This window comes from Lachnospiraceae bacterium JLR.KK008, from assembly GCA_037015955.1.
Taxonomy (GTDB): Bacteria; Bacillota; Clostridia; order Lachnospirales; family Lachnospiraceae; genus VSOB01.
Window position 1 is genome coordinate 2,683,596 of record CP143548.1, and the last position, 461,373, is coordinate 3,144,968.

General features: G+C 47.2%; 443 protein-coding genes, 4 tRNA genes, 3 pseudogenes and 1 riboswitch (2 of these 451 running past the window's edge). Of the genes and pseudogenes, 78 read left to right on the forward strand and 372 right to left on the reverse strand.

What is annotated here, in order from left to right; translation table 11 throughout:
* The 14 genes from V1224_13285 to V1224_13350 all read right to left on the reverse strand — a co-directional run.
* Positions 1 to 151: the 5' portion of a Gfo/Idh/MocA family oxidoreductase gene (locus tag V1224_13285; GenBank protein WWR15432.1), read on the reverse strand. Its footprint begins 824 nt before the window's first position; only the first 151 of its 975 coding nucleotides appear in the window; it begins with the start codon at positions 149 to 151; its stop codon lies off the left edge, out of view.
* Positions 152 to 157: 6 nt separating this feature from the next.
* Entirely contained in the window at positions 158 to 2,023 is a 1,866-nt protein-coding gene (locus tag V1224_13290) for a hypothetical protein (GenBank protein ID WWR15433.1), read from the reverse strand.
* Positions 2,024 to 2,027: 4 nt separating this feature from the next.
* Positions 2,028 to 3,422, reverse strand: a complete 1,395-nt coding sequence (locus tag V1224_13295) for an NDP-hexose 2,3-dehydratase family protein (protein ID WWR15434.1) — start codon at positions 3,420 to 3,422, stop codon at positions 2,028 to 2,030.
* Entirely contained in the window at positions 3,412 to 3,837 is a 426-nt protein-coding gene (locus V1224_13300; GenBank protein ID WWR15435.1) for an FdtA/QdtA family cupin domain-containing protein, read from the reverse strand. Before V1224_13300 ends, V1224_13295 begins: the two co-directional genes overlap by 11 nt.
* Entirely contained in the window at positions 3,827 to 4,924 is a 1,098-nt protein-coding gene (locus V1224_13305; protein WWR15436.1) for a DegT/DnrJ/EryC1/StrS family aminotransferase, read from the reverse strand. Before V1224_13305 ends, V1224_13300 begins: the two co-directional genes overlap by 11 nt.
* Before the next feature lie 12 nt (positions 4,925 to 4,936).
* Complete coding sequence (locus V1224_13310; protein ID WWR15437.1) at positions 4,937 to 6,037, reverse strand: hypothetical protein; 1,101 nt, start codon at positions 6,035 to 6,037, stop codon at positions 4,937 to 4,939.
* Positions 6,034 to 7,098, reverse strand: a complete 1,065-nt coding sequence (locus V1224_13315) for a glycosyltransferase family 4 protein (GenBank protein WWR15438.1) — start codon at positions 7,096 to 7,098, stop codon at positions 6,034 to 6,036. The genes V1224_13310 and V1224_13315 overlap by 4 nt, the downstream gene beginning before the upstream one ends.
* A gap of 122 nt (positions 7,099 to 7,220) precedes the next feature.
* Positions 7,221 to 8,264 (reverse strand): glycosyltransferase family 4 protein, encoded by a 1,044-nt coding sequence (locus V1224_13320; protein ID WWR15439.1) that lies wholly within the window; start codon positions 8,262 to 8,264, stop codon positions 7,221 to 7,223.
* Between the two features lie 56 nt (positions 8,265 to 8,320).
* Complete coding sequence (locus V1224_13325) at positions 8,321 to 9,589, reverse strand: SGNH/GDSL hydrolase family protein (protein WWR15440.1); 1,269 nt, start codon at positions 9,587 to 9,589, stop codon at positions 8,321 to 8,323.
* Between the two features lie 56 nt (positions 9,590 to 9,645).
* A complete protein-coding gene (locus V1224_13330; GenBank protein ID WWR15441.1) occupies positions 9,646 to 11,139 on the reverse strand; it encodes an MBOAT family O-acyltransferase in 1,494 nt (497 codons plus the stop codon).
* A 3-nt stretch (positions 11,140 to 11,142) separates the two neighbouring features.
* Positions 11,143 to 13,323 carry an alginate lyase family protein gene (locus V1224_13335; GenBank protein WWR15442.1) on the reverse strand — a complete coding sequence of 727 codons (2,181 nt, stop codon included), beginning with the start codon at positions 13,321 to 13,323 and terminating at the stop codon, positions 11,143 to 11,145.
* A gap of 1 nt (position 13,324) precedes the next feature.
* Positions 13,325 to 14,698 carry a UDP-glucose/GDP-mannose dehydrogenase family protein gene (locus V1224_13340; protein WWR15443.1) on the reverse strand — a complete coding sequence of 458 codons (1,374 nt, stop codon included), beginning with the start codon at positions 14,696 to 14,698 and terminating at the stop codon, positions 13,325 to 13,327.
* Positions 14,699 to 14,800: 102 nt separating this feature from the next.
* The gene (locus V1224_13345; GenBank protein WWR15444.1) at positions 14,801 to 16,006 is read right to left on the reverse strand and encodes a glycosyltransferase family 4 protein; all 1,206 of its coding nucleotides are present in this window, start codon (positions 16,004 to 16,006) and stop codon (positions 14,801 to 14,803) included.
* Positions 16,003 to 17,421: a sugar transferase gene (locus V1224_13350; GenBank protein ID WWR15445.1), complete on the reverse strand. Its 1,419-nt coding sequence runs from the start codon at positions 17,419 to 17,421 to the stop codon at positions 16,003 to 16,005. Before V1224_13350 ends, V1224_13345 begins: the two co-directional genes overlap by 4 nt.
* Before the next feature lie 343 nt (positions 17,422 to 17,764).
* Here V1224_13350 and V1224_13355 point away from each other — a divergent pair, with 343 nt between their 5' ends.
* Entirely contained in the window at positions 17,765 to 19,276 is a 1,512-nt protein-coding gene (locus V1224_13355) for a glucosyltransferase domain-containing protein (protein ID WWR15446.1), read from the forward strand.
* A gap of 86 nt (positions 19,277 to 19,362) precedes the next feature.
* Here the strand turns inward: V1224_13355 and V1224_13360 are convergent, their stop codons facing one another.
* The 25 genes from V1224_13360 to V1224_13480 all read right to left on the reverse strand — a co-directional run bounded on the left by V1224_13360 (position 19,363) and on the right by V1224_13480 (position 45,321).
* Positions 19,363 to 20,301 carry a ChbG/HpnK family deacetylase gene (locus V1224_13360; protein WWR15447.1) on the reverse strand — a complete coding sequence of 313 codons (939 nt, stop codon included), beginning with the start codon at positions 20,299 to 20,301 and terminating at the stop codon, positions 19,363 to 19,365.
* Positions 20,298 to 21,287 carry a glycosyltransferase family 2 protein gene (locus V1224_13365; GenBank protein WWR15448.1) on the reverse strand — a complete coding sequence of 330 codons (990 nt, stop codon included), beginning with the start codon at positions 21,285 to 21,287 and terminating at the stop codon, positions 20,298 to 20,300. Before V1224_13365 ends, V1224_13360 begins: the two co-directional genes overlap by 4 nt.
* A 17-nt stretch (positions 21,288 to 21,304) precedes the next feature.
* On the reverse strand, positions 21,305 to 22,219 hold the full coding sequence (locus tag V1224_13370; protein WWR15449.1) for a GNAT family N-acetyltransferase: 915 nt from the start codon (positions 22,217 to 22,219) through the stop codon (positions 21,305 to 21,307).
* Between the two features lie 3 nt (positions 22,220 to 22,222).
* On the reverse strand, positions 22,223 to 22,642 hold the full coding sequence (locus V1224_13375) for a MaoC family dehydratase (GenBank protein ID WWR15450.1): 420 nt from the start codon (positions 22,640 to 22,642) through the stop codon (positions 22,223 to 22,225).
* Entirely contained in the window at positions 22,643 to 24,316 is a 1,674-nt protein-coding gene (locus V1224_13380; GenBank protein ID WWR15451.1) for a glucosyltransferase domain-containing protein, read from the reverse strand. It abuts the gene before it with no gap.
* Position 24,317: 1 nt separating this feature from the next.
* The gene (locus V1224_13385; GenBank protein WWR15452.1) at positions 24,318 to 25,841 is read right to left on the reverse strand and encodes a hypothetical protein; all 1,524 of its coding nucleotides are present in this window, start codon (positions 25,839 to 25,841) and stop codon (positions 24,318 to 24,320) included.
* Entirely contained in the window at positions 25,789 to 26,550 is a 762-nt protein-coding gene (locus V1224_13390) for a WbqC family protein (protein ID WWR15453.1), read from the reverse strand. Before V1224_13390 ends, V1224_13385 begins: the two co-directional genes overlap by 53 nt.
* Positions 26,551 to 26,625: 75 nt before the next feature.
* Positions 26,626 to 27,597, reverse strand: a complete 972-nt coding sequence (locus V1224_13395; GenBank protein WWR15454.1) for a hypothetical protein — start codon at positions 27,595 to 27,597, stop codon at positions 26,626 to 26,628.
* Positions 27,579 to 28,253 (reverse strand): glycosyltransferase family protein, encoded by a 675-nt coding sequence (locus tag V1224_13400; GenBank protein ID WWR15455.1) that lies wholly within the window; start codon positions 28,251 to 28,253, stop codon positions 27,579 to 27,581. Before V1224_13400 ends, V1224_13395 begins: the two co-directional genes overlap by 19 nt.
* A 43-nt stretch (positions 28,254 to 28,296) precedes the next feature.
* Positions 28,297 to 28,923, reverse strand: coding sequence for a PIG-L deacetylase family protein (locus V1224_13405; GenBank protein ID WWR15456.1), 627 nt, complete (start codon positions 28,921 to 28,923; stop codon positions 28,297 to 28,299).
* Between the two features lie 15 nt (positions 28,924 to 28,938).
* A complete protein-coding gene (locus V1224_13410) occupies positions 28,939 to 29,949 on the reverse strand; it encodes an N-acetylneuraminate synthase family protein (GenBank protein ID WWR15457.1) in 1,011 nt (336 codons plus the stop codon).
* A 31-nt stretch (positions 29,950 to 29,980) separates the two neighbouring features.
* Positions 29,981 to 30,850, reverse strand: coding sequence for an NAD(P)-dependent oxidoreductase (locus V1224_13415; protein ID WWR15458.1), 870 nt, complete (start codon positions 30,848 to 30,850; stop codon positions 29,981 to 29,983).
* A gap of 28 nt (positions 30,851 to 30,878) precedes the next feature.
* Positions 30,879 to 31,964: a nucleotidyltransferase family protein gene (locus V1224_13420; GenBank protein WWR15459.1), complete on the reverse strand. Its 1,086-nt coding sequence runs from the start codon at positions 31,962 to 31,964 to the stop codon at positions 30,879 to 30,881.
* On the reverse strand, positions 31,957 to 32,937 hold the full coding sequence (locus tag V1224_13425) for an NAD-dependent 4,6-dehydratase LegB (GenBank protein WWR15460.1): 981 nt from the start codon (positions 32,935 to 32,937) through the stop codon (positions 31,957 to 31,959). Before V1224_13425 ends, V1224_13420 begins: the two co-directional genes overlap by 8 nt.
* Positions 32,934 to 34,469, reverse strand: a complete 1,536-nt coding sequence (locus tag V1224_13430) for a hypothetical protein (protein ID WWR15461.1) — start codon at positions 34,467 to 34,469, stop codon at positions 32,934 to 32,936. The genes V1224_13425 and V1224_13430 overlap by 4 nt, the downstream gene beginning before the upstream one ends.
* Positions 34,459 to 36,258 carry an ABC transporter ATP-binding protein gene (locus V1224_13435; protein WWR15462.1) on the reverse strand — a complete coding sequence of 600 codons (1,800 nt, stop codon included), beginning with the start codon at positions 36,256 to 36,258 and terminating at the stop codon, positions 34,459 to 34,461. Before V1224_13435 ends, V1224_13430 begins: the two co-directional genes overlap by 11 nt.
* A 93-nt stretch (positions 36,259 to 36,351) precedes the next feature.
* Positions 36,352 to 37,206 carry a DUF2334 domain-containing protein gene (locus tag V1224_13440; protein ID WWR15463.1) on the reverse strand — a complete coding sequence of 285 codons (855 nt, stop codon included), beginning with the start codon at positions 37,204 to 37,206 and terminating at the stop codon, positions 36,352 to 36,354.
* On the reverse strand, positions 37,199 to 37,960 hold the full coding sequence (locus V1224_13445; protein ID WWR15464.1) for a hypothetical protein: 762 nt from the start codon (positions 37,958 to 37,960) through the stop codon (positions 37,199 to 37,201). The genes V1224_13440 and V1224_13445 overlap by 8 nt, the downstream gene beginning before the upstream one ends.
* Positions 37,923 to 39,095: a glycosyltransferase gene (locus tag V1224_13450; protein ID WWR15465.1), complete on the reverse strand. Its 1,173-nt coding sequence runs from the start codon at positions 39,093 to 39,095 to the stop codon at positions 37,923 to 37,925. Before V1224_13450 ends, V1224_13445 begins: the two co-directional genes overlap by 38 nt.
* Positions 39,088 to 40,242 (reverse strand): glycosyltransferase, encoded by a 1,155-nt coding sequence (locus V1224_13455; GenBank protein WWR15466.1) that lies wholly within the window; start codon positions 40,240 to 40,242, stop codon positions 39,088 to 39,090. Before V1224_13455 ends, V1224_13450 begins: the two co-directional genes overlap by 8 nt.
* A complete protein-coding gene (locus tag V1224_13460; protein WWR15467.1) occupies positions 40,191 to 41,105 on the reverse strand; it encodes a hypothetical protein in 915 nt (304 codons plus the stop codon). Before V1224_13460 ends, V1224_13455 begins: the two co-directional genes overlap by 52 nt.
* Complete coding sequence (locus V1224_13465; protein ID WWR15468.1) at positions 41,102 to 42,166, reverse strand: glycosyltransferase family 1 protein; 1,065 nt, start codon at positions 42,164 to 42,166, stop codon at positions 41,102 to 41,104. The genes V1224_13460 and V1224_13465 overlap by 4 nt, the downstream gene beginning before the upstream one ends.
* Before the next feature lie 3 nt (positions 42,167 to 42,169).
* The gene (locus V1224_13470) at positions 42,170 to 43,153 is read right to left on the reverse strand and encodes an SDR family oxidoreductase (protein WWR15469.1); all 984 of its coding nucleotides are present in this window, start codon (positions 43,151 to 43,153) and stop codon (positions 42,170 to 42,172) included.
* Between the two features lie 24 nt (positions 43,154 to 43,177).
* Positions 43,178 to 44,695 (reverse strand): hypothetical protein, encoded by a 1,518-nt coding sequence (locus tag V1224_13475; GenBank protein ID WWR15470.1) that lies wholly within the window; start codon positions 44,693 to 44,695, stop codon positions 43,178 to 43,180.
* Positions 44,692 to 45,321: a PIG-L deacetylase family protein gene (locus V1224_13480; protein ID WWR15471.1), complete on the reverse strand. Its 630-nt coding sequence runs from the start codon at positions 45,319 to 45,321 to the stop codon at positions 44,692 to 44,694. Before V1224_13480 ends, V1224_13475 begins: the two co-directional genes overlap by 4 nt.
* A gap of 606 nt (positions 45,322 to 45,927) precedes the next feature.
* Between V1224_13480 and V1224_13485 the strand changes: the two genes are divergently transcribed.
* Together V1224_13485 and V1224_13490 are read left to right on the forward strand one after the other, a co-directional pair.
* The gene (locus V1224_13485) at positions 45,928 to 46,200 is read left to right on the forward strand and encodes a type II toxin-antitoxin system RelB/DinJ family antitoxin (protein WWR15472.1); all 273 of its coding nucleotides are present in this window, start codon (positions 45,928 to 45,930) and stop codon (positions 46,198 to 46,200) included.
* Positions 46,201 to 46,479 (forward strand): type II toxin-antitoxin system YafQ family toxin, encoded by a 279-nt coding sequence (locus V1224_13490; protein WWR15473.1) that lies wholly within the window; start codon positions 46,201 to 46,203, stop codon positions 46,477 to 46,479.
* Between the two features lie 39 nt (positions 46,480 to 46,518).
* Here V1224_13490 and V1224_13495 read toward each other — a convergent pair whose 3' ends face one another.
* From V1224_13495 to gmd, 41 genes are all read right to left on the reverse strand, one after another.
* Positions 46,519 to 47,835 carry a nucleotide sugar dehydrogenase gene (locus V1224_13495; protein ID WWR15474.1) on the reverse strand — a complete coding sequence of 439 codons (1,317 nt, stop codon included), beginning with the start codon at positions 47,833 to 47,835 and terminating at the stop codon, positions 46,519 to 46,521.
* The gene (locus V1224_13500; protein WWR15475.1) at positions 47,832 to 48,959 is read right to left on the reverse strand and encodes a glycosyltransferase family 4 protein; all 1,128 of its coding nucleotides are present in this window, start codon (positions 48,957 to 48,959) and stop codon (positions 47,832 to 47,834) included. The genes V1224_13495 and V1224_13500 overlap by 4 nt, the downstream gene beginning before the upstream one ends.
* Positions 48,956 to 49,933: an ATP-grasp domain-containing protein gene (locus tag V1224_13505; GenBank protein WWR15476.1), complete on the reverse strand. Its 978-nt coding sequence runs from the start codon at positions 49,931 to 49,933 to the stop codon at positions 48,956 to 48,958. Before V1224_13505 ends, V1224_13500 begins: the two co-directional genes overlap by 4 nt.
* A 9-nt stretch (positions 49,934 to 49,942) precedes the next feature.
* Positions 49,943 to 51,130, reverse strand: a complete 1,188-nt coding sequence (locus tag V1224_13510; GenBank protein WWR15477.1) for a pyridoxal-dependent decarboxylase — start codon at positions 51,128 to 51,130, stop codon at positions 49,943 to 49,945.
* A gap of 7 nt (positions 51,131 to 51,137) precedes the next feature.
* Positions 51,138 to 51,755, reverse strand: a complete 618-nt coding sequence (locus V1224_13515) for a sugar transferase (protein ID WWR15478.1) — start codon at positions 51,753 to 51,755, stop codon at positions 51,138 to 51,140.
* Positions 51,756 to 51,797: 42 nt separating this feature from the next.
* Positions 51,798 to 52,940, reverse strand: a complete 1,143-nt coding sequence (locus V1224_13520) for an aminotransferase class I/II-fold pyridoxal phosphate-dependent enzyme (protein ID WWR15479.1) — start codon at positions 52,938 to 52,940, stop codon at positions 51,798 to 51,800.
* A 30-nt stretch (positions 52,941 to 52,970) separates the two neighbouring features.
* The gene (locus V1224_13525; protein ID WWR15480.1) at positions 52,971 to 54,824 is read right to left on the reverse strand and encodes a nucleoside-diphosphate sugar epimerase/dehydratase; all 1,854 of its coding nucleotides are present in this window, start codon (positions 54,822 to 54,824) and stop codon (positions 52,971 to 52,973) included.
* Between the two features lie 30 nt (positions 54,825 to 54,854).
* On the reverse strand, positions 54,855 to 56,738 hold the full coding sequence (locus V1224_13530; GenBank protein ID WWR15481.1) for a hypothetical protein: 1,884 nt from the start codon (positions 56,736 to 56,738) through the stop codon (positions 54,855 to 54,857).
* Positions 56,731 to 57,396 (reverse strand): hypothetical protein, encoded by a 666-nt coding sequence (locus V1224_13535; protein WWR15482.1) that lies wholly within the window; start codon positions 57,394 to 57,396, stop codon positions 56,731 to 56,733. Before V1224_13535 ends, V1224_13530 begins: the two co-directional genes overlap by 8 nt.
* Before the next feature lie 23 nt (positions 57,397 to 57,419).
* Entirely contained in the window at positions 57,420 to 58,859 is a 1,440-nt protein-coding gene (locus V1224_13540) for a glycosyltransferase family 39 protein (protein WWR15483.1), read from the reverse strand.
* Positions 58,843 to 59,802: a glycosyltransferase family 2 protein gene (locus tag V1224_13545; protein ID WWR15484.1), complete on the reverse strand. Its 960-nt coding sequence runs from the start codon at positions 59,800 to 59,802 to the stop codon at positions 58,843 to 58,845. The genes V1224_13540 and V1224_13545 overlap by 17 nt, the downstream gene beginning before the upstream one ends.
* Positions 59,795 to 60,337: a GNAT family protein gene (locus tag V1224_13550; GenBank protein WWR15485.1), complete on the reverse strand. Its 543-nt coding sequence runs from the start codon at positions 60,335 to 60,337 to the stop codon at positions 59,795 to 59,797. The genes V1224_13545 and V1224_13550 overlap by 8 nt, the downstream gene beginning before the upstream one ends.
* A gap of 34 nt (positions 60,338 to 60,371) precedes the next feature.
* Positions 60,372 to 62,159, reverse strand: a complete 1,788-nt coding sequence (locus V1224_13555; GenBank protein WWR15486.1) for a hypothetical protein — start codon at positions 62,157 to 62,159, stop codon at positions 60,372 to 60,374.
* Positions 62,156 to 63,286: a dTDP-4-amino-4,6-dideoxygalactose transaminase gene (gene rffA / locus V1224_13560; GenBank protein ID WWR15487.1), complete on the reverse strand. Its 1,131-nt coding sequence runs from the start codon at positions 63,284 to 63,286 to the stop codon at positions 62,156 to 62,158. Before rffA ends, V1224_13555 begins: the two co-directional genes overlap by 4 nt.
* Before the next feature lie 107 nt (positions 63,287 to 63,393).
* Positions 63,394 to 65,070, reverse strand: coding sequence for a hypothetical protein (locus V1224_13565; protein ID WWR15488.1), 1,677 nt, complete (start codon positions 65,068 to 65,070; stop codon positions 63,394 to 63,396).
* Positions 65,061 to 66,158 carry an acyltransferase gene (locus tag V1224_13570; GenBank protein WWR15489.1) on the reverse strand — a complete coding sequence of 366 codons (1,098 nt, stop codon included), beginning with the start codon at positions 66,156 to 66,158 and terminating at the stop codon, positions 65,061 to 65,063. The genes V1224_13565 and V1224_13570 overlap by 10 nt, the downstream gene beginning before the upstream one ends.
* Positions 66,133 to 67,317, reverse strand: a complete 1,185-nt coding sequence (pseG, locus tag V1224_13575) for a UDP-2,4-diacetamido-2,4,6-trideoxy-beta-L-altropyranose hydrolase (GenBank protein WWR15490.1) — start codon at positions 67,315 to 67,317, stop codon at positions 66,133 to 66,135. Before pseG ends, V1224_13570 begins: the two co-directional genes overlap by 26 nt.
* 4 nt (positions 67,318 to 67,321) lie before the next feature.
* Positions 67,322 to 68,008 (reverse strand): PIG-L family deacetylase, encoded by a 687-nt coding sequence (locus V1224_13580; protein ID WWR15491.1) that lies wholly within the window; start codon positions 68,006 to 68,008, stop codon positions 67,322 to 67,324.
* The gene (locus V1224_13585; GenBank protein ID WWR15492.1) at positions 68,009 to 69,196 is read right to left on the reverse strand and encodes a GNAT family N-acetyltransferase; all 1,188 of its coding nucleotides are present in this window, start codon (positions 69,194 to 69,196) and stop codon (positions 68,009 to 68,011) included.
* The gene (gene pseI / locus V1224_13590; protein WWR15493.1) at positions 69,193 to 70,242 is read right to left on the reverse strand and encodes a pseudaminic acid synthase; all 1,050 of its coding nucleotides are present in this window, start codon (positions 70,240 to 70,242) and stop codon (positions 69,193 to 69,195) included. Before pseI ends, V1224_13585 begins: the two co-directional genes overlap by 4 nt.
* A 44-nt stretch (positions 70,243 to 70,286) precedes the next feature.
* Positions 70,287 to 71,015: a pseudaminic acid cytidylyltransferase gene (pseF, locus tag V1224_13595; GenBank protein ID WWR15494.1), complete on the reverse strand. Its 729-nt coding sequence runs from the start codon at positions 71,013 to 71,015 to the stop codon at positions 70,287 to 70,289.
* A gap of 41 nt (positions 71,016 to 71,056) precedes the next feature.
* Positions 71,057 to 72,250 (reverse strand): UDP-4-amino-4,6-dideoxy-N-acetyl-beta-L-altrosamine transaminase, encoded by a 1,194-nt coding sequence (gene pseC / locus V1224_13600; GenBank protein ID WWR15495.1) that lies wholly within the window; start codon positions 72,248 to 72,250, stop codon positions 71,057 to 71,059.
* Between the two features lie 144 nt (positions 72,251 to 72,394).
* Complete coding sequence (pseB, locus tag V1224_13605; GenBank protein WWR15496.1) at positions 72,395 to 73,399, reverse strand: UDP-N-acetylglucosamine 4,6-dehydratase (inverting); 1,005 nt, start codon at positions 73,397 to 73,399, stop codon at positions 72,395 to 72,397.
* A 119-nt stretch (positions 73,400 to 73,518) separates the two neighbouring features.
* Entirely contained in the window at positions 73,519 to 74,544 is a 1,026-nt protein-coding gene (locus V1224_13610; protein ID WWR15497.1) for a glycosyltransferase family 2 protein, read from the reverse strand.
* 94 nt (positions 74,545 to 74,638) lie between these two features.
* Positions 74,639 to 76,372, reverse strand: coding sequence for an ABC transporter ATP-binding protein (locus tag V1224_13615; GenBank protein ID WWR15498.1), 1,734 nt, complete (start codon positions 76,370 to 76,372; stop codon positions 74,639 to 74,641).
* On the reverse strand, positions 76,372 to 77,439 hold the full coding sequence (locus V1224_13620; protein ID WWR15499.1) for a glycosyltransferase family 52: 1,068 nt from the start codon (positions 77,437 to 77,439) through the stop codon (positions 76,372 to 76,374). The genes V1224_13615 and V1224_13620 overlap by 1 nt, the downstream gene beginning before the upstream one ends.
* Positions 77,436 to 78,671, reverse strand: a complete 1,236-nt coding sequence (locus V1224_13625; GenBank protein WWR15500.1) for a glycosyltransferase — start codon at positions 78,669 to 78,671, stop codon at positions 77,436 to 77,438. The genes V1224_13620 and V1224_13625 overlap by 4 nt, the downstream gene beginning before the upstream one ends.
* Positions 78,649 to 79,944, reverse strand: coding sequence for a glycosyltransferase family 4 protein (locus V1224_13630; protein WWR15501.1), 1,296 nt, complete (start codon positions 79,942 to 79,944; stop codon positions 78,649 to 78,651). Before V1224_13630 ends, V1224_13625 begins: the two co-directional genes overlap by 23 nt.
* On the reverse strand, positions 79,941 to 80,750 hold the full coding sequence (locus V1224_13635; GenBank protein ID WWR15502.1) for a glycosyltransferase: 810 nt from the start codon (positions 80,748 to 80,750) through the stop codon (positions 79,941 to 79,943). Before V1224_13635 ends, V1224_13630 begins: the two co-directional genes overlap by 4 nt.
* Positions 80,751 to 81,857, reverse strand: coding sequence for an EpsG family protein (locus V1224_13640; protein ID WWR15503.1), 1,107 nt, complete (start codon positions 81,855 to 81,857; stop codon positions 80,751 to 80,753).
* Between the two features lie 9 nt (positions 81,858 to 81,866).
* Positions 81,867 to 82,646: a glycosyltransferase family A protein gene (locus tag V1224_13645; protein WWR15504.1), complete on the reverse strand. Its 780-nt coding sequence runs from the start codon at positions 82,644 to 82,646 to the stop codon at positions 81,867 to 81,869.
* Positions 82,643 to 83,692 carry a hypothetical protein gene (locus V1224_13650; GenBank protein ID WWR15505.1) on the reverse strand — a complete coding sequence of 350 codons (1,050 nt, stop codon included), beginning with the start codon at positions 83,690 to 83,692 and terminating at the stop codon, positions 82,643 to 82,645. The genes V1224_13645 and V1224_13650 overlap by 4 nt, the downstream gene beginning before the upstream one ends.
* Positions 83,693 to 83,745: 53 nt before the next feature.
* Entirely contained in the window at positions 83,746 to 85,104 is a 1,359-nt protein-coding gene (locus V1224_13655) for an exopolysaccharide biosynthesis polyprenyl glycosylphosphotransferase (GenBank protein ID WWR15506.1), read from the reverse strand.
* A gap of 13 nt (positions 85,105 to 85,117) precedes the next feature.
* On the reverse strand, positions 85,118 to 85,870 hold the full coding sequence (locus tag V1224_13660) for a glycosyltransferase family 2 protein (GenBank protein WWR15507.1): 753 nt from the start codon (positions 85,868 to 85,870) through the stop codon (positions 85,118 to 85,120).
* Positions 85,871 to 85,905: 35 nt separating this feature from the next.
* Positions 85,906 to 86,838 (reverse strand): glycosyltransferase family 2 protein, encoded by a 933-nt coding sequence (locus V1224_13665; GenBank protein ID WWR17490.1) that lies wholly within the window; start codon positions 86,836 to 86,838, stop codon positions 85,906 to 85,908.
* A gap of 63 nt (positions 86,839 to 86,901) precedes the next feature.
* Entirely contained in the window at positions 86,902 to 87,069 is a 168-nt protein-coding gene (locus V1224_13670) for a hypothetical protein (GenBank protein WWR15508.1), read from the reverse strand.
* 15 nt (positions 87,070 to 87,084) lie between these two features.
* Positions 87,085 to 88,710, reverse strand: a complete 1,626-nt coding sequence (locus V1224_13675; protein ID WWR15509.1) for a DUF6077 domain-containing protein — start codon at positions 88,708 to 88,710, stop codon at positions 87,085 to 87,087.
* Between the two features lie 54 nt (positions 88,711 to 88,764).
* A complete protein-coding gene (locus V1224_13680) occupies positions 88,765 to 89,163 on the reverse strand; it encodes a sporulation initiation factor Spo0A C-terminal domain-containing protein (GenBank protein WWR15510.1) in 399 nt (132 codons plus the stop codon).
* 100 nt (positions 89,164 to 89,263) lie between these two features.
* Positions 89,264 to 90,322: a mannose-1-phosphate guanylyltransferase gene (locus V1224_13685; GenBank protein ID WWR15511.1), complete on the reverse strand. Its 1,059-nt coding sequence runs from the start codon at positions 90,320 to 90,322 to the stop codon at positions 89,264 to 89,266.
* Between the two features lie 91 nt (positions 90,323 to 90,413).
* On the reverse strand, positions 90,414 to 91,355 hold the full coding sequence (locus tag V1224_13690; protein WWR15512.1) for a GDP-L-fucose synthase: 942 nt from the start codon (positions 91,353 to 91,355) through the stop codon (positions 90,414 to 90,416).
* 10 nt (positions 91,356 to 91,365) lie between these two features.
* The gene (gmd, locus tag V1224_13695; protein ID WWR15513.1) at positions 91,366 to 92,451 is read right to left on the reverse strand and encodes a GDP-mannose 4,6-dehydratase; all 1,086 of its coding nucleotides are present in this window, start codon (positions 92,449 to 92,451) and stop codon (positions 91,366 to 91,368) included.
* Positions 92,452 to 92,577: 126 nt separating this feature from the next.
* On the opposite strand from gmd, the gene V1224_13700 reads away from it, so the two are divergent.
* The 3 genes from V1224_13700 to V1224_13710 all read left to right on the forward strand — a co-directional run bounded on the left by V1224_13700 (position 92,578) and on the right by V1224_13710 (position 96,330).
* On the forward strand, positions 92,578 to 93,417 hold the full coding sequence (locus V1224_13700; protein WWR15514.1) for an AraC family transcriptional regulator: 840 nt from the start codon (positions 92,578 to 92,580) through the stop codon (positions 93,415 to 93,417).
* Between the two features lie 53 nt (positions 93,418 to 93,470).
* Positions 93,471 to 93,929, forward strand: coding sequence for a divergent PAP2 family protein (locus tag V1224_13705; protein ID WWR15515.1), 459 nt, complete (start codon positions 93,471 to 93,473; stop codon positions 93,927 to 93,929).
* A 94-nt stretch (positions 93,930 to 94,023) separates the two neighbouring features.
* On the forward strand, positions 94,024 to 96,330 hold the full coding sequence (locus V1224_13710) for a chitobiase/beta-hexosaminidase C-terminal domain-containing protein (GenBank protein WWR15516.1): 2,307 nt from the start codon (positions 94,024 to 94,026) through the stop codon (positions 96,328 to 96,330).
* Between the two features lie 235 nt (positions 96,331 to 96,565).
* Here the strand turns inward: V1224_13710 and V1224_13715 are convergent, their stop codons facing one another.
* A complete protein-coding gene (locus V1224_13715) occupies positions 96,566 to 97,873 on the reverse strand; it encodes a UDP-glucose/GDP-mannose dehydrogenase family protein (GenBank protein ID WWR15517.1) in 1,308 nt (435 codons plus the stop codon).
* Between the two features lie 336 nt (positions 97,874 to 98,209).
* Here V1224_13715 and V1224_13720 point away from each other — a divergent pair, with 336 nt between their 5' ends.
* Both V1224_13720 and V1224_13725 read left to right on the forward strand, forming a co-directional pair.
* The gene (locus V1224_13720; protein WWR15518.1) at positions 98,210 to 98,926 is read left to right on the forward strand and encodes a glycosyltransferase family 2 protein; all 717 of its coding nucleotides are present in this window, start codon (positions 98,210 to 98,212) and stop codon (positions 98,924 to 98,926) included.
* Positions 98,927 to 98,940: 14 nt separating this feature from the next.
* Positions 98,941 to 99,873: a UDP-glucuronic acid decarboxylase family protein gene (locus V1224_13725; protein WWR15519.1), complete on the forward strand. Its 933-nt coding sequence runs from the start codon at positions 98,941 to 98,943 to the stop codon at positions 99,871 to 99,873.
* 99 nt (positions 99,874 to 99,972) lie between these two features.
* Here the strand turns inward: V1224_13725 and rfbD are convergent, their stop codons facing one another.
* From rfbD to V1224_13865, 28 genes are all read right to left on the reverse strand, one after another.
* Entirely contained in the window at positions 99,973 to 100,827 is an 855-nt protein-coding gene (rfbD, locus tag V1224_13730; GenBank protein WWR15520.1) for a dTDP-4-dehydrorhamnose reductase, read from the reverse strand.
* A gap of 7 nt (positions 100,828 to 100,834) precedes the next feature.
* The gene (gene leuA, locus V1224_13735) at positions 100,835 to 102,520 is read right to left on the reverse strand and encodes a 2-isopropylmalate synthase (GenBank protein WWR15521.1); all 1,686 of its coding nucleotides are present in this window, start codon (positions 102,518 to 102,520) and stop codon (positions 100,835 to 100,837) included.
* A 105-nt stretch (positions 102,521 to 102,625) separates the two neighbouring features.
* On the reverse strand, positions 102,626 to 102,889 hold the full coding sequence (locus V1224_13740; protein WWR17491.1) for an HPr family phosphocarrier protein: 264 nt from the start codon (positions 102,887 to 102,889) through the stop codon (positions 102,626 to 102,628).
* Positions 102,890 to 102,991: 102 nt separating this feature from the next.
* Complete coding sequence (gene glmM, locus V1224_13745) at positions 102,992 to 104,341, reverse strand: phosphoglucosamine mutase (protein ID WWR15522.1); 1,350 nt, start codon at positions 104,339 to 104,341, stop codon at positions 102,992 to 102,994.
* 21 nt (positions 104,342 to 104,362) lie between these two features.
* On the reverse strand, positions 104,363 to 105,664 hold the full coding sequence (locus tag V1224_13750; GenBank protein ID WWR15523.1) for a CdaR family protein: 1,302 nt from the start codon (positions 105,662 to 105,664) through the stop codon (positions 104,363 to 104,365).
* A complete protein-coding gene (gene cdaA, locus V1224_13755) occupies positions 105,642 to 106,523 on the reverse strand; it encodes a diadenylate cyclase CdaA (GenBank protein ID WWR15524.1) in 882 nt (293 codons plus the stop codon). Before cdaA ends, V1224_13750 begins: the two co-directional genes overlap by 23 nt.
* Positions 106,524 to 106,525: 2 nt before the next feature.
* Entirely contained in the window at positions 106,526 to 107,524 is a 999-nt protein-coding gene (locus V1224_13760; GenBank protein ID WWR15525.1) for a hypothetical protein, read from the reverse strand.
* Between the two features lie 24 nt (positions 107,525 to 107,548).
* A complete protein-coding gene (locus V1224_13765) occupies positions 107,549 to 107,947 on the reverse strand; it encodes a hypothetical protein (GenBank protein ID WWR15526.1) in 399 nt (132 codons plus the stop codon).
* A gap of 81 nt (positions 107,948 to 108,028) precedes the next feature.
* On the reverse strand, positions 108,029 to 108,436 hold the full coding sequence (locus tag V1224_13770; protein ID WWR15527.1) for a flagellar protein: 408 nt from the start codon (positions 108,434 to 108,436) through the stop codon (positions 108,029 to 108,031).
* A gap of 17 nt (positions 108,437 to 108,453) precedes the next feature.
* On the reverse strand, positions 108,454 to 109,158 hold the full coding sequence (locus V1224_13775; GenBank protein ID WWR15528.1) for a double zinc ribbon domain-containing protein: 705 nt from the start codon (positions 109,156 to 109,158) through the stop codon (positions 108,454 to 108,456).
* Between the two features lie 11 nt (positions 109,159 to 109,169).
* Positions 109,170 to 111,410, reverse strand: coding sequence for an ATP-dependent RecD-like DNA helicase (locus V1224_13780; protein ID WWR17492.1), 2,241 nt, complete (start codon positions 111,408 to 111,410; stop codon positions 109,170 to 109,172).
* A 77-nt stretch (positions 111,411 to 111,487) separates the two neighbouring features.
* Positions 111,488 to 111,841 carry a rod-binding protein gene (locus tag V1224_13785; GenBank protein WWR15529.1) on the reverse strand — a complete coding sequence of 118 codons (354 nt, stop codon included), beginning with the start codon at positions 111,839 to 111,841 and terminating at the stop codon, positions 111,488 to 111,490.
* A gap of 36 nt (positions 111,842 to 111,877) precedes the next feature.
* A complete protein-coding gene (gene flgG / locus V1224_13790) occupies positions 111,878 to 112,696 on the reverse strand; it encodes a flagellar basal-body rod protein FlgG (protein ID WWR15530.1) in 819 nt (272 codons plus the stop codon).
* 25 nt (positions 112,697 to 112,721) lie between these two features.
* Entirely contained in the window at positions 112,722 to 113,504 is a 783-nt protein-coding gene (gene flgF / locus V1224_13795; GenBank protein WWR15531.1) for a flagellar basal-body rod protein FlgF, read from the reverse strand.
* A 29-nt stretch (positions 113,505 to 113,533) separates the two neighbouring features.
* The gene (locus V1224_13800; protein WWR15532.1) at positions 113,534 to 114,529 is read right to left on the reverse strand and encodes a rod shape-determining protein; all 996 of its coding nucleotides are present in this window, start codon (positions 114,527 to 114,529) and stop codon (positions 113,534 to 113,536) included.
* Positions 114,530 to 114,805: 276 nt separating this feature from the next.
* A complete protein-coding gene (gene uvrA, locus V1224_13805) occupies positions 114,806 to 117,658 on the reverse strand; it encodes an excinuclease ABC subunit UvrA (protein ID WWR15533.1) in 2,853 nt (950 codons plus the stop codon).
* The gene (gene uvrB / locus V1224_13810) at positions 117,651 to 119,723 is read right to left on the reverse strand and encodes an excinuclease ABC subunit UvrB (GenBank protein WWR15534.1); all 2,073 of its coding nucleotides are present in this window, start codon (positions 119,721 to 119,723) and stop codon (positions 117,651 to 117,653) included. The genes uvrA and uvrB overlap by 8 nt, the downstream gene beginning before the upstream one ends.
* Before the next feature lie 338 nt (positions 119,724 to 120,061).
* Positions 120,062 to 120,916: a DUF2971 domain-containing protein gene (locus V1224_13815; protein ID WWR15535.1), complete on the reverse strand. Its 855-nt coding sequence runs from the start codon at positions 120,914 to 120,916 to the stop codon at positions 120,062 to 120,064.
* The gene (locus V1224_13820; GenBank protein WWR15536.1) at positions 120,906 to 121,952 is read right to left on the reverse strand and encodes a virulence RhuM family protein; all 1,047 of its coding nucleotides are present in this window, start codon (positions 121,950 to 121,952) and stop codon (positions 120,906 to 120,908) included. The genes V1224_13815 and V1224_13820 overlap by 11 nt, the downstream gene beginning before the upstream one ends.
* A 377-nt stretch (positions 121,953 to 122,329) precedes the next feature.
* Positions 122,330 to 124,084, reverse strand: a complete 1,755-nt coding sequence (gene dhaL, locus V1224_13825; protein WWR15537.1) for a dihydroxyacetone kinase subunit DhaL — start codon at positions 124,082 to 124,084, stop codon at positions 122,330 to 122,332.
* Positions 124,085 to 124,096: 12 nt separating this feature from the next.
* Positions 124,097 to 124,660, reverse strand: coding sequence for an SIS domain-containing protein (locus V1224_13830; protein WWR15538.1), 564 nt, complete (start codon positions 124,658 to 124,660; stop codon positions 124,097 to 124,099).
* A gap of 13 nt (positions 124,661 to 124,673) precedes the next feature.
* A complete protein-coding gene (locus V1224_13835) occupies positions 124,674 to 125,561 on the reverse strand; it encodes a TIM barrel protein (protein WWR15539.1) in 888 nt (295 codons plus the stop codon).
* Between the two features lie 87 nt (positions 125,562 to 125,648).
* Positions 125,649 to 126,656, reverse strand: coding sequence for an ABC transporter permease (locus tag V1224_13840; GenBank protein ID WWR15540.1), 1,008 nt, complete (start codon positions 126,654 to 126,656; stop codon positions 125,649 to 125,651).
* A gap of 18 nt (positions 126,657 to 126,674) precedes the next feature.
* A complete protein-coding gene (locus V1224_13845; GenBank protein WWR15541.1) occupies positions 126,675 to 128,162 on the reverse strand; it encodes a sugar ABC transporter ATP-binding protein in 1,488 nt (495 codons plus the stop codon).
* Between the two features lie 99 nt (positions 128,163 to 128,261).
* A complete protein-coding gene (locus tag V1224_13850; protein ID WWR15542.1) occupies positions 128,262 to 129,326 on the reverse strand; it encodes a substrate-binding domain-containing protein in 1,065 nt (354 codons plus the stop codon).
* A gap of 95 nt (positions 129,327 to 129,421) precedes the next feature.
* Positions 129,422 to 130,843 carry an ATP-binding cassette domain-containing protein gene (locus tag V1224_13855; GenBank protein WWR15543.1) on the reverse strand — a complete coding sequence of 474 codons (1,422 nt, stop codon included), beginning with the start codon at positions 130,841 to 130,843 and terminating at the stop codon, positions 129,422 to 129,424.
* Positions 130,815 to 131,855: a sensor histidine kinase gene (locus V1224_13860; protein ID WWR15544.1), complete on the reverse strand. Its 1,041-nt coding sequence runs from the start codon at positions 131,853 to 131,855 to the stop codon at positions 130,815 to 130,817. The genes V1224_13855 and V1224_13860 overlap by 29 nt, the downstream gene beginning before the upstream one ends.
* Positions 131,856 to 131,865: 10 nt before the next feature.
* Positions 131,866 to 133,500, reverse strand: coding sequence for a response regulator (locus V1224_13865; GenBank protein ID WWR15545.1), 1,635 nt, complete (start codon positions 133,498 to 133,500; stop codon positions 131,866 to 131,868).
* Between the two features lie 302 nt (positions 133,501 to 133,802).
* Here V1224_13865 and V1224_13870 point away from each other — a divergent pair, with 302 nt between their 5' ends.
* Positions 133,803 to 134,723, forward strand: a complete 921-nt coding sequence (locus V1224_13870; protein ID WWR15546.1) for a hypothetical protein — start codon at positions 133,803 to 133,805, stop codon at positions 134,721 to 134,723.
* A gap of 70 nt (positions 134,724 to 134,793) precedes the next feature.
* On the opposite strand, the gene V1224_13875 is transcribed toward V1224_13870, so the two are convergent.
* The 18 genes from V1224_13875 to V1224_13960 all read right to left on the reverse strand — a co-directional run bounded on the left by V1224_13875 (position 134,794) and on the right by V1224_13960 (position 152,514).
* Entirely contained in the window at positions 134,794 to 136,011 is a 1,218-nt protein-coding gene (locus V1224_13875) for a S41 family peptidase (GenBank protein ID WWR15547.1), read from the reverse strand.
* Positions 136,012 to 136,053: 42 nt separating this feature from the next.
* Complete coding sequence (locus V1224_13880; protein WWR15548.1) at positions 136,054 to 137,277, reverse strand: peptidoglycan DD-metalloendopeptidase family protein; 1,224 nt, start codon at positions 137,275 to 137,277, stop codon at positions 136,054 to 136,056.
* A gap of 24 nt (positions 137,278 to 137,301) precedes the next feature.
* A complete protein-coding gene (gene ftsX / locus V1224_13885) occupies positions 137,302 to 138,198 on the reverse strand; it encodes a permease-like cell division protein FtsX (protein WWR15549.1) in 897 nt (298 codons plus the stop codon).
* Positions 138,188 to 138,874 (reverse strand): cell division ATP-binding protein FtsE, encoded by a 687-nt coding sequence (ftsE, locus tag V1224_13890; protein WWR17493.1) that lies wholly within the window; start codon positions 138,872 to 138,874, stop codon positions 138,188 to 138,190. The genes ftsX and ftsE overlap by 11 nt, the downstream gene beginning before the upstream one ends.
* Positions 138,875 to 138,956: 82 nt before the next feature.
* Positions 138,957 to 140,045: a helix-turn-helix domain-containing protein gene (locus V1224_13895; GenBank protein ID WWR15550.1), complete on the reverse strand. Its 1,089-nt coding sequence runs from the start codon at positions 140,043 to 140,045 to the stop codon at positions 138,957 to 138,959.
* Positions 140,046 to 140,287: 242 nt separating this feature from the next.
* Positions 140,288 to 140,977 (reverse strand): WecB/TagA/CpsF family glycosyltransferase, encoded by a 690-nt coding sequence (locus tag V1224_13900; protein ID WWR15551.1) that lies wholly within the window; start codon positions 140,975 to 140,977, stop codon positions 140,288 to 140,290.
* A gap of 17 nt (positions 140,978 to 140,994) precedes the next feature.
* Positions 140,995 to 141,843 carry a CPBP family intramembrane glutamic endopeptidase gene (locus tag V1224_13905; GenBank protein WWR15552.1) on the reverse strand — a complete coding sequence of 283 codons (849 nt, stop codon included), beginning with the start codon at positions 141,841 to 141,843 and terminating at the stop codon, positions 140,995 to 140,997.
* A gap of 78 nt (positions 141,844 to 141,921) precedes the next feature.
* The gene (locus V1224_13910) at positions 141,922 to 142,155 is read right to left on the reverse strand and encodes a polya polymerase (GenBank protein WWR15553.1); all 234 of its coding nucleotides are present in this window, start codon (positions 142,153 to 142,155) and stop codon (positions 141,922 to 141,924) included.
* A gap of 83 nt (positions 142,156 to 142,238) precedes the next feature.
* Positions 142,239 to 143,081, reverse strand: coding sequence for a S1-like domain-containing RNA-binding protein (locus V1224_13915; GenBank protein WWR15554.1), 843 nt, complete (start codon positions 143,079 to 143,081; stop codon positions 142,239 to 142,241).
* Between the two features lie 36 nt (positions 143,082 to 143,117).
* A complete protein-coding gene (locus V1224_13920; protein WWR15555.1) occupies positions 143,118 to 143,825 on the reverse strand; it encodes an acyl-ACP thioesterase domain-containing protein in 708 nt (235 codons plus the stop codon).
* 129 nt (positions 143,826 to 143,954) lie between these two features.
* A complete protein-coding gene (gene dhaL, locus V1224_13925; protein ID WWR15556.1) occupies positions 143,955 to 144,608 on the reverse strand; it encodes a dihydroxyacetone kinase subunit DhaL in 654 nt (217 codons plus the stop codon).
* Positions 144,609 to 144,618: 10 nt separating this feature from the next.
* Positions 144,619 to 145,626 carry a dihydroxyacetone kinase subunit DhaK gene (locus V1224_13930; GenBank protein WWR15557.1) on the reverse strand — a complete coding sequence of 336 codons (1,008 nt, stop codon included), beginning with the start codon at positions 145,624 to 145,626 and terminating at the stop codon, positions 144,619 to 144,621.
* A gap of 334 nt (positions 145,627 to 145,960) precedes the next feature.
* Positions 145,961 to 146,986: an ABC transporter permease gene (locus V1224_13935; GenBank protein WWR15558.1), complete on the reverse strand. Its 1,026-nt coding sequence runs from the start codon at positions 146,984 to 146,986 to the stop codon at positions 145,961 to 145,963.
* 15 nt (positions 146,987 to 147,001) lie between these two features.
* Positions 147,002 to 148,009, reverse strand: coding sequence for an ABC transporter permease (locus V1224_13940; GenBank protein WWR15559.1), 1,008 nt, complete (start codon positions 148,007 to 148,009; stop codon positions 147,002 to 147,004).
* Entirely contained in the window at positions 148,006 to 149,544 is a 1,539-nt protein-coding gene (locus V1224_13945) for a sugar ABC transporter ATP-binding protein (protein ID WWR15560.1), read from the reverse strand. Before V1224_13945 ends, V1224_13940 begins: the two co-directional genes overlap by 4 nt.
* 95 nt (positions 149,545 to 149,639) lie before the next feature.
* Positions 149,640 to 150,752, reverse strand: a complete 1,113-nt coding sequence (locus V1224_13950) for an autoinducer 2 ABC transporter substrate-binding protein (protein WWR15561.1) — start codon at positions 150,750 to 150,752, stop codon at positions 149,640 to 149,642.
* Between the two features lie 90 nt (positions 150,753 to 150,842).
* Entirely contained in the window at positions 150,843 to 151,406 is a 564-nt protein-coding gene (locus tag V1224_13955; protein ID WWR15562.1) for an SIS domain-containing protein, read from the reverse strand.
* A 64-nt stretch (positions 151,407 to 151,470) separates the two neighbouring features.
* Complete coding sequence (locus V1224_13960) at positions 151,471 to 152,514, reverse strand: substrate-binding domain-containing protein (GenBank protein WWR15563.1); 1,044 nt, start codon at positions 152,512 to 152,514, stop codon at positions 151,471 to 151,473.
* A gap of 213 nt (positions 152,515 to 152,727) precedes the next feature.
* On the opposite strand from V1224_13960, the gene V1224_13965 reads away from it, so the two are divergent.
* Complete coding sequence (locus tag V1224_13965) at positions 152,728 to 154,512, forward strand: sensor histidine kinase (GenBank protein WWR15564.1); 1,785 nt, start codon at positions 152,728 to 152,730, stop codon at positions 154,510 to 154,512.
* A complete protein-coding gene (locus tag V1224_13970; GenBank protein ID WWR15565.1) occupies positions 154,490 to 156,034 on the forward strand; it encodes a response regulator in 1,545 nt (514 codons plus the stop codon). Before V1224_13965 ends, V1224_13970 begins: the two co-directional genes overlap by 23 nt.
* 51 nt (positions 156,035 to 156,085) lie before the next feature.
* Here the strand turns inward: V1224_13970 and V1224_13975 are convergent.
* The 12 genes from V1224_13975 to mtaB all read right to left on the reverse strand — a co-directional run bounded on the left by V1224_13975 (position 156,086) and on the right by mtaB (position 165,674).
* Positions 156,086 to 156,157: transfer RNA gene (locus tag V1224_13975), tRNA-Gln, on the reverse strand.
* 238 nt (positions 156,158 to 156,395) lie between these two features.
* A complete protein-coding gene (locus V1224_13980; protein ID WWR15566.1) occupies positions 156,396 to 158,507 on the reverse strand; it encodes a glutamine synthetase III in 2,112 nt (703 codons plus the stop codon).
* 175 nt (positions 158,508 to 158,682) lie between these two features.
* Positions 158,683 to 159,915, reverse strand: a complete 1,233-nt coding sequence (locus V1224_13985; protein ID WWR15567.1) for a U32 family peptidase — start codon at positions 159,913 to 159,915, stop codon at positions 158,683 to 158,685.
* 27 nt (positions 159,916 to 159,942) lie between these two features.
* Complete coding sequence (locus V1224_13990; protein ID WWR15568.1) at positions 159,943 to 160,584, reverse strand: O-methyltransferase; 642 nt, start codon at positions 160,582 to 160,584, stop codon at positions 159,943 to 159,945.
* A gap of 1 nt (position 160,585) precedes the next feature.
* Positions 160,586 to 160,972, reverse strand: a complete 387-nt coding sequence (locus V1224_13995) for an endolytic transglycosylase MltG (GenBank protein WWR15569.1) — start codon at positions 160,970 to 160,972, stop codon at positions 160,586 to 160,588.
* A gap of 28 nt (positions 160,973 to 161,000) precedes the next feature.
* A complete protein-coding gene (locus tag V1224_14000; GenBank protein WWR15570.1) occupies positions 161,001 to 161,339 on the reverse strand; it encodes a YlbF family regulator in 339 nt (112 codons plus the stop codon).
* A gap of 22 nt (positions 161,340 to 161,361) precedes the next feature.
* On the reverse strand, positions 161,362 to 163,032 hold the full coding sequence (locus V1224_14005; protein WWR15571.1) for a ribonuclease J: 1,671 nt from the start codon (positions 163,030 to 163,032) through the stop codon (positions 161,362 to 161,364).
* Positions 163,033 to 163,173 (reverse strand): hypothetical protein, encoded by a 141-nt coding sequence (locus V1224_14010; protein ID WWR15572.1) that lies wholly within the window; start codon positions 163,171 to 163,173, stop codon positions 163,033 to 163,035.
* 14 nt (positions 163,174 to 163,187) lie between these two features.
* Positions 163,188 to 163,457 carry a DUF1292 domain-containing protein gene (locus V1224_14015; GenBank protein WWR15573.1) on the reverse strand — a complete coding sequence of 90 codons (270 nt, stop codon included), beginning with the start codon at positions 163,455 to 163,457 and terminating at the stop codon, positions 163,188 to 163,190.
* Between the two features lie 11 nt (positions 163,458 to 163,468).
* Positions 163,469 to 163,909 carry a Holliday junction resolvase RuvX gene (ruvX, locus tag V1224_14020; protein ID WWR15574.1) on the reverse strand — a complete coding sequence of 147 codons (441 nt, stop codon included), beginning with the start codon at positions 163,907 to 163,909 and terminating at the stop codon, positions 163,469 to 163,471.
* 6 nt (positions 163,910 to 163,915) lie between these two features.
* Complete coding sequence (locus V1224_14025; protein WWR15575.1) at positions 163,916 to 164,179, reverse strand: IreB family regulatory phosphoprotein; 264 nt, start codon at positions 164,177 to 164,179, stop codon at positions 163,916 to 163,918.
* A gap of 124 nt (positions 164,180 to 164,303) precedes the next feature.
* Positions 164,304 to 165,674, reverse strand: coding sequence for a tRNA (N(6)-L-threonylcarbamoyladenosine(37)-C(2))-methylthiotransferase MtaB (gene mtaB / locus V1224_14030; GenBank protein WWR15576.1), 1,371 nt, complete (start codon positions 165,672 to 165,674; stop codon positions 164,304 to 164,306).
* A gap of 101 nt (positions 165,675 to 165,775) precedes the next feature.
* Here mtaB and V1224_14035 point away from each other — a divergent pair, with 101 nt between their 5' ends.
* On the forward strand, positions 165,776 to 166,006 hold the full coding sequence (locus tag V1224_14035) for an HPr family phosphocarrier protein (GenBank protein WWR15577.1): 231 nt from the start codon (positions 165,776 to 165,778) through the stop codon (positions 166,004 to 166,006).
* Positions 166,007 to 166,107: 101 nt separating this feature from the next.
* Here V1224_14035 and deoC read toward each other — a convergent pair whose 3' ends face one another.
* The 9 genes from deoC to agaB form a co-directional block, all read right to left on the reverse strand.
* Complete coding sequence (gene deoC / locus V1224_14040) at positions 166,108 to 166,806, reverse strand: deoxyribose-phosphate aldolase (protein ID WWR15578.1); 699 nt, start codon at positions 166,804 to 166,806, stop codon at positions 166,108 to 166,110.
* Positions 166,807 to 166,854: 48 nt separating this feature from the next.
* Positions 166,855 to 168,291: a Cof-type HAD-IIB family hydrolase gene (locus V1224_14045; protein ID WWR15579.1), complete on the reverse strand. Its 1,437-nt coding sequence runs from the start codon at positions 168,289 to 168,291 to the stop codon at positions 166,855 to 166,857.
* 17 nt (positions 168,292 to 168,308) lie between these two features.
* On the reverse strand, positions 168,309 to 168,755 hold the full coding sequence (locus tag V1224_14050) for a PTS sugar transporter subunit IIA (protein ID WWR15580.1): 447 nt from the start codon (positions 168,753 to 168,755) through the stop codon (positions 168,309 to 168,311).
* A gap of 12 nt (positions 168,756 to 168,767) precedes the next feature.
* The gene (locus tag V1224_14055; GenBank protein ID WWR15581.1) at positions 168,768 to 169,517 is read right to left on the reverse strand and encodes a GntR family transcriptional regulator; all 750 of its coding nucleotides are present in this window, start codon (positions 169,515 to 169,517) and stop codon (positions 168,768 to 168,770) included.
* 35 nt (positions 169,518 to 169,552) lie between these two features.
* Positions 169,553 to 170,395 carry a PfkB family carbohydrate kinase gene (locus V1224_14060; GenBank protein ID WWR15582.1) on the reverse strand — a complete coding sequence of 281 codons (843 nt, stop codon included), beginning with the start codon at positions 170,393 to 170,395 and terminating at the stop codon, positions 169,553 to 169,555.
* 2 nt (positions 170,396 to 170,397) lie between these two features.
* Positions 170,398 to 171,405, reverse strand: coding sequence for an SIS domain-containing protein (locus V1224_14065; GenBank protein ID WWR15583.1), 1,008 nt, complete (start codon positions 171,403 to 171,405; stop codon positions 170,398 to 170,400).
* 112 nt (positions 171,406 to 171,517) lie between these two features.
* Positions 171,518 to 172,306, reverse strand: coding sequence for a PTS system mannose/fructose/sorbose family transporter subunit IID (locus V1224_14070; GenBank protein ID WWR15584.1), 789 nt, complete (start codon positions 172,304 to 172,306; stop codon positions 171,518 to 171,520).
* The gene (locus V1224_14075; GenBank protein WWR15585.1) at positions 172,296 to 173,090 is read right to left on the reverse strand and encodes a PTS sugar transporter subunit IIC; all 795 of its coding nucleotides are present in this window, start codon (positions 173,088 to 173,090) and stop codon (positions 172,296 to 172,298) included. Before V1224_14075 ends, V1224_14070 begins: the two co-directional genes overlap by 11 nt.
* 66 nt (positions 173,091 to 173,156) lie before the next feature.
* Positions 173,157 to 173,630 (reverse strand): PTS galactosamine transporter subunit IIB, encoded by a 474-nt coding sequence (agaB, locus tag V1224_14080; GenBank protein ID WWR15586.1) that lies wholly within the window; start codon positions 173,628 to 173,630, stop codon positions 173,157 to 173,159.
* Between the two features lie 147 nt (positions 173,631 to 173,777).
* Between agaB and V1224_14085 the strand changes: the two genes are divergently transcribed.
* Together V1224_14085 and V1224_14090 are read left to right on the forward strand one after the other, a co-directional pair.
* Positions 173,778 to 174,905 carry an SIS domain-containing protein gene (locus V1224_14085; protein WWR15587.1) on the forward strand — a complete coding sequence of 376 codons (1,128 nt, stop codon included), beginning with the start codon at positions 173,778 to 173,780 and terminating at the stop codon, positions 174,903 to 174,905.
* 12 nt (positions 174,906 to 174,917) lie between these two features.
* On the forward strand, positions 174,918 to 175,874 hold the full coding sequence (locus V1224_14090) for a Gfo/Idh/MocA family oxidoreductase (GenBank protein ID WWR15588.1): 957 nt from the start codon (positions 174,918 to 174,920) through the stop codon (positions 175,872 to 175,874).
* A gap of 131 nt (positions 175,875 to 176,005) precedes the next feature.
* On the opposite strand, the gene thiI is transcribed toward V1224_14090, so the two are convergent.
* The 5 genes from thiI to V1224_14115 are packed head-to-tail and all read right to left on the reverse strand — an operon-like array spanning position 176,006 to position 180,348.
* A complete protein-coding gene (gene thiI / locus V1224_14095) occupies positions 176,006 to 177,190 on the reverse strand; it encodes a tRNA uracil 4-sulfurtransferase ThiI (protein ID WWR15589.1) in 1,185 nt (394 codons plus the stop codon).
* A gap of 21 nt (positions 177,191 to 177,211) precedes the next feature.
* Positions 177,212 to 178,369, reverse strand: a complete 1,158-nt coding sequence (locus V1224_14100) for a cysteine desulfurase family protein (GenBank protein ID WWR15590.1) — start codon at positions 178,367 to 178,369, stop codon at positions 177,212 to 177,214.
* Between the two features lie 36 nt (positions 178,370 to 178,405).
* Positions 178,406 to 179,152 (reverse strand): 16S rRNA (uracil(1498)-N(3))-methyltransferase, encoded by a 747-nt coding sequence (locus V1224_14105; GenBank protein WWR15591.1) that lies wholly within the window; start codon positions 179,150 to 179,152, stop codon positions 178,406 to 178,408.
* Positions 179,153 to 179,207: 55 nt separating this feature from the next.
* Positions 179,208 to 180,203 carry a 50S ribosomal protein L11 methyltransferase gene (prmA, locus tag V1224_14110; protein ID WWR15592.1) on the reverse strand — a complete coding sequence of 332 codons (996 nt, stop codon included), beginning with the start codon at positions 180,201 to 180,203 and terminating at the stop codon, positions 179,208 to 179,210.
* Positions 180,184 to 180,348, reverse strand: a complete 165-nt coding sequence (locus V1224_14115) for a hypothetical protein (GenBank protein WWR15593.1) — start codon at positions 180,346 to 180,348, stop codon at positions 180,184 to 180,186. Before V1224_14115 ends, prmA begins: the two co-directional genes overlap by 20 nt.
* A 118-nt stretch (positions 180,349 to 180,466) precedes the next feature.
* Between V1224_14115 and V1224_14120 the strand changes: the two genes are divergently transcribed.
* Entirely contained in the window at positions 180,467 to 181,309 is an 843-nt protein-coding gene (locus V1224_14120; GenBank protein WWR15594.1) for a DUF4474 domain-containing protein, read from the forward strand.
* Complete coding sequence (locus V1224_14125; protein WWR15595.1) at positions 181,306 to 182,208, forward strand: metallophosphoesterase; 903 nt, start codon at positions 181,306 to 181,308, stop codon at positions 182,206 to 182,208. The genes V1224_14120 and V1224_14125 overlap by 4 nt, the downstream gene beginning before the upstream one ends.
* Positions 182,209 to 182,302: 94 nt before the next feature.
* Here the strand turns inward: V1224_14125 and V1224_14130 are convergent, their stop codons facing one another.
* The 6 genes from V1224_14130 to hrcA all read right to left on the reverse strand — a co-directional run bounded on the left by V1224_14130 (position 182,303) and on the right by hrcA (position 188,480).
* Positions 182,303 to 182,902, reverse strand: coding sequence for a hypothetical protein (locus V1224_14130; GenBank protein ID WWR15596.1), 600 nt, complete (start codon positions 182,900 to 182,902; stop codon positions 182,303 to 182,305).
* Positions 182,903 to 182,918: 16 nt separating this feature from the next.
* On the reverse strand, positions 182,919 to 183,356 hold the full coding sequence (locus V1224_14135; protein ID WWR15597.1) for a hypothetical protein: 438 nt from the start codon (positions 183,354 to 183,356) through the stop codon (positions 182,919 to 182,921).
* Between the two features lie 264 nt (positions 183,357 to 183,620).
* Positions 183,621 to 184,796, reverse strand: a complete 1,176-nt coding sequence (dnaJ, locus tag V1224_14140) for a molecular chaperone DnaJ (GenBank protein ID WWR15598.1) — start codon at positions 184,794 to 184,796, stop codon at positions 183,621 to 183,623.
* A gap of 70 nt (positions 184,797 to 184,866) precedes the next feature.
* Entirely contained in the window at positions 184,867 to 186,732 is a 1,866-nt protein-coding gene (dnaK, locus tag V1224_14145; GenBank protein WWR15599.1) for a molecular chaperone DnaK, read from the reverse strand.
* 55 nt (positions 186,733 to 186,787) lie between these two features.
* Positions 186,788 to 187,357, reverse strand: coding sequence for a nucleotide exchange factor GrpE (gene grpE, locus V1224_14150; protein ID WWR17494.1), 570 nt, complete (start codon positions 187,355 to 187,357; stop codon positions 186,788 to 186,790).
* An 88-nt stretch (positions 187,358 to 187,445) separates the two neighbouring features.
* On the reverse strand, positions 187,446 to 188,480 hold the full coding sequence (gene hrcA, locus V1224_14155) for a heat-inducible transcriptional repressor HrcA (GenBank protein ID WWR15600.1): 1,035 nt from the start codon (positions 188,478 to 188,480) through the stop codon (positions 187,446 to 187,448).
* 239 nt (positions 188,481 to 188,719) lie between these two features.
* On the opposite strand from hrcA, the gene V1224_14160 reads away from it, so the two are divergent.
* The gene (locus tag V1224_14160) at positions 188,720 to 189,946 is read left to right on the forward strand and encodes a hypothetical protein (GenBank protein WWR15601.1); all 1,227 of its coding nucleotides are present in this window, start codon (positions 188,720 to 188,722) and stop codon (positions 189,944 to 189,946) included.
* 83 nt (positions 189,947 to 190,029) lie between these two features.
* Here V1224_14160 and V1224_14165 read toward each other — a convergent pair whose 3' ends face one another.
* The 5 genes from V1224_14165 to V1224_14185 form a co-directional block, all read right to left on the reverse strand.
* Entirely contained in the window at positions 190,030 to 190,419 is a 390-nt protein-coding gene (locus V1224_14165; protein ID WWR15602.1) for a DUF6465 family protein, read from the reverse strand.
* 146 nt (positions 190,420 to 190,565) lie between these two features.
* Positions 190,566 to 192,224 (reverse strand): Na/Pi cotransporter family protein, encoded by a 1,659-nt coding sequence (locus V1224_14170; protein WWR15603.1) that lies wholly within the window; start codon positions 192,222 to 192,224, stop codon positions 190,566 to 190,568.
* Between the two features lie 172 nt (positions 192,225 to 192,396).
* Positions 192,397 to 192,936, reverse strand: coding sequence for an NADH peroxidase (locus V1224_14175; protein WWR15604.1), 540 nt, complete (start codon positions 192,934 to 192,936; stop codon positions 192,397 to 192,399).
* 139 nt (positions 192,937 to 193,075) lie between these two features.
* The gene (locus V1224_14180; protein WWR15605.1) at positions 193,076 to 193,921 is read right to left on the reverse strand and encodes an undecaprenyl-diphosphate phosphatase; all 846 of its coding nucleotides are present in this window, start codon (positions 193,919 to 193,921) and stop codon (positions 193,076 to 193,078) included.
* A 75-nt stretch (positions 193,922 to 193,996) separates the two neighbouring features.
* Positions 193,997 to 195,214, reverse strand: coding sequence for a pyridoxal phosphate-dependent aminotransferase (locus tag V1224_14185; GenBank protein WWR15606.1), 1,218 nt, complete (start codon positions 195,212 to 195,214; stop codon positions 193,997 to 193,999).
* 240 nt (positions 195,215 to 195,454) lie between these two features.
* On the opposite strand from V1224_14185, the gene V1224_14190 reads away from it, so the two are divergent.
* A complete protein-coding gene (locus V1224_14190; GenBank protein ID WWR15607.1) occupies positions 195,455 to 196,540 on the forward strand; it encodes an HD-GYP domain-containing protein in 1,086 nt (361 codons plus the stop codon).
* Between the two features lie 48 nt (positions 196,541 to 196,588).
* Here V1224_14190 and V1224_14195 read toward each other — a convergent pair whose 3' ends face one another.
* On the reverse strand, positions 196,589 to 197,350 hold the full coding sequence (locus tag V1224_14195) for a GNAT family N-acetyltransferase (protein WWR15608.1): 762 nt from the start codon (positions 197,348 to 197,350) through the stop codon (positions 196,589 to 196,591).
* A gap of 140 nt (positions 197,351 to 197,490) precedes the next feature.
* On the opposite strand from V1224_14195, the gene V1224_14200 reads away from it, so the two are divergent.
* Complete coding sequence (locus tag V1224_14200; GenBank protein ID WWR15609.1) at positions 197,491 to 198,009, forward strand: peptidylprolyl isomerase; 519 nt, start codon at positions 197,491 to 197,493, stop codon at positions 198,007 to 198,009.
* A 418-nt stretch (positions 198,010 to 198,427) separates the two neighbouring features.
* Positions 198,428 to 199,831 carry a sodium:alanine symporter family protein gene (locus tag V1224_14205; GenBank protein ID WWR15610.1) on the forward strand — a complete coding sequence of 468 codons (1,404 nt, stop codon included), beginning with the start codon at positions 198,428 to 198,430 and terminating at the stop codon, positions 199,829 to 199,831.
* A gap of 86 nt (positions 199,832 to 199,917) precedes the next feature.
* Here V1224_14205 and V1224_14210 read toward each other — a convergent pair whose 3' ends face one another.
* From V1224_14210 to V1224_14280, 15 genes are all read right to left on the reverse strand, one after another.
* Complete coding sequence (locus V1224_14210) at positions 199,918 to 201,798, reverse strand: hypothetical protein (protein ID WWR15611.1); 1,881 nt, start codon at positions 201,796 to 201,798, stop codon at positions 199,918 to 199,920.
* On the reverse strand, positions 201,791 to 204,088 hold the full coding sequence (locus V1224_14215) for an MMPL family transporter (protein ID WWR15612.1): 2,298 nt from the start codon (positions 204,086 to 204,088) through the stop codon (positions 201,791 to 201,793). Before V1224_14215 ends, V1224_14210 begins: the two co-directional genes overlap by 8 nt.
* 257 nt (positions 204,089 to 204,345) lie before the next feature.
* Positions 204,346 to 204,903 carry a hypothetical protein gene (locus tag V1224_14220; GenBank protein ID WWR15613.1) on the reverse strand — a complete coding sequence of 186 codons (558 nt, stop codon included), beginning with the start codon at positions 204,901 to 204,903 and terminating at the stop codon, positions 204,346 to 204,348.
* A 123-nt stretch (positions 204,904 to 205,026) separates the two neighbouring features.
* Entirely contained in the window at positions 205,027 to 205,998 is a 972-nt protein-coding gene (locus tag V1224_14225; protein ID WWR15614.1) for a LacI family DNA-binding transcriptional regulator, read from the reverse strand.
* A 33-nt stretch (positions 205,999 to 206,031) separates the two neighbouring features.
* Positions 206,032 to 206,265, reverse strand: a complete 234-nt coding sequence (locus tag V1224_14230; protein WWR15615.1) for an HPr family phosphocarrier protein — start codon at positions 206,263 to 206,265, stop codon at positions 206,032 to 206,034.
* Between the two features lie 210 nt (positions 206,266 to 206,475).
* Positions 206,476 to 207,936 (reverse strand): ABC-F type ribosomal protection protein, encoded by a 1,461-nt coding sequence (abc-f, locus tag V1224_14235; GenBank protein WWR15616.1) that lies wholly within the window; start codon positions 207,934 to 207,936, stop codon positions 206,476 to 206,478.
* 357 nt (positions 207,937 to 208,293) lie between these two features.
* Positions 208,294 to 208,866 carry a chromate transporter gene (locus V1224_14240; protein ID WWR15617.1) on the reverse strand — a complete coding sequence of 191 codons (573 nt, stop codon included), beginning with the start codon at positions 208,864 to 208,866 and terminating at the stop codon, positions 208,294 to 208,296.
* Complete coding sequence (locus V1224_14245; GenBank protein ID WWR15618.1) at positions 208,867 to 209,442, reverse strand: chromate transporter; 576 nt, start codon at positions 209,440 to 209,442, stop codon at positions 208,867 to 208,869. It abuts the gene before it with no gap.
* Between the two features lie 57 nt (positions 209,443 to 209,499).
* Positions 209,500 to 210,456 carry a DUF1848 domain-containing protein gene (locus tag V1224_14250; protein ID WWR15619.1) on the reverse strand — a complete coding sequence of 319 codons (957 nt, stop codon included), beginning with the start codon at positions 210,454 to 210,456 and terminating at the stop codon, positions 209,500 to 209,502.
* Positions 210,457 to 210,477: 21 nt separating this feature from the next.
* Entirely contained in the window at positions 210,478 to 211,194 is a 717-nt protein-coding gene (locus V1224_14255; protein WWR15620.1) for a GntR family transcriptional regulator, read from the reverse strand.
* Positions 211,194 to 211,886 carry an LrgB family protein gene (locus V1224_14260; GenBank protein WWR15621.1) on the reverse strand — a complete coding sequence of 231 codons (693 nt, stop codon included), beginning with the start codon at positions 211,884 to 211,886 and terminating at the stop codon, positions 211,194 to 211,196. Before V1224_14260 ends, V1224_14255 begins: the two co-directional genes overlap by 1 nt.
* Before the next feature lies 1 nt (position 211,887).
* Positions 211,888 to 212,244: a CidA/LrgA family protein gene (locus tag V1224_14265; GenBank protein ID WWR15622.1), complete on the reverse strand. Its 357-nt coding sequence runs from the start codon at positions 212,242 to 212,244 to the stop codon at positions 211,888 to 211,890.
* Between the two features lie 78 nt (positions 212,245 to 212,322).
* On the reverse strand, positions 212,323 to 212,514 hold the full coding sequence (locus V1224_14270) for a hypothetical protein (GenBank protein ID WWR15623.1): 192 nt from the start codon (positions 212,512 to 212,514) through the stop codon (positions 212,323 to 212,325).
* A 30-nt stretch (positions 212,515 to 212,544) separates the two neighbouring features.
* Positions 212,545 to 213,303 (reverse strand): DUF1266 domain-containing protein, encoded by a 759-nt coding sequence (locus V1224_14275; GenBank protein ID WWR15624.1) that lies wholly within the window; start codon positions 213,301 to 213,303, stop codon positions 212,545 to 212,547.
* 95 nt (positions 213,304 to 213,398) lie between these two features.
* Entirely contained in the window at positions 213,399 to 214,298 is a 900-nt protein-coding gene (locus tag V1224_14280; protein ID WWR17495.1) for a radical SAM protein, read from the reverse strand.
* A gap of 169 nt (positions 214,299 to 214,467) precedes the next feature.
* On the opposite strand from V1224_14280, the gene V1224_14285 reads away from it, so the two are divergent.
* Positions 214,468 to 214,791, forward strand: a complete 324-nt coding sequence (locus V1224_14285; protein WWR15625.1) for a helix-turn-helix domain-containing protein — start codon at positions 214,468 to 214,470, stop codon at positions 214,789 to 214,791.
* 67 nt (positions 214,792 to 214,858) lie between these two features.
* On the opposite strand, the gene V1224_14290 is transcribed toward V1224_14285, so the two are convergent.
* From V1224_14290 to V1224_14360, 15 genes are all read right to left on the reverse strand, one after another.
* Positions 214,859 to 215,398 (reverse strand): hypothetical protein, encoded by a 540-nt coding sequence (locus V1224_14290; protein WWR15626.1) that lies wholly within the window; start codon positions 215,396 to 215,398, stop codon positions 214,859 to 214,861.
* Between the two features lie 75 nt (positions 215,399 to 215,473).
* Positions 215,474 to 216,802 (reverse strand): GHKL domain-containing protein, encoded by a 1,329-nt coding sequence (locus tag V1224_14295; protein WWR15627.1) that lies wholly within the window; start codon positions 216,800 to 216,802, stop codon positions 215,474 to 215,476.
* A 4-nt stretch (positions 216,803 to 216,806) separates the two neighbouring features.
* The gene (locus tag V1224_14300) at positions 216,807 to 217,514 is read right to left on the reverse strand and encodes a LytTR family DNA-binding domain-containing protein (GenBank protein WWR15628.1); all 708 of its coding nucleotides are present in this window, start codon (positions 217,512 to 217,514) and stop codon (positions 216,807 to 216,809) included.
* Positions 217,515 to 217,581: 67 nt separating this feature from the next.
* Complete coding sequence (gene thiE / locus V1224_14305; protein WWR15629.1) at positions 217,582 to 218,220, reverse strand: thiamine phosphate synthase; 639 nt, start codon at positions 218,218 to 218,220, stop codon at positions 217,582 to 217,584.
* Positions 218,210 to 219,067, reverse strand: a complete 858-nt coding sequence (gene thiD, locus V1224_14310) for a bifunctional hydroxymethylpyrimidine kinase/phosphomethylpyrimidine kinase (protein ID WWR15630.1) — start codon at positions 219,065 to 219,067, stop codon at positions 218,210 to 218,212. Before thiD ends, thiE begins: the two co-directional genes overlap by 11 nt.
* Entirely contained in the window at positions 219,064 to 219,747 is a 684-nt protein-coding gene (locus tag V1224_14315; protein ID WWR15631.1) for a transcriptional regulator, read from the reverse strand. The genes thiD and V1224_14315 overlap by 4 nt, the downstream gene beginning before the upstream one ends.
* A gap of 64 nt (positions 219,748 to 219,811) precedes the next feature.
* Positions 219,812 to 219,910: riboswitch (TPP riboswitch) on the reverse strand.
* A 200-nt stretch (positions 219,911 to 220,110) separates the two neighbouring features.
* Entirely contained in the window at positions 220,111 to 220,803 is a 693-nt protein-coding gene (locus tag V1224_14320) for a triose-phosphate isomerase (GenBank protein ID WWR15632.1), read from the reverse strand.
* A gap of 47 nt (positions 220,804 to 220,850) precedes the next feature.
* Positions 220,851 to 222,611 (reverse strand): dihydroxyacetone kinase family protein, encoded by a 1,761-nt coding sequence (locus tag V1224_14325; GenBank protein WWR15633.1) that lies wholly within the window; start codon positions 222,609 to 222,611, stop codon positions 220,851 to 220,853.
* Between the two features lie 21 nt (positions 222,612 to 222,632).
* Positions 222,633 to 223,070: a VOC family protein gene (locus tag V1224_14330; protein ID WWR15634.1), complete on the reverse strand. Its 438-nt coding sequence runs from the start codon at positions 223,068 to 223,070 to the stop codon at positions 222,633 to 222,635.
* A 48-nt stretch (positions 223,071 to 223,118) separates the two neighbouring features.
* Positions 223,119 to 224,114, reverse strand: coding sequence for an aldo/keto reductase (locus V1224_14335; protein ID WWR15635.1), 996 nt, complete (start codon positions 224,112 to 224,114; stop codon positions 223,119 to 223,121).
* A gap of 30 nt (positions 224,115 to 224,144) precedes the next feature.
* Positions 224,145 to 225,026 carry a 3-hydroxy-5-phosphonooxypentane-2,4-dione thiolase gene (lsrF, locus tag V1224_14340; GenBank protein WWR15636.1) on the reverse strand — a complete coding sequence of 294 codons (882 nt, stop codon included), beginning with the start codon at positions 225,024 to 225,026 and terminating at the stop codon, positions 224,145 to 224,147.
* Positions 225,027 to 225,165: 139 nt separating this feature from the next.
* Positions 225,166 to 226,371 carry a substrate-binding domain-containing protein gene (locus tag V1224_14345; GenBank protein ID WWR15637.1) on the reverse strand — a complete coding sequence of 402 codons (1,206 nt, stop codon included), beginning with the start codon at positions 226,369 to 226,371 and terminating at the stop codon, positions 225,166 to 225,168.
* Positions 226,372 to 226,454: 83 nt separating this feature from the next.
* Positions 226,455 to 227,516 carry an ABC transporter permease gene (locus V1224_14350; protein WWR15638.1) on the reverse strand — a complete coding sequence of 354 codons (1,062 nt, stop codon included), beginning with the start codon at positions 227,514 to 227,516 and terminating at the stop codon, positions 226,455 to 226,457.
* Complete coding sequence (locus V1224_14355) at positions 227,513 to 228,523, reverse strand: ABC transporter permease (protein WWR15639.1); 1,011 nt, start codon at positions 228,521 to 228,523, stop codon at positions 227,513 to 227,515. Before V1224_14355 ends, V1224_14350 begins: the two co-directional genes overlap by 4 nt.
* Before the next feature lie 4 nt (positions 228,524 to 228,527).
* Positions 228,528 to 230,048: an ATP-binding cassette domain-containing protein gene (locus tag V1224_14360; protein ID WWR15640.1), complete on the reverse strand. Its 1,521-nt coding sequence runs from the start codon at positions 230,046 to 230,048 to the stop codon at positions 228,528 to 228,530.
* 308 nt (positions 230,049 to 230,356) lie between these two features.
* On the opposite strand from V1224_14360, the gene V1224_14365 reads away from it, so the two are divergent.
* From V1224_14365 to V1224_14375, 3 genes are read left to right on the forward strand one after another with little or no spacing between them, the layout of a single operon-like run.
* Positions 230,357 to 231,292, forward strand: a complete 936-nt coding sequence (locus tag V1224_14365) for a sugar-binding domain-containing protein (GenBank protein ID WWR15641.1) — start codon at positions 230,357 to 230,359, stop codon at positions 231,290 to 231,292.
* Between the two features lie 25 nt (positions 231,293 to 231,317).
* Positions 231,318 to 232,895, forward strand: a complete 1,578-nt coding sequence (gene lsrK, locus V1224_14370; protein ID WWR15642.1) for an autoinducer-2 kinase — start codon at positions 231,318 to 231,320, stop codon at positions 232,893 to 232,895.
* Between the two features lie 40 nt (positions 232,896 to 232,935).
* Positions 232,936 to 233,301, forward strand: a complete 366-nt coding sequence (locus V1224_14375; GenBank protein ID WWR15643.1) for a cupin domain-containing protein — start codon at positions 232,936 to 232,938, stop codon at positions 233,299 to 233,301.
* A gap of 166 nt (positions 233,302 to 233,467) precedes the next feature.
* On the opposite strand, the gene V1224_14380 is transcribed toward V1224_14375, so the two are convergent.
* From V1224_14380 to V1224_14400, 5 genes and pseudogenes are all read right to left on the reverse strand, one after another.
* The gene (locus V1224_14380) at positions 233,468 to 234,910 is read right to left on the reverse strand and encodes a four-carbon acid sugar kinase family protein (protein WWR15644.1); all 1,443 of its coding nucleotides are present in this window, start codon (positions 234,908 to 234,910) and stop codon (positions 233,468 to 233,470) included.
* 48 nt (positions 234,911 to 234,958) lie between these two features.
* Positions 234,959 to 235,852, reverse strand: a complete 894-nt coding sequence (garR, locus tag V1224_14385; GenBank protein ID WWR15645.1) for a 2-hydroxy-3-oxopropionate reductase — start codon at positions 235,850 to 235,852, stop codon at positions 234,959 to 234,961.
* Positions 235,853 to 235,917: 65 nt separating this feature from the next.
* Complete coding sequence (locus V1224_14390; GenBank protein ID WWR15646.1) at positions 235,918 to 236,718, reverse strand: SDR family oxidoreductase; 801 nt, start codon at positions 236,716 to 236,718, stop codon at positions 235,918 to 235,920.
* An 11-nt stretch (positions 236,719 to 236,729) separates the two neighbouring features.
* On the reverse strand, positions 236,730 to 237,158 hold the full coding sequence (locus V1224_14395; GenBank protein ID WWR15647.1) for a GNAT family N-acetyltransferase: 429 nt from the start codon (positions 237,156 to 237,158) through the stop codon (positions 236,730 to 236,732).
* A 145-nt stretch (positions 237,159 to 237,303) separates the two neighbouring features.
* A pseudogene (locus tag V1224_14400) lies at positions 237,304 to 237,705 on the reverse strand (SDR family NAD(P)-dependent oxidoreductase).
* Between the two features lie 175 nt (positions 237,706 to 237,880).
* Here V1224_14400 and V1224_14405 point away from each other — a divergent pair.
* Positions 237,881 to 238,273: a MerR family transcriptional regulator gene (locus tag V1224_14405; GenBank protein WWR15648.1), complete on the forward strand. Its 393-nt coding sequence runs from the start codon at positions 237,881 to 237,883 to the stop codon at positions 238,271 to 238,273.
* A gap of 265 nt (positions 238,274 to 238,538) precedes the next feature.
* On the opposite strand, the pseudogene rhuM reads toward V1224_14405, so the two are convergent.
* The 10 genes and pseudogenes from rhuM to V1224_14455 all read right to left on the reverse strand — a co-directional run bounded on the left by rhuM (position 238,539) and on the right by V1224_14455 (position 244,493).
* Positions 238,539 to 239,025: pseudogene (gene rhuM / locus V1224_14410) on the reverse strand (RhuM family protein).
* Entirely contained in the window at positions 238,973 to 239,104 is a 132-nt protein-coding gene (locus tag V1224_14415; protein ID WWR17507.1) for a hypothetical protein, read from the reverse strand. Before V1224_14415 ends, rhuM begins: the two are co-directional and overlap by 53 nt.
* Positions 239,043 to 239,231 carry a hypothetical protein gene (locus tag V1224_14420; GenBank protein ID WWR15649.1) on the reverse strand — a complete coding sequence of 63 codons (189 nt, stop codon included), beginning with the start codon at positions 239,229 to 239,231 and terminating at the stop codon, positions 239,043 to 239,045. Before V1224_14420 ends, V1224_14415 begins: the two co-directional genes overlap by 62 nt.
* A complete protein-coding gene (locus V1224_14425) occupies positions 239,222 to 239,425 on the reverse strand; it encodes a hypothetical protein (GenBank protein WWR15650.1) in 204 nt (67 codons plus the stop codon). Before V1224_14425 ends, V1224_14420 begins: the two co-directional genes overlap by 10 nt.
* 59 nt (positions 239,426 to 239,484) lie before the next feature.
* Positions 239,485 to 240,090 carry a hypothetical protein gene (locus V1224_14430; protein WWR15651.1) on the reverse strand — a complete coding sequence of 202 codons (606 nt, stop codon included), beginning with the start codon at positions 240,088 to 240,090 and terminating at the stop codon, positions 239,485 to 239,487.
* Entirely contained in the window at positions 240,066 to 241,307 is a 1,242-nt protein-coding gene (locus V1224_14435) for an ABC transporter permease (protein WWR15652.1), read from the reverse strand. Before V1224_14435 ends, V1224_14430 begins: the two co-directional genes overlap by 25 nt.
* A gap of 17 nt (positions 241,308 to 241,324) precedes the next feature.
* Positions 241,325 to 242,188, reverse strand: coding sequence for an ATP-binding cassette domain-containing protein (locus tag V1224_14440; protein ID WWR15653.1), 864 nt, complete (start codon positions 242,186 to 242,188; stop codon positions 241,325 to 241,327).
* 6 nt (positions 242,189 to 242,194) lie between these two features.
* A complete protein-coding gene (locus V1224_14445) occupies positions 242,195 to 243,454 on the reverse strand; it encodes a hypothetical protein (GenBank protein WWR15654.1) in 1,260 nt (419 codons plus the stop codon).
* 2 nt (positions 243,455 to 243,456) lie between these two features.
* Positions 243,457 to 244,053 (reverse strand): hypothetical protein, encoded by a 597-nt coding sequence (locus V1224_14450; GenBank protein WWR15655.1) that lies wholly within the window; start codon positions 244,051 to 244,053, stop codon positions 243,457 to 243,459.
* A 2-nt stretch (positions 244,054 to 244,055) separates the two neighbouring features.
* Positions 244,056 to 244,493, reverse strand: coding sequence for a hypothetical protein (locus V1224_14455; GenBank protein ID WWR15656.1), 438 nt, complete (start codon positions 244,491 to 244,493; stop codon positions 244,056 to 244,058).
* Positions 244,494 to 244,779: 286 nt separating this feature from the next.
* Between V1224_14455 and V1224_14460 the strand changes: the two genes are divergently transcribed.
* The 3 genes from V1224_14460 (at position 244,780) to V1224_14470 (ending at position 247,236) form a co-directional block, all read left to right on the forward strand.
* Complete coding sequence (locus tag V1224_14460) at positions 244,780 to 245,997, forward strand: IS110 family transposase (GenBank protein WWR15657.1); 1,218 nt, start codon at positions 244,780 to 244,782, stop codon at positions 245,995 to 245,997.
* Positions 245,998 to 246,568: 571 nt separating this feature from the next.
* Positions 246,569 to 246,778, forward strand: a complete 210-nt coding sequence (locus V1224_14465) for a hypothetical protein (protein WWR15658.1) — start codon at positions 246,569 to 246,571, stop codon at positions 246,776 to 246,778.
* Between the two features lie 179 nt (positions 246,779 to 246,957).
* Positions 246,958 to 247,236: a hypothetical protein gene (locus V1224_14470; protein ID WWR15659.1), complete on the forward strand. Its 279-nt coding sequence runs from the start codon at positions 246,958 to 246,960 to the stop codon at positions 247,234 to 247,236.
* An 11-nt stretch (positions 247,237 to 247,247) separates the two neighbouring features.
* Here the strand turns inward: V1224_14470 and V1224_14475 are convergent, their stop codons facing one another.
* The 21 genes and pseudogenes from V1224_14475 to ftsH (V1224_14575) all read right to left on the reverse strand — a co-directional run bounded on the left by V1224_14475 (position 247,248) and on the right by ftsH (V1224_14575) (position 267,779).
* Positions 247,248 to 247,511 carry a hypothetical protein gene (locus V1224_14475; protein WWR15660.1) on the reverse strand — a complete coding sequence of 88 codons (264 nt, stop codon included), beginning with the start codon at positions 247,509 to 247,511 and terminating at the stop codon, positions 247,248 to 247,250.
* 66 nt (positions 247,512 to 247,577) lie between these two features.
* The gene (locus tag V1224_14480) at positions 247,578 to 247,904 is read right to left on the reverse strand and encodes a hypothetical protein (GenBank protein ID WWR15661.1); all 327 of its coding nucleotides are present in this window, start codon (positions 247,902 to 247,904) and stop codon (positions 247,578 to 247,580) included.
* A gap of 68 nt (positions 247,905 to 247,972) precedes the next feature.
* Positions 247,973 to 249,226 (reverse strand): HAMP domain-containing sensor histidine kinase, encoded by a 1,254-nt coding sequence (locus V1224_14485; protein ID WWR15662.1) that lies wholly within the window; start codon positions 249,224 to 249,226, stop codon positions 247,973 to 247,975.
* Positions 249,223 to 249,915 (reverse strand): response regulator transcription factor, encoded by a 693-nt coding sequence (locus V1224_14490; GenBank protein ID WWR15663.1) that lies wholly within the window; start codon positions 249,913 to 249,915, stop codon positions 249,223 to 249,225. Before V1224_14490 ends, V1224_14485 begins: the two co-directional genes overlap by 4 nt.
* 38 nt (positions 249,916 to 249,953) lie before the next feature.
* A complete protein-coding gene (locus V1224_14495) occupies positions 249,954 to 250,370 on the reverse strand; it encodes an FMN-binding protein (protein WWR15664.1) in 417 nt (138 codons plus the stop codon).
* Between the two features lie 4 nt (positions 250,371 to 250,374).
* Positions 250,375 to 251,013 carry a TetR/AcrR family transcriptional regulator gene (locus V1224_14500; protein WWR15665.1) on the reverse strand — a complete coding sequence of 213 codons (639 nt, stop codon included), beginning with the start codon at positions 251,011 to 251,013 and terminating at the stop codon, positions 250,375 to 250,377.
* 159 nt (positions 251,014 to 251,172) lie between these two features.
* Complete coding sequence (locus V1224_14505; GenBank protein ID WWR15666.1) at positions 251,173 to 251,430, reverse strand: hypothetical protein; 258 nt, start codon at positions 251,428 to 251,430, stop codon at positions 251,173 to 251,175.
* 71 nt (positions 251,431 to 251,501) lie between these two features.
* A complete protein-coding gene (locus V1224_14510) occupies positions 251,502 to 251,696 on the reverse strand; it encodes a hypothetical protein (protein WWR15667.1) in 195 nt (64 codons plus the stop codon).
* A gap of 30 nt (positions 251,697 to 251,726) precedes the next feature.
* Positions 251,727 to 253,032, reverse strand: a pseudogene (locus V1224_14515) (DUF4316 domain-containing protein).
* Between the two features lie 167 nt (positions 253,033 to 253,199).
* Entirely contained in the window at positions 253,200 to 253,604 is a 405-nt protein-coding gene (locus V1224_14520; protein ID WWR15668.1) for a hypothetical protein, read from the reverse strand.
* Positions 253,605 to 253,820: 216 nt separating this feature from the next.
* A complete protein-coding gene (locus V1224_14525; protein ID WWR15669.1) occupies positions 253,821 to 254,309 on the reverse strand; it encodes a DUF6075 family protein in 489 nt (162 codons plus the stop codon).
* A gap of 253 nt (positions 254,310 to 254,562) precedes the next feature.
* On the reverse strand, positions 254,563 to 257,196 hold the full coding sequence (ppdK, locus tag V1224_14530; GenBank protein ID WWR15670.1) for a pyruvate, phosphate dikinase: 2,634 nt from the start codon (positions 257,194 to 257,196) through the stop codon (positions 254,563 to 254,565).
* A 195-nt stretch (positions 257,197 to 257,391) separates the two neighbouring features.
* Positions 257,392 to 258,291 (reverse strand): YegS/Rv2252/BmrU family lipid kinase, encoded by a 900-nt coding sequence (locus tag V1224_14535; GenBank protein WWR15671.1) that lies wholly within the window; start codon positions 258,289 to 258,291, stop codon positions 257,392 to 257,394.
* Positions 258,292 to 258,298: 7 nt separating this feature from the next.
* Positions 258,299 to 258,559, reverse strand: coding sequence for an HPr family phosphocarrier protein (locus V1224_14540; protein ID WWR15672.1), 261 nt, complete (start codon positions 258,557 to 258,559; stop codon positions 258,299 to 258,301).
* Complete coding sequence (gene whiA, locus V1224_14545) at positions 258,560 to 259,495, reverse strand: DNA-binding protein WhiA (GenBank protein ID WWR15673.1); 936 nt, start codon at positions 259,493 to 259,495, stop codon at positions 258,560 to 258,562. It abuts the gene before it with no gap.
* A 10-nt stretch (positions 259,496 to 259,505) separates the two neighbouring features.
* Positions 259,506 to 260,375, reverse strand: coding sequence for an RNase adapter RapZ (gene rapZ / locus V1224_14550; GenBank protein WWR15674.1), 870 nt, complete (start codon positions 260,373 to 260,375; stop codon positions 259,506 to 259,508).
* Positions 260,376 to 260,381: 6 nt separating this feature from the next.
* The gene (gene murB / locus V1224_14555; GenBank protein WWR15675.1) at positions 260,382 to 261,338 is read right to left on the reverse strand and encodes a UDP-N-acetylmuramate dehydrogenase; all 957 of its coding nucleotides are present in this window, start codon (positions 261,336 to 261,338) and stop codon (positions 260,382 to 260,384) included.
* A 27-nt stretch (positions 261,339 to 261,365) separates the two neighbouring features.
* Positions 261,366 to 262,301: an ROK family glucokinase gene (locus V1224_14560; GenBank protein WWR15676.1), complete on the reverse strand. Its 936-nt coding sequence runs from the start codon at positions 262,299 to 262,301 to the stop codon at positions 261,366 to 261,368.
* A gap of 60 nt (positions 262,302 to 262,361) precedes the next feature.
* Positions 262,362 to 263,303 (reverse strand): HPr(Ser) kinase/phosphatase, encoded by a 942-nt coding sequence (gene hprK, locus V1224_14565; GenBank protein WWR15677.1) that lies wholly within the window; start codon positions 263,301 to 263,303, stop codon positions 262,362 to 262,364.
* Positions 263,304 to 263,388: 85 nt separating this feature from the next.
* The gene (gene uvrC / locus V1224_14570) at positions 263,389 to 265,254 is read right to left on the reverse strand and encodes an excinuclease ABC subunit UvrC (protein WWR15678.1); all 1,866 of its coding nucleotides are present in this window, start codon (positions 265,252 to 265,254) and stop codon (positions 263,389 to 263,391) included.
* A gap of 53 nt (positions 265,255 to 265,307) precedes the next feature.
* Positions 265,308 to 267,779 (reverse strand): ATP-dependent zinc metalloprotease FtsH, encoded by a 2,472-nt coding sequence (ftsH, locus tag V1224_14575; protein ID WWR17496.1) that lies wholly within the window; start codon positions 267,777 to 267,779, stop codon positions 265,308 to 265,310.
* A 192-nt stretch (positions 267,780 to 267,971) separates the two neighbouring features.
* Between ftsH (V1224_14575) and V1224_14580 the strand changes: the two genes are divergently transcribed.
* Positions 267,972 to 269,579 carry a CTP synthase gene (locus V1224_14580; protein ID WWR15679.1) on the forward strand — a complete coding sequence of 536 codons (1,608 nt, stop codon included), beginning with the start codon at positions 267,972 to 267,974 and terminating at the stop codon, positions 269,577 to 269,579.
* A gap of 3 nt (positions 269,580 to 269,582) precedes the next feature.
* Here the strand turns inward: V1224_14580 and V1224_14585 are convergent, their stop codons facing one another.
* Positions 269,583 to 270,491, reverse strand: a complete 909-nt coding sequence (locus tag V1224_14585) for a YitT family protein (protein ID WWR15680.1) — start codon at positions 270,489 to 270,491, stop codon at positions 269,583 to 269,585.
* A gap of 190 nt (positions 270,492 to 270,681) precedes the next feature.
* On the opposite strand from V1224_14585, the gene V1224_14590 reads away from it, so the two are divergent.
* Positions 270,682 to 271,236 (forward strand): manganese efflux pump, encoded by a 555-nt coding sequence (locus V1224_14590; GenBank protein WWR15681.1) that lies wholly within the window; start codon positions 270,682 to 270,684, stop codon positions 271,234 to 271,236.
* A gap of 163 nt (positions 271,237 to 271,399) precedes the next feature.
* On the opposite strand, the gene V1224_14595 is transcribed toward V1224_14590, so the two are convergent.
* The 7 genes from V1224_14595 to V1224_14625 form a co-directional block, all read right to left on the reverse strand.
* Positions 271,400 to 272,575, reverse strand: coding sequence for an FprA family A-type flavoprotein (locus tag V1224_14595; GenBank protein WWR15682.1), 1,176 nt, complete (start codon positions 272,573 to 272,575; stop codon positions 271,400 to 271,402).
* Between the two features lie 138 nt (positions 272,576 to 272,713).
* The gene (locus V1224_14600; protein WWR15683.1) at positions 272,714 to 274,567 is read right to left on the reverse strand and encodes an amylosucrase; all 1,854 of its coding nucleotides are present in this window, start codon (positions 274,565 to 274,567) and stop codon (positions 272,714 to 272,716) included.
* 34 nt (positions 274,568 to 274,601) lie between these two features.
* Positions 274,602 to 276,791 (reverse strand): alpha-galactosidase, encoded by a 2,190-nt coding sequence (locus tag V1224_14605; protein ID WWR15684.1) that lies wholly within the window; start codon positions 276,789 to 276,791, stop codon positions 274,602 to 274,604.
* A gap of 67 nt (positions 276,792 to 276,858) precedes the next feature.
* Positions 276,859 to 277,707: a carbohydrate ABC transporter permease gene (locus V1224_14610; GenBank protein ID WWR15685.1), complete on the reverse strand. Its 849-nt coding sequence runs from the start codon at positions 277,705 to 277,707 to the stop codon at positions 276,859 to 276,861.
* Positions 277,707 to 278,585: a sugar ABC transporter permease gene (locus V1224_14615; protein ID WWR15686.1), complete on the reverse strand. Its 879-nt coding sequence runs from the start codon at positions 278,583 to 278,585 to the stop codon at positions 277,707 to 277,709. Before V1224_14615 ends, V1224_14610 begins: the two co-directional genes overlap by 1 nt.
* Positions 278,585 to 279,865: an extracellular solute-binding protein gene (locus V1224_14620; GenBank protein WWR17497.1), complete on the reverse strand. Its 1,281-nt coding sequence runs from the start codon at positions 279,863 to 279,865 to the stop codon at positions 278,585 to 278,587. Before V1224_14620 ends, V1224_14615 begins: the two co-directional genes overlap by 1 nt.
* Before the next feature lie 32 nt (positions 279,866 to 279,897).
* Positions 279,898 to 281,532 carry an alpha-glucosidase gene (locus V1224_14625; GenBank protein WWR15687.1) on the reverse strand — a complete coding sequence of 545 codons (1,635 nt, stop codon included), beginning with the start codon at positions 281,530 to 281,532 and terminating at the stop codon, positions 279,898 to 279,900.
* Positions 281,533 to 281,734: 202 nt separating this feature from the next.
* Here V1224_14625 and V1224_14630 point away from each other — a divergent pair, with 202 nt between their 5' ends.
* Complete coding sequence (locus V1224_14630; GenBank protein WWR15688.1) at positions 281,735 to 282,604, forward strand: AraC family transcriptional regulator; 870 nt, start codon at positions 281,735 to 281,737, stop codon at positions 282,602 to 282,604.
* Here the strand turns inward: V1224_14630 and V1224_14635 are convergent.
* A complete protein-coding gene (locus V1224_14635) occupies positions 282,587 to 283,147 on the reverse strand; it encodes a ferritin-like domain-containing protein (protein WWR15689.1) in 561 nt (186 codons plus the stop codon). The genes V1224_14630 and V1224_14635 overlap by 18 nt on opposite strands.
* A gap of 289 nt (positions 283,148 to 283,436) precedes the next feature.
* Between V1224_14635 and V1224_14640 the strand changes: the two genes are divergently transcribed.
* Positions 283,437 to 283,928, forward strand: coding sequence for a QueT transporter family protein (locus tag V1224_14640; GenBank protein WWR15690.1), 492 nt, complete (start codon positions 283,437 to 283,439; stop codon positions 283,926 to 283,928).
* A 10-nt stretch (positions 283,929 to 283,938) separates the two neighbouring features.
* On the opposite strand, the gene V1224_14645 is transcribed toward V1224_14640, so the two are convergent.
* Together V1224_14645 and V1224_14650 are read right to left on the reverse strand one after the other, a co-directional pair.
* Positions 283,939 to 286,476, reverse strand: a complete 2,538-nt coding sequence (locus V1224_14645; GenBank protein ID WWR15691.1) for a hypothetical protein — start codon at positions 286,474 to 286,476, stop codon at positions 283,939 to 283,941.
* A 15-nt stretch (positions 286,477 to 286,491) separates the two neighbouring features.
* The gene (locus V1224_14650) at positions 286,492 to 287,664 is read right to left on the reverse strand and encodes an SAM-dependent methyltransferase (GenBank protein ID WWR15692.1); all 1,173 of its coding nucleotides are present in this window, start codon (positions 287,662 to 287,664) and stop codon (positions 286,492 to 286,494) included.
* A gap of 823 nt (positions 287,665 to 288,487) precedes the next feature.
* Between V1224_14650 and V1224_14655 the strand changes: the two genes are divergently transcribed.
* Complete coding sequence (locus V1224_14655; protein WWR15693.1) at positions 288,488 to 289,591, forward strand: hypothetical protein; 1,104 nt, start codon at positions 288,488 to 288,490, stop codon at positions 289,589 to 289,591.
* A gap of 137 nt (positions 289,592 to 289,728) precedes the next feature.
* Here V1224_14655 and atpC read toward each other — a convergent pair whose 3' ends face one another.
* The 10 genes from atpC to V1224_14705 all read right to left on the reverse strand — a co-directional run bounded on the left by atpC (position 289,729) and on the right by V1224_14705 (position 296,744).
* Positions 289,729 to 290,133, reverse strand: coding sequence for an ATP synthase F1 subunit epsilon (gene atpC / locus V1224_14660; protein ID WWR15694.1), 405 nt, complete (start codon positions 290,131 to 290,133; stop codon positions 289,729 to 289,731).
* Between the two features lie 11 nt (positions 290,134 to 290,144).
* Positions 290,145 to 291,536: a F0F1 ATP synthase subunit beta gene (gene atpD, locus V1224_14665; GenBank protein ID WWR15695.1), complete on the reverse strand. Its 1,392-nt coding sequence runs from the start codon at positions 291,534 to 291,536 to the stop codon at positions 290,145 to 290,147.
* A 19-nt stretch (positions 291,537 to 291,555) separates the two neighbouring features.
* Positions 291,556 to 292,419, reverse strand: a complete 864-nt coding sequence (gene atpG / locus V1224_14670; GenBank protein ID WWR15696.1) for an ATP synthase F1 subunit gamma — start codon at positions 292,417 to 292,419, stop codon at positions 291,556 to 291,558.
* Between the two features lie 18 nt (positions 292,420 to 292,437).
* Positions 292,438 to 293,934 carry a F0F1 ATP synthase subunit alpha gene (atpA, locus tag V1224_14675; protein WWR15697.1) on the reverse strand — a complete coding sequence of 499 codons (1,497 nt, stop codon included), beginning with the start codon at positions 293,932 to 293,934 and terminating at the stop codon, positions 292,438 to 292,440.
* Between the two features lie 33 nt (positions 293,935 to 293,967).
* Complete coding sequence (locus tag V1224_14680; GenBank protein WWR15698.1) at positions 293,968 to 294,516, reverse strand: F0F1 ATP synthase subunit delta; 549 nt, start codon at positions 294,514 to 294,516, stop codon at positions 293,968 to 293,970.
* Positions 294,504 to 295,022, reverse strand: coding sequence for a F0F1 ATP synthase subunit B (atpF, locus tag V1224_14685; GenBank protein ID WWR15699.1), 519 nt, complete (start codon positions 295,020 to 295,022; stop codon positions 294,504 to 294,506). Before atpF ends, V1224_14680 begins: the two co-directional genes overlap by 13 nt.
* 36 nt (positions 295,023 to 295,058) lie before the next feature.
* Positions 295,059 to 295,313 (reverse strand): ATP synthase F0 subunit C, encoded by a 255-nt coding sequence (gene atpE, locus V1224_14690; GenBank protein ID WWR15700.1) that lies wholly within the window; start codon positions 295,311 to 295,313, stop codon positions 295,059 to 295,061.
* A 73-nt stretch (positions 295,314 to 295,386) separates the two neighbouring features.
* Positions 295,387 to 296,103 (reverse strand): F0F1 ATP synthase subunit A, encoded by a 717-nt coding sequence (atpB, locus tag V1224_14695; GenBank protein ID WWR15701.1) that lies wholly within the window; start codon positions 296,101 to 296,103, stop codon positions 295,387 to 295,389.
* Positions 296,104 to 296,107: 4 nt separating this feature from the next.
* Positions 296,108 to 296,515 carry an ATP synthase subunit I gene (locus V1224_14700; GenBank protein ID WWR15702.1) on the reverse strand — a complete coding sequence of 136 codons (408 nt, stop codon included), beginning with the start codon at positions 296,513 to 296,515 and terminating at the stop codon, positions 296,108 to 296,110.
* Positions 296,478 to 296,744, reverse strand: a complete 267-nt coding sequence (locus V1224_14705) for an AtpZ/AtpI family protein (GenBank protein ID WWR15703.1) — start codon at positions 296,742 to 296,744, stop codon at positions 296,478 to 296,480. The genes V1224_14700 and V1224_14705 overlap by 38 nt, the downstream gene beginning before the upstream one ends.
* 241 nt (positions 296,745 to 296,985) lie before the next feature.
* Here V1224_14705 and V1224_14710 point away from each other — a divergent pair, with 241 nt between their 5' ends.
* On the forward strand, positions 296,986 to 297,465 hold the full coding sequence (locus tag V1224_14710) for a DUF402 domain-containing protein (protein WWR15704.1): 480 nt from the start codon (positions 296,986 to 296,988) through the stop codon (positions 297,463 to 297,465).
* Positions 297,466 to 297,553: 88 nt separating this feature from the next.
* Here the strand turns inward: V1224_14710 and V1224_14715 are convergent, their stop codons facing one another.
* The 9 genes from V1224_14715 to V1224_14755 form a co-directional block, all read right to left on the reverse strand.
* Positions 297,554 to 298,708: a cell wall hydrolase gene (locus tag V1224_14715; GenBank protein ID WWR15705.1), complete on the reverse strand. Its 1,155-nt coding sequence runs from the start codon at positions 298,706 to 298,708 to the stop codon at positions 297,554 to 297,556.
* A gap of 21 nt (positions 298,709 to 298,729) precedes the next feature.
* Complete coding sequence (locus V1224_14720; GenBank protein ID WWR15706.1) at positions 298,730 to 299,209, reverse strand: dCMP deaminase family protein; 480 nt, start codon at positions 299,207 to 299,209, stop codon at positions 298,730 to 298,732.
* A gap of 12 nt (positions 299,210 to 299,221) precedes the next feature.
* The gene (upp, locus tag V1224_14725; protein WWR15707.1) at positions 299,222 to 299,851 is read right to left on the reverse strand and encodes a uracil phosphoribosyltransferase; all 630 of its coding nucleotides are present in this window, start codon (positions 299,849 to 299,851) and stop codon (positions 299,222 to 299,224) included.
* 36 nt (positions 299,852 to 299,887) lie between these two features.
* Complete coding sequence (gene rpiB, locus V1224_14730) at positions 299,888 to 300,319, reverse strand: ribose 5-phosphate isomerase B (protein WWR15708.1); 432 nt, start codon at positions 300,317 to 300,319, stop codon at positions 299,888 to 299,890.
* Between the two features lie 91 nt (positions 300,320 to 300,410).
* On the reverse strand, positions 300,411 to 301,493 hold the full coding sequence (locus tag V1224_14735) for an L-threonylcarbamoyladenylate synthase (GenBank protein WWR15709.1): 1,083 nt from the start codon (positions 301,491 to 301,493) through the stop codon (positions 300,411 to 300,413).
* Positions 301,494 to 301,597: 104 nt separating this feature from the next.
* Complete coding sequence (locus V1224_14740; GenBank protein WWR15710.1) at positions 301,598 to 302,203, reverse strand: SOS response-associated peptidase family protein; 606 nt, start codon at positions 302,201 to 302,203, stop codon at positions 301,598 to 301,600.
* Between the two features lie 34 nt (positions 302,204 to 302,237).
* Positions 302,238 to 302,957 carry an N-acetylmuramoyl-L-alanine amidase gene (locus tag V1224_14745; protein WWR15711.1) on the reverse strand — a complete coding sequence of 240 codons (720 nt, stop codon included), beginning with the start codon at positions 302,955 to 302,957 and terminating at the stop codon, positions 302,238 to 302,240.
* A 224-nt stretch (positions 302,958 to 303,181) separates the two neighbouring features.
* Positions 303,182 to 304,876, reverse strand: coding sequence for a glycosyl hydrolase family 18 protein (locus tag V1224_14750; GenBank protein ID WWR15712.1), 1,695 nt, complete (start codon positions 304,874 to 304,876; stop codon positions 303,182 to 303,184).
* Between the two features lie 160 nt (positions 304,877 to 305,036).
* Positions 305,037 to 305,252 carry a hypothetical protein gene (locus V1224_14755; protein ID WWR15713.1) on the reverse strand — a complete coding sequence of 72 codons (216 nt, stop codon included), beginning with the start codon at positions 305,250 to 305,252 and terminating at the stop codon, positions 305,037 to 305,039.
* Between the two features lie 664 nt (positions 305,253 to 305,916).
* Between V1224_14755 and V1224_14760 the strand changes: the two genes are divergently transcribed.
* Positions 305,917 to 306,702 (forward strand): adaptor protein MecA, encoded by a 786-nt coding sequence (locus V1224_14760; protein ID WWR15714.1) that lies wholly within the window; start codon positions 305,917 to 305,919, stop codon positions 306,700 to 306,702.
* 90 nt (positions 306,703 to 306,792) lie between these two features.
* Here the strand turns inward: V1224_14760 and V1224_14765 are convergent, their stop codons facing one another.
* Positions 306,793 to 306,987, reverse strand: coding sequence for a DUF1858 domain-containing protein (locus tag V1224_14765; protein ID WWR15715.1), 195 nt, complete (start codon positions 306,985 to 306,987; stop codon positions 306,793 to 306,795).
* A gap of 553 nt (positions 306,988 to 307,540) precedes the next feature.
* Between V1224_14765 and pflB the strand changes: the two genes are divergently transcribed.
* The 5 genes from pflB (at position 307,541) to V1224_14790 (ending at position 311,243) form a co-directional block, all read left to right on the forward strand.
* Positions 307,541 to 309,580, forward strand: a complete 2,040-nt coding sequence (pflB, locus tag V1224_14770) for a formate C-acetyltransferase (GenBank protein ID WWR15716.1) — start codon at positions 307,541 to 307,543, stop codon at positions 309,578 to 309,580.
* Between the two features lie 31 nt (positions 309,581 to 309,611).
* Positions 309,612 to 309,812: a hypothetical protein gene (locus V1224_14775; protein ID WWR15717.1), complete on the forward strand. Its 201-nt coding sequence runs from the start codon at positions 309,612 to 309,614 to the stop codon at positions 309,810 to 309,812.
* A gap of 26 nt (positions 309,813 to 309,838) precedes the next feature.
* The gene (gene grcA3 / locus V1224_14780; GenBank protein WWR15718.1) at positions 309,839 to 310,084 is read left to right on the forward strand and encodes an autonomous glycyl radical cofactor GrcA3; all 246 of its coding nucleotides are present in this window, start codon (positions 309,839 to 309,841) and stop codon (positions 310,082 to 310,084) included.
* 82 nt (positions 310,085 to 310,166) lie between these two features.
* Positions 310,167 to 310,925 (forward strand): pyruvate formate-lyase-activating protein, encoded by a 759-nt coding sequence (pflA, locus tag V1224_14785; protein WWR15719.1) that lies wholly within the window; start codon positions 310,167 to 310,169, stop codon positions 310,923 to 310,925.
* A 147-nt stretch (positions 310,926 to 311,072) separates the two neighbouring features.
* On the forward strand, positions 311,073 to 311,243 hold the full coding sequence (locus V1224_14790; GenBank protein WWR15720.1) for a 4Fe-4S binding protein: 171 nt from the start codon (positions 311,073 to 311,075) through the stop codon (positions 311,241 to 311,243).
* Between the two features lie 26 nt (positions 311,244 to 311,269).
* Here the strand turns inward: V1224_14790 and V1224_14795 are convergent, their stop codons facing one another.
* The 8 genes from V1224_14795 to V1224_14830 all read right to left on the reverse strand — a co-directional run bounded on the left by V1224_14795 (position 311,270) and on the right by V1224_14830 (position 320,305).
* Positions 311,270 to 311,935 (reverse strand): helix-turn-helix domain-containing protein, encoded by a 666-nt coding sequence (locus tag V1224_14795; GenBank protein ID WWR15721.1) that lies wholly within the window; start codon positions 311,933 to 311,935, stop codon positions 311,270 to 311,272.
* Positions 311,936 to 312,058: 123 nt separating this feature from the next.
* Positions 312,059 to 313,387, reverse strand: a complete 1,329-nt coding sequence (dnaB, locus tag V1224_14800; protein WWR17498.1) for a replicative DNA helicase — start codon at positions 313,385 to 313,387, stop codon at positions 312,059 to 312,061.
* A gap of 27 nt (positions 313,388 to 313,414) precedes the next feature.
* Entirely contained in the window at positions 313,415 to 313,861 is a 447-nt protein-coding gene (rplI, locus tag V1224_14805) for a 50S ribosomal protein L9 (GenBank protein ID WWR15722.1), read from the reverse strand.
* Positions 313,861 to 315,906 (reverse strand): DHH family phosphoesterase, encoded by a 2,046-nt coding sequence (locus V1224_14810; GenBank protein WWR15723.1) that lies wholly within the window; start codon positions 315,904 to 315,906, stop codon positions 313,861 to 313,863. Before V1224_14810 ends, rplI begins: the two co-directional genes overlap by 1 nt.
* 236 nt (positions 315,907 to 316,142) lie before the next feature.
* Complete coding sequence (locus tag V1224_14815; GenBank protein WWR15724.1) at positions 316,143 to 316,370, reverse strand: hypothetical protein; 228 nt, start codon at positions 316,368 to 316,370, stop codon at positions 316,143 to 316,145.
* A gap of 53 nt (positions 316,371 to 316,423) precedes the next feature.
* Positions 316,424 to 317,809, reverse strand: coding sequence for a 23S rRNA (uracil(1939)-C(5))-methyltransferase RlmD (gene rlmD / locus V1224_14820; protein ID WWR15725.1), 1,386 nt, complete (start codon positions 317,807 to 317,809; stop codon positions 316,424 to 316,426).
* A 78-nt stretch (positions 317,810 to 317,887) separates the two neighbouring features.
* The gene (locus tag V1224_14825; GenBank protein WWR15726.1) at positions 317,888 to 318,838 is read right to left on the reverse strand and encodes an HD domain-containing protein; all 951 of its coding nucleotides are present in this window, start codon (positions 318,836 to 318,838) and stop codon (positions 317,888 to 317,890) included.
* Between the two features lie 135 nt (positions 318,839 to 318,973).
* Complete coding sequence (locus V1224_14830) at positions 318,974 to 320,305, reverse strand: trypsin-like peptidase domain-containing protein (GenBank protein WWR15727.1); 1,332 nt, start codon at positions 320,303 to 320,305, stop codon at positions 318,974 to 318,976.
* A gap of 97 nt (positions 320,306 to 320,402) precedes the next feature.
* Here V1224_14830 and V1224_14835 point away from each other — a divergent pair, with 97 nt between their 5' ends.
* From V1224_14835 to V1224_14845, 3 genes are read left to right on the forward strand one after another with little or no spacing between them, the layout of a single operon-like run.
* Positions 320,403 to 322,775 (forward strand): endonuclease MutS2, encoded by a 2,373-nt coding sequence (locus V1224_14835; protein ID WWR15728.1) that lies wholly within the window; start codon positions 320,403 to 320,405, stop codon positions 322,773 to 322,775.
* Positions 322,776 to 322,787: 12 nt separating this feature from the next.
* Positions 322,788 to 323,489, forward strand: a complete 702-nt coding sequence (locus tag V1224_14840; protein ID WWR15729.1) for a response regulator transcription factor — start codon at positions 322,788 to 322,790, stop codon at positions 323,487 to 323,489.
* Between the two features lies 1 nt (position 323,490).
* Positions 323,491 to 324,918: a HAMP domain-containing sensor histidine kinase gene (locus V1224_14845; protein ID WWR15730.1), complete on the forward strand. Its 1,428-nt coding sequence runs from the start codon at positions 323,491 to 323,493 to the stop codon at positions 324,916 to 324,918.
* A gap of 50 nt (positions 324,919 to 324,968) precedes the next feature.
* On the opposite strand, the gene V1224_14850 is transcribed toward V1224_14845, so the two are convergent.
* From V1224_14850 to V1224_14870, 5 genes are all read right to left on the reverse strand, one after another.
* Positions 324,969 to 325,463: a tRNA (cytidine(34)-2'-O)-methyltransferase gene (locus V1224_14850; protein WWR15731.1), complete on the reverse strand. Its 495-nt coding sequence runs from the start codon at positions 325,461 to 325,463 to the stop codon at positions 324,969 to 324,971.
* Entirely contained in the window at positions 325,460 to 326,647 is a 1,188-nt protein-coding gene (locus tag V1224_14855) for an aminotransferase class I/II-fold pyridoxal phosphate-dependent enzyme (GenBank protein WWR15732.1), read from the reverse strand. The genes V1224_14850 and V1224_14855 overlap by 4 nt, the downstream gene beginning before the upstream one ends.
* Complete coding sequence (locus tag V1224_14860; GenBank protein ID WWR15733.1) at positions 326,644 to 327,126, reverse strand: Lrp/AsnC family transcriptional regulator; 483 nt, start codon at positions 327,124 to 327,126, stop codon at positions 326,644 to 326,646. Before V1224_14860 ends, V1224_14855 begins: the two co-directional genes overlap by 4 nt.
* Before the next feature lie 55 nt (positions 327,127 to 327,181).
* Complete coding sequence (locus tag V1224_14865) at positions 327,182 to 328,168, reverse strand: AIR synthase family protein (GenBank protein WWR15734.1); 987 nt, start codon at positions 328,166 to 328,168, stop codon at positions 327,182 to 327,184.
* Positions 328,169 to 328,240: 72 nt separating this feature from the next.
* Complete coding sequence (locus tag V1224_14870; GenBank protein WWR15735.1) at positions 328,241 to 329,860, reverse strand: VanW family protein; 1,620 nt, start codon at positions 329,858 to 329,860, stop codon at positions 328,241 to 328,243.
* Between the two features lie 160 nt (positions 329,861 to 330,020).
* On the opposite strand from V1224_14870, the gene V1224_14875 reads away from it, so the two are divergent.
* Positions 330,021 to 330,638 carry a hypothetical protein gene (locus V1224_14875; GenBank protein ID WWR15736.1) on the forward strand — a complete coding sequence of 206 codons (618 nt, stop codon included), beginning with the start codon at positions 330,021 to 330,023 and terminating at the stop codon, positions 330,636 to 330,638.
* Here the strand turns inward: V1224_14875 and V1224_14880 are convergent.
* The 7 genes from V1224_14880 to V1224_14910 all read right to left on the reverse strand — a co-directional run bounded on the left by V1224_14880 (position 330,595) and on the right by V1224_14910 (position 337,785).
* Entirely contained in the window at positions 330,595 to 331,293 is a 699-nt protein-coding gene (locus V1224_14880; protein WWR15737.1) for a 3'-5' exonuclease, read from the reverse strand. The genes V1224_14875 and V1224_14880 overlap by 44 nt on opposite strands.
* Positions 331,293 to 332,969 carry a B12-binding domain-containing radical SAM protein gene (locus tag V1224_14885; GenBank protein WWR15738.1) on the reverse strand — a complete coding sequence of 559 codons (1,677 nt, stop codon included), beginning with the start codon at positions 332,967 to 332,969 and terminating at the stop codon, positions 331,293 to 331,295. Before V1224_14885 ends, V1224_14880 begins: the two co-directional genes overlap by 1 nt.
* A 12-nt stretch (positions 332,970 to 332,981) precedes the next feature.
* Positions 332,982 to 334,484, reverse strand: coding sequence for a UDP-glucose--hexose-1-phosphate uridylyltransferase (gene galT, locus V1224_14890; protein WWR15739.1), 1,503 nt, complete (start codon positions 334,482 to 334,484; stop codon positions 332,982 to 332,984).
* 15 nt (positions 334,485 to 334,499) lie between these two features.
* A complete protein-coding gene (locus tag V1224_14895; protein WWR15740.1) occupies positions 334,500 to 335,663 on the reverse strand; it encodes a galactokinase in 1,164 nt (387 codons plus the stop codon).
* 94 nt (positions 335,664 to 335,757) lie between these two features.
* Complete coding sequence (locus V1224_14900) at positions 335,758 to 336,672, reverse strand: AraC family transcriptional regulator (GenBank protein WWR15741.1); 915 nt, start codon at positions 336,670 to 336,672, stop codon at positions 335,758 to 335,760.
* A gap of 71 nt (positions 336,673 to 336,743) precedes the next feature.
* A complete protein-coding gene (locus tag V1224_14905) occupies positions 336,744 to 337,055 on the reverse strand; it encodes an AzlD domain-containing protein (GenBank protein WWR15742.1) in 312 nt (103 codons plus the stop codon).
* Entirely contained in the window at positions 337,045 to 337,785 is a 741-nt protein-coding gene (locus V1224_14910) for an AzlC family ABC transporter permease (protein WWR15743.1), read from the reverse strand. The genes V1224_14905 and V1224_14910 overlap by 11 nt, the downstream gene beginning before the upstream one ends.
* Before the next feature lie 326 nt (positions 337,786 to 338,111).
* Between V1224_14910 and V1224_14915 the strand changes: the two genes are divergently transcribed.
* Complete coding sequence (locus V1224_14915; GenBank protein WWR15744.1) at positions 338,112 to 338,864, forward strand: hypothetical protein; 753 nt, start codon at positions 338,112 to 338,114, stop codon at positions 338,862 to 338,864.
* A gap of 1,606 nt (positions 338,865 to 340,470) precedes the next feature.
* Here V1224_14915 and V1224_14920 read toward each other — a convergent pair.
* Both V1224_14920 and V1224_14925 read right to left on the reverse strand, forming a co-directional pair.
* Positions 340,471 to 340,755, reverse strand: coding sequence for a hypothetical protein (locus V1224_14920; GenBank protein ID WWR15745.1), 285 nt, complete (start codon positions 340,753 to 340,755; stop codon positions 340,471 to 340,473).
* Between the two features lie 434 nt (positions 340,756 to 341,189).
* Complete coding sequence (locus V1224_14925; GenBank protein ID WWR15746.1) at positions 341,190 to 341,678, reverse strand: hypothetical protein; 489 nt, start codon at positions 341,676 to 341,678, stop codon at positions 341,190 to 341,192.
* 225 nt (positions 341,679 to 341,903) lie between these two features.
* Between V1224_14925 and V1224_14930 the strand changes: the two genes are divergently transcribed.
* The 6 genes from V1224_14930 to V1224_14955 all read left to right on the forward strand — a co-directional run bounded on the left by V1224_14930 (position 341,904) and on the right by V1224_14955 (position 345,923).
* Positions 341,904 to 342,173 carry a hypothetical protein gene (locus tag V1224_14930; GenBank protein WWR15747.1) on the forward strand — a complete coding sequence of 90 codons (270 nt, stop codon included), beginning with the start codon at positions 341,904 to 341,906 and terminating at the stop codon, positions 342,171 to 342,173.
* Between the two features lie 69 nt (positions 342,174 to 342,242).
* Positions 342,243 to 342,833: a hypothetical protein gene (locus V1224_14935; protein ID WWR15748.1), complete on the forward strand. Its 591-nt coding sequence runs from the start codon at positions 342,243 to 342,245 to the stop codon at positions 342,831 to 342,833.
* A gap of 96 nt (positions 342,834 to 342,929) precedes the next feature.
* Entirely contained in the window at positions 342,930 to 343,547 is a 618-nt protein-coding gene (locus tag V1224_14940) for a hypothetical protein (protein WWR15749.1), read from the forward strand.
* A gap of 203 nt (positions 343,548 to 343,750) precedes the next feature.
* Positions 343,751 to 344,224 (forward strand): hypothetical protein, encoded by a 474-nt coding sequence (locus V1224_14945; GenBank protein ID WWR15750.1) that lies wholly within the window; start codon positions 343,751 to 343,753, stop codon positions 344,222 to 344,224.
* Complete coding sequence (locus tag V1224_14950; protein ID WWR15751.1) at positions 344,200 to 344,610, forward strand: hypothetical protein; 411 nt, start codon at positions 344,200 to 344,202, stop codon at positions 344,608 to 344,610. Before V1224_14945 ends, V1224_14950 begins: the two co-directional genes overlap by 25 nt.
* Positions 344,611 to 344,645: 35 nt before the next feature.
* Positions 344,646 to 345,923: a tyrosine-type recombinase/integrase gene (locus V1224_14955; GenBank protein WWR15752.1), complete on the forward strand. Its 1,278-nt coding sequence runs from the start codon at positions 344,646 to 344,648 to the stop codon at positions 345,921 to 345,923.
* Positions 345,924 to 346,022: 99 nt separating this feature from the next.
* Here the strand turns inward: V1224_14955 and V1224_14960 are convergent.
* Both V1224_14960 and V1224_14965 read right to left on the reverse strand, forming a co-directional pair.
* A tRNA-Gly gene (locus V1224_14960) sits at positions 346,023 to 346,094 on the reverse strand.
* Positions 346,095 to 346,178: 84 nt separating this feature from the next.
* Positions 346,179 to 346,249 (reverse strand) — tRNA-Gly (locus V1224_14965).
* Between the two features lie 364 nt (positions 346,250 to 346,613).
* Between V1224_14965 and V1224_14970 the strand changes: the two genes are divergently transcribed.
* The 3 genes from V1224_14970 to V1224_14980 all read left to right on the forward strand — a co-directional run bounded on the left by V1224_14970 (position 346,614) and on the right by V1224_14980 (position 349,999).
* Entirely contained in the window at positions 346,614 to 347,000 is a 387-nt protein-coding gene (locus V1224_14970; protein WWR15753.1) for a helix-turn-helix domain-containing protein, read from the forward strand.
* Between the two features lie 44 nt (positions 347,001 to 347,044).
* Entirely contained in the window at positions 347,045 to 348,724 is a 1,680-nt protein-coding gene (locus V1224_14975; GenBank protein WWR15754.1) for an alpha-glucosidase, read from the forward strand.
* 66 nt (positions 348,725 to 348,790) lie between these two features.
* Entirely contained in the window at positions 348,791 to 349,999 is a 1,209-nt protein-coding gene (locus V1224_14980; protein WWR15755.1) for a class I SAM-dependent rRNA methyltransferase, read from the forward strand.
* A gap of 11 nt (positions 350,000 to 350,010) precedes the next feature.
* Here V1224_14980 and V1224_14985 read toward each other — a convergent pair whose 3' ends face one another.
* From V1224_14985 to ulaG, 42 genes are all read right to left on the reverse strand, one after another.
* Positions 350,011 to 351,459: a glycosyltransferase family 4 protein gene (locus V1224_14985; protein ID WWR15756.1), complete on the reverse strand. Its 1,449-nt coding sequence runs from the start codon at positions 351,457 to 351,459 to the stop codon at positions 350,011 to 350,013.
* Between the two features lie 54 nt (positions 351,460 to 351,513).
* Positions 351,514 to 352,770: a GT-D fold domain-containing glycosyltransferase gene (locus V1224_14990; GenBank protein ID WWR15757.1), complete on the reverse strand. Its 1,257-nt coding sequence runs from the start codon at positions 352,768 to 352,770 to the stop codon at positions 351,514 to 351,516.
* On the reverse strand, positions 352,674 to 353,828 hold the full coding sequence (locus tag V1224_14995; GenBank protein ID WWR15758.1) for an FkbM family methyltransferase: 1,155 nt from the start codon (positions 353,826 to 353,828) through the stop codon (positions 352,674 to 352,676). Before V1224_14995 ends, V1224_14990 begins: the two co-directional genes overlap by 97 nt.
* Before the next feature lie 37 nt (positions 353,829 to 353,865).
* Entirely contained in the window at positions 353,866 to 354,786 is a 921-nt protein-coding gene (locus V1224_15000) for a rhamnan synthesis F family protein (protein ID WWR17499.1), read from the reverse strand.
* On the reverse strand, positions 354,756 to 354,977 hold the full coding sequence (locus V1224_15005; protein WWR15759.1) for a hypothetical protein: 222 nt from the start codon (positions 354,975 to 354,977) through the stop codon (positions 354,756 to 354,758). Before V1224_15005 ends, V1224_15000 begins: the two co-directional genes overlap by 31 nt.
* Before the next feature lie 6 nt (positions 354,978 to 354,983).
* A complete protein-coding gene (locus V1224_15010) occupies positions 354,984 to 355,769 on the reverse strand; it encodes a class I SAM-dependent methyltransferase (GenBank protein WWR15760.1) in 786 nt (261 codons plus the stop codon).
* Entirely contained in the window at positions 355,769 to 355,903 is a 135-nt protein-coding gene (locus V1224_15015) for a hypothetical protein (protein ID WWR15761.1), read from the reverse strand. Before V1224_15015 ends, V1224_15010 begins: the two co-directional genes overlap by 1 nt.
* A gap of 20 nt (positions 355,904 to 355,923) precedes the next feature.
* Positions 355,924 to 357,069, reverse strand: coding sequence for a radical SAM protein (locus V1224_15020; GenBank protein ID WWR15762.1), 1,146 nt, complete (start codon positions 357,067 to 357,069; stop codon positions 355,924 to 355,926).
* 43 nt (positions 357,070 to 357,112) lie between these two features.
* Positions 357,113 to 358,261: an SPASM domain-containing protein gene (locus V1224_15025; GenBank protein ID WWR15763.1), complete on the reverse strand. Its 1,149-nt coding sequence runs from the start codon at positions 358,259 to 358,261 to the stop codon at positions 357,113 to 357,115.
* A 45-nt stretch (positions 358,262 to 358,306) separates the two neighbouring features.
* Positions 358,307 to 359,512 carry a glycosyltransferase family 2 protein gene (locus V1224_15030; protein ID WWR15764.1) on the reverse strand — a complete coding sequence of 402 codons (1,206 nt, stop codon included), beginning with the start codon at positions 359,510 to 359,512 and terminating at the stop codon, positions 358,307 to 358,309.
* A gap of 32 nt (positions 359,513 to 359,544) precedes the next feature.
* Positions 359,545 to 360,732 carry a radical SAM/SPASM domain-containing protein gene (locus V1224_15035; GenBank protein WWR15765.1) on the reverse strand — a complete coding sequence of 396 codons (1,188 nt, stop codon included), beginning with the start codon at positions 360,730 to 360,732 and terminating at the stop codon, positions 359,545 to 359,547.
* A 19-nt stretch (positions 360,733 to 360,751) separates the two neighbouring features.
* Positions 360,752 to 361,894, reverse strand: coding sequence for a radical SAM protein (locus tag V1224_15040; GenBank protein ID WWR15766.1), 1,143 nt, complete (start codon positions 361,892 to 361,894; stop codon positions 360,752 to 360,754).
* A gap of 11 nt (positions 361,895 to 361,905) precedes the next feature.
* Positions 361,906 to 363,960, reverse strand: coding sequence for a hypothetical protein (locus V1224_15045; protein ID WWR15767.1), 2,055 nt, complete (start codon positions 363,958 to 363,960; stop codon positions 361,906 to 361,908).
* Positions 363,961 to 364,020: 60 nt separating this feature from the next.
* Positions 364,021 to 365,247, reverse strand: coding sequence for a CDP-glycerol glycerophosphotransferase family protein (locus tag V1224_15050; protein WWR15768.1), 1,227 nt, complete (start codon positions 365,245 to 365,247; stop codon positions 364,021 to 364,023).
* Positions 365,248 to 365,321: 74 nt separating this feature from the next.
* Entirely contained in the window at positions 365,322 to 366,374 is a 1,053-nt protein-coding gene (locus tag V1224_15055) for an NAD-dependent epimerase/dehydratase family protein (GenBank protein WWR15769.1), read from the reverse strand.
* 9 nt (positions 366,375 to 366,383) lie between these two features.
* Positions 366,384 to 367,112 (reverse strand): IspD/TarI family cytidylyltransferase, encoded by a 729-nt coding sequence (locus V1224_15060; GenBank protein ID WWR15770.1) that lies wholly within the window; start codon positions 367,110 to 367,112, stop codon positions 366,384 to 366,386.
* 197 nt (positions 367,113 to 367,309) lie between these two features.
* Positions 367,310 to 367,909, reverse strand: coding sequence for a recombinase family protein (locus V1224_15065; protein ID WWR15771.1), 600 nt, complete (start codon positions 367,907 to 367,909; stop codon positions 367,310 to 367,312).
* 152 nt (positions 367,910 to 368,061) lie between these two features.
* A complete protein-coding gene (locus V1224_15070; GenBank protein ID WWR15772.1) occupies positions 368,062 to 369,075 on the reverse strand; it encodes a hypothetical protein in 1,014 nt (337 codons plus the stop codon).
* Positions 369,076 to 369,141: 66 nt separating this feature from the next.
* Positions 369,142 to 370,026, reverse strand: coding sequence for a ribokinase (locus V1224_15075; protein ID WWR15773.1), 885 nt, complete (start codon positions 370,024 to 370,026; stop codon positions 369,142 to 369,144).
* A gap of 51 nt (positions 370,027 to 370,077) precedes the next feature.
* On the reverse strand, positions 370,078 to 371,385 hold the full coding sequence (locus V1224_15080) for an alpha-amylase family glycosyl hydrolase (GenBank protein WWR15774.1): 1,308 nt from the start codon (positions 371,383 to 371,385) through the stop codon (positions 370,078 to 370,080).
* A 58-nt stretch (positions 371,386 to 371,443) separates the two neighbouring features.
* Positions 371,444 to 373,141, reverse strand: a complete 1,698-nt coding sequence (locus tag V1224_15085) for a methyl-accepting chemotaxis protein (protein WWR15775.1) — start codon at positions 373,139 to 373,141, stop codon at positions 371,444 to 371,446.
* A gap of 131 nt (positions 373,142 to 373,272) precedes the next feature.
* On the reverse strand, positions 373,273 to 375,402 hold the full coding sequence (locus V1224_15090; GenBank protein WWR15776.1) for an alpha-glycosidase: 2,130 nt from the start codon (positions 375,400 to 375,402) through the stop codon (positions 373,273 to 373,275).
* 429 nt (positions 375,403 to 375,831) lie between these two features.
* Positions 375,832 to 377,634 carry an ATP-dependent zinc metalloprotease FtsH gene (gene ftsH, locus V1224_15095; GenBank protein ID WWR15777.1) on the reverse strand — a complete coding sequence of 601 codons (1,803 nt, stop codon included), beginning with the start codon at positions 377,632 to 377,634 and terminating at the stop codon, positions 375,832 to 375,834.
* 34 nt (positions 377,635 to 377,668) lie between these two features.
* Positions 377,669 to 378,193 (reverse strand): hypoxanthine phosphoribosyltransferase, encoded by a 525-nt coding sequence (gene hpt, locus V1224_15100; GenBank protein ID WWR15778.1) that lies wholly within the window; start codon positions 378,191 to 378,193, stop codon positions 377,669 to 377,671.
* The gene (gene tilS, locus V1224_15105; GenBank protein ID WWR15779.1) at positions 378,150 to 379,652 is read right to left on the reverse strand and encodes a tRNA lysidine(34) synthetase TilS; all 1,503 of its coding nucleotides are present in this window, start codon (positions 379,650 to 379,652) and stop codon (positions 378,150 to 378,152) included. The genes hpt and tilS overlap by 44 nt, the downstream gene beginning before the upstream one ends.
* Positions 379,624 to 380,811: a SpoIIE family protein phosphatase gene (locus V1224_15110; GenBank protein ID WWR15780.1), complete on the reverse strand. Its 1,188-nt coding sequence runs from the start codon at positions 380,809 to 380,811 to the stop codon at positions 379,624 to 379,626. The genes tilS and V1224_15110 overlap by 29 nt, the downstream gene beginning before the upstream one ends.
* A gap of 163 nt (positions 380,812 to 380,974) precedes the next feature.
* Positions 380,975 to 381,283: a septum formation initiator family protein gene (locus tag V1224_15115; GenBank protein ID WWR15781.1), complete on the reverse strand. Its 309-nt coding sequence runs from the start codon at positions 381,281 to 381,283 to the stop codon at positions 380,975 to 380,977.
* Between the two features lie 23 nt (positions 381,284 to 381,306).
* Complete coding sequence (gene yabQ, locus V1224_15120) at positions 381,307 to 381,795, reverse strand: spore cortex biosynthesis protein YabQ (protein WWR15782.1); 489 nt, start codon at positions 381,793 to 381,795, stop codon at positions 381,307 to 381,309.
* Between the two features lie 7 nt (positions 381,796 to 381,802).
* The gene (gene yabP, locus V1224_15125) at positions 381,803 to 382,051 is read right to left on the reverse strand and encodes a sporulation protein YabP (protein ID WWR17500.1); all 249 of its coding nucleotides are present in this window, start codon (positions 382,049 to 382,051) and stop codon (positions 381,803 to 381,805) included.
* Positions 382,052 to 382,186: 135 nt separating this feature from the next.
* Positions 382,187 to 382,426 carry an RNA-binding S4 domain-containing protein gene (locus tag V1224_15130; GenBank protein ID WWR15783.1) on the reverse strand — a complete coding sequence of 80 codons (240 nt, stop codon included), beginning with the start codon at positions 382,424 to 382,426 and terminating at the stop codon, positions 382,187 to 382,189.
* Positions 382,427 to 382,450: 24 nt separating this feature from the next.
* A complete protein-coding gene (locus V1224_15135; protein ID WWR15784.1) occupies positions 382,451 to 382,726 on the reverse strand; it encodes an HU family DNA-binding protein in 276 nt (91 codons plus the stop codon).
* Positions 382,727 to 382,831: 105 nt separating this feature from the next.
* The gene (locus tag V1224_15140; GenBank protein ID WWR15785.1) at positions 382,832 to 383,545 is read right to left on the reverse strand and encodes a MazG family protein; all 714 of its coding nucleotides are present in this window, start codon (positions 383,543 to 383,545) and stop codon (positions 382,832 to 382,834) included.
* On the reverse strand, positions 383,506 to 385,014 hold the full coding sequence (locus V1224_15145) for a PEGA domain-containing protein (protein WWR15786.1): 1,509 nt from the start codon (positions 385,012 to 385,014) through the stop codon (positions 383,506 to 383,508). Before V1224_15145 ends, V1224_15140 begins: the two co-directional genes overlap by 40 nt.
* 111 nt (positions 385,015 to 385,125) lie before the next feature.
* Positions 385,126 to 386,109 carry a CotS family spore coat protein gene (locus V1224_15150; GenBank protein WWR15787.1) on the reverse strand — a complete coding sequence of 328 codons (984 nt, stop codon included), beginning with the start codon at positions 386,107 to 386,109 and terminating at the stop codon, positions 385,126 to 385,128.
* A gap of 60 nt (positions 386,110 to 386,169) precedes the next feature.
* Positions 386,170 to 387,486, reverse strand: coding sequence for a CCA tRNA nucleotidyltransferase (locus tag V1224_15155; GenBank protein ID WWR15788.1), 1,317 nt, complete (start codon positions 387,484 to 387,486; stop codon positions 386,170 to 386,172).
* Between the two features lie 162 nt (positions 387,487 to 387,648).
* Entirely contained in the window at positions 387,649 to 388,263 is a 615-nt protein-coding gene (locus V1224_15160) for a DUF3592 domain-containing protein (protein WWR15789.1), read from the reverse strand.
* A 14-nt stretch (positions 388,264 to 388,277) separates the two neighbouring features.
* Entirely contained in the window at positions 388,278 to 389,057 is a 780-nt protein-coding gene (locus tag V1224_15165; protein ID WWR15790.1) for a DeoR/GlpR family DNA-binding transcription regulator, read from the reverse strand.
* 44 nt (positions 389,058 to 389,101) lie between these two features.
* Positions 389,102 to 389,785, reverse strand: a complete 684-nt coding sequence (locus tag V1224_15170) for an HAD family hydrolase (protein ID WWR15791.1) — start codon at positions 389,783 to 389,785, stop codon at positions 389,102 to 389,104.
* Positions 389,786 to 389,923: 138 nt separating this feature from the next.
* Positions 389,924 to 390,232, reverse strand: a complete 309-nt coding sequence (locus V1224_15175; protein WWR15792.1) for a PTS sugar transporter subunit IIB — start codon at positions 390,230 to 390,232, stop codon at positions 389,924 to 389,926.
* Between the two features lie 53 nt (positions 390,233 to 390,285).
* On the reverse strand, positions 390,286 to 391,785 hold the full coding sequence (locus V1224_15180; GenBank protein WWR15793.1) for a PTS ascorbate transporter subunit IIC: 1,500 nt from the start codon (positions 391,783 to 391,785) through the stop codon (positions 390,286 to 390,288).
* 35 nt (positions 391,786 to 391,820) lie between these two features.
* Positions 391,821 to 392,303, reverse strand: a complete 483-nt coding sequence (locus V1224_15185) for a PTS sugar transporter subunit IIA (protein ID WWR15794.1) — start codon at positions 392,301 to 392,303, stop codon at positions 391,821 to 391,823.
* Between the two features lie 22 nt (positions 392,304 to 392,325).
* Complete coding sequence (gene ulaG / locus V1224_15190) at positions 392,326 to 393,429, reverse strand: L-ascorbate 6-phosphate lactonase (GenBank protein WWR15795.1); 1,104 nt, start codon at positions 393,427 to 393,429, stop codon at positions 392,326 to 392,328.
* A 506-nt stretch (positions 393,430 to 393,935) separates the two neighbouring features.
* Between ulaG and V1224_15195 the strand changes: the two genes are divergently transcribed.
* From V1224_15195 to ptsP, 5 genes are read left to right on the forward strand one after another with little or no spacing between them, the layout of a single operon-like run.
* Positions 393,936 to 394,778 carry an L-ribulose-5-phosphate 3-epimerase gene (locus tag V1224_15195; GenBank protein WWR15796.1) on the forward strand — a complete coding sequence of 281 codons (843 nt, stop codon included), beginning with the start codon at positions 393,936 to 393,938 and terminating at the stop codon, positions 394,776 to 394,778.
* Positions 394,779 to 394,809: 31 nt separating this feature from the next.
* Positions 394,810 to 395,874, forward strand: a complete 1,065-nt coding sequence (locus tag V1224_15200; GenBank protein WWR15797.1) for a hypothetical protein — start codon at positions 394,810 to 394,812, stop codon at positions 395,872 to 395,874.
* Between the two features lie 12 nt (positions 395,875 to 395,886).
* A complete protein-coding gene (locus V1224_15205; protein ID WWR17501.1) occupies positions 395,887 to 396,588 on the forward strand; it encodes an L-ribulose-5-phosphate 4-epimerase in 702 nt (233 codons plus the stop codon).
* A gap of 48 nt (positions 396,589 to 396,636) precedes the next feature.
* Entirely contained in the window at positions 396,637 to 396,894 is a 258-nt protein-coding gene (locus V1224_15210; protein WWR15798.1) for an HPr family phosphocarrier protein, read from the forward strand.
* Positions 396,895 to 396,905: 11 nt separating this feature from the next.
* The gene (gene ptsP, locus V1224_15215; protein ID WWR15799.1) at positions 396,906 to 398,519 is read left to right on the forward strand and encodes a phosphoenolpyruvate--protein phosphotransferase; all 1,614 of its coding nucleotides are present in this window, start codon (positions 396,906 to 396,908) and stop codon (positions 398,517 to 398,519) included.
* 270 nt (positions 398,520 to 398,789) lie between these two features.
* On the opposite strand, the gene V1224_15220 is transcribed toward ptsP, so the two are convergent.
* From V1224_15220 to V1224_15250, 7 genes are all read right to left on the reverse strand, one after another.
* Positions 398,790 to 399,962, reverse strand: coding sequence for a hypothetical protein (locus V1224_15220; GenBank protein WWR15800.1), 1,173 nt, complete (start codon positions 399,960 to 399,962; stop codon positions 398,790 to 398,792).
* Positions 399,959 to 400,288 carry a hypothetical protein gene (locus V1224_15225; protein ID WWR15801.1) on the reverse strand — a complete coding sequence of 110 codons (330 nt, stop codon included), beginning with the start codon at positions 400,286 to 400,288 and terminating at the stop codon, positions 399,959 to 399,961. The genes V1224_15220 and V1224_15225 overlap by 4 nt, the downstream gene beginning before the upstream one ends.
* Before the next feature lie 146 nt (positions 400,289 to 400,434).
* Positions 400,435 to 401,766: a glutamate synthase-related protein gene (locus V1224_15230; GenBank protein ID WWR15802.1), complete on the reverse strand. Its 1,332-nt coding sequence runs from the start codon at positions 401,764 to 401,766 to the stop codon at positions 400,435 to 400,437.
* A gap of 40 nt (positions 401,767 to 401,806) precedes the next feature.
* On the reverse strand, positions 401,807 to 402,346 hold the full coding sequence (locus tag V1224_15235; protein WWR15803.1) for a rubrerythrin family protein: 540 nt from the start codon (positions 402,344 to 402,346) through the stop codon (positions 401,807 to 401,809).
* A 56-nt stretch (positions 402,347 to 402,402) separates the two neighbouring features.
* Positions 402,403 to 403,593: an acetate kinase gene (locus tag V1224_15240; protein WWR15804.1), complete on the reverse strand. Its 1,191-nt coding sequence runs from the start codon at positions 403,591 to 403,593 to the stop codon at positions 402,403 to 402,405.
* A 74-nt stretch (positions 403,594 to 403,667) separates the two neighbouring features.
* Positions 403,668 to 404,729, reverse strand: coding sequence for an AI-2E family transporter (locus V1224_15245; protein ID WWR15805.1), 1,062 nt, complete (start codon positions 404,727 to 404,729; stop codon positions 403,668 to 403,670).
* 5 nt (positions 404,730 to 404,734) lie between these two features.
* A complete protein-coding gene (locus V1224_15250; protein WWR15806.1) occupies positions 404,735 to 405,481 on the reverse strand; it encodes an RNA pseudouridine synthase in 747 nt (248 codons plus the stop codon).
* Between the two features lie 168 nt (positions 405,482 to 405,649).
* Between V1224_15250 and V1224_15255 the strand changes: the two genes are divergently transcribed.
* A complete protein-coding gene (locus tag V1224_15255; GenBank protein WWR15807.1) occupies positions 405,650 to 406,252 on the forward strand; it encodes a carbohydrate-binding family 9-like protein in 603 nt (200 codons plus the stop codon).
* 90 nt (positions 406,253 to 406,342) lie between these two features.
* On the opposite strand, the gene V1224_15260 is transcribed toward V1224_15255, so the two are convergent.
* The 3 genes from V1224_15260 to V1224_15270 all read right to left on the reverse strand — a co-directional run bounded on the left by V1224_15260 (position 406,343) and on the right by V1224_15270 (position 408,485).
* On the reverse strand, positions 406,343 to 407,293 hold the full coding sequence (locus tag V1224_15260) for an aldo/keto reductase (protein WWR15808.1): 951 nt from the start codon (positions 407,291 to 407,293) through the stop codon (positions 406,343 to 406,345).
* A 175-nt stretch (positions 407,294 to 407,468) separates the two neighbouring features.
* Positions 407,469 to 408,008 (reverse strand): NADH peroxidase, encoded by a 540-nt coding sequence (locus tag V1224_15265; GenBank protein WWR15809.1) that lies wholly within the window; start codon positions 408,006 to 408,008, stop codon positions 407,469 to 407,471.
* A gap of 84 nt (positions 408,009 to 408,092) precedes the next feature.
* The gene (locus V1224_15270) at positions 408,093 to 408,485 is read right to left on the reverse strand and encodes a transcriptional repressor (GenBank protein ID WWR15810.1); all 393 of its coding nucleotides are present in this window, start codon (positions 408,483 to 408,485) and stop codon (positions 408,093 to 408,095) included.
* 200 nt (positions 408,486 to 408,685) lie between these two features.
* Between V1224_15270 and V1224_15275 the strand changes: the two genes are divergently transcribed.
* From V1224_15275 to V1224_15300, 6 genes are all read left to right on the forward strand, one after another.
* Positions 408,686 to 410,185 (forward strand): HAMP domain-containing sensor histidine kinase, encoded by a 1,500-nt coding sequence (locus V1224_15275; protein WWR15811.1) that lies wholly within the window; start codon positions 408,686 to 408,688, stop codon positions 410,183 to 410,185.
* Positions 410,163 to 410,852 (forward strand): response regulator transcription factor, encoded by a 690-nt coding sequence (locus tag V1224_15280; GenBank protein WWR15812.1) that lies wholly within the window; start codon positions 410,163 to 410,165, stop codon positions 410,850 to 410,852. Before V1224_15275 ends, V1224_15280 begins: the two co-directional genes overlap by 23 nt.
* Positions 410,853 to 410,929: 77 nt before the next feature.
* Positions 410,930 to 411,355: a DUF5684 domain-containing protein gene (locus V1224_15285; protein WWR15813.1), complete on the forward strand. Its 426-nt coding sequence runs from the start codon at positions 410,930 to 410,932 to the stop codon at positions 411,353 to 411,355.
* Between the two features lie 30 nt (positions 411,356 to 411,385).
* Positions 411,386 to 411,874 carry an S-ribosylhomocysteine lyase gene (locus V1224_15290; protein WWR15814.1) on the forward strand — a complete coding sequence of 163 codons (489 nt, stop codon included), beginning with the start codon at positions 411,386 to 411,388 and terminating at the stop codon, positions 411,872 to 411,874.
* A 12-nt stretch (positions 411,875 to 411,886) separates the two neighbouring features.
* Positions 411,887 to 412,588, forward strand: a complete 702-nt coding sequence (locus V1224_15295; GenBank protein WWR15815.1) for a 5'-methylthioadenosine/adenosylhomocysteine nucleosidase — start codon at positions 411,887 to 411,889, stop codon at positions 412,586 to 412,588.
* 36 nt (positions 412,589 to 412,624) lie between these two features.
* Positions 412,625 to 413,401: an IclR family transcriptional regulator gene (locus V1224_15300; GenBank protein ID WWR15816.1), complete on the forward strand. Its 777-nt coding sequence runs from the start codon at positions 412,625 to 412,627 to the stop codon at positions 413,399 to 413,401.
* Positions 413,402 to 413,512: 111 nt separating this feature from the next.
* Here the strand turns inward: V1224_15300 and V1224_15305 are convergent, their stop codons facing one another.
* The 5 genes from V1224_15305 to V1224_15325 form a co-directional block, all read right to left on the reverse strand.
* Positions 413,513 to 414,538 (reverse strand): sugar kinase, encoded by a 1,026-nt coding sequence (locus V1224_15305; protein WWR15817.1) that lies wholly within the window; start codon positions 414,536 to 414,538, stop codon positions 413,513 to 413,515.
* Positions 414,539 to 414,566: 28 nt separating this feature from the next.
* A complete protein-coding gene (locus V1224_15310) occupies positions 414,567 to 415,526 on the reverse strand; it encodes a bifunctional 4-hydroxy-2-oxoglutarate aldolase/2-dehydro-3-deoxy-phosphogluconate aldolase (protein WWR15818.1) in 960 nt (319 codons plus the stop codon).
* Between the two features lie 244 nt (positions 415,527 to 415,770).
* Positions 415,771 to 416,730 carry a D-2-hydroxyacid dehydrogenase gene (locus tag V1224_15315; GenBank protein ID WWR15819.1) on the reverse strand — a complete coding sequence of 320 codons (960 nt, stop codon included), beginning with the start codon at positions 416,728 to 416,730 and terminating at the stop codon, positions 415,771 to 415,773.
* Positions 416,731 to 416,774: 44 nt separating this feature from the next.
* Entirely contained in the window at positions 416,775 to 418,124 is a 1,350-nt protein-coding gene (locus tag V1224_15320) for a glucose-6-phosphate isomerase (GenBank protein WWR15820.1), read from the reverse strand.
* A 124-nt stretch (positions 418,125 to 418,248) separates the two neighbouring features.
* The gene (locus V1224_15325; GenBank protein WWR15821.1) at positions 418,249 to 418,938 is read right to left on the reverse strand and encodes a hypothetical protein; all 690 of its coding nucleotides are present in this window, start codon (positions 418,936 to 418,938) and stop codon (positions 418,249 to 418,251) included.
* 261 nt (positions 418,939 to 419,199) lie between these two features.
* Between V1224_15325 and V1224_15330 the strand changes: the two genes are divergently transcribed.
* Both V1224_15330 and V1224_15335 read left to right on the forward strand, forming a co-directional pair.
* Positions 419,200 to 419,445, forward strand: coding sequence for a TIGR03905 family TSCPD domain-containing protein (locus tag V1224_15330; GenBank protein ID WWR15822.1), 246 nt, complete (start codon positions 419,200 to 419,202; stop codon positions 419,443 to 419,445).
* 8 nt (positions 419,446 to 419,453) lie between these two features.
* On the forward strand, positions 419,454 to 420,518 hold the full coding sequence (locus V1224_15335; GenBank protein WWR15823.1) for an undecaprenyldiphospho-muramoylpentapeptide beta-N-acetylglucosaminyltransferase: 1,065 nt from the start codon (positions 419,454 to 419,456) through the stop codon (positions 420,516 to 420,518).
* A 106-nt stretch (positions 420,519 to 420,624) separates the two neighbouring features.
* On the opposite strand, the gene V1224_15340 is transcribed toward V1224_15335, so the two are convergent.
* From V1224_15340 to V1224_15405, 14 genes are all read right to left on the reverse strand, one after another.
* On the reverse strand, positions 420,625 to 421,044 hold the full coding sequence (locus tag V1224_15340) for an HIT family protein (GenBank protein WWR15824.1): 420 nt from the start codon (positions 421,042 to 421,044) through the stop codon (positions 420,625 to 420,627).
* Positions 421,045 to 421,063: 19 nt separating this feature from the next.
* Positions 421,064 to 422,056 (reverse strand): SCP2 sterol-binding domain-containing protein, encoded by a 993-nt coding sequence (locus V1224_15345; GenBank protein WWR15825.1) that lies wholly within the window; start codon positions 422,054 to 422,056, stop codon positions 421,064 to 421,066.
* Between the two features lie 82 nt (positions 422,057 to 422,138).
* The gene (locus tag V1224_15350) at positions 422,139 to 423,551 is read right to left on the reverse strand and encodes a DUF6382 domain-containing protein (protein WWR15826.1); all 1,413 of its coding nucleotides are present in this window, start codon (positions 423,549 to 423,551) and stop codon (positions 422,139 to 422,141) included.
* Positions 423,518 to 424,000: a hypothetical protein gene (locus tag V1224_15355; GenBank protein WWR15827.1), complete on the reverse strand. Its 483-nt coding sequence runs from the start codon at positions 423,998 to 424,000 to the stop codon at positions 423,518 to 423,520. The genes V1224_15350 and V1224_15355 overlap by 34 nt, the downstream gene beginning before the upstream one ends.
* A 9-nt stretch (positions 424,001 to 424,009) precedes the next feature.
* Positions 424,010 to 424,444: a hypothetical protein gene (locus tag V1224_15360; protein ID WWR15828.1), complete on the reverse strand. Its 435-nt coding sequence runs from the start codon at positions 424,442 to 424,444 to the stop codon at positions 424,010 to 424,012.
* Complete coding sequence (locus tag V1224_15365; protein ID WWR15829.1) at positions 424,417 to 425,181, reverse strand: hypothetical protein; 765 nt, start codon at positions 425,179 to 425,181, stop codon at positions 424,417 to 424,419. The genes V1224_15360 and V1224_15365 overlap by 28 nt, the downstream gene beginning before the upstream one ends.
* Before the next feature lie 224 nt (positions 425,182 to 425,405).
* Positions 425,406 to 426,794 (reverse strand): DUF5702 domain-containing protein, encoded by a 1,389-nt coding sequence (locus V1224_15370; protein ID WWR17502.1) that lies wholly within the window; start codon positions 426,792 to 426,794, stop codon positions 425,406 to 425,408.
* A gap of 53 nt (positions 426,795 to 426,847) precedes the next feature.
* Positions 426,848 to 427,018, reverse strand: coding sequence for a Flp1 family type IVb pilin (locus tag V1224_15375; protein ID WWR17503.1), 171 nt, complete (start codon positions 427,016 to 427,018; stop codon positions 426,848 to 426,850).
* A gap of 100 nt (positions 427,019 to 427,118) precedes the next feature.
* Positions 427,119 to 428,384: a type II secretion system F family protein gene (locus V1224_15380; protein ID WWR15830.1), complete on the reverse strand. Its 1,266-nt coding sequence runs from the start codon at positions 428,382 to 428,384 to the stop codon at positions 427,119 to 427,121.
* 2 nt (positions 428,385 to 428,386) lie between these two features.
* Entirely contained in the window at positions 428,387 to 429,169 is a 783-nt protein-coding gene (locus tag V1224_15385) for a type II secretion system protein F (protein ID WWR17508.1), read from the reverse strand.
* A complete protein-coding gene (locus tag V1224_15390; GenBank protein WWR17504.1) occupies positions 429,093 to 430,259 on the reverse strand; it encodes a CpaF family protein in 1,167 nt (388 codons plus the stop codon). Before V1224_15390 ends, V1224_15385 begins: the two co-directional genes overlap by 77 nt.
* An 85-nt stretch (positions 430,260 to 430,344) precedes the next feature.
* Positions 430,345 to 431,349: a hypothetical protein gene (locus V1224_15395; GenBank protein WWR15831.1), complete on the reverse strand. Its 1,005-nt coding sequence runs from the start codon at positions 431,347 to 431,349 to the stop codon at positions 430,345 to 430,347.
* The gene (locus V1224_15400) at positions 431,346 to 431,774 is read right to left on the reverse strand and encodes a prepilin peptidase (protein WWR15832.1); all 429 of its coding nucleotides are present in this window, start codon (positions 431,772 to 431,774) and stop codon (positions 431,346 to 431,348) included. The genes V1224_15395 and V1224_15400 overlap by 4 nt, the downstream gene beginning before the upstream one ends.
* A gap of 73 nt (positions 431,775 to 431,847) precedes the next feature.
* Positions 431,848 to 432,084, reverse strand: coding sequence for a pro-sigmaK processing inhibitor BofA family protein (locus tag V1224_15405; GenBank protein ID WWR17505.1), 237 nt, complete (start codon positions 432,082 to 432,084; stop codon positions 431,848 to 431,850).
* 180 nt (positions 432,085 to 432,264) lie between these two features.
* On the opposite strand from V1224_15405, the gene V1224_15410 reads away from it, so the two are divergent.
* On the forward strand, positions 432,265 to 432,573 hold the full coding sequence (locus tag V1224_15410; GenBank protein WWR15833.1) for a YaaL family protein: 309 nt from the start codon (positions 432,265 to 432,267) through the stop codon (positions 432,571 to 432,573).
* Here the strand turns inward: V1224_15410 and V1224_15415 are convergent.
* From V1224_15415 to V1224_15445, 7 genes are all read right to left on the reverse strand, one after another.
* Positions 432,505 to 432,972 carry a flagellar protein FliS gene (locus V1224_15415; protein ID WWR15834.1) on the reverse strand — a complete coding sequence of 156 codons (468 nt, stop codon included), beginning with the start codon at positions 432,970 to 432,972 and terminating at the stop codon, positions 432,505 to 432,507. The two genes, V1224_15410 and V1224_15415, sit on opposite strands and share 69 nt — an antisense overlap.
* Before the next feature lie 27 nt (positions 432,973 to 432,999).
* Positions 433,000 to 434,214: a flagellin gene (locus V1224_15420; protein ID WWR15835.1), complete on the reverse strand. Its 1,215-nt coding sequence runs from the start codon at positions 434,212 to 434,214 to the stop codon at positions 433,000 to 433,002.
* Entirely contained in the window at positions 434,198 to 437,302 is a 3,105-nt protein-coding gene (locus V1224_15425) for a DUF6240 domain-containing protein (protein ID WWR15836.1), read from the reverse strand. Before V1224_15425 ends, V1224_15420 begins: the two co-directional genes overlap by 17 nt.
* Before the next feature lie 93 nt (positions 437,303 to 437,395).
* Positions 437,396 to 439,300: a 1,4-alpha-glucan branching protein GlgB gene (gene glgB, locus V1224_15430; GenBank protein ID WWR15837.1), complete on the reverse strand. Its 1,905-nt coding sequence runs from the start codon at positions 439,298 to 439,300 to the stop codon at positions 437,396 to 437,398.
* A gap of 22 nt (positions 439,301 to 439,322) precedes the next feature.
* A complete protein-coding gene (locus V1224_15435) occupies positions 439,323 to 442,238 on the reverse strand; it encodes a hypothetical protein (protein ID WWR15838.1) in 2,916 nt (971 codons plus the stop codon).
* A gap of 95 nt (positions 442,239 to 442,333) precedes the next feature.
* Positions 442,334 to 443,203: a 16S rRNA (adenine(1518)-N(6)/adenine(1519)-N(6))-dimethyltransferase RsmA gene (gene rsmA / locus V1224_15440; protein ID WWR15839.1), complete on the reverse strand. Its 870-nt coding sequence runs from the start codon at positions 443,201 to 443,203 to the stop codon at positions 442,334 to 442,336.
* On the reverse strand, positions 443,191 to 443,955 hold the full coding sequence (locus tag V1224_15445; protein WWR15840.1) for a TatD family hydrolase: 765 nt from the start codon (positions 443,953 to 443,955) through the stop codon (positions 443,191 to 443,193). Before V1224_15445 ends, rsmA begins: the two co-directional genes overlap by 13 nt.
* 144 nt (positions 443,956 to 444,099) lie before the next feature.
* On the opposite strand from V1224_15445, the gene V1224_15450 reads away from it, so the two are divergent.
* Together V1224_15450 and V1224_15455 are read left to right on the forward strand one after the other, a co-directional pair.
* A tRNA-Lys gene (locus V1224_15450) sits at positions 444,100 to 444,172 on the forward strand.
* 178 nt (positions 444,173 to 444,350) lie between these two features.
* Positions 444,351 to 445,178: an SIMPL domain-containing protein gene (locus V1224_15455; protein ID WWR15841.1), complete on the forward strand. Its 828-nt coding sequence runs from the start codon at positions 444,351 to 444,353 to the stop codon at positions 445,176 to 445,178.
* A 114-nt stretch (positions 445,179 to 445,292) separates the two neighbouring features.
* On the opposite strand, the gene V1224_15460 is transcribed toward V1224_15455, so the two are convergent.
* The 8 genes from V1224_15460 to dnaA form a co-directional block, all read right to left on the reverse strand.
* Positions 445,293 to 445,949 (reverse strand): HAD family phosphatase, encoded by a 657-nt coding sequence (locus V1224_15460; protein ID WWR15842.1) that lies wholly within the window; start codon positions 445,947 to 445,949, stop codon positions 445,293 to 445,295.
* The gene (gene tyrS, locus V1224_15465) at positions 445,946 to 447,166 is read right to left on the reverse strand and encodes a tyrosine--tRNA ligase (protein ID WWR15843.1); all 1,221 of its coding nucleotides are present in this window, start codon (positions 447,164 to 447,166) and stop codon (positions 445,946 to 445,948) included. The genes V1224_15460 and tyrS overlap by 4 nt, the downstream gene beginning before the upstream one ends.
* Positions 447,153 to 449,615 carry a DNA gyrase subunit A gene (gyrA, locus tag V1224_15470; GenBank protein ID WWR15844.1) on the reverse strand — a complete coding sequence of 821 codons (2,463 nt, stop codon included), beginning with the start codon at positions 449,613 to 449,615 and terminating at the stop codon, positions 447,153 to 447,155. The genes tyrS and gyrA overlap by 14 nt, the downstream gene beginning before the upstream one ends.
* A gap of 16 nt (positions 449,616 to 449,631) precedes the next feature.
* The gene (gene gyrB, locus V1224_15475) at positions 449,632 to 451,572 is read right to left on the reverse strand and encodes a DNA topoisomerase (ATP-hydrolyzing) subunit B (protein ID WWR15845.1); all 1,941 of its coding nucleotides are present in this window, start codon (positions 451,570 to 451,572) and stop codon (positions 449,632 to 449,634) included.
* Positions 451,573 to 451,604: 32 nt separating this feature from the next.
* Positions 451,605 to 452,690 carry a DNA replication/repair protein RecF gene (gene recF / locus V1224_15480; protein WWR15846.1) on the reverse strand — a complete coding sequence of 362 codons (1,086 nt, stop codon included), beginning with the start codon at positions 452,688 to 452,690 and terminating at the stop codon, positions 451,605 to 451,607.
* A 5-nt stretch (positions 452,691 to 452,695) separates the two neighbouring features.
* Complete coding sequence (locus tag V1224_15485) at positions 452,696 to 452,905, reverse strand: RNA-binding S4 domain-containing protein (protein WWR15847.1); 210 nt, start codon at positions 452,903 to 452,905, stop codon at positions 452,696 to 452,698.
* A gap of 31 nt (positions 452,906 to 452,936) precedes the next feature.
* Positions 452,937 to 454,046, reverse strand: coding sequence for a DNA polymerase III subunit beta (dnaN, locus tag V1224_15490; GenBank protein ID WWR15848.1), 1,110 nt, complete (start codon positions 454,044 to 454,046; stop codon positions 452,937 to 452,939).
* A gap of 212 nt (positions 454,047 to 454,258) precedes the next feature.
* Positions 454,259 to 455,614, reverse strand: a complete 1,356-nt coding sequence (gene dnaA, locus V1224_15495) for a chromosomal replication initiator protein DnaA (GenBank protein ID WWR15849.1) — start codon at positions 455,612 to 455,614, stop codon at positions 454,259 to 454,261.
* A 211-nt stretch (positions 455,615 to 455,825) separates the two neighbouring features.
* Between dnaA and rpmH the strand changes: the two genes are divergently transcribed.
* The 7 genes from rpmH to mnmG form a co-directional block, all read left to right on the forward strand.
* Positions 455,826 to 455,960 carry a 50S ribosomal protein L34 gene (gene rpmH, locus V1224_15500; GenBank protein WWR15850.1) on the forward strand — a complete coding sequence of 45 codons (135 nt, stop codon included), beginning with the start codon at positions 455,826 to 455,828 and terminating at the stop codon, positions 455,958 to 455,960.
* A 52-nt stretch (positions 455,961 to 456,012) separates the two neighbouring features.
* Entirely contained in the window at positions 456,013 to 456,351 is a 339-nt protein-coding gene (gene rnpA, locus V1224_15505; protein WWR15851.1) for a ribonuclease P protein component, read from the forward strand.
* Between the two features lie 37 nt (positions 456,352 to 456,388).
* Entirely contained in the window at positions 456,389 to 456,598 is a 210-nt protein-coding gene (gene yidD, locus V1224_15510) for a membrane protein insertion efficiency factor YidD (GenBank protein ID WWR15852.1), read from the forward strand.
* A gap of 12 nt (positions 456,599 to 456,610) precedes the next feature.
* Positions 456,611 to 457,918, forward strand: coding sequence for a YidC/Oxa1 family membrane protein insertase (locus V1224_15515; protein ID WWR15853.1), 1,308 nt, complete (start codon positions 456,611 to 456,613; stop codon positions 457,916 to 457,918).
* Between the two features lie 12 nt (positions 457,919 to 457,930).
* Positions 457,931 to 458,554 (forward strand): RNA-binding cell elongation regulator Jag/EloR, encoded by a 624-nt coding sequence (jag, locus tag V1224_15520; protein WWR15854.1) that lies wholly within the window; start codon positions 457,931 to 457,933, stop codon positions 458,552 to 458,554.
* Between the two features lie 76 nt (positions 458,555 to 458,630).
* Positions 458,631 to 460,013, forward strand: a complete 1,383-nt coding sequence (mnmE, locus tag V1224_15525; GenBank protein WWR15855.1) for a tRNA uridine-5-carboxymethylaminomethyl(34) synthesis GTPase MnmE — start codon at positions 458,631 to 458,633, stop codon at positions 460,011 to 460,013.
* Positions 460,014 to 460,028: 15 nt separating this feature from the next.
* Positions 460,029 to 461,373, forward strand: the 5' portion of a protein-coding gene (gene mnmG, locus V1224_15530) for a tRNA uridine-5-carboxymethylaminomethyl(34) synthesis enzyme MnmG (GenBank protein ID WWR15856.1). It continues 572 nt past the right edge of the window; the window shows 1,345 of its 1,917 coding nt (coding positions 1-1,345); its start codon is at positions 460,029 to 460,031; the stop codon falls past the right edge of the window.

Sequence of the window (461,373 nt, forward strand, 5' to 3'; positions counted from 1 at the left end):
CGGCGGTAAACTTTTCCGCTTTTTCCTGTCTTGCTGCACTTGATACCGCTACGCCTGCCAGGGTAAACCTGTCCGATTTTTTCAGGGCAGGCAAAAACCGCCTCTCCGCAATGTCTGCCGCACCCAATATCCCGATCGTGATCTTTCTCATAATTCCTCACTTTAACTCATAAAAAACTGCCATCTTTTCCGCCTTATAGGCACCGATCTCCTCATAGTCCATCTCACTGCCCTGCACAAATTCCTCCACTGACAGATAACCGTTCTCTTCCAAAAAGCAGACCGTTCTCCCTGCTCTTACCCATTGCTCGACCTCATGCAGGGAACTGCCGCCTTTCAGATTGTCACCGTAAACAGAGGCACTCAACGCATCTACTTCTTTTCCCCAAAGATATGCTTCCGCTCCCTTTTCCACCAACACGGCCTGTGTAAATGCTGTACTTGTAATAAATATCGTCTCACCATTTTCTGCCAACATCTCTTCCAGACGATCTGCCTGCACCTTTCCGATCCATTCATTTCTTGCAAACTCTCCCATATTCGCCAGACATACGACAAGAAAGAGAACGGTAACCATCACTTTTGCCCTTTTATTTTTCAGCAAGGCCAGGCCAATTATCATGCCAAACCACAAACTGCCAAATCCGGGCACCAGATAACGGGGAATAAATACCGGACGTACGAGCAGTGAAGCTCCCAAGCCGATCAGCGCCGTAATGATCGGAACACCAATCCCCATTAATGCCAGCATTTCTCCTGTTCCGTCTGTCGACCTGAAACGCAGTGCAGACAAGAGCCGGCTCACAACCAGTATACACAAGACAAACAAAACACCATTGCCAAATGCAAAATAAACATAACCGGCAACTGTACCTGAGGTTATCTGCGGAATCCAGTAGTCTCCACCTACTGTCCGCAACTGCCTGATAAATATCAGCAGCCACGGCAGATACCCTGCCGCCACCGTCAGTCCGGAGAGAACTGTCCATACAACTTGTTTTGTCTGTCTTCCTGTCAGAAAATGGAGCAATAACATGAAATATAATGCCCCTGCCGCAACGAGTGCAAAATAATGCGTATATGCCGCCGCCAAGGCCATCGCCGTAAACAATATCCACGTTCTGATGTTGTCGGCCCTCATCAGTTCATCCGTACAGAAATATGCAATCGTTACAAATAGCAGCGCATAGCTGTACATTCTGATTTCCACGCCATAGACGATCATACGCGGCATGGCTACAATGCAGACCGCCCATAGCCCCATCACCTCAAGTCCCCATCTCCGACGTACTTTAGTGACACAAAAAATCAACAGCAAGCCATACGGAAGAAAAGAAATCATTTTCGCAAGATACACTGCCGGAGCAGCCGGCCATATCAACTGCACTGCCTCTACGCCGGATTTTAAAATGATGTAATAGAGCGGTGGATGGACATCTCTGGCCGTAAGTTCGATCATTTCAGCATAATCATGACGAATCATAGCAAGCGAAAACGCTTCATCAACCCACGTCTCTTTGCTGAAAATGCTGACAATCTGTAATAAAACACCGACTGCCGCAGTCAGCAGACAAAGCAGCCACAGCCTTTCAGAAAAGGTCTGCATCCATCGGTTCTTTTCGCCTGTTATCTCCATTCTATCAGACATCCATCTGCCGGCTGACATGAGAAATGGCAGCGAAAGTACTGCGCCAATGATCGTCAAACACAAGAACGCACGATCATGCTGTGCCCCCAGCAGCTTTTGCAGTATCTGCTGTCCTTTTTCCGAATCCCTCCATAAAAAATAGAAAGAAGCCCATAGTACAATGCTCACCACAATACCGGAAACGATCTGTCTATTCTGATAATTTTTCCAATCAAAACAATCTTTATCCGGCCACAGGTTCGCTGATAACATGGCATAAAATAAAAGAAGCAGTAATAATTGGAGGCCGATCCCGGTGATGCTCACATAGGTCCCCAAAAGAATAAAAGCAGTTCCTGAAACAATAAACAATATTTTCCGCAAACTTATTTTCAACCGCTCATACCTCCAGCAGCGACAACAGATTTCTCAACTGAATATTCAGACAGTTATTAACCTGTGTGAGAATATTCAATGTACCGTAATCGCTCCATACATATCCCGGCGGCAGCTCTCCCAATTCCTTTTTGTCGATATAGAGGATCGCATTTCTGTTCTCCTCCTGGTAAAAGCGCCCGCCTTCCTCCGAGAGGATCGTATCCACGATCACTTCTCTGCCGCTTCTCAGCCGCTGCGTAAACAGCGCTTCGACGCTGTCCGGCTCCTGCTCTGCAAACGCTTCTCTCTGCACGGTAGGGCCGATCTCTGCGCCGTCAAAACAGCCCACTTCCGGTGCAATTTTTACGAGAAATTTCATCACGCCATCGTCATCACAGCAAAACAGCCCGAACAGGGCGTTGCCGCCCGCGGCAAAGAGCGGCTGTCTCCAGTGTGTCACTTCCCGTCCTTCGATATTGATGTCACAGAAAACGATGTGAAAAGGATACGGCCTCTCACAGCAAAACGCATTTCCTTTCATGGACCAGCCGGCCAGCTCAAATAAAGGGACACGCTCCGTCGTCTGCTCCATAAACATTTTATAATTATTGATCTGATGGTAGATATCCGCGATCGTCCTGCGGTCCATGCTCCATGCGGTTTTATAAAAATAAGGCTTATTCCGGAAAGGCACATCTCCGTCCTGCCCCATGAGCACATAAGGAATGCAGGACAGAACCGTTCGCGTGTCCATATTGACGAGATTATCATGGCGCATCATCTCTTTGATCTGCGCCAGCGTCATCCACCGATGGCTGTCCGGCTCTGCCAGCGCGTCATCCACCATGAGAATGACATTGCGGTTCCTTTTTTTCAGAAACCGGGAAGACTGTTCCGACTGGATCTGATCGACAATAATATCCGCCGTATCCATCTCCGTAAAATAATCAAGGAAAGCCGGCAGCTTCCCGCCATGCCTCCCTGTAAAATTGCTTTTCGTCGCCTGCAGAGTCGGTGAGAGCTGCACAACATTGACGTTGCCGGGCTCGATCTTGGCCTGCATCAGATAATGCCAGAGACCGCCGATCTTGCAGCAGAGAATACCGAGAAAGCCGATCTCATTCTGCTCGATAATCGGCTGCTGAAGACGGATCTTCCCATTGTACGTCTGCCGGATGCCGGATATTTTGAAAAAGCTCCCTGACTCATTGCGAATACAGCCCTCGTCCGTATCATAATACCAGGGTGCGCATTCATCCAGAGTGATTCTCGTCAGAGATACCCGCAGCCTTGCCTTCCGCTCCTCCAGCCACTTATGAAGCGACTCTGTGGAATGCAGCGCCTCCCGCTCCTCTTCGGACGGTTCTGATATTTCCGTGATCTGATCAAAAATCCTGCTGCCTTTTCTATCTTCCATCGAATGCCTCTAAAGCCTCCAGAAATTCCTGATAATCGTCATAAGTCTCCCCGCCCGGCTCAAATACCCGGTCACACACCGCCATCATTACACAGTCCGCAGTAAAATTTTTCATTGTGCGCCAGATCATGGCATCAATATAAAGTCCTTTCGTCGGGTCATCCATATGATAAGTCTTTTTCTCTGTGCCGTCATCCACTTCCACGTCACAGCTCCCGGTGACAGGAATGAGCACCAGTCTTGTCTTTTTGGTCGCATGTTCGCCCCTGGCCGCCCCGGGAATCACATCTCTCACCCAGAAAATGCGCCTGATGTCAAACGGCAGGGGATTGTTATTGTGCTCCACAACGAGCAGCCTGCCGTCATGCTCCTGAACGGCTTTTATATCAATCAGATAACTCTTTCTATCCTTCATATGCATTGACCGCCTTTATCACTTTTTCGATCTCCTCATCCGACAGATAATCCATCATCGGCAGCGAGACGACCGTCTGGCAATCCCGCTCAGCGATCGGGAAGGAACCGGCTCCATGGCCCAGATACGAGAGCGCCGGCTGTAAATGCGGCGGCGTGGGAAAATGCACATCGGTCTGAATCTCATGATCCTGCATATATTTTCGGAATCCCGCCTGATCCTCCACATTGATGACAAACAGATACCAGATCGGCACCGCGCCCTCCGCCACTTTGGGCAGTCTGATCCGGGGATTCGTAATCCCCTTCAGATAAGCCTCGGCAATCTTCCTCCGGCTGGCCAGCAATTCTTCCATGTGGCTCAGCTTCACCCTCAGCAGTCCCGCCTGCATCTCGTCCAGACGGGAATTAAACCCAAGAACAATATTATGATACTTATAGTCGCTTCCATAATTCCTGAGAGTCTTGATCCGTTCAATCAATTCCTGATTACGGGATACGATACCGCCGCCGTCCCCGAAACAGCCAAGATTTTTCGTCGGATAAAAACTGAAAAAGCCGGCATCCCCGAACAGTCCGGTGTTGACACCCCGGTACGAAGCAAAATGGGACTGCGCACAGTCTTCAAAGAGCATCAGGCCATGCTTTTTACAGATCTCCACGATCCGCTCCATCCGTGTGGCCTGACCATACAGATGTGTGACGAGCACTGCCTTTGTCCGCTCCGTGATCGCTGCCCCGACCTTGTCCGGGTCCATGTTGTGATATTCATCCGGTTCCACAAACACCGGAATACCGCCGTTTTGGGTGATGCCCAGCATCGTGGCAATGTAGCCGTTGGACTGTACGATCACTTCGTCGCCATCCGTTATACCGCAGGCATGAAGGCCAAGCCGGATGGCATTCAGCCCATTGTCCACCCCCGCACAATAACAGTCTCCGCCGAGTGCCTGTGCAAACTCCTCCTCGAATGCTTCCACTTCTTTTCCGAGAATATACCACCCGCTCTGCAAGACAGAGATTGCTTTCCTGTTATATTCCTCTTCATACAGACGATAACCTCTGATCAGTTCATTTACCGGTATCATAATCTGCCTCCTTTATCTCACCGACTCTGCGCCCTCTCTGTCAGCGCCTTTCCACACATCCAGGTATTGAGCCGCAATTTTCTTATAGTCATGAAACGTTTCCACGAACTGCCTCGACTCAAAGCCCCACTGTTCGATCTTGTTTCTGTTTTCGATCACATATTCGATCTGTCTTACGATTTGTTCCGTATCGGGTTTAATATGGATGACCGGACTTTTTTCCAGTCCAAATTCCTTCAGCGAATTGTGCGAAGCGCCGCCAAGCACGACCTTTCCCTGCGCCATCCCATAGCAGGCATTCATCCCCCAGCAGTGCTCCTTACACTGATCGACAAGCACATTGGTCTTCCCAAGCACTTCCAGATATTCCTGAAAGGGAAGACTGCCACAGACCATCATCTCCACATCATGCGGATATTTCTTTTGCACGATGTCAAACGCCTGCCTGATATAGGCCGTCCCTTTATCCTTTTCCCGCAAAATACCATGGTAAAATACGAGCTTCCCGCCCGGCCTGTTCGTCTGATATGGCGTCTTCTCCGCATGAAACGGCAGCGGTATTGTCTTCCTGCAGTTGGGAAGATGCCGGACTCCTACCGCATACTCATACATAACCGGAATAATGCCGTCCGCAATCCGGTCCACATAACGTTCCGTCCGTCTCGTCATCTCCCGCCGAAGGCCGCCGCCGGTATACATCTCATGTTTGTCCGGATTATCATCAAACGTATAATATCCCAGCTTACCGTCTCGCCACGCCTCATATAAGGAATAACAGTTTCCCGCCACATTCACATACAGACTGCCGTTGCGCTCCTTCAGCGTCCTCACCATATAGCTGTTGATATAGGGCCGGTATATACTTTCATGTACCATCTGCACGACATCATAGCCTTCCAGCTTCTTCCTGTCAAGCACCGGTTCTATCAGTTTATAATAGATTTTTTTCAGTTTCTTCGTATCACCGGTCCGATAGAGCGGCAGATCCGCTCCCGGAATCTGTTTCCATCCATCCCCATTGGCCGCCAGAGTGACATCTATGCCAAGCTCCTGCAGCCCCTGCTTCAGGTTCAGATAGAATCCGCTGAATTCTCCTGCCAAAAGTACTTTCATTCCATCATACCGCTTCCGTCTATATAATCCCGCCAGCTACTCGCCACCGCTTCCTCCGCAAACCGTTCTCTGATCCGCGCCGCATTCTCTCCCATATGGGCTGCAAAACCGGCATCCTCCGCCATCTGTTCCATCGCCGCCTGCAGACGGGCCGCATCACCGACCGGCACGAGTAGTCCATCCTCTCTGTCCCGGATGCACATCGCACTGCCGCCGATCGGACAATCCGTGGAAATGCAGGGCAGTCCCATCGCCATCGCCTCCATCAGCGAGTTAGATATTCCTTCATAATCAGATGAGAGCACATACATGCCATATGTCTTTATCTTTTCCAGAATGTCACTGCGAAATCCCTCAAAAATAACCTGATCTTCTATTTTTAATGCCGCCGCTCTCTCCCGAAGCATCTGCTCCAGCGATCCTTTCCCGAACAGATGAAGCGTATAATCCGGAAAACGCCGCCGGAAACCGGCAAACGCTTCCAGCAAAAGCATATGATTTTTCTGCGGCTCCAGTCTGCCCACAGCAGCGATCTTCTTTTCCCTCTGTCCGCTGCTGGGCTCCGGCAGATCCTTTCTGACCGGATTGGGGATCACAATCCCCCTGCTGCGGATCTTCTCCGGAAAACAATCCCTCGCCTGCTCTGTCTGGAAAACAAATCCCTGGCATAAACGGTAAATCAGGTTGCGCAGCTTCGGATAAGAACATCTCTGTGGATCGTTGCGTTCTGATACGATCACCCGGTTTTTCAGTCCAAGGGCCGCCACGATCGTAAACAGATTAATCGAAGTGCTGAACGATACGATCCTGCTGTCTCTGTGCCTCCTGAAATAGCGGCGCATCCGCAGGAGCCGCCGGATCTGTACGAGCGGATTGCCCTGTGAGGGCTGCCCGATCGAGAGCAGCCGCACATCGGGGTGCAGCGCATAGACACTCTCTTCCCCCGCCGTCATCAATATCGTCACTTCATCGTCCAGCCGTGCAAAGTGGTTGGCAAGGGTAACGATCACCCGCTCTGCCCCGCCTCCGTGGAGCGCCGACACGACAAAAATTATTTTCATAGGAATTTTTCTCCATATTTGTCTATTTTAGCATTATCTTCCCTAAAATACAACAACCGCTGCCGACAAACGCCTGAATGAACAGACCGTAAACGCTCATCCGCCACCCTCACGCCATTCATTTACTGAGCCCGGTAAATGTCCAGAATCTTGTCTATATTATTGTCTATATTAAAATCCTGCCGTATTTTTTCCATACCGCATGTCCCAAGGCGGCGGCGCAGCGTTTCCGATGCCAGCATTTTCTCCAGCGCCTTTTTCAGTCCCGCCACATCGCCCGCCTCGCATAGCAGACCGTTCTCCCCGTCCGAAATAATATGGGGAATCCCGCCGACATAAGTGGAAATGACCGCCAGACCATATGACATCGCTTCCAGCACGGACATCGGCATCCCCTCATGATACGTAGGCAGTACATAGACGCTGTATTCCTGCAAAAGCGCATCCTTCTCCTTATCTCTGACCCAGCCGGCAAAAGTGACATGATCGGCGATCCCTGCTTCCCTGCATAGCCGCTCGGCCTGCTCCCGCTCTCCGTCGCCCCCGAAGCAGACATGGACATCGGGATATTTTTGCAGAATCTCCGGCAGCGCCGAGATCAGATCATAAGTACCTTTGCGTTGCCCCAAAATACCGAGAAACAGCAGTTTCCTGCTGCCATAGTCTTTTTCATAAGGCGGCGGCAGCTTCACCGCATTATAGATCACACGAATCTTCCTCTCCTCGCAGATAAATTCTGACAGAAATGCTTTCCAGTCCTGCGAAAGGGCAATGACTGTGTCAGCCAGGGCAAAGATCTCTCTCACTTCCCGCTTTTGTCTCTCATTACACCGCTCTTTGTAAAACAAGTCAAACGTGCTCCCGTGCATATGGATGATGATCTTCTTCTTTTCCTTACTGGCTCTTCTGATAAAGACCTCTTTCCGGTAAAAGCTGTTGTCCGCCGACATATGCACATGCAAAATCTCATTCTCTCTGATCAGGCGCTCAAAACGAAGGCGGGCCCTGACCGCCACATACAGCTTTTTCAGTTTGGAACCATCCTCCATCGTCGGCAGATAGGTCAGATCGCACAGTCTGTCCAGTCCCGCGTCATAATAACTGTTGACGACGCTCGACACCCCGCCGCGCACTGTCCTCCCCGCACCTATCATCAATACCTTCATTTCTTCTCTCCTCATAGTCAGGCCAGAGCAACTCGTCTCGCCGAATCTGTTCTCTCTCATTCTTTTTCCGCAAAATCCGTCTCCCGGATAAAGACTTTCTCATGTAACAGTTCCCCGGTCCCGCTGTCCCTCACCTGTATGTGAATCCCCTCTGTCTCCTGCGCGGCCCCTACAGTTTCCAATCCCTGCAGAAGCATTTCAATGACAATCATGTCAGTTTCTTCCGACCCGCCGGGATTTTCTGACAGGAACTCCTGGGCAGCAGCGACAGTGACGGTAAAATCCTCGTCGTTACACAGCATCAGATATACTTTCAGATCGTCCTCATCGGCCAGCGCAGCCAGTTTTTCCTCATAATAGCTGTCATAATCTGTTTTCCATGCTGCAAAAGAAGCATCTGTCCTGCGGTCTGTCAGCTCATAGTGATCGCAGAGATACCTGCCAAGATATTTCGTCATCTTCTGCGCGCCCAGCGCGTTCATATGTTCCTTATCCGCAAAATCGGTGTAGGGGTTCCAGAGCTGCGTTTCGATCAGGTCCAGAAACGGCAGACTGTGTTTCTCCGCAAAATCCGCCGCCAGCTCTCTGTCCACCGCACGGTCCGCCATCAGCACTTCGTCCGTATTGCCTAGAGGAAACGGGAGGTAGACGAGCACAACCGCAATCCCCCGCTCCTGGCACATGGACGTTATTTTCTCCAGATATTGCACCCCTGTGTCAGAACTTTCCCCATTATTCACACTGCCATTGTCCGCCTCCACAGCCGCCGTTTCCTCATAGGCAGCCACCCGGCGGTTGGTGATCGCTCCTTTTTCCGTGGAATATTCCACCCGGAAATCACCGGCGCCCAGCTCGTCCCAGCGGTTGTGATAGACCGAGTAGGGAAACAGCAATTCCTTCCGATACATTCTGTCCTGCTGGAGGTCCAGCACCGCCCGAATCTTACGCAGAGAAAAGGGTATGGAATCCATCGTCGTATGAGAAAAATTGATCCCTGTCTGATCGCTGCGCATTTTTTCACTTCTGCCCAGCATAAACACATCGATAACCACAACTTTCGGCGTCGTATAATTCAGGGCATCTTCCAGCGCGTAATAAGACTCCGGAATATAGTGCCCGTATCTTCCCATATTATAAGACGCGATGCCATACTGCGCATACAATTCCATCGGCAGTATGCCGTTTACCATATGACTGTTGCCGACGAACAAAATATCATACTCTCCGCCTCTCTCGTACAACTCGGTATTTCTGGCGGCCGCCTCCTTGCGCATCGTCAGCCGTTCCAGCCAGTAAAACCCCGTCGCCAGCAACAGCAGCACCATGCTTATATGAATTAGACAAATCCATCGTTTTCTCATTTTCCCGTCTCGTTCTCTCTTTAAAACTGAAAATAAATAAAGCCCGACTCCTCAAAGCCCACACCCCAGACTCCGACAAGTGTGATTAACAAAATAGAACCGGCAAACACCAGATAACGGAACCAATAATCCTGTTCCAGCAAAATCTTTCTGATACAGATGCCCTTATATTTCATGACATCGGCGGCCATCAGGAGTACGAGCGATACAACCATCACCTGAAAACTTTTCATCGACAGGCCAAGCTCGTACAGGGAACCGTCGAATAAGATCCAGGGATTGTGCACGGTACAGATACTTTTGACGATCGCCAGAGCATGTCCGATCGTTTCCGCCCGGAAAAAGAGCCATGAGACATCGACAAGGAAAAAGGTGAAGAGCGCCGACGCCATCCGGTTGGCAAGGCTGTGCGGATGAAGATGGAAGAGTTTTACGAGTCGTTCCCGCAGAGGCCGGCACAGTGCGCCAACGATCTGATAGAGACCGTTCAGACCGCCCCAGATCACGAAAGTCCAGCCGGCCCCATGCCACAGACCGCTGACACAGAAAACAATCAGCACATTGATATATTTTCTCACCTGCCCTTTCCGGCTGCCGCCAAGCGGAATATACAGATAATCCTTAAACCATGAGGACAGAGAGATGTGCCATCTCCGCCAGAATTCGGCCACACTGCACGAAAGATAAGGGGCATCGAAATTCTCCATCAGTGTAAAGCCCATAATTTTAGCCGCGCCCAGCGCTATGATGGAATATCCGGCAAAGTCACAATAGATCTGAAATGCAAACAGGACTGTAGCCACGACCAGATACATGCCTGTATATGTCTCGTAAGCGCCATACACCGTATTGACAATAATCGCAATCCGGTCCGCCAGCACCAGCTTCAGAAAGTAGCCCCATATCATGATCAGCAGACCTTCTCTCGCCCTCGCATAGTCAAACCGGTGTGCTTCCCGCAGCTGGGAGAGCAGATTACCCGCCCTCTCGATTGGTCCCGCCACCAACTGGGGAAAGAATGAGACAAACAGCGCATATTGTATGAAGTTTTTCTCCGCCGCAATCCGCTCCCGATATACGTCGATCGTATAGCCCAGGGCCTGAAACGTATAAAAGGAAATGCCTACCGGCAGCAGCAGATCGACTGCCGGCAGTTTTATCGAGATACCGGTATACTGCAACAGCGACTGCACATTGGCAGCCGCGAAGCTATAATATTTGAATAAAAACAAAATGGACAGGTTGATCACCAGACTGCCTGCCACACAACATTTTCTGTAAAGTATCTTCCTGTGCTCATCCGGCAGCCGCCCTGCCCGTTCGAGCAGACAGCCACATCCATAAGTAACAATCGTGGAAAACAGGATCAGAAGCAGATAACCGGCATTCCAGCACATGTAAAAATAATAGCTGGCGCCAAGCAGCCACAGACTCTTCAGACGCCTGGGCATTACAAAATACAGAAATGCCACGACCGGAAAAAAGAGGATAAAATCTATCGAGTTAAAAAGCATCTTCTATCCCTCCCACTGTATCGTCGTCACGATCGTCAGCTCATGCGCTGTCTTTCCACTGATCTGAATCCTCCGGGTACGCTCCCTGCACCCATAGCGCGCCGACACCCAGCCGTCACTCCACCGAAACGCTGCCGGAGTCAGATCGTCCCCCTGCCGCCCGGCCTGAAACGTCATACGAATCCGCTGCGGCGGCTTCGCACACTGCACTTCCCCGCAAGGCGCAAGCACGACGCAGGACCCACTCTCTTCCACCGGTCTATAACAGTCGGAAAGCAGATAATTCACTGTATAAGCCGTCTCCCTTTCCACGTGAAGCAGCCTGTCGCAGATCGTAAGACTGCCCTGTCCGTCAAAGATAACTTTGCGCCTGTGAATGACCGGTCTGTATCCGTCGTGCTCCGCTTCCACATATTGTGCGTCTGTGCTTTTCCGTGCATTTTCTGAGCCCATCGCACATGCTGTGCGCGCGTCTTCTTCCGCCCCGTCGTCTCTTTCTTTACTGCCGCCGCTTCCCTGTTCCCAGCAGTTTCCGACCGGCAGATTATGGCTCAGGAGCGTCGTCTGCGCCCGTTTTCCCCACAGGAAAGCGCCGCGCATCTCCGACTGGTCTTTCTCATCCACCGTAACAGTATTGTGCATCTGCGTACTGCGGAAAAGATTTCTGCTCTCCAGATCCGTGTGATACAGACAGGTCCCGGCGTCTGCAAATACCGGTTTTCCGTCCAGATACATCTGGAAGCTGAGCGCGTCCGCATGTCCGTGAGCTGCGATACTGCCAAATCCGAGCGCACCATGGTCGATGCCGATCAGCGCTCTGCCATCCCCGCTCTTAAGCAGACTGACGCCGCCCTCCGCATAACAGACACTCTTTTCATTTCCGTAATATGGCTTCCCGGCCACCTTACCGATCAGCGATTCCGGTACGATCCGAAGCAATGTCGTGTCTGTAATCTCCGGCACATACCGCTGCGGCAGTACGATGCTCATGAGCTGTAGCACATATTGATAATGGCTGCGGCCGGAACCGCCGCCGCGGCCCGCCTCTTCCCTGTCCTGTATTCCCTGCAGGTCGAGAATCTTTCCCTCATCATCGTCGCCAAACACCACGGTCTCGCCATGTCTGCCCTGACAATCCGACAGATAACGGCTCATCCTGCCGAGCGTATTGCGCCAGCTCTGAGGAATGGATCTGTTATTGACTTTCATAGTCAACAACAGCAGGCCTACCGCCTCCATAAAAAACGACTGATAGTGCAGCGACACTTCTTTGTTTACACCGTCCCGGTAATTCTGCCTGTCGATCTCACACTGCAAAATCGCCACGGACAGCTCGTACCATGCTTCCTCCCCCATCACAAGCCCGGCAATGCCAATCGCAGCCGCCTCCACAATCACATGATTATTCGCCGAGGAGTACCGGGAATAATGGCCGCAAAGGTACATCGTCATATTGATGATCCCATTGCAAAGCTCTTCCCGCAGGGCTCTGGTTTTTTCCACCGCCCCTGTCCGCGCGCTTTCGCTTTCTGCCTGTTCCCTGAAACAGGCCTGCTCGAGAAATCCGAGCGTATAAATCCAGTTAATATCGCGTATGGCGGTCTCCATGACGCTCGTCCAGGATATACCGTGCAGAAAAGGATTCTCCCGGTTCCAGTCCCTGAATAAATCTGACAGTTCTGTCAAAAATTTGTCATTTCCCGTCCAAAAATAATGGCCCGCAAGCAGGGCAAATTGAAAATGCCGGTTCAGCTCCCAGTTCGTCCTTGCATCACCGATGTCATCCCGCTGTTTGTACTGCAAATCATAAGAAAATGTCAGTGGCCACCGATTCTCTGTCTGAAAGCCACTGTGCCAGTCTTTTTTATGTGTACAATAATCATAGCCGCCGAGCAGTGGTATCGCTCCGGGCTGCGGCTCTGACCGTTTTGACAGGTCCGCCTGTCTGTGCTGATCGTCATTGTGGCTGTCCTCTCCGCCCGGTCCCCATGCCATCGGCAGTCTGTCTCTGTGAAAGGTCAGCGCCTCTGCGCCACGGTAAAACAGACTTTGCGTAACCGGTATATGTTGTTTTCCAAACGTCTTCTTTTCCGCCCGTTCCAGCCTTTTCTGACCAATACGCCAGAAAATTTCTTTTCCGCTCATCGCCCGCAGCCGGTTCAGATACCATCTGACATCCGCCATGCTAAAACTCCGTCCCCGCCATATCTTTCTCTATTTTCTGACTCTGTTTCTCATTGGTATTGATATTGCCCCAGGAAATCCCCTCGTAATTGCCGGCATAGTCCACTTCTTTCCACGCCCGCACAAGATCCACGATGATCTTGCCTGGATACCGTTCCAGCAGATCGGCAAATTCCGCCTCCTTGTTCGTGACGACAAGCACATCGGACGCCGACACCACACTGTCCAGATCGTCACAGACAAAGTGCTGCAGGTGAGGGATTTTCGCCATGATGAAGTCCCGGTTCGTGCCCGTAATCTGAGAAAGTTTGACATTTTTATCATAAATATGCAGCTCAAACCCTTTGCCGAGCAGAGACTCCACCACATCCACGATCGGACTGCATCGCAGGTCGTCCGTACCCGCCTTGAAACTGAGCCCGAGAATGCCAACGCTGCGCCTGCCCTTCTCCATAATGAGTTCAACCGCACGTTTTTTCTGTATCTCGTTGCTCTCCTCGATTGCATTAATCACCGGTACATCCACATAGTAGTCCCGCGCCAGTGTCCGCAGCGCCTTCGAGTCCTTCGGCAGACAGGACCCGCCATAGGCAAAGCCTGGCTTGAAATAATAGGGAGAGATATTGAGCTGTGTGTCCTTGCAGAAGATCTCCATCACTTTGTGACTGTCCACATCCAGTGCCTTACAAATATTGCCAACTTCATTGCCAAAGACAATCTTCAGCGCATGATACGTATTGTTGATGTATTTCATCATCTCTGCCACTTTAATATCCGTAGCGATAAATTCCCCGGGAATGTCCTGATACAGCATACGCATTTTCTCTACGGCTGTCTCATTGTCAGCTCCCACCAAAGTTAAGGGAGGATTTAAGTAATCATGAACCGCCGTCCCTTCCCGCAAAAACTCCGGATTCGAAACAATGGCAAAATCCCGGTTGCGCTCCCGTCCGGAAGCCTCCGCAATGATCTCGCCGATTCTCCGGTTCGTTCCCGGCAGAACCGTACTGCGTATGGCCACGATATGAAACCCTTCTTTCTGCCGCAGCGCCTCTCCGATCTGACCGGCTACTTTATAGATATAGTCAAGATTCAGATGCCCCTCCTTGCTGCTCGGCGTGCCGACCGCAATAAAAGAGATCTCGGAATGTTTCACCGCATATGCCGCGTCGGTGGTGGCCTCCACCATACCCGCCTCCCGCGCCTGCTTTATGAGCGCGTCAATATCTTTCTCGATAATAGTGGGACGGCCCTCATTGATCAGAGCCACTTTATGTTCCGACACATCGACGCCCACGACATGATGTCCCAGTTTCGCGCAGCAGGCGGCGCCCACACAGCCAACATAACCCATTCCAAAAATACTGATCTTCAATGTTTTTCTCCTTTTATAAAACTCTCGTCATCAAACAACGACAAAAAACTCGTCCGGTCAACTCTGATAAAGACGATCTTCTCATCCTTTTCCCCACTTTCTTCACCGCTGTCGTTTCAGCGACGCAAAAAAGTCCTCATACCCTTTCAGCAGCGCCTTACTCGTATGCTCCCATGAAAGTTCTTCCACCACACGTCTGCGTCCAAACTCTGACATTTCCTGTCTCTTTTTCTCGTCGTCCAAAAGAGCGACAATCTTTTCCGCCATATCTTTTGCGTCATTTGGTTTCGCATACAGCGAAGCCGCCCCGGCGGAATACCGCCCTTCCGTGAGGTCGAACTGTACGATCGGCTTGCCAAGCGCCATATATTCCAACACTTTATTCATCGTGGATTTATCGTTCATCGGATTGTACTCGTCCGGATTGACACAGATGTCCGCCGTATTCAGATAATCCAGCATCACATCATCCGGGACCCTTCCGGTAAAGGTCACAATATCGTCGATCCCCATCCGCACAGACAGGGCCTTCAGCTCTTCCAGCGAGGTACCGCCGCCGACAATACCATAACAGATGTCGTCCCGCTTCCATTTCCTGCGGATATACCGGGCCGCTTTCAGCAGATAGGGAATCCCCTCCTGCTTACCGATCACCCCGAGATAACCGACCATATATTTCCTGCCGCCCTTGAGCTCCGGCCTTGGCGGCTGAATCCTCAGCCGTTCGAGCCGGGGACCGCTGCGCAGCACGTACACTTTTTCCGGGTCCATCCCGCCCCGCTCGATCGCGATCTTTTTATAGGACTCATTCGTCACAAAGGCAAATGCGCAGTGCCGGTATGTCTGTCGTTCGAGCCATGTCTGACTCCTGTACAGCAGACCTTTCCTGCCGAACTTGGCTTCGAACAGCTCCGGACAGATGTCATGATGGTCGAACACGTATTTGACACCATATTTTCGGAATCTGCCGGCTACCATGTATATGTCATCCGGCGGATTACATCCATGGATCACATCAAAACCGACCTCTTGATAGATTTTCTTCGCCAGTCGATATTCCGACCATAAGGCACAGCCGTATTCCTTCGCATAACCTACAGGGCCGCTGCCCTCAGCGGGCAGATCGTGCCGGTAAATGTGCACCCCTGAGAGCTTCTCGTATTCTTTTTCATAGCCCTTTCCTTTCGGACAGATGACCGATACCGTATAGCCGTTTTCCACAAGGGTCGTGGCCTCCTGCCACACACGCGTGTCAAAAGGCACCGGCAGGTTTTCCACAATAATCAGTATTTTTCTGTTATTTTTCATCTTGCTCCCTTTCCAAACAGTACGACAAATACTGTCTGAAACAATATTTTTATGTCCAGACTCAGCGACCAGTGGTCGATATAGTGAAGATCATATTTCACCACATCATCAAAATTATCAATATTACTCCTGCCGCTGACCTGCCACAGACCGGTCAGCCCCGGTGTCATACAGAGCCGTCGCCGGTAATAAGGCGTATACCTGGAAAATTCGTCCTCGGTGGGGGGTCTTGTCCCCACAAGGCTCATATCTCCTCTGAGCACATTGAGAAACTGCGGAAGCTCATCAATGCTTGTCTTGCGCAGAAACTTTCCGACTTTTGTCACACGGGGATCATCTTCCATCTTGAACATCAGCCCCTGCATTTCATTCTTCGCCTCCAGCTCTTTCTTCCGCTCTTCTGCGTCGATGTACATCGAACGGAATTTATAGATCCGAAAACGGCGGCCGTTCTTGCCGATACGCACCTGCGAAAACACGACCGGCCCCGGAGAATCCAATTTGACCGCCGCAGCCACAAACGGATACAGAACACCTGTTATTAAAAGGCCGGCCAGACTGCCGCAGATGTCGATCAGCCGTTTGATCATTCCCCGCCTGTTATCAATCTGCTGAATCGCATAGGTGACAACGGTGAAACCTGCGAACTCTCCGACGCTGCGTGCCCGCACATCAAGCTCCGACACATCGATATTATAATGACAGCTCACACCCATGGCTTCCAGATCCATGATGAGCCGCTTCCGTACACTTTTTCCGGCCTCCGGCAAATGGATGAACACTTCATCCATCGGCATATTTTTCAAAACGGCGATCACATTATTACCGTCCGCGACAACCGGCACACCGTCGATCTCTGTCATCTCCCTGCCTCCGTCCCACACGACGGCCGCACAGATCTCACAGTCATACTCCGTGCCGGATACGAGCGCAGGCACGATCCTCTGCGCACTGGCCGCGTCCGTGATCACCATCACCTTCGTCCTTCCTCTCTCCGACCGGCACCGCACCCGCAGCAGCTTTTTCAGTCCCTCATGGGCAGCCAGCATCAGGACCGTATTTCCGATCAGAAAATAGCCATAGACAAGTCTGGAAAAATTCTCAGCCTCCTTGAACAGAAACAGGCTGCATCCAAGAAAAATCACTAGACAGACGATCTGCTTGGTGATCGATTTGGCCTCCACATAATATCCCCTGCGCAGAAAGTTCCTGCCGCTGCCGATCAGTGTGTCATATAATACGGTAAAGAGCAGAATCCACACACAGACGAGCACATACGTATCGGGATGGTCTGTCTGCGCAAAGGAGCCGTAGCGCAGCAGCAGCGCAAGCAAATAAGACAGAATGACGCATAGACAGTCTGTCAGTAAGATTCCGTATATTTCAATGATTTTGCTCCTTCGCTCCGTCTGCATATGCCTCTTCCTCAATATATATTGATGCACGTAATTATTAGAATTATACTACATTCGAAAATAATTGACAACTTTTACCACAAAGAGCATATGTCGGACACATCGCTAAGCAAAAGTTGAACGGAATTTTCCCTTGTGCCTTTCTCCATGATATACTATATTAAGATATATGTCCGCCGATCAGGCCGGCGGTGTATATTTCCGTTTCATTGTAATCAGAATATGTCATAATTGTAAACCACACTCTCTGAAGGAGTCTTGTATGTATCCGGAACATTTTTTTCCACTGATCAGACAGAAAATAAAAAAAGACTGGCGGTTCGCTTTCCGCTCTGCATTTTGCATGGGGTTATTATTCCATCTGTACCGGCTGACGAATCATCTGCTCACCTGGGATTCCGTCTATAATTTTTACAACAGCCAGAACACGATCCACTTAGGCCGCTGTTTCCTCACAATCAGCTGCGGGATCGGCTCCTACTATGATCTGCAGTGGATCAATGGCCTGCTCTCCCTGTTCTACCTCAGTCTGACCTGTGTCTGCCTGACGGAGCTCTTCGCGCTCCGCAGACGGACAAGCATCTTCCTCGTCTGTGGCCTGACCGTCTCTTTTCCGAGTGTGGCCAGTACCTTTGCCTACATGTACACGGCTGACGGTTACTTTCTCGCACAGTTGTGCGCCACACTCGCCGTACTTGTGACATTAAAATACAAAAAAGGCTTTCTGCCGGGACTGCTGCTGCTTGCTTTTTCCTATGGCTCCTATCAGGCTTATGTCTCCTTCGCCGTCATGCTCATACTGACATGGACCCTTTTACAACTGATGCAGAGCGAACGTTCCGTCAGAGAACTGCTGCCCATATGGATCCGTTTTCTGCTGATGGGCGGTCTGGGCACGCTTCTCTATTTCTTATGCAACAGACTGCTGACCGCCGTCCAGGGCATTGCAGCCAGCGACTACAACGGTATTTCCGCCATGTCTCTGCCGGACGGCCCCGGGTTTGTGCTGGCCGTAAAAAATTGTCTGATCGACTTTGCCTATTTCTTTTTTGGCCCTCTCGGCCGCGTGAATTTTTATAAAATGCTCAACGGCGTCCTGTTTCTGCTGCTGCTATTTCTCATCGTGCGCATCGTCCGCAAGCAGACACTTTACCGAAAGCCTGCGTCTCTGCTGATGATTGCGCTCTGCTTTGCCGCCATGCCCTTTGTCTGCTCGATGATCTATTTCCTGTCCGCAGATGTTCGCTACTATATGCTTATGTACGCCGGATTCAGCCTGATCTATCTGCTGCCTGTACTGCTCTATGACAGATTCTTTCCCGGCGAAGAGGCGCAGGATCAGCGCTTTGATGTGCACCGGCAGTCAACGATAGCCGCCGCTTTTCAGGCTCCTGATTTCCCCGGCCTTGTGCTGGCCTGGGGTTGTGTGCTCATAACCGGACTGCACATTTTCAGTTTCGCACTGACAGACAATATCAGTTACCTCTATCTGACTACAAGCAACGAAAAGACATTCGCTCTCGTATCCCGCATGACCGACCGCATCGAACAGTTGGATGATTTTCCGTCTGCAAGAAAGCTGTGCGTCATCGGTCACTTTGACGACTATGACACGATCTCCCTGATGCTTCCGCCGGCGATGGCCGGCGTCCGGGACAGTTATCTCATCTCCGAACAGGCACATTTTGCGGCGATGATGGACACTTATTTTGGGTTAAAGCTGGAAAATTGTACGAAAGAAGAACAGCGCAGGATACGAGATTCCGAGACATTCCGCAATATGGACTGCTGGCCTGCGGCTTCCGGCGTGACACAGATCGGGGATACGGTCGTGATCAAAATTGGAGAATCCTGAAAACACAATACCATTTCACCACTTATCCGGAGCTTTTGCACCGTTTCAGACAGGCTGAGGAAGAGGAAAGCGGACTGTAATCAGTATCAGTCCGCTTTCACCTTCCTCATCATATTTTTTTCGATCTTTCTGCCGTCAGAAGTATAGAACTCCACACAATCTTTATTTTCCATATCCATCAGCCGTTCTGCCTTCCTGACCCCGCCGGGATGACAGAGCACTTCGAGCGGCAGTCCCTTCCGCTCCGCGATCTTCCGAAACTCCGGCAGCAGCGCCGATACGCGGCGAAGGTCCATCTTTCCGCTGAGCAGAATGCCAAAAAATACGGCGCTCTTACTCCGGTAAGGCGCAAGCAGTCTCCTGTCCATCTGATTCAATACATGTAAAACAATATGTTTGATCAGATTGATCGGCCTGTATGTGGCATAAAACTCCGGATGCCTTACAAACGGCGCCAGAGGCTCCGCCGGAATCCGCACATAGTCCACCGGCAGCGGTTCTTGTGGATATTCTCTGCGCACTTCTTCCACCGCCTCCAGTATGCCCGACAATACGAGCGGTATCATATGATAATGCTGGTGACTGTCAATCCGCAAGGTATCGACGTGGGGGAGCATCCGTTCCAGCTGGGCATGCATCTCCGCTTTGATCTGCCGTTTCAGCTCTCCGCGCCTCCCGGTATAAGAAAGCAGCAAAACTTTAAAAAAAGAAATATGGAACATGCCCCTTTCATCCACCAGCAGCGGCACCTGTGACGGATCAGACAGACAATGCCCCTCCGCCAGATTAAAATGAATGCTCACAGCAATTTCTTTCCGATATGGCGCCAGCATTTCCATGCAGGGCTCCAGATATGCGCTATTGGCCAGTACGCTTAAAGATGTGAGCGCTCCTTTTGTGTGACAGTCGAGAATATGCCGAGAAATCTCCTCATTAGCCGCGAAATCATCCGCATGAAATATAATATTTTTTTCATGACCCGCCTTTACCAGCTTGTCTTTCTGTTTGATTCCGGTTCTCTTCATTCCTGATTCGTCCTTTTTTGTTCACCTTCCTGCTGGCCGCCGCGCCACAGATACGACTCCACATGGTATCTCGGTCTCTGTTTCGTCTCCATGTAAATCTTCCCGATATATTCACCGATGATGCCAAGTGAGAGAAGCTGCACACTGCCAATAAACCAGGTGGAACAATAACTCGACGCCCACCCCGGCACCGTGCGACCGGTGTAATAGTCAAACAATGTCGTGACAATCATCACAACACTCACGAGCAGCATCAAAAACCCAAGCAGCGTAATCAACTGCAGCGGTTTGATGCTGAACGACGTGATCCCATCGACCGCAAAAGAAAGCATCTTTTTCATCGTATACTTGGACTCACCCGCCTGCCGCTCACGCACATCAAAATAGACAATGTCCGACGGATAGCCGATCGTCGGGATCAACCCCCGCAGAAAGAGATTCACTTCCCCATACTCGGCCAGACTGTCAATGACTCTCTTCGACATCAGACGGTAGTCCGCATGGTTGGTTATGACTTCGCAGCCCATAAACTGCATGATCTTATAAAAACCGAGGGCGGTATTTTTCTTGACAAAGCCATCGGTGTTTCTCGTATTGCGCACGCCGTATACGACATCGCAGCCCTGCTCATACTTTTCCAGCATCAGATCGACGGCCTCGATGTCCTGCTGCAGATCCGCGTCAATGGAGATCACGACATCCGCTTTCTCTCTGGCCGTCAACAGTCCCGCCAGCACCGCGTTCTGATGCCCGCGGTTGCGAGACAGATTGACACCGCAAAAGATCGGATTTCTGTGAAACAGCTCCGTGATCATCTCCCATGTCCTGTCCCCGGAGCCGTCGTTGACAAACATGATTCTGCTCTCACCGCTGATCTTACCCTCATCCAGCAATCTATGATATTTTTGTTCCAGCGCCTCTGCCGTGGCGGGAAGCACAGCTTCCTCGTTATAGCAGGGCAGCACCAGATACAGGATACTGCTCATATGTTAAAGTCCCCTTTTTATCTGTTGTCAAAATGGAAGTTATAAAAGGAAAAGTACGGCTTCATGCCAAGAGAATTCCACGTTCCCTGCACAATATAATTGTCAAACTGCGTACTCGCCGTAAAGCTCTTGCCGTTTTTATAGGCATAATTGATGAGCGAAGAGATCAACGTCCGGTAGCCTCCCAGTTTCCGGTGTACGGAAGAGATCGCCGAGAGCTGTCCCTCCACGACGTGCTCGTCTTCCCCGATCGTGCAAAAGCCGATTGGTTCTCCCTCATATTCGACTACAAAAATACGGTTATCCTCAAAGTTTTCAAAATAGCTCTCGATCCAGTTTTCATAGATCACTCCCGCTTTTTCATCGGTTACGGAAGAGATATGATACTGTCCCTGATAAGAGGCAAACGAAGAATACGTCATCTGCAAAAGCTGTTCTCTGTGCTCTTTCAGATAGGCACGCTCCGCAAAGAATACGCGGATTCCTTCCCGTCTCGGAATTTCCACTTCCCTGCCGCTCACGACCTGCTCGACCGTTCCCCCGCAGAAGATACCGCCTGACAGATATTTGTTAAAGCCTTTGAGCACATCTACGACATGCGCCGGCAGACGCAGATTATAATACCCTTTGCACATCTGCATTTCCCGTTTCAGTGCCACGAACACTTTCTCCATGATCTGTTCCTGATGTTCGTTGTGCAGCGTATCGATCTTCGTAAAATAAAATCTCACCACATAAGCGTCAAAGCCATACAGCCCGGAGACCGGTATATTTTTGGAAATCTGGTAGCCCCACACTTCCCCGCCCTCCTCATATCTGTAATTGAGCTCTTCCTTCATTGACAGAATCTCTTCTCTGATGCCGCTGTAATCTCTGTTGACAAAACAATGACTCAGCTTGAAGATATTGTCCATATATGATAATACTGGCATTTCTCATTCCTCCTTCGGTTTCACCAGAGCAGTTCCGGCAATGACCTGTTCTCCGTTTTGATTATAGCAGTTTGTAGACAGCACTGCACGCTTTTTTTCCGTCTGCAGCTGCGACACCACGATCTCCACCCGCACAACATCGCCGGCATAAACAGGCCGCAGAAACGTCAGCTCCTGTTTCATATAGATACAGCCCTCTCCCGGGAGCTCTGTGCCGATCATCGCAGAGATAAAACTGCCGGTCAGCATCCCATGAGCAATTCTCCTTCCGAATCTTGTCTTACTCGCGTAAGTTTCATCCAGATGAAGCGGATTGCTGTCCTGTGAGACTTCTGCAAACGCCGCCACGCTCTCCTGCGTCACAGGAAATTCCCGCTCTGCCTTCTGACCGACAGACAACTGTTTCATTGATAAACTCTGCATTTAGTATTCTTCCCCTTCACTGATTTTAACCACCATCACACCGTCGATCACCTGCACCGCGCTCTCTGCCGGAAAACTCTTCATCTGCGAGAATGCCGGATTTTTCTCCACGCGTTCGCGCTGCTCCTGTGTCGCCTCCTGCACCGGAAAATGCAGATACACTTCCAGATAATTCACAACCGCCTCCTCACTGTAGGAGGATCTCAGATAGGTGCCCGGCATATTTCTGATTGCCTCATATTCCGGAATCTCCACCTCATAATTTTGATTGACAAGCGCCCGGCAGTTGACAAAATAGACCGGAATCTCCCTGTTCCACTCCGGCTGCTCTTCCATCCGGGCCACAATCCGGTTCAGCAGTGCGCCTGTCGTCTCTGTCATCGCCTCCATCCGGTGATAAGCCTGGTTGCTGATCACAAATCCCGACAGGACAGAAGCCGAAACCGCCAGCACCCCTGCCCATTGTATCAGATTTTTCGCTTTAAATGACGCAAATGTCGTTTTCTCTCCTCTGCACACATCCAGCATCGCCAGAAGCAGCGCCCAGAGAAACATCATCGAAAATATCATATACCGGTCAACGCCTGCGCCTACCCGGTCCGCCATCAGAAAAGGAGCCGCGTTGACACCGAGTGGCAGACAGCAAAAGAGAATCGTCAACAAAACATTGGAACAGCGGTCACTTCTTTTATTTCCGCAGTCCCCTGCCGCGTCCGCCGCGGTTCGCCTGACAGTTTCATCAGCCTCCGCACTCAGGCGCGCCGTCCGCAGCCTCGAAAACAGCAGCGCAAAAAACGCTGCGGCGCCCACCACGTTACATACAATCCGGTCTACAGTGTACGTATAAGCCGTCGTGAAGAAATAAGACAGAAAATAACCATACGTATATACCAGTCCTTTGGCGATCCCTTTCGGCGTAAAGGACGTCATGTCATCCACCCCGTGATAATCGCTGAGAACCGCTCCCGTCACTTTGATCGCCAGCTGTAAGATCATATAATACAGGATAAATCCCGCCGCCAGCATCGCCACAGCCTTTATCGTCATCAGAAAGAACGAACGCCAGTCACAGGTTTCCCGGTAGGCTTTCAGAAAAAGCATCATATAGATCACACCGATCGTCGCCGACATATAAGGCTGATACGCGCCGAGAGACAGACACAGAAATAAAGCGCCCCAGAACATGCCGAACTTCCATTTGTAAAACGTATAGGCCGAGACAATGGACAATAACAGCGCCAGCGTGATCTCATCGCAGTTGACCCCGAACGAAAGGACACAGGTCAGACCCGGAAAGGTGACAAATACAAGACCGAACAGCACGCCATACGCTCTTGAGCGGATCTCAAGCAGATCTACGATCAGCGCCGAAGCCAGCGACATGTAAAAGAGTGAAATCAGCGTGTTAAACACCGGCATACTGAAACTCGTAAACAGATTGGTGGCGATGGGCATAAACCAGCGTCCCAGTCCCACCGTATCCTCCTGTAAAAAAGGCATATAAGAAAAAATATTGCCCATCTCAAAATAATTAAAAAACTTATGGCTCATACAGTAAAAGTGGACAAGGATACCCGATAAGAAGGTAAGAGCAAACGTCCAGCGGACACTCGGCGCGATCCGTTTCATTTTTCCCCATATCCAGTCGATCGGATCTGATGTAACAATAAACATGCTATTCTCCTTTTTCTATTATGTACACCTGCACTCTCACATCTTCAATGCAATGGATTCCCGCATCTGTGAAAAATACATTCCGGTCAGAGCAGTCCTCTTTGAAATGAAATTCGTCATTGTCAAGCGTATCAAAAAAATAAATACGGTTTTCGTCCGTCAGGTAAGAGAGAATCATGGCTTCATCTCTCGTATCTGTCAGATTGCCAAACATCTCCTTGAATAATTCTTCCGTCTGCTGCCTCCAGTAGTAGCAGACCTGCGTCTCCGGCATCGCATAACTGAGCGCAAGCCGTGTCTGTCCGAGATTGGCAAGAATCACGTCGCCTTCCCGTATCGTCCCCAAAAGGGCTTCTATCTGCTGCCAGCCCTCCCGACTCTCCCGCTCCACTCTCATAAAATGTGTCAGATTCATCGTCGTCACACAGAGCAGAAACACGAGGACTCCGGTCTTCAGCAGAGGATTCTTCCGTTTGGAAATGGAAATGGCAAAGCCGAGCCAGAGTGTGCCCAGTCCAAAAAACAGATACCGCTGTACAAGTACTGGCTTCATACAGATGGAAGCCGCCACACCGACCGCAATGATAAAAAAGGGGACGCCCACCCCCGTGGTCGCACAAAACGCAGTCTCTCTGCCTGCTTCCCCACTGCACCGCCATAGCAGAACGATTGTACCTGCTAACAGTAAAAAGGTGAGAAACCCCAATATCGTTCCGCTGTGCCAGCGATACACCTTCGGATTGAATAAAAACTGGAAAAATGAAAACAGTGTGGAAAGAGAAATCTTCTCAATCCAATAGTCAGCCTTCACCGCACCCATCTGACGGCGGATAACCGGCAGCCATGGCAGATAGCCAATTACCGCGATCGCCGCGCTCAGCAGCCATTTTTTCAGACTTTTCCGCCGATACAGAAACAGATACAGACCGAGACTCAGATATAAAAACGCCGCGGCCACGCAGGAAAAATAATGCGTATAGGCTGCCAGCAGGCCAAACAGACCAAACCATACATACTGCCGCCATTCCTCCGCTCCCCGGATAATTTTACAAAGTGCCAGATAGGCAAGCACCAGAAAGCACATTCCCCAGCCATACATTCTGATCTCCACCGCATACCGCATCATCTGCGGCATCCCTGTCAGACATAAGAAGAAGATGCCAAAGGTACCCGGAAACTCCCTTCTGATCCGAAACCAGGCTACGGCAGTCAGTAAAATCCATGGTATGACGGAAGCCAGCTTACCCGAGATCACCGGATTTATGGAAAAAAGATTTCCAATCGAAAGAACCGTCTTCAGGATCCAATAATAAAGCGGCGGGTGTACGTCCTGTGCCGTATACCGCACAATGTCCGCATAACTTTTCTCCGCCAGTTTCATGGAAAACGTCTCGTCACCCAAAATAGCCGGATGAAGGGCCTCCAGAAAGATACAGAGCAGAAAAAAACACCCTGCGCCCACTGCGATTCCGTCAACAATCTTTAATATCCGCTCGTACTTCCTGTAATCTTTCGTATGATTCATCAGATGATCCCCGTAGTATCTTTCTCGATCTCTCAATTCCGCAGTTAAACAACAGATCAATGCTGCTCAGATATGGAATAAATGTCCCGAACTGCTGTGGATAGACCGGATGCCGGAAGTCCTGCCACAAAACCCGTATTCCAGCCTGCTCATAGACAGCCGGATCATAATAGTCCGCCGCCCCTGTACCGGACAGATACGTCTTCGCCCCCAGCTTATTCATAATATCCACGATCATCTCATTGTTCTTCCCCTGCGGCTGCAAATCGGAAGAAAACACAATGTCGACCGTAATATCAAACAACTCCAGAAGCATTTTAATCGAGGCAAAACTGAAGTCCCAGAAATAAACATAATCTTCTCCATACAGTTTTTCGACATAGGGCATGATCTCTTTATAGTATGCCGCTTTCCGGTAGTTCTGATGAAGCAGACCAAGATTATTTTTCTGCCATTTTCCATCATCCAGCAGGAGAATCTCTTTGATCGGCGTCTCTCTCGGCGCTTTCTTTACGCAGACCGTGATCCACTGCTCCCCCTTCTCCGTCTTGATCTTATCCCGGTTCATCCAGCTGCGGCTTGTGCCGTTTACATACTGCGCCGTCTCCAGCACGACATACGTATCCGCATGGAGCAGCCTGTCAAAAAACCCCAGATACGGCATAAAATCCGGCTGATGAATGACGACTGTCTTCTCTTCCTCTCTCATGAAAACTCCTTTTTTGTCAGATTTTACAGGGACTTGCGAATCGCAATGACTGCAAACGCTTCATGCACAGTTACCTTAAATTCCCATCCCGCCAATACCCATAATCCCGCAGATACGCGCTGCACCGGACAGGCTCACCGTCTCCATTCCCCGTCTGCTCATGGCGCCGATGTCTCTGATCTCTGTGATTCTCTCCAGGTCCATCTCTTTATAATAGCCCGCAAACAGCGCACAGCCCTGCCGCTCCAGATAGCGTCCGATCTGGATCTCATGAATCTCATTAGCCACGACCACACAGGGCAGCCCGGAGGCCGCCGCCTCCAGCGCCGTCACACCGCCTCCTGTGACGGCAAGATCAAATTCCGCCAGAAAGCAAATGAGCGACGGCACGGCAGAGACGACCGTAAACCCGGTCCCCTCCGCTGCTCTCCTGACTTCGCTCTCAATCACGGCGTCCGGCCCCAGAAGAATCGTGATTTTTTTATGTAATTCTTTATGCCGGCGGAAAAATTCCATCACGCGCAGTGTCACTCCGTATGTGTCACTTCCGCCCAGCGTTACCAGTATATTTTCTACTTTACTTCTCTCTCGGCGGTATGTCTCAATCTGTGGATTGAGAATCAGGTAGTCGCACCCCGCATATACTTTCCTGCCCGGCACCCGTTCCACATCTTCAAAGATCAGACTGGCAAAATTTCCATCTGCCAGGGCCGCCCCCTCCCCCATATCATCGATCGTATACAGGGGAATCCCGGTGTCTGTCACATGCCTGGCCGTCACATAAGACGTATCCAGCCTGTCATTCAGCCAGACTGTGATCTGATACTCTCTGATCAGAGCGCCTTCCCAGTCGCTTGTCAGGTCACGCAGGTCTGCGGTCACCGCCGCGATACACCACTGCTCCAGAATACGCAGCGCCCCCGCATCCTCATTGACGATGAGCACATACGGTTCCTGCAGATGCTCCAGCATATGAATCAGATTGAGGGCACGGAACAGATGCCCCATCCCTCTCTGATGAGAACATTCTACGCATATTGCGAGCATAAAGCGATCGCCTCCTCCGTCGTCGCCAGACCGGTCTTACTGTGGGACGCGATATAACAGGCTTTCTCATAGTCCTCCTGCGTATCTACCGTCAGCCTGACCTGCGGCGCATTTTTCTCCGGCGCCACCTGCAGTGTCCCTGTCTTAAATTTGTCCATATTCTCTAAAATATATTCGTCCACATGCTCGAAGTGATGGGGCATACTTGCCTTTTCCATATCTTCCTCAAGCGCCGCGAAGCTGAATATCTCCGCTCCCACACCGATCGGAAGCTGCGAAAACGATTCCGTAAACCCATTGTCACACTGTTTGTGATAAGCAATCAGCCTGTCCACTTCCTCCACATCCACAAAGGGATTGTCCGCTGTCAGACGCACGATATGGTCAAATCCCTGCTCTCTGGCGCAGTTGTAGTAGCGGCTGAGCACATTCGACTCACTGCCCCGGAAACAGAGCACATCCTTTTCCCGGCAAAACTGTTCCACCCGGTCATCACCCGTCAGCGTACTTGTGGCAATGACAATCACTGCATCCTCTTTCAGCGATTTCAGCCTGTCTATGATATGATCGAGCAGCGTCCGGTCATGAATGACTTTTAAAATCTTTCCCGGAAGTCTCGTCGACCCGGTTCTTGCCTGTATTATGATTCCTGTCATGGTTCCTCCTTCTGTGATGATCGTCTGTCAGCGGTCCTGACGTCTACGCGAGCCATTTGGCACAGCGGAATCCTTCCGCCAGTTTCACGCCGCAGACATAACCATGATTCTCGGCCTCTTTTCTGAAATAATTGATCCACGTGTCTCCAACCCGCTCGTACTCCGACCGGTGCGCCCGGATCACCGCCTCTTTCGTCTCCCACGTATCACTGATGTCACTGTAAAAGTTCGGCGTAAACCGCACGTCGGACTGATACCAGTTGCTGTGATAGGTTAGAATCCTTGTCACATGCCGGCCCGCATGAAAGCTGGCTCTTGCGAGCGCCGCGTGATCGTGATGCACGTCCTCCCTGTCATGCGTATAGATCAGATCGATTTTTTCCTGTTCGATCAGTTTTACAAGCTGTGCATTGAGATTATCCTCAAACTCCAGCTTCAGCGTCTCAAATCCGCCGCAGATCAGTTTGCCGCCGATCAGCGCCGCCGCTGCCGCACCCTCGGCCATCGCCGCTTCATCGCTGCGCACCGTCACCTGATCCGGACTGACAAAGCCGGAAGTTGTCGCCACATAAATAATTACCTTGTCCCCTCTGTCCACATGCTTTTTCAGACTGCCGCTGCAGCCAAGCTCAATATCGTCAAAATGTGCCCCGATCGCTAATACATTCATCCTGCCGCCTCCTTGTTACGCCAAATCCTCCCATGTAAGAACATCCTCTTTCTCCAGATCACGGGCTGCCCGCCTGCCGATCACCTGTTCCAGAAACTTCGGTGCAATGCCGTATCCCGGTCGTTTGATGTCCACCGCCTGTGGCCTGATCGGCTCACCGGCCCCGACATTTTCACAGAGCACGATGCTCTTTCTGTTATTCCTTCTCGTCACCGCCTCCGCTTTCGCCGGCATCTTGATCCCGCTGCCCCGCATGACTTCAAACATACGCACAGCGTCCACGATTGCCCGCATCTCCTGCGGATCTGCAGAGTGCATATGATCCGGCCCTTCGGCCTGTTTGTCACATGTAAAATGTTTTTCCAGCATCTTTGCCCCCATCGCCGCCGCACAGATGCAGGCCGTCGTTCCAAGCGTATGATCGGAATAGCCGACTGCGAGTCCCGGAAAAGCCTCCTGCAGCGTCCGGACTGCCCGCAGGTTCACGTCCTCCGGGTGCGTCGGATAAGCGGTGATCGCATGAAGTATTGTGATCCGGCTGTTTCCCTCCGCCAGCATCGCATCGACGGATTCTCTCACTTCCTCCAGCGTACACATACCGGTGGCGTAAATTATCGGCTTGCCAAGCCTGGCAATATAGCGCAGCAGCGGCAGATTCACCGCGTCGTCCGAGCCGATCTTGTAGGCGTCGCATCCGAGCCGCTCCAGCATGTCGACATCACTCTTATGAGACGGGGAAGAGAAGATGTCCAGTCCCCGTTCCCTGGCATAGGCAAACACCTTCCGGTGCAGCTCTTCTCCGACCGCATACTCGTCAAACAATTCATACTGCGAGGTGACGCCTGTGTTTTCCATATCAAAAACCGCTTTTTTGCTGGACAGAGTCTCCGCCCGGTAGCTTTGCAGCTTAACTGCATCGACGCCGCTCTCCTTTGCGGCATCGATCAGCGCCGCCGCCTGTTCATACGTCGTAAAATTACCGCCGATCTCCGCAATGATATAAATCTTATGTCTGTTCCAGTTCATGTCCGCCCTCCCTGCCATTATGACACATATGTCATTTCACTGTTTTCACCGCCGCCCTGATGATCTCTGTCAATCCCTGCTCCAGTGTATGGCGGGGCCTCCAGCCAAGAACCTCCCCGGCATGGGTAATATCCGCGACCACGTCGTTCAGTTCATTTTTACGTGTCTCATTCTTAGATTCCACAGGCTTATGACTGCCGGCAATCTTCTGCACAAGGTCAATGACTTCCGCCACCGAATATGAAATACCGGAGCCAATATTAAAGACATCATATTCCCGCACATTTTTTATTGTCAGGGCAATGGCCTCCAGCAGATCGTCCAGATAAATATAGTCGCGTCTCGGTGAAAGATCCATCACGCGGACACTGTCTTCCCGCATCGCCTGCCGGATGATCTGCGGAATCAGGAAATGGTCTTTCTGACCTTTGCCGTATACATTAAAAGGCCGGATGACACTCACCTTTACGCCAAACTGCCCGGCATAAAATTCACAGAGTTCTTCCGCCATATATTTCGACTTCGCATAAGGATTGTTCGGACAGATCCGGTCGGTCTCCCGGATGGGATTGTACTGCGGCTGCCCGTAAATGTACGCGCTGATATATGTCATCGAGATCTCATATCTGCGGCACAGCTCCAGCATATGCAGCGTGCCGAACGTGTTTGTCTCGAGAAACTCCGCCGGCGCCTCCCAGCTTCGCGGCACGAATGTCCTGCCTGCCAGATGCACGATATGTCTGATCTGCTTCACCGGCAGCGCTTCCACCGCCCGCTTGTCCGTTATGTCCAGCTCTGCGGAAGTAAGCGCCATCACCTGTACGCCCCGCTCCCGCAAATAATCTGCCAGCGCCGTACCGATGAACCCCCCGGCGCCCGTAATCAAAATTTTTCTGTTCATATTCCTGTATCCATACCCTCCGCGCATGTTACCTGTCTGACTGCTCGCGGATCTCCCGTGTGCGCAGCATCTCTTCCATTGAGGAGAACTCTCCCATATCCTCCCATGCCTTCTCTGTGATCGGGTAGACGCCCACATGCTCGCCTCTGTCCAGACAGACCTGGATCAGATCGGTAATGTGCATAAACCCTTCTTTCGGTATGAGCTGAAGTACCTGCGGATCAAGGACATAGACACCCGTGTTGACGAGGAAACTCATCTCCGGTTTCTCCGACAGACTTTCCATCTGTCCGCCTCTGCCGATATTAACAACGCCATAGGGTATCGTGTAATTTTTCAGCGAAGTGATCAGCGTGATCACATTGCCATGAGAGCGATGAAACTTCATGACCTTGCCATAATCCACATCCAGTAATATATCGCAGTTGCTGACAAAAAACGGTTCCTGGATTTCCTCTTTGACGAGATAGAGACTGCCCGCAGTGCCAAGGAAATCTTCTTCCTCCAGATATGTGACCGCATAGGCCGGATGCAGATCCTGCATATACGCCTTGATCAGATTCTTTCTGTAATTGACAGACAGATAAAACCGGCTGCATCCCGCCTCACGGAACGAATCGATCACCTGCTCCAGTATCGTCGTCTTGCCGATCGGAATGAGCGGCTTTGGAAGCACCTGTGTATAAGGATAAAGGCGGGTCCCCTTGCCTCCCGCCATGATGACGACCGGCGCCTGCGTCTTCTCTTCACAGCGCCGCTTTCTCCCCGGCGTCTCATAACGGAACAGAAGATCCAGCAGCATACCGCTCCGGTCGATCACCGGGATCGCATCGATGCCATAGCGTTCCATCAGGCTGACCGCCCGGTGCGCGTCTTCCTCTGTGACACAGACTGGTTTTTTTGTCATCGCCGCCGTCACGGTTTCCGTCATATCCTGGCTTTTGAGGATCAGTTTTCTGACATCACTGTCAGTCAAAACGCCGAGAAGTTTGCGGTCTTCCACGATGAGCACAATCCGCTCATGCGTCTCATCCAGCACTTTGATTGCTTCCAGAATGGAACACTCCGGCGAGATACAGAGTGTTTCTAATTTATCATACCTCTTCTCATACATTATAAATATCTGCCTTATAAATATTCGTGTTCTGTCTGATCCATTCGACCGTCTCCGCCAGTCCCTGTTCAAACGTATAGCGGGGCTGCCACTTCGTGAGCCGTCTGATTTTTTCATTAGAGCCGAGCAGCCGGTTGACTTCACTCTTTTCCGGACGGGTGCGCTGCTCATCGCAGACAATCTGTGCCTGCGGATTGATCTGACGGATCAGTTCCTCTGCGAGATCGCCGATGCTGATCTCTCTCTGCGTGGCGATGTTGATCTCCTCGCCGACCGTCCGTTCTGATCTGGCGATCTCGTAAAAGCCGCTGGCTGTGTCTTTCACATAATTAAAGTCTCTTGTCGGTGTCAGCGAACCGAGTCTGATCTGCTCCTTTCCCGCCAAAAGCTGGGAGACGATCGTCGGAATGACCGCCCTTGCCGACTGCCTCGGTCCGAATGTGTTGAACGGCCTGACGATTGTCACCGGCAGTTCAAAGCTCCGGTAAAAGCTCTCTGCCAGCCGGTCAGCCCCGATCTTCGTCGCCGAATACGGTGACTGCCCCTGATACGGATGCTTTTCGTCGATCGGCACATACTGCGCCGTGCCGTATACTTCCGAAGTGGATGTTATCAATACCCGCTCCAGATCCAGATCCCTCGCTGCCTGCAGGACGTTTAACGTTCCTTTGATATTCGTATCCACATAGGAATCCGGGGAGTGATAACTGAATGGGATGGCGATCAGCGCCGCCAGATGGAACACACCGTCTGTCCCTCTCATTGCCTCCCGCACACCGTTCGGGTCCCGGATGTCTCCCTGAAAGATCTCCAGTTCATCCAGTTTCTCTTTGGGGAAGCTATCCAGCCATCCCCAGGAATTAAAAGAATTATAATAAGTAAAGGCCTTCACTTCCAGACCCTGTTCCATCAGATATTCCGTCAGGTGGCTGCCGATAAATCCGTCCGCCCCTGTCACCAACACTTTTTTCATACTCCCAGTCCTTTCCGTATCTCTTCCACTGCCAGCTTTACAACCTCTTTTCTGCTCTGTTCCACTAAGTCCGGATCGGCGCCTTCGATCGGGGAATAGATGCAGATACCGCTGTCCGCAAAGGCCCGGAAATAGTTTCTCACGGACAGGGCCGATATTTCTCCGCCTCTCAGGATTTCTTCGATGGCTGCTCTGCACTGCGCCTCATTACCGACCTGATAGATGCCCGGTCCATGTTCAAATCCGCCGTGTCCGAATACCAGAACCGGTCTGCCGTTGGCGATGGCCTCGATCGATACGGTTCCTGCCGGCGTCGCCGCCGCCACACAGTGCTCCAGCAGATCGACCGACTCCGCCTCACTGCTCACAAGCGTGACATTGTCCGTATCCCGCAGATCTTCATAAAAACGCTGCATCCGATACGGCTGTACAAAATGTTCTTTTACATAGAGCCGGATGCCATATTTTTTCAGAACCGGTGCAAGCAGCTGCACGCAAAGCTCCTGCTCTGCGAATACCCCTGCCTGCGGCAGTGTCGTCGCCTCCGGCTGCAGATGCAGCAGGAATAATACATACTTTTCATGTTCCATCTCCGGCATTACGGCCATTTTCTCATAATCATCGATCGTAGCACAGTGTCTCAGCTTATGCCGCACCTTTTGAATGCAGTAGGCATCTTTTCTCATCCATGCCAGACTTTCCTTCCAGGGCGCGGCCGATCTCTCCCGCAGCGCGCCTGCAAGCCCATGCTTTACCCGGGAGAGCTGACGCTTCCATATCTTATCCCGCATCACATATCCCATGATTTGCCGTTTTTCTTTTTTGGCATGTTCTTTCCGGCTGCCGGAACCGAGCATCACTTTCATCTTCTGCAACTTATTTTCTTTCAGCAACGCCTGATAGTAAGCCTCCACATCCTCTGGCAGCGTTACCTGCTTATCTCCGCCTCTCTTCCCCTGACGCTCGTAGTCCTCATAAGTCTTATCCAGCCGTTCATACAAACGGTACAGATCATTGCCAACAAAGCACCAGTGCGGCAGATGGGTCGGCGCCAGAATGCACATGGGAATCTGTCTCGCCCTGGTCAACGCATAGATGATATAGTCGTGCGTATGATGTGGAATCCCGGTGAGAAAGACAAAATTGATTTCATTTCTCATAAATACGTCATTCCAAAACCGCAGATGATGAAGGTAAAACCGCTTGGCCTCATCATACGTGAATATATCAAAATCGGTAATGCGGCAGAGCATCTTTACTGCCACAGGCTCATATGGCTCCATTGCTGACAGAATCTCCCGGTCAAGGGGAAGCAGACCATTCATATCCATTTTCTGCTCATATCTGGCATTGGCGCACATATCATAGTCGACTGTTTCATATTTTGCGGGATCGTAACTGTCATTGCCATCGTTGTCCCGGCTCGTCAGCACACATCTGTGAAAATGAACCTGTTCGTCGATCTCTTTCAGAATAGAAGTCTGATACCCGTTTACGGAATCATACCCCTGAAAAAATAAGTTAATGTTCATTCTGATTCTCCTGAACGATCTTGCCGTCTCGCACCGCAAAAATCATATCGCAGTTCTCGATCGTCTTCAGCCTGTGAGCAATGATCAGCATCGTCTTTCGTCCGTGGAAATGATTGATTGCTTCCATAATCGCCGCCTCTGTGTCATTGTCCAGAGCAGAAGTCGCTTCGTCGAGAATAAGCAGCTCCGGATTATGGTAGAGCGCTCTGGCTATACCCAGACGCTGTCTCTGCCCGCCGGACATGCGGATGCCGCGCTCTCCGATCTCTGTGTCCAGCCCTTGTGGCTGTTCCTGTACGAATGAGGTGAGCTGCGCCTCCTCCAGCACTTCCCACACCCGTTTCTCACTGACTTTTTCCCGCGGAATACCGAACGCCACATTTGCCCGTATTGTATCGTCAATCAGATTGATCGTCTGCGGAATATAACCGATATTATGCAGCCAGCCCGCATAATCAGCGTTCACATCCACCCCGTCGCATAATACCCGGCCGGACTGTGCATCGAGCAGTCCGAGCATAATATCGACGAGCGTCGTCTTCCCTGCACCCGATTTCCCGACAATACCGACCGATTTCCCGACCGGAATCCGCATAGAAGCATTGTCAAATATTTTTTTATCGGAATTCGGATACTGATAGCTGATCCCTTCGATCGTCACCTCACTGCAAAGCGGCAGTTTCCCCTCACTGTCTCTGCCTCCGGCATGTCCGTCCCTGGCCACTGATCCACAGTCTTCACAAGTTTCAGAACCCTTGCGAGCGCTTGCTTTTACATGCTGCGGCATCTCCACATTCTCATATACGAAATCAAGCGTCGGCTTATAATAGGCGATATTGGCGAGGTACGTACTCATCCGGTTGGCACAGGGCATGAGACGCACCGCCGCCAGTGCAAAGGCGGAGAGCTGGGGTAGCATACTCGTCACACTCTGACCGAGCGCAATCATCACACCAAGATAGGCGAGAATCCCGCCGATACAAACACTTTCAATAATCAGACGCGGCGCAGAGCCAAGCACCTTCTGACTTCTGGAAAGGTCATAAAACAGTTTGCCATTGTTCTCATATTCCTCCAGGAAAGAGTCCTCCTTGGCAAAGATTTTGACATCCTTGATACTCATGATCGACTGGATGATACTGTTATACATACGGCTCTGCCGCACTCTGGCCTCCTGCCCGATCCGTCCCAGCTTCGGTTTGAAGATCAGTGCAATCAGCCCGGTGACGCCAAAAAGTACGACGCACATGACAACCATCATCTGAAAATCAATGACGAGCAGCACCAGTCCGAGACAGATCGCAATGACAAACTCAGACATGAACTGGATACACTCAAGCAGCAGAGAGAAGACTCCCGTCGTATCGCTGTATACCGTTCGCAGCACGTCCGAAGTGTTGGCATTCAGATAAAACTCATAAGGCTTATTAAAATAGATGCGGAGCAGGTCTCTGGAGATCAGAAACTGACTGTTGCAGATAAACGTATGCTGTACATGATACATAAACAGCAGATACATGTTTTTCAACACAAAGATAACGATCAGGGCTATAATCATCGTGATCACAAACTCTTCCAGACTCTCCAGACCGAGCAGATTACTGATCAGGATGACCAGTTTGTTGCCCGTAAAGGCATCCGGCTCGACGACCGCCGTGACAATCGGCAGTATCATAGAGACACCGACCGTCTCCAGAATTGCCCCGATGATAATGAGAACAAGCAGGACCGCCACCTGTCTCTTCTGCTTTTTATTCAGTACCACATTCAGTTTATTGATAATATCCATGTTATATCATGTGCTTCGCACATGTCCTTTCATGCCATACGGCAGTATAATATCTGTCGATATTATACCCCGTCTATCCTTTTTGGTCTCCGGTCAGCCGCCATGCTTTCTCCTGCTAAACAGAAGCTTCAGAAGTCCGAGCAGCCGTTTCTTTTTCTTTTTCCCCGGATTTTCATCATACGTATCCTGCAGATAACGCTGGACTTTCTGGCTCTGCGACACCCGCACTTTCAGGCGATGCAGCAGCAGATTGCGCTTTTCCTGCACTGCGACCATCAGTGTCCGCCTCGAATACCAAAGCTGGTCGAGCACTTCGGAAAACGGGATGACCTGACTGCCATGCGTTTCCAGGAAATTTTCCAGCTCCCGGTAATCACTTTCGCGCAGTTCATTACAGTGCAGACATACCGTGTCCACGCCCCGGGAAATCCTCGGTCTTGCGCTCTTACATGGCACAAAGAGCAGGCCCTTCGTGAAATAAGGGATGTCCGCAAAGCCGTCCGTCACACAGGTAAATCCAAGATTTTTCAGCGCTTTCAGCGTCCTTTTGTCATACGTATGACCCGGGGCCATAAATATTGTAACATTAAGTCCCTTTTTTTGCAAAATTTCCCTGCCGGCCCGTATCTTTTCATACTGGACATCATAGGGAAGCCCGGCAAATTCACTCGCTTTTTTCAGCCCCAGCAGGCCGGCGTTTTTCGTCTCATAGACATGACGGTAGCCATGCTGCGCAATCTGCCACCCACTCTTTTCCAGACATCTGATATATTCCCAGAAATCCTCGTGCCGCTCCCCACGCTTTAAATTCTCGTCCGCATTGTCCGGTACGACGCCGATCAGCGGTCTGACTCTGTATTTGTCGAAGATCGCCTTGACTCTGTAAAATCGATTCCAATCCATATCCGGTGTGATGTCGTCCAACCGGAAAATACACACATTAGTCATCCGTAAGTACCCCAATCAGATTGATAATGCCCTTCACTGCTTCCGCCCTCAGTCCCACCACATCTTCACAGTCATAATAATAAAGCTCGTCTCCGCCAAAAGACTCCTTAAATTCCGTGATGTTCCTCACTTCTTCGCGCAGGCCCGCGCCGCCCCAGTCATATATAGTCTTCCCCATTTCTTTGAAATACATCATATCAGCCTTGTGCAAATATCGATTGGCGATACCGACAATGCGTGCACTCACATGTTCACTGCGAAACTGTGAGGCAGACTGGTAAGAGCGGACAAACGTGTCCCCGACAATATACGTATGATAGACCAGAACCTGATCACCCTGCTTCGCACAGGTGATGGCAAACACCCCTTCCGCGGCGTATGTCTCGATCTCTTCTTTATATTTCTCATACGCTTCATCGGTAATCCCCTTGGTCTTCCAGAAGTCAATAAAAAATTCACAGAATCGGGCAATGTCTTCCTGCGTGATCTCCTGTCCTGTCTTAAACTCCGCAGTAATACCCTCTCTTGCCGCCCGGCGGATCTGATACCGGCAGTCTTTCTGACATCTGGCCACAATCTCTTCCTCGCTCAATGTCAGATCCGTGATCAGCGTTCGCACTTCCCGCAGTACTTTGCCGATCGGCTTTTTGGCGCCCCGGTATAAGAGGATACCGTCCAGCCCGCATTTTTCCTCGGCATACCATATTTCCCGAAAGTCAACGCCGTGTTTTTTTCTGCGATTTACTACCAACATACTCGTCTGCCCTGCTTTCTATCTCTATCTGCCATTTGTTACATACTTTCTCCGGCGAGAGTTCCTGCGCCAGTCCTGCCGCTGCCCGGCCAAGCCGCTCTTCCAGCGCCGGGTCATCGAGAATCTGTCGCAGAGACCGCTCCAGCGCCTCCCCGTCCCCCACCGGGATCAAAATGCCATTTTCCCCGTTCCGGATCACGCTGCGCGGACCCCCGCATGGACAGTCCGTAGAGACGACCGCCAGCCCGGCCGCCATTGCTTCCAGCAGCGCATTGGGCATTCCTTCATAATCTGAGGCAAGGACAAAGACTCTCGCACGTTCTATCTTTTCGCGGATATTCGTCTGCCGCCCTCTGAACTCCACGTTATGATCTATCCCCAGTTCCATGGATAGCTGTCGCAGCATCGGCTGCGTATCGCTCCCCGGCAGTCCTCCGCCATAGATGACGACCTTCATCTGCGGATAGTCATGATGCAGTCTCGCAAACGACCGCAGCAGCATCTCATGATTTTTGTTGGCATCGAGCCTTCCCACCATCACGATCTCATTTGCTCTCGCACCTTCCCAGCGCGCCTTCATAAAACTCTCATCCAGCACATTGGGCAGCACTGAGGAATGCGCCCGTACCGGAGCCGGGAACGATTCCATGGCATCTTCTGTCTGAAAGATCACTCCCGCCGCTCTGGCAAACAATCTGTCCGCCAGTCTCTTCTGAAACCGGGACGGATATTCATGAGCCGGGTCACTGCGCACCGAGAGAATGACCGGAGTCCGTTTTCCCCGGACGGAACACATCGTATACAAATTCATTTTTCCAATAAAGGAGACGATGATGTCCGGCTCCTCCCGTTCCCAAATCGCCCGTAACGTTCTGACTCTGGCGGGGACTTTCCCCAGTCTGCCAAATGGCGCGCCTTTGATCTCCTCTTCCAGCAGCAGCCGTCTGGCAGGAAACGTGATCTCATATTCTTCCGGCACTTTTCTCGAAGTGACAAGCAAAATCTGATAGCCGTTTTTCCAGAAATGTTCCGCCACATTGACGGCTACATGCTCCGCGCCGCCTTTGCCAAAGCTATTGATCACAAATGCGATTTTCTTTTTTACTGCCTGCGGCGTCTCTGCTGCTTTACTCATTGTTCCGGCCCTTTATGATGTCCTCCACATATGCTTTCCACTCACCGTTGATCCGGTCAGGATGAAGCGTCTGACTAAATGCAAGCGCGCCCTGGCGCAGCCGCTCTTCCAGCTCTCTGTCATTTAAAATCCGCAGGATCGCCGCCGCCATCTTCTCCGCATCACGGACCGGCACGAGCAGTCCCGTCTCTTTGTCGCGCACAAGCGCCGCCGCGCCGCCGCTCGGACAATCTGTCGATACGACCGGTATCCCAAGGGCAAACGCCTCCGCGATCGCATTGGGCATTCCCTCAAAGTCAGAAGACAGCACGAACAGTCTCGCTGTCTCCATATCTCCGGCGATGTCCCGGCTGTCTCCAGGCAGATTTACCTTATCCGAAAGACCTAGCTTCTTCACCCGCTTTTTCACCGTCTCCATGCAGTCTCCATCGCCATAGATCGTCAGGCGCATCTCCGGTCTCTCTTTTACTACCAGCGCAAACGCCTCCACAAGCAGTTTATGATTCTTCACCGGGTCCATCCGCCCGGCCGTGACAATTTCATTCCTGCGTTCGCCGGCAAACGGCTCCCTCAAAAATTCCGGCGACAGCGGATTTAACAGAATACGGGATTTTTTCCGTACCGGTTTCGGGAAAAAGGCACGTGCGCCCTCCGACTGAAAGGCGATGCCGTCCGCCAGACAAAACAGGAATCTGGCCAGCGTCCCCCGCAGCTTCCCTGCGTATTCCCGCTCCGGCGCGCTGCGCACCGATACGATCACCTTTGTCTTCAGGCCAAGCGACGCGAGAATCGCCCGCAGATTCGTCTTACCGATAAACGAGACGATTGCCTCCGCGTTCGTCTTTTTCAGAAGTTTCCGCAGCATCGTCACTCTTCTGACGACGTTTGTCACACGCCCGGCAATGCTTCTGCACTCCCCCGTCCGCAGCACAACTTTATGAATGCCTTTCGCCAGCGGATACAATCCTTCCTCCGGCTCTAGCGTCACCATATAGACCCGGTAGCCCTGCGTATGAAAATAGTTGGCCAGATTGGCGATCACGCGCTCTGCTCCGCCCCGGGTCAGAGTGGCAATATAAAATACGATCGTTTTTTTCATCCTTCGCTTCCTCTGATCTTCCACCATAGCTTTTTCCCTATCGTCCAAAGGCTGCACTCCCGGTGCAGAATATCAATCACCTCATAGCGCTCACTGCAGTTGTAAGTATGAATGCCAACCGCATGGACTCCATCGATATGAATCTGCTGTGGAGACAATCTTGTATACACATGTTCCGCAAATCCGCTCCCATCCAGCCGTTCAACCTGATTGATGAGAAGTTCCTGTCCATAATAATCGGTACAGTTCTGGGCCGAACGATACAAAACTCCGTTTTCTTCCATAACCGCGCCGCCCGGACGGACAGTGGCAGATTTCCCGGAAGCATAGACCTTTTTTCTTTTTATGATACGGAACTGCTCCTTCTCCATCTCGCAGAGAAAGATCTCCAGCCTGCCCTCCACATATGTAAAAAAATAAGATACGTGGTCAGACGTGGGAAATATCGTCGTGTCGACTGCCGGAAAGTCAAACAATGTCTCTGCTTTTTCCCAGCGGTCCGGATAATGCAGGCAGCGGTACAGCCTCACTTCCCCCGCCTTTCGCGTCTCCGGCAGCAGATAGATCTCCTTTCCGTAGCGAAACACCTGAGGATAAGACAGATGAAACGGCTCTTCCAGTACAGGGACCGGCCCGGCCGACGCATCGTCCAGATTACGGCACCAGAGCGTTCCCTTCATATCCGTCAGATCCTGTCTCTCATAAAACAGCCATGTATCGCCGTTATATTCAAAGAGAAACGGGTCTGCCTGCGTGATAAAGCGTCTCTGTGGGAGCAGACGGAATCCATCCGTACAACAGTCATGAATGAGACTGTCCCCGCCATGTGCACTCCTGTCTCTTTTTCTGTATGCTGTTACCCAGTAATCGCAGCGCATCATTCTCAGGATGCGCTCTCTCAGTCTGCTCATGCCAGCTCCTCATACCGTCTGACCATCTCTCTGATGTCAAACCCCTTCTCCGCAAACAGCCGCTCATCCGCTGCTTTCCGTTCTTCCTCCGCCAGCGCCAGAATCCGCTCCGCCCACTCGGCCGCAGGACGTTCCAGCGACATTCTGTGCACGAGCGGCGTCACATCCACATCGCCTGTGATCACATCGGACACCAGATTGGGCAAACCGCTGCACTGCGCCTCCACCATGGCGATCGGCAGTCCCTCATATCTGGATGGAAACAAAAAGACATCCATCGCCTGCAGCAGAGTCCCCGTATCGGTGCGTACGCCGAGCAGGACCACACGGTCTTCCAGTCCGAGCGCCCGGCGTTTCTCCTCGATCTGCTTCCGCATCGCGCCGTCTCCGGCAAATATCATCTTCGCATCGGGACGTCTCTTTACAAGCTCCGCCATGATGTCCAGCATAAACAGATGGTTCTTAACCGGAAGCAGATTGCCGACATGACCAACAACAAGACAGTCCGCCCATCCTTCCGCTTTCCGCGTCCGCTCTCTCTTTTCCGGATCGTACGCAAAATCCTCCAGACGGATGGCGTTGATCACCACCTCAAAAGGCGCCTTGCCATACAGCCAGCGGCCCGCCTTCTCCGAGCAGGCAAACCGCCGGGTACAGAGCATGTTGAGAAGCGGCCGGAACAATCGGTGCATCGTTACATTCGGTGTGCTCGTGGAATGCGAATGCGCGATCCGTACGTTTGCACCACCCAGCTTCGCCGCCAGCAGATCGACCGCCACCGTGGATATATCCGTATGCCGGAATACGATCCGGTAATGCCCTTTCCGGATGACCCGGCAGATCTCCCGGAAATTTTTTATGGGGCTGACAGCCTTTCTTGTCACATAAAAGAGTCTGCCGCCCAGCGCCTTAATCTCCTCGTCAAAGCTCACGTCCCGGTGTTCATGCACGATAAAGTCAAACTGCACTTTCTGTCTGTCAATATTTCTGTAAACATTCATAATAAAGTTACCGATGCCGCTCGGCGACATGGAACCTACGATATGGATCATCCGCACCATCTGTTATTTCTCCGACAGGTTTTCTTTGTACCAGGCAATGGCAAGCGCGATTCCCTGCTCAAAATCGTACTCCGGATCATATCCCAGAAGTGTTCTCGCCTTAGTAATGTCCGCATTGGAATGCTTGATGTCTCCCGCTCTGTCCGGCCCGAAATTCGGCTCGATTTCTTTGCCCAGCGCCTTGCAGAGATGATGATAGATGTCGATCAGATACTCCCTGCCGCCATACGCGATATTGAATGCCTGTCCGGCCGCTTCCCCCGGCGCCAGGCAGGCCTTCAGATTCGCCTCCAGCACATTGTCAATATAAGTGAAATCTCTCGACTGCTTTCCGTCGCCGTTGATTGTCGGCGCCTCGTCCCGCAGAAGCTGACGGATAAACTTTGGTATCACCGCCGCATAAGCCCCGTCCGGGTCCTGTCGTCTGCCAAATACATTGAAGTAGCGCATCCCGTAAGTGTCAAGGCCGTACAGCTTATGGTACAGTCTGCCATACTCTTCATCCACCCGTTTCGTCAACGCGTACGGAGAGAGCAGATTCCCTTCCTGCCCCTCCACTTTTGGCAGTACCGGATGATCTCCATATACCGAAGAACTGGAAGCATAGATAAACTTCTTCACCCCCTGCACCCTGGCTGCCTCCATCATATTGAGCGTACCTCTGATATTGATCTCTTCATACAGAAGCGGCATCTCAATGCTTCTCGGCACGCTGCCCCAGGCAGCCTGATTGAGCACATAAGACACCCCCTCGCACACTTCCATACAAGTGTCGAGATCCCGAATGTCGCCCTTGATGAACGTATAATTCTCTCTGTCTGTTAAAAAATCTATATTTTCCTGTTTTCCTGTCGACATATTGTCCAGGCAGCGCACCTGGTAGCCCATATCGGTGATCGCCTCGCACAGGTTGGACCCGATAAATCCGGCGCCTCCTGTCACTAAGAAAATACTGTCTTTCGGAAACTGTAACTGCTTATATCCCATTGTGATCGTCCTTTCTGAAACTGTTTATTTCTGCGCGTTCTCTGACTCTGATTCGGATGTCAGGAAGCATCCCAGGCCTGTCCATCCTGTCCGCAGACGCACCGCCTCCGTCAGGCACATCAGACCCGCAATGTAAAACAATGCCGTATTGTAGATCATATACCGCGAGAGGCACATGATCAAAAGCGCAGTGGCAAATACATTGGCACAGATCATCAGCAGGGCAAACAACATCAGAAGCGCCGCCTTGCTCTGCCTGTCTTTTTTATATAAATATAGCACAAGTATGACTGCAAGCAAATAAATAATCGCTGAATAAACGCCCATGACCGTACCACTGGCGGACACGGAACGTGTGAGGCCGCTGACAACGGTGGCAAAGTAATTGGATACATAGGCACCGAGCAACCCCGGCAGCAGTTCCCTGTCCATCTGCGCGGCCACGCGCACCACCTCATTGAGTATCTCGTCATCTGCGATCCCTTTCTGCTGCGCATAGCCAAACAGAGTGGGCTGCTGGATCTCAAAGCCAATCACATCATAATATTCCTCATAGTGATAGGCACGGCCCAATATCCCCTCCGGCGCCTGTGCCCGCGTCATCCCGCCCGCTTCCATCTGTGCGTGCATTTCCAGAAACAAGGCCTTTTGCTGCGGGTCAGTCAATGCACTGGCATCTGATTCCTCTGACAGGTATAAAAGCGTCGTCAGCATATTATAGCTGCCGGTAGCCGCTCCCGTATATCCCCTGTGCACGATGTTATTATATCCCTTATGAAACAGACTGCGCCCGCCTACGAATACAAGAACAGACAGTAGCAGCGCCACTGCGCCTTTCCACCTCCGGCTGCGGACCGTCTCAAAGAGAATGACCGCACACCAGGCCGCAAAGGTGACAAACATCTGATTTCTCGTAAGGACGAGCAGCAGGGAACACCCACACGCCAGACCGTAATACCTGCCCTTTTTCTTCTGTGAAAGCAGCCCCTGTATCATACAGGCTGTAAACATAAAAAACAGCGGGAATGTGATACCCTCCGTCAGCACGGCTTTGTTCAGCACCATATGTGACGAGGAGGCAAGCGGAGTGAGCACAAAAGGAATGAGTGTGCACAGCGCAGTCAGTATTGTCAGCGGCCAGTTCAACCGGAATGCCCTGCGGATAACCTGCGTCAGATAATAGCAGGCCAATGCCGCCAGCAGACTCTGCAGCAGCATCGATACCTGCAGCGCCGGCCAGGTGCGGATCAGCTCCATTGCTTTCTCACTCTCAAGCTGCCCTGACGAGGCAAGCCATACAATCGTATCCTTTTCCCGGAATATCAAACGGAAAAACGCCAGGAACAGCGGATACAGCGGCTCTCTTCCGGCCTGCATGGAAATATAAGAACCGGAATCCGGATAGATACCGATCGGCGCCAGATAACAGAGCAGCCCGAAAAATGACAAAAAGGCGCCAAGCAGCAACCCCTGCTTCACCCCTTCCTGTCCGCCTTTATATCGTCTGTCTTTTTTCTCTATCCTGTCACTCTTACTCTTCATCTCTCCAGCCACTTAATAACCTGAAAACCTTCTGCATAGGATACCCCGTTCTGGCGTCCGTTATTCTCCGCATCGTTTTTAAAGTACGCGATCTTTCCTTCCTTCACCCTGCCGGAGTCGGAACGGTACAGACGCATAAGCGCTTCTTTCTTTTCCCACATATCAGAAATATCCACGAAAAAATTCGGTACAAACGGCGTCTCTGACTGATACCAGGTACACCGGTAACCAAGCATCCGCGGCACATGCCTGCCCGCATGAATGGCAGCTCTCGCCAATGCTCTGTGATCATGCTGGATGTCTCCCGGGAAATGTGTATAGATGAGATCAAATTTCTGTTTCTCAATCATATGCACGAGCTTCGCATTCAGATTGTCTTCAAACTCCAGACGAAGCGTCTCAAATCCGCCACAGATCAACTTGCCGCCGAGAATCCCCGCAGCCTCCTGCGCGTCCTGAAACACAATGTCATCCTTTCTCACTTCCTGACGCTCGGAATTAAGAATCCCGGAAGTTGCTGCCACAAAGAGCGTGATTTTGTCCCCTTTTTGCCTGTGTCGTAAAAGTGCTCCTCCGCAGCCGATTTCGATGTTGTTAAAATGAGATCCCACTGCCAGTACGTTCATAACATCAGCCTCCTTCCGTTAATATATTATGTCAGTCGAAGTTATGGGTTAATTATACCATTATTATCCATATTAGACAATCGCGGGGTTAGCACGGGTGACAACAAATGCAAAAAGAAACAACCGGTAATCAATACTTGTGCTCTAACCCTATTTACTGATTTCATTAAGTTTCAATTTTTTAATTCTCTCTATCGTCAAATCTTTTCCGCATCTCCTGATAAAGTCAAGAACATATACCTTAGGTCTTGAGCCTTTAAAAAAGGCACTGTGGTTGTATATCTCCACATACTTCTGTTCCTGTTTAATCGCTTTTTTTAGCAAATTCTTTCTTAATATTTTCTATTTTCTCATATAATTGGTAAGCTACCAATACTTTATCCGCATTTATACTGTCATTAAATATATCATCATATTTTAATATAACATTTGACGTATTAATCGAGTTAATGTCCTGTACGGGCGATGATTATAATGCTCCATAACCGCTTCGCAGAAATTGTTTTTTGCCACTTTCGTAACCATTTCATGTATACATATTGTTATTTCGGTTGACAATGTATACCGTATTACGTATTATATAAATAAATGAAAGGCGGTGAAAATATGGCAACAGCACCAACCCAGATTCGCATTGACTCAGAGATAAAAAAACAGGCCACTGACCTGTTTAACAACCTAGGCCTTGATATGTCCAGCGCCGTAAATCTGTTTCTTCACCAATGTGTCCTTCATGGCGGCATCCCTTTTCATATAGAAATGCCTCGTTACAGCCAGCGTACGTTGGACGCAATGGAAGAAGCCCGACAAATTTCATGCAATCCCGACAGCAGTGGATATACTAACATGGAAGAACTGAAGAAAGCTCTGGACGATTAAATGTACACAATCAAATTCACTACCGCTTACAAAAAAAGTTATAAGCGTATCAAAAAGCGAGGGCTTGATCTCTCCCTTCTCGACAAAGTTGTTGACACATTGCGTCAGGGAAAACAATTAGATGAAAAGTATCACGATCATCAACTCGGCGGCAAATTTCAGGGGTTCCACGAGTGCCACATAAAACCAGACTGGCTTCTTGTCTATTTGCTTGAACATGACATTCTGACACTGACACTCGTGGATACCGGATCACATGCAGATATTTTCAATATGTGACCAACGGATCAGCATTGTCTTTATACCGTCCTACTCTCCCTACAATCTCCAGTAAAGATACCCGGCTTTCTCATACGTATCCCGGTCAAGCACGCCTTTAATGTCCGCGAGCACTTTTTTCCGGCCCTTCGTGCCGTACAGCCTGTCCAGCCGTTCCATTGTCAGCGTTTCATATTGCTGATGGGAGACAGCCAGAATCATTGCATCCAGATCGCGGATTTCCGACTCTTCCACAAACGAAATGCCATACTCCCGCTGCGCCTCGTCTCTGTCAGCCACCGGATCAGTAATCAACGGTTCGATGCCATATTCTTTCAGTTCATTGACAATGTCGATCACTTTGGTATTTCTCGTATCCGGACAGTTCTCCTTGAACGTAAAACCGAAAATAGCGACTCTGGCTCCCTTAACCGGAATATCGGCCCTGATCAGATGTTTTACAAGGCTTTCAGCCACATATTTACCCATATCGTCATTGATCCGCCGCCCAGACAATATGATCTGCGAATGATAGCCGAGCTGTTCCGCCTTATATGTCAGATAATAAGGGTCAACGCCGATACAGTGCCCGCCTACAAGCCCGGGAAAGAACTTCAGGAAATTCCATTTTGTCCCCGCTGCTTCCAGCACGGATTTTGTGTCGATGCCCATTTTGTTAAAGATAATCGAGAGTTCATTCATAAAGGCGATATTGATGTCACGCTGACTGTTTTCGATTACTTTGGCCGCCTCGGCAACTTTAATCGACTGCGCCCGGTGCACGCCGGCGTCCACGACAAGCTCATAGACATGCGCAATTTCTTCCAGCGTCTCCGCATCCATACCGGACACGATCTTGGTGATTGTCTCCAGCCTGTGCACCTTATCACCGGGATTGATCCGCTCCGGAGAATAGCCAATCTTAAAGTCGACGCCGCAGACAAGGCTCGATTCCTGTTCCAGAATCGGCACACAGATCTCTTCTGTCACACCCGGATAAACAGTCGACTCAAAGACAACAACAGAACCTTTCGTCAGATTACGTCCGAGAATACGGCTGGCCCCTTCCACCGGCGTCAGATCCGGTGTATGGTCCGCGTTGACCGGCGTCGGTACCGCCACGATATGAAATTTGGCCTCTTTCAGACTGCTCTCATCATCCGTAAAGCGGACATTACACCCGGCGATCGCCTCGTTGCCCACCTCGCCTGTAGGATCAATGCCATTTTGATACAGCTCAATCTTCTTTCTGTTCAGATCAAAGCCGATGACATCAATCTTTCTGGAAAAAGCGACGGCAATCGGCATCCCCACATAGCCAAGACCTACCAGAGACAGTTTTTCTTCTCTGTTTACCAGTTTTTCATATAAGCTCATTCGTTATTTCCTCCAAGTCTCTTATTTGTGATCCGCTCGACCGCCTTCAGATAACGTTCAACCACCAGATTACGGTCGAACCGCTGTTCCATATATTGTCTGCCGTTTTCTCCCAGTCTCTTTCTCTCCTCCACAGAGAGCGCGAGAAACCGCTCTGTCTTGTCGATCAGATCCTGGCTGTCTTTTTCCCGGATGAGAAAACCGCTCTTTCCGTCCAGAACCGTTTCTCTGCACCCTGCCCGGTCTGTGGTAATCACTGCCCGTCCGCAGGCCGCCGCCTCCAGACAGACATTTGACATCCCTTCCGGATAATAAGACGGGTGAAGGATACACTGACTCTGCCGGATATAAGGAATGACATCCTCCACGCTGCCGATAAATTCGATCACCCCTTCTCTTTGCAGCCGTTCAAACCGCTCTTTTCCGGTATAGTCCTCTTCCAGGAACCCGAGAATCCGGAATCTCGTCTCCGGATGACGCCCGCGTATTTCCTGCGCCGCATCCAGTAATTGTTCAATGCCCTTCTCTTTCATGATACGGGAGATGAACAGAAATCCAACCGTCTCGCTGTCCTCCGGAAACGGCTGTCTCGCAAAATGCTGCAGATTGACACCGGAGCCGGGCAGCATTTTATGCCTTCCGGGTGCTATCTTCCATCTCGCAAACAATTTTTCGTTTGTCTCATTCTGAAAAAAGACAAGCCTCGCCCGCCGCAGCGCCACCCGGTACATCAGCTGCGTCAGACGCTGCAACAGGCCACTTCCCTCCACTGCCGTACCAAGACCGGTAATCGTTGTCACATATGGTATCTTCATGAGCCCACATAAGAATCCCATATAGACATTGGGCTTGATCGTATACGTCAGCGTCACGTCCGGCTGTACCTGCCGGAGAATTTTCCGATAGGCACGCAGCAGACTGATCTCCTGCAGCGGATTCGTCCCCCGGCGGTTGAGCGCCGTATTATGAAAGATGCAGCCCATTGCCTGCAGCCGCTCCGTATATTCCCCCGTCGGTACGGCGACATGCACTTCATGGCCCGACGCCACAAGCTTTTCTAACAGCTCTTTTCTGAAGTTATAAAGTCCCTCGTCAAAGTTGATGACGATCAATACTTTTTTCATGAATTGTCCTGACTGTCCTTCCGCACCATGATCTCATTGTATTTCATCATAATCAGGCCTTCCTCATAGTTGCCTGTTATGCTTTCATTCTCTCTGCCCTCCAGATTGCGGCAGATCAGCTCCATATGATTCACCCCACAGGCGTAAGCATGAGGATACCCGCCGCCAAATCGCGGGTTGACCTCGGAAATATAATAGGTTCCGCCCAAATCGAAAATATCAATATCAATCTGCCCCCGGAACCCCGCTTCCGTGATAAACCGTTCAATCAGGGCAAACAGCTCTTCGTCCTGAAAGGATACGCTCTTGTCCGTCTCTCCGGCCCGCATGACCAGCTTCTTCTTCGTAAAGACTGAGACCGGCCTGCCACTGATCAGATCGATATAACAGTCCGCGCCGATCTCCTGCCCGTCCAGAAACTGCTGGATCATCATCCCCTCGCCGTGGCTTACGAGCAAACGCACCGTTTCTTCGTCAAAGGCTTTGGAGATGCCAAGGCTGGCGCTTCCCCTGGCCGGCTTCACAAAAACCGGATAAGAAATCAGTCCCGCTTTCTCGTCCCTCACAAACGCCTCCACATCCATATAAGAGCGGGCACATTGATAGCCATGGCCTTCCAGCCATCGATACATCTCCCACTTATCCAATGTCCGCTCGCACAGCGCATAAGAACTGCCGATCACCGTCACACCCAGCTCCCGGAATTCCCGCTCATGCAAAGCCAGCAGAGAAAGTTCGGGATCAATCAGTGAGAGCACCCCCGTGATCTGCTCCTTCCGGCAGATGTCATATAATACATCCAAATATCCCTCTTCCGTAATCCGGGGAACAATATAATGGCAGTCTGCCTCATACAGGGCCGGCGCATTGACGCTGCAATCGGTAGCCACGACTTTTCCCCTTCCCTGTAACGCCTCTCTGAAATACTGTACGATTTTATTTCTTGTTCCGCAGCTTGCAATCAATATGTTCATATTCTGTCCTCAATCTTCATAATAACTCTTCTGCACATATTCCCCAGCTGTCCACCGTTCGCGGACACATATCAGCGTTCCCTCTTCTTCCATGACATAGACCGCCGGGAAATAGCGGATAAACAGCGGCGTCAGACACATCGTATATCCGCCCACTTTCTGGTAGATGATCCGGTCTCCGGCCTGAAGCGCCGGTTTTTCCTCTATCGTAAACAGTCGGTCATTCTCCATACAGGTAAACCCGCAAACGACCTGCCGCTCCATAATCTCTCTGTCTTCTGCCATTCCCTGATAATATATGTTATGAAAATAAGAGCTCTTCCCATGCAGCGGATCGATGTCGCTCCGGCTGCCGTCCGTGACTGCGAAACGTCCCGCATGCGTATCCTTACAGTCGACAACACTTGTCACATACTCGATTGGCGGTGTGATCAGCGACGTACCCGGCTCCACGATCAGCATTGTCTCCTCCGGCGCAAACTCCACCTGCAATTCTTCCCGGACTGCCCGCATATAATCCGGAAATTTTGGTCTGTTATCCATCCCTCCGAAATAACCGCCGCCAATATCGATATAATCCGGCCGCAGATCGTATTCCCGTTTCAGTCTGCAGGCCATCCTGGCCAATGCCCTGTAAATATTGACGCTTCTCGTTCTCGAACTCGCATGAAGGTGCAGCCCTGACAGCTTTACGCCCATCCGCTGCAGCCGCCCGATTGCCGCCGCCAGCGCTCCCGTCTCGTAAGAGAAGCCGAATCTGCCGCCATCCGCCCCGGAAGATGTCTCTCCCGGGCACACAGACTCCAGATCAAAGTTGACCCGCAAGCCTACCGTCACCTCCCGCAGGCCTGATTCCTCCAGCCAGTCCAGTTCACGCCCGGCGTCCAGATTGACAATTGTGCCCTCTTTTAATGCTTCCAGAAAAGAGGCTTTCTCCTTCACCGGCCCATTATAAATAATATGGGCAAATCCCAGCCGCTTCGCCAGCTCATATTCATCTCCGGATACGACCTCCGCATAAAATCCCGCCTTTTTCATCTGCACAAGCGCCCAGGGCAGCGCGTTTGTTTTGAACGAATAGCCGACGATATAATTGTTCCAGTTTGTCTCCAGCGCCGTCTTTAACAGCGCAATGCCCTCTTCCAGTCCCCGCTTGTCGATGACATAACAGGGCGTCTCCAAATAGTCGTATCTCATATCACTCTCACCTCTGCTTTTCCCGTTCGTCCCACAGATACCCTTCCACAGAATCCGTCTCCACGGCCACGTCCTCTTTTTTCAGCACGACCATGACCGTTTTCCACAATATGTTCAAATCCGTCAGAAATGTCAGATGCTCCACATATTCCACATCTTTCGCCAGACGGTCGTCCCAGGCGATAAAGTTGCGTCCGCTCACCTGTGCCAGCCCGGTCAGGCCCGGTCTTACCGTATGCCGCAGCCGTTCCCGTTCCGTATAATAAGGCAGATAGCCGACGAGCAGCGGGCGCGGCCCGATAATGCTCATATCACCCTTAAATATGTTCCACAGCTCCGGCAGTTCATCGAGACTGGTCCGGCGCAGAAAAGAACCGAAGGCAGTCAGCCTCTGATAATCCGGAAGCAGTTCTCCGTTTTCGTCTTTTTCATCGGTCATCGTGCGGAATTTGCAGAGTGTGAATATCCGCTCCCCATAGCCGGGACGCTCCTGATGAAAGATGACCGGACTGCCCAGACGCATGCGCACAAGCACCGCCACAATCAGAAAGACCGGACTTAAGATGAGCAGCGCAGCCCCCGACAATACAATATCAAACAATCTTTTTATTACCGACCGGTACATACCGCCCTCCTTATGTTCCGGGACAACGCAGAACCATGCGTATCATTGTTTGCCAAATACGCCTCTGACCACGCGGATAATATCATCCATATCGTCCTCCGTGTTCTTGATGTCGCTCGGAAGACAGAGACCATAATTGAAAATGTCCTCCGAGATGCTCCCCGCCTCTCCCTGTGGCTTATGAGAGAAAAAGTCACAGTCCGCATAGACCGGCTGCAGCTGCATCGGTTTCCAGATCGGTCTGGACTCGATGTTCTCCTTAGCCAGCGCATCCATAATCCGGACCGGCGTGACGTCGCAGTCTTTGGAGACAGTCATACACGACAGCCAGTTATTCGCCTCCCCGTCAGGATTCAGCGGATTCATGGCAATCTGCGGAATATCAGCGAATGCCTCCCGGTACGTATGATAAATTTTCTGTTTTAGTCTGCGGTGCAGATCGAGGGAACGCATCTGTCCTCTGCCGATCCCCGCATCGACATTGCTCATCCGGTAATTATAGCCGATCTGGGAATGCTGATAATGTCTGGCGGCATCCCGCGCCTGTGTGGCCAGGAAACGCGCCCTGTCAATCGCCTCCTTATCCTCCGACACGAGCATTCCGCCGCCGGAAGTGGTAATGATCTTATTGCCGTTAAACGAAAAGATACCGAATCTGCCAAATGTCCCTGTCTGCTTTCCCTTATAAGTAGCGGAAAGAGACTCCGCGGCATCTTCAATGATCGGCACGTGATGTTCCTCACAGATCTCCATGATCTCATCCATCTTCGCAGGCGTTCCATAGAGATGGACACAGATAACCGCTTTCGGATGCGGGTATTTCTCAAACGCTCTCCGCAGCGCCTGTGGAGACATATTCCACGTGTCCGGTTCCGAATCGATAAACACCGGCGTGGCATTTTCATAACGGACGGGGTTACAGCTTGCGGAAAATGTGAGCGCGGAACAAAAGACAATATCCCCCGCTCCGATCCCCAGTAGTTTGATCGCCAGATGAATGGCCGCGGTGCCTGAAGAAAGCGCCGCCGCATACCTGGCGCCTGTATATTCCGACACTTCTTTTTCAAAAGCATCCACATGGGGTCCCACCGGCGCGATCCAGTTCGTGTCAAAAGCCTCCTGCACAAACTTCCTCTCCCACTCATGCATTGTCGGTGACGCAAGATAAATTCTCTTCTTTTCCATAAGCAATACTCCCTTTCCTGTCCGTATCCCCTATAACTTTGGCGTATAAGTCGGTACGATCTCTCTGATCATATCCCGAATATCCGTTTTTTCTTCTTCCACTGCTGTTTTCAGTTCATGCAGCTGTACGAAAAATTTTCTCTCGTCAAATTCGATCGGCTTTCCGATATGGATCAGCTTATTGTCCGTCTCTTTCATGCCTTCCTCATTCATCAGCAATTCCTCATACAGCTTCTCTCCCGGCCGCAGTCCGGTAAATTCTATGCGGATGTCATCATCCACTTTGTAACCTGAAAGCCGGATCAGATTTTTCGCCAGATCGAGTATTTTCACCGGTTCCCCCATGTCAAGGATAAAGATCTCCCCGCCTTTGGCATAAGCGCCCGCCTGCAATACGAGTGATACCGCCTCCGGTATCGTCATAAAATAGCGGATAATATCGGGATGCGTCACCGTTACCGGCCCCCCTGCCTCAATCTGCTTGCGAAACAGCGGGATGACGCTGCCATTGCTCCCGAGCACATTGCCAAACCGGACCGCCACAAATTCCGTATCATAATATTTGTTAAACGTCTGAATGATCATCTCACAGATACGTTTGGAGGCGCCCATCACATTCGTGGGATTGACCGCCTTATCCGTGGAAATCATTACGAATTTCTTCACCCCGTTCATGGCCGCCGCCTGCGCAGTCTTCCAGGTGCCAAATACATTGTTTTTGATCGCCTCATCCGGGCTCACTTCCATCAGCGGCACATGTTTGTGGGCCGCCGCGTGGTAGACGATGTCCGGGTGGTAGTCCTCAAAGATTCTGTTCATCCGCTTTGTATTTCTCACGGACGCAATCAGTACGAGCATATCGAGCAGTGGATATTTGATCTTTAATTCCTGCTGAATATCATAGGCATTGTTTTCGTAAATATCGACGACAATCAGCTTTTTCGGCTTATGGGAAGCGATCTGCCGGCACAGCTCGCTGCCGATGGAGCCGCCGCCGCCTGTGACGAGCACTGTCTGATCTTTCACATACCCTAAAATAGAGTCCAGGTCAACCTTGATCGGATCTCTGCCGAGCAGGTCCTCCACATCGACATCCCGGAGCTTGCTCACATCCACTTCCCCATTGACAAGCTGATACATCCCCGGCAGTGTCCGCAGCTTACAGTTCGTCTGTCCAGCGATCTCTACGATTTCCTTGATCGTCCTGCGCCCCGCCGAAGGAATCGCAATAATGATCTCATCAATGCCGTACAGAGCCGCACTCTCCACGATCTTATCCCTACCGCCCACGACCTTGATTCCCTGGATGAATCTGCCCTGTTTGTGCGGATCATCATCAATAATTGCCTGAATACGCATTGTACTGAAATAACTGGAATTGATCTCCTTGATGATCGTATTGCCCGCATCACCGGCGCCGACAATCATCACGGCAATTCCATTCTTTTTATTATGCCGCCTGCGTCTCTTCTCCCTTGCGAAGCGATACGCAAACCGGCTCATCATCGTAACCGCCACGAGCAAAAAGGCATTGAAAAAATAGTAACTTTTGGGCACATCGCGGTCGAAAAGAAGCAGTGTCACTCCCTGCAGCGCCGCACTGGTAAAGCAGGCCACGACGATATTTTGCATCTCGCTCACTCCCGCATACGCCCACAGACTGTGATACAACCGGAAAATATAGAAGAGCGCCAGTGTAATGGCAATACTTACGGGAAGATGCTCCCAGACGGCATTGACAAAATACCCCGGAATATCATCCATCTGAAACTCATATCTCAGAAGCAGCGACAAAAAATTGCAACAGCACACCGCGATAATATCATAGGCGACGAGAAACGCCCTTCTTGTGACCAACTTATAGTTCAGCTCTACTTTTTTCATAGTGCTCCTTTTTATTCTATGCTTCCCGCTTCATTTCGTTCCTTTTTTCTGTCTCTCTTCCCCCGCCATCAGAGGTGTCAGTGCAATCAGAAAGGCAAATCCGATCGGTATACTCGGATGGAAGATCCACTCTGTCATTCCCGAAATCAGGAAAGCCAGTATCACAGCTACGGGATAGATGGCGAAACATACTTCCCGGCAATGTCTCTTATAATAGAAGATACTGCTGATAAAACCAAATCCTGTCACAGCCACGAACAAAATCCCCATGGGAATCCCATGATCGTACGCCGTCTGCATATAAGAATTATGGGCATGATACAGCGTAATATTCTCATCCGCATCTTCCACGAGCATGGAATCGTGTCCCGTCAGATTCAAATGTTCATAATACAGACGAAACAGATCAAATCTGCCATTGGATATGTCATCCTCATCCGGATTGTGAAACGTATAATCTTTGATTGTGTAGATCTGTCCGTCCCGTTCCTGCGTGCCCACAACATTGTCGCCGACAATGACTTCTCCGTCCTCTCCAACCGTCCGGTCGCCCGGTCCACTGACTGCCCCGGTGATCTCTGTCAGATTGATGTTGATCCCGATCCATTTCTCCAGAAATGTCTCGCCAAGCTGGGCAATATTCATATATTTGGTGGAAGCCATGTCCTCCCCTTTTTCGATCCGGTCACTGAACCATTCGGCCCGCGTAATCCATACCGGACGGCCGGTGATCGCCGGCACACATCTCGTGACCGTATACACGACCGGAAAGAGGAACACAATGGGACTGACGACGAGCAGAATCTTTGCGGCCATTCCCTTCAGACTGTCCCGGTAATAAAATACTTCCGCCAGAATAAAGACGACCAGAGAGACGACGGCTACCGCCAGAGCTGCCGTCCGCGATAACGTCATGAACAGGTAACTGCTGTCGGCGCCAAGCGTGATCCACTCAAAATAAATTTCATTCAAATTCAGGCGGCCCCGCTCCCTGACTTTGGCCAGAATACAACTGATTGTACAGGCAAAGACAAGCATCCAGAACAGACCTGCCGTCGCCACAGAGGAAAACCACCCCGGGTACCTGACAAACTCAAAGCTGTAATAAGGACGAAATAACGCCGCGCTGCCAAACATCAGCCAGAATGCAAGGATACAGCCGTAACAGAAGTTTTTGAGGAAACGGTTCATCCATGCCGCATCAAACCGATAGAGATAAAGGCTGCCAAAGGGGATCACCACCGAAAACGGCCATGTTCTCGTATTGCGGAAAACAATCAACCCTGCAAAAAAGAGAAAAACAAGCCAGCCATAGAGAGAAACGCGCCTGCAGATCTCTCCCCTGCGGACTCTTACCGCCAGCACGGCCAGCAATTTGACATAGATCCAGACGACCATACCGCTGAGCACATACATGACCAGCTCTTTTTCTTCTCTGTCCTGTAAAAAGCCACCCGCGATCCAGAGAATCCCCGCGGCTCCCTGGAGATACTGAATCCACCGTATCTGTAGTTCCTCCGCCCGGTACATGCACAAAAGCGCGACACCAAAGGCCGCATTCATGATCCTTGTCGCCACGGAATGTCCGTATTCACTTCCGGAATTGTAATAATAAAGCGTCATCAGACAGATGCAGGCAAAACAGCAGACCTGCACGGCGTCAATCCGGAAATCCACGCTCCGGCTGTACTCTGCGATCCTCGCAAGCGGAAGCCGGCGGATAAAAAGTGTCAACAGACCGGCAAACAAAGCGACTGCCACCGCATATAGTCCTTTATCCCAGACTGTACCGCCAAAGATTCCCCTGATCACAGCATAGTAAAAAAACAGCGCCGCAGCCAGCCATGCAAGCGCCTGCCCTGTCTGTTTGATCCCCTTTTCCGTTTTGTTCTCTGTTATCTGCCAATTATTCATTCTTTTCCTTCACTGGGCCCGCTGCCCTGTTCTCGCTTCTTTTTTTCATAAAGTCCGCCGCCAGCACTCCGATCAGAAGAATAAAACTGTCATAAAACATGATTTGTGAAACAGTTAATGGAACTTTATAAATATAGCGGATATTGGCGGAGGCATCTTCGATGACTTCCGGCCCGTAATAAAAATGCAGATTTTCCGACGGACCATTCCCGGAAAGGGAACGGTAGTGCAAAACAGGAGGCGTCTCGCCATAATCTTCGCATTGCACCGAGACATAATACCGGCTGCCTGCCTTCAGCTTCAGCCCTACCGGAATATCCGTCAGTTCTCCGTCTTTCATCGAGGCAATCTCCTGCGAGAACACAGCGAACTCCTGCAGCTTTTCATCAAAAAAATGCAGATACAATGTCCCTTCATTTGCCGCTCCGTTTAACTTGCCGATGTCCACACCGACGGATTTGATCTCGTCATATTGCGGAATGAATTCCTGTATGGCCGCCACTTCTCCGATCGGACCCGTATTCATACTGTAATCAGCCGCAGTTCTCGAGATGAATTCGTCTTTGAACATACCACCCGGCCAGACGAGCAGCCAGGCGGCAGCCACGCAAAGCGCCGTCATATAAAGAGTCAACGGTCGTTTTCTTTTTTCTGTCATCGTTCTCCGGATTTCCTTCCCCTTCAGGAATCCTCCGATTCAGGGACATCCGCCCCGATTCTCGTGATTCCGTAGATTTTGAAATCATTGTGCTCGATCCCATAGTTTCCCATAAAAGTACGCTGCCAGCCATATTGCGCCAGATAATCATCCGTCGGCGTCGGCCAGTAGATTGTATCCAAAAGCCAGATCGTATCATAGTCCGCCTGGCCAAGATCAATGTCCTGCCACAATACTTTCTGCGAATCATCCCAGTAACAGTCATAAATAAATTTATAACTCTCATAATTATAGGCAATGATGTCGTTCTCTTTCACATGCTCCGCCAGAAACGCCTCCGTCTGCGCCGTATGCGTCCACTCATATTCCAGATAGACAGACCGTTTATAATCTACGGCCCCGGTGCAGAGTAGAAACAAAAGCAGCGCCAGAAACACCTTTCTGTCCGCATATCTGGCCAAAGTAACGGCCAGCGCCAGCGCCACCAGCCCCATACACGGCAGCAGATAACGCACGATAAAGACCGGCCTCATCAGATTGGAAATGACGATGCCCGTCACTGCGGTCAATATGGGAACCGCCAGCAAAAGAAGGGAGTAGGCCCCTTCTTTTCTCTCCCTCTGTATCACGATCCTTCCTGCGGACAATACGATACCCGCCAGAAGCAGACAAAACCAGATGCCTGCAGACCACGGTATATCCATGCCGAATAAAAACGGAATAAACTCCCGGACCGTTTCGCCTGTGATCTCCTCAATCCAGTAGTTTCTCGATACCCCTTTGACCTGCAGCTCCATATAGGGCAGCCAGGGGAGAAAGATAACGACAGACGCCGCCACAGAGACAAGCCATTTACGCAGCTCCCTCCAGTCTGTGAAGGCGAGCGCGAGAAAGAGAAAACCATAGATCCATATGGCGGAGACGAAGGCAAAATAGTGGGTATATGCAGCCGCCGCGGAGGTGAGGACAACACCGGCAAAATGCCGCCATTTCCGCTCCGTATACGCCTCATAAGCCCACAGACTCATAAACGTGACAAAGAAAATCGCCCAGGAGTACATTCTCACCTGCACCGCATATTCCATCGTACAGGGTATGACCCCCAGAAAAAGCTGGAACAAAAGCGCCGCATGAAAGCCAAATTGCTTCCATACAACACCTGCGCCCCATGTCATACAAAGCAGCATCGGGATGATCGACACCAGCTTCAGCGAGAGCAGGCTGCTGCCAAACATGCCCGTAAAACATTTGGCAATCAGATAATAGAGCGGCGGATGCACGTCGGACGCGGTGCCGTGTAAAATGCCCGCAACATCCGATTTCAGGAGCTCTATCGTAAACGCCTCGTCCGTCCATATATTGTTGTTAAAACATAAGGAAAGATACACAAGGAAAAAGAGAACTGCAAAAGCTGCCAGAACCCCTTTTTTCTGCTTTCCCGTCAGATTATATTCCATTCTCATGTCCTTTTGGTCCGCTCTTTTGTCCGATCACTTCCCGGATCACATACTGCGGAGAATTATTGAGACTAATATAGATCCTGCCCACATATTCACCGATCAGTCCCAGCATCAGCATGATCATGCCGCCGATAAAGACAAGCGCCGACATCAGAGAGCTGAAGCCGATCGGTACATCCGGATTAATCAGACGTTTGACAACCGTATAAATACCATATAAAAACCCGCTGCCTGCGCAGAGCACACCGATCATCGTCGCAAAACGAAGAGGCTGGATCGAAAATGCCGTAAACCCGTTAAACCACAGTCCCAGCAGCGCTTTCATCGTATATCCTGAATGTCCGACTTCCCTCTGCCTGTGCGCAACTTCCACATTACCGATGTTTTTCGTCGTCCGCAGAACAAGCCCGATCACATACGGATAACAGTTCTCATAGCGCACTACCTCGTCGATCACAAACCGTCTGGCGGCAAAATAACTTGAGATGTAAAGCTCTTTCGGCTTACCGAGCATAAAGCGCGTCATGATCTCATTGACCTTGCTGCCAAAATTACGGAACGCCGTGTGCTGTTTATTGGAATACCGGGCATATACGACATCACGCCCTGCTTCAATCTCAGCCAGAAACCGTCCGGCATCTTCCGCCGGCGTCTGCCCGTCATCGTCGAGGCAGATGACAATATCCCCGGTCACATGCCGGAAACCGGCCATCAGCGCCGCGTGCTGGCCGAAATTTCTGGCCAGGGAAACGCCTGTAATATTGTTATGTTTTTCACAAAGTTTATGAATCACCTGCAACGTATGATCCGGTGAGCAGTCATTGACAAGAACGATCTCATAGCCATACTGCCGCAGTCCGTCCATCGTACGGCAGATTTCCTCCACGACCCGTTCCAGCGTCAGCTCCGAGCGATAACAGGGAATGACAAAACTGACTCTATCCATGATAGCCCTCCTGCGGATTGATCATCCGCATCAATATGAGATCTTTATAGATCCCCCGGATACATACCTCGTCTTTCAGATACGCTTCCTGCATAAACCCCGCTTTCTCATAGGACTTCCTCGCAATCTCATTATCTGCAAGTACCCGCAGAAATATTTTATGCAGATGCAGCTTTTCAAATCCATACCGTGAAATCAGGCGGATGCTCTCCGAGCCGATCCCATGCCCCATCTGCGCTTCCTCACCGATAAAGATCCCAAACTCCGCACGCCTGTGTGTCTGATCAATATCCCGCAGATAGACACTGCCCACATCGATACCCGCGTCAATACTGTGGATGATAAACTGTTCTACAATGCCTGTACCCACCTTATCGCGCAGCCATTCTCTGTGGCTTTCCGGTGTGAAAAGTGTCTGATATATGAAGTTTCTTCTCACATGATCGCTGTTGCGCCAGCGGACAATATTGTCTGTGTCTCTGTCCGTGATCGGCCGCAATATGACATGTTCTCCTGTGATCATTTCCTGTCCCACGTTTGTTTTTCCTTATCTGTTTGCTGTTCCGGTTTTATCGGATCAGATATACCGAAAAGTTCCCACACCTGTCCGTCTCCTGTATCGTAATCTCCCTGCCTTTTTCCGCAAAATACGCGGTGAGAAAGTCCGGACTTCTCTCTTCCCTCGTATTGTCCGCTGCAAAGTACGCCCTGCCTGCAAGCAGCCCCTCCGCCGCACTCTCAAAGCCTGACACCTGACGCTTTTGCTTCGAAAGCGGACTCTTCACACACCAGCCGCCCGGCAGATCAAAATTTCTGTAGGCAGGCGAAATGTCGGAAAACAGCTTCTCCGAATAAGCTACGGAGGAATAAACGTCAAGATAATAAAACTGCTCCGGCCGCTCGCGGCAGTATTGCTTCCACAACTGCCACTGGACATTGACCGACTGTCTGTCCTCATAGATCTGTTTTACCGATCCGATATGAAGAAACGCCGTACAGACAAATAAAACTGCATACATAGACAGTATAGCCGATTTTTGAAATTTTTTCCACCTGAATACATCCGTATCGGATACGAACAAGAGGACCAGCAAAATCAGTTCCATCAGATAAAGCGGATGCGTCACTCTTTCCGGCGCCCGGCCCCGGTACAGCAAAAACAGCCAGAGAGCTGTCCGCACCCCAAGCACCAGAGCCAGCTTCCCCAGCAGCAGCGGCTTTTTCTCCGCCAGCGCCGCTCTCGCAAGAAAGAAATATGTCACCACAAGTAACAGATCAAAGATCAGTTCTTCTCCATGTGTAAACCGGTAGCCATAGGCATAGACACTCTCATACAGCCTGCGCGCCATACTTTTTTCCTGATGCTGCGACGCATAGACCGCGATCTCATGCATCATCTGCGTATCGATGTCATCGTCCAGATCAAAATTATAATTTTCCAGCAGTGTATATTGCGCCTCGGACAGACCGATCGAGTCATAAAACTGCCGATTATTCTCATAAGAAGGAATCCCGTAAAAATCATAGAGTTCCGTGCGGTCATCAAAAAACTGCCGAAACCTGCGCCACTCCTCACTGCCATAGGCCGCACGATCCGCAATCAGCCCCGCCGCCAGAATGACTACCATCACTGCGAGCAAAAAGCCACAGCTTTTCACAAGAGCGATCCGTTCATTTCTGACACTTGTGTCATTTATATCGTCTTTCTTTATATTTCTGTCATTGCCGCCGCGAATCGCCGCCCAATCTTCTGCCACCCGGAAAAGCACTGCCAGCCCGAGAAGCGGACACAGGAGCATCACGATCTCCGTGCGCAGGTAAAAGGCCAGCCCGACCACTGCCGCAGTGACCAGATGATACACAGTAAACTCTGCGCTTCCGGCCCGCGGTCCGCGATAAACTCTCACAAGAGCGGCACAGACGAGCAGTCCTGCCGTCACCGTATACTGGACAAAGACAAATTCATACAGAAAAAGGACGCCTGTCCCGGCTGTGAGAAGAAGCGCTGCCACAGCCTTTTGTCTCCTGTCCCTGCACAGGCCGCAGAAGCTGTTGACGCCAAGCCAGAGTGCAAAAAACTGGCAGCCGCACAGAAAGAGCCCATACCAGGGGACAGCCGGCAAAATCCGGTAGCAAAGGCTGATACACAGGCCGAGCGGATAGAGCGACTGAATATTATGACCGTCAGGACTCCCGGTATAAGTGCCCGACAAAATATCCTTCATGGCCATATCATCATTCAGATCATAATAAAAGTCAAAGCAGACTGCCAGAATGATCCCCAGACCGATGACAATAAGCGCCGTCAGTCCCCGGTCTCTCCATCTGTCCCTTTGCTGCCCTGCCGCAGATTTCATACGCGATAGAACTCCTTCACTTTCCCCGTAATATAAGCGACTTCTTCGGATGTCAGCTTATAAAACATCGGCAGCCGGCAGAGCCGTTCGCTCTCTTTCGTCGTATAGTTATCATCTCCGTGGAACCTGCCGAATTTCAGTCCCGCCGGCGCCGTGTGCAGCGGAATATAATGAAATACCGACAAGATGCCGTTCTCTTTCAAAAAGGCCAGCAGAGCCGTCCGCTCCTGCAAGTCTTTTGCTTTGATATAAAACATGTGGGCGTTATGCACGCAATGCTCAGGGATCGTCGGCAGCTCCAGCAATCCTTTTTCCTGTAATGGCAAAAGCTGCTCATAATACTGATTCCAGAGAGCAAGCCTGTGATCGTTGATCTCGTCCGCCATCTCTAACTGCGCCCAGAGATAGGCCGCGTTCATATCGCTCGGGAGATAAGACGACCCAAAGTTGACCCACGTATATTTGTCGATCTGCCCACGGAAAAATTTACTGCGGTTCGTCCCCTTCTCTCTCAGTATTTCCGCTTCCTCCACATATTTTTCATCCCGGATCAGAAGCGCGCCGCCTTCGCCCATGCTGTAATTTTTTGTCTCATGGAAGCTGAATGCCCCGAAATCTCCGAATGTACCGAGCGCCTTTCCTTTATACGTGGAGAGAATCCCCTGCGCCGCGTCCTCAATCACGAACAGATGATGCCGGTCCGCGATGTCCATAATCGTGTCCATCTCACAGGCCACACCTGCATAATGGACTGGGACGATTGCTTTCGTCTTCTCCGTGACTGCAGCTTCAATCAACTTCTCATCGATATTCATCGTATCCGGCCGGATGTCGACAAACACCGGCGTCGCCCCCCGCAGCACGAAGGCATCGGCCGTGGACACAAAGGTGTAGGAAGGCATGATCACTTCGTCGCCCGGTCCGATCTGCGCCAGAAGTGCCGCCAGCTCGGTCGCATGAGTACAGGACGTCGTCAGCAGACACTTTCCCGTGCCTGTCCTCTCTTCCAGCCAGCGATTACACTTTCCTGTAAATTCCCCGTCGCCGCAGATTTTCTGCTTTTCCACCGCCTGACTGATGTAATGTAGTTCTCTGCCCGTATAGGGGGGAATATTAAATACGATCATGTTACTCCTCCTTCCGATCGGATGTATGGTATCATAGCAGTTTTTCTGATTGCAAATTTATATATCGTTCCCAGGTTTCCCAAACCGGATTTCCGGAATACCCGGCGTCAATGGTAGATTACCATTCTGTCGTTTTCGAATAATTTCTCATATTCGTATCTGTCCATAAATTCCTGCAAAAGCGCCGCTTTCCCATCCGTCGGCACATAACGTTTTCCGATGATGACGGCCGGTCTCACCGCGTCGATCGTGCTCTCCACTTCCGCAAAATCCCGCTCCCAGAACGTCATATTATAAGACTCCAGGTTGGCCCATGTGCTCGTGATGGCAGAGGGTGCATCCAGCAGATAAGAAAGCCCCGGTATATCGCCGTAGAGAATGACCGGCGTACCCTGCATTTCCTGCGTCTCCCAGAACGCCGTCACCTCTTCCAGTGCGGCCGCATTGGCCTGTGTCGTGTACATACCCCTTAGTATACCATTATTTTCTATTTTTGCATCTCTTTTTTCGCCATAACTGCCATCCCGGAAAATAAATACCGTGCCAAAACCAATGCTCTGTACCGCGAGCACAGCCAGACAGCCGATCGCCACCGCACGCACCGGAAACTGTCCCGGCAGAAATCTGCTGAGAAAGTACAGCGTCACCGGCGCGATCAGAAACAGGTCGTTGATGACCGGATAAGACCGGTTGTTGCTGCCCAGCGGCAGGATCAGGATCGTCACCAGCGTCAGCATGGCCAGCACTCTCTCCCGCTCATCCGTATCTTTATGGAAAAGCGCCAGCGCGCTGCATCCAAGGGCCGCCGTATTGAACAGGCTGACCCACCAGAAGATAGAAAAATACGTATGATAGTCAAAGCCAAACATACCACGGCCATAGACAAGCCGTAAGAGCACGAGAAATCCCAGCACGAATACAATTTTTTTTGCCCTGACAAACCGTTCTTTTCTTATATGAAAAAATAACAGTCCGGCCGCCATATACCCCAAAAACAAAAGGCCCCATTTCATACTGCCAAGATAATCGATGAATGCACCGGCGATCATCTCCCCCGCGGAGTAACCGCTGGCGCCGCCCGACATCTGCTGCAGCCCGAACAGCATTGTGAAATACCCGGACAAGCCGTACTGCATCCGTATCATAAGCAGAAAAGCGGCAATGCCCACGGCATATCCGATCACACAATACAAGGTATCCTGCACAACCTGCAATACGTTTCGTTTCCGCAGGAAACCGTCATACCACAGACCAAGGATAAGCGCCATATGCGTCAGATTGGAAAAGCGCACACCCACGCCCAGCCCCAGCACGATTCCCGCCGTTACATAATACCATTTCTTCTCTGTGACAATGCCCCCGTATAAGAGCACGGTGCCCCCGATCAGTACCAGATAAGTCAGATAATTATATAAGATCACGTGCGGACACCAGCAAAGCAGAACTGCCAGCACCTCCCCGGCAAATACGATCCCGAACGGAATCTTTTCTTTCAGAAAGTACCAAGCACAGAGCGCAGTGGCGCTGACTACAAGCGAACAATAGAGATTCATTCCCAGCATCGTATTCCCAAACGGCAGTTTCGTGAACAGATGTCCTGCCGCATTGGCAAGGTATGTGACATAGACCCACATGCCGTCCAGTTCCCCGAACCAGCGGAAACAGGCAAGATTATAGCCTGTGTCACTGATGTCCACCCCCATGGCAATATGCCGCAGGGGAAGCAGTAATAAAATCAGCGGACAGATATAATTTTTCAGCGCAGCTCTCGTCTTCACAGACATGATGTCGTCCTCTTTCCAATCTTCTCAAACAGATATTGTCTCCCAAAGTCGATCATCATACACACCGCGTATACGATCACAATGCTGATGATCCAGTGCAGCACAAACAGCGGCGTATGAGCAGATTTCCCGGCCCCGAGCCACTGTGGCCAGCGATAGCGCAGTTCCATATGCTCATGGATCAGATAGACCCCGAAAGAGGCGGAAGCGATCCTGCAGATCACAGCGGAAGCCTTCCCTTCCGGTATCCGGACTGCCCGGAACGCCAGAAAGAGAAAAACCGCCGCCAGCAGACATAACATACTGTTGTAATGATATTGTCTGTTGATATACCGCACAAGACTGCCTGTCCTGATATAAAATGCCCGCACGACACACAGACTCAAGAAAATAGCCAGACTGCACAGAAGATAACCGGCCAGCGCAGGCTGCGGCTTTTTCATAAAAAGTATCCCGGCAAACCGCTGCCCGCCGCCCGCCGTTTCCGCTCCGTGATAGCGAATATAGGCGCCGATCATATACAGACAGAGAAACCAGATCGCATCATAACCGAGCCGGTCAGTCGGTAATTCCACCGGCAGAATGCTCTTACTCACAGACAACAAAAGCAGTAACATGCAAATCCCCTGCCCGTATGTTTTCCGTGGCAGCGCACGCAATGTATCGTTCATCAATGGCGCCAGCAGAGCCATCAGAATATAGGCCGTGACAAACCAGTAATGCTCCTCGATAACCGGAAACAGATAGTTCATGAGCTGATAGACGTTCAGCCTAGGCAGCGGCAGGACGCCCGCCATGACCAGGACCGCTGCGATCCCCACACAGTAGAAGACCACCTGCAGCCACAACGTTACGACTTTCATCGGACGATAACCGCTCTCCGCAAGAAAATAGGCGCTGATCAGCACATATACATTGACGGCGCAGACGCAGAACGCTTCCAGCCCCCATGCCAGATAACCTGTCGCGCCATACTGCGGCGTCTCCGGCACGGGCAGGATTCCGCCCTTATCCAGATAGTGCATGGTAATGATCATCAACATCGCTATGATCCGCAGTAATTCAAAATTCGCTTCCCGCTTCTTCATCCTTTTCATTCCTCTGCGGCTCATACACCGCTTTCCGTTCAGGATCAGCCATAAGCGCAGCCGCGATCCGCTCCGCGCCTCTGCCGTCCGTCAGCCGCCCCATCTGCTCCCGGATGCGGCCGCGCAGATCCCTGTCCTGCTCCAATCTGTCCAGTGCCGCCAGCAGATTATCCAGCGTTTTCTCTTCTTCCAGCGCCATATTGCCCGCATTTCTGATCTCTGTCAACCGGTCAAAGCATTCCGCCATCTGCCGCTGGTTTTCCGCAAAATAAAAGCATACTGCCGGCAGTCTCATACTGCACAGCTCATACATTGTGCTGCCGGCAGCGCTGACAGCAATGTCACATTTCTCCATGAGAGCCGCCATTTCCGTCACATTCTCATGAACGATAAATTCCGGCTCTTCCCCGGAGAGAGCCCGAAGCATCTTTTTCTGCTGCGAAAAAGGCCCGCATACGATATGATAGCGGATGCCCCGATGTCGTCCCTGCGCTTTCTCCCGCGCCAGCCGGCGGCACAGTTTGCCCGCCGCATTGACCTGATCGCCGCCACCGGTCGTCACGAGTACGTCCATCACCGTATCACACACCCGGCTTCGCCGTCCGCCCTGAAACTCTGCGCGCAGCGGCGCATACCGGCAGCCAAGCAGACATTTTTGCGGCAGAGAGATCTCCGACTCAGAATACCATTGCCGATAAGGCAGCCTGTCTCCATAAATATTGTAATCAATCAGCAGATCGACCGGCCAGACCGGTTTTCCCATATCGTCAATATAGGCCGTCTTTGCCCATCTGTCCAGCTCTTCCATATAATGCCCTGTCACAAAATAACTGTCAACGAGAATCCATGTCTCCCGTTCTTTCCATGCAGAACTTCCGGCAAATGTCCGGTCAGTATTTGAAAAAGGCGCCTGGATGTGGAAAAATTCCCGCACATATCTCTGAAAGACCGGCAGCTCCGTCTCCATCTCTTTATAAGAAGTCTCCAGCACAGTATGCGCATATCCCCTGCCTGCCAGCAGTGCTTTCGTCTCCGGCCCGGCCGTGACAAAGGCCACTTCCGCACCGGCCTTACGCAGCGCGTCAGCAATCGAAAGGCAGCGCATCATATGTCCCATGGCGATCTCGCGGTTGCCGTCGGCCCTTATTATGACACGCATGTTATCACTCCTTGATAATCCGGACTGCTTCAAAGGCCTCCACAAAGCGGCCGCCGGCAACTCCACCCCATCGAACTGCCGTGGCCCGCAGCATTTCCAGCGAGCGGGGATGCGGGTAGGCGCACAGCTCTGTCCGGTACTGTTTCATGGCCTCCAGCTTCCTCTCAAACTGTTTTTCTGTCAGTTTCATAAATACGTTCGGCGCAAACTGTGCATCGCCGTATTCAAAATTCCATTCCGTAGAGGACACTGTCTCGAACGTATAGAGCTCTTTCACCGGCTGACCCGCCATCGGACGTGTGGCCGTCAATACCGCCCTGAATGTCATCTGATGATCCACATTCAGATCGCCTCCGTGATGCGTATAAACGACCGTGGGCTGCAGATCGCGGATTCTGCGTTCGACTGCTTTGACAATGTCCAACAGATCGACACTGTCAAAGCGGTTGTCTGCAAAATTTTCAAAGAATACCCGCTCAATGCCAAGCACCGCCGCCGCCCGCTGCGTGTCTCCATGAAGCTGGTCCAGCAGCTTTGCCCCGGCTTCCTCCCGCCGGTCAAAGCGGGAAGTCTGCCCCTCTCCGAGAATCAAAGCACAGACCTTGTCGCCGGCCTCGACATGTTTCGCAATCGCGCCGCCCACACCGAGTATTTCATCGTCCGGGTGGGCTGCCACTACCAAAATGTTCATCTATTTCCCTCTCTTTTCAAAGCGGACTCTGGCCGTCACTGTCCCGTCCGCACAGTCCGCCTCATAAAACCGCAGCCTGTAGTCTCCCAGCTCCACAAACGCACCCGGGTATCCCTCTCCGTCGAGCATCCGGATATAGTCGTAAATCGTCTTCTCATCCATCTCCGGCAGCAGTCTCCCGTCCTCGGGTTTCCTGCGCCGGAACACAACCGCCTCGCCTCTCTGCGGTACAGGCTGCGGATGATTCGCGAGCAGATCAGGAATCATTTTCCGAAAGATCAGATCTGATGCCCGACGCAGGATTTCGTCCGCCGTTCCCCGCAATTCCAGATCTTCTTTCATATAAATATCGCCCGTATCGATCCCTTGGTCCACACGCAGCGCCGAGAGCTTCGTACGCGTAAAGCCTCTCACGATCAGATTCTGCAGCGGGCTGCCGCCTCTGCCATACGGAAGATCTGTCATGTGAAAGACGACACACCGGTAACTGCCGAATATCTCCTCCGGTATGAGATAAGACCAGTGCGGGAAAAAAACATACTCCGGTCTGACTGCCTGAAGCGTCTGTGTGGTCAGATCCGCCTTGTCCGTTATCACATGTACATCGTATTTCCCTTCATACTGCTGCCGCAGTTTCTCAGCATTGGCAATATTCCATGATTTCTGTGTACAGATCACGACCGACGGCCGGCGGGCGTCCGCTGTCTTTGCACATTCCCTCTCCAGTACGACATAGTCGCCTCTGTCCTGTGTCATCGCAAACCCGCACTTTTCAAACACTCTCATAGAAGCCGGATTGCTTTTTTTCACACAGGCCGAGAATTTGCGGCAGCCATCGGCAGCCAGCCGCATTGCCTCTTCCAGCAGTCTGGTACCGTATCCTCTGCCACGAAACGCAGAGACGACAGAATAATCGATCTCCGAAGTTCCGTCACTGCTGTCCAGCCGGATCTGCCCGATCGGTTTTTCTGACATATGTGTCATATCAGCCATCGTCTCCGCCGTGATATAACCGATATAGATCCGGCAATTTTCATCCTGCAGTTTTCCTTTCAGCCATTTCACATGCTCATCCCACAGGATCTCCTGCTGCCGGAACGCATTTCTCCTCACATCGATGTCATTGGCCCAGGAGAACAAAAGTTCCGCATCGTCAAGCGATGCCCTTCTCAGGAAAATGTCCTTCATTTCTCTATCATCTCCATCTGCAGCGGTGTCCCCCGCTTCATATCAGCTGCCGCCCGCTTACCCAGTACCTGTTCATAATATTTCGGTTCCAGTCCGTTACTCGGACGGATGATGCGGATATTTTCAGGGGTGAGCGCTTCTCCGGCACGAATGTCCGCCACGACAAAGATCGAGCGCCGGAATGCCAGATTCCCCTGCTCAGACGCTGTCGGGCCGAACGTCACCTGTCCGATGGCCCGCTCCGCCGCCCGCACATCGCGCACCATAGACGCAAACTCGTCCGGCTCCATGGAAAACGACGCATCAGGATTTTCAATTTTCCGATCCAGGCAGAAATGTTTCTCGATAATGCTGCCGCCCATGGCCGCCGCCGCCACCGCTCCGATCGAACCGGCAGAGTGATCGGATAAGCCTACCGGCAGAGCAAACTGCTTTTTCAGTTCTGCCATCGCCGCCAGATTCATATTGTCCGAGATCGCCGGATAGGCGCTGGCACAGCGCAGCAGGGCAAGCTGGCTGTTTCCTGCCGCACGCACCGCCTCTACCGCCTCCGTGATCTCCTGCAGCGTTCCCATACCGGTCGACATAATGACCGGCTTTCCTTTCGAAGCCACATAGCGGATCAGCGGAATATCTACCAACTCAAAAGAGGCGATCTTGTAAAACTCCATGCCGATACTCTCCAGAAAATCGACCGAAGTCCTGTCAAAGGGCGTCGAGAAGAAGTCGACTTCCACTTTCTCTGCCTCTGCTTTCAGCTCCGCCTGCCACTCCCAGGGCGTATAGGCTTTCTGATAGAGGCCGTACAGGTTTTCTCCCTTCCAAGTCCCTTCGGTTATGTTGAAATACTCATTGTGACAGTCGATCGTCATTGTATCCGCCGTATAAGTCTGTATTTTCACACAGTCTGCCCCGGCCTCTTTCGCCGCATGAATGATCTCCCTGGCATATTGCAGACTGCCGGCATGATTGGCCGACATCTCCGCTATGATATAGACCGGCTCTCCATCGCCGACTTTTCTGTTTTTTATCGTTATTGTGTTCATATCTGTTCCCCGCCGTTTCGCTCAGTCCGTATGATTCATGGAACTTAAATTATCCCACTGTTTGTATGGCCCGTTTCCCTTGCATGTTCCTGCATGATCCGGTATTTCAGTTCCGCCAGTTCCCAGTCCGTCTCATTGTCGATGTCCTGTACTTCCATCTCCGGCATCTCGATCGACAACATCCGATCCGTAAAAATCTGTCTTTTTTCCATAAATGTCTCTGTTTTCATACAATAAAACTGCCCACAGTCATGAAAGTACGGCTCCAGATCCTGTGAACGGCTGGCCGCATGCCGCGGATACTTCATCACAGTCAGACCGTCCCGTATGACAAATGCACGCTGCGGCGGAAATGAGAACCGTACGACCGGTACGACCGCATCCACGGACGATTCCTCCAGCAGTGCAACCGCCTGCTTCAGCTTGTCCGCAGTCACAAAGGGAGCGGTCGGATAAATACAGCAGACCGTCTCGAATGTCCGGCCCCGCTTTTCATATTCCGTCAATACTTCCAGCAGCACATCTGCCGTCGTGGCATAATCACCCGCTGTTTCTGTGCTTCTCATAAAAGGCGTCTTCGCCCCCGCCTCTCTTGCCGCCTGCGCAATCTCCTCGCTGTCCGTCGAGACCATAACTTCCGTGAACAGTCCGCTGGTAACCGCCGCCTGCACGGGGTACGCCAGAATCGGCTTCCCACAAAACAGACGGATATTTTTCTTTGGTATTCTCTTGCTGCCGCCCCTGGCAGTAATGATAGCGACCCGCTCTTTCATCTATCTACCTCCCACACTTCTCTGCCACGAAACCGCCTGTCTCATTTCCGATAATACGTACAGATCTTCCGCACAGCCATGATCACATCCTCCACATCTTCGTCTGACATGGCATAATAGAGAGGCAGGCTCAGCATCTCCTCATACAGCTTTTCCGCCTCCGGGCAGATCCCCTTTTCATATCCCAGTTTTTCATAATAAGGATGCCAGTAGACCGGGATATAATGTACGTTACAGAATATGTTCTCTGCCGCCATCGCCTCGAAAAACGCCTTACGGCCGATCTTCAGCCGTTCCGGTCTGATGCGCAGAATATACAGATGCCTTGTCGTGTCGGACTCCGGAATCTCCTCCTGTACGACGATTTCCGGCAGCTCCCGGAATGCCTCGTTATATCTCTCTACGATTTCTTTTCTTCTGCGGATAAAATACTCCAGTTTATCCAACTGACTGTTAATCAGCGCCGCCTGCATGTCGGTCATACGATAATTCATACCCAGCGCCACCTGTTCATAATACCAGCCGCCGTGAGACGGATGCTGCAAAAGCGCCTCCTCCCTCGTAATCCCATGTGTCTGATAGAGTTTCAGCTTTGTATACAATGCATCGTCATTCGTCAGCACCGCGCCGCCCTCGCCGCCGGTTACCGTTTTCACCGGATGAAAGCTGAACGTCGTCATATCCGAGATCGACCCGACCGGCCGCCCCTTATACAGCGTGCCGATCGAATGCGCCCCATCCTCGATCAGAACAATCCCGTCTCTGTGACAGAGCTCCAGCAGCGGCTCAAGCTCCGCCGCCTGTCCGGTAAAATCTACGGCCACGACCGCTTTCGTCCGCTCCGTGATCTGCTCCCGCACCTTGTGCGGATCAATATTATATGTTCTGGCATTGATGTCCGCAAACACCGGTTTCGCCCCGCAGTACAGTGCACAGTTCGCCGAGGCCGCAAAGGTGATCGGCGTCGTAATCACTTCGTCGCCTTCCTTTATGCCTGCCGCCTGGCATGCCATGTGCAGAGCCGCCGTCCCATTGCTGGCCAGCACCGCATGTTTCGCACCGGTCAGCTGACACAGCCTGTCCTCCAGCTTCGTGATCTCAGGACCGCATGTAAGAAAATCGCTCTTCAGCACCTTCACGACCGCCTGTATGTCCGCATCATCGATATACTGATGTCCATAAAATAATTTCGTGCTTCTGACTGGCTTACCACCCTCTGCTGCCGGTCTTTCCATACTTCCTACTCCCTTTCTACTGTCGGTAACGATATTGTGATAAAACCGGAAATTCCGGCAGTCACCGCTCCCATACAAAACAGAATCCCCGGGCCGAGCACGGATCACAGACTCGCCACAGGGACCCTATCAAAATACGTCCATCTATTTTTCCAATTCCACAGTTTTCAAAAGCTCTCTGATCTCCTCCACACTCAGCCACTGGCTGTTGCTGCCGGAGCTGTAAGAGAATCCTTCCGGCACCTTTTTCCCCGTGGGCTGGGGTACCCTGCTCTTGCTCCACACCATCTGCGGATATACGATAAAATGCTTGTCATACTCATAGGTCGTCATGGAGTCTTCCACTGTCACCATGATCTCATGGAGCTTTTCTCCTTCGCGGATTCCCACTTCCGGCATCACACAGCCAGGCAGCATTGCCTGTGCCAGATCAGTGACTTTAAAGGACGGAATCTTGGAGATAAAGGTCTCTCCGCCTTTTGCCTCCTCCAGCGCCTTGACTACGAGCTCTATGCCCTCGGTCAGACTGATCCAGAAACGGGTCATCCGATAATCGGTGATCGGCAGCTCCTTGCCGCCGTTTTGCAGAATATTGTAAAAGAACGGAATGACGGAGCCTCTGCTTCCGGCCACATTGCCGTATCTGACAATGGAAAAACTAATATCTTTGGAACCGGCATAGGCATTGGCCGCGATAAACAGTTTGTCCGACACCAGTTTCGTACCGCCGTACAGATTTACCGGATTGACCGCCTTGTCGGTGGACAGAGCCACCACTTTTTTCACACAGCCGGCATCCAGCGACGCATCAATCACGTTTTGTGCGCCGTGGATATTCGTCTTGATCGCCTCGTCCGGATTGTATTCACAGGACGGCACCTGTTTGAGCGCCGCCGCGTGGATCACATAGTCCACACCTTCCAGCGCCCTCCGAAGGCGCTCTTTATCCCGCACATCTCCGATGAAAAAGCGCAGCTGATTTTTCTCATTCAGACTTTTAAATTCATTCTGCATGATAAACTGCTTAAACTCATCTCTGGAATAAATGATAATCTTCTTCGGATCATAATGCGTCAGTACATATTTGGTAAAACATTTTCCAAACGACCCGGTCCCTCCGGTGATCAATATCGTTTTATCGTTTAACATTGCATGTCCTCCAGTTTTTCAAACCAAAACAGATCATTCGGTTTGCTGATTTCAGGTTTCATAAGAGTTGTTTTTGTATTCTACCACAATTTTCCAGTATTAGCAAATTTGCACTGTTATTACTTTTTCCTTTTCCTCCATTTTCTATACGCCGTCAGCAGTTCATAATAAGCCAGAAACAGCAGACTGGACTTCATATGGAGGCGGATGAGCTTTTTCTGCTCCCTGTCATACTCCTGCCGAAAGTAAGAATTGTCCTGAAAGTCCGGAAATTCACGGAGCAGTCCCCGCTTCAGCTCATTCAGAAAATGGAGTTTCGGACGGCTGACTCCAATCACATACGTAAACAGCGTATTCACATAATAGAGTTTTGTGTAGGCAAATTCCAGTTCCGACCGGTATCGCTCATAAAAGCCATATGCCCGGCACTGTTCCACAAGCAGCTCGCCCGCGCGCATCCGGTCACGGCACTTCGCCTCGCTGATGGCGTGCGTCGTAGACACTGTGTCCTGATAATAATAATAAAGCGGCTCCTCCACCTTCTCAAAATGCCTGAAATGCAGCATCCATACCGGCCCCGCACAGTTATCTTCATAGAAGATCCCTTCCGGGAACCGGAGATGGTACTTATCTATAACTTCTTTTCGATAGATCTTGATGACCATACTGCATGGATTGCGCATCAGCTTTTTATATTTTTCCTCATCAAGCGGCCCGGTCTGATCGATGGTATTGGCGTTGACGATACGTCCGATCTTCATGCTGTGCTCATGCGTCTCATGCAGATCGCAGCCCACGACATCCGCTCCCGTCTCCCCGGCTTTTGCCAGCAGCTTTTCATACATATCAGGCGCCGCCCAGTCATCGCCGTCCATAAACCCGACCCATTCCCCTTTGGCATGTGCAAGGCCGAGATTGCGGGCGCCGCCCTGTTTTCGGTTTTCCGGCGTGCGCAGCGCCCGCACTTTTTCCGGATAGCGCCGCCCGTATTCCAGCAACAGCTCATACGTCTCATCGGGAGAACAGTCGTCCACCGCCACAATCTCGTAATCTTCCACCGTCTGATTCACAAGTGAATCCATACAGTACTTCAGTTTTCTGCCCGCTGCCATGTTATAAAACGGCACGATAATACTCAGTTTCATCCCATACTCCTACAGAACGCTGCGCAGATGCTCCCTGGCTTCCTGCGACTTCATATATTGTACACTTACCTCAAATTCTTTCAACGATTTTCCATCACCGTTCCCTGCGTATCCCGCCGTTTTCTACCCGGTACACCAGATCACATTTTTCGATCGTCTGCAGTCTGTGGGCGATAATGATAAGTGTCTTCCTGCCCTGGAAGCGATTGATCGACTCCATGATCGCCGCCTCGGTGTCGTTGTCCAGCGCGGAAGTCGCCTCGTCAAGAATCAGCACTTCCGGGTCATTGTATAGCGCGCGCGCAATGCCAATGCGCTGTCTCTGTCCCCCGGAGAGGCGGATACCGCGCTCTCCGATGCCCGTATGAACACCTTCCGGCAGTGTCTTTACAAATTCATCAAGCTGCGCTTCCTTGAGCGCATACCATAATTTTTCCTCGTCGATCTCTTCCTCACGGATGCCAAACGCGACATTCTTCCGTATATCATCGTCAAGCAGAAAGATCATCTGCGGAATATAGCCGACATTTTTCAGCCATCCGCGATAGTCCGTCATCACATTCGTGCCATCCGCACAGATCGTTCCCTCCTTCACTTTCAGCAGACCGAGCAGAATATCGACGATCGTCGTCTTACCGGAGCCGGAGCCGCCGACAATACCGACGGAACTGCCCACCGGGATCGTCATCTGCGCATGGTCAAAGATGAGCTTGTCCGTATTGGGATAGGCAAACGTAATATCCTGTAAGGTAATCTCCCGCTCTACCGGCATCTTTTCCCGGTCCTGCGCGTATGACAGATCAATGTTTTCCTCGCTCGTCTCCTCCAGCAGGTTATCGCTGACATTCATGAAAAAGGGCTCATAATAGGCGAGCTGGGTCAACTGGTTGTTAATACGGTTGGCGGAGGGCATAAGCCGCACTGCCGCCATGGCAAAGGCGGACAACGCCGGCATCATCTCCGTCAGGTCCTTTCCCGACAGCACGATCACAAGCATATAGGCGACCATACCGGCAATACAGACTGTCTCAATCAAAAGTTTCGGCGCATTGCTGAACAGGTTCAGCCGCTCCATGGCTGCTACATAATGCGTCCCGCGCTCGGCATACTCGCCGATAAAATAATTTTCCCGGCCCATAATCTTAATCTCTTTGATGCCGCCCACCGTCTGCGAGAGCCATTGATAGATCAGGCTGCTATAATCCTGATTCTCTCTTCCGGTGCGGTGCATGATCGGTTTGATCACTTCCTTGACAACGACGAGCGTCACCACAAGCAGCCCTGCAATCACGAGCGTCATTTTGAAATCGACAACGAGCAGCGCCACCGCCAGCATAAAGAACACAATACATTCCGAAATGATCTGCAGGAGCGAGAGAATGAGCAGATAAGCATTGACAACATCCGCGGCAATGATACGCTGGATCGTCGACGTCTCAATATTCAGGTAAAACTCATAGTCTCTCTTGACAAAGCTGCGCAGCATCTTTTCCTGCGTCTCAAACTGATTTTTGTATACAAAACGGTACATCACTTTCTGCTGCAGGAACAGAAACAGATTTTTAAAGACGAACGCCGCTACCATCGCCGCCATGACAAAGACAGTAAACTGCCTTGGACTGCTCATATGGAGCCCCCGGTAAACGCCGGCCATGATCTCGTTTTTTTCCACCGCATCCGGGCTGATCACAAGTGTCATCACCGGTATGATCAAAGAGATGCTCGCCGTCTCCAAAAAGGCGCCAAATACCATCATCACCAGCAAAAGCCCCATCGTCCGTTTCTGTTTTCCATTCATGATCACCATGAGTTTGCGATAAATTTTCATTATACTGTTCTCCAATTATGATTTTCCGGGTCCTCATATTTATCCCAGAACGTATCGCCAAGATTGATCTTCTCGTCCGCGAAGTCGATTGTGTCCAGCGCCGTTGTGGCAATGGAAATCACTTTCCGAAAGTGCACCCCTTCCACAAAATTGAGCACTTCCACCGGAAATCTTCCTTTGATCACTGTGCAGTCGGGCCGCAGCTTCCCATAGTCGATCAGATCCCGCGGATGAGGTTTGATCACCACATGGCAGCCCTGACAGTAGTCCCGGATAATATCATGGCAGATATGCACTCTTGCCTCCTCCGACTTCGGGTGAGGCTGTGTCAGAAATAAAATGCAGTCACCCGACGCCTTTTCTCCGAGCTCCCGCAGAAATCCCCCGGCATCTTCCATAAAGATGCGCAACATCGTTCGTTTCTGGCCGGAAGTCAGACCAAGCTCCAGCGGTTTTCTCGGCACAACCTTATATTTCGGACACCTGTGACGCAGACACGAGAGATCATTGATCTCCATATCCAGACAATACTTGCCATAGCCGTTCTGGATAAAGATTACGTTTTTGGAAGCCAGAAAGGCTTTCAGTTTAAAGTGCCCCCTGTTGTCATAGTGAGCGCCGTCGAGATATTTCAGACAGTCGAGACCATCCTCCATGGCATGATAGTAAATATGTTTGTAATTCAGGTAATAACCGATCGGATCGCTGTCGCAATAGACATAAATATCCTGATACTGCCGGAAGTCAATCGTCATATAGGGTTCTTCCAGTCTGGCCAGCTTTTTGGTATAGACGATCCGGTTATAGAGATGCCTCACGATATTATGGTATGACTTTTTATATTTCGCCAGCTCCGGGAAATGACTGTCACGCTTCTCGTCAAGCAAAAAGACGCTGCCGAATACCCCGGAAGCCTCCAGCCGTTCCTTCAGACCGGAAAAATCGGTAGACATTGTGCTGAGCGCAATATCCGCCTGCCCCTGCTCTTCCTGCGGCAGATTCCATTCTTTCAGCAAAGAGACATAGACATTATAAAAAGTATGGCACACATAGATTCGTTTTTTCATCTTTCAACCTTTCCGGAGCCTGTTTTATCCTCCGACCATCTGTTGCTTTTTTCTGCCCGCGTATAAGCATACCCTGCCCGCGGAGAGATGACGGCCGCCTTGCTCAATGGCCCTTCTCTGTTATAACAGGGCTTTCCGGCCAGGATTCCTTCCGCGAATTTCAGCAGGCTTTCCGCCGCAAACTGCGGATTCCACAATCTGACAATCGTGTCATATGCCTTCCTACCAAGATGCCTGCAAAGCTCCCTGTCTCTGACAAGCCGCTCTCCATATTCCAGAAATTCCCGAAGATTTTTATCGGCATAGACCATGCCGTTTTTTTCATGCTTCAGTAAAAACGGCACCGCACCGATCTTCGCATCGGCAATGACGGCGCAGCCGCTGTTCATCGCCTCGTTGATAACCGCGCCCCATCCTTCCAGATAATTGCTCGTCATCAGGAATATATCTGCCCGTTCCATATAGCCACGCACTTCCGACGGGTTTTGGTAGCCGGTAAATGTGACCTTTTCCTGCAGGCCGTTTTCCCGTACCTGCGCCCGCAAACTCTCGTCCAGCTCACCGCCGCCAGTCATCGTCAGATGAAAGGGCAGCCCCTTCTCCTGTAAACGCTGTGCCAGCATAAGCGGATATTCCGGGTGTTTCAGCGGCAGAAAACGCCCCGCAAACAAAAGCTCCACCGGTTTTCCCGATGCGCCGGGCTTGCCGGACATCAGCTCCTCCATCTCATAGTACCTCGTTTCGGTAAAATATCCCCACTGATACATCCGGTCCGGATAGGCCCGCACAATATGAAAATCCGAGGCCACATAAGCGCCCGAACATAGTAACCAGACATTTTTCTTCCGATACCTCGTATGATCCCGGTATTTCTTCAGGAGTCCCCTCGGAGAGACGGCCTTCCACTGCCCCTCCCGGTACAGCCGTTCGCTGTAACGGATGACAGGCCGCCCCAGCCGCAGCCGCTCCTCGATATATCGCTCATCCTCCACGCCGCCGAATACGACAATCTCACTCTCACGCACCAGCTTGCCGCACACATCCGGCTCTTCATACCAGCATTTCAGATACGGCAGCAGATCTCTTTTGACATTCCAGCCCATCTGCGCCCGCTCCTGCTCCATCTGCTCTGTCTGAATAAAGCAATAGTCCTCTCCCAGTTTTCCATACAGCAGATCAGCGATCGGTATTTGATGATGATTGATATAATTAGACACAAAGGTAAATTTCATGGTAGATCTCCATCAGCCGTCTGTAATTGCTCTGCGGGTCGTGGGTACGCAGTGCGTGCGCTCTGGCTGCCCGCGCCATTTCCAGCACAGCCGTTTCCTCTCTCTCATCGAACATAAAGCAGATATGCTGCGCAAGAGCATCCGTATCTGCCGGCTCGTACAGGAAGCCTTCTTTTCCGGCTGTCAGCATATTATGGACGCCGCCAACATCTGAGCTGACGACCGGCATCCCCAGAAGCATCGCCTCCCCTACCGAATTCGGCGAGTTCTCAATCGCGGACGGGGAGACAAAGACATGGCTCCGCAAATACTGCTCCAGCATCTGGTCGGCATCAAGCCGTCCGAGAAAGGTCACTGCCTGCTGCAGATGGTATTTCCCGATCAACTCCCGCAGGTATTTTCCATAATTCGATATTTTGATCTTTTCCCTGACAGTGTTAAAGCGGGTGATTTCGTCACCTGCCACATATACGTGCGCCCCCGGATAACGCTCCAGCACTTTCGGCAGTGCTTCCAGCATATAGTGCAGTCCCTTGATCGGATAGTTGCCCTGACTCAAAAAAATGCTGAACCTGCGGCAATGCCGTCTGTCCCACTGCGCTCCGTAAAACTGTGGCCGCAGCGTCTCATTCATAAAATGATAGGATGCGTCCGCATTGACGGCCGCCGTCCATTTTTTATCCCAGTCAGTCCGCCCGGTCACATGCGCCGCGCGGCTGATCGCTTCCTTCTCATATTCTCCGCGCCTGCGGTATTTTTCCTGCTGCTGCAACAGATTATCCTTCCGCAGGAAATCCCGCAGCAAAGTCCGCCTGCAGATCCGCTGCGGCAGATCCGCCATATAAGCATCCGCATAGACAAAGCACAGCCCCTGAATACCGATCAGCGTGCGCTGCGGCCTGTCAAAGGCCCTTGTCATCGCCAGCGTATGCGGATATTCTGTGCCGAAACAATGAACGATGTCCGGCTCGAAATCCTCTATAATCTTTTCCAGAGCCGTCTCCAGGGCAGCGTCATAATTTTCCGGATGGACCATATCCTCCGGAAATCCGTAGTAGGCAAGTGCGCCGGCCCTGCCCCGTATCGGCTCCCCGTCCACCGGAAAACAGATACCGAGCTCCATCTCTTTATCCCCTTCGCTCCCGATCATCGCAGCCAGACCGGACAGCCACCCTTCCTTATTGCTGGCAGGAAACCCCAGACTCCTGGCAATGGCCGGAAGCATAATATTGCAAAGCCATAATACTTTCATTGCTCTTCTCTTATCTTTCATCCTTCTTTTCGCGCATAAATGCAGGCCTTTGCTTTATGATAAATACCGGACAGTTTTTCACTCTGTGCAATCTTCGTCCGCAGCGGTGCAAGTGTGACTGTCATCAGGAAACGATATTTCAGAATCTGGCGTCTGCTCATATATTTGTTTACGATCTCTTCATGCTCTCTCCTGGAACGTTTTCTGTTTTCTTTCGTCTCCGAAAAGCCGCCGCCCTCATAGGAAGCGACTACAATCCGCATTGCCGCAGGGCGTACGCCGTCCTCAAAATAGCAGCCAAGAAAATGTTCGTAATCGGCCCGCACCTTATACTGCGGCTGATAACGCCTGCGTTTCATCAGCACCCCGCTGTAGAAGCACGCCTGATGACAGGGCACATTCCGGTAACAGGCAAAAGCATTGATATGGGGATTGGAAATGACTTTCGCCGATACGTTCCGGTTATAAATATCACCATAGTAAATTTCCGTGGACGCCTTATCCGTAGCAATCCATGCGTTTACCTTCTCCAGCACCTTTTCGTCATAAAAGTAATCGCCGCAGTTTAAAAATATCACATAGTCGCCCGTTGTCAGCGAAATCGCCTGATTCATGGCGTCGTAAATCCCCTTATCTTTCTGACGGACAATGCGGAGCCGTTCATCCGCGGGCAGTCTCTCCACGTAACCATCCCCGGACATTCCGTCCTTGACAATGATTTCATAGTTGGAATAGCTCTGTCTGAGCACGCTGTCCACCGTACGCAATAATTCCTGTCCCGCATTCAGACAGACGATGACGACGCTGAACGTGATCTGTTTTACCATTTATACCGCCTTTCCGGATATACCTCCCGGGAATATCCATGTGTGATAGGGCACGATCCGCACAAGCGGGTCCTGCGCCTTGATCAGAAAGATCACAAAATAAAGCACCGCCGCCCCGATTACCACAACCCGCCAGAACCTGCGCTGTGATACGGACGGTATCTGCCTGATCACGGAAGGAAGCAGAAAAATATGTCCCGCCGTCATATAATATCCCACTCTCGATATTTCCGGCACAAAGGACCCGCAGGTATACAAAAGCAGGGCAAACAGATTCAGGTGAAAATAAAACCGGTTCTGCCTCTGACCGGCAATCGCCGCCCGATAATAGAGCAGGGTGAGGAAAAAGACTCCGATAATCCTGATAATATTAATTACAGAAGTGCCGCCATCCAAATAGGACGTATTCTCATAGCTTGGATACAATGCCACGATCACCCGCAGATAAAAATCTCTCAGCACAAGACCACTCACGGCAAACAACGCCAGGACAATGAAGTGCCACCGCTTCCACGTCAGATTCGCCAGCAGATAAATCGGAATGACAATAAGTACCGACTTATGAATGGTAGCCGTCGGCAGGATCAACAGCAAAAACTTGCCATACTGACGTTTGAGCACATATTTCATCGAAAACACTGCCACCGACCAGGCGAGGTAATAGCGCACCGTGTTCAGGCTCTGGAAATAATAGCTAAGTGTCATAAACAGAAAAAAAGAAAAAAGAAACTGTTCGCTCTGGTCATATACCGCCTGAAGCATAAAGCAGATCGTCACAAAGGCAAAAAGGGCGAAAATCGTCAGCCTGGTATCAATCCCAAATAAAGACTGCATCGCCAGCACGATAAGATTAAACCCAAATTCTGTTGGCACGACCTGCTTCAGAGGAATCAGATGAAAAAACTCTTCATAACGGCTGTAATCATTTCCTACCTGATAACGACAGGCAGACACCGCAAATAACAGCAAAAAAAGCGCAAGCAGGCAGACCCGGTTACAGGCCTGTTGTCTCGTCATAAGACAGCCCCCCGCCATTGTGTCTTCCTGCTTTCTCACCAAAGCCGCTATTCCCACTGTGACGATCGTCAGTATGATATATACAGTCATGGCTCTCCTCTATTTTCTCGCTTCCTTCAGCCCCTGACACATCAGTTCATAAGCTTTCTTCACTGGTATCTCCCGGCACATGACCGCCCTGTGCGCCAGCAGAAAACGCATGGCCACAGGCTTTGCCAGCCTGCCATATAAATGTTCATACAACACACCCCGGTCAAAGAAAAACTTCTCATGATACCCGGAAAACCAGGTTGACTCCCGTTCCTGCTCTCTGCCAATCGTAACAGGTGTTTTGTATACTCGCATACCGCTCCTGATACAATCGCGGATAAACAAACTGTCTTCCCCGTTGCTGTACCGGGCGCCGCCGCCGAACAGCAATGAATAACAAATGTTTTTTCTGTGTACTGTCTCCGTGCGCATGGCAAAGCTATAGGCCGGATAGCGGCCACAGTTATAAAGTCTCACTCTCTCATAGGCATCATTGTGATAAGTCCGTCTGGCCTCGCACACTTCCACATTAAAGAGAAGCATGTCCGCCTCCGGATGACGTTCGAACTCCCCGATGATCTTCTTCTCATACCCGTCTTCATAGATGATGTCTTCATCAGAAAACAGGCAGAGATCTCCATCAGCGCGCATCAGCGCGTTGTTGCGGCTCAGACCGACCCCTTTTTCCTTCAGGCTGTAGGCTCTGATCAGGTACCCGCCCCGTCTGATCTCCTCATAACCAAAATGATCACATTGGTTAATCAGCACCGCGTCACAATTCACATTCATCTTATCTACGAGCTGCGCCGGTATCTGATCGACCGCGGAGATGAGCTGCTGAAGTCTCATAGTCTCTCCCTCTCTTCCCTGCCTGCCTCCGGCTCCATACTGCTGTTCCTTCTATATTTTCTGCCGGCTCTGCCGAATGTCGCAAAATACAGACGGTAAAGTTTCAGATCCGCGTCGGTGATTACCGCTCCCAAAATTATATCATTATTTAACTTTATTTCTGCAATCCACCGCTCCAGTAGCTTGCCGTTGCCGCTTCCGTAAGGGATGTGCAAAATGACACCTCTGCCGCCTCCGGCTTCATCCGGCAGGGCAATTTTCGGATTTCCTGTTTCTATATAAATAACATCCGGTTTATCTGCTGTTACAAGGCGGATATGTCGTTCCAGCGCCTCTTTGCCCGCCTCCTCATTTCCGGTAAACGTCACACCGAGCACCGGATACCCATACCGCTTTTCAAAATCGGTCGGCACATAGACGGAGTCATCTAATATACAGGCAAGCGCCAAACCGATCAAAGAGGCCAGGAACCCGCCGCCCGCACCTGCAATCACCGCACGCACCGTCTCATCTGCCACTGCCAGCAGCGCCGAATGGCCATGCTCAATGACTTCGATCTTCTCAAATTCAATCATCTCTTTCCCAAAACGAACCAGCGCTTCTTCCGCAGCCCGCAAAATACTGTCGGTCTCCGATTGATCATGGGTCGTTACCGTGACAGTTAGCAGCCGGATGTCAGAGAGTATATCAGCCGTTATTGAATCTCTGACCGTTTCCCGCGTCATTCCGGCAGGTACTCCTTCCATGATCTTATCCAGGATTGGCTCCGTCCCCATCAGATCATTCCATGTGTAGCCATTATAATACTGATAGGCGTCTCCGTCGTCATCTTCATCAAATGTTAAATATAGTTTTGATATTCCCTGATACTCTCTGGCAGGCGCGTAGACGACATGGATCACGAAATAAAGGCCGCCGCCCAGAACCGCCCCAGCCAGCGCACAGACGATAGCGATCCATATTTTTCTGCGGTACAGCAGGGCCGTCAGTTTAATATCCAGTCCTTCTCTCATCCATTCTCTCTCTGTCATACTTTCCTCATCCATTCCCAACCGCTGCCTCCCGTCTGCCCACCCTTTCGCAGGACCTCCGTGAGCCGCTATTTCTTCAGCGCCGTTGTCTGACTCGTTTCCACGCCTTCCGTACTGTCCGGTTTAAACAGAATCTTCAATGTCAGAAGCATCAGTTTGATGTCCAGCCACACAGAATAGTTCTCAATATAAAATAAATCCAGTTTTAACTTATCATAAGGCGTCGTATTGTATTTTCCATATACTTGTGCATATCCGGCAAGCCCCGCCTTGACCTTTGTCCGGAATACAAACTCGGGCATGTCCTCCAGATATTGCCGGATGATCTCCGGCCGCTCCGGTCTTGGTCCGATAAACGTCATCTCGCCTTTTAATATATTGAATAGCTGTGGCAGCTCATCAATTCGTACCATGCGGATAAATTTGCCAATCGGTGTGATCCGGTCATCGTTTTTGGACGCCAGGCGTGCCACCCCGTCTTTCTCCGCATCCACCTTCATACTGCGGAATTTCATAATATAAAACTGCTTCATATCTCTCGTACAGCGGATTTGCTTATAGAACACAGGCCCTCTGTCATAAACTTTAATGGCCGCCGCTGTCAGAAGCATGATCGGAGAAGCGATCACACACAGAAGCAGAGAACAGACAAAGTCGATCATCCGCTTGACCAGTCTCTGTTCCACGCTCAATACATATTCCCTCGTAAGCAGGATCGGTGTGTCAAACAGATGGAGCTGATCGGCTCCCTTGATAAGAATGTCCGGTATTTTGGGCATAATATAGACGCGGATTCCCTGTCCAAAACAGAATTTATAGATTTTATTGCGAATCCCTGCCGGAATGTCCCACAATACAACGCCGTCATATCCGGTCGTTTCCTGACAGATCGCTTCTATCCCCACACCGATGTGAACACACTTATTGACATGATATTTATCTTTTCTTGAAGCAAATTTCTGCAAAATATCCTCTACCGGCCGGTCCCCATGTACAAGAAGAAGGGAACGCGGAGAAAAGATCCGCTTATAGAGCGCCGAGCTTCCCGCCGTCCACAAAAGAATGACCGCCGCCTCAGAAAATGTCATATAAAACATCGGCCTGATGTCAAGAAATCCGCGAACCATCAGACACATCTGTAAATACGTGATCGCATTGACGCAGACCGTTGCAAAGATCTGAGAAAACAGCACTTCTCCTGACCGCAGATACCCGATACGCATCCCTCCGTACATCTGCGAGAAAAAAAATAACAGCACACCATATACAAACAGCATCAGCAGATGTCCCTTAAAATAAAACTTCAGATACATCCGCTCACTGTAATAGCCATACCAGAACAACGCATACACGCCCATCTGCAAAGCAATGCAGATGGAAGACATGGCGATCAAAATCAGTCTTTTATAAGTTTCCAGTTTTCTCATAAAACCTGTCTCCTCAAACTCTGCGCCAAACGGCACGGACCGCATAAAACACAAAGTTATAAAAACTGTACGGTACGGACAGTCTCTCTACCTGCCGATAGAGATGCCAGATCCTGCGGACCGCCTCCACCTTATTGGAAGAGAGCGTGCCTGTGCTTCTGCGGTAAAGAACCAGATTTTCGTCGAGTCCATATGCCGTATACCCGTGGCGCAAAATGTTCCACCATGTTGCCGTATCTTCACTTTTCACAAGCGGCATTCTCATCAGTTCTCTGGGAATGCACTTTGTATCAAGCAACACAGTGGAGGTAAAAATCGTCGTATTTTTTAAAGCCTGCCGATAGCAAAGCGTCTGCGGTACTCTGACAATCGTGCCGGTTCCCTTCCCCGTCTCATCAGCAAATTCATAGCCGCCAAAGACAAACCCTGCCTGTTTTTCTTCCATCAATGTCAGCTCCGCCGAAAGCCGCCGTGGCTTCCACAGGTCATCGGCATCCAGAAAAGCAATATATCTGCCGGCCGCTTCCTGCAGCCCCCGGTTTCTGGCCGCTGCCGCCCCCTGATTTTTTGTCTGACGGATCACTCTGATCCTTTTATCCGAAGCGGCGTAGCGCTCCATAATCAACGGACTTCCATCCGTGGAACAGTCGTCTACCAAAAGCAGCTCCCAGTCCGTCTCTTCCTGATCGATCACAGAGAGGATCGTCTCCTCCAGAAAAGCCTGGACATTGTAGACCGGAACAATAATACTCACTTTTGCTTTCATATGTCTTTCTCTTTCTCCTTCCTGTTACGGAATGATCAGAGTTCTTCCCTTACAAGATAAATTGGTCTGTTTTTCACTTCCATATACATTTTGGATAAATATTGGCCCACGATTCCCAGACACATAAGCTGCACGCCGCTGATCAGAGAGATAATACAGACAAGCGACGGCCAGCCGGAAGTCGGATCCCCGAATATGACTGTCCTTACGATCGTAAATAAAATCAGCACAAAAGCCAGCAGACAAAACACCAGCCCGATCACGGACACAAAGGCCAGTGGCATCGTCGAAAACGCCAGAATCCCGTCGAGGGAATAGAGAAACAATTTCCAGAAGTTCCATTTTGTTTCCCCTTTGAGGCGCTCCACATTCTCATACTCCAGCCATTTCGTCCGGTAGCCAACCCAGCCAAAGATTCCTTTTGTAAAACGGTTATATTCCGGCATCGAAAGAATCGCATCAACCACGGCCCTTCTCATCAGCCGATAGTCTCTGGCCCCGTCAACGAACTCCGTCTGCGAGATTCTCTGCATCAGACTGTAAAATCTCCGCGCAAAAAAGGAACGGATCACCGGCTCACCCTTGCGCGTCACCCGCCTGGTAGCCACAGAATCATATCCCTCTTCCTCAAGATAATGAAGCATCTCCGGGAGAAGAGCGGGTGGGTCCTGCAGATCGGCGTCCATCAGCACGATATAGTCCCCCGACGCTTTCTTCAGCCCTGCATAGATACCGGCCTCTTTCCCGAAATTTCTGGAAAAAGACACCATATGGACTCTGCTGTCCTTCTGATATAATTTTTTGATCTCCGCTACCGTCCCGTCCCTGGAACCGTCATCCACATAGATCAGCTCAAGTGCAACGTCCCGTTCCTGCAAGGCCGCTTCCTGTTTCAGCAGTTCCTCATAAAAATAAGGCACATTTTCCTCTTCGTTATAGCAGGGAACAATCACACTCAGCAGTTTCATCCTTTTTATTTTCTCCATTGTTTTTAATAATACGCAGTGCCGCGTCTTGCTTCGCAGTGCCGCTCAATTCCGCTTCGCTAAAAATGCTTCCGTACAAGTACGGCGCATTTTTACTCTGTCTTTTTTCTCACTGCTCATTGCCTGCCTGCACAGTATACCATGTCCTCCGGACATGCGGCTGATGCCATCCGGCAGTATAATATCTTTCGATATTATACCATATTCCTCCATTTTTGGAAAGAATGTCTATCGGCAGTAGACCGCGTAGTCTGTGGTCCCTTCGCTCTCCTCCCAGCCGTATTGGCGCTCGGCTTGCTCGCTCATCCGTTCCCGCATGACGAGAATATTACATTTGAGCTCTGCAGCTATGGCTGCTATCGTGTCCGGCTGCTCATAGTCGATCTTCATCTGCTCATACAGAATCAGCTCTTCCTCCGTGTATACGTCTGCGATCTCCCTGTTGCAGCCACTATACCATAAGTCCTTGCCATAAGGCAGTGTGATCTTTTCATTGCGTATCCTCGCCTGTTCCATCACTGATGCCGGTGCGGCCAGCATAACTCTCCCTTCATAATTATCCGCAAGAGCTGTTATTTTATCCTGTATTTCTTCATCTGCCTGAGAAACATGCCATTTTTTCAACAGCTCTGCCTGAAAGGGAAGCAGCGTGCCTGTCATACAGATAAAAATAACAAAACCGGCCAGTACAGTCCTGCCCTTCTGCCACTCCTGCGCCACACCCCAGATACAGGTGCCGGCATAGGCTGCGCCGAGAACTACAAGCGCATTTCCCGAGATCAGCCCCAGCAAAAGACAGACTGCCAGGAAAAACACTTCCTGCTTCCTCCACTGTTTTCCGGTCTTCTCTCTCACCAGATACAAAGCAAGCACAGACAACAGGAGCAGCCCCCACTGTCTTCCGGTATCACCGTCCGTATAGGCAAAGCTGTCCGGCGAAAAGAGCGGCTTTGTAAAGAGCAGTCCGCAGAGAACCAGAGCGGCACCGATTCCTCCGTATATCCGCTCTTTTTCCACAAACAAATAATATCCGATACAGACACCAAAAGGAACGACAACCGCCGCAGCCATTGCCGTCCCTTTCCACCCGCCATGGAGCAGAGTATATGCGTAGGAAGACGTTTCTGCGTCCCCCATAATCGTCAGCAGCGCCATAAAAATAAAAAACATCCGCCTTTTCTCTTTCTGTTCACCGAAAAAAAGCCGTCCGCATTCCCACAAGACCGCATAATTCATCAGCAGCACCCACAGAGGAACCGCATAGTACAGAAAATGGTCAAGAGGCAGACCGCACAGATAGCACAGAGCGCTGTATAAAAGCGGCAGAGATGCAAACTTATAGAGAGGATACATCCCGTATCGCAGCAGTTGCCCGGTGACCGGATTATATCGGAATATCGTATCCGTCAGCGTTGTCACTGAAATCGTCTCCGCCATCGTATCGCTCCCCGTATCCGGTATGTACAGAAAATAACAGGCAATCTGCATGAGACACAAAAGAACAAGCATGGCAATCTCCACACGCTGCCGCATCCGGCCGCAGTTGCTTCCCTGCTTCCATGTAAAATATCTCCTGATCTTCTGATACAGTCCTGCTGCCTGCCTGCCGTTTAGCAGCAAAGAGAGCAGACTGCTCACAATGACAGCGATGCCGAGCATCTTACAGTAAAAAGTAAAACTGCATTCCAGTTTAACTGCAATGCAGGAGACGGTCTCCGCCAGCAAGAATAAAAACAAAAGTCCCATCATATAACACTGCGTCAGCATGACCGTCTCTTTTTCTTTTTTCAGTCTGATCAACGTAAGCCCCTGTATCACAGGAAGTATGGTAACGCATAATAAAAACCGTATCATTTTTTTCCTCGGTATGTTTCTCTGATTCTAAAAGTTATCATTTGTCCCGCTGTTTTATGCCATCATCATAATCAAATCTCTGCTTCTGATGTCCAGCCTGACCTTATCTGCGATCCTGGCAATGTATTCACTGTTTGTGGGACGGCCTTTCCCCTCCGCAGCGCAGTATCCGAACAGTTTTTCAAAGGTATCCTGATTTCCCCGGCTCCAGGACACTTCGATGGCATTTCTGATCGCCCGCTCTACCTTCTGTCCTGTCGTCTTAAAATATTTGGCAATCTCAGGATACAGAAGTTTGGTCACACTGTCCACCGTCTCCAGATCCTGCTGGGATATGATGATCGCCCTGCGCAGATAATGATATCCTTTTAAGTGCGCCGGGACTCCCATGTCCAGCATCAGTTTTGTCACATAGCGTTCCAATTCGACGGCATCTGTTTCGCTGCTCTTCATATTTTCTCCCTTTCCTTCCTATTTTGGTGATTTGCCCTGCTTCCTGGTAAAATCATAACAAAAGAGAGATTTTTTGTAAATTTATAAATATCGCCGGATTTTACAAATAGTGCGTTTTTCCGTCAGCTTCCAGCCCTTCTACGATCTTTTTCACGTCCTGGGCTCTGCTTTTGTCACTGACAAGCACAATATCATCCGTCTCCACCACAATCAGGTTTTCCACGCCGTTTAAGACGATCAGCCTGTCTGTGCCATAACTGATACAGTTTTTCGTATGCAGCCGGATCGTATCTCCATGCACCACATTGCCATTTTCATCCGGCTCATACAGCGCCTCGATCGTGTCCAGACTGCCCACATCATTCCAGCCGAAATCGCCCTCCAGCACAATCACATTGTCCGCCCGCTCCATAATACCATAATCGACAGAAATTTTGGGAATATGCGGATAAATTTTTTCGATCGTCTCCCGTTCCCGCTCTGTCCCCATACTGTCTCCAATTTCCATCAGGCAGGCATAAATGTCCGGCAGCAACTGTGCAAACCGCTTGAGGATCACAGAGGCCTTCCAGACAAACATCCCGCTGTTCCACAGATACCTGCCGCTGTCGAGATATTGCTGCGCCGTCTCCAGATCCGGCTTCTCCACAAATTCCTCCACCTCCGGGCTGTCCGCACGTTTCCTCCTGATATAGCCGTAGCCGGTTGCCGGGAACGTGGGCCTGATGCCGATCGTCACAAGCCTGTCAGACGTTTCCGCCTCCCGGATCGCCTGTTCGACCACGCTCCGGAACGCTTCTTCTTCCCTGATATAATGATCGGAAGCAAAGATCGCCATCACACCGTCTCCATATTTCCTGATGATCTCCATCGCCGCATAACCAATGCAGGCTGCCGTGTTACGCGCGGCCGGCTCACTGAGAATATGGTCCTCAGCCAGCCTTCCTCGGGCTGCCTCAAAGGTCAGAGCCGCATAGGCCGCATTCGTCACCACAAAAATATCTTCTTTCGCAATCACAGGGCTGAGACGATCGATCGTCTCATTGACCATCATCTCCTTTCCCGTCAGATTCAAAAACTGTTTCGGCAGGCGCTTTCTGCTCAGCGGCCAGAACCTCGTCCCGCTCCCTCCTGCCATAATGATTCCATATCGTTTCATCGTTGTCTGTCTTTCCTTTTTATTTTATCTTTTTGACCGCCAGTTCCCGCCGCCGCTGCCTGTCCTGCTCCCGGCTGCATCTGTCCCGGCATCACATTCTGGCACAGTCCACATGTTCGCGGAACCAGTCATAGGCCAGTCTGACTCCCTCTTCCAGTTCCACCCTGTGCGTCCATCCGATCGCATGTAATTTCGACACATCTGTCAGTTTTCTTGGTGTGCCGTCCGGCATTTCTTTATTCCATACGATCTCCCCTTCATATCCTACCGTCTTTTTCACGAGCTCCGCCAGCTCCCGGATTGTCAGCTCCCTGCCGGTACCGATATTGACATGCTGTTCGCCATCATAGTGTTCCAGCAGATAGACGCAGGCATCCGCCATATCGTCGACATAGAGAAACTCCCGCAGCGGTGTCCCTGTTCCCCAGAGCTCCACTGTCGGGGTCCCCGACACCTTCGCCTCGTGGAATTTGCGAATCATTGCCGGCATCACATGAGAGCCGTTCAGTTCATAGTTGTCGTAAGGTCCGTACAGATTGGTTGGCATACAACTGATAAAATTATCTCCGTACTGTAATTTGAAAAACCGGCACATCTCCATGCCCGCAATCTTGGCGATGGCGTATGCCTCATTTGTCTTTTCCAGTGGCCCTGTCAAAAGCGCGCTCTCCGGGATCGGTTGGGGCGCCATCTTCGGATAGATACAGGTACTTCCGAGAAACAACAGTTTTTTTACATGATAGTCATGGCTGCATTTGACGACGTTACACTGGATCTGCATATTCTCATAGGCAAAGTCCGCCGGAGCCGTATTGTTGGCATTGATGCCACCTACTTTGGCCGCTGCCAGCACGACGACATCCGGTCTTTCTTCCTCAAAAAAACGTCTGACCGCCGCCTGATCAGTCAGATCCAGCTCATTGTGGGTACGCCCGATCACGTTCTCATATCCCTGCTCTTTCAAGCTGCGCACAATGGCGCTTCCTACCAGTCCTCTGTGTCCCGCTACATAAATCTTATCTGTCTTTTCCATGTTTTTCCCCTTATTTTGTCTGTTCCTTCTGTTCTCTCTGTTTCCTGTATGTCTTACAATCCATGCCGGCGATCACTTTCATATCGCTGTCCATCATCATCTCCACCAGCTTGTTAAAATCTACTTTCCGTTTCCAGCCAAGCTCCATCTCCGCCTTCGTGGAATTACCCCACAGAAATTCGACTTCCGCCGGGCGATAAAATTCCGGATTGATGTCGACGAGCAGCCTGCCGGTCTGCGCATCTATACCCTTTTCGTGGATGCCCTCGCCTTCCCAGCGGATCTTAATGTCAAGCTGGCCAAATGCAGCCTCCACAAACTCTCTCACCGTATGTGTCTCATTCGTGGCAAGCACATAGTCATCCGGCTTATCCTGCTGCAGCATCAGCCACATGCCCTCCACATAATCACCCGCGTAACCCCAGTCCCGCTTGGCGTTCATATTTCCGAGAGACAGCTTGTCCTGCTTCCCCGATACCATAGAGGCGATGGCAAGCGTGATCTTCCTTGTGACAAAGTTTTCTCCCCTGCGCGGAGACTCATGATTGAATAAGATACCGTTGCAGGCATACATATTATATGATTCCCGATAATTGACCGTGATCCAGTAAGAATACAGTTTTGCCACTCCATAAGGACTCTTCGGATAAAACGGTGTCTTCTCACTCTGCGGCGCCGTCTCCGGCAGCCCGCCAAACAGCTCGGAAGTAGACGCCTGATAATACCGACAGTTACCGCCGTTGACACGGATCGCTTCCAACAGCTTCAATGTGCTCGTGCCGGTCGCCTCCGCCGTATACTCCGGCACTTCAAAGGAAATCCCTACATGAGACTGGGCTGCCAGATTATACACTTCCGTAGGCCGTATCTCTGAGATCAGCCGCATCAGATTACTGGAATCCGTCGTATCGGCAAAATGCAGAAAAAATTTCACTTTATGATAATCGGACGCGATCAGATGATCGATCCTGTCTGTGTTGGAAATACTATGTCTGCGGATCAGTCCATGTACCTCATATCCTTTATCCAACAGAAATTCCGCCAGATAACTTCCGTCCTGACCTGTGATTCCTGTGATCAACGCTACATTGTTCATCCTCTATTCTCCTTCTTTTTCATTATTTTGCGATTTCTTTTTGTAGTATAACAATATATAATATCACTATCAACAAAATATATTGCCCTAAAATAATACAATATTGCTTTACATAAAGGATTAACCATGATAAATACATCCTCCGACAGGGTACTTGTGACCCCCTCTCCCTATGCAAAAGAACATTACCTGTATGTCCAGGAAATCGGCACTCTGCAAAGTCTCCACCCTCATATCAGCAAACGGCAAAACCTGTCTTCTCTGTTATTTTTCATCGTCACCTCCGGTCAGGGTACTCTGACTTACAGAGAACGTACCTGGCAGCTTCATCAGGGAGACTGCGCCTGGGTCGACTGTGCGCTACCCTACTCGCATGAGAGCAGTGTTTCTTCCCCGTGGGAATTGAAGTGGGTACATTTCTATGGGAAGGATGCGCCTGAATTTTATTCGCAGTTTCTCCTGCAAAATTCTCCCTGTGTTTTTACCCCCGGCAATCCGGCTGTTTTCAACGGCTGTCTTTCCGCTCTGCTTGAACTGTATAAAAAAAACGATCCTTACCGGGAACTGTTATCCCACAAATATCTGACACAGTTATGCACTACCTGCTTCCCGGAGAGCAAAAAACGGCTGTCCGACGCACATTCTGTCCAGAGTAAACTGATACAGATCCGAGAATATATTTTTTCCCATTATGCCGAAAAAATATCGTTGGATGAACTGTCACAGATTTTTTTTATCAGCAAATATTATCTCGTTCGGGAATATCGCAAATGTTTTGGCACAACTCCAGGCAACGACCTGATGGCCTGCCGAATCTCCCATGCCAAATCGCTTCTCAGATTCGACACGCAGAAAAACATAGAAGAAATTTCCGTTCTCTGTGGATTTCACAGTCCGGCCTATTTTATTAGAATGTTCAGACGCGCAGAAAATATGACACCTCTTGAATATCGTCGGAAATGGTAGTAAACTAAAAAGAGCTTTGTACTAAAATAACGACAGAAAGAATGAGAAAAACAATGAACTTTTTCAGAGGAATCGCCGCCAATCAAATATTTATTTCCGCCGCTCTCGGATGGCTGATCGCCCAGATCCTGAAGACGATGATTCACGCGGCGCTGACAAAAACTTTCAATGCCGAGCGTATGGTTGGCAGCGGCGGAATGCCCAGCTCTCACTCTTCCACCGTATGCGCCCTTGCCACTTCCGTCTATTTACATTACGGGAGTGCCGGCTTTGAATTTGCCATGGCAGCCTTTTTTGCCATCGTCGTTATGTACGATGCGATTGGCGTGAGAAGAGAAACCGGTATTCAGGCAAAAGTAATCAATGAGATGATCGCTCTTTTTTCCAATATGGGAAAAGGTCTCAGCATAGAAGATAACCTCAAGGAATTTATTGGGCACACTCCTTTACAGGTGTTGGCCGGCGCCCTTCTCGGCATTCTGATTGCTTTTCTCGTCGCGGGATTTTATTAGATGAGATGATTTGGGTGACAGAGAAATTCATGAAACGGACAATTTTGCAGAAAGCATCTCATTTTCTGCCATCCGAATGATACCCCCTCAGGACATGACCGACAGAAAGAAGGCTTATATGATGTCCAGACACAAAAAAGCAGTTATGATACTGATCGTTTTCAGTCTTTTATTATTCTCCTCTCTCTTTTGGGGTATTTCAGGCAGTCACCTGCTGACCTCAGACATTGACAGCAGCTTTTCCTTTTCTATGGCTAACGGATTTTATGCGGACGACATTCAGGTTGCCTTATCTCTTACCTCGCCCCGGACAAAACATCTGCAAATACACTATACCCTGGACGGAAGTACTCCGAATGCTTCCTCGCCGCTTTATACCGGGCCTATCACTTGTGAGGCCGGTGACGACATCATAGCCGTCACGATCAAGGCGGTCGTCTGTGACCGCAGTCAGCGCGTGGCAGGCGGACCATATACGGCTACTTATTTTGTGGGAAAAAATGCTGCCGTCTGGACAAATGCCCTTGTTGTCTCCATCACGGCAGACCCAGAAGATCTGTACTCGCAGGAATCCGGCATTCTCTATCCGATGGCTGACTGCGGTCCCACAGAAGAAGACTGGAAGGAGTTCGAAGAGCAGAACTGCAAACAGCGGGGCGATGAATGGATCCGTGCCGCTCACATGGATGTCTTCGAACCGGACGGTTCCAATGTGATCAGTCAGAATATCGGTTTATGTGTGGACGGCGACCATGGGTCCATGACCCATTATCCTTATTCCCTGAAAGTACTCGCTGGTACAAAATATGACAGTCGTCATCCCTCTTTTTCCTACGACATTTTTCACTATTATAATACGAGAGGCACCGAATTTCCTCATATTCAGGATTTCAACAATCTGGTCTTTCGCAACGGTGGCAACGAGTATAATGCCGGCGCCCGGGAACCCGACCAGAGGGGAACGATGCTGCGCTGGAATGTCGGCAGTCGGCTGGCTGACGAGGCAGGTTATATGACGGCAGGCGCCCGCCCCGCCATGGTCTTTCTCAACGGAGAGCTCTACTGTGTCGCTCAGCTTCAGGACACTTATAACAAACATAATACCAGCGCCAAGACACGGCTCGGTAAAAATTTCCTGCAAATCTGTAAAGATACCGAGAGAGCCTGTACACAGGCCGGCGGATATGAGGATCTGTATTATAGCTATCCCGCCATCGAGAAATCCCCGATCCTCTCTGCGGAAAATCAAAACACATTGGAACAAACCGTATCGATGAATGATATGTTTTCTTATTACGCCTTTGAACTGCTACTCAACAACACCGATTTTCCGAAAAAAAATTATGCCATCTGGCGCTATACGGGTGAACGCACCGATGCGCCCTATTCGGACGGAAAGTTCCGCTTTTTGATCAACGATCTGGATTGTATCTGGGATTTTCGTGAAGATGACGATCTGTGGACCGCATATTTTGATCATATCAAAGAAGATGGCACCGTGATGGGTTCTCTCATCCAGGTATCCGAATACAAAACCGCTTTTCTCAATTCGCTCTGCGACCTGATGAACAGTGGGCTTTTTGACTGGGAGCACCTGGATGTGGTCATCAATGAAGCAAACCAGGATTTTAACCTCATCGCTTCTTACTATTACTCCCCCGAGGACGAGGCAAAGAGACAGCGCAATGTATCTCTGCTGAAGGAGAGCGCTTTTGCCCGAAAAGAAGAACTGCGCAACTATATCCAGGATACCTTCGCCCCTTCCTGCCCTTACACACTGGCAGTAAAGGCGCCCCGGACCGGTACTTCCATCTGTTTCAGTACCACGGAGCTGATCGCCTCGGATGGGGATTTCCAGGGAACTTACTACGGGGATTACCCGCTCACTCTGTCCGCATCCTGCAATGAAAACAGAGCATTTTCTCATTGGAAGATAAACGGTAAACGGGTCGACAGCCCGGAGGTCACACTGGACGCCTCTCTGATCCGAAATGACCGGATTACCGTGGAACTCATAACCGTTCCCTCAGACGCCGGCAGCGGGCTTCTCATCAGCGAAGTATACGCTGGCGCAGACGGGGCATGGATCGAGCTGTACAATGCTTCCGAGTCCGCAATAGACATGGGGGCATACGCCCTGTCCAACAGCATTCCGGTCCGCAGTCTGAAATTCAACCTCCCTGACACTACGCTGGCGCCTGGAGAAACCTTTGTAGCAGGAGTGGACAATACCGGGATTTTCCGTCTGGAGCAGGGCGCTCCCGTTTTCCTCACCGAGGACGATACGGTCGCGGATCGTCTGACTGTCCCAATCATGGCCACCACAGAAAGTTATGGGAGATTCGGCGAAACAAATGAGTGGAGATATTATGTTCAGCCTACGAAAGGAGAGACAAACTGAGTCCAGCGGATCCCTGCCGCAAGCCCTGCTACATCTCCGGCCTCATAGACGAAACCATTTTCATAAGACTTTATATAGTCTGCAACTCCCGTCGTTGAAGATACAATAACACAGTGCCCGGGCATCAGGCCCTCAATCGCGGAGACCGACAGCGTATTTTTATATACTGATTTTTCTATTACATAGCAAAAACGGTACAGCAGACGCCATACCGTTCCCTTAAGTCCTATTGATATTAACTTATCGTGCTGACAATTTCCCGGCCAATGCTTTCATATATGATCGGCACTTTTCTGACGTCATCAAGCTGATAGCAGTTGCGTCCATCCATAACGATCGGCTTTTTCATCAGTCTGGAATATGTGTCCAGAGACAGTTCCTTTACCTCTTTCCATTCCGTAAAGATAAAACAGATGTCTGCATCCTGTAAAGCCTCTTCCACCGTACTGCAGTATGAGATATTATCATCCGGAATCCGCTTTTTAAAGTTCTCCGCACCTACCGGATCCCATGCCTTTACATGTGCGCCATCTTCCAGAAATACCGGTACATTGACAAGCGATGGTGCTTCCCGCAGATCATCGGTCCCCGGTTTAAACGTAAGTCCCAGCACGGCGATATTCAGGCCGTTATAATCAGCATAATGTTTTCTCGCCTTTTTTGATAATTTGTATTTCTGCCCTTCATTTACTTCTATAGCCGCTTTCACCGTCCGCATCTCACAGCCGTTCTGTGCTGACAGATGGTGAAGCGCCTTTGTATCTTTCGGAAAGCAGGACCCGCCGTAACCAATACCCGCATGTAAGAACCGCTTGCCAATCCTCTCATCAAAGCCCATTCCTTTGGCCACTTCTTCTACGTTGGCGCCTATGGCTTCACACAGATTTGCAATCTCATTCATATAAGATATTTTCAGCGCCAGGAAATCATTGGACGCATACTTGATCATCTCCGCGCTTCTTCTGTTACACGTCATCATCGGCGCATCAAAATCCTTGTACATCTCCAACAACTTTTCTTTTGCAAAATCGTCATTGACACCGATGACAATACGGGACGCGTGCATCGTATCCGGCACTGCGGTTCCCTGCGCCAGAAATTCAGGATTAGAAGCCACATGCACCGGCACTTCCCCTGGATTCTCATTTAAAATTCTTTCCACCTCATCGTTGGTGCCGATCGGTACGGTAGATTTGATGATCACGACACATTCCTTCGTCACACTGGCAGCGATCTGCCCGGCAACCCCGAATACATAGGCAAGATTCGCCGAACCATCTCTCTTCTCCGGCGTTCCCACGGCCACGATAATCACGTCCGCATCCACATACGCTTTTTTATAATCTGTAGTGAAAAACAGATGATCCATATTTTTCACCATTAGCTCTTCCAACCCCGGCTCATAGATCGGAGATTTCCCGCTCTCCATCATTTTCACTTTGTTTTCATCTACATCAACACAAGTCACCGTATGTCCATGCTCCGACAGGCATACCCCTGTCACCAGCCCCACATACCCCGTTCCTGCTACTGCTATTTTCATTTCCGTTGTCTCCCTGTCTTTTCTTTTGATCTGTTTGCTGTCATTCGTATTAACAATTAGTTTATTATAATATATCCTGTCCTCTTTTTCAATAAATATGCCATATCTTTCCTGCTCCGTCAGATTTTATAACAGGAATCGCACCCGCAGGATTTCCCGTGCAGACTTTGCGGCAGTTTTCTCCGCAGTGGTTTGCTTCATAAATACGATATGTTTTTATGATATAGAAACGCCCAAAAATTTCCCGTCTCACAAAAAATGGATTTCTCCCGAAAAATGTGATATACTATGAACACTTGTAAAAACAGTGATCATTTTAGTTAAAGGAGTATACTTATGGATAAGACAATGGATACTATCACGCTTTCAGTAGTCATTCCCTGCTACAACGAAAAAGATACGATCGAAACAGTCCTGGATGCTGTTCGCGACTGCGGTGTGAAAAACACGGAGATTATCGTCGTGGATGACTACTCCCAGGACGGAACAAGAGATCTTCTGCAGGGCCCGCTCCGCGCAAAGATCGACCGTCTGATCTTTCACAAGAGCAATCAGGGAAAAGGCGCTGCTCTCGCTAAGGGATTTCAGGCCGCGACCGGCGATATTGTAGTCGTACAGGATGCTGATCTGGAATACGATCCCAAAGATTTTGTCCGCCTTCTCGAACCCTTTATCTGTGGCAGAAAAGATGCGGACGTCGTATATGGTTCCCGTTACGCAAGAGGGGAAAAATATATGATCAAACGTTTCTATCACACGGCAGGCAACAAATTTCTGACACTATTGTCGAATCTTTTTACCGATCTTGGCCTGACCGATATGGAGACATGCTATAAAATGTTCCGTCGTGAGCTGATCCAGTCTATCACCATTGAGGAAAAACGGTTTGGATTTGAACCGGAGATCACTGCCAAAGTAGCTAAGAAGCGTTGCCGGATTTATGAGATGCCGATCTCGTATTACCCCCGCTCATACAATCAGGGCAAGAAGATCGGAGTCAAAGACGGTTTCCGCGCTCTCTACTGCATTATGAAATATAATCTTTTTTCCTGAATTGAGGTAATGATATGAACCGAATACTTGTAACAGGAGGAGCCGGGTTTCTTGGCTCCCATCTCTGTGAACGACTGCTTCAGGACGGAAACGATGTCATCTGTGTTGACAATCTCTACACAGGAAGCAAAGACAATATCCGTCATCTGATGTCCAACCCTTATTTTGAATTTATTCGTCATGACGTCACAGAACCTCTATATGTGGAAGTCGACCAGATCTACAATCTCGCCTGTCCGGCAAGCCCTGTCCATTATCAGGCCAATCCGGTGAAAACGACAAAAACAAGCGTCTATGGCGCACTCAATATGCTTGGTCTTGCCAAACGGGTAGGCGCCAGAATCTTGCAGGCCAGCACAAGCGAAGTATACGGCGACCCGGAAGTTCATCCACAGCCTGAGACCTACCGCGGCTGCGTCAATCCTATCGGTGTCCGTTCCTGCTATGATGAGGGCAAACGAGTGGCGGAAACTCTGTTTTTTGATTACCGCCGGATGCACGGACTGCAGATCAAGGTCATGCGTATCTTCAATACGTATGGTCCCCGCATGAACCCGTCCGATGGACGTGTCGTCTCTAATTTTATCGTGCAGGCACTGAAGAACAAAGACATAACAATCTATGGCGATGGCTCCCAGACAAGAAGTTTCTGTTATGTTGACGATCTGATTGAAGGCATGGTGCGGCTGATGGCCTCGCCGGATCAGTTCACCGGCCCATGTAACATCGGTAATCCGGGAGAGTTTACGATCTTACAGCTTGCGGAAAAAGTGATTCAGCTTACCGGTTCCCAGTCCCAGATCGTCTATCGGCCACTGCCATCTGATGATCCGCTTCAGCGCAAGCCTGTCATTGATCTTGCAAAAACACATCTCGATTGGGAGCCTCACATTGCTCTCGATGAAGGTTTGAAAAAAACGATTGAATATTTTAAACGGGTTGTTTAATCACCGAGGTACAAAGATGGAGCCCCACATTTATGATAAATGAAATCAGAATGTGGCGGCTCCTTACTTTTTCCTTATATCATGTTTTTAAACTGTGACTTACAGCGTTTTCACATATTCTGCAATCGCTGTTTCCCACGATGCAAATCTAAAATCTGTCGTCCGCTCAAACATGTAATTGTCAAGAACCGAGTACGCCGGGCGATGCGCCTGCCCCGGAAACTTCTCCTCATACTCCTGCGTTGTGATCCCTTCCACTGCCGTGGATTTCCCAGCAAGGCGGAAGATTTCCCTGGCAAATGCGGCCCAGCTGCACTCTCCCTCACAGGTCGCATGGAAGATGCCATAATTGTCCGTGGGGAGCAGGTATGCCACTGCCTTTGCCAGCTCCATCGCATAGGTCGGCGTTCCATACTGATCCTGCACGACCTGCACCTTATCGTTTGTCTCTGACAACCTGAGCATTGTCTTTACAAAATTATTTCCTTCACCGTACAGCCACGCTGTACGCAGGATAAAATACCTGCTGCAAAGATCTCTGACAAAAACCTCGCCCTGAAGTTTTGTACTGCCATAGGCACTCATCGGATCTACCGGATCAAATTCCCGATATGGTTTATCCCCATTCCCTGAAAAGACATAGTCCGTCGAAATCTGTATCATCTTCGCACCTGTCTCCTGCGCCGCAATACTCAGATTTCTCGCCCCGATGGCATTGATCATAAATGCGCCGTCTCGGTCCGTCTCACAACCGTTGACATTTGTATGCGCAGCGCAGTTAAGAATCGCACAGGGCTTCACCTCTCTCGCAAGCGCCATTACTTTTTCAATATCCGTAATGTCAAGTTCGCCCACATCCGTGTTCACAAGACTGTATTCTGTGTTATCCTCCATAACCCGGTTAAATGCTCTCCCGAGCTGCCCATTGCATCCTGTCACAATCACTTTTTTCATGCCAGTATCATACCTCCCGTTTTCCCAGTTCCAGCCGGTTCACAGCCGAGAACAGCGCTCTGATCGAAGCTCTCGTAATATTGGAGCTGACACCCACTCCATAAGTCACTCTGCCGCTGTTCGAATCCAAAAGATGTATATATGCGGCCGCCTGAGAGTTAGCGCCACTTTGCAGCGCATGTTCCTCGTAGTCCAATACTTTGATGCTGACGCCAATGCTCTCCTGCATCCCTCGCTGAACCGCATCAATCGGACCATTGCCCACAGCCTCAAAACTTTTCGTCTCTCCGTGATCACTGTAGGTTACAGAGACCTTGGTATCGAACTGAGACTTAGTTTCCCCTGACAAGTCAGAAACATGCAGCTTTCTGAAATGAAGCGGTTCCTTTTGATTCAGATACTCGATCCGGAACTGCTCCATGATCTCTTCCGGAGACACTTCACCCTGCTTCTCGGAGATTAACTGTATCGTCTCTGCAAACTCTTTGTGCATTGCTTTCGGCAGTTTGAAACCGAAATAAGTATCCATGATAAAAGCTACGCCGCCCTTGCCGGACTGGGAATTGATCCGTACAATCGGCTCATATTCTCTGCCGATGTCCGCCGGATCAATCGGAAGATACGGCACCTGCCAATATTGTCCGCCCCTCTCCTGCATCGCATGGACCCCTTTATTAATCGCATCCTGATGAGAGCCGGAAAATGCGGTAAACACCAGTTTACCCGCATAAGGATGCCGCGGATGAATGGGAATCTTACAGCATCTCTCATATATTTCAATACTTTCGTTGACATTTTCGATATGCAGGCCGGGATCGATTCCCTGAGAAAACATATTATAGGCAATATTGAGCACATCCACATTCCCCGTTCTCTCTCCATTGCCAAACAATGTTCCTTCCACGCGCTGTGCGCCTGCCAGAAGTGCCAACTCACCGGAGGCCACGCCCGTACCTCTGTCATTGTGCGGATGTACACTCAGAATAATACTCTCTCTGTCCTCAAAATGACTGTTCATCCACTCGATCTGATCCGCATACACATTGGGGGTATTTGTCTCCACTGTAGACGGCAGGTTGATAATGATCGGATTTTCTTTTGTCGCCCCCCATTCCTTCTGTACGGCAGTGCAGATGTCAAGGGCAAAGTCCAGTTCCGTTCCGGTAAAGCTCTCCGGGGAATACTCCAGAATAATCTTGCCGGGGAAATCCTTTGCATATTGTTTTACAAGCTGTGTCCCTTTGATAGCGATCCCTTTGATCTCCTCCCGGTCCATATGAAACACGACGTCTCTCTGCAATGTGGATGTGGAATTATAAATATGCACAATCGCCTGTTTGCAGCCCTCGATCGACTCAAATGTTTTCGCGATCTGTTCTTCACGGCACTGCGTCAATACCTGGACTTTTACATCGTCAGGAATCATCCTGCGGTCGATCAGCTGTCGCAGGAAATCATACTCGATCTGGCTGGCCGCCGGAAAGCCGATCTCGATCTCTTTAAAGCCCAGCTTAATCAGATACTGGAACATCTCGATCTTTTCTCCCACTACCATTGGATCGATCAATGCCTGATTACCGTCCCGCAAATCCACACTACACCAGATTGGTGCTTTTTCGATCTCTTTTCCCGGCCACTGTCGCTGAGGATAGTCCACGACAGGGTTCTTCCGATAACGCTTATGATTTAACATCTTATTTCCTCCCTTTCTGAATTTAACTCCAGGTCTGTGAAAATAAATTTCCCATGCAGCAAAAATCGGCCCACTCAGAGAGTGGACCGATCAGGATCAATTTCATTATTCTCCAAGACCGCCTTCGATAACCGTAATCAGAGCTTTCAGTGCTTCTACCTCGTCCTCACCTTCACACACAAACTCTACCTCGTCACCGCACTTAACACAAGCGCCAAGCACGCTCAATACACTTTTGGCATTGGCAGTACCCTCTCTAAATGTAAATGTTATCAATGATTTAAACTGCATCGCCTCTTTGCATAGGATGCCGGCAGGTCTCAGGTGTAGTCCTGTTGGGTTTTTAATTACTACCTTCTGGCTTACCATATAACTTCCTCCAAACAATATCTTATCCCATATCGGCATGATATGATATATCCCTTGTTTCATCATATCACGTATTTGGGGTTTCCACAAGTACAATCAGGCCTACAACAAGCAGTTCTGAATCAGTTCTGCCAGCTTTCTGGCTTCTTTTTCGATCAGACGCTGATCTTTCCCTTCAATCATCACACGTACAAGAGGTTCTGTTCCGGATGGCCGGATCAATACCCTTCCCTGTCCCGCAAACATACCATTCAGGTTTTCAATGGCCGCAGCAATCTCCGGATACTCCATATAGCGCTCTTTTTTATGATTCGGAACTTTTGCATTGACAAGTGCCTGTGGCAACACTTCCATGACTTTGGAAAGCTCTGACAGCGGTTTTCCTGTCTCCACCAAAACCTGCAGTAAATGCAGTGCACTCAGCAAGCCATCGCCGGTCGTGTTTTCATCAAGGAAAATGACATGCCCTGACTGCTCACCACCCAAACTTGCACCGATCTCACGCATACGCTCCAGCACATAACGGTCGCCTACCTTTGTCTGCTCCGCTTTGATCCCCATTTTCTCCGCCATCAGGAAAAATCCGAGATTACTCATGACCGTAACCACAATCGTATCTCCTTTTAATTTTCCCTGGTGTTTCATATGATTGCCGACGATCGCCATAATCTGATCGCCGTCCACAACCTTGCCGCTTTCGTCCACTGCCAGCAGTCTGTCCGCATCGCCGTCAAAAGCCAGCCCGATGTTTGCTTTTTCATATACGACCCGGGCCATCAGCTCTCCCATATGAGTCGAACCACAGTTGGCATTGATATTCGTTCCGTCCGGATTATTATGAATCGCGATCACTTCCGCCCCAAGTTCCTTCAATGTCTCCACGGAAGTATAAAAAGAAGCCCCTTCTGCACAGTCCACAACAATCTTCAGTCCGCTCAAGTCTACGTTTACAGTCTGAACTGCATGATTGATGTACTCCTCTCTCGCATCCGTGCGGTATTTGATCTTGCCCACACCGGAACCGATCGGAAATTTCACATCTTTCATACCGCTCCTGATCAGCGCCTCGATCTCATCTTCCATCGAATCCGCCAATTTATATCCGTTTCCGTCAAAAAACTTAATACCGTTAAACTCTACCGGATTATGGGAAGCTGAAATGACAACACCGGCATCCACCTTATATTTTTTCGTCAGATAAGCCACTGCCGGCGTGGGTACCACTCCCACATAGACCGCGTTTGCCCCTACGGAACATACGCCCGCCATCAGAGCGTTTGCCAGCATATCTCCCGATATACGGGTGTCACATCCAACCATAATCGTAGGCTTATGCTTGTTCTCCTTTGTAAGTACATATGCCCCTGCCTGACCCAGGTGCATCGCAAACGCTGGAGTCAGTTCCTCATTCGCCACACCTCTTACTCCGTCCGTACCAAATAATCTTCCCATCGCCTGTTCTACCTCTATTCTTTATTCTTCATTTTCCTGCTCTTCCAACATCTCACTGTCACTGATCTGTACTTTTACGAAAAACTCCTCCTGTTCCACTCCTTCCGGAAGCACCAGTTCCAGACTCATATCATACTCTCCCGCCGGCAGTTGTGTCAGAGAATGCTGCGCCATATAACCTGCCACATCCACACTGGCAATGATCTGCGCCCCATCCAGACTCTCCAGATTCTTTGGCAGTCCGGTAACGTTCAGTCTGATCCCCTCCTCTGGTTCCACGATCTTTCCTGTCATGCCATCCGCAACTCCTGTGACTGCCACATTCTCCGCAGCTATTCTGACTGCCGATGAGATCTCTTTTTCAATATGGACAGTAACATTGACCTTTCCATTGAAATTCGGATCTGCCAGCGAAATATTATCAGGCAGATACTTTTTCAGTTCGATTACTTCCACCATATTATTGGTGAATCCGTTCACATTCAGCTCTGTCTCCGGAATTTCAATCTGAGAGATATTTTTAATCGTATTGCCTTTTCCCGCAATGAGCACAGTGGAAGGGTTACTCTCGATCACCCCTGTCAGCGCGTATCCGGGTGCCGGAACTCCCATAGAGGTAAAACTGAGCGGAACTCGCTTTGTCTGTAATATCTCGATATTTACTTTTACCTGATCCAGGTTTCGTTTGAGATTTTTATCCTCAATCAGATTATTGTCCTTGTCATACAGTCTTATCGTCTCGTCCGTCCTGATGTCCTGTGATAATCCGGACACATTCACAGACACCTCAGCCCGGTCAACACGACTGACGACCGATTCCGGTCCTGATACACTGACCAGATTCTGCTCGGAACTGATCGTTCCATAAATATACCCTTCCGCCGGTTCTCCAACAGTAGCCGTCTCGATCACGAACTGTGCCCGCTTCAGGTCCTCCACACTGATCAGCAGGTTCTCCGTGGACGAACTGATACTCTCCAGTTTATCATTATACTTATTGGTCGCCAACTTTATGCGCACCATCGTGTCCATAAGATTGATTTCCTGCATATCCGCCGTCGCTATGATATTCTCCTTGCCCAGCGTATCCAGTATACTGCGCTTTGCCCATATCGTCACATCAATGACGTCCGTACCTTCCAATACTTCATATACTTTTCCCTGCGCAGACACAACATCGGCATTCAATATTTCCACCGGTACATTGCGGATCACAGTCTTATCTACCGGATCATTGATATTCACTACAATAAACCACGTGACAACGGAAAATAAGACTGCCAGAATCTTCAGGCCCAGATTAGCTGTCAACTTCTTCTTCATTCTTTGACCTTCCCTTCCACAATCTTCTCTTTTTCTCTTCAATCGGTTTGTTTTGGATTAAAAGCAGCTTCCCTTTCAGCTCCTCCGAGTCCAGATTACGATGCAGCTGCCCTTCATAGGCAACGCTTACATGTCCCGTCTCCTCAGAGACGATTATTGTGAGAGAATCCGTCACTTCTGATATACCCACGCCTGCACGGTGCCTCGTCCCCAGCTCTTTACTCAGTCCCATATTATCGGACAGTGGCAGATAGCAGGTGGCGGATACGATACGATTTTCCCTGACGATCACAGCGCCGTCATGAAGCGGCGTATTGTGTTCGAATATATTGATCAGAAGCTGGCTTGTCAGAAGGCCGTCAACCTCAATTCCCGTTCTCTCATATTCGCTGAGTGGCTGATTCTGTTCAATGACGATCAGCGCTCCCGTTCTGGCCCTTCCCATCTCGAAACATGCTTTGATCATCTCCTGCATCGTCTTGTCAGAAAACCGCCCATCCAGACTTCTGGAACTGTCAAACGGCACGAGCGAAGCAAAAAAGTTCGTTCTGCCGAGCTGTTCCAATGCCCGGCGCAGCTCCGGCTGCAATACAACAACCGTGGCGATCACTACCAGACTGAGGACATTCTCTGCAATCCAGAGGATCGTCGTCATATTGAGCAAAGCAGCAACGAGAATAAAAGCCATGATAATCACAATACCACGCAGCAGGGACCACGCACGGGTATTTTTGATCCACAAGATAATCTGGTACACCAAAAAGGAGATGATCATAATCTCCAAAACATCGGTCCACCTTATATTCGGCACATGCAGCCGGTTTAAATAGATTCCTGCATAATTTGCTAATTGACCCATTCTTACTTCATTCCACTCTTATCAGATTTCCTGATCACACTGCCGGTCGTACGCGGCGGTTGTGCAACACTTGTTTTCTGGGATGTGATCTTTTTGACAGTTTTCGCCGGTTTGGCTACTGTTATCTTCGGAACCGCTTTCACATAATAATAATATTCGTCATCTTCAAACTGTACATATTCTGTCCGGGAATAATCCACATTAAAGACAAAAAACTGAAGAAATTTCACGGCTGCGGCAGACAAAACCGCTCCAATCACCGTCGACACGATCGATATATTGGTGTCCAGCATCAGATCCCCGCCAAACAAGATACAGATACAGACAAGCATTCCCGCAATGATGGCGATCGTCCACGAATGATTGATGCTCATCCGGCGAATTAAATATACGACAAGCACCGTGACCGCGAAGGCAAAGACCATGACAAGCATTGTCTTATTGTTCAGCAGTCCATCCACAACATAGCGGTATTTCTGCATAGCGTTCTCCGCATCCATAGAACTCAATGTGGAAACACTGTCAGAGATATACTGCAAAATACTATAAACGATAACACCGCAGCCCACGGATACCGCGGAAGCCGGTGTACCGATCAGCCCCGCCGAAACCGGTACCACGAACGGCAGGTTCAGCGAACAGCAGATCGGAGTGAGAATCACGTTCACCGTATCTTTCGGCGAAAACCGAAAATACAGCAGAAACATGACAAGGAACAGCGCCAGCACTACGATCGCACACTCCAGCGAAAACGCATATAAATGCAACAAAATAAACAGCGCTGCAATCAGGACAATAAAATTCATCGGTAAAAAAGAACATAAAAGAGCAGCTACAAGAACAACTGAAATACTGTTGATCTTATTCATATAGCCCAGTTTCCTGTTGATCAGTATCAATGTAATCAGAGTAAGGAGAAATTTTGCGACCGGAGTAATATAGATCTCATATTTCCCGTAAATACCCTTTAAGTACTCTTTTAAGAGCAGTAAGTTTGTCATAGTTCTTCCTTTCAGAAATCTTCTCTATCTTCTGTTGTCCTCCTCATACAGTTCGAACAGTTCTTCCAGATGAGAATTGTATTTCTTCAGACTTTTTTTCACCCGATTATAACGGTAAGAATATACGAAATAAGAAATAAACGTATATATCCCTGTAAAAATCACGTAGGCAAGAAGAAATTCCCTTCCTGCCTCCAGCAGATCGATCTGATAAATTTCTTTCATTACCTCTTCAAAATGATAAAAGACATAAATCCCCACTACGATTGCAAAAGAGAGGGTAGCGCTGATGACAGACTTCATAACCTGAAGACTGATATAGTCGCTGCGGAAATAATTGCCGACTGTCATATTATGTCTGCCTTCGTTTTCTTCATAGGCAGCCATTTTTGTCATCAGCTTGATCCGCTCCTCATTCAGCATCTCCTTATCTCCTTTCTATGGATCCCCGCTATGGTATCCCTGCCTGTCGTGAGTATACCATAAAACGATATGCCTGTAAAATTACCGGTCCAGATAACGCATTTTCGGACTGTCTTTCGTATCTTTCTTCTCAGAAGGCTTCGGCCTTGCCGGCTCAATGGAGTCCTTCAGATTATTTACCATCTGTGCTTTACATTTTTCGCAGAATCGCCCTGTCTTGATCGTAGCTCCGCATTTTTCGCAGCTGATGCCGATCGGAGAATCATCCGAAAACACAAGTCTCTCCTCACGAATCCACTGATGGATCTGAGAAGTCTCAACCTCACAGTCTTTAGAGATCTGCGGGATACCCGCGCCCTTGTTCTCTCTGATATACTCTTTTACTTCCTGGAATTTTTCTTCCAGTTGGTTGCGGCATGCAGGACAGATCCTCATACCTGCCACATAATTAAAGATTTTACCGCATTTTCTGCAATTACGTACTTCCATAGCAAATACCTCCCCCTTTATCTCCTGCCGATAGCCAGAGCAATAAAATAAATATTTTTAATTCCGGCAGCATACAAAACAGACGCCATAGCGTCTATTGTACTGCCTGTTGTATAAATGTCATCAATGATAATAATCGTATTTAATTTTACATCATTTTCGGATATTTTAAAAGCCCTTTTCAAATTATTTTGACGCGCCCGGCTGTCCAGGTTTTTCTGCGGAGCTGTTTTTTTGCTGCGGATGATCAGATGCCTCTCTACCGGGATTCCTGTTATCACTCCCAGCCACGCCGCAAGGACTTCCGCCTGATTGTATCCCCGTTTTCGTTTTCTGGAACTGTGCAGGGGCACCGGCACAAACGCATCTGGATGCCACCGGCGGATGACCGTACTCAGATGTTTTGCCATCTCTGTACCATAAAATTCCCCGTATTCTCTTCTGCCTCCATATTTAAAGCGATACAGAGACTTTTTGAGACAGGGATATTCATATAACGCCCTTCCCTCCAGATAGAGGTGTGTACCACCGGCACAGTCCCCGCAATATTCCTGCCGTTCATTGGCAAGAGGTTTCCCGCATTTACGGCAGAACGGGCTTCTCACAACTTGCAGAGAGTCCGCGCAGGAAGGGCAGATAACCTGGCCCAGCGGCTGCACTCCGTCACAGACAGGACACCGCCTCGGAAACAACAGTTCCAATAACAGATGACTCAATCGCATACTTATATTTTTTATTCTCTCATAATTTCACATATCCTGTCTGCGAGGCCGCTGAAACGCCTTTGCTCATGTTCATTCATAATCATGGCACGGACAGTCTCACGGCTTCCCAATATCGTCACACAGTCCCTCGCTCTTGTGACCCCCGTGTAGAGCAGGTTCCTGTTCATCAGCATTCTGGGGCCGCCAAGGAGTGGCATGATAACCGCCGGATACTCACTCCCCTGGGACTTATGGATGGTAACGGCATACGCAAGTTCCAGTTCATCCAGTCCGGCGAACGGATAAGTGACCCGTCTGCTTTCATCATACTCTACCGTTATGTTCTGTGCAAATTCATTGATCTGCACAATCGATCCCATATCCCCGTTAAACACTCCCAGCCCTTTGTCAACAGGAATGCCATACCGCCCGAGCACTTCCCATTCCAGCTGATAATTATTTTTAATCTGCATGATCTTATCCCCTTCGCGGAATAAAATCTCTCCATGTACATATTCTTTCTTTTCCCCGGACGGCGGATTCATATATTGCTGTAAAATCCGATTCAGTGTCTCCACTCCCAGATTTCCCTTCCTCATCGGCGTCAGCACCTGGATGTCATACATATCCGCTTTCACGTACCCTGGCAGCTTTTCCGTAATCAGCTGAACCATATGTTTGTATATGACATTAACGTCATTTCTTTCCAGAAAAAAGAAATCTCTGCTCTTATTATCGGCCTGAATCTCTTCCCCGCGGTGAATTCTGTGGGCGTTGACTACGATGTCGCTCTCCCCTGCCTGCCGGAATATCTTCTCCAGCATCACGACAGGAAATGCGCCGCTGTCAATCACATCTCTCAACACCTGACCGGGACCCACACTCGGAAGCTGGTTCACATCTCCCACCATAATCAGCCGCGTTCCTACCATGACCGCCTTCAACAATGATTGGAACAGATGAATATCCACCATCGACATCTCATCAATAATCAGAACATCTGCCTCCAGCGGGTTCTCCTCGTTACGCTCAAAGGAGACGCCTTTTTTATTTCCCTCCGCCAGTCCGTTCAGCTCTAATAATCTGTGAATCGTCTTCGCTTCATAACCGGTCGCCTCTGTCATCCGTTTTGCGGCCCTGCCGGTAGGCGCAGCCAGAAGAATCTCCATTCCTTCGCGCTCAAAATAGTGGATGATCGTGTTGATCGTCGTCGTCTTTCCTGTCCCTGGACCACCCGAAAGGACAAGGAGACCGTTTTTGATACTTTCCAGCACTGCCTTTCTCTGCAGCCTGTCGAGCTGTATGGAAAGCTCTGCTTCCAGAGAGCGAATCTTTTCCAACAGCCGCTTTTCCTGCGCCGGAAGCAGATTGCCGCTCTGTTCCAGAGTAACATTGAGATCGTGAAGCATACGGGCGCAGTTCAGCTCTGCATAGTAATATGGCATACTATATATGATCTGCATATTCTCTCTCTCTTTGATGACGATCTTTTTATCCATCATCAGATTGGCCAGCTGCGGCTCTATCTGTTCCGCATCAATGCCAAGCAGCTCACCGGCCTGCCGCAGTAACAGCTCTTTTGGCAGAAAGGTATTTCCTTCGGAGGAACCGCGTAAAAGCACATACAGAACCCCGCTTCTGATCCGATAATCCGAATCCGCGCGAATCCCCGCCCTGGCAGCAATCTCATCTGCCAGCTTAAATCCCACCCCGGCAATATCCTCCGCCAAAAGATATGGATTTTCCTCCATCACTCCATATAGCCGCATTCCATACGTATGATAGATCTTCGCTGACAATGTATTGGAGATCCCGTATTTCTGTAAAAACAGCATGGCGTCCCGCATGTCTTTTCTCTCCTCCGCCTGCGCGGAGATCTCCCGTGCCATCCGTTCGCTGATCCCCTTGACCTCGGAAAGCCGTTCCGGCTCTTCCTCCATAATGCGGAACGTATCCTCACCGAATTTTTTTACAATCCTCGCCGCCAGCGTCTCTCCGATTCCTTTGATGGCGCCGGATCCCAAATATCTCTGAATGCTGACAATATCGCCCGGCGTCAGTATCGTGTAGGACTGAGCCTTAAACTGACGCCCATAGAGCGCATGTTCAATGTATTCTCCCTGCAGCTCCACGCTCTCACCCTGATTGAGTCCCTGAAAAGTCCCCACACAGGTGATCTCTTCCTCCTCACAGACAAAGTTCATGACCGTATAGCCGTTGTCCGCATTTTGGTATATGATATGCTCTACATAGCCTTTTAACGTCTCCATCATGTATCCTCTGAACCACAAACGAGGACTGCTTAAAAAAGCAGCCCCCAGCTTTTGTTTTTCTTCTGTTTTCGTCTTTATTCTGAGACATTTGTCATTTTCATCTGCTCATAGAGCATCTGCGCCAAGCCAAGTCCTCCCTGTTCCGTTGACATGGATGCGATCTCCTGGATCATATTGTCTCTGTAATAATCTACCATTGTACCGGTAGACTGAAAACTGTAATCAGTCTCCGGAACCGTCTTCTGCATCTCCTTGAACATCTGCTCCACAAAATAAGATTCAAACTGCTTGCAGGCATCCATCAGCTGTTCGTCATCGGTTCCTTTATTTTTTTCCTGCCAGTCCGCTTTCATCTTTTCGATCTTCTGATCGTCGCTGTGGCTCTTCATATAATCCGTATAGATAGAACTAAGTCCGCTCAGGTCCATATGTGTTTCCTCCTTCTGCTACTGTCTGTCTATTGCTTAACGTTTCAGATTATTTGCCTGCTGAAGCATCTCGTCGGATGTGGTGATCGCTTTGGAATTCATCTCGTAAGCACGCTGTGCCACGATCATGTTGACCATCTCATCCACGACCTGTACATTGGAACGCTCCAGATAACCCTGTACGATCGTGCTCTTCTCCACATTGTTACTACGCGACTCATTGATGGCCTCTCCGCTGGCTGCTGACTGTGCAAAATAGCTGCCGCCGATTTTATCCAAACCGGTAGGATTGTTAAACTGGAACATACCGATCGTGATTCCAAGTGACTGCGGGTTACCATCACCGTCCGGATAGTAGAACTCGCCTTCTTCCGATACCGTCAGATTGCTGGCCGTGTAATTTCTGTTGAACCGGATCTCTCTGCCTGTCGTACTGAGTACCGGATAGCCGTCCGATGTACAAAGTGTCAGCCCACCGCCGTCGTTGGTGCTTAAAAAGAAATTACCATTTCTCGTATAGTATGTATTCCCATCATCACCCATAACGGCAAAAAATCCCTTGCCGCTGATAGCAAAATCAGTCGTGCTCTCAGAGTCCTGGAACGCTCCCTGTCCGAAGATCGAACTGATCGAGGAATTCCGTACACCGAGACCCACCTGCGCACCTACCGGCTTGTTGTCCCCGTTCGCCGTTGTTGTCCTCGTCTGCAGCGTCTGATATAAGAGTGATTTAAAATCTGCCCGCTCTGTTTTATAACCTGTAGTGTTTACATTCGCAAGGTTGTTGGCTATTGTATCAATATTCGTCTGCTGTGCGATCATTCCCGTCGCCGCTGACCACAGAGATCTTACCATAGTTTGTTTCCTCCTCTACCATCTACTAGCCGTTCAGTCTTCCAAGCTGGTTGACCGCAATCTCCAATGAACTGTCATATGTCTGTACAATCTTCTGGTTCGTCTCATACGCCCTGGAGACATTGATCATCTCCACCATCTCTTTCACAACCTGCACGTTAGAGCGTTCCAGATACCCTGAAATGATTCGCCCTTCTGCATCCTTTTCCTGATAGCCGTCTACCGGCTGGAAAAGATTCTCGCCATAGTGCTCCAGATAATTGTAATCTTCGAAATCCGTAATGCCGATGGTAGCGACGGTGTTGCCATCCTGAAGAATCCTGCCGTCTTCTTTGATTTCTGAAGTCAACAGCGGGTCCAGCTCGATCCGGCGTCCTCTGTCATCCAGAACAAAATCTCCGTCCTTCGTCACCAGATACCCTTCTTCTGTCAATGTAAAGTTACCGTCCCTCGTATATTTGGTAGAAGTGACGCCCGCTTTGTTGGTAAACTCAATACTGAAAAATCCCGGACCAGTGATCGCCATATCATAAGGATTGTTTGTCACTGTCATTGGCCCGTCCTGGTGATCGGTATAATTTTCTCCAACTTTTACACCCATACTCATGGCGCCAAGCCTTCTGGCCACACCCTTGGCCTCCGTGACATCCTTGATCTTATAGGCAAACACATCGTGAAACGACTGCGAAGTGGCACCCTCTTTCTTATAACCTGTTGTCGCACTGTTGGCCAGGTTATTGGTCAGAGTGTCCATCCTGTGCTGTTCATTTACCATTCCGGTGTATGCCGTATATAACCCTTTTAGCATTCCGCGCCTCCCCTGCTTCTCTTACCGAATTAATTCTCGTCTCTGTATCCTGCTAAAAACTCCACATATTTCCCTGTGCCAATGGCAACTGCTGTCATCGGATCTTCGGCCGTCATCGTGTTGATGCCTGTTTTGGCTTCAATCAAATCTTCCAGCCCGCGAAGCAGACTGCCGCCTCCTGTGAGCACGATCCCTCTGTCCGCTATATCTGCCGCCAGTTCCGGCGGTGTTTTCTCCAGTACACTGTGGATCGCCTCAATGATCTGCGATGTCGTCTCCTTCAGCGCCTCCTCCGTCTCCTCGGAGGATACTTTGATCGTCTTCGGAAGTCCGGTCACCAGATTCCGGCCCCTGACGTCCATATAGTCCACTTCCGGCCGCTTGAAAGCAGAGCCGATTTTTATTTTCAAATCTTCCGCTGTCCGTTCGCCGATCAGCAAATTGTGCTTCTTACGCATATATCGTACGATCGCCTCATCAAAATCGTCTCCAGCGACTTTAATGGAAGCGCTCACTACCGTACCGCCAAGTGATATGACAGCAATGTCAGATGTTCCGCCGCCGATGTCCACCAGCATGTTGCCGCACGGTTTGGAAATATCAATACCGGCGCCAAGTGCTGCCGCAATCGGTTCTTCGATGATCGAAACTTCTCTGGCCCCCGCCTGATAAGTGGCATCTTCCACCGCCTTTTTCTCCACTTCCGTGACGCCGCTCGGCACACATACGGCAATGCGGGGCTTGCGAAATGTCTTCTTCCCCAACGCTTTCTGGATGAAATACTTCATCATCTTCTCAGTCACGGTATAATCCGAAATAACACCCTGCCGCAGCGGCCGCACCGCCACAATGTTCCCCGGTGTCCTTCCCAACATCAGCCTGGCATCCTCACCGATCGCTTTGATCCTGTTGGTGTCTCTGTCAAAAGCCACGACTGACGGCTCTTTCAAAACAACGCCTTTGCCTCTTATATAAACAAGAATACTGGCCGTACCCAAGTCAATACCGATATCCGTATACTGCATAAATCTAACCCCTTTCTAATGGTTATCTATCATAATGTTTTCCAAATGTTTGCAATTTAAACATATCAGCCTGCCCACGCTGCATCCTCTCATGCCGGCAGGCATACTATGCGAGACATTACAACATTATAACCTAAAGCCTTGCTTTTTCAAAGGGTTTTCCAAAAATTCACAAAAATTTAAAGAACGCAGTCAAAAAACAGATCCTTCTGTTTATTCACCGCGTCCATGCTTTCTCTGCTCTGTATTTTATATCGTCCGCCGCGCCCAAAACCTTTAGGCCTTCTCCAGCATTTTTTTAACATAAACCCCCGTATACGAACCGGGAATTTCTGCCACTTCCTCGGGCGTACCTTCCGCAACGACAGTGCCGCCCTTATCGCCGCCTTCAGGCCCCATGTCAATAATATGATCGGCTGTTTTAATTACATCAAGATTATGTTCGATCACGACAACCGTGTTACCGCCCTCCGTGAGACGATGCAGAATCTCCACCAATTTATGAACATCAGCAAAATGAAGTCCCGTCGTCGGCTCATCCAGAATATAGATCGTCTTCCCGGTACTGCGCCTGCTCAGCTCCGCTGCCAGCTTGATCCGCTGCGCCTCGCCGCCAGAGAGTGTCGTAGACGGCTGACCCAGCTTGATATACGAAAGACCCACATCATACAGCGTCTGAATTTTGTTCTGAAGGGATGGCACATTTTCAAAAAACTTTACCGCCTCCTCCACCGTCATGTCCAGCACATCGTAAATGCTCTTTCCTTTATATCTCACTTCCAGCGTCTCTCTGTTATAGCGCTTTCCCTCGCATACTTCACAGGGTACATAGACATCGGGCAGGAAGTGCATCTCAATCTTGATAATTCCGTCGCCACTGCAGGCCTCACAGCGGCCGCCTTTTACATTAAAGCTGAATCTTCCTTTTTTATATCCTCTCGCCCGCGCGTCCTGTGTGCCTGCAAACAGATCTCTGATCTGATCAAAGATCCCCGTATATGTGGCGGGATTGGAACGGGGCGTTCTGCCGATCGGTGACTGGTCAATAGCAATCACCTTGTCCAGCAGCTCCATCCCCTCGATCTTTTCATGCTTGCCCGGTATCGTCCGCGCCCGGTTCAGTGTGCGGGCTAATGTCTTATATAAGATCTCGTTCACAAGAGAACTCTTGCCAGAACCTGACACTCCTGTCACACAAGTCATCACGCCGAGTGGAATATTGACACTGACTTTTTTGAGATTATTTTCCGCGGCTTTACTGATTTTCAGAAAACCTGTCGGTTTCCTGCGCGTCTCCGGCACCGGAATCTTTTTCACACCCCGCAGATATTGCCCCGTAACAGACCGGTCTACCTGCATGATCTCTTCCGCATTGCCACAGGCCACCACTTCCCCGCCGTGAGACCCTGCCCCGGGACCGATGTCTACAATGTAATCGGCCTCCCACATTGTATCCTCATCATGTTCCACCACAATCAGCGTATTTCCGAGATCACGAAGATTTTTCAAAGTGCCCAGCAGCTTGTCATTATCCCTCTGATGAAGGCCGATACTTGGCTCATCCAAAATATAGCAGACACCGACCAGACCGGACCCGATCTGAGTTGCCAGACGAATCCTCTGTGCCTCGCCGCCGGAGAGCGTGCCCGTCGCTCTGGACAGTGACAGATAGTCCAGTCCCACATCGACGAGAAAACCCACGCGCGCACGAATCTCCTTCAGAATCTGTCCTCCGATCAGCTTCTGGCTTTCCGTCAGCTTCAGGTCAGACAGAAAATCGTGCAGACTGCTGACTGCCATCGAAGTGATCTCGTAAATATTTTTGTCGCAGACAGTTACCGCCAGGAAATCTTTTTTCAGACGTTGTCCTTTGCATTCTTTGCAGGGGGTGATCCGCATAAAGGTCTCGTATTCCTGCTTTGTCACATCCGAACCGGTCTCCCGGTAACGCCGCTCGACATTTCTCACCAGACCTTCGAAGGCAACCGGGTAGATACCTTCGCCCCTCTGTCCCTTATAATGTACGGATACTTCTTTACCGTCCGTGCCATAGATCAGCACATTCCGCACCTGTTCCGGATACTGCTCAAAAGGAGTATCCAGGCTGAACTGATATTCTTTTGCCAGCGCCTGCAATATTGCGTTTGTAAAGCTGCCTTTTTCGGCACAGGACTGCCAGCCCATGACTGTGATCGCTCCTTCATTGATACTCAGCGATTGATCCGGAATCATCAGTTCCGCGTCAAATTCCATTTTGTAGCCAAGGCCGGAGCAGACCGGGCAGGCGCCAAAAGGATTATTGAAGGAGAAACTTCTCGGCTCGATCTCCTCGATACTGATGCCGCAGTCCGGGCAGGAAAAGCTCTGGCTGAAATTCATCGGCTCCCCGCCAATCACATCCGCCTGCAGCAGACCGTCGGAGACAGAGAGCGCATTTTCCACCGAGTCTGTAAGTCTGCTTTCAATTCCCGGTTTTACGACAAGACGGTCAACAACGATCTCTATCGAGTGTTTGATATTTTTATCGAGTTTAATTTCTTCCGTCAGCTCATACAGGCTGCCGTCGATGCGTACACGGACATAGCCGCTTCTCTTGGCCCGCTCCAGCGCTTTCGCATGTTCCCCTTTTCTTCCCCTGACAACCGGCGCCAGGAGTTGTATTCTGCTGCCCTCCGGCAGCGTCATGATCTGATCGACCATCTGATCGACTGTCTGCTTTTTGATCTCCCGCCCGCAGCGGTAACAATGAGGAACCCCAATCCTCGCATACAGCAATCGAAAATAATCGTAGATTTCCGTTACCGTGCCCACGGTGGAACGCGGATTGCGGTTGGTTGATTTCTGGTCGATGGAAATTGCCGGGGAAAGCCCCTCGATCTTATCCACATCCGGCTTTTCCATCTGGCCCAGAAATTGTCTGGCGTATGAGGAAAGAGATTCCATGTACCGTCTCTGTCCCTCCGCATAGATCGTGTCAAACGCCAGAGAAGACTTGCCGGAACCTGACAGTCCTGTCAGAACGATAAAGGCATTTCTCGGAAGGTCGACATCAATCCCTTTCAGATTATGTTCATTGGCTCCCCGGATCTTAATGTATTCTCTCGGGAGCATCTTCTTGTTCTCACTCATCTTCTTTCTCCAACTCCAGCAAATGTTTTTTCAGCTCGATCAACTGATCACGCAGCTCTGCCGCAGCCTCGAAGTTCAATTCCGCCGCCGCCTTTTTCATCTTCTTCTGCAAATCTGCCGCCAGCTTTTCCAGTTCCTCGCGGTCCATGGACTCCGGGTCTTTCGTGAAAGCCGTTTCTTCCTTCGCCACTTCTCTCGATATACTGATCAGGTCGCGGACTGCTTTTCTGATCGTCTGCGGGGTGATGCCATGCGCATTGTTATAATCCTGCTGGATCTTTCTTCTTCTCTCGGTCTCCTCAATGGCGGCCCGCATGGAGTCTGTGATCGTATCCGCATACATGATAACGTGCCCGTCCGCGTTTCTCGCCGCGCGCCCCACTGTCTGTATGAGCGATGTCTCTGAACGCAGAAATCCCTCCTTGTCCGCATCCAGGATCGCCACCAGCGAAATCTCCGGAATGTCCAGCCCCTCGCGGAGAAGATTGATGCCCACCAATACATCGAACACGTCAAGCCGCATGTCGCGGATAATCTCCGCCCGTTCCAGCGTATCAATATCTGAGTGGAGATACTTGACCCGGATACCGACTTCCCGCATATAGTCTGTCAGGTCTTCCGCCATCCGTTTTGTCAGTGTCGTGATCAGTATCTTGTTTTTTCTGTCCGTCTCTTTTCTGACCTCTGCGATCAGATCATCGATCTGCCCTTCCACCGGTCGGACGACAATCTCCGGGTCCAGAAGACCGGTCGGACGGATAATCTGTTCTGTCCGCAGCAGCTCGTGTTCTTCTTCATATTTCGACGGCGTCGCTGAGACAAACAGCATCTGATCGATATGTTCCTCAAACTCCTGAAAAGCAAGCGGCCGGTTATCCAGCGCGGAGGGCAGACGGAACCCGTAATCTACCAGCGTCATCTTTCTCGAACGGTCGCCCGAATACATGGCGCCGATCTGCGGAATCGTCATATGCGATTCGTCGATGATGATCAGATAATCATCCTTAAAATAATCCATCAGCGTCATTGGCGGCACCCCCGCCGGCAGATCGCTCAAATGTCTCGAATAATTTTCAATGCCGGAGCAAAAACCTGTCTCCCGCAACATTTCTATGTCAAAGTTTGTCCGCTCAGAAATGCGCTGCGCCTCCAGCAGCTTGTCCTCTCCCTTAAAATAGCGGACCCGCTCTTCCAGTTCTTTCTCAATCGTGCCGCACGCCCTGTTGATCTTCTCCTGCGGCACGACATAATGAGACGCCGGAAAGATCGCAATGTGCTCCAGATAGGAATGTACTTTTCCCGACAGAATGTCCACTTCCGCAATCCGGTCGATCTCATCTCCGAAAAACTCAACACGGAGCAGATAGTCGCCGCCCTGCGCCGGGTAGATCTCTACCGTATCACCCCGGACACGGAAATTGCAGCGCCCGATGTCCATGTCATTGCGATTGTATTGAATATTGATCAGCTCATGAATGACAGCATCTCTGTCTTTCACCATACCGGGACGCAGGGATACGATCATCTCCTGATAATCGTCCGGACTGCCGAGGCCATAGATACAGGAAACGCTGGCCACCACGACCACATCTCTGCGCTCCGTCAGGGACGCAGTGGCTGAAAGCCGCAGTTTATCGATCTCATCATTGATGGAGGAATCTTTGGCAATATATGTGTCGGTACTCGGCACATAGGCTTCCGGCTGATAATAATCGTAATAGGAGACAAAATATTCTACCGCATTCTCAGGGAAGAACTCCTTGAACTCGCCGTAAAGCTGTCCCGCCAGTGTCTTGTTGTGGGCAATAACGAGCGTAGGCTTATTGAGCGCCGCAATGATATTTGCCATCGTAAACGTCTTCCCTGACCCGGTAACGCCAAGCAACGTCTGAAACTGATTCCCTTTGCGAAACCCATTGACCAAGGCTTCTATGGCCTGCGGCTGGTCGCCGGTAGGCTGGTATGGGGCATGTAATTTAAAAGCACGCTCGTCTTTTGGGCTGCTTTTACGAGCTAGTAGCTGACCGCTGTCAGCGGATTGCGAATTTCCTCTTTTATCTGGCATATGAAAACCTCCAATTTGTAACCGGACACTCGAAAACAGGGGTTCTCGTTGTCTCGACATTTGTCAAATGCTCCTGCAAGCAGGGCATTTTCCTCATTGTTACCATACAAAAAGTTCGCCTATTCTCCTGAAATTCGTGTAATTCAGTTTTCGCCTCGTGTAAAATGAGCTTACAAAGCTGGCGAATAAGCGTTAAAATAGCAATCACACGAATGCAGATCACATTACGCAGCATCCCTCTCGAAAAATCGTATTTTTAAAACGAAATAACACAGGATAACATCAACCAGTACAGATAGTATTATCCAGTCATTTGTCTTTTCATTATAACACATAAGTCAACTATAAGAGCTTGACGACTTTGTAATCAATATGGGAGCTTTTTCATCAAAATCTTCCTCTTCATCATAATAACCATACCTCTTTAAAGCATGTTTAATATCCCGTAATTCTACTTCTGACTTAGGACCAATCCAAATCTCCTTGACAAAATCACTTTTTACGTTTGCAAAAGATAATTCAACATACGAAATCAGACGTCCTTTGGAAACTCTAAATGTTGGTTCTGTGAAACTCATATCACCAACCTTTATTTCTTTCCACTTAGGATATGAATTCAGTATCAACCGCCACTCTCTTTCTTCTTCAAAACTGGGATTTTTATATATGGCAAATTCATCTTTATGATTCGAATTCAACTCTATCCCCGCGATTCCAATTCCTTTTAACTCCATATTTCTGAAAACTTCTTCAACAACCTTATCTACATATTTTTCTTGCTGATTTTCATTATAAATAACTTTAGAAAAACTCAGATTATGGTGCATTATCTTGGGCATTCTCTCTAACTTCTTTTTACAAAATCCTATGCTAATCCCTTTTCCATCATCTGCATAGCCTCTCCATTGGCTAAGAGAATCCTTTTTTTCAGAAAAACATGCCACATATGTTATCATAGGATCATTTAGTTCCCCATTTATCCTATAGCCTGTTTCCCATGCATGTAAATTTTCCGGAGCGGCTTCTAATTCGCATTTGATCCTGTTTTTGATCTTATTACGAATATAAATGCTTTCTAAGCAATCGTTTGACTTGCTGATATCAGACATCCATAAAGAAGCATTCTGAATAATACTTAGAAATCCTTCAAGAGAACAATAATGATATACAATCTCTTCTTTTTCATTTTCCATTGCTTTCTTCCTCTACTTCCTCTATTTCCAACAACATCCTGTCAAAATCACTCTGATACAGCAGATCCTGACTTATACGATACTTTTCAAACTCGCTCAGCGCGTGCTGTTCTGCTATATTGGCTGAAATAGTTCCCGCATGTGTCAAAATTTCTTTCTTAGATAACCGTAAAATTCCTTCAAACTGTTCTGTCCAATCTTCCATCGTCATTGGAACATGTTCTTCTGCCCGCAATTCCGCCAAATCAAGATAGGCATTAACAATCCTTGCCATTGCAAATAACTCTTCTTCTGTCAGATAATTTTTAGCTACAATTACATAAAATCTCTGAATTTTACCATTTGGTGAATCTTTCCATGTCTGAAGCCCCATATGCTCCTTATTACTGTCTGCCCTATGATAAATTATCTCTGCTGCAGTTTCCCCATGAATCGCCCAGTGAAGTTGATTTTGAACTTTTGCAAAAAAGCGTCTGGTTGTCTGCGCTTTCGGATCATAGTCTATACTTGTAGCATATATATCTGTAACTTTCTGATAAAATCTTCGTTTTGATAACCGGATTTCACGGATTCTTTGTAATTGTTCTTCAAAATAATCCTTTGTTAAAATCGTCCCAAAATTTTTGAGTCGTTCATCATCCATCGTATAGCCTTTAATGGTAAATTCTTCTATAATACGATTTGCCCATTTCCGAAATTGCACTGCCCGTTCTGAATCAACTTTATTTCCTACTGCGATAATCGCTTGCAAATTGTAATGATTTGTATTATAGCTTATACCATCTGATGCAGTTATTCGAAATTTTCGAATAACTGATATCTCGTCCAATTCACCATCTGCAAATATCTTTTTTAAGTGGTAATTAATGGTATGTGTCTCCACATTATATAGTAAACCCATTATTTTCTGGGAAAGCCAGACATTTTCATCAAAATATATTGCATTTACATCACTTTTACCAGTAGCTGTAATAAATGTAAGATATTCTGCTGCCGAGGAACGCAAAATAGATATTTCTCTTTTCTTTTTTATCATTTTATCCTTTCATACTCTCCAGTTGAATTTGAACTTAATCCTATCTAATCTATTACACAAATCCAGGTTACAAACTCTACCTGTCCGCCTGGTGTCATATACAAAAAGTATTCCACGAGAACTTTTTTAGCTTACCACAAAAATGATCTTTTGTATAGACAAAAATCGAACTTTTGTTCTTTATAATATAAAGTGCTATTGTTTTTCAAATGCCAAAACGCCATTAGTAAACCTGGAAACAGGAAAAATCCGGCTGATATTTGTATCATGCCGGATCTTCTTTATCTCCTTGCCATTTCGATCTCTAATACATCAGAACCATCATGCTCTCACAGCCGGCTCTCAAACAATTCATTTCCGTCTGTTCACATCTAATCTTACTTCATCATCCCCTCGACGAACTCTCTCATACTGCGGAAAATCAGATACACCGAAGTCGCGCCCGCGTCCTGATGTCCGATCGCCCGCTCGAGCAGAGATTTCGCCCGTCCGAATTTGGCGACATATTTCTTCGTCTCTTCCATGCCTTGTCTTGCGCCTTCCTCGGCAGCTTTGAGCATCTCCAGCAGGCTCTTCTGGCAGTTTGCCTCCAGCGCTTCCACTGCTGGAATCAGGGCATCCACCATCGTCTTGTCCCCGGCCTGTGCACCGCCTCGTTCCTGGATTGCTGCCAGGCTCTTACGCTCCATTTTCGCCAGGTCTCCGGCTGTGAGCACCGCCGCAGGCTCCATATCTTTCGCGCCGGCCAGATAAAGGCTGCCGAAGATCACACCGGAGGCACCGCCCATTGACATGAGCATCGCCTGCCCGGCTGTCTCAAACAGCTGATACGCATTCGTCTCGCCCTGCATTTTGAGCAGCTTCTTCTTTGCTTTCTGCATACCGCCCGCCATACCGATCCCATGATCGCCGTCTCCGATCGCACTGTCAATCTCAGTCAGATACGGTTTATTGACAATGATCTGATCTGCAATATAGAGGAGCATATTTCTCGTATCTTCCGCATTCAGCTCCGTCAGCTCCCCTTCTCTGCTTCTGGTGATCACAGCCGCCTCAACATCGCTCTCGTCAAACTCCGGTTCTTCCTCCTCTTCCTCATCCGGTAAGGCGGAAGTCATTGCGGTCAGCTCGCCTTTGGCATAATACGGGGAATAGCAGGGTGCATCATAATACGGTTTTAATTCCTCGTCCAGTTTTAGGAAGGTAATCGAAAATCCTCCCATCTCCATACACGTACAGTATGTCTTTACTTCTGCATCGTATACTTTCAGTCCATCTTTGTGCATCCGTTTGTACAGCTCATAGTACACAAGATTCAGCTCCAGAAGAGGCGTGGAGCCAAGCCCGTTCACCAGTACAGCCAGCTCGTCGCCCTCTTTCAATTCCATCTCTGCCTTGATCTCACGGTACATCCGATCCACCATATCACTGCACGGCATCATCTTTGTGCGCTCGATGCCCGGTTCGCCGTGAAGTCCCATACCAAACTCCATTTCGTCGTCCGCGATCTCAAAAGTCGGTTTCTCGTTGCCCGGAAGCGTCCCCGGAGAGATGGCAAGCCCGATCGTGTTCGTATTGTCCCGTGCCTTCTCCGTGATGCGCACGACTTCCTCCAGGCTGAGTCCCGCATCACAGGCTGCGCCGGCGATCTTGATCGTGTAGACATCTCCGGCAATCCCCCGGCGGTCTGTGATCCGCTCTCTCGGCGCAGATGCAAAATCGTCCCACTCACGCACATGGGCGGTCTTCATCCCTGCCGCACGGCACATCTCCTCCGCCATATCAAAGTTCAGATTGTCGCCCGCATAGTTTCCATAGACAAAGAGTACGCCCTTCCCCTGGTCGACAGCCTTCGCCGCCTCCATGATCAGCTCCGGATTCGGAGAGGCGCAGACATTGCCGCACGCCACCGCGTCCGCAAGTCCCGCACCGCAGTATCCGGTAAACAGCGGCTCATGCCCGCTGCCGCCGCCGATCACAAGCGCTACCTTATCCTTACGGCAGCCTTTATAGCGAAACGCATTGTACTCACCAATCTTTTTATAATATTTCCGGTAAGCCAGCAGATAGCCGGCAAGGCTCTCCTCCACAACATTAGATACATCTTTATTTAAAATCTTCTTCGTTCCCACACAAGATTCCCCCTATTCTACATTTCTGTGGCGCTTTGACATCTCTTCAAACGAAAGTCCCGGTGTCTCGTCGACAATCGTCATAATAATAATGTCGAACAGGATCAGCAGACATTGCTCAAACAGATTTCCCATCGGCTGAAAAGAAGGGACGACCTCGTCCGTCCCCCGATAGACCGCCGCCGGCACGAAAAATACGTTATCCGCCAGATTTTTCGCCGTATCCCCGCTCGGCGAGCCTGTGACGACATAAAGCGTTGCGCCCGCCGCCTTCGCACGCTCACAGATATAATTGATATGTCCGATCCGTCCGTCGCCGAGCGTGGCGATGAGCAAGTCACCTTTGCCGATCGAAGGCGTCGTATCGTCCCAGATCCAGTGGATCTCCTTGCCCATGTGCATCAGCCGCATCGCAAATGCTCTCGTCGCCATTCCCTCGCGCCCCACACCGATCAGAAAGATCCGCTCATGCGCTTTCACCGTATCGATAAACTCCCGCATCCCTTTCTCGTCAACCCGTTCAAATACCTGCCGGTATTCTTCCAATATTTTTTCACAGGTAATTCGATAATCCATTCCGCACGCCTCCTTATTTGTCCAGCTCTTTATGAAGGTAATCCATCGTACGTTTCATCCCTTCATACACATGATCATCATCATCCTCAAAGATCGTCACCACTTCCAGATACTGCATAATATCTTCCAGTCCGGCGTCTTTCGTCGCCCGCCGGATCAGCTCCGGTGTGATCATACCTTCCCTAGTAAAATCCCAGTGGCGGTCCCAGAGGCCGTCCGTCTGCTGCAGATGTATCGAGCCGATATAAGGCGCACACTTCTTAAACCAAAGATCAATATCCGCCTCCTCCTTCAGAAGCGGCCGGTACAGAGCGTGCCCCCAGTCGACCAGGAGTCTGACCGGGATCGCCGTCCCCTCCAGATCCTTCATCATCTGCACCGACAACTCCGGACTGTGCGGGAATTCAGTAATCAGCGGCGTCGCCTCAATATGGATTTCCTGAAGCCCCTTTGTCTTCGCATAAGCGGCAAGCTCCCGCAGCGCTTCCAGCATGTCCTGATAGCGTTCCGTTCTCTTCACAGGATTACGTGCCTCATCATAAGTCATCCCGCCTACAGGCGTCCCCATCACAGCGGCGCCCATATCTGCCGTGAGATCAGCCGCCCGTTTGAAAAAGATCAGCGCCGCCTCTCTCTGCGCCCTGGCCGGAGCCAGAAGATGCGCATAGGAATAAGAAGCAAGCCCGCCAAATGTGGCGTCGATCGCAACTCCCGCATTCGCAAATGCCTCCCGGTACTGTTTTGCCATAACATCTCTCTGCTCCTGCGGCCACCACGGATCGATCAGATCCCAGGTGAACTGCACATGATCGATACCGAAATCATGTTTTATCATATCCGCCAACTGAACCGGGTTCAGCCAGCGCTTCACTGCAAATGAAAGATTTAATCCCCACTTCATACCGTTCTCCTCCTATCTTTCGTTTCCTGCAAAAATGTATGAATTGTGTGCGAAATTTCAAGTAATCAGTCGTCTCGCATTGATCTGTTAATTCAATTTAATTCTCTTCTGCCGATTCTCACGCACGATGTTAGAGATCGAGCTGAAGGAGATCGCCAATACTACCACAATACCGCTGACCGCCGACTGCCAGTATGAGTTCACACCAAACAGGACGATGATATTCTGTATGATCGTAATGACCGCTGCGCCGATCAGTGCACCTGCCGGATTGCCCACGCCGCCGGTCAGTGACACACCGCCGATAACGGAGGCAGCGATCGAATTCATCGGCCAGTCCTCGCCAATCGCCGTCTGCGCCGAACCGAGACGGCACACATACAAAAGTCCGGCCAATGCGGAGATCAGTCCGACGATCGAATAGATCATCACCCGGATGCGGTCTACTTTGATGCCGAGTATCTTTGCCGCCTCCTTGCTGTTGCCGATCGCATAGATGTAACGGCCTGTCTTTGTCATCCTCACCATAAAGAGGATCAACAGCAGCACGATCACGCAGATTACAAAGGGAATCGGGATCGGTCCCAGAGACTGTTTGCCGAGAAACTGTGGTCCCGCCGGAATGCCTGTGACAGCCTTCCCCTTTGTGATCACGAGGTTCACACCGCCGTATACTCCCTGCATACCGATCGTGGCAACCATGGAATTCAGACGGAGCCTTGTAATGATCAGTCCGTTGATCAGACCGAACAGAAAACCCAGCCCCAGACCGATCACCAGAGACAGCCATGGATTCAGCCCTGCGTTCACCATCAGCATACCGGAAAGAATTCCGGAGAGGCAGGCGATCTTGCCGACTGACAGATCAAGTTCACCGACAAGAAGCAGCAATGACTGCGCGATACCGATCATACCGACAAACGCGAGGTCTCTCAGTACTGACTGCAGATTATAGACATTCAGGAAATAGGGAGATACCACACTGGCAACGATGATCATTATCACCAATACGGCTGCCATCGCAGTCATGTTGCTTTTCTTTAATGCGCTGATCAGTGCATTTCCTGATTTTTGTTTTGCGTTTTCTTTACTCATGATTTACTCCTCTATGTATTAAGAATTCACACCGATGATCGCTCCGAGAATCTCCTGCTGGCTCGTTTCTTTTTTATTTTCGAACTCCCCTGCCAGTCTGCCTTCGTACATCGCGATGATCCTGTTGGAACACTTCCTGATCTCCTCCATCTCGGAAGAGATCATAATGATCCCGATCCCCTCTTCCTCCGCGAGCTTTTTCATCAACCGATAGATCTCCGTCTTCGTCCCCACATCGATGCCCTTGGTCGGTTCGTCAAACACAAGTATCTTCGGTTTGCACGCCATTGCACGTCCGATGATTACCTTCTGCTGATTGCCGCCGGACAGAAACTGGATTTCCTTATCCGAGCCGGGCGTCTTGACCTCATAAGTTTCTATCACATCCTGTGCCAGCTGCTCTTCCTTTTTCCGGGAAATATTCAGACCATTCGTGAGTTCATCCAGTACGGAAATCGAGATATTTTCCCGGATCGAAAGCACCGGAAGAATCCCCTGCTTTTTGCGTTCCTCGGGAAGATAAATAAAATTATGCTTTACCGAATAGTTGGTATCCCCCAGTTTCCATTCCTTTCCGTCTATTTTCACAGATCCCTTATAGACTGGCAGATAACCGAAAATTGCCTGCATCAGCTCACTGCGGCCTGCACCAACCAGACCGGAAAACCCAAGGATCTCGCCTTTTCTCAGTTGAAAGCTGACGTCCTCAAACCGCTCTCCCGTCAAATGTTCCACCTCAAGCAGCACTTCGTCCGAAGGATGTTCCGAATAAAATCTCTCGTCCTGATCCAGTTCGCGTCCGGTCATCTGCTTGATGACCCACGCCGTATCCACATCTTTGATCTGTGAAAAAGCAACCTTTTTTCCGTTCCGAAATACGGTAATCACATCAGAGAGCAGAAAGATTTCTTCCAGCTTATGAGAAATAAAAATAACCGCCTTGTTCTCTTCTCTGATTTTCTTCACAATCTCGAACAGGATCTCCGTATCCCGGCTCGTCAGACTTGTCGTCGGTTCGTCCAGCATCAGCACGTCATAGTCTTCATGCACTGTCGCGCGGGCGATCTGCAGGAGCTGCTGCGAAGATACCGAAATGTCCTTCACCATATCGTCCGGTCTGATCGGAATCGAAAATTTCTCCAGAATCGGAACTGCCTTTTCTTCCAGTTCTCTCTGGTTGACCAGACCTTTTACACCGGATTTTTCATATGGCATAAACAGGTTTTCCGCGACAGACATATAGCTGAACAGGTCGATCTCCTGGGGCACATATGCAATCTTATTAAAAAGGCTTTTATTTCTGATCGCATTCTCTCCGCCGATCAGTACCTCCCCCTCCTCCGGTTCATAGACACCGGTCAGGCACTTGATCAATGTACTTTTCCCTGCACCGTTTTCTCCGATGATCGCATGAATCTCTCCCGGCTCGAAAGCAATATCCACCGAATCCAGCGCAACGACGCCCGGAAACATTTTTGTGATATTTTTTGCCTCTAATATTTTCATCTACTGATTCCTCATGGAAGAAACGGGGGACAAGCAACTGCAGTCCGGCAAGTCGCAAGTCCCCTTTTCTCCCTCTTCAAATAATTTCAGATTCTATTATTACTGCGCACTGACGATTGCGATCCACTCATCAATGTTCTCGGAAGTAATCCGGCCAATGCCGGTATCTACCATTGCCGGAAGCGTCATGCCCTGTGCTGCCTGATAAGCCATCAGAACCGCATACATGCCCTGCTCCTGAGGAAGTGTGGAAGAAGTTCCCGTGATCGTTCCCGTCTTGACATAATCCAGAATCTCAATCAGATTATCCATAGCCACGAATGTCACCTGATCCTGCATTCCTTTCTCTTCGATCGCAAGTGCCACACCGGAACCGCACGCATCACAGTTCAGATAACCGGTCAGATCCGGATTGGCTGCCAGAACAGCCGCTGCCTGAGACTGTGCCGTTTCAACGTTATCATTGTCAATACCGCCGTCAATCACTTCAATATCCGGATATTTTGCAAGTGCATCCAGATGCGCCTGGTATCTTTCCGCATGGTTGGGAGCGGACGGAGCGCCCTGCATAACCGCTACCTTTCCGGAAGTCCCCATCTCTTCGATCAGCATTTCAACCGCGATCTCAGCCTGCTCTGCGAAATCGTTTCCGACAGAGGTCAGTCCGCTTCCCTCCGGAGACGGTGCGTCAAACAAGATTACCGGAATGCCTCTCTCCTGAATTTCCTTGATAATATCAGCGCTGCCATCGTAATCCACCGGGTCCAGCAAGATTGCTGTCGGCGCCGTCGCCGCCGCCTGTTCCAGCGTGGAATTCTGCTCAGATACCTCTGCGGACTCCGGTGCGCGGTAGTCAATCTTCACTTCCACGCCAAGCTGTGCGGAGAGAAGGTCTGCTTCCTTCTGCGCACCCTTGTTTACCTCATCAAACCAGGCATGTACACATTTGGGAACTACAACAAACGTCATATCCTGAGCTTCTCCTACCGGCCCTGCTGCCGGAGCCTCCGCCGCCTGATCTGTCGGGGCCGCAGGTGTCTGCGCATTTTCCGCATTGCCGCTGGGAGCGGAACCACATGCCACCAGAGCGGCTGTCATTGCTACAGTCAATAACACTGCTAACAGTTTCTTTTTCATTTCATATTCCTCCTTCTTCTGTTTCATCCTGACTGTTCTTTCAGGATTGTTATCATTATACAGGAATGGTATTCTTATACAATGCGATGAAATTTAGAATCAGTAGGACAATTTTTAGAAGATCAGTCGATGCGAATGATCTGATCGGAGATGTCTTCCACATATTCTTCCCTGGTCTTTACGATAATCACGGAAATACCGCGTGCGGCAAATTTTTTAATATAATCTTTGACGATCTGTGTCCCCTTGATGTCGCAGAGAGCGAATGGCTCAAAAAGCACCAGCACTCTGGGATTGTAAATGCTCCAGCGTTCCAGTGTAATTCCAATCAGCACATTGATTCCCATTTCCTCCGCCTCCATACTCTGCAGGAGCTCTTCTTCCATCTCCATATTTTCCACTGCAATCCGGGGCATTCTGTGCGATGAAGCGATATATTCCATGGAAGAAATCTTGCACAGAGACGGGAGCAGCAGATTCTCTCCCACCGACATATGCGCAAAGATCTCTTCCCGGTTGCCAAGATGCCTGACCGACACGACCTTTTCGCGGATAAACAGATCGCAGCTCACATGCTGGTACTGTCGGCCATTCAGCACATACTCTATCCCCTCTGCAGTCTCTCTTCCCGCAAGCGTCATAAAGAGACGTTCCTTTTCCTTCCGGTCCAGCACAAGAAATGTGATGACATCGCCCCGCGCAAAGGCAAAATCCTTTCTCTGTCCGTCTGGCAGCCGTACTTTTCTCACCTGATAAACAATTTCCCTGTCATGGCCGTTCTCCGGCAGGAAGCCTTCCTGATTCCTCCTGTGAATGCCTGCCTCACTGCCCATCAGAAACCGCTCCAGATGTCCGCCGCTGCGGATATAACTCTTTGAACATTTTTTTACGATGCGGCCCTTATTAAAAATCACGTATTTATCCGATAGCAGAGACAGAATGAGGTTTGAATAACTGTTCACAATGACCGCCATCCCGTCCCGGATGACGTGCTTCATCGTCCGGGCAAACTCTTCCAACGCAGTGGCGTCCATACCCTCAAATTCGTCCTCGATGATCACGACTCTGGCGCCTTTGCGGTGTGCTTTTACAAGGTCGACAACGCGCTTTTCCAATTCTGTCAGTTCCCGCATCTTCCTTGTCACGTCAACGTCCAGATTCAGATCCTGAAAATACTGCCTCACTTCTGTCTCCAGCAGCTTTTCATATAAGAGCATACGCAGCCCCCCACAGTCTACAAGGCCGATATACTCTGCCACCGTCCAGTCGTCGATGACATAATTATCCGCTGCGATATGATATACCTTTTCCTGAAGCATTTTTCCTTCCGTGACTGTCTGTCCGCCGATGCAAATGCAGCTTCTTCCCATGTCCTCCTCCAGTGCTCCGTCAAGCAGCTGCACCAGAAGATCTTTTCCGGAATAAGTAAGCCCGAGAAACCCCACGCATTCACCTTCCAGAATGCACAATGAGATGTTCTCGAGCTTATTCATCAGACTATAATGATAATTCAGATTATTGATCCGCAATATCTCCTTTTTCATTCCTTTTCCCCCTCCCTCTTCCATCGTTCACGGGCATTGTGATCTCAACGTCCGTTCCCAGTCCTTCCGTACTGTATACATTGACACCATATTCCTCCCCGAACAGAATTTGAATTCTTTTGTGGATATTGGGAAGCGCGATCCCTGTATTGCGCTGTCCGTTCTCTTCTGCCTCCTCCAGCTGTACACCGCGCGAGCGGATTCTGGCGTTCAGCCGTTCCAGCTTCTCCTGCCCGATTCCTTTGCCATTGTCCGAGATCATCAGGATCAGATTCGCCTCCGTTACAACGACTTCGATCGTCACCCTGCCGCCTTCCAGCTTTTCCTCAAGTCCGTGAAAGATCGCATTCTCCACGACCGGCTGTATGATCAGTCTCGGAATCACAAAGTCATACGCCGCCTCATCCTCCTCATCGATGATAACCTCCATGGAAAAACGGTTGTTAAACCGGTACCTCTGGATAAGCATGTAGTTGTCGATATTGGCAAGCTCATCCCTCAGTGTTACCAGATTCCCTTTGCGACTGATACTATAACGAAAAAATGCCCCCAGTGCCTCAACCATACGGGCAATCTCCGTATTATCGTCCATAAGCGCCTGTCCGCGGATCGACTCGAGCGTATTGTATAAAAAATGCGGATTAATCTGACTTTGCAGGGCCGTCAGTTCAGTCTGCTTATTGAAGACTGCCGCCGAATTTTCCCTCGTCTTCCTGACTGCGTACCACTCCGCAACCTCCCTGACCTGCTCCATATAGGGAACTTTTTCCGCCAGTCCGAGAAATTCAATCTCCGTCCACGCCCTCTCGCCGAACTGTTCCAATGTCGCCTCAAACTTTGCGGCCGGCAGAAGCACGGCCATAATCTGAAACATAATAATCCCCAACTGCAAAACAAATACCGCCCCGATGATCCACGGAACGGTTATCCGACGGACAAAGATGACCAGCAGCAGCGCTGTGAGGAGAGCTTCTCCCAGCAATATCATGATTAATCTTTTTACCTGTCCCATGCGATTCCCCCTAAGAGTGCAGCTTCCGGTAAAGAACCGGTTTCACTCCCACTGTCTTCGTAAAAGTCTGACTGAAATATCTGGAATCCCTGTAGCCCACCCGTTCTGCAATCGCCGCGATCGTCTCATTCGTATCGCGAAGCATCTCCTTTGCCTTATTCATGCGGATGTCCACCAGATATGAGCTGAAATTAAAGCCCGTCTCCTTCTTGAAAAGTACACTGAAATAGACCGGATTTAAGTTTACAATCGCCGCTAGATCTTCCAGAACAATCTTATCCCCATAGTGTTCGTCGATATACTGCTGCGCCTGTCGGATCGGCTTCATAAATTCTGTCTCCACAGCCGTCCGGCTGGCATCCAGATATTCCCCAAGCGTCGTCTTCAGCAAGTTTTTCAGACCCGGAATCGTATAACAGTGCTGACAGCTGGAAAGCAGCTTCTTTCTCAACTGTCTCGACTCATCCGACTGCATATCGATATGTTCGAAGAAGTAACCGATCAGCGATTCCGCCAAATCATAACAGTAGGAAAAGTCCAGATCATCCTGCATGACAAACTCACTGTAAATGTGGTTGATGCACTGCTCCAGGCTCCTTCTGGAGTATGATTCGATGCTTGCCATCACACTGTCCGCATAGGTTTCCTCCAATCCCGGCGATTCTGCGCCCCGTCTGCCCGCGATCGCATCCGCGTAGATCAGTCTGCCGCTTCCCAGCTTGATTCGGTTCCCGGCCGCCCGGTAGGCTTCCTTTATCGAAAATCGAATCTCCCCAAACGCCGTCCGCTCAGTTCCCACGCCGATCGTCACCTCATATTGCTCAAATCCAATCAGACATTCCTTGATCTCGGACAAAATATCATTGATACAGTTCCTGATGTCCTTCGATTTCCCATAATCATAATTAAAGAGACAATAGATATGTAGATTTTCTTTCTCACAGATCAACGTCTCCTCCGCTGTCGTATGAAGAATCGTCTCGACAATGGACACAACTTTTTCCACCGTCAGTTTGTCCTGCTTTTTGTCATGTTTATTATAGTCCGCATAATCGAGTTTGATGTCGATCCCCCGATAGACTTCACCATCCATCGAGACATTAAAGTCCCCGGCTTCTACCTCATCCTCCTGCTCAATGATATTTTTTAGAAAATCCCGCTTGATAATATGGCGGCTCTCCGACACCGTCTCCTGCAGCTCCATCTGCTCTAACGACTGCTGCTGGCGCTCTGTGAACTCAGCGTGAATCTTCTGCATCACCTCGTTGAGCTCGTTTTCGTTGATCGGCTTGAGCAGATAGTTGTCCACCCCATACTGTAATGCCTGGTGCGCATATTCGAACTCTTTATAGCCACTGATAACCACAAACTTCATATCCTTGTATAGTCCGGCTACCATACCGATCAGATCAAGGCCGCTGATTCTCGGCATCCGGATGTCCGTGATAAGCACATCCGGATGTTTATCATGTATGATTCTCAAAGCGGTCTCTCCATTGTCGACCAGACCGATACATTCCATGTTACACTCTTCCCAGCGGATCAGCTTCCTGATCAGCATTCCGATCCTGAACTCGTCATCGACGATCAGCACACGCCATGTTTTCTTCTGCATCTTCCGCTCCTTTTCTCCAAATTTCTTCAAATATTGCTAAGCGATAATCTCCCTGTCTGTTCTATTCTAACATTATCCTCTGTAAATGAAAATGGAAGCATCTCTATTTTATGGAAATGCTTCCCGCTGTTCCTCTATAACCACACAAACTATCAGATACTTTTGAACACATCAGGAAAATCCAAAAAATAATTAAAATTGCTGCCACAGATCATTCCTCCGGATAAACTTTCCAGACAAAAATGTCGATATTATTTTATAACGCGCAGTAAACGGATGTACTGCGGACGGCAGGGACAACAGTGTTTTATTTCGGTCAGGGAGGATACGATATGAACAATATGATGATAGGAAAGGGAATTGTCAGTATATCAAGGACCAGCTATACGAAGGGCAACCGTCATATAACAAAACTCACTTTCAAAAGAGCGGATGGAAGCGACGCCGGATCGATCAGCATCACCAAATCAGTGGCGCAGAAGAAAAAACGTCTGCAATATAATTTTAAGCAGATTTCCAATATGCTCTTAATGACCAAGACTTCCAACAGTGCAGGCAGGGTTGTAACAAAAGCCCGGGCAAATGTGGCAATGCTGCAGCGAAAATTAAAGATCGGCGAGTACGATGACCAGGAGCTGCAAAGCGCTATCGTCCATGCAAAAAAATTAGAACGTATCGCCAAAAAACGGATGCGTCATCTGAAAGAGGAAGAGAAGGCACAGCGGGAAGGCGAATGTACGGATGAATTGGAAAGGAAACCGGATGAAGTCCGGGAAGAGGAGGACGCGAAACAGGCGGATGCAGATACAAAGCAGTCGGAGAGCGAACGGGAGCAGGAGCTGACGCAGGAAGAGCTGAAACAACTCATGCGGCAGATGAACCGGCTGATGGAAGAGACGATCCAGCAGCTCGACGAGATCACGGAACTTGACGAACTGGCAGATGAGCTTGTGGGCGCCGTCCCCAGACATATGGACAAAGAAGATCTGGAACGTCTGAAGAAAAAACACAGACTTGATGAAATGCGGGAGATTGTAGAAGCCGATATGAAATATCTCAAAGCCCTGTTCGGCAGACTGGAAAGAGAAAAGCAGGCTGCCGCCAGCGGTTCCTCCTCCGGCAATTACGGCAATTACGGCAGCACTTACGATTCCGGCGGCGTCTCTCTACAGCTCTCTGATATGCCGGTCCCGGTGCAGACCGCAGAAGCGCCCGTCCTTACTGAGGGCGGAACGATCGATGTCTCCGTATGAGTATCACCAGAAAAATCAGGGCCAAATAAGAAAAAGCGGGAAAGAAAGAAATTCTTCCCGCTTTTATCGCTTATTCCCCCGTCGTCAGGATCTCTACCGCTCTCTCCAACTGATTGTCATAACCGCTCTCCAGATACTGTTCATAGTCCATTTCCAGTTCTTCATCCGGTTCGATGCCAATCTCATGAATGTTGTTTCCTTTGGGCGTGTAATATTTACTCGTCGTCAGCTTCACTGCTGATCCGTCAGACAACCCCAGATACTTCTGTACGATGCCTTTACCAAACGTCGTGGTCCCCAGCAATTTGCCCTTGTCGTAGTCTTTGATCGCGCCGGCCAGTACTTCGGATGCACTGGCGCTTCCGCCATTGACAAGCACTACCATCGGCACTGTCAGCTCATTTTCACCGTCACAGTTATAATCCTGTCGTTCTCCCGCTTTATCCTCCGTATATACGACCAATCCTTTCGGCAGAATCCGTCTCGCCACATCAATGACCGCCGCCAGATTGCCACCCGGATTGTCCCGCAGATCAAGCACCAGTCCGAGCATTCCCGCACCTTTGGCCGTCGCCAGCGCGTCGGTAAACTGATCTACCGTAACTTTATCAAATTCAGTGATACGGATGTACGCAATCTTATCCCGCAGCATCTCATAAGTTACCGTCTGCTTCGGCACCTCCCTGCGTTCGACTTCGATCTCGCGCGCCTCCGTCTCACCTTCCCGCATGATCGTGAGCACGACTTTCGTCCCCTCTTCTCCTTTGATCAATGCAACGACTTCGTCCAGTCCCATGTCTTTTGTATATTGTCCGTCTACTTTGACGATCAGATCGCCCTCCTGCAGACCGCTCTCCAGTGCAGGACTATCTGCAAAGATCTCCCCGAGACGGGCAAAGCCCATCTCCGAGTCATACTTCACATAGGCGCCGATCCCATAATACACACCATCCATCTTTTCCTGCTGTTCCTGCATCTCTTCCGCTGAGAAATAGGCGGAATAGGGATCGTCGAGAGAGTTGATCAGACCTTCATATATGCCGTTCTCCATCGTCTTACTGTCCACCATCTCAAGGGCATAGTGCTCCTCGATAATGTCCTCTATGAGCTGGAGTTTTTGCATCGTCCTGGCATTGACAACTTCTTCCTCCTGCGCAGGCTCTCCGCCTCCGTTATGCGCTTTCCACACTTCTACCGCTTCCCGGCCCGCATACGTGGCTCCCATGATAATGACCGAAAGAAATAACCCCGTGATCAGTCCGTTAATAAATTTTCTTTTCTCAGACATTTTGTACCATTCCCGCCGTTTCCTCTAACATGATTTTATTCTCTATGATGACAGATAATTCCACGGACTTACGTAACTGCCATTTAATCGCACGCTGAAATGCAGATGCGGGCCTGTGGAGCGGCCGGTCGAGCCGACGGCTGCGATCTGATCCCCCTTGGAAACATGTGCCCCTTTAGACACATACAGAGCAGAAGCGTGCATATAGATCGTATACAGCTCGTCCCCGTGATCGATCATCACATAATTACCCATACTGCCATTGTAATCTGCAGCCACCACTTCCCCATCATAAGCCGCCAGAATCGGGGAGCCGCTCGGCGCTGCCATATCCACCCCGTTATGGAACTGCTGTACCCCCAGCGTCGGATGAATTCGGTTCCCGTAATCATCCGAGATTCTTTTATAAGAAGGCGCCGGCCATTTAAACTTTCCACCGTCATACTTCGGTCTGTTGGCTTCCTCCAGCCTTTTCCTGTCCGCAGCCACCGCTTGTTCCAACGCAGCGATCGTGGCATTCTGTGCGGCAATCTCCGCCTCATATTCTTTTACGACCTGCGATTTATTGTTAATGTCCGCCTCGTAAGCCTTGATCTCTTTCTCTTTTGAGACGATCAGGGCATTGACCGCCTCCTGCTCTTCCTCCACCGCTTCTTTGGCCGCATCCAAAACAATCTTTTCCGCTTCCAGTTCTTCCTTAAATTCTGCGACCTTCCGCTTTGTCTCCTGATATTCCTGCAGCTTCTTTCTGTCATACGCCATGATTTTTTCGATATACTCCGTACGAGTCATCATGTCGCCCAGGCTGCCCGATGTAAAAAGCAGATCCAGGTAAAATTCCTGTCCCTGCTCATACATGAATTTCACTCTCTGTTTCATTGCGGCATACTGTTCTTCCTCCACGGCCACAGCCTCTTCCAAAGCCGCCTCTGTCGTCTCGATCTCCTGCTCTTTCTCGGTGATCAGCTCCTTCAGCTCCGTGATCTTTTTCTCTATCTCTTCCAGGTTGGCATCAAGTTTCGCCACATAATCCTCAAGATTTTTCTGTGAGTTTTCCAGTTCCGCCACCAATTTCTTTACATCTGTCAGTCCCGATTGGAGGGCCGCTTTCTGTTTCTCCGCTTCTCCGATGGCAGACTGCTTTTCCTTGATGCTGTTCTCTATTTTATCCTTATCATCCGCAGAGCTGACTGAGGCAGGCCAGACCATTCCTGCCAGCAGAAAAACAATAAACAATACTGCAATTTTTCTCTGCCTCTTTCCCATGCTGCTCTCCATCGTATCCCAATCCTACACCTTTAAATGTTTTCTCACCGTCACAATACTGCCAAAAAAACCGATACCGACACCGATACCAACAGAGACCGGCATCAGCGTCGAATAAATTGTCTCCACCGGCAGGAAATTCAGCAGACCGGACAGGATCTGGAATCTTTCACCGATATACACAATCACATTCGTATAAATATAGTAGATCGATACGAGCGGAACGATCGACCCAAGCAGCCCGATCAGAATTCCTTCAATGACAAAAGGAGATCTGACAAAAAAATCGGTAGCGCCAATATATTTCATAATATTGATCTCTTCTTTTCTGACAGAGATCCCGATCATAACCGTGTTGCTGATGAGGAAGATCGACACCGCCAGTAAGATAAAGATAATGCCGATAGAGACATAACCGATCAGTATATTGATGCCGCTCAGCGCGTTCGCTGTGATCTCCGATTTATTGACAAGCCGCACACCATCAATAGACTCCAGATATGTGACAAGCGCGCTCTGCATCGACACATCGCTCAGATAAATTTCGTAATTCGCAGAATCAGCCAGAGGATTTTCCGTAAAGCCCTCAGAATACTCTCCCAGATATTCCACTTTAAATTCTTCCCACACTTCCTCTGCGGATTTGAACTTCACTTCTCTGACTTCCACACGCTTTTGAATCATCTCCCCGATTTCTCTGATCCGCGCATCCTCAAGCCCTTCGTCAAAAAATACGGTGACGGAAACTCCTTCCTCCGCAGTTTTTACGATGTGCTGAAAGTTCGTCAAAATGGCATAAAAAATGCCGAGCAGAAACAGACAGGCGGATATGGTTGCAACCGATGCGAGCGAGAACCATTTGTTTCTTATAATGTTGATAAATCCCTGTCTTATCGTATAAAAAAGTGTACTAATCCTCATCGATATAACCGCCTTTTTCCTCATCGCTGACGATGACTCCCTTTTTCATCGTAACGACTCTTTTCTTCATGGCATTTACGATCTCTCTGTTGTGGGTGACGACAAGTACTGTCGTTCCCGTTTCATTGATCTCTTCCAGCAGCTTCATGATTTCCCACGAGTTCTTGGGGTCCAGATTACCTGTCGGCTCGTCTGCCAGCAAAATAGACGGCTTATTGATCAGCGCCCTCGCCAGCGCCACCCGCTGCTGTTCTCCGCCGGAAAGCTGCTTTGGTTTGGCCTTATACTTCCCGGCAAGTCCTACGATCGACAGGATCGCCGGTACATTTTTCTTGATTTCTCTCGTTGGCACCTGGATGATACGCTGTGCAAAAGCAACGTTCTCATATACGTTCCGGTCCTTCAAAAGACGGAAATCCTGAAACACGATGCCAAGATTACGCCGGAACTTCGGTATTTTGCGATGACGCAGACGAACGACATCCTCGCCGTTCACCCATACGCCGCCGGACGTAGGAGTCAGTTCCCGCAGCAATAATTTGATCAGGGTAGACTTGCCCGAGCCGCTGTCTCCCACGAAAAAAACAAATTCACCCTTGCGGATTCTGATACTGACACCGTTCAATGCAGGCGCTCCCGTGGAATAGGATTTGCTCACATTGTCCAGCACGATAATATCTCTCGCCTCCGCCGTACTTCTTTTGGCTCTTCTCTTTCCTGCCAATTTGTTCACCTCTGCCTGTATCTCTTTTTCCTGTTTAATAATCAAATGTTTCCATGTACTTCATATATTTTACGACCATAAGCGCGATCTTAAAGGTAATGGCATCCTCAAAGACACGCAGATCCAGTCCGGTACTTTTCTGCAGCTTATCCAGCCGATATACGAGTGTGTTTCTGTGAATAAACAACTGCCTGGAAGTCTCAGACACATTGAGACTGTTTTCAAAAAACTTATTGATCGTTGTCAACGTCTCTTCGTCAAAATCATCGGGATTTTTGCCGTCGAAGATTTCTTTGATAAACATTTTGCAGAGCGGAATCGGAAGCTGATAGATCAGCCGTCCGATGCCAAGCTCACTGTATGCGATAATATTTCTCTCACTGAAAAAGATCTTTCCCACATCCAGAGCCATTTTCGCTTCCTTGTAGGAACGGCTCACTTCTTTGATCTCTCCTATAATAGTACCATAAGCGATATGTACATTGCCAATACCTTCTTTTTCCAGACAGGCTGCAATCTCCGAGGCCTCTCTGTCGATCTCGGCATTCCCTTCCCCGTCTCCCAGCTCTTTGACGACGATCGCGTTGTTTTCATCTACCGCAGTCACAAAATCTTTTCCCGCATTTCCTTTGAGATTTCTGATTATCTCCAGTACATTGCTGTCTTTTACATTCTCTGCCTCCACAACGATCACGACACGCCTTACATCGGCGGCAATGTGCAGCTTCTTGGAACGACTGTAAATATCCACCAGCAGAAAATTATCCAATAGAAGATTTTTGATAAAATTGTCTTTATCAAAACGTTCTTTATAGGCAGTCAGAAGGTTCTGGATCTGGAAAGCCACCATCTTCCCTACCATATACAGATCTTCCCCGGCTCCGCCCGCGACAAGAATATATTCTAATTGCTGCTCGTCGTAAATTTTAAAAAACTGGCAGCCCTGTACTTCCTGGCTGTCAGCCGGAGACTTGACGAATTCCAGCGCTGGCGCCTCAAGCTCGCTCATATTGTCGGTCGTCGTAGCAGCCACCTTTCCATCGGTGTCGATCACGCTAAATTCTACACGGGAAATCGCTTTCAGCCCTTCGATTGTGTTTTGTAAGATCTGATTTGAAATCATCGCATCCACCCCTTCTCTTTTTCCTATGCAAAATGTACAACATATATATTGAAAATTATTTTTTCCTGCCGTGCCCTTTCTCCATTTTAATATAGTTTACCAAATAAATCTACAGGAAATCTTACTTATTTTATGCGATATTACACTTTTTACTTTTTTTCCCGTTTTTTATATTATCAGCAACCTGCACAATGAAAAAATAGAATTGGCATAAAGGGGGAATGTTGAAAAAAGACGGAAATCTAAGACTCCGTCTTCTCCTGACTCTCATATTGATGTATTTTTCTCTGAAAAACCTTTCTCTGCAATTTCCGGAAAAGGGCCGCCGCTGCCTTCTCTTCTCCTCCCAGAACCAGATCTCCCTTGTGCAGTCCGACCCAAATGTCCGCATTGATCTTGTCCCGATTATAATAAAGAAACGCTTCCTGTCTCGGATAAGCAAGTAATGACAATACTGCTCCCGGTGCCTTGTCATTAATGTCATTGATCACCGCATCTGCGCCGCTTTCTTCCTCTTCCTCCTCGAAAATACGAGTACCAACGATATCCGCCGTCCTCTGGAATCTCCCCAGTTCCGACTCCAGCACTCTCATATTGTCTACCGAATCAGAAAGGAGATAGAGCGTGCGCCCTTCGCAGGCGAGCTTGCGCAAAAGTTCTTTCAAAAAAATGTTGTTCTCTATTTCTTTTAAATATTTGCGTGTCGTGACGCCTGCTGCGCGGGCGATCGCCGCATCACAATACACTACTATATTTATATTCTCCAGCCATTGCCTCTGCTCCAAGTCCTGCTGCGCGTTCATCAGTATCTGCGCAGAGACATAGACGATCGTATTCAATTTACCACTTCTCAGATATGCGTCCACAAGCCTCATTTTTTCACGCAATGTATAGTCCCGCAGGCGCAATCCCAAAATATTTATTTCTCTCATCTTCCTACTTCATCATTCTATAATAAAACCGCATCTGCCACCATAAAGGCAATGCTCAGCAGCGTCGCTATCACAAAAGGAATCGTAATCATCTTACCTTTTTTATCGCGGCGCAAAGTCCAGATCTGCCTCAGCCGTGGCAGCCGATTCTCATTTTTGGCGATCCCTATGAGCACACACACTGCGATCGCGGTCGCACCGGCCGCGAGTACCACAGAAACCCCAATGCTGTAAATCATGGAATCCATATACGCCTGCCCCTGCAGCGGTTCGCTCACAAGCGCCTCCTGCATCAGATGATCTGCCAGATACATCAGGCACACACTGTACCCGTTAAATATGACATGATATATGATCGAAGCCCAGATACTGCCTGTCACTTCCACGAGCAGTACAAGCATAACGCCAATTACAAAAGCGTACGCCGCCTGATTAAAATTCATATGCCCCAACGCGAAAAGCAGTGCAGAAAAGACGGCTGCCTGTACGACCGTCCCCGATCGCCGATAACCTTTGTACACAATCCCCCGGAACACGATCTCTTCGCATACCGGCGCACTGATCCCAACAAAAAAGAATGACACGAGAAAGGGGATCTCCAGCACCTGCCCACTCATCTCCGCCACCGTGTTTTCCACAAAAAACATGGAAAATGCGTTGATCAGTGTCGTAAGCGGCATTGTCAGAAACGTAAACAGGACAATCATTGCCGCCGTCGACCATTTGATCCGATGAAACCCGATCGTCTCTCTCCAGCCGTCACCGGAAAGTCCGAGAACGGTAAACGCGGGAACGACAATGATCGCGCTGCTGACAATAAAATTCGTAATGATACCCATCGTAAATACATAACGAAAAACAACCATTAATACTACAATAAAAATATGCAGTAGAATGGTTGTTAAAAAGAACCAATTTACTTTTTTGCTGTTCATTCTTTACGCCTAGCTTTCCATCATAAAGTTTACCAGTTTTGTAATATCATCCGGTTCATAAGCAAGAATTTCCAGCTCTGAGATCGTTCCGTCAGAAAAAATATTGGCCATGGAAACATACTGGGACAACTTCGATTTCAGGTTCAGTCTGTCTCCTTCTCCTGTGACCAGCTCTACACGGCCCGCACAGCTATCGATTACTTTAAAGAACTTATCAATGTCTTTAATATTCTGTACTTTCATGTTATCATCTCCTTTCTTTCTATTCCAGATTATACATAAATTTGAAAAAAATGCAAGTCTAATATTTATTTTTCATTTTCCCGTCACAGAATTTTTATAATTGACGACTCCGTGATTCTGACTTTTCCCTCTTTTAAAAGATGCCCGACTGCCCGTTTAAACTCGTTTTTACTCATCTGCATCTCCCTGCGTATCACTTCGGGACTTGCCTTGTCATTAAAGGGAAGCGCACCGTCATAACTGTCGATGACCTGCATGACTTTCCCGGCATCTGTGCCAATCTGCAGGTACGCCTTTTCCCGCAGGCTCAGATCCAGCTTCCCGTCTTCTTTCACACCCGTGACCCTGGCACTGACACGATCCCCGATTCGGACATCCCCATACAGTTCTCTCTTGGGAATCAGCGCAGAGTACCTGTTGTCTACCGCCACAAAAGCGCCAAATTCCCTGCTGATCTGATATACCGTGCCCTCTACCCGGTCATCCTTCGCATAGGAGCTGTCTGTTTGCAGATATTCATATACGTTCATTGTCGCGCACAGACGGCTGCTCTTATCAATATACAGCGCCACAAGCACGGTCTGCCCCTCTTTCACCCGGTCCGTCTGCTCCCGAAACGGTAAGAGCAGATCTTTCTCAAGGCCCCAGTCCAGAAATGCGCCGATCTTGCCCACCTGCGCCACCCTGAGAAGTCCGACCTCATGCAGCGCGATCTCCGGCATTCTCACTGTTGCGATCATCCTGTCCTTCGAATCTTTGTAGAGAAATACTGCAATCTCATCTCCTGTCTCCGTTCCCTCCGGCACCTGTTTTCCCGGAAGCAGTACCTTCTCCTGTTCCGCTTGATCCCTGTTCTCCGCCAGATATACGCCAAATGCTACCTTTTTTACGACGACGAGCGTCTGTCTTTCTCCTAACCGCAACATAATTGTCTGTCCGTCCTTTCCGTACTGATTCAAATTTTATTCACATGTAAACTCCACCACCGCAAACGGTTCCTTCTGCTCGCCGCACAGAGCGATCACATACAGGCCGTTTGTCTCTGACACCCTGGGAAGCACCAGGTCCCCGAGATGTGCCTGCTTTTTATACTCCGCACGCATCTGCCGAATCCTTGCCTCCTCCGGCACATATTGGGAAGCCATCTTCACATACTGCGCATTGTTGACATGATGATTGCTGTCGAGATGCTGTCTTGTCACCCGGAAACTCTCCTCCCAGCTCCCGGACACCGCCCCTTCTATCTTCCTTGGCGCATAATCCATCGGGAGTTTTTCGGACAACACATATTTCTCAATCATCTCCTGCGTGGCCTTTACCGGTTTCATTGTGTTCGTATCCAGAAGCGTCCAGATCGCATTGGCATATGCCATCCGCTTTCCATCCGCTCTGTCCATCACGTAATTGCGGTAGCCCATAAACCCTTTAAAGCCGTACGGAAACGTTCCCGTTATGATTTCTTCCCCAAGACGGGGATATTCCTCCACAACGATCTGCCATGCCATCAGCATCCACGCCATATGACTTTCCTGCAGATACCTTACCCCCAGTCCGAGCTCTTCCGACTGAAACGTGCCGCAATCCTGAAAATAATCCGTGATCGCCGGAAGCGTCAGACGCTCCTCGCTGTCTGTCTCACTGTAACGCACTCTGCCGCTAAACGTATACATGACATCTCCTCCTGCATGTCCCTGCCTCGTTAAACTGTTTCTTATTGTAGCACGACCATGAAAAAAAGGAAAGAGTGACATTCTTTCCCGGAATGGCATTCTCTCCTTTTTATTTTTAAACTCTTTTCCTCACGCTCCCAGCAGTTCCCCGATCCCCTCTGCCATCGCTTCTAATATAATATAGCAGGAGCAGGAACCTGCATCAAGCACGCCTCTGGAACGCTCTCCCAGGCGGCTCGAGCGTCCGTACTTCGCCGCCAGCTCTTTGGTCGAGTCTCTTCCCGCAAGCGCTGCCGCTTTCATATGTTCCAGCGCCTGTGCAAAATCCGTTCCGGCTTCCGCATCCTTTTTCAGTGATTCCACAGCCGGGGCAAGTGTATCGACAAGTGTTTTATCGCCCACACGCGCATCCACAATCTCCAGCAGACCTTCCAGACCCGCATTCAGATACTCCGCCAGATCCGCAAGTCCGATCTCTTCTTTGCCGCTCTCATCCGCCGCATCGCCCATATCGGTGAGAATCGTCCCGTAGATCGGTCCCATGGAACCGCCGATCTCATTCATCAGGATCATGCCAAGCTCATTTAACCCTTCCGAAAAAGAAAACTCCTGTCCGGCAAACCGTTCCTCAAACACGGAAAATCCCTTGTTCATGTTCATGCCATGATCGCCGTCCCCGATCAGTCCGTCCACTTCTCCGAGGAAATCTTTATTCTCCTGAATCCCCCTTACCATTTTCAGCAAAACGCTTTTGCCGTCCGCATTGAAAAATGTCTCTTTCATCGCGCTCCTCCTATCTCTGCCGCAGTCCCATGGAATATACCGGTGTGTCAAACATCTGTTTCAATTCCCCATCCAGTTTTGTCACGGTCAGAGAAGCGCCCATCATATCCATGGACGTGAGATAATTGCCCACATAAGATTTATAAACTTTGATCCCCTTTGCTTCCATAAGTTTGACAACTTCATTATAAAGAACATACAGTTCATTCAGCGGAGTTGCGCCCATACCGTTGATCAGAACGCAGATCTCGTCCCCTGCTTTCACCGGCATATCGTTCTCGAAGTCGCCCAGAACCACATCTGTCATAATCTTCGCCATACCTGCTGCTGTCTCCAGAGGCCGTACTTCCATACCTGGTTCTCCATGGGGGCCTACGCCCACTTCCATCGTCCCGTCCTTGATCTCAAAGTTCGGATGACCGACTGCCGGCAGCGTGCACGGTGTCAGACCGATGCCTGCACTTCTCGTCCAGTCTACCGACTTCTGCGCCACGCGGATTACCTCGTCGAGATCCGCACCGGTGGCTGCCATCGCACCGCCGCATTTATACATGACAACCTCGCCGGCAATCCCCCGCCTTTTGTCTCTCTCTGTAAATGGCGCGCTCGCCACATCATCGTTGCAGACAACCGTCTTTACAGTCAGACCCTGCTTCTTCGCCATCTTTACGGCCATTTTTACATTCATGTTGTCACCGGAATAATTTCCGTACAGGCAGGCAACACCCTTGCCGCCATCGACCGCCGTGAACGTATCCAGAAACGCTTTGGCCGTGGGAGACGAACAGATCTCCCCAACTGCAATGCCGTCGCACAGGTTCTCCCCACAAAACCCGATAAACGCCGGTTTATGTCCCGAGCCTCCGCCTGTGACAACCGCCACGCGGCCGGCCGTCGGAAACACAGACTTTATCGCCCGCGGATTTTCCGTCGCTTCCACAAGATCAGGATGCGCCTTCAGAAATCCTTCCAGCATTTCTTCTACAATATTGTCCGGATCATTTAAAATTCTCTGCATATATGATTACTCCCTTCCGAATGTTTTTACCGGGTGATTGCAAAACATAAGTATTTAAGAAATTTCACAAAATGCAATTCATATCGGCCAGATCATTTCCTTCTGTGAAAGCTGAGAAGGGCATTTGACCGCCATGGAGAGGAGACTGAAAAAACATGGACGCCTTTGCGGAACATGTTTTTTGCAGTAACAGGCTCGTCGGAATGTCCGGCGTGTCTGACTTTCGAGGCTTTTGCAGAAAGGAAATGATTCTGCACGACTTTACGAATTTTGTGAAATTTCATCCGATCTGTTGTTTTGCAATCACCTGTCTTTTTTCATACCATCTGACTTGTCATTCACTCGCACGCTTTGCTGTCATCTCCCGGATCTTCGCTTTCTGTGTCACACGCTCCTGCACCATATTGATCAGCATGATCACGAGGAGCATCATGCCCCAGATGAGCTTTTTGGAATAAGGAGAGAACTGCCACAGGGTAAACGCCGTCTGCATGAGCTGCATACAGAATGTTGCAATAAACACGCCGTAGAGACGGCCCTTACCGCCCGACGGACTGATACCGCCCAGCACTGAGATCATAATGACCTGCAACTGATAGGTATCCCCATACCCGCAGCGGGCAGAATCCGATCTGGCCATGATAATCAGGGAGGCAATGCCTGCCATCAGACCGGAAAGGGTGTATACCTTCATGATTACTTTCTCATTATCGATACCGGTAAACCGGGATGCCGTATGATTTTCTCCGATATAGTGGATCTCATGTCCCAGTTTCGTATGATCCAGTGCAAGGATCAGAATGACAAACACAATCACTGCCACGATAAATACAAGTGGGATACCCGCCAGCTTACTGCTGCCGAATTTCGTGAACGCGGCCGGATAACCACCGATACTGTTGCCCCCGGTGATCCCCATCGCGATCCCGGTGTAAAACGTCATCGTGGACAGCGTCGCCACGATCGGTGACACGGAAAATTTGGAGATGATGACACCATTCAGAAAACCGCACACAATGCTGATCGTGATCGCCACGATGACAGCCGCCAGGATCGTGACAAAGCTCCCGGTCTTTTCGATGTCGAAAAATTTTCCGGTCAGAACCATCGCAGTCACCAGACTGGAGAGATTGGCGATCGCCACGATGGAAAGATCAATGCCTCCAAGCAGCATACATAACGCCATACCAAAGGCAAGCACCGCCACTTCCGATAACTGGAAGCCCATACTGGCAAGCGTCGTTCCGTTAAACATGCTCGTACCGAAACTGACGATCATCAACAGACAGACTGCCAAGAAAAATCCAAATAAGATTACCATTGAGATGTCTCTGCTGAGAGACTCTTTTATTTTTTTCATTGCGCCTCCTCCTTCTTATTCCGTATAGATAAAGTTCTTTCTGTCTTTCAGACGTCTCTGATAAGAGGTCGTGATAATACTGAACAAAAGAACGATACCCATAAAGAAGTCCTGCCAGGAAGCCGAGAGGCCCAGATAGATCAGCGTCTGGTTAAACAGATAATACAAGATCACACCGAGGATCGTGCCAAAGATCTTCCCATAGCCGCCCTGAGGCGCCGCGCCTCCGATCACGACACAGGCAATGACCGACATCTCCGTTCCCACGAGAGAGACCGGGTTGACGGAATTTGTGCCTGCAATGTAGATAACGCCCATGATACCGGCCAGGAAACCCGAATAGCCATAAATGAAAAATCGCAGAAGATTGACGTTGAAGCCGGCCCTTCTCGCCGCCTCATTGTTACAGCCCATGGCGAAGATACCTTTTCCGATCAGGCATTTGTTCAAGAGAAACCAGGTCGCGACGACGCAGAGAACAACAGGAATGATAAACACCGACAGACCGATCGTCCCCCCATATGCATTCGTCGTCGTGATCAGTTTCGCTGAACTGAGCATTTTAAACTGTGCCGGTAAGTCACTGGCGCCCACGTTTTTCGTACCTACAAGGATTGTCATCAGTCCAAAGTAGACGCTTGCAGTAGAGAGCGTAATAATAAACGGCTCCAGTTTCAGAATATTGATCAGCAGTGCGTTCAAAAGGCCAAGAAGAATCCCGATTACGATCGAGATCGCAAATGCGGCAAACAGGCTTTCGATCCCGTATGCCATGCAAATGCGCAGGGAAGTGTAGCCGCCAAAGATCGCCACCGCCGGGAATGATACATCAATACCGCCTGAGATCATAATGACCAGAACACCCATCGCAAGAATCGTTGTGCCTGCGGACGATCTCACCAGATTAAAGAGTGTCGTCAACGTCATGAACTGTGTATTTTTCATCGCCACTACGATACTGTATACGACGATGATGGCGATCAGAAATCGCTGGGTCTTATCAATTTTTTTCCATATCATCATGATTCCACCCCTTTCTCTGCAGTGATCTTTCCGGACTCCACCAGCTCATTGATCTGCTGCTTGATATTCGGCACTTTCATTTCTTCTTCCGAATATTCTTTTACGATGCCACCGTTAAACATAACGATCACCCGGTTACAGTTGCTCACGATCTCTTCCACTTCATCCGAAATGATAATGACACCGATTCCGTCTGCTGCAAACTGCTGAATATATTCATAGATCTCCGCTTTGGAGCCGATGTCAATTCCCACCGTAGGCGTGTCGAGAATAAACAGTTTCGGGTGAGAGGCCGCCCATCTGGCAATCAGCGCTTTCTGACGGTTTCCGCCGGATAATGTATTGATAATTGTATCCTCATTGTAGACCTTGATCCGGAACTGATCGATCGACTCTTTGGCCAGTTTTCTGGAGCCGCGGGAATCGATATTGCCCATAAATCCTTTCAGTCTCTTCAGGATTGCCGCTGCAACATTTTCATTTACACTCTTTTTTGAAAACAATCCCTGCGTGTCCCGCTCCTCCGGCACCAGACCGATACCCAGGTCGATGGCATCCTGCGGACTGGCGATGGTCACTCTCTCCCCCTCGAACCATATCTCACCACTGTCCGGTTTATTCATGCCAAATACAGAAAGTGCAAGCTCCGTGCGCCCTGCGCCAAGCAGTCCGGTAATGCCGAGAATATCCCCTTTTCTCACGGAGAAATTAATATTCTCATAATTGCCTTTTTTACAGAGATCTTTTACCTCTAAAATATTCTGATTTTCCGAGCATTTCCGCTCATATTTCTGATAGTCGACCTGACGCCCTGTCATATGATAAGCCAGCTTTCTGGAGTCCATCTCATCCGCCGCAAAATCGCCGATCTTATGACCATCGCGTATGACGGTGATGCTGTCTGCGATCCGCATGACTTCGTCCAGTTTATGGCTGATGAATACGACAGCAATGTTCCTCTTTTTCAGTCCGAGGACAATGTCCAGAAGTGCGTCGACTTCATTTTTTGTCAATGCCGTCGTCGGCTCATCCATAAACAACAGTCTCGCATCCAGTGCAAGTGCCCTGCAGATCGCTATAATCTGCCTGTTTGCGATTGATAACTCCTTAACCTGTACGTCGAGCGGTAATGTGACGCCAATCAGATTCAATGCGTCCTGCGCGATCTTTTCTATTTCCTTTTTGTTTGTTAATGGTTTCCCCTCTTTGATCAGCTTGTTCATGGCAATGTTATCGGCCACGCTCATGGCGTCAAACAGACACAGATCCTGAAAGATAACCTGAATCCCTTCATTGATGGCGTCCATCGCCGTATGTTTTGTGAGGTTCTTTCCATTAATCTCAATAGAACCGGAAGTACAGTTCTCGACACCGGCAATGATCTTTACGAAAGTAGATTTCCCGCAGCCATTTTCACCGGCCAGACATTTGATCTCCCCCTCTTTGATCGTAATACTGACATCGTCAAGGGCCTGTACTCCCACATAGCTTTTACAGATATGTTCTGCTACAACAATATTCTTTGCATTCGTCATAAGATGCTGCCCCTTGTGGATAGTTTTAAAAGTTGTGCAGGTGTCTGCCACCTGCACAACCTCAAGATACGATATGTAGTTTCCTTAAATTTTCCTTAGAACGGATAATCGTCAACGTTTTCCGGTGTGAAGACAAGCGGAGCGTTACCGCTGATCAGGTTGCCTTCGATTGTGATCTTGTCATAACCTTCTTTGGTGAAGGAAGTGCTCTCTGTGATCTCTTCTCCTTTGAGGATCTTATAAGCGATCTCACATGCAGTATAGCCTGCGTCTGCCGGTCTCCAGCAAAGTCCTCTGTACTGTGTGCCGCTCTTGATATAAGCGCCGCCCTGAGAAGGTGTTGCCAGTCCGACCAGTTTGATGTCCGTACGTCCCTGTTCCTCGAGTGCAAGTGCCATACCGTTGGAAGAAGCTGCACAGTCAACAAGACCTTTCAATTCCGGATAAGCTGCGATTGCCTGTACGGCAAGATCGTATGCTGTCGCCTCGTTGTTGTCATCCTCGCCCGGTGTTCCGTTGGGATTTACAAGTTCCATATCCGGATGATTCTCTTCCAGATAAGCTACCATGGAGTTGAACCACTGCATATGTGTTGTCATGCCAAGGCCGCCTACTGCCGCATAATACTGGCCTTCACCACCCATTGCCTCTGCGAGATACTGGCCATACAGCGTTCCGAAATAGTCATTGTCAAACGCTTCCAGGTCATAGTCAACGCTGTCGAGAATATCGGATGCCTCATGTGTCACGACAACGATTCCGGCATCTCTTGCTTTCTGAAGTGTTGCGGCAACTGCCTGTGCGTCAACCGGTACACAGCAGATCGCATCAACGCCCTGAGCGATCAGGTCTTCCAGCATTGCGTTCTGCTTTGCAGCGTCACTGCCTTCCGGATTGATCTCATAGGCATACACATCGTCATGGTCTGCGTTGAATTCGTCGACACCGGTACGCATATCGTCAAACCATGCGATACCTTCTGTCTTTGCGCACAATGCAATCGTAAACTCTGCATCCCCTGCGCCCTCTGCTGCCGGAGCTGCCGTTTCTTCTCCTGCCTCTTCAGCCGGAGCCGCCTCTTCCTCTGCCGGAGCTGCTTCTTCTGCCGCCGGTGCCGCCGCCTGTTCCGGCGCGCTGCTGCCGCAGCCGACCAGAAGAGTCGCTACCATTGCTGCGCTGAGTAATGCACTCAAGATTTTCTTCTTCATTCTTTTTTCCTCCCTTGGATTCATATTTATATAAATACGTAAACGTATCTATACCGATTTTTACTGGAAATCGATGACCGGTCTTTCCTGTCACTCAATATTCCGGTGCCGTCCCGCCATCTTCTCAAAGCTCAGCTCAGGAATCTCGTCGACGAGCATCATTACGACAATGTCCAGATTGAGCAGCAGGCTCTGCTCAAAAAGATTACCCATCGGCTGCGCTGACGGTACGACTTCATCCGTCCCTCTGTAAACGGCCGCCGGTATAAAAAAGACTGCATCAGCCACTTCCTTCGCCGTGCTTCCGCTGGGAGAACCGGTAACAACATAAATATAAGCGCCCGCCTCTTTCGCCCTGCGGCATACATAATCGATATGTCCGATCCTTCCGTCTCCTAAGGTTGCGATCAGCAGATCCCCTTTTCCGATACCCGGTGTCGTGTCATCCCAGATCCAGTGAATCTCTTTTCCCATATGCATCAGACGCATGGCAAAAGCTCTTGTCATCATCCCTTCTCTTCCGACCCCGATCAGAAAAATACGGTCATATTGTTTGATCGTCTCGACGAACTGTCTCATCCCTTCCTGATCCATTGTTTCAAAAACCTGTCTGTGCTCATCGAGCAGTTTCTCATATCTCTCTTTGTAATCCATCCGTTACCCCCTCTTTCTCATCGCTTTTATCTGTATTTGCCTCTCTCAGATTTCCGCCGGCATTTTAAAAGTTATAGTTGTCGATGTTTTCCGCCGTAAATTCCAGCGGTGCATATCCGTAGGCGATATTACCCCGCAGATTAATGCTTGTATATCCGGTGATCTTCAGATCCGTCCCCGTCTCAATCCCCTGACCGGAGGCGAGCAGATAAGCCGCATAGCAAGTGGCATAACCTGCATCTGCCGGTCTCCATGCCTGTCCATGCTGCATCAGGCCGTTTCGCAGATAATCGGCAGAGGCAGAAGGAAGCGCCAGCGAGATCACTTTCACATCTTTTTCCCTGTTTTTCTCTTCCAGAGCTTCACAGATACCGATGCCATGCAGAGAACAGTCAAACAATCCTCCAATATCCGGGTGCTCTGTCAAAATCTCCAGTGTTCTGTCATGTGCGCCGCTGATGCTGTTGCCATCTTCATAAGGTTCCTCCGTGACACATTCCATCTCCGGATACTGCTGCGTAATATAATCGACAGCTGCTCTGTACCATTCCATATGCGTATCCATTGCATGTCCGCCCACAAGGCCGGCATATTGCCCTTTTCCGCCCATGGCCTGTGCCAGACTTTCACCGAACAGCTCTCCAAATTCCTGATTGTTAAACGCCTCCACATCCAGATCCACTTTATCTGCAATTCCGGGAGCCTCATGAGTAACAACGATGATTCCAGCCGCTCTCGCCTTCCTGATCGTCGGAAGAAGGGCGATCGGGTCATTGGGTACCACACAGATCGCATCCGGGCCCCAGGCAATCAAATCTTCCATGATCGAGATCTGGCTTGCCGCGTCTCCCCTCTCAGGAACCTGCACTGAAACATTCAGCCCCGTATCCCTTTTCAGCTGATTCACGCCAAATGTCATATCGTCAAACCAGGAATCACTCTGTTTTACTACCATTACCACATTATAGTCCGAGGGGTTCGCCGTCTTTTCGTCCGTGCTGCTTTCCTCCACATTCTCCGGAGATGCTATAGGCCCGTTACTGCAGCCGGTCAGCAGATACCCGATCATGACCGCGCACACAATAGCGCTTATTGTTCTTCTCTTCATAAAACATCTTTTTCTCTGATCCGCTTTGCCGTTTTCACTCACATTTTTTGTATCTGATTGCATTATATAAATTCCTCCACTCTATGAAAATCATAATATCCGACTTCTGTTTTTTAAAAACCGACATCTTTTTTGTATTTATTGTTTTCATATATAAATCTCAATATAATAAGGTCAAAATCCATAAATATAGAAGGAGACCAGTCAGGCAAAATGATCAGAAGGCTTCATACTCTTTTTCAGAATATATCCAATCTTCCACTGGGCAAGAAAATTCTTTCCCTGATTTTTCTTTCCATTTTTTCGACGTTCCTCGTGTCGCTGTTTACAATTAATTATGTCCAGACGTCCGCCAATGATCTTCTGTATCAGGTTTTGGCCGGCTCTCTGAACTACAGTGCGACAGATATTTCATCAAGGCTGATTGATATTGAATCCATGGCAAGCACCATTGTCTCCAACAAAACGGTACAGAAAAATCTCATTGCCGCTCATAACACCGACAACGAGATCCGCATTGCCAACTCAAAAAATATGCTCACTGTCCTGATCTTTGACTATTATCAGACGAACCGCAACAACAGCCTGAACTATATCAATCTGTATACCCCTAAGTTTATGGTAAGCAGTTATGAGCCACAGATCACCTCCCTTCCTGATGACATCGTCGAATCCATCATTGACGCTTCGGGAAAAAACTCCGGTTATCCCTGCTGGATCACCGATTACTGTAATGAATACGGCCTCTTTCTCGCCCGGGACAGCCGACAGGTCAATCAGATGAAATTTAACACCCTGGGAACTGTCATCGTCGCGGTAGACATGGATAAACTGATCAAAAACTCCACGCAGTCCGTGCTGCTGACCGATACGACACCTTATATATTATACCAGGGCGACAAAGACATCTATCATTCCAAATTATTGAGCGACGCTTCCGCTGCTGAGATCAAACAACAGTTTAAAGGCCCTTATTGTATTTTAGAGACTAATAATAAGAAGTATTTCTGCGTGGGCGGTATTATCGATTCCATGTCCTGGGATTATATCTGTATGATCCCTTACGATTCGATTGCCCGCACGATTCTCGTCTCCAAAATACTTTCCATTGTCATCCTTCTGATCGCCGCCGTCGCGCTCTCATTGATCTGCAAGACGATCGCCTCCTCGATCTCCAAAGATTTTCAGAGGCTGATCTTTAAAATCAATGAATTTGAAAAAAATGAATCAGAAATCCCCGACACCGGATATGATTACAGCCGCCGAACCGATGAGATCGGTATTATCCATAATCGTTTCGACCATATGGCGCAAAGGCTGCGGCATCTGATCCAGGAAAATTATGTCAATGAAATACTTGCCAAAGATGCAAAACTGAAGGCGCTGGAGAGCCAGATTAATCCACACTTTCTCTACAACACGCTGGAGTCCATCAACTGGAGAGCAAAAGCCATTAATGAGCCCCAAATTTCCGAGATGGTCGAGGCCCTCGGCTCCATGCTCCGTTCCACAATCAGCACACAGGAGCGCCTTGTCACCTTGCAGCACGAATTATCAATCGTACACAATTATATTACAATACAAAAGATTCGTTTTGATGACATGTTGTCATACGAAGAAGAGATACCGGAAAAGTTTCTGAATTTGTTACTGCCTCAGTTGACCATTCAGCCATTGGTGGAAAATGCCATTCATTATGGCATGGAGACAAATGATGAGAAATGCCTGATCCGTATTATCTGTCAGGAAACAGGAAACGATATTTCCATAGAGATCATCAATAATGGCTCCCAGTTTGAAGACAATCTCTTTGAGAAACTATCCAGCAAATCTCTGTCGCCAAAAGGCTTCGGAATCGGCCTTTTAAATATTCAGCAGCGTCTGCAGCTAACTTATGGTAACGGTTATGGTCTCTTCCTGTTCAATCTTGATGACGACCACGCAGTTGCCCAGATTCGTATTCCAGGAGAAATTTATGTTAAAAATACTGATTGCTGATGATGAAAAAATCATACGGGAAACGATCGCCAATCTGATCGACTGGAAAAGCCTTGGGCTGAATCTGATCGGTTGCGTGAAGAACGGCATGGAAGCCTACAATATGATTTTGGATGAGTATCCGGAGATTGTATTGACTGACATCAGAATGCCCCTTCTGTCCGGTCTTGATCTGATCGAAAAGATATACGCTCTCAATAAAAACACACAGTTTATCATTCTGTCCGCATACAGCGAATTTGAATACGCGCAGAAAGCCATGCAATTCGGAGTCAGACATTATCTCGTAAAACCGTGCAACGAAAACCAGATCATCCACTGTCTGAAAGAAGTGATCAAAGATTACTATGCGCTCTGTGCCACTTCCCCTGACTTTCAGGGAACCTCACTGTTAAATACACAGTTCCAGAACAGTCTGATCATCAACCTGATCAACAGCGGTCTGGCCTCTTTTTATACAAACTCGGCGGATTTTGAGAGAGAGCTGGAAGACAAAAGCCGTTACTTTGCCTCACCCTCTCCTTCCTACGACGTAGCCTACCTTTACTTTCTGGAGGAGACAAACAAGACACTGGCAGTGCAGGATGTCACCGCCTTCCGCAATCAATATTTTCCGCGGCTCGCGCTCTATACCCTGTATGTCAAAAATACCTGTATCTTTTTATTTAATTCCGCCGGCATCGACTGCGCTCCTCTGGACGCTTATATCTCCCATCTATGCTATCCATTTCAGTCCACGGAAATGGTCTATGAGCGAAAGACATTTGACAGTTTTTCGTCGGCCTTGTGTGAAATCATCCGCAAGGTGCGAAGATTCGATACGGTCTATTACACAAACAGTACAAACTTTATAACGATCAACAATTATAAAAATGTACTTCAGGATGTGCTGGAACTGACCACTCATATCCATGGTCCCAGCCAGGAGAAGATGGCCGCATCCTTTTCCCTGCTGTGCGATCTTTTGAGCAGTATCACGGACGCGGAGTTTCTGAAACAAATTTCTTCCTCCGTCATTATAACCTTTGTTCACAGCCATCCTACCTTTACCGCCGTCTCAGCGGCGGAGCTGTTACTGCAGATCGACAAACTGGAAGACTGCGGTCAGATCTGCAACATTCTCATTCCAAAGCTGCAGCTGCTCGTGGATGAATACACTTCATCCGGGTCGACCGGCGCTCTGAGTAAAAAGGTGCAGCAATACGTGGAAGAAAATATTTCCGCCTCCGATCTTTCTTTGAAATGGATCGCGGAAAACTACCTCTACATGAATGTGGATTATCTGAGCAAGAAATTTTTTAAAGAAACCGGGCAGAAGTTCTCCCGCTATCTGACAGATGTGCGCATCAAAAAAGCAAAGGAACTGCTCAGCGATACGGAAGTGGACAAGATCCAGAATGTGGCCAGACAGGTCGGATTGGAAAACAATCCCCAGTATTTCAGCCAGATCTTCAAAAAAAGCACAGGCATGACACCGAGCCAGTATATCCGTGTCATGCAGGGACATAACGAAGAGGATTGATTCCCTGTATCAGAAAAAAACTCCGGTGAATTACCTTCACCGGAGTTTTTACTGGGCTACAAGGATTCGAACCTTGAAATGACGGAGTCAGAGTCCGTTGCCTTACCGTTTGGCGATAGCCCATTATTGCTGATGGCAACGATTCCCACGAGCCACCTTTGATATAGTACACTATTTATGACAATTTTGCAAGAGGTTTTTTTATTTTTATTAAAATATTTTTGCCAAAAACTCACTCCCATCAGGCACACCCCGGCAGGAGAGAGTCAGCGCACTATCTGTACCTTTCCAGCTTACCCTCAGTGGTTCAGGGCGTGTGTCCCCTTATCCACTGAGGGTATCCACGTTAGATAAGATATTTTTACACCTCAAACATCAGATCGCCATAGGACGGGATCGGCCAGATCTCTTTGTCTACGATCATCTCCAGAGCATCTACCGGCTTGCGCAGCGCTTCCATCGCTTCCTTGACCACATCCTTATAATAAAATGCCTGTTCTTTGCCCTCGTGCATCGACGCTGCCTTTGCATCTGCCACTTTTAGCGTTTCCAAGGCTTTTTTGGCCTCTGTGAGCAGACCGGATGCCTCCTGCAGCAGTTCCGTCTGCACCGAGGCGTCTGCGCCGGCCGCTTTTACTGCCAGCACCGTATCCGCCAATATCTTTGTATAGCTGACAACTGCAGGCAATATTTGCTTGGAGGCCATGTCGATCATCGTCAACGCCTCAATATTGATCGTCTTTGCATAGGTCTCATAGAGAATCTCTTCCCGGGACTCCAGTTCGGCTCTTGTAAAAATACCAAATTTTTCGAACAGCCGGACCGCTTTATCCGTCGTCAGCGTTTCTACCGCCTCGATCATCGATTTGATATTCGGAAGTCCCCGTTTCCTGGCCTCAGCGATCCATTCGTCAGCATAACCATTGCCATTAAAAATAATTCTCTGATGCTCTGTCAGATATTGTTTGATCAGATCGTGGATCGCACGTTCAAGGTCCTGCGCCTGCTCCAGCACATCCGCAGCCTCGCAGAACGCCTCGGCTACGATCGCATTTAGCGTTGTATTGGGACTCGCGATCGAATCGGCGGAGCCAACCATACGGAACTCAAATTTGTTGCCCGTAAAAGCGAACGGTGATGTTCTGTTGCGGTCTGTGGCATCCTTTTCAAGATCAGGCAGTGTCGATACCCCTGTCTCCAGCTTGCCGCCCTCCTTACAGGAGACAGCCTCTCCGGTTTCCACAAGCTGTCTCACCACATCTTCCAGCTGTTCTCCCAAAAATACGGAGATAATCGCCGGCGGCGCTTCATTCGCTCCCAGTCTGTGATCATTCCCCACATCGGATGCGCTCTGCCGAAGCAGGTCCGCATGAGTATCGACAGCTTTGAGGATGCAGGCCAGTACAAGGAGAAACTGAATGTTCTCATTCGGTGTCTCGCCCGGCTCCAGCAGATTCATACCGTCGTCCGTTCCGAGCGACCAGTTATTGTGTTTACCGGAACCGTTTACCCCGGCAAACGGTTTCTCATGGAGGAGACAGCGAAGGTCATGATGAATCGCCACACGTTTCATCGCCTCCATGACGACCTGGTTGTGATCTACCGCCATGTTAGCTGTCTCATAAATTGTCGCCAGTTCATGCTGCCCCGGCGCCACTTCATTATGTTGTGTCTTGGCAGTGACACCCAGCTTCCACAGCTCTTCGTTCAGGTCTTTCATATAAGCGCCGATACGTTCTCTGATGACGCCGAAATAATGATCTTCCATCTCCTGCCCTTTGGGCGCCGGCGCCCCGAAAAGTGTCCGTCCGGCAAAGATAAGATCTTTCCGCTGTAAATATTTATCCTTATCGACAAGAAAATACTCCTGTTCCGGTCCCACCGATGCCACTACCTTCGTGGCCGTCGTATTCCCGAACAACCTCACGATACGCAGCGCCTGCCCGCTGACCGCTTCCATGGAACGAAGCAGCGGCGTCTTTTTGTCAAGCGCTTCGCCCGTGTAAGAGCAAAACGCCGTAGGGATGCAGAGCGTAACACCTGCTCCCGATTTTTTCAGGAAAGCAGGAGAAGTAATGTCCCATGCCGTATATCCCCTCGCTTCAAAAGTGGCGCGCAATCCTCCGGAAGGAAAGGAAGAAGCGTCCGGCTCTCCTTTGATCAGCTCTTTCCCTGAGAATTCCATCAGCATTCTGCCGTCTTCATCTGCCTGCGTCACGAAAGAGTCATGCTTTTCCGCCGTGATACCGGTCAGCGGCTGGAACCAATGGGTATAGTGTGTCGCTCCCCTTTCCACAGCCCACTCTTTCATAGCTTTTGCCACCACATCGGCATCTGCCAGAGAAAGCTCGCCGCCGTGGTCCACAACCTTTTTCACCGCCTTATAGACGCTTTTCGGAAGCCGCTCTTTCATTTTTCCCATCGTAAATACATTTTCACCAAAAACTTCTTCCACATTCAAAATTTTTTCCATGCGTTTCCTCCTCACACCTTGTCGAACAAAAAAACGCTCCAACTCCATGTTGGAACGCCCTTGTTCTTCCCTCTGACACCCTGTAACGGTCTCATTGACTTCTTCTAATAAGATACCTTATAATCCGGGAAAATGCAAGTACAAATTTTAAGTTTCATATTACCGCCCCTCCCGACTATGATCCGGACACTTTTCTGCGCAGCAGATCATGCTTCTGCACTTCCCCTGCCAGATCAACATACAACACCTGCTGCGGATGGGGCGCACTCTCGACTTCCATCCCGGTCTCATCAAAGATATGTGCCGCCGTAACCGGAATGTTCCGGCCATCCGGTTTCATAATCTCCATGTGCTCTCCCGTACAGAACTTATTGCGCTGGCGAATCATGGCATAGCCCCGGTCGTCCACATTTTCAACCGTGCCCAGATACGTGTACTCATTGATATAAGTGCTGGAATCATAGATCTGCGTGTTCTCATCCGGTTTTCCGAAATAAAAACCGGTCGTAAAATGGCGGTGCGTGCATTTAGCAGCTTCCTCCAGATACCAGTCCAGATGAGAACGGTATTCCTCCTCAGAGATAAAAAGATCATCGATCGCCCGTCGATAGGCGCGCGCCACCGTAGCCGCATACAAAGCCGTCTTCATCCGTCCCTCAATCTTCAGACTGTCGATCCCTGCGCCGATCAGCTCCGGCAAATGTCCGATCATACATAAATCTTTGGAATTGAAAATATAAGTTCCCCGGTCATTTTCGTAGACCGGCATATATTCCCCCGGTCTCGTCTCTTCCACTACTGCGTATTTCCAGCGGCACGGATGGGTACACGCCCCCTGATTGGCATCCCGTCCCGTAAAATAATTGCTCAGCAGACACCTCCCGGAATAAGAGATGCACATGGCCCCATGAACAAAGCTCTCGATCTCCAGCTCGTCCGGTATATGCGCTCTGATCTCCCTGATCTCCTGCAGAGAAAGCTCTCTCGCCGATACGACCCGCTTCGCCCCCTGCTGATGCCAGAACAGAAAGGTCTGGTAATTGGTGTTATTGGCCTGTGTGGAAATATGGATCTCAATCTCCGGACAGATCTTCCTGGCAAGCAAAAACATTCCCGGATCGGAGATAATCAGAGCGTCCGGCCGGATCTCCTTTAATTCTTCAAAATAATCAGCCGCGCTCCTCAAATCCTCGTTATGTGCCAGGATATTGGCAGTCACATACACCTTCGCACCATGCTCATGGGCAAAGGAAATTCCCGCCGCCATTTCCTCCGGAGAAAAGTTTTTGGCTTTCGCCCGAAGTCCAAAAGCCTCTCCGCCAATATACACCGCATCCGCGCCATAGATAACAGATGTTTTTAATACTTCCAGGCTGCCGGCCGGCATTAACAATTCCGGTTTTTTCATACTTTTATCTTTCATTATATTCCCATGTCATTTCTTCACACTCACCGCCGCTCCGTCTCCCAGTGTCAGAATAACGGTCTCCAGCGCGCAGTGATGTTTCAATTCATACAGATATTCTCTCATCCGCGCATGAATCGTCCGGTTACGTCTCGTCACCGCAAACCGGGACTCTATAATCTCCCCATCCTGCAGTACATTGTCTGAGACAAGGAGCCCGCCGGTGCGCAGGAGACGCAGCACATCGGGCAGGAAATGAATATACTGTCCCTTCGCCGCATCCATAAAGATCAGGTCATAACCGCCGGAAAGCTCCGGTAAAATGTCTGCCGCGTCCCCTTCCAGCAGGGTAATCGCAGACTCTTTCCCGGCTTTCTTAAAATTCTCCCTCGCCTGCGGGATTCTCTTCTCATATTTTTCAATCGTCGTGATGTGACAACCTTCAGGCGCATACTCGCTCATGAAAAGCGCAGAAAACCCAATGGCAGTCCCCACCTCCAAAATCTTTGCCGGCCTGCTCAAAGTGACCAGGACACGAAGCAGGCTTTGCATCTGCCTGCGGATGACTGGCACCCCCGTTTCCCTGGCATAACATTCAAGCGTATTCAAATATGGCGGATTTTCCTGCTCCAGAGAGTTGATATAAGCTACAAATCTTTCGTTCTCCGTCATTTCACTCCTCCGAAGCAGTCTCTTCTTCCGGAGCCGCCATGACCTCCAACATCTCGTCCACCGTCATGGCAGTGTTCAGTTCAAACGTACCGATTCCCAGCCCATTTTCCAGTCCGGACAGTTTCTCCTGAATGACAAAGAGCTTCGCATCACGGATCAGACCTTTCTGCTCCAGCATCTGGCCGATGTCCTCCACGCTGTCGCTCTCCGCAATCTCCACACTGATCGTTCTCCCCGGTTCTGCTTCCATCGCTTCCTCACCGAATATCCGATACCCATAGTCATATGCCATAATCGAATAACGGTAAATAAACATGAGCACGACTGCTGCCACGACTACTTTCGTCACCGTCCCCACAACGGCGCCTACGATCTGTTTTCCGTTCATAGTCTCCTCCTTGTATCACGCACGCCGGTTACAGATCCAGATAAATATCCAGATCAATAGCGTCTGCGATCTGCATATTGATTTCCTGAATCATCCTGCACACTGCAAGTTCCGCCTGCAGATATTCCTCTACCACGGGATTCTCACGCAGCTGTTCATACTCTCTTTCGAATTCGTCGATCCGGTCAAACAATTCCTCGTCATCCGACTTTTGTAACAGATAATTTTTCCTGCGATATTCGTTGATTTCTTCCTGAAGTCCGGGATATTCCCGTACTCTGGTACGATTTTTCACATACAGTTTATACTCTTCCGTCTGCTTCAGGCGGCCTATGAATTCCTGTATGATCTTCTCCGTATCTTTCATACTCTCATCTTCCGTCTCTTGCTTATATATCCATAATAATCGGCAGAATCATCGGCCGGCGTTTTGTCTTCTTCCATACAAAATCACTGAGAGAGTCCTTAATGACAGACTTGATCTTGCCCCAGTCGCTGATCCCTCTGTCCAGACAGTTTAAGATACCGTCCTCAATTATGCTTCTGGCCTCTTCCATCAGTTCATCGGATTCTCTCACATACACGAATCCCCGCGATACAATGTCCGGACCGGACACAAGCTGATTTCCCGCACTGTCCAGCGCCAGCACAACGATCAGAATACCATCCTCCGCCAGATGCTGCCTGTCGCGAAGTACGATATTTCCCACATCGCCAACACCAAGACCGTCTACCAATATTGTTCCCACCGGCACCTTTCCTGTTACTTCCGCTTTTTCTGCGCTGAGTTCCAGCACCTCTCCGGAAGACAGGATAAAGATATTTTCTTTCTCGATGCCAAGGTCCTGTGCCAGCTTGGCCTGCGCTTTCAGATGTTTATATTCTCCATGTATGGGAACCGCGTATTTCGGCTGTACAAGCGTGTAGATCAGCTTGATCTCCTCCTGACAGGCATGTCCCGATACATGGGCGTCCTGAAAGATAACGTCCGCACCCTTCATGGAAAGCTCGTTGATTACCTTTGTCACCGCCTTCTCATTTCCCGGAATCGGATGCGAGGAAAAGATCACGGTATCGCCCGGCTTGATCGAAATCTTTTTATGCACGCTGCCGGCCATGCGACTGAGCGCAGCCATACTCTCGCCCTGACTTCCGGTCGTAATGATGACCGTCTTTTCATCCGGATAATTTTTCAGCTGTTCGATGTCGATCAGCGTGTTTTCCGGTATGCTAATCCGGTTCAGATTTTGAGCGATCTCAATAATATTGACCATGCTTCTGCCTTCGACAACGACTTTGCGCTCGAATTTATAGGCGGAATTAATGATCTGCTGTACCCTATCCACATTGGAAGCAAAGGTTGCAATAATGATCCGCTTATTTTTGTGCTCTGAAAATATCGTGTCAAAGATCCGCCCAAGCGTACGTTCAGACTGTGTAAACCCCGGCCGCTCTACATTCGTGCTGTCGCACATCAATGCGAGCACTCCCTTTTTCCCGATCTCCGCAAATCTCTGCAGATCAATGGCGTCTCCATATACCGGTGTGTAATCTACTTTAAAATCACCAGTGTGAATAACGGTTCCTGCCGGGGAATAAATTGCCAGAGCCGCTGCATCCACAATACTGTGATTTGTTTTAATATACTCGATCCGCAGCTGTCCCAAATTGATGGACTGCCCGAATTTCACAACTTTGCGTTTTGTTCCTTTCACAAGATTGTGCTCTTTCAGCTTATTTTCGATGATCCCCATCGTCAGCTTTGTGGCATAGATGGGAACATTCAGCTCTTTCAGCACATACGGGAGGGCGCCGATATGATCTTCATGCCCATGCGTGATCATAAAGCCCTTCACCTTATCCTGATTCTCTTTCAGATATGTGATGTCCGGAATCACAAGGTCGATTCCGAGCATATCGTCATCAGGGAAAGACAAACCGCAGTCTACCACAACAATACTGTCTTCATATTCGAAAGCAGTAATGTTCATACCGATCTGTTCCAGACCTCCAAGTGGGATCACTTTCAGTCTGGAACCACTATTCACATTTTTTTTCAATCAATTTACCTCCACAATTTTTCCAACATCATGCAGAGTCTGATTCCGAATGACAATGCGCAGATGCGCCACCAGAATTGATGCCTGTAAAAGCGACCGGTCTGCCTGACTTCCCCGGCTGTAAGCAGACGCAGCTTTCACCTCATCTCATCTGTTCATTCAAAATCTCCTTCTGTCAACTCCACATCTTCCAACATACGCTCGAACACTTCCGCCACAGCGGAAAGTTCTGTCTCTTCCGTAACTATCTCATATATACTTTCCTGGTCTTCCGGTACGGACACATCGCTCAGAATGAGTGCATCTCCGTCTCCTTCTTCTGTATCTGTAACTAATATATATGTTTTACCGGCTATCGTGGTCTGTTCCAGTACATAAAATGCTACCGGCGCCTCTCCTTCCGGACGAAAAACGATTTTTTCCAAATGACTTCTCCCTACTGTTTATCTGTATCCGCACATTTACAACGGTCTAAATATCCCTGTAAAATAAATACGGCCGCGATCTCATCCACATATTCTTTTCTGCGCTCTCTGCGGATACCCGCCTCGATCATTGCCTGATTGGCGGCCACCGTCGTCAGACGCTCGTCCCACATAATGACAGGCAGACCAGTCCTTCTCTCCAGCCTGTCCTTAAAAGCGAGCGATTTTTCCGCCCGTTCTCCTATCGTATCGTTCATATTTTTTGGAAAGCCAAGTATGATCGTGTCGACTTCATACGCCACAATCAGCTCTTCAATTCTCGCTAAAGTCCGGCGCAGCTTATCTTCCCGCTGACGCCGGACAATCTCTATCCCCTGAGCCGTAATCTGCAGAGGATCGCTGACAGCGACCCCTACCGTCTTAGCCCCGTAGTCCAATCCCATGATTCTCATCTGCATTTACTTCCAATGATTCGCGTTGATATATTCTTTCAGCATCTCTTCCACCAGCTCGTCCCGTTCCACTTTCATAATCAGGCTTCTGGCATTTTTATGACTGGTAATATAGGTAGGATCCCCTGACATGATGTACCCTACGATCTGATTGACAGGATTATACCCCTTTTCAGTCAACGCTTCGTATACTGTCGATAATACGATCTTAACCCCGTTCTCCGGTTCGATTTCCACATTAAAAAATTGCGTATTTCCTAAATCCTGCATTCCTGTCACTTCCTCTTTCTTCCTGTCGCATCCTCGTTTGCTATCTGTTTTCCTGCCGTTATCGACTGGCAAACTATCTCATTATATGGGATAGTATACTCTATTCATCTGAAAAATTCAAGAATCACTGTGCCAGAACTGTATTTCCGTCTAAAAATCCGCAGAGCTGTTTGCGCACAAGCCGGTTTGACAAATCGTCCTCTGTCTCAAATGCCGTCCTGAGATACTCCCCGGTATGCCCTACCATATAGTTTCTGCCGTCTATCGTTATGGATTCCTCAAACAGGATCTCCATTTCTTTTCCCAAAAACCGTTCTCTGTATGTATGCGACTGCCGCTGTGCCAGATCCAGCAGCACATCGCTGCGCTGTGCTTTGATCGTGTCCGAAACCTGATCTGTCATCTGCGCAGCCCGCGTACCCTGTCGCTTCGAATATTTAAACACATGCATCTCATAAAAGCCAATCTTCTCCAGAAAAGCCTTCGTCTCCAGAAATTCTTCTTCCGTCTCGCCCGGAAATCCTACGATCACATCGGTTGTGATCGCCGGATCTTTATATACCTCCCGCAATACCTGCACTTTATCATAGTATTCACTGGCCAGATAATGCCTATTCATTCTTTTTAACGTAGCGTCACACCCGCTCTGCAAAGAGAGATGAAAATGAGGACATACTTTCGGAAAGGCTTTCAGTCCTTCTGCAAATCCCCGTGTTATGATCCGCGGCTCCAGCGAGCCGAGCCTGATCCGGCGCAGTCCCCCGATCTCATGCAGTCTCCCGATCAGATGAAGAAGAGCTTCCTCTCTGTAAACCCGGTCCGCACTATCATTGCTGACCGCCTGTCTGCTCATGAAATCCATCCCATAAGAGCTGATATGAATTCCTGTGATCACAATCTCCTGATAGCCCGCTTCCGCCAGCCCCTTCGCCTCACATACAATATCTTCCTCACTGCGGCTTCTTACTCTTCCTCTCGCAAAGGGAATGATACAATAAGAACAGAACTGATTACATCCATCCTGTATTTTCAGATAAGCCCGCGTATGCTCCGCCGTGTGTTCCAGCTTCATTTCCTCATACGGAACCGGTTTCCGTAAATCGGAAATCGTCGTCTCATGCAGCGTCTTATCCGGCCTGCCTTCCCTGTGCTGGCGCAAATATTCTTCAAGAATCGGGATCAGTTCTTTCTTCTTATTATTGCCGATCGCCAGGTCAATACAATCGTCCTTTTCTATCGTCTCTTTCCCGGTCTGCACATAGCATCCGACGGCAATCACTATCGCCTGCGGGTTTTGCTTTTTAGCCCGGTGAAGCATCTGACGGCTCTTTCTGTCCGCAATATTTGTCACTGTGCATGTATTGATCAGATAAATATCCGCCCGCGAATCGAAGGGGACGATCTCATATCCCTTCTCACATAACATCTGCCTCATCACATCCATTTCATAGGCATTTACTTTACATCCGAGATTGTGCAGCGCTACTTTTATCATAACTTCCCTTTCTGTTTTTTGTATGCTTTTATTATTGACTTTTCCGTTGTTTACCATTAGTATAAAAGTAACCACAGATTGCTCAAAAGGAGGTTATCCCAATGAAAACAGTACAGATTTCTTTAAATTCCATTGATAAGGTAAAGTCTTTCGTCAACGACATCACACGATTTGACTATGACTTTGATCTGGTATCCGGCCGCTATGTCATTGATGCAAAATCTATCATGGGTATTTTCAGTCTCGATCTTTCCAAACCAATCGATCTGAACATTCACGCAGAAGACGATGTGGAAGAAGTATTGGACGTATTAAAGCCTTATATCATTTAATTCATAACATACATATATATTTCCTGACTGACAGGATAAACGGTGTATCACAGTGGCTCGATACACCGCTTTTTTATTGTAAAAGTTCCTGCGCGCCTTCTTTATTCTTCCAGCATTTTACGGTACTCATCGACGATGGCCACACCCTGACTGGTACCAATACGGTCCGCGCCCGCCTCTATCATCGCGAGCGCCTGCTGCGCTGTGCGTATCCCTCCAGCCGCCTTGATTCTGATAGCGTCGCCCACACACTTTTTCATCAGACGCACATCCTCCACCGTGGCACCACCTGTCCCAAACCCGGTGGACGTCTTGATAAAGTCCGGCTTTACCCGCAGTGCGATCTCGCACAGATGGCACTTCTCCTCGTCCGTCAGATAGCAGTTTTCAAAAATAACTTTGCAAGGGATATCCTTCTCATGGCAGGCTTCGGTAATGCGCCGCATCTCTTCTTCCACATAGTCCCAGTTTCCACTCCTGACCGCCGAGACGTTGACAACATAATCGACTTCCCCGGCGCCTTTGTCAATAATATCACGGGTCTCAAATACCTTTGTCTCTATCGTACACTGTCCGAGCGGAAAACTGACCGCAGCATCGCAGAGCACACCAGTACCCTCCAGCAATTTCCTGCAGAGCACCACCGGGGCATTGTTGATGGCCACGGTCTTGAAATGATATTCCGCAGCCTTCCTGCAATGAGCGCGCAGATCATCCTCTGTCGCTTCAGGCTTCAGCAGCGTCTGATCGATCATGTTTGCCAGCTCTTCCGCCGTAAGTTTCTCTGTTCTATTCTCCATTTTTTACCCTTTCCATTTCTACTTCCCTGTCTGTATCGCTTCTGTAATCTATAACAGCCCGAAATACGCAAGCGCATTGTATATGCCATCCTGTTCAATGTCGTCCGTCACATAATCGGCTGTCGCCTTTACCTCCTCGATGGCATTGCCCATGGCAACGCCAATCCCTGCCAGTTCCAGCATCGAAATGTCATTTTCTCCGTCCCCGAACGCCATGACTTCATCGGCAGTAATCCCCATCGCCGTATAGATGGCACGGATTCCCTGTTCCTTGCCTGCCTCCCCGGCGATCAGATCCACGACTTCCTCACCCCAGCGGGTAATCCGACAGCCTGGCAGCACCTCCAAAAGCTCCGCTTCCTCCTGCTGCGTAATAAAAGGAATCGCCTGATACACCTTCCGTTCTTCTATTTTTATACTGTCCAGGTCTTTCACCGGTGGCACTGCCGTACCGATCTTCTCCTGCTCTTTGCGCATTCGCTCGTCTATCAGATTGCAGTACATCTCATCTTTTTCCAGAAATACGCAGCTTCGGCCTTTTCTCTCCAGAAATTCTTTCAGTGCCTTCAGCTGTGCCCCCGGAATATGGTTTTCCCAGATCACCTGTCCGCCCAGTTCACACAGTTGTCCGTTCATCCAGACCGCTCCGTCAAAGACGAGATCCGAGATAAGATTCTCCTGTTCCGTCTCCATTACATGCCGCCCGGTAGATAAGACGACCGAGATTCCCTGCGCTTTCAGACGCCGCAGCGCCGTCTTCGTGCTCTCCGGAATTGTGTGACTGCCTATGGCCGCCAATGTCCCGTCTATATCAAAGAATACGGCTTTGATCTCCCTTGCGCCCCGGCGCACGAGCGCCGGAATCTCATCCAGAGAATCAATATGCAGTTGCGCCTTGCCCTGATCAAAGGGAAACCGGCTGTCGCGCAGCGCTGCCACGGTAGCTCCCGCCGCCGTACCCGCCTCAATTCCATAATCAGAGTCTTCGATCACCAGGCATTCTTCCGGGGTACTTCCCAGCTGCTCCATCGTACAGAAATAGATCTCCGGATTGGGCTTGCTTTCGCGGAACTGATAACCGCTGACTACAACGTCAAAGTATTCCTTCAGTCCGCACTCGCGCAATACCTGCTCGATTGTCTCGCCGCTGCTGGAAGAGGCCAGCGCCAGCTTCAGCCCCATTTCTTTTAATGTCCTGAGCAGTTCCGGCACCTGAGAACGCATAATGTCAGGATAGTGCACCTTACAGTTGCCAAATATATCATTGATCTGCTTTAAAAAATCGGGATCGGACGCATCTCTGTGCGTGAGATTGGCGAGAAAGAGCTTATCTTCCGTACCATTCATTCCCGCCATCGGATAAAAGTCCTCCCGTTTTACCCATGGATAAAGCGGCAAGAGTCCCTGATAGATGCACTCCTGATAGACCGGCTCACTGTCGATCAATACTCCATCCATGTCAAAAATTACAGATCGAATTATCATGTTACACTTCCTCCTGTTTAAATTCCGTCGCCGTCACCATCCTCATCTCCATTATCTTCGAGATCAAGCACAAATTTATTGATACCGTCACGACCGCTTGTCATCATCTCCTCTGCCAGAGCGTCCACATCCTCCGCTCCTTCTTCCATCACATTGCGCATCGCCAGATCAAGGAGAAGCGGCGCATTCGTTCCGGAAATGACACGTACCTTCGGGTTGGAAACACTGATCGTTACCGCACTGTTATAAGGGGTGCCTCCTGCCAGATCGCACAAAATAAGCGTACAGTCACAATCCGCATATTTGTCCACCGCCGCTTTGATCTGATCCTTCAGCTCTTCCAGCCCCAGCCCTTCCGTAAAATCAATGGCTGTCAGCTCTACGCCATCGCCGGCAATCATTTTCACATTTTTCTCCAGTCCGCTTGCAAACCCGCCATGTCCTGTTACAATAATACCGATCATATTCCTTTCCTCCTATCGATTGTATACATCAAATTCAAATTTATGTCCCTGTCCGTCGTAATACTCTTCACAATAATCCGCCGGTCTGTCATGCTGGTCAAACGCCAGATTTTCCACATACATGACCGGAGTGCCCTTCCACCGGTCCAGCAATGCCGCAATCTCCACACTTGCCGTCTGCGCCATCAGCGCCCGGCGTGTCCTGATGATCTGAATCTTATATTCCGTGTGCAGCACTTCATAGAGAGAGCGGCTGTTCAGATCATAATGATCCAGATCTTTCACGATCCGGTCCGGAATCCAGTTTCCCAGATAAACGTATGGCCTGTTGTTGACGCTCCGCAGCCGGCACATATGCCAGCATATATCTCCGTCTTCCAGTTTCAGATTTTCATAAACCTTTGCGTCATACGTTATCGTCTCCAGTTTTAAAAGCCGCGTCATAGGTTCCAGCCCGTGTTTACGCATCTCTTCAGAAAAATCAAAGCTGGTATTCATAAGGCTGTCCCGCACATCCGGCAGTTTCACAAAGCTGCCTCTGCCACGGGAACGGCTCACATACCCGCTCTCGATCAGTCGCGAATATGCCTGTCTTGCCACCGGTCTGGAGATGGAAAACGCATGGCAGATTTCTTCCTCCGTAGGCATCTTTGACCCCATCGGCAGTCTTCCGCTCACAATCGCATCCATCAGCCCCTGTCTCAACTGCTCATAGAGGGGAACCGGACTGGACTTATCAATCTGAATCTCTTTCAGATCCATTTACATTTCCTCCAAAATCTCATGTTCTAATACTTTTACTCATAGAGAAACGCTCCTTTTGTCATACAGTTTCTGGCAGCGGTCTCCGCCCCTGCCTTCAGCGCACACTGTAATGCGTCCGCCTCCATACGTCTGCCTTTTTTCCACCCTTTGTTCAAGAGCGCACATACAAAAGCTGCGAGAAAAGAGTCTCCTGCCCCCATTGTATCATTTGGAGTCACTTCGTCAACCGTTCCATGCAAAATAATGTCTCCGTCAGACAAAAGCTGCCCCTTTGCTCCCACAGTCGCCAGTACATGGACGACTCCTCTATCGTGTAATGGCCTGCACATCTGTGCAAACGCCTCATCCGTCATCTCGCTGCAGGAAAACATAGCCAGGTCCATCTGATGACAAATCTGATCATAATACTCTTCTGTCCTATACTTTTCCTTTTCCCCGAAATCAAACACGAACACCGGCGAAAGCTCTTCCACTGCGGCAAGCTGCTCCGGTATCTTGGCATTACAGCTCGTCACAATCGCATCTGCGCTCTCCAGATAAGCATATTCGTCTGCCGTCAGCCGGATTGGTCCCACCCATGTCTCGCCGGTCATCACTTCCACAAATGTCCGTTCTCCATCCAGCACATCATAGATGCAGACTTTGGTCGTCTTCCCGTCGAGCAGCCGGCACCGGCTGTAGTCGACATCATGCCTGCCCATCGCCCGGCAGATCATTTTCGCCGCCTCATCCGTGCCAAGTGTACCCAGATAGTGGGCATCTGCACCCATATGCGCCGCATGCACGGCCACATTTACTGCATTCCCACCCGGATACCGTTCTCCGGTATTGCGATAAAAATCTATGGAATTATCTCCAAGTGCAATCAATCTCATTGTCAATAACTCTCTTTCCGATAATACCTCCGAATATCAAGCGAATGTCCGGTGATCACTTCTATGTTTTTGCTGATTCTCTGCAAGACGGCCGCCATCACCACCGGGGACAGATATTTGCGGAACTGCGGACTGATGCCCGGCAGATCATAGTCAGCACAGTCAAAACAGGTCAATTTTGAAGTGTGCTGCTGTGCGAATTGTTTCACCCGCTCATCCATCGCTCTCGTCGGCCCCTCTGTGAGCAACAGCGTCATGCACACATCGTCCTCCAGCAGTTCCAGTGTCCCATGGAAGAACTCCGGCGAGGATACCGACTTCGTGCGAATCCACTGGCTCTCCTCCAATACGCACATCGAATACGAATACGCTGTCGGCCACAAGTCTCCGGAACCAACCCAGATATTGTACGGTTCTTCGCAGTAATCGGCCGCATACTTGCGGCAGGTCTCATCCGCCTGTTTGCGGACCTGTGCGAGCGCAGAACCGAGGTTTTTCAGTTCATCGGCAAAACGGGGATATTCCTCAAAACATCCACTGTGCCACATCAGTCTCCCGATCAGCAGATAAAAGACGAGCTCCTGCGGACGTCCCTCGCCGTATACGATTGTATCATCCGACAGCTCTTCCAGCAGGGAATGATCTTTTCCCACTACGGAGACAAGCCGTACGCCCCGTTCTTTCAGCCACTTTGCCGCCTCCACCGTTTCCTGGGTATCTCCGGACTTTGACGTCAGAAATGCCACACTCCTGTCTGTGACCCGGTTGCTGCAACCAAGCACCAGCTCGGCAGACAGCATATTCTCTACGGGCAGCCCGCTGTCATGCCTGAGATAAAAAGCGAAGGGGTCCATCATCGCCTGGGAACCGCCGCTGGAAGTAAACAGCAGCAGATCGAACCCCGTTTCCCAGATGGAGTCTGCGATCGCTTCTATCCGCGCTCTCTGACTGTAAATCTTTTCATTATTAGCGATTATCTGTTCTTCATTGAAATTAACCATCTTCATCATTGCCATCCTCTGCCAAATACTTCTTTTTGAAAAAAGGCGGCTCAGACAATCAGTCAAATACCAATTTGCCAAGCCGCCATTTTAAGTCTGTTGCTAACTAAAATAAATACAATTACATAATGCCAAGAACGGACATGATCATGGAGAATATGATAACAAGAATGATCAGCTTCATCGTATTGACATTCTTTTTCTTAAACAGCCAGTAAAGAGCAAACACAAAGCCCAGTGGCAGCAAGTTCGGAATGATGGAATCAAAAATACCCTGAACCGATACGTTACCGACTACAACCAGATCTTCCGCAAATGCACAGCTTACATACGAAGGAATCAGTCCGCCGACAACCATAACGCCGAGAATCCCTGCAGCCTTTGTCAGCGCAGCCGCATTGTCACCGATAAACTGTACGGCATTGACACCAACTTTGTAACCAAGACGTCCGAAGAAGATACGGGACAACGCGCCAAAGATCCATAGAAGGATAAAGAGGATCGGTCCCAGCACAGACCCCTGTGTTGCCAGAGAACAGCAGACAGCCGCCGTAATCGGCATTGCCGTGTACCAGAAAATAGCATCTCCAAGACCTGCCAGAGGTCCGAAGAGACCTGTCTTAATACTCTTGATCAGGTCACGCTCCTGTCCTGACTCCTCCATCGATACAACGAGACCGTTGAGGAAAGTCGCGCAGTGCGGCTCCGTGTTGATGAAGTCCATGTTGTTCTTCATCGCTTCCGAAATCTCTTTTTTATCATCGCCATAGATCTTTTTGAAGCAATCAGTCATTGCCCAGCAAAAACCCGGCGCCTGCATACGTTCAAAGCTGAAGCAGGACTGTTCGAAAAGAGACATTAAACTCATTCTGTCAATATCTTTTTTTGTCACTTTATTTCTAGATGCCATCTTCTTCCCCTCCTTCTTCGAAGCCAGTCTTCAGAGAAGACAGTTTGTTGATCTGTCTGTCGCGAGAGAAACCGATCCATGCAAGGCAGCCTGCGATAATAGCGACCGGCAGGATGTTTGCACAGTTGGTGATTACGATGATAACAAAACCAAGGAGCAGATAAGCCACGTTCTCCAGCTTGAGCATAACGACAAGCAGAAGTGCAAGACCTACTGCAGGCATCAGACCGCCGGCAACCTCAAATCCATGTACCAGCCATGCCGGGAACGCATTGACAAATGCTGCGATACCGTCCTGGAATGCGTAGGTTGCAAGGAAGGCTGCGATCGCAAAAAATGAAGCATACAGGAACATTGCTCCCACAACGATCTTGCCCATTTTCTTTCCGTCCGCTTCTTCACAGGCTTTGTCCAGTGCCGGAAGGAAACCCGCATAAAATGTGTTTGTACCAATACCGATCCACTGACCAACCAGCGCAAACGTAACAGCCAGACCAAGTGTCGTACTTACGTCCTGTCCGGTCGTATAAGCCAGAACCGTCGTCATCAGACCGGCAAACAGCGGATCAGGCGGCACGGTGCCTCCTACGGTGAGCAGTCCCAGATAGGAAAGCTCTGCAACGGCGCCTGCCTGCAGACCAAGCTGTACATCTCCCAGTACAAGACCGGTCAGAAACGCCACAACCAGCGGGCGGAACCACATAAACGCTTCCAGATGCTTGTCGCAGGCACAGATGAATACAACGACTGCGATCAATAATCCCTGAATAAGTGTGATTTGCATTGATTCTTTCTCCCTTCTTATGTAATCTGTGTGAAGTTGTTATATTCTGCTTATGCAGAACGGGTTCTATTTTTCGAAATCCTTTCTGGGATCTCCCGGTGCGATCTGAATGTACACTTCCGTGCCCGCATTGCGGACTGCCCGTAAATCTTCCAGATCTTTATCATCCACATATACATGTGCATCGTTGCTCACTACCTTGCCCGGTCCAACGTGCATATTTCCGATACAGAGCTTATCGACAGGCACGCCCCCCTCCACAAGTGTACGCGCGCTCTGCGGATCACGTACGACCAGAAAGATCTTCTGGCTTTCAGAGGCCTTGTGGATTACATCAATCGTCTTCTGCAAAGTAAAAAAACGGATTCCGCATCCTGCATTCTGTGCAGTTGCCTTCATCAAAGTCTGTTGAATCGGATCCGCTGCTGCCGCATCATCTGCAACTACGATCAGATTACACCCAAGTGCCCCTGCCCAGCTGCATCCTACCTGACCGTGGACGAGTCGATTGTCAATACGTGTCAGCAAAATGTTCGGCATAATTATAACCCCCTTTTAATAAATTTTTTAGAATTTTGTAATGACATTATATCAATAGTGTGGTATATTGTCAATATAAAACAAAGTTTTTTGTTCTGAAAAATGTGCTTATTGTACAAAAAAAATTATTCGAAGGAGCGAGAAAAAATGGAAACAAACACCAAAAAGACAATGATGAACTATATCAACGACTGTCCTGCATATATCCGCAGGAACGTCGCACAGAGCGCGGAGCTCACCAAACCACTTGTCGACGAATATGTAAACGGCGGATATAAAAATGTCTGGATCGTGGCCTGCGGTTCTTCCTCTAACAGCTGCTGGTGTGCCAGACAGTTTGTGCGCCGACATTTACAGTGCGAAGTTAAAGTCGTCAATCCGTTTACCTTCGTAAACAGCGAGAACGATTTTACGGAAAATGATATGATTGTTACTGTATCACAGAGCGGCTACAGTACCAACTCCATCGACGCCCTGAAACTGATCCGCGAGAGGGGCCGTCGCACCATCGGTCTGACCGGGGATCTGAACAGCGATTTCCAGCAGTATTGCGACGTGATGGCAGACTATGGCGTAGGCCGTGAGACCGTCGGCTATGTGACCCGCGGTGTGACAACACTCGCTCTCTTTTTTATGCTCTTCGCCGTGGAGGCAGCGCTCCGTCTCGGAATCAAGACACAGGAAGAAGCCGATGCAGTCAAAGCACAGCTCCTGTCCGCAGCAGACTGCAACGAAGAAGTACAGAAAACATGGCCCGCTTTCATGGAGAAACATTATCAGTCCCTCTCATCCATGCATCAGGCCTATATGTGCGGCGTAGGCGCCAACCTTGGAACCGCCATGGAAGGCGCACTGAAATTTGGAGAGACGATCAGTATCCCCACCGCGGCTTATGAGACAGAAGAATACATACACGGTCCCAATATCCAGATGAATCCAAGCTACACCGTATTTCTTATTGATGGCGGCGAGGGCAGCGAACGGACATATGAAATTTTCAAAGGCACCCGCATCGTGACTCCACATGTTTTCCTGATTACAAACAATGCGTCCTATCAGGGCGACAACGTATTTTATGTATCTGCAGATGTCCTGCCGGAGATCACACCGCTTTGCTTCCTCCCGGCATTCCAGATGGCCGCTTATCAGATCACGGACGATCTGTCCCGCTGGAACAAGCATCCGCTGCAGGTAAAGATGGAGAAAACAGTATCCTCCAAATCCGCGAACTATGTCAACAGTCCATTCAAGGAAGATACACCCGGAAGAGAATAAGGAGGGCGGAATATGAATCTTTGTGTCGTCGGCAATGGAAATATCGTAAAAAGATTTTTGAGCGATGTGCAGGAGATAGACGGCGTAACGGTCGAAGCGATCTGTGTGAGGCAGGCAAGTCTCTCCAAAGGCACTGCATTGGCAGAGACTTATCACATCGGCCGGATCGTCACAGATTATTCTGAAATCCTCTCGGAGACTGCCATCGATACCGTTTACATCGGCATCGCCAATCATATGCACTACTGCTATGTCCGAGAGGCTCTGGATGCGGGAAAGCATGTGATCTGCGAAAAACCTTTTACCGTCGATCTGCAGCAGGCACAGGAACTTGCAGACCTTGCCAGAAAGAAAAATCTTTTTCTGTGGGAGGCCTGCAAGATCCCTTATTCCCAGACATACCGAACGCTCCGGGAAAACCTGCCCGCTATCGGCACCCCGCGGATCGTCCGCTGCAATTATTCCCGAAAATCGAGCCGCTATGTCGAGTATCAGCAGGGTAGTGTCCATGCGGCCTTTGACCCGGAGAAAGCCGGCGGCAGCCTCTATGACATCAATGTATACAATCTGCATCTGACGACGCTGTTATTTGGCGCTCCGAAAGATATTCATTACTATGCCAACTCCGGCCCCAACGGCATCGACATTTCCGGCACTGCGGTGCTGGAATACGACGGCTTTCATGCCATATGTACCGGAGCCAAGGACTCGACCAGTCCAAGCGGCGCTTTCATTCAGGGAGAAGACGGGTATCTGCGCATTCAGGGACCTGTCAGCTCCGCGTCCTCCGTCTGGCTGTCCGACAACGGCCAGGAACGCTGTCTGATCGAAATGACAGACAGCGGACGCCTGACAGATGAGGTTCGGGCATTCGAAGAGCAGTACCGCACAGATGACCGGGCAGCCTGCTATCAGGCGCTCGAACACAGCCTGCTTATCATGCGGCTGCTGGAAAAATGTAAAGGATAAGATCACAGAATTATATTAATACAAACAACAGGACTGCCACAGATGACCGGCTGTATGCCATTCATCCGCGGCAGTCCTGTTTTATCTGTCCGGCAAACGCTGTTTTCAGTCCAAGCGGGCACGGTACGGAATTACTTCTGCTCTACGACAAGGAGTTCCTCCGTCTCCAGCGCTGTCCGCACGAGTTCGTCGATCCCTTCCTCCAGATTACGCTCATGCTTTTTGATCACACCCAGATTCGGCTTTGTCACCGGATGTTTGGCTACGAAGATTGTGCAGCAGTCCTCATAAGGGAGGATCGATGTCTCATACGTGCCTATCTTTTCGGAGATCTCCACGATCTCCTGCTTGTCCATCCCGATCAGCGGACGGTATACCGGAAGCTCACACACTTCATTCGTGACAGCCAGCGCGTGCATTGTCTGGGAAGCGACCTGTCCGATACTCTCACCGGTGATCAGGCCCAGACATTCTGTGTCTTTTGCCAGTTTTTCCGCAATCCGCATCATATAGCGGCGCATAATAATCGTCAGCTCATCATGCGGACACTTCTCGTAGATAGCCAGCTGAATATCCGTAAAATTAATAATGTGCAGATAGACCGGTCCCGCATACGCCGACACCTGCCTCGCCAGATCGACGACCTTCTGCTTTGCCCGTTCGCTCGTATAGGGCGGCGCGTGAAAATAGACCGCGTCGATCTTTACGCCTCTCTTGGCGATCATATACCCTGCCACCGGAGAATCAATGCCGCCGGACAGAAGCAGCATTCCTTTGCCGCCTGTGCCCACCGGCATCCCTCCGGGACCGGGTATGATTGCCGAATAGAGATATATCTTCTCTCTGATCTCAATATTCAACAGGATGTCAGGATCGTGGACGTCTACCTTCATCTCCGGAAATGCGTCCAGCAGCACACCGCCGATCTCCCGGTTAATTTCCATGGAATCCATCGGGTAATTCTTTCTTGCCCTTCTGGCAGCTACTTTAAACGTCCGGTCTCTCTGCGGATAGGCCTTGCCAATATAGGAGACCACATCTGCACAAAGCTGCTCAAAGCCCTGATCCTCCAGGACGACGACCGGACAGATACCGGAGATGCCAAAGACCATCTGCAGCCGCGCCGCGGCCTCGTCGAAGTCAAATTCTGACAGCGCATCTACATAGATCCTTCCCTGCGTCTTGTGCACTGCGAACGCTCCCTCGCATTTTTTCAGCGCATATTTGATCTGACGCACGAGTGCATCTTCAAACAGATAACGGTTTTTCCCTTTCACACCAATTTCCGCGTATTTGATCAAAAATGAGGTATACATATCCTTCTCCTGTTCTTACCCTTAGTGTCTCGTATATTTGCGAAGCATTGGTACGATTTCATACAATGCCTGCAATGTATCATCAATCTCCTGCTGCGTCGTAAATACGGAGAGGCTGAAGCGCAGTGTGGAATCCAGCAAATCTCTCTCCAGACCGATCGCCCGCAGCGTATCCGACGGTTTGGGTGCCTTATTCGATGCGCAGGCGCTGCCCGCAGACACGTAAATTCCCTTTTCCTCCAATGCGTGAAGCAGCACTTCACTGCGGATGCCGCGGAAAGAAACACTGATCACATGAGGCGCTCCTGCCTCTCCCGCAGCACTGTTGATCCTGACGTCCGGAATGCGCATCACACCCTGCATAAAGCACTCCCGCAGCTCATACATCGCCGCCCGCTCTTCCTCCAGATTTTCATAGATCAGTTCCACTGCTTTTCCCAGGCCTGCAATCCCGGGCACATTTTCCGTACCGGAACGCATCCCTTTCTGCTGCCCTCCTCCGTATATAATCGGATTAATCTTGATCTTTTCATTGACATACAGAAATCCGATCCCCTTCGGTCCATGTATCTTATGCGCACTCACCGACAGCAAGTCGATATTCATCTTTTTCGGATAGATTCTGAACTTTCCATAACCCTGTACCGCGTCCACATGAAATACGATGCGTGGATTAATGCTTTTAATCAGCGCGCCCGCCTCTGCGATCGGCTGAATGGAACCAATCTCATTGTTTGTGTGCATGATCGACACAAGTATCGTATCTCTCCGTATCGCGCACCGCAAATCTTCCAGACGGATAACACCATGATAATCCACCGGCAGATACGTCACATGAAAGCCCTGACTCTCCAGAAAGTGCATCGTCTGCAAGACGGCAGGATGTTCGATACAGGTCGTAATCAAATGACAGCCCGCCCTTCTGTTGGCCATGGCAGTCCCGATCAGGGCCAGATTGTCAGATTCGGTACCGCCGGATGTAAAAAAGATCTCTTTCTCATTCACTTTCAGATTGCCGGCGATAACCTCTTTTGCATATCGGACATACCGCTCCCCCTCCACACCTTTCATGTGCATACTGGAAGGATTGCCATAGTCTTCTACCATCACTTTGCTTACGATCTCAGCCACAGCCCCGTAGCTTTTGGTCGTAGCGGAATTATCCAGATATATTTCCATATGATCAGACACTCCATTCATCTATCTATAACTATACTATGCTTCCTCTTCCAGTTGATACATTATCCACGCAAGCATCGTAAGCCCTGCCGTCTCCGTCCGCAAAATGCGTTTTCCCATCGTGACCGGCTCGATCCCTGCCGCCCGCGCCGTCTCTATCTCACTGTCCTCAAAACCGCCTTCCGGGCCGATGAAAACCGCCACACGCTGATCCCTGATAATCTGACTGATCAGTGTTTTCGTCCTGCCCATCCCCTCCGCCAGCTCATAGGGGATCAGTTTGCACTCCATATCCCGGGCATATGCGGCTGCCTCCTTCATCGTCATCACGGAGGCGATCTCCGGAACGATCCGTCTCTTGCTCTGTTTGGCGGCTGCCTCTGCAATCCCCTGCCATCTTGCCAGTCTGCTCTTTGCCTTCTTTTCGTCAAGTTTTACAACCGATCGTCTCGCGGCCACCGGTATGATCTGAAAAACCCCCAGTTCCACTGCCTTCTGCACGATCAGATCCATCTTGTCCCCCTTGGGCAGACCTTGAAACAGATAGACTCTCGATGGCAGTTCCAGTCCGTCTTCTTTGACAAACAACAGCGTACAGATCACGGCCTCCGCAGTCATCTCCCTGATCTGACAGCGGTATTCCTTTCCGTCTGTCCCGTTGCTGACCGCGAGCTCCTCTCCCGGCTTCATGCGCAGCACATTTTTGATGTGATTGACATCCCCTCCGGTGATGCAGATCGTTTTCCCGCTGATCTGTTCCGGTTTCACAAAAAACTGATACATATTTCTCCTGATCAATGCTCAAATGTCCATTTGTCCGGACAGACACAGAGCCGTTCTATTTGTCGGTTTTCTTTCTCGCTGTCACGCACACCCATTCTCCCTGCGCAGTCACTTCCAGCAGTTCCAGCCCTGCCTCCTTCACCGCACGGACGACAGTCTCCTCTTTATCATCGATGATCCCGGACGCAATATAAATACCACCCGGCGCCAGATGTTGTACAGCGACCGGTGTCAACGGCACGAGCACATCCGCAAGAATATTAGCCACTACAATCGTATAACAGCCATATCCGATCTTGTCACGCACTTCCTGCTGCGTGATCAGATTACCGATCGTCAGCTCAAAGCAATCCGGCGATATGCCGTTTGCCTCCATATTCTCTCTCACCGCATCAACCGCACAGGGATCAAGATCCGTGCCCTTTGCCTCTCTGATCCCATACAGCAGAGAGACAATCGACAAAATGCCGCTTCCCGTCCCCACATCCAGAAGCCTCGTCTCCGGCGTAATATATTTGCGCAGCTGCCTGATGCACAGCTGCGTCGTCTCATGCATTCCCGTGCCAAAAGCAGTCCCGGGATCGATATGCAGTACTTTGCGCCCCTGTTCTCCCGGCGCCGCTTCTTCCCATGAGGGAATTACAAGCAGATCGTCTATATAGAACTGGTGAAAATACTGCTTCCAGTTATTGATCCAATCGATGTCTTCCGTTTCATCCACCGTGACCACACCTGTGCCTATCTCCATAAAACCGCGCAGTGTTTCCAGCTCCTCCTCCACCTTACGCAATATGACATCTGTGTCGGTATCCTCTCCCTTGTATTTGACTTTACCGTCTCCCGACTCCTCCACAAAAAAACTCAGCCAGGCAATGCCGTCATCTTCCGGGCCGTCCGGCAGGATGTCCACAAACATCTGCGCTTTCTCACTGTCCGTCAAAGGCACCTTATCTTCGATCTGCGCGCCTTCCAGACCGATGTCATAGAGCGCACTGATGATCATATCCTCAGCCTCCGTGACCGTCTCTATCTTAAATTTCTTCCACTTCATCTTTCACACCTCGATATTTTCTGAATCCGGTAGGGACATTATAGCAAATGCACCTTCGATAATCAACCGCCTGTTTCCAGCCAAATCCGGCAAAATGCGACGACGGACGAGTTCCCCCTGCCAGTCCTGCTACATATGATAACACAAACGCAGATGAGGATAGTTCTATGTATTTTTGTTTTGGAATATTTCTGGTATTCTGTATCATCTTTTTTGTTCTTTGCCACTGGCGCAAAAAACATATCATTCAAAAGATCTGCTGTATGGATATATGTGAGAAAGTACACATTCTGGACGATGTGCTCCGTCCTTTCGGTTTTTCCTATTGCATGGGACCGGACATCATCACCTCACGCACAGATGCCTGGCAGCGTGAGTTCGGATATTGTGCTGCATTTGACAAGTCTGCGCCGTATTTTGGTATGGTATTCGACTGCGAACCTGTCTATTTTGATTACCAGGGCCAAACCTGGCTCATCGAATTCTGGAAAGGCCAGTACGGTATCAACACGGGAAGCGAGATTGGCATCTATCATGCGGATCACATCGTAAACCCGCAGCAGTACGACCGCACACTGTTTCACAGCATCTCCGACAGTCAGATGATGAATCTCTCTATGGAGCTGTTTTATAAAGGCAAGGCCTTATTCTGCATCCGCAAGACACATTGGTGGCTGACCGGTTTCTGTGTCGGACATTTCTGCGAACCGGGCAATCTGACAATGAAAGTTTCCGTCACGTTCCCCAATGCTTATATGATGCAGGCCTTTGTGGACAGTCTTGTGCATACCGGCTATGGAGACTGCGCAATATTTATCTGTGGTCTCACCGTCTCTTTCACCTTCGCAGTTCCCTGCACAAGGCAATGTCACTGCCGGCTGCTCTGCCGGCTGACACAGTGGAGAAACCGCTTTTTCTGCTGGCTGTACCGATTGATCACACGTCCTTTTGTCTGCACGCTTGACAGGCTGCTCTATCTGTATTTCTTCCTCCCTGCCTGCTTCCGCCGCATCATCCGCTGTCGCAGGCACAGAAAGCAGAAATGTCCGCATTGTTGTAAGAAGAAACAGATCGAAGTTTCCCATACGAGGAGAACACCGTCATGACCATGACCTTTTCCCCTTTTACTGATGCCCGGATTTCCCGCGCATTCGACAATGCGCTGCGGCTGCCGCTGACACAGTGTTCCAAATACGTGCTTTTCAGCGACTGCCATCGGGGAACCGGCACAGCCAACGACAACTTTCTGAAGAACGAATATCTCTATCTGGCAGCCCTCAATTATTATTATCGCAGAGGATTTACCTATCTCGAACTGGGCGACGGCGACGAACTGTGGGAGAACCGCTCCATCCGCAAGATCAAGGAAGTCCACATGCAGGCTTTCGAAATACTGTCCCGCTATTATACCCATGGCCGGATGTATGCCATCTACGGAAACCACGACCATATCAAACATTTGTCCCGCTTCCGTCAGAAACATTTCCAGGCATTTTATTGTGACCAGACATTACAGCAGCGTCCTCTCTTTCCCGGCATTGTCTTTTATCCCGGTATCATTTTGCAGGACGAAATGCACCAGAAAGATATTTTTCTCACACACGGGCATCAGGCAGACGCTCTGAACAGCACGTTCTGGCCACTTTCCCGTTTTCTCGTGCGCTATGTATGGAGACCTCTGGAAAAGCTAGGCATTCCGGATCCCACAAGCGCTGCCAAAAACAATACCAAAAAGAAAAAATCAGAGCAGCGTCTCATGAGATGGGCCATCTCCCGCAGCAATCTCCTGGTGACCGGTCACACCCACCATCCGATGATCGGAACCCGCCAGTCTCCCTATTGTAATACCGGGAGCTGTGTCCATCCTTCCGGTATCACCTGTATTGAGATCGAGAGACGCTGCCTGACACTCGTGAAATGGAGCACACAGGCACGGACCGATCTCCTGCTGCAGGCGGCCCGCGAACCGCTGGGCGACACAGTGTGCATAAATGAATACACCTGAAAGTCTACAGGAAACCCCGGGAGACTCTCCGTATCATCATGAAAAATATCAGACAGGACCGCTTCCACAGCCCTGCCTGATATTTTTATGTATCTTATTTCTTCAACGGCTTTTTCATCTTTCCGCTCGCGGTCACTCCGTTCGCACTGTTGACCTCATCCATCCACTGCTCTTTCCACTGAAGGAAAGCCTTCGCCTCTTCTGCCTGCACGATATTAAGCGGATGGTATCTGTCGTCATTGAGATTTTCCTCAAACACGGTGAGCGAGAGGATCTCATTGCAGTTTCTGTCATAGAGTTCCACCCAGCAGTTTCCCTTTTTGGAATTCACGATCCCGACATCCTTTTTTTCAATACAATAGGGACTGGAATAGCTGATGTCTCCCCCTTCACAGGACAGCGGAATCACCCACAGTCTGTCTGCATTGAACGCCAGTCCATAGTACCAATACTGCGTTGTCCTCCGTTTCCCCTGATACGTAGTCCATTCCCAGCATCCGTAGGCCCGCGTGTAGCTCCCGATTTCCGGCACTGCCCTCTCCAGAATGCCCCACAATGCCGCGCGGTCCTCACCGGTCTGCGCCTTACCACGGTTGACCTTATCACGGATCAGTACATAGATTGTCGCCACAACAAACACGATAATCGTTCCGATAACCGCCTGTTTCGTTGTCACCCCTCCTGATAACAGCATGTTCTCCGCCTCCTTTTTAATAACTCATATATGCTCTGTTAAACTCTTTTTTCGCATTTGTCACGTAAGTGACGTCAAACACCTTCCGGTCCGTATCCATCAATATCCTGCGGAAAAATCCTCCATAGGTAAAGTCACGCCATCTGGCACTGCCAAGCTCTGACCACAGATATGTTCGTTTACGATAGACGATTCCATATTCATAAAAAGCAAGATATTCCCTCAGATGGATCAGGGGAAACAAGCCAAAGGCAATGGTGAGTATCAGATTGACAAAGATCGTACTCATCTCAGGCGGCACCTCATTCCAGCGCCGGATGGCCGCAATCCCTCCGAAATTCATAATATCCAGCGCAATACAAAACGCCATCCGCCACATCGCCTGAAACGCGATTTTGCCCATATCCGCGGGACACTCCGCCAGCTTTTGTCCGAGCCCCTCTTCCGTCTCCATAACATTTCGCCCCCTTTGCTGATTGATCAAAGTTATTATAATCCGTTTTGGGCATGAATACAATTCCCAATCATCATTCTTTGCTGCCTTCCTGATCGGGCGGTATAGCGTTTTTCTCTTCCGCCCGCCGCGCGGGGCGCACGCCGCCTTGCGGCTCCTTCCTCTGTGCGCCCCTGCGCATAAAAGCGGAACGACCCTCTCTGATCGTTCCGCCTGTCTCGTTATTTTCAGCCTTTTTCTTCCCGGCTCATTTTCTTCAATTTTTTATTTCCAGAATCCTTTTTTCTTTTTTTCTTTTGGTTCCGGTCCTGCTGACTTTCCGGACTCAGCCTTTTTCGCTGCATTCAGGGAATCGCCCGTCGCCTCGTCAAACTTACGCAGCAGTTCTTTCGCTTCGTGCGAAAGTTTATCCGGCACCTGTACGACCAGCGTCACATAATGGTCGCCCCGCACATCTTTGTTGCGCAGGGACGGCACCCCTTTGCCTTTTAATCTGACACGAGTGTCAGTCTGTGTTCCGGCCTTTACCTCATAGATGACTTTTCCATCCACGGTATCAATGACGATCTCGCCGCCCAGCGCCGCCACCGCGAAGGACATGGATACGGTAGAGTAAATATTGTAATCCTGCCTCTGGAAGATCGGATGACGCTGCACCATAACTTCCACGAGAAGGTCTCCCCGCGGTCCGCCGTTCGTGCCCGGTTCGCCCTTGTCACGGATACGCACGCTCTGTCCATTGTCGATGCCCGCCGGAATCGTAACCTGTATCTTTTTACGATTGGCAATATAGCCGCTGCCATGGCAGCCCGTACATTTATCCTTGATCACCTTACCACTGCCGCCGCATTCCGGGCAAGTCTGTACATTCCTTACGGTCCCGAAGAAAGACTGCTGGGTAAAGACGACCTGACCCTTGCCGCCGCATTTGGAACAGGTCTCCGCGTTGGTACCCGGTTTTGCGCCGCTGCCATGGCAGGTCGGACATTCGTCTTTCAGCGTCAGCTCGATTTCTTTCTCCACACCAAATACGGCTTCCTCAAACGTAATGTGTACGCTCGTGCGTATGTTGGCGCCCTTCATAGGGCCACTGCTGCCTCTTCCGCTCCTTCTGCTGCCGCCAAACAAATCGCCAAAAATATCACCGAAAATATCACCGAAATCAGCGCCGCTGAAATCAAATCCGCCAAATCCACCGGCTCCACCCCCGTCAAAGGCCGCATGACCAAACTGGTCATACTGACGTCTCTTTTCCGGATCACTCAAAATCGCATAGGCTTCTGACGCTTCCTTAAATTTCTGTTCCGCCTCTTTATCTCCCGGATTCGTATCAGGATGATATTTTTTGGCAAGCGTTCTGTATGCTTTCTTTATCGCAGCATCATCCGCATCTTTTTTGACTCCCAGGACTTCATAATAATCGCGTTTCTGTTCTGCCATAACAATCTACCTTTCAGCACGGCGCAAGGGGCATAAGGAAATCTATGCCCCGTCTGCGCAGCTCCCTGCCTTATACCTCTCTGTAATCTCCGTCCACTACGTCGTCCGCATTGTCTGTGCTTTCCTGCGCCGCGCCGCTCATATCCGGACCTGCCGCGCCGGCTCCCGATGCCTGTGCCTGCTCGTATACTTTCGTAAACAATGACTGTGCACTCGCCATCAGTTTCTCCTGAGCAGCTTTCATCTCGGCTACCTGTGCCTCCGACAACTCCGTGTCTTTGGTCTTTTCCAGAAGGTCTTTGACCGCCGCAAGATCGGCTTCCACAGCACTCTTGTCACTGTCTGCGATCTTATCTCCAACCTCTGTCAGCGCCTTCTCTGTCTGGAACACAAAGGATTCCGCATCGTTTCTCGTGTCGACTGCCTCTTTCCTCTTCTTATCCTGTGCCTCATATTCTGCAGCTTCCTTTACTGCCTTGTCAATATCTTCATCCGACATGTTCGATCCGGCAGTGATCGTAATATGCTGCTCTTTGCCTGTTCCCAGGTCTTTCGCAGAAACATTTACAATACCGTTGGCGTCAATGTCAAACGTAACCTCGATCTGCGGGATTCCGCTCGGAGCCGGCGGGATTCCGTCAAGCCGGAACTGCCCCAACGACTTATTATCGCGGGCGAACTGTCTCTCACCCTGTACGACATTGATGTCGACCGCTGTCTGATTGTCTGCCGCGGTAGAAAATACCTGACTCTTTTTCGTCGGAATCGTCGTGTTTCTCTCGATCAGTCTCGTGGCAATCCCGCCTCTTGTCTCAATCGACAACGAAAGCGGTGTAACATCCAACAGGAGAATGTCGCCTGCGCCTGCGTCTCCGGCGAGCTTACCGCCCTGGATGGAAGCGCCGATCGCCACACATTCGTCCGGATTCAACGTCTTACTCGGCTCATGACCGGTAAGCGCTTTCACCTTATCCTGCACGGCCGGTACACGGGTAGAACCGCCGACAAGCAGCACTTTGCCAAGCTCGGAAGCCGTAATGCCTGCGTCCTTGAGCGCATTCTGTACCGGAACTGCCGTCATCTCCACAAGGTCATGCGTCAATTCATCGAATTTCGCCCTTGTGAGATTCATATCGAAATGCTTCGGACCTTCTGCCGTCGCAGTAATAAAAGGCAGATTGATATTTGTTGTCGTTGCTGAAGAAAGCTCTTTTTTCGCTTTCTCTGCCGCTTCTTTCAATCTCTGGAGCGCCATTTTGTCATTGGAGAGATCAATGCCTTCATTTTTCCTGAACTCTGCCAGCATATAATCGGTGATCTTCTGGTCGAAGTCATCGCCGCCCAGCTTATTATTTCCATTGGTAGCCAATACTTCAATGACACCATCGCCAATCTCGATGATCGATACATCGAACGTACCGCCACCCAGGTCATAGACCATGATCTTCTGCTCTTTCTCATTGTCAAGTCCGTAAGCAAGCGCTGCCGCCGTAGGCTCATTGATAATACGCTTTACTTCAAGACCTGCGATCTTTCCGGCATCCTTTGTCGCCTGACGCTGTGCATCATTAAAATATGCCGGCACAGTGATAACAGCCTCTGTCACCTTCTCACCGAGATAGTTTTCCGCATCCGCTTTCAGTTTCTGGAGGATCATTGCAGAAATCTGCTGAGGAGAATACTTCTTTTCATCAATCACCCGTCCCTTATCGGTGCCCATATCTCTTTTAATGGAAGAGATCGTCTTTTCCGCATTGGTGACCGCCTGACGTTTTGCCGGCTCTCCAACCAGTCTCTCTCCGGTCTTTGTAAATGCCACCACAGACGGTGTCGTCCTTGCGCCTTCCGTATTGGCGATAACCGTCGGTTTACCGCCCTCCATCACTGCCACGCAGCTGTTTGTCGTTCCTAAATCAATACCAATTATCTTGCTCATCGTTAAGCCCTCCTATATTACTATTAGATTTACAGATTTATTCAGAATATTCAGATCACTGCACAACTGCCACCATGCTGTGTCTGACTACGCTATCACGATACATATATCCCTTTTGCAGCTCCTGCGCAATGATTCCTGTCTCATACTCATCGCTCTCCACCTGCATGACCGCATTATGAAATTCGGGATCAAACTCTGTGCCTATGGTCTCGATCGGCTTCACCCCGATTCCTTCCAACTCTGTCATCAGCTGTTTGTAGATCATCTGCATCCCTTCCATAAAGCTGTCCGTCTCGCCGCCGTCGCCGGCCGCCTGCAGTCCCCGCTCGAAATTATCCACGACCGGAAGGATTTTTTCTATGACACTTTTGGCTCCCGCCTCAAACATCTGTGCCTTTTCCTTATCCGTGCGCTTACGGAAATTTTCGAATTCCGCCATCTGTCTCTTTACACGGTCCTCCAGCTCTGCGATCTTTTCTTTCGATTTATCTTTCTTCTCGGCCTTAGCCTTTTTCCTGGCTGCCTTCGCTTCTTCTTTGGTCAGCTCCCGTTCCTCTGCCGGCTCTTCGTTTACTGCCTCAGAAGGTGTCTCATCTTCCGCCTGACCGGCGTTGCCATCCATATTCTGATCCTGATTCCATTCCTGTTCCAGTACCTTTTCTTCTGCCACGTCTCTTCTTCCTTCCTGCCAATCTGCTTTTTTATTACTCTTATTTCTTTTTGTATAAAGCATCCAACTGATGCGTCAGTGTTTTCAGCGTATCGATTACCTTGTCATAGTCCATCCGGGTAGGTCCGATAATACCGATCGTTCCCCGCATCCCTTCTTCCAGTTCATACGTTGCAGTAACGATACTGCAGTCTTTCATCGTCTTGATCGGAGTCTCTTCTCCGATATAAACCTGAATGCCCGTATTATTTTCATCTGACAATGTTTCCTGCACAAGTTCCGTCAGCATCCGTTTCTCTTCAAATGTACTGACAAGCTCGCTCGCTTTTTGGTTGTCTGCCAGCTCCGGATAACGGAAAATATTGTTGGTACCGCTTGTATAGATCTCCAGATCCTCATCTGCCTTGATCGCATCTGCCACCGCGTCGATAACCTCACTCACAATATCACTGTGAATGCCTGCCTGTCGCTTCATCGTGGAGATCATCGCCAGATTAATCTCCTCCACCGACAGCCCGTTTAAGTGCGTATTCAGCAGGATGTTCAGTTTTAAAAGCGTCTCGTCGTCCAGCTCCTCTTCCATCTGGAGCATGTTGTTCTTGATCACATTGCCTTCTACTACAATGACTGCCAGGAGCTGTCTGGCATCCACCTTGGAGAGCTGGATAAATTTCAGTTTGTTTTTTTTCACCTGGGGTGTGGAGATCATCGTGGCATAATTTGTGTTGGCTGCCAGCACTTTCGCCACCTGCTTCAGCAGTTGATCCATCTTCTCCTCTTTCTGAAGAAGCATATCTTTGATCTCTTCTACCTCTTTTTCTTTTTCCAGCATCATATTGTCTACATAAAGACGATACCCTTTGTCAGACGGGATTCTGCCTGCCGACGTATGTGGCTGCAAAATATATCCCAACTCTTCCAGATCTGCCATCTCATTGCGGATTGTCGCAGAACTCAAATGCAAATCCGTATATTTTGAGATCGTTCTGCTTCCCACCGGTTCGCCCGTCTCCAGATAGTTACGGATGATGGCCTGCAATATTTTCATTTTTCTTTCGTCCAACTGCACTTCCATCACCCCTTCGCTTCGTTATTAGCACTCGTCTTTTATGAGTGCTAATATCTTCTTTACCTAAAATATCACTTCCCTTATTTATTGTCAATTCTTTTTCAAAAATAAATTATAAAAATATTCTAAAGATTTTCGTTTTTTTGATTGCTAATTTCCGGTAAACACACTATACTGGAGGCTGTGGCATTTTTCGCCTTTTATCAACATAATTGTTATTGATATAAGTTTTCAGGAATCGGGCTATGGCAGAAGAAAAAAAGAAGAAAAAAAAGAAACACCGGAAGAAAGAACAAACTACTTCCGCACACGGAAAACATGATAACAGGAAACATTATAATAAGAAAAGAAGAGCGCGCAGAAAATCGAGAAAGAAAAAGCGGTCCGTCCGGAAAAAAATACTGATTATGATACTCATCCTGTTTTTACTTGGCCTGGCTGCCTTTCTATTGTGGTATTTCAGTTTTGACCGGCTGAATTTAGAAGAGTATGTAAACGTATCCTACTCCGGTTATGATACGGAGGGAACGGCCAGCCTGTCATTGCAGAAAACAGAGGAAGAAATCCCTTTTCTCAATGAAGTGGAAGTAAAGCTCCTGTCCGAAAACGGCAGCCTGCAAAACGGCGACTCTCTCGAAATCCATTTTATCTATAATGAAGAGGCGGCAAAAGAGCAAAAGCTGCGGATTGAGGCTGACAGTTGTCAGATTGAGGTTGCCGGACTGCCGGAAGGAACACTCTTATCAACCGAAGACCTGTTTCAAGATGTTCAGATCCGTTATGAAGGCATTGCTCCCGAATTGACGGCGATCGTTGTCAACGAGAGTACGGATCCCTTCCTGCAGACTGTCTCCTATGAGATACTGGAAGAAAAAGCATTTTATGATGTGGGTGATACGCTTTGGCTCAGAGCTGATTTTTCTGAGGAAGAAGCCATCCGCAACGAATACATCGTGGAAATCCCGGAAGGGGGCTGTCAGAAAGAATATACGGTCGAAAATACAGACCACTATATCCGAGACAGCGCTGATGTTTCGGACGAACTGATCGACACTTTGAATGAGACGGCAGTCTCTCTGTTTGGGGATGCCACGGAATACGGCCTGCGCATTTTCAGCGAGGCAAACCTGATGCCCATATGGGTAAACGGCAAAACAACCTTCCGCTGGAGCAATCCCCGGCTGATCTCCGCCTATTTGAACGTGCTGAAACCGGAATATTTTGAGTCAGCTTCCCACAATAATGACATCAAGCTCGTCTACCAGGTCACTTTGTCACAGGCAGACGGCGTCGCCTGCAGTACACTGGTCGTCGTGCAGTTCAGCGACCTGATCCAAAAAACAGACGGTACTTTTGATCTGTCGCTGGATTCCGGACGAATCATTGCCGCTTCTTACCGTAATTCTCATATCAAAGACCTGGTGACAGATTCGTATAACAACGCATATGAAGCGGAAAAACTGGAATTGTAAAATCCTGTACGATAAAAAATCCCGCAGAGAATCATTTCCCTGCGGGATTTCTTTGGCTTGTAACACTTCCGCTGCGTATCCTTTCAGATCGCGAAACTTCCGCGTACTTCGCCGTTGATCACATAATAGACCGTGTTTTCTTCCGGTTTCACAAAAAGCTCTACCGTCTCAAATTCGCTCTCTTTTCTGTCAAGATCAAATTTCCATACATCTTTGGCGATCTTTACCAATTCCTCTGTCGTATAGGATTTACCCCCAAACTGAAGGGTGATCTTTTCCATTCCGGCATCTTTCTTCGCCGTCGTCTTCTTAACTGCTGCCTTTGCTGCAGACGCTACCTTTTTCTCAGCTGCTTTGGCTACCGGTGCTGCTTTCTCAGCCGCACTCTTGACAGCGCTCTCTACTTTTGCTACCGTTTTGGCGGCCTCTGATTTTGCAGTTGCTTTGGAAGCTGCCTTTTTCGTTTCTTTCATAAATGATCTCCTCCGGGAAATAGTTTTCCCTCTTATTCTATTTATTAATAGTTATTATTATGTAATACATCAGATGTCATAGTGCAGTGTAGCAGAGTCATGACAAAATGTCAAGAAACGCCCTGCTTTTCCTGCACTCCCCAGCCTCACCTTTCCGTTATGACATAATTGGCAATATTATCCGCATGGTCGGCAACCCGTTCCAGATTGCTCAATATATCGAGAAAAAGGACACCACCCTCCGGCGCGCATTTCCCTTTGGACAGACGCTGAATATGTTTGTCACGCAGGTCTTTTTCCAGCTTATCCACCTTCTCTTCCGTTCTCTGTGCCCTCTTTGCCGCTTCCACGCTGCCCAGCTCTCTGGCCTCCAAAGCAGCCTCAAAGACATGAAGTGTCATATCGTACATTTTATCGAGATCTTTGTCGCCTTTTTCCGAAAACTGTATCTTATCTTTCCGCTTAATATCAGCTATTTCCGCAATGTTTTCACTGTGATCTCCGATGCGCTCAATATCGCTGACCGTATAAAACAGATTTTTAATCATCAGATGCTGCGTCTCTGTCAGCGACAGATTATCCACTTCCACCAGAAACGCAGTCAACAGCTTTTCCATCTCGTTGATGTCCTTCTCCGTCTGCAGCACCCGGTTCATCTGTTTCTTGTCGTTTTCCCGAACCGCCATGACCGCATCCTTCAGATTATCCCGTGTGAGCACGCCCATACGCACGACTTCTCCCACCGCCGTTTCGATAGCCAGCGCGGGATTGTTCAGGATTCTCCGGTCAAGTGTGCGGCTCATCTTCTCAACAATGTCGCCTTCCTTCCCTTCCGACTGATCGCTGGGAATCATAATCTCAGACAGACGCACCAGTGCGCCCGCAAAGGGAAACATTACCACCGTATTGGCAATATTAAAAATCGTATGGAACGTGGAAATTTCCACACTGTTGATCGCTGCCGCAGCCATCTCCGTGCGCATACGGAAAAACAGCAACATAACGGCGCCAAACCAGACACTGCCGATCACGTTAAAGAGCAGATGAAGCGCCGACGCCCGTTTGGCATTTTTCCCGGCGCCTGCACCGGACAAAACCGCGGTCACACAAGTCCCGATATTTTGTCCCAGCATGATGAATACAGCTGACTGCCAGTTTACCACTCCATTCATCGCCAAAGTCTGTAAAATACCCACAGAGGCCGAAGAGCTCTGAATAACCGCTGTAACGACAGCTCCCGTGACAATGGCCAGCAGAGGATTCCGCCCTAGCACGCGAAACGCCTCGATAAAAATCTCTGCGTCTCTGTAAGGCTTAATCGCACCTGACATAAAGCTCAGACCAATAAAAAGAATGCCGAAGCCGGTGAGGATTTCTCCTGTCTTTTTCTTCCTCTCATCCGAAGCAAACAAGACAAGAAACGCGCCGATGCCTACGACAAGAGGCGCCAGAAACTCCGGCTTGAAAACGCTGCCCCACTCACTCAGCGAGACAATCCAGGCAGTGATCGTCGTACCGATATTGGCACCCATGATCACGCCTACCGCCTGTGTCAGCGAGAGCATACCGGCGTTGACAAAGCCGACAACCATGACCGTAGTCGCCGAACTGCTCTGAATGAGCGCAGTAATACCCGCGCCAACGATCACCGCAATCAGACGGTTTTTCGTCAGAAATCCCATCAGCTTCTTCACTCTGTCACCGGCAGACTTTTGCAGTCCGTCCGCCATAATGTGCATTCCATATAGGAAAAGCCCCAGTCCGCCAATAAATTGAAATAACATTCCCAGATCGTTTATCGTCATCTTTTGCACCTGTCCTTTGGTATGGAAATATCAGATTTATACTTTAGTAGTATTCCTCATTTTATTATTTATATTTTCCAACGCTTACAAATATGAATGAAGCACCAAAAAGGGTGTGTGGTCTCCCCACACACCCAAAAGTTCTAAGACATGCTCTTCCGATTGTTTCGAATTAACCGAAATATCTCTTGAGAAGTCCTGCAAATGCTTTCCCGTGTCTTGCCTCGTCACGTGCCATCTCATGAACAGTGTCGTGGATCGCATCCAGATTAGCTGCTTTCGCGCGTTTTGCAAGATCAAATTTGCCGGCTGTAGCACCATTCTCAGCTTCTACACGCATCTCAAGGTTCTTCTTTGTGGAATCGGTAACAACCTCACCCAAAAGCTCTGCAAACTTAGCGGCATGTTCTGCCTCTTCCCATGCAGCTTTCTCCCAGTAAAGGCCGATCTCCGGATAACCTTCTCTGTGAGCGACTCTTGCCATTGCAAGATACATACCAACCTCGGAGCACTCTCCGTTAAAGTTCGCTCTCAGATCTGCCATAATGTCTTCGCTGACTCCCTTGGCAACGCCTACCACATGCTCTGCTGCCCACTCCATTTCACCTTTCTGTGCTGTGAATTTCTCAGCCGGTGCATTACATACCGGGCACTTCTCCGGTGCTGCATCTCCTTCATGAACATAACCACATACCTGACATACAAATTTCATTGTTCTTCCTCCTGTTTTCCCTTTTTTGTATTGTTAATAATTTTTAATTTCAGTAACGATTACTGTTATTATTATAATGATACTTATCCTCACTGTCAATAGTTTTTGAAAATTTTTTTAAGCTGCTTTCACAGTCCGCTCAGACAAACATAAAATACGCAAGCACCACGATCCCCAGCGCGATCCGGTACCACCCGAATACTTTAAAATTATGTTTTTTGATGTATCCCATCAAAAAGCGGATAACAAATACCGATACCAGAAAAGCAACAACAAAACCGACGATCAGAGTCGTCCACTCTGTACCGCTGATCTCCACCCCCTCCAGCACAAATTTTACGATCTCCAGCAGGCTGGCGCCAAACATCACAGGGATTGCCATAAAAAATGTAAACTCAGCGGCGGTTGTGCGGGAAACGCCGAGCAGCAGCCCTCCCACGATCGTGGAACCGGATCTCGATGTCCCCGGGAAAATTCCCGCGATCAGCTGGAATACACCGATGGCAAAAGCTACCGGATAGCTGAGACGGTCGATACTTCTGATTCTCGGCTTGTGGCTTTTGTTTCTGTTTTCCACTACAATAAACGCCACACCAAATACAATCAGGGCAATGGCTACGGTCTGATAGTTATAAAAAAGATCCCGGAACAGATCGTCAAACGGGAGTCCGACAATCACAGCCGGCAGACAGCCCGCCAGAACTTTAAACCACATGGAAAATACATCTTTGCGAATCACACTGCCGCCATGAAACTGAAACGGAAAAATCCGATTCCAGTACAGCATGACAACCGCGAGTATTGCTCCGAGCTGAATCACCACCAAAAACATATCCCAGAATTCAGGCGTAACATCGAGCTTAACAAACTCATTTAACAATATCATGTGCCCGGTGCTGCTGATCGGAAGCCATTCTGTGACTCCCTCCACAATTCCGAACAAAACCGCTTTCAATAGTTCCAACAAAATAGATCCTCCTGTCATTTCTCTCTCAATAATCTAATAGCAGCTGCCTGGAAATATACCTCCTCTTCCCGGCCACGTACGCTTTCTTCCATATTATATACAGGATTCCTGTCCTTTACCGTGCAGCGGATACATTTCTTCTACAAACCTGCGGAGCGCTGCCAGAGAACGCTTTACTTTCTCCGTATCAATACAGTAAGCCATTCTGAAATACCCCGGACAGCCAAACCCATCTCCCGGTACCATGACAAGATCATAATTCCTGCCCTTTTCACAGAACAGCTTCGCATCTTCCTCAAGCGCTTTGGGAAAAATGTAAAAAGTACCGCCCGGTTCCACACAGGTAAATCCAAGCGCCTTCAGTTCCTGATACAATATATTTTTATTTGTCTCGTAGACAGCCAAATCTGAAGTCAGGGAAAGATTCTCCGCCACCGCCAGCTGAATCAGGGATGCCGGGCAGTTATGGCCCGTCTCTCTGGAAATCTGTCCACACATCCGGACTATCTTAGCCGCATCTCTACAAGCCGGGTTTACAGCGATATAGCCAATTCTCTCTCCCGGAAAGGAGAGTGATTTGGAAAACGAATAACACATCAGCGTATTATCGTAAAAGGCGGAGACAAACGGAGCATCCACACCCGCAAATACAATTTCACGGTATGGTTCGTCTGAAATCAGATATATCTCATGCCCATATTTTTCCGATGCCTTGCGCATAATGGTCGCCAGACGCTTTATCGTGTCCGTCCCATAGACGACCCCGGAAGGATTGTTTGGCGTATTGATCAGCACAGCCGTCACCTTTTCCGAAAGCATTTCTTCAAAGGCCTCAAAATGGATCTGAAACGTTCCGGTATCTGCCGGGACTACTTTCAGCTCTGCACCTGTCCCATTAACATAAGGAAAATATTCGGAAAAACAGGGGGCAAATGTAAGTACCGTATCTCCCGGTGCAGTCACCGCGCGCAGCGCGTGAGCAATGGCGCCCGCTGCACCTGACGTCATAAATACGTCTTCTTCTTTATAAGGCACGCCGAATCTTTCATGCAGGGAGCAGGCCACCTTTTCCCGCACAGAGGAAATGCCGAGAGAAGGGCTGTAGCCATGCAGCTCTGCCGGCTCTCTCTCCTGTAGCAGACGGATCATCGTCTCCGTCACAGCCCTGGGTACAGGTACCGACGGGTTGCCCAGACTGTAGTCAAATACGTTCTCATACCCGATCTCACCGCCTCTTCGCGCGGCAAACTCTGCCAGTTCACGTATCACCGATTTTCCCTGAAGCATCTTTTCATAATGACAGGACAGCATTGTTCTCTCTCCTATATACAGCCGGATGGCTGGTAATTTTTTACTCTTGCTATGATAATAGTCGAAAACATATCCTTTGTCCAGTCAAAATACATGATGGAATCCGGACTATTATCAAAAAATAGTAATTGTAACCCGGAAAACTTTGTCTATAGTTGACTATTTCACCAAAAAGTTCTATAATTTATATAGTAAATGGTATCATTTTACCTTATTAGAAAAAGTTGAGGTGTTCTCACTATGAAAATTCTTCTTGAATTATTAACCCCTGGAATGATAACCGCCGAAGATGTATATTCATTGAACGGCCAACTGCTCGTCCCGATCGGAACGCCACTGACAGACGCCATGCTGCATCAGATGAAAATTCACTCTATTCGCTCTGTCAATATTGATGATCACCCCAAGGCTGCATCTACAGCTTCCGGTCATACTTCTGATATTCCGGAAGAAGTCAGGAAAGCACGCGTTGAACATATCAAAGAATATAAAAAGGCTTATTCCGAGGGATTGAGCCAGTTTGAAGTTGCAATCAATAACCTCGTTATGAATAATACGGATCTGGACATGGATACGATATTAAAGCAGACGTTATCCGTGCTGAGTCCGACAGGCCGTCATAGCAGCATTCTGGAAATGCTTGTATTTATGAAAGAGTACAACACCAGTATTTATGCACATTCCATTAATGTATCTCTTCTTTGTAATATGCTGGCACACTGGCTGAATTACAGTGAGGAGGATTGTCAGATGGCTGCCGCCTGCGGCATGTTCCACGATATTGGAAAGCTCACGCTTCCGGAAGAGATTTTACAGAGACGCGGGCCGCTCACCGATGAGGAAAAGAAACTGGTCAATACCCATTGTGAAAAAGGATATGAGCTGTTGTCAAAGTCCAGCGTGGATGAGACTGTAAAATTAGCCGCTCTCATGCACCATGAGTTGTGTGATGGCAGCGGGTATCCCCGCAATCTGCAAAGCGAGGAGATTGATCGCTTTGCAAAGATCGTCACGATCTGTAACATATATGATGCCATGACTTCAGAACGCCCTTACCGCAAACCAATCTCACCGTTTGCTGTGATTGAATATTTTGAAGTCACGGGGCTCAGCAAGTTTGACACCCGTCCGATTCTTGTATTCCTTGAAAACACGGTAAACACTTACCTTAACTCTACCGTTCAGCTCAATGACGGGACGACCGCACAGGTAGTCTTTATCAACAAAGGCCGTCTCGGCCGCCCGATTGTGAAATCCGGCGAAAAATTCATTGATCTGAGCCAGCGGACAGATTTACATATTCAGGAAATCCTTCCGGTCGTCTGACATGATACCATCATAACGGTCAGACATTACAATTATGGTTGCAAATCCTCAGGTTATCTCTGCCTGAGGATTTTTATTGTCCACAGGGATGGATTTCGTATATTTCTCCATCCCGTCTCTGTCAGTCTCCCCTTCGCCAAACCCGAGTTTTTTCAGGAGACCGGCGGAAGCTCTGTTCCCATGGCGTATTCTGCAGATCACTTCATGGCAGCCGATCTCCCGCCACGTATAATCTAAAACAGCGCTGCATACTTCAAAAGCATATCCTTTTCTGCGCCAGGGTGCGGCGATCATATAGCCAAGCTCTGTTCCGTCTTCTCCCGGTTCGATCCCTGCACGGCCAATGACCACACCGGCCGTCTTTTCTTCGATTAACCAGATCCCATATCCGTGAAACCCATACATATATTTGCAGTAGTCTTTGATATATGCCCGCTCTTCCTCTCTGTCCCCAGACAGTCCTTCCATATATTGCGTCGTATCTGCGGTATCGTATATTTCATAGAGCCTGTCCAGATCCCCGACTGTCATTTCACGCAGCCGGCATCTGTCGGTCTCGAGAATTTCCCACGGCAGCCCTGTCAGCCGTCTGTAAATCTTTGTAATCTCCTGCTCTTCCAGTTCCTCTACGCATTCAACTGCGTACGGTATCCCGGAAAAGTCCTCCCCGCGGTTCTCGTCTGTCAGAACCGCCGCCACTGCCTTTCCCTCCCTCTTAAGTGCCTTCAGCAGCTTCAGGTCATCTGTCAGGTATAAGACCCCCTCTTCCGTAACTCTGTTCCCATTTTTTATGATGATCTCCTGTAACATCCGCTTCCTCTTATTCAAGATACACGTCTTTACGAAACGCTGTTTATCCGCTACAATAAGTAGCATACTATGGTAAGGCGGTTGTGTCAAAAGCCTTCCGACATATTGAAATCCATTTTGAAGAAAGGGAACAAAAGCAAATGAAAAATCCAGTTATCACGATCACAATGGAAAACGGGGATCTGATCAAAGCAGAGCTCTACCCTGAGACAGCTCCCAACACGGTCAACAACTTTATCAGCCTCATTCAGAAAAACTTTTATGACGGTCTGATCTTTCATCGCGTCATCAACGGTTTCATGATCCAGGGCGGCGATCCGGAAGGGACCGGCATGGGCGGCCCCAATTACTCGATCAAAGGAGAATTTTCCCAAAACGGCTTCGACAATGACCTGAAGCACACGGAGGGCGTGCTCTCGATGGCAAGGAGCATGATGCCTGACTCCGCCGGAAGCCAGTTTTTTATCATGCACAAAAACAGTCCACACCTTGACGGTTCTTACGCCGCTTTTGGCAAAGTCATCGAGGGCATGGACATTGTCGACAAGATCGCATCCTGTAAGACAGACTTTTCTGACCGTCCTCTGGAAAAACAGATGATCCGGACGATGACCATTGATACGTTCGGTGAAGTTTATCCGGAACCGGAAACGCTCTGATCCAAAATCTGAAGTTCACATTTTATTTACATTTCATTTAAAGAAACTTAATCCGCTTAACATTTTTTATCCAAATTCGTGTCTTATACTAATAACATAAGATACAGCAACGCAGACAACTAACATTACTTTTATAAATAGCTTTTTCATAATAATGCCAAGTAAAATTATTTTACTTGGCATCCTCCCTTTTTGGCGCTTTTTTATTTGACTGCTGCACGATAAAATGCTGTCACGCCACAGCATACGGCATTCCTCATTTTGCCGAAAACACGAATTTATTCTTGACGAATCCCGGCAGCTATACTACAATTAATTTATTACAAAGGACGTAATATCGCACATTGCGTATATTGCGCCTTTTTTCTTATTATCATTGCTTTACTTCACTACTACTTTACTATGGGAGGAACCTTTTATGGAAAAATTTTCAAATGCCGTCTCTGCCGTAGACTCTTTTGTCTGGGGGCCGGTCATGCTCGTTCTGCTTGTGGGAACCGGGATCTTTTTAACAATCCGTACGGGATTTTTACCCTGGAGAAATCTCGGTTATGCACTGAAAAGCACACTGAGTAAAGAGGCCCGTCAGAAAAAGGGAAAGGGTGATATTTCACCGTTCTCCGCGCTGACTACCGCCCTCGCTGCCACGATCGGTACCGGAAATATCGTAGGCGTGGCCACCGCCATGGTCTCCGGCGGCCCGGGCGCACTCGTATGGATGTGGATCTCCGCTTGTTTCGGACTCACTTCCAAATTCAGTGAATGTATGCTGGCTATCAAGTACCGGGAAGTCAACGCAAACGGAGAGATTTCCGGCGGTCCGATGTATACCATGAAAAAAGCGCTGAAAAACAAGGCGCTCGGCAATACGCTCGGCTGGCTGTTCGCATTTTTTGCTGTAGTCGCTTCTTTTGGTATCGGTAACATGACACAGGCAAATTCAATCACAAGCGCGCTGCACGAGACATTCTCTGTTCCTAATTGGATAACAGGCGCTATTTTGACTGTTCTGTCTCTGCTTATTATTGTGGGCGGTATCAAATCAATTTCCAAAGTGTCACAGATTGTAGTCCCAATTATGGCAATCTTTTACGTTATCGCCGCTTTGATCGTTATCGCCGGCAATTTCGCCAATGTACCTGCAGGCGTTGCCATGATCTTCAAGATGGCTTTCAGTGCAAAAGCAGTCGGCGGTGGACTCTGTGGTACAATCACCGCTTCCATGATGAACGCCATGCGTTTTGGTATTGCCAGAGGTGTGTTTTCCAATGAGGCCGGTATGGGTTCTGCTGCAATCACAGCAGCCGCCGCTACGACAGACAATCCGGTGCGCCAGGCATACATAAGCATGACCGGCACTTTCTGGGACACAATCGTCGTCTGTACGATGACCGGTTTAGCGATCGCCAGCTCCGGCGTTCTCGGTCAGGCAAATCCGGCTACCGGTGAATTATACGAAGGTTCCTCCCTGACAATCGCCGCTTTTGGCACTGTACTCGGTCCGGCGGGCGGCTGGCTTGTAAGTATCGGCATTACCTTGTTTGCCTTCTCCACGATTCTCGGGTGGGAATACCACGGCGAGAAAGCCTATGAGTATATACTTGGAACGCATAGATTTAATATGGTATACCGGATTTTCTTTTCTCTCGTTGTGTTCGTCGGCTCCGTTGCCACACTGGATCTCGTCTGGAATCTCTCCGACATCGCCAACGCCCTGATGGCAATCCCGAACCTGGTCTGTATGCTGCTCCTCAGTGGCGAGATCACAAAGGACATCAAAGACTACCAGGAAGTGCTGAAAAAAGACGCCATGTTCAAATAACAATATCGATTCCATATCTGTCATCAATAAGGCCGCCGCAGAATAATCCGCGACGGCCTTTTGATTCGTCTTTCTTTGATTCGCCTCTATTTCACAAACCAATGATATATCTTTACAAATACTGCCTTCAGCCTCCCCCACATGCCGATGTCTTCCGGCGGCTGCTCCAGGTCGACCGTATTGTCCACTTCATCGTCGATCGCAATCTCCGCCGTCCGCAGTATGATCTGAATGCTTTCCGGAGACTCGTTCTTCGCCGAGGTAAATGACGGAAATTCCTCTCCCGTATCGATGTTTAAAATGTTTGTCTCTTCCTCAATCTCATCCAGCTCATTGTCCACCGCCTCTTTCATCGTATCTTTGGCGTCCCGGAACACTTCGCTGCCGTCCGCAATACCAATGCCGCTGTTTAATATGCCGATCATACCGCTCAGGCTTGAATCGATCGCCGCATCGAGGCTGTCCTCCGTGGCGTCCATCAGACTGCGCATACTTCTGAGCGCCGTCTGTACCGCATACGTACTCATGCTGGCATTATCGATAAACAACTGGGTCTCGTCCAGAAGCATTAGTACATGCTCTTTATAATCCTCTGTCATATGTCCGCCCAGACTGTAACTCTCGTTCAGCACCTCGCTCGCCTTACCCGTAAGATTTTCCACCTCATGGATCACACCTTCCGTATCTTCCAGCACCGGAGCGGCAGATTTCGTCAAAACACCCGCAAAATTAGCCAGATAACCGATCTCTGCGCCCACCTGCAGAGCGCCTGCATCCCCGGTCGCTCCATAGATCTCTTTCAGACTGTCAATGGCGTCCTCGATCTCCTCCTGCGTATCTCCCGCGCCATCCTTCATCTTATGTCTCAGCTCTTTCATGGACTTCTGCAAGTCTTTGGAGGCTTCCTCCATATCCTCCAGATATTCGTCCATTTCATAAATGCTCTGGCGGATCGTCTCCAACTGATCCATGGCATCAATATAATCCTCTTTTTCAATGGCTGTCTGCGCGGAAAGGAGCATGAGACTGTTGATGATACCATCCAGAGAATTGATGGCCGCATCAGCATCTGACTTTACCAGCCCTTCCCCGGCGTCATAGACCTCCTTGGCCTTCTGCGCTGCCCTCACGCCCTTCTGCGTCTCTTCCAGACCGCCCTTCATATCGGACAGGTTATCAAAGATCACATCAGCGCTGTCACTCATGGCGTCAATTGAGTCTCTGACTTTGTCCTTGACTTCGCGGACATCACTGATCCTGTCGAGAGAAGAGATCGTAGCCGGAACCATCAGGAACATCAGGCCAATACTCTCATAGCTGTCCGTGCCCACGTCAATACGGAAGGTCCCTTCCTCTCCGGGAAGCGCCATAAACAGAACTGCCTTTTTCGTCCCCAATGTCTGAAGCTGGGAGCCGGGAGCCTCCAGAGAATAATTGTCCTTGTCCATATCTACCATCGCGGCCACCGTCAGTATCATATTATTTTTGTAATACTCGGGCGCGCTGTCATTGGGCTGCACATCAATCAGCGTCGTGACCATCCCGCTGGCCCCGGCCAGTTCCTGCGCTTCACACTCTTTGCCATTTAATTTGTAAGTCACGTCCAGATTCCAGGGAAGTTCCTGCGCCAGTTTATCGGTCCTGCATTCAAAATAAAAGCGCTCCCCCTCCTGTTCGCTCAGATCCCATGTGACTTTGCCCTCCTCGAGAACGGGAACCGCCGTATTGCTCATATTGACGACATCCTTGTAGCTTCCGTAGTCCACGACCGTCGTACTTCCGTTGAGCATACAACTTTTTACGATATTGACTTCCTCCACTTTGCCGTAATAGTCCAGATTGACATAGACAGATTCGTCCACTTTCACCCGGGGAGGAGCCGCCTGCAGATCGAGCGAGATCATACCAAAAGTCAGGACAGCCGCCATACCGGCCGCGATCGCCTGTTTCCCGTTTCTGTTATTCATCCTTGTTTCCTCCTTTGGCCCCTGCCTGCTCTCTGCGCTGCTGCCGTCTCTCGGCCAGACGCGCCATCAATTCCCGGCGCTTTTGTCTGCGCACCGCTATCTTTTTGCGGATTCGTTCGATCTCCCGGCGTTTCCATTCATCCCGAACTGCTTTCCCTTTGAAAATCAATGTATCGAAAACCGTGAGCAGAGCCGGAACTGCGAGAATCACCATGCACATACTGATCAGACCGCCCCGGCCGATCAGATGTCCAAGCGAAGAAATCGCGCTGACGGACGAAATAAAATAGATGCCATAGCCCGCCACAGTAAGAATTGTGCCGGAAGTGAGGATCGAAAGAATGCTTCTTTGCAGCGCATCGACCGCCGCCGCCTTTTTTTCCATTCCATGCTCCCTGTTATACATATAATTATTGGTAAGCAAAATAGAATAGTCTACCGTCGCCCCCAGCTGAATACAGCTCACAATGATAAAGCCGTTGAACATAAAGCTCTCACCCTGCAGATAAGGCACTGTCATATTGATGTAAGTCGCGATTGTGATCGGTATCAGCACCAGTATCGGCAGCAAAAATGACTGAAAAGTAATTCCCACGACAACCGCCACTGCCAGCAGCGAGATGACGTTTGTCACCGCATAGTCAGGCACCATCAGCTCTTTCAGATCCTGCGTGGATGGTGTATTCCCTACGACATAGGCATTCTCCGGATAATATTTTTTCACGATCTGCTGAATCTCATCTGATGTTTCGAACGCAAGCGTACTCTCCGTATCTGTCTTTGTGTACATCAGCATACGGGCATAATTTTCCGTGCGGAGCTGTCCTTTGATGCTCTCTGGTATGATGCTCTCCGGGATGCCGACCGGAAGCACATTGGCGATACCGGTAACACTTTTCACATAATACAGATCTTCAAGTTCATCTGCCAGTTCCCGCTCTTTGATCGGTGTCTCGTTGGGCACGATGATCAGGTAGAGATTGCTGCGCCCGAACTTTTCCTCAATCTCCGCCGTATCATCGTAAACCTTCGTTCCCTGGCTTCTTCCAAGTGCGCTGTTGCCAAATGTGAAACTGTTCATATTCTGCGCCACATAGGCAGGCACGACCACAACCGCCATAAAGACCAGCACTACATAACGTATTTTAAATACCGCTTTGGAAACCATCCGGAACTGCGGCATGATACTCCTGTGTTTTGTCTTTTCAATCAAATCACCAAAGCGCAGAAGCAACGCCGGCATCAGGAAAAGAACCGTCACCACACTGCAGACAATACTCTTCCCGAGCACCAGCCCCACATCCCGTCCAAGGCCAAACCGCATGGCGAGCAGCGCCATAAAGCCCACGAACGTTGTCATCGCACTGGAAAGAATGGAGACAGCCGACTCTTTCAGTGCGCCTGCCATCGCCTTCTCTTTGTTTCCCGGCTTCGCCTCGTTCCTGCGCACATAGGTATGTAAAAGAAATACTGAATAGTCCATGGAAGTGGCAAGCTGTAAGACTGACGCCACACTGGAGCTCATAAAAGAGATTGTCCCAAGCAGAACATTGCTGCCCATATTTAATACGATGGCAATCCCCATCACGGAGAGAAAAAGCACCGGCTCAAACCATGAATCGGTAGTCAGGCAGAGGATAATCAGAATTAATATGACCGCCACTGCCATAATAATCCGCAGTTCCCTGTCCAGCGTCTCTTCCAGAGATTTATTCTCCACCGCCGGTCCCGCATACCGGCCCTTTTCTCCGAGAATATTCTGGATCTCTTCCACCGCTGTTTTCGTCTCCTCGTCATTGTCTCCCTTCTCAAACGTCACATCCATCACGGCGCAGCGATCCCGGTAATAATCCTTCTGTGAATCCAGATCGAGAAAGTCTTCGCTCATATACACATCTTCCGTCATCCACATGACCATATCAACGCCATCAATATTTTCCAGGATCTGTTTGTACATATATGCCTCATAGACTGAGACATCTGTAACCATAACCCTGGCAGTGCCCGGATAACCAAACTCCTTCTCCATCAGATCGATGGCTTTTTTTGATTCCGTGTAGGCAGGAAGATATTCCGTCAGGTCATAATTCACTTTAACGAGCGGTGCATTGATGACGCTTAATACGATCAGTACGATAAACATCATTTCGATCATATGACGCTTTCTGACAATCACGTTGGCAATGCCGCTCGCTTTGATACGCCTGAGCCGTTCTCTTATGCCTTCTGCGTCTTTCTCTTTTCTGTTTCCCAGCTGATCTTTAAATTTCTTCCATAGCCCGGTAATCAAGCCACTTCCTCACTTTCTGCGCTTATAACTGCCTTCCATAATGATTCCATAATTGTTTTTCCACAGAAAAGTATATTAAAAAATAACGGCTTGTTACACATTCGATTATTATAGTCTGTATTTTTAGAATATACATATATACTATTTTGTATTAATTTTTTTGATAACAAGAAAGGATTTTTGATACAGCAAACGGCGTGACTTCAGCCACGCCGTTTGTATCTGTTCATGCCATTTATTAGATTTATCTTTCCTTCTTACCGCAAGTACTGAGAAAATGCTTTATCAATCGCATCTTCTATCGTATCGAACTCTTCCCGACACTGTTCACATTTATCAAAATAATCCGGCATCGACCAATAACCGAGATCTTCATCAAAGCTGAAGTCTGAATAGACCACACCATGTCTGCATTGATGTGAGAGCAGATTGAACATGATCTGAACCGCCTGTGCACCTTCCTGATCATACTCTGCCATTTTGTAGATCAGTGCCAGTTCAAATCTGTCGTCAAATCCATTGCAGTTTAAGTCGATGTAGCCGCAGCCATTGACCAGGTCTCTGTCATCAATGCCGTCCCCGTCCGCATCCTGAAGTTCACCCCATACATCCGTTCTCAGCAGGATCGCATTTTTCATAACAGCCATCGCCTCTTCATCCTCCATGTCGATAGAGATCGAGTCAAAAGACGCCAGTATCTCCGGTGTCATCATCTGCTGAAAATCCTGTTTCTGCGCTTCCTCCGCACATACTGCCATACTGCTCCCAAGCAAAAGTGCAAGTGCAAACACAAACCCTGTAAACTTTTTGTTCATACTTATTCTCCCTTCCCATCCGGTGTACGTGTTTCACGGTTCCAATTTCATTATAGCACGTTATCGGGCTGAAATCATCCTCCCTGCACTTTCTTTTTGGTTTTTACATCAATTCCGGCGCTCTTATCTCTCCACAATGCGATAGCCCAGCTTCACTTCTCTGGCGGCAGCTTCTTTCTGCCCCAGAATTTCCATCAACATCCGCACCGCCAGTTCTCCGCTCCTTTCATAAGAATAGTGAACGGTAATCAGCGGAGGCACCGTCACTCTGGCACTGTCAGAGTCACCCTGTCCGGCTACCAATATCTGCTCCGGTACACTGATCCTGTGTTCCTGCAAATACTGCATGGCGCCACAGGCCATCGCATCTGTGGCACAGATCAGTCCGTCCAGCTCTCTGTGATCTCTCAATAATTCTCCTGTTTTCATATAACCGGAAGCAACAGCAAAGTCTGCCTGTATGTAATTATTTCCCAGCTCCTCGTGTCCCATATCACGCACCGCATCACAAAATCCCCGGTGTCGTTCGGCGCCCACCGCTCTGTCCTGTTCGATCGCACCAATATACCCGAGGTTTCTTCTTCCTTTTTCTAAAAGCAGCCGCGTGAGATCATAGGTTGCATGATAATCATCATGAAATACACAGCCATAACCGGCAAGCTGCTGTCCCACGATCACCACCGGCACAGAAAACTTTTTCAGTTGCTTTTTATAGCCAGGTGTAAACACTGTCGCTGACAAAATCACACCATCTACCTGTCTGCTGTCGAATGCTGCCAGATATTCCAGTTCTTTCTGCGGATCATTCTGTGCAACAGCCAATAACATCCGGTACCCCTGGTCATTCAAAACATTGAGAATGCCTTCCACAACTCTCCCGATCGACGCAGAGGCAATTTTCGGCACGATCACACCGATCATTCCGGTCTTCTTGGTCCTCAGCATTTGCGCCTGCAGAGAAGGACGATACCCCGTTTCCTCCACTACCCGCCGGATCGCTTCACGCTTTTCATCCGAAATATATCCATTGTTAAAATAGCGCGAGACGGCCGCCCTGGACACCCCGGCCATCTCCGCTATTTCCCCGATATTCATACATCTACACTCCCACTGCTAAAGGTCTTTCTTTTACGCTCCCGCATACAGAAAAGGGGCGATCTTTTCCCGGATACATTCATCGTTGGAATCGTATCTAAGTGGAAGAGGTTTTGAGAAATCCAGCGCCAACACACCCAATATGGATTTTGCATCAACGATCCTCTTGCCGGAACCCAGATCAAAGTTTGTGTCAAATTTGTCAATAATGTTCACGAACTGCCTGATCTGATCAACACTGTGAAACTTAACATTTACCTGCTGCATGTCATCTTCCTTTCCTCAGACCGCAAATCGGTATCCGTCTGTAACCGATTTACTTTTCTGAACCTTTTGTGTTTTCGATTTCACTATGACAGTTATCATATACCCATTATTTTCCTTTGTAAATAGGCATTTTTCATAGTCTTTAAAAATATTTTTTGTGAAATTTGTTGAAATCGATTTCACAAAAACATACACATTTATATTCCTTCGTTACAGCTGTACCAGCTTCGTCGCAACCGTATCCCGGAATGCTTTGTCGTGCTCCACAAAGATCATTGTCGGTGAAAATTCCCTGATCAGCCGTTCGATCTGCATTCGCGAATAAATATCGATAAAATTTAACGGCTCATCCCACACATACAGATGCGCCTGCTCACACAGGCTCCTGGCAATCAATACTTTTTTCTTCTGCCCTGCGGAAAACTCCTTCATATCTTTTTCAAATTGCGTGCGTTCGAAATCCAGTTTGCGCAAAACTGTCTTCAGCAAACTTTCATCAAGCCTGTTTTCCTCTGCAAACACCGTCAGTGTTCCCTGCAGATAAGAGGTGTCCTGGGGCACATAAGAGATGACAAGGCCGGAACCCGCCTTCAGACTCCCTCTGAACTCTGCCGCTTCCCCTGTCAAAAGTTTCAGCAGGCTGCTCTTGCCGCTGCCATTTTTCCCATCCAGTGCGATCCGATCCCCTCTGCGCACGGTAAATGTAACCGGATCACAGACTTCACGTTCCCCATAACAGACAGAAACCTCCGAAAAAGAGACGAGCGTATCGGCATGATAAGAGAGCGGACAGAGTTTCAGATCCACGGCCGTTTCCACGTTTTTCAGGAGCGCTGACTTTTGCCTGACCGCTTCCTCCTGTCTCGCCTCTATCACTTTTGACCGCTTCATCATCTTAGCGGCTTTGTGGCCTACATACCCTTTATCGGCCGCTCCGATCTTCGACGCTTCCACCTGCTCCGACCAGCCGGCCGACCGTCTGGACGACTGCTTTAAACGGCGGATGTCTTTTTGCAGACGGATATTTTCTGCTGCTTCATACTGCTGCTGTCGTTCAAAATCTGTGAGCCACGACGAGAAGTCGCCGCCTCGCACCACAATGTCAGCCCTGTTCAGCGACAGAATATGGTCGACACAGCCATCCAGAAAACAACGGTCGTGAGAAACGAGTATAAATCCTTTTTTCTTTTTTAAATATGCTGAAACCATTTGTCTCGCCCTGATGTCCAGGTGATTGGTAGGCTCATCGATCAGCAGATAATGCCCTTCGTTCAAAAAAAGAGACGCAAGCAAAACTTTCGTCTGCTCTCCGTTGGAAAGTGTCTCAAAAGGCCGCCACAAAGTCTCCTCGTCTACCTCAAGGCAGGACAATTCACGCATCAGTTCCCATTCCTGCGCCAATGGGCAGATCTCCTGAAGAACCTCAACTGTCAACCGGCTTTGATCGTTCACCTGATAAGGAAAATAGTCAAATTCTGACGAACAGGTGATCGTTCCACCATACTCATATTTTCCCAGTAATAAATTCAGGAAAGTCGTTTTCCCTCTGCCGTTCCTTCCCACAAACCCCAGTTTCCAATCTGTATCGATCTGAAAACTGACATCTTCGAAAACATTATCATAACTTGTCGGATATGAAAAAGTAAGGCCGTCTACTTTGATCATTGACATACACAAATCCCTCCTTAACAAAAAAAGAACCCCGCCCCGTGATTTCGCATACAGGCGCATCGCACAGCAGTCATTCCCACAAGACAAAATAAGCCGCAGGAAAATTAATCCCTGCGGCTCTTCATAGCATAACAACGCTGCCTTAGAAGCAGCGGTCAGACAATATGGCCATGGACAGATTAACAACTTTCCTGCAAACGAATACGGCTATGCCACAGTCTCCGGGCACCGCCATATATTCTAAAATTATCTGCAAGAAAAGTTAATCATCTCTCCACCTCTTTCTCTCTATAACTTTTTGTAGTATAATACACAACTTCAGATAATGCAAGTGATTTCCGCTAAATATTTTACTTATTAAATTGCTCCCATCAGTGCATATACGATCGTTCCCACGACGCCGCTGCCTAAAATGATCGTGATGGCATTTGTCTTAAACTTCCGCAGCAGAAACAGCGCCACGATAAAGATCGCCAGCTCCACGATCCTAACATCCGCCAATATGATCTCATCAATCTCCGCCTCAAACAACCCCAGCATTAATATGGAGGCGCCCGCCGAGGCGATCAATGCCACCACCGCAGGCCTCATGGCCCCGAGAACAACCTGTACCCCGCTCACCGTCCGATACTTATAATAAAAATGTGCCAGGATCAGGCAAATGCAAAACGACGGGATAATACAGCCGATCGTACAGAGCAGCACTCCGGGAATACCCGAAATCCGCATGCCTACAAATGTCGCCGAATTGATAGAAATCGGTCCCGGCGTCATCTCGGCCACCGTGATCAGATCGGAAAATTCCTCCATTGTCAGCAGCCCGTGAATGTTTACAATCTGCTCCTGAATGAGTGGGATCGCCGCATAGCCTCCGCCCACGCTGAACAGGCCGACCTGAATAAAAGCGAAGAACAGTTTTATCAATAACATTTATGCCACCATTCCTTTCTTTTTTCTGAGTGTAAACAGCAGGTCAATCAGTCCGATTCCCAGACAGGTCAGTATCACAATCATTGCGCTGACATCCAGAATATAGGTTGCAATAAATGCAACGATCATCATCATAATATATAAGACTCTCTTTGTCTTTAACACATTCCCCGCCAGATTGATCACGACATCAAAGATAACTGCCGCTACACCGGCCCGCATGACCTGCAGTGCCACGGCAATATAAGGATTCGTGCGGAACTGGTCATAAAAAAGCGAAATAATGGAAATGATTACCATCGGCGGTAATATTGTGCCCAGAATGGCTGTCAGGGAACCGATCACACCGGCGATGCGGTAGCCGATGATGACCGAGGCATTGACCGGCAATGGCCCGGGAGCAGATTGTGTGATTGCTGTCACATCAAGCATTTCCTCCTCTTCCAGCCATTTTAATTCTTCAACATATTTCTTTTTCATCAGAGAAACAATGACAAATCCCCCGCCAAACGTGCAGGCGCTCAAAATAAACATAGATCGGAACAGTGTCCATAGTTTACCGTAATCCTTTTTCATGATAACCTCCGTCAGATTTTTTCTATCTAGTTTCTCCCACAGACGGTTATTTTATTTTTAGAGAGTTTTGTCGAAAAAATCAAGCAGACTGATCTGTCTGTCCCGCAAAGACTTCACCTCTCTGTTTAAGACCCTGTCATCCGCCCTGATCGTTCCACACAGCAGCGGAGAATTTTCGTCGTATACGCTAATCGTTTTTCTCACCCTTTCATCGCTGTCATTGGCATAACAATATTTACAGCCGTTGAGGCATGTATGGTATGCGCCCACATCCACGCTCTCAAGACACCGGCAGCTTTCTCTCTGGTTTTTATCTTTTCTTCCTTTCAGTTTGCAGCCCGCCAGGCGTTCGATCAATTTCTGGTCAATGCAGCTTCCATGTTCAATGCCAACGCTGTGCAAATCGATCTGTTCTGCACAGCTCTCGATCGTCAGATGACGGCCTGCAGCGATCTGTGCCATCTCTCCCGCCAGAGCAGTCATATTTTCCGCTGTCATCGCTGCGCTGTCAAACCCGTTCAGGTTGCGGCGTGTTTTTGCATACAGGTCAAGAAAGCTGATCACCACCCGCTCGGTGTAGTCAGCCAGATGTCCGGCAATTCGCTCAAATGCCTTCAGATGATATGCCATTGTATACCGCTCGTCAAATAGTATGGGATCATAACGCCAGATTACCCTCTCCCTGCCGATTTTCTCGGACAATGTCCGGAACGTGGAGAGCAATTCCCCTCTTTTATCGGGAAGGCCCGGTTCCAGTTCTCTGCCATATCCTGTGAGCGTAAACTGAAAATAATAGGTGTAATCCTCCAGATACTCCAGATACTTTATCATATCGGCCGGATTTTTTGTCCAAAACACAATGCAATCGACAACTTCCGGGGATAAGGAAATCCGGCTGACCTGCCGTGTATTCCAAGGGTTTCTCACACAGAGAAAACCTTCCCTCAGCCGGTTTAGAAACCACCGGGAATAGTAGTTTGGTATATCTGTCCTTCTGCTTGCGCTTAAAATCATACGGTATCCTCCAGGATCTTTTCAGTCGCCGCCAATGAGTTCTGTCTTTCTCAGTTCTCTGTCTGCCAGATCATAATGTCTGTCAATCGCCGCCTCAACACCGGCTCTTGAGCCCTGCGCCAACGCGGAAACCATCGCCATATGTGACTGATGTAATTCACGCTTAACTTCCGGCGGCGCCTCTCTGAGTACCCTTTCGATCCAGTGCTGATAAATGTCAACGACCGCCTCGGAAATGCAGAGCCATAATTGATTTTCCGTTGCCAAGATCAGCCTGTAATGAAACTTGCGGTCTGCCTCGATCTGTTCTTCCAGAGACTGATAATCTGTGTCCACTGCAAGAATTTCTTCAATCCGCCCACGCCATCTCTCCATACTTCCTCTTTCTATGATCGTATTGCAGATCGCCTTCTCCATGTCACGCCGAAACTGAATGACTTCCTCCTTACGGATCTGTCTCAGCAAGAGCATCATCTCGATCATTCCTGAGACTGTTTTGGACGGATTCCCTGCGATATAATTTCCGGAGCCCTGCCTGCATATCAGTATACCCATACTCTCCAATATCCGCAGCGCTTCCCTCGTCGATCCGCGTCCAACCGATAACAGCTCCGCCAGGTTTCTTTCTGTGGGAATTTTTGAGCCAATCTCCAGTTCCCCTGTTTTCACTAGTTCGCAAAGGTACGCAATCACCTTTTGATATTCTCTCTCTTCCATTACTTTCACACATTCTTTCATCACATAAATCCGGCAAAAATATTGGCTCCAATCACTGTGAGAATACCGGAGACAACGATCGAAAGACTGCTCATCGCGCCCTCTGCCTCACCCAGTTCCATTGCCTTTGCCGTCCCGATCGCATGAGAAGAAGTGCCAATCGCAATCCCTCTGGCAATCGGTTCCCCGATCTTAAAAATCCGGCAGACTGTCTCTGCAAACATATTTCCGATTACACCGGTGACAACAATGACTGCCACTGTGATCGGCACATACCCTCCAAGTTCTTCTGAGACCCCCATCCCGATTGCGGTTGTAATTGACTTCGGCAACAGTGTCACATAAGAGGCATAATCAAGGCGAAACAGTCCGGCCAGGAGCCATATACAGCAAAGGCTTGAAAAAACGCCGGACAGAATGCCGGCAAACACAGCCTGCCAGTTTTTCTTCAGCAGCTCTAATTGTTCATACAACGGTACTGCAAGACAGATCGTTGCCGGAGTCAGTAAAAAGCTGACATACTTTGCCCCTTTTTCATAGACAGGATAGTCGATCCGGAAGCTGAGCAGACACAGGATCGTAACAATGATCGCAATCAACAGGGGATTAAAAATCGCAAGTTTTAACTTTTTCCTGACCGCAAGTCCAATCCCATAGGAGAACAGCGTGATACACACACCAAAAAATATTGAAGTTTCAAAAAATTCGTTCATATTACTGCCTCTCTTTTTTCCGTCTCATCACAAACTGCACTGCTTTGCCTGCCGCAACCATGACCACAAATGTGGAAACGAATGTGATCGCAGTATATGAGATCCAGTCCGCTTTTATCGTTTCCCAGGACTCAAGAAGCCCTGCCGCTGCCGGAATAAACATCACCGGCATAGTCTCGATCAGAAAGACACTCGTCTCTTTCACCGCAGAGACCGGAATGATCTTTCGTTCCAGACAGAAAAAAAGTATCACAATCCCGTAGATACTTGCGGGGATCGGCAATGGCAAAACTTCATGTAAGATTTCCCCGAGAAATGACAATAATAATATAATTCCAAACTGTTTGACGTATTTCAAGTCAATCCCTCCTCTTAAATGGTACTACCAATTTAATGTAGCATAAATAAGCAGGCCCGTCAACGGCCTGCCATTTTATCAATATCCTTTACATACATCCACCCAGTCCACAGGTCCGGCATATTTTTCCAGTTCGGTTACAGTGAGCTCTATCGCGCTGTTGGAACTCCTGCAGGCAAGCTCCACTGTGGCGCTTGAAGTGTCAAACTCCTGAATCCTGTCTTCGATTCCATAGTTTCTGAAAAATGTCCGTACTCTTTCAATCGACATGCCGTTGTCCTCCTCCATAGCTGCCCGGAATCAAAAAATCCCCAACTCGTTTTCCCGCAGCTCGGTATTCCATGGTATTTTGTATATCCATGTCTTTTTCAGTTTTTTATAATAGTTCAGCCTGTCCGTTGCCCGCTCACCCCGCCAGAACTGATAGCCCAGCGTATAACTGCCAACCATGTCATCCCATGACGAGAAGTTTTCCTGCAGACGTTTGCAGACATGAAAAGCGATCGTCACTGCTTCCTCATATGTCATGATACCTCCCATACAGGCCCCGCCCACGAGGGAAAGCGTTCTCACAAGATCCCACGCAAGCATTCCCTGTTTGGGATACCGCTGTTTCATCTCCTGTAAAAGCTGAAGCTGCAGATCTGTATACTGAGAAGGCAGCGAGTCCGGCGCTCCTCCTGCGCTACAATACTCAATATATTTGGTGTTATGTCCACGGCTTAGACAGTCATCCGCCATGCTTTTGGCATTTTCATAAGTAAATTCGCCCCAGCCCCATTCAAACAGCTGAATGACTTTGTCCACTTCCTCATCCGACAAATGCGTATCCCAGATGTCAATCACACATTTGTAATTATTGCCAATCACCGGCGAACTTGCCGCCAGGATGAATTTTTGGGTAGGTGTCAGTGTTTTTCTTGCCTGCGGTGCATCCTTTCCCACCATGACCTCCATCCGCTTTCTCCAGATCTCTATGCTGCATATCGCACCGACCATAAAAGCCAGACAGATCAGGATCACAACAAAGATACCTAAAATTCCCAGTAACGCATTCATAATATGTACCATCCTTTTATGATAATCCAATATATCTTTTTATTATATCGGCATGGTACCTGTTTTGCAAGCCTCCCGCAAAAATCACTCTGCTCTCACAGGTGATGGACAGTCTCCCGGTAACGCCGCAGTTCCTGCTCACTGACTCCTTCTATAATCCGATCGAGAAAGGATAATAGCTTTTTCCTGTCTTTCGGCAGCTTTCCGTGGAACTGATACGCATTAGAGGCTCCCATTGCCGCAAATATCGTCGGTATTCGTAAATTTTCAATGAGAGTCCGTACCTCTTTGTACTTTTCAAGTTCACCTTCCTCCTGCCAGTTTCCCCGCTGTATCTCAGCATAGAGTTCAGAATCTGCATAGATCGTCAGCATATTTGCTCCGATGAGTGTGGGATGCAGTTGATTGCATAATTCCGCAGTCAGTTTTGCTCCGGTCTCTCCACGTCCTGCCCCGGAAATGCTGACTAGGTAGAAAAAGCTGTATTGAATGCCCGCGTTTTCCAGTCGATGACATTGTTCAGAGATGTCCGACGCAGTATAGCCTTTGTTCATAAACCGCAGCGCTTCATCGTCACCTGTCTCCATCCCTATTGTCAGACCGTCATAACCTATATCGTGAAGCTCTGCAAGTTCCTGATCGCTTTTTGGTGTTACATCTGTAATTCTTGCAAAACAGCCAATAGATGTCACCGACGGAAGATATTTGTGGATCAGCTTTGCGATTGCCGCCAGTTTATCAGACGACAGGACAAATGGATTGGCTCCTGTCAGAAATACCCGGTTGATTCCATGATGTCTGCGGCCTTGGACCACCTTTCCCACTTCCTGCAGATCGCTCTCGATCTCCTCAAGTGGGGACATTCTGAACCGAAACGGCAAATCATTGTATAACGTACAGAATTTACAGTTATGATGAGTACAGCCCGCCGTTACTTCCAGTAGTAGTGATGCTGCTTCATATGGCGGCCTCCAGATCGTTCCCGTATAGTGCATAAACACCGCTCCTTCCTTTTCCATATCTCATTTTCTATTGTTTATGACTATTATACAGTTGTACTCTCTCTTTACAAGTACTGTATTTTTTAATAGTATATTAATTTACTTATGTACATTTCTTTTTCGGAAAGGATGTGATATACTTTCTGAAAAAGGAGCAAATAGTATGAAGAAAAGTCCATTGGCAGTCGAACGCTGTAAAACGATTTCCACTATACAGAAAATGTTAAGCGGTAAGTGGAAGATCGAGATTCTTTATTATATTACATTCCGCGATCTTCATCGTTTCGGCGAACTACGCAGACAGATCGGAGAGATTACCGAATCAAGCCTGACAAAGCAGCTTCGCGAACTGGAAGCAGACGGCTTTATTTCCCGTCACGACTACAGGGAGGTGCCTCCTCATGTAGAATATAATCTGACTGATTTGGGAAAAAGTTTCATTCCCGTTTTTGAACACATGAAGCAATGGGGAGATGAGAATCTATAAGAACATGAAGTGTATGGCAAGTATCATTTGATCCCTGACCGAACAGGGAAATAATTTCCCTGTCCGGTCAGCACAAAAAAGACTTGGTGCTGTTTTGCATCCGATAAGTATCATTGTTTTTCCGGCTCAGTTCACTCTCGATCTGTGCCAGCCTTTTTCTGATCTCAGTGACCTTTTCTTCATCATCCGCCGCTGCCCTGATCTGCTGCTCCAGACGCATTTTCTCTTCCTTTAGTCTTTCGATCTCTCTGTCTGCCCGGTCCGTATTCACTTGAGCTTTTTTCACAGGCTCCTGAGACTCATTCGAAATCCCTTCAGACCGCCCGCGTTCCCGGGAATGCTCTGCCTTTCTGGGATCATCATACAAAATCTTACGATTGCCATTCTCATCCTGCTCTAATCGGTACAGACCGCTTGGTTTTCTATCCGCATTCCCGCTGCTGATATATTCGTCTCCTGGCATGAGCGCCGCGTCGAATGCTCTTGTTCTCTCCGGATCTTGTACCGATTTCATTTCCTTGTCCACCGCTTTTTCATATTCTACTTTCTTCTGCCCCGCATGGTTCATCCCGTAGTGATCGTAGCCTCTGCTAATCTCCATTGCCATATGGTCGTCCTCCTTTTCTTTACCGTCTGGCTGCCTTGATTCCATTGGAACCGTTCCATATTTTTTTCGTCCATCTCAGACACTCTCTGAACCGTTATGCTGTGGACTGCTCTCCCAAGGCTGTGAAACGACAAGTAATACGCTTAATACAAAGACAGAATCCTGTATCCTCACATCCACGGCGCCATCATACTTTTCTGCAACTGCCTTAATATTCAACAGTCCTCTTCCCCACTGAACGGAAGTCTTTCCCTGAAAACTGTTCTCAACTTCCAGCAATATAAAATCCCCCTGGATGTTTCCCGACACATGAATATACTTTTTCATGCCTTCCCGCATATCCTGGCACCCCTGAATCGCATTATCCAACGCATTTGACAATATGATGCAAAAGTCAATATCACTGACCGGACAGGGGTGAGGCAGACAAAGACTGCACAACGCCTCAATGCCTTTATCCCGGGCGATCCCCAGCTTATTCCCGATAAGCACGTCAACAACCGGATTGTTCGTACTATAGCGAAAAGAGGCGTTCTCCGTCAACCCCTGCAGGTCGCGGATGTAATCAAGCGCTGCCTCCGGCCTGGCATCCTCTAAAAGTTCCTTTATGACCAATATGTGATTTTGTATATCGTGCCGTAGCGATCTGGTATTTTCGTATCGCGTTCTCGCTTCCTCCACATACTGTTGCAGGTAACACCCCTCCTGCTCCAGAAGAGACAACTTAGTGCGAATATGAAAACTTTCTGCCAGCTTCTTATAGACATAGATGATACAAAACAGACTGAGGATTCCCAAAAGCTGTAATAAAAGTACCTGGTAATGCTGCGGATTTCCTGTATATGCAGCGCTGTCTGTCATGCCTGCGTTCCCATAGACTACAAAATCAAAATACAGGCCTGTCAGAAATATGAGCAGTGACGGAACCAGTATGATTAGTAAATACCAGTTTGCCGTCGCTTTCTCCGGCATACAGTATCGCTCTATGATGTGATAGCAAAACGCTGACATCAGCAGTGCCAGGACACCCAATACGACAGTGACAACGCTGACAGCCTCCCTCGCCGAGGAAAACAGCGGCGGACATATAATATCCGATATTGAATTAAAAATGCCATTGCTAAATTGCATGATCTCGACTGTCGTCAGCGCATACAAAATAACAGCCGGCCGATTTCTGCCAGTCAGCATTCCTCCCGCTATTAGCAGCAGTACATATGCGGCAAATTCAGCGATACCGCCCGCAGGAACCACTGTCAGAATCAAAATTCCGGGCAGAATCAGTAATAACTGAGACACCGCTTTCCTTTTCGTATGCAGGCATTTCATAAAAAAATGAAAGCCTGTGAGCATCTGTATACCGCCTGTCAAGTACCTGTGGAAAAAATCCGTCCAGACTTCCATTCCATCATCTCCATTTTTTCATATATCGCAGAATGACGCCGGAAAATTCTCTGCCTCGCTGCCGTGACACCGGTATCTCTCTGCCGCCTTCCATATAAGCCATTCCGTTTTTATAACTTTTTAAATATTGCAGATTGATCAGATAACTTCTGTGACACCGGAAAAATCTGTCATCCACCACTACTTCCAGACGATCGATTCTCTCATAATAGTCAAAAACCTCCGCTGACACTGTATGCACATATATTTTTCTGTCGATGACTTCACAGAAAATGATCTCCTGAAAAGGGAGCAGAATCGTCTCATTTCTTTTACGAATCAGCAGACTCTTGTCACAGTCATCGCCGAATGAACAAAACAGCCGTTCCATTGTTTTCACAAATTGTTTTTCCCGCAGCGGCTTCACCAGGTAATCGTACGCCTGAACTTCAAAAGAACGAAACACCATCTCCTTCAGGACCGTGATAAAGATCAGAAATCCGTGAAAATTATGCTGCCGCAGTCGCCTGGCCGTTTCCATTCCATTGATCCCTTTCATCTGAATATCCAGAAATAAAATATCGATCTTTCCGTCATACTTTAGCAGCTCTTCCCCACACGAAAATTGGCAGACCACCGCCTGCCTGTTTTTACTTTGGAAAAAATCAAGTGCCATTCTTCTGATGTGATCTGACATCTGCTGTTCATCGTCACAGATTGCAATATTAATCATAGTAGCGCCTCTTTTCTGAGTCTAGTATTATATCATTTCTAATCAGAGATACGCAACAGAATTGCCGTCAAAGGTCCTGTGAGCGATGCAGATAGAATAAGGACTTCAGCTCAGCCGCCGCCAGGCTGATATTGTCCTGCATAAGAATTGCAGAAACGGCTGCCAGACCATCAATCCCCATTGCAGCAAATTGTCCGACATTTTCTTTACAGATGCCCCCGATCACAACGATCGGCAGTTGTGCCATCCGGCGTATCTGCCTGAGTTCTTCTATTGATACCCGGACCGCGTCCGTCTTGGTCTCTGACGGAAACATTGCGCCCACTCCCAGATAATCCGCTCCGTCATTGACAGCTTTCTGCGCCTGTCCGACAGATGACACAGAGACACCGAGCAGCATTTCCCTGCCAATTATCTTCCTGACTGTTCCTGCCGGAAGATCGCTCTGTCCGATATGTACCCCGGCTGCGCCGACTGCCATCGCAATATCCACACGATCATTGATGATCAGCGGCACCTCATAATAGTCCGTCACCTGCTTAATCTCTAATGCCAGATCATAAAAGTAAGAGGCAAAACTATTTTTCTCACGAAGCTGTATCATCGTACAGCCGCCAATGATCGCCTGTTTCACTGCATCTGCCAGAGTACTGGCTCTCATACATGAACGGTCTGTTACAAGATATAACGTATAATCAACTTTCATCGATGCCTCCCTGCTTTTGACATAATATCGCTGCCTCTGTGTTCGTTTCCTCTCTCAGTCCGTGTTTATAGAGATCATGGAAATGATGGGTCGGGCCACAGCCTTTCCCGATGGCAAGAGAATGCCGGATCGCCATCGTCACATAAGCCTTTGCTTTCTCAACCGCAGTGTGCAGATTCCTTCCTCTGGCAAGCTGGGAAGCGATCGCCGCCGAAAAGGTGCAGCCCGTGCCATGTGTATTTTTCGTATTAATGCGCGGCGCATCAAAATAACGGATCGTACTGCCGTCATATAAAATATCGACTGCGCTGTGCTGGGCATGGCCACCCTTGACGACAACCGCTTTGCAACCCATTGTGCAGATTTGTTTTGCCGCGTGTTCCATATCTGCAAGTGACTCAATTTTAGTTCCTGTGATTTTTTCCGCCTCCGGAATATTCGGCGTCAGTACCTCGGCAAGTGGAATTATCCGCTCGATCAGCGTCCGTATTGAGGCCGGTGCCATCAAAGGGCAGCCGTTTTTGGCATACATAACAGGATCGATCACTACATGAGGAGGATTATACTCTCTCAGTTTTTTCGCGACTTCGTTCATATTCTCAGACGCAGAAAGCATCCCGATCTTGACGGCGTCCACTTCTATATCTTCAAAAACAGCATCCATCTGTCTGCCAACCATATCCGGCGTGACATTCTGAATATCCAGTACTCTGCTTGTGTTTTCCGCCACTACGGAGGCGATAACGCTCATACCAAATACCCCTTGTGCAGAAAACGTTTTTAAATCCGCCTGAATCCCTGCGCCACCACTGCAGTCGGACCCGGCAATGCTCAAAACCTTTTTCATGATTCTGTTTTCTCCTTTCTCTTTCCCGTATGCTTTCGGTAAACCATATTCCAGAAATCCAGTTCGAGGAGACTGGCTCTTTTGAATATATGTCCTAATTTTTCCTGTTCTGTCCCTGAAAGCGCTCCGCATTTCTGCTGCGCGAATATACACCACTGTCTGCAATTTTCAGCATACCTGTCATCCGCATAGTCATCTATAAAGTCCCGGTACTTTGACTTCCAGCTCTCCGGTTTGGCCGAGAGTCTGCGGAACAGATAGCTGTAGCTTAACATACAGGGCAGTACCGCCATCAGTATTTCGCATCCATCACCCCGCTCTGCAACTGTGTACATAAAATCAAGATAATTTCTGTTTTCCGGCAACGGGGTGATCAGTTCTATCTCGTCATCTGTGATACCAAACTGCTCCAGGTAATGCAGACGCACCGTCGATTCCTGCTCTGTCACAAAGTCCATCATGAAATGATAAATTCGAATCTCTCTTAATGTAACCGCATGGTAGATTGCCTTTCCATAGATACGGGCATAGTGTTTTAAATAGATGCTGTCCTGTATCATATATTCTTTAAAGTTTTCAAGAGACAGCCTTCCGCTTTTCATATCCTGCACAAATGGCGTATCCATACACTGATCCCATATCGGAATATTGTCGCCTATGATTTTTCTTATAAATTCCATGTTTCCATCCTCCTGTAAACAATAAAAAAACTTCTGATAAATCAGAAGCTCTCTCATACACACTACGGCGTAAGAAATTGCTTCCCTACGCCGGTATTAACCGACAGGTCCAGAGGTCAGGTCTTAACCTTTTTCAACTTATCCAGTTCCCTCGCAAACACATCTCGTTATGATTCAGTTGAAAGTCAGAAAGGTATTTATAACCTCTCTGTACATGAAATAGTATAGACAATGCCTGATAAAAAATCAATAGTTTTCAGAATATCTTTACGATAAAAGCGAAAACAGCAATCACAAAAAGGGCTGTCCTCCACTGAATCTCAGCCGACACGGCAGCCCTTTCTCTGTATATATGTTCTTCTCTTACTTTGCGCGGTCTTCCATCGCTTTTAATATCGCCTTCACCATCTCCTCGACTCTCCCTGCCCGGGACGGCGCATTGACAATACCTGACGTAGAGCCGGAGCCGTCCGCTCCATTGACCACTACTTTATAGCAGTCCTCACCTGTCGTAATGCCCGATGCAATCATTACTTTCACATCCGGATCAACGGCCTTGATCTCTCTGCAGCAGTCGATCGTATAGCTGACATCTGCCGTTGTCCCGGTTCCGATCAGCGCCGTCGGCTCCGACAGGATGACATCTGCCCCGAGCTGCGCAACTGCTTTTGATTCCGTCGTGGAATCCGCACAGACGACTGTGATCATCCCCAGCTCTTTTGCTCTGTTAATGCAGGCATAAAGCTCTGCCAATGTCTTCTGATTCTCTGCATGGTTGAGTACGACAGCCTTTGCGCCCGCCTCGGCCAAAGACTCCGGCAGTACAGCCCCCATACCTCTTCCTGGTTTCAAAGAATCCATATTTTGTGCAGTGACGATCACATGCTTTGTATGTTCTGCAATCAGACGCAGGTCCGCATAAGGACAGGTGAAAAATATCATCACACCGGTCTCTTCACAGATCTTATCCACCGCCAGAGCCAATTCCAGACTTTCTTTTCCCCACAGATATGATTTTGGATTCACAAATAAAAACGGAACCGTTACTTTACTCATTTTGGACCTCCATCTTCCAGCTCTTCGCCCATTGTGCGAAGATTTTCTTATACATATTGTTCCACAAAGTCAGCCATCGCTTTCAAAATGACCCACACGCTCGTTGCACCGGCGTCCTGGAAACCAATCGTCGTTGCCTGCGTTTTCGCCCGTCCGAATTTCGCTTCGAAAGTCTTTGTGCTCTCCACACCGGCAAGGGCAGCTGCCTCACCCGCACGCAGCATCTCCAACATTCCTTTTCCTGCATTTGCCTCCAACGCTTCCACCGCCGGCGCAAGCGCATCTACCATTGTCTTATCGCCAACCTGTGCATGGCCTCTCTCCTGAATGGCCACCAGCGCTTTCCGCATCATGCGGGCAATGTCCCCGGCATCCAACACACTCCTGGATTCTTCACCTTTCGGCCCTGCCATGAACATACTGCCGAAAATAACACCGGATGCGCCGCCCATACTCATCAGCATGGCATTTCCTGCCACTGTAAATGGAGTATACGCATTATCTCCATCTGCCAGTTTCAGTAATTCCACATGCGCTTTTTTCAAACCGCCTTTCATACCGATCCCATGATCGCCGTCACCGATTGCACTGTCCACTTTCGTAAGCATCGGCTCCGCCTCCACAACGGCCTCGGCCACACTCAGAAGCAGTGCTTTGGCAGCTATGGTATTGAGTGCGTTTCCATTGATCTCCGCCTTGTGTCCTTCGATATATTTACGGCCTTCTTCCGGATGATAATGACGATTTTCGCCTTCCGGCTCCGCTTCTTCCTCTTCTTCCTCGTCCGCTGCGCTGTCATCAACAGCAACAGAACCTTTGGAATAATAAGGACATGCACACGGCATATCATAATATTTCTTCAGCTCTTCATCCATTTTCAAAAGAGAAATAGAGAAGCCGCCCATTTCAAGCGTTGTACAATAGCTGCCCATCGTCGAGTCATATACGGAAATGCCGTCCCGATCCAAAAGTTGTTTCAGCCTGCGGTAAATGATACTCATTTCCATCAAAGTTGTGCTTCCCAGCCCGTTGATGAGTACACACACCTCTTCCCCTGCTTTGACAGGCATATCCTTCTGGAGTGCATCATACAGGAATTCCGTGATCTCATCCGCAGGTGCCATTTTCGTTCTTTTAATGCCCTTTTCCCCATGGATGCCCATTCCATATTCCATCTCATCGTCGGGAAGCGTAAAGATCGGTTCCTCGGCACCCGGGATATGTGCAGATGTGGTAGCGACTCCGATACTGCGCAGATTTTCCCTCGCATGTTCCGTTACTTTCAGCACTTCCTCCAGACTCAATCCTGCGTCACAGGCAGCGCCTGCGATTTTGATCATAAACAAGTCTCCGGCAATACCGCGGCGGTCCGTGAGCCGTTCCATCGGCGCGGAAGCACAGTCATCCCAGACACGCAGATGCGCCGTGGGAATCCCTTCTTCGTTTAACATCTCTTCCGCCATATCAAAGTTCAGATTATCTCCTGCATAGTTGCCATAGAGGAACAAAATCCCCTTTCCACCGTCGGCAGCTTTTGCTGTTTTGTAAATTGTTCCCGGATCAGGAGAAGCAAAAATGTTTCCGCAGGCAGCAGCATCTCCCAGTCCTTTCCCGACAAAGCCGTCAAACATCGGCTCATGTCCGCTTCCACCACCGATCACGAGCGCCACCTTATTTTTTCTGTGTTTTCTCAGAATCAGCCCATTCACTTCCGGATGCTTTCGATATTCTTTGGAAAAACAAGCCACAAAACCCTCTAACGCCTCAGCCGCAACATTGTCGTGCTCATTTACAAACTTCTTCATCATAGTCTGCATTCCCCCTTTTCTCTATTTCTTCGCCTGTGTAAATTCTAACTGACATCCGTTCGGCTCTTCGAACAGCATAAAATAGCAGCCCAGGTTATCGCTGTAGTCAGGTCCCGCCGTAATCTTGATCCCTTCCGCCTTCAATTCCTGTTCCGCCTTAAAAATATCATCTACCTCAAACGCCGTATGACGAAATACGCCGGCATCGACTTCCGTATATACCGCCGGCTTTGTCTCATAAAAATATTCCAGAAGCTCCAGTCGCACCCCGCCCGGCAAAGCAAAATAGCGGATATAATGGTCTCCCATATTGATCTCATCCAATTTTTCAAGCCCGAGCACTCTGCCATAAAAATCCAGACTCTTCTCTATGTCTTTCATATTGATCGTAATATGATTGATCGCTTCGATCTTCATCCCGCCAACCCCTTTCCAAATGGTATTATAATTTTTTGTCACCCGCAACAACAAAGGCTGAAGGCCAAAGCCTCCAGCCTTCTTTGATTTTTACAGTTCGCTCATAAGCGGCGGTGCAAGATACTCTTTTCCAACCTGTACAGGCACATGTTTTGCTACTAAATAGGACATGTAATCACACTGCTCCTGAGTCAGTTTGAAATCTGTAGAACCGGCGATCGGTCCGAGATGATGCGGCTTACGGCATCCGTACAGCGCACAGCTTACACCCTTATCCAATACCCAGCGCATGGAGATCTCGTCTACCTTTTTGCCGAGAGTCTTTGCATACTCTTTCAATTCATCAACAGCTGCCAGATGATTGAGGAAGTTCTCTCCGAGATATTTCGGGTCTTTCTCACCACGCATATCGCCGTCATCAAACTTCGTATCCTTCGTATATGTGCCATGCAGCATACCACGGCAAAGAGAAGAATATCCGAGAATGGAAATTCCGTGCTCCTGTGCATAAGGAATCTGATTCTCAAACAGTTTATCCTCTAAAATATTATAAGAAGGCTGAATGAAATGAACCGGAGCATATTTTCTCCACTCATCGATCATCGCGTTTGTATAGTTGGAGAGACCAATCGCACGGATCTTTCCGGACTCAAGAATCTCTTTCAGGCACTGTGCTGTCTCTGCAATCGGAACATCCGCATCCGGCCAGTGAACCTGATAAATATCTATGTAGTTAGTCTGAAGTCTTTCCAGAGACGCCTCTACTTCTTTTTTCAGAGTCTCCGGACGGGAATCACGATATACCGTCCCTTTGTCATCCCAGCTCAAACCACATTTGGTAGCCAGGATTACCTTATTGCGGTATCCGCTTTCCTTCAACGCACGTCCTACCAGTTTTTCGGAGTGCCCTGCGCCATAAGCCGGTGCAGTATCGATCAGCGTCACATCCATCTCCACTGCTTTTTTGATGGTTTCCACTGCCATTTCATCTGCCTGTGAAGTGACAACTTCGCCCCATCCTCCCATAGCCCATGTACCAAGGCCTACACGTGAGATCGCACCTACGGGTGAATTAATATATTCCATATATTGTTTCCTCCTTATATAAATGTAATCTTATTTGTTGATCGCATCCTCATAGAATTCAAATGCTTCTTTATCTGTATAACCTTCATGAACGACTTTTGCGACTGCCGCGCACATCTCTACCGGATGCTGACTCTGGAAAATATTACGTCCCATATCTACGCCACATGCACCCTTACTGATAACATCATAAGCGAGTGTAAGCGCATCCTTCTCGGGAAGTTTCTTTCCACCGGCAACAACGATCGGTACCGGGCAGGCTGCCACAACTTCTTCGAAATTTTCTACATTATAAGTTTTTACCATCTGTACACCCATCTCTGCAAGAATACGGGTGGCAAGTTTGAAATAACGGTCCGTACGTTCCATATCTTTTCCGACAGCGACAACTCCCATCGTCGGAATGCTGTACCTGAAACCGTCATTGATCACACGTGACAGATTATCAATGCTTGAAAGCTGTCCGTCAGCTCCGATAAAGCACTGTACTGCCATACAGTCCGCATTCATACGGACAGCGTCCTGAATATCCACTGCCACGATCTCATGAGAGAGATCATCCTGAAGCATGGAGGAACCGGAAGTCGTACGAAGCGCGATCGCCTTGCGGCAATCCGGTCTCACACAGGAGCGAAGTGCACCGCGGGTACCCATCAGACAGTCCACATTATCCAGAAGCGTCGGAATCACAAGGTCCAGACGTTCCAATCCCGCAGTAGAACCCATGAAATATCCATGGTCAAAAGCAAACATTACAGTCTTACCGCTCTTCGGATTAAAGATATTAGACAGATGTTTCTTCATACCCCAATCCAAATTATTAGAACCCTTTACGTGAAAATCACCCTGGTTTGCAAACGGGACGTCCACATGATAGTCTTTTGCTATTTTTAATCCTTCCAAGTCAGCCATTATTGCATTCTCCTCATATACTCTTTGAAATAAATCCTGTTTCTCACTGTTAAATATTAGTAAAAGAGAGGACGGTCAAACTTGACCGCCCTCTTCTCTTCCAAGCTTAGCCAAGCGGAATCAATTCTCGCAAGCGCTTTTAGAAATTGTAATCATGTACGTTATCAGCTGTCCACATAGTTCTCTCCGGAAGGAAGATAACGCCGTTGTTCACGTCGCCTGTCTCAGCGCCTTCAGCGATCTCTGCATTCTCAGCAACAGTAACTTCACCGATCTGAGGAATGTCTAATTTGTCGCCTACATGAAGCTCATTGCCTGCTGCAAGGTAAGCGCCTACATAACATGCAATACCACCCTGAATAGCTGTGTCCCAAAGACCTGCACAATCAATGATACCATTGTCGATAAAGTCTGCAACTGCATTCGGTGTAGCAAAACCGACTGCACAAACATCAGCCTTTGTCAGACCTTTGTTCTGGATAGCCTGTGCCTGACCCGGCATAGCTGTGGAGTCCGGGCACATAATCAGGTCAACTTCAGGATAAGCTTCAAGGATTGCTTCTCCTGTGGAAACTGCCTGGTCAGAGTCCTGATTGGAATAGAAATAATCAGGTGATGCCATTGTCCAGTTCGGATATTTCTCTTTGATAGTAGCCTGTGCAGACTCAACCCAGGAGTTCTGATCTGTAACTGTAGGGTTGGAATAATGCCATACATAAGAAATCTCATCCTTCTCAGGATCTTTTCCTTCTGCTTTCAGAGCGTACAGAGCCTGCTCAATCAGGAAATCGCCAAGCTGCTGCGGAGATCCCTGAGATACCATGATCTGACGTGCGGAAGTTGTAATATCGGAGTCCCATGTACATACAACGATGCCTGCATCAGCAGCTTCTTTCATAGCTGCATCCAGACCGGTTGCATCTACGGAAGACAGAACGATTGCATCAGCGCCTGCATTGATCGCATTGTTGATACATGTGATCTGATCCGTAACGTCAGCATTCGGAGAACCTTCATACTGAATCGTGAATCCCCAGGACGGGTCTGCTGCAAATGCCTGAGAACCATCATTTGCGGACTCGAAGAAAGAGTTACCTGTTACCTTCGGAATAAAATAAACCAGTTTGTCGGACAGATCAGGATATTCTCCTGTTGTCGCTTCTGCAGCTTCTTCTTCTGCAGGTGCCGCATCTTCTGCGGGTGCAGCGTCTTCTGCTGCTGCCTCTTCTTCTGCTGCAGGTGCAGCAGCGGGCTCACTTGTCTCAGTACCAGCGGAGGAGCCACATCCTGCAAGGAGTGACACTACCATGCCGAGAGACAGAACTAACGCAATTACTTTTTTCATCTTTTTCCTCTCCTTTTTGATTGTTTTTTATATCCATGGGTTTCCCCACAAATACCGTGTTTGAAATATGCCATGATCTTAGCTTATGCTTTTTTCTTTCTTTTTGCAAGCATATTCTGCATGGTCGGGGATGCAAGTACCGCACGTCCCACTACTACGATGATCAGAAGCAGGCCGACTGGAACATCCAGATACTGGCTGTTCACCTTAAAGCAGAGCGGAAGCCCGAACCGGAGGATACCAACTACCAGCGCGGCCAGAGCCGTACCGATAACAGAACCCTTTCCTCCCGTACTCAGCGTACCTCCCAATACAACTGCCGTGATGATGGACATCGTACTCGTGCTGCCGAGGTCGCATTTGGAAGAGCCTACATATGCCGTCGTAATGATGCCGGCAATACCGGCTGCCATACCGGAAAACATATAGGTGCTCATAATAACCCGGCGGCTGTTGATACCGCAGTATTCTGCGGCGTCTTTATTGGTACCTACCAGGAATACCTTACGGCCATATTTCGATCTGTGCAGAATAAAATATGCAATCACCGCAAGTACCAGGAAAATAATCAACTGAATCGGCACAACTCCGCCGATCTTATATTTACCTACAAAGGTAAAATACTCCGGAAATCCACTGATTCCCTGATATGCCGCAGATGCGGACAAATTAGATACAAGGAGTGCAATTCCGGCATACAGGAAGCTGCCTCCCAACGTAATGACCATGGCCTGCACACCGCAGTAAGCGATAAAGAAGCCGGACAGTGCACCGCAGGCGATCGCAAAAACCAGTCCGATCAGTGCCGCAACCCAGATATTGAGACCGAAATCCTGCCAGCCAACACCAATAATAATGGACACGAGTCCCAAAATGGAGGCCGCCTGAATATCAATACCTCCGGTAATCAATACAAATGTAACAAACAGCGAGATGATACAGATCGCCATAACATCATTCAAAGAACCGAAAATAACTCTCGTCATCAGAAATCTCGGATTCGCCGTGCCAAAGATCACAAACTCTGCCACGATCAGCAGGAGCAGAAACGCCTCCCAACTTTTAAATGCACTCTTGATTCTTGCCGCGGGGGCTGTATAGGCAATCAACGGCTCCTGAGTCGTTTTCTTTTCATTTTCACTCATGCTTCTGCCTTACCTCCTTCCAAAGATGCGGTACGTGCCAGCAGACGTTCCTGTCTGGTCTTCGTAACTTTCTTTTTCTGACTCACTGCATCAAATACAACGATTCCGATCAGAATCACACCGGTGATCGCATCGTTATAGTTTGAAGACAGCCCGATAAACACAAGCAGACGGGAAATCGAAGAAATAATGATTGCCCCGATTGCACTTCCGAGAATGGAACCTACGCCTCCGTTCAGACTCAGACCGCCAAGTACGCAGGCAGCGATCGCCGTCATCTCGTAGCCATTTCCTGTTGAAGGCTGGATAAAGCCAACACGAGTGCCATAGACGATGCCTGCGATTGCAGAGAACACGCCGCAGAGCACATAGGCGATCACCTTTACTTTTGTTGACGGAATCCCTACCAGATTCGCACCATTGGCATTGTCGCCTACCGCAATGAAATATTTGCCCTGTCTCGTCCTTGTCGTAATAAAGAAGGCCAAGAACGCCAGCACAAGCGCAAAAATGTAAATACCGGTCAATCCGCCGACCTTGACCTGTGCAATCTGTGTATAATAGGGCGGAAGATTTTCTACCCACTTGCAGTCTGTATATACGTATACAAGTCCTCTCACCGTTCCCATAACGCCTACGGTAAAGATCAGGGACGGAATCCGCAAAATCGCCACACCCCAGCCGTTAAACAGACCGATCAGAGCGCCTACCGTTACGGATGCCAGGATTGCCACTGCAAAATTGGAACCGTCACGGATCATGGAACAGCAGATCGCCGCACACATACAGAGACTCGCACCGATCGAACAGTCAATCTCACCTACAAGAATAACAAAAGCGATCCCCGCCGCCAGAAGCGTATAAATAACGGCGCCGTTTAAACAGTTCATGATATTGTCGAACTGCAGAAAAGTCGGATTTACGATTCCTACGACGAGGAACAGCGCTACCAGACAAAGGAAGCTCGTCATCTCACGAATTTTTAAAATATTTTTGATCTTCTCCATATGCCTATACCACCTCTTTCTCTTTTACAACACCGAAAGCAGCGGCCATCAGGTTATCCTGATTGATCTCATCGCGGCCAAAGGTTGCGTTGATCCTGCCCAGATGAACAGATACCGTACGGTCAGCCAGCTCAATGATTTCTTCCATATCTGAAGAAATAAGCATAATGCCCACTCCTTCTTCTTTTAATTGCTCAATGATTTTATAGACATCTCCACGGGCAGCCGCATCAATACCACGGGTCGGTTCGTCAAGAATCACGATCATCGGCTTTGTCGCCAGCGCATGTGCCAGAACGATCTTCTGCTGATTTCCACCGGACAGTGTCCCTACTTCCTGATTCAGCCCTGTAACTTTTGTGCGGAAATGCTTGACATAGGAAAGGGCAACTTCCAGTTCCTTTTTTACGTCCAAAAGGAAACTCCCCATCTCCCTGCGCGGAAGGATGCCCACCGTTGTGTTTGCCGCAGCGTCTCTCATCTTAAAAAGCCCATTGATATGTCTGTCTTCCGGGACATAGTTGAGGCCAGCCGCCATGACTTCCGGTGTACTCAGGCCGGTAATGTCTTTATCCTGCAAATAAACTTTGCCCCCAAGCACTTTATCCATGCCAAAGATTGTAGTCGCAAACTCGGTACGTCCCGCTCCCACGACTCCCGATACTCCGAGAATCTCTCCCGGATATACTTCCAGATTAATATCTTTAAACCCATAACCGGTGAAGTTTTCCAGCCGCAGAAGAGGTTTCTTATTCGTATAGTCGACCACCTTGCGTTCTTTCTTCTCGCCCGCTTTTGATTCTTCGGCATCTGAAGGGAGCAGACCCTTCACCAGAATCTCACGGGTGAACTCACTGATCGCCCCGGAAACCCGCACAGCGCCATCTCTCATGATCGCAACGGAAGTGGCGATCTCAAAAACTTCATCCAACCGGTGTGTTATGTAGAACATACCAATGCCTTTTTCCTGCAGAGTTCTGATACACCGGAACAGACTCTCTACTTCTCCAAAGGTAAGTGCACTTGTCGGCTCATCCAGAATCAGGATACGCGCCTCTCTCATAAGACCGCGAAGAATTTCCACAAGCTCCTGTTCTGCGATGGAAAGCGTACTCGCTTTTCTCGTCAGATCCAGTTCAAATCCGGTCTCTTCCAACTTGCTGAGCAACGTTTCATGGAGCACACTTGCTTTTTCCTTGAATCCGATCAGAATATTCTCTTCAACCGTCATATTCTGAAAAATCAGCGGTTCCTGCGGTACCATATAGATCCCTGCTGCCAATGCCGCCGACGGCTTATTCAAAACCACTTTTTTCCCGTCAATAAAAATGTCGCCTTCGTCTTCTGAGTAAAGTCCCATAATGATCTTCATCAGAGTACTTTTACCAGCGCCATTCCCACCGATCAGAGCTAAAATCTCTCCCCGGTCCAGGGTCATATCAATACCCTTCAGCACTGCATTCATGCCAAAAGACTTATATACGCCTTTGATCTGCAGCAAATGCGCATCTTTCTTTTCAGCCAAAAAAGCCCCTCCCATCTTTCATATGATTTTAGCATAAACAATTATTGCTTTTATAGCGGTTATGATGTCCGAAGAAATCATAACACAAGTCGTATTATCGTACAAAAACATTATATAGCCAACTCGAATCTATGTCAAGATTATTATTCAATCCGACAAATTTTTCCTTCATATATTCCATTTCTTTTGTGTATTTTCGGCATATTGCCCGCTGTATCGGTTGACATTTTTCGTTTATGTAGTATAATGAGTTTAACAATCATTTGTTTATATTTAAAACAAATGTAATTCGAATGAGGTGTATAGTTATGAGTCATAGTTTTGATTTTGAATACGCCCTTGCCCTGAAGGTATCGTGGTATTATTATGTGGAAAATATGACCCAGCAGAACATTTCCGACATTATGGGAATCTCCCGGATGCGCGTTATCAAGCTGCTGGAACATGCCCGTCAAAAGGGGATCATCCAATTCCATTTCCGCTCGGAACATGCTTACCGGATGGACCTCGAATGCAGGCTTATGCAGCGCTGGCAGCTGCAGGATGTGCTGATCGTCCCGGTGGACAGCAATGTCAAAGACGTAGATCTGGCCGTGGGAAAGGCTGCAGCCATGTATCTCTACAATCAGATCCATGAGGACTGTTACATAAACTGGGGGCATGGGCGTACCCTCAACTATACACTGGGCAACCTGCTCCAGTCCTGCGAGCATCAGCTCTCTATCGTCAGTCTGACAGGTGGCGTGGATTACTATTTCCCCGATCTGCGCGCCGTCAATAACAACGCCAACATGCACGTCATTCCTGCTCCTCTGATCATGTCGAGCCCGGAAGCGACACAGGCAATCCGCAGAGAGCGCCCAGTCCAGGATATTTTCAACATGATCTGGCACTCTTCGATGACCGTTGTCGGCGTCGGAAGCATGAGCACGGAAGCAACTCTGATTAAAAGAGGAATCATGACATCCAATGACTTCCTGCTCCTTGGCATGCAGGGCGCAGTGGGAGATATATTAAGCCAGTTTATCAATGAAAACGGCGAAAAAATCCGCTGTTCTTTCGAAGACAGAATGATCGCCATCTCTCTGGATGAATTGAAAAAGCTCAAAAATGTAATCGGTGTTGCCGGCGGCGTCAGCAAAGCTGCCGTAATCCACGCATCTCTTCAGGGAGGCTACCTGAACAAGCTGGTCATCGACGAGGAGACAGCCAGACTTGTATTACAGATGGATGAAGCACAATAGCATATTAATATAAGGAGGAAGCACCATGAATAAGAACTATTTAATGGCAGTCGATGCCGGAACCGGAAGCGTCCGCGCTGTTTTGTTCGATCTGGAAGGCAATCAGATCGGCTGTTCCCAGCAGGAATGGGATCACAAAGAGGACCCCCGCTATCCGGGCAGCATGGATTTTGACTGGGTGTATAACTGGAAGCTCGCCAGCGGCTGCATCCGGGACGTGATTGCTCAGACCGGTATCGATCCGGCAGAGATCGCCGCAGTATCTACTACCTGTATGCGGGAAGGTCTCGTCATGTACGACGAGCAGGGAAATGAAATCTGGGCATGTGCCAATGTAGATGCCCGCAGCAACGACGAGGTTGTGGAACTGATCGGGCAGGACCCGGAGCTGGAAAAGGAGATTTACCAGAAGACCGGACAGACTTATGCTTTGGGCGCGCTGCCCCGCATTCTCTGGATCAAAAACAAAATGCCCGATGTATATGCAAGAATCGCCCGCGTCGGCATGTTCAACGACTGGCTGATCTATAAGCTCACCGGCGTCCTTGCCGTAGAGCCATCCAACGGCTCCACCACCGGTATCCTTGATCTGCAGAAACGGACCTGGGACCCGGCTGTCGCTGAGAAATGCAGTCTCCGGTCGGATATTTTCCCGGACGTGGCAGAATGCGGCACCGTGATCGCCAATGTGACTGACAAAGGCCATGAAGATACCGGGCTGGCCGTCGGTACCCCGGTCGTCACAGGCGGAGGAGATGCGCAGCTCGGATGTATTGGTGTCGGCGTTGTCAATCCGGGAGAGGCGGCAATTTTTGGCGGCAGCTTCTGGCAATATGAGTTCAATACCGCCAACGGCCAGACAGACCCAGACTGCCGCGTGCGCGTCAACTGCCACGCAGTGCCGGGCGTATGGCAGTACGAAGCCCTCGCATTTAAGCCGGGCCTTGTCATGCGCTGGTTCCGCGACGGTTTCTGTGAACGGGAAAAAGAACTGGCAAAACAGACCGGGCAGGACCCTTATGATCTGATGAACGAGCAGGCGGCAAAAATTCCCGCAGGTTCCTATGGCATGATGTGCACGTTCTCGGATGTCATGAACTTCATCTGCTGGAAACACGCCGCTCCTACATTTACGAATTTTGAGCTCGACCCGCTTAAATTTAACCGCTACACCTTTTACCGGGCAATTCTCGAGAATACGGCAATGCTCGCAAAAGGACATATGGAGCTTGTAAGGGAAGCCACCGGCAATATTCCAAAGGAAGTTGTATTTGCAAACGGTGCTTCCAAGAGCGATCTCTGGTGCCAGATCGTAGCTGATGTCCTCGGTCTTCCGGTGAAAGTGCCGGTCGTGAAAGAGGCTTCTGCTCTCGGCGCTGCCATCATCGCCGGTTACGGTGTCGGCATTTATTCCAGCATCTCCGATGCGGCGGCAAAACTTGTCAAATGGGATAAAGTCTACGAACCGAATATGGAAAACCACAAAGTGTACGAAGAAATGTATGAACCATGGCGCAAGGTGTATGCAGCTCAGTTAGAACTCAGCAATCAGAGACTGACAAAAAATATGTGGGCAGCGCCCGGCGCCGGAAACGGTCTGTAATTACAATACCACTAATTAATATAGAAAGGATACTGATATTATGTTTATCAAGCATGAAAATGACGAAGAATACCGCTTCGGAGACAGCGGACCCAAATATCTGATGAAAGGTCCCCGTTCCAACTTTGCCCTCGTTCAGTTCCAGCCGGGACAACACTTTCAGGCACATTATCATCAGATTATGGAGGAGAACTTCTTTATTTTGAGTGGTAAAGTGGATATTGTCGTCGACGGCACGATCCATACCCTGACCGAAGGACAGTTGATCCATATTGATCCGCTGGAAGTTCATTATGTCGCCAATCCTTATGATGAGCCTGTGAAAATGGTTTCCACTCTGGCTCCTTATCAGATACAGGATAAGACAGATGTCGAAAATCCGCCCTATGACCGCCTGAACAAATAACTGTCTTCCGATCAGCATGTAAAGTTTTTGACTACGGCATGACAGCAAAGGGCCCTGCACAGATGATACGCGCAGGGTCCTTTTTCGTTTATTTTATTACGTATTTATATATATTGTCTTGATCATCCTCTGCTTTTCTCCGCAAATGATTCCACCCTGCGGTTCTTCAACAGCCGTTATGCAGAATCTCCACCGCTTCGCGCAATGTCTGTACCTCTCCCACATTTCCCGGGAAAATGACGTAAGGAGTCTGCGGAAATTTGCTTTCTTCTCCTGTCTGCCATACCGGAATCCCCGGCCGGATCTGGCCAAGTACATTGGCGCACTTAACGCACAGCGCCTTTGTTCCCACATCGCTGGAGGTGATTCCTCCTTTGACTATAACAAAAGAAGGGGTTACCTGTAAATTCCCCACCAATCGACGCACACCGTCGCTGATCCTCACACTGCGCAGCAACGCGCTCTCTTTTGTATCGTCCGCCACCGTCAGCAATGTCCGTTCTGTGAAGCAGACTGCCGTCCTGCCATCTTTTATGATCTGTTCCTCCTGTGCCACACATCTGGCAATCTCCCGGTCAAAAGCCTCTTCTCCCTCTAACACCACACTGGATTTGAATTCCACAGGCACAACATATTCCAGTTTCAGCAGTTCCTCCAACTGCGCCGTCGTCTTGGCCGTATGGCTGCCGACTACCACGATTCCTCCGTTCTCCGTATCCTTCCCGATCATTTCATCTCTCGTCAGAAGCGGCCGGTCCGTAATACCTCCCACAACTTTGACAAATCCGGCGGCTGTGCGGAACATAAATTGTTTTCCTCTGTGCATCGCACGGTATAACGCAATACAAAATACTTTCACATCGCAATAGTCAATGGCATTGACACAGATCTTATTAAAATCCTCCGCCTGCATGAGCCGCTCTGTGATCTTGTCAATCTCTTTCCCGCGAATCATTTCCAGTGAAATACAGATCACATCCTCCGCCCGGTACGCCCCTTCCGTCTTTTCTTCGATATAGTCCGGAATCGAAGAATGCGTATAGCCGAATGTCTTGTCCCTGGCGAACTCTGTCTGCGCCGCCGGCACGAGTTCTTCCCCATATTTCACATAATGGATATTATCAACCGTGAAACGGCCTCCCTCTTTAAAAAAGGGCAACAGCACTTCTCCGTCTATCTTTCTGCCCGCTTTCTCCAGCCCCTCTTTTAAAAGCCGCGTTTCCAACGGATAATGTCCCCGCAAAGTGGAATCGCTCCTGGAAATAAACAGGTATGACCGGCCCGTTTCCTTCGCTGCCTGCTCCGCCGCCTCTATGATCTCGTGATGCACTCTCGTCGTCTCGTCCTCAGTCATCCCCCGGCTGTTCGTGAGAATATAAAACACTTTATCGGCGCCGGAGAATCCTTTCCTCAGGGACTCTGTCGTCCAGTCCGTATAGACTTGTATGTCATGCACTGTCTGCACCCCTGTAGGGTCGTCGTCCAGCACAACAAATTTTACCTCATTTCGGGCAATCTCTTCCCCAAGCAGTGCATCCAGCTCCGCCTCATCCATTTGAGGATATTGATCCAATATACTGCAGCTTTGTTTTTCTTCCGTTGTCTTCATATACGCTCCAAACATTCTTGTTATTGACCTCTGTCACTCTGCGGAAAATCAAAGAGGCATCTCTGATTTCACTTCCACATCCGCCAGTTTCTCAAAATACTGTACAATCCCTGCATGATCTTCATCCATGTGACCGCCTACCTTCAGCGCCTGCATGATCTCAAACAATTCCGCTGTCAGCGGAAGCGGCACATCCAGATCATGCGCTGTGTTGATCACGTTTTTAATATCCTTATGGTTAATACTGATCTTACCACCCGGCACAAAATTTCTCGCACACATCATCGGCGCTTTGGCATCCAGCACTGCGCTTCCGGCAAGACCTCCCCGGATCGCCTGATATACCTTCATCGGATCGGCGCCCGCTTTGGTCGCCAGCACCAGAGCCTCCGACACGGTCGCGATACCAAGATTTACAATAATCTGATTTGCCAGTTTCGTCACACTGCCGCTTCCGCTGCCGCCGATCAGCAGACTGCTGTTTCCGAGAATGGCAAACAAAGGCTGCAGCTTTGCAAAATCGGCCTCGTCGCCGCCACACATGATCGCAAGACTCCCTGCTATCGCCCCCGGCTCCCCGCCGCTGACAGGCGCATCCACAAAACCGACGCCGATCTCCTTCAGTTTCTCATAACAGGTCCTGCTCTCTCCGGGCGTCACACTGGACATATCGCACACCAGTTTCCCGGCCGACAGCCCTTCTGCGACGCCGCCTTCCCCAAATAAAACATCCTGAACAATACCGCCGCTTGGAAGAATTGTCAATATGATGTCACATGTCTGCCCGATCTCTTTATAGCTGCCTGTTTCCGCCCCAAGCTCCGTCAGCTCCTGCACCGCAGCTTTATTCAGATCGGAGACAACCAGCTGTACCTGTTCCTTCAATAAATTTTTTGCCATAGGCTTTCCCATAATACCAAGCCCGATAAACCCTACTTTCATTCCTGTTCTCCTTGTATCATGTATTTAGGTTATTCTTCTGCCAATTCCCCGGATGAGATTACCTCTCACGGCCTTAGACCCAGCCCGCCTTCCAGCGTAATCGTCTCCCCGGTCATATACTTAAAGTCATCCGAGACAAGCTGTACGCACACCCTGCCGATCTCTGTCTCCGGATCCCCCAGATGCCCCATCGGCGGCATATGTACATTTTTTTCATAGGCTTCCGGATATGCCTTTTGAAAGTTTTCCAACTGTGACGTCCATGCCAGTGGACAGATGACATTTACATTGATCCCATCTTTACCCCACTCATTGGCCGCCACACGGGAAATACCGCGAATCCCTTCCTTTGCCGCCGCATACGCGCATTGTCCCACATTGCCAAACAAACCGGCCCCGGAAGCAAAGTTAATCACAGACCCCTTACTCTCCTTCAGGTAAGGATAGCAGGCCTGCATATAATAAAAGACCGCATACAGTCCGGAATAAAGCGCCAGATCGAACTGCTCCGTCGTATGGTCCGCCAGAGACACCCCTGACGCAGATGCCTGTGCGCTGTTAATCAGCCCGTTGACACCGCCAAATGTTTCCACTGTCTGTCTCACTACCTGTTCCACTACCGCCCTGTTGTCTGCTCCGGCAGACACATCTGCCTGAATAGCCAATACCTTTACACCGTATTTCCGTTCCAGCTCTTCCCGGGCATCCTCGAGCTTCTTCCCGTTCCGTCCGGTAACGACGAGATTGGCTCCTTCTTTCGCAAAGGCTGTTGCGATTCCATAGCCGATCGAGCCACATCTCCCGTCACTTAAGACCGCACGTCCTCCGCCTGTCACAATGATCGTTTTTCCGTCAAGCTGTCCCATAACAGCACCTCCTATTCCGTTGCTTTCCAAACCATGCCATACTCCCACTCTGATGTCTGCGCATCCATATACTCTGCCTCAATCAGAAATCCTCTGTTACTGTAAAAGTCAATCGCCGATGTGTTTCTCCTGTAAACTCTCAGCTTCAGTCTTTTTCTGTCTTTTTGAACAGTTCGAAGCAATTCACTGCCAATTCCTTTTGCTCTTGCCGTCTTATCTACAAAAATACCGGCAATATAATCTCCGGTCATTCCGATAAAACCATCAACCACCTGCCCGTTTTCCGATACCCAGACTTCCGCCCCCGGAATCATTTTCTTAACTGCGTCATAATTGTCCAGCCAATATTCAGACGCAATAAAAGTGTGCGCTTCCAGGTTCGCATTGAGCCAAATCGACATAACAGCGTCTACATCGTCATCCCTGAATCTCCGAATCATTGATCCTCTCCATGTGATTTGTCAGAATTTTGGATTAAGTGACAGCCCTATTATAACAGACCTCTACCCATGCCATCAACATCATTATCTTTCTTTCGGATGGCAGTACTTTCAAGTTTGTTGTCCCTTTCTAATTTTGCTGTACGCCCTTCTTTTCTCTGTAATCCCGGACAAACAGAGAAGACAGGATTGTCAGCGCCTCAATGTCCAGATGCAGCAATGCCCCGATTTTCTTCAGATCCTGAGCCGCTACGCTGCCATAATTGCCAATCCCCGCATTGTTGATCCATGTCTCTGTCTCATAACCTTTCAATCCCTCATAGAACCGATACACATTTTCCGGAACAGACAGATCAAGGCTGCGGATGACAACATCCAGCGCCGGATGTTCCTTCAGGATCTCCTTTCTCAGCAGTTCAAGTTTCCCCCTGCGCCTTGCTGCTATGACCAGATTCTTTCCCCGCCCCGCAAACGCCTTAGCCGTGTCATAACCAATGCCGGAGTTTGCCCCTGTAATGACCGTATACTTCCTCATTTTCCGTACCATTCAACCCCTCCTTCGACTTCTGCATACAATGAACCAGTCAGATTCGCGGCCTCTTCTCGCGCAAATGTACCGGAAATCATCACCCCGTCGCTTGCATCAGAACTGCCGACTTGTTATAATTCAACCATACAATGTAGAGTAAACTCTATGTCAAGAAAATTGAGGTGACTTTTTTGTGGAATATTGTATCGGAGAATTTTCCTTACTGACAGGTCTGGGCATCCATACGCTTCGTTACTATGAACGCGAGGGATTGATTACGCCAGAAAGAAATTCCGCCAACCGCCGCCGCTATTCTGACAAAGACCGTACATGGATCGAATTTATCAAACGCCTGAAAGACACAGGTATGCCCATCAGAGAAATCAGGCATTATGCTCAACTCCGGGCCAGCGGCGATTCTACTCTTACCGAAAGGCTGGAAATGCTCATACAGCACCGGCAAATTCTCAATGAACAGATCGCACTGCTGCAGACACATAAGAGAAAACTGGATGAGAAAATCGAATCTTACAGAAGGGAGTATCAAGACGAAGTATCGAAAGCTGTCACAGGGAAAGGAAGATGAGGTCATCATGGAATTAGGAAGAAAACATCGGTTTGACATCGGGAAAAGCTGCAACGCCCTGTCAAATGTTTCAAATACCAGCCTGTTATCATTTCTTGCACTGACACCATAAGCTACGGGATACCTGTCTGCCGTATCATCAGGTTTTGAGTATGTATATTTTTTCTTCTTGCTGATCACCGAATATGTTCCCAGCTTTTCATGATTCTATGGACTCTGTTTTTACAAGAGTTAAGGAGCTAAAAGTTCATTTAACTACTGAAAATCAACACAAAAAGGAGCTGATTCTTATGAGCTCTAAAAAGGCTTTTGCGATTACAGCTGTGACTATACCCTCGTTTTGCAAGACTTCTGCATCGTTGAATTGCAGGAACGCATCCAGTTTGGGAGCCCAGTCTGCCATCGTCATGGGAATATGCCGCCGTGCCTGTCGTGTAGCGTAATCCAGATACATAGTAACAATTTCGTTAAGCTCCTGTATTTCACCCTTAGATAAGTAATTTTTTTGCAATCGACACATCTGCTCTGACAGTTTTCCCATCAGGTGCATTACGCCATGATGTCAATCCCATATGTTCTTTTGTATGGTCTGCTCTTGCTACAATGACTTCTGCTGCGATATTTCCGTGAACGGCATCGTGCATCTTATTCTGTACTGCCGCAAGGAAATCTTTCGTAATTTGGCTATCAAGGGAATAATCAACAGCAGTAGTATAGCTGTCTGTAATCTTTTGATAGAAACGGCGCCGTGATCCTGCACACGGACTCATCAAGCAGCGCAATACGATAAGTTGGTGCAATACCGCCCAAGGCTGTCATTCCTTCCTGCATCGCATATCGCCGCCTGTACCTCCGTCACTTCCTCCATGCCCTGCATCCACGACAACACAAAACCCTTGGGCATTATTTTCTGTTGAAGTAACAGGAGCAACATCGTTGCCTGCGTTTCTATCTGCATATATCCGTGTATTTATTTACCTTTTCATCTTCACCCGTCAGGGCATCGCTCATAACAATATCCCCTGCAAAAAAATCTGTTCCAAGCAGAAATGGCAGCGGCAGACGGTAAATGCTGGTTTTCGATAAGCCTATATAGGGAATAATCACGGACACCGCACCTGTCAGCAGGGTGACCGCATATTTTTTTGCCAAAACGGAAATAAACATCAGGAGTATCGCAAGAAACACACCGCCAAACATCCGGAGCAGCCCTATAGATACATATCCCTCCAATAGCGACATACCCTTGCTGCTGTCTGCAAAGTAACGGATACTCTGAATCGGATAATCCCCATCCGGCAGCTGTACTCAGAACAGAAAACAGGCGTAACAATCAGCAAAATGCCAAGGTAGAGAATGAAATGAAGCGTACCTTTGCCAAGAAGCCCCATCCATCCGTTTGTCTGGAGAAAACAGCGGTTCCCCGCATTTTCGCAGATATAGAGATATTGCTGATAGATAACCTCAAATCCATTTTGACGCTCCAGAATCTTCTCTATTTCCCGGCTCCCTTTTTTATATTCACTTTCACTGATCTTCCCATCATAGTAGTTCTCCAAAAGGCTGTTCTGCCTCTCCTTAGCTTTTGCAATCCTCTCCGCCTCCTGCTCCAGATAAAGGGAAGATTCCTCGGTGCAGTATCCTTTTACCTTTTCCAGATACCATTCATATTCATTTTTATACTGCTCCATCGCTATGTCTAAAGGGTTGTCGGACAAGGCAAGCCAGACCGTGCCAAAGAGCAGGACAAGGGCAATATAGAACAGCCCCCTTTGCCAGAGCATAATCTTTTTTACTTCGTACACAAATCCAGACATTTTATCCTCCTTTCCCGGCAATAAGAGTTCCTTTTAGAAAGCATCATCATTGCCGTTATGGAAACCACCCCTACGGTTATGGCAAAAATAATTGCTGCCTGGAAACTCTGTACCGGATATCCTGCAAAACCAATAAACTCGGTCTTGCCAAATAGTATGCGGTTAGCAAGCAGCGAATACGGATTTACGATTTTGAGCCAGGTATTACTGAAACAGCTCTGTGACGCACCTGTAATAATGAAACACAGGGCTGCTCCGAAATCAGCGACAAACAGAACAAGGACACTGTGCCCAAACAAGGAAATCAATAGAAACACCATGCTCATCGTCCATACGCCCACTGCCCTTATCACTGCGGACAGAATCGCATATTGCCATAAATTACAGTTTACCGCAGCCGTGCTGAAATTGCTGACAGCATACAGCGGAAGATCCCCTCCTTCTGCCGTTCCGAAGAAATACGCAAAACCAATATAATCCACAGCAGAAAACCATATGGCCACACTGATCACAAACAAAGAAGCCGCAGCAATTTTAGCAAATGTGGTCTTTTTACCGCCGCCCGGATTTGTCAGCAGCAGCATATCCATCTGTGTTTCCTTTTCGCAGACAAAGATACTGACAACCCCGTACAGACAAAGAAATAAAACCAATATGCCCGAAAAATCATAGTTCAGATAATAGTTATACATCTCCTCATAGGCAAAGGCTTTTATGCTCCGCTCGGAATAAAGGTTATAGATCACACTGTTTTTACGTGCTTCTACAGTCTGCCCCCGTTCTTTGTAAACAGTGGCATTTTCCTTTGCCCTCTCTGCTACTTGAAGCGCATAAGTCCGATAATGATAGAAATATTCCATAGGCTCCACATAGTATTTTTCCAGGATATTCCGGTCACCGTATATATTCCCCGTCATCATATCCGGATTGTCTTTGGCTGTGCTTGCTGTCATATCAGCCGTAGCGTCTGCTAACGGCTGATATATGGAAAGAAGATGATTGATTTTTTCAGCAGTGATCTCCCCTCTGTAATCCTCATAAAGCTGCCAATACACGCTGTTCCAACTGTGGCTGTCATTTCCGTCCGCCAGGTAGGAATACAAGTGGAATTCGCTGTTTATTTTGAACAGGTTCATTACACTGAACAATATGAGTACAACAAGTATTGACCGCTTGCAGAATAATTTGTAAAATTCATATTTGATTAAGCGTGTCATGTTATCTCTCCCTTAACTCATTGCCCACGGAAGTAATACAGAAATACATCTTCCAGATTAGGGGAAACCTTTACTGCGTCTGAAGCAGGCAGCATATCGCTTACGATTCTTACTAAAAAGCGTTCCCCCTGCTGTTTCATATTGCTGACATAATATTGGCTGCCAAGTCTGGCAGCGTCTCCCCCGTTTACTGTCACCTCCCACACTTTCCCATAGATATTCTGTTCTAATGTGTCGATAGTTCCCTGAGTTATTAAGGAGCCTTCCTTTAAGATCATAATCTCCTTTGCGATACACTCCACATCGGAAACGATATGGGCGGCCAGCAAAATGGTCCGCCCCTGTGCGAATTTTGAGATCAGGTTGCGGAAACGGATACGTTCACTGGGATCAAGCCCTGCTGTCGGCTCATCCAAAATAAGAATTTCAGGATCGCCCAGCATCGCCTGGACAATGCCGACCCTCTGCCGCATACCGCCGGAAAGAGCGCCAATCTTTTTCTCTTTAGCATCTGAAAGATTGACAATGCCCAAAATCTCCAAAGCCCATTTTTTTCCCTGTTCGTCAGGGATTCCTTTCAGCGCACACATATACAGCAGAAAATCCATCACTGTAAAATCCCGGTAAAAAACCGGATATTGCGGCATATATCCGATTTTTGACAGGAAGTCCTTACCCAATGTTCCTGCATCCTGTCCGTCAATCAAAACCGTTCCGCCATCGCTTCCCAAAATACCCACAAATATATTGATCAGTGTCGTCTTTCCCGCACCGTTAGCGCCCAAAAGCCCATAGACACCCTCCGAAAGTTCCGTGGTAAAATCCTTCAGGGCATACTTACCCTTATACTGCTTTGAAACATTTCGTAATGATATTTTCATCAAGAATTACCCCTCAAAGCTAAAGGTTGTTATCAAGGTGCTTACCTCGTCAATACCCCGTCCAAGCACAACGATACAGGTGCCGGATTCATCCAAAATCAAAATCTGTGGAACACGCAGGAAATAGGTACTGTTGCTGTCCTGAACGGTTTCCGTATGGATACTTTTTCCCGATGCCGTATCATAAATGTTGATTATAACACTGCTTTCCTCCAAAATAGCAGTAGCCACATATTTTCCCTGCCCGGAGCAGTAAACACCGTCTTTTCCCTCACTGCGGCTTGAGAACGACATCGTATTTTCTGTATTGGATATAGTATCAAGCATCAGCAGGGTTCCATTATTTTTGTCAAAGCTCTGGGGCATAATAAGCAGGTTTCCACCCTTTTGCACTTCTTCCGTATCTACCTTGTAATCTCCCTTTTTGGTAATCGTGAAATTTGCGCTGTCTGTGGATACTGTACCATAAACACTGACCCCATCCCCGCCAATGGAGGTATCTGTAGCCATGCCTACATAGACTAAAGTGTTGTTCCCCGTAAAGGTAAGGCTGTCCATGGTTGCAATCTGCATATTACCTGCCATGCCTTCTTCGGAATAGTTCAGAATGGTACGAACCTTCCGTGAAGAAACATCATAAAGGTAAAGCCCTTGAAGTCCGCCGAAAGCAACCTGTTTTCCGTCCTGTGAAATAGCGATCCCTGTGATCTGCAAGGTAAAATCGTCACTTAATAATCCGCTAAAGGAAATGGTATCCTGAATAGCAAAGTCCTTATTCAGTATGTATCCATTGATACCGTCGCTTTCTGATGTAGCAAATGAACCGTTGCTGCCGCCAGTCTTTCCCTGGCCCACAACAAAGTAGCCGTCTGTAAAAGTCTGTACACATAAATCTCCCATGGAAATATCCGCACTTGCGATCGTTTCGCCTTTCCCCGTATCGTAAAGATAAAGCTGATCCGCTGCAACGATAATCCGACTTCCACCGGCATAATAGCAGCCGCTGACCTTTCCTGAAAAAGCGGAATCCTTGAAGCTACTGACCGCCATAATATTTTTATCTGTGCCGTTATCCTGCGGATCAATCACGTTCATTTCGCTGCTTTCATTTCCGGTATTTTCCGATGAATCATCTTCTACGGATTGCGGTTCCATGTTTATGGTTCCATTTTCAGAGCTGTTCCCATTCTCCTGTCTGTTTCCGCAGGCCGACAGATGAAACGCCAAAGCAAGCATAAGTATCATACACATCCATTTTGTTTTCATTTTTAGTCCTCCTTGTATAATAAAATTGAACCTGTTTTACTTGTAACTGAATTTCCGTCCGCTACGACGGCTGTCGCATAAAAAGTATTGAAACCATCTAGTTTAGCGATATCTATGGTTGCTTCAATGATCCACACATTTCCTTTGCTTAATGTGACATCACAGAAAACCGCTCCATCAAAAGATATGGGCTTATGGTTTAAGAAAAATGATATGCCATATCTTGCGCCTGGCGTTCCACAAAGGGTGTAGCGCACGGTAAGCGTGTCTTTCCCGGTAAGGTTGATATTGTCATACACCACCTCGCCGTCATAGACAAGCGTCCAATAGACACTGTTATCCAGGGTATCCATCGTAACGCCATTCCATCCTGCTTTCACAAGCTCATTCTTAATAAAAGAGGAAGTGACTTTTTCCTCTGAAATGCTTACATCACGAAAAGCAGTTATACTTTCTCCATAAATGCTGTCACTTTCTGGAGCATCCTCATTAAAATGCAGTTTCAGCACTCTTTCAAAGCTCTGATGATACCAGCCATAGCTTGAGGTTTCTTTCATATCAGGCTGGAAATCGGGCCTGGTGACGCTCACGACCGTCATATTCAGGGTATCGCCCTTTTTCCCTGTGTTCGGTGTGAACACAAAAGAAAATTTCTCTTCATGCTTTTCTGATGTCCGGAAGCAGTGGAGATACTCGTATTCCGCCCCGTGTCGTTCACCTTGTAGGCTTGCGGCTTTCCGTCCAAAAAAAGCGGGAAGCCAATGCTGTCCAATTTCCCCTCTGATGAAAACTGATAATCCAGGACAAATTCTCCGCCATTATACTCATAAGGCAAAACACTCTGGTCATCCGCTCTGGCGGGACTGGCTTCCCCATGGCTGAGAAACCCTAAATCTCCGTCCTCCTGCGCCCCGGCGAATGGGTCTTCTTCTACATTTTGCGGCGGAGCATTCTCGTCCGCAATGTTATAATTTCCGCAGGCCGCCACAGCAAAGGGCAAAACAAAAATCATAGCTAATGATAAAAATCTCTTTCGCATCGTCTATCCTCCTACTACAATGTATTTATTGGTTAATCCCCCTTACAGCCAGTAAGGAATTATCCATCTTGTTGCTTAAGCTGTTAGAATGAGTGGTGCAAGTGGTCTGGCCGTATCCTCCTGGAACTTTACGTCCGTAAATTAGTCAGCCAACCAGCCCTCATTCGCAGCATTCGTTTTACGCAGGTTGAACCTTAAGGCGTTCGTGTGATACCCAGTAGATTGAACAAGCAATGAGTAAATCTGGTATTGACCATTGCTACTACATCCCAAAGGAGTATCTGTTATGAACGCTGTTGGTATTGATGTTTCCAAAGGTAAGAGCACTGTCACCATCCGCAGGCCGGGCGATATTGTCGTCATGTCTCCCCGCGACATTCCGCACACACAATCCGCGATCAATGACCTGATCGATCTGATACGAGGACTTGACGGGGAAACAAAAGTCTGTATGGAGCACACCGGCAGATACTACGAACCGGTTGCTGCCTGGCTTTCCGATGCCGGTATCTTTGTCAGCGCCGTAAATCCTATCCTCATCAAAGACTTCGGTGATGATTCCCTGCGCACTCCAAAGACTGACAAGGCGGATTCTAAAAAAATCGCCCGTTACACCCTTGACCGCTGGGCAAAACTCAAGCAATATGGATGCATGGATAAAACACGCAGCCAACTTAAAACTATGAACCGTCAGTTCGGCTTCTATATGGCCCACAAGACTGCCATGAAGAATAACCTCATCGCCCTGCTTGACCAGACCTATCCGGGTGCCAATGCCTTCTTTGACAGCCCCGCACGCAGCGACGGCAGCCAGAAATGGGTGGACTTTGTCCATACCTACTGGCATGTGGACTGCGTGCGCTGTAAATCACTGGAGGCCTTTACAGAGCATTACCAAAACTGGTGTAAACGCAAAGGCTATAACTTCAGTGCCGACAAAGCAGAGAATATCTATCAGCTCTCTTCTGATCTGATCGCCGTATTTCCAAAAGACGACAGCACGAAAATGCTGATACGGCAGGCTGTGGCAATGCTGAACACTGCCTCTGAAACGGTAGAGTCCCTGCGTCTGAAAATGGACGTAGCCGCTTCCACCCTGCCAGAATATCCTGTTGTCATGGCAATGAATGGTGTCGGCCCTACCCTCGGCCCCCAGCTCATGGCTGAGATTGGGGATGTGACGCGTTTCACACATCGCGGAGCGTTGACCGCTTTTGCTGGTGTTGACCCTGGAAAGAACGATTCCGGCCAGCACATCCAGAAAAGCGTACCTACAACCAAGAAGGGCTCACCAAGCCTGCGCAGGACTCTCTTCCAGATCATGGACGGGCTGATCAAGCGTTCCCCTGCTGATGATGCCGTTTACGCTTTTATGGACAAGAAACGGACACAAGGCAAACCTTACTATGTCTACATGACTGCCGGCGCGAACAAGTTCCTTCGCATTTATTACGGGCGGGTAAAGGAGTATCTCTCCTCCCTTGCAGAAACCGAAGAATCTTAAATAAATACCATCACTTTTTATCAGGCCAGCGTTTTGCGGTGGTCTTTTTGTAGTACTCATTTTTCAACCTGTATAAAATTTTCAAAGTTCACTAATTTCTGCTTGACTTTTTATTTGCAGACTTGTTTTAGATTCGACTTTCATTATAAAAACCAAAAGTCAAAATGTGGTCAAGGAATAGAAAAAAATTTGCGCTATTATCCCTTTTCAGCCAACTACATTTGTGTAAGCTTATAATGGCATTGCTAAATCAAGTTCCTTACTTGACAACAACTATCAATCGTGCTATTTTTTGACTTGCAAATATATATTGCGAATATTCGTAAACACAATTCGGAATAAAGGAGAAATGAAACTATGCCGTCAAAGCCAGTCCTTTCGGATGCTGATAAAAAAGCAATCCGCAAAAAGCTGGAAGAACTATGCGAGGAGTGTTGGATAGCGCAATGGTACAAAAACAAGCATTAAGTATCTATGCGACAAAGCAGTTATATCTATCGGTACTTTTTATACGCTCTACCCGACAAAAGAAGATTTATTCCTTGAAACAATCACAGACATACAAAGAAGGTTGACAGAAAAAATTATCGACATAAACAGGAACAGCCGGACGAAAGAGGGATTTGCACAGTCTATGAAAAGGCTTTTCCGGGAATACGACAGCAAGCCATTCCTCTACAATGTCAATACGCCGGATTTTCAGTCTTTTGTGACAAAGCTGCCGGAAGAAACGATTAAGAAAAATCGAAGTGCGGGAGCTGCTGCTGCGAATCAACCATGAATACCACACAAGCATTTTCATATCCAGCCATATCCTTGACGAGCTGTCTAAAATTGCCAACATAACCGGAATTATTGATCACGGGGCTATGCTTGCGGAAGTATCTATGAAAGAGCTTACGGCGAAAGGGATAGACCTTGAATCCTATTATTTAGGCTTATTGGGAGGAGGTGGAAAAAATGTGGAATCTTATCCGCATGGAAATTAAGAAAGTACCGTTAAAGCCGCATATCGCCGGACTGTTAGCAGCTAACTTTATCATTTTTCTGCTTTCCGTCTTTACGTCCAGCCTTTTAACTGCAAGCGGCAATATATCCACGCTTCCGGGATTTGCCCCAGTCCAGTTAGATACGGTTATGTTAGCGGCAATGCTTGTAAGGGCTACTCTGATTGTATGGGAAGCGGTACTGATTTCCGTATTTGTAATTGAAGAATACAGAAACAAGACAACTGCCTGATAAATTTAAATTTACAGCAACAGTTTATCCACCTGCCAGATTATTTCTTTCTCAGATATATCATATGGCATTGGGTCAATATCTCCGAAACAGTAATTTGAAGCGTCAGAACGATTGTCAGTCCACTCTAATACCCAAAAGTCTGTTAATGTGGACACTTTGAAAAATTCTCCATTCATTGTCCAGCAAATACCTGACGGATATAATTCTAATTGTTCCGCTCCAAGTTCACGGAATCTATTTTCAACAACTGCTTTTATATCTGCTTTTTTCACACGCAGCACCTTCCAAAACCTAGATTTTCCGCTCTGTTTATGCTTGTCTGTCTTTCAGATCGAAATTTATACCATAGAAATCAAATCATCATCAAAGTATCGTTTGCTTCTTGTTTTCTCATTGACGCTAATGGTGTAAAAATAGCAATTACGTTTGAAATGCCAGTAAATCCCTACAATCACACCTGTCATATCAGAATGGTTGCAAGGCGAAACCCTTTCCCCATAAACAAACCGGGGAGGTGCAGGCAACTCCATAATTTCTTTTATGTCCAGCTCATAATTAGCTCTAGGCAATATAACTAAGGCTTTACTATTGTCTATCTTGTATTGAACAACTGCATGGAATAGTCCATCTTCAAAAGCTTTACTGTCGAGATATAGTCCCCACATAAAAGAAACCTCCGCTTGCCTCTTTGTCAATCACTTTTTTGCTCCAAACCTTTTAATAAATAAAAATATCAACCCATTTTGTGGACTGCAAGTTTAATTGTTACACAAGCTCCACTGGAAGCAATATTTGAAAGTTCTAAACTTCCGCCGTGTTTCTGGCTAAGGACACGGCTTGTAGCCAATCCCAGGCCCATATGCTCTCCCGTTTTATCCTCAGAATAAAGAAAGGTGTTCTTTTTACGAAGCATTGCCCTTGAAAAGCCTTTGCCATCGTCTGATATGGTTATCATAAGCATATCATCGGTAAGAGAGTACCCAAAATCCACCTTGCTTTTGGCATATCGAATGGCATTAGAAAAGATATTCTCGACAATACGGTAAAATATCTGCTCGTCTAATTTCACCTGACATTCGGATATGGTGGAATGGTATGCAATCTCCAGGCTACGCTGTTTGGCAAAAAACGAAAGACTTTCCGTAGCTCTTTTTAAAAAATCCGGTAATTGAACTACGGAATACTTTGTTTCCGTTTCTTCAATCGCATTCAGGTCACGGATATAATCTGTATATTGTTCAAGCCGTTTTGCCGTTACCGCAAGGTTAGACAGTGTATGCCGCAATTCTCCGTCATTCAGATTTCCATCTGCCAAGCACTGCTGCATATATTCCACATATCCCTCGACAATCGCAATGGGATTTCTGAGGTCATGTGCCACTGATGCCTGCAGAATTCTGCGCTGCTCAATCATGTTCCATAGCTGACGGTTGTTATCATAGAGCGCCTGCCGCATTTCTTCAAAAGCGGTGCAGAGCCTTCCTAATTCATCATTCCTGCTATAATCAACCGTAAAATCAAGATCTTGCTCCCGGATATGTTTTGTCGCATCGGCAAGAACCTGAATGGGCGGTGACAGTTCTTTCCTGTAAAACCACCATGCACACAGCATGATACCTGTAATGGAATAGACAAAAGGAAGCAGCACCATAGAAATGCCTGCCATTCTGTATACAAACTTTTGCTTTGGGCGAAGCGCCGCGAAGCCGGACTCGATTTTCTCTATTATGAATTCCGTATTCTCCAGAGTTATATCCACTCCGGTAGGAACGATTATACCCACCTGGGCAGGTTCGTCAAGGATAACCCTCTGCCCTCCCTCTAATACCCTCCCGTCCGCTGTGACCGTCCGGGTATTCAGCCAGACTTCCTGAGAATCGGGAAGTATCACTTTCTGTATACGGTAGCATCCATAAATCGTCAGGACAGATGCCGCAAAAACAAGAAACATTGCAGCAGCCACCGCATAGATAAAAGCTCTTTTCATTGAGCCGGGTTTTCTCGTTTTCTCCATCTGTAACCCATCCCCCAAACTGTTTCGATATATTCCCTGCCCGTAGCTTCCTTCAGTTTATTCCTGATCTTTCGGATATGCTCTTTTATGACTCCGCTATCTCCTTCGGCATTCAGGCCCCATACGGCTTCATAGATCCGTTCCCTGTCGAATATCTGATTGGCGTTGCGCATCAGAAACTCCACAATATCAAACTCGCGGTTTGACAGGTTCAGCGGCTTTTCCCCATAAAAACAAGTACGTTCCTCAAGATTTACAATCAAGCCCTGAGAAGAAACGATTTTAGGCGCAGCCTTACTTCGTTCATCTCTTCGCAGGTGAGCTGCCACTCTTGCCGTCAACTCTTTCAGGCTGAACGGCTTGGTTATGTAATCATCACCGCCAGCCTGCAAGCCGTTTATTTTGTCCTGTTCCGTAATCCGGGCTGTCAGAAACAAAATGGGGCAGACGACATTCCGGCGGATCATTTTACATAACTCCAGTCCATCTATTTCCGGCATATTGATGTCAAGCAGAATCAAATCGGGATAGATATTCAGCATGGATATTGTCTGCTCCGCATTTTCCGCTACAAAAGCCTCATATCCACACTTCTGTAAGTGACTTGACAATAACTCTGTCAACATTTTTTCATCATCAACAATGAGTATTTTGTATGCCATAATAACCTCCTCTCCCAGAATATGTTACTGCAAATAAGTCAAAAAGTGGTCAATTTCCTGCTTTTCAGAGCGTTCTCAACCGCTTTTTTTATGACAGTGCTTGAATTTGTTGCGCCTGATATTGCGTCTACATCTATTTTCTGTTCATCAACTATACTGTCAGTGATAACTTCTGCGGTCTTTCCACGTTCATGCCTGTGCTTTAAAATGTTAATATTTGTGATTTCTCCATTTTGCACGGTAACTTCCACTTTGGCATATATAAAATCCACGTCATATTCACCAATATAAACTCCGTCAGGAATATCAGAAATATTTATATCTTCAAAGGTGGTTTCCCTTACTGCCTGTCTATAGTCCGCAACACTTTTAAGGTAGTGGATTCCCAAAACGAAACCGACAAGCAAAAGGAACATGATAAAAAATAATACTGTTCTCTTTTTCGATATTCTCACTTCATCACTCTCCACTATCTGCAATAGAACAATACAACATATGAAAACCATGTTCTAAAAACTTGACTTTTGATAATCCCATTGCTTTTTTAATATATTCTTCTTTATTTTCTGCAAGCTGAATAAGCCCGGACAACATACCCCAGAAAACAAAAATAGCAGGCATGATTTTCAGATCGCTTCGCAGATCGCCTTTATCTATGCCGGATATTAAAAATTCCTTTATCTTTTCGTTTATTTCTTCCCCTATTTGATAAGTTTCTTTTTCCTCGGGAAGATAATCGCGGCTCTCAAAATCAATATTGATTTTATCCAATATCATTTTGAAGTAGAACGGAAATTCTTCCTGATACTGAACCAATCCACGACAAATGAAATTGTATTGTTCTTTTGTAGTTTGCTGCTGCTCCAGTGCAGAAGCGATGTAATGATAAAGTTTTTTCATGCTGTTCAGCACTAAGATACCAACAATTTCCTCTTTGTTCTCAAAATACACATATAAAGTCGCTTTGCTGTATCCGGCCGCTTTGGCTATATCGTCCATAGAAGTTGCCGCTATGCCTCTCTTCATGAACAATACTGACGCAGCGGAAGCAATTTTTTCCCGGTGTACACTTTTCGGCTCTTTTTTTCTCCGTGCCATTGTCTGCCTCCTAATAATTAAACTTTTGGTTTAATTATAAAAGTTTTAAAGAATACTGTCAACTTTTACCTCCAAAATAATCTGGAAAATATTTGCCTAACGTCATCTGACAGCCCTCCAACGTGACAGACTGCTCCTCGCCCTCTGCTTGAAAATCCGTCATTGTAAGGACACGGCTTTTCCGGTCAGTGCTAAAACGGCAGTCAGCCATTTCTTCTCACCCTCTGAAAGCCGCCTCATTGGGAAACTCATTAACCGGTTCGTATCCATTGCCACCACTTTTTCCACAGCGCTTAATCGAGAGCAGGCTTTGCAGATATAGGTTGCATGGCCTTTCCCGGAAAATTTTTCATTTGCCTTATATTCGCCGCATATTTTACAGTAATGCCCGTGTGGGCGGTTTTTCTTCTTTGACATCGCAGATTCATCCGTTCCTGCACCTACTATACAGTGAACCATCAAAACTTCAAAGATAGCTGTGGGTTATTTTAGAAATTCTTTATGCCGGATATGCTTCCCCGGTTGACGCATACAACAGAAAATACGTTTCTCGGATTTTCTATTGTCATGAATAAAAAACAGGCTTCCTCTGCCATATCCCGCAATTTTCCGATCACCCTGCCGGACAGCTCCCTCTGCTTATTTTTTATATTTTCTTCCTGCTCCCTACCCTGTCCTGCCACCTGTGCCTTTTTCTCCGCAAGGCGGGCTTATAAGGACGGTTTTGCGGCTAGCCTGTCCTGTGCCTTTTTGTTTTCCTCTTTCTGCGCTTTTTCCTCTGCACCGTTATTCAGCACATTATCCACCATGTTGTAATTCTGTTCTTCCATTTCCGGCAGCTTCGCCACAAGCTCCGTAATCATTTCCATCGCCTGCGGATTCCCCTTTATATCAGGGATATACTCTAAAATGTCAAGGTCAATCCTGTTCCCGGTTAAAATGTCAATCCCCACATCCTCAAATGCCGGCTTCGACTTCTGGACATCATGTCCAGAAGTTTCCTGCCCTACGTTTTCTTCCTCCGGTGCATCGTTCATGCCGAGCGGGTCAGAGCCGACCTCTAGGTTATGAAAAAGCTGCCTTTTTAAGTTCATTACGAATTTGTGATTAAACGAATCAAAGGTCACCGCATCTTAAACCCGGCATACTCCCCGACCGTTGCAGGCACATTGACGGTTTTCATCTCCTTGCACATCTCCACAAGCGCTGCCCTGGCTTCTTTTTTGTCCGTATAAGTCTTATCCCCGACTCCCATAAAAAACTGCTCCTTATCTGCCGGGAAGTTTACTTTTGCGGTCTGAATATCAGCCTCCATGCCGCTAATCCGCTCCTTCAATATGGCTATCTGCTGTGGGTAATGCCTTGCGATATTGTCCTCAAGGTGGTATTTCTGGCTGGCGTGGTTCGCTTTCATCAGCTTCAGCTTTGAAACCTGAATGTCGAGATCCATCTTTTCTTTTATGTAGGGATTGCCAGTTGCCAGAGCCTTCACTTCCGCATAAGTGAGAGCCGCTTCGTCTATGTCCTCACAGCTACACACCAGGGATTTGCTCGTCATGATCTGCCCGATGAATTCCTGCCTATTTTCGATAATCTGCCAACTGTACGAATCGAATGTGCCTTCCGTCATATTTCGAAAAATCTTCACCTTTGGATTGAGGTTGCCCTGCCTTAAAATACGCCCCTCCTGCTGTTCAATGTCGGACGGGCACCCACGGCACATCGAGATGATGTATCCTGCACGTTGGTTCCTGCGCCCATTTTCTGCGTGGAACCCAATAAAAAACGAACCTGTCCGCTTCTTACCTTGCCAAACAGCTCCGCTTTCCCGATTTCCGTACCGCCTTTGTAAACAGAATTACGGATAATCCTTGTGATAACCTCCTGTTTCCAGTCATACCAGTAATCATCACTGCCCGTATCATGCTGTGAGAAAAACTCCTGCTTGTAATAGCTCGGCTTTGAGATTTTCCTTTCATACAGAACTTTGCCGATGCGGTTTGTTCCATACCCTTCCAGTGCCGTATATGCTTTCCGCTCTTGACCTTTTTGGAAATATCCCCCCGAATAAAATTCATTGAACACAGGTTATTGGGGAAAGAGAAAGCAAACAGGCAAAAATCCAGTATTCATGCGGGTTTGCGGCGAGATGGCTCTCAAAAACTAGCCTCACAAAAGACAGATTATTACACAATCACATTCTCCCTTTTTTCATACCAAGAAACGAGGTGATTATCTTGAACACACAAATCATCGCCATCGCAAACCAGAAAGGCGGTGTCGGTTATAATGAGATTTCTCTTCTTAAGAAAGACAAAAAAACGTTCCCAATATAAACTGAAAATTTTATTCGATTTTTCAATGATTCCGATTTTTTCCCGATGGGAAATATATGCTTCTGCGCTGTCTTTGAATCCTTCTGGGAAAATGTATGCCCTTTTATCCATAACAAGATAGAGGGTAACATTTCCTGAATGTTGGTATTCTGCCAAAGCATTTATACAACGGTAATAGGCTGCACACCATTTTTTCTGTTTGATTTTAGATGACATGGAATAATGATCTCCCAAAAACTGTAATCCAAAATCCATGCCGAAGGAATCCGTGTTGTGTTTTTCAGCGTAGAGTAAAAGTTATTTTGTAAGGGTCTTAAAAACGTTTTGGTAATAGTTGGATGCACCTGATTGAATGAGTGCTTCCTGAGTCTGGTTGATTAGTTGCTGCAAAGTTAAATATTCCATCATGTGTCCCTCTTTAAGTGATTTGATAAAAATACACTTAAATCGTGAGAGATTATGGAAAGTAAATCAACCTAAAAACGCTTTATTCATAAGAATTTCCTCAATAGACCGCTGTTTCTGGCAGTATTCCGGATAGCGGAGCTGAATGCCCTGCCAGAAGTACATCGCATAGCCGCAGCAGTATATATTACTTACCGAATACTCCCTGCACTCTCTGATCTGCTCATCCTTGCGCTTATAATCGTCAACACTCGGAGTACCATCTGTATAAAGGTTAAAAGCAAGCCTTACCACCCGGACACTGCCGCTTGTCTGCCAGCCCTGGTGCAGGCACTCCGGCTTGATGAACTCGGACTTAATATCATAAATCTGGCTGAAAGTATTCCTCGTGTCCTCAGAAATACCGAGAATGTAAATCAAAGCCTTGTGATAGCAGTTCTGATACCTCCCTTGTTCCATTTTTTCATAGTAAAACTTTTCATGTTCCTCGTTTGCAAAAACCATGTGTGTGCTGTTGGTGTTTCGCACCTCTGCTCTTAACGCTGTGTTGTTCATGTGTGAACCTCCTTTGGTTATTTTGTTTGTGTATATAAAAAGGACTCTATCCTTTGTTTGGGATAGAATCCTTTGAAAAAACCACAAAAAAGGGGAAAACTCTTAAATGAATTTTCCCCTAATCGTCAAAAATAGATTTTACAAACGAAATCCTCAAAGCAGTTCGACTTTGTGTACTCCGGACGATGTGCCATAAAATCATTCACATCAGCTCTGGTTATCAGATATTCCGTAAAGTACATATATTTGTAATCTACTTTCCTACATTGTTTATCGCCGCCTGTGCAGCCGCGAGTCTTGCAATCGGTACACGGAACGGACTGCAGGATACGTAGCTCAGGCCGATATGATGGCAGAACTCCACAGAGCTGGGATCGCCGCCATGCTCGCCGCAGATGCCACAGTGAATCTCCGGTCTTGTCTCTTTTCCTTTCTTGATCGCCATCTCCATCAGGAGGCCAACACCGTTGCGGTCCAGTTTTGCAAACGGATCGTTTTCAAAGATCTTCGCCTTGTAATAAGCCTCCAGGAACTTTCCGGCATCATCTCTTGAGAAACCATATGTCATCTGTGTCAGATCGTTGGTACCGAAGCAGAAGAATTCCGCCTCTTTCGCGATCTGATCTGCCGTCAGCGCAGCTCTCGGTATCTCGATCATTGTACCCACTTCATATTTCAGTTTCACGCCCGCTGCTGCAATCTCTGCGTCTGCAGTCTCTACCACGTTTTTCTTAACATATTTCAGTTCCTTGTCGTCTCCGATCAGAGGAATCATAATCTCCGGCACAATATTCCACTCCGGATGAGCCGTCTTTACTTTGATCGCCGCACGGATAACAGCCTGTGTCTGCATACGCGCGATCTCCGGGAAGGTAACTGTCAGACGGCAGCCACGGTGTCCCATCATCGGATTCATCTCATGGAGAGTCGCGATAAATTTCCTGATCTCATCCATCGTCTTCCCTTTCGCATCCGCAAGTTTACGAATGTCTTCCTCATCGTTGGGAACGAACTCATGAAGCGGCGGGTCAAGGAAGCGAATCGTAACCGGATCTCCCTCCATAGCTTCAAACAGTTTCTCAAAGTCTCCCTGCTGAAGCGGAAGCAGTTTCGCCAGCGCCTCTTCTCTCTCTTCCAGCGTGTCGGAACAGATCATCTCACGGAATGTATCGATTCTGTGTCCGCCGAAGAACATATGCTCGGTCCGGCACAGGCCGATGCCTTCTGCCCCCAGCTCTCTTGCCTTTTTCGCATCTGTCGGCGTATCCGCATTGGTACGCACTTTCAATGTGCGGTATTTGTCCGCCCACTCCATAATTCTTCCGAACTCACCGGCAATGGTAGCATCCACGGTAGGAATGGCTCTGTCATAAATATTACCTGTCGTTCCGTCGAAGGAAATAATATCGCCCTCATGGAATTCCTGCTCACCGATACGGAATACCTTGTGCGCTTCATCCATCTCAATCGCAGAGCAGCCGGATACACAACATGCGCCCATGCCTCTCGCCACAACTGCCGCATGGCTCGTCATACCGCCGCGCACAGTGAGGATACCCTGCGCCGCCTTCATACCTTCAATGTCTTCCGGTGATGTCTCAAGACGAACGAGTACGACCTTTTCTCCTTTTGCTGCCCATTTCTTCGCATCCTCTGCCGTGAATACGATCTTTCCGCAGGCTGCTCCGGGCGCTGCCGCCAGTCCTTTGGCAACCGGAATCGCTTTGCTGATCACATAGCTGTCAAACTGTGGATGAAGCAGGGAATCGAGGTTTCTCGGATCGATCATCGATACCGCTTTCTTCTCATCGATCATTCCCTCGTCTACCAGGTCACAGGCAATCTTGAGCGCCGCCTTCGCAGTCCTTTTGCCGTTACGGGTCTGAAGCATATACAGATGCCTGTCCTCAATCGTAAACTCCATATCCTGCATATCTCTGTAATGATTTTCCAACGTATTACAGATGTCTGTAAACTGATCATACACTTTCGGCATAATCTCTTTTAACTGATTGATTGGCTGTGGTGTCCGCACACCGGCAACCACGTCTTCGCCCTGTGCGTTTAAGAGAAATTCTCCCATCAGTTTTTTCTCGCCGGTAGCCGGGTTCCTTGTGAAAGCAACGCCCGTTCCTGATGTCTCGCCCATATTTCCGAACGCCATCATCTGTACGTTGACTGCTGTTCCCCAGGAATACGGAATGTCATTGTCACGGCGATATACATTTGCGCGGGGATTGTCCCAGGAACGGAAGACCGCTTCAATCGCACCGATCAGCTGCTCCTTCGGATCGTCAGGGAACGCTTTCCCTATTTTAGATTTATATTCTTCTTTAAACTGATTCGCAAGCTCTTTCAGATCTTCGGCGGTGAGCTCCACATCCTGCTTTACGCCTCTTTCCAATTTCATACGATCAATCAGTTCCTCGAAATATTTCTTGCCCACTTCCATTACGACATCGGAATACATCTGGATAAACCTTCTGTAGCAGTCCCATGCCCAGCGGGGATTTCCCGATTTCGCAGAAAGCACTTCCACCACTTCTTCGTTCAACCCCAGATTCAAAATCGTATCCATCATACCAGGCATGGATGCCCTTGCGCCGGAACGGACAGATACAAGCAGAGGATTTTCTTTATCTCCAAATTTCTTGCCTGTGATCTCTTCCATCTTGGAAATATGTTCCATGATCTGACCCATGATCTCATCATTGATCTTTCTGTCATCCTCATAATACTGCGTGCAGGCTTCCGTCGTAATCGTAAAGCCCTGCGGCACCGGCAGGCCTAAATTCGTCATCTCCGCCAGGTTCGCACCTTTCCCTCCCAGGAGATTGCGCATATCGGCATTGCCCTCTGTAAATAAATACACCCACTTCTTTGTCATACCATACCTCCGTATTTTTGTTGTTTGTTTTAGTATACCATTCATTGACAGAAAATTAAACAACTATTCCATTTATTAGCAGAAAAAGAGTGCGGAAAACAGAGCCGAAGAGTTTGCCCTCTGCCCGTCGCGATTTTGATATTTATCGTACAGGAATTCCTGCACAAAAAAAGAATCGCGGCTGCGCGATTCCTCTTATGATTCATAATCCGGTACCATGATCTCAATCGCCTGAGGTCTGTTTACAATCTCCACATTCGTGTGATCGCCGCCAAACTCTCCGTCCAAAGTCCATGCCACTTCTTCCTCCGATTGAAATGTGATTCTATCCGTCTTTTCATAAATGATACGATCCGTATCTATCGTCTCTGTCAGCAGTGCAGTGATGATCTGATTTAACCCTAATGGCGTTTTCGGTTTGCGGATCAGCATAACCTCAAACAATCCGTCATTCAACTCCACATATTTCCCGGTAAGTTTTTTGAATCCTCCTACAGAAGTGGAATTTGTGATCATTCCGAACAGAAACTCATCTTCGATTTCTTTTCCATTGCAATCCACTTTCAGGTAATACGTCCTCAGGCTCGGAAGCCTTTTCATTCCTTCCAGTATATATGCCACATGGCCAAGCGTATTTTTATAGCTCTGCGGTGTCTCATAAGAAACTTCCGTAAAGATACCGAACGCCGCCACATAGACAAATATATCCTGATTAAACGAACCGACATCGCAGGAAAATTTTTTCCCGTCTACTGCGATATGGGCCGCTTCCACCATGTTTTTAGGGAGTCCCAGGCTGGCGGCAAAATCATTGGTACTGCCCGCCGGAATATATCCGATCGGAATGTTCTCTGCACACTCCATCACCCCGGTTACTACTTCGTCTAATGTGCCGTCTCCGCCGCTGCATACGACCAGGTCATATCTCTTCCCTTTCTCCCTCACGACCTCTGCCGCATCTCCCGGCCCTTTTGTCGGACGGACTGTCACCTCATATCCACCTTCCGCCAGGATCTCAATGACATCAACCAGCTTTCCCCGTATCTTCCCTTTTCCCGCACAGGGATTATAGATCAAAAGCACATTCTTTGACATATCTGTTTTATGAAGCCTTTCCTGTTAAGAGCTTTTCCACATTATCCGTTGCCGCCTCTTCGTCTTTTCCTTCACAGATCACTGTAACTTCTTCTCCATTGTTAAGGCCAAGACTCATCATACCCATGATGCTTTTAGCGTTCACTCTTTTACTTCCGCTCTCCAGATATACCGTGCTCTCATATTGACTCGCCACCTGCACAAGAAGCGCTACCGGTCTTGCTTCTAATCCGTTGGAAAGTTCGATTTTTACAGACTTCTTAATCATTTACTTCTCCTCCTTATTATCACGAATTCCTTCCGCAATTTCACTTAACTTTCTCAGTCTATGGTTCATACCCGACTTCCCTACCGGTGGATTCAGGTATTGGCCCAGCTCCTTCAGGCTTGCATCAGGATACTCCATCCGTACTTCCGCAGCTTCTCTCAAGCTGTCCTGCAGTCCTTTCAGACCAATCGTTTTCTGGATCAGTATAATATCTTCCGTCTGCTTCGCCGACGCATTCACTGTCTTTGTGATATTGGCTGTCTCACAATTCACCCTTCTGTTGATCGAATTGCGCATTTCCTTGACAATACGCAGATTCTCCAGGTTCATCAAAGAAACATGAGCCCCTGTAACATTCAATAAGTCAACAATGCCGGAGCCCTCTTTCATATACACTACAAAATGATTTTTTCTGACAATAATTCTGGATTCTATCGCAAAATCTCTGATCGTTTCCTGAAGCTGCAGCGCCTGTGTCTCTGTTCCGCATACAAACTCCAGGTGATAACTTTTCTCAGGGTCGCTCATCGAGCCGACCGCCAGAAAAGCGCCTCTCAGAAATGCACGCCTGCAACAGGCATTCTTGATCAGGAGAGGATTGACAATATCTGTTCTCTGACTCATCTCACCGGAAGCATTCAGCAATTTGAACGCCTGCAGCAGTTTTCTGGCCTGCTCCGTATCTCTCACCGTCAGAGAGCATGCCCCTCTCTCGATTACATCAGTACATATATTAAATGATTTCTTGAACAATGTAAAGCATTTTCTTATGACTTGTTCATTTTCGCTCTGAATGGAAAGAGAGGTATCACCCTCTCTGTTTTTCCATATCCTTCCGCTGTAACAAAATATAACTGCCAGTTCCGCAATCTGACAGTGACGGGAAGAACTGATATGTTCTGCCAGTTCTTCCTTTACTTCACCGGAAAAAGACATGCTGCCTCTCCTATATCCCGTTTTTAATATCTCTGTGTTGAATGGTCAGACCATAGTTTCCCTGATTCTTTAATCTGCTGTACAGCTCATTGGCCAATGTCACACTTCTGTGCTTGCCTCCCGTGCAGCCGATTCCCACGATCAACTGATACTTGCCCTCTTTCACATAGTTTGGAATCAGAAACAACAGCATGTCCGTCAACTTTTGTATGAACTGCTCCGCTTCCGCAAAACTCATCACATAATTTTGCACCGGCTTCTCATTGCCCGTCAGATGCTTTAAATTCTCTATATAGAAAGGATTGGGAAGAAATCTGACGTCAAATACCAGGTCCGCATCCGAAGGAATCCCGTTTTTAAAGCCAAAGGACATGACAGTTACCATCAGGCTGTTGTATTCTTCATTCTTGACAAAGATGCGATCCAGTTCTTCTTTCAATTCTCTCGTAAGCAGATTGGAAGTATCAATAATATAATCGGCCTTCTTTTTCATGCTCTCCAGCACTTTGCGCTCCCGCCGGATGCCGTCCTCCACTCTGCCGCCCTTATAGGAGGTGAGAGGGTGCATCCTCCGGCTTTCCTTGTAACGCCTGATCAGAACACCGTCGCTTGCCTCCATAAACAGAATCTCAAACTTATAACCATTATTTTTCAGACTCTCAAACCGCTCTCCCACATGGGCAAAGGACTGATCCGCACGCACGTCCAGTCCGAGTGCGACTTTCGAGATCTCTTTATTCGGCACTGCGATCAACTCGACAAACTTTTCCAGGAGAGGGATTGGCAGATTATCAACACAGAAAAAGCCCATATCTTCTAACATTTTCAATGCTGTTCTCTTACCGCCGCCACTCATTCCGGTCACTATGACAAATCGCATATCCTATCACTTCCTCAGATTCAGGCTGAAATTTCCCAATGTAACAATCTCCGGCTCCAGTACCACGCCAAATTTCGCCCTGACACGTTCCTGTACCTCTGACATCAGCTCTATGATGTCTTCCGATGTAGCAGTCCCCGTGTTGATCAGGAACCCGCAGTGCTTTTCCGACACCTGCGCGCCGCCAACCCGATACCCGCGCAGGCCGCTGTCCATAATCAGTTTTCCTGCATAGTATCCCTCCGGACGTTTAAAAGTGCTGCCGCCGCTTGGATACTCCAAAGGCTGCTTCGCTTTACGCCTGGCAGCAAAATCTTCCATCTTCGCACGGATACTTTCCTTCTCTCCTTCTGTCAGCCGCAGCACTGCCTTAGTCACTACAAAAGGGCGGTTCCTGATGACACTCGTCCGATACCCGAATTCCATCGTATCGCAGTCCAGTTCCATCTCTTCTCCCCGCTCGTTGAGGACCGTCACACTCTCGACGATCTGCTTCATCTCACCGTCATAGGCGCCCGCATTCATCACGATGCCTCCACCCACGCTGCCGGGAATACCGGAGGCAAATTCCATTCCGGTCAGCCCTTCTTCCATCGCTCTTTTTGCCGTCTGGGCAAGAAGGGCTCCCGCCTCCACCCGGACCCGGTTTCCTTCCACATCAATACGGCTCATTCCGGTTCCGATCTGAATGATGACTCCGTCATATCCCTGGTCACTCACAAGAAGGTTGGTACCGTTTCCCAATATAAAGTAATCATTTTCGGTCTCTCTCAGGTAAAAGAGTAGCTTCCGAAGCTGTTCCTCGTCATTGACCTGAACGAGCGCCGCCGCCTCGCCGCCCGTGCGAAAGCTGGTGTGTCGGTTCATTGGTTCCTGTAATTTTATATTTTCTGCCGGCAGTATAGACGCCATATAATCTTTCAAAGCCTGATTCACTGTCTTCACCCACGTTTTTTTCAGCATATGCCGCTTTTCTTATTTTATGCTAACTTATTCAAGCACCAGTTTGGCCGCGCCACAGATGCCTGCGTCGTTCCCCAGCGTGGCAAGTTCGAATTTTGCTTCTCTGCTGCCATGGAACACATATTTTTTATAATTTTTCTCAATGAAGGAGAACAGAATATCACCGGCCTTCGATACGCCGCCGCCGATGACAAACGCTTCCGGATTGGCGACACAGGCGATGGCTGCAAGCCCCTTGCCCAGATATACGCCAAATTCTTCTGCGATTTCAATCGCCACGGCGTCCCCTGCCTTAACTGCATCGAACACCGTCTTGGCAGACACTTCCCCGTGACGAAGTACGGAGTCCTCTGTCGTCGCCTCCAGTCTGCGATGTGCCAGTCTGACGATGCCGGTAGCGGAAGCATACTGCTCCAGACAACCATGATTGCCGCAGCCACACTCGTCTGCCTCTCCATCCTGCATATGGATATGTCCAATCTCTCCACCTGAACCGTTGGAGCCTTCCAGTGCATGTCCGTCGATAATAACTCCGCCGCCTACGCCTGTGCCGAGCGTTACGAGCACCAGATTGCGGTATCCCTGTCCGCCGCCCTTCCACATCTCACCGAGAGCTGCCACATTGGCGTCATTGCCGGCACGCACCGGCAGTCCGCACAGTTCACTCAGTGTATCCTGAAGATTAAATGTTCCCCAGCCCAGATTAACCGCCACATGCACAACTCCGTCTTTGTCGATCGGGCCCGGGGCGCCGATTCCCACGCCGCAGACTTCTTCTTTGTCGATCCCTTTTTCTTCCAGTTTCTTATTAAGCGCCTGCGCAACGTCAGGCAGAATCATCTCTCCGTTGTTTTCTGTCCGCGTAGGAATTTCCCATTTTTCCAGAATTGTCCCTTCTTTGTCAAACAGGCCAAGTTTAACTGTAGTTCCGCCTACATCCACCCCAAAACAATACTTTTTCATAGCATATCTCCTTTTTTCGTCTGCCCTGTATCTTTTTATCCACTGTACGCAACATGCGTATTATTCGTATTCTTCTTCCCGTTTTTTCGCCAGGGAGTTCTGTACTCTCGCATACAATTCCTGCGCGGCATTGTAACCCATCTTTTTCTGTCTGTGATTGACGGCTGCAGATTCACAGATGATCGCCAGATTCCGCCCGGGACGGATCGGAATGTTATGGCATACGATCTTATTTCCAAGATATTCCGTATATTCCTCTTCCAGACCAAGTCTGTCATATTCTTTGTCTTTGTCCCACTCCTCCAGTCTGATCACCAGATCGATAGACTGGGTGTCTTTAACGCTGGACACACCGAAAAGCATCTTCACGTCCACGATGCCAATGCCTCTCAGCTCAATGAAATGTTTCGTAATATCCGGCGCAGAGCCGATCAGCGTCTCGTCGCTGACTTTTCTCAGCTCTACCACGTCATCGGTGACAAGACGATGCCCTCTCTTGATCAGCTCCAGCGCAGCCTCAGACTTGCCGATGCCACTCTCACCTGTAATGAGCACGCCTTCGCCGTATACGTCGACAAGAACGCCATGCACAGAGATACAGGGGGCAAGTTTTACATTCAGCCAGCGGATGATCTCCGCAGTAAATGCGGAAGTACCTTTTTTCGTCATCATCAGCGGCACATTATGTTTGACCGCCAACTCCTTGAACAGGTCATCCGGCCGCAGTTCACGGCAGAACACAACGCCCGGAACATCACTGGAAAGAAACTTCGTATAAATTTCTTTTTTCCGCTCTTCTTCCAGACTTGCCATATAGGAATACTCGACAAAACCGATGATCTGCAGACGCGTAGCGTCAAAATGTTCAAAATAACCTGCCAGCTGAAGCGCCGGTCTGTTAATATCCGGCTGTGTGATCTTATTCCCTTTGATGTCGATCTCCGGAGTCAGATTTTCCAGCTTCATTTTCTCGATGATCCTTGACAGTTTTACAACTGACATACCTCTACCCCCTGTCCTTCATATCAATCATTAATAAATCTACCTGAACTCATTATGTCCAGTGTATCATAAACAATAATTCATATCAATTTTTCTCATGGAAAAATTGATAGATTTCACCTGCGCTGCGCTCATTGATCTCCGGTATCAGACATAGCTGCTCCACGCTGGCGTTGCGAATATCGTCCAGCGACTTAAAGTGTCGCATCAGTGCCTTCCTTCTGACTGGCCCCACGCCGGGAATGTCATCCAGCACGCTCTTAATCTGGCTCTTATTCCTCAGCGACCGATGATAGGTTATGGCAAACCGATGCGCCTCATCCTGTATCCTTGTGATCAGTTTAAAGCCTTCCGATCTGTGATCGATGGGAATCTCTTCATTGTTATAGTACAGGCCCCGCGTTCGGTGATTGTCATCCTTGACCATACCGCACACCGGAATCCGCAGCCCCAGCTCCCGGAGCACTTCAAGCGCTATATTAACCTGTCCCTTGCCTCCATCCATCAAAAGCAGGCTGGGAAACTTCGTAAAACTGCCCAGGTCCTGATCGAGATTTTTCTCCCTGCGGGCAGACGCTTCCGTCATTCCGTGCACAAATCTGCGTTCCAGCACTTCCTTCATACAGGCATAATCGTCCGGGCCGCTGACAGACCGGATCCTGAACTTGCGGTAGTCGCTGCGCTTCGCTTTTCCTTTTTCATAGACGACCATCGAACCGACATTTTCAAAACCGCTGATATTGGAAATATCAAATGCCTCCATCCGGTCGATTTCCGGCAGCCCCAGCAGAGAAGCGATCTCCTTCACCGCTCCGATCGTCCGGCCCTCTTCTCTTTTAATACGCTCTCTGTCATGCTGCAATACAAGAGATGCGTTATGGGCAGCCAGTTCCACCAGTTTTTCTTTGGAACCGATCTTTGGCACCCGAATATGCACACGACCGCCTCTCTTTTCCGACAGCCATGTTTCTATCATGCGCATATCCCCGATCTCTTCCTGTAACATCAACTCACGGGGAATAAAGGGCGTTCCGGAATAAAACTGCTTGACAAAGCTCTCCAGAATCTCCATTCTGGCCGTATCTACCACATTTGTCATATAGAAATGCTCTCTGCCGATCAGTCTGCCGCCACGCACAAAGAATACCTGTACGACTGCGTCCGCTTCCTCTTTCGCCAGCGCAATGATGTCCTTGTCCTCTCCGGCACTGTCTGTGATCTTCTGTTTCTGTGCGACCGATTTCACACTCTGTATAAGCTCCCGGTACGAAATCGCTTCCTCAAAATCCAGATTTTCCGACGCTTCCGTCATTTTTACTTCCAGTTCCTTTATGATCGGACCATAACTGCCGTTTAGAAAATCCAGCGCTTTCTCAATCTGGCTGCCATATTCTTCCTCCGGAATATTACCCTGACAGGGCGCCATACACCTGCCGATATGATGATTCAGGCACGGTCTGTCCGCCCCGAAGTCCCGCGGAAATTTTTTATGACAGGTACGCAGCATATAGAGCTTATTGATCAGCTCGATGGTATCTTTCACTGAGGCCGCACTCGTGTATGGTCCAAAATACCTCGATCTGTCTTTTTTCATTTCTCTGGAAAACAAAACGCGCGGATAGGCCTCCCCCACAGTCACTTTAATATAAGGATAGGTTTTGTCATCTTTCAAAAGAGTATTATATTTCGGACTGTGCTCTTTGATCAGATTATTTTCCAGTACAAGCGCCTCCAGCTCCGAATCCGTGACAATGTATTCAAAATGGTCGATCAGACTGACCATTTTGTCGATCTGTGGTCCCCGGCCGATATTCGGGCGAAAGTAGGAGCGAACACGGTTATGGAGATTAACCGCCTTTCCCACATACAATATCGTATCATTACTGTCGTGCATCAGATAGACACCCGGTTGTTTCGGCAGCTTTTTCAATTCTTCTTCAATTTGAAACATGGACTCCCCCTTGCACGCGAAAACTGCTGCAAAAAGTGCAGCAGTTTTGTTCCCTATTGTTCCATATCCGGAGTATCTGTCTTCTCCTGCTCCGCATCACCCGCCGACGAAGCCGCGCCGCCTGTGTCAGACACTTGCGTCTGTTCGGTTCCCGGTATATTCCCCGGTGCAGGCGCATTCTCACTGCCCGGGACGTGCATATTCCCGGATGCAGACCCGCTTCCCGGCACAGGTCCATTCCCTGGCATTGGCCCGCCGCCCGGTATCGGCCTGTTATCCGGCATTGGCCTGTTCCCTGGCATCGGCACATCTCCCGGTGCCGGTCTGTGACCCGGCATCGGCCTGTTCCCTGGCATCGGCACATCTCCCGGCGCCGGTCTGTGACCCGGCATCGGCATTTTTCCCGGCATTGGCCTGCTGCCCCACGAAGGATTCTCCTGTACAATAATTCTCTGTGGTACCGGCTGAACAGGCACTTTCTCTTTCTTTATTTCTTCTTTTATTTTTTCTCTTTTCTCTTCTTTCCTGTCTCCGGCCTTGCCGCCGTTTTTGCCGCCGTTTTTCTCCTCGTCCTCCGGCTCCGGTATCCCTTTGATCTCACGGAATATTTTCATAAATTCCTTGCCGGTGATCGTTTCTTTTTTAATCAGGAAATCCGCCAGTTTATCCATGACTTTACGGTTTTCTTTTAACAGCTTTTTCGCCTCTTTATAGCTTTCCTTCAGCGTCCGCATTACTTCTTCATCCACGTCCGCCGCCGTGGCATCCGCACAGTTCATCACAGTACGTCCGTCCAGATAACGGCTTTCCACTGACTCCAGCCCCATCAGGCCGAACTTCTTGCTCATACCGTACTGTGTCACCATACTTCTGGCAATACCGGTCGCTTTCTCAATATCATTGGCCGCACCCGTCGTCACCGTGTCAAATACAATCTCTTCCGCCGCCCGGCCTCCCAGAAGGCCTACCAGCATATCATGAAGCTCCGCCTGCGTGTTCAGATATTTTTCCTCTTCCGGTACGTGCATGACATAGCCAAGCGCCCCCATCGTACGCGGGACGATCGTGATTTTCTGTACCGGTTCCGAATTTTTCTGGAGCGCACTGATCAGCGCATGCCCCACCTCATGATAGGACACGATCTTGCGCTCTTCCTTGCTCATAATGCGGTCTTTTTTCTCTTTGCCGACGAGGACCACTTCCACCGCATTGAACAGGTCTTTCTGGCATACGTATTCCCTGCCCTCTTTGACCGCATTGATGGCTGCCTCATTGATCATATTGGCAAGATCGGACCCGACCGCGCCGCTCGTCGCCAGCGCAATGGCGTCCAGATCTACCGTCTCATCCATTTTCACGTCTTTCGCGTGTACTTTTAAAATCTCCACACGGCCCTTCAGATCCGGTTTGTCTACAATGATCCGTCTGTCAAAACGTCCCGGACGAAGCAGTGCCTTGTCCAGAATTTCCGGTCTGTTCGTCGCCCCCAGGATCAGGATACCCTTGGAGGAATCGAAACCGTCCATCTCTGACAGCAGCTGATTCAGCGTCTGTTCTCTCTCTTCATTGCCACCGCCGTATTTCGAATCTCTGCTGCGGCCGATGGCATCAATCTCATCAATGAAAATGATACACGGCGCATTTTTGTTCGCTTCCTTAAACAGATCACGCACACGGGAAGCGCCCACGCCCACATATAACTCGATAAAGTCAGAACCTGTCAACGAAAAGAACGGCACATGCGCTTCACCCGCCACTGCCTTTGCAAGCAGCGTCTTCCCTGTTCCCGGAGGGCCGACAAGAAGCGCTCCCTTGGGCAGTCTGGCGCCGATCTGTACATAGCGCCCCGGATTGTGCAAAAAGTCCACGACTTCCTGTAAAGACTCTTTTGCCTCATCCTCCCCGGCCACATCTTTAAATGTCACACCGGTTTCTTTCTGCACATATACTTTGGCATTGCTCTTACCGACCCCCATCGGTCCGCCGCCGGACATCTTGCGGAACAGAAAACTCAGCAGGATCCAGCACAGAGCGATCGGCAGCACATAGGTCACAAGGATCGAAAGCAGAAAGCTGGAATTATCCGGAATATCTCCCACAATCTCCACATCGTACTTCAGAAGCCTCTGTGTCAGCATCCCGTCCTCTTCCACTTTGCCCGTATAGTACGTGATCACCGGCGTCTGGATCAGCCCTTCCTTCTGTTCCGGCTGTTTTGGTTTGATTGTGATCTGGTCGGTACCGATCTCCACACTCTCGACCTGTCCGTCTTCCACCATATCAATAAATTCGTTATAAGGGATTTCCTTATTGGTGGCATTGTTTAACACTTTCATAAAATAGCTCATGCAAAACAGCGTTACGAGAGCTGCCACAAGCAGAATCAAAAGACTTTGCCGTCCCGGCTCGCCCGGCCCGCCATTTCTGTTCCCGCCATTGTTTCCGCCTCTATTTGCATTGTTTCCATTATTCCCGTTGTTTCCGCTGCTCCCATTCCCGTATTGATTGAAGTTTCCGTTACCCATATTTTCTTTCACCTTTACCTTCTGTCTTTCATTTGTCTGAAAGACTATCATTTCTATTATAGAGACAGCTCTTTCATAAATCAAGTTCCATAAAATGAAAAAACAATTAAAATAAGGAAAATTTTCATACGAAACAGTAGTTTTTTCTCACCTCGCATGATACAATTTATAATTATTGAGGAGGAAATCACTATGCCAGTAAAATACGTATTCGTAACCGGCGGTGTTGTATCCGGTCTGGGAAAAGGCATTACCGCCGCATCTTTAGGAAGACTGTTAAAAGCCCGCGGTTATAAAGTGACCATGCAGAAATTTGACCCATATATTAACATTGACCCGGGGACTATGAACCCGATCCAGCACGGAGAAGTATTTGTAACAGACGACGGCGCGGAGACCGATCTGGATCTCGGCCATTATGAACGTTTTATCGATGAGAGTCTGGATAAAAATTCCAATGTGACGACAGGCAAAGTGTATTGGTCCGTCCTGCAAAAAGAACGACGCGGCGACTATGGCGGAGGCACCGTTCAGGTTATCCCGCATATCACAAATGAGATCAAGAGCCGCTTTTACCGCAATTTTACCGACAAGGAGACCCGCATCGCTATCATTGAAGTCGGCGGTACGGTCGGCGATATTGAAAGCCAGCCCTTTCTGGAATCGATCCGGCAGTTCCAGCACGAAGTGGGCAGAAAAAATGCAATCCTCATCCATGTCACTTTGATTCCCTATCTGCGCGCTTCACAGGAGATGAAGACAAAGCCGACGCAGGGCAGCGTCAAAGAATTACAGGGGATGGGTATTCAGCCGGATATTATCGTATGCAGAAGCGAATATCCTCTCGATCAGGGACTCAAGGATAAGATCGCTCTGTTCTGCAATGTGCCAAATAATTATGTGCTGCAAAATCTCGACGTGGAATATTTGTACGAAGCGCCTCTGGCTATGGAGAAAGAACATCTTGCACAGGTGGCCTGTGAATGCCTTGGTCTCGACTGTCCGCAACCGGATCTGAAAGACTGGGAAGAAATGGTACAGGCGCTGCGCTCTCCGACACAGGAAGTTACGATCGCTCTTGTCGGAAAATATATTCAGCTTCATGACGCTTACATCAGTGTTGTGGAAGCGCTCAAGCATGGCGGCATCGCTCAGAGAGCGACTGTCAACATCAAGTGGGTCGATTCTGAGACCGTGACAGACGAGAATGTCTCCTCTCTCTTATCCGATGTCAATGGCGTTCTCGTTCCCGGCGGATTTGGCTGCCGCGGCATCGAAGGCAAAATCAAAGCCATCACCTATGCCCGGGAGAACAAGGTCCCCTATCTTGGTCTCTGTCTTGGTATGCAGCTTGCCATCGTGGAATTTGTAAGAAATGTGATTGGATATGCGGACGCACACAGTGTGGAACTGAATCCTTCCACAACGCATCCTGTCATCGCCCTGATGCCGGATCAAAATGGTGTGGAGGACATCGGCGGTACACTGCGTCTTGGTTCCTATCCCTGTGTTCTGGATAAAGATTCACTGGCCTACTCTCTCTATCAGCAGGAGACCATTCACGAAAGACACAGACACCGTTATGAAGTCAACAATGACTTCCGGGAAATCCTCAGCGAGAAAGGTATGGCGTTATCCGGTCTCTCGCCTGACGGCAGGATCGTGGAGATGTGCGAACTGCCAGGGCATCCTTTCTTTATCGCCACACAGGCACACCCGGAATTAAAATCCAGACCGAACCGCCCCCATCCGCTTTTCAAAGGCTTTATTGAGGCGGCTCTGCGCAATAAGAATGTATAGGAACTATAACTTTTTCAGGAAGTTACCGCTGATATTGACCCCCTCATTTGCCACGATAAAGGCATGGGGGTCATGTTTTTTTATAATGTATCTCAAATGCGCCAGCTCATATTTAGACAGCAGAATATAGAGAACCTGCTTGTCCTCCTCCGTATAGGCCCCCTTAGCACTCCATCTCGTCACGCCTCTCACCAGATGCCGCATGATGTCTTTTTCCATCTCCTCATTTTTCTCGCTCGTCACGACCTTTACTTCCACATTAATGTTCTGCGAATGCAGCCTGTCTACCGCCATCGAATTGACCGCGGCATAGATCAGCGAATAGATGACCGTCGGCACATCAAACAGAAACAGACAGATACCATATAAGATACCATTCACAATCAGGTTTAATTTACCGATGCTGAAATTTTTCTTCTTTTTGATCAGCGCCAATCCCAAAATATCCATGCCACCGCCGGAGCACCCCATCCGCAGCGGAATCCCAATGCCTGCACCGCAGATAATCCCACCGATCAGACAGGAAGCCAGAATATCCTCCCCCATGATCGGTTCCGGCGGAATCGGGATCACTGACAAAAATAATGTCATTGCCGATACACAGATGATCGTCTTGACAAAAAAGCGTTTGCTGATACTGCGCACCGCGACCACAAACAATGGCACATTCAAAAGATAATAGATAACGCCGGCAATATCCACACTGCCAAATGACAGCCCGCAATAACGCTGCAATACCGTACGGATCACCTGACAGAATCCCATCAGGCCGCCGCTGTACAGTCCTACCGGGACAACAAACAGATTCATCCCGATGGCATAGAGCAGAACCCCTGCGAGGCCTCCCAGAAGCAGCCTGCCCTGTGCCAGCAGGAACTGTCTGTCCGCTAACTTTTCTATATTTTTATTCATTGCATTTTTACCCTCCTGTAATCACTCCCGCGTCAGCAAAATCAAGCGCTCTCAAAACTGCCTGACTTTCCGTATATTATATCACATCACTTTCACGAATAACAGACAACGCCTGAAAATCGCACTCTATCCGTTCTGATGAATATCATAATTAATAAAATGACGAAAATTGAAATATAGGAGCGATTTCATGTATCTCATCTCTTCTCTCCTTTTTGCATGTTCCGTCAACATTGACGCTTTCCTTGTAGGTATGTCCTATGGGATACGAAAAATACACATTACTTTTCTGCAAAACCTGATTATCAGCCTGATCTCCCTTGCCGGCACTTTTTTCTCACTCTTTCTCGGAAGTCGGCTTCTGGTCTTTCTCCCTGATTTTCTCGCTGACTACATGGGCAGCGGTATTCTTCTCGCCCTGGGAATCTATTATATCATCAAGGCCTTCTCCGCGCCGGAGAACAGCCTCCACGCTGAAAGTCTGCGTACAACGCTTCCCATGAAAGAGGTGCTGCTGCTCGGGAGCGCCCTCTCTCTCAATAATATCGGCATTGGTATTGGTGTGGGCATTTCCGGTATTCTGCTGCTGCCCGCGGCAGTTATCACCTTCGTTACATCCGCTCTTTTTTTGCTGACCGGTAACCATCTTGGAAACACTTCACTCTTACGCCTGTCAAGCTGCTATGCCGACCTGCTTTCCGGTGTGATGCTGCTCATACTGGCCATGTGCGGGTTTGTGATATGACAGGATAATCTTTCCATGCCCGTATTTACCCCTTTACGTTTGTCATACCTGACGTTTCTATGGAGAGATACCCAACTGTGGACAGGTTACAAAACCACAAGCGCCCCAAATGATCGCTTCTCACATCATTTGGGACGCCCGAACGCCTCACTGTTCTCTGATTTCACTCATTCTTGTTTACGCTTCCGGCCAACACGCCTGCCAGTTCCTCCAACTGCGCCACATTCTCCGACTTCATCGCTGATTTGATCGTCACGACTGGCTCTGCGACTGTAATTTCCTTCATCGTCTCCAGAAGCGCCCGCATTTCCTTCGCAGCACATGGTCCCCAGGAACCATTTTCAATCAAAGCGACCATCCTCTTCTGATAATTCTTCGCCTTCAGATGACGCAGCAATGTCTCCATCGCCGGGAACAGGCCACTGTCATAAGAAACCGCCGCCAGTACAAGCCTGTCATAACAAAAGGCATTGCTTACGGCCTCGTGGAGATCATCACGACAAAGGTCGCACATTGCCACTTCTTTTACACCGTTTTCCTGCAAAAGATCTCTCAGTTTCAACGCTGCATCCCTAGTATGACCATAGATGGAAGCATAGGCAATAAAGACCCCTGCCTTTTCCGGTGCATAACTGCTCCAGATATTGTATTTGTCCATATAATAGCCGAGATTTTCTGTCAATACCGGCCCGTGCAAAGAACAGATCGCCGATATGGAAAGACCGGACAATTTTTTAAGCAATGCCTGCACCTGTACGCCGTACTTCCCACATATATTGATATAATAGCGTCTCGCTTCCCGTGCCCACTCCTCGTCTGCATCCCGCGTGCCAAACTTTCCGAAAGCGTCCGCGCTGAACATGATCTGCTCGGACTGCTCATATGTTACAAGTACTTCCGGCCAGTGTACCATCGCTGCCGTATAAAACTGCAGAGTATGAGAACCAAGCGAAAGTGTATCACCCTCTTTGACCGTTTCCGTGCGCCCCTGCATGTCCCCGTCAAAAAACTGATCTAACATGCGCACTGCTATCGTGCTGGCCACAATCTTCATATCCGGAAATCTGTCTGCCAGTTCCCGGATACTGCCGCCATGATCCGGCTCCATATGCTGTACAATCAGATAATCCACCTTCCTGCCGTTCAGCGCCTGGTCAAGCTCGTGAAGCCACTGCCCGGTCACGTGCGCATCGACCGTGTCCATAACAGCCACTTTCTCATCCAATATCACATAGGAGTTATATGCCATTCCTTTTTCGATTTCATATTGTCCTTCAAAAAGTGTGATCTCTCTGTCGTCGATCCCTATATTTATAATTGATTCCGTTACTTTTTGCATCAGCGTGATTCTCCTTCCATTCCCTTCTCTGATCTTTCGCGGCTATTATAGCATAAATAAGTATTCCCTACAATATGGCACAAAAATAAGTAAACCGCCTTGTTTCCTCACAGGAACAGACGGCTTACCTCGTATCTATTATTTTTCTTCCACTCTCTTCAGATAATAAAACCCATAACCGGGAATATTGACGCCACTGGCCTGACCGATCACAGAACCGGTAAGCATATCTTTATAATCCCCGTCGGTCTCGTTAATCCATGCCGTCTTGTCATACTCGCTAAAGTTAAACAATCCGATAACTTTCTCCCCGCCATATGCCCGGCAGATGCAGAGCACGCCCGGCTCCCAGGTCTCGACCGTCCATGTGGCAGCGTCTGTCACAAAGACACGCTCCCTCTTTCGTATCTCTTCCAGTTGGCCAAGCCTCTGGAACAACTGCCCCTGCACAGTCATCAGGTCGGTAATATTTTCCGCCAGCTTCCAGTTCATCGCACCACGGTGCAGGTATCTGGAATCCGCCTCCTTGGCAGGATCCTCCCTGTAGCTGTAATCATTGAGCTGTCCGATCTCATCTCCACTGTAAAGGACCGGAATCCCTGACTGCATAAACATATAAGCATGAAGCATCACATCCATCTGTATGGCGCTTTTCATCATTGCCTCGTTGTGCTCGGACTGCGCCCGCTCAATGCCGCACATGGAAGCAGTCGTTCCGCAAAATCTCGCATCGCCCGTCACCAGGTCCTCATTATAAAGTTCTCCCCGGCTGTTGCTGCTGCCCGTATAGCCACGGAAATAATCATTCAGATACTTTTTATGGGAGACCTCTCCGATCCCCTCTGTCATCAGAGTGCCATAATCCAGACCCCAGCCTATATCATCATGACACCGCAGATAATTGAGGAATACATAATCTTTCGGCAGAGAATTTACAATATCCAACTGTTTTTTTAACAGACGTACGTCTCTCGCCGCCACCGTATGCCAGGTAGTCGCCATCGTCGTCACATTATACAGCATATGGCATTCCGGTTTCTCGACCGTTCCGAAATAAGGCACTACTTTCTCCGGCTCCATCACGACCTCGCCCAGAAGCAGAATGCCCGGGCAGACAATCTCGCCGATCATACGCATCATGCGGACGATCGTATGTACCTGCGGCAAGTTCCTGCACTGTGTCCCCAACTGTTTCCAAATATATGGCACAGCGTCAATACGGATGATGTCCACGCCCCGGTTAGCCAGATACAGGAAGTTGTACATCATCTCGTTGAACACCCGCGGATTGCGATAATTCAGATCCCACTGATAAGGATAGAAAGTCGTCATCACATAATGCCCAATTTCCGGCAGCCAGGTGAAATTGCCCGGGGCAGTTGTCGGAAACACTTGCGGTACCGTCTCTTCATACCAGTTTGGGATCTGGTCATTATCATAGAAGAAATACCGGCTCATGTATTCCCCCTCACCCTGTCTGGCCCGCTTCGCCCATCTGTGATCCTCTGATGTGTGATTCATCACAAAATCCATGCAGACATTGATATTTTTTCGATGGCATTTCTCTGTCAGAGCCTCCAGATCTTCCATCGTCCCCAGCTTTTCCTGTACTTTCCGGAAATCAGCCACCGCATATCCACCGTCTGACCTTCCCTCTACCGTCTCCAGAAAAGGCATAAGGTGAATATAATTCACATTGCACTTCTCGATATAATCGAGCTTATCCTGGACCCCTTTGATTGTACCGCCGAAATTGTCAATATAAAACATCATCCCCAACATATCATTGCTTTTATACCAGTTGGGATCTTCCTCTCTCTTCCTGTCTAACGTATGCAGATCCTGATTTCTGTCCTCATAAAAACTGTGCATATTTTCACACAATTCCGCGAACATTCCATCATTATCATACAGCTCCATGTACAGCCATTTTAATTCGTCAAAATGTCTGTCATATCGTTCTCTGTAAATTTTTTCCTGATTTTTTAACATAATATGGCCCCCATCAGACGTTTTTACCATTATATTACAATTTCTCTATCAAGGCAAACCAGGAATCATATTCGCACTCCGGTATGGGCAATACCACGCCTGCCGCCATAAGCGCATCTCCCGTATACTCCGCATCACCAAGCCTGTAGACAGCTTCCGCCTCAAGCCCCTTCAGTTTTACACGCAGAGGCTTTGGATTTCCATGCAGATCTGTAAAGATCACGCTCAGGGAAACTTTTGACTTGTCTTTTGACACATAACTCCAAGCGGTAAAATCATGATTTTCATAAGGCGAAGACAAACGGTAATAGTCGCCGCTCTGGAACAGCCCATGATGTTTTCTGTAAAAATCAGCCTGCTCCTTTGCTTCTTCCAGCTCTTCCGCAGACAGATGATTCAGGTCAAGCTCATATCCAAATGCCCCCTGCATCGCACAGATACCACGAGTCTTAAAAGGCGTGATTCTGCCATTTTGATGATTCGGGCAGACGGACACATGAGCCGCCACGGCCGACATCGGATAGCCGAAAGAAGTTCCATAATGAATGCGGAGCCGTTCGATAGCATCCGTGTTGTCACTGCACCAGATCTGCGGCGTATAATACAGCATCCCTGCATCAAACCGTCCGCCTCCGCCACAGCAGCCCTCCAGCAATACATCCGGATAGCGCTGCGTCACATACTCCAATAACTCATACAACCCTAATACATAGCGGTATCTCACTGCGCCCTGACTTAGCGACGGCGCATAACCGCTGAAAACATTTTCCAGACTTCTGTTCACGTCCCATTTCATATAGCTGATGTCTGCCGACTGCAGGACAGTGTCGATGGCATCCCGCAGATATGCGATCACATCTCTTCTGGACAGATCAAGCACCAGTTGATTTCTGGAGCGTACCGGGTCTCTGTCAGGAATGACCATCACCCAGTCTGGATGATTGCGGTACAGCTCACTGTCCTCCGAAACCATCTCAAACTCTACCCAGATGCCGAACATAAGCCCCAGCTTCCTGACCTCGTCCACCAGTTCCTTCAGAGAACAGCCGAGTTTACGTTCGTTGACCTGCCAGTCCCCAAGGCCGGAATTGTCATCATCCCGTTTCCCAAACCAGCCGTCATCCAGCACAAGCATGTCAAGCCCGATAGCCCGTGCCTGTCTGGCAATCTCCAAAAGTTTCTCTCCGTTAAATTCAAAATAAGTCGCTTCCCAGTTGTTTACAAGAATCGGACGTCTTTTATTTTTCCAGCTGCTCCTGATCAGGCTCGTCTCATACGCATCGGTAATATCGTGCGACAGATCGGTCAGCCCTCTGTCTGTGAAGCAAAGAACAGCCTCCGGTGTGATGAAAGATTCTCCCTGTTCGAGAATCCATTCAAACTCGTCATCGTCGATACCACCTGCGATGCGCACCTGATCCAGCTGATCAACTTCTGTCTGAATGCGGAAACCACCGCTGTACAGCAGAGAGATGCCATAGCATTTCCCGTAGTCCTCTGTCGCATCTTTATCACAGAGGATCACAAAAGGATTGTGCTGATGGCTGGACATCCCCCGCATACTCGATACTTCCGAGATGCCGTGCATCAGTTTGGTCCGCTCAAATTGTCTTTCCCATTGATGCTTGCCATAAAAATGAATCAGTTCTTTATCATTTTCCAAAAAATCCAGTGCGAAGCTCATGGCGCGGTGAATATGCAGCGGTGCTTTTCCTCTGTTATAGATAACCGCCGTGCGTGTGATCACATTGGCTTTCTCCAACACTCCATAGAGCAATGTAACATAGATCTCTTCATATAAATCTTTGAGGACGACCTCCAATGTCTCCGCACTGTCTTCTTGTGCCTCAAACATTGCCGGCAATCCCTGTAGTCCATATTTCCCCTTAGTTATCTTATGTGAGTGATAACGAAGATCCAGTGCGGGAACCTGTCCGGATATTCCGGCTTTCAATGCCTTGATCCGATAATCTCCGTTCCCATGCACCGGATATTCCAGAGGGTAACAATCCATAGAATACGTTCTCTCGTCTCCTGCCTCTGCCGGCTGACCGGAAAAACCATGGTCAGCCGGAACGATCAGATACGAAAAATCGGTTCCCTGGGCACGGACACCAAAATACGTATGCAGCAAATTTCGGTATTTGTCTACTTTCATTTGGTATGTGCTCTTTGTGGTATGCAGCGTAAATATCTTGTCTTTCTCATTAATACTGATTGCCATATGATTGCCCTCTCACATATCAAATCTGTTCTGTCTTTCAATCATTCTTACTGTCTTAATAATATTACTATTTTACGGCTCCGTTTACAACACCGTTCAAGATCTGTTTCTGGCAGATAATATAGAATAAAAGGATCGGAATCAATGCCAACAGGTAAGAAGCGAATGCCAGGTTATAGTTTGTACCAAACTGTGTCTGGAAATTCAGCTGTGCCAGCGGCAGCGTATTTTTTCCGGTACCGGACATAATGACAAGCGGTGTCATAACATCGTTCCATGTGCTCATAGCCGTCAGTACCGCAACGGTTGCGTGCATCGGCTTCATGATCGGGAATACGATCGACCAGTATGTCCGCCAGGTGGAAGCGCCGTCCACACGCGCCGCCTCTTCCAGGGCGATCGGAATATTCGTCAAATACCCTTTGTAGAGCATCATGTTCAATGGCATGTAAAATACGACATACAGCAGGATAACCCCCAGTCTGTTGGCGATGCCCATCTGCGCCGTCTGTTTTACTAGAGGCATCATCAAAATTGCAAAAGGAACAAACATACCGCTCACGATATACAGATAGATTACATTGTAAGTCTTGCTTCTGATCATGCTGCGACCGATCGCATAGCCTGCCAGACCATGAATGACAATCGCGATTACCACCGTTGCCATTGTCAGCAGAAGGCTGTTACCAAGCGAATTCCAGAAATCAGTCACACGCATTGCCTCCGAAAAGTTCGCGAAACTCCACTGTGCCGGAAATGCAAGCGCTCCGGCAATATCGTTTGTCATTTCCGTAGGCTGCTTGAAAGCGATGATTACAGCCATATATAAAGGAAAGAATATCGTAATGCATCCGAGAATCAGCAAAATAGTAACCGGCCAATTTACGGCTGCTGTCTGTTTATTATGCTTTTTCATCACAGCTGTTCCTCCTTCTTACCAGTAGCTGTCATCTGAATGACAGAGATTGCAACGATCACGACAAAGAATACAAAGGCATTCGCACTCTGGAATCCGAACTGTCCGCCGCTCATACCGTTATTGTAGATCAGGTAGGAGATCGACTCCGTACTCTGGGAAGGACCACCCTTTGTGAGAGCCATGACCTGATCGAATACCATCAGGAAGTTCTTCATGCACAGTACCATGTTGATACTGAAAAATGGGATGATCAGCGGGAATGTAAGGCTCTTAAACTGTTTCCAGCCTGTTACGCCGTCGATGGCACCCGCCTCGTATACATCCTCCGGAACTGTCTGCAAACCGGAAATATAAATGATCGTGTTCATAGCGATTGCCTGCCAGCATCCAACGACAACAATCGCGATCCATGCCTTATCTGTACTGGAAAGCATACTGCTGCTGATCGCTTCGATCCCCATGCTCTGTCCGATAACCGGAAGCACATATGTAAAGAAGAAACTGAAGATATAGCCAATGACAAGCCCCCCCAGCACGTTTGGAATGAAGTAGACGCCGCGCATTACGCTCTTTCCCTTGATCTTGCCATTCAGTCCCAGTGCAAGCAGCAAACTGATAATATTGGTGATGATGGTACCCACTACGGCATACTTAAATGTGAACAGATAGGATTTGCCGACTCTGGCGTCTCCTACAAGGTCTGCATAGTTTCTCATACCTACCCACTCATAGGAACCATAACCCTTGAAATTTGTAAAGCTGTACATAAACCCTTTGATCAGCGGCAGCGTATTAAAGCAGAAGAACAGCGCCACTGCTACGATCGTAATGATCATAAATGTTCTTTTTCTGTCTTGTGCACCTTTTGAAATCATCAATCCTCGCTCCCTTCTGTCATCTTTTCCGGATGTTCGCTGTAGAATTTCTGCACTTTTGCGATCAGGTCTCTGTTATATCTCGCCCATTCCGCATCAAATTTCTGCAAAAATGTATCTACGCTGCTATCACTCTCATCCATCAAAAACGTCTGGATCATAGCGTCTACCGCCATTTCAGCCGGATAATGATGATCCTGATAGTCTGCCATACGGTCGTTTTCAATATATTCTTTCATGCCATCAAGCATAGGCGGAAGTACGAAATCGCCCTTCTTACACGGCACCGCGCTTTGATCGTCCAGATAGATCTGAATATTTTCATCCTCATACAGGAAGTCCAATACTTCATAGACCGCTTCTATATTTTCACAGCCTGCCATCACTGACCACTGAAGATCGTTACCGGAGTTGAGAAGATTCTCTTCCGGATTATTGCTGCCCGGGAATACAAAAGAGTCGATATTGATATCCGGATTGACAGATTTGATCTGCGGAACGGCATAGCTGCCGATCACATACATCGCGGATTCCCCTCTTGCGAATGCGGTACATGCGTCATTATAGCTGTAGGCAAACGGATCACTCTGTGCATACGGAAGCAGGGATTTCGTAATCTCCGCTACCGGACGGTAAGCATCCGCAAACTTTGCCTTACCGGAATTGACCTGGGAACAGGTATCTGACGGCGCTACGTCAACGCAGATCGCATTCCAGGGTGCCAGACACGTCCATGTATCCTTGAATCCGAAATACAACGGCTGGATTCCTGCTGCCTGAATATCGCTGCACAGTTGATAAAATTCATCCAGTGTTGTCGGAATCGTCCATCCATGTTCATCAAAAATATCCTTATTATAGAGTACACCGGCCGCATTTGCCATATAAGGTACCGCATATACTCCGTCGTACGGAATAAACTCCAGCTCCTTGGCCGTTCTCAAATATGACTCCTTAATATCTTTCAATCCTTCATAGTCCGATATATCCATTAACATATCCGAGTCCAAAAAGTTAGAATAGTTAATGTCTCCGCCGATACCGATAATATCCGGATAGTCCTCTCTGATAAATCTGGTCTTAATGATCGTCATTGCATCATTCGGAGAATCGATCACCAGCTCAATATCATCGTGTGTCGCGTTGAACTTCTCCTCCAGTTGTTCAAATGCCTTGACAGCCTCCGGTTTGTACTGCACGATCTCCACCCTTACTTTCCCGTCAGCATTTTCGGCGCCGCATCCTGACAGTGCAGCCGACGCCGCTATGACGGCGGACATGCACAGTACCGCAGATGTCTTCCATCGTCTTTTCATTGTACATCCTCCTTTCTCTTGACTACCATATATGCTTCATATGGCTGCAAGATTCCCTGAAAAAATTTTAGTTTTTCATTGCTCAGCAGCACTTCCGCCTCTTCCCAGTTCTCCGAAAGCGTATACCGCACTGCCTGTGATGTAAAATTGCAGATCACCAAAAGTCTGTCTGTCTCATTTTCACGGATATAAGCAAATATATCCGGATCCTCCGGCAGCAAAAGTGTAAATCTGCCGTCAGTCAGCACCTTTTCCCTCTTTCGCAGCGCGATCAGTTTTCTGTAAAAATGAAAAACGGAATCTTCGTCCGCCATCTGCCGCTCCACGTTTACATCCGTATAATTCGGATTTACGCGTATCCACGGCGTCCCGCTCGTAAAGCCTGCATGTTCCCCTCCGTTCCACTGCATCGGCGTGCGGGCGTTGTCACGTCCTTTTGCATAGACAGACTCCATGATTTCCTCCTCCGGATAGCCTGCCTGCCTGCGCTCCCGATACATATTCAGCAGTTCGATGTCCCTGTATTCACTAATATCAAACCTGACATTTGTCATGCCAAGTTCCTCCCCCTGGTAAACATAAGGCGTTCCCTGCATTCCATGCAGACACAGTGCCAGCATTTTCGCGGATTTTTCCCTGTACTCTCCGTCATCCCCAAAACGGGATACTGATCTTGGCAGATCGTGATTGCTGAAAAAGAGACTGTTCCAGCCCTTCTGGTATAATTGCGTCTGCCATTTGGCAAGCGTCTTTTTAAATTCGACAAAAGGCAACGGCGCCAGATCCCACTTTTCTCCGTCCGGTTGTTGATCCAGAAGAATGTGTTCGAACTGAAAGACCATCGAGAGTTCACTGCCGTCCGGGTTACTGTACAGAAATGCCCGTTCGGGAGTTGCACTCCACGCTTCTCCCACAGTGATCAGGTGGTTTCCTGCAAAAACTTCCCGGCTCATCTCCTTTAAGTACTCGTGAAGCTGTTTTCCCTCCGCCATCACGCCTCTGTCAGGTTCTTTGGCGATCAGGTCAATAACATCCAGACGAAAACCTCCGATCCCTCTTTCTGTCCACCAGCGGATCATTTGATAGATCTCTTTTCTCACTTGTGGATTCTCCCAGTTCAGATCCGGTTGTTTCACCGAGAACTGATGCAGATAGTACTGTCCGCATTCCGGCACCCATTCCCATGCGGAACCGCCAAAGCTGGCTTTCAGGTCGCTGGGCGGCGTTCCCTCTTCACCATCCCGCCACACATAGTACGCATGGTAAGGGTTATCCCGGCTCTGCTTTGCCTTCAAAAACCACGGATGTTCATCAGAAGTATGATTCAACACCAAGTCCAGAATGATCCGTATGCCGCGTGTCGATGCCTGACGGATCAGCTCATCCATATCTTCCAGACTGCCAAACAGCGGATCGATGTCCTGATAATTGGAAATATCATATCCGTTGTCGTCCTGAGGTGAGCAGCAGACCGGCGACAGCCAGATCGCCTGTATCCCCAGATTTTGCAAATACTCCAGCTTTTGTATGACCCCTTTCAGATCTCCTATGCCGTCACCATTGCTGTCGTAAAAGCTGCGGGGATATATCTGATAAATTACTGCCTGTTTCCACCACAGTTCATCCATCATTCATGCACCACTCCTTTTGTTTTTTGGCTCCGTTCACAATCTCTTTCGCCATTTATAGTCTAACTTACCATTATGCGTCCTGTAAATGCCCGTATTCAGCCACTTTTATATCTTTATGCTATTTTTTCCATACTATTTGAAAATCGTCTAGCATTTTGGTATATGAAGTGCTATAATCAACAAACGTGAGGGAGGTAAGGCCATGCAAGATCTTATTTTTTCCGTTTTTCCCAGTGAAAATTTTGTCGATTTAGGCTTATATCAGTTTGGATGGGAACAATGTAAACCGGCTCATCTTTATGGACCAGCCGCCCGCAATCATTACCTTTTTCACTATGTAATATCCGGTACAGGAACGTTGACCGCACAAGATGCCAAGGGAATCAGTCAGGTATATCAGATCAGAAGCGGACAGGGATTTATGCTCTTTCCCGACCAGATCTCCACTTATGTCGCCTCGGAAAATCTCCCCTGGGAATATGTGTGGCTCGAATTTGACGGTTTGCGGGCCAGAGAAGCAGTGGAACGGGCCGGCTTGTCCGTAAATGAACCGGTTTATCATGCGAAATTCAGCGACATCAAAGAAGAGATGGCTTCTGAAATGATGTACATTGTAAATCATAAAGACAGCTCTCCCTTTCACCTGATCGGACATCTCTATCTTTTTCTTGACTACCTGTCCCGCTCCAGCGCTCAACTGTTTGCGCCGCGCAATAAATTATGTGATTTTTATATTAAAGAAGCAATCACATTTATTGAGCAAAATTTTCAAAATTCCATTACCGTGGAGGATATTGCAGCCGCCTGCGGCTTAAACCGCAGCTATTTCGGCAAGATTTTTCACAAACATGTCGGCAGGTCACCGCAGGAATTTTTGATCGCATATCGGATGACAAAAGCTGCGGAGCTTCTCAGACTGACGACGCTATCCATTGCAGACATTGGAAATGCAGTCGGTTATCCCAACCAACTGCACTTCTCCCGGGCATTCAAGAGTGTCTACCAGCTTTCCCCAAGGCAATGGCGTATGGAAAACGGTATCAGAAATGAATCCTTATCCTTCTTTGAGTAATGTCTGTAGCAGCATGATATGATACTCTTCATCTTTGATAATTCTTGCCAACACTGCGTTCACATATTGGTCGTTGATCATTTTCATGTGCATCTGATACTGGCTGATCGCCGCTTTCTCGGCATCTATGTCGGCCAGCAGCATTTTTCTGATGTCTTCCGGTATCGTAATATATTTCGGTGTCCACATTCTGCGTCTGCCATCGCATTCGATCGCCGTATAGTCGATCGTACCTCCGAGCAGATAAATCAGTTCCCCTAATTTTTGCAAGTGCATCATCTCTGCCATGGCAATTCCCAGTATCGTCTTCACCAGCGGACATTTCTCACAGGACATGCGGTTTTCATTGTTGATATATTGAGTGATTGCAGACAGTTCCGACACTGCGCCGCAGTAGTCGACGCTGAGCAGATTGGCAAACGTTTGATTCGGTCCACATACCTGAATCGACGGATAAGGCAGATCCACCATGATCGGCTTCACGCCTGCAAAACTGCATGTATTGACGAATTTGTTGACGGCAGGTCTTCCTTTTTCTTCCATATATGTGCTACTCTCATCTCGTTTTTCGTTCTATCTTAAATATATGAAAGAACTGACCAAATGGTGCTTGTTTTCACAATGGAAATTCTAAATCAGCATTCCTTACCCTCAGTGGACAAGGACACACACGCCCTTTACCCACTGTCTGAGAAAATGGAGTCAGACCTTGACTTTTCCTCAATTCTCTGTATAATAGGTTTTCGGAAAGACCCATAAAATCAGGGTTCTCTATATGATCAACGTCAGTTCGAGACCTTCCTGACGCAAAACAAAACTAAAGGAGAAAAAAATGAAAAGTAAAAACGTATTGTTCCTCACACGGGCAGCTATGATCGCTGCTCTCTATGTGGTGCTGACATTTATCGCCAATGCCTTTGGCCTGGCCTCCGGCGCCATTCAGGTGCGTCTCTCAGAGATGCTCGCTATTTTCCCCGCATTTACTTCTGCCGCAGTTCCCGGCCTTGCCATCGGTTGCCTTCTGAGCAATCTGCTGACCGGATGTTGTATTCTTGACATCATCATGGGAAGTCTGGCAACTCTTATCGGTGCTCTGGGCGCCCGTATTCTGCGCAGGCACCCTTTTTTGATTCCCCTGCCGACAATCGTAGCCAACGCTCTGATCGTGCCCTATGTGCTGACCTCTCCGTATGGCTATGGACTGACCGATGCCTGGTGGTATTTGGTAATTACCGTTGGCGCAGGCGAGATTATTTCCTGTGGGATTCTCGGAATGATTCTCTTTTTTGCTATCCGCAAATATGCAAGTCACATCTTTAGTTAAATAACATAAGTTATGTTCTTGGCACATAGGTAATAAAGCTGTTGCCGTTCTCTTCGAACCACTGCGTGGAGTCATTGATTCCTTTTTTGTACACTTCGCCGGTCAGAGGGTCCATGAGAACGGTATTCAGCTCGTTAAAGCCAACGATCAGTACCGCATTTCCATCATTCAAAGTTGCCAGTACCGGAATGTCCCGGTTTACATAATACAAAACCGCGTTCAGGGAGCACCCTGACAATTCCAGAATCTGTGCCTCCGGCAGATTGGTCTTCAATATTTCCACAGCCGTCATTCCGCGCTGCAGCATATATGCCGTATTTCTCGCCACTCCCTCATATGCCAGGATTGTATCCAGGCAAACGGCTAAGCTGTTTCTCTCTTCGTCTGCAGCCTCACCGGTTATTTTCATAATCTGATTTTTAATACTGCGGTCTCCCGCCTTCCATACATGTGCACCCGCGTCATTGACAACGATTCCGGATATTTCACTGCCCTTAGTCACTGCATTGCCTGCATCCGTATATATCCCTTCAATGTCACGAATCCCGTAGACATAATAGTGCTCCGTATCAGTCTCCTCGGCGTTGATTATAACCTCTCTCCCGCCCTCGTATAATACCTCTTTCGGCGTCAAAAACTTCATGCTTTTCTTGTCGATCGTTTTCTTGACTGCAATCTGCACAACTGTCTCAAATTCCTCCGTCAACGCCGTTTCGATCGTGTTGTCACCTGTCTCTACCTCTTCGTTGTTCATAATCTGGTCTTCCCTGGCCGGAATATACTGCGATGTCAGTTCATCTTTTTCTACGCGCTGCAGATTGATCTGGTTGTCTCTGATCTCAGCGCTTACCACATAGATCCCTCTCTCGCTATACTTTTTCAGGATTTCATCATTTTCATTCTGGATTCGGATCTCATACATCGGCACAATGATTTCACCGCTGCGGTCTTTTTCTATATCTGACACTCGTGTCATTCCATAGATCAGATCCTCTCCCATAAATCCAAGCGGAGACAGCACAATGTTATTCCCCTGGCTCATCTTCGTCTGTTTTTTTGAACTGAGATTTAACAATGTCAATTCACTGCTCTCAGTCTTCTCTCCGCTCTTCCATACGATCATACGGTTGCTGTCCGATATTTTATACGACTCTTCCTGCAAATCAGTAACAATCGTTCTGTAATTTTTGCTTTCCAGATTGATCTCATATACATTTCCCGACAGCATCACATACAGATGATTGTCATTGTCCACATAGGAAAGTTGCTCCATGTCCGCTTTAACTCTGTCATAAGAACGGCTGTCAGGAATAAATACCTGTTCCTCTATCGTATTTAACATACTGTTATAATAGGAAACCTGTATCCCTACCTCTCCCTCATGCTTGCCCCGGTTCATATACCCATAAACAAGAAATTGTACGTTATCTGTTTCATCTACATTTAATATTTTGATACCGTGAGCCGGATATAGCGTTCTGTTGTCCGCATTTTCCCTGTCATAAAATCCAAACAGGTAAGCGAGCTTATTGCCGCTCACATTATAGCTGAATAATCGGTTCTCATTGACAAAGGCCAGCACATTGCCGCCGTCGCTTTCCGCCATCTCCACATCGGCATCGTTAATGCCAAGCATAATCTTGTTGTTGGCAAACACATCGACGGTATTCTGCTTGAATATTTCACTCATGTCTCTCTGATAATCCAACAGATAAATTCGCTCCTCCGTATATCGGAGCCGATAGTATTCCACGACATTATAAAACCTTTTGGTTTTGTCATCGTCTCCGATGCTTACCATGTATGACACAGTCATATTGGCAATGGACGGCCCCAGCTCCTTGATAGAATAAACAGGCTCCAGCTCTTCCTTTACCTTCAGGTCCCCCCAGGTAATCTGCTGATAACTGCTGTGAATATCAACATGACTGTAGGTACTGTTGTTCCCCTCGGAATTTGATTCCAGATATTTCGTGAGCGTCTGTGCAGCTTCTTTATCATAACTCCTGTTATGAAAATCCTTAACAAAATCCAGTTTCTCTTTTACATGATACTCATCTGCCGCTACAATTCTCGTATAATAACGAATCGTCCTGCCTTCTCCGTCTTCCAGTAAAAGGATCAGATTATATTCAATCTGTTCTTCGATCAGATCCTTAATCGTGATTGTTGCGGTAATCAGGTCCCCCTCCTCGTGGTATTGGCTGATGTCTGTCGCCTCCACGAGTCTCTCCCCGTCCACACTTCTCACTTCAAACCGCAGGTTTTTCACCGCGCTGCCCATTTTCTCGATCGTAATGTCCAGTTTTCTGCCCTGGCCAAGCGGCGTGATCGTCTCCCGCATCGTGCTGCCCTGCATTTCCCTTATATATCCATGCAGACAGTTAATCTTATCACTTCCCTGGCTCATATACACAAGCGGAAGCGTCGCTTTCCCCATTTCCACTGTCATATCCGTATTTCCCTGATTCATAAGGCTGCTGATAATAAATAGAGAAAGAAGAAAAGTGAATATCCATATGACACTTTGCAACACTACTTTTTTCATAAATTGTTACTCCAATCAATACTTCTGTAAAAGTTCTGCCAATGTGGGCTGCACATGAAGAAATTCCATCAGTTCTCCAATCTGTGCCCTTTTGCGGCGGCGATACTTTCGTTCCGTTTCGTTGTCATCTCCCCGGCTGCGTCTGATGCAGCGGAGCATAATATTTTTAGGCGTATGTTCCATATCAATAAATTCCAGTATCTGTGTATCATATCCCTGCGCCTCCATAAGCTCTCCGCGCAGAGCGTCCGTAAACAGCGCCGCCGTCCGCTCTCTGATCAGTCCATAAGAAAACAGACTATCCAATTCGCCACACCGGATTTGTCCATTCAGTTCATGCTGACAACAGGGTACTGACAAAATCACACGGGCGTTCCACTTTACCGCCTGATTCAGGGCATGATCCGTGGCAGTGTCACAGGCATGTAATGTCACTACCATGTCTATCTGCTCCTTCCCCTGATAACTCTGAATGTCACCCTGATAAAAATGAAGTCCATCGTAACCATATTTTTCACTCAACTGACGACACCTAGAAATTATATCCTGTTTTAAGTCAAGGCCAATAATCTCCACATCATATTGTTTTAAAACATGCAGATAATAATACATGGCAAATGTCAGATAAGACTTTCCACAACCAAAATCTACGATGCGCACAGTCCGTTCTTTTGGCAGATATGGCAAAATATCCGCAATGTACTCTAAAAAGCGGTTAATTTGTCTAAATTTATCAAATTTACTTTTAATTATTTTCCCTTCTGTACTCTGTACACCCAAATCCTGGAGAAAGGCTACCGGCGTGTTTTCCTCTAAGATATAATTTTTCTTTCTGTTATGAATGAGCACTGGATCGAGTGTAGCTTCCATACGTTTCTTTCTGATTGTCAGATTGCCTTTTTTGCCGATCAGCGCCGTAGCCTGCCAGCCTCTCGTGCGGATTTCCAGTTGCCGGAAATCGCTCTGTGCCAATTCAATAACGCCAGATATTAATTCTGTTTCCTTTTTGTTGGTATGATATACTTTCGTTCCTTCAAAACGACTCTCCTGAAAACAGAGCTGCTCTTTCAACATGACAGGGCGTATTTTTACTTTCTGTGTTCCGCCCTTTGTCCGGGGATTGCTGAGTACGATCTGATACAGACCATCCCGCACACTCTGTTCTATTAAACTTCTCAGCCGTTCCATATGTCTTCCAGTCCTTTTCCACATCCTGCCAGTTTTTTAGTTTCCTTTCTATTTTACTTTGTTTCATTAAAAAGGACAACCAGTATTTTCTATCTACATTTCCTAAGATTTTTTTAAATTTTTATCTAGCAGTGTCTGATGTGATATACTCTATATGGAACCTTCATATAATTGGCATTCTTGAGTTTATTGCATAGAAAGGAGTTTTCCTATGACACTGATTTCCCCATCGCCCGAATCAGAAAAATGGTCTTTGAAAACAATTCTTTGTCGTTTTCAAAGTTATCGCCATTTTCCGGTTACTTTGGGCACTCTGTGGCTTTTTACACTGATCCTCATTGGAGCTGCAAATATTGCAGATTCAGAAATTTCAGATAATTCAATCTATATTTTATTATTTATTTTTTTGTATGGGTCCGGCAGTTTTCCGCTTGAGGCTTATTTTCTGAAAAAAAAACGCTGTTTTAATTACTATTTACTGTTAGCCTTGAATACTCTTTTGCCTGCCTTCATGACATTATTACTCGTGTATGAAGATAAGGGTCAATCTGAAACAAACTTGACAGACACTTTCTTTACACGTTATTGTCCATCTTACTTTTTTATTCTGTTCTTTATTGCCATTTACTTCTGTCATAAAAGGCTGGCATGTTCTCTGGAAGAATATCTCACACGCATCTTCAGCCGCGCAATACGATACCACATTTTTTATTTTGTGCTTTTGATCGGAAGTTCTATTATTACGTCTATTTTATCACAATTATTTAATTTAGATTTTAATATTGTTATCAGTACACAGATGCTTTTATTTGGTCTGTATTATATGTCTTCCTTTCTTCTTGCTCTCTATCCGGAGACTCCGGATGATAACATGATTACCAGCGCTTTGATCAGATACATACTGCCTGTAATCACCATTTTTACCTATGTGGTTATTTACGCCTACCTCCTTAAGATACTGATCCTTCGGGATATTCCCTCCAATGCGATCTTCCGGATCGCCGCAGGATTGTTCGTCATGGCATTCCCTGTCTGCATTATGAACAGTTTTTACCGGAACAAGAACCCGCTTCTGCGGATTACCAGATGGCTTCCCTGTTTGTTCCTGCCTTTTTTACCATTGCAAGGGTATTCAATCGGAGTCCGCATCTATGAAAACGGCCTGACACCTGTGCGCTGTATTGCCGTTATCTTCCTGCTTTTTGAATGCCTCGTTTTGTTTCTCTATCACCGGAAACGCCATGCACTCCATCTGCTTTTCCTGGTTATGCCTGTTTTTTTCCTCGTTTTCGGCTGTATGCCTTATGTCAATGTCTCTTACCTTTCCTATCTCAGCCAGAAAAAGACAGCGGAACATTATCTTTATCTCCCGGAAGCAGAACAGCAAGAGATCCTGGCAGGCACGGAAACATATCTCGATGTCCACGAACGCACTTATGGCGCTTATTATTATCTCAAGTATGACTACTATGGCAGCCAGTACCTTGAGAGTCTGCCAAAGTCCTCCCAGGACAGGCTGGCTCTGTTTGGTAACAGGAATATCATCTCTTCCACTGTCATATACTCCGCATCAACGGAGGACTCGCCGTTTGATGTCTCCGGGTTCCATTACTGCTCCCACTTTCGTATCTCTGAATACGGTCGGGCCGTTACGGATGAAAATGGCGAGCTTTCCTATGACTTGGAGAATTATGCGATTCTCCCTGTTGACAAACCTCAGTTTACGGTTAATCTGTCCGAAATTCTTGAACATTACAGGAAACAGGCTGATGAGAACGATGAAATCTATGACTATTTCATAAATAACAATCGCTATCAAATTGATGCTTCTCATACACTTGTCTTCCACAAGCTCCGTTTTGAATATGATAAACAGGATGACACCATTTTTTACTTTCACATCGAAGGTTATCTACTGGAAAAATGAGATATCGCACAGTAACTGCACAGTTTTTATATAATATTAAGTTAAAATTTAAGAAATATTATTTATATAAAAATTTAAGAAACCGGACAGATATAATATTGTCTGCCCGGTTCTCATAAATTATATTATAATATATTTTATTTAACTACATTAATACGTGCAATCGCTCGCTGCAGAGCAGTCTCCGCCCTCATCACATCCGTCTCCGGTGTTTTTGAGTTCAAACGTTCTTCCGCTCTATGGCGAGCTTCTTCCGCTCTCTCCACATCGATCTCGCTCGGCCATTCGACAATCTCTGCCATGATCGTCACTTTATCCTGGAGAATCTCTGCAAAGCCGGCATGAAGTGCTGCCTCTTTCTTATCACTTTCCTCCGTAATTGTCAGAATACCAGGGGCTACAATAACTGTCGTCGGTACATGCTCTTTGTAGATACCAATCTCGCCTTCGGTCGTATTAAATTCCACCATCGAGGCTTCCCCTTCATAAAAGACTCTGTCCGGAGTTATGATCTTTAATAGAAATTTATTTCCTTCTGCCATATGCTCACCCCTTACTTCACGCGGGCTAATACATCATCAATCGTTCCTGCGTTCAGGAAATGGCTTTCCGGAATATCATCATGTTTTCCTTCAATGATCTCTCTGAAACCACGAATTGTCTCATTAATCGGCACATACTTTCCTTCCAGACCGGTAAACTGTCCTGCCACGAAGAATGGCTGAGACAAAAATCTCTGCACCTTTCTCGCCCTGCTTACTACCAGTTTATCGTCTTCTGAAAGTTCATCCATACCAAGAATGGCAATAATATCCTGTAACTCTTTGTACTTCTGCAGAATTTCCTGTACTCCGCGGGCTACCTGATAATGCTCTTCTCCAACGATACGCGGGTCAAGAATTCTCGATGTGGACTCCAACGGATCAACTGCCGGATAAATACCAAGCTCCACGATCGAACGCGACAACACAGTCGTCGCATCCAGATGCGCAAAAGTCGTTGCCGGAGCCGGGTCCGTTAAGTCATCGGCCGGCACATAGACTGCCTGTACGGACGTGATGGAACCGTTTTTCGTGGATGTGATACGCTCCTGCAGAGCGCCCATCTCCGTCTGCAGCGTCGGCTGATAACCAACGGCAGAGGGCATACGCCCAAGCAATGCAGACACTTCGGAGCCAGCCTGTGTGAAACGGAAAATATTGTCAATAAAGAGCAGCACATCCTTGCCGCCTTTATCCCGGAAGTACTCCGCCATCGTCAGTCCTGTCAGTCCGACTCTCATTCTTGCTCCGGGCGGCTCGTTCATCTGGCCAAACACCATTGTCGTTTTATCGATTACGCCCGATTCCTGCATCTCATGATAAAGATCGTTTCCTTCTCTCGTTCGCTCTCCTACACCGGTAAATACGGAATATCCGCCGTGTTCTGTCGCAATATTACGAATCAGCTCCTGAATCAACACGGTTTTTCCTACACCGGCACCGCCGAACAATCCAATCTTACCACCCTTCTGATAAGGGCAGAGCAGATCGACGACTTTGATTCCCGTTTCCAGAAGTTCCGTCTCTGTTGCCTGTTCCTCAAATGCCGGAGCAGGTCTGTGAATCGGTTCATGTCCCACGCCTGTCGGCTCGGGTTTATTATCAATAGGCTCTCCCAACACGTTGAAAATACGTCCCAGCGTATTTTCGCCGACCGGCACCGTAATTGGTCCTCCGGTTGCAATCGCTTCCATCCCTCTCACAAGGCCGTCGGTAGAACCCATGGCAATACATTTCACTGTGTCGTCACCCAGATGCTGTGCTACTTCCACGATCAGTTTTCCGCCGTCTTTCGTCGGAATACGGATCGCTTCGTTGATCTCGGGAAGTTTTCCCTCGCTGAACTTAATATCCAGGACAGCACCGATGATCTGAGTGATCTTTCCGCTGTTTACTTCTGCCATTTTCTATCTCACTCCTCCATTAACTGATCGCTTCCGCACCAGCTATAATTTCCGTCAATTCCTGTGTAATAGAGCCCTGTCTTGCCCTGTTATACAGAAGTGTCAGGTTGTTGATCATTTCTTCAGCATTGCTCGTTGCCGAATCCATTGCCTGCATTCTCGCACCGTTCTCGCTGGCCGCCGATTCTACCAGGCCGCCATAGATCAGACTCGTCACATATTTGGGAATGATCAGATCCAGCGCCTCGTCGTCCTCCGGCTCAAAGTTCATCGGAACCTGTCTTTCCTCATCACTGCCTTTATCGCGCTCTGTCCCCGCTTCCACCGGAAGCAGCTTCAAAAGCGTCGGCACATGGCTGACCGTATTTTTAAATACGGTGTATGCCAGATAGATCTCATTGATCTCGCCGTCCGCATACGCCGCCAATAATTGATTGGCAAGACGTACCGCATCAGGATATTGCGGTTCCTCGATCATGTCGGAAAAATCTCCTTTGATCTCATACCCATAGCGGGCAAGGGTGTCACGTCCTTTCTTGCCCACTGCATAGATCGCCAGATCTTCCTTTTTGAAATCCCCTTTGGTGACTAATTTGATCACGTTGGAATTATAACCGCCTGCAAGGCCTCTGTTCGAAGTAACGACGATCACTGCCTTTTTTCCGGTTTCTCCTGCTTTCAAGTATGGATGATCGCTGTGACCTGTCTTTGCAAGCATAGATGTAACGGTTTCATACATACAGTCAAAATATGCTTTTGACTGTTCTGCACGGCCTTTCGCCCTCTGGAGCTTAACCGTGGAAACAAGCTTCATGGCTTTGGTAATCTGCTGGGTACTCTGAATACTGACTTTACGTCTTTTTATGTCTATCATCGAGGCCATAACATATCACCCTTTCCATTACTTTTTAAATTCCGCAATCGCTTTCTGGAGCAGCTTCTCCGTCTCATCGGAAATTACCCGCTCTGTTCTGATGCTCTCCGGAATCTCCGGATATTTTGTATCTAAAAATTCAAAGAAATCTGTCTCAAACTTTGTGATCTCATCTACCGGCACATCAAGCAGGTATTTATTTGTTGCCGCATAAATGATAATAACCTGATATTCAACCGGCATCGGCTTATACTGTGGCTGCTTGAGGATCTCTTTGATCCTTTCGCCCTGTGCCAGCTTTTCCTTCGTATCTGCGTCCAGCTCGGACCCGAACTGTGCAAATGCGGCAAGCTCACGATACTGTGCCAAGTCCACACGAATCGGAGCAGCGATCTTCTTCATCGCCTTGATCTGCGCGGCGCCGCCCACACGGGATACGGAAAGGCCGGCATTGACTGCTGGCCGGAAGCCGGCGTTAAACATCTCTGTCTCCAAATAGATCTGACCGTCGGTAATGGAGATGACATTGGTCGGAATATATGCGGACACATCGCCTGCCTGCGTCTCAATGATCGGCAGCGCTGTCAGAGAACCACCGCCATATTCTTCACTCATTCTGGCCGCCCTCTCAAGCAGTCTGGAATGCAGATAAAATACGTCACCCGGATATGCCTCTCGTCCTGGCGGACGTCTCAGAAGCAGAGAGAGTGTACGGTATGCCGTGGCATGTTTGCTCAAATCATCATAAATGATCAGAACATCCTCTCCATTTTCCATCCATTCCTCTCCGATCGCGCACCCGGAATACGGCGCAATGTACTGCAGCGGAGCCAGCTCACTGGCTGTAGCCGCAACGACCGTCGTATAATTCATCGCCCCAAACTCTTCCAACGTCTTGACAATACCTGCCACTGTAGACGCTTTCTGACCGATGGCTACATAAATACATTTTACGTTCTGCCCCTTTTGATTGATGATCGTATCAATGGCAATGGCCGTCTTACCGGTCTGTCTGTCACCGATGATCAACTCACGCTGACCTCTGCCGATCGGTACCATGGAGTCGATGGCCTTGATTCCCGTCTGCAAAGGGGTATCCACAGATTTTCTTGTGATAACACCGGAAGCAACTCTCTCGATCTTACGGTATTTATCTGTCTGCACCGGACCTTTGCCGTCGATGGGCTGACCAAGAGCGTTCACGACGCGGCCAAGCATTGCATCTCCTACGGGAACTTCCACGACCCTTCCGGTCGTCTTGACAATATCGCCTTCATTGATATTTTTATGACTGCCAAGTAAAACGGCGCCCACGTTATCCTCTTCCAGGTTGAGCACCATTCCATATATTTCCCCAGGGAACTCCAGCAGTTCCCCCTGCATTGCATTTTCCAGGCCGTGCACACGAGCAATGCCGTCAGCTACCTGGATAACGGTACCAACATCGGATACCTCCAGCTCTGACGCATATCTCTTGATCTGATCCTTTATTACCGCACTGATTTCTTCTGGTCTTAAATTCATAGATCTATACGCACCTTTCTTGCTTTCTGTTTTTTATACCAACTGTATTTTCATAAGCTGCTTTTGCAGCACATCCAGCTTCGTTTTGATGCTGCTGTCCACAACTCTGTCTCCGATGCGGATGACCATGCCGCCGATCAGGCTCTTGTCTCTGGAATAGTGCATCTCCATCCGTCGATACTTTGTTGTCTTCAACAACTTTTCAGCAATCTGCTGCCTCTGCTCTTTCTTCAGAGCCTCCGGCGTCGTCACATAGGCGACTCCAATACCTTTCAGCTCCTTCACCTGATCCAGAAAATACTGCAAAATACTGTCCGCCTCACCATAGCGGTCCTTTGCAATGATCAGACAGAGGAATCCCAACAGCTCACTGTCGATTCTTCCTTCAAATATATTTTTGATCACCTGGGTCTTTTCTTCCTTCGTGATCTTCGGATGATTCATCAGGCGGTCCAGCTCCTTGTTCTCCGCAAGGATTTCCCGCAGTACACGAATCTCCTCCATAAAGGAATCCACTTTATTCTCTTCTACGGCAAGCTCGAAAAGCGCTTCTCCGTATGTTTTGGAAATCAGCTTAGCCATGTGGTATCACCTATTTCTTTCAACGTCTCCTCGATCAGTCCGTCCTGAACCGTGGCATCGATCGATGCGGCGACTACTTTGCCCGCCATGAGAGATGCAATGGAAACCATCTCCTTTTTCACATCATCCGCCGCCTTCTTTTTCTCCAGTTCTGCCTCCGTCTCGGCGCGTTGTCTGATCCGCGCAGCCTCCTCTTTGGCCTCTGCAATGATCTTAGCCTCGTTTGCAAGTGCTTTCTTTCTGGCAGCGCTTAAAATTTCTTCCGCTTCCTTTTCCACATTTCTCAGCTTCTCTTCATACTCTGCTTTCAGACTCTGGGCCGTCTCCTGATTCTGCTTTGCATCATCCAGCTCATCTTTGATCTTCTCGCGACGTTTTTGCAACATGTCGCGCACCGGCTGAAACAAAAAATGAGACGCGATCAAAAACAGGGTGAACACTGCGATCATACTGAGCACAGCGTCGTGCAGAAGCTGCGGTGTCAGGTCAAATAAATATGAATCCATGTCTGCCTCCTTTCAGTTTATTTTTAAAGAGACTTCTTATGGCATCAACGGTTTTACGAATAACAGAAGCATAGCGATCAGCAAGCCATAAAGACCTGTCGTCTCCGCTACCGCCTGACCAAGAAGCATGGTAGAGGTAATATCCGACTTTGCACCCGGGTTTCTGCCAACTGCTGCTGCTGCATGGCCAGCTGCAATACCCTGCCCTACACCAGGTCCGATACCTGCAATCACTGCGAGTCCGGCACCGATCGCGGAACATCCTAAAATAAAGTTTGTGTTGAAATCCATTTTTATTTCCTCCTTTATAAAATTCATCGTTTCTAAATTTTCATTCTCAGACGCCTTCTTACAGGCATTCCCGTTATCCTTCTATTGCATCATTTACATATGTCATAGTAAGCATACAGAACACATACGTCTGTATCGCTCCGGAAAACAGATCAAAATATACATGCAGTGCCGCCGGCCAGATAATGGCGATTTTGGAGAGCAACGCATATACAAGCGCCATCATAACAGTTCCTGAGAGTACGTTGGCAAAAAGACGCAGCGACAGAGAAATCGGCACGGCAAAGTCGCCGATAATATTGATCGGTGCCCAAAACACCCAGGGGTCGCACAATCCCTTGATCACGCCTTTTACTTTCTGATGTTTGAACTTGTTAAAGTGAATGGTCGCGAATGTCATCACCCCAAGGGGGAATGTGACACCGTAGTCTGCCGTCGGCGGCCTCAGTCCAAACAGGCCTGAAATGTTGCTCAGGAATATAAAGATAAAGATTGTACCGATATAGTTTGCAAATGCAGGCGCATTTTTTCCCATAACGCCTTCCACCATGCCGTCCAGTTTCTCTATGATCAGCTCGACCACATTTTGAAACCCCTCCGGTACTTCAGACGCATGTTTCACTGCCCGGTTCGCCACAATGCAGAACCCTATGATCACCAGCATGACAATGAGCAGACAAATATGCGTCGTTGTTATCCACAGTTCCTGTCCGAACAGATGATAGGAAAATACGCCATGGATCATAAAATCCACTTCTGCTCCCTGGGATAACAAAATTCCTTGTCCCATATATTCACCTCCTTAATTTTAAGATAGCTTTATGTGTAACAGGCTGTAAATATGCCGCTACTTTCAATGTCATAATTCCAAGAAATGCCGCCAGCGGATCAGCCACCTCAGTACCCATCAGAATGCCCAACACAAGGATCACGATTCCATAGCGGAACGCAAACCGCGTCCTCATCAGCTTCTGCGCGCCTGCTTCCCCCCGGTCCAGCGCTTCATCGATTCCTTTCCACATATGCCACGCCAGAAATGCTGCAAGACTGACGCCAATCCATAGCCCGGCAGCAAATGAAACTGTATCCTTTACCAGCCACACAAATATCAGCTGCAATAATATACCGGATACCGCAATTCCAATCAGTAATTCCGCCAGTGTTTCATTTATCCTTCTTTGTTTTCCTGCTTTTTCTCCCATAGGGCGTCCTTTCCTCCCCATCGTCATAGATCCTTTTCGCCAAAAGAAAAACATTTCTGAATCCGGCTAACGCACCTGTAAAAAACAAGATCACCATCCAATAGGAAGTCCCCAGCTTTCTGTCCAAAAATATCCCTAAAAATGCGCACAAAAAAATGGGGACGAGCATGTTGATACCAAACTGACTGATGGTCACCAGTGCACGATACACTGACTTTTCATATTTCACATCTCTTCCTCCAGATTTTCACTCCATCAATCTCTCTCATAAAACAACCCTTATCCTAAATTATAGCCAATTCTTTCCTTTCTGTAAAGAAAAACCGCTATAAATCAGCCGAAAATATTTGCAATTACAGAATCGTCGACAACTGTGAATTTTCCATTGACTTTTGTACAATGCAAGTGTAGCATTTAATTATCTTACTATAATTATGCCACCTATAATTTCATACAGCATGGAGGTCCCTATGGAATATCCCCTTCTATACCGGAAACGAATCATTCCCAATGAATGTATCTTATTAAAAGACGACGAAGTCCTCTCCTGGGACGCTGAACGGATCGTGACCCGATGGAATGCCCTGAAACCCAAAAAAGAGCTTCATCACGGATATTCCTGCTATTTTCTGACAGAAGGATATAAAGTCAGTAAATTTTATCGGGCGGATCACTCTCTCCTCTATTATTATTGTGACATTATTACCCATGAATATTCTGCTTCCGAGAAGAAGGTCGTTGTCACAGACTTGCTGGCAGATGTGATCGTCTATCCGAATGGATTTGTCAAAGTAGTGGATCTTGACGAAATGGTGCCTGCTCTGGAATGCGGCGGGATTACGATTTGTGAATTAAAACAGGCGCTGCTCTCATGCAGTAAACTGCTGTCTGTCATATATGGCGGAAATCTTCAGGAGCTCACGAAATACATAGAAATGTTTGAATCATAGTAATTGATACAAAAGAAAAACCAAACTCTGACCGATCTGCACCGGTCAGAGTTCTTTTATTTACAGGTAATCCTAAATTTTATATTTATTAATAGAAGATATGTCCGCCAATCGCAATGCCTTCCAGTCCCGGTATCGGCGTCCGGAAATATACACAGTTGCCCACATTCGTCACGCCGCTCATCGCCTCATCCGCAGCATCGTAACAGGCCTGGGTAGCGCGGCCTTCCGCCAGCGCAAGTGCCAGTCTTCCGCTCCCTACGGGCGAAAACTGCTTGTTCTGATAGATCACTCCCACCACCGTATCCGGATACACAGAGCTGAGTACACGATTGATTACGACCGCACCCACGGCGACTTTCCCTGCATACGGTTCTCCGCCCGCCTCACAGTAGATCAGCTGCGCCAGAAGTTCCCTGTCCCCTTCCGCAAACGTCACCTCAGAAATATTTCTCTTAGCGGAGCGGGAAGCCAGACGCGACATCGCCTGCTCCTCTGCAAGCTGTTTCTGTAAGGCGGCAATATTTGCATCCTGCTCCTTCATCTGTGCTTCATAAGTAAGCGCCACATTTTCCGCTTCGGAAATCTGATCCGCATAGCCGGCGATATTGTTGGCCGTGCTCTTGACCATGCCCGCGACTTTGTTTTTCTCCTCTTCCGTCTTCACCTTCAGCTCGTCCAGTTCCTCTTTCTGAGCAACGAGCCGTTCCCTGGCATCCGCAATCTCTTCCTGTGTCGCCTTGTACTGCTCCAGCATTCTCTGGTCATACTCGGCGATCTGTTCAACGTACTGAGTCTTATTCAGAAAATCCGACAGTCCTTCGGAAGAAAAGATCATTTCCATATAGGCGGCGTCGCCTCTTTCATACATGAATTTGATCCTTTTTTTCATGCACTCATATTGCCAGTCTACCGTTTCCTCCGCTTCCTGCAGTGCAGCTTCCGTATCTGATATCTCCTGTTCCTTATCGGCAATGTCACCTTCCAGCCGGCTGAGGTTCTCGCTGACTTCCTCCAGATTGTCATTCAGGATTGTCAACTGGCCCTGCAGAGAATCTTTCTCCCCCTGCATTCCCTGAATCGACTCCTTTGTCTTGTCCAGCGCTGATTGCGTCTGTGCCTTTTCCTGCTTTGCCTTATCCAGTTTTTCCTGTGTCGTAGTCGCGCGAACCGTGTTCGGCGCGCTGGCCACCAGAATTACCATAAAGAGTAAAATGGCAATCTGTCTACCGGCCCTTTTCATTTCTTCCACCCCTCATGGTTTTTACAGTTGCAGATTTATTTCACGCCCGGTCTTTTTATACTGATAATACCTGACCCCCGCCACATCCAGCATTTTTTTGGACGCTATAATAGGATCTGTGTCAGCATATTTGTCGCATTCGTAGACGATCGTTCTTATGCCCGATTGAATGATCGCCTTGGCACATTCATTACACGGAAACAGTGAAACATACAGTTTCGCCCCTGCCAGACTCCCGCCCCGGTAATTGAGGATTGCGTTTAACTCGCTGTGTGTCACAAACGCATATTTGGTATCCAACAATTCTCCTTCTCTCTCCCAGGGAAACTCATCGTCATTACAGCCTATGGGAAACCCATTATATCCCATAGAAAGTATCTTGTTATCTTCGCTGACGATGCAGGCGCCTACCTGGGTACTCGGATCTTTGGAGCGCATCCCCGACAGCTTGGAAATTCCCATAAAATATTCATCCCATGAAATATAATCTTTTCTTTTCATTTCGTCCTCCGACTATTTAGTGCCAAAAATCCGGTCCCCGGCATCGCCCAGCCCCGGCACAATATAACCGTGATCGTTCAATCTTTCATCCAGAGCGCCAATGTACATATCGACATCCGGATGCTCCTCCCGGATTTTCTTAACGCCTTCCGGGGCAGCGATAATACACATAAAACGAATATTTTTACAGCCTTTTTCTTTTAACAGCCGAATCGCCGCCGAAGACGATCCCCCTGTCGCCAGCATGGGGTCTACTACGAACACCTCTCGCTCCGCACAGTCCGCCGGAAGTTTGCAGTAGTATTCCACAGGTTCCAATGTCTCCGGATCTCTGTAAAGCCCGATATGCCCTACCTTTGCCGCAGGAATCAGATTCAGCATCCCGTCCACCATTCCCAGTCCGGCGCGCAGTATGGGGACAATGGCCATTTTCTTCCCCCATAATTGCTTTACTGTCGTCCGGCAGATCGGAGTTTCGATCTCCACATCCGATACTTTTAAATCCCTGGTCGCCTCATAACAGATCAGCATCGCAATTTCACTGATCGTCTGGCGAAAATCTTTTGTGCCGGTGTCTTTTCTTCTGATATATCCGATCTTATGCTGAATCAGCGGGTGCTCCATGATCACTGTCTTCGACATTCTCTTCCTCCTGTTTTGTTTCTCTCACCTTTTCTCTTAGTTCGCCTCGATCAGATCAATCCTTCTCTGATGTCTCTCATCCCCGGAAAATTCTGTTTCTAAAAATGCTTTTACGATGTCCAGCGCCAGGTTGGTTCCTACGATCCCGGCTCCCAGTGCAAGCATATTGGCATTGTTGTGCAGTCTCGTCAATTTCGCGGACGCACAGTCTCCACATAATGCGCAGCGGATTCCCGGAATCTTATTGGCCGTGATTGAGATTCCGATTCCGGTTGTGCAGATTACGATTCCTTTCTCACAAGTGCCATCCGCGACAGCCTGCGCTGCCGGTCTGCCAAACATCGGATAATCGCAGGAATCCTTGTTGTCACACCCAAAATCCCTGTACTCATACCCCGCACTTTCCAGATATTTTTTGATTTCCTGTTTCAGGTCATACCCACCATGGTCACTTCCCAATGCTATCATTGTCTCTTCCTCCTGTTATTTGGTTTATCAGATCATTGCGCAACTGTTTATATTTGCCGAATTTCATATGCAATTCTAAAAACTCAAATAATTATATCTTTCTGCAAAAGCCAGGGCATGTCGCCTCTAAAATCTGGTGTCCGGCTGCTTTCAGCAACCGGTTCATCACGGCCTGTCCCACACCTTTGTCCGAAAATGCCTCTGAATAAATACAGGTTACATTCCGGGCATCAAATTCCCTTAATATCGCATACAACCGTCTGGCGATTGCCTCTTCATCCGTCCTGGCGCCGACGCTGGCGATGCTGTCCGCCTCGTAAAGCGGCTCCGTCTCATCGGTGCAGATAATGCCTACGATTTCCCCTGCCAGCCGTTTGGCTCTGGCAAGTCTGCGTATCGTATCCGTTACGTCTTTTTCCTCACCTGACACAATCGTCAGTTCTCCCTTGGGCGCATAGTGCCTGTATTTCATACCCGGCGCCTTGGGCGCCTGCCCGCTGTCAGCCTGCAGCAGTGTCATGTCCACATCCACTTCCGTGTTAAGCACACTTTCCAGCATTTCTTTCGTAATATAACCCGGACGCAAAATCATTGGTCTTGACTCAGTTAGATCTACGATCGTAGACTCCACGCCTATTCCCACCGCGCCTCCGTCCAGTATCATCTCAATCTTCCCGTCCAGATCTTCGCGCACATGCTTCGCCAGCGTAGGACTGGGTTTGCCCGAAAGATTGGCACTCGGCGCCGCCACATAGCCGCCTGCTGCCTCGATCAGCGCCAGCGCAATCCTGTTCTCCGGCATCCGCACCGCCACTGTGGAAAGACCGCCCGTCGTCTCCAGCGGAACCGCATCCGCCTTCTCCAATATCATGGTCAGCGGGCCGGGCCAGAAACGCGCCGCCAGCTTTTCCGCCTCCGGCGGAATCCTCACGGCAATCTTTTTGACTGCCTTCCACTGGCAGATATGCACAATCAGCGGATTATCCGAGGGCCGGCCCTTGGCGCTGTATATTTTTCTGGAAGACTCTTTTTGCAGCGCGTCTCCGCCAAGTCCATATACTGTTTCCGTGGGAAATGCCACAAGCCCTCCGGCTCTTAGGACCGCCCCGGCTTCTTTGATTATCTTTTTGTTTATATGATCTTCTGTCAAGACCGCATATTTTGTTTCCGGCATAAAGTTACCCCGATATGATTACCTTCCATATTATATCATAGACTACTTTTGCAGGAAAGGGGTTTTCGGTTTTGAACAAAACGGCAGTGTATTCTTAGTGCAAATCAAAACAGTCTCATCTGCTCATAGTCCGAACTGCGTTCTAACAGACAGGGAATTTTATGAAGAATCTGTTCTGCTTTCGCATCATCAAACATCCACTCTGTAATTTCGTCCCGTTCAAGAATCAGAGGCATCCGGTCATGCACCGGTTTCATGGAAGCATTCGCCGCTGTGGTGAGAACCGTAAAATGTGTCCCGTCCTCATAGCGCCTGCTAAGTCCCGCCATAAACAGCAGCGACGAATTCTGCCTGCGAAACGTACTTTTCTCCTTTGATGGATTCCATTCATAAAACTTCATGGCCGGAATCACAACTCTCCCATGCTTCATGCTTCCCCGGAACAAAGGCTTCTCCAGTACGGATTCACATCTGGCATTGAAAATCAGCCGCTTTTCCCTGAATCCCGGAAATCCCCAACGCTGCCAGCCGCAGCAGACAGATTCGTTTTTTCCCAGTAAAACCGGGGCAGCCCTGCCCGGGTATATATCACCTGCGGGAATTTTTGCCGTCGCCCTCAACGAATCCTCTCTCTGCGCTTTATCCATCTGACCGATTAGCTTCTCAAGCTCGCCGACCATTTCATTGTCCACATAATACCTGCCGCACATAAAATCTCCTGCTTTGTTATGATCTCACAGCCGCTCACTCGTTCAGCGTCTGCATGATCCCCATAAAGACCGCCCAGGCTACTTTCTCCTGATAAGTATCGTCAGCCAGCTTGCCGGCTTCCTCACTGTTGGAGAGAAAACCGCATTCCACAATGATCACTGGGGAAGACGTTTTTTTCAGCAGATAATAGCTGGCATTGGCTTTCGCCTCCCGCTTGTTTTCCCGGTCCAGCCGGTCTTTCAGACTCTTCTGCATGGTTTCGGCCGCATTTTTACTCTCCGCGCTGTCTTTATAATAAAAGACCTGCGCCCCTTTTACGTACTCTTCCGGATAACTGTTCTGATGGATGCTCACCGTAATCGCAGGTGCTGTCTCCTCGATCATAGCGATCCGCCGTTTCATATCCTGCACTTTTTTATTTTCCGCCCCACTGTCATAGAGCCCCTGCCCATCCGTGCGGGTCATCACAACTTCGACCCCTTCCATTTCCAGATATTTCTTCACTTTCTGCGCGATCTGCAGATTAATATCCTTTTCCAACGCTCCGTTAATACCGACTTTACCAGGGTCGTCGCCTCCATGCCCGGCATCAATGACAACGCACAGCCGCTTTTCTTCTACATGGCTGTTGAGCACATATTTTGCCGTTCCTTTTACTGTCAGAATTCCCGTCATAACCAGCATCAGTCCCATCGCTGCATACACGGCTGCATTCCCCGCCCGGCTTATGTTATCTTTCCATTTTATCATCATTTTATCAAACCTGATTTTTTTACAATTTTATGAACAAATGTACTTTCCTATGAAAGATAAGGCAGTAATTTCCAACTGACATGTTGTGTTTTATAGTATATAGATACAGCGCCAAAAGCAACGGAATCCCGAATGACAAAAGCAGAACCCTGACGCTCAGAATTCTGCCCTCGTTTATCGTTTCGTCTTTCGTATTCTTTCATTACGAAGCGAACGCTCTCAGTTTATCCATGTAAAAATCCGTCTATTACATTCCATACCGAGGGACGCTCAAAGCCCAGCTTCCATGCGCCCACGCCCGCCACCTTATATCTTGCCATAATATTCAGCTTTACTTCCAAAGACTGCTCATCTTCCAGCCAAACCTGATACAGACAGCCGTTATTATCCTCAAATTCCGCATAATTCTGACATGTCTCCTCATCCCATACCGCAGACACACCATTTTGGGCAAGAAATTGATCCACAGAGTTCATGCCCAGCGCACTGCTCGTCATCTCGCCGCCTTCCGTCTTCCACACTCTCGTGTAAAACGGTACTGCGTTGATGACTTTTTCCGGAGGTACATCTTCCAATGTTTTCTGAATGCCGCTTTCCACAAATCCAATAGAAGCCACGCTGCCCGCCTCAGAACTTCCTGACCAATGTTCATCATAACCCATAATAATTACATAATCGGCTACCGCTCCCTGTTCTGCTCTCCCGTAGTATTCCGTATTTCCGATTGGCACATAATTGTCGATAGAGAGGACAAGCCCGGCCGCCCGGCAGGCAATCGACAGTTCACGGATAAACTGTACAAAGTGCTCCCCTGATTCCGCTCCCATTTGCGGCGCTTCAAAGTCTATATTGATCCCATCCATGCCGCAGGCCGCAGCCGCCTGCATGAGCCCATCTATCAAATGAGTCCGTTTTGATGTGGAAGACAGCACATTATAGGTGTCCACGGCATCATTAAAATTATCAACCAGTCCCCACACTTCCAGGCCTCTCTGATGCGCCTGCGCTACATAATCCGTCGAGGCTATGCTTGTAAAATTACCATCCTCGTCACTCAGGGAAAACCATGTCGGAGAAATCGTGTTCAGCCCCTGCGTTCCGGCCAGCGCATCGGTCAGTGTGGCATTGGCCGCCGCATTTGTCACCTGATGCCACGCCATACAGATCTTATAATCTTTCGATATGTTTGTATACACGGGTTCTTCATAGTCCGTCACTGCTGTCATCTGCTCTGTGTGCATATTGTCCAGCCGCTTTCTCTCCACATAACCGATCAGCGCATCTGTCTTCACCCTGACCCACGTATCCATCTCTTCCAGAACTATGACCGTACTGCCCGCTTCCATATCTTTCAGAATCTCACTTTTCACGCCGCCCTGATAGCGAACTGCCGTATCTTTCGTAATTTCCGCCCAGGTCTGTTCTCCCCACTGTGTGTAGACCTGCATACGATTAGGCTCCGTATAGGTTTCGTATGAAAAGTTTGTGAACTTTTTCACGTATTCTGCCGCAACATATAACACATCACCTTCATATCTGGCGATCACATAACCGGCGTCCTCATTGGCCCCCTCCTGCAAATACTCTGTACTGCCAATATTCGCTCTTATGATGTCATAGGGAGTCGTGTATAACAGCAGTCCTTCCCCATTGTCCTCATAAAAACGCTCGTTAAAATACTGATGTACCGTATCCAGGCTGAAATAATACATGCCATCTATTAAAAGAGCCTTATCTTCCAGTATCTCATCCTGAAGCACGATCGCAGTCTCTCTCTCTTCGTGCAGATTAAAATAATCTTCCAGATCCGCTCTTTCTTTGGAATAAGAATATTTTTCTATTATTTTCATTCCCAAACTGGCCGCAACTACCAAAATAATAAGGACGATTGCAACTATTACCGGAATCATTTTTTTCATTCGCTTCCAGCTCCTTTCCAATCGTCCCCATTATATCAGACTATTCTGATACCGTCATTACCAATTTTGACGTTTTTTGTATTTTTAAGGGAGATCACTGTCTGTCAGCGTAAAGGCTCCTTGATCCGTTTCCTTATTTATCGTGATCCCCTCCTCTCTGTCAGGTCAGACGGACTCTGTCATATCGAAGCTGCGTCAGCCTGCCTTCCTGATTTACCACATAATCGGGCATATAGACAGACTCTTCATTTACACAACATGTCTGTGCCAGTTCTTCTGCCGATACACGTTTTCCGTCAAGATACAGCTCCGCACCTTCTTTTACGAGCTTTTCCAACCGTTCCTTCATCTCATTCTGATTATCTTTTTGCAGCACACACTCCCTCCTTTCTCATCCAAAGTCGGGCGAAACGATTCCTCACCCGCCGTACGGGCGCTAACCTGCGATAAAACATGGCTTCGCATATCCCGTACTTTTAAAAATCCGCAGAAGGAGAAACCTTGTGATACATTCTATTCCTTCGGATTTTTATAATTTTTTGGTAAATATGGTATAAAACAGTTCTGAAGAGATGCAGGGACGTGTATTATGACATAAAATAAATCAGTGGTGAAAAAATTTGAATTATAACATTAAGAAATAGTTGGAAAATTTTGATGTTCAATATAGACACATAAGCTTATAAGACTTCCTCATACTAACAAGCAGAGGTTAATTGGATGAAACTTTCCGTTTCAAGACTTAATGTAGACTGGCATGAATTCATGCCCCGGGTTTGAAAAAAATATCTGCCTCCTTCCAAATACTGTTTGTCCGAAAGCATCTCTGGGCATTATTATAACGTAAATATTCGTATGACACAAGCCTTTTAAAAAAATTATGAAAAATTTATGAATACCATTTCCTCTCTATTGACTTGTCGAATCAATGAGTATAAGATACATGTAACTGTATGGTGGTTTTAGTGTTCAAGCAATGAATTAATTTCCAGATGGGAAAGACCTATAAAGTGGTATCATATAAGCAAGGATGTGAATTTATGAAAATTGAAAAAGTGAATGACCATCAGATTCGCTGCACTTTGACGAAAGCCGATCTCATTGACCGGGAATTGAAGATCAGCGAACTGGCTTACGGCACGGAAAAAGCGAAAACTTTATTTCGAGATATGATGCAGCAGGCCTCCTTTGAATGTGGTTTTGAAGCAGAGAACATTCCGTTGATGATAGAAGCGATTCCATTAAATTCGGAATGTATTATACTTATTATCACAAAAGTGGAAGATCCTGAAGAGCTGGACACCCGCTTTTCTAAATTTGCCCCTTCCGTACACGATTCCGAAGAGGAAGAGGATAGTACTTCCACTGCTTTTCTGGAAGGCGCCGATGATGTTCTTGATTTGTTTAAAAAAATTCATGAGAATAAGTATCAAAACGCTTCCGATGGGGAATCCGTTCAGTCAGCCAGCCTGACCCCTTCCCTGTCCGATCTGACAGAAGACAGTGATACGGTAGCTCTCTCATCTGTTGTCGACATGACAAGAGTGTTTACCTTTCCTCATTTAAGCGAACTGACCCGGCTGGCCCATGTATTGAGAAATTTCTATAACGGTGTTAATTCCTTATACAGGAACGAGAAGTCAGACGCTTACGCTCTCATTCTCACCAAGGGAAATCATTCTCCCGAAGAGTTTAACAAAGTATGCAACATTATTTCTGAATATGGTTTTACAGAGAAATATTCTGCCGGTACGGAAGCATATCTGAACGAACACTGTGAACTGTTTATCGCAGATAATGCCCTGCAGTCACTGGCAATGGTCTGATTTACTGACAGTCAAATAAAAGAAGCAGTCCTCTGCCAGACAGAGCTGCTTCTTTTTGTTTTGGTCTGTGTTTCCCAGCGCAGGACGCCTTTATGCCGTTGCTTCAATCTGCTTCATAAGCTCATCAATGTCCATACCGTGAACCATTGCGGCCTCTTCCAGCGTCTCACCCTGTGCGGATGGACAGCCAAGACAGTGCATACCTGCTCCCATCAAGACTGAAGCGACCTGAGGATTGATCCGAAGGATCTCTCCGATTGTCATGTCCTTTGTAATTCCTGCCATCTTTCTACCTCCTGTATGTGTCATAATATGTTCTTGTGTTCGCCTGCTTTCCTCATACCGCACGCTCTTTCGCAGCCGCGCAGGCACTCCGTCCCTGCGCTCACGGGCTTCGCACTTCCTCGCCACGTCTTAACCTGCCTGACTCTTCGCAGCCGCGCAGGCACTCCGTCCCTGCGCTCACGGGCTTCGCACTTCCTCGCCACGTCTTAACCTGCCTGACTCTTCGCAGCCGCGCGCAGGCACTCCGTCCCTGCGCTCACGGGCTTCGCCCTGTCAAAACAGCATCTGTCAGTCCGTTCCGCAAGCGTCCGTACTGGCATCTGCTGTTTTGGTACTGCTCATTGCTTTCGTGGACATTATAATACTTTATCCTGCAGTTGGCAAGTTATCCACGTTTTTCACAAAAATTTATAAAATTTTCATATTATTTACTGTTTTGTATACAAAAAAATACATAGCTCTCCTTGACGTTTTAGTCTTTTAGCACGTATAATATTTTTACAGGGTGAACAGTAGTTTTATCTAAAATAATATGATAGGAGGCTATTTCAAAATGAGACCAGAATGGAAAGATTTTGTAGGCGGAAAGTGGGACTCTGAAGTCAACGTTCGCGACTTCATCCAGAGGAACTATACTCCTTATGAGGGAGATGAGTCCTTCCTGGCAGACGCTACACAGAATACAAAAGATCTGTGGGCCATGGTACTTGATTTACAGAAAAAAGAACGTGAGGCAGGCGGTGTCCTTGATATGGATACCAAGGTCGTTTCCACGATCACTTCCCACGGACCGGGTTACTTAGACAAGAGCAAGGAGACGATCGTCGGCTTCCAGACAGACAAACCGTTCAAACGCTCTCTTCAGCCTTATGGTGGTATCAGAATGGCTGAGAAGGCTTGCTCTGACAATGGATATGAAGTTGATCCTGAGATCAGCGAATTCTTCTCCACACATAGAAAAACACACAACGCAGGTTGCTTCGATGCCTATAATGCTGAAATGAGAGCTTGCCGTTCTTCTCATATCATCACAGGCCTTCCGGATGCTTATGGTCGTGGCCGTATCATCGGTGACTACAGACGTGTTGCTCTGTACGGTATCGACTACCTGATTGAAGACAAACAGGCGCAGAAAGATTCCACAGGACGTGTGATGACAGATGATGTGATTCGTCTTCGCGAAGAGCTTTCCGAGCAGATGGTTGCTCTGAAGATGATGAAAGAGATGGCTGCTTCCTATGGCTGCGACATCTCCAAGCCTTCCACAAATGTACAGGAAGCAATTCAGGCCGTATACTTCGGTTATCTGTGTGCAGTAAAAGAGCAGAATGGTGCTGCTATGTCCCTTGGACGTACTTCTACATTCCTTGATTGCTATGCTCAGAGAGACCTCGCAAATGGCACCTTTACAGAAGAGCAGATTCAGGAATTTGTTGACCACTTCATCATGAAACTGCGTCTGATTAAGTTCGCACGTACCCCTGAGTACAATCAGATCTTTGCAGGCGATCCTGTATGGGTTACAGAGTCTCTTGCAGGTGTTGGTGTTGACGGACGTCACATGGCTACTAAGATGAGCTTCCGTTATCTGCACACACTGGAGAACCTCGGTGCAAGCCCGGAGCCGAACCTGACAGTTCTCTGGTCTACAAGACTTCCTGAGAACTTCAAGAAATACTGCGCTAAGATCTCCATCACGACATCTTCCATCCAGTATGAGAATGATGATCTGATGAGAGCAACTCACGGTGACGACTATGGTATCGCATGCTGCGTATCCTCCATGGTTATCGGTAAAGAGATGCAGTTCTTCGGAGCCCGCGCTAACCTCGCTAAATGTCTGCTGTATGCTCTCAATGGCGGTGTAGATGAAGTGACAAAGAAACAGGTTGGCCCGAAATATCGTCCTGTAGAAGGCGACGTGCTTGATTACGATGACGTCTATGCAAAATTCATGGATATGATGGAATGGCAGGCAGATGTTTATGTCAATACTCTGAATATCATTCACTACATGCATGACAAATACTGCTATGAGAGAGCAGAGATGGCTCTTCATGACAGAGATGTAAAACGTTATTTTGCAACAGGTGTTGCTGGTCTTTCTATCGTGGCTGACTCTCTTTCCGCAATCAAACATGCGAAAGTTGAAGTTGTTCGTGACGATGACGGCGTAATCGTTGACTTCAAGACAACCGGCGATTTCCCGAAATATGGTAACGATGATGATCGTGTTGACTCTATTGCACAGGATGTTGTTCATAAATTCATGACAGCAATCAGAAGACATCATACTTATAGAAACGGTGTACCTACAACTTCCATCCTTACAATTACATCCAATGTAACTTATGGTAAAGCAACAGGCAATACACCTGATGGACGTAAGAAAGGACAGCCGTTCGCTCCTGGCGCTAACCCGATGCACGGACGCGATACTCACGGCGCAGTCGCTTCTCTGTCTTCCGTATCCAAACTTCCGTTCAAGGATGCACAGGACGGTATTTCCAATACCTTCACAATCATCCCGGGAGCTCTCGGAAAAGAAGATCAGGTATTCGCAGGCGACATCGAGATCGATTTGAACAAATAAATTATGAATTCCAGGCAGGGAGGACAATGTAATGGATGACAAGCAAGTAGAAGAACTTGTAAAGATGCTGGACGCCGGTATGGCAAAGGGTGTCGGTCATGTAAATGTAGATACTGACGCCACGAGCGAAAAAGCTGCCACTGTTCAGACCATGGGATGTACGGATTGTTCGAGAACTCCTCTGGCATGCAGTGTGCCTACCCTGCATCAGGGTCTTGATGACTATCAATAATAAAAATCTTGAAGGAGGAATATAAAATGGCAGCAGTAAATACAGCCCAGGTAGACAATCTTGTATCTTTATTAGATGGTTATGCAACAAAAGGCGGACATCATCTGAATGTAAACGTTTTAAACAGAGATATGTTGCTGGATGCTCAGAAACATCCTGAGAATTATCCGCAGCTGACGATCCGCGTATCCGGCTATGCAGTTAACTTCATTAAACTGACACCGGAGCAGCAGGCAGATGTCATTTCCCGTACGTTCCACGAGAGCATCTGATCGCAGTATCATTTGTAACAGGTAATCAAACCCCTGGAATAAAATCCAGGGGTTTTGGTTTCTACGAAAGGAGAAGCTAAATATGAGTGGCAGAATTCATTCTCTGGAATCTTTTGGCACCGTAGACGGCCCTGGCGTCCGCTTCGTCGTATTCGTACAGGGTTGTCCGATGCGGTGCGCCTATTGTCACAATCCGGATACGTGGGAAATGAATGCCGGTACTGTTATGGAGGCTTCCGAGATTATTGAGCAATATGAAAGAAACGTCAGTTTCTATAAGGGCGGCGGTATCACCGTTACCGGCGGCGAACCTCTGATGCAGGTCAATTTTCTGATTGAATTATTTACACTTGCAAAAGAAAAGAATATCCATACATGCATCGACTCTTCCGGCATCGCTTTCACCCCACAAAACAGTAGCTGGATGGAAAAACTGGATCAGCTGCTCGCGCTCACAGATCTCGTAATGCTTGATATCAAACATATTGATCCGGAAAAGCATAAAGAGCTTACCGCGCAGCCAAATGATAAAATTCTTGCTTTTGCTGAGTACTTGTCCTCTAAGGGTATCGATATCTGGATTCGTCATGTTGTCGTTCCGGGCATCACTGACGATGATACTTATCTGTATCGTCTGGGATATTTTATCGGTGGTTTGAAAACGCTGAAAGCGCTCGATGTCCTTCCCTACCACACGATGGGCAAGCCCAAATATGAAAAACTCGGCATCCCCTATAAACTGGACGGGGTAGAAGCGATGGATAAAGATAAAGTGATTGAGAAAAAGCAGGTTATTTTAAACGGGATCAAGGCAAGACGGGCAGATGATGAAAAAGCCTGATTGCAACCTCTGATGCGCAATGAATGACAGGCATGTCACGCTTTTCCTGCATTTTCTACTTGTATTCATCATACATTTGTATTAAAATGTATGTAGCGATCAACCAACAGATCAAAAAGAAACCGGATTTTAAGGAGGATAATTATTATGGCATATGTAATTAGCGATGGTTGCGTAAGCTGTGGAGCTTGCGAAGGTCAGTGCCCTGTAGGCGCTATCAGCATGGGAGATACACAGTTCCAGATCGATCCCGACAAATGCATCAGCTGTGGTTCTTGTGCAGGTGCTTGCCCTACAGGTTCTATTTCTGAAGAATAATCACCGTCTTAATATGTGAAAAGCACTCAGAAAAATGAGTGCTTTTTTCTTTTTTCTTTCTTCTCTGCTTTCTCCCGTATCAATTCGTCAATTTTCTTGAAATGTTCTTCTTCGCGTTTCATCCTTTCACTTTCACGCGCTTCTTCCCGCTCTTCCTGCACGCGGAACTGATAATCTAATTCTTTTAAGACACTTTCCTTGATCTGTTCACAGAACTTCTCATTCCCCTCCTGGATCGCTTCCAACATCATATTTTTCAACAGTATCTGCAACCGGTAAGATTTGTCTTCTTTATTTTGTGTCTCTCTTTCTTTTACTGTATAGGTGTCGCTCAAAGTAATCGCCAGCCCTCCTGTCTCTCTCTTCGCAACAGTCTCAATTTCTCCCTTTTCATTCTCTTTCCTGTCAGCTATCATTGTCTCTTTTTCCTTGCCACCTTTTTCAGTTTCCATACGATTTGGTTCCTGCATTTCTTCTTTCAATGCCCGGCGTATTGCTTTGAGCTGAAATCCCTGCTCTTTCATCGACTTCACTCTCTTCAGGCGATTGACATCATCCGCCGTGTAATAACGGTGTCCCAGCTTGTTCCTCTTGATCGGCAGTTCCAGTTCATCTTCCCAATATCGCAGGACATGACTCTCTACTTCTACCTGTTTTGCCGCATCTGAAATCATGTACATTTTCTGTTCCATACTTTTTCCTCCTTATGATAATTTTCTCTGTTTCCAAACCGCCGCAGCGTATTGATACATTTTATAAAAACAAAAAGGACAGGCATCCTTTGCTTGTCCTCTTTCGTATGAAATATGTATTTTTTATTTCTGTATATTTGCGAATTTCGTGTAATCCGGCAGCCAGGCCAGATTCACCGTCCCGATTGGACCGTTTCTCTGTTTCGCGATAATAATCTCCGCCACGCCTTTAATATCTGTGTCTTTATTATAATAGTCATCTCTGTATATAAACATGACCACATCTGCATCCTGCTCTATGGCACCCGATTCACGAAGATCGGAAAGCATCGGTCTGTGATCCGGTCTCTGCTCCACCGCACGGCTGAGCTGTGACAATGCAATCACCGGAACATTCAGTTCCCGGGCAAGCGCTTTCAGAGACCGCGATATGTCAGATATTTCCTGTTGTCTGGAATCCGTACGGCCACTCCCTGACATTAACTGAAGATAATCAATGATAACAATCTTCAAATCATGCTCCAACTTATACTTCCTGCATTTTGATCGAAGCTCCGATATGCTGATTCCTGGCGTATCATCAATGATCAGATTCGACTTTCCGATAATACCGGCACTCTCAATTAGTTTTTCCCATTCCGTATCTGTCAGATTTCCGGTACGGATATGCTGAGAATCAACTTTTGATTCCAACGAAAAGAGACGATTCACAAGCTGCTCTTTTGACATTTCCAGACTGAAAACAGCAACTGTCTGGCTTTGCTTGAAAGCCATATACTGTGCGATATTGAGTACAAATGCCGTCTTCCCCATCGAAGGTCTCGCTGCTATCAAAATCAAATCGGAAGGCTGCATCCCGGCTGTTCTGTAATCCAGATCAATAAACCCTGTGGGAATGCCTGTCACCACTCCTTTATTTTTGGAAGCCATCTCAATCCTGTCCATAGCATTCATGACGATTTCCCGGATCGGCACATAATCGCTGCTGTTTCTTCTCTGTAGCAGATCAAAGACTCTCTTTTCCGTGTCTTCTAATATCGTCTCCAGATTTTCTTTACCGACATAGCAGGTATTGGCGATCTCTTCATTCAAACGGATCAGCTTACGCAGCGTTGCCTTTTCGGAGACGATGTTGGCATAATATTTGATGTTTGCCGATGTGGGCAGGCCCGTGATCAAGTCACGGATAAATTCCAGACTGCTGATCTCCGGAGGCACGTCTTTCTCTTTTAGCCGATCCTGTAATGTGACGACATCAACAGGTTTTCCTTCGTCATTCAGTTCAATAATCGCCTCAAATACGGCTCCATACTGCTTGCCGTAAAAGTCTTCTCTATGTAATAACTCGGCAGCTACGACGATGGCTTCCCGGTCCATGATCATGGAACCGATCACAGACTGTTCTGCCTCCACACTGTGGGGTAATACCCGTTTTAACAATGCCTCTTCCATTTCTGCCATAGTTCTCTTTTGCCTCTGTTACTCTTCCTGTACTTTTACTTTCAGCTTTCCTGTCACCTTCTGGTGAAGTTTAACCGCAACCTCATAAACGCCAAAACTTTTGATCGGCTCCCCAAGCTGTATCTTCTTCTTGTCAATTTCCATGCCACATTGCGCCTTCGCCGCCTGCGCGATCTCTTTGGTCGACACCGAACCAAATACTTTGCCGCCCTCGCCGGCTTTTATCTTAACGACCACTTCTTTTGTTTCCATATCCTTCGCAAAAGCCTGAGCCGCTTCAAACTGCTCCTGAGCAATTTTTTCTTTATTTGCCTTTTGCAGTTTTAAATCATTGAGATTTTTTGAGGTCGCCTCTACGCCGAGCTTTTTGGGTAAAATATAATTTCTGGCATAACCGTCATTGACCTCGATAATCTCTTCCTTTTTGCCGAGACTCTTCACATCTTCCAATAATATAATCTTCATTATAAATCGCCTTCTTCCATCATTCTGTCTAAAGTAGCTTTCATTATCGATACAGCTTCCTGTAACGAAATGTTTTCCATCTGCGCTCCCGCGATGTTCATATGACCGCCGCCGCCCAACCGTTCCATGATAACCTGTACATTGACTTCGTCAATCGAACGGGCGCTGAAATATATTTTACCCTGGAACTGCGTCATGACAAAGCTTGCCCTGATGCCTTTGATATTCATCAGTTCATTGGCAGCCTGCGCACCGATCACAGTAGGACTCTTTACGCCATCGCTGGAGCAGGTAGACAACGCATAACATTTTTTATAAATTTCCGCCTGTCTGACAACGTCCGCCCTTGTCTTGTATTCCATCGCATCTTCACGAAAGAGCTTTCTCACCCGGGTCACATCGGCCCCATTCCTGCGCAGATACGCCGCCGCCTCGAATGTGCGGACCCCGGTCTTTGTTGTAAAGTTGTTCGTATCAATGATGATGCCCGCATACATGCTGTCGGCCTCCTCGGCTCTGGGCCTGATACCATCCTTGATATATTGCAGGATTTCCGTAACCATTTCACACGCCGACGAAGCATATGGCTCTACATAAGACAAAGTTGCATTTTCTATTGTCTCCGAACCCTGTCTGTGATGATCGAGCACAACGATCGACTTGCATGTGTGCAGCAGTTCCGGACATTCCGTAATACTCGGCTTGTTGACATCTACAACGATCAATACCGTATTGTTTTCCGATGCCTCGATTGCCTGTGCACTGTTAATGATCAGATCTTCCTCATATTCAGGATTGTCCTGAAACATAGCAAGCAGAGGGCTGACCGACGTTGTAACATCATTGATTACAATATGTGCTTTTCTATTTAAAGATTTTGCGATCCGGTAGATACCGATCGCCGCCCCAAAGCTGTCCACATCTGCCATTCGATGGCCCATGACAAGTACTTTATCTTTTGAAGAAATGATCTCATTTAAGGCATGGGCTTTTACTCTCGCCTTAACCCGTGTATTTTTCTCTACCTGCTGGCTTTTCCCGCCATAATACGTGATAGAATCCGATGTCTTAACGACCGCCTGATCACCGCCCCGTCCGAGTGCGAGATCGATAGCGGCTCTGGAAAATTCATAATTTTGTGTATTGCTGAGCCCGTCCAACCCGATGCCAATACTCAACGTGACTGCCATTTCATTCCCGATATTGACCGTCTTCACATCATCCAGAAGATCAAATTTATTCTCTTCCAGGCAGAGAACGGATTCCTTGCGCAAAATAATAAAATACTTGTCCTTCTCCAGCTTCTTGGCAATGCCGTCCATCGAAGCGATGTATTTATTGACCATCCGGTCGATCAACGCAATCAAAAGAGAACGTCTGACTTCTTCCACACTTTCCAGTGCTTCCTCATAGTTATCCAGATAAATCATTCCCACAGCCAGAGACTGATTATCATTCTCCCTCAGAGCGATCTTCAACGCCGTTTCATCATACAGGTAAAGGGCGATCAGAAATCCTTTATAATTCGGTTCCTGAAAGATCTCACTGTTTACTGCCATATCCCGCAGGGAAATTTTTTTCATCTTTACCGTAAATTCACTGTCTTCAAATACCAGTCCCGTCTCCGTCTCTTCCTCCTCACCGGGGAGCCTGTCCTTTGTCAGTTCCGGAAAAACGGCGGTAATTGCTTTGTGATAGCCTTTTTCTTTATGTATTACTTTTTCGAATGCTTTATTCGTCCAGATGACCTTTCCGCCCTCATCCAACAGCGCATAGGGAATCTCCATTTCCCGCAAAAGTCGTTTCTGAATCTGTCCATACTGTGTCGCAAAGCTGATCAGCTCGTTCATAATAACCGGTTTGTTATAGAACATCAGCATAAAAATAACTGCAAAATAAACAATCAAAGCCCCTGTGAGCAAAAGACCTGAACGGTAATCCATCAGGTAAATACCAAAATTTATCAGTACGAGCCAAATACCAAGCAACATGGAACCCTGAAGATATAATCTCAGTCTTCCTTTTAGCTTAATCCTTTTTTTCATTATGTTACCTCTGGGCAGATACCTGTTTCGTTTCTTTCTATATCAAAATATATATCTATCTGCCAAAACAATATGCTATCATTATAGCATTTCTTTCTTCTAATTGCTATAACATTATGCAGCCAAATATAAGGAGATTTTGTCTGATAATGACAAATTCTGTCAGATATTGTGCGTTTTTATACGTGGTTTGTCGATGAAAAATCGGCAGGGGCAGGGAGGTGGATTAATGTCTTTTAGACAATGACATTATTATAACTCTTCTTCGCTGGCTCTAATGTCTGTATTTCTTCTGCAACTTGCTTTTTATTTTTACTGGATAATAATCTTTCATAAAAGAAGGAATTTATCTGACACCCTAGTTGTCTGGTACTCCATCGGGATTTTACAGCTTCCTGCATATAAAATTCTGGCATATTTTTCAAATTGGCAACAGTAAATCCTTTTCCAAAGTCCTGTGTCATATGCTTTGACAACTCTTCTAGCAAGCCTTTACCATACTCTGCTTTTACATTGATTACGCTGTCGGATTTTTGTGAGAAAGCATTACAACCGTCTCCACATGCACAGTCTGCGGAAACATGTCCACCGGCCTGACCCGTTGCAATTCATAACCGCCTTCACACAGTATCTTCAAGTCTCTTGCCAGCGTCGCAGAATCACAGCTCACATATACGATCTTCTGCGGGCGCATCTGCAGTATCGTCTCCAGGCATTTCTCATCACAGCCTTTGCGCGGAGGATCTACTACGATCACGTCCGCATGAATGCCCTCTGACGCATATTTCTCCGGAAGCACATTTTCTGCCTTCCCCACGATAAACTCCGCATTGTCAATTCCGTTGAGCCTTGCGTTTTCTCTGGCATCCTCGATCGCCTGCGGAATCACTTCGACTCCATAAACCCGGCCTGCCTTGCCGGCCATGAAAATGGAGATCGTGCCAATACCACAATACAGATCCCATACCGTCTCCGTACCATGCAGGTCCGCATATTCCACTGCCAGCTCGTACAGTTTCCTTGTCTGTACCGGGTTGATCTGGTAAAACGAAAGCGGAGAGATGGAAAATGTTATTTCCCCGATCTGATCTCTGATCGTCCTGCTGCCCCAGAGAGACACGACTTTCTCGCCCATAATCACATTCGTTTTCTCCCGATTGACACAATATGACACACTCGTCATACCTTTGATCCGAATCAGATCTGTTGTCAGTTCTTCCGCAAAGGGAAGACTCTGACCATTGATAATCAGGCAGACCATCAGCTCCCCGGTCGCAAATCCCTTGCGGATCAGTACATGGCGGATGAGCCCCCGGCCGCTACCTTCATCATAAGCCTCAACCTTATAGTTACGCATATAAGAAAGTACCGCCTCTAAAATCTCCCTGTTTTCTAAAGTCCCCAGCGCACAGTCCGTATTGGCAATAATCGTATGCGTCCTGCCCGCATAAAACCCTACTACTATGTCATTGTTTTTGTCTGTTCCAATCGGAAATTGTGCTTTATTGCGATAATGAAACGGCGTTTGCATCCCAATGATCGGTTCGATCTTCCGTTCAATCAGTTCTGCCGGAAACCCGCCCAGGCGGATGAGATTGTTTGCCACTTTCTTTGTTTTAAATTCCAGTTGTCTTTCATAAGAAAGCACTTGAATCTGACAGCCGCCGCACTGCTTATGAAAAGCACACATCGGCTCTACGCGAAAAGAAGAAGGTGTCACCACCTTCTCCAGTCTGGCATAACCATAATTTTTCTTCAGCTTTGTCACTCTGGCCTCTATGGTATCACCGATGACCGCGTCTTTGACAAAAAAGGGAAAACCTTCCGCCTTACCAATTCCCTGGCCTTCCGCACTCAAATCTTCAATATGTAAAAGGATAATATCATTTTTCTTATAAACCATTTTCCGCCTTCTCTTCGCACTATACCCTAATGTCACAGTTTGAACTGCTCTGCTTTTTCCCTGTTTTTCCTGTCATTCTTACTTTTCTTCTACCTGTGTCTTTTTTACATTAGACTCGAACAGGCGGTTAAAGCCAAGCCAGCCATCGCCCTGTGCATTTTTCAATATCTCGGTAAATGTCTGCATCTTTGCATCGGTATTGTCCGCAAAGTTGAGTGCAACCGCCTCTATGAGCGCCGGCTTTTTCGGGGAACCAAATTCATATTCTCCGTGATGCGCAAGAATACAGTGCTTCAGCTCGCTCTCCAGCTCTTTGGGAAATCCTTTCACTTCACGCACTTTTTCTCCGATCATTTCAGAACCCATCACAATATGTCCCAAAAGCTGTCCTTCATCCGTATAATCATTTTCCGGAAACAGGGAAAGCTCTCTTGTCTTCCCAATATCATGGCAGAGGGCGGCCGTCAGCAGCAAGTCTCTGTTCAACAGTGGATAGGCACTGCAATAGTATTCACACAGACCGGCAACCCCCAGAGTATGTTCCAGCAGGCCTCCGACAAAACCATGATGTACGGTTTTCGCCGCGGACGATTGTTTGAACGCCCTGACAAACGTTTCATCGTTTCTGAAAAATGCGTCCAATAACGCTTTCAGACTATTGTTGGAAACACTGTCAATGATCTTCAAAAGCCGGGCGTACATCGTCTCGATGTCCTGTTCACTGACCGGAAGGTAATTGCCCGCGTCATATTCCCCTTCCCTGCAGAGGCGCACCCGCTTGATATTTACTTGCAGCGCGCTCTGAAAGCTCGTCACTTCACCATAAACCTCAATATAATCCAGACTGCCAAACTCTTCGATTCCGGCATTGTTCGGATCCCATATTTTAGCATCAACCGTCCCTGTTTTATCCTGCAGGATAACATTCTCGTAGGCCTTTCCGTTCTTTGTCACCGCAGACTGCTTATGCTTACATAAATAAATGTCAAATACTCTGTCGCCTTCTTTATAGTCCTTGATATATTTCATCAATCTGATATTCCTTTCAAATGTTTTCCTCTGATCTGATGACGGCTGCTCTGCCCATGCCCGCCATGTCATCTGCCGCTTTTCAATCTTTCGACATTATATCATAACCCGTTCGAAATAGGAATCATATCCCCTTTATTTCAGTGTTCCCAACGTAATCTGAAGATTCATGGATTTATATTCTTCCTGATTTTTTCGCACTATCGTAATGCCTACCGTACTGTCCGCGATACATTCCGACAGCACGGAGATATATTCCTCATAACTTCCCACTTCTTTTCCATTCAGTCTCACAATGACATCGCCGCTTTGAATTCCTGCCTGCATGGCTGGGGAGTCCATCTCGATCCCTGTCACATATGCCCCAAAAGGAACCTGCAGATTCTCGTTTGCCTCCTCCGTCACATCTGTGCCATAAATTCCGATATACGCCTGCTCAATTCCATTGGAAAGACGCTCAATCGTATTCTTTAATTCTGAAATGCCAAATGCCGCAATCATATTTTTCATCTGCGAATCATTATAATCCTGTTCGATAATGCCGATGATCTGGCCCTGAAGATTTACGAGTACCCCTGTGCTGCTCTGACTGCCGTACATATCTGTGGTGATCAGCTTATATTTCGAATCTACCGTATTTAATGTATTTCCGCCGGAGGTGACTACCCCATACATAATCGATCCGCTCATACCCGCAGGACTGCCAAGCGCGATCACCGGACTGCCGGTCAAGGCCGCATAATTCGAACTGCCAAGATTGGCGGTCGTAATTCCATCGAGAACGTCGCTGCCAAGCAGCTTACTGTCAATACTGAGCACCGCCAGGCCGGTGATCGGATCTGTCATTTTGATCTCCGCCTGCACCTGCGTATCCTCGCAGAACGTCACATTGATCGTCTCCACTGTTTTTAACGGCTCCGCATCTGTCAGGATCAGATACTCCCGGTTATTGCTGGCGACAATGACGCCGGTCGTCTGCCCTTTGCTTTCATACGTGTTGTCAAACCAGTCTTTGTCAGACGTCACTCCCGTGACCGTCACAAGACTTTTGGAGACTTCCGCAGCCAGCTCCTGCATTTCCCGAAAAGTTTTCCGGTAGCGGTTCAGCTCATCGTCCTCCTCTTTTGGGATAATCTCCGGCCTTTCCTCTTTTTCCTGCTCCTGTTCCAGCTCCTCGTCGTCCAGCGCCATATCCTCCGGCAGCATCTCCTCCGTCTCCGGCGGAAACGTAATATTTTCCGCAATTTCTTCCGGATACAGCCAGTTACTGAACACCGGTTCCAATATGAGCACCGTCAGGCAGGCCACCAGGCCAAATAACACTGCCATGGAAGCGGTGATGATCGTACGCCGCAGCAGCTTTTTTTTATTCAGAGGCCGTTCTTTGATCTGCTCTTTGATAAAATCATATTGGGGAATCCCGGCCTGTTCCGTTTGTTGTTCTGTTTCTTTTTGCTGTTCTGTCATCTCCGTCTCTCACTTTCTGTCTTTCAGTATAGACGATGGCGGGATGACTGACAAGGTTTTTGTTTCCTCCCCGCGCCATTCGTGTTATAATGGCGGCATGAATAAAAAAGTATTAAAAACATTAGAATTTCATAAGATCATTCAAATGCTGACCGAACTGGCAACTTCGCAGCCAGGGAAACAATTATGTGAACGTCTGCTGCCCTCTTCCGATCTGTCGGACATCATTCAGGCACAGACCGAGACAGAAGACGCTCTGAACCGACTCTTTAAAAAAAGCGCGCCTGCCTTTTCCGGCAATCAGGAATTGACACGTATGCTCAGAAGTCTGGAAATCGGCGCTTCCCTCTCCGCGGCCGAATTGCTGAAAATCGCTTCCCTGCTGGAATGCACGGCCCGCATCAAAGCATACGGCAGGAATGAAAGAGATGAAGAGACAGCGGATTCTTTGACAGAACGCTTTCATCTGCTCATTCCTCTGACCCCGTTGGTAAATGAGATCCACCGCTGTATCCTGGAGGAAGATACCTTCGCGGACGATGCCAGTCCTGCGCTGCGCCGGATACGCAAGAGCCAGGCCAGCGTCAACGATAAGATACACAGCCAGCTCACGGGAATGGTAAACGGTTCCTGCCGTACGTATTTGCAGGATGCCGTGATTACAATGCGCGGAAACCGCTACTGCATCCCGGTGAAATCAGAATACAAATCGCAGGTTCCGGGAATGGTACACGATCAGTCGTCAACCGGTTCCACCCTTTTCATCGAGCCGGCTGCCGTCGTGTCTCTGAACAACCAGCTAAGAGAGCTTGAACTGCAGGAGCAGGAGGAAATCGAGGAAATTTTGCGTACCCTCTCCGCAATGGCGGCAGAACACGCCGCCGAGCTCCTCTCCAATCAGAATATTCTCACAGAGCTTGATTTTATCTTTGCCAGAGCGGCTCTCGCATTGTCTCAAAATGCCACAAAGCCGATATTTAATGAAGATCATGTAATCCGCATCCGCAAAGGGCGGCATCCGCTTCTGGATAAAAAGGCGGTCGTCCCCATCGACATCCATCTGGGTGACGACTTTGACCTTCTTGTCATTACCGGGCCAAATACAGGCGGCAAGACAGTCTCTCTGAAAACAGTGGGATTGTTCACATTGATGGGACAGGCCGGACTGCACATTCCCGCGCTGGACCGCTCCCAGCTTTCTGTTTTCCAGGAAGTCTACGCCGACATCGGAGATGAACAGAGTATCGAGCAAAATCTCAGCACGTTCTCTTCCCATATGACAAACACCGTGCGCATTCTGGGACAGGCGGACGAGAACGCGCTCTGTCTCTTCGACGAGCTCGGGGCAGGCACGGATCCGACCGAAGGTGCAGCGCTTGCCATTGCCATCCTCAATCATCTCCATGACCGGGGAATACGAACGATGGCTACCACCCATTACAGCGAATTAAAGGTTTATGCCCTTTCCACACCCCACGTGGAAAATGCCTGCTGTGAATTTGATGTGGAGACGCTGCGTCCTACTTACCGGCTGCTGATCGGTATTCCCGGCAAGAGCAATGCGTTCGCTATCTCTTCCAGGCTGGGCCTGCCGGATGCTATCATCGAACAGGCCCGGGCACAGATCGATGAGGAAAAAGAAACGTTTGAAGACCTGCTGACTGACCTGGAAAACAGCCGTGTCACGATCGAGGCTGAGCGGGAAGAAATCGCTGCCTATAAGCAGGAGATCAGGACGTTAAAGGAAAAGCTGCAGACAAAACAGGAAAAGATAGAGGCTTCCCGCAATAAGATTCTGCAGGAAGCGAACGAACAGGCAAGAGAGATTCTGCAGGAGGCAAAAGAGATCGCAGACGAAACGATCCGCTCCTTTCAGAAAGCCGGTCCTGGCGCTTCTATGAAAGATCTTGAAAAAGCCAGACAAAAAGTGCGGGGAAAAATCTCGGAAAAGAACGAAAAGCTGTCCATCCCCAAAAATGACACTCATGTCAGTGGTTTGAAACCAAATCAGGTCAAAAAAGGAGACGCCGTGAAAGTTGTCTCCATGGGGCTTCGGGGTACCGTGAGTTCCCTGCCCGACAAAAAGGGCAATTTATTCGTGCAGTGCGGTATTATCCGTTCCCAGGTCAACATCACTGATCTCGTGCTGATCAATGAAGAGACAATCACTGCCCCTGCCCTGCAGAGGACAACGACAAGCGGCATGAAAATGTCTAAATCTGCAGCCATTTCCACGGAGATCAATCTCCTCGGAAAGACGGTAGATGAAGCTATGGCTGTCCTCGACAAATATCTGGACGATGCATATCTGGCACACCTGCCAAGCGTCCGTATCGTCCATGGCAAAGGTACCGGAGCGCTCCGCAGCGCTGTCCACAGACAGTTAAAGCGAATGAAAACGATTAAAGAATTCCGTTTGGGAGAATTCGGTGAAGGAGACGCAGGCGTCACAATCGCCACTTTTAAATAAAGGAGACAACGGATGGTAAACAGACAGAAAATTTTAATTGTCGACGATGATAACAATATTGCGGAACTGATTTCCCTCTATCTCACAAAAGAATGCTTTGAGACGACAATCGTCAACGACGGGGAGTCCGTGCTCCCCGCTCTTGACACGTTCCGGCCCAATCTGATTCTTCTCGATCTGATGCTTCCTGGCATCGATGGGTATCAGGTATGCCGTGAAGTGCGTGCAAAATCCAATCTGCCTATTATCATGCTCTCTGCCAAGGGGGAAATATTTGATAAAGTACTGGGACTGGAGATGGGCGCCGACGATTATATGGAAAAGCCTTTTGATTCCAAAGAACTGGTGGCAAGGGTCAAAGCCGTGCTCCGACGGTTCAAAGCTGTGCCTGTGCCCTCGGAAAATTCGGACATCAAGTGCGTGGAATACCCGGATCTCGTTGTCAACCAGACCAATTACTCTGTTGTATACATGGGACATTCTGTCGAAATGCCGCCAAAGGAACTGGAACTTCTCTATTTTCTTGCTTCCTCTCCCAACCATGTCTTTACACGGGAACAGCTTCTCGATCAGATCTGGGGCTATGAATATGCCGGAGATACAAGAACGGTCGATGTGCATATTAAACGGCTGCGGGAAAAGATCAAAGATCATGCCTCCTGGAGACTGGCCACAATCTGGGGAATCGGTTACAAATTTGAGGTGAAGAACTGATATGCGCAAAACTCTCTACCTGAAATTTCTGCTTGCCTATGTCATCTTCGGATTTTTCGGATTTATTTCTGTGGCTACTTTTGTATACAGTATGACACTGGAAAATCTGAAGCGGGAGCGGGCGGATTCCCTCTATAAAGAGGCGACTCTGATCGCCAATACGTATGCCTCCGACCTGTACAACAATCAGGCCTCTCTTGACGCTGTCAAAACCCAGCTTGACGCGCTCGACACATATCTGTCATCCACGATCTGGATTATCAATCCCTCGGGACGGATTATTCTCGATTCCTCTGCCCCGATGGACTTCGACAATCCGATTATTGTCGAAAATTTTGACCCTACCATTACGGCAGGCTCTTATTATATTGTCGGCGATTTTTTCCAATATTTCGCAGAGGACACTTTGAGTGTGTTTGCACCGATTACATCTAATTTTAAAGTGAGCGGATATGTTGTCATCCACACACCGATGAATAAGATCGAACAATCTGCGGAAAGTCTGCTCAATATTTCATACATTTTGCTGATCATTATGTTCCTGCTGTCTATGATCATCCTTTTTTTCTTCACAGAAATCGTATATGTACCACTGCGGAAAATCACATACGCGACAGAGCAATATGCCGCCGGAAACATGCACTATGAGTTCCAGGTAGACAGCGACGATGAGATGGGCTACCTGGCCGCCTCTCTTTCCTATATGGCCAGCGAGATCGCCAAGAGCGAGGACAGCCAGAAAAAGTTTGTCGCCAACGTCTCTCACGATTTCCGTTCCCCCCTGACTTCCATCAAAGGCTATCTGGAAGCGATACTCGACGGCACGATTCCACCGGAGATGCACGAAAAATATGTACAGATCGTTCTCAATGAGACGGAACGTCTGGCCAAACTGACAAATGGGCTGTTACAACTAAACAATATGAATACAAAAGGAGTCATCCTCAGCCGCACCGACTTTGATGTCAATCAGATGATTCGCAATACTGCCGCCACCTTTGAAGGCATCTGCCAAAACAGAATGATCGGCATTGAACTTGTGCTCACCGGAGAGCAGCTCAGCGTTCATGCCGATCAGGATAAAATCCAGCAGGTATTATACAACTTGCTGGATAATGCGATTAAATTCAGCCATAATGACTCTATCATCAAAATTGAGACGACCGAGAAAAGCAGTAAAATACTGATCTCTGTCAAAGACAGCGGTATCGGTATCCCCAAAGACAGTCTGAAACTGATCTGGGATCGTTTCTATAAGACAGACCTCTCCCGTGGCAAAGATAAGAAGGGCACCGGACTGGGACTTTCCATCGTCAAGGAGATTATTCATGCCCACGGTGAAAATATTAACGTTGTAAGCACGGAGGGCGTGGGTACGGAATTTATTTTTACTCTGCCCAAGGTAGACGATGATGACGACGAGACATAGCAGGTACCGCTCCTGTCTCTCGCTCATCTCACTTATTTCCACCTGTTTTCTCATGCTTTCCAGTCGAGTCGGTGTAACTGCCCTCTCTGCTGCATTTTCATAAAATTATTTTGCCGGAGGGCCTCATAAAGCACAATCGCCACAGCATTGGACAGATTCAGAGAGCGTATCCCGTCCAGCATCGGAATGCGGATGCAGCTCTCTGAATGCTCCACGAGTATCTCTTCCGGAATCCCGGCACTCTCTTTGCCAAACATCAGGTAATCATCCGCCGTGAATGTCACCTCACTGTATACCCGCTTCGCTTTCGTCGTCACATACCAGACTCTTCCTCCCGGATTCTGCTCCAGAAACGTTTCATAATTCACATACCGTCTGACATCCAGATGTTCCCAGTAATCCATACCGGCCCGCCTGATTTCCTTTTCACTGAGCCGAAAACCAAGCGGTTCAATCAAATGCAAGGCGGCCCCTGTGGCAACACAGGTCCGCCCGATATTTCCCGTATTCGCCGGAATTTCCGGCTGATGTAATACAATATTCATGACTTTGAACCACTCTGTTTTTCCGCCCGCAGTCTACTGATGAAGTGTTCCAGTCTGCCGATGGCTAACTTCAGATTATCCAGAGAATAAGCGTAGGAGATACGCAGAAATCCCTCTCCGCTGTCACCGAACGCCGTGCCCGGCACGACGGCCACTTTTTCTTCTTTTAACAATCGCTCCGCAAATTCCTCACTCGTCATGCCAAACTCTTTGATACAGGGGAAGACATAAAAAGCGCCATATGGCTCGAAGCACTCCAGCCCCATATTGCGAAACGCATACATCAGATAACGGCGTCTCTGATTATAAGCCTCCCGCATCTGCTGCACATCTTCGTCTCCATTTTTAAGAGCCTCCACCGCAGCATACTGGCTTGTCGTCGGCGCGCACATAATCGCAAACTGATGAATCTTTATCATCTGCTCGATAATCTGTTCCGGCCCGCAGGCAAAGCCAAGACGCCATCCTGTCATTGCAAACGCTTTGGAAAACCCGTTGATCAGTATCGTCCTCTCCTGCATACCGGGGATACAGGCAATCGAAACATGGTCTCCCTTATAAGTCAGTTCTCCGTAAATCTCATCGGAAATCACAAAGAGATCTTTCTCGATGATAACTTCTGCGATCGCCTCCAGATCCTCTCTCTCCATAATGGCACCGGTCGGATTATTGGGAAACGGCAACACCACGACTTTTGTCTTGTCTGTCACCGCCTCACGGAGTTCCTGCGCAGTCAGGCGAAACTCATTCTCGGCCTTTAAATCAATGATGACCGGAACCGCATCTGCCAGTATGGCACAGGGCTCATAGGACACATAGCTCGGCTGCGGGATGATCACTTCTTCGCCCGGATTGATCATCGCACGGAGCGCAATATCAATCGCCTCCGAACCGCCTACCGTCACCAAAACTTCCTTATTGTAATGATATGTAATGCCCAGCTTTCTCTTCAAATAATTCGAGATCTCAATTTTCAGCTCTTTCAGCCCTGCATTGGACGTATAAAATGTACGTCCCTTCTCCAGGGAATAGATGCCTTCGTCCCGAATACGCCAGGGCGTGTCAAAATCAGGCTCACCTACGCCAAGAGAGATCGCATCCTTCATCTCACTGACAATGTCAAAAAATTTCCGGATGCCGGATGGCTTCAGCGAAACCGTTTTATCAGCTAACGGATTTCTCATGGTGTGATCTTCTCCCTTTCGTCTTCATATTTTTTTGCCAGAATGGTGCCGTGGTCTTTATACTTTTTCAAAATAAAGTGAGTCGCCGTACTGAGCACATAGTCCAGAGTAGACAGCTTATCGGAGACAAATCTCGATATATCCCGGAGATTTTTACCATCCAGGATCACAAGCAGATCATAGGCACCGGAAATGAGATAAACCGCCCGCACTTCCGGATATTTATAGATTCGTTCCGCGATACTGTCAAAGCCCTGCCCTCTCTGCGGCGTCACCCGTACCTCGATCAGAGCCGTCACAATATCAATCGAAGTCTTTTCCCAGTCAATCAATGTATGATACCCGCAGATAATGCCTTCTGATTCCATCGCTGCCAATTCATTTACAACGTCCAGTTCCTCCACGCCAAGAAGGACTGCCAGCTCTTTTAAGTCAATACGGCTGTTCCTCTCAATAATTGCCAGTAATTGTTCTCTCATATCTCTTCTCACTTTCTTACTTTTTGGTCGACCGGTTCCGATCGCTCGATTCCAGTCATTCTATCACTTTATACAATTCGTCTGATTTCGGCGGCTCCAGGTAACGGCGTTCCTCTCCATTTATAATCACTCTGTCGTTCCCTTCCCGTATTTTTCCGATGACGGCCGCTGGAATCTGCTCCCGCTCCAGCTTCCTCACGAGGTCAAAACCGTCGTCCGTCACCATGAGCAGACTGCCGCTGGAAATCAACTCATAAGGATTAAGTTCAAAAAATTCACAGATTTCTATCGTCTCCTGTCTGACAGGTATTTTTTTCAAGTCGATCTCAAGTCCAACGCCCGAGCTCTCCGCAACTTCCCAGAGCGCGCCGAATATCCCGCCCTCCGTCACATCGTGCATTGCCGTGACGTCGGACTTTCCGGCGGTAGCGGCCTCCGGTACAATACTCAGAAACCGGTCAAATGCCCTGGCCTCCGCAATCAGAGCAGAAGGATACCGCATACGCAGCTGTGCTTCCTTCTCCTTCGCCAGGATTGAGGTTCCTTCCAGTCCCGCCCACTTAGACATCACAATGTCCTGTCCCGGTCTGGCTCCCTTCGTCGTGATGATCCGCTCTCTCTTTGCCTTTCCCACTCCTGTCACGGTCAGCACCGGCTTGTTTACCGCTCTTGTGATCTCCGTATGTCCGCCTGCAATCTGTACATGCAGCCGGGCACAGGTCTCCTCCATCTGTCGCATCAGCTCCCGGATCTGTGGCTCCTCAATCGTCTCCGGCAACAGGGCCGACACAAAAAGCGCTACTGGCTCCGCTCCGGAACTGGCAAGGTCATTGACTGTGATCTGCACAGCAAGGACACCCGCATCTTCTGTCGCTCCGGTGATCGGGTCTGTTGATACAACAAAGACCTCATCCTCTGCCAGAGACAAGATGGCGCAGTCTTCCCCTACGCCTGCGCCAACTAAAATCTCATCTCTCTTCGTGTGAATTTGATTCAAAACAGAACGCTTCAGTACGTTCTCTGATACTTTTCCTACTTTCATAACCGTAACCTGCCCGGGTATCTCCTGTCGCACCGCCTCTTCCGGCATTTGTGGCGATTCTTTTTCCCGCACTTACTGTACCGGTGCTGCTACGCCTGTATTGTCCGCAGGAGGTGTCGCCTCCGGTGTCTGCGCCGCATCTCCTGTCGCCGGCACTTCCGGTGCAACAGGCGGCACTACACCTTCCGGCAGTGTACCGTCTCCGGGTATCACTGGTGGTACGATCGTTCCGCCCAGAGTCGTATCTCCCGCTTTCAGAGCTGCTGCAACTCCTTTGATATGGTCGATATTGTTGGTGGCAATCGCATCCTGTATCAACTGCGCCGCTACCGGGTCCGCAGTCGCGGTACCTACCGTAGCTGTTCTTGGCACCATCTTATAGCTACTGCTGTTTACTTCTTCACGGCTGACTTCCTGCCCGTTTTCTTTCGTCACTTTCCAAAGTTTCGCGCTCCTGCCCACATGGACGGACTGTACTTTCACATAACCGATCGGCATCCCTCCGTCTGCGATGACAGCATCCGAATCCGGCCTTGTCTCAGAAAGGATTTCGCTCTCGAAGCTGATCGTACGTCCCGGATCTCTTGTCTCCACACCATAGATTGTAAACGTGATCTTTTTATCTTCCGTATGTCCCTCGATATAAATCGGGTACTGCGTATTGTTGACAAATTTAAAATCTTTACCCGCGCTCTCCGCGATGGCCGCATCAGCGGAAGGCTGTACATAACTGACTTCCATGGAATGATTATGACGCTCCGTCACTTCCAGCTCTGACAACAACACTGCGTTATACAACGTCGTCGAAACCTGACAGATACCGCCGCCAAGACTTTCCACTACCATTCCGTTCAGATACGAGCCTGCCAGATGATAACCGTTCTCCTCCGAAAATGGGCTCACTTTCTCATACGCTGAAAATTCCTCTCCCGGATACAGCGTCGTCTCATTGATCAGACTGCAGCCGTTGGCCACATTGGCACTCCGGTCCGCCCCCGATGTACTGTAACTCGTCGTAAACGTGCCCAGCACGTCCTTGACCTGCTCCAGATCTTCCTTGTTACCTCTGGGCTCATCTGTCACTACGACGAGATCGACCTCTGCGGCGCTCTTATTCCAGCCGCCCTGCAGAAATGACGTCAGCGCTTCCACGGAAGCTGCAACATCTACTTTCTCACCGGTCTGGCCGCCCTCAATGATAAACTGGCCGTTCTCTCTGCGCAGATGCGCGTCCTCTGCCTGCACATCGAACTGTGTGCATTGTTCCGTGAGCAAGGTATTAACTTTATTGCTGTCAAAAGCAAGCGCAATCTCATATTTCTTTGTATTGCGCTCAAGGTCTTTTAACGCCTTATAACGTTTGATAATATTACCCTGTTTCCCGAGTCCAAACGCATCGTCCAGCACTTCCTGATTTTCCCAGGCAATTCCCATATCGCCGGCTGTCACCGTCACCTGATTGCCGCCCACCGCATTCAGCGTAATCGGCACCTCTTTCAGACTGTCAATATAGGTCTGCACGGCTGCGCTGGCCTCTTCTTTTGTCATTCCCGACACATCAATGTCTCCGATAAAAATGCCGTTATGAATGTAATCTTCACCGTTCTCACTCGCCTTCACACTTGCCTGAAGTACAAAGATGCAGGCCACTGCCGCCACGATACCCGCTGCGGCACATATCCATTTTTTCATATTCTCACCCTCTGAATTGACATTCTCCTATGTTATGCAATAAAATAAGTTAGTATTGGCAAGAGCATTGCCAGTACAACAATAAATATTATAATGGAAGAAATTATTTTCCTCGTTCTTTTATGAAACATTATCATCACCCCGCTGAAAGGAATTATATATGAGATTACCGTTTTTGGCAAGTTTTATCGTTCTTATTATATGGCTTTCCTATGAAATTTCCAAGTCCCGGAAGAAACTGAACAATCAGGAAAAACAGTTCTGGGAACGGGAGCGGGAAGCTAACCGCACCCGCAGGAAATCTCTGGATGGCCTCGATTATATCGTCATACCGCTTGACCGCCTGCCCATGGAGGCCGGTGCGGATCAGGAAGAGATCAGAGACTGTCTGGAGACCATACGTACACTCGCGCAGCAGACAATCGTCAATCTTACCGGATATTCCAACACCGATTTAAAGCTCATGTATGGCGCGCCCAATCTGACAGCGCTTATGGCATATGATCAGAATTATCTGCTGCTTGCCCGCACCCTGCAAAAGTGGGCTTCCCTTTTATATCATCAAAGTCTTACGAGTGAGGCCAAACAGGTTTTGGAATTTGCAGTATCCACCCGCACAGACGTAAGCGGAACTTACAAGCTGTTATCCGCCATCTACCGGGTAGAAGGAACAGAAGAAAAAATTGATGGCCTGGTCGAAACGGCACAGTCGCTGAATTCTTCCATGAAGCAGGTCATCGTCCGTATTTTGCAAGAATCTGATCCGTCAGACGACTGACTTCATTTTTGCTCATGCTTTCCAGTTCCACCGGTATCAATAAATTATGCTTTTCTGCAAGCGTCGACAGCCGCTCCCTTTGCCTTTTGCCCGCAGGCGCTTCTCTTTTCACCTTATATACAAGCTGACAGGGCCGGAATGCCTCCTCTTCATAATACTGCTCCCGCAGCCGTTCATACACGAGATGGGCGGCTCTGGCATCTTCCAGCGCCCTGTGCGCTTTCTGCCGGATTCCATAATACGCACACAAAGCGGGCAGCCGCTTACTCGGCAGATCGGGAAGATACTTACGGGCCAGTTTCAGCGTATCGATCCCCCTTTTCTCAAAACACATCCCCTGATTGACAAAAGCCCTTTTTAAAAAGGAATAATCAAATATAATCTGATGTCCCAGCAGATCTCTGCCTCCGAGGAACGCAGAAAGTCCTGACAGTATCTCGTCAATCGGCGGCGCACTGTCCACCTCCTCCTGACGGATTCCGGTAATTTCCACGATCCTCTGCGGCAGCTCCATCCGCGGATTGACAAAAGTCTCAAAGGTGTCTTTGATCTCTCCGCTTTCCACCAGCACCGCCCCAATCTCTATGATCCTGTCTGTCTTCGCACTGAGCCCCGTCGTCTCCAAATCCAAAGCTACATAGGTCTGCCCTGACATTAAACTTCAGCCTCCACTGTAACCTGTGCCTCATGATTCACAGCATTTCTTCTGTCATAGTTAAACCGTACTATTAAGTTAGAGTTTTGTCGCAATTTCAAATTTTCCGGGTTTTCTTCCCATACTTTGTAGGAAAATACATCCAGATGTTCTCTCTTATCAACGGTTCTGGATTTCAATTCTTTCTGATACGGGCTTAAATCCCTCGCAAAAGCCGGCCTGCTTTTACACTTCTCCCTTAAGTACAGATCAAATGTCAGCAGTTCCCGGTACAGATCCGTCCGCCCTTCATCGGCCACTCCTGCAAAATCAAGCAGCACCTGGTATCGATATACCCGCGCGGGACTGTTCAGAAAGTAACCCTGCCGTTCATAATAACGGGCAAGGCTTTGGTAGAGATGGTAGGGACTCTGAAACGCCTTTACAAGCACTTTCAACGTCTGCCGGAACTGTCCACTGTTATAATACAGCTCCAGCATCTCTTCCACCTTCTTTAATTCTAACAGTTCCTCATACGAAAGCCAACGGGAATATAGTACTTCATAGGGCGGCCCGTCACTATAGGCTATGCCATAGTCTGCTGCCTTTTCATACATCTCAGAGCCTTTCAGTACTTTTAAAAACCCAAGTTGAAGCTGTGTCGGTTCCATGGCATACACACAGTTAAAAGAGCGGACAAAACTCTCATATGTCTCATAAGGAAGTCCGGCGATCAGATCCAGATGAATATGGATATTGCCTCTCTCCCTGACACGCCCGACCGCATACTCCAACCTGTCCAAATCCATCACGCGGCGGATTTCCCGTATTGTATGCGGATTGACAGACTGTACGCCGATCTCAAGCTGCACCAGTCCGGGACGCATTTCCCTGAGAACGTCAAGTTCCTCTTCTGTCAGAATATCCGCTGAGACTTCAAAGTGGAAGTTCGTAATTCCATTATCGTTCTCCAGCAAAAACTTCCAGATTTCCAGCGCATGTTCATGATTACAGTTAAATGTCCGGTCGATCAGTTTGACTTGCGGCACTTTCTGTTCCAGGAAAAACGCAAGTTCCTGTTTTACTTTAGCGAGGCTGCGCAGCCTCACTCCTTTCTCGATAGAGGACATGCAATAACTGCACCGGTAAGGACACCCCCTGCTTGTCTCATAATAGATGATCCTGTTGACAAATTGACTGACATTCTCATAAATAAAGGGAATCCTGTCAATATCGACAGGCGCACGCACTCCGGTCAGACCTGTGCCCGGCAGGCAGAGGCCCGCAATCTCCGTCAGCTGTTTGCCGCCTGTGCAATAATGCTCTGCCAGTTCCGAAAAGGTTTCCTCCCCTTCACCTACCATAATGCCGGTGAGCTGTGGATATTGCTTTAATATAACCGTACTATAATAGGAGACTTCAGGTCCGCCCAGCCAGATCGCAGTATCCGGCATTACCTTTGGAAGTTCCCTTAACAGCTCCTGCACGATCTTCCAGTTCCATATATAACAGGAAAAAGCAATCACCTGCGGACCTCGTTTGTAAAGATCCGCAAGAATTGCTTCCGCTCTGTGATTAATCGTGTATTCCGCGATCCCGATCTGTTTCTCATACTCTGTCGCGCAGGCGCGCAGGCTGTACACCGCGAGGTTGGAATGAATGTATTTCGCGTTGACCGCCGCAAGCAATAGTTTCATAGATAACACCTTTCAGGACAGGCTGTCCGTAAATCTCCGAAACGCTGCTTTCCCGGCTTCATTCCGTTTGAACACACCCGCATCGTTTAACACCTGACAAAACACCTGACCGATCTCTTTCTGTAAGATCGCTTCCAGATTATCTTCGTTCACTTCCGTATCGTCTTTCATAAACTGCGCTACCCAATCCGCATGTTTTTCCAGCTCTGGAATGCTGCGAATATCTTTTTTCTCCAGGATTGCTTCCTTCAGCATTTCCATTTCTGTCTTTAACCGTGACGGCAGAATCGCCAGACCTAACACTTCAATCAGACCAATGTTCTCTTTCTTGATATGATGAAGATCCGCATGAGGATGATATACACCCAGAGGATGCTCCTGCGTCGTAATGTTATTGCGAAGCACCAGATCCATCTGATAGATGCCATTATGATAATGTGCGATCGGTGTGATCGTATTGTGAGGCTCTCCATCCGTCTCTGCAAAGACAAACGCTGCTTCGTCCGTATAAGCCCGCCACTTATCCAATATCAAATCTGCCAGCTCCGTGAGTTTTTCCCGGTTGCCGCTTTGCAGACGGATCACCGACATCGGCCATTTTACAATGCCGGCCTCTACCTCCTCAAACCCTTTAACTTTAAAAAATTCCTCGATCGGCGCCCTGTCCATGGCAAACTCATAGCTGCCGCCCTGGAAATGGTCATGACTCAAAATAGAACCGCCCACAATCGGCAGGTCTGCATTGGAGCCGACAAAATAATGTGGAAACTGCTCCACAAAATCCAAAAGTTTACAGAATGTATTATGTTCGATCTTCATTGGAATATGTTCACTGTTAAACACAATACAGTGCTCGTTGTAATATACATACGGCGAGTATTGCAGATTCCAGTCACTCTCCTGAATTGTCACCGGCATAATCCGGTGATTCTGACGTGCCGGATGGTTCAGCCGCCCTCGATAGCCCACATTTTCCTTGCACAGCAGACATTTAGGATAACCGCTCTGCTTTGCCAGCTTGGCCGCTGCGATCGCTTTCGGATCTTTCTCCGGCTTAGAGAGATTGATTGTAATATCCAGCCTGCCATATTCCGTGTCGACCGTCCATTTCCGGTCCTTTGCAATCCGGTAGCGTCTGATATAATCGGTATCCTGACTGAATTTGTAATAAAAGTCCGTGGCCTCCTTCGGAGATCTCTCATACAACTCATGAAACTTGCCAATCACTTCACTTGGACGGGGTGTCAGCAGACCCATAATCTTTGTGTCAAACAAATCTCTGTGTAAAATATCGTTTTCCGGTATCATGCCCTTTTCATACGCATAATCGAGCATTTCTCCGAGGATGCTCTCCAAATCTTCCGGCTTCGCACTGACACTCGTATCACAATCATCCAACTCATCCAGATCAAACAGCTCCAAAAGACGGTTCTCCGTATAGATTCTGTCCGCCTCCGAAAGCAACCCTGTCATGACACCGTACTTTGCCAGCTTCCTGATCGCCTCCTGAATCATCTTTCTTCCCCCTCCTTATAACCGTGACGGTCCATCCCCGATGTCCACCACATAGAAATCAGCCGTTTTCCCGACTCTCTCCTCATAAGCCACCCCTACCTTCGCGATAAAAGTGTCCACTGCTTCATCTTTTACAATGCTGACCGTGCAGCCCCCAAAACCGCCTCCTGTAATGCGGGAACCGATGACACCCGGAATTTTCCATGCCTCCTCTGCCAGTACATCTACTTCCTCACAGGAAACTTCATAATCATCGCGCAGTGACACATGAGATTCATTCATCAGCTTCCCGAACAGCTCCACATCGTTGTTCTTCAGCGCCTCAACGGCACGTACTGTCCTCTCATTCTCGTATACGGCATGTTTTGCCCGCTTTCTTCGGATTTCATCTTTAATCGCCGACTGGTATGTCTCAAACTGTTCCTGCGTCAGATCCCCCAGCCCATTGATGCCAATGACTTCCTGCAGTTCCTTCAATGCTGTCTCGCACTCACTCCTGCGCTCGTTATATTTGGAGTCCACCAGCTTGTGTTTTACGTTACTGTTAGTAATCAATATCTTCGCCCCGTCCAGCACAAGCGGCGCATACTCATAGGAAAGATCCGCCGTATTGAGAAAGATCGCATGATCTTTTTTTCCCATCGCGCTGGCAAACTGATCCATAATGCCACAGTTCATACCGTTAAATTTGTTTTCCGAGTACTGTCCGATCAGTGCAATGTCCACATTGGACACATCAAATCCATACAGATCCTTGAGCATATAACCGGTGACGACTTCCAGAGATGCCGACGACGAAAGTCCCGACCCGGCCGGAATGTTTCCATAGACTACCATATCCAGACCGCAGTCCATGGCAAACCCTCTGCCCTCGAAAGCCCACATCACACCTTTCGGATAGTTGGTCCACTCAGCCGCCTCTTCTGGCTTCAACCCCTCAAGCGAGGATTCCAATACACCCAGCTTGTCAAAATTCATTGAGTAAAACCGCAGCTTACGGTCCGCTCTTTTCTTTACCGCCATATACGTGCCGATCGTCAGTGCACACGGAAATACATGCCCGCCGTTATAATCCGTATGTTCCCCGATCATGTTCACCCGGCCCGGCGCAAAATAAACATTTACGCCTTCAGCACTGCCAAATAATTCTTCAAATTTCTGTAATACTTTTTCCTTCATGACCCGTCTCCTTCTCTTCCTGACTTTCGTGTACAGAATATCACATTTCCGTTCCTGTGAAATGTCCCCTTTGTTACATATATCTGTTGAAATGTTAGATTTTTATATGATCTGCTTCTTTGTCCAACTGTCTGATAAAATCTTCTATCTGTATAAGCTCTTCTTTGTCATTCCGATCCCCTTCACTGCGAAATTCCTTACGATATACAGAGGGAGACAACCCTTTAAGCCGCTTGAACGCCTTGGTAAATACAAACGCATCCCCATAGCCGCAGGACAGCGCAATGCTCTCGATCGGAATATCCGTCGTCTGCAACAACTGCGCCGCCTTCGTAAGCCGGTACGCAGCCAGAAATCTTTGTGGCGGCATCCCGATCGAGCTTTCAAATAAAGTACACAGATAGCTTCTGTTCACACAGACAAAGTCTGCAATGTCCGTCACTTTGATCGGATTGTAATAGTTGCTCTGAATAAACGCCACCGCTTTTTTCACATAAGTATTGGCTCTGTCTGCATCATCTGTCTCCCTGATCTGAAGCTGCGATGCGATCACCGAAAGAAAGACCGCAAGTTCTCCGTTACGCCGCAGATTGTTGGACACACTCCATGTATTGTGCTCCATCATATTGTGAACACAGGCGTATAATTCTTCCTTTTTATCAGAATAAAACACCGGATGTTTCTCTGATAACCCCATTTTTTTCACATAGTCTTCTGCCTGACTGCCACTGAAACCAACCCACAGATATGTCCATGGTTCCGTCTCGTCCGCCTCATAAAAGACAAGCTCACCTGGCACGATCAAAAATCCGCTGCCTTTTTTCAGACGGTATGTCTGATTGCGAATCGAAAACCTGCCTCGCCCACTCAGTACGTAGTGAATAAGAAAATGAGGCTTCAAAGCGGGCCCAAAGCTGTGAAGCGGCTCCGTCTTCGAACAGCCACAGCAATTCAAAAAAAATCCATCGGTCTTCTCACTCTCAAATTCCAGTTTATATGCTTTCTCCAACTACGCCCACTCCCTTCCTCGCTCGTATTCCCTGTAACTTTTCCTCTCCGGCAAAACTGTCATAGTCTGCCCTAATGTCCAGTAAGCAGCTCTGCCAGATAGACGACAACGCAGGAACAGATCGCCACCCGAAACAGATTGCCGTCTACATAAGCCAAAATGACGCCCACCAGAAACCCTGCCCAGGCTGACAGAGGGTTGCCCGTGGCATACAATATCGCCGGAAACGTCATCACTGCCAGCGTCACATATGGCACATAATGCAAAAAGGAACGCACAAACGGATTTTTAATATCCCGCCGTATCAGCGTCATCGGCAACGCGCGGATCAGATAAATTGCCGACGCTGCCACGATAAGGTAGATTATAATACTATGATTCATCTGCTTCTCCTCCTGCCCCTTTCTCCTTCACCGGAAAGAAATATGCCGCCGCCCCGGCAATGAACACCGTGAGAACGATAATCTGCATACCGGAAGGAATTTCCCGCAGGAAAGGCGCCTTTGTAAACAGATAGCTGCACGCCATGGAAACAGCGACTATCCCTGCGATAATCTTGTCCTTTCTCGCCGCCGGAATAATGATCGCCAGAAACATACCGTACAGAGCAACACTTAAGGCATTCTCAACCCTCCGGGGTAAAATCGCTCCTGCAGCCGCTCCCAGAAAAGCTCCTGCCGTCCATCCCGGCGCCGCGATCGCCGCAGCGCCATAACTGTAAAATGGATTGAGCCTGCCGTCCACTGCCATGGCAATACCAAATATTTCATCAGTGATCGGATAAGACATCAGAAACCGGTGGTGCAGCTTCATTTCCGGGTCTGTCTTCTGTGATAGCGCACAGGACATGAGCAGGTAGCGCAGATTTACGATCAATGTCGTCACTGCCATCTGTATGTACCCGCCACCCGCCGCAATCACAGTAATCGCCGCGTACTGTCCGGCGGAGGCAAGCATCAGCGCCGACATTGCACCCGCCTGAAAGGCACTCATGCCCGCCTTTTTCGCTGCAATTCCCAGCGCAAATGCCACTGCGAAATAACCCATAGCGATCGGCACACCATCTTTGATCCCTTTAAAAAACCATTTTCTGTTCTCTTCGTTTCCCCTCATATCTCCATCCCTGCTTTTGTGTCTCGTTACAATAAGCCAAGACACCTGATATGTGCTTGGCTTGTCTTTCGTCATTTTTCATTCTATATATGTTATTATTTTAACATGCGGCGGCCAAAAGTCAACCGAATACCGACTCTACAGCATCAGGAACAAAGGCTCCGCTGCCTGCTGCTAATCATTACAACTTTAAGTTGAAACCGGGGATTACAAATGTTATGATTTAAGAAAGCAATACCATCTGTGGAACAGGTGGCATGATATATGCCGCGCACAATCAGCGGCATACACAATAAGCATATATACCTGATAGAAAGGAACACAAAATGAGAAAAAAAGTAATATCCCTGATTGCCGGTATCATGTTCTGTACATTATTTTCCGGAGTCTCCATCACCGTCCGCGCCACAGAACCTGCCGATACTTCCAGCGAGTTCGAGGACGACTCCTGGGATCCCGGGTACGACAATGGCGCTGATACTGTCTATCCTTTTCTGCAATCAACCTTCAATGTCCCCTGGGACAAACAGACAGACGAGGAAAATCTGCAATACCTGATCGCTTCCGGAGATACTCCCGGAGCAGAAGGTCTCAAATGGTGGGTGAACAGCGGGTTTGATGATGCGACAAAACTGGCCTATCTGAACACAATCAAAAACACCAGTCGAGACACTTCTCTCTGGGTAATGAACTCTTCTCTCTCCCTGGAGGAAAAATCCACATATTTCAGAAGCCACGATCTCCGCGGACATGGAAGCGATGTGCTTTTATGGTGGTTTGATAATATCGGCAACAAACTGACAACAGAACAGACCAGAAAGATCGATTCCTATAATTATGAATGGTATACGCGAAGCGTTTTAAACACCCTGGAAGGTGTGGAAGTCGTCACGATTGGAGAAGGCCGGTATTACATCGCAAAAGCTGATCTGGACAGGAATACCGCTGCTGGTAACATCACAACAAAAACAAAAACTCTATGGTGGGAAGGTGCCCCTGAAAGTGCATGGACAGCCTATTTCTACTCTGCCGCTTCCGTAGAATCACTCGGCTGTAAACTCTGGAATTTAGCAGAATAAATGAATACATAGAAAAAACAAATCAGGGCACAATGAACGCCCTGATTTATTTTTATGCGATTATCATTATACAGCCCATATTAAATCCAATTCCCGCAGGATGGCTATAACATCTTTAAACTTATGCTCACAGGTAAGCTGACTGTAATGAGCATAAGAGGGTGATGCTATGGACACAATGGAAGTTCTCACATTGTTGTTACTCATTTTTTCAGCACTGTCTTACATAGACAACCATAAAAAGAAATAGCATCCGCCGCCTAAAGTGAATGCTGTTTCTTTCATGTAGTATTTAACTGCGGGCACATCGGAACTCGTGTCCGATCGCCTTTCTAAGTAGATTATACACGAGAGCCGCCTGTTTTACAAGCGGCTCTTTTTACAGTAGATCATCTTCAAAATCCATAATGCCCCATGAGCCTGTCCATCCCTTTGCCATCAGGCACCTGCAAAGCAGGTGGGGATTGACTGACGCAGGTAACGGAAGCCGAAAACCCCGATCATGAAAAAGGAGAGGATTCGGTCATATTTGCTGAATCCCCTCTTGATAATACCTTGCGTGAAAAGTCAATACCATAGTATAAATGCTGGGACATAACAATCTTTCCACTACGCTGGGATATAGTTATAACCCACTCACGGAATCGGAAACATACCATTTAATCATAAAAGCTTTATGATCTGTCTAAAAGTGTCTAACAGTTGTAACAACAAAAAAAGAACGGAAATGCTGATAAACTCAACATTTCCGCGATCTTAACCAGAGCACGAGACGGGATTCGAACTTAGGTTCAAATAAAAAAATAAGATAGAAAGGCGCTTTTTCGTATTCTCTTTTTTGGTGTAACCAAAAGTGTAACCAACTTGCTATCATATATTACCGCTTATCATCCCTTTACCGTCAGGCACCTGCAAAGCAGGTAGAGATTGACTGACTCAGAGAAAGGATTCCAAAAGTCCCGATTATGGAAACGGAGGGGATTCAAACCTGAAAGTGCCCAAAACCCAATACGATCAAGGAGAAAAGCAGCCTGTCTAAAATATGCTTTATCCTCTAAAGCACATTATCATTGAACGCCACATATTTTCATGCTACAATCAAATTGTATGATCGAACAGAAAGCAGGATGCGATTTTCCGATGGTTGCCCTCTAGTCTTTACGAAAGAGGGTGGTGCTATGGACACAATGGAAGTTCTGACATTGTTGTTACTCATTTTTTCAGCACTGTCTTACATAGACAACCATAAAAAGAAATAAGCATCCAACACTGCCCAAAGTTTAGGATGCTTATTTCTTTATTAAGCTAACAACTGAGGGCACATCGGAACTCGTGTCCGATCGCCTTTCTAAGTAGATTATACATGAGAGCCGCCTGTTTTGCAAGCGGCTCTTTTTGTAGCCAGTCATTTTCAAAGAGCATAATGCCGATGAGTCTGTCCATCCCTTTACCGTCAGGCACCTGCAAAGCAGGTGGGGATTGACTGACGCAGGGAAAGGATTCCAAAAGCCCCAATCATGGAAACGGAGGGGATTCAGTCACACTTGCTGAATCCCCTCTTGATGATACCTTGCGTGAAAAATTAATACCATAGTATAAATAATGATCACATCGCCTTTATCAAGTCCAATTCCCTAAGGATGCTGATAATATCTTTAGCACCCTGCTCATAGGCAAGCTGACTATATCGAACATTGGATTCATTACTTGCTGACAGCAGACGATCAACAGCCAGGCGTTCTTCTTTTGTCAAATCGTGCCCTCTTAGCTGCGCTTCCAGCTTTGCGACTGTCATGTCCTTTTTTATATATTCTTTCTCATTTAATACGACGTTTTCCAGCCTCTTTTCCGTCATTAGCTTTGCTAATACCTTTAGTATACTTTCTTCCACAATGCGTTCCCCCCTTTAATATTTTTCTAAGGGCTGCGTATGTTCACAAGCCGCAGCCCTTTTCCCGCGCTTCTCACCCGGAATACCCCGGAGACAGGTTCCCCTGCCCTCCAGAAATATTCCCGTGAGAACAAAGAATGAGGTGTTAAGTATGCGTCCACACTTACACCCCATTATATTAAAGGTCTATCGCATCACCTGCTCAAACTCACACAAAAGCATTGAAATCCCAGACAGATTCCATTATAGTAATCTTGTGTGTATCGCAGGCCTTGCCTGTATTGTATGGTAGTTCGCGCTACCGCCCTTGCCGCCGGGAGTTGGCCCTCCCGGCGGTGGTACACCATTTTTCTTTTGTTTTCGAAAATAATTCTATCACAATTACTTTGTCATTACAAGAAATAGTTTATATCTGACATTTCCGTCTTTATTTATTATACTTCCACATGATTCAATACCAGTTTTATCCCACTCGGATTTGCAAAAAACTTTTCGATCGCTTTCCTATCCTGCAAACTTAGTTTATCTGAAACATTTTTTAACAGAATATGTTCCAGTCCGTTGTCTCCTTTCTTTATATATTCACTTACATAATACTTAAACCTTGAAGCCGATAGTTGCCCTTTTTCATCGGATAACTGCCTTGTGCATTTGTCCTGTACTGCCGGGAAGGTGACTTCGAATTTTGATGCCACTGTTTTTACGGCTCTCGTTATATTCTCTCCAATATAAACCGGGGACTCTCCTTCCTGGAAACGGATTGTCAAATGGATAACTGTCAGTACCTGCGCAATTCGGGAACTTATTGCTGAAAGTTCGATCACATTTTTATTTTCCTCTTTACTGCTCTTATATGGTACTAATTCGATGTTGCCATCATCATAAACATTCATGATATATTGTTTTATAATGTTGCGATTCATTTTTCCCTCCCTCTGCTCCATGTTCTATATTAGTAATATATCCTAATTCCATGTTTTAAGTCAATACTTTTTATTTATATTTTTTTAATATTTAAATTGTATTACATTCTATTTACAAATACCAATTTATATGCTATCCTTGTTTTGTAACTTAATTTTTTTGCAAGTATTATTTGCTTTTTCTACGTAATACTTACAATATAGCCCAATCAAAGGAGGAAGGGTATGAGAATAGTGGGAAAAAATTACACCAGAAAAAGCGATGGACATACCACAACCACGTTACATGTGTCTACAGAATTCTCTGATTTCTACAAGAAGGAGTCAGAAGGAAGGTACTGTGAAGGTCAGGCCGTCGAAACGATATACGCCGGCAGCTACGATTGTAGCAAAATTACGATTGGATCGGAGATCCAGATTGCCTATGGCAAGGCAATCCCGATGAAATCGGGCGGGATTTACCAGCCCATTCAGGAAATTAAAATCTTGAAATAGTAACATATCAACAACAAGGGACAGCCGGACAAGCTCCGGCCTGTCCCGCCCCATTTGGAGAGATGAAAAATGATAACAAATATATATGGGCTAATCTTATTAGCCTCAATATTAATCGGTGTGCTTTTTCTAGCCTTTATGGCAGAAAAAATTGCGCATCCGACAGAGAATGCCGAACAAATCGCCCGGCGTCTCAAAGAGAACATTATAAAAATATTTCGTGTGTTCTTCTCCAAAGAAGAACAGCGACATGTCTTCGATATTGTCCTTTTCGAGGACATGAATATTATCATCGAACCCTATCGGAATCAGGGGTTCGAAAATGCGTGGCAGATAAACATGAAAAAATCCGTCCCCTGCTATTCTTTCTATTTCGTACCTCGTGAAAATTACGAAGCAGAAAAATTGCAGGAAATAACGGACTTACTGACGTTGAAGTTCAGGGATTATCTTGCGCTTAATAACTTGTCTTTCCCTACGTTTTCTGCCTACAGGAAAATGCAGGGAAGAATCTGGGTCGGCATTTTCTATGCTGAATTAAAAATGGATTATGCCCCGTATCGCCAACTATATCAACGCAAGATTAGGGCCGAAACTCCCAAGGACCATGGCCTATTGCGGGATGAGAAGCTGGAGGATGAAATAAAAAATGGGAGGTAATGAAATGAGGCTTAAGATTGGCTATTCATATGATAACTGGAAAAACGGCGTGAAAACGCCGTTTTTCTGGGATACACAAGCAACGCCCACTGCCTTGTGGCAGGACTGACAGGCGGCGCCAAAACTGTTTCCGTCCAATTAATGCTGAATCAGTTGCTTTCAGCACATAAGCCTGTTTTTATAGCAGACTTTAAAGCTGGCGGTGATTGGGATGGTATTGTAAAACACTATGCCGAATATAAGGACTGTGATAAACTGCTTGATCAGTTTTACAGCCTGTTCCTGCAAACAGTAAAAGATAAGACCTTTTCGGAACGATATTTCATATTCGATGAATTTGCATCTTACGCTTTGAGCAAAGATACAAAAGCATATAAAGCCTGTATGGAAAAGGTCAGCCATATCGCTTTCATGGGACGGAGTTTTGGGTATCATCTGATCTTTATCAGCCAACAATGGAATGCTAAGATACTAGACACCGCAATCCGGGAGCAATTCGGTATCCGTCTGTATATGGGTTCCACAATCTCCACGGAAAGCGTGGGTATGCTTTTCCCGGGCTGCGACATTGATAAAAGCATTCATTTGCCTAAATACTGCGGATACATTTCCCGTCCGGAAAAAGAACTGGATATTGTCCAGATGCCGTACCTGTCAGACCCCCAAAGCCTTAAAAAACTATTAGTATGGAAGGGAAGTTATACATGGGATTGATTACCGGCGGCATGGCGGCGGCGAAGCCGTAAGCCTGCCGCTTCTGTAGCATATCCTCCGGCATAATCTAATAGCCGGAGGATAATGTAATATTACAAAAAGGGGATGATCTCATTCAATATTTTTATTCTGTCAACGACCAAAATGGATTCATCCATAGTATAGATAATGTTATCTATGTCTATTATCTGAAAAACTACAACATGCAAAAAGTTGCGAATGAACTAATCGCCATACGCGAAAAGAATGATTGTCCCGGATGGGAAAAATTAAACTGTTCCCCATGCAGCAAATACTTATGGTATAGCAACATTGTTCACATAGATGCTATTCATATTTCCTTTGGGAAAGCCCAGTCATTTGATAAAGCAGCGCGTACATGGGACATACTTCCTATGCTGCGTCTGGAAGTAAATCCCAATAAACATCATGATAAGGCGGTATTTCAGGATGTTATGAACTGGCTCAGAAAAAACTGCACAAGTGGCATCCTTAAGAAATATGATTATGCAATCGACGTGCCTTACTCGATCAATAATATTCATATTTACGGTTCCCAAAAAGAACCCGCCTGTATAAAGGTACGATCTACAGAGGTCAGAGACAGCAGCATGGATTTACAAAAATTTATGATAAGAAAAAAGAACAAAATTTGGAAGACACCGATGAGCCCCTGACAAGGATAGAACATACATTAGTACCGGGCAAGCCTTTAAGCCTTGAAAAAATATTCATCCTGCAATCCGGTAGTTCCGAAAAAAATGCCGATGAACTGGACAGCCTCAATCGCTGCATTGTTACCCTCTGCCTTGCTTTGCAGTCCTGCGGCGTAGATTATGAACCCTACATAGCAAAACTGAACTACCGAAGAAGAAAACATATACAACCCTATCTACACGAAAATACCATCGAGCTAAAATATGACGATTCTGTCATAGATTCCCTGCTAAAGAAAGTAAATGAACTGTTTGACGCCGATATAGCGTCAGATGTTGCAAGCACACAAGAAAATACAAACGACTTTATTGAACTGGATGACTCCGCTGCTCTGCCATTTGACTGAAACAATGGCTATAAAATATCTCTTCGGGGACTATTATGAAAAAAAATCGAGAATCAGACAAAGAATTATTGCTTTTCCTTCTGCAAAAATGTAATATGACACTAGAGGATGCAAAAAGCGAACAGGAGGAAATGACCAATAAACAATATATAGAAAAGCATTTCGAATACAGTAAACCCTGGCAGGGAAAAGACGGCAGGTGGCGCACCTACCTTCCCGATGAAAGCAGAAAGGAAAAACGGCGGCTTATCGCAAAAAGAACCCTTGAAAATCTGTACGCTGCTATTATTACTTTCTACCGGGAACAGGAAAGCGGCTTAAACAACCGCAAAATTACCTTGCGCACCTTCTACCAGTCATGGCTTGAATATAAGAAACTCAAAACGACATCCACTATGTACATATACCGTATTCACAATGACTGGCAGGCTTACTATCTGAATGATACGATCATAGACGTGCCCCTTTCAAAACTGAATTATGACAGGCTGGAACAATGGGCACTGAAAAAAATCAGAGAAAAACAACTCACCAAAAAGCAATACTACAATATGTCCATTATCATGCGTCAGTCTCTTGACTATGCGGTACAAAAAGGCATTATTGAGATTAACCCATTTCAGAATGTTAAGATCGATCGCAAACTGTTTACCATGAAAAGAAAGCCTGATGATGAAACGCAGGTCTTTCTGACTAATGAACAGCCAGTGATCGAAGCGGAAGCCTATGCAGATTTCAAAGAAACAGAAAGCGTTGCCTGCCTTGCCATCCCGCTTCTGTACCAGACTGGCCTGCGCCTTGGTGAGATAGTAGCCGTCAAAAGCAGCGATATATCCGGCAATTACCTTCATGTACAGCGCATGGAAGTACGGACAAAAGAACAGCTTCCTGATGGTTCTTGGTCTGTACAACGCTACAAAATCGTGGAGCATACAAAAAGCGATGCCGGGGACAGATTGGTTTATCTTTCCAAAACGGCACGGACAATCATCGCAATGGTTGAGCAAAGCAACCATGAACACGGTTATAAAGACGATGGTTTTCTGTTCTTAAACCAACAAGGGCGCATCCATGCCCGATGTATTGACACGCGGATACGCAAATATTGCCGCCACGCAGGCATCATGGAAAAAGCCTCCCATAAGGTCAGAAAAACTTATATCAGCACATTAATTGATGCAGGAATTAATATCAACGAAGTGCGCAAACAGGCAGGCCATGAAGACGAGCGAACAACTTATAAGAATTACTGTTTTAACCGGATGGAGAAATCTGAAACAGAATCATCTTTAGAAAAAGCACTGGCACGCTAAAAATTCCTATAAAAAGTGTAACCATGTGTAACCAAGCAGATTTCAGGGTAAAACAAACGGAAATGCTGATAAACTCAACATTTCCGCGATCTTAACCAGAGCACGAGACGGGATTCGAACCCGCGACCCTCGCCTTGGCAAGGCGATACTCCACCACTGAGCCACTCGTGCATATATAATTTTTATTCGATTATCTAACGCGCTTTTTATTCTATCATACTATGAAATATCTGTCAACGAATATTTCCCTGAAAAAGCGGGTGATGGGAATCGAACCCACGTATCCAGCTTGGAAGGCTGGTGTTCTACCATTGAACTACACCCGCAAGCCACTTATATTGACTGCCTCAATGCCTTATATATAATACCAAACGAGATCTAAAAAGTCAACAGGTTTTCTGCTCTCCGTTCCATATCTTATATCTGTTGAAATTGCTGCGGAAAGACAATCGGCAGGAACTCTTTCCAAGGTGTATCAAACTATCAAGAATCCCTGCTTTGTCAATGCCCAGAGCCGGGCGAATTTTTGTGTGCCAGAGAACTCCGGCTATTGAGATTTACTAAGAGAATTGCTATAATAATCAGGATTGTATTGTCCTTCTATGAATTTATTATATCTCGTTTATCCGAAAATGTCAACAATATTTCGGATAAACGATTTTTCAACGTAGTTGTAGCAAAGGAGTTGTAATGAACGCGATCGGTGAACGTATCAAACAGCAGAGAAAAAGAAAAGATCTGACACAGCCACAGATCAAAGAACTCACAGGCATCTCCTCCGGAACTTTAAGCGATATTGAAAACGGAAAGACACTCCCCGCTGCACTTTCTCTGATCAAGCTGTCAAAAGCGCTTGAGTGTTCCATAGACTGGATGCTGACAGGAGAAAGCCTCCAGCAGGAAGACCCGGCCTTTCTCGCTCCGCTGGAAGAGGAATTATTAACTGGCTTTCGCGAACTTTCCGAAGATGACAAGGAAGAAATGATCAGTATACTGCAAATGAAGCGCAGAAAAACACAGGCCGCAAAAATAGGTTCTGATACCGCCAATGACGAAATTTCCCATTTGGTTGGATAACACAACAGTCTTCTATAAAGAATGAAGTCAGGAGGAATAAACAGATGCAAAAAAAATGGTGGCATGGTAAAGTCGCATACCAAATTTATCCTAAAAGTTTTTATGATACGACCGGAAATGGCATCGGCGACCTGAAAGGGATAACAAACAAATTGGATTATCTGAAAGAGCTTGGCATAGATATTATCTGGCTCTCTCCCTGTTACCGCTCTCCTTTGGCTGACCAGGGATATGATATTTCTGATTATTATGACATCGATCCCCGCTTTGGCACGATGGACGATATGGAAGAATTAATTTCCGAAGCAAAAAAGAGAGACCTGCATATTGTGATGGATCTTGTCGTCAATCACTGCTCCGATGAACACGAATGGTTTCAAAAAGCGCTTGCAGACCCGGACGGCGAATACGGGAAATATTTTTACATAGAACAGGGGAAAAACGGCGCTCCACCGAACAACTGGCGCAGCTATTTTGGCGGCAGCGTCTGGGAACCGATCCCTGGCACGGATAAATACTATCTGCATTTGTTCCACAAAAAGCAGCCTGATCTGAACTGGGAAAACCCCGGACTTCGGGAAGAAATCTATAAAATGATCTGCTGGTGGCTGGAAAAGGGCCTTGCCGGTTTCCGCATCGATGCCATCATTAATATTAAAAAAGCGCTGCCCTTCGATGCCTGGAATTATCCTGCCGACCGGGACGACGGTTTGACCGCTGCACCGAGAATGCTCGAAGATGCCATTGGCGTCGGTGAGTTTCTGGGAGAGATGCGCGATAAAGCCTTCCGTAAATATGATGCGTTTACCGCCGGAGAGGTGTTTAACATGAGAGAGGATGAGTTAAAAAGTTTCGTCGGTGACAACGGATATTTCTCCACTATTTTTGATTTCCGCTCAACAGTCTATGGCGGAAGTTCGAAAGGCTGGTATGATTGCCTCCACATTATGCCTGATGAATTTAAAAAATGTTGTTTTACTTCGCAGAGACTTGTGAAGGACATCGGCTTCCTCTCCAATATTATTGAAAACCATGATGAGCCCCGCGGCGTCAGCCGATATATTCCCTCGGAAGACCTCTCAGATACGTCCAAAAAACTTCTGGCTACGATCTCCTTTATGCTCCGCGGCCTTCCGTGGATCTATCAGGGACAGGAAATTGGCATGGAGAATCTTCCCTTTGCGTCGATCGACGAGATTGATGACATCAGTACCCTTGATGAATACAGCGTAGCCCTACGGGCAGGACTGTCTGAAGAAGAAGCGCTGTCAGCAGTTTCATTTTTCAGCCGGGACAACGCGCGTACTCCCTTCCAATGGGACAATACTGCGAATGCCGGATTTACGAAAGGCACTCCCTGGCTGCGTGTCAATCCCAACTATACAGACATCAATGCGGCAGCGCAGATCAATGACGAAACTTCCGTCTTTTCTTATTATCAGGCACTCATCGCTCTGCGAAAAGATCCCCGCTATGCAGATACGATTGTCTATGGTATTTTGGAACCTTTTATGGAAGACACTGAAAATCTCATGGCCTTTTTCCGCAAAGGTGAGCGTCAGACGTTACTCGTACTTGCAAACTTCAGAAGGGAGCCGCGGAACCTGACACTGCCATCCCCCTGCAAGAATATACTACTCAACAATTATGATACATTAACGATAGAAGATGACAAATCTGTCATATTAGACAATTACCAGTCTGTAATTCTGGAACTGGAATAATGGTTACAGGCAATTTATCTGTGTCCAATCAAAACTGCCTGCAAATCAATCCGGAGGATACGCTACATGATAAGGCAAAACACATTTGTTACACTGAAAAAGGGCGAAGGCCGCACACTGAAAGCCGGCGGCATGTGGGTCTATGACAACGAGATCGACGCCGTCACTGGCAACTTTGAAAATGGGGATATTGTATCCATCCATGATTTTGACGGATATTTCATGGGCTATGGATTTCTCAATACCAATTCGAAAATTGCGGTCCGTCTGCTCTCCCGGCATAAAGACAATCCTGTCACGGAAGATTTTATCCACCGGAGGGTGCTGGATGCCTGGAATTATCGGAAAGAAACCGTAGACACCTCCTGCTGCCGTATCATTTTCGGAGAAGCAGACTTTCTCCCCGGTATTGTCGTCGATAAATTCGCAGATGTCCTTGTAGTGGAGTCTCTCGCCCTTGGAATTGACCGTCTGAAATCTCTGATTCTCACGGCTCTCGTTGATATTTTAAACAATGACGGCATCTCTGTACGCGGTATTTACGAGCGAAGCGATGCGAAAGTGAGAGAACAGGAGGGAATGACGCGCTGCAAAGGTTTTATCGGCACGCCTTTTGATACGAACGTGGAGATCTCGGAAAATGGAGTCAAATACCTTGTCGACGTAAAAGACGGGCAGAAGACCGGATTTTTCCTCGATCAGAAATATAACCGGGCCGCCATCCATAAGATATGTAAAAACAAAAAAGTACTGGACTGCTTTACGCATACCGGCTCCTTTGCCCTCAATGCGGCAGTGGCCGGCGCCGCCTCCGTGCTTGGTGTCGATGCCTCGGAAACGGCCATCAGGCAGGCGCAAAAAAATGCGGCCCTTAACCATCTTGAATCGGTCGTACAGTTTCAGACTGCCGACGTCTTTGATCTGCTTCCTGCACTCGAACGTGCAGAGAAGTCTTATGATGTCGTCATTCTGGACCCTCCTGCTTTCACCAAATCCAGAAATTCCGTGAAAAATGCGATCAAAGGATACCGCGAGATTAACATGCGCGGCCTCAGACTTGTGAGAAACGGAGGTTTTCTTGCCACTTGCTCCTGTTCTCATTTTATGGATCCGGAACTGTTCGCAAAGACTATCAAAGAAGCTGCCAGAAGCGCTCACAAACGTCTGCGCCAGGTAGAGTTTCGTACCCAGGCGCCCGATCATCCAATTCTCTGGGCTGCTGACAGCTCTTATTACTTAAAATTTTATATTTTCCAGGTGGTGGAAGAAAGATGACTTCTTCCACCTTATTCCCTCATTTCATCCATAATTTCCGCCAGTCCCGCTTCAAACTGTCGCATGGAAAAGCATCTTTCATATATGCCTCTTGCCCGCCTGCCTATCTCCCGCAAGACGTCTCTGTGAGTCAGGCAGTATCTCAGCTTTTTCCGCAGTTCCTCCGCATTTTCTGTAGCAAAAATAAGTCCGTCTTTTCCATCTCTCATGTATTCGGCAATCCCCGCGCCGCTGCTCACAACCGTGGGCTTTCCGTACATCATTGCCTCTATTACCACCATTGATACCGTTTCCTGCCTTGACGCACAGACCAGCACATCCGCTTCCTGAATCATTCGCAGCGTCTCTTCATGTGGCAGCGCTCCGAAAAACCGGACTGGCAGATGCAGCCTCTCACTGATCTCGCGCAGAGATGCGGCATATCGCGTATCTGCTTCTCCCACTAGCCAGAACTCGCAGACTGCTACTTCCTCACTTGTCAGATCACTGACCGCGTTCAACAGAATATCCTGTCCTTTCAGAGCACACACACCACCGATGAGCAGAAACGTGCAGCACCGCTTTTTCTCATTCCCGATCTCTCTGTCCGGCAGTCCGAACATCAGTCGTTTCACCGGAAACGAAGGGCATACTGCCCGGAATGCTCTCTCTGCCACTCCACTGACTGTGACGACCTTCAAATGTCCTGTTGGAATCGCACACACACGCTCAGGAACTACGTTGTGGTACAGTGACTGCGGTTCGTGCAGCCACCAGATCACAGGAACAGACAAATTTCTCTCCAGCAACAGATAAAAAAGCTGCACTGTATTGACAAAAAGCAGTCCGGCTCCCTGCGCCCACTCCATATCTTTCAGCCTGCCCATCCGCAGACGCTCATCAATTATGACGTCTGCCCCTGCTGCCAGAAAGCATTCTCTCATAGGGCCGTCTTCCGGTGCCCCTACGGTCAGACAGTAACCTTGTCGGACATATATCTCTGCCGCATACAGGAGACAGTTCGGTGCCCCGGTAACGGTCAGGTCATGCGAGATCATTACAATTCGCTCTCCCGCCATCCTTTCCTTCCCGTCAGTCCACTTCTCTGTACCGGTTTCACGCGCTCCCGCAATACTTTCCCGCACAGCTATTCTCTGTTCCCTCTCTCCCCGCTGCGCATGATAGACCCGCCAGGGGTCTGCTCTGTCCGCAGGAAGTTCAAACACATAACGGATCTTCTCTTCCCCAATGCCCAGTTTCAACAACTGCTCTTTCATTTCCTTTGTATACAATAAGCTGCACAGATAAATCTGATCATACTCATAATTGCCGATCTCACTGGGTGCAATAATGCGATGTCCATCCAGTTTCTTTCCCCATTTCACAGTATCATTGTCTACAAGGGCAACAATCTCTTCCCCCATGGTATATTTTTTGTAGTGCAGATAATAGGTTCCGGTCCCAAATATCAGGATTTTCATAGACTTCCTTTCTATGGTCCCGTCCTGCCTGCTCCTGATCTGTCAGCGCAGTGCTTACTTCAATATTTTTGCCACGATCTGCCTCTCATATGTTTCATCAGGGATCGCATCCGGTGCATGATGCCAGGAAAGTTCCGCAACACCTTTTCCGGCAATGGGCACCCGGGTTTCTGCCTTGCACAGGGACCATTCATACTCGTTGTCAAGCTGACCTATGTCGACCGCCTGTATTCCATGACAAGTCAGATCATAAGCCAACACAGTAGCTGTCGGTCCCAGACTGATCAGGGCAAGCATATCCTTAACTTTATGGGCAAGCGCACATTCCAGTATTCTATCATAACAGGCAAACGCATCCTGAGCCGGAGCAATGATACGTCTGACAGATTTTGTTCCTTCCAGTAGTCTGTTGCCAACCCCTGTCCTCGAATATTCCCCCTCGATAAGCAGTACATTGCGTCCTTTCCAGATGTCCTGAAATAATTTGAAAATCACATTGGCATGTTCTTTGTCCCGATAGATCAGATATGGCCTTGTGACATAAGCGTCATAAAAAGTCCGATTCGCCGGAATCAATCTGCCAACCTCCTCTCTTGTCTCCAAGTCTAAATACTGACGTATCTTATCGGCGGCATATTCCGTATAAACTTCCAAAGAACCGAAAATGTCCGGTATGGCGAGCAGCACATTTTTTTCTTCCGAATGCAGGATCTCAAACAGCCTGTCACTCAGACATCTGTCCGGCTTTTGGAACCAGGGTCTTTCTTTTCCGCGTATCATCTCAAACTCCCCGTCTCCAAAACGGCACAGGGAGGCTTTCTCATGTTTCAGCCGTATTAATAATTCCTCCGCCGGAAGTACCGAAAAAGTCTGCTTTATATGATATTCATAGGGTGTATTGGCAAGACGCAGTTGATATTCTTCCAATAACAGGCGCTGCAGTAACAATGTAACCCTGTTTTGTTCAAACACTTCCGCACCTCTGTCCTCTTCGTTCCAGAAAAAAAGCAATTTGTCTCTGCGGAGACCAACATTTGATGCAGTTTTTATAATATCACCGTAATTCTTTACGGACACGATGATCAGATCATAAACAAGCGGCTTCACCTCCTCCGGGCGGCAGACAGGCCATTCATTCATCCAAAGACCGCCACTTTCAGAACCCATACTGTCTATCATTCCCCGTATCACAGCCTTTTCCTGATCGATACAGTTTATGACGTCGGCAGCATAAGCGCCGATTCCCCATACAAAAACCTTTTTCCTGACAGATTTCTTCCCAAGAACCAGACCATGTCGAAGCTGCGGCATGATCTCTTCCCCATAAGGAAAGAACATATACCCATCAGAGAAAGAGACCGTAAAATGATGCCGCAGCAGATAATCAGATAAGGCTCTGCTTTGCCCCCCCCCCTATGGTATGTACAGGCTATCACCCGCAGATCCGTATTGTGATACAACATGTTTTCTCCGCCTTTTAGAGCCGCCATCTCGTCTCCTTCTATATCCATTTTCAGAAATGTGATCGGTGTTTGGGCATACTGATTCAAAGTATCCAGCGTGATACATTCCCCGTCGTCTCTGTCCGACAACCTTCTCTCCACAATTTCCACTTTCTCTTTCCAATCTGCAAATGTATGCTGCAATGCCTCGACCCACTCGGGATCGCTCTCAATCACATATATTTTCTTCGCCCGATCAATGCATTCCAGGGAGAAAAAGCCTTCCGCCGCACCGGCATCTGCCACTACGTCTTTTTCCATTATGGCAAAACCCGGCTGACAGTAACAATGCGGCGAACATGCCGACTGCTCCCTGACAATCCCTGCAAGATAACTCACTGCCATCTGTTCACTCATGCTTCGCTTGAAATATATTTTTTTTCCTTTCCAGCGAGAACAGACCAGTCCGTTCTCTTCCTCCCTCCAGACAGGGAATTCCGGGCACTTCTCCGAATTGCCCTCTCCCGCGAAGTCAAAGAAAACATTCAGTTCATGGGATTCCAGATATTCCATCACAGACCTGATCTGCGGGTCCGCACTGTCATGATACCGTTTCCTGATCTCCGCTTTGATTTTACTCAGGCAATACTGCCACGGCACAATATTGTCCTCCGGGATTTCTAATTGTTCCGTCAACTGTGCCCGGATCTGTTCATAAAAATGTTCCGGCAGGATCAAAACCGGAACTGCTTCCTCATAATGAGGCGCCCTGACTGCCACCTCACGGCCGCAGACAGAAACTATATTTCCCCACAGCCTTTTATCGTTGTCCCAAATCTCTGTCACGATAAATTCCTGCAGTTTATTCAAAATTGTCACAACTGTTTTCAGACGCCTGCCCGCGCCGAATAAAATAATCTTTTTCATAGATACCAATCTCTTTTCTGATTGCATGATTCTCATATTACATATGAGAAAATAGTAACTGTTCTTTTCTTAACCGCTCTTCCAAACATGGTTTTACTTCTAATGTATTTCTTACGCCAAGCGCTACGATAAGTCCGTCTGTCTCTTCACATACAAAATCATCCAAACGAATCTCCCCTTCCTCCCTGGGCTCCGAAACGACAAATCCGCTCAGCTCCCAGTTTTTCATCCGAAAATAATCCTCCAACCCTTTTCCATACTGGCCATGCCCGAAAACATATACTTTGCGATGCTCTTTTACAAATGCTGCTAACCCTGATGCACCCCACGGCCTCATACGCCCTTCCTGCTCCACCCGCTCCAGGTGTCGTAAGATCAGGTTATGATCATAATCGGTATGGTTTTCGATATAGTTTAATACGAGTCCTGCACTTTTACAATTAGCAGGCGTCATAGACCGATACTTTATAACAGGAAATTTACTGTCGTTGATCATTTCATATGTGTAAACCATATAAGGGTTTCTTTTATTTTTTATGTACTGCCCGCCTCCATTTTCATCCAGATAAGAGGAAAACCGAAATCCCTTACCGGAAAACCACACCGTAAACGCTATTTCGAACAGTTCGATCGCTTCCCGATATTTTTCAGGATAAACAAAACAGTTCCAGAACTCCTGCCAATAACGACTCATAAACATTCTTCTGTTTATAACAAGAAAGTAAGCCTGTATGTGCTCAGGCTCGTCCGAACCATCCTGCATAATCTTAGCCCCGCCGGCATTTCTGCTAAGTCCCCAGAAATCAAGCTCTTTTTCCTCCATCAACGAGAAAATTGTCTTCCATGGATACAGCGGTCCATAAAAGGTATCATTGCACAGGACGATCTCATCCCACTGCCGCCAGTCTAGCTCTTTATATCGGTTGATTAGTACCTCCCTGTACCCCCCCCGTCGAATCCTATATTATCTCTGATATAAATGTCTTCGCTGAACCTTCGCAGTACAGCCAGTCCATCGTCACAGATTTTGCCATTTACAACAATGATCAAGTCCGCCAACATCTGCTTCAGGCTGTCTAATAAGTAGACTTTGTATTCATCTATGATTCCTTTCGAATCATAGAATAAAAAGATGCCGATTCTTTTCATCTATTTTTATTCCTTTCGTGGATATTTTGTTGCTCCGGTCACATCTTCCAGACAAATGTTTTTCCAGTCAAGATATTCTTCTTTTATCTGCATTGTTTTTTGCCCCAAAAATTCACTGTGACAATAGAGCCCGCCCACACACTGCCCCTGCAAATATCCACAGGCTTCTTCCGAAAACTCCGCTCCGGAAAGCAGATTGCTGCACCCTTTTTTCAGACACCTCATGCCAAACTTTTCCGGGAACAATACATGCAACGCATTTTCACTATACTGGAAAAAATGCCACGGCCTGTCGTGACTGCCGAACGCATAATGTGTCTCAATAAACACATAACCACCTGGTTTTAGTAATTTGATGATTTCCAATGCCGCCTGCCATGGCATAGCCAGATGTTCGAATACTGCACTGGAAAAAATCAGGTCAAACTGATGATCAAAATATTGACTTACCCTGTGAATATCTCCTACAATGTCAACGTTTTCTCCTTCATAATAGTCAAACCCTACATATCTCGCCTTAGAAAACAAGGAGCGAAAGTTGGCTCCTGTCACTACTCTGCTGCCAAGCTCCAGCACATCCATTCCCGGTTTGTCACAAAGCCTTTGCAAATATAAAGGCCATTTTTCATGTGCAATCTCATCATCTGAAAGAACATCTTCCCGTTTCCATACTTCCACCGGTATCTCGTATTGATAAATGCCCTTTTGCTTCAGTATCTCTGCCATCTCGTTCGCATAAATCGAACAAAGCAAAATTTTTCTTCCCGCATAATCCCTTATATAGTCGTCCATCAAGATAAACGGTACTCCATCGGCAAATACCCCCCCCGGACAGAATCAATAACAGCCTCTACCCGATCACTACCAAGACGCTGAAATACCCGCTTTCCGATTTTTCCGCCACCAAACAATACTAATTTTTCCATACTTTCCTTAGGCCTCATAACTATAACCACTCCTCAATCCTCTTTTCCGTCTGTCCCCAGGACATGGCATGTTTCACACCTCTGTCCTGGTTACAGTACCGGCAGAAAGGAATCGGCCTTGCAAGACTCATCAAAATTTCTTCCGCCGAACCTGTCTGATAGATGTCAATAAAGTCTTGTTCGGACACTGTAAGATTTTTTTTGAAATAGTTGTTGAATTTATAAATTGCCGCCGGCCTTGTGCATGTATACAGCCTGCCATTTGACAGCTTGATACAATTATTTGCTTCAATACAACAGGCAAAGCTTTCTTCCGGTAGCTGATTACCGCTCAGATCCAACCCCATATTAGTCATAAACTTAAAGTCTTCGGAGGCGCCGAAGAATTCAAATGTAACGTTTTCTTCTATGGCTTTCTGCGATATTTTTTCATAATCGAGCACGATCGGATATTTTGTCACAATGATCGTAATTCTGTTGTCCCGACACACTCTCCAAAAGTCCTCATTACAACTTCCTAACAAAATGCCATTCGTAAAGACAGATATTTTTCCGACAGGAAACGCATTCCGCGCGATCTCCATGCACTCCGGCAGACGGGGATGCAGCAGCGGTTCCCCGCCGATCAGATAAATACGTTCACATTCTCTGTCAAACAGCGTCCCTAATCTTTCAAAGTCACGCCGCATCTGATCGACATCAATGAATTCCTCGTCCGCTATACAGGAAAACTGAGAACAGCACTTGCAGTTTAAATTGCAATGGGATGCTATGTCCACTTCAAACTGCAGTTTCTGTTTCGGTGTCAGTTTTTTCTTTCTCTGCTGTTCGTTCAGAAAAATTTCTGTTTCTTCCGTAACCGCCAAGATGATATTTTTTTCTTTAATTCCCAAAGCTATCAGTTGATCCCGCATCATATTCTCGTGAATCGAAGAAGTCAGCAGAAATATTCCGTCCTGATAACGCCTCGCCATTTCTTCCACCGGATAAACTTCATATTCTCCGTATCTGCCTTGTTTTTTATGCGAATTGTCACACAGAAATATGCTTTTCTCCGCAGCTTCTTTTCTGAGCATACGATACAGATAAAGCCCTGCATCTCCCCCTCCTGTTATGACAACAATGCTTTTCTCCTCTATTCTGCCAAGCAGCATTTTGTTATCCATCTAATCTCTCCCGTTTTTCCGTCTCCTGAGCCGTTCTTGCGTTCTAGCCTACGCTGAAAAAGTCACAATGTTGGCAATGCTTCCACTCTGACCGCCCTCTGTGCAGACATTCTCTGACCATACGAAACCGATCATTATTCCATACATCCAATACAGAATCCTTTGACACATCTCCCAATGTATTTCTGCCAAGTGCATCATTGCAGCAAAGTGATACTTTCCCGTCCGGACGGATGATCAACTGTCGGTAAGGAAGCACACACTTCGCCCCGGGATAAGACACCAGTCTCGCATTTGGCGCATCTCCACCTCTCGTCGTCAATACTTCATCCACTTTGCGCAATACGATTGTCACTTTCGACTTCAGCTGCGGATGTTCTTCACAGTAAGCCTTGATCTTCCGGCATGGCCCAATCAATTTTAACTCCTGATGATAATTGTCGATGACCAGCTCATCCAGATATTCCATGATCTGTACAAATCGTTCAACTGTCAGTAATGTGCCATTTGTAAACAGGTGCATTCTTGCCCGCGGCAGCCTTTCCCTCGCATACTGATGAAACTTTATGATTCGTTCATCCAGAAAAGGCTCATTATTGGAGAAAAGCGCCAGTCTCCCACTGTAGGATAGTCTTTCAAGCTCGTTGATTATTTTATAAAATAGCTCTTCTTCCATCTTTTTGAATTCTCTGGTATCATTTTTAACACTGACCGGGCAAAAAGAGCAGCCACCGTTGCAGCGATTCACTGTCTCAATCTCCACATGGTCAAATAGATGATCGGTTCCATAAAGCTCATCGACCTGATTGTTGATGGCATTGATTTTATTTGTAACCGCAATACCTGAAGTGTCAATATAATCATTGTCTATACCTTCATCCATTTCATAGGGATTGACAATCAATTCATTGGTGGGGTAGTAGCACCATTTATCTGTTTTAAAGTTTGTATAATGATATATTCCCTGTCTGTTGAGTTGATTTTCCACCTCTTTTACATATTGTGTGGAAATGACGATCTCGAAATCTCTGTATATTTCAAGGAATCGGGCAAAACTGATGATCTCGATCCCATCAATTCGATTACCGACCCGAGTCACATTGTTGTCCACAAAATAAGCGACATTTTCTCTTCCATATTTAAGCAAAGCATATTTTCCGTATTTACCTGCTCCGAATAATATCTTTTTCATCTCAGCTTTTATCCCTTTTCCGATATATCATTTTGCTGTCAGATGCTACCCTATCTCAAATCCTTCCGGAAACTTCACATTATTGATCGTTTCCGCATCAATAAGTACAATTTTCTCTTCCACAGCTCCTGCTCTAATCAAATCATTTTTTATTTGCTCCGACAAATAAGTACGGATATTCGCAATGACTATATAATCATATTCAACTTTACAAATCTCATCTATACCGCTTATTTTATAATTATCAATCATCCTCCCGCTATTTTTATCGATCCAGAGTACCATATTGTAATTCTCACATCCATTTTGCAGTACTTGAGCAATCTTCCTCCCCAGGTTCCCCACACCATAAAGAATCACTCTGCTGCCGGGAATCACTTCTGGAAATGGAAATAAATAATTTTTCTCTCTCTTAAAAAATGCCTGATAATTTGCCCCCAGCAAATGAAGCATGACTGTCTGATTTAACAGAAAATGAAGACGTCCCAATAAATCATGCTCTTCTAAAAGTTTATAATACTGCTGATACCACAGTTTTAACTCGTCGGTGTGAAAACAACAGACAATGGAATTATCTCTTTGGATATAATGATAACTGTTATCTGCCATACACGAAATTTTACTGCTCTCTAAAATACACGCTGTTATGCACAAAACGTCTTCACACATATTGATCCTGTTATCGATCTGTTTCTGTACTTTTTTATATAATTCCCGTCGAACCGCCCAGCACCACTGGGTAAAGGGTATCTTCTGTGTGTAGAAATGTTTACTGTCGAGCGCGTTTTCCAGAAATTCTCTGATTTTCTCTCTTCCCACATATACGGCTCTTTTTATATCGAGAAAGTTTACCGTTACATGATATGTCTCACCATACTCCCGAACAAATCCATCTATACAAACCATATCAGGCGAATTTTTCTTTATTTCATTGACCAGATTTTGTAATCGTTCTCTTTCTATCCAGTCGTCTCCATCCACATTTATAACATATTCCCCCGCAGCAGCCTCCGCTCCTGCCTTACGGGCGCTCACCAATCCGCCATTTTCCTTATGGATAACATGAATTCTGGGATCTTTTTCAGCATAATCGTCACAAATTTGTGAGCATCCATCCGTCGAGCCGTCATCTACAAGTATAATCTCCAGGTTTTTGTAGCTCTGCTTGCATATACTTGCAATACATTTGTCTATGTACTCTTTTATATTGTAAATTGGTACGATTACACTCAATAATATATTATCCCTCATTATGATTTCCTACTGCCTCATTCCACTGTCAACTATATCAATTTAGCGCAGGAACATTTCCGGCACAATATATCTCTGGAAAAGTCAGACAACATTCCTTCTTTGATCCGTTTCATTTCCTGCCCACGCATGATCTCTTCGTACGACTGTTCCCTCAAATTTCCCAATACATGTTTCATACCATAATCCATACAGCATAAAAGCAACGTCCCATCCGGTAACAGTTCATTTTTATTCAACCCACTGCCGCACACACCACAGGAGATTTTTCCTTCTCCGATTGACTTACTGACGAGTTCCTCACCTTCCAGATTTCCAGCCCGATCAAACAGAGAACTTGTAATCACATACTTTTTTCCACATATTTTCTCTGCCCTCTTGTCTGGCCGTGCCTGTGCATTACACATGCCGACGAATGGTCTTCCGTCGCTGCGTTTATGTTCTATTATAATCTCTAACAGTTTATAATACTCATCTGTCAATGGTATGTTTGCGTACTGCTTTTCGTCAGCTATATGTAAAGTAACGAATCCAATCGGCAGCTCCAGGACTTCTTTTAACATCTTTTCGTTTAATCCGACGAGTGTTGTATACAGGTCGACCGTTTTACCCATTTCACAGACTTTTCTGATCATCGGCACACACTGCGGATTCAAAAATGGTTCCGCAAATCCGCCGAACTGGAACACCGCATTTGAAGGCATATGTTCTATGCACCGGATTAATGTTTCCATAGTCATCAGACATGCTCTGTCTTTATTGTCTTTCAAATATTCCCGCAGAAATACATCCTGTGGGCAGTACTTACAATTTATACTACAGCCAATTTTCATTGTGATGTCGATACAGGGTGTCTCATCGTACCCACATCTTTCATCCTCGTTACCCATGATCACACCGGAAGATATGATCTGTTCCTGTTTGATATGATGCGATACAAGATATGCTGTCACTTCTTTTGTGTTGTGCTGATTAAGAGCTAATATAAATATGCTGTCCTTAACCTGCCTGTCTGCTGCTATCTCTGCAAACTCATAGACAGGCAGATCGAAAAGACTGTGTTCACTTCTTATCGTAACAACAAAGCCATGAACGAATATACCCTGTTGCTCTAATGCCTGGTAGATATTTCGTCCCCATATCCCTGTCCCATAAATATAAATTTTTTTCCCCTGTTTTATATACTTTTGAATTTGTTCCATTCCCTGTGTCAATATCATGATCACTTGTCTCCAGTTCTTATGCCATGTCGTTGTTTATCTGTAATCCTGCCGGTATATAATTGGTATTATCTTTTCCACAGCCACCACATATTCTGCAAAAGCTGCTTGTCCCTCTGCTCAACTCTACCAGCTTATGGCACGCATATTTATCCTCCGGATCAATCTCCTCCAAAATAATATAGTCCTCCGGACAGAGCTTGTATCGTCCGCTTTTTTCAGCACTCCACGACACATTACAGTAATAAAATTTGCCATCATTGAGTCCATTCCATTCCGGTCTGCAGCATGCCAAATGTTCCTTCAGTTCTATCTCATTACGTCTGAACGGCGACTCCGGAAATCCAAAGTCACACCATATAATAGAAGGTTTTCTATCATAGTGAATTCCATATTCTTTGAATCTGGCCTCCAGCAGATCCAGCCTCTCCTGATAAGGAATCTGATCGGAATAATCACTTACTACAATATGTGTTCCATATTTTTTCATAACTTCCAGGATTTCGTACGATGGCAGCACACTTCCATTTGAGGCATAAGAGATTGTTCCAAATTGACTTCCGTAATTTTCCTCCAGATAGACAATAACATCTTTCAGAACCGGATTTAACATCGGTTCTCCACCGATCAAACCAAAATAAACAACATAGTCGATTCGCGAAAAGAACTGATCGATATTTCGCTTTAATTGTTCCAATGTATAATGAAAATGTTTCTCATAATACGGAATGAACATATTGCAGCCCTGACAGTTGAATGTACATTTTGTTGTCACTGTCATATCTACATGATAGACACAGTTCATACCTCTTGCATTCCAAAACCATTCACAGATGAATTGTCCGAGCCTGCAATAATCTTCAAATTCTGTCAACCCTTGCCTGTCCAAAAATACAGAAATATCATTGTAAGCGGCATGGGCCGTCATGACTACAATCTTTTTACCAATTATTTTTTCCTTCGCTTCTGTATATGAAATAATCGGAATGCCATTCCATTCTTTTCCCTGTTTATCCGTATCCTGATCGATGACACAAATAATATTAACATTTACTTTTTCAAACAGACCTTTACATATTTTAGACACGGTACCTGCGCCATAGAGCACGATTTCATTGATTTCCTTCCAGTCTTCTGACAATCTTCCCAAATCACTCTGCATTTCTGATCTCCCTAATAAAACAGCATCGATTCAATCCGGTTCATCATTCCGTTATCGTTATAAAAGCTTCTCTTTATGTCATCCGAAAATTCCATCGTTCCACTAAAGCAAAAGCCATAATACCAATCAACAAATTGTCTGTCCGGATTCAGTCCAAGCGTTCCAAACAGTCTGACATAATCGTAAATGAATTCTTTAATCCCCTCATTGATTTCACGTTTATCGTCGAAATAATTTTGATTATTCTTTTTTTCCGCACAGACAAAATTGCCTTCAGCATCAACCGCCCTTACCATTCCGTAAGGCGCTGTCAAAACGCTTTCAATATAAATCATCCGCTTTAATATCTGACTGTTCTTTCCCGTTTTGTCATGCTCCTGCTGAAAACAGGCTTTCATCTCCGGCTTTTGCTCATCTCTTTCCTGCCTGGAAAGATCCGCATTAAAATAGTACCCTCGTATCCTCTTACCTGTTAATTGATTCAGATATTTTTGGTTATTGCCATAATACCCCAGGTCTACAACTGCACAATCATTGTCCAGATTCATTCTCTCTAAATAACACAGATAATTCTTTCTGATTTCACGGATATGATTCTGTATCTCAGTAAAATGTATTTTTATCTGTTCCTCCAGAGATCGCCCTTCTGCTCTCGTTACGCCTTTTATGCCAAGCCTGTCCTCAAACAATTCTTCCATGCTTCCGGTATATGGCATAGACATATAGTCCAGAAGTTCTTCCCCGGAAGTGACAGACGCCGACATGACAAGCTGCCTTGAAATTCCAAGGTAGCAATTTTCTCTTTTTTCTCCCAGAAGCTCACACAAAAATGTAAAATCTTCCTGCAAAAAGTATCCATCCCGTGACATAAATACCAGCTTTTTGATCTGATCCCGTTTGCTCTCCTGTAACAGCCATAAAAGAAATGTCAAAATAACCGGTCCAAACACGGCATATCCCATTTCCTGATTGCTTTTGAGCACAGTCATTCCATCTCTGCGCAAAAGTGTATACACATTTCTGAATAATTTCTGTCGAACACAACCTGCAATCGCTGCCGCATAATTACTGCAGACATTTGTTAAAAGACCATGCATGGAAGAGGCTGACAATATTTCTCCGGAAGATGGCGCCAAATACGTATTTATTCCATACTTCCGTGGTATCTCTATATCTGCCTTTTGATGATCCCCAATATGTAAAGCGGCTCTCTCCTTTATAATCCGTTTGTTGTAGTAATCCCATAAAGAGCCATCTTTTTTAGAACAGTCTAATACGCAGGAAACCAGGATGTTTTCCTCTGGTAATTTAATCTGGCAGCTATTCAACATTTCTGCAAAGAAGTGCAGCGGCAAATACATATCGCTGACCACATATACTGCTTTTTTCTTTCGAAGTGCATACTGCATCACTTCCACACTCTCCGGACGCGGCACCAACAGTTTTTTCTCCACCTGCAATTCTTTTTTCTTAATGCTTTGGATCACCGGTCCGGGAAGCGCACTCAGTTTTTCTATTTCTTTGTATAGATCATCAAGCGAATACTGTTTTTTGAGCCTTTTTTTTGCTTCATTTCTTATTTCGATGAAATTGTTTGCACACTGCCACTCTTCTTGGATTTCTACCTCCAACAGGCGGAATATATCTTCAGGATCACAAACAGCACGCATAAACAAAGTATCAAAGAAATCAAACGATATAACCTGCGCCTGATCGATACGGTTGTATAAACTTTCAACAGAAAGATCATAAAAAGGATTCTCTGATCCGCACTTTAACCTCTTTTTTGCTCTTTTCCCGTTCTTATAATAAACAGGAATTTTTAAATCAGAGATACGATCATAAATGACATCCCAGTAAGTCTCCGATGTATTGATAATGACCAGATCGCCCATCTTTTCTGCCATAACCGGATCGATAACCGGCAGTCCAAAAAACGTTTTTCCGATATTTTCAGAACTTTTATCCATCAGGCCTGCAAAATGAAATCCTTTCACTCCTTCAACCAATGTCGCCGTATATCTGCCAATTCCATAAAGAATGATATTCTCATTCCTATATGACATAAAGTTGTTTGTAAAGTCGTCTATTTCATTTTGATATTTATGATCCATTTGTGACCAGTTTCATCCTTTCATCCTGGCAATCAGGTCGCAGACCCGCGCTGCGGCTTTTCCGTCCTCTTTCATTCCGGTCTCTTCAAACAGTCTCTCCAGCCCCTGCTGGTAGTCCTCATCCTCAAAAGACGTTATCTTTTCCCAAAGGCCTGCCTCATCCTCTGCAAACGGAAATGGCAGTTTCCGAAGATCCCACAGCAGCTTCCCCCGCTCTCCCGTATATTCCTGATAGTCATCTGCGTATAAAAATACCGGAATACGCATCACTGCCGCGTCAAAAGCTGCACTCGAATAATCTGTCAAAAAAGCGTCGCATCCTGCCAGCACTTCATACAAGTCATCCACTCTGCTCACGTCCACAGCGCCCTCTCCGACCGCTCCTCCATCAAGATTTCTGGCTACAAGCTGGGGATGCAGACGCACAAAGACCGTCCAGCTCCCACCAAAACGCTCCGCCAAAACTGCCCGCAGTCTCCCATAGTCAGGAAATCTCTGCCCGGCTGCCACTTTGCGCTCCGTCCCCTGACTCCCGCCACGAAAAGTCGGTGCATACAGAATAACCCTTTCTTCCTGCGGTAAATGAAACTTCTTCCGCACTGCCTTTGCGGCCTTCCGTCTGCCATTCACAAGGATGTCACATCTGGGAGACCCGGTCCGCAGTACCGGACCTTCATAGATCATACCTCTTGGAAGGGTCGCATCGTACCAGTCAGAGTTTGAGAGCACATAGTCAATCATCTCCGAGTCATGCCGGCTCACCAGATAGGCAATCTTTGAAAAGGACGCACCACGATCCAGGCACGTCGGCTTAAACCCCAGCTTCGCATGCCATGTCTGGATATAGACCTGCCCCCTGCGCTTTCTTGCCTCCAGCTGTTTCCTGCTGTTATCGATCCAAAATCCTGCGGTCGTGAGGTGATATGCCCTCCTCCACAGACTGTTATGCACTGGCCTTATATAAGACGGAAACGATTTTGATCTGTCATTCACCAGCCAGATCAGTTCATATCCTCCTCGTCTGTGCAGCTCTTCCGCAATGTATTTGGGATTGCATGTATACCCGGTTGTCCCCTCGATACAGCAAAAAACTGCTTTCTTTCTTTTGATCGGAAATACCCGGCAGACATAGAATGCCAGGCTCTGAACCCGTGCCTTCCACAGCCGTTTTTTTATGTATCTCTCTTCCTGATTCATGTTATTGCCAACCTGTCCCCTTCCTCTCCTCTTCCACCCCACTCCTCAGACGGCCGCTTGACACCTGCTCCCCCCCCGCCATCTCTGTCCGTCATCAGCGCTCAAAATAGCAGGTTTCAACTATTTCTCTGCTGAAAAGATTCCAGCGTATAACGTAGTGCGTCCCTGATTCCTACCTGCGGCCGCCACCCCAGCATGCGGATCCGTTCGGTATCCATGACCCCCAGCAGAAACGGCAGATACTGCAGCCGCTCTTTTTCCTGTTCCTGATTGCCAGCCTCAGTCCTCACCTTAGTTCTGCCGCTCTCATCCAGTCCTGCAATTATCTCTGCCAGTTCCCGCACACTCACAAGGTTTTCAGTATTAGCGATATTGTAGTAATGCTCTCTGCCCTTAGTAAATGCAAGCAGCATCGCTCCTGTCGCGTCCGCCACATAAGTATAAGTCCTTGTAGCCAGCCCGTCCGTCTGCAATACAATATCCTCTCCATGCAATGCATTCTCAAGGAATTCTGAAAAAGCCCTTCCGTCATCCAGAGTAATCCCCGGCCCGAATGTATGGCACAGCCGCACGCCAACATATGGGATCTGATACTGAGCTTCATAAGCTGCAAGCATCGCCTCACACAGTCTTTTGGCCTCCGGATAGCACATCCTCGCCTCGTTGCAGCCTGCCACGCCCATGTCACTTTCCCGAATACCTTTTTCGTCCTTCCATTCCCCGTAAATCTCCACTGTGGACACATACAGTACTTTCTCGCTCTTTTTCGCTCTCGCCAGCTCCAATACATTATGCGTCCCCTGTACATGACTCCATAGCGTATCAACCGGATGATCCGTAAAGTCCCGCGGGCTGGCAGGCCCCGCCGTATGGAAAATATAGTGGACTTCTCCCTCCCAACAAATCGGCTGCGTAATGTCCTGAATCAATGTATGAACATAGGGAAGCTGTAACGATTCTCCAAACACCTTCCGCATCTTCTCTTCATTCCTTGCCAGTGCCACGATCGTCGTATTCAGATTCCAGTCGATATTCGCCTTGCTGACTGCTTCCAGAAGATACATTCCCAGCCGCCCGCTCGCCCCCGTAATCAGCACTGTCTTATCCCGAAACTTTTCCCAGTCAATGGGGCTGTTCCCTATAATTTTCAGATCTCTTTCCTCTACCATGTCTCTCTCCTATAATCCGAATATATATCTGTTCTCTTCCAGCTCCAGAATCGCTTTCAGATAATAAAAGTCTTCCGGCGTCGTGATTTTGATATTCACTCCCTGTTCTTTCACAAGATGAACTTCCCCTCCTGCCTCTGCATATACCATTGCTGCATCTAAGAGCGGCATCCCCCGCTCCTGCCTGCCAGCCTTACGGTACGCTTCCAGAATCTTTCCCAATCGGAATGTCTGCGGAGCCGTCATCGAATACGTATCCGCCCTCTTTTTGAAATCCGACATGTCCGCTTCCTCTGACTGCGTAATCACGACTGATTCTGATACCGGATGTACCGTTACCGCGCAGCCATACTGCCTGGCCACACGAATGTTTTCTTGAATTGTTGTCAGATCCACCAGCGGTCTTACGCCGTCATGAATCACGACAATGTCCTCTGGCTTTCCCCCGTCTCTGACGATCTCTTCCAGTCCTTTTACCAGACTTCCCTGCCTGTCGCTTCCTCCTACAATAACTTTGCTCACTTTCCTGATCTGATACAATTCCAACAGCCCTCTCATATATTCAGTATAGCTACTGTGACAGACAACGAGCACCTTCTCGATTTCTCTGCTCGCCTCAAACTTCTCTAACGTATAGATCACGATGGGCTTTCCCATCAGCTTCAAAAACTGTTTTGGCAGTCCGCCGTTTCTCATTCTCTGTCCCACGCCTGCCGCCAGTACAATCGCTATATTCACCTTTTTCTCCTATTTTTTTAATGTGTACTTTTTTAAAATCGTCATACACAGCGAAAAACAACGAAAAAAATGACATATTCTTGTATATCCCTGGGTTTTATGATAGAATGACAACGTAAAACCTGATTATGTAAGATTCCAAAAAAGTACACCTTTCAAAAATATGTGAGAAAACTTTATTTTCTTCGACACAACTCTTATTTCATTTTTAATTTCCTGCTCTTGTTATAAAATGTCGATAACGGCATTCCACAGCTCATGGATGCTTCTTTTGCGCTGATTTCTTTTAGTATCCACCGCTGATACACAACAGGAAAATTTTCCGGCACCGGTTTTCTTGGCCTTCCGAATTTCACACCTCTCAGTCTGGCTGCTTCGATCCCTTCTCTCTGTCTCTGTTTGATATTCTTTCTCTCATTTTCTGCTACAAAGGACAATAATTGTAAAACAATATCACTTAAAAATGTACCGATCAAATCTTTTCCTCTTCTCGTATCAAGGAGCGGCATATCCAGTACGATGATGTCCGCTTTTTTGTCTTTTGTCAGAATACGCCATTGTTCCAGGATTTCTTCATAGTTTCTTCCCAGCCTGTCAATACTCTTGATATAAATCAGATCATCCTTTTTTAGCTTTTTTAACAGCTTTTTGTACATAGGCCGATTGAAATCTTTTCCCGACTGTTTATCCACATAGATATTTTTTTCTTCGATTCCGATCTCTTCCATTGCTACGATTTGTCTGTCCTCATTTTGATCCTTTGAGCTTACACGCACATAACCATAAGAAACACTCATACGACTCTCTCCTTTCTCTTTTGAATAGAAATCTCCTTTCACTAGAATTTTATTCTATTTTCATATATTTTTATAAAGGAAAAAAGCAGGAAATCTTATATTTCACAAGATTTCCTGCTTCTATTTTACTGATATTATTATTTTTCAAATGATCATTCCGATCGCAACTGTGCCAATCTTTCAACCTCTTCAATAGACAAACCAGTACCATCTGCAATCTCTTGAATCGACAACTTTCCCATTTGCAAAAATCGTCGGGCTGTTTCTACTCCGGCAGCATATTTTCCTTCACGCATGCCTTCACGCATGCCTTCACGCATGCCTTCACGTCTGCCTTCACGCATACCTTCACGTCTGCCTTCACGTCTGCCTTCACACATGCCTTTTTGTATCGCCTTCTGGCTCGCTTCTTCTATTTCACTTTCCAGATAAGATCGCATGATTTCCTGCTCGTCGTACAATACCATCATAATATCGATGACCTCCTTTTCCCTGCTTTCCAGATATTCCTTCAACACATCTCTGTCTTTGCAGATTCGGATCGTCTCTAAAACCGCTTTTTTTGTTCTTCCATATAAGGCAATCTGTCCATTGCATACCTGTGTGAAAACGATATATTGGTTGATGATATCGCCCTCTTTTCCGTCGTAGATCATCTTTACTTTTATATCAATGGAACATTCTTCTCCGCCAAAAAACTCTTCTGACAATGAGACCTCTGATGGTTTCGCTTTCCTGTCACCAGCATAGATTACATAGACTTCCGGTATTGGCAACTGTACCTTTTTTGATTTATATAAATTTTGTTTGGTACGTTCCAAATAATCATGATACGTTTGCGCCAAATACAACATGGCTCTGACTATAATATTCATTGTCCATGTAGACTGTGCTTCCACTAAGATCATCAGGCGATTTCCAACCATAAAGCCAAGATCATTGTATATATTGTCTGTCAGTACGTTACGAATCGTGACGTCTGACAATTCTGTCTCCGTAATATCATTGTCCTCAGGATGAAGCGCTTTATACAACTGCATCAAATATTTTTTATCTTGAAACAGATTCGTAAAAACACTGTCTTTTATTGTATGTTTTGCCACATATCTGTTTTTCTCCGAAGTACCCATAACGGACCCTTCCCGAACAATTTCTGATTGCTCCAACACTTCACCTGCCTGGAATTATGCTTTTTCTTTCAAAATGATCTGGCTGTCAAAAGATTTTTTTGCTTACACCATCGCCGCTTTTACTTCCTCCATCGTTGGAATGGAATCTGTAGCCCCCATCCGTGACACAGTGATAGAAGAAGCTCTGGCACACATTTTAAGTGCTTCCTGAACCGGCATATTTTCTAACATGGATGCAATGAAGTATCCGGTAAAGGTATCTCCCGCCGCTGTCGTATCTACCGCCTGTACTTTATAGATTTCCTGCCTGCATGTCTGGGTTTTATCACGATAAACAGCCCCATCCGAGCCAAGAGTCAAGACAACTTTTGCCTCCGGAAATTTATTCATCATCACATCCAAAATTTTATCCGGTTCCTTCTCTCCGGAAATCTGCCCTCCCTCAATCTCATTCAGAAGGAATACAGAAATCTTCGTCAGATCACAGGCATCCAGTGCGCTGTCGAGCGGAGAAGGATTCAATGCGATCTGCATACCGCGTTCATACGCCTTGTCAATGATATAGTCCAGTTCATTGACTTCATTCTGCAATAAGAGAATATCTCCCTTTTCAAAATTTGCAAGTACTTCATCCACAAATTCTTTCGTGATGCTGCGGTTGCTGCCTCCAAAAAGAAGGATACAATTTTGTGCATTTTTATCTAACTGTATGATCGTATGCCCACTCTTGCCTGGAATTTGCCTGATAAATGTCGTATCTACATTGCTTTTCCTGCATGTATCAAGAAATTGCTGTCCATCTTCCCCAATCATACCGGCATGATAAACAGGTACACCGGCTCTTGCAAGAGAGATTGACTGATTCAATCCTTTTCCGCCAAGGAACGTTTCCATCCCGAATGAACTCAGTGTCTCTCCCGGCAATACCGCGTGATCTACTTTATATACATAGTCATAATTCAATGACCCAAAATTCAATACCCTCATCTTTTATCCTCCAGTTATTCCCTTTTATTTTAAACCAATCCTCAAACTGCTTTACTCTGTTTTCCAAAAAAAGCAAGAATAAGGAGGTAAATCACTGCCACCGCCAAAATCGTGCATTTCTCCGGTGATCAGATCCCATCCTCGTCCTGACTGTGCATTGAAATCTGCATGATACGTATTTTCATCTGCATTGATCGCCACAAGCACACGCTCTCCTTCTGTTTTCCGCTCAAAGATCAGCTGCTTTGGCTGTACCATCACATTTCGATAACTTCCATAGCAGAGTGCTTTGCTGGCTGTTCTGGCTTCCGCCAGACTTTTGATCCATGTCGTTAGTTCATTTGTTTCCGGCTGCTCTATTGCAGGCCGCAGAGAAGGATCGCCATTTTTCTTGTCTCCTTCCACGCCCCACTCACTTCCATAATATACGGAAGGCACTCCAGGCATTCCAAACAGCATACCATAAGCCGGACGAATACAATTTTTATCTGTGAGGATCGTTGCGATCCGGCTCACATCATGATTGTCCAAAAAGCTGAGCAGATGTTTCCCTGTATACAGGCACCACTGTTCTCCGCCAAATTGGCGATTTAAACTATAGGAAATCTCGTGCATATTTCCCGTATTAAAGCTGGAATACAGCCCTTTATAGCACTCATAGTTCGTTACGCTATGGCAGGCATGATCATTCATCCATCTGTTGTAATCTCCATGTAAGGTCTCACCCATCAGAACAAAATCCGGTTTCACACTGTCTGCCAGTCCCCGCAGAGCTTCCAAAAATCCCAGATCCAGACAGTATGCCACATCCAGTCTCAACCCGTCGATGTCATAGTCTCCGACCCAGTTTCGTACAGCATCAAATAAATAATCTCTGACAGCCGGATTGTGCAGATTTAATTTGACCAGTTCATTACACCCTTCCCAGGCCTCATACCAAAAACCATCATTATAATTGGTATTTCCATCAAATGAAATATGAAACCAGTCTTTATAAGCGCTGTCCCATTTTTTCTCCCTGACATCCTCAAACGCCCAGAAACCTCTGCCGGCATGATTAAACACGCCGTCCAGCATAATTTTCAGGCCTGCCTCATGCAGTGCATCACATACTTTCTGAAAATCTTCTTTCGTCCCAAGCCGACAATCTACTTTATTATAATCCCGCGTATCATAACCATGTGCATCACTTTCAAACAAAGGATTAAACAATACGCAGGTTGCGCCTGTCTCCTTAATATGATCCACCCAGTCCAGTACGCGCAGGATGCGGTGTTCCTCTACACCATCATTGTGCAGAGGTGCGCCACACATTCCCAGAGGATATATCTGATATACAACTGCTTCATCAAACCACATGTATTCGTACCTCGTTTTATTTTTATTTTGCCCCGGAATTCAGGCGTTTACTGTCACATCAGATGTTAAACTTATTCATCAGCTCTACCATTGTGTCCACTTGCGCTTTCTGCTGTTCACTGACTGCAGCAGTTTCCTCGGATGTGGCGGAATTGTTGTCCACAATCGCCGATACCTGAGAAATACTATCATCCACATTATGCATACTAGTTACATCCTGCTTCAGCAATTCTGCGATCTGCTCCATTTTTCCGATCGCCATTTGAGCGCCTTCCATGACTTCATCAAGATTTGCCGCTGTCTCATCCGCAATAGAGATACCTTTTTCCACAGCCTGAATCGTTGTCTCAATGAGTTTTGTCGTTCTTCCCACAGCTTTTGACGATTCTTCGGACAGGTTTTTCACCTGCTCTGCAACCACGGCAAACCCTCTACCTGCTTCCCCTGCTCTCGCCGCCTCAATAGAAGCATTTAGCGATAAGAGATTCGTCTGAGAAGCAATGTCTTCAATCGCATTAATGATTGTGCCAATCTGTTCGCTGCATTTGCTAATTTCGCCAATGGCTTCTTTTAACTCCTGCATTTTCTCATTGCTTCTCTGTAATGTGCCGCCTGCACGATTGGAAATCTCAACAGACTCCTCCGCTCCGACTACGTTTTCCTCCATGCTGGCAGATAATATCTTGAACGCCTCCACGACATCTGTCAACTGTACGGCCTGATTCGTACTTCCTTCAGCCAGATCCTCCGCTGCTGATGCCAGCTGCTCTGCTCCCTTGTCAATTTCTCCGACTGCATCGCGGATTGTTGTCAACATATCCCGCATCTTTTCTGCAATCTTAAGGAAAGACTCTTTGATACGAACAAATTCACCGACATATTCCTGATTAATCTGTATGTTGTAATCACCGCCGCCCATCTGCTCCAAAACTTCCGATATTTCTTTGATCATCTGGTACAGGTTGATGCGCATAAATGCGGCGGCTCCTACCATTTTTCCGACCTCACTGTCATCCTGACGCATATCCATTTCCATGCTGAAGTCTCCTCTGGCAAGCGCTTCCATCTGCGTCGAAATTTTCTTAATTGGTATCAGAAGCTCTCTGTTGGCAAACTGTGTAATTCTGATAATCCCCCATACAACATAAGAGAATGCAATTACAAATATGATCTCGATCAATATCTTTGCCAATTTCAGCATTTTGACAATTTCTTCTTTCCGGTTTTCAATTTCTGTGATTGTCTGATCTGTCAGCTCACTGATCTCATCGATCACACTGCCATATTCCGGGCTGAACACGGCGTTCATTGCAGACTCTACGTCTCCGTTTCCGGCGTGCGCAATCGCCTCCTCTTCCAAAGGCACTAAATTGTCCGACAAAGAGGCAATCTCTGCCAGTTTCCCCCATTCTTCTTCCGTGATCCGGCAAGTTTCCAAAATCGCCAATGCCTTATCTCTGTTTTTATCTTCATTCAGCTCTCTCAGATAAGCGTCATAATATTTCTGATCTTGTGTCGCCGCATAGGATTGTACGGCATAAGTCAGTGCTTTCGAGCCGAGCCGATATTGATTCAACGCAATAGAAACATTAAGCTGTTCCTCCTGAACAGATGACAAAACAAATGTAGACAAGGTAAATACGATCAGCATCACAATCCCCAAGGCTACTGCGGCAATTACCTCAATCACCAGTTTCTTAAGCTGTGCGGCCTGACCGGTCTTTTTCCTCTGTGTTCCTGTTTGGTTTATTCCCATATTTCCTTTCTCCTTATCATGTGCGCCTCTTACTCGCTTACAATTTTATTATATGCCCATCGACAAAGCCGGTCAACACTTTACATTAGAATCACTATGCAATATGGGAATTTTACCGGTTCCAAATATTGTCACAGAAATTGCAGGAAACCTCTTTTTTCTTTCTTTTTGTGTTTGAGTACAACAGCGGACGTAGGCGGCAATGTAATCGACACTTTTCCCGATCTTACCGGATAATAAACCGCTTTTGTCGTAAAACCACTCTGATCCGTCATAATCAGCTGCTCCAGGATCACTTCCTTTGGAATGCCGGCCTCCCATACGCTGATTTCTTTCTTTATTTCTGTCTCATTATTATTCAATATGACAACAGACTGTTCCTCTTTTACGAATCTGCCATATGCGATCACATTGTAATCATCATGCAGTCTCAATAAAGACCCCCAGATAAATTCCGGGTTTTCCTTATGAATTCGTATCATCTGCCTGTGAAATTCAATCAGCTCTTTATCCTCATGCCCCCAGGGATAGGTGCGTCTGTTATCCGGGTCCGTAAATCCGCATACACCGGCTTCATCTCCATAGTAGATCGTAGGAGCTCCAATCCATGTCATCTGTAACAGTACCGCTTCCCGGAATACCGGTTTGCTGATTCCTTCATTGGCTGCCTCCGGCCCCAATGTATTCGTTCGTCCAACCTTGTGATTCGTCCTTGTCAAAAAGCGCGAATGGTCGTGATTGGACAGTTCATTCATGGCAACCTGCCAGGACGGCATCGTATAATCAACATTGTGATATTTCATAGTCTCCCAGAAGCTGAACGCATTTCCGTACAGATCCGCCCGATAATCATCACTGTGCTTCTGCATCCCGGTCAGGAACCAGGAAACCGGTTCCATAAAAGCATCATAATTCATGACGGAATCCCACTCATTTCCTCTCAGCCAGCTCTCCGGGCTTCCATAATGCTCCGCCAGAATCAGCGCCTCGGGATTGACGCCTTTTACTGCCCTGCGAAACTCCTGCCAGAATTTGTGATTCTCTTCCGGGCTGTGGGCCAGATCCGCCGCCACATCCAGTCTCCAGCCATCCACACAATAAGGCGCTGATAACCATTTTTTCGCCACTCGTAAGACATAATCATATAGTTCTCTGGAACCTTCATAATTCAGTTTCGGAAGCGTGTCATGGCCCCACCATCCATCATATGTATGATTGTAAGGCCACTTGTCTGTCTCATAAAAGCGAAAGTAATTCCGATATGGACTGTCCGGCGAAACATATGCGCCTTTTTCATACCCTTTAGCGTTTTCATAGATCCGCTCCCGGTCCATCCACTTGTTAAAGGAACCGCAATGATTGAACACGCCATCAAGTATGACTTTCATTCCCCGCTTGTGGATTTCCTCCACAAGTTTTGCAAATAATCGATTGCTCGCTTCCAGATTTTCCTTATCTGTCACTCTTGTAATATAACGGCCTGCAAGCCTGTTTTCCCTTTCATGCGGCTGAAGCAATTCCCCCTCTTCTTTCACAATCTTTCCCAAATGGGGGTCAACATAATCATAGTCCTGAATATCGTATTTATGATTGGAAGGAGAGACAAAAATGGGATTTAAATAGATCACATCTATCCCCAGATTTTCCAGATAATCGAGCTTATCGATAATTCCCTGCAAATCTCCGCCATAAAATCTACGCACATCCATACTGTCCGGATATGCATCCCAGTCTTCCGCTTTTACGACTGGTTCCCCGATATACCGATATTCATTTGTCAGAACGTCATTAGAAGGATCTCCGTTATAAAAGCGGTCTGTAAATATCTGATACATAACCGCCCCTTTTGCCCAGGAAGGCGTTCGAAAGCCTGGATAGACGCGGAAGCAAAAGTGCTCCTCTGCGCTCTTTACCGCTCCCCGCATATCATAACAACAAATGATCTTTCCCGCTTTTATCTCAAAATAATAGACTAACGGTTCATTCTCCAACTGTACTTTCACCGCATAGTAGTCAAACTGTTCATCTGATGACTCCAACATCATCAATTCCTTTTGTCCCTTACAGACAAAATAAACTCTGTCAATATTTCTTCTTCCAGAACGAAATCTCACTGTGATTTCGTCGTAGGGCGCCGGTTCCTGGGGTATTACATAATTTTGTGTCGTATCACTAAAAAGCGCTTTTTTTCGAAATACCGGACGCATATTGGCAACATATTCCTGCTGCTGCTGCGCTTTCAGAAATCGGTCAAATTCCATAATCACTCACCTTTCCTGTTTTTTCGCAGTCACCCGTGCCTGCTTTTCAGTCGCACTGCTTTACAATCGCAGTGCCGCGCAAAGCCGCTTCGCGTCTTTTCGCTCACGGGCTCTCGCCCTATGAAGAAACTCAGAGATACAGCCGCTTATGTGCAAGCACAACGCAGCTGTATCTCTGAGTTTCTTCGCACTGCTCATTGCTTACGTGCATAGTATATCATAATTTTTGGTAGTAAAAAAGACAGCATTTTAACTTGCTGTCTTTTTTAGAGAAGGTATTTCTTTCTTATGGGGTATAGCAAAAAACTATATAATGTATTGGGGGGGGTTACAAATAGTATAATAGCAAAGGTCCCGCCAAATGTCTATACTCTCAATTCACAATTATACCAAAAACAGATGCTTATTTTTGGTAATATTGCATAATCCCTAGGCAAACAACTGCTCAAACTCGGTTCTGGAGATCTTTTCTTTCTCGATCAGCAAGTCTGCACATCTGTGCAGAATCTCATTATGCTCTTCGATGATTTGTTTTGCTTTCGCATAGCATTCATCTATAATCCGCTTGACCTCCACATCAATCTCATTGGCGACAACTTCGCTGTGACTCCTTGTATGTGCCAGATCCCGTCCGATAAACACTTCGTCGTCGTCATCATCGTAATTGATAAGACCGATACGTTCCGACATACCAAACCGGGTCACCATCTTTCTCGCAACTTTTGTGGCCTTCTTGATGTCGCTGGAGGCGCCGGTTGTAATGTCCCCAAAGATCATTTCCTCGGCGATCCTGCCACCCAGGCTCACCATAATCTCCTGGATCATCCGGCCTTTTGTCATAAATACCTCATCCTTTTCCGGAAGCGGCATCGTATAGCCAGCCGCACCAATACCGGTCGGAATAATAGAAACTGTATACACAGGCCCCACATCCGGCAGCACATGAAACAAGATCGCGTGACCTGCCTCGTGGAACGCCGTAATCTTCTTTTCCTTGTCCGAAATGATACGGCTTTTCTTTTCCGAACCAATCCCGACTTTAATAAATGCTTTTTTAATATCGTCCTGTTTGACAAAACCTCTGTTATTTTTTGCAGCTACAATCGCAGACTCATTCAACAGATTTTCCAGATCGGCCCCAGTAAATCCTGCCGTCGTCTGCGCGATCTGTTTCAAATCAACATCATCTGCAAGGGGTTTATTTTTGGCATGTACTTTCAGAATATCTTCCCTGCCGCCTACATCAGGCGAGCTGACCGTGATTTTCCTGTCAAACCGGCCTGGACGAAGGATCGCCGGGTCAAGAATGTCCACTCTGTTTGTCGCTGCCAAGACGATAATCCCTTCATTGACTCCAAATCCATCCATCTCCACAAGAAGCTGGTTCAGCGTCTGTTCTCTCTCGTCGTGGCCGCCGCCCATACCGGTTCCCCGACGTCTTGCCACAGCATCAATTTCATCGATAAACACGATACAGGGAGCATTCCTCTTCGCGTTTAAAAACAGATCCCGGACACGGGATGCACCCACACCTACAAACATCTCCACAAAATCTGATCCTGAAATACTGAAAAAGGGAACATTGGCTTCCCCGGCTATGGCTTTTGCAAGCAACGTCTTACCGGTTCCCGGAGGTCCCTCCAACAAGACGCCTTTCGGTATCCTCGCGCCCACCTTCGTAAATTTAGCGGGTTCCCGTAAAAATTCTATAATTTCTTCCAGCTCTTCCTTTTCTTCTTTCAGACCTGCAACGTCTTTCAGCGTGATTGTGCCCTCTCCCATGGAAAGTTTTGCCCGGCTCTTGCCGAAATTCATCATTTTCCCGTTGCCACCTGAATTTTGTGAATTCATCATCACAAAGAAAAAGACGCCGATAATCAGCACTACCAACATTGGCAGCATGTAAGTCATAAACCAGCTTTCTTTCGGAACATCACGCATAATCGGGTTGATTCCGTTCTCAGACAACAAACGCTCGATCTCTTTAACATCAGACACATATGCCACTCTCACGCTGCCGTCTGATAAAGCTACTTTTACTGCACCTGTGGGCGTCTCTTTATTTGGCTGTATTTCCACATGCGTGACCCGCCCGTTTTCCAGGTCTGCTGTCAGCTCCGCTTTTGTATAAACGTCCTGCTTTTCATTCAGCGTACTAATAAAAAAAGTCAATCCCAAAAGAATCAGTATGACAATAAAATAAGTATTCAGACTTCTGCTGTTTTTGTTCAATGCTTTTCCTCCCAGGAGTGAAGCGCCGCTTCCCTCAATCTAATTCTACAATACCAATGTATGGAAGATTCCTGTATTTTTGATCATAATCCAGTCCATACCCCACTACAAATTCATCCGGGATCTGGAATCCGGTATAGTCTACGTGAACATCCACCACCCTGCGTTCCGGCTTATCGAGCAGCGTGCACAGTGCAAGACTTTTCGGTCCCCGGTCTCTGAGCATTTCAATCAGATAACTGAGTGTCCTGCCGGAATCTACAATATCTTCTATAATTATGACTTCCTTATCTTTCAATGGCTCATCCAGATCTTTGACAATCTTGACAACACCGCTGGATTTCGTCGCACTGCCATAGCTGGAAACCGACATAAAGTCAAGAGATACCGGTATCGTGATCCTTTTGGCCAGCTCACACATAAAAAAGCTCCCGCCTTTTAAAACACACACGAGATGCACCTGCTTCCCCGCATAATCCCGGCTGATCTGCTCCCCGATCTCCTGGATCTTTTCATCAACTTCTTTCTCTGTCAACAGTACTCTGATCTTTTCCGCCATCTGTAGTTCCTCCTGTGACCTGTATCTGTAATACGGTCTTTGTCTCTTTGTCTACTTTATAATACTCACTGATCCGCTGTCCGACTACCCACAGGATATGATCTCCGTCTGCCAGGACAGGGATATGATCTCTTTGTGCTCTCGGTATCTTTTCTTCTATATAATATGCTTTCAGCGATTTTTTGCCGCCATTCGCATAGGCCTGCAGATAATCGCCGGTTTGCCGCGTTCGGAGCATCAAAGATTTAATTATTTTATCATAATCAAACCATTTCGTATATGTTTTTACGGGAATAATTTGGCTTTTTTCACAGGATAACAGACTGGCCTCAAACGCCATGCCCTGGTACCAGGTAACACCCGGAATAACAAGCTGTTTTTTATCCCCCTGGTCATCTGCTCTCTCAACAGTTTCGCCGCAGGTAAGCCGCACTTTGTCATATTCCCGATAAACGGCCATACCGCCCGGAAGCTGCACACTCGCGTTCCCATCTCTGTAAAACATCTGTAATAACATGCTTACATGCACTGCCGTGATATTTTTTCTGCTGCCCACGACATCCTCCATTGCCAGCAGCAACATTTGCTTTTGCAGGAAAGGGTCTTCTCTCATGAAAACTGCCACATCCAGTATGATTTCCCGCTGTAAATACTTCGCGCATCCTGAAAGTGCCTTGCCTGCACTCTCACGGATAAACGTTTCCGCCTCCCCTGCTATAATGCTGGTTTCATATATATGGGACACCGCTCTTTCACAGATCTCTTTTTGGGCATAGGATACGATATGATGCCGGATTCGGTTTCTTGTATAAGTATCCTCGCTATTTGTTTTATCTATACAATAGGCAATCTGATTTTTTCCAAGAAATTCCTCAATTTCCTCCCGGGTCGCACACAGAAGCGGTCTTATGATATTTCCCCGCACCGCCCGGATACCCGACAGACCCGCAATCCCTGTCCCTCTAAACAGGTGGAACAATACCGTCTCCGCATTATCATTCTGATTATGAGCGACTGCGATCTTGCCATCCGGCGCGCCTGCCCCTGCAAGAACATCCGCAAATGCCCCATAGCGGACAATGCGCCCCGCCTCCTCCGTGGAAATATGCTGTACTCTGGCATATTCTTCCACGTTTTCTTCTATATAATAGTAGGGACAATTCCACTGCCTGCACAGCGTCTCGACATATGCAGCGTCTTCCTCTGCTTCCTTTCTTATTTTATGGTTGATATGGACAGCCAGCAGCTGAAACGGAATGCGCTCTCTTATTTTAAGTAATACAAAGAGAAGGCAGACAGAATCTGCCCCTCCCGAAATGCCAGCCACGACCGTATCGTCCGACTTCAACATATGATTGTCTCTGATAAAATTTTCCACCTTTGTGATCATAGCATAACTATAATCAATTTCAAATAAAAAATCAACCCATCTACAGGCTCGCATTTTCCCAAATGCCAAGAGTCAGCACCGTCATGTCATCCTGTATCTTCCCTTTTGTCCTGTGCAGGACAAACCGTAAGATATAATTGGCCATTTCCTGTGGATTTTGTACATCCATCTGGCTCAAAACTTCCCGGAACAGATCTTCGTTTCCCACGCCGTCTATGATGCCATCAGACACCATGATGATGAAGTCTCCATCCCGCAGCCGACATACCTGCTTGTCCACTTCCATCTTATGAAAAATGCCTAGCGGCAGATTATCAGCGGCTATCTGTTCCACTATATCATCCTGCTTAATATAAGTATAAGAAGAGCCTATTTTCATCATTTCGCACTCTCCTGTATACAGATTAATGTCGCAAATATCGAGCGTCGACATATTTTCTTCCTCACAGCGGGCAACGAGTACTCCATTGATCATTTCCACTGCCACTTCTTTTGAAAAGCCACTTTCCAGCAGTTTTTCCAGCAGGTCAATCACCGTCTCACTGTCCCCCATTGCCTTTTCTCCGGAGCCCATGCCATCTGACAGCGCCATCGTAATGCCGCCGTTGCCTTTTTCAATAAAACAATAGGTGTCCCCGGATACCTTCTCATTCTCTCTCGTGGCTTTCGCCGCCCCTGTCAGCACATTAAAGGAAGGCTCCTCTTCAAACAGGATCATCTCATACTCTTTCGAGAGGAAAAACAGGCTGTCTTTTTCCGGCAGCAGTTTTCTCTTAAACAAAAATGACAAAAGTTCTGCCGCATCTTCCGCAGTCATCACATGTCTGTCATCGACACATAATTCGACGGCCAGCTTCAGACCGCTCTCGTCCTCTTCCGCCTGGTAAATTTCTCTGACCAGTATACCATTTTCCTTACAGGCATGGACGATCTTTTTCTGTTCCTTCGCCTTTAGCGGATAAAAGTGATAGGTTTCTTCCGCCATCGTCCTTATAATACGGGCGACTTCTTTGAGATTGTCTGCCAATATCTCACGGTCTTCCAGTAATCTTTTTTTGAACAGGCTTGTCTCTCTGTCCGACATCTCTCCTTCATCCGTTTCTCCTCTATATGTAAATGTTTTTGCTAAAACATGAAACGAGTCCGCATAGCCAAGTAATTTTTTCCTTCCATAAGCAGGAAGCAGAACGTCCTGCGTCCGCACGCCTATCGCATTTGCCTTTCTCATTTTACAATGTCCCTTCCTTTTATAAAGCAGTTAATTCCTCTGCCCTCTGTTAAGAATACAGTATAGCAAATGCAGCCCGCATAGTTTGTCATAATATGAATCGCATCCGGTCTTTTTTCAGACAAAAAAATGCGAACCATGAATCTTTCGATCCGGTCCGCATTTAATTTTTTTCTTTAAAAATGATCTCCCCGTCATATACAAGGCCGAGCTTGTCTTTTGCCACTTCCTCCGCATATTTTTTCGTCTTTGTATATTTACGGAATTCTTCGATCTCTTCCGTTCTCTTCTGCTCCTGCAGAATCTGCTCTTCCAATGCGATCTCTTTTGCCGCATACAGTTTTTGTTTATTATAAAGTTCGATACTTCTGATCCCGACTACAAGAAGAAGCATCAACACCGCAACTGTCACGAGAAACATACCAAGGCGATTCTGTCTTTTTCTGCGGAAGGCCAGTCTTCTCTTTACCATAACGCATTCTCCTATTGCTTCCTTTAATGTTTATATAAAATCATTCTAAGCTTTTTTTTACCGAGCGTCAACTTCTTCTTCACCTTAGAAGTTCCCGCCCTCAAGCGGCTTCGAGATTGTTTCCCCTGCCATTCGAGCCGCTTTTTTATGAATTTTAACGGACGCAGTATCAGTCTGATCAGTTTTCCCATGATGTGCAGTACCTTTATTAATAGAAGAGAGACATACTTTACAAACAGAAAGCCGATCGTTATCTTGTATAAAAACATACCTGCCATGGCTCCTGCTACTGCAAACCAGCGGAGCGTGCCGTTATTTTCTCTGATCAGCATACCAAAAATGATCAGAGAGCAGGCTGTCCAGTACAGGAAATCTTCCACGGAAACCGCCAGAATGTTGTGGCGAATCATTCTCCGCAAAATGCGCAGTATATCGTATAAAACAGTAATCAATATACCCATGAGAAAAGAATGGAACAGAAAATAAATCTCCAGTGTAATATCAGGACTCATATTCCACCTACTTAAACAGTTTTGCTAAAAAAGATTCCCCTGACTTCCCATATCCTCCGCTTTCCGAATAGGTCAGACTGTCAACCTTTCCCTCAATATCCACTTCCCCTTTATCAAGACTCAAACGGTTTACATGCAGGTCGCTCCCTTTGATCATCAGCATCCCCTGATCTGTCTCCAACAGGATCTCGTTCAGATCAAAGGACAGCACATCCACCACCCCGTTCAAATTACAGATATTTCGATTGGTAAGCATACATTTATGCTGTTTTTGCTTGTTGTTGATCAAATCCTCCATGAAAAAAGCCCCCATTTCATTCCTGATACATTGTATGACGGAATGTTCAGACTTATGTCTGAAAACGGGGACTTTGTCCTGTTCTTATTCGTTTTACAGGTAGCGGTACAACTGCGCTGCCTCTTCTTTCTTCACTGTCTCCTGGACATTCAGCACTTCCACTTTCACATCTTTGTTGCCGAACTGAATCGTCAGAATATCGCCAGCCTTTACATTGGCAGATGCCTTTGCCGGCTTGTCATTGATCAAAACCCTGCCTGCATCACATGCCTCGTTGGCCACCGTGCGCCGCTTGATCAGACGGGACACCTTCAAATATTTGTCAAGTCTCATTGTGGTCTCGCCTCTGTAATTATCTTATGCGTTAATCAGATCTTTTAATGCTTTACCGGCTTTGAATTTAGGAGCTTTGGAAGCCTCGATCTTCATCACTTCTCCGGTCTGAGGATTTCTTCCCTCTCTTGCAGCTCTCTCGGACACTTCAAATGTACCGAACCCAACCAGCTGAACTTTTTCTCCTTTTTTCAATTCCTCTGAAATAACATCAGTAAAAGCCTTTAATGCTTTTTCTGCATCCTTCTTAGAAAGTTCTGCCTGATCAGCAATCGCTGCAATTAATTCTGTTTTGTTCATTCCGAACTCCTCCTCTTAATTGAGTTTATATGTTTGTGTATCCGGACGTTTCCTCTCGGAAAGCCTATATATATTTATAGACATATTTCCATTGTTTGTCAAGAATTATTCATGTGCAGGCTCGAAAAACTCCACTTTTTCCACGATTCTATCCGCCAGTATCTGCTCCGGCGCCAGCCTCTTTCTGTAGGCAAATTCAGACAGCAGCCAGAGCATATCGGCAAACATTTCCTCCACACACTTCTGTCCGCCTTCCTCATCCGCCGCCTTTAATTTGGCCAAAACAGACTCCATGCGTTCCCAGAACGTCTCCGCCTGCTCATGCAGACCATAGAGCTTGTCCGCTTTTTTGATAACTTTACAGGCTCTTGCAAGCGCCGGAAGCTCCTCCGGGATTTCCCGCAGCGGTGAGGCAATCCAGCTCTTGCCCTCTTTTTCTTTTTTCTTGATCGCTTCCCAGCTCGAGAGCGCCTGTTCCGCATTTTCCGCCTGAATTGTGCCGAACACATGCGGGTGACGCCGGATCATCTTTTGCGACACTTCCTCTATCACATCACCTATCGTGAACAGACCTTCTTCCTCAGCGATCACGCTGTGCATCACTGCCTGCAATAAAATATCGCCGAGCTCTTCTCTCATATTTTCCGCATCGCCCGTTTTTTCATAAATGCGAATCGCCGCCAGTAGTTCTGCCGCCTCCTCTGTCATACACGGTTTTAAACTTTCATGAGTCTGTTCCCTGTCCCAGGGACAGCCATTTTCAGCACGAAGCGCTCTGATTAATTGTACAAATTCTGTGAAAGTATGTTGTCTGTCCATGCTCCGTCTCCTAATCCTAATGTATTTAAATCAGGCTCGACTTTCCTGACAAGCTCAGAAAAAGAAAGTTCCATATCCTTTTGTTCTTCATCGACCTGTATCGTATAGCTTCTTGTCTGATAACCATTCCTGCGCAGAGAAATCACATGGCTGCCCGCTTTCTTGGGGAAGCTGACCGGAGCAAGCCCGACATAGTTACCGTCTACATACACCTCAGCATCTCTGGGGGCGTTGACCTTCACATTCCATGTCCCGTTTCCTGCGCTTACCTCTCCCGCCGGCTCCATATCCGGTATTTCTTCTTCCCTCCCGGTATCGCCTTCACCGGGCTCCAGCGGCAGATTTTCATAAGCCTCATAGTTGTCCGTATCTTCCTCATCAAGATCTTCGTCGCCCATATCTTCGTCTATCTCTTCCTCATCGTCCTCTTTGTCGCTTTCCACACCTTCGCCATCCTTTTCCATCTCCACGTTCAGATTGGCATTTTCCTGCCCTACTTTCAGATATTGGCTGATCGTTTCGTACCCTTCCGCCTTGACGATCATCTGATGCACCCCGTATTCCAGCGTCACATAAGTGGAAGTGTCTATCTTCTCCCCATCGATATAGACACTGGCATCCGCCGGCGTGAGTGTGAAAAACACATTGCCTGTCTTTACTTCCTCTCCTTTGAGATCAGAAATGTCCAGCACCGTTTCTTCGTCTCTGTAGACGACCGTCTCTTTGCTGCCTCCATGGATTCCGTTGCGCACAACGACAGTGTAAGCGCCTTCCGGTACGGTGAGCATCATATCCTGTGTAATCTTCTGCACCATTTTCTGTCCGACTTCGATAAAACCATCAACGAAATATTCGGTTCCTGTCAATCGCAAATACCCATGTCCTTTTTCCACCTGGATACTGTAGATCGTATTTTCAATCCCCTTGACAGACAGTACATCTCTTTCGTTCAGATCTGTCAGCTCGATCTCTTCCCCCTCCGACAGAAGAACCATCCGTTCTGCCAGTGTATACACTTCTCCGTTAAACGTAAGCTGTCCTCTCACCTGATTCATCTCAAATCCCGATGGTGTCTCCGCCTCCCACGCGGACGGCGAGATCGCAACGGAAACACACCGCTTCGGAATATGCTGAAAATTCACATCGACAATGTCTCCGGGAGACAGTTGGGCCACAGACATCGCCTGCCCATATTTATCTGTAATCACCGTTGTTCCGTCATAGTACAGAGTATAATTTTTGTTGACGATCCGGTTGAGAAATGTGATCTTGTGGTCTGCTTCGGATACTTTGACGACCACTGCCGTATCCTTGGAATCATACTCTCCCCGCTCCATGACACGAAAGCCCGTATCCGCATTTTCCGTCTTTGCCGCTTCCCCGGTTCCGCCCTTCAGGAAATCAATATTGACGCCGCCTGCGCTTCCGCACCCTGACAGCGCCAGCAAACTGAGCACAAACAGTGCCATAATTATACTCCATCGTTTTTTCATTTCTCTATCCTTTGCTTTTCCTTCCCATTTGTCCCTAATTTATATCTTTCGCCTCTGTCCCCGCTTCTTCCTGCGCCGTTTTCCCTGTTACCCGGGCAACAACTCACGCAAAAACAGTTCCTTGTCTTTCTCCTGTCGAAGCAGCTTTTCAAATTTCTCCATATTTCTCCCGGGAATCCACGCCTTACCAGCGTTGAAATAAAAATTGACGATCTTCCAGAATTTCTCCGGATAGGCAAGGCGGTAATAAAGCTGCAATATTTCTTCTTTCTCCAGCGGATTTTCCTCCTGATATGCTTCAAGAAGACCCATGCCGACCGAAAGTCCCCAATTATTTTTCTCCAGCAGTTTTCTTAAAAACAGATACAGATCCCGGACCTGACTGTCGCACACACATTTTTCAAAATTAATGACATGAATGCAGTTCTCCTCAAACAGCAGATTATGGTACTGATAATCCCCATGGCACCATATCCCCTGTGCCGCTATTTTCTCATAAAAATCCGATTTCTGACACAACTGCCATTTTTCCGCTATTTCGAACGCTTTTTCCATATAGCGGTCATAATATTTTAACAGATAGATCTCAAAATCATTTTTCTGGCTCTTCCCGCGCAGGAATCTGCGGACTTTTTTCAGTTCCCGGTTATGTTTTTCGTATTCTTTATCCATCTGAGAGACGGACACAAACATTCCCGGCTCCACAGGCATACGCATCGCTTTATGCAGCCTGGCGAGAATGCGCATTGCTTCTCTGCATTCTTCATGATCCCGCACACTGCACTCCCGGCCGCCAAAATAGGTCTTTACAAAATAAGTATTCTGGCTCTGGTCCTTTGTCCACAGCATGCCCTCTTTATTAGGAAGAATCTCTTCCACCGGAATGCCGCTTATATTCCGGACATGGGACAGCAATGTATTCTGCAGGATCAGTTTATCCGTAAACCCTGTATATTCTTTTAAGATCCGTATTCCTTCCGGCGTCTCAAAAAGAATGGATCCTCTGCCTTTCCATGTCCGAATCACTTCAAAATCATATTCCGAAAGCACGCTGATAGCTCTGTCATTCACGTATATTCCCCCTAAGATTGGTCCTTACCTATCTTATGAGGCATGATTCGGAAAAATGCGCTAAATCTTTGTCAAAAGATATTCCTTTGTGTTACATTCGGGATCTTCCAATACAAGGTCCAAAAGGCGCTGCAATGTATCGCCGATCTCTTTGCCTGGCTTCATACCGGCGGCAATCAGATCACGACCGCCCACTGCCAGGTCCTTCAGAGAGAGACATTGCCCCTGTTCCAGTACGTACCGGTAAATCTCTTCCAGATGCGTCAGTGTCTCCAGCTTCTCCTGTTCCAGATAACCGCTCTGCGCCGCCACATCCGCCCTCTTTACCAAAAAGAGCAGCGGCATCAGCTCTGTCCCGATCCTGTTCGCCGCTCTGCGGATTCCTTTTTCTGACTCCGGCACGGGATAATCATGATATTGTACGAGCTTTGTCACTTTGTCTCTTGTATCGTTGTCAAACTTCAGCCGGCCAAGCACCGCCCCTGCAATCTCTGTGCCGACCGCTCCATGTCCTTTGAAATGGTCCATCCCGCTGTCATCTGTCGTGCGGACAGACGGCTTCCCCAGGTCATGAAAAAGCATTGTCAGCCGCAGTATTTTGTCAGGTTCGATCGCCGCCATACTGTGCAGGATATGCTCGCCTACCGAATATTTATGATGCCGGTGATTTTGCGGCGTTTTCATAGCCGCATCAAATTCCGGTAAAACAATCGCCGTAATACCGGTCTCATATGCCATGCGCAGGTATTCCGGATGAGAGGAAACCAGCAGCTTCACAAGCTCTGTCTGGATTCGCTCGGCGCTCACGTTTCGCAGATTGCCAGCCAGTTCCCTGATTGCTTCCTTAGTCTGTCGTTCCACCTCAAACCCAAGCTGCGCAGAAAAACGTACAGCCCGCATCATCCGCAGCGCATCTTCTTCAAATCGTTCCCTGGCGCTTCCGACACAGCGGATCATGCGTCCGTCCAGATCAGCCATCCCTCCGAAAATATCGACCAATCCGTCCATATCATTATAGGCCATGGCATTAATTGTGAAATCTCTGCGCCGCAGGTCCTCTCTCAGACTCGCGGTAAACGTCACTTCAGTTGGATGCCTGCCGTCCTCATACGCTCCGTCAATCCGATAGGTCGTCACCTCAAAGCCTTCCTTTTGCAGCATCACTGTCACTGTGCCGTGTTGGATTCCGGTATCAATTGTCCGTCGAAAAATCGCTTTCACTTCTTCCGGTCTGGCAGATGTCGTAATATCCCAGTCTTCCGGCATTCTGCCGAGCAGACAGTCACGCACACAACCACCCACCGCATATGCTTCATATCCAGCTTGTTGTAATTTATTAAGGATAAATTTAACTTTTTCAGGACATTCTATTTTCATGCGTTGTTCCCTGCTTGTTTTATTTTTTTCCCGACAAAAAAATGGTATTCCTTCTTTATTATCATATCGCACCTGCGACATTTTGAACATACGGAATCTTTTTCCTGCCACACTGCCCGCCCTTGCATAAGCAGCCTATCCCTTATAAAGCCAATCAGCCGCCTAAAACAGCACCGGTAAAATACTGGCACCGGCGAGCAGTCCAATAACTGTCAGGATCACCCCTGCTGCTGCCGCTCCGATTCTCGCATGTTTTTCGAGTACGGCGCCAGATTGCGGGTCATAATACAGGTTCATATGTTCCCCGGTCCGAAACGTGTGCTGTCCACTGGAATTAATGTTACATTTTCGTGTTTTTTCTACATTATTTAATCTATATTTAACTATCGGATAGTATGTAAACTTTGCTCCTCTGATGATTTTCGTCTCCTGAGAAAGCTGACGCGAATCAATGGCAACAATCTCCGCATCGATCACTTGCAAATTCCGTCTCTTTAACGACACATAGTCTGCAATCAGGCTCACTCCGGCCCCGGCCAGTACAAGCGCCAGACAAAACATTGCCTGCACCTGTCTTCCAAGATTCTGCTCAAGTGCAAGAATGATCAGCAGCGCCCCTTCCACCATCATCATCCAGGGATGGAATAAAACTTCATCTCCATTCTCCGCAGAGTTTCCACTTTTACGTGTTCTGTTCCGCTTTCTCACCTGGCCGGACCCGACAAGAAAAATAACGATGCCCGGTATATATAAGAACAGTTGTGACAAATCTGTCATATTTTCCTCCATATCTATTTGGTGGGGACAAGAATAACCTTAATCCCATACCGCCGGAGTTTCTCAACAACGATCATACTGGCATTATCATCGGTAATCAGCGTGCATGGACAGTCATAGGCGCAGCTTCCATACGTATTTTCCAAAGTTTCCCGTTTCTGGATCTTCGTGTGATCCGCCAGTATATACAGTTCCTTGCTCGTACGGCTTATCATCGCCTCATTAATGCCGATTTCCGTAGGAATATCATACCTGAATTCCCCGTCTTCATAGACTGCCGCACAGCCAAGGAACGTTTTGTCTGCGGTCATCGACAGGAGATTGCGCATCACATATTCTCCTACCATCACATTGCTGCGCACTTCTCCCCCGGTAAAGCGGATTGTCACATCCTCCGGATATTTCGCACCGATCCCCCAGCAGTTATTTGTGTATACAGATACCTTTTTACCCACTACAAATCGCAGCATGTTCAGAGCAGTCCGGCTGCCATTGATAAACAGCGTGTCCCCGTCATCAATAAAGCGGGAAGCATACTCGGATATTTTGTCTCTGCACATGGCGATCTTTTCGTCCTGAGAGATCATCGCGTGAGCTTTCTCAATCGAAACCGCTCCTCCGTGAACCCGTGAAAGCAGCTTCTCCTGCTCCAAAAGCTGCAGATCGCGCCGCACGGTCATCAGAGAGATCTGAAACGTCTTTGCGAGTTCCTCCACTTTGACTTCACCGCGTTCACGAACCAGATTCAGGATCCGCAACTGACGTTCATCGACAGCTTTTCGATTGTTCTTCATAATCATGATCTCCTTTAATATCGCTTCCTAAATTATCATTATCATCATTCTGAAATGATGTCTAATATCTCCAAAAAATGATGAATCTGTCTGACACATGCCCCCGCCTCATATCCCTGCGGTCGATACCAGACAGCCTGCAGCCCGGCCTTTTCGGCGCCAAGCACATCTTTTTCCAGATTGTCTCCGACAAACAGGCATTCTTCTTTTCCGCATCCCGCTTTGTCTACACACTGCGCAAAGAAAACCGGATCAGGTTTTTCGGCGCCCACCTCTTCACTGGACACCATAAAATCAATATCAGAGAGCAGCCCCAGTTTTTCCAGTTTACGAAACTGTGTGAACGCAGTCATGTCTGTGCCGATGCCGATCCGTACTCCTCTCTGCCTGAGTCCTCGCATCGCTTCCGGAGCTCCCGCAGACACTTCTGCCTTTTCGATCAGCGTATCCCAGTAAATATGACTCATCTCCAGCACATGCGGGTGCAATGGCAGACCTCTGCGCTCGAGCATGTTCTGATAGCGTATGGTGCGGTTATGCACCGCCGCCACCTCTCCCATCCTCTCTTTCAGTTCCGCTCCTGTTTCTCTGTGCAGTCCGGAAAATTCTTCCGCAGACAGTCCCAGCTCACGCTCCGCATATTCCGTCAATTTTGCAAATGCCGCTGTATGTGCCTTATCATAACTATAGAGCGTATTGTCTATATCAAAAACTACCGTTTTTATCATATTATCTCAAACTCCTATTTGCGTCAATCAAAAAGCAATGGCAAAAACCGGGCCCGGAATATATCTCATATATCACCGGGTCCGGTTCTCCTCATCCTGATTTTGACTTATCATCTGTGATAAGTAACGATTGTGTAACTAGTCCAATAATCCGGCTTCTTTCAAACCACTTTCGATCTCCGGCGCAGACATGACATTTTTCAGAGGAATCAACACAGTACCGTTTTTCTCCACACCGTCGAATGTCTTTGCGAATGTACGCGCACAGAAAACGACATCATAACTGCGGGATGCTGTCTTTCCTTCCGACACCGGACAATGACGAAGCTCCGCCGGTTTGATCCCATATTTTGTCAGTACCTTCTTGATCGCATTCTCCATCATCAGTGAAGAACCCGCACCGTTCGCGCAGCAAGCTAAAATCTTTTTTCCGTCTAATTTTGCCATAACACCCGTTTCCTTTCATTTATTAATTAATTTTAAATTTAATATTTTTATTTTCAACCCTCTACTGATTGTTTCGCCTTGCGCTCCGCGTATGCTTCGTAATTTTCTGTGATCAGGAAATAACCTTCCGGGTCCATACGGTATTCGATCTGCGGAATCGCAAGCAGTACGATAACAACGATCGCAACGCCGATATAGCCAAGGTAACGCATGATTACCGTAAATGCCGGCCATACCGTATCCCAGTCAAACATGCCCAGGTACCCGCCATAAGAAGCCAGACCTACCCAGCCGGCAATAAGCGCAGCTCCGAACACCTGGATCATACCGGCAAAAAACGGAATCGTCAGGCAGGCTTTCAGGCCACCCTTCTCATTTGCCACAAGCCCCATCGTCGCATTGTCAAAAAATACCGGCACAAACCCACAGATAATGATCGTCGGAGAACCGATGACGATCAGAACGATGATCGCGATAATCTGCCCCACGAGACCTGCCAGAAAACCAAAGGTAACTGCATTGGAATCACCAAAGCCAAAGCAGACCGCGCAATCCACACCCGGAATAGAGTCCGGAAGCAGTTTGTCCGCAATCCCCTGGAAGGACGCTGTCAGCTCCGTCACGAACGTCCGCACACCGAGCTGTAAAACTGCCAGATAGACTGCAAAGTTCAGCGACGTATTGAAGCAATAAAATACAAAGTTCTCGCCTTCTGTTGTCGCACCTGATTCTACAAAGAAAGGTTTCCCAATGATCGCCATAATGATTCCGAAAAATACCGTCATCAAAATAGCGGTGCAGACCATGTTTTCATTGAAAATCGAGAAGAAACCAGGCATCTCCATCTCCCCGACTTTTTTGATTTTACGCTTTCCGTCCTTTTCCCCGAACAATTTATCTGACAGGAAATATGCCAGCCGGATTCCGAACATCTGCTGATGAGCGATTGCAAAACCGGCGCCCTCACTCAATTCCTGCATCGGCTTTACAGTCAGGTTGGAACCTACCGCCCAATACGCGCCAAGAATGACCGACATCACGATCATCAGAGCGATATTGTTCTGTAAAAGTCCCGGCAGCGCAAACATAATCAGCCAATATGCGGTCGCTGCCTGCTGCACCTGTACGTGGCCTGTCGTAAACAGGGTACGACATTTTGTTATCTTATTAAAACGCACGAGCAAAATATTGACAATAAACGCGATGAGCAGCAATGTCATCGCCTGCGAAAAGCCCTTGCCAAACACTTCTTCCACACCGGCTGTCACCGCATTCTGTCCATAATACGGATCAATCACACACGCCGTAAGGTTAAAACGATCCTTGAGTCCCGCCAGTATCGGGCGGAATGTGCTTGTCAGGCCGCCGGACCCGGCATTGAGAATCAGCATACCGATAATCGCCTTCAGTGTCCCGGCCACCGTATCGTACCACTTCTTCCCCATCAGGCAATAGCCAAGCAGAGTCAGAAACCCAACCATATAAGGCGCTTTCTGCAAAATATAGGTGGCAAAAAAAGTCCAAATCGCATTCAATATATCTAATACTACCATAATCCTCCTCCTTTTTCACCTGATAGCCGGAGCTATCAATCTTCTTCACATGGGTATTTTTTCTCGGCGTCCAGTATGTCTTCCGGCGTTCTGGCCACAGCCAGCGCATCCAGAAGTTTGTCATTCATAAAAATAGCCGATAACTGCTGAATATTATCCATGTGTTCATCCGGATTGGCCGCGGAGAGTGTGAAAAACAGGTTGGCCTCCTTTTTCTCTCCATCCTCATCCTCACCGAAGTCGATCATTTTTTCAGACACCATAAAGCCGATGCCTGTCCTGTTCGCTCCGACTGCATTTTCTGTTGTATGTGGCATGGCCACATGATGTTCAAACACGACATACGGGCCATATTTCTCAATGCAGGCTACAATCTGTTTATAATAGTCCGCATCCACACTTCCATCTTCCACAAGAGATTCGGCGCTCAGGCGGATCGCCTCTTTCCAGTCCACTCCTTCGCCATTGATAAACCGATAATGTTTCTTTTCCACAATCGTCTGTAACACGGTAGCCATAAGCCTTATCTCCTCCTTTTATTTACAGGCAGGATCTGTATGGAATGTTCTGCGGTGCTTCGAAACAATCCTCAAAACCTCTCTGGTGATGATAATACAGCTTGTCTTTATCCTGAGGATATACATACTTTCCACCTACCTGCCAGAAGAACGGGTGGAACTGATATTCGTTGCGGTCTTTCTTGAAATCATATAAGAGCCTGATCTCCTCACAGTCCGCCTGGAAGTTTGTCCAAACATCCCAGTGAATGGGAACGACCACTTTACATTTCAAGTTCTCAGCCATGCGCAGAATGTCAGTCGATGTCATCTTATCCTGCATACCGACCGGATTTTCTCCGAAAGAACCGAAAGCCACATCAATGTCATAATCTTTGCCGTGTTTCGCAAAATAGATAGAGAAATGAGAATCTCCCGAATGATAAATATTGCCGCCCGGCGTTTTCACGAGATAATTAACTGCCTTATCATCCATATCGGTAGGACAGACGCCGGTCAGTTCTTCACGGTCAGGACCTGTGGAATCCGTCGTCACAATGCAGGTGCGGTCAAAACTGTCGAGCGCCACAATCTCAATATCTTTAATTTTCACTGTGTCCCCCGGCTTTACCGTGATGCAGCGGTCTTCAGGAACCCCCCACTTCACCCATGTCTCCACTGATTTTTTCGGTCCGATAAACGGTACCGGAATCTCTTTACCGTTTTCATCGATCGTCTTCATCCCGCTCTGCAATACATGCGCCGCCCATTCGGCTGACATATGATCCTGATGATAATGTGTGGCCAGTACGGCGTCCACCTGCCGGAAGGCAAACGGATCGATGACAAACGGGACATTGCGCAGATTCGGCTGCATCGCCCGGCCACCGCACATATTCGCCATCTGATGTCCTACCTTCATCTTACCATCGCCATGAGTACGCTTGCCGTTGCCACACCAGAGATCAATCGTGATATTCGCCCCGGCCGGTGTCTTAAACCATACGCCCGTGCACCCAAGCCACCACATTGCCACATTGCCTGCGGCAACAGTCTCTTTCTCGATGTCCTCTACCAGCCACGTACCCCACTCCGGGAACGTGCTCATAATCCAGCTTTCCCGGGTCATTTCAGAAACTTTGCTCATATTTTTCCTCCTTTAATTGGCATTTCTTTTCAGTTTTACTAAATATATCCTATCTCATTTCAAATTGCAATAGATATTTGTTCGTTTTTATGTTTGTTATTTTATAAATTTCTACATATTCTTTCATTATTTGTGCAATTCATACATTTCTTTTGAAATCTCATTTTTCTTTATTTTTCGACATTTTCTTGTATTAATTTTGTTTTTAATCTTTTATTTTTATTTTTATGTGCGTTTTTATAGTTAATATAACGAATTTTAAATTGTAACATTTTTCACAAAAATAGATAACGCCATAAAAATCATCCTTTTTTCAGTTGAAAATGTCTAATTTAGCTATTATAATCAACTTTATCAAAAAATATGTGCGCATTTTTATTTTTTCAGAAAATGTTTTATTTTCTTTTATGACGAATTTTATGTTCGTATAAATGTTCGTTCATGTTTGTTTTTCAGAATGCGACTGCGCCATATTTCATATACTAAACACGAAAGGAAGGTTGTACATGAGAGCTTATTTGATTGGCTTATATGAAAAAGCCATGCCCAAAACAATGAACTGGAAAGAAAAGCTGGAATGTGCCAAAGAATGCGGCTATGACTTTGTCGAAATCAGTATTGATGAGACCGACGAAAAGCTGGCAAGATTGGACTGGAGCAGTTCACAGCGGTCGGAACTTGTCAGGACCATGCAGGAAGTAGGCGTTCCGCTGCGCAGCATGTGCCTGTCCGGCCACCGCAAATATGCCTTTGGAGATCCTGACCCCGATATTCGCAGACGCAGTATGGAGATCATGGAAAAGGCAATCCAGTTGGCCGATGATCTTGGCATCCGCATCATCCAACTGGCCGGATATGATGTCTATTATGAACCCCGGACCGAAGAGAGCGAGCGTCTGTTTCGCGAGAATCTGGAAAAAGCTACATTGATGGCAGCGGAAAAAGGGATCGTTATGGGGTTTGAGACTATGGAGACAGAGTTCATGAATACGACGGAAAAGGCCATGAAGTATGTAAAAATTATTAATAATCCCTATCTGGGTATTTATCCCGATTCCGGCAATCTGACCAACGCCGCCGTCAGTTATCATTCCAGCGTCTTAGACGATCTGGAGACCGGACGCGGCCACATTTTTGCCCTCCATTTAAAAGAAACCGTCCCCGGAAAATTCAGAGAAATTCCTTTTCTCACCGGACATGTAGATTTTGAAGCGATTATCAGAAAAGCCTGGGATCTTGGCATTCGTCGTTTTGTCACGGAAATGTGGGATGTGGGCCGGACTGACTGGATGAATGATATTAAATTTGCATGCAGCAACATGCGCGTTATTCTGGACAAACAACAGTAGCTCTGTTATTCTATAGTATAAGGAGAATTGAATGAAAATTGAAAAAAAAGTCATTTCCGATCTTAACAAATGTTATTCCATTGCGCAGCTTACTTATCAGGGAGAACATTGTTTTCTCGTAGCCGCAGAAAAGCAGGACCCCTGCTATCTTTTTGCAGAAGACGGGACACAGCTTGAAACCGTGTGGACACAGCCCGGCGGGGTTATGACAATGGCCCAGGTTCCCGGCTCTGACGGCCAGTTTCTCGCCACACATAAATTTTATTCTCCCAATGATTCTCTGGAGGCCAGAATCGTGATCGCTACTCCCAGGGCAAAAAATGACTGGGAAATACGCACTTTGTGCAGCGCTCCTTTTGTCCATCGCTTTGGTATTTTAAAGCGTGGCGGAATCAATTATCTGATCGTCTGTTGCCTGAAGACCGGGCATGAATATAAAAATGACTGGCGTTTTAAGGGTGCCTGTTATGGCGCACCATTGCCATCCGACCTGTCCGCTTTTGATAATGAGCATCCACTGAGATTGACTCTTATCAAAGATGGCATGTTAAAAAATCACGGATATTCCCTTGTAAAGCACGGCGGGCACGATGCCGCTCTTGTTGGCTGTGAAGAAGGTGCCTTTCTCTTTGATCCGCCGGCTGTTCCCGGTGCGGACTGGGCGGTGACACAGATCAGCAGCGTTCCCTGCAGTGATGCCGTTCTTCTGGATTTCGACGGGGACGGAAAAGCGGAACTTGGCTGCATTGGTCCTTTTCATGGTTCTTCCCTGACTATTTATCATTTAGATGAGCATAATAACTATGTTCCCCAATGGAAATATGACCGGCCTGAATCGGAAACTGAGATGATTCACGCTACCTGGGCATGTGAACTTCTCGGCAGGCCGACATGGATTGTGGGATGGCGTAAGGGAACCAAAAATACCATAGCCATCACCTGGGACGCACAGGCAGGAACCTATCGCACCGAATCGATTGATGAAAACACAGGGTGCGCAAACGCGCTGCATTTTGTCAACAAAGCCGGAAATGACGTAATCGTGGCAACGAATCGTGAGATCAACGAAGTTGCTCTGTATACCATTACAAACTAGGAGGTATTCATGATGCTGGAAGAACTGAAAAAAATAGTATATGATGCAAACATGGAACTGCCGCGCAGGGGCCTCGTCACATATACATGGGGAAATGTAAGCGGAATCGACCGGGAAAAGGGACTCTTTGTTATTAAACCTTCCGGTGTTGAATATGAAGATCTCACGCCGGAAGATATGGTCGTCATGGACCTGCAGGGCAATAAAGTCGAAGGAAAACTCAACCCCTCTTCCGACACGAAGACTCACCGTATTCTCTACAACGCTTTTCCCGAGATCGGCGGTATTGTCCATACACACAGTCCTCATGCGGTTGCATGGGCACAGGCCGGCCGTGATATTCCCGCATATGGCACGACTCATGCGGATTACTTCTATGGTCCGGTACCTTGTGCGCGCAATCTGACTCCGGAAGAAATCAAAGAAGACTATGAATCCAACACCGGAAATGTGATCGTGGAAACATTTCATCAAAGAGGCATCAATCCGGTGCATGTACCCGGCGTCATTTGCCACAACCATGGTCCTTTCAGTTGGGGAAAAGATGCCGCACAGGCTGTTTACCACTCTGTCGTTCTGGAAGAAGTCGCAAAAATGGATATGTTCACCGAGCTGATCAACCCCAAAGCAGAACCGGCCCCGTCCTGCATTCTGGACAAACATTTTATGCGCAAGCATGGACCAAACGCTTATTATGGTCAGGGAGATCACTGACAATAATGATACATGCAAAAAATTATATTATGTAAAGGAGAGAAACTTATGAAATCATTCGAGTACACAGTTACAGATCCTGTAGGTATCCACGCAAGACCGGCAGGAAATCTGGCAAAAGAGGCAAAACAGTATGACTCTGTGATTACCATCACCAAGAACGGAAAAAGTGCAGAGGCAAAAAAGCTGATGGCTCTTATGGGACTTGGCGTAAAACAGGGGGATACTGTTACCGTGACGATCGAAGGTGGCGATGAAGCGGCAAACGCTGCAAAAATGGAAGCGTTCTTTAAAGCTAACCTGTAGGGAGGAACAGAATGGAAGAAAGAACAGGAAAGAAGATTTTTAATGGCATCGCCATTGGTAAAATCAAATTCCATGTCAAGTCAGAAAACAAAGTCGCCCGTATCAAAATCGAAAACCCTGATGATGAGATCAAACGATACGAGTCAGCGAAAGAGACTGCTATTGAGCAGTTGAATGCACTGTATGAAAAGGCACTCGTGGAAGTCGGCGAGGCGAACGCAGAAATCTTTAACGTACACGCTATGATGTTAGAGGATGATGATTACAATGAATCCATACATAACATCATTACGACACAGAGTGTCAATGCGGAATACGCCGCAGCAATTACCGGTGATAATTTCGCAGAGATGTTTGCTAATATGGATGATGAGTATTTCAAAGCCCGTTCCGCAGATGTCAAAGATATTACGGAACGTGTCGTTACTATTTTATGCGGTGGCACGGAAGACAATGACATCGGCGACGAGCCGGTAATCATCGTTGCCGAGGATCTGGCTCCCAGCGAAACGGTACAGATGGATAAAAGCAAGTTGCTGGCATTTGTTACCCGGCTCGGTTCCGCCAACTCTCACACTGCCATTCTTGCCAGAACAATGGGAATCCCTGCGCTGGTAGGTGTGGACATCGATTCGTCATGGGATGGCAAGATCGGTGTTGTTGACGGTTATGAAGGCAAATTCCTGATTGATCCCGATATGGATACTTTGGAAGGCTATTTCAAGAAGAAGTCAGAGGATGATCAGCAGAAACAGCTGCTTCAAACACTAAAGGGAAAAGAAAACGTCACAAAATCAGGAAAAAAGATCAAGCTGTATGCCAATATTGGTAATCCGGGCGATCTTGTATCCGTACTGGAAAATGATGCCGGCGGCATTGGGCTGTTCCGCAGTGAATTCCTGTATCTGGAGTCCGACAATTATCCTACCGAGGAGGAACAGTTCCAGGCATACAAAAAAGTTGTGGAAACGATGGGCGGCAGAAAAGTTATTATCCGTACACTCGACATCGGCGCTGACAAACAGGTCGATTACTTCCACTTAGACAAAGAGGACAACCCGGCTCTTGGCTATCGCGCGATCCGTATCTGCCTTACTCAGCCTGAGATTTTCCGCACGCAGCTTCGTGCTCTCTTCCGCGCAAGCGCATATGGAAATCTCGCGATCATGTATCCGATGATCATTTCCGTAAAAGAAGTTCGCCAGATTAAAGAAATCTCCAAATCAGTGAGAGAAGAGCTGATCGCAGAAGGCTTTACTTTAGGGCATGTGGAAGAAGGGATTATGATCGAGACACCGGCGGCGGCTCTCATGAGCGATGAGCTGGCAAAAGAAGTAGATTTCTTCAGTATCGGCACGAATGATCTGACCCAGTATACACTGGCCATTGATCGTCAGAACGCAAAACTTGACGTATTTTATGATGCTCACCATCCGGCTGTGCTTCGCTTTATCCAGATGGTAGCAGACAACGCTCACAAAGCGGGCATCTGGGCGGGTATCTGCGGTGAACTTGGCGCCGATCTTGCATTGACAGAAACATTCCTCAAGATGGGACTCGACGAGCTTTCCGTATCACCGGGATGTATTCTTCCGGTACGCAAAGCGATCCGGGAAACAGAGTAAAAAACTGAATCAATAACAAGATAAAACAAATACGGCGGACGGGAATTAATTACCTGTCTGCCGTATTTTTATGCGCAGGAACGCACAGATGAACGTATCACTTACACAATATGCGCTTCTTATCTCAGAGAAGTATTGGGAGGATAAAAGTAATCCCACCTGCCGATACCGAAGGAGCTCCCGGCAGGAACGTCGTAAGCACTTTGGACATGCAGTATTTCTTCTTTCCTGCTATCATAAGCAGCACTAGGCAGACGAGGCAATGCCCTTTTATTCTCCATAGGATAGATTACCTCCCGTTATCGCATTGATCCGCTCCGCACTGCTGTTTCCCGAAGGCGAATCTATCTGCACACACCAATAAGGCACCAGCTTATACTGTTCCTTCTCTTCCCAGTCCGGTACAACGACATATTCCAGCCATATCCGGGAGATTGTAATCTGCGAGCTCAATATGGTATTTATATAAATTTCCTCTACCGCTTCCAGTGCGGCCTCCGCTGAGATAATCGTCTGCGCCTCTGCTTCCGGGCTGACATCAAAAATTCCACCCCTACTGACTATATAGCGAATCCCATCCTTATCAAGCAACATAGTGATTCGGGTTTCAGCCGTCCAAAAGGTTTCCACTGCCATGGATATGCCCGGCTCATTGATGCCGCTATAAATTGGCAGACCATCCTTCGTCAGTTCATACTCCATATAGTATATCTCATCTGCGTCCGACCAGCCATCGACCGTAGTTTCTTTTCCTCTCTGTGCATCTTCCTGGTATTTCTTAGTCTGCCTATACTCCTCCTCCAACTCTGTCAGTATTTCCCGGTTCAGAGCATAAGCAACAAGAACCTCTGAATCCTGTCCGGTCAGTTCCTTAATCTTTTCCTTACCCATCTGAATGGCATTGTCTGCGTTTAGGAAGGACAAATCCGGTATTTCTTCCTTCTGGAAAGAACAACTGCCAGCATTATAATATGCGGATTCCACCAAATATACGATGTAGTTGTCCCTTTCCTCGTCCTTGGCATATGTAAAATTTCCATAGGGATCCGTACTAAAGTATCCGCCCTCTTCCGTTTTTGCAGAATATGCCCCCACCCATTCCGGGTGAACCGTTACGACTGCTTCCGACGCTCCGAAAAAAACATCTAAATCTTCTCTCGGAAACGCTTGCTTTGTCAACGCATACACGCTATATACCTGCTCTTTCGGCAAAACTATCTCCGCATCAATTACCAATTTATCGGACAACTTATCACTGATATGGTTTGTTCCGGATTCCGCCCCTCCTGCACTCGAGGCACTCCCCTGCATCGCGTCTGTGCTGCTTCCCGTCGGTGTACTCTCCAAAGGTCCTGCTGCTGTACCAGAGCAGCCAGTCAACAGAATACCAACAGACATAAGCACAGACAACGCAAACATCTTTTTTAATACGCTCTTTTTCATAATATCTCCTCCATTTGATCAGCAATATTTTCTTTTTTCCGTTCTGTGAAATCAATGACAATTTCCATTATCCCTATTTTTGCCACAATCACAACCTTTTCTGCATAAAACGACATTATTTTCCCTTTTTTGGTCAATTCACAAATATTCGTCTCATTTTTCCCAAAATTTATGAATAAATCTCTTTTATTTAACCATGCTGAAAATGAAAGGAAATATCTGTATGATATTCTGGCAATAAAAAAAGAAACGAGCAAGCCGTAACAAGATGTACGGTGAAAACTCATTTCTTCTGTTCTGTCAATCCCTGATATTGAATTTTTCAAAATTACACATTGGTATTTTTAATGCAATGGGGGAATTTTGTTCCCCCTTAACCACTTCATAGCATTGCATTCTTCATCACTTTCCATATACAACTGCTTTCTTCGTGCTAAACTGTTTACATCTACAGTTCACAACATATCACATCTCAGACGTGTACAATGTCCGTATACTCTGAAATTTCTCTGCTGATCGTTGCCAGATCTTCCAGATTCAGATCATGCAGCCGTTCATGTCCCGTGATTCTCGCAAATGTCTTCAGTTCCTCAAAAGAACAGTTCAAAAAGTTAGCAACCCTCTGTGCACAGGCATCCACCTTTAATCTTTCACGGAGCGCCGGGTCCTGCGTTGCCACGCCTACCGGGCACTTTCCGCTGCCGCAAATGCGATATTGTCTGCAGGCTGCCGCCACCATCGCTGCACTGGCAATCGCTACCGCATCCGCTCCCATCGCCAATGCTTTGGCAAAATCTGATGACACCCGCAGACCGCCTGTGATCACAAGACTGATGTCGCTTCCCACACTGTCAAGATATTTTCTGGCGCGGTGCAGGGCATATACGGTCGGTACACTCGTCGCATCGCGGACAAGACGCGGACTTGCACCCGTGGCGCCACCCCGTCCGTCGATCGTAATGAAATCCGGCTGCGCAAATACACAATATTCCAGATCTTTCTCAATCTTTCCTGCCGCTATCTTAATACCGATTGGCCTGCCGTCAGAAGCAAACCGAAGCTGATCCACCAGGTCTTTCAAATCTTCTTTTGTATTGATGTCCGGAAATTTAGACGGACTGATAATATCCTGACCCAACGGTTTGTTCCTGATCTTTGCAATCTCCGGTGTGACCTTTTCGCCTGGCAGATGACCTCCCATGCCGGGCTTTGTTCCCTGGCCGATCTTGATCTCAATGGCGTCCGCATTCTTCAGATTATCCGGCGTCACACTGTACAGATTCGGCACATACTCAAATATGTACTTTGCAGCTGCGTCTCGTTCCTCCGGAAGGATGCCTCCCTCGCCGCTGCAAATGGCGGTTCCCGCCATGGTGCTGCCCTTTGCCAGGGCTGTTTTCACTTCTTTTGACAACGCACCAAACGACATATGGGAAATGTACACCGGACCCGACAGCACCATTGGTTTTTTCGCATGTCTTCCGATCACAGTCACTGAATCCACCGGCGCATGTTCCTCCAGCGGAGGAGGATTGAGCTGTGCCCCGAGAATCACAATGTCATCCCAGTCCGGCATTTTCATCTTCGTGCCCATCGCCTCAATGACAGGTTTGCCGGTAGCCGCCATCTGCTGTATTTCTTTCATATAACGATATTCATTTGTCTGGATCGTTATCTCTTTCTGTTCTTCAAATACGGCTGCTGCCTGTCCGCAGATCGGACACTGTTCCAATTCAGCAAAAGGCTTTCCTTCTTTCTCTTCATCATATAGGTAGCCACACACACTGCATTTATATTTTGCCATAGATCCTCCTCGCCGCCACTGTCAGCGGCGGCGTCTGTCTTTAATAATTGTCCGCCTTCACCTGGAAATACGCCTGAGGATGTGCACATACCGGACAAACTTCCGGCGCTTTCTTCCCGACACAGATATGGCCGCAGTTTGTGCACTGCCATACGACATCACCGTCCCTGGAGAACACCAGATCTCCTTCTATATTGGCGAGCAGTTTCCGATACCGTTCCTCATGCTCTTTCTCGATCGCTGCCACTCCTTCGAACAAAACGGCGATCTCCTCAAATCCCTCTTCTCTCGCTTCTTTCGCAAACCCGGCATACATATCTGTCCACTCAAAATTCTCGCCCTCTGCTGCTGCCTTCAGATTGTCGATTGTGGAACCGATACCGTCATGCAGCAGCTTGTACCACATCTTTGCATGTTCCTTTTCATTGGCCGCCGTCTCTTCAAATATATTGGCAATCTGCACATATCCGTCTTTACGCGCTTTGGAAGCATAGTACGTATATTTGTTTCGTGCCTGTGACTCTCCTGCAAATGCTGCCTGTAAGTTAGCTTCTGTCTTTGTTCCTTTTAAATCTGCCATCTTTTTTCTCCTTTTGTATCACCCTAAAACTGTTTTTGCCTTTGTATCCTTTTCCGCTATTTCACCAGACGCACCGTTTCTCTTGCGATCGCAAGTTCCTCGTTGGTCGGTACCACCATCGTTACCACCCGGGAACCTTCATCCGATAAAATGACTTCCTCACCTCTCATTTTATTTTTTTCCGGATCGATATTAGTACCCAAATATCCGATATATTGCCCGATCAACGTTCTGATCTCCGCATTGTTTTCTCCGGCACCCGCCGTAAAAGCGATCACATCGACACCGTTCATCGCTGCGGTGTAAGCGCCGATATATTTTCCTACCCGGTACGCATAAGCCTCCAGCGCAGTCTTTGCCTTCTCATTGTTCTCCGCCGCCTCAGCGAGATCGCGGAAGTCACTGGAAAATTCCGATAACCCGAGGACGCCTGATTTTTTATTACAGATAGAAATGACTTCCTCAGCGCTCACTTCCAGTTTACCTGCAAGAAAAGAGATGATCGCCGGGTCCAGATCCCCACAGCGGGTTCCCATAATCAGACCCTCCAATGGAGTCAGACCCATGGAAGTATCCACACTTTTTCCATGGTCCACCGCAGATACCGACGCGCCATTCCCCAGGTGGCAGACAATGATCTTCAGCTCCTCTCTGTTTTTGCCAACAATCTCTGCCGCACGTGTCGATACAAAATCATGACTTGTACCATGAAAGCCGTAACGCCGTACTTTGAATTTCTCATAGTACTCATGGGGAAGCCCATATAAATAAGCCTTTTTTGGCATTGTCTGATGAAAGGCCGTATCAAATACGCCAACCATCGGTACGCCCGGCATATTTTTCTGACAGGAACGGATTCCGATCAGATTGGCCGGATTATGAAGGGGTGCCAGGTCGCTGCACGCCTCAATCTCTTTCATCACTTCCTCATTGATGATCACACTGCCCGCGAATTTCTCGCCGCCGTGCACGATGCGATGACCCACCGCATCAATCTCATCCAGACTTTTTATTACACCAACTGACGGATCTGTCAGTTTTTCAATGACATATTTAACAGCCATCGTGTGGTCCGGCATGTCCACTTCCGTTTTCACTTTGCTTCCACCCACAGGCTGATGGGTGATCGCACTGCCGTCGATGCCGATTCTCTCACACAATCCTTTGGCCAGAACTTCTTCCGTGTCACTGTCGATCAGTTGGTACTTCAGGGAAGAACTTCCACAGTTGATCACTAATACTCGCATATGTTTCCTCTTTTCCTTTATTTGGTTAATACCAGAATACTCTATCCATATTCTCATATAAAGCTATGAAAATGTCAATCATTCTCCTGCAAATACACTACTTTTTGATAAATTTCCCTGATGAGCAGAAAAGAAAAAGGCCCCCAGATCACACCGGACAATCCATACAGTTTGATTCCTGTATAAATGGCCATCAGTATAATAACCGGATAGATACCCATTTTTTCACCGATCAGTTTCGGTTCCAGAAATTCACGCGAAAGCGCACAGCCACCGTAAAGCAGTACAATCCAGCCTGACAGCCAGAAATTCCCCTGGACCAACTGCCAGATGGCCATTGGAATCAATACACAGCCTGTCCCAATAAAAGGCAGCGCATCAAGTACCCCCGCCAGAATGCCAGCCATTACACCGTACCTGATCCCCGACGACCAAAGGCCGGTGACACAGATGGCGGTGATCACACACATAATAATCGCCTGCGCCTTCAAATAATGCGCTGCCATTCCCAAAATTTCCGTCCCAACTTCCTCCGCTCTCGTATACCATCCAAACCGTCGCAGATCCGCCCGTATTTTTCGAAAATCTTTAGCCAGCAGAATCGTCGCGATAAAGGTCATAAGCAAAAAAGCCGCCCCTGAACAGACCATTTTCGCATATGAAACCGAATGATTCATCAGTTTTGGAAACGCTTTGACTTTCATATCCGCTGTAAAGCTGTCCACCCGTGCCAATATCAGCTCTTCCATCGCACCCGCATTGATACCCATTCCTCTCTCCATGCGGTAACAGCAATTATGAATGAATCTGGAGAAATATGCCTCATACATATCAATATTTTTTGCCATGATCCGAACCTGCTCCAACAAAACCGTAGCCGTATACCATAGGAGAGCAGTAATCACGCAGAGTACTGTCAGCAAAATCACACCGACGAGAATATTTTTACCGATATGCAGTCTGCACTCTAATTTCCGCAGCAGTGGCTGCATCACAGAGATCAGACACAGAGCAATAAAAAAGGGCATGACAAGCGGCAGTATATATTTCACACAAAGAAAAACCGACACCGCTGTCATAACCCCTGTTATGTATTTTTTATAGTTTCCCGACCAGAACTGTCTCAATACAATCACCCTGATTAGTATCCTGCGGTTTCCATCATTTTATACGTGAATCTTGCAAAAGCCGCATTTTCCGGCCTCACGGCAAACTGCTGCCGCTTTCCGGTCAAAGGATTTTCAAATGACAGTTCATTCGCGCAGAGAGCCAGCCCGCTGTCTGTCAGCCCGATTCCCTGATGCCCGATGATCCCTTTCTCACTGCCATCTTCCGTCTTTCCATATTTTCTGTCTCCAGACAGCGGACACCCCATGTGCGCCATCTGTACGCGGATCTGATGGAAGCGGCCTGTCCGAATCTCGATCTCCGCCAGTGCGTAAGGCTCCCGCTCTTCCACGACCCGGTAAAACAATTCTGCCCGTTTCCCTTCCTGATCCCGCTCCGGCACTACCAGTGCCCGGTTGGTCCGACTGTCCTTTTTTAAATAATCAACTCTCTGCCCCTCCATTTCCTCCGGAATACGGGCGAGCACTGCCAGATATTTTTTATTCAATCTTCCTTCTGTGAGCTGTTTACTCAGGCTGGCGGCTGCTCTCTTTGATCTGGCAAATACAAGCAGCCCTTCCACCGGCTGGTCAAGCCGATGGACCACTCCCAGATAAGGATTCTTTTCCCCTGTCATACGGCTGAGATAGTTTTTCAGCTCACTGACCATATCGCTCTGATACCCTGCGGCCGTCTGCACTGCAAGTCCGGCAGGCTTCCGGCATACAAGTATCCCGTTATCTTCATATATTATTTTTGTCTTTCTCTCGTTCCTGCACATCCTGTCCCCCCAATCATGCTGATTGATACCATACCAATCCCCGTAATCATAAATATTATAGCATGGCAATACCATCCGGCAAGGAATATGCGGATAAATCAGAACAATGTTGCAATAAAAACGGGTTTACGCTATGATGGGTACAAGAATATATCAAGGAGGACGCAGATGGAATACACCATTCATATAATCAACGACACGTCGGAACTGGAACACTGCCCCGTTTTCCATGTCGATCAATTCAACTGGGGCGGAGATTACCGGCCGGAAACATTCGGGCAAATGGCATATCTGAACGGACAGGGCTTTTATCTGAAGATGAGCTGTATGGAAACCGATCCAGTCTGCCATTATGGCAGAGATAATGATCCGGTCTACCTGGACAGCGCCATGGAGGCCTTTCTGGCACTTTGCCCGCCTTCCAATTTTTACTTTAACTTCGAGTTTAATTCCAGAGGCGCTCTTCTGGCCAAATACGGAGACGGCAGACATGGCCGCACTTTCTTTACGGAAGAACAGCTAAGTCAGATTACCCGTAATGTGGAGATCCTGCCGGACCGTTGGCAGATCACTCTGCTTTTTCCGCAGACTGTTCTCACTCAATATTTCCCGGATTTTCACGCGGAAAATGGAACGAATATACGCCTGAATTTCTTTAAACTCGCAGAGGGAGAAGAGATGACTCATTTTGCAAGTTATGCGCCGATCCAGTCCCCCAAACCGGACTTTCATCTGCCGCAGTTTTTTGCCGGCGGCATTTTAAAGGCATAAAATAAAAGGACGGTATCTTCCGGTCTGTTCCGAGATACCGTCCCTTTTTTCATTTCCGTTCCTGTTATCGATATACTTGTCTGTGTATAATTAAGGCAGAAATCTCCCCCTGCAGGACAGATACAGATCATACCATTCCTGACGTGTCAGATCTATACCACTGCCCTTCGCCGCGTCCGCCAGATGCGCCGGATTCATTGTTCCCAGAAGCGGCTGCATATGTGCCGGATGGCGCAGGATCCAGGCGATCGCGATTGCCGCCTGCGGAACCTCATATTTCTCTGCCAGCTCATCCAGTTTATCATTCAGCTCCGGAAACACATCTCTGCGCCCCAAAAAAGTCCCCTGCTTGAACCCAAACTGGAGCGGCGACCATGGCTGAATCGTTATGTCATGAAGACGACAGTAATCCAGGACGTCGCCGTTTTGACAGTTTGCCAGTAAGCCCGCACTTCTCGGCCCCTCCGCCACCTGATCCATATATAAAATATGATCGATTAACTGTGCATCTGTCACCGAAAACTGTAACTGGTTAAAGATCAGTTTCTGACTGACTGATTTCTCCAGCAGAGCAATCTGCATCGGTTTCAGATTGCTGACTCCAAAATATTTTACTTTACCGCTCGTATACAGCTTGTCAAACGCAGCAGCGACTTCATCAGGGTCGAAGAGCAGATCCGGACGATGCAGAAGGAGCACATCCAGGTAATCCGTGTCCATTCGTCTCAAGCTCTCTTCCACGGAATCGAGAATAAATTTCTCCGACCAGTCAAACTTGCCATTGACAGAATCGATCCCTACCTTACTCTGAATATAGATCTTCTCACGCTCCACCTTCAGTTCTCTCATCGCATGACCAAAAAATGCTTCCGACTTCCCTCCCGCATAGCAGACAGCGTTATCAAAAAAATTGATTCCCTCTTCCAGCGCAGCCTCCACGACCGGTACCGCCTCCTCCAGCGGGAATTTTCCCATTCTCCAGGCTCCCAGCGCGACTTCCGAAATCTGGCTAGGTCCCTGCTTTATATTCATGTACCGCATTGCCATATCCTCCTTTTCTTCGTGTGATTATTATATAGATCGTATCATATACCCAATTATAAGTCCACGATATACGAACCGCAAATTTTAACAAAAAAGAGGAACAGATGTATATACATCCATTCCTCCACAATCTCTCATTCATAACCTTTTATTGTTCTGTGCAATTTCCGGATTATCCGAAATATCTCTTTAACAATCCCGCAAACGCCTTGCCATGTCTCGCCTCATCTTTGGCCATCTCATGAACGGTATCATGAATGGCGTCCAGATTTTGCGCTTTCGCACGTTTTGCAAGGTCAAACTTGCCGCCGGTCGCACCGTGTTCCGCTTCCACCCTCATTTTCAGATTTTTCTCCGTGGAATCAGTTACGACTTCCCCTAACAGTTCGGCAAACTTGGCGGCATGTTCGGCTTCCTCCCAGGCTGCCTTCTCCCAGTAAAGCCCGATCTCCGGATACCCTTCTCTGTGCGCCACTCTCGACATCGCAAGATACATTCCGACTTCCGCGCACTCACCATTATAATTGGCCCGCAGGTCTGCCATAATGTCTTCGCTGACACCTTTGGCGATCCCTACCACATGTTCCGCTGCCCAGCTTTCTCCATCTGTCTGCGCGTTAAATTTCTCTGTCGGTGCATTGCAGACCGGGCATCTCTCCGGTGGTTTTTCTCCTTCATGGACATAACCGCACACCTGGCATACATATTTCATATGATTACTCCCTTTCTTTTGATGGCAATCTTTTCTATCTGCTTAAAGAATGCCCTGTAACAGGAGTTTTATTCCTGTTTTTACTCAGGAGAGGTTCTTTTTCATACATTTTCCGCACGTACCATAAAAATATGTAACGCTGCCGCTGATCTCTCCGTCAAAACTCTTTGACGCCATTTCATTGATTTTTGTTATATTCTCCAGCCCCAGATCCTGTACACAACCGCACTCTCTGCATATAAAATGATAGTGCATGGAAGTATTGGGGTCAAAATGATCAACACCATCTCCGACATTAATTCTCGCAACTTCACCAAGTTCTGCGAGTAATGTCAGGTTCCTGTATACGGTACCCAGACTGATATTGGGGAATTCTTTGCGCACTTCCATATATACCTGATCTGCTGTCGGATGATCTGTTCTCCCACAGAGAAATTCTTTGATCGCTTCTCGCTGCCTGCTGTATTTTATCGCCATAAATTCTCCTTAAACCTTATATTGTTATATAGATAAATAATAGAAATTATTACTGTTTTTATATCTAATAATAAAATATTATATTTTTTCCTTATTGTCAATTCTTAATAAACATTTTAGAATAATATCATGTTGCTTTTATAAAAACTATGACAGACCATGATATACTCAACATAGGTATTTCGGAGAAGAGGTTTCTTATGAAATTACGAACACGACTATTTATAACGTTCGGTACGATGGTCATTTTACCCCTCGTTCTGATGACAGTTGTTTATCTGAGTCTCGGGCTGCATATTGTCCGTACGCTTCAGCGTGAATATGGCTTCGAGACAATCGATTACGAAACATTCTCCAATTCCATTCAGTCAGGTGGAGAGCAGACCGCATCTTTATTTTATCGTTTTCTGGATATTATCGAAAAGACACCGGAAAAACTGGAAAAAGTGGATTTTCTGTCTGCTTTAAATGCAGAAGCCAGCGAAAAGGCTTCCTATATTATAGTACGAAAAGATGCGACACTCTATTATGCAGGCAATGTAAAGGCAGCCGAACGGATTTTTGAAGACTTGCCTTCCTATGGTCATGGTATTTCCCACCCTGACTCCGGTTACTATTATAGTCAATTACAGAAACTTGTGAAGCAGGCCGATTTTCTCTTTGCAGATGGTTCGCAGGGCAGTTTTTTCCTCGTCACTCCAATCAACAACATGTCTTCCAAATCGTTTCTGACCGATATGATGATCGCCATCGCCCTGATCCTGATCTTCACGGCGGCCATGTTGACTAGATGGATACACAAAAGCGTATTTCAGCCGGTCCGCAATCTGAACATTGCTATGCAGAAAATTGCCGAAGGCAATCTCGACTATTCTCTCTCTACGGAGGAGAAAGGCGAGTTCGGCGATCTGTTTCGCAACTATGAAGACATGCGTCTTCGTCTGAAGGAGAGTATCGAAGAACAGGTTATGGGAGAACGCCATAACAAGGAATTGATCAGTAACATTTCTCATGATCTGAAAACACCGATCACCGCCATCAAAGGGTATGTGGAAGGCCTCATGGACGGTGTCGCCGATACCCCGGAAAAAATGAAAAAATATATTCAGACGGTATACAACAAAGCAAATGATATGGACCGGCTGATCAATGAGCTGACATTTTATTCAGGCATTAACTCCAACCGTATTCCTTACAATTTCCACAGAATCAATGTAAACGAATACTTTCGGGACTGCGTGGAAGAAGTGGGGTTCGATCTGGAATCCGAACACATACAGTTAAATTATTCGAACCTCGTCAATCCCTCTACGAGAATTATCGCCGATCCCGAACAGTTAAAGCGCGTGATTAACAATATTATCAGTAACAGCGTCAAATATATGGATAAGCCGCAAGGCGTCATAGACATCCGCATTTTAGATGAGATCGATTCGATCCGGGTCGAGATCGAAGACAATGGCAAAGGCATTGCCGCCAAAGATCTCAGCAATATCTTTGAGCGGTTTTACCGCACGGACGCTTCCCGTAACTCGTCAAAAGGGGGAAGCGGTATCGGTCTTTCGATTGTCAAGAAGATCGTCGAAGACCACGGAGGATATATCTGGGCAACAAGCAAAGAAAATGAAGGCACCTGTCTCCATTTTGTAATCAGAAAATACAGAGAGGTAGATGACCATGAGCAGGATATTAATCATTGAAGATGAAGAAGCGATCGCTGATCTGGAAAAAGATTATCTGGAATTGAGCGAATTCGAAGTGGAAATTGAGAATGCCGGAGATACAGGCCTTGCCAGAGCGCTGGCCGAGGATTTCGATCTGATCATCCTCGATCTTATGCTTCCGGGCATTGACGGATTTGAAGTGTGCCGGAAAATCCGCGGAACAAAAAATATTCCTATTTTAATGGTTTCCGCCAAAAAGGAAGACATTGATAAAATCAGGGGACTGGGACTGGGCGCCGACGACTATATTACCAAGCCGTTCAGCCCCAGCGAGCTGGTGGCCAGAGTCAAAGCCCACATGTCGAGGTATCACCGGCTTGTCGGCTCTCAGGCACAGACTAACGACATCGTGGAGATCCGTGGTATCCGTATTGATAAAACCGCGCGCCGTGTGATGATAGACGGAGAGGAAAAAAATTTTACGACAAAAGAATTTGACTTGCTCACCTTTCTCGCCGAACATCCAAACCATGTATTCACGAAAGAAGAACTTTTCCGTGAGATCTGGGATATGGACTCTATCGGAGACATCGCCACTGTTACCGTGCATATCAAAAAGATCCGTGAGAAAATAGAATTTGACACGTCAAAGCCTCAGTATATCGAAACAATCTGGGGCGTAGGCTATCGGTTTAAGGTCTGATTGACTTTTTCCGCCCTTTTTTGTATGATGATATTGTTTCATTAACATGACGCTGCATACGAAAGAGGGGAATTAGAATGGCATTTGCTACCGCATTTATTGGTATCTTACTTGTTGTCTCCGTTCTAGGCCTGATCTCAACAGTACTCTCTGTGATCGGTACCTGGAAAATATTGGAAAAAGCCGGAGAGGACGGATGGAAATCTCTGATACCATTTTACAGCGGATATATGTTGTACAAGATTTCCTGGGATGTCAGGCCTTACTGGATCATGCTCGGTTGCACGATTATTAATTTTGTCTTGACCAGGATCAATGATCTGTTCCTATTTCTCAATCCGCTTTTTTCCCTGGTTATAACCGGTATTTTCGTTATCCAGCTTTATAAGCTGTCGAAGGCATTCGGACACGGGATCGGCTTTACGATCGGTCTGTTCCTGCTGAATCCGCTCTTTGTCTTTATCCTTGGTCTTGACAGCTCCACATATCAGGGACCCCAATAAAAATAATAACAATAAACAGGAGAGCACAAAATGGAAAAAATTGCAAGTTTTACGATTGACCACATTAAATTACAGCCCGGTATCTATGTATCCAGAAAGGATACTTATGAAAATGCCACGATCACCACATTTGATCTGCGTATGACATCCCCGAATGACGAACCCTGCATGAATACGGCAGAAATGCACACATTGGAACATCTCTGTGCCACATACGCCAGAAATGACGAAACCTGGAAAGATAAAATTGTCTATTTCGGACCTATGGGCTGCCGTACCGGCTGCTATCTGCTGATGGCCGGAGATCTGGATTCCAAAGACATTGTATCCTTTATTACCGGAATGTTTGAGTTCGTCCGAGATTTCGAAGGTGAGCTCCCTGGGGCGGAGCCGATGGACTGCGGGAATTATCTCGACCACAATGTTCCGATGGCCAAATATGTCGCAAACCGCTATCTGGAAAATACATTGTATCACATTGACGAGGCACATTTGATCTATCCTGAAAAGGACGTATAGAAAGGACTTCCCATGAACAAGATCGGTATCATCGGCGCGATGGAGATCGAAGTAGAGACTTTAAAAAGTCATATGAAGATCACAGGTACGCTGGAAAAGGCTTCCATGAATTTTCTGGAAGGTACTTTAAATGATGTTTCTGTCGTTATCGTCAGAAGCGGTATCGGAAAAGTCAACGCCGGCATCTGTGTCCAGATTCTGGCAGATGTTTTCCATGTCACACATATTATCAACACTGGCGTTGCCGGTTCCCTGAATGCTTCCATAGACATTGGGGACATTGTTGTCTCCACGGATACACTCTATCATGATGTAGATGCAACCGGTTTCGGTTATCCGGTCGGAGAAGTACCGCAGCTCGGCACACTCTCTTTCAAGGCTGACGAACAAATGGCATCTATTGCCAGATCCTCCTGCGAGATTGTCAATCCGGAGATTAAGGTGTTCGAGGGAAGAATCGTCAGCGGCGATCAGTTTGTCTCCAGCCCGGATGTAAAGAAAAGTATTCTCGGACATTTCCCGGACAGCCTTTGTACAGAAATGGAAGGTGCGGCAATTTCTCACGCCTCCTGGCTGAATCACATTCCCTTTGTCATCATTCGTGCGATTTCTGATAAGGCGGATGACAGCGCACACATGGATTACCCGACATTTGAGAAGCAGGCAGCCGAACATTCTGCAAAACTCGTGGAACATATGATCGCTCAGTTATAAAATTACTGCGAGAAAAAGGAGTGGCTTTCATCATATATGGATAGCGAAAAGAATCCGGTTCAATCCGCAGGAAAAATATTCCAGGTCATGGAAACACTGTCTGAGGAAGGTCCCTGTGGCCTTTTGGAACTCAGCCATCTGCTGGATATGAACAAAAGTACCGTACACCGTCTGTTAAACTCTCTGATTTATATGGGGTATGTCAACCAGGATGAAACGACATTAAAATATCATATGACTCTGAAGATCATCAATCTCTCAGGCAAGATATTGCAGAAGATCGACATTTTATCAATCTCACAGCCTTATCTGAGAAATCTGATGGAGCAGACCTGTGAGACAGTACATCTTGTGAAACGAATCGGGACTGATATTTCCTATATCAATAAACTGGAACCAATCAACACAGGTCGCTCCATTCAAATGGCCTCCTATGTGGGAATGGTCAGTCCTCTGTTCTGTACCGGTGTGGGAAAGGCCATCATGTCTACCCTGCCGGAAAAAGAAGTTCGTACAATCTGGTCAAATTCCGATGTAGCGCCCAGAACACAATACACGATCCTCCACATAGATCAGCTTCTACATGAGTTGGAACTGATACGCAGACGCGGATATGCAACTGATAATGAAGAAAATGAAATCGGCGTTCGCTGTATTGCCGTACCAGTCAGAGATTATACCGGAAAAGCCGAGTATGCCGTCAGTATCTCCGCCCCCTCCGTCAGAATGTCGGAAGAACGGATTCTCCAATTATCAACTCTGATTCTTGTTGTCAGCCAACAGCTATCCGGTGAACTCGGTTTTCGTGAGTAATTGGAATAGAATTTCATAGAAATGCGATAAAACAAAAGAGTATCTTCTCAATATAAAATGAAAAGATACTCTTTTTATACTAAAGTCAGGGCTTTCTTTTATCTTTGTTCCTTATCGCTGTACTCTTCCTGACCCGTCTCCTCCGGCAAGTGTCAATACTTCATCTATCGATACCATATTGTAATCGCCTTCGATCGTATGTTTCAGGCAGGAAGCCGCTGTAGCAAATTCAATGATCTGCTGGGAGTCGTAGCCATTCAAAACCGCACAAATCAGTCCGCCGCCAAAACTGTCGCCGCCGCCTACCCGGTCTACGATGTGCATCTGATACTGTTTACTGAAGAAATAATCTCCTCTGTCATAGAGCATCGCCGACCAGTTATTATCATTTGCAGAAAGCGATTCACGCAGCGTAATCGCCACTTTTTCAAATCCGAAACGATCCGCAAGCTGTTTTGCCACGTCCTTGTATCCTTCTTTATTCACTTTTCCTGTCGTCACATCTGTGTTGGAAGCATGAATACCAAATACATCTGCCGCATCCTCTTCGTTCGCAATACAGACATCCACGTACTGACAAAGCTCAGCCATCACCTGACCGGCTTTCTCTTTTGTCCATAATTTTTTTCTGTAATTCAGATCACAGGAGATCCTGACGCCTGCTTCCTTTGCCGCCTGACATGCCTCCAGACAGATCGCTGCCACTTCATCATTCAGTGCAGGCGTAATCCCTGTAAAATGAAACCAGTCTGCTCCCGCAAAGATTTCCTTCCAGTTAAAATCTTCTCTCGCTGCTTCCGCGATAGCAGATCCGGCTCTGTCATAGATCACTTTAGAAGCTCTCTGTGATGCACCCTTTTCCAGAAAATAAATACCGACTCTCTTACCGCCTCTCGCAATATAGTCTGTGCAGACTCCAAACTTTCTCAAAGAATTCACTGCAGCCTGTCCGATCTCATGGACAGGAAGTTTTGTCACATAATAAGCGTCAAACCCATAATTTGCAAGAGATACTGCTACATTGGCTTCACCACCTCCGTAAGTTGCGCCGAGCGTTTCCGCCTGAACAAAACGATAATATCCCTCCGGTGCCAGACGAAGCATAATTTCTCCAAATGTCACTACTTTTTTAGCCATGATCGTTTATCCTCCCGTTCTCAAATTCTTATTTTTGCAGCAAGTGTAATGCAAAACCGGAAATTTCATCTTTCAAATAAACGGCAATCATCTTACCGTCTTTGTATTTTGCCGTTTCCATATCTGTCGCAATGCCGACCGCGCTCAGATAATTGACTGCTCTCTCAATGTTGTTCGTACCGATGGCGATATGTCCTTGGGCTCCGAGATATGGTGTTTTCATCGCTTCTACACAGGAACCGGCAAAGACAGAACTGCTTCCTGGTTTTTTTGCAAAACCAAATGCTCTGGCAAAAAAGTCTGCTGTCCCGTCCGCTTCTTCCTCGCTCTTACAGTTTATGCCGATATGCTTTAATTCAAAACCGAGTACCGTCATCACAGCCTTCCTTGTCAGTTCCGCTATTTTATCAAACTCTTTATTTTTTACAAGATCGCTGCTCACCATCCAGCTTCCACCACAGGCAATAATCCTTGGAAACGCCAGATATTCATTGATATTGTCCTCATTGATCCCGCCTGTCGGCATAAATTTTAAATTCACATAGGGCGCCGCCATTGCCTTGATCGCTTTCAGGCCTCCGGAAGCCTCCGCCGGGAAAAACTTGACAACATCCAGTCCCAGTTCAAGCGCTGCTTCCATCACAGATGGATTGTTACAACCCGGTGTTATCGGCACGCCTTTTTCCAAACAGTATTTCACTACCACAGGATTGAACCCGGGACTGACGATAAATTCCGCCCCTGCATCTACCGCTCTCTGCGCCTGTTCCGTCGTCAAAACCGTTCCCGCGCCGACGAGCATTTGCGGAAATGTCTGTTTGATCACGCGAATGGATTCCTCCGCTGCATCAGTACGGAACGTAACTTCCGCTACCGGAAGTCCTCCTTCACAGAGCGCCTTCGCCACCGGCACTGCCTCATCTACATGATTCAACACAACGACCGGGACAATCCCTAATTTTTGGATTTTTTCTAAAACTGTGTTCATGCTTTTCCCCTTTCACTCATAATAACCTGTTGCTGGTAGTTTCATATTATGAAACTCATTTTCGTAATTTGAAATTCATAGTTTTATTATATCGGGTTTCTGTTTCCAGTCAAGTTTATTTCCATCTGTCATCTGCAATTTCTGCAATTTTACCTAATTTTATCCTTATCATTTGTACATATTGACAGAGCGAGCCATCGTCAACCGGCGATGGCTCGTTATTCATAAATTCTGTTTGTCAGGGTCAACAAGAAACAATATTTCTGTCTCTGCCCTGCAAATATGCTTCAATATTCTGATATACTTCTTCTACGATACGGACTCTGGCTTCTGTTGCTGCCCATGCCATATGTGGCGTGATCAATAATTTATTACTGTCCTGAATTCTTCCCAGTAAGTTGTCCGAAGTGATCGGCTCCTTTTCCAACACATCCAGCCCCGCCGCCGCTATCTCTCCATTTTGCAGCGCCCAATATAAATCTGACTGCACAATAACCGACCCTCTCGCCACATTCAATAAGACTGCCGTCTTTTTCATCTTATGCAGCGCATCTTTGTCGATCAGCCCTCTCGTCCGCTCACTCAATGGACAATGAAGAGAAAGAAAATCCGCTGTTTTCAGCAAGGTATCCAGATCCACCTGTCTGTAATCAGTACACGTGCTTTTACCTGAAGCCGAATAAAAGATAACTTCACACCCAAACGCTCTGGCAATGGCGGCAACTTTCTGACCGATATGTCCCATACCGACGATTCCCCATATTTTTTCACGGAGCTCTACGAAAGGCAGATCAAAATTAGAAAACCGCTCCTGCGCGCCATAGGCACCCTCTTTTACATAATCATCATAATGACGCAAATGTTCCAGCAGGTAAAACAACATGGCAAATGTATGCTGACTGACCGCATCGGTACAATAATCTACAACATTGGCAACTTTTATGCCTCTTTTTTTACAGTAATCTAAATCCACACAGTCATATCCGGTAGAAAACAGACAGATCAGTTTAAGATTTGCCGCTTCCCGTAGCGTTTCTTCATTGAGAGGCGCCTTGTTGCCGATCACAATATCCGCATCCATCACTCTCTCTGCCACCTGTTTTTCCACAGTATTGGCATATGCTGTCACCTCGCCAAATTTTTCGTAACAGCTCACATCCACGTCGCGTCCGACGCTGTCCCGTTCCAATATTACAATTTTCATCCTATCTCCTTTGTCGGACAGACTTCTTTCGTAATGTATGATTCTTATAATCTCTTCAGTAATTCTTCTCGCTGCGCCTCATAACCCGGTTTTCCAAGAAGGGCGAACATATTTTTCTTGTAGCTTTCCACACCCGGCTGGTTGAACGGATTGACACCGAGCAGGTATCCGCTGACGCCGCAGGCAAACTCAAAGAAATAGAAGAGCTGGCCAAGATAATATTCACTGACTTCCGGTACATGTACGATCAAGTTAGGAACCTGTCCGTCCGTATGTGCAAGAATTGTACCATTCATCGCACTCTTATTAACAAAATCCACACTCTTTCCTGCCAGATAATTCAGGCCGTCCAGATCAACCGGCTCTTCATGCAGCAAGATTTCTTCCCGGGAAGTCTCAACATCAATCACTGTCTCAAATATAATACGTGCGCCATCCTGTATAAACTGTCCCATAGAGTGAAGGTCTGTTGTCAGATCCACACTTGCAGGCAGAATACCTTTCTGATCCTTTCCTTCACTTTCTCCATAAAGCTGCTTCCACCATTCAGAAACAAAATGTACATTCGGTTCATAATTGGCAAGAATCTCAACTGCTTTCCCTTTTCTCAATAAAATATTTCTCAGTGCAGCATACTTCAGTGCGTCATTCTCTGCAAAGTCAGCCTCGATCGCCTGTTTTCTTCCTGCCTGAGCCCCTTCCATCAATTTATCAATATCTGCCCCGCTGACTGCGATCGGTAACAGTCCTACTGCTGTCAATACGGAGAAACGTCCTCCCACATCATCGGGAACAACAAATGTCTCATAACCCTCCTCTGTGGATAGACTTTTCAGAGAACCCTTCGCTTTGTCTGTCGTCGCATAGATACGTTTCGCTGCCTCTTCTTTTCCGTATTTCTTTTCCATCAGCTCCTTCAGTACACGGAACGCAATGGCAGGTTCTGTCGTCGTACCGGATTTGGAGATCATATTGATTGAGAAGTCTCTGTCCCCGATCACATCGATCAGATGCTTAATATACGTAGAGCTGATAGAATTACCAACGAAATAAATTTCCGGTGTCTTGCGAATACTTTTATCTACCATATTATAAAAACTATGTCTTAAAAATTCGATAGCCGCCCTTGCGCCAAGATAAGAGCCGCCGATACCGATTACAAGCAGTATTTCCGAATCGTTCTGAATTTTTTCTGCCGCCTTTTTAATTCTGGCAAACTCTTCCTTGTCATAATCTTCCGGAAGATCGATCCACCCCAAAAAATCATTGCCAGCGCCTTCTCTGGAAAGAAGAAGTTCTTTGGCATCTAAAACCAGTTTTTTCATCATTTCCACTTCATTTTCACTCACAAAAGGCGCTGCCTTTGCATAGTCAAATGTTACTTTTTTCCCCATTTACCTCGCTCCTTTTCACGCATTATTTTACGAAATTTCGTATACTGCCCGTACCTTCGTCTATCAAAGGTACGTTTTCAGTATAGCAAAGGTATTCTTTTTTTTCAAGGATGTCCCTTTCGGCTTATGCCAGAAATTCCCTTAAAAGCTCTTCCAATTCATCCTGCTCGTCCTGTTCTCCGTCTGCGATTGCCGTCTGCACCGTTGATTCACGCGGCAAGCTGTTCCCCGTTTCGTCCTCTTTAGCATCTTTCAAAATATATGGCTGCATTTCCTCTTCTTTCAACAGGAGAAGATGTTTGATCAGATGATTTTCCAGATAGTCTATTAAGTTTGTCCGCACCATATTTTTCTTCCCCTTTGCATCTACAAGAGAAGAAATCGAAAAATACAGGTATAATCCAAAAAGACTGACAATATAATAAGGCACCAGCTCACCCAGAGTACTCCCGTCTATAATACCCTGACATACACCAACACCAGCCGCAAAAATAGAAAACAACATAAACTGGCCTGACAGATGTGTGATATTCGTCATGGAGACTCCGGCGAAATGGATTTGATTTAAAAATTTATCGACAAAAACCGGTATGTTGACACTTCCTTCATTCAGTTCAAAACAATTTGTAAATTTTAATTTGCACTGCTTTAACAATTTATGTTCTGTCACTGCCATATTGTCCGTTTCCCGTAACATTTTCTGATACAGCACACCGATCACGATCTGGAACAGAATGCTCATCCCTAGCAGCAGGAGAACAATTCCTATGTAATGTAGATTTTGCATTGCGTTTTTTAAATATTCCGAAAACATATGCGGTACCTCCCGAAGGTTCATTCAATGATCTGTACGAAAGTTGGGCAGTACGGATTGTGTCCGTTTTGCTGCTCCTTATTTTCGTGTCCATTATACCATTATCTCCCTGCTTACGGTTGATAAATCGTTTTACATATTTCGTCAAAATTCTTGTTGCCACACGAACTTTTGAAATTTATTGGAAATACTGGAAACTATTTGCATCTTTTGCTATAATAATTGTTATCTTTATATTATCTGAATTCAGGAGGGATTATTATGAGATATGTGCCGAAAGGTGTCTGCTCTAAAGCGATAGATATTGATGTAAACAATGGTGTAATACAGTCCGTATCTTTTTCCGGAGGCTGCAACGGTAATCTTCAGGGGATTTCCAGTCTGGTACAGGGAATGAAGATCGAGGAAGCTATCTCCCGGTTAAAAGGAATCAAATGCGGCTATAAATCTACTTCCTGCCCCGACCAGCTTGCACAGGCGCTGGAATCCATACTACAGAGTAACTAGGAGGAATTATGAGAAAAATCGTCTTAACAGGCGGTGGAACTGCAGGTCATGTTACTCCAAATATTGCTCTCCTGCCTGCCTTGAAAGAAGCGAATTACGAAGTTCACTATATAGGTTCCTATAATGGTATTGAGAAAAAACTGATCGAAGACTACGACATTCCTTATTATGGTATTTCCACCGGAAAATTTCGCAGATATTTTGATCTTAAAAATTTTACGGATCCGATCCGAATCGTAAAAGGTTATGCCGAAGCAAGAAAGATCTTAAAAGAGATAAACCCGGATGTCATCTTTTCCAAAGGTGGTTTTGTATCTGTCCCCGTTGTGCGGGCAGCCTGTTCTCTTGATATTCCCTGTATCATCCACGAATCAGATATGACACCCGGTCTTGCCAATAAACTCTGTATTCCAGTGGCCAAAAAAGTGTGCTGTAATTTCCCGGAAACATTGCAGATGCTCCCGGAAGATAAGGCGGTTCTCACCGGTTCCCCGATCCGCGCAGAACTCAGACAGGGAAACCGTATCGCTGCTCTTGATTTATGTGGATTTACAGCCAATAAACCGGTAATCATGGTCATTGGCGGCAGTCTTGGCGCCGCTTCTGTCAATAAGGTTGTCCGGGAGGCCTTGCCAAAGCTCCTGGAAGATTTTCAGATTATTCATATATGTGGAAAAGAAAAAGTGGATAATCTTCTTCTCAATATACCCGGTTACAAACAGTTTGAATATGTAAAATCTGAATTAAAAGATCTTTTTGCACTCACAGATGTGGTCATTTCCCGTGCAGGAGCGAATGCGATCTGTGAACTTCTCGCGTTAAAAATACCAAATGTGTTGATTCCTCTTTCTGCAAAGAGCAGCCGGGGCGATCAGATCTTGAATGCCCGCTCGTTTGAGTCTCAGGGTTTCAGTCTCGTTATCGATGAAGATGACCTTGCCGACTCTGTTCTTGTCGAAAAAGTACGAGAAGTTTACTGTTCGCGGCAGATTTATATTGATGCGATGGGAAAAAGCGACCAACTCAGCTCAATCCAAAGTATTATGAAACTGATCAATGAAACAGTCTCATAATCCCAGGCAATTTCATTTCTTATAATAAGTAATAAGAAATTGTGCGCTGTAAATATTAATTTTATAAAATAAACGGATTCCAGTCTGCACATGGAATCCGTTTTTATTATTGTCCTGTAATCTGTTTCCGTATTTCTTCCAATTCTTCCTCACTAGGCTGACCCGGTGTCCAGCCAATCTTAATCCTCTGCCCGTCGCCTTTATATCTTGGAATCAAATGTACGTGAAAATGGAATACCGTCTGTCCGGCCACCTCTCCGTTGTTCTGTACTAAATTAAACCCATCACAGGAAAGTCTATCTGTCATGATACCCGCCATTTTCTTAGCCAGCTTCATCACTTTTGCCGCTGTTTCATCAGACAGCGCATATAAATCTGCAAAATGATCTTTTGGTAACATCAGCGCATGTCCTTTTGCCGCCGGTCCCAAATCGAGAATGACCCGAAAGTCTTCGTCTTCATACAATGTTTTGGATGGGATCTCCCCATTTGCTATTTTACAGAAAATACAGCTTTCCTCTCTCATCTCTCTGCTCCTTCACTGATTACTGAAATACGAACATTTGATCCAATGCACGAAGAAGTTTAAAATCTCCCTTCGTCTTCATGTTTCCACTCATAAATGCTTTCTGAAATGTCATTTTAGAGAAGACAATGTCATTCATCGTGTCGCTGCTTACTTTTATGTCAACATCCGCTTTGGCAACATTTCCATAATAACACTTAAAATGTGGTCCATCTACTTCGATAATAAAAATTTTCTCTCCGTCGTCAATCTGGAATCGATAGACTGCCTTAATACCAGGTTCCGGCCTGAAACACCGCTCGAAATCTTCCACATAAGAAATGTCTTCGTCTTTCTCCTGGTTCTCCAGCAGCCCTTTGAACAGATCCGTTAATTCCTGAATATCTTCCTTCTGCCTCTGCACGTAACTTTCATCCGACGCATACTGAGAAAGCTGCTCCAATTCCTGCGGCGCCAGATCGATGTTTTTCGTCACAGATACCATCTGTTTGATTACCTGATTGCTGGCAGGAAATATTGCCGTCTTTTGATTGATCGTGCGATACATATTTTCGGCCTTTTTTTCGATGATCTTCATATAATTTTTATCCATCTCAAGACTGACCGTATCAGATATATATCCGCATATGCCACTACATGGCAATCCTCCCAAAATTTCCCAGGCAACAGAGAGATCAAGTTTTCCTTCCCGTTCTCCATACGTGGTAGACATTACTATCGGACACATATAAATCTGACTGATCTTCTCTTTATCCCCATACAACCAGCAGGCATCCAAAAACTGGTGCATATATCCGCCGATACCATGCCACTCTACCGTTGACGCCAGAATAATGCCGTCCACATCTTTCAGCGTCTGTGGCAGGGTTGTAATACTGTTTTTCATCTCATATAAATTAAATCGCACAACTGTCACACGAAGCTCTTCTAAAACTTCCTGCATTTTATTGATTACATAAAGTGTCGGATCATCGATCAGACCACGTCCTCCGTAATATATATTGATCTTCATCCACTCATATCTCCTGAAAATAGCTGAATTATCCCTGTTTACTAACGCTCATTATATCACACTTTTTTTACTCCGTCATCTTTTAACGAAAAACAAACTCTGCCTTTCCAAACTGAAGCAGATCTCCCCTTTTCAGTTTTATTCTCTCATGGGGCTCCAAAGGGAGGTCATTAAGAAGTGTACCATTGGTGGAGTGTAAATCCTCGATATAGATGATTCCCTCTTCTTCTGTCAGTTTTGCGTGAATTCTACTGACAGTATGTTCCTTTACTGCAAGATTCACCCGTTCCTTTTCTTTTCCAATCAAAAAGGGATAAGATGGAATCGGATATTCTTTTTCTGCTCCTTTTTTCCTCTCGATCAGACTATATTCCCGGTTTAATAACGATTTTCCTACATAGATGGTTCTGCCATCTGCCTGTTCTGTAATATTCCCGGATGAATTTTCATGAAATTTTTCTTCCGTGTATGGTGTCTTTTCCATTTCCCATTGCCACAACTCCGTTTCTTCTCGGAAAGAATCTCTCCTGTTATCATAATTTGCTCCACCTTGGGCTCTGTCCTTTGTTTTCTCTCTCCGCTCTCTTGCGCATCCCCAAACAGAAATGATCATTCCTGAAACAAAAAACAATGACGATATTGCAATCCACAAAATTTTTTCTCTGTTTGTAAAAATAAAATAATAATCTGCAAGTACAAGAAAAGCGACTGATAACAAAGCCATGATCACACTGACAAGACCGGCTTCTGTTTTTTTCCCGTTTTTACTATTCCAGAAATCTGTTTTTTTCATTCCCTCACAGAACTTTAATTCCTTTTCTATTTCCGTATCGATTGTTGTTCCTGTCAGCGTTTTCCTGCCAGCGTATGAATTTTCTTCTTTTTCCTCTTTTGTTTCTTGCATTTCTTGTCTGTCTTCTCTGTTTCTTTCCAGACGATCTTGCAGCTCGCGCACAGAAATCTGTTCTCTGCCTGCGCTATCATAAAAGAAATAGGCAAGTTCCGCTGTCTCTGTCTCTTCATGGTTGACCCTCTCCAGTACAAACTGTGCCAGTTTTATCATGCTGCTCTCTTCTCTCTCCTCTGTCAGATCAAAAAGAAACGCAGCCTTTCCAGTATCCATATTTATATACAGGTATTCCGGTTCAAAACAGAGTTGTCTTCCATCAAGCAAATATTTTTCCACTTCACTTATAACAGTTATTACTTGCAAAAGCAGAGTATGCAGATCACTGTAACTCATTTCCTTTACCGAATAGACCTGTTCCAATGTATGAAAAGAACTAATCTCATACCATACTTCCCGTTGACCTTCTGTCAGCCGCACCTCACATTTTGCCAGCCCTTTTATATTACTTCTCAGTATCATTTGTCCGCAGTAACTATCGATTAAATTTTTATTACAATCCTCTGCGATCATATAACTTCTTTGCAACTCTTTTCGATACTTTATATTACCTTTCATCTCTTCCTTTCTTCCTGAAGCCAGTCCCATATTCCCTTTGTTTTTCTGCAGTTTCTAATAAAAGTGACCGGCTGCCACTTTTGTGCACTCTGTTTCTGTTTCCCTTTCCAAATGGACTGAAAAAATTGCCCGGCAGGCGCATACATATTAAGTTCTGTGCTGACAGTAACGGTTCCCCATGTCACATTTTTCTCATTCTTTGCACTACCACATACAATTTTCTTTTCCACACTGTGTTCATATTTTTTCTCTGCCAGCTCTCTTTTTTCCTCTACTGTACCTGCCAGTCTCTCTGTACGGAGAGCCGTGCAGTAGCTTCCCTGTAACATAACACTTTGATCGTAAAGAAAAAAAGACAGGTAAAGCAAATTCCAGATCAGAAACACAATCAGTGGCAGCAGATACGCCGCCTCTATCGTATATCCCGCTTTCAGTTTTCGTTTTTGTCCACTTTGTAGTTTTTTCTCAATCCGGAACATTTTTCCTCCTCATACTATTATCAGTGATAAGATCTGTATCAGAAACGCTGCCATCAAAAATGGTACGAATGGCAATGTCGTCTTTCTTTCAACCTTTCCTGTAAAAAACAACACAATCGTACATATGGCACATAAGAAAAGCCCCACAAGAAACAAACTTATATTTTCAATGCCCGTCAAGAATAATCCTGTCACAGTGATTATCAGCCCGTCTCCATAACCAATCTGTTCCCCGGAAAACTTTGCAAATAATAATATGACCAGACCTGGTATCATTCCCGTGATCCATATTTGCCAGGCAGCATGAAATATGATATTTATCAATATTCCGATAGTACCAAAGAAAAAGAGCCATCCCACTTCTATTTTTCTGGTTTTTATATCCTGCCAGGTGCCAATCAATAAAAATACAACTGTCAGCCCATAGCGGAGCATCTGCTGCATGGCCGTCTACCTCCAGTCTCTGAAATTGGAATTGTATATATCGTTCTCTTTAATCCATTGCATTGTAAGTTTGTATGATAACGATTACCCTGATCTGTCAGATAAACACTGCCTGTAGGATGTTTCCCACAGTTTTCACAAGGATAATATTTCTCTCCACTGTCATTTCTGAGAACACCCAGACTGTCTGTATTTACGGACCGGATCGAAAGAACGAGATGGGTACAATTTCTATTTTTATGGTATACCGTACCTGTCTCTGTGACGAAGACCAGTTCCTCTTCCTCATTCTCCTGTCCGTCATATTCGAGTCGATATCCGGTCCATGCTTTCATCTGACAGCTGTTTGCCATTGTAAATTCTGAAAACCCCAACAGATCTATTAAAGGTCTTACCTTATAGGAGAGTATGAGATTCACCATGTCCTGAGCATCTTCCTGCCCTTCATAAACAAGGTGAATGCCACTGCTGCCTCCTTCTATTACAGAATGGTCAAGATATTCTCTCCCCGCCCTCTCTATCACTTTTGATCGCAGATATGCCTGTTCCAGAAAAATAAAAACCTCTGAATCCATTTCCGCACCGATAGTCTCATAGGCATAGGCCTCTAAAGATGCCTGTGTAATCTCCTGATGCAGCGCTGCTTCCAGTGCACTGTGAAGTTGTAGAATACTGATAATCGAAATGATCTGAATGCAGAAAAACAGGAATAGTGGAAGAACACAGGCAGCCTCCACCGCAATACTGCTCTGTAAAGGAGGAAAGAGAGACACGTTCCTTCCGGTACAAATGATATGTTTTAGAAAATAATTTTGCTTTTTATAATACTTGTTACAATCAGGATACTGTGAAATATTTGGACATGATTGGGGGCCTGTCCAACTGAGATTGTTTGATAGAACTCCTTTCCGAGAAATTTTTGTGATCCGAAAGAAACGCATCTCTCCTCCCTCCTTTCCTTTTATTTAAGATACCCTGCCGTCCTCTTGATCAGACAACTGTACCCTGTACCAGAACGAATCGTCATCTCCGCAGTAAAACTGTGAATACATTGATCCATACGAAAGTTCTCATTCCCTGGTGTCTGTCTGATATTCATTTCAATAATATCCATAAAACGCAGGTTCCTCTGCTTTTTGTCCGAAACAGCCAAAAGTACATGCAAATATTGTTCATAAGAAAGCCCTTCCCCGGTACTCTCATCTTCTACTTCCAGCTTTAAGGCATTTTTGAGGCTGAGCTTCCAACTATCCCCGTCTTTCCAGATCGGTACACTGCCGCCATTTAACAGAATTGTCACATCATTGACACTCTCCGCATAAGCCCAGCCAATTAACAGAGACAATTTGATCAAATCCTTTAACTCCGGAAAGAAGATCACAACTGCCAATGCGGAAGCTACCGCCTCTGCCTGCGCTTGTTTCCCGGAATCACTTAACAGATAAATAAAGTTTGCCGTTTCCCGTATGACAAGTAATTGATTTACGACATTCTGCAGATTTTCCCTGTCAGAACATTTTCCTGACAGTATATACTCCATCTCATAATCAAGACGAGACCCCTCTTTCAGATCCGTATACTTTCCACATGTTTCCATAATGTACTTTTGAAAGATCATATCTTCCGCTCCTGTTACGTCTTTCTCTCCTGACAGAAATCCGTCTCTTTCCTTATAATCTCTATGAGATATGTAATCCTCCAGACAAATTTCTTTATCTGATACCGCTTTCTCTTTTGTCACAGTTTTCAAAATACGAGAACTTCCTCTTCTGCTGTTTATTTTATCAGCCGGATTATTGATTGGTATCTTTTTCTTTTTCCCTTCTTCATCTTCCACTGTCGTATCTACCGAACGAATTTTTTCTTCATTATCCTCCCTCATCCTCTCCATTTTGTCACTGATCAGTTCTTTCCTTTTTATTTCATCTGTATCTCTACTAATATGGGACAGTTTTTGAGATAAATCGAGCAATTCATATCGATCCAACATATAATCGACAGCCTTTCTTTCCAAAACTTCCGCATTATCATCTAATGCGCCTGCTGCCTCCAGGATCAAAATAGAGTCTGTGGATAATTGCAGTAAATCTCTGATTCCATCCGTGTAACTACTTTCTTCCAAATGAAAATTTTTATCCATGTAATGTAAAATATGTTGTTCCAGTAATTCATAGCCGGATTTTTCTGTTCCATAACCAATATCTATAAAAAAGAGCTCATATTGTTCCAGAAGTTCCCGGTTATATTCCGCTAATGCAGATTGAAGCGCCATATCTGCCACACACTCTGCCTGGAATTGTACGGCATTTGTTCTAGCCGCTTCGATCACCGTAAACAATACGGAGATCATTATTACCAACACCAGTGAAAGAAAAACTGTTATTTCTCCTTTCTGTTTTCTCATCAATAGATACTACTGCTCTTTGTGGTTATTTGAGAGAAAATATCATTGACAAGTGCTGTAAGCTGATCTTTAAAAATAATGACAAGCGTAATCAGTACAACCAAAATCAATATCATTTCTACGGTTCCAATTCCTTCTTCTTCTTTTAAAAATCGAATTAATGTACTCATATTATTTTTCCTTTCCTGTTCAGCCTCTTTATTGTTATCTGCATCTTTTAATTCTTTTTGGTTTATTTTTTCCCTAATCTGTTTCTTTTCGCCTGCTCTTTTACACCCCAAACGACGAAAATGCCGGTATCACGATAATAATCATAATCAGTATCAACAGGAATGTCATAGGCAACAGGAGTTTTGTCCCGGCCTCCTCTCCGCAGCGTTTTGCACGCTCTTTTCTCTCCTGCAGCGCCTGATCCGTCTCATTTTTCAATGCTCTTTTCAATCCACCTGCACCACTTTGCATATACTGCACCAGCAATGCTGTAAATCGTACGATGCAGGGAAGTCCACACCTCAGACCCATATTTTGATATGCCGTTCTCTCCGGAATTCCGGCCTCCATTTCCCTGCATGTAATGAGCATTTCTTCATAAAGCATGATAGTTTTTTTGTTTTTTCTTTTTTGGTAGCCCGCTGCTATTTTATGAAATGCGCCTGAAATCGTCATACCGGTTCCAGCCAGCATTGTCATTCTCATTACCATCTTTGGGTACTCCCGCTCTATAGACGCGGCTCTCGCCTTTTTCTTTTTTTCTATTTCTTCCTGCTGTGCAAGCACCAATAATACTCCTGCCAATATTGACATCAGAAAAACTGTACCGCTGATTTTTTTCTTACGATTATAAAATCGAATCTCTTTCCCTTCAAATTGCTCAGGTAAAAAGTAACTGATCTGTTCCCGGCTTTCCGTTTCTAATTGTTTGAGCTTACGTTCCAACCTCTTCCAAAATTTTTCTCTGTCTTTAGATGGATACAGTTTTACATAAAAAATACGTTCCTGTTTGAATGTTCCTCGCTCCACAGATATGTCTGCCTGAATTTTTACAAGAGCCCCCTCCTGAGGAATCTCTTCTCCTACTTTCCCGTCTGATGACAATAAATCTTTTTCACTGCTCACCCATTTAATCACAAAAGGAAATGATTCCACTCTCTCTGGGAAAAACAAATCTTCTGTGACATAGTCAACAGTATTGTTTTGTCCGGGAATTTCTTTTTCCAGATTCTCCCACATAATTTCAGATAATTTTTCTAATTCTATCTGACTGTACTCCTGCGGAAAAATCTCAACCTGTACTGTTCCTTTTTCTCCCTCCGCTTCAACCTCCAGTTCTACTGTCTTTTTCGTCCCTGATTTCTCTTCCCTTATCATTTCTGTCATTGTAGACTTATGATCTCCTGTCAAAAACATGATTTCGAGGAAGGCAGCTGCCAGACTTCCCGCTAATAAAATCACTGCAACTTTCTGATCTGTCTTTTTCTTAACCAGTAAATACATCCCAATGAAAAACGTTGTAATATAAATTGCCATTGCGATCATATTCATACCTCGATTCTGATAATATGGAGAGAAAGTCCTACTGAAAACAGGTATAGAAGAAGACATCCTGTCATAATACAGATTCCTGCAATATTATGGTAAAGGGGAGAAAAATATAGGGGAGAAGTAACCTGAATATAAGATATGATTGCGAAAGGCGCCAGACACATAATCTTCTGTTCCATTGATTTTCCATGTAAGAGCGTATGTATTTCCTGTTCCACCGCAGCTTTCATTGTAATGATCCCACAGCAGTTGTCTATCATCTCATTTAGATTTCCTCCCGTTCGTTTTCCAACTTCAAATACATCTGCAAAATTACGAATATCTTCAACTCCGCTTCTCTGGGCAAAATCCCACAAGATATTTTCCAGGGTCACATTATTGAGAATCTGCTGCTTCATGTTTTGCACCTCAGTTTGAATATCTGTCTTATTACCATATAGCAGTTTTAACTCGTCCCCTGCTTTCAGAAAAGCATTTTCCACCGAATATCCCGAACGCAGACAAGATGCTGTCACTTGAATCCAGTCTTTAAACTGCTGCTCCAATATATATTGTCTTCCTCTGCACAATTCTTTTTTCTGCCAACTGCAATAAAGTATCGAGCAGAAAATCCCCGGAATCAACACATATACTGTTTTGTAAAAGAAATATAAGATCAGACTGCCGACTATAAATCCTGTCATTCCATATTTTATCGTCTCTTTATGAGAGAGACGGTAGATCCGGTAATCCTGCTGCCTTGAGCTTTTGCTTGAATGATAATTCTTTTTTAAATACAAGCTGCCCTGTTACCTCCTTTCTCTGATTCTCTGATGTCTCTTCAAAAATACAGAGCGTTTCCAATCTGATCTCCTCTCCGTCCATCCCTGCCACTTCCGCAATTTCTAAAACTTTTCTCGTCTTATCGCGAAGTCTCCCAAGATGAATAATAATATCGATTGCAGACGCGATCTGCCGACGTATTGCAGATACAGGCAGGTCCAACCCCATCAGCGCCATTGTCTCCAGTCTCGACAGCATATCTCTCGCACTGTTGGCGTGTGCGGTAGACAATGAACCGTCATGACCGGTATTCAGGCATTGCAGCAAATCAACCGCCTCCCCTCCTCTGACTTCACCGATAATCAATCTCGTCGGCCTCATGCGCAGACTCGTACGGATCAGATCCCGGATTGTAATTTCCTCACATCCTTCCGCATTGGCATTTCTTGTCTCCAGTCTCACCAAATTCGGTGCATTCTGAATCTGCAGCTCCGCACTGTCTTCGATCGTAATGATCCTCTCCTCCCGCGGAATATAATCAGACAGCGCATTTAAAAATGTTGTCTTCCCGGAACCGGTTCCGCCGCTGATCAATATATTGTATCCTGCACGGACAAGCAATTCCAGCCACTTTGCTGTTTCTGCCGTAAGCGATCCAATCTCGATCAGCTTTTTCATATTTACAGGTTCTTTCGGAAAACGACGAATTGTCATCACAGGTCCGTTTAAAGCGACCGGCCGCAACACGATATTGACACGCGAACCATCTTCCAGTCTGGCATCCACAATAGGAGAAGCCTCATTGACGACACGATTACATTTTGCTGTGATCTGCTGAATAATATCTTCCAGCTTTTCCCGTGATGAGAATGAATTTTCCCATAAATACAAAGTCCCACTTTTCTCAATAAATATATGGTCGGGTCCATTGATCATAATCTCCGTGATTTCTTCATCCTCAAGAATCTCCTGTAAAATGTCCAGTTTCCGAATGGCATAGAACAGTTCTTTTCCGAGTTTTTCTTTTTCCTTTAAACTCAGATAATCCTGATGTCCATATTCTGTCAGACTTTCACCGATCAGTTTCCTGATCTCCGTCTCTTCCATCTCTCTGGAATAATCGATTTTTTCATGGATATGCTGTAGTAGTTTTTCTTTTATTTTCTTGTCCTTTTTAAAACTTTTATTTTGATCATACACGAAATTCTTCCTCCACCAACTTTCTCACATAGTCCGCCAGATCTCCATAGGTGTATTGTTCCATTTCCATTGGTATATTACGGATAAACGGGAGTTTATATTGCAGCGTCTTCTCCGCGACATCTTCATAGTCAGTACGTTCCAGCAATCTTTCATACTGACAGAGCTTAGCGGCAGCAGCGCTGTCTTCCCGGATCAGTGTAAATACTTTTTCACATCTGCGGAGTATTTCGAATAATCCCTGCAGATTGTCCGATAAATCGAGAATCAGAAATTCGTAATCCGTATGTTTCTCCAGTTCTTTAAACAACAGAAACCATTGCTCTAATGTAATGCGCGCCAGATCCATATAGGAGAAGGCCGGAGGAATATAATCAAGATTTTGAATTGTTTCTGTCATCCCTTTTAGTTTATAAAAAAGCGCATCTCTCGCATTGGTCACATAATAGATTAGATCTGACATATCTGTCATAAACTCTCTGTCCATGCGCTTGTCAAATCCGGAGAAACTCTCAAAATTCAAATACAATACTCTGTGATCTCTGGCAAGGATCTCCCCGAGTGTGATTGCAAAGCTCGTCTGCATACTGCGGTGAACCGGTGTATACATTCCGATCATACGTATTTTGTTTTTTCTTGATTTCAAAACTGCAGGCTCTGATTCCGGCCTGGATCCGGCATAATATTGTATGGCCTCCTGTAATATTTTCCCGCAGGGCTGGTATTTATAAATCTGTTCTGTTTCCCCTTTTCTGTCCTTCTCTTCGCTTAAAATGATCACATCTCCTTTGATCCACTCTTTCAATGACAGATCATAGCTGTTTTCTGCAACCAATAAAATATCTACAATCTCTTCTCTGCAAAATGTTTTCAGCTTTTCTCTGGAAGTAAAAGCGGCAGCCTCAAATGGATACTCTGACTTATCGCTTACATAGTCACAAAAGCGTCTTACATATTCCGCCTCTGTGTCAAATACAGCAAGAATCTGTTTCTTCAAATCCATCCCTCCTTACACAAAACAAATAAAATACCACCCACCAGGGGACCCGACATGGGAATACGTTTTCCCAGACATAGTTTCTTTTTTAAAACTAACAGTAACACCGGAAACAGAGCGAAATAAACTCCGGCAAAGAATGCGCTCAATGCAAGCCTCCACGACAAATATACAGCTGTCACACCGAGCAGTTTTATATCACCTGCTCCTAAACTTCCAAGAAGATATAAGGGTAATAAAACGAGAATCATAACACTTAGATGAAACAAAGAACATAAAATACTTTGGAAACCATTTTGTCTGATCTGATCAAGAATTGCACATGACAGTGCTGTGAAAATTAACAGATTAGAGATCTTTTTCGAATGATAGTCTTCCCAGAGGGCAAAACTTAAAAATAAAAAAAGACTTACAATATGCTCCACCTCCTCTACAGGGCCGGTGTGATTGTAAGTCGAATTATATGATACTTATTACAGAATGTCTATTGGCAAATAGTTACAAAAATTTAAAAAGGTGAATACCGTAAAGCAATAAAACCCCCGGTAATCCAAGGATTGCGGATGTCAAAGCCGTCCACGGATTAATCCCTACCATGATAGCAAAGTTTTGCGCTGCAAGCATCTCGTTGATGAAAAAAATGGAAATCATCCCAATAATGCCCCGAAGCAGAAAATTGAGAAGAAATTCCGCTTTTTTTCGGAGTGAGATCACACACAATATCACAACACACATCACTATGATCGTTGTTGCTCCGGTAAAATAACTCAAATATTTATCCTCCCCGCTGCCTATCTATATCATTCTATTCAGGAAAGTTTTGAAATATTATATGAATAAATTACCAGTGTAAGTCCATACTTTAGTATTAAAGATGCTGTAAACAATGCCATATACAGGAAAGGCGGACCGGTTATGAAATCCTATTTCAGCAAAAGCTCCTATGTCGATAAAGAGGACAACAGTATACTAAACGATATTGCAAAGACCCGTCGCGCTCTTGAAACCGCCTATGCCGGTTTTGAAAACGCCACGGACCCTGACTTGATCGACTGCTATATTTATGAAGTAAATGCTGTACAGAAACGCTATAAATATCTGCTTCAGGAAGCAGCCAAATTAAATCTGGCAGCAGAGACACCAAAGGCAGAAAATTTATGCGAGGAATCCCCGGCTCCCCTCGTGCGACAGACTTTCCGTGAGTTTCCCTTTTCCGTAGGTTAATCCGGCATATACTGTCTGCGTATTCCCCATAACAGGACCCGAAGTATCCTCCTGACTCACTGTCCGATAAGCCTCCATCAATTCCGTCATCACTTTTCGACAACGACTGAGAGGTTCTATACTGCCACGGACATCTGCTCCTGCCATTTCTTTATTGATATAACTATATAGCCGGAGCAGATTATGTGCTACTTCGTATCTGTGGTCGAGAGAATTCATCAGCTCGGTGACACATCCTCTTGCCTTGCGGATCGCTTCCCGGAATTTATCCCGGTCATTCTGATCCCTGACCGCATCTTCTACATACGCCAGATACATTTCATAAAGTATTACGATCAGCTCGCTCTTATTCGCCTGCGTGATCCGCATCGTAAAATTTTTTCTTGCTTCGTCCGTCATTTTATTTCCCTCTGATCAAAATCCGGATTACTGAAGAAGCTGCAAAATCTGTGACGGCCTCTGATTTGCCTGTGCCAACATCGAAGTACCAGCCTGACTGAGCACCTGATCTTTCGTATATTCTGTCATTTCTTCCGCCATGTTCACATCGATAATCCGTGAATAAGCGGCAGTCATACTTTCCTCCGTCGTATCCAGACTCGATACAATATGCTCCAGACGATTCTCATAGGCGCCGAGACGGGAACGAATATTGGAAATCTCATTGATCGCTTTGGAAATTCTGTCAATCGATTTTCTCGCCTCATCTTCGGTCGAGACGTCCAGATCTTCGATCGCCAGATTTTTACTGGATACTTTCGGAATCCGAATATCCAAAGTCTGTCCTTCATTAGCCCCTACCTGCATTGTCATAGCGCCAATACCGGTCAGATCCAGAACTACAACTTTGTCACCAGGTATATCTCCGGATGCCACCAGGGCTTCCAGATCGATCTCCAATGTCAGAGAGAAACTTTTATCTGCAGTGATTGTCACAGTGCTCATCTTCTCATCATACGAATAGATCTGATTATCCACTGTCTGCTGAGGAACCGGTTTGCCATGTACATTCATTGTCGCAGTGCCGCCCGGTCCTGCTGCCGCTCCATTGATCGTCGCACCGGTAAAATAATACTCACCGGTGACTGCATCCTGATAAGAATGTATCTCCAACTCATAGAAACCGGCTCTTGCTTCATCCGAATATGACTGTATTTTAATCGCAGACGTATTCAGGACCGCATTGGCTTTGTCAGACTTCTCCACATATCCTTTCAGATCAAAGGTGCCATCTAATAATATACTTCCGTTATATTCTGTGGAATCGGCGATACGGTCAATCTCTTCCAACAAAGAATCAACTTCCTCCTGAACAATCTGTCTGTCACCGTCAGACAAAGGACCGTTGGACGCTTTGATGCTCAATTCATTCAGCCTTTGTAACATATCATGCACTTCTGAGAGCGTACCTTCCGCTACACCGATTACGGAAATTCCGTCGTTGGCATTTTGCTCGGCTCTTGTCATACTTCTGATCTGTGCATTCATCCTTTTGGCAATGGCAATACCGGAAGGGCTGTCTTTCGCATGGTTGATCTTATAACCGGAAGACAACTTTTCAATGGAATTGGACAATGCGTTTTCTGATTTTGTGAGGCAGTCATTGGTTATGATTGCCGACATATTAAAGTTTATTTTCATTATAGGAACCCCTTTCTGACTGTTTACGTACGACACTTATCACTGTTTTTGCAATGTTGTAAAGCCTTTTTGTGGAAGTCTGACTCTGCTGACCCTGATTCGTCTCTTCAGAAAAGCCGGTGTGCAGATTTTTACGGAAGCCAATATCCATACTCTCTGTCCGCAGACCTGTCTGCTCCAGGCGTTCTCTGATCTGCTCCTGCATCTCCTGTAATGCTTCATCGCTTCCCTTCTGGGAACCGATCAAAAATCCTTTTACCTGATCGTCTTCGAGCTGAAGTTTGATGACAATCTTTCCATAAGCCTCCATATCCATGGATGCTTCCACCATTCCTTTATTTATATCGGAATGAATCACCTGAAGATGAAGTGCCATCACCGAATCTTCCATCATAACCGGAATTTCATATCTCTCGGTGTCCGCCAGTTTTGCTGTAAACGAAACCTGTTTATAGATCAGACCAAGCTGTCTCATATCCAGAGAAGTCACATTGTCTGTCTCATACATGGCCTCATCCAATATCTCTTTTTGCGTATCTGCCAGTTTATGATAAGCCTCGGCTGCCTCTTCCCTGCTCTCAAAATTTTCTTCCAGCTGCGCAATTTTTTCTTCCAGCTGGTTTTTATTATCGACAGAATGCGCATCCGCTTCCTGTCTGATCTTTTTCCAAGCTCCGGACATATCCTGTTCGCAGGCCGCCATTGCTCTGACATTTTCCAGCGTGACCGGTTCTTCCAACATTTCCAGCATATTCACAGCATTTTTTTCCACTTGCTGCGCCTGTCTGTACTGTGCGATCTGCTCTCTCCGGTAAGCGCTGTCTGCCGATCTGTCGCTCTCTGTCTGACGCATTTTCTCGGCAAACGCCTCCAGACCCATAGCTTCATCCACTGCCGCCCCAATCAGCTTGTCGGCATCCAGATTGTTATAAATTTCACGACTGAGCCGTCTGTAATAGTCGATTTCCTTTTCCTGTTTCGTTCCCGTAAAGGCCGCATCAATCTGACTGTCTATCGAAACACCTTTTTCTTTTACTTCGTGCAACACGCCCGTATCGTCATCCACTGCCGTATCCATCCGCTTTGCATGTGCGGTCCGCACTGCCGTGAGCAAATTTTTAAAGGAAAGCTCACCACCTTGATGGATCAGGCTTCCAATCACTGCCCCGTCGGACTTTTCCACCTGGCGGAGAAGCCGGTAAATTCCAATGTAAGACTGCTTTTCTTCTTCTGTAATTTCTTTCTTCTGTTCCAGTTTATATAAAAATCTGCTGAACTTCTCCTGTTCCTTCTGCGGATCGTCCTGCTGCTGTCTGCTCAGATAATCATCCAGCTCTTCCACTGTCATTGCCAGCGGATTTTTACCGTCCCGGATCATTTGCAGAGTGGCTGCAGGCGTCATCTTCTGAACGACATTGCGCAATGCCTGATCAGCCGCTTTTACTGTCGCTATATTTTCTTCCGTGATCTCCAGTTGATTATAACCAAGTATTCTCACGGCTCTCTTATTGGCATCGGTCGTCTCCAGTCCTAATTCTTCCAGCAGACTTTCCGTACTGTCAAACGCTTTTCGGATAGAATCTCCCATATCACTGCGCGGAGCGGTCTGGAATGTTTCATAACTCTCATTGGCCTTTTTGTAAGCTAAGGCCAGTGCTTCCCCTTCCTCCCTTACCTGATGCAATGTAAATTCAGACTGTGAAACACTTACCCGGCCCACAACTGCTGCCGGCATCTGCGGGATACTTTGAACCGCAGCCGTTGCCTCTTCGTACAGTGCGGCTCTCTCCGCAGTCTCCTGCGTCCCTTCCCCTCCAAATAAAATCCTGTTTTGCGCATCTTCGACATCTTTCAGAGCCTCTATCACTTTTTCCAGCTCTTGTGTCTCAATCGAATAACCGCTCTTCAACAGTTCTCTGTTGGCAGCGATTGTCATCTGTAGTCTGATTTCTTCCAACTGCCTTCTGGCCGCAGCGTTCTCTTCCGTAACATGATAATAACCACTTTCCAGTAACCTTTGCGCCGCATCCAGATTGCGCAGTGTCAGGCTCTTTCCCTGACCGGCAGTCAGATCTGCCGCCTGATCTGAAAGCTCCTGCGTCCGCTTCCAGATCTTTGCCGCCTGTTCCCAGAGAGAAAGAGCTCCTGTCAGATTCGCCCTGGAAGGTTTTTTTCCGTCTGCTACTGCTGCCGCCATCGCCTGCATTAATGCTTTCTGCCCGATCGGCAGAGAGATATTTTTCATTTCCATATAAGAAGTCAGAGTCTCTTTCGTCAGCGGGATACCGGAGCTGATCAGCCACTTTGCCCCTTCTTCGGCCTCCGCCACTCCTTCCAGTCCGGCATCTTCAATGATATGATCTATTTGAGATTTTAGTCCGTCCCAGTTAAAATCTTCCGCTTTTTTTGTCAAATATCCGAGATCGTCCCGATAATAGCCCTTTCCCTGTCTGCCCATCTGCTCCGTACTACTGTACTGTGCCACATAAAGATCTTCTATAACCGGTTCTTTTCCGTTCGTAATCATGTATTTGGCAGCATCATCACTTGGCTCTGACAATTTCCCTGCCTCTTCCAATGCCTGAAACGCCATTTTTGCAGTCTCTTCCGTGAGTGGCACACCCATCTCAGAAAATGTCCGTGACATTTCTTCTGCCAGTGCCGCATCTCCTGTTATTTCCGTCAGCGTTTCCATATCGATCGTGTCCGTATATCCTGCTATCGATACCCCAGCCTGCATCAGAGACGCCTTAATCCTGTCTACGATCGTCACGGCAGTCTCCACTTCCGTATCTCCCGGTTCATAACCGTTCTCCTGAAGATTTGCAAAGTCTTCATCGGACATTGTATTCGACATAACTGCCATATAGTCGCGCGTCAGAGCAACATTTTGCCTGCCCGCTTCCTGCATAATCTCTTCTGTCGTTTTTGCATGTCCCTTTTCTATCTCATGGCCGGAAGCTGTTTTCCCAATATCAATCGTATAACCGGTTTCTGTGCCGATCCTGCGGACCGCGGATTCTCTCTGTGCTGTCTGGTATCTTTCTATTTTCTGATCCCTGTCTGTCGGCTGGAATGTGATTTTCATACAATCTCCTTGTTGTCTAAAAAGTAATAGAATAAAAGGCAAGCGCACAATGCACTCACCTTTTATTTCGGCTTGCTCTATAATTTTCTTAACCTAAAAAACAAATATGGCAGATGTGTACGGCGGAAGATCAAAACAGATTGAATAATCCCGGTAGTCGCACGGCGTTTTTTCCGCTGCGATCGACAGAGGAATCTCATTGCCATCTCCTCCGAATTTCGTATCATCACTGTTGAGCAGCAATTTATATTTCTTTTTATCAGGGACACCGACACGATATTCCTTTCTCTCCATCGGCGTCATATTCATGACAAACAACAATTTTTGTTTACCGGACGGACATTTGCGGATAAAGGCATAGGTACTCTGTTCTGCGTCGTCAGCTTTAACCCATTCGAATCCTTCCCAGCTGTTATCAATTTCATGCAGACAGGAATACTTCCGGTAGATTTTCAACAGTTCCGCTACATAGTCCTGCATACCACGATTTAATTCCTCGCCGAGCAGAAACCAGTCAAGCTCTCTCTCTTCACTCCACTCTCTCTCCTGACCGAATTCCTGGCCCATAAACAACAGTTTCTTTCCCTCGTGACCGAACATGTATGTATATCCGGTCCTTAAGTTTGCATACTTGTCTTTCTGGTATCCTGGCATTTTGTTGACCATCGAACATTTGAGATGAACGACTTCATCGTGAGACAGCGGCATAATATAGTTTTCGCTGTCATTATAGCTCATGGCAAACGTCATCGCATAATGATTTCCCTTCCGATAAATCGGGTCCAGTTTCATATATTCGCAGAAATCATGCATCCAGCCCATATTCCATTTAAAGCTGAAATACAGACCGCCTTCCTCGATCGACCCTGTTACTTTTGGCCAGGCAGTCGATTCCTCAGCGATTGTCATCACACCCGGGAATGTCCCGCGGATGACAGAATTCATATGTTTGAAAAATTCGATCGCTTCCAGATTTTTATTATCGCCATATTTATTGGCCACCCATTGACCATCCTGCTTTCCATAATCCAGATAAAGCATGGAAGCGACAGCGTCAACCCGCAGACCATCGATATGAAATTCTTTGATCCAGAAAAGAGCGTTGGCAATCAGAAAATTGACAACTTCATTTTTACTGTAATTAAATATTTTCGTTCCCCAGTCCGGATGTTCCCCGAGTCGCGAATCCGGATGTTCAAACACGGCAGAGCCATCAAATTCCGCCAGGCCATGTGCATCTTTTGGAAAATGAGCGGGTACCCAGTCCAGAATTACGCCGATCTTATTCTTATGAAGTTTATTGACAAGATATGCAAACTCTTTCGGCGTCCCATATCTGGAAGTAGGCGCATAATAACCAGTCACCTGATAACCCCAGGAACCATCAAACGGATGTTCTGCAATTCCCATCAGCTCCACATGTGTATAGCGCATTTTTTTCAGATATTTGACAAGCGCGTCTGCAAATTCCTTATAACTGTAAAACCCTTCACTTTCTTCATCAGGATGGCGCATCCAGGAACCGATATGACATTCATAAATTGCGATCGGCTCCGCATTCAGATCTTTTTTTTCTCTCGCTTCCATCCATTCGCTGTCTGACCATTTGATATGACCGAGATCGGTGATGACAGACGCCGTATCAGGCCGTTTTTGTGCATAATTGGCAAAAGGGTCCGCCTTGTACAATTTTCTTCCATCCTGCGCTGTGACCAGAAATTTATATAATTCTCCCTCTTTGATACCAGGTATAAACAGAGTATAGATACCGATGGGACCGATTTTTTCCATCTCATGAATTTCCTCATCCCAGTCGTTAAAACTGCCTATAACATTGACTTTTGCCGCATTTGGCGCCCAAACCGCAAAAAATACCCCTTTTTTCCCCTTTTCTTCGGATAGATGCGCACCCAGTTTTTTATAAATATCATAATGCGTACCCTTCGCAAACAAATACTGATCTGCTTCCGAAATAAATACAGTCTCCCGCTCTGCCATGTCCGGCTCCCTCCTTTTTACTTTATACGAAATCCTTCTCCCGTAAAATAATCATATCGTCGCTGTCATAACGTTTTCCCAATAAAATATCCATAAAATGACCCATATTTTTTTTGCCGGCATGAAAGATCGCCTCATCCACAATCTCCTTGACTTCTTTCATCGTCACCGAATGTTCGCTCGTCTGCATTTCCGCTATTCTTGTATATAAGGCAAGCACACCGAGCTCATCGATCACATATTCCTGCTCGAACGCATACCGCTTTCCAAACAATACAAGAGAATCATTGTCCAATGCCTCCACGTCAATCCTTAAATTAAAATTTTGATGGAGAATCTGATGAGTGTCAAGCAGTTTGTTCATATTGATCTTTGTATCTTCCAGAATAACGATGATTCCCTGATTTTCCTGCTCCAGCAGTTTCGTCATAGATTTGATCGCTGTTTCTTTCAGTTCCCCTGCTCCCTCTACAATCAAAGCGCCATTGTCTAGCTTATCGAACGTCTTCTGCATATCCTTATGATTCAGCGCCTGTCCGGTGATCTTTGCCATCTTTCCGGAGAAATTATTGTCCGTCATCTGAATCTCTTTGATAATATTTTTCGCCAGCTTGATCGTACCCATCCCCGGTTCTCCGGTCAAAATCACATTACCTGTGTACGAAGCGAGACTGATCTGATCAAGTGTGCTTATGATCTGATTTTTGGTAGATTTTGTCTGGATAAAAGAGCCAAAAAGTTTTTTCTCTTCTGCGGTCATTGCACGCTGTGGTTTTTCCAGTCTCTCCTCTTTTATCTCGCCGGCTGTTCTCTTTTTCTGTTCCCGTCCTGCTTCCTCCGCAGCCTCTTTGTCTTCACCTGTTTCTTTTATCTCAGATTTTTCTGCTTTCTCTTTTTGTATTTCTTCAGCTTCTGCCTGTTCTTGAGTATTTAGAGGATTCTCCACATTTTCCGCTTCTATTGCATGAGCAACATCATCTGCTGCATGGACGGGCTCTTCTGAATCTTCCGTATGTACTGTTTCTTCCGCAGCTTCTGTATCCTTTGTCTCTGCGGTTATCTCCTGCTCCGCCCCCGACTTCTCTCCTTCTGCCACAGCTTTGCCTACGGCTTCCATTTCTTCCTCGGTAAAATTCTGAGTCGCACTCTTTTCCTCGATTTCTTCCAGTTCTTCTACTTCCGGAAGATCTTCCTCTGAATCCTCTGCTTTTTCCGGTTTTGCTGCCTCCTTCAAAGCCCCTTGCTTTTCCTTCTCAATGGATTCTTCTGCCATAGCATCCAATTCTGCGAGAATTCCCTGCCTTGTTGAGACGTCAAATTGAGAAAAGATCTCTCCGGTCTGTTCTTTCACCCTCTGTCTGACAGCTGCTGCCCGTTTTTCTTCATTCTCCTTTTTCATCTTTTCCCATTCAAGAAGAATATCATTGATACTGATCTGGCCTGTGATCTGTTTTTCAATGCTGTCCTTTGCAGGCATTACAAATCTGATCTGGCCGTTGTACTCCTGAGACAGTATATCGTCAAAATCCCCGGTTGTTTCTCTGGCCATACTTTCCGCAGATGGCATCAGAGACTGTGAAATAGCCATTTCTGTCTGTGGACTGACCATTTCCGGCTGAGGACTGACCGGTTCCCGAACAACTGCCGGTTCCTGCAAAATCTCCTGAGGAAAGGTGACAACCTTTTCCCCGACAGAAGGAATTTCCATCGTATCCGTATCTTCAAAATATACTTCTTCTGCCTCAGGTACTTCTTCTTTTATCTCTTCGTATGCTTCCGGTTCTTCCTCCTCCGGCTGTTCCAGAAGATTGGTCAGGATTTCTCTCGTAAAATCTCCTGCCCCATCCATATATAATTCTTCCGTCTGTGACTGATGAGTCTGCGGCTGCTGCTCATATATTGTCGGTTGTGGTTCATAAACCTGGGCTTCCGGCTCATAAAGCTGTGTCTGAGTCTCGTAAAGTTGTGTCTGAGGTTCATAAAACTGTGTTTGAGGTTCATAAATCGTAGTTTGTTGTTCATACATGCCGGGATCCTGCTCGTACATTCCCGGTTCTTCTTCATAAACATCTATCTCATCCGTATCGGCTCCGGTCATATAATTTCTGATTTCATCCGTACCAAGGTCAGAACCGATGGCCGTATACTCTATCGTAGGCTGTGCTTCCCCGGAAGACTGTTCTTCTCCGAGTACTTTTCTCATACTCTCTGCCAGCTCTTTTTGCAGATTGATCGTCGCATATTCCCCTACATTAACCGGTTTTACTTCAATATTCAGTTCATCATCCTCAATTTTTTGCGGGATCGGTGCGGACGGCGCCGGAACACCTTTCAACTTTTTATATTTCTTCTGTTGATCCGTGTTCAAAGGGGCATGAAGCATCTTCAGCTCCAGTGCTTTCAATACATATTTCCCTTCCCCAAACCAGAGTACGAGCTCATCGCACTCTTCCACACATTTCGTGCCGAGTCCGATTCTGTGATACAGATAAGCAAGCTCATAAGCCCATTTTTCTCTGTATTCCCTTCTTTTTAATTCTTCCAGGACAGCAATCCTCTCTTCCAGCGTCACTTCCTGGGCTTCGTATAATTTATATTGGAGTACGTATCTTCCGTTATCTCTCGGTGCTGTCTGGACAAATTCTTTATAATATTCCACTGCGTGTACGACATCATCCAATTTGATTGAAAGTTCACAGAGAGAGTAAATAATCATCCTTCCACCCGGATGACGTTCATAAGCAAGCAATAAAATTTCTCTGCTCTCCTCGTATCTTCTGTTGATTTTATACAGATCACTAACCGTACAGAGCATATTGACACTTCTCACTTTACGCCAGTCGATACTATCCGCAATCTCCATTGCCTCTGTATATTTCTTTCTTCCGATTAACGTTTTGATTTCCTCTGAACGAATCTTATATTCATATTTATCCAACGTACTCACCTCTATGGAATCGTATACACAATTCACACAATAACCCATTGTCAATGTTTTAAGTTTACCATAGGCCCTTTCATAAGTCAAAAGAATCAAGACGATTTGCCCTTCAGAATATCACTCAGACATGCAAACTGAGATAAGGTCAGAGCTTCCCCTCTGACAGTGGCAGAAAGTTCCATTTGTTTCAACGCGTCCTGTATCTGTTCTTTTGTCACCTCCAGACTTCCTGCATTACCAAGACTGTTCGCCAAAGTTTTTCTTCTCTGTCCGAACGCTGCCCGGATCAGTGAAAACAGATATGTTTCATCTGCTACCTGAACTGGATTTTCTTTATATTTGTTCAGCCGTACTACGGCGCTTCCAACATTTGGTCTGGGAATGAAACAATTAGGAGAGACGTCCATCATTACTTCCGGTCTGGCATAATACTGTACCGCCAATGAAAGTGCGCCATAATCTTTCGTGCCCGGCCCGGCCTGCATTCTCTCAGCCACTTCTTTCTGTACCATAACTGTGATGCTTTCAAGTGGTACACAGCTCTCAAATAATCCCATAATGATCGGCGTTGTAATATAATACGGCAGATTGGCAACTACTTTGATCGGTCTGCCTCCGTTTTTCTCCTCCGCGAGCGCTTTCAGATTGACCTTTAATATGTCTTCATTGATAATTGAGACATTATTATAGTCCGCTAACGTCTCTTTCAGAATTGGAATCAGAAATCTGTCGATCTCCACCGCAATCACTTCTCTGGCAGACTCTGCCAGATATTGGGTCATCGTTCCGATGCCAGGTCCAATCTCCAACACACAGTCATCTTCTGTCACTTCCGCAGCTTGTACGATATTATCCAGAATATGAGAATCGACCAGAAAATTTTGCCCGTATCGTTTCTGAAAATTGAAGTGATATTTATTTAAAATCTCAACAGTACTGGAAATCTTTCCTAAATGTGCCATAATTTCTCTCCGTTCTCTCTTGTTATCTCCACTACCTTATCATAAGAAATTCCCTTTATATTGGCAATCTCTTTTGCAATAAAAGGAAGATTCAGAGAACTGTTCCTTTTACCGCGGTTTGGAACCGGCGCCAGATAAGGGCTGTCTGTCTCAAGGACGATCTTTTCAATCGGAATATATGCCACCGCCTCTTTTAATTTTTTGGCATTATGAAAGGTGACAACACCTCCGATACCAAAATAATAGTCCATATTTAAAAATTCTCTGGCTGTTTCCTTTGTATAAGAAAAACAATGGATCACACCGCCTGACCGTTCCGCGTGAAGTTGCTTCATCATATCCAGAGTATCTTTGGCCGCCTCTCTGGAATGAATGATAACCGGCAGGTTTATTTCCTGTGCCAGATGAAGTTGCCTCTCAAACCATTTTTTCTGTATTTCAGGGGAAGGTTCTTTCCAATAATAATCCAGCCCGATCTCTCCGACAGAAATCACTTTTTCATGATCACACTGTGCTCTCAACCACTGGAAACTCTCTTCTGTCAACTCTCCGGTTTCACTCGGATGAATGCCTGCGGCGGCATAGACAAACGGATATTTTTCGGAGAGAGCAATCGTTTTGCTGACACTTTGCAGGCTGGAACTGACATTAATGACATTTTTAATGTCATTTTCCGGCAGACTGCACAACAACTCGTCTCTGTCTTGTTCAAATGCGGCATCATCATAGTGGGCATGTGTTTCAAATATCATAAAGGTTCCCTTTCTTTGCTTCTGCAAATTTTATAATTTTCACAAATTTTATATTTTTTATATTTTTTTTAATAAATAGCTTGCAAATCAAAAAATATTATACTATAATCATTAATACATTGTAAATAATTTATGAATGGACAAGCGCCTTTAGCTCAGTTGGTAGAGCACCTGACTCTTAATCAGGGTGTCCAGGGTTCGAGCCCCTGAAGGCGCACTTATAAGTACCATCTTTGGGGACGATAAGAGCCTTGGGGATGGTACTTTCTTCTTTGTATCTCTGTTCTCTCTTAATCTTTTCTTTAATTTCCAAAACTTTATTGTAAAATACGGACCCATTTAATATAATTAACTTTATAACATATAAGGGTTTTATCAAAGGAGGAGGATAAAATATGTACGGAAACATGTATGGAAAAGAAAATGGAAATCAAAATGAAAAAGAAGACTACATCGAACTGCAGATCCCAAAAACAAAATCATTTCCCACAGCTGTCATTATTTCTCTGATCGCCGGTATTTCCGCGATTGTCTGTGTCAGCATATTTTCCGCTTGTCTGTTAAAATACAAGACACATACAAGTGGAAGCGGCATCTCCGTCACAGGATCTGCCAGTTGTGATTTTGAATCTGATCTGATCGTATGGCGTGGCAGCTTTTCTTCCTATGGGCCTACGCCAAAGATTGCTTATCAGTCAATTAAAAACGATGCGGACGTGATCAAACAATATTTGCTTGACAATGGAATTTCAGAAGATGAACTTGCTTTCAGCTCTGTCTCAATTTCCCAGAGATGGGTGGCAGAGTATAATGAAGAGGGAGACCGTATTGGAGAATACCTTGATGGATATGATCTCTATCAGTCGATCACTGTAACATCAGGCGATTTGGACAAAGTAGATGCCGTTTCCCGTGATATTACAAAATTGATCGAAGCCAATATCGAATTTGAATCGGACTCTCCGGAATACTATTATACAAAACTCGATGAATTGAAACTATCTCTGATTGAACAGGCTACAGAAAATGCAAAAATGAGAGCAGATCTGATCGCCGGTGGTACGAACTCCAAAACAACCAGACTGTTGAGTGCAAATCTTGGTGTTTTCCAGATCACAGCACAGAACTCCGATACAGAGTATAGCTATGGCGGTGCGTTTGATACCAGCTCCAGAAACAAAACCGCGACAATCACGGTAAAGCTCAACTACGAGACAAAATAAGAAAAATAAGTGTATAGAAATTAATTTTTAATTTAATAAATTCTATTTTTTTCGACACCTTAAAAATTAAATCGACATAGTTCTCAGGATATAATCCGGAACTATGTCGATTTTTTATAACTCTTCTGCTTTCAGTGCATCTCTAAACTTGAGAAGAGAATCATATTTCTTATAGACCAACGATAAGATTTCCTCATCCGGCTGTATCTGATCAGGTATCATAACCGGTGTCATACCTGCGGCGTAAGCCGCCCGGATCCCATTGGGAGAATCTTCAACGGCGATCGCATCCTCGGGCTTTACACCGATTGCTTCACAGGCTTTCAGGTAAATATCAGGCTTCGGCTTACTTAAATGCACCTGATCTCCGCCAATAATCGCCTGAAAGTAATCTGTCAGTCCGGAATCCTTCAGATGGCTCAAAACGGAAGCCGTACTCGACGAAGATGCCAGAGCTATCGTATATTCGTTTTCTTTCAGATACATTAAAATTTCTTCTGTACCTTTCATAAGCGGAAGTCCGTCTTCTCTGATCCATTTCTGCATCAGAGCTTTTCCGGCATTCAGAAATTCTTCAGCATCAAATTCGTCTCCAAACACTTTCTTAAATCTGGATATAATATCTGTCCTATTTCTGCCGATACAGCCATTCGTAAACTGCCTGATGTCTCCCAGCTTTCTTTCCTCTGCCAGTTGATACCATGCTTTGTTCGACAACATTTGGGTATCAAAGAGAACACCATCCATGTCAAATACGACCGCCTTTTTCATTTCGTAATTACCTTTCTGAAATTTTTCTTGCCTCGCTTGACAATCATACCGTCAGCAAAGGCTGATTTTTCATATTCCTGTTTAATGTCCGTCACTTTTTCTCCATCCACAGAGACACCGCCCTGCTCGATGGCCCTCCGTCCTTCCGATCTGGTAGCGACCAATCCTGATTTTACAAGAACACTGATCAGATCGATCTTCTCTTCCACAAAATCTTCCGCTGTCAGTTCCGCCATAGGCATATCCTGCGCATTTCCGGTGGAAAACAGTGCGCGCGCACCTTCCTGTGCCTTTCTGGCTTCCTCGTCTCCATGGACAAGTTTCGTCAGCTCATAAGCCAATATTTCCTTGGCCTCATTCAACTGGCTCCCCTCCCAGGAATCCATTGTATCAATTTCTTCCAGAGGAAGAAAAGTCAACATACGGATACATTTCAATACATCTGCATCAGCCACATTTCTCCAATACTGATAAAATTCAAACGGAGAAGTTTTATTCGGATCAAGCCAGACGGCGCCCTTCTGCGTTTTCCCCATCTTCTTACCTTCCGAGTTCAGAAGCAGTGTGATCGTCATCGCATACGCGTCTTTTCCCAGTTTGCGCCGGATCAGTTCCGTGCCGCCGAGCATGTTACTCCACTGATCATCTCCGCCAAACTGCATATTACAGCCATATTTTTGATACAACTCATAAAAATCATAACTTTGCATAATCATATAATTAAATTCCAGGAAAGAAAGACCTTTTTCCATTCTCTGTTTATAACACTCTGCCGTTAACATACGATTGACAGAAAAATGAGCACCCACTTCCCGGAGAAGCTCAACATAATTCAGATCCATCAGCCAGTCAGCATTGTTTACCATCAGCGCTTTTCCTTCCGAAAAATCAATAAACCGACTCATCTGTTTTTTAAAGCAGTCACAGTTATGCTGAATCTGCTCTTTTGTCATCATTGTGCGCATATCGCTTCTGCCGGAAGGATCACCGATCATACCGGTGCCCCCTCCAATCAGCGCAATCGGCTTATTTCCTGCCATCTGCAACCGTTTCATCAGACAGAGGGCCATAAAATGCCCGACATGAAGACTGTCTGCAGTCGGATCGAAACCAATATAAAACGTTGCTTTTCCATGATTGATCAGTTCTTTGATCTCTTCTTCATCTGTCAGCTGTGCAAGAAGTCCTCTCGCCTTTAGTTCCTCAAATATTGTCATTTTCTTCTCCCTTTTCTCTCACCTTTGCAATCTTGGCAACCTTTACCTTTTCGTCAAGATTGATCATTTTCACGCCGGAAGTAATCCTGCCGAGTGTGGAAATGTCATCCATACGCAACTGTATGATAATGCCCGCTGTTGTAATCATCATGATTTCATGACTGTCATCCACAGCTTTCACACCAACAACATATCCTGTCTTTTCTGTGATCTTGTAACATTTTATCCCTTTGCCGCCTCGTTTTTGTACGGTAAACTCGTCGAGATACGTACGTTTTCCCATACCATTCTCAGATACGATGAGCAGAGAATCACCCTGATGATCGAGCTGCATACCAATGATTTCATCTCCGTCAGACAGATTCATACCGATTACACCCATAGATGCCCTTCCGGTTGCCCTCACATCGGTTTCCTTAAAGCGGATACACATTCCTTGTTTCGTCACAAGGAAAATTTCCGTATCAGCGTTTGTAATCTTTACTTCGATCAGCTCGTCGTCTTCCCGAAGACTGATTGCCATCAATCCATTTTTCCTGACATTGCTGTACTCTGTGATTGATGTTTTCTTTACGACGCCGTTTTTTGTCACCATAAAGAAATTTTGCATTTCTTCATACTTTTTCACTGACATAATGGCAGTGATCTTTTCTCCCGGAGTCATCTGCAGCAGATTTACAATCGCCGTTCCTCTCGCTGTGCGGCTTGCCTCCGGAATTTCATAAACTTTCAGCCTGTATACTCTTCCATAATTGGTAAAAAACATCACATAATGGTGTGTCGTCGTCATCAGAAGATCTTCAATATAGTCTTCTTCGATCGTCTGCATCCCTTTGATTCCTTTACCGCCTCTGTTCTGACTCTTGAAGTTATCGACCGTCATCCGCTTGATATAGCCAAGACTTGTCATGGCAATGACGGTATTCTCTTTTGGAATCAGGTCTTCCATGGAAATATCATAGGCGTCAAATCCGATGACACTCTTTCTGTCATCTCCATATTTTTCAGCGATCGCCACCATCTCGGTTTTAATAACACCAAGGAGAAGTTTTTCATCCGCAAGAATTGCCTTCAATTCCGCAATTTTCAAAAGCAATTCCTGATGTTCATTTTCCAGTCGTTCCCGCTCCAGACCTGTGAGAGCACGAAGACGCATATCCACAATCGCCTGTGCCTGCACATCAGACAGTCCAAACCGCTCCATCAGACTTACTTTGGCGATCTGTGTCGTCTGACTTCTGCGGATAATCCGGATTACTTCATCAATATGATCAAGCGCAATCAGTAAACCCTGTAAAATATGATCTCTCTCTTCGGCTTTATTCAGATCATACTTTGTCCGCCTTGTGACAACTTCTTCCTGATGAAGCAGATAATACTTCAACATATCGAGAAGATTCATTACTTTTGGCTCATTGTTGACAAGCGCCAGCATAATAATGCCAAATGTATCCTGCAGTTGTGTATGTTTGTACAACTGATTCAATATCACATTGGCATTGGCGTCTTTTCGCAGTTCGATCACGATGCGCATTCCTTCTCTGTCGGACTCATCCCGCAGATCAGTGATGCCGTCGATTCTTTTTTCTTTATGTAATTCGGCAATTTTCTCTATTAAACGTGCCTTATTGACCAGATAAGGAAGTTCTGTGACAATGATCTGTTTTTTTCCATTTGGCAAAGTCTCAATGTCCGTTACCGCTCTTACTTTTACTTTTCCTCTGCCGGTACGATAAGCCTCCTCGCTTCCCCTCGTACCGAGAATGACGCCGCCTGTAGGAAAATCAGGCGCTTTGATAATTTCAAGGATTTCCTCAATCTCTGTCTCTCTGTCCTCTTCAATACGGTTGTCTATGATTTTCGTCACAGCACCCACTACTTCTCTCAGATTATGAGGAGGAATATTGGTAGCCATACCGACTGCAATTCCCGTCGTACCGTTTACAAGAAGATTTGGAAAACGACTCGGCAGTACGGACGGTTCTTTTTCCGTCTCGTCAAAGTTAGGAACGAAGTCGACCGTATTTTTTCCTATATCGGCAAGTAATTCCATGGAAATTTTAGAAAGTCTTGCTTCCGTATAACGCATGGCGGCTGCACCATCTCCATCCACGGAGCCAAAATTTCCATGACCATCAATCAGGACATGACGCATTGACCAAGGCTGAGCCATATTGACAAGCGCTCCATAGATGGAACTGTCGCCATGGGGATGATATTTACCCATCGTATCACCGACGATACGGGCACTCTTTCTGTGAGGCTTGTCAGGACCGTTATTCAGCTCTATCATCGAATACAGAACACGTCGCTGCACCGGTTTCAATCCATCTCTGACATCAGGAAGGGCTCTCGAGGCAATAACGCTCATCGCATAGTCGATGTAGGAGGTTTCCATCGTTTTTTTCAAGTCAACATCATGGACTTTGTCAAAAATATTATCTTCCAAATTATCATCCTCCTGATCAAATGTCCAAATTCTTTACAAATCTGGCATTCTCTTCGATAAATTCCCGCCGGGGTTCTACTTTATCACCCATTAAAGTCGTAAATGTCAAATCAATCTCCGATTCTGCCTCTTCATCCATTGTCACACGAAGCAGAACACGTCGCTGCGGGTCCATCGTCGTCTCCCACAACTGTTCCGCATCCATTTCTCCCAATCCTTTATAACGCTGAATCCGGTTGTTCTGATCACGGCCCACTTCGTTTAAAATATTACCAAGTTCTTCGTCACTGTAGGCATACCAGACTTTCTTGTTTTTTTCCAATTTATAGAGCGGCGGTTGCGCCAGGTATACAAATCCGCCCTTAATCAGCTCCGGCATGAAGCGATAAAGGAATGTGAGCATTAATGTGGCAATATGTGCGCCGTCCACATCGGCATCTGTCATAATAATAATCTTATGATAACGCAATTTGGCGATGTCAAAATCATCGTGTATGCCTGTACCAAAGGCCGTGATCATCGCTTTGATCTCCGCGTTAGAATAGATTTTGTCAAGCCTTGCTTTTTCTACATTCAATATTTTGCCGCGAAGTGGCAAAATCGCCTGCGTTGCCCGACTTCTGGCCGTCTTCGCGCTGCCCCCTGCAGAATCTCCCTCAACGATATAGATTTCACAGTTTTTCGGATCTTTGTCAGAGCAGTCCGCCAGTTTACCGGGAAGAGCCATTCCTTCCAAAGCTGTTTTTCTTCTTGTCAAATCTCTCGCTTTTCTCGCTGCATCTCTCGCACGCTGTGCGAGAATTGATTTTTCACAGACCAATTTGGCGACAAAAGGATTCTGTTCCAGAAAATATGTGAGCTGCTCGCTGACAACATTATCAACAGCTCCTCTCGCTTCCGAATTACCGAGTTTTTGTTTCGTCTGTCCTTCAAATTGTGGATCTTCAATCTTGACACTGACAATAGCTGTCATGCCCTCGCGGATGTCTTCACCGGCCAGATTTGGTTCGTTGTCTTTGAGCAGCTTATTATTTCTCGCATAATCGTTGAACGTTTTGGTGATAGCATTGCGAAATCCGGCCAGATGCGTCCCACCCTCCGGTGTATTGATATTATTGACAAAACTATAAGAACTCTCCATGTAGGAATCATTATGCTGCATTGCCACTTCCACATAGATACCATCTTTTTCACCTTCAAAATACAACACATCTTCATAAAGAGCGGTCTTGCTTTTGTTCAGGTATGTAACAAATTCCTTGATCCCGCCCTCATAATAAAATTCTTTTTTCAGAGGTTTTACCTCTCCGGTATTTTCATCGATCACACGCTCATCACAGAGAATGATCCTTAAATTTTTTGTCAGAAAGGCCATTTCCCGCAGACGCTGTTTCAAAGTGTCAAACTCAAACTCTACTGTCTCCTGAAAAATAGAGGCATCCGGTTTGAATACGACAGTTGTACCTGTATGATCAGGCTCGCAGGTTCCTGCCTCACGCAGAGGATAACATACCTTTCCTCTTTCATATCTCTGCTCATATACAATCCCTTCCTGACAGATCGTAACTTCCAGCCAGTCGGACAGTGCATTGACAACCGAGGCTCCAACACCATGAAGCCCTCCGGAAACTTTATATCCCCCACCGCCAAATTTTCCTCCCGCGTGAAGTATCGTAAATACAACTTCCACTGCAGGAATACCAGCTTTATGGTTGATACCTACTGGAATTCCTCTGCCATTGTCCTCAACCTTGACAGAATTATCCCTGTTTATCGTCACTTTGATTGTATCACAATAACCAGCAAGCGCTTCATCTACGGAATTATCCACAATTTCATACACAAGATGATGAAGACCTCTGACAGAGGTACTTCCTATATACATCCCAGGTCTTTTTCTAACTGCCTCAAGACCTTCCAATATTTGAATCTGGTCTGCTCCATATTCCGTACTCATAAATTCCTCCCGCTATAATCTGGCGTTACCCGTCAGTTTTCACTCACCACCGTTCCATTTGTCACTTTAAATATTTTATTGATTTCGAAACGATGATTGATAAAATCATCCAGACCTGTGCAAGTGATGATTGTCTGAATGTTTCCTATGCTATTCAGCAGATAATTCTGCCGATTGTTGTCCAGCTCTGACAAAACATCATCCAACAATAATAGAGGTGTATCTTTTGAAATCCTTTTTACAAGTTCGATTTCAGATAATTTCAGAGAAAGTGCAGCAGTCCTCTGCTGACCTTGAGAACCAAATTTACGAATATCTACATTGTCAATGATAAAAGAAAAATCATCTCTGTGGGGTCCTGTCGTAGTCTGTTTTAATTTTATGTCTCTTTCTTGATTTTTCTTACATTTTTGTTCAAATTCTTCTTTCGTCACATCAGGTTCATAAACGACCTTCAGTTGTTCTTTCTCTCCGGACAGCTTTTTATGTATGCCATATACGATCTCATTCAGTTGGTCTGCAAACATATTTCTTCTCTCTATGATTTTAATACCATAGGAAACCAACTGCTCATCCCATATGCTGAGTGTATCTTTCAGTTCCGGCCGGATTGAAATATCTTTTAACAGCCTGTTCCTCTGATTGACAATTTTATTGTAATGATTGAGATGATATAAATAAAAACTGTCCAGCTGACAAAGCTCCATGTCTACAAATCTGCGTCGCTCAGAAGGACCATTTTTAATGATACTCAGGTCTTCGGGAGAAAAAAATACGACATTCAATAATCCAAGCAGCTCCGCTGCCTTTTTGATTCTCTGTCCATTGATAGCGATTCCTTTTGACCTGTTGCTGCGCAGGTGCATATCAACCTTAGCTTCCAGACAGTTTTTCTCCAGATAAGTGCGGATATGTGCTTCTTCTCTGTCAAATTGAATCATCTCTCTGTCCTTACTGCCCTTATGAGATTTCGTAGTGGCGGATACAAAAACTGATTCTAAAATATTTGTTTTTCCCTGAGCATTGTCTCCGTATAAGATATTGGTACCTTTGTCAAATGTCAGATCGAGGAAATCATAATTTCTGAAATTGGAAAGTTCCAGTGACTTGATTACCATATCGTCTATGCCTCGATTTTGATCTGATTTCCTCTGTATTCCACAACATCTCCACTGTGGAGTTTTTTTCCTCTCTGTGTTTCCACAATGCCATTCACCTTGACAAGCCCGTCCTGTATGACGAATTTTGCGTCCACGCCACTTCCGACAGCGCCTGCTGCCTTCAATGCCTGTCCTAATTTGATAAATTCATCTTTTAATTTAATAATTTCCATTTTTATCCATTCTAATCATACGATCTTCAATTTATGAGACAGTGGTAAAATTGACCGGCAAAATCAAATAAATATAGTTTTCTCCGGAATCCCTGATAAAACAAGGCGCCTTGGGATTTACCATATAGACGTCGATCTCTTCGTCGTCAATCACTTTCAGAGCGTCAATCAGGAATTTTGGATTAAAACCGATCATAATATCTTTGCCGCTTTTTTTGATGTCGATTTCCTCATTCATGCTTCCGACAGTAGAATTGATCTTTAATTCCATGCCATTGTCAGTGATCGTGATGATAACCGGTTTTTTATCACCCTCTTTTACGAGTAGTGTCGCTCTGTCTATACAATTTAAAAATTCTTTTTTATTAATCTTAATCTTTGTCTCATAGTCTTTGGAAAGCATCTGATCGATCTTGAAATATTCTCCTTCGATCAGACGGGAGACAACGACCGTATTATCAAACTCAAATACGATATGTTTATTCGTAAAGAAGATAGAGACGTCTTTATCAGTGTCTCCACTGAGGATTTTACTGATTTCACTCAGCGTTTTGCCTGGGACGACAACTTTTCTGTTCGGATAAAAATTCTTTAACTTAATATTTCTGATAGAAATTCTATGACCGTCAAGCGAGACAACTTTCAGATTATCTTCCCTGATCTCAAACAATTCCCCTGTCATCAGTTTGTTATTATCATTGTCAGCGATGGAAAAGATGGTCTGTCTGACTACTTCTTTTAATGTAAACTGAGAAACGATAATGGAATCGTTTCTTTCGATTACAGGAAGATAAGAAAAATCGTCACCTGACTTTCCGATGATATTAAATTTTGCTTTTTCACAGATGATTGTTGTCTTAAAGGAATCATCCGTCTCGATTATTATGTCATTATCAGGAAGTTTTCGGACAATCTCCAGAAAAATCTTAGCATCCAGTGCAATCATTCCTTTTTCCAGAATATCGCCTTTTATCTTTGTCTCTATGCCGAGTTCCATATTATTTGCAGTCAATGTAATACTGCTTCTTCTGGCATCTATGAGAATACATTCCAAAATAGACATTGTCGTCTTACTGGGTACTGCCTTTGATACGATCTGTACACCGTTTAATAAGTTGGCTTTCGAACATTTTAACTTCATCAGTGGATAACTTCCTTTCTTCAATTTGAATAACACGTCAACGTGAAATTAACAATATATATAATATGAATTCAGTAATCGTATTAATAGAGGCTGTGAATTTGTTTATATCCCCCATATTATACTATTTTCAAGGGAAATTGAAAATATTTTACAAGTGAAAAACTTGGAACAGCCAGTGAATAAAAGCGGACAAGTGTTAATAACTTTTGTCAGGGGTTCAATTTTTTGATGATAATATCGACTTTGTTTTTTAGTTCTTCATCTTTTTTCATCTCTTCTGTGATTTTATTCACACCATGAATCACAGTCGTATGGTCTTTTTTGTTCAAAAGTTTTGCAATGTTGGCAAAAGGAATATCAACTAGATTCCGGCAGAGATACATGACGACATGTCTTGGTTGAATCAGTTCGCCATTTCTTTTTTTGGAAGTAATATCGTCAGGATTGATATGATAATGTTCCGCCACAGTTTCCAGTATCAGGTTTGGCGTTATCGTTTTTGGTTTATCAGGATAAATAATGTCTTTCAGGGCATCCTCAGCCATTGCCATCGTCATTTCTTCTACTTTATTTAACCTGATAAAGGCTATGATCTTGTTGAATGCGCCTTCCAGTTCCCGGATATTGGATTTGATGTTGGTGGCAATGTAATCCAATATGTCATCACTGATGTCTTTGTCGAAGTTTTCCGCATTTTTGCGAAGGATTGCCATTCTTGTCTCATAATCCGGTATTTGAATATCTGCAATTAGTCCCCACTCGAAACGGGAACGGAATCTTTCTTCCAGCGTTTCCATATCTTTCGGTGGTTTATCTGAGGACAGTATGATCTGTTTTCTGGCAGAATGCAGTACATTAAATGTGTGGAAAAATTCTTCCTGCGTACTTTCTTTACCAATGATAAATTGGATGTCGTCGATCAAAAGGACATCGACCGTTCTGTATTTCTCCCGAAGATTTGTCATGGCGGCGGCATTACCGCTGCGGATTGATTCAATTACTTCGTTGGTAAACTGTTCACTTGTCACATAGAGTACTTTCATATTAGGGTTTTGTTCTAATATAAAGTGTCCGATGGAATGCATCAGATGGGTCTTCCCAAGACCCGCTCCGCCGTACAGATAGAGAGGGTTATAGGTGACGCCTGGGGATTCTGCCACTGCCAGTGATGCGGAATGTGCGAATTTGTTGTTGCTGCCGACGACAAAAGTGGAAAATTTATATTTGGGATTCAGGTTTGCACTTTCATAATTGGCCAGATAACTGGGGTCTGTGATCTTGGACTCCTTGATTTCTTTTTCCTGATCTTTTTCCAATATAAATGTAACTTTATATTCGTGTTCCATCAGCTCGGTAATCGTTACCTGAAAGTAACTTTTATATTTGCTGGAAATATATTTCAGGGCATAAGACTGATCAGAAGGTATGGAAATAATCACAGTGTCATCTTCGATTTTGTAAAATTGAAGAGGGGCGACCCATGTATTATAAGAAATGTCTGACAGGTCATATTCTTTTTTTACAGTTTCTTTAATGGTCTCCCATTTGTTTTTCAGTTCTTCCATCTTCTGATTCTCCTGATCATAAAATATCTCTACTATATATTACCTTATATAAATAAAAATTTCAAATCTATATTTTTACACATGTTATCCACACTTTATACACATTCTGTGGATAATAAACACAGAATTGAAAAGATTGTCTTGACTTAAAACCTTTCTTCTTATATAATTGTAACGATATTTTCCATAAGATTAAAGGAGGTGTATCAATATGAAAATGACATTTCAGCCTAAGAAGAGACAGAGAGCAAAAGTTCATGGTTTTCGTTCCAGAATGAGCAGTCCGGGCGGAAGAAAAGTAATCGCTGCAAGAAGAGCAAAGGGAAGAAAGAGATTATCAGCATAGGCCGCAATTATGTGGCCTTTTTTTCTCTTTTCCTGGAAAAAGGCTTTTGTTTATGGTATTTTCGGAATCTTTAAAGAAGAATAAGGATTTTCAGTCTGTATATAAAAATGGCAGATGTTTTGCCAATAAATATTTGGTAATGTATATTATGGAGAATGATCAAAGCAGAAACAGATTGGGAATATCAGTGAGCAAAAAGGTAGGAAACAGTGTTGTAAGACATCGTATTACAAGATTGATCCGTGAAAGTTACAGACTACACGAAAGCATATTTAATAGTGGTTTAGATATGGTAGTCATTGCAAGAGTCAGTGCAGCGGAAGTATCTTATCAGAAAATAGAAAGTGCTCTGCTGCATTTAGGCAGGCTTCATAAGATTTTACATGATTAATATTCAAAGGGAACTTATGAGGCGTTTGGAATTTATTATGAAAAAAATATTTATTTTTATAATAAAATTTTATCAAAAGTACATTTCTCCGATGAAAAGAACGAGATGTCCTTATACTCCTTCCTGTTCTCAGTACGGTCTGGAAGCGATTGAAAAATATGGTGTGATTAAGGGCGGTTGGCTTGCTGTCTGGAGAATACTCAGATGTAATCCCTTTTCAAAAGGAGGATATGATCCTGTTCCTTAAGATGATAAGGAGATGTTTAAGGAGGACAAAAAATTGTCAGGTGGTATTTTATTGACCCAGCAGTCGGGCATTTTAAGGCCAGTTGCCATTCTTTTGGGATATTTAATGGATGGTATTTTTATTTTACTGGATAAAATGAGTATTCCCAATGTTGGTTTGGCTATTATTTTATTTACGATCGTGATTTATGCGTGTATGACACCACTTACGATCAAGCAGCAGAAGTTTTCGAAACTTTCCGCAAAGATGAATCCTGAACTCCAGGCTATTCAAAAGAAATATAAGAACAAAAAAGATAATGAGTCAATGATGGCGATGAATGAGGAGACGAAAGCTATCTATGATAAATACGGCGTTTCTCCTACAGGGAGTTGCCTTCAGCTTTTGATTCAGATGCCGATTCTTTTTGCTCTTTATCGTGTTATCTATTCGATGCCGGCTTATGTACAGCAGATCAAGGCAGCCTTTTTTCCTCTTGTGGACAAGCTGATTGCACAGGATGGCAGTATGGAACTGATCCAGGGTTTTAAAAATGCCAATATGTATGCAAAGCAGTTTACCAATGAGGCTTTTTTGAATGGTACGACTTCTTATGTACAGAATACTTATATTGATTGTCTGAATAAGGCTTCCACAGCCGAATGGCAGAGTATTGTGGATAAGTTCCCAAGTCTGTCAGCAGATGTGTCGAGTACGGTTGAAAAATTAAGCGAGTACAATAATTTTTTGGGAATGAATATTTCGGATTCTCCTTCTTTTATCGTGATGAATGCTTTTAAGTCCGGTGCTTATCTGATGATTATTGCGGCGCTTATGGTTCCTCTTCTGGCTGCGCTTACGCAGTGGGTTAATTTTAAGCTGATGCCCCAGCCGCAGACGGGAAGCAATAATGGTCAGGACAGTGTGGCTGCTTCGATGAAGACAATGAATATGATGATGCCTGTTATGTCAGCAGTTTTCTGCTTTACACTTCCGGCCGGTATGGGTATCTACTGGATTGCCGGCGCGATCGTCAGAAGTATTCAGCAGGTATTGATCAATAAGCATATTGATAAGATCGATATGGATGAAGTGATCAGAAAAAATGTGGAAAAACGTGAGAAAAAGATGGAAAAGATGGGCGTTTCCGGGCAGCAGTTAAATGATTATGCCGGTATGAGTACGAGAAAGATGAACAGTTCGAAGTCGAAGTATACCGAAGCAGAGAAAGAAGAAATGCTCAGAAAAGCCAATGAATATTATTCCGGAAGTTTGAAACCAGGAAGTATTGCAGCAAAGGCAAATATGGTAAAAGAGTATAACGAGAAAAATAATAAGTAGGAGGAAGCCATCATGGATTTTATAGAAATAAGCGCTAAAACAGTGGATGATGCAATTACGGAAGCATGTCAGAAATTATCTGTTACAAGTAATAAGCTGGAATATGAAGTGATCGAAGAAGGTTCTGCCGGATTTTTGGGAATCGGCGCAAAACCGGCTGTGATTAAGGCAAAAGTGAAATCTTCCGTGCAGGATGTTGCAAAGACATTCTTGAATGACGTGTTTGAAGCTATGAATCTCACAGTTGTCATTACAATTAAATATGATGAACTTGACAATTTGATGGATATTGATCTGAGCGGCGATGAAATGGGAGTTCTGATCGGAAAAAGAGGACAGACATTGGATTCGCTTCAGTATTTGACTTCTCTTGTTGTGAATAAAGATGTGGAAAACTATATTCGTGTGAAGGTGGATACGGAGAATTACAGGAAGAGAAGAAAAGATACGCTGGAAAATCTTGCTAAAAATATTGCATTTAAAGTAAAGAGAACAAAACGTCCTGTATCTTTGGAGCCAATGAATCCATACGAGAGAAGGATCATTCATTCTGCGCTCCAGAATGACAGGTATGTAACGACACATAGTGAAGGGGATGAGCCTTTCCGCAGGGTAGTAGTTACATTGAAAAAGTAATTGGGAAGGTGTATATCTTTTTTGATATACACCTTTTTGTTTTTATGTCTGGGCCAGGATGAAGTTTGGAGGAATTATGAGGACAGAGACGATCACTGCAGTTGCAACTGCCATGTCGCAGTCAGGTATCAGTATTATCAGAATCAGTGGAGAGGAAGCGGTTTCGGTTGCAGATCATATATTTCGGACAAAGAGTAAAAAATCTATTCTGAAGGAAGCGGATAGTCATACGATTCATTATGGTTTTATTTATGACGGCGATGAGATTGTCGATGAGGTGATGGTTTCTCTGATGAGGGCGCCCCGAAGTTATACGATGGAAGATACGGTTGAGATCAACTGTCATGGCGGTGTTTTTATTACGGAGCGTATTTTGGAGCTTGTATTAAAACATGGGGCAAGACTTGCCGAACCAGGAGAGTTTACGAAGCGTGCTTTTCTGAATGGAAGAATTGATCTCTCAAAGGCGGAGGCAGTCATGGATGTGATTCATTCTTCGAATGATTTTGCATTGAAGTCTTCTATCAGTCAGCTTCGGGGATCTGTCTCTGCAGTTATCAGACAATTAAGGGAAACAATTATTTTTGAGATTGCATTGATTGAATCTGCACTTGATGATCCGGAACATATCAGTTTGGATGGATATGAAGAACGATTGTCAGTAATATTGCAAAAATTAATTTTAAAATTAAAAAATTTGCTGGATTGTGCGGATAATGGTAGAATAATAAAAGAAGGCATTAAAACAGTAATACTTGGAAAACCAAATGTCGGAAAATCTTCTCTGTTGAATCTGCTTGCAGGGGAGGAGAAGGCGATTGTCACGCATATTGCGGGTACGACGAGAGATACACTGGAGGAATCAATAAAAATAAAAGGAATTGGACTGCGTATTATGGATACGGCAGGGATTCGTTCTACGAATGATCTTGTAGAGAAGATTGGTGTGGAACGGGCAATTCAATTTGCATTAAATGCTGATTTAATTTTATATATTATTGATTCTTCGGTTCCATTTGATGAAAATGATGTCTCTATTTTTTCGTTTGTAAAAGATAAAAATACGATTATACTTTTGAACAAAACAGATCTTCCTGCCGTTGTGACAGAAGATATAATAAGAGAGAAGTTAGGAGAAGATTTTCCGATTATAAAAATATCTGCGGTTGAAAACACAGGGATTGATGAATTGGAAGAGATGATATGGAAGCTGTTTTTCAGGGGAAAGATTTCATTTGAGAATGAGATTTATATTACAAATACGAGACATAAAGAGGCGATCAGGGAAGCCTACGAAAGTCTCCTGATGGTGGAGAGAAGTATCTCTCTTCATATGCCGGAAGATTTTTATTCGATTGATCTGATGAATGCCTATGCTTCTCTTGGACGAGTGATTGGAGAAGAAGTGGAAGAAGATCTTGTAAATGAGATTTTTTCAAAATTTTGTATGGGGAAATAAAGGAGTTTACGGTAGATGCCTGAAGTGAGAATAAAAACAGATGTGTGTGTAGTTGGCGCAGGCCATGCAGGTTGTGAAGCGGCGCTTGCCTGTGCGCGGCTTGGTATGGATACGGTTATTTTTACGGTCAGCGTAGATAGTATTGCACTTATGCCCTGTAATCCCAATGTGGGAGGTTCATCGAAAGGGCATCTCGTGAGAGAATTGGATGCGCTCGGCGGAGAGATGGGAAAGAATATTGACAAGACGTTTATTCAGTCAAAGATGCTCAATATTTCAAAAGGACCCGCGGTTCATTCTCTTCGTGCGCAGGCAGATAAGGCAGATTATACCCGGGAGATGCGCAGAGTAATCGAAAACCAGGAACATCTGATTGTAAAGCAGGCTGAAGTATGTGAAATTTTATCGGAGGATTGCGATGATCCTGCCGGTATTGTCGTAAAGAGAGTGACAGGTGTGAAAACAAGTACCGGTATTGTTTATGAAAGTAAGGCTGTCATTCTCTGTACGGGTACTTATCTGAATGCCAGATGTCTCTGTGGGGAATCAATCACTTATACCGGACCGAATGGTCTGCAGCCGGCCAATTTTCTGACAGATTCCATGGAAAAACTTGGGATTGAGATGCGACGTTTTAAGACAGGAACACCGGCGAGAATGGATAGAAGATCTCTTGACTTTACTAAAATGGAAGAACAGTTTGGAGATGAAAGAGTCGTCCCTTTTTCTTTTTCTACAAAGGAAGAAGATGTTCAGATTGATCAGGTTTCCTGTTATCTTACTTATACGAATGCAAAGACACATGAGATTATTCGGGCGAATCTGGATCGTTCACCGATTTATGCCGGAATTATTGAGGGGGTAGGACCGAGATATTGTCCTTCTATAGAAGATAAAGTTGTTAAATTTTCCGATAAAGAAAGACATCAGGTGTTTATAGAACCGGAAGGGATACATACGAATGAAATGTACGTAGGAGGAATGTCTTCCTCTCTTCCGGAAGATGTGCAGCTTGCCATGTATCAGACTGTGCCTGGTCTGGAGCATTGTCGGATTGTCAGAAATGCTTATGCGATCGAATATGATTGTATCAATGCAGTGCAGTTAAAGTCTTCGTTGGAATTTAAGAAGATAAAGGGACTTTTTGGAGCTGGACAGTTGAATGGAAGCAGCGGATATGAGGAAGCAGCCGCTCAGGGATTGATTGCGGGAATTAATGCTGTGATGGGGATCAAGGGTAGAGAACCTTTGATTTTAGACAGATCGGAAGCATATATTGGTGTATTGATTGATGATCTTGTTACGAAGGAGACACCAGAGCCATATCGGATGATGACTTCAAGAGCCGAATATCGTCTTT

What these genes read in the sequence shown, in the direction of transcription:
- V1224_14105 (WWR15591.1), bottom strand. Translation starts at nt 179,152, where the DNA reads ATGTATCAGTTTTTTGTGAAACCGGAACAGATCAGCGGGAAAACGATC.
- V1224_14225 (WWR15614.1), bottom strand. Translation starts at nt 205,998, where the DNA reads ATGAATATCGGGGAAATAGCGGAGATGGCCGGGGTGTCCAGGGCGGCC.
- V1224_15160 (WWR15789.1), bottom strand. Translation starts at nt 388,263, where the DNA reads ATGACAGATTTGTCACAACTGTTCTTATATATACCGGGCATCGTTATT.
- V1224_14000 (WWR15570.1), bottom strand. Translation starts at nt 161,339, where the DNA reads ATGAAAGATACGGAGAAGATCATACAGGAATTCATAGGCCGCCTGAAG.
- rffA (WWR15487.1), bottom strand. Translation starts at nt 63,286, where the DNA reads ATGATCGTATTTAATATTCCCCCCTATACGGGCAGAGAACTACATTAC.
- lsrK (WWR15642.1), top strand. Translation starts at nt 231,318, where the DNA reads ATGAATAAGAACTATTTAATGGCAGTCGATGCCGGAACCGGAAGCGTC.
- V1224_15035 (WWR15765.1), bottom strand. Translation starts at nt 360,732, where the DNA reads ATGATATTGACACAGGGAATGGAACAAATTCAAAAGTATATAAAACAG.
- V1224_14850 (WWR15731.1), bottom strand. Translation starts at nt 325,463, where the DNA reads ATGAATATTGTATTACATCAGCCGGAAATTCCGGCGAATACGGGAAAT.
- V1224_15390 (WWR17504.1), bottom strand. Translation starts at nt 430,259, where the DNA reads ATGGAAGAGACGGAGATCAGGAAACTGATCGGTGAAAGTCTGACAGAA.
- V1224_15315 (WWR15819.1), bottom strand. Translation starts at nt 416,730, where the DNA reads ATGAAAATTGTAATATTGGAACGGGACAGCGTCGGACGCGACGTGGAT.
- V1224_15145 (WWR15786.1), bottom strand. Translation starts at nt 385,014, where the DNA reads ATGGCACTGTTTGTGCTCAGTTTGCTGGCGCTGTCAGGGTGCGGAAGC.
- V1224_15370 (WWR17502.1), bottom strand. Translation starts at nt 426,794, where the DNA reads ATGATCTCCGTATTGTTTACGGTGATCGAAGCGGCTAGAACAAATGCC.
- V1224_14715 (WWR15705.1), bottom strand. Translation starts at nt 298,708, where the DNA reads ATGAAAAGGGCCGGTAGACAGATTGCCATTTTACTCTTTATGGTAATT.
- abc-f (WWR15616.1), bottom strand. Translation starts at nt 207,936, where the DNA reads ATGTCAATGATCAAAGTAGACGGCCTTACTTTTTCATATCCGACAAGT.
- V1224_15355 (WWR15827.1), bottom strand. Translation starts at nt 424,000, where the DNA reads ATGTTCCGGATTGAGAAAAAACTACAAAGTGGACAAAAACGAAAACTG.
- V1224_13450 (WWR15465.1), bottom strand. Translation starts at nt 39,095, where the DNA reads ATGAGTAAAGCAGCAGAGACGCCGCAGGCAGTAAAAAAGAAAATCGCA.
- V1224_13375 (WWR15450.1), bottom strand. Translation starts at nt 22,642, where the DNA reads ATGCAGAGTTTATCAATGAAACAGTTGTCTGTCGGTCAGAAGGCAGAG.
- V1224_14855 (WWR15732.1), bottom strand. Translation starts at nt 326,647, where the DNA reads ATGAGAAATCCGTTAGCTGATAAAACGGTTTCGCTGAAGCCATCCGGC.
- V1224_13475 (WWR15470.1), bottom strand. Translation starts at nt 44,695, where the DNA reads ATGAAGAGTAAGAGTGACAGGATAGAGAAAAAAGACAGACGATATAAA.
- V1224_13740 (WWR17491.1), bottom strand. Translation starts at nt 102,889, where the DNA reads ATGGTAAGCCAGAAGGTAGTAATTAAAAACCCAACAGGACTACACCTG.
- rapZ (WWR15674.1), bottom strand. Translation starts at nt 260,375, where the DNA reads ATGCGATTTGTCATAGTGACCGGAATGAGTGGCGGCGGTAAGAGAACA.
- rpiB (WWR15708.1), bottom strand. Translation starts at nt 300,319, where the DNA reads ATGATAGCATTGGGAAGTGACCATGGTGGGTATGACCTGAAACAGGAA.
- V1224_14185 (WWR15606.1), bottom strand. Translation starts at nt 195,214, where the DNA reads ATGCTGTCCTGTCATTATGAAAAGATGCTTCAGGGAAAATCGGTGATA.
- V1224_14710 (WWR15704.1), top strand. Translation starts at nt 296,986, where the DNA reads ATGGAATATCCCCTTCTATACCGGAAACGAATCATTCCCAATGAATGT.
- gmd (WWR15513.1), bottom strand. Translation starts at nt 92,451, where the DNA reads ATGAACAATGTAGCGTTGATCACAGGAATCACAGGTCAGGACGGAAGT.
- V1224_15140 (WWR15785.1), bottom strand. Translation starts at nt 383,545, where the DNA reads ATGGACAGACAACATACTTTCACAGAATTTGTACAATTAATCAGAGCG.
- V1224_13655 (WWR15506.1), bottom strand. Translation starts at nt 85,104, where the DNA reads ATGAGAAAACTGGAAACTTATAAAAGACTGATTTTGATCGCCATGTCT.
- V1224_15220 (WWR15800.1), bottom strand. Translation starts at nt 399,962, where the DNA reads ATGAAAAAGAGCGTATTAAAAAAGATGTTTGCGTTGTCTGTGCTTATG.
- atpF (WWR15699.1), bottom strand. Translation starts at nt 295,022, where the DNA reads ATGGATTCATATTTATTTGACCTGACACCGCAGCTTCTGCACGACGCT.
- V1224_13490 (WWR15473.1), top strand. Translation starts at nt 46,201, where the DNA reads ATGTACACAATCAAATTCACTACCGCTTACAAAAAAAGTTATAAGCGT.
- V1224_13485 (WWR15472.1), top strand. Translation starts at nt 45,928, where the DNA reads ATGGCAACAGCACCAACCCAGATTCGCATTGACTCAGAGATAAAAAAA.
- V1224_14365 (WWR15641.1), top strand. Translation starts at nt 230,357, where the DNA reads ATGAGTCATAGTTTTGATTTTGAATACGCCCTTGCCCTGAAGGTATCG.
- V1224_14090 (WWR15588.1), top strand. Translation starts at nt 174,918, where the DNA reads ATGAATCTTTGTGTCGTCGGCAATGGAAATATCGTAAAAAGATTTTTG.
- V1224_14315 (WWR15631.1), bottom strand. Translation starts at nt 219,747, where the DNA reads ATGGAATTTATAAGAAAAATCATAGGCGACAATATTCCGATATGGGAT.
- V1224_14065 (WWR15583.1), bottom strand. Translation starts at nt 171,405, where the DNA reads ATGATGAAGATGGTTAATTTCAATGAAGAACAGATAATCGCTAATAAT.
- V1224_14460 (WWR15657.1), top strand. Translation starts at nt 244,780, where the DNA reads ATGAACGCTGTTGGTATTGATGTTTCCAAAGGTAAGAGCACTGTCACC.
- agaB (WWR15586.1), bottom strand. Translation starts at nt 173,630, where the DNA reads ATGCCGAACATTTTGCTGACACGTATTGACAATCGACTCGTCCACGGT.
- V1224_15325 (WWR15821.1), bottom strand. Translation starts at nt 418,938, where the DNA reads ATGTTTTCGGAATATTTAAAAAACGCAATGCAAAATCTACATTACATA.
- V1224_15285 (WWR15813.1), top strand. Translation starts at nt 410,930, where the DNA reads ATGGCATTTGCTACCGCATTTATTGGTATCTTACTTGTTGTCTCCGTT.
- V1224_13430 (WWR15461.1), bottom strand. Translation starts at nt 34,469, where the DNA reads ATGAACATTAACTTATTTTTTCAGGGGTATGATTCCGTAAACGGGTAT.
- grcA3 (WWR15718.1), top strand. Translation starts at nt 309,839, where the DNA reads ATGGCAGCAGTAAATACAGCCCAGGTAGACAATCTTGTATCTTTATTA.
- V1224_15045 (WWR15767.1), bottom strand. Translation starts at nt 363,960, where the DNA reads ATGTCATATAGGAATGAGAATATCATTCTTTATGGAATTGGCAGATAT.
- V1224_14945 (WWR15750.1), top strand. Translation starts at nt 343,751, where the DNA reads ATGCAAAAAGTTGCGAATGAACTAATCGCCATACGCGAAAAGAATGAT.
- V1224_13300 (WWR15435.1), bottom strand. Translation starts at nt 3,837, where the DNA reads ATGAAGGATAGAAAGAGTTATCTGATTGATATAAAAGCCGTTCAGGAG.
- V1224_14240 (WWR15617.1), bottom strand. Translation starts at nt 208,866, where the DNA reads ATGTTATTGATAAAACTGTTCTTCGCTTTTATTCAGGTCGGCCTGTTC.
- V1224_14270 (WWR15623.1), bottom strand. Translation starts at nt 212,514, where the DNA reads ATGTCGATTGAAAGAGTACGGACATTTTTCAGAAACTATGGAATCGAA.
- V1224_13720 (WWR15518.1), top strand. Translation starts at nt 98,210, where the DNA reads ATGGATAAGACAATGGATACTATCACGCTTTCAGTAGTCATTCCCTGC.
- V1224_13310 (WWR15437.1), bottom strand. Translation starts at nt 6,037, where the DNA reads ATGAAAGTACTTTTGGCAGGAGAATTCAGCGGATTCTATCTGAACCTG.
- V1224_14200 (WWR15609.1), top strand. Translation starts at nt 197,491, where the DNA reads ATGAAAAATCCAGTTATCACGATCACAATGGAAAACGGGGATCTGATC.
- V1224_14560 (WWR15676.1), bottom strand. Translation starts at nt 262,301, where the DNA reads ATGAAAAAGTATTGTTTTGGGGTGGATGTAGGCGGAACTACAGTTAAA.
- V1224_13460 (WWR15467.1), bottom strand. Translation starts at nt 41,105, where the DNA reads ATGAGCAGACTGAGAGAGCGCATCCTGAGAATGATGCGCTGCGATTAC.
- V1224_14975 (WWR15754.1), top strand. Translation starts at nt 347,045, where the DNA reads ATGCAAAAAAAATGGTGGCATGGTAAAGTCGCATACCAAATTTATCCT.
- V1224_13585 (WWR15492.1), bottom strand. Translation starts at nt 69,196, where the DNA reads ATGAAGGACATTTTCCTGAGAAGGGCATCGCTTGACGATGCGGAACTT.
- V1224_13415 (WWR15458.1), bottom strand. Translation starts at nt 30,850, where the DNA reads ATGAACAGAAAAATTTTGATTACGGGCGCCGGGGGGTTCATCGGTACG.
- V1224_13970 (WWR15565.1), top strand. Translation starts at nt 154,490, where the DNA reads ATGTTAAAAATACTGATTGCTGATGATGAAAAAATCATACGGGAAACG.
- V1224_15055 (WWR15769.1), bottom strand. Translation starts at nt 366,374, where the DNA reads ATGGTAGAGGAAAGAGATCTGAAAATTATAGGGAACAGCCCCATTGAC.
- V1224_13715 (WWR15517.1), bottom strand. Translation starts at nt 97,873, where the DNA reads ATGAAAATAGCAGTAGCAGGAACGGGGTATGTGGGGCTGGTGACAGGG.
- thiE (WWR15629.1), bottom strand. Translation starts at nt 218,220, where the DNA reads ATGAAAGTTGATTATACGTTATATCTTGTAACAGACCGTTCATGTATG.
- ruvX (WWR15574.1), bottom strand. Translation starts at nt 163,909, where the DNA reads ATGAGAATCATGGGATTGGACTACGGGGCTAAGACGGTAGGGGTCGCT.
- V1224_13540 (WWR15483.1), bottom strand. Translation starts at nt 58,859, where the DNA reads ATGAGAATGGAATATAATCTGACGGGAAAGCAGAAAAAAGGGGTTCTG.
- dhaL (WWR15556.1), bottom strand. Translation starts at nt 144,608, where the DNA reads ATGAAAGAGACATTTTTCAATGCGGACGGCAAAAGCGTTTTGCTGAAA.
- V1224_14700 (WWR15702.1), bottom strand. Translation starts at nt 296,515, where the DNA reads ATGGGAGAAAAAGCAGGAAAACAAAGAAGGATAAATGAAACACTGGCG.
- V1224_15420 (WWR15835.1), bottom strand. Translation starts at nt 434,214, where the DNA reads ATGAAAATAAACTTTAATATGTCGGCAATCATAACCAATGACTGCCTC.
- V1224_13355 (WWR15446.1), top strand. Translation starts at nt 17,765, where the DNA reads ATGGGGTTATTATTCCATCTGTACCGGCTGACGAATCATCTGCTCACC.
- hprK (WWR15677.1), bottom strand. Translation starts at nt 263,303, where the DNA reads ATGTCAGTTGTAAAACTGTCAAGGATCATCGAGAAAATGAAGCTGGAA.
- whiA (WWR15673.1), bottom strand. Translation starts at nt 259,495, where the DNA reads ATGTCTTTTTCCGGTGAAGTAAAGGAAGAACTGGCAGAACATATCAGT.
- cdaA (WWR15524.1), bottom strand. Translation starts at nt 106,523, where the DNA reads ATGGGTCAATTAGCAAATTATGCAGGAATCTATTTAAACCGGCTGCAT.
- V1224_14055 (WWR15581.1), bottom strand. Translation starts at nt 169,517, where the DNA reads ATGGATCTGAAAGAGATTCAGATTGATAAGTCCAGTCCGGTTCCCCTC.
- V1224_15170 (WWR15791.1), bottom strand. Translation starts at nt 389,785, where the DNA reads ATGATAAAAACGGTAGTTTTTGATATAGACAATACGCTCTATAGTTAT.
- atpG (WWR15696.1), bottom strand. Translation starts at nt 292,419, where the DNA reads ATGGCCTCGATGATAGACATAAAAAGACGTAAAGTCAGTATTCAGAGT.
- V1224_15130 (WWR15783.1), bottom strand. Translation starts at nt 382,426, where the DNA reads ATGAGACTTGACAAATATTTGAAGGTGTCCCGTCTGATCAAGCGGCGC.
- V1224_14450 (WWR15655.1), bottom strand. Translation starts at nt 244,053, where the DNA reads ATGACGGTCGTGAGCGTCACCAGGCCCGATTTCCAGCCTGATATGAAA.
- V1224_14130 (WWR15596.1), bottom strand. Translation starts at nt 182,902, where the DNA reads ATGCTGTTATCAGGAGGGGTGACAACGAAACAGGCGGTTATCGGAACG.
- V1224_14600 (WWR15683.1), bottom strand. Translation starts at nt 274,567, where the DNA reads ATGTTAAAAAATCAGGAAAAAATTTACAGAGAACGATATGACAGACAT.
- V1224_14970 (WWR15753.1), top strand. Translation starts at nt 346,614, where the DNA reads ATGAACGCGATCGGTGAACGTATCAAACAGCAGAGAAAAAGAAAAGAT.
- V1224_14500 (WWR15665.1), bottom strand. Translation starts at nt 251,013, where the DNA reads ATGGCACGGAGAAAAAAAGAGCCGAAAAGTGTACACCGGGAAAAAATT.
- V1224_13700 (WWR15514.1), top strand. Translation starts at nt 92,578, where the DNA reads ATGATAAATACATCCTCCGACAGGGTACTTGTGACCCCCTCTCCCTAT.
- V1224_13465 (WWR15468.1), bottom strand. Translation starts at nt 42,166, where the DNA reads ATGGTGCGGATGATCCATATCGTAGGTTCCATGTCGCCGAGCGGCATC.
- dnaJ (WWR15598.1), bottom strand. Translation starts at nt 184,796, where the DNA reads ATGGCAGAACAGAAACGCGATTATTATGAAGTCCTGGGAGTCAAAAAA.
- pflB (WWR15716.1), top strand. Translation starts at nt 307,541, where the DNA reads ATGAGACCAGAATGGAAAGATTTTGTAGGCGGAAAGTGGGACTCTGAA.
- V1224_14775 (WWR15717.1), top strand. Translation starts at nt 309,612, where the DNA reads ATGGATGACAAGCAAGTAGAAGAACTTGTAAAGATGCTGGACGCCGGT.
- V1224_14885 (WWR15738.1), bottom strand. Translation starts at nt 332,969, where the DNA reads ATGAAACTATTGCTTGCGGCGGTCAACGCGAAATACATTCATTCCAAC.
- V1224_14220 (WWR15613.1), bottom strand. Translation starts at nt 204,903, where the DNA reads ATGAACAAAAAGTTTACAGGGTTTGTGTTTGCACTTGCACTTTTGCTT.
- V1224_15330 (WWR15822.1), top strand. Translation starts at nt 419,200, where the DNA reads ATGAGATATGTGCCGAAAGGTGTCTGCTCTAAAGCGATAGATATTGAT.
- yabQ (WWR15782.1), bottom strand. Translation starts at nt 381,795, where the DNA reads ATGAGTCCTGATATTACACTGGAGATTTATTTTCTGTTCCATTCTTTT.
- V1224_14120 (WWR15594.1), top strand. Translation starts at nt 180,467, where the DNA reads ATGGATATATGTGAGAAAGTACACATTCTGGACGATGTGCTCCGTCCT.
- V1224_13915 (WWR15554.1), bottom strand. Translation starts at nt 143,081, where the DNA reads ATGTTGCGGTTAGGAGAAAGACAGACGCTCGTCGTCGTAAAAAAGGTA.
- V1224_14525 (WWR15669.1), bottom strand. Translation starts at nt 254,309, where the DNA reads ATGAACAACACAGCGTTAAGAGCAGAGGTGCGAAACACCAACAGCACA.
- V1224_14295 (WWR15627.1), bottom strand. Translation starts at nt 216,802, where the DNA reads ATGGAAGTCTGGACGGATTTTTTCCACAGGTACTTGACAGGCGGTATA.
- V1224_13710 (WWR15516.1), top strand. Translation starts at nt 94,024, where the DNA reads ATGACCGACAGAAAGAAGGCTTATATGATGTCCAGACACAAAAAAGCA.
- flgG (WWR15530.1), bottom strand. Translation starts at nt 112,696, where the DNA reads ATGGTAAGATCTCTGTGGTCAGCGGCGACGGGAATGATCGCACAGCAG.
- V1224_14430 (WWR15651.1), bottom strand. Translation starts at nt 240,090, where the DNA reads ATGTCTGGATTTGTGTACGAAGTAAAAAAGATTATGCTCTGGCAAAGG.
- V1224_15305 (WWR15817.1), bottom strand. Translation starts at nt 414,538, where the DNA reads ATGGCTAAAAAAGTAGTGACATTTGGAGAAATTATGCTTCGTCTGGCA.
- V1224_15025 (WWR15763.1), bottom strand. Translation starts at nt 358,261, where the DNA reads ATGAAAAAGATATTATTCGGAGCAGGTAAATACGGAAAATATGCTTTG.
- V1224_14345 (WWR15637.1), bottom strand. Translation starts at nt 226,371, where the DNA reads ATGAAAAAAGTAATTGCGTTAGTTCTGTCTCTCGGCATGGTAGTGTCA.
- V1224_15360 (WWR15828.1), bottom strand. Translation starts at nt 424,444, where the DNA reads ATGCAGCAGATGCTCCGCTATGGGCTGACAGTTGTATTTTTATTGATT.
- leuA (WWR15521.1), bottom strand. Translation starts at nt 102,520, where the DNA reads ATGTTAAATCATAAGCGTTATCGGAAGAACCCTGTCGTGGACTATCCT.
- V1224_13335 (WWR15442.1), bottom strand. Translation starts at nt 13,323, where the DNA reads ATGGCGGATGTCAGATGGTATCTGAACCGGCTGCGGGCGATGAGCGGA.
- rnpA (WWR15851.1), top strand. Translation starts at nt 456,013, where the DNA reads ATGGTATTTTCGGAATCTTTAAAGAAGAATAAGGATTTTCAGTCTGTA.
- V1224_14750 (WWR15712.1), bottom strand. Translation starts at nt 304,876, where the DNA reads ATGAAAAAAATGATTCCGGTAATAGTTGCAATCGTCCTTATTATTTTG.
- V1224_13835 (WWR15539.1), bottom strand. Translation starts at nt 125,561, where the DNA reads ATGAAGTGGGGATTAAATCTTTCATTTGCAGTGAAGCGCTGGCTGAAC.
- V1224_14085 (WWR15587.1), top strand. Translation starts at nt 173,778, where the DNA reads ATGGAAACAAACACCAAAAAGACAATGATGAACTATATCAACGACTGT.
- V1224_14580 (WWR15679.1), top strand. Translation starts at nt 267,972, where the DNA reads ATGCCAGTAAAATACGTATTCGTAACCGGCGGTGTTGTATCCGGTCTG.
- V1224_13370 (WWR15449.1), bottom strand. Translation starts at nt 22,219, where the DNA reads ATGCCAGTATTATCATATATGGACAATATCTTCAAGCTGAGTCATTGT.
- V1224_13965 (WWR15564.1), top strand. Translation starts at nt 152,728, where the DNA reads ATGATCAGAAGGCTTCATACTCTTTTTCAGAATATATCCAATCTTCCA.
- V1224_15375 (WWR17503.1), bottom strand. Translation starts at nt 427,018, where the DNA reads ATGAGTACATTAATTCGATTTTTAAAAGAAGAAGAAGGAATTGGAACC.
- V1224_13365 (WWR15448.1), bottom strand. Translation starts at nt 21,287, where the DNA reads ATGAGCAGTATCCTGTATCTGGTGCTGCCCTGCTATAACGAGGAAGCT.
- V1224_15240 (WWR15804.1), bottom strand. Translation starts at nt 403,593, where the DNA reads ATGCGAGTATTAGTGATCAACTGTGGAAGTTCTTCCCTGAAGTACCAA.
- V1224_14300 (WWR15628.1), bottom strand. Translation starts at nt 217,514, where the DNA reads ATGATTAATATTGCAATCTGTGACGATGAACAGCAGATGTCAGATCAC.
- V1224_14615 (WWR15686.1), bottom strand. Translation starts at nt 278,585, where the DNA reads ATGATTTCAAAAGGTGCACAAGACAGAAAAAGAACATTTATGATCATT.
- V1224_15210 (WWR15798.1), top strand. Translation starts at nt 396,637, where the DNA reads ATGAAATCATTCGAGTACACAGTTACAGATCCTGTAGGTATCCACGCA.
- V1224_15235 (WWR15803.1), bottom strand. Translation starts at nt 402,346, where the DNA reads ATGGCAGATTTAAAAGGAACAAAGACAGAAGCTAACTTACAGGCAGCA.
- V1224_13630 (WWR15501.1), bottom strand. Translation starts at nt 79,944, where the DNA reads ATGAAAGATAAGAGAAGAGCAATGAAAGTATTATGGCTTTGCAATATT.
- prmA (WWR15592.1), bottom strand. Translation starts at nt 180,203, where the DNA reads ATGAAGTGGAAGAAATTTAAGATAGAGACGGTCACGGAGGCTGAGGAT.
- V1224_15460 (WWR15842.1), bottom strand. Translation starts at nt 445,949, where the DNA reads ATGAAAAAGGCGGTCGTATTTGACATGGATGGTGTTCTCTTTGATACC.
- V1224_14880 (WWR15737.1), bottom strand. Translation starts at nt 331,293, where the DNA reads ATGTCAGGGCAGACCTATGTAGCTTTGGATTTGGAGACGACGGGGCTC.
- pseG (WWR15490.1), bottom strand. Translation starts at nt 67,317, where the DNA reads ATGCGTGTCATAATAAGGGCCGACGGCAACCGCGAGATCGCCATGGGA.
- dnaA (WWR15849.1), bottom strand. Translation starts at nt 455,614, where the DNA reads ATGGAAGAACTGAAAAACAAATGGGAGACCATTAAAGAAACTGTAAAA.
- V1224_14905 (WWR15742.1), bottom strand. Translation starts at nt 337,055, where the DNA reads ATGAATCATAGTATTATAATCTACCTTATCGTGGCAGCGTCGGCAATT.
- V1224_14650 (WWR15692.1), bottom strand. Translation starts at nt 287,664, where the DNA reads ATGGAACGGCTGAGAAGTTTAATAGAACAGAGTGTGCGGGATGGTCTG.
- V1224_14165 (WWR15602.1), bottom strand. Translation starts at nt 190,419, where the DNA reads ATGAAAGAAACGAAAAAGGCAGCTTCCAAAGCAACTGCAAAATCAGAG.
- V1224_15010 (WWR15760.1), bottom strand. Translation starts at nt 355,769, where the DNA reads ATGGACGACTATATAAGGGATTATGCGGGAAGAAAAATTTTGCTTTGT.
- V1224_14930 (WWR15747.1), top strand. Translation starts at nt 341,904, where the DNA reads ATGAGAATAGTGGGAAAAAATTACACCAGAAAAAGCGATGGACATACC.
- V1224_14955 (WWR15752.1), top strand. Translation starts at nt 344,646, where the DNA reads ATGAAAAAAAATCGAGAATCAGACAAAGAATTATTGCTTTTCCTTCTG.
- V1224_14935 (WWR15748.1), top strand. Translation starts at nt 342,243, where the DNA reads ATGATAACAAATATATATGGGCTAATCTTATTAGCCTCAATATTAATC.
- V1224_14845 (WWR15730.1), top strand. Translation starts at nt 323,491, where the DNA reads ATGCGCAAAACTCTCTACCTGAAATTTCTGCTTGCCTATGTCATCTTC.
- V1224_13820 (WWR15536.1), bottom strand. Translation starts at nt 121,952, where the DNA reads ATGATAAAAAAGAAAAGAGAAATATCTATTTTGCGTTCCTCGGCAGCA.
- V1224_13850 (WWR15542.1), bottom strand. Translation starts at nt 129,326, where the DNA reads ATGAAACAGAAGAAGGAGGAATATGAAATGAAAAAGAAACTGTTAGCA.
- V1224_14610 (WWR15685.1), bottom strand. Translation starts at nt 277,707, where the DNA reads ATGAAAAAGCATAATAAACAGACAGCAGCCGTAAATTGGCCGGTTACT.
- lsrF (WWR15636.1), bottom strand. Translation starts at nt 225,026, where the DNA reads ATGGCTGACTTGGAAGGATTAAAAATAGCAAAAGACTATCATGTGGAC.
- V1224_14915 (WWR15744.1), top strand. Translation starts at nt 338,112, where the DNA reads ATGAGAAAAAAAGTAATATCCCTGATTGCCGGTATCATGTTCTGTACA.
- V1224_14810 (WWR15723.1), bottom strand. Translation starts at nt 315,906, where the DNA reads ATGAAAAAAAGGATTAAGCTAAAAGGAAGACTGAGATTATATCTTCAG.
- V1224_15340 (WWR15824.1), bottom strand. Translation starts at nt 421,044, where the DNA reads ATGAGAGAGGAAAGCTGTATTTTCTGTAAAATAGCAAATGGGGAGATC.
- V1224_14680 (WWR15698.1), bottom strand. Translation starts at nt 294,516, where the DNA reads ATGGCTAAGCTGATTTCCAAAACATACGGAGAAGCGCTTTTCGAGCTT.
- V1224_13940 (WWR15559.1), bottom strand. Translation starts at nt 148,009, where the DNA reads ATGATGATATGGAAAAAAATTGATAAGACCCAGCGATTTCTGATCGCC.
- V1224_14865 (WWR15734.1), bottom strand. Translation starts at nt 328,168, where the DNA reads ATGAAAGTAGGAAAAGTATCAGAGAACGTACTGAAGCGTTCTGTTTTG.
- V1224_13665 (WWR17490.1), bottom strand. Translation starts at nt 86,838, where the DNA reads ATGAAACTGCTGAGTGTGATTGTTCCCTGCTATAACGAAGAGGAAAAT.
- V1224_13500 (WWR15475.1), bottom strand. Translation starts at nt 48,959, where the DNA reads ATGAAAAAAGTATTGATCGTCATCAACTTTGACGAGGGACTTTATAAC.
- galT (WWR15739.1), bottom strand. Translation starts at nt 334,484, where the DNA reads ATGATTCAGGAGGCGATCAGGAAGCTGGCAAAGTACGGTGTCATGACA.
- pseC (WWR15495.1), bottom strand. Translation starts at nt 72,250, where the DNA reads ATGGAAAGACCGGCAGCAGAGGGTGGTAAGCCAGTCAGAAGCACGAAA.
- V1224_13525 (WWR15480.1), bottom strand. Translation starts at nt 54,824, where the DNA reads ATGAAAAAAGTAGAGCTGAACTATAAGTTGGTCACAAGAAGGGCGTTT.
- V1224_14355 (WWR15639.1), bottom strand. Translation starts at nt 228,523, where the DNA reads ATGGAGAAGATCAAAAATATTTTAAAAATTCGTGAGATGACGAGCTTC.
- V1224_14435 (WWR15652.1), bottom strand. Translation starts at nt 241,307, where the DNA reads ATGACACGCTTAATCAAATATGAATTTTACAAATTATTCTGCAAGCGG.
- V1224_15230 (WWR15802.1), bottom strand. Translation starts at nt 401,766, where the DNA reads ATGGCAAAATATAAATGCAGTGTGTGTGGCTACCTATATGATGAAGAG.
- V1224_13470 (WWR15469.1), bottom strand. Translation starts at nt 43,153, where the DNA reads ATGGGATATAAGCAGTTACAGTTTCCGAAAGACAGTATTTTCTTAGTG.
- V1224_15445 (WWR15840.1), bottom strand. Translation starts at nt 443,955, where the DNA reads ATGATATTTGAAACACATGCCCACTATGATGATGCCGCATTTGAACAA.
- V1224_13860 (WWR15544.1), bottom strand. Translation starts at nt 131,855, where the DNA reads ATGGGACAGGTAAAAAGATTAATCATGATATTGCTGGGAGAAGCTCTC.
- V1224_15135 (WWR15784.1), bottom strand. Translation starts at nt 382,726, where the DNA reads ATGAACAAAACAGAATTAATTGCAGCGATTGCTGATCAGGCAGAACTT.
- V1224_13815 (WWR15535.1), bottom strand. Translation starts at nt 120,916, where the DNA reads ATGGAAAATGAAAAAGAAGAGATTGTATATCATTATTGTTCTCTTGAA.
- V1224_15020 (WWR15762.1), bottom strand. Translation starts at nt 357,069, where the DNA reads ATGGATAACAAAATGCTGCTTGGCAGAATAGAGGAGAAAAGCATTGTT.
- V1224_14895 (WWR15740.1), bottom strand. Translation starts at nt 335,663, where the DNA reads ATGAAGGAAAAAGTATTACAGAAATTTGAAGAATTATTTGGCAGTGCT.
- V1224_13305 (WWR15436.1), bottom strand. Translation starts at nt 4,924, where the DNA reads ATGATACCGGTAAATGAACTGATCAGAGGTTATCGTCTGTATGAAGAG.
- dnaB (WWR17498.1), bottom strand. Translation starts at nt 313,387, where the DNA reads ATGGAAGAGGCATTGTTAAAACGGGTATTACCCCACAGTGTGGAGGCA.
- V1224_14060 (WWR15582.1), bottom strand. Translation starts at nt 170,395, where the DNA reads ATGAGATTGATTGCACTTGGAGATAATTCCATAGATTTTTATCGCAAT.
- V1224_13690 (WWR15512.1), bottom strand. Translation starts at nt 91,355, where the DNA reads ATGGAAAAGACAGATAAGATTTATGTAGCGGGACACAGAGGACTGGTA.
- V1224_14630 (WWR15688.1), top strand. Translation starts at nt 281,735, where the DNA reads ATGCAAGATCTTATTTTTTCCGTTTTTCCCAGTGAAAATTTTGTCGAT.
- V1224_14050 (WWR15580.1), bottom strand. Translation starts at nt 168,755, where the DNA reads ATGATCGGTATTATTGTAACAGGACATGGCGGGTTTGCAAGCGGACTG.
- atpE (WWR15700.1), bottom strand. Translation starts at nt 295,313, where the DNA reads ATGGATTTCAACACAAACTTTATTTTAGGATGTTCCGCGATCGGTGCC.
- V1224_14645 (WWR15691.1), bottom strand. Translation starts at nt 286,476, where the DNA reads ATGAAAAAAGTAGTGTTGCAAAGTGTCATATGGATATTCACTTTTCTT.
- V1224_13345 (WWR15444.1), bottom strand. Translation starts at nt 16,006, where the DNA reads ATGAAAAATAACAGAAAAATACTGATTATTGTGGAAAACCTGCCGGTG.
- rsmA (WWR15839.1), bottom strand. Translation starts at nt 443,203, where the DNA reads ATGGCACATTTAGGAAAGATTTCCAGTACTGTTGAGATTTTAAATAAA.
- V1224_15250 (WWR15806.1), bottom strand. Translation starts at nt 405,481, where the DNA reads ATGTGCAGGAACGAGAGAAAGACAAAAATAATATATGAAGATAACGGG.
- V1224_13935 (WWR15558.1), bottom strand. Translation starts at nt 146,986, where the DNA reads ATGAAAAAAATAAAAGAGTCTCTCAGCAGAGACATCTCAATGGTAATC.
- V1224_14535 (WWR15671.1), bottom strand. Translation starts at nt 258,291, where the DNA reads ATGTCAAAGAATGTGCTTTTGATCTATAATCCCTGTGCGGGAAAAGGG.
- V1224_15280 (WWR15812.1), top strand. Translation starts at nt 410,163, where the DNA reads ATGAGCAGGATATTAATCATTGAAGATGAAGAAGCGATCGCTGATCTG.
- V1224_13555 (WWR15486.1), bottom strand. Translation starts at nt 62,159, where the DNA reads ATGAAATCTGCGGCAGGGCAGCAAAGGGACAGATGGAGAGACCGGGGA.
- V1224_14280 (WWR17495.1), bottom strand. Translation starts at nt 214,298, where the DNA reads ATGCACTATACGGGAACGATCTGGAGGCCGCCATATGAAGCAGCATCA.
- V1224_14440 (WWR15653.1), bottom strand. Translation starts at nt 242,188, where the DNA reads ATGAAAATATCATTACGAAATGTTTCAAAGCAGTATAAGGGTAAGTAT.
- V1224_13670 (WWR15508.1), bottom strand. Translation starts at nt 87,069, where the DNA reads ATGGAGGAATATGGTATAATATCGAAAGATATTATACTGCCGGATGGC.
- jag (WWR15854.1), top strand. Translation starts at nt 457,931, where the DNA reads ATGGATTTTATAGAAATAAGCGCTAAAACAGTGGATGATGCAATTACG.
- V1224_14980 (WWR15755.1), top strand. Translation starts at nt 348,791, where the DNA reads ATGATAAGGCAAAACACATTTGTTACACTGAAAAAGGGCGAAGGCCGC.
- V1224_14520 (WWR15668.1), bottom strand. Translation starts at nt 253,604, where the DNA reads ATGGATTTTGGATTACAGTTTTTGGGAGATCATTATTCCATGTCATCT.
- garR (WWR15645.1), bottom strand. Translation starts at nt 235,852, where the DNA reads ATGAAAGTAGGGTTTATCGGGCTTGGTATTATGGGAAAGCCTATGGCA.
- V1224_13295 (WWR15434.1), bottom strand. Translation starts at nt 3,422, where the DNA reads ATGGAAGATAGAAAAGGCAGCAGGATTTTTGATCAGATCACGGAAATA.
- V1224_15265 (WWR15809.1), bottom strand. Translation starts at nt 408,008, where the DNA reads ATGAAATATGTATGCCAGGTGTGCGGTTATGTCCATGAAGGAGAAAAA.
- V1224_13495 (WWR15474.1), bottom strand. Translation starts at nt 47,835, where the DNA reads ATGAGCTTATATGAAAAACTGGTAAACAGAGAAGAAAAACTGTCTCTG.
- rpmH (WWR15850.1), top strand. Translation starts at nt 455,826, where the DNA reads ATGAAAATGACATTTCAGCCTAAGAAGAGACAGAGAGCAAAAGTTCAT.
- V1224_14285 (WWR15625.1), top strand. Translation starts at nt 214,468, where the DNA reads ATGAAGAAAAGTCCATTGGCAGTCGAACGCTGTAAAACGATTTCCACT.
- hrcA (WWR15600.1), bottom strand. Translation starts at nt 188,480, where the DNA reads ATGGAAGTGCAGTTGGACGAAAGAAAAATGAAAATATTGCAGGCCATC.
- V1224_13920 (WWR15555.1), bottom strand. Translation starts at nt 143,825, where the DNA reads ATGTATACGTTTAGCGGCAGAGTGCGTTACAGTGAGACAGACAGCGAG.
- V1224_15455 (WWR15841.1), top strand. Translation starts at nt 444,351, where the DNA reads ATGTACGGAAACATGTATGGAAAAGAAAATGGAAATCAAAATGAAAAA.
- V1224_14825 (WWR15726.1), bottom strand. Translation starts at nt 318,838, where the DNA reads ATGAAATATATCAAGGACTATAAAGAAGGCGACAGAGTATTTGACATT.
- V1224_13515 (WWR15478.1), bottom strand. Translation starts at nt 51,755, where the DNA reads ATGTACCGGTCGGTAATAAAAAGATTGTTTGATATTGTATTGTCGGGG.
- V1224_14380 (WWR15644.1), bottom strand. Translation starts at nt 234,910, where the DNA reads ATGAAGACAACGGAAGAAAAACAAAGCTGCAGTATATTGGATCAATAT.
- V1224_13895 (WWR15550.1), bottom strand. Translation starts at nt 140,045, where the DNA reads ATGATTTCAAATCAGATCTTACAAAACACAATCGAAGGGCTGAAAGCG.
- V1224_14790 (WWR15720.1), top strand. Translation starts at nt 311,073, where the DNA reads ATGGCATATGTAATTAGCGATGGTTGCGTAAGCTGTGGAGCTTGCGAA.
- V1224_13880 (WWR15548.1), bottom strand. Translation starts at nt 137,277, where the DNA reads ATGGGAAAGAGGCAGAGAAAAATTGCAGTATTGTTTATTGTTTTTCTG.
- V1224_15485 (WWR15847.1), bottom strand. Translation starts at nt 452,905, where the DNA reads ATGGAAATTATTAAATTAAAAGATGAATTTATCAAATTAGGACAGGCA.
- atpD (WWR15695.1), bottom strand. Translation starts at nt 291,536, where the DNA reads ATGGCAGAAGTAAACAGCGGAAAGATCACTCAGATCATCGGTGCTGTC.
- V1224_15275 (WWR15811.1), top strand. Translation starts at nt 408,686, where the DNA reads ATGAAATTACGAACACGACTATTTATAACGTTCGGTACGATGGTCATT.
- V1224_15405 (WWR17505.1), bottom strand. Translation starts at nt 432,084, where the DNA reads ATGTGTGTTGTGATATTGTGTGTGATCTCACTCCGAAAAAAAGCGGAA.
- V1224_15290 (WWR15814.1), top strand. Translation starts at nt 411,386, where the DNA reads ATGGAAAAAATTGCAAGTTTTACGATTGACCACATTAAATTACAGCCC.
- rplI (WWR15722.1), bottom strand. Translation starts at nt 313,861, where the DNA reads ATGAAGATTATATTATTGGAAGATGTGAAGAGTCTCGGCAAAAAGGAA.
- uvrA (WWR15533.1), bottom strand. Translation starts at nt 117,658, where the DNA reads ATGAGTGAGAACAAGAAGATGCTCCCGAGAGAATACATTAAGATCCGG.
- V1224_15015 (WWR15761.1), bottom strand. Translation starts at nt 355,903, where the DNA reads ATGGAAAAATTAGTATTGTTTGGTGGCGGAAAAATCGGAAAGCGGGTA.
- V1224_15165 (WWR15790.1), bottom strand. Translation starts at nt 389,057, where the DNA reads ATGAAGAACAATCGAAAAGCTGTCGATGAACGTCAGTTGCGGATCCTG.
- V1224_14985 (WWR15756.1), bottom strand. Translation starts at nt 351,459, where the DNA reads ATGAAAATCCTGATATTTGGGACCGGAACCTATTATCTGCACTACAAA.
- V1224_15410 (WWR15833.1), top strand. Translation starts at nt 432,265, where the DNA reads ATGAAATCCTATTTCAGCAAAAGCTCCTATGTCGATAAAGAGGACAAC.
- V1224_14335 (WWR15635.1), bottom strand. Translation starts at nt 224,114, where the DNA reads ATGGAATATATTAATTCACCCGTAGGTGCGATCTCACGTGTAGGCCTT.
- upp (WWR15707.1), bottom strand. Translation starts at nt 299,851, where the DNA reads ATGTCGAAGACAGTGATCATGGAGCACCCGCTGATTCAGCATAAGATC.
- V1224_15085 (WWR15775.1), bottom strand. Translation starts at nt 373,141, where the DNA reads ATGGGAATAAACCAAACAGGAACACAGAGGAAAAAGACCGGTCAGGCC.
- V1224_14595 (WWR15682.1), bottom strand. Translation starts at nt 272,575, where the DNA reads ATGCAAAAAGTAACGGAATCAATTATAAATATAGGGATCGACGACAGA.
- V1224_14995 (WWR15758.1), bottom strand. Translation starts at nt 353,828, where the DNA reads ATGAAAAAGATTATTTTATTCGGCGCGGGCAGGCGTCTGAAAACAGTT.
- grpE (WWR17494.1), bottom strand. Translation starts at nt 187,357, where the DNA reads ATGGATGGCAACGCCGGTCAGGCGGAAGATGAGACACCTTCTGAGGCA.
- V1224_13645 (WWR15504.1), bottom strand. Translation starts at nt 82,646, where the DNA reads ATGAGACTTCAGCAGCTCATCTCCGCGGTCGATCAGATACCGGCGCAG.
- V1224_13680 (WWR15510.1), bottom strand. Translation starts at nt 89,163, where the DNA reads ATGAAGAGCAGCGAAACAGATGCCGTCGAATTGGAACGCTATGTGACA.
- pflA (WWR15719.1), top strand. Translation starts at nt 310,167, where the DNA reads ATGAGTGGCAGAATTCATTCTCTGGAATCTTTTGGCACCGTAGACGGC.
- ftsX (WWR15549.1), bottom strand. Translation starts at nt 138,198, where the DNA reads ATGAGGATTAGTACACTTTTTTATACGATAAGACAGGGATTTATCAAC.
- V1224_14745 (WWR15711.1), bottom strand. Translation starts at nt 302,957, where the DNA reads ATGATGATAAAATGGAAAGATAACATAAGCCGGGCGGGGAATGCAGCC.
- V1224_15295 (WWR15815.1), top strand. Translation starts at nt 411,887, where the DNA reads ATGAACAAGATCGGTATCATCGGCGCGATGGAGATCGAAGTAGAGACT.
- V1224_14470 (WWR15659.1), top strand. Translation starts at nt 246,958, where the DNA reads ATGTGGAATCTTATCCGCATGGAAATTAAGAAAGTACCGTTAAAGCCG.
- V1224_14390 (WWR15646.1), bottom strand. Translation starts at nt 236,718, where the DNA reads ATGGGACAGCTTGACGGAAAAACGATCATTGTGACAGGCGGAGGACGT.
- V1224_15195 (WWR15796.1), top strand. Translation starts at nt 393,936, where the DNA reads ATGAGAGCTTATTTGATTGGCTTATATGAAAAAGCCATGCCCAAAACA.
- mnmE (WWR15855.1), top strand. Translation starts at nt 458,631, where the DNA reads ATGAGGACAGAGACGATCACTGCAGTTGCAACTGCCATGTCGCAGTCA.
- thiD (WWR15630.1), bottom strand. Translation starts at nt 219,067, where the DNA reads ATGAAAAAGGTTTTGAGCATTGCCGGGTCCGACTGCAGTGGTGGCGCA.
- pseF (WWR15494.1), bottom strand. Translation starts at nt 71,015, where the DNA reads ATGAAAGAGCGGGTCGCTATCATTACTGCCAGGGGCGGCAGCAAGAGA.
- V1224_14205 (WWR15610.1), top strand. Translation starts at nt 198,428, where the DNA reads ATGGAAAAATTTTCAAATGCCGTCTCTGCCGTAGACTCTTTTGTCTGG.
- V1224_13705 (WWR15515.1), top strand. Translation starts at nt 93,471, where the DNA reads ATGAACTTTTTCAGAGGAATCGCCGCCAATCAAATATTTATTTCCGCC.
- V1224_14990 (WWR15757.1), bottom strand. Translation starts at nt 352,770, where the DNA reads ATGCCGCAGCTTCGACATGGTCTGGTTCTTGGGAAGAAATCTGTCAGG.
- V1224_14765 (WWR15715.1), bottom strand. Translation starts at nt 306,987, where the DNA reads ATGGCAGGAATTACAAAGGACATGACAATCGGAGAGATCCTTCGGATC.
- V1224_13910 (WWR15553.1), bottom strand. Translation starts at nt 142,155, where the DNA reads ATGAAAGTACAGAATATTAAAGACATTGATAAGTTCTTTAAAGTAATC.
- V1224_14290 (WWR15626.1), bottom strand. Translation starts at nt 215,398, where the DNA reads ATGGCAATGGAGATTAGCAGAGGCTACGATCACTACGGGATGAACCAT.
- V1224_14375 (WWR15643.1), top strand. Translation starts at nt 232,936, where the DNA reads ATGTTTATCAAGCATGAAAATGACGAAGAATACCGCTTCGGAGACAGC.
- V1224_13395 (WWR15454.1), bottom strand. Translation starts at nt 27,597, where the DNA reads ATGCTCGCAATATGCGTAGAATGTTCTCATCAGAGAGGGATGGGGCAT.
- flgF (WWR15531.1), bottom strand. Translation starts at nt 113,504, where the DNA reads ATGCTAAAAGGGTTATATACGGCATACACCGGAATGGTAAATGAACAG.
- glmM (WWR15522.1), bottom strand. Translation starts at nt 104,341, where the DNA reads ATGGGAAGATTATTTGGTACGGACGGAGTAAGAGGTGTGGCGAATGAG.
- V1224_13350 (WWR15445.1), bottom strand. Translation starts at nt 17,421, where the DNA reads ATGCAGACGGAGCGAAGGAGCAAAATCATTGAAATATACGGAATCTTA.
- V1224_14195 (WWR15608.1), bottom strand. Translation starts at nt 197,350, where the DNA reads ATGTTACAGGAGATCATCATAAAAAATGGGAACAGAGTTACGGAAGAG.
- ptsP (WWR15799.1), top strand. Translation starts at nt 396,906, where the DNA reads ATGGAAGAAAGAACAGGAAAGAAGATTTTTAATGGCATCGCCATTGGT.
- V1224_15345 (WWR15825.1), bottom strand. Translation starts at nt 422,056, where the DNA reads ATGAAGATCAATATATATTACGGAGGACGTGGTCTGATCGATGATCCG.
- V1224_15320 (WWR15820.1), bottom strand. Translation starts at nt 418,124, where the DNA reads ATGGGGAAAAAAGTAACATTTGACTATGCAAAGGCAGCGCCTTTTGTG.
- V1224_14420 (WWR15649.1), bottom strand. Translation starts at nt 239,231, where the DNA reads ATGCAGATAGAAACGCAGGCAACGATGTTGCTCCTGTTACTTCAACAG.
- V1224_13520 (WWR15479.1), bottom strand. Translation starts at nt 52,940, where the DNA reads ATGGAAAAGAAGAGAATTTATCTTGCGTCACCGACAATGCATGAGTGG.
- V1224_15185 (WWR15794.1), bottom strand. Translation starts at nt 392,303, where the DNA reads ATGGCTACCGTGTTACAGACGATTGTGGAAAAGAAACATTATCGGTTT.
- V1224_13960 (WWR15563.1), bottom strand. Translation starts at nt 152,514, where the DNA reads ATGAAGAGAAGAACAATAAGCGCTATTGTGTGCGCGGTCATGATCGGG.
- V1224_13570 (WWR15489.1), bottom strand. Translation starts at nt 66,158, where the DNA reads ATGAAGAAGCGGGAAGCGAATTTTGAATTACTGCGGATCATAGCGATG.
- V1224_14245 (WWR15618.1), bottom strand. Translation starts at nt 209,442, where the DNA reads ATGAAAAAGGATTACGGTAAACTATGGACACTGTTCCGATCTATGTTT.
- V1224_13650 (WWR15505.1), bottom strand. Translation starts at nt 83,692, where the DNA reads ATGGATGAGGAAAGTATGACAGAGAGAGAATGGATGAGAGAAGGACTG.
- thiI (WWR15589.1), bottom strand. Translation starts at nt 177,190, where the DNA reads ATGTATACCTCATTTTTGATCAAATACGCGGAAATTGGTGTGAAAGGG.
- V1224_13675 (WWR15509.1), bottom strand. Translation starts at nt 88,710, where the DNA reads ATGATACGGTTTTTATTATGCGTTACCATACTTCCTGTGATACAGGGG.
- V1224_13685 (WWR15511.1), bottom strand. Translation starts at nt 90,322, where the DNA reads ATGAAACGATATGGAATCATTATGGCAGGAGGGAGCGGGACGAGGTTC.
- V1224_15335 (WWR15823.1), top strand. Translation starts at nt 419,454, where the DNA reads ATGAGAAAAATCGTCTTAACAGGCGGTGGAACTGCAGGTCATGTTACT.
- V1224_15115 (WWR15781.1), bottom strand. Translation starts at nt 381,283, where the DNA reads ATGGTAAAGAGAAGACTGGCCTTCCGCAGAAAAAGACAGAATCGCCTT.
- V1224_14455 (WWR15656.1), bottom strand. Translation starts at nt 244,493, where the DNA reads ATGCGAAAGAGATTTTTATCATTAGCTATGATTTTTGTTTTGCCCTTT.
- V1224_15255 (WWR15807.1), top strand. Translation starts at nt 405,650, where the DNA reads ATGGAATACACCATTCATATAATCAACGACACGTCGGAACTGGAACAC.
- V1224_13385 (WWR15452.1), bottom strand. Translation starts at nt 25,841, where the DNA reads ATGAATCATACGAAAGATTACAGGAAGTACGAGCGGATATTAAAGATT.
- V1224_13840 (WWR15540.1), bottom strand. Translation starts at nt 126,656, where the DNA reads ATGAGTAAAGAAAACGCAAAACAAAAATCAGGAAATGCACTGATCAGC.
- V1224_13845 (WWR15541.1), bottom strand. Translation starts at nt 128,162, where the DNA reads ATGAAAATATTAGAGGCAAAAAATATCACAAAAATGTTTCCGGGCGTC.
- V1224_14230 (WWR15615.1), bottom strand. Translation starts at nt 206,265, where the DNA reads ATGCAGCAGGTAAATGTTAAGTTTCACAGTGTTGATCAGATCAGGCAG.
- V1224_13320 (WWR15439.1), bottom strand. Translation starts at nt 8,264, where the DNA reads ATGAAGGTATTGATGATAGGTGCGGGGAGGACAGTGCGCGGCGGGGTG.
- V1224_13390 (WWR15453.1), bottom strand. Translation starts at nt 26,550, where the DNA reads ATGAGAGAGGAAGAGAAGACAGTCGTCATTCATCAGCCGGATTTTATG.
- V1224_15205 (WWR17501.1), top strand. Translation starts at nt 395,887, where the DNA reads ATGCTGGAAGAACTGAAAAAAATAGTATATGATGCAAACATGGAACTG.
- V1224_13400 (WWR15455.1), bottom strand. Translation starts at nt 28,253, where the DNA reads ATGACAGGAATCATAATACAGGCAAGAACCGGGTCGACGAGACTTCCG.
- V1224_13505 (WWR15476.1), bottom strand. Translation starts at nt 49,933, where the DNA reads ATGAACATATTGATTGCAAGCTGCGGAACAAGAAATAAAATCGTACAG.
- V1224_15075 (WWR15773.1), bottom strand. Translation starts at nt 370,026, where the DNA reads ATGAGGGTATTGAATTTTGGGTCATTGAATTATGACTATGTATATAAA.
- V1224_13510 (WWR15477.1), bottom strand. Translation starts at nt 51,130, where the DNA reads ATGAGATACGACTATTTGGAGACGCCCTGTTATGTCATCGACAAGCGG.
- V1224_15175 (WWR15792.1), bottom strand. Translation starts at nt 390,232, where the DNA reads ATGGCAAAATTAGACGGAAAAAAGATTTTAGCTTGCTGCGCGAACGGT.
- V1224_13945 (WWR15560.1), bottom strand. Translation starts at nt 149,544, where the DNA reads ATGACGAATGCAAAGAATATTGTTGTAGCAGAACATATCTGTAAAAGC.
- V1224_15380 (WWR15830.1), bottom strand. Translation starts at nt 428,384, where the DNA reads ATGATCGCAATGGCAATTTATATTACAACGTTTTTCATTGGGATGTAT.
- V1224_13980 (WWR15566.1), bottom strand. Translation starts at nt 158,507, where the DNA reads ATGGAAAAAATTTTGAATGTGGAAGAAGTTTTTGGTGAAAATGTATTT.
- V1224_15180 (WWR15793.1), bottom strand. Translation starts at nt 391,785, where the DNA reads ATGGTAGTATTAGATATATTGAATGCGATTTGGACTTTTTTTGCCACC.
- V1224_14170 (WWR15603.1), bottom strand. Translation starts at nt 192,224, where the DNA reads ATGACGATAAACGATCTGGGAATGTTATTTCAATTTATTGGCGGACTG.
- V1224_13955 (WWR15562.1), bottom strand. Translation starts at nt 151,406, where the DNA reads ATGGATTACAAAGAGAGATATGAGAAACTGCTCGATGAGCACAGACAG.
- V1224_14870 (WWR15735.1), bottom strand. Translation starts at nt 329,860, where the DNA reads ATGAAAAAATGGATATGTGCCGCAGCGGGTATCGTGGCGGCAGTGGCC.
- V1224_13545 (WWR15484.1), bottom strand. Translation starts at nt 59,802, where the DNA reads ATGGATAGAGTCAGTTTTGTCATTCCCTGTTATCGCTCGGAGCTGACG.
- pseB (WWR15496.1), bottom strand. Translation starts at nt 73,399, where the DNA reads ATGTTAAACGATAAAACGATATTGATCACCGGAGGGACCGGGTCGTTT.
- V1224_13900 (WWR15551.1), bottom strand. Translation starts at nt 140,977, where the DNA reads ATGAGAGAAATAAATATTTTGGGATTGCGCCTGCGGGACTATACATTG.
- V1224_14190 (WWR15607.1), top strand. Translation starts at nt 195,455, where the DNA reads ATGAAAATTCTTCTTGAATTATTAACCCCTGGAATGATAACCGCCGAA.
- V1224_14720 (WWR15706.1), bottom strand. Translation starts at nt 299,209, where the DNA reads ATGAAAAGAAAAGATTATATTTCATGGGATGAATATTTTATGGGAATT.
- V1224_13995 (WWR15569.1), bottom strand. Translation starts at nt 160,972, where the DNA reads ATGAACGGAAAACAGATCGTAGGCGCCGTTGTGGGGACGGTGACGAAA.
- V1224_13420 (WWR15459.1), bottom strand. Translation starts at nt 31,964, where the DNA reads ATGTATGAGAAGAGGTATGATAAATTAGAAACACTCTGTATCTCGCCG.
- V1224_15415 (WWR15834.1), bottom strand. Translation starts at nt 432,972, where the DNA reads ATGACGGACGAAGCAAGAAAAAATTTTACGATGCGGATCACGCAGGCG.
- V1224_14480 (WWR15661.1), bottom strand. Translation starts at nt 247,904, where the DNA reads ATGTGGGGACTATATCTCGACAGTAAAGCTTTTGAAGATGGACTATTC.
- V1224_13445 (WWR15464.1), bottom strand. Translation starts at nt 37,960, where the DNA reads ATGTTGGTAGTAAATCGCAGAAAAAAACACGGCGTTGACTTTCGGGAA.
- V1224_15310 (WWR15818.1), bottom strand. Translation starts at nt 415,526, where the DNA reads ATGAACACAGTTTTAGAAAAAATCCAAAAATTAGGGATTGTCCCGGTC.
- uvrC (WWR15678.1), bottom strand. Translation starts at nt 265,254, where the DNA reads ATGTTTCAAATTGAAGAAGAATTGAAAAAGCTGCCGAAACAACCGGGT.
- V1224_13830 (WWR15538.1), bottom strand. Translation starts at nt 124,660, where the DNA reads ATGGATTATCGAATTACCTGTGAAAAAATATTGGAAGAATACCGGCAG.
- murB (WWR15675.1), bottom strand. Translation starts at nt 261,338, where the DNA reads ATGCTGAAAAAAACGTGGGTGAAGACAGTGAATCAGGCTTTGAAAGAT.
- V1224_14735 (WWR15709.1), bottom strand. Translation starts at nt 301,493, where the DNA reads ATGCCGGAAACAAAATATGCGGTCTTGACAGAAGATCATATAAACAAA.
- V1224_14540 (WWR15672.1), bottom strand. Translation starts at nt 258,559, where the DNA reads ATGATTAAGAAGTCTGTAAAAATCGAACTTTCCAACGGATTAGAAGCA.
- V1224_14830 (WWR15727.1), bottom strand. Translation starts at nt 320,305, where the DNA reads ATGACAGAACAGCAAAAAGAAACAGAACAACAAACGGAACAGGCCGGG.
- V1224_14045 (WWR15579.1), bottom strand. Translation starts at nt 168,291, where the DNA reads ATGATAATTCGATCTGTAATTTTTGACATGGATGGAGTATTGATCGAC.
- V1224_14505 (WWR15666.1), bottom strand. Translation starts at nt 251,430, where the DNA reads ATGTCAAAGAAGAAAAACCGCCCACACGGGCATTACTGTAAAATATGC.
- V1224_14255 (WWR15620.1), bottom strand. Translation starts at nt 211,194, where the DNA reads ATGAAAGAATGTGTGAAAGTAATGGAAGAGAGAGAATATCAAAAGGTG.
- V1224_14135 (WWR15597.1), bottom strand. Translation starts at nt 183,356, where the DNA reads ATGGAGACGGAAGAGGGGCTCGGACAAAAGCTGGCGGAGTGTCCCGCG.
- V1224_13315 (WWR15438.1), bottom strand. Translation starts at nt 7,098, where the DNA reads ATGAAAATAATTTTTGTCGTGTCGGCGCTCCACGGAGGCGGGGCAGAG.
- V1224_13985 (WWR15567.1), bottom strand. Translation starts at nt 159,915, where the DNA reads ATGAAAAAACCGGAATTGTTAATGCCGGCCGGCAGCCTGGAAGTATTA.
- V1224_13535 (WWR15482.1), bottom strand. Translation starts at nt 57,396, where the DNA reads ATGACAGAAAAAAGAAAACGACCGTTGACTCTTTATATGACGGCGCTT.
- V1224_13440 (WWR15463.1), bottom strand. Translation starts at nt 37,206, where the DNA reads ATGACTAATGTGTGTATTTTCCGGTTGGACGACATCACACCGGATATG.
- V1224_14260 (WWR15621.1), bottom strand. Translation starts at nt 211,886, where the DNA reads ATGAACGAATTTTTTGAAACTTCAATATTTTTTGGTGTGTGTATCACG.
- V1224_15005 (WWR15759.1), bottom strand. Translation starts at nt 354,977, where the DNA reads ATGAAAAGAATCGGCATCTTTTTATTCTATGATTCGAAAGGAATCATA.
- V1224_14350 (WWR15638.1), bottom strand. Translation starts at nt 227,516, where the DNA reads ATGAGTGAAAATGAAAAGAAAACGACTCAGGAGCCGTTGATTGCCTAT.
- V1224_14605 (WWR15684.1), bottom strand. Translation starts at nt 276,791, where the DNA reads ATGGCAATCAGTATTAATGAGAAAGACAAGATATTTACGCTGCATACC.
- V1224_13930 (WWR15557.1), bottom strand. Translation starts at nt 145,626, where the DNA reads ATGCAGAGAATTTTAAATGATCCGGACAATATTGTAGAAGAAATGCTG.
- V1224_13380 (WWR15451.1), bottom strand. Translation starts at nt 24,316, where the DNA reads ATGTTTATTGTTACATCAGATCCGATCGACTGGATATGGGGAAAAATG.
- gyrB (WWR15845.1), bottom strand. Translation starts at nt 451,572, where the DNA reads ATGAGTACGGAATATGGAGCAGACCAGATTCAAATATTGGAAGGTCTT.
- V1224_14180 (WWR15605.1), bottom strand. Translation starts at nt 193,921, where the DNA reads ATGACAGGAGGATCTATTTTGTTGGAACTATTGAAAGCGGTTTTGTTC.
- V1224_13855 (WWR15543.1), bottom strand. Translation starts at nt 130,843, where the DNA reads ATGAAAAAGGAGATATTGCGGATCAATAATCTGAATTATCATTATAGT.
- V1224_14320 (WWR15632.1), bottom strand. Translation starts at nt 220,803, where the DNA reads ATGAGTAAAGTAACGGTTCCGTTTTTATTTGTGAATCCAAAATCATAT.
- V1224_14210 (WWR15611.1), bottom strand. Translation starts at nt 201,798, where the DNA reads ATGAATAACAGAAACGGGAAACAGGCGATCGCGGCCGGTATGGCGGCT.
- V1224_13610 (WWR15497.1), bottom strand. Translation starts at nt 74,544, where the DNA reads ATGAAACTGAGTATTATCGTGCCGTTTTATAACATGGCAGCGGGCAGA.
- V1224_13800 (WWR15532.1), bottom strand. Translation starts at nt 114,529, where the DNA reads ATGCAGTATACGGATATCGGTATTGACTTGGGTACGGCCAGTATTCTT.
- V1224_14325 (WWR15633.1), bottom strand. Translation starts at nt 222,611, where the DNA reads ATGATGAAGAAGTTTGTAAATGAGCACGACAATGTTGCGGCTGAGGCG.
- ppdK (WWR15670.1), bottom strand. Translation starts at nt 257,196, where the DNA reads ATGACAAAGAAGTGGGTGTATTTATTTACAGAGGGCAATGCCGATATG.
- V1224_15200 (WWR15797.1), top strand. Translation starts at nt 394,810, where the DNA reads ATGAAAATTGAAAAAAAAGTCATTTCCGATCTTAACAAATGTTATTCC.
- V1224_14275 (WWR15624.1), bottom strand. Translation starts at nt 213,303, where the DNA reads ATGAATGCGTTACTGGGAATTTTAGGTATCTTTGTTGTGATCCTGATC.
- V1224_14590 (WWR15681.1), top strand. Translation starts at nt 270,682, where the DNA reads ATGTATCTCATCTCTTCTCTCCTTTTTGCATGTTCCGTCAACATTGAC.
- V1224_15030 (WWR15764.1), bottom strand. Translation starts at nt 359,512, where the DNA reads ATGAGGGATAATATATTATTGAGTGTAATCGTACCAATTTACAATATA.
- V1224_14490 (WWR15663.1), bottom strand. Translation starts at nt 249,915, where the DNA reads ATGGCATACAAAATACTCATTGTTGATGATGAAAAAATGTTGACAGAG.
- V1224_14125 (WWR15595.1), top strand. Translation starts at nt 181,306, where the DNA reads ATGACCATGACCTTTTCCCCTTTTACTGATGCCCGGATTTCCCGCGCA.
- V1224_13770 (WWR15527.1), bottom strand. Translation starts at nt 108,436, where the DNA reads ATGGAAGTACGTAATTGCAGAAAATGCGGTAAAATCTTTAATTATGTG.
- glgB (WWR15837.1), bottom strand. Translation starts at nt 439,300, where the DNA reads ATGGCAGAGCGGGAGACTGTATTTATTTCGGAAGCAGATCAGTATTTG.
- V1224_13425 (WWR15460.1), bottom strand. Translation starts at nt 32,937, where the DNA reads ATGAAAAAAGTGTTGGTGACAGGGGCGGACGGATTTATCGGCAGCCAC.
- V1224_14585 (WWR15680.1), bottom strand. Translation starts at nt 270,491, where the DNA reads ATGAATAAAAATATAGAAAAGTTAGCGGACAGACAGTTCCTGCTGGCA.
- V1224_13905 (WWR15552.1), bottom strand. Translation starts at nt 141,843, where the DNA reads ATGGTTGTTTTTCGTTATGTATTTACGATGGGTATCATTACGAATTTT.
- V1224_13780 (WWR17492.1), bottom strand. Translation starts at nt 111,410, where the DNA reads ATGGAGACGTTAAAAGGCTATGTAGAGCATATCATATACCAAAATGCG.
- V1224_13775 (WWR15528.1), bottom strand. Translation starts at nt 109,158, where the DNA reads ATGCGATTGAGTCATCTGTTATTGGAACTGTTGTTTCCGAGGCGGTGT.
- V1224_14740 (WWR15710.1), bottom strand. Translation starts at nt 302,203, where the DNA reads ATGTGCGGCAGGTATTATGTGGACAATGAAATGGTCGGCGAGCTTGAG.
- tyrS (WWR15843.1), bottom strand. Translation starts at nt 447,166, where the DNA reads ATGACAATATTTGAGGAACTAAAGGCGAGAGGACTTCTTGCACAGCTG.
- V1224_14875 (WWR15736.1), top strand. Translation starts at nt 330,021, where the DNA reads ATGAGATTACCGTTTTTGGCAAGTTTTATCGTTCTTATTATATGGCTT.
- V1224_13635 (WWR15502.1), bottom strand. Translation starts at nt 80,750, where the DNA reads ATGGTAAAACAGATCACGTTCAGCGTCGTCATCGTCTGTCTGAATGCG.
- V1224_14075 (WWR15585.1), bottom strand. Translation starts at nt 173,090, where the DNA reads ATGCAAATCACACTTATTCAGGGATTATTGATCGCAGTCGTTGTATTC.
- V1224_15090 (WWR15776.1), bottom strand. Translation starts at nt 375,402, where the DNA reads ATGGAATTTGACCGATTTCTGAAAGCGCAGCAGCAGCAGGAATATGTT.
- V1224_14910 (WWR15743.1), bottom strand. Translation starts at nt 337,785, where the DNA reads ATGAGGGGAAACGAAGAGAACAGAAAATGGTTTTTTAAAGGGATCAAA.
- V1224_13785 (WWR15529.1), bottom strand. Translation starts at nt 111,841, where the DNA reads ATGGACCTGAGCGGACTTAGTTCTATCTATACGGATTATATGAAGAGC.
- V1224_13625 (WWR15500.1), bottom strand. Translation starts at nt 78,671, where the DNA reads ATGAAATTTACCTTTGTGTCTAATTATATCAATCATCATCAAATACCG.
- V1224_14635 (WWR15689.1), bottom strand. Translation starts at nt 283,147, where the DNA reads ATGGAAGAAAAAGGAAGACCTGCCGTCAACAAATTCGTCAATACATGC.
- dnaN (WWR15848.1), bottom strand. Translation starts at nt 454,046, where the DNA reads ATGAAGTTAAAATGTTCGAAAGCCAACTTATTAAACGGTGTACAGATC.
- V1224_15300 (WWR15816.1), top strand. Translation starts at nt 412,625, where the DNA reads ATGGATAGCGAAAAGAATCCGGTTCAATCCGCAGGAAAAATATTCCAG.
- V1224_14485 (WWR15662.1), bottom strand. Translation starts at nt 249,226, where the DNA reads ATGAAAAGAGCTTTTATCTATGCGGTGGCTGCTGCAATGTTTCTTGTT.
- hpt (WWR15778.1), bottom strand. Translation starts at nt 378,193, where the DNA reads ATGGCGGAAAAGATCAGAGTACTGTTGACAGAGAAAGAAGTTGATGAA.
- V1224_14250 (WWR15619.1), bottom strand. Translation starts at nt 210,456, where the DNA reads ATGATTTTAAGCGCAAGCAGAAGGACAGATATACCAAACTACTATTCC.
- V1224_14100 (WWR15590.1), bottom strand. Translation starts at nt 178,369, where the DNA reads ATGGAAATATATCTGGATAATTCCGCTACGACCAAAAGCTACGGGGCT.
- V1224_13410 (WWR15457.1), bottom strand. Translation starts at nt 29,949, where the DNA reads ATGAACTGGAACAGACATAAGATTTATATCATTGCGGAGATCGGCGGT.
- V1224_13325 (WWR15440.1), bottom strand. Translation starts at nt 9,589, where the DNA reads ATGGTGCTGCTGTTGCTGGCGACGGGGTTTTACTGGCTGGAACGGCTG.
- V1224_14070 (WWR15584.1), bottom strand. Translation starts at nt 172,306, where the DNA reads ATGGCATCTAGAAATAAAGTGACAAAAAAAGATATTGACAGAATGAGT.
- V1224_15110 (WWR15780.1), bottom strand. Translation starts at nt 380,811, where the DNA reads ATGAGAAAGGCAAATGCGATAGGCGTGCGGACGCAGGACGTTCTGCTT.
- V1224_13615 (WWR15498.1), bottom strand. Translation starts at nt 76,372, where the DNA reads ATGAAAATTTATCGCAAACTCATGGTGATCATGAATGGAAAACAGAAA.
- V1224_14840 (WWR15729.1), top strand. Translation starts at nt 322,788, where the DNA reads ATGGTAAACAGACAGAAAATTTTAATTGTCGACGATGATAACAATATT.
- atpC (WWR15694.1), bottom strand. Translation starts at nt 290,133, where the DNA reads ATGGCAGAAGGAAATAAATTTCTATTAAAGATCATAACTCCGGACAGA.
- yidD (WWR15852.1), top strand. Translation starts at nt 456,389, where the DNA reads ATGAAAAAAATATTTATTTTTATAATAAAATTTTATCAAAAGTACATT.
- V1224_13530 (WWR15481.1), bottom strand. Translation starts at nt 56,738, where the DNA reads ATGAATAATTGGCAGATAACAGAGAACAAAACGGAAAAGGGGATCAAA.
- V1224_13580 (WWR15491.1), bottom strand. Translation starts at nt 68,008, where the DNA reads ATGAACATTTTGGTAGTGGCAGCCCACCCGGACGATGAAATACTCGGT.
- V1224_13725 (WWR15519.1), top strand. Translation starts at nt 98,941, where the DNA reads ATGAACCGAATACTTGTAACAGGAGGAGCCGGGTTTCTTGGCTCCCAT.
- V1224_15270 (WWR15810.1), bottom strand. Translation starts at nt 408,485, where the DNA reads ATGGCGATAAAATACAGCAGGCAGCGAGAAGCGATCAAAGAATTTCTC.
- V1224_13765 (WWR15526.1), bottom strand. Translation starts at nt 107,947, where the DNA reads ATGCTGAATGAGGAGCGGATCAAGCTGATGACAAAAATGGCTGCCTAT.
- atpA (WWR15697.1), bottom strand. Translation starts at nt 293,934, where the DNA reads ATGAATTTAAGACCAGAAGAAATCAGTGCGGTAATAAAGGATCAGATC.
- rlmD (WWR15725.1), bottom strand. Translation starts at nt 317,809, where the DNA reads ATGGTTTATAAGAAAAATGATATTATCCTTTTACATATTGAAGATTTG.
- V1224_14925 (WWR15746.1), bottom strand. Translation starts at nt 341,678, where the DNA reads ATGAATCGCAACATTATAAAACAATATATCATGAATGTTTATGATGAT.
- V1224_13660 (WWR15507.1), bottom strand. Translation starts at nt 85,870, where the DNA reads ATGAAAGCAAAAGTGAGTATTATTGTTCCGGTCTACAATGTCCAGGCT.
- V1224_14655 (WWR15693.1), top strand. Translation starts at nt 288,488, where the DNA reads ATGTCTTCCTTTCTTCTTGCTCTCTATCCGGAGACTCCGGATGATAAC.
- yabP (WWR17500.1), bottom strand. Translation starts at nt 382,051, where the DNA reads ATGCTTACCAATCGAAATATCTGTAATTTGAACGGGGTGGTGGATGTG.
- V1224_14795 (WWR15721.1), bottom strand. Translation starts at nt 311,935, where the DNA reads ATGGAACAGAAAATGTACATGATTTCAGATGCGGCAAAACAGGTAGAA.
- V1224_13330 (WWR15441.1), bottom strand. Translation starts at nt 11,139, where the DNA reads ATGCTTTTTAACTCGATAGATTTTATCCTCTTTTTTCCGGTCGTGGCA.
- V1224_15065 (WWR15771.1), bottom strand. Translation starts at nt 367,909, where the DNA reads ATGAGTGTTTCTTATGGTTATGTGCGTGTAAGCTCAAAGGATCAAAAT.
- deoC (WWR15578.1), bottom strand. Translation starts at nt 166,806, where the DNA reads ATGGAGAATAGAACAGAGAAACTTACGGCGGAAGAGCTGGCAAACATG.
- V1224_14415 (WWR17507.1), bottom strand. Translation starts at nt 239,104, where the DNA reads ATGCAGGAAGGAATGACAGCCTTGGGCGGTATTGCACCAACTTATCGT.
- atpB (WWR15701.1), bottom strand. Translation starts at nt 296,103, where the DNA reads ATGGGACAAGGAATTTTGTTATCCCAGGGAGCAGAAGTGGATTTTATG.
- V1224_15155 (WWR15788.1), bottom strand. Translation starts at nt 387,486, where the DNA reads ATGAAAATAGAATGTCCTGAAAAAGTTAAATTTATCCTTAATAAATTA.
- pseI (WWR15493.1), bottom strand. Translation starts at nt 70,242, where the DNA reads ATGAACACAATAACGATAAAAAACAGAAAAGTCGGCGATGGAGAGCCG.
- dnaK (WWR15599.1), bottom strand. Translation starts at nt 186,732, where the DNA reads ATGAGCAAGATAATTGGTATTGATTTAGGAACGACAAACAGCTGCGTG.
- ftsH (WWR17496.1), bottom strand. Translation starts at nt 267,779, where the DNA reads ATGGGTAACGGAAACTTCAATCAATACGGGAATGGGAGCAGCGGAAAC.
- uvrB (WWR15534.1), bottom strand. Translation starts at nt 119,723, where the DNA reads ATGCCAGATAAAAGAGGAAATTCGCAATCCGCTGACAGCGGTCAGCTA.
- V1224_13760 (WWR15525.1), bottom strand. Translation starts at nt 107,524, where the DNA reads ATGACAAACTTACTGCTCTTAAAAGAGTACTTAAAGGGTATTTACGGG.
- V1224_14815 (WWR15724.1), bottom strand. Translation starts at nt 316,370, where the DNA reads ATGACACAGGACTTTGGAAAAGGATTTACTGTTGCCAATTTGAAAAAT.
- V1224_13405 (WWR15456.1), bottom strand. Translation starts at nt 28,923, where the DNA reads ATGAATGTATTAGCGATCGGGGCACATTTTGACGATATTGAGCTTGGC.
- V1224_15260 (WWR15808.1), bottom strand. Translation starts at nt 407,293, where the DNA reads ATGCGGTACATGAATATAAAGCAGGGACCTAGCCAGATTTCGGAAGTC.
- V1224_14835 (WWR15728.1), top strand. Translation starts at nt 320,403, where the DNA reads ATGAATAAAAAAGTATTAAAAACATTAGAATTTCATAAGATCATTCAA.
- V1224_14625 (WWR15687.1), bottom strand. Translation starts at nt 281,532, where the DNA reads ATGATGGATGAACTGTGGTGGAAACAGGCAGTAATTTATCAGATATAT.
- rfbD (WWR15520.1), bottom strand. Translation starts at nt 100,827, where the DNA reads ATGAAAAAAGTGATTGTGACAGGATGCAATGGGCAGCTCGGGAGAGCA.
- V1224_13640 (WWR15503.1), bottom strand. Translation starts at nt 81,857, where the DNA reads ATGACTGTATATATCATACTGACGATCGTCACAGTGGGAATAGCGGCT.
- V1224_14620 (WWR17497.1), bottom strand. Translation starts at nt 279,865, where the DNA reads ATGTCCGCCGTCATAGCGGCGTCGGCTGCACTGTCAGGATGCGGCGCC.
- V1224_14035 (WWR15577.1), top strand. Translation starts at nt 165,776, where the DNA reads ATGAAAACAGTACAGATTTCTTTAAATTCCATTGATAAGGTAAAGTCT.
- V1224_13750 (WWR15523.1), bottom strand. Translation starts at nt 105,664, where the DNA reads ATGAAGAAGAAGTTGACAGCTAATCTGGGCCTGAAGATTCTGGCAGTC.
- V1224_13435 (WWR15462.1), bottom strand. Translation starts at nt 36,258, where the DNA reads ATGGATATTATCAATAAACTGAATGTGGTACTGAATAAAAAGCAGAAG.
- mtaB (WWR15576.1), bottom strand. Translation starts at nt 165,674, where the DNA reads ATGATAAAAGTAGCGCTGCACAATCTCGGATGTAAAGTAAATGCCTAT.
- ulaG (WWR15795.1), bottom strand. Translation starts at nt 393,429, where the DNA reads ATGAGCAAAGTTTCTGAAATGACCCGGGAAAGCTGGATTATGAGCACG.
- V1224_15040 (WWR15766.1), bottom strand. Translation starts at nt 361,894, where the DNA reads ATGCAGAGTGATTTGGGAAGATTGTCAGAAGACTGGAAGGAAATCAAT.
- V1224_14860 (WWR15733.1), bottom strand. Translation starts at nt 327,126, where the DNA reads ATGAGAGAACAATTACTGGCAATTATTGAGAGGAACAGCCGTATTGAC.
- V1224_15080 (WWR15774.1), bottom strand. Translation starts at nt 371,385, where the DNA reads ATGTGGTTTGATGAAGCAGTTGTATATCAGATATATCCTCTGGGAATG.
- V1224_13565 (WWR15488.1), bottom strand. Translation starts at nt 65,070, where the DNA reads ATGTCTGTGAAGACGAGAGCTGCGCTGAAAAATTATATCTGTCCGCTG.
- V1224_13950 (WWR15561.1), bottom strand. Translation starts at nt 150,752, where the DNA reads ATGAAGAAGAAAATCTTGAGTGCATTACTCAGCGCAGCAATGGTAGCG.
- V1224_14640 (WWR15690.1), top strand. Translation starts at nt 283,437, where the DNA reads ATGAAAAGTAAAAACGTATTGTTCCTCACACGGGCAGCTATGATCGCT.
- V1224_15515 (WWR15853.1), top strand. Translation starts at nt 456,611, where the DNA reads ATGTTTAAGGAGGACAAAAAATTGTCAGGTGGTATTTTATTGACCCAG.
- V1224_14760 (WWR15714.1), top strand. Translation starts at nt 305,917, where the DNA reads ATGAAAATTGAAAAAGTGAATGACCATCAGATTCGCTGCACTTTGACG.
- V1224_13620 (WWR15499.1), bottom strand. Translation starts at nt 77,439, where the DNA reads ATGAAAAAACGAATCTATGTGTGCCATACTTTTTATAATGTCTATGTC.
- V1224_15350 (WWR15826.1), bottom strand. Translation starts at nt 423,551, where the DNA reads ATGGGACTGGCTTCAGGAAGAAAGGAAGAGATGAAAGGTAATATAAAG.
- recF (WWR15846.1), bottom strand. Translation starts at nt 452,690, where the DNA reads ATGGTAATCAAGTCACTGGAACTTTCCAATTTCAGAAATTATGATTTC.
- V1224_14445 (WWR15654.1), bottom strand. Translation starts at nt 243,454, where the DNA reads ATGAAAACAAAATGGATGTGTATGATACTTATGCTTGCTTTGGCGTTT.
- V1224_14395 (WWR15647.1), bottom strand. Translation starts at nt 237,158, where the DNA reads ATGATTCGGAGATTCAGGGATGACGATGTAGACGCTGTTATGTCGATT.
- V1224_14025 (WWR15575.1), bottom strand. Translation starts at nt 164,179, where the DNA reads ATGCAGGATTTAGGAAATACGCAATTTTTTAATGTGGAAATCGAACCG.
- V1224_13480 (WWR15471.1), bottom strand. Translation starts at nt 45,321, where the DNA reads ATGAACGTACTGGCAGTGGGATCTCATTTTAACAACATCGAAATCGGC.
- V1224_13990 (WWR15568.1), bottom strand. Translation starts at nt 160,584, where the DNA reads ATGACGGAGAACGAAAGATTTGTAGCTTATATCAACTCTCTGGAGCAG.
- V1224_14175 (WWR15604.1), bottom strand. Translation starts at nt 192,936, where the DNA reads ATGAAATTTGTATGTCAGGTATGTGGTTATGTTCATGAAGGAGATGCA.
- V1224_13870 (WWR15546.1), top strand. Translation starts at nt 133,803, where the DNA reads ATGAACAATATGATGATAGGAAAGGGAATTGTCAGTATATCAAGGACC.
- V1224_13360 (WWR15447.1), bottom strand. Translation starts at nt 20,301, where the DNA reads ATGAAGAGAACCGGAATCAAACAGAAAGACAAGCTGGTAAAGGCGGGT.
- V1224_15425 (WWR15836.1), bottom strand. Translation starts at nt 437,302, where the DNA reads ATGAAAATCACATTCCAGCCGACAGACAGGGATCAGAAAATAGAAAGA.
- V1224_14160 (WWR15601.1), top strand. Translation starts at nt 188,720, where the DNA reads ATGGCAGAAGAAAAAAAGAAGAAAAAAAAGAAACACCGGAAGAAAGAA.
- V1224_13875 (WWR15547.1), bottom strand. Translation starts at nt 136,011, where the DNA reads ATGTCTGAGAAAAGAAAATTTATTAACGGACTGATCACGGGGTTATTT.